Raw genomic sequence first — 385,765 nt, 5'->3', positions numbered from 1 at the left:
AGCTCAACCTCAATGGCCGTGTGATCAGCGATTTCGAGCGCGACGCACTGCACGAGGAAGTGCTGCGCACCCAGGGCGCCCTGCACACCCGCACCCGCTACGACCGCAATGGCCGTCTCAGCCAAAAGGCGCTGCACTACCAGCAGGTTGCCCGCGAAGTGTTGCCGTTGTTGCAGAAAGACTACCAGTACGACGCCAGCGACAACCTGATCATCGAGCGTCTGACCCAGCAAATACGTATTCGCATGCGCAAACGTGCTTTTTGACAGCAAATTCCACCTGTAAAAAAATATTTCACACGGTCCAAAACAACTTTCTACACTCACCATAAATGCCTTGATTGCTTCCTCAGAATGCTCAGGCAGGATCGCACCACACCGCAAGTCAGTTGCTTTTCCCGCAAGAGAGGACAAGGGTCATGCCATCAACCAAGGGTGTTTCACAGCTTATATTTGTGTTCTGGCCGAAACGGCGGCTGCGCGCCCTCACGGATGAAGAGGCACGTTTGATTGAACACTTCCGCACGCTGTCAGAAACCGACCGCGTGGCCATGTGCTATTTGACCTGCGCCTTCAAGGAAGTGTCCCGTTTTTGACAGGCTTACGCCCTCCCACCGGCAACCCGACGATTGATGCCTGTGGGCGGGCTCCCCACTCAATCGTGCCTCGATTCAGTCGACCTTGAAAGACCACTCCTACACCTCTACCAAGCACTTCCGACGGCCCATTCCGAAAAACCTAACAGTCACGAAAAATGACGAGCCCATCTCTCCGATAAACGTTATTTATTTAGATGTTCTGGGCAAGCAGCCCATGCCTCCATTCACCTCATGAAAGGCTAGAATCATGCTAAATACTTCGTTTATCTCCTCACTGGGTACCGACGTCGGTACATCCCTACGGCCCCGCCAACTCAATCGAGAGGAAGAGCAACTGATCCGCTACTACCGCTTATTGTCAGAACAAGACCGTGAAGCGGTGCGCTGTCTGATGTTTGCGGTCAAGGAAACCAGCCGGCCCGAACGCCCTCGCCAATGAAAAGTGACGCAGTCACCTGTCAGCGAACGATGAAGTACCTGCGAGGTTTGGACACGTTGCCGGGAACCCGCCGACACCGCCTGGCCGATGGAGTTTTCCTACCCAGCCGAGGCATGTCTGCCGCCCCCAAAAGCATCTCCATTGCGAGCGTGATTGTGACCGCGACTTCGTCGCCGAAATATTTTGCCCTGCTAGAGTACGAAGTCCTTTCACGATGGAGGATCTGCGTAGCCCCATGCCCGCCTTCGTCACCCTCCAGCCACGATTCCCCTTCGGCGGCCTGACCTTTTCCAGCCGTGTGGACGCCCTGATCCGACAGGATCTGCTCGATCCTCTACCCTATGTGCGCCGGCACATCTGCGGCGACTGGGGCGATGTGCGCGCAGAGCATCGACGCTACAACGACGCGGCTCTGGAACTCGGCGGCTACCTGCTGTCGTCCTACACCATCTGTGATGGACTGGACCTCTGCATCTTCACCGAAGCAGACCGGGGCCTTACTGCGGTGTTCCTGCTGGATGAGTACTGACAGCCACAAAACCGGCACGTTCCTGATGCGGTTTAACTGACGCCAACTGCCCCTCGCCCGATCACGCTGCCCCCATGTTCGCTGGCGTCGCCGACAACGTCCCAGGCGGTCAAAGCCTTCAAGACTGCGGTGCGCCAACGGCGCATTGGCCGCTTCCTACCTTAACCTTCCGTCATCCCAAGGGACACCCACCCTTGCGGTTGGGGAGTCCCGCTGTTGCTAGGCGACCCCGAGAGTTTGTAACAGAGTTCTACTATGTTCTATAAAGGCTTATAAAACATCAGCTTAAAGCATCTGCAATCCATGGACGTCCGTCCAATTTCAAGGGGTTCCGCGGCTCAATGAACAGCGCACCTTCGCCTACGTAGCCGAGATGGTCTTGGCGGCAGGGCCAGACGATAAAGCCGTTCGCCGAACAGAGTGCGCAGACTTAAGCTTAAGATCCCGCGAATTGGCCCAGCAATTAAATGCTGGGCCAGGAGGGTGAGTTAAAGCAATGCAGTGGAAAGCATACCCAAGGCTCCCAGGATGAAGCCGATAAGTGCCCCCCGCCCTGGCGCTTCATGGAACAGAGACCAGTAGTGTCCAGTTAACGACCGACATCAGGCGTTCAAATCAACCGCTAAACACCGTGCGCTGCGATGAACATGGCGACGGCCGACCGGCAATAGGATTCGACTTCATTGTCGTCCTTTGCCTTCGCCTCATCGAAGCGGGCGATCATCAGAAGATCGGACCCTTTGATAAGCGCGGCAAACAAACGGGCAGACTCCAAAGGGTCGGGCACATTTAGCATCGCCTCCGCGTGTAAGTGCCGCAACAGGGCCTCGATTTGGGCAATGACATAGGCGGGACCGGCTTCGTAATGGAGCTTGCTCAACGACTTTTGCTTCGCCTTGTCGACCATGATCATGGCCTCAACATTGCGCACTTCCGGACTCAACAGTGTGCGCAGCAGGAATGTCCCCACCGCCATGAGCTGATCTGCAGCCGAGCCGTCGACGCCTTCAACAATGGCCTGCGGTGCAAACTGATGGCAGTGGGCCGCGATGGCCGCGCTGAACAGCGCCTCCTTGTTCTCGAAGTGCCGGTAGATGCTTAGCTTGGATATTTTTGCCCGCTGGGCGACCTTGTCCATCGTTGTCGCTTGAAACCCCAACTCCATAAAAAGTTCGGCGGCGGCGTCGACAATCGTTTGGCTGAGCGCCTCGTTGGCTGGCCGGCCGCGCCGGGTCTGGCAAATTTCGGTCATGAGAATTCCAGTACTTGACAGTATCTTAACTATGGAATTATGGTACTCGTAAGTACTGTAAAAGTAAAATTCAAGTCCCTTCAGCCACAACGCGGAGCCTATCACCATGAATGACGTCATCATTATCGGCGGCAGTTTCGCGGGTCTTGCCGCCGCTCTACAGCTTGGTCGTGCGCGCCGAAAAGTCACCGTTCTCGATACGGGTCTTCCGCGTAATCGCTTCGCCAAGCACTCGCATGGTTTGCTTGGCCACGATCACAAGCCACCGCAAGAGATTCTGGCCGAAGCGCGGCAACAGCTTGCGCGCTACCCTACGGTCAGTCTTGTCACTGCCCGGGCCGAGAATATCTCTGGAACCATTGACGATTTCTCCATCCTCACTGGCGATGGCGAAAGCCACAGGGCGCGCCGGCTGATCCTGAGTTATGGCGTCGTCGACCAGATGCCTGAACTTCCCGGCTTTGCCGAAGGCTGGGGAACCTCCATCGTACCCTGCCCCTATTGCGACGGCTTTGAAGTTGCGGGCCGGCATTGGGGCCTCGTCTGGTCCGGTCCGCCGTCGCACAACTACGTCAAGCTATACCATGACTGGACCGACACATTGACGGTCTTTGCCAATGGTCACGACATTCCACCCGACATCCGCGCCGATCTGGCGCGCCGCGGCAACCCTGTCGTTGATAGCCGAATCACCGAAATCGAGCATAACGAGAGCCACAACACCACCGTCAGGCTCGACGCCGGCCCCTCTGTTGCGGTCGACATCCTATTCGCGCATCCGCGCAACAAGCCCTCCGCACGTCTGCATGAATCACTGGGCCTCGCCACGGTCGATACGCCCCTGGGTACCGCGCTCAAGGTCGACGAGCGCCGCGAAACCACTGTGCCCGGCGTCTACGCTGCCGGCGACCTTGCCAACCCTCTCATGGCATCTGTCAGCACGGCTTCATGGCAAGGCGTGATGGCGGGCATCTTCGCCCAGCAGTCGATGCTGGTTTGAGATCAAGCAGCACCGAGCACACTAACTTCAATTTCAATAGACGCGAGCGCCACCATGGAAGTCCTAAAAAAATTCAAGCCGCTAGACGATAAATTCCCGTTTGAGCGCCAACTCGGCATCTCGGCTGCGCCAATCGTACTTATCAATATATTTACGGTCGGTTCCACCGACGAAGCGGGCTTCCTGGACGCCTTCAAGGCTGCAGGCGAAACCCTGAAGAAGCAGCCGGGCTTCATCTCCACCCAACTGCACCGAGCGATCGGTGATAGCCCGACCTTCCTGAACTATGTGGTGTGGGAGTCCACCGAGACGCTCCGCGATGCCTTCGCCCGTCCCGAATTCGTCGCGAAGGTATCGGCCTATCCGTCATCCGTCGTTGCCACCCCGCACCTGTTCCAGAAGGTCGCCGTCCCCGGCTTCTGCACCGCCTGACTCCGGAAATATAACAAGCCGCGATGGCCGGCATCTTCGACCAGCAGTCGATGCTGGCTTGGGAGCACCGATTAGAGATGAGTTTGGAGGCGCGCGCGTCCAAGACCGCGGGGCCGTTCAACTTCGCAGCCCTCACCAGCGATGTGCTCGCGCTGATCGACCGCTGCATCCTCCTCCCCGCGCAGGTCGACGACCGACATCGGTTCGCCGCCCCGCACGCGATGGAGGTCATCCCCGGTGTGGGTCATTTCCTGCACATTGAGGCCCCTGGGGCGATCGCGGAACGGATCACGGCGTGGGCCAAGTAACGCCCTCCCCTCCTTGCCTCGATCAAAGGCTAGCTGGTTAAACACTAATCAAAACGAGAAGATGTCATGACAGAGCAAAAAACCTATCAGGGCGCCGACTGGAATGGCCAAAGCGGAGAGTACTGGGTCGCCAACCAGGCCCGGCTTGACGCCATGTTTGCGGTATTTGGCCAGGCCGCGATAGAAGCCGCAGCGCCCGCCACGGGTGAGCGCGTGCTTGACGTCGGTTGCGGCGCAGGCGCGTCCAGTCTGGCTTTGGCTGCCCGCGTCGGCGCGGGCGGACATGTGCTGGGAGTGGACATATCCGAACCGCTGATTGGACGAGCGCGCGAGCTTGCGCCGCAGGATACGCCGGTGCTGTTCCAGGTGGCCGACGCCAGTCACGCCGAGCTGCCCGAGGGCGCGTTTGACATGCTTTTCTCGCGTTTCGGGGTGATGTTCTTCGACGATCCGACAGGGGCGTTCACCCATATGCGACGCGCGCTCCGGCCGGGCGGTCGGGTCGCTTTCATCTGCTGGCGCGGCGTGGCCGAGAACGATTGGGTGCGCCTTCCGATGGGCGCGATCCAGGGCATCGTCCCGCTGACCGCACCGCCTAATCCTGAAGCACCCGGACCATTCTCGTTCGCTGACCGGGGACGGGTGACACGTATCCTGACGGCCGCTGGCTTTACCGATGTCACTTTTGCGCCGTTCGGTGTTTCCATCCCGTTCGGTGAAGGCGAGACTCGGGATGCGGCTATCGACGACGCGGTAAGGATGGCATTCGAGGGCGGCCCGCTGTCGCTTGTGCTCGCGCAGCAAAGCGATGACATCCGCACCCAAGCTTCAGCGGCGGTTCGCGCCGCTTTCGCCGGCCTCCCCGGCGAGCGGTCGGTGATGATCGACGGCGCGGCGTGGATCGTCACGGCACGTAATCCGGCAGCCAGCGCCTGTTAGCAGGGATGACGCCCTCCTATGCTCAGTAAAGCAGGGCGACTTAGATTGATGTCCCTTGGTTTGGTGATCCCTCCCTGGCAAAGTGATAGCGTCCGCTTTTTTGGCAGGTAGTTGCCGCTTGCCCACATCCGCTTCTGGCCGATTATGTTGGAAAGTCGGCTTCGACTTGCACAGCAAAAAAGTACGCGCCTGAGATTGAAATCTGGATTTTGCGCAGAAGGTTCAGGTGTCTTTCACGTAGTAGCGTGCAAACAAGATGTTTTCACCTTCACTATTCGCGCGTTTGGGCGAGCAGGCTTTTTCAACGGCATCGGCCAGAAGCGGTCACTGAAAGCCCATCAGCGAATGTGTAATGAGCTTCCCATAGCCGGCTCCTTTAGAGCAGGCTGGTACGGGATCAGTGACCGCAAAACTCTACTCCGCCATCCGTAACCGCAACCAGCTTCGATGGGATAAGCCTGCTTGCAAGGCAAATGCAACTATCACGGTAGATGGCGCGGAAAAGCTGCTCAGGCCGCCGCGGGAGAACATCAACGCAAGGCCCAATGCGGTGGCGCCAAACCAGGCCGTCAAGCCCACAGGGTTAAATGCGACCACCCGTTCGAGCTGTGCCATGTCGCTGCGTCCGTAGACAATCTGCGCCAACGCCACACCCACCCAGGCCACCACGAAAATCCCCTGGTAAGCCAAGGCTTTGAGTAGATACGCGAACACATCGGCGAGCATCAGGCCATATACGATCACCCCGACCACCAATGCCCATACCAGGTACGAACCACGCAGGCCAAACCGTGCAAAAAACGCCTGCATGTTCAGGGTCGCCAAGTAATAGTTGGCGGTGTTGATCCGGGTTTGCGTGGCCCAGACAAACAGCAATCCCCACAAGCCCATCAACTGCAAAATCGCCATCACCACCGAGACTTCGTTCAGGGCCCCTTCGTGGGGAATGCTGCTGACCAGGTAAATGCCCGCCGCGCCGTTGAGCAGAAACGTCACTGCGTAGAACGGCATGCCGAAGTTCCAGCGACCGTGGTACTCGGCGTCTTCAAGCTTGCCGAAACGCGCATAGTCGAAGGTGAACAGCATCAATACCCAGACGCCCATGTAGGCGACAAAACAATCCCACCAGCCGAATGCGCTAGGCGTTGCCGGGCCGAAATCCAGCCATTGCGGCTGGTAGCCATAACGGCTGATCGATAGTCCCACGGCCACCAGCAAACCACCGAGATACACCGGCAACAACACACCGTTGAGCTTGTCCAGCCAGTGCTGCACGCTGCCCAGGATCATCGGCACGCTGTAGAGCACCACCGCCAATGCCGCCAGCGGATAGACCAGTTCCGGGTACAGGTGATTGAACGCGACGGCGATCACCGAACCCTCGAACACCGCGTAATAGATCGCGGTCGAGAAGAAAATCAGCGTCGCCAGGCATGCCCCGGTGCTGCCGAACAACAGTCGTGAGAACAACGCCACCGACAAACCGCTGCGAATCGCAAAGCGGCTGAGAACGCTGTTGACCAGTCCATAACTGATCACCGACAGGACCATGCCGATCAGCGCATTGCGCGCACCGAACGACAATGCCAATGAAGCACCCACTACGATGTAAAACATCGCACTGCACACCGCCCACCACGCCATGGTCAGAGACAGTCGCCCCATGCGCGCTTCGGTGGAAACAGGATAATGCGCCGGGTCTTGCCCGGTTTGACTCGATTGCGATAAAGCAGCCATATGCGTGAACTCCAAAACCAGTCAATGGTTGAAGCGCGGGCAGCCGTCACCGCACCGAAGTGCGGCGTTGGCGTACCGTTTGGCATGGCCCGCGCTAAACGGCGGGCAGAATCAGGAAGGGAACAGCTTGCTCAGGCAGCTAAGTTTTTTCTTATAGGTACGTCGCGCTTCCAGCGCCTCTTCGAGGGTTACCGCAACAAAGCGGGCCTTCTGGTTGGGTTGCATCTGGCCGATCAAATCGAGGTCGGCGCTGATCACCGTGCCAATCATCGCGTAGCCGCCACCGGACACCGCATCTCGGTGCAGCACGATGGGTTCGAGCCCGGCGGGCACCTGGATCGAGCCGATCGGGTAGCAACTGTCGACGATATTCGACGGATCGGAACCGGCGCCGAACGGCTGCTCTCGGGGCTGAAAGCTCAGCGCGCTGCCGCCCTTGAAGCGATAGCCGATGCGATCGGCTTCCGAACCGACCGTCCACGGCTCGGCGAAAAAGCTTTTCGCGGCCGATTCGGTCAAGCGGTGGTAGTACAAACCGGGCACCACTCGCAGGGTGATTTCGCCACCCAATGATTGCCGTAACGTCATGGGCAAACTGGCTCCGGCGCGGCTCTTGCCACTGGCGATGCCCACCGGCAACTCGTCGCCTGCAATCAGGCGTCGCCCCTGAAAACCGCCGAGCGCGCCGAGCGCATAGGTGGAACGACTGTTGAGCACCACCGGCACATCAATGCCGCCGGCCACCGCCACATAAGCGCGGGCACCAGCCTTGGGAAAATCAAAGCGCAACACTTGCCCGGCCTTCACGGTGAACGCGGTGTCGTGGTGCATTTCCACGCCATCGACCCAAGGCGTCATGTGCGCGCCGCTGACCGCCACCAATGCATCCTGCTGAAACTCCAACTCAGGCCCGAGCAACGTGCATTCCAACCCCGCCAAACCGGCCGGGTTGCCGACCAATTGGTTGGCCGCGCTCAAGGCGTATTGATCGAGTGCGCCGGACGGCGGAATGCCCAAGTGGTAATAGCCTTCGCGGCCCAGGTCTTGTACCGAAGTGGCGAGGCCGGGTTTAAGAACCTTAATCATGCCAACACCTCCTGCAGCGACTTGGGATAGCCAACGGGATCGGCGAGGAACGCGTCCAGCGAAAACTCCACCGGCCGAATCCGCAGATCAAAGCAACCGGCGTCCACTTCGGCCACCGCGTGGTCGTAAGCCTCACGGTCCATCGGTTTGAACTGCACGATGTCGCCTGGACGGAAAAACACCATGTGTTCTTTCAGGTACGCGAGGTTCTGTTGCGGGTCGTAGATCGGCGCGGGGGTCACGCCAAACATCTGATAACCGCCGGCGCCGCGCACCGAGTAAATGCAACCAAAGCAACCGCCATGGCCCAAGGTCAATTTCGGCGTGTCGGTGCGTGGGCGCAGGTACTTGGGCACCTGCAACTGACGCTCGCGCTCAACCATCTGGAACATGAACGGCAACCCCGCAACGAAGCCGACCATCGAGACAAACCACGGCGCGCCACTGTGGGCCGCGATGAACGCATCGACGTCGGCCAAACCATTGATGCGTGCGGCGTATTCCAGGTCCGTGGCGCTCGGGTCTTGGTGGCGGTCGCGAAAACGCATCAGGGTTTCGTGAGTCCAGGGATCGTTGTAGAGCACCGGAATTTCGATAATCCGCGTCTGTAAGGTGCGCTCGGCGACGGCTCCGGCCTCGGCGGTTTTTACCGCTTCAAGCAAGGTGTGCGGGGCGATGCGATCCGGGTCGAAACGAATCTGGAACGACGCGTTGGCCAGGCAGATATCGAGCACGCCATCCAGCGCCAGCCGTTCCACGGCGCGGGTGACGGCCAGTCCTTTGAAAAACGCGTCCAGGGACATGCTGTCGCTGACTTCGGCAAATAAATGCTCATCGGCGCCAAAGCTGTAGCGGATGGGCGTACTCATGCTTCACCTCCGCTGCGGCGCTCGACCAGCCAGGTTTCCAGGGTGCCGGTGTGAAAGTCGGCGCTGTGCAGCCACGGTTGTTCCAGCAATTCACCGTGCAACGCCAAGGTGTTGGCCATACCGGTGAGCGTGGTGTTCGCCACCGCCATTCGCGCTCGGGCCAGAGCTTCGGCGCGATCCGCACCGTGAATAATCAGTTTGGCCAGCAGCGAGTCATAGTACGGCGGCACCCGGTAGCATTGAAACAGATGCGTATCGACACGAACGCCCTCCCCTTGCGGCCAGATCAGTTGCTCGACCAGGCCTGGACTCGGGAAGAAGTTCCGTGCCGGGTCTTCAGCATTCAGGCGCATTTGCAGGGCCGCGCCGTTGAGTCGAATGTCGCTTTGCTTGAAGCCCAGCGGCTCGCCGCCAGCGATGCGCAACATGGCCTGGACCAGGTCGATGCCCGTGATCAGTTCGCTGACCGGGTGCTCTACCTGAATCCGGGTGTTCATCTCGATAAAGAAAAACTCACCAGTAGTATCGTCATACAGGTATTCCAGGGTGCCGGCGCCCTTGTAACCCAGGGATTCAGTCAGGCGTACCGCGCTGGCGCACAGCGTTTCCCGTTGCTGCTGGCTGAGGACTGGCGATGGCGCTTCTTCGAAGATTTTCTGCCGCCGCCGTTGCAGCGAACACTCGCGCTCAAACAAATGCACGGCGTGCTGACCGTCGCCCAGCACTTGCACTTCAATATGCCGGGCCCGGCTGATAAACCGCTCCAAGTACACCGCACCATTGCCAAACGCCGCTTGGGCTTCGCGCTGGGAACGAGGGAATTCTTCGCTCAGCTGCTCGGCGTTTTCCGCCAGCCGAATACCGCGCCCGCCGCCACCGGCCGAGGCTTTGATCAACAGCGGGAAGCCAACGGATTCGGCAGCCTTGAGCGCCGATTCAACGTCGAACAGTTCATCCGGCGAACCCGGCACTACCGGCACGCCGGCGGCTTGCGCCGTGCGCCGCGCCTCGGCTTTATCGCCCATGCGCCGGATCGTCTCCGCGCTCGGGCCGACAAAAATGGCGCCGGCAGCCACCACTGCTTCGGCGAAGTCGGCGTTCTCCGACAGAAAGCCGTAACCGGGATGCACCGCGTTGGCGCCCGTTGCGTTCAAGGCGCCGAGCAAGGCCTCGACATTCAGGTAACTTTTGTCGGCGCGGGCCGGGCCGAGAATATGCACCTCATCGGCCATGCGCGCAGCCTGGGAGTCGACGTCCGCCTCGCTGCACGCAGCAACGGTAGGAATGCCCAGTTCCTTGGCCGCGCGGATGATCCGCACGGCGATCTCGCCACGGTTGGCAATCAGCAATTTATGAATGGCGTGAGTCATGATCGTGCCCTCACTCGCCATCGAGTGTTGCGACGACTTGACCCGGTTCCACCGGATCACCGTCTTCTACCAAAAAGGCATTGAGGCGACCGGCCGTCCCGGCGGTCAGTTCGGAGAACTGCTTCATGACCTCGATCAGGCCAATCACCGTGTCGGCGCTGACCTGCGCGCCGACCTCGACGAAGTTCGCCGATTCCGGGGTAGCTTTGCGGTAGAAGGTCCCCGGCAACGGGGTGATTACAGTGCGTTCGGCCATGTCTGTTCCTCTTGGAATAGTTGTAGAAAGGCAGGCAAAAAGTAAATCGGTGAGTCAACCCTGGCGTCTGTGTGCCAGGTGTTTTCATTCGGTCTCAGCGCGGTGCTCGGACCTTTATGCCCGCGCCATCAAGTGCACGACGCGTGGCTTCGACCAACGCCAGGGCACCCGGCGTGTCGCTGTGCAAACAGATGGAGTCGAACTCAATCGCCAGGTCCTCGCCCTCGACGGTGCGCACCACGCCTTGTTGGCAAGCACGTAGCACTCGCTTGGCGACGATGGCCGGGTCGTAAGCTCGCACGTTGCGGGTGAAAACGATGGAGCCGCTGAGGTCGTATTCGCGGTCGGCGTAGAACTCGCGGACCACCGGTTGCCCCAGTTCCGTGGCAACCCGCCAGATCACCGACTTGGGCATGCAATACAGCAGCAACTCCGGTTCCAGACGTTGGAGGTTCTGCACCAGCAAACGGGCAGCCTCTTCGTCCCGGGCCAGATGCATGTAGAGCGCGCCGTGGGGTTTAATGTGTTGCAGGGCCACGCCTTGAGCCCGGGCGAGTTCACGCAAGGCGCCCAACTGATAGAGCATGTCGTCGACCAGTTCTTGGGCCGGTGCATTGATGTGCCGACGGCCAAAACCCACCAAGTCGCGAAACCCCGGATGCGCGCCGATGGCCACGCCCAGGCGCTTGGCCTGCTCGACGGTGCGGCGCATGGTGCCGGGATCACCGGCATGAAAACCGGTGGCAATGTTGGCCGAACTGATAAAGCCCATCAGCTCATTGTCGACACCATCGCCGATGGTCCAGGGGCCAAAGCCTTCACCCATGTCCGAGTTGAAATCTACTGCCTGCATGACGCTTGCTCCCGACGCTTGTGACTTCATACAGGCCAAGTTAAATTCCTGCCTACCCCTTGGGAAGATCTATTATCAGATAGGCCATCTTCTGAAAAACAGATACCTCATCGTCCGGAGTGCTAATGTCCCTGACCCTGCGCCAAGTACGCTATTTCGTCGCTACCGCCGAGATCGGGCAAATCTCTCAAGCCGCAATTCATCTGAATATTTCCCAATCCGCAGTGACCACGGCGATCAAGGAACTGGAAGGCATTCTCGGCACGCTGTTGTTCCAGCGCTCGGCCCAGGGCATGAGCCTGACCGACGCCGGGCGGCACTTTTTGAACCGGGCCTACGTGATTTTGCGCAGCGTCGATGACGCGTTGAACAGCCCGTTGCCGGATATCCGCGCCAGTGGCGTGTTGCGCTTAGCGGCAAGCTACACGGTGATCGGCTATTTCCTGCCGCACCATCTGCAGCGCCTAGAACACTGGCATCCGGACGTGGCGATTGAAGTCCATGAACAGGAACGGCAAGCGATTGAACAAGGCTTGTTGGAAGGTCGTTTTGATATGGCCGTGGTGCTCACCGCCAACCTCACGCACCCGGACATCGTTTCGGAGATTCTCTTCAACTCCGAACGGCGGTTATGGCTGCCCAGCCACCATCCGCTGTGCGAGCGCTCGGCGGTCAGTCTCGCCGACGTTGCGAAAGAACCCTACATCCTGCTGACCGTCGACGAAGCCGAACAAAGCGCTATGCGCTACTGGGAACATGCGCATCAGCAGCCAAACGTGCGGGTGCGTACCAGCTCAGTCGAAGCGGTGCGCAGCATGGTCGCCAATGGCAGCGGCGTGGCAATCCTCTCAGACTTGGTGCACCGCCCCTGGTCATTGGAAGGAAAACGCATCGAAACCCTGACAGTCACCGATAAGGTGACGCCGATGAGTGTCGGATTGGCGTGGCATCGCGAGCGCGAATTCAGCCCGGCAATGCAGGCTTTTCGTAACTATTTCCACGATGCATTTTTGGCACCGCAACAGCTGTCTGCGCGCCGCTGAAACAGCAGACATACCCTATGCGTGGCCCGAGCCCCTAGCGGCCTCGGGCCAAGTTTTCATTCAATCAGAACGGTTTGGTAGGCAGGTACTTACCGTCCAGCGTGATGACGGCACGCGAACCGCCGTCTGGGTCGTCCACTTTTTTGACATCCAGTTTGAAGTTGATCGCGCTGATAATGCCGTCGCCAAACTTCTCGTGGACCAGCGCCTTAAGCGTGGTGCCATACACCTGAATCATCTCGTAGAAACGGTAGATGGTCGGATCGGTCGGCACGCCATTACCGATGCTGCCGCGTACCGGGATGGTTTGCAGCAGCAGCACGGAATCCGCATCGAGGCCCAGGGTGTCGGCGACGACTTGGGCGGCGTTAGCCGGCAGCGGGTGCTGGCCAAGCAAGGCGGCGGTGACGAAGGCTTCGTGCAGGCCGGTGCCTTCGGCGATCTGGGCGAACGATAGGTCTTTACGAGCTTTGGCCAAGAGGATGACGTCGGTCAGGGCAAGGCGAGTGGTTTGGCTGATTTGCGACTGGATCATGGGGATTTCTCCGTGAGTAAAAAAGGCGCGTAGGCTTGCCTGCGATGCAGGTACCTGGGTACTTCAGTTGGAGCGAGGTATTGCAGGGATGCCGGCGCTCACTGGGTAGTCGGCCAAGGCCACGAACGTGCCGGTACGGCTGTCGAAAGCCTGGATGCAGCCGCTTTCGATGTCGTAGACCCAGCCATGCAGCGTCACGCGTTTTTCTTCAAGGGCCAGGCGCACAGACGGGTGCGTCTGGAGATTGGCCAACTGTGCGATCACGTTTTCGCGCACCATGGATGCGACTTTGGCGGGCTGATCGACGTGCTGGCGGGCTTCGTTGACCACTCGGCCGGAATCGGCGTAGCGCAACCAGCCGGCCACCGCAGGCATATGGTCCAGGCAGGTGCAGGTGGCGATGGCCGTCATGGCGCCGCAATCGGAGTGGCCGCAGATCACGATGTCGCTGACTTGCAAGGCAGCGACGGCGTATTCCACCGAGGCCGACACGCCGCCCGGCTCAGGGCCATAGGACGGCACGATATTGCCGGCATTACGGATCACAAACAGATCGCCCGGCTCACGCTGGGTGACCAGCTCCGGCACCAGGCGGCTGTCGGAGCAGGAGATGAACAACGCACGAGGGTTTTGCTGATTGGCCAGGTCTTTGAACAGACCGGCCCGCTTGGGAAAGGCATTGCGCTGAAACTTCAGAAAACCATCGATGATGTCTTGCATGGGATAACTCCTTGGCTCGCATTGCGATGAACCAAGATTACGGCGCCCTTAAAATAAGGTAAAAGTCTTATATATGATCAACTGCATCAGATAATCTTATGGAAACAAACAAGCTCGCTCGCCACCTTCAGTACTTTCTCGCCGTCGCGGAACATCAAGGTTTCACTAAAGCGGCAGCGGCCCTGCATGTCTCGCAACCAGCGCTGTCACAGCAAGTTCGACAACTGGAAGAAAGTCTGGGCGCTCAGTTATTTGATCGTTCAGGGCGCAAAACCCGCCTCACCGACGCCGGAGAGGTCTACTTGCGTCATGCGTTGCGGGCGGTGCAGGAGCTACAGCAAGGCAAACGGGCCATCCACGATGTGGGCGATTTGAGCCGGGGCACCTTGCGCATCGCCGTCACACCCACCTTCACCACGTACCTCGTCGGGCCGTTGGTGGACGCCTTTCACAGTCGCTATCCCAACATCACGTTGACCGTGCGTGAAGTTGCCCAGGAACAGATGGAGAACCAACTGCTGGCTGACGAGCTGGATGTAGGCATCGCCTTTGACGAGGTACACGCGCCCGACATCGACGCTTACCCCTTGCTGGTGGAAACCCTGGCGCTCGTGGTGAGCAGCCAACACCCGTTGGCAGGCCAGTCGTCCATCGGGCTGGAAGCGCTGAACAGCGAATCACTGATTGTGCTGAGCAAAGAGTTCGCCACCCGCGACCAGATCGACCGCTATTGCAACCAGCACGGTATCCGCCCGCGTGTAGTCATGGAGGCCAATGTGATCGGCGCCTTGATTGAGGTGGTGCGCAGGACTGCCTTGTCGACACTCTTGCCGGCTGCGATTGCACGGGCCCATCCCGAGTTGGTGGCGATTGAGCTGGCCCCGCAGCGCTTGCAGCGCACGGCGGTGTTGATGCAGCGCAAAGGGGTGTACCCCTCGGCGGCGGCGCGGGCGTTTATCGACGTGGCCAAAGCCGTGGCCGTAGCCCTGAATGATCATGAACGGGCAAACGCAGCCGATTGAGGCGCGTGGGCTGGCCTGCGAGCGCGCTGCGGGCTCCTCACTCCTCGTCCCTGGCCGTACCCGTACGACGCGTTTCATCAGACCCAAGCCTTTAACCACTTGGTCGCAAGCAAAAACGGCATGATATGCCAATGATCGAAGATACGGCTTACCGAAAAATGGAGTTCATTGGGGCAACGAGAAACGTTGTGCTCACCGCTCACCAGGAACAAGTTATCCATGACTTTGATCAGTCTGGCAGCTATCAAAATGCAAGCGAAGTGATGCGAGAAGGTTTACGTTTATTGGAGCAGCGCGTCGGCCAAGACACCGCTAAAATTGAGGCCCTGCGTCAACCGACTCTGTGGGCATATTTTAGATTTTTTGAGCTGAAAATATTTTCCTAGAGCCCTGTCAAAATGTTCTTCGGCGACACGAGAGTTAGTAACAGAGTTCTACCATGCTCTATAAAGGCTTATAAAACATCAGCTTACAGCATCTTGACTCCATGGACGCCCGTCCAATTCCAAGGGGTTCCGCGGCTCAATGAACAGCACACCTTCGCCTACGTAGCCGAGATGGTCTTGGCGGCAGGACCAAACGATAAAACCGTTCGCCGAACAGAGTGCGCAGACTTAAGCTAAAGATCCCGCGAATTGGCCCAGCAATTAAATGCTGGGCCAGGAGAGTGAGTTAAAGCAATGCAGTGGAAAGCATGCCCAAGGCTCCCAGGATGAAGCCGATAAGTGCCCCCCGCCCTGGCGCTTCATGGAACAGAGACCAGACAACAACAGGCTCGAGAAGCAACAGAGACGTGACTGATACCACGGTGACGATCCAGATATCACCGACCGCAACGTAACCAAGCCAGTATGCTGCCAGTAGACAAATTCCTGCAAAACACATTAGCACCACGGGAAGCACTAGTGTTTCCCATGAAGCGCTACCTGTTTGGGCAAGCTTGGCGACTACCACCTCACTGTAGATTGCACAGAACTCACCGATCACCATCAAGCTTAGAGCAGAAACTCCGAGTAGTTCTTTGGACATATCAAAAACTCCTTCGTATTTAGAGCAATATTTTTCAGCTCCCAGCTGGTGATGCAGCTGACCAGAAGCTCGTTGCTGGAATACGAAGCAGCCTTGAATAAGCCTGAATTACCGAAATACCTTCCCATGCTCTTGTCCTTCAAAGGGTGTGAGTCTCAGCGTCAAACTAAGACACCGATCAGATCATACGGTCCCAGAACCATCCTGGACAACTAGCGCCACTGCAGCTGTCGTTAACTGCCCGACCCTCTCTATGAGAGCGCATTGGAGTGTGAACTGCGTACAGCCAGCCCACGCGAGAGCAAAGGCAGACAAACATCATGCGGTTCACACTCCGATGCGATCATGCAATCAACGTTGAAGAAAATTTGAATTAGCCAGTTGTCCGTCAGGTCAAGAATTATGAACGCAGTAAATCTGGCGAGGTAACAGCAGTGACTATCCAAGCAGAGACGCTCGTGCAACTGACTGAAGCACTCCGTGAGCGCGGGCTGAAATTGGTATCTGATGTCCACTTCATCCGTGCCCCGTATCGGAAAAATCACCGCTGGATCTGCTCGGTGGAGTAACGATCCATTTTGCTGACGGCCTGGCTCGTTAGCTGGCCGTTGGCCGAACTCAAGCGCATCGAGTCAAACAGCGTTTCTCGGACCTGCGCCGCAACATGGAAGCCGCCAATATCAAGTCGTTCAAGCGTCCGCTCTTCACCATCACACTGGCCATGAGCAGCGAACGGGTGATCGTGGACCACGAAGATCACAACCGGGCTGGTGAACGCCAATACCACCGGTATGCTGCTGAAGTCGTGTTGCTCCGGCACGCTAGCGGTTGAGGATAACGACGCACCGATTCGACTTCGACCAGATCGAGAAAGCCTACGATGTCTTCAAGCATGGGGCCGCTGAGAAGGCGATGAAGATCATCATCGACTATTGATCCTGGCGGGTGTGCGCCGTGCCCAGAAGGCACGGCGAGTGATGGAGCGAACTGGTTAAGTTCAAGACCTGAACTTAACCAGTTCGCTGCGATTGGGGTTGCTCACGCCATCAGCGGATAGTCTGTGTAACCTTCTTCTGCACCGCTGTAGTACTTAGAAGCATCCGCTGTCGCCAATGGCGCGTCTTGGCGCAAGCGTTCAGGCAGGTCAGGATTACTGATGAACAGCGTGCCAAATGAGACTGCATCAGCCAGCCCACTTTCCAGCACCTGCTCCGCAGACTTGCGGTCGTAGCCAACATTCAACACGAAAATCCCTGAGAATCGCTCGCGGGCCCCCGGCGCTAAAGGTTTAACACCTTCCGGCAGGGTCGACGGTTCCATGAAATGCAGAATACCAACGTGTTTCTTTTCCAGCGCTTGCACCGCGTACATGTAGGTCTGCTCGAGATTGGAGTCGCCCATGTCGTTGTACGGAATGCGCGGCGACAGCCTGACCGAGACACGTTCCGGCCCGAAGATCTTTATCGCGGCATCAGTGGCCTCCAGCAGGAACCTTGCCCGCTTCTCAACGGTGCCGCCATACTCGTCGGTTCGCTTGTTTGATCCATCTTCGAGAAACTGCGCCGGCAGGTAACCATTTGCACCGTGTACCTCAACGCCATCAAAACCCGCATCCTTTGCAGCCTGCGCAGCCTTTTCATAATCTGCGATGGTGGCTTTGATTTCATCAAGGGTCATTTCGCGTGGGGTCACAGAAGGCTTGATGCCTTCCGGCGTGAAGGCTTGGCTATTGAACGGGACGGCCGATGGCGCCACCGGCAGTTCTCCACCATGGAAGTCCGGGTGAGATGCCCTCCCCGTATGCCAAAGTTGCGCAAAAATCAAACCGCCCGCTTCATGAACTGCCCGAGTTACCTTCTTCCACCCTGCAATTTGCTCGGGAGTATAGATTCCTGGGGTATTCGTCCAACCGACCGCCTGGGCGCTGATCTGGGTGCCTTCCGTGAAAATCAGTCCTGCTGATGCACGCTGCGCGTAATACGTTGCGGTCAATTCGTTGGCGACCTGATCCTTAGATCGACCTCTGGTCATTGGCGCCATAAAGACTCGATTCTTGAAGTTAAGCGCTCTATTGCTCAGGGGGGTCAACAGCTTCAGGTTTTCCATATGCTCTCCATCTATAGCGTTTATTGATGTCCAGCGCGCGCTTGATGTTTAGTCAGGCGCGGATTCACCGAAAAGGTGCTTCCTGTCGTATGAACAATTGGCGGACTGCAGCTCGCCGGCAAGCGCAACGAAGCAGAGTGAAGGCTCGGCGCGCATGCCTCGACAGGGAGGACTATGAAAATGGTATATGGAATAAACCTGGTGTCTATTAGGCACCTTGTGTCGCCCTAGTAGGTTTGAGGAAACCTACTGCCTGAGAACATTCAGTGGCGCTGGGGGTTGAACCATCGATAGATGGTCTTGCGCATATGAGTCGCGGTAGCACTTCGAACATAGAATGGCCGATCCACGACAGTGGACGCCGCGCTCATGACATCGAGTCAAGCATCCTTCCGTCCGGGCTCCCCGCGCTGCTGGCGGCGTCGAACGATCGCCGGGCCGCATCGACCTCGGGCAGCTTGGCGACAGTCCACTCGTGCAGTGCCCGAAAAGGCGCTTGCAGCGTGCGACCCAACGGGGTGATCTGATACTGCACCGCAACCGGCGAGAGCGAAATGACCTCTCGCGAGACCAAGCCGTTGCGTTCCAGCTTGCGCAGGCATTGGGTAAGCGCTTTCTGGGTCACGCCTTGCAACCGGCGACGAATCGCGTTGAAGCGTTGCGGACCGTCATCAAGCACCGCCAGCACCATCATCGACCACTTATCAGCAATCTGATCGAACAAGGCCCGGCTAGGACAGTCGGACGAAAAGCAGAGCGGTTCGATTTCAAGCATGGCGGTTTCCTTACAGGTATTCAGACGATCTAGGCGCTTATGAATACTAAGTTTACAAGGCATACCACCAATGTCTAATGAGCTTGGCTGCCAGCGTAGACAGCGTGCTGCGCAGGGGGCCGTCCAAATTCACCATCCGCATGCTCTGGGCGCCAAGGCAAAGGTTCTGCTGCAGCCTCCGCGCCACGAGCCTCGTATCCCCACCATGACAGCGAAGAGCGCGCGGCTTGACGATCAGCTTGATCCAGGCGGAATTCCGTCCTTGTTGAAGTCCTTCAAGCGTTCACGCTCTTGCTCGGTGGAGTGCGCCGGGGTTTCCTGCTCGGGCTCTTTCTTCTTTTCGTCAGTCATCGCTATGTCCTCGGGTGGTAGCTGTTTTCGGCACCTGGCGGAATCAGCAGTTCAAATCAATTTACTCCAACGCCGGACATGGCACGGCAGGGAATGCCGTATGACTAATGAAACCCTGATGGGTCGACCAATAGTGAGGTCTTGGAGCGGCTTTTAGCCGCTGCACGCAGCACCATTTGATCGTTGCTCATGAGGTGACCAATATCGGTTCCGACCGCGATCAGCTCAGCTCAATAACTAAGCAGGCACGCGAGGCCATGGCATCGGTTACTTTGTCGGTGGTGGCTGACCGAGGCTATTTTAAAGGTGAGGAAATACTGGCCGGGCGCACGAGGCTTCATGAAGGAAGCGCCTCAACGAGCGCCGCAAGCAGCAAGCAGACGCTCGCCACAAGGGTAAGCCGTAATCGCATCGGCATGTACCAAGCGGGCAAGCTTATAACCCGCAACAGCTTCCTGTCCTGCCGAAGGTGGACGAATAAGCCTATGACCAACAGCAAGCAGCCCAAGGGCATTGGCAGTAACGTGGCGATCCAAGCGATAAGAGCAGGTATAACACTCCAGATGAACCGGTCGCTGCGCTGCTTGGCACTCATATCTGGCATGGTCATGGCGAAGCCCCAGTGCAAGGCTCCGACGAAGCTCAGGATGACTGCGCCATAGTTGACAAGTGCAATCGCAAACAGCGTCCGATAGTCGAGAGAGAACGGAATCAGCAGTGCCAGAACAATAAACGGCAACAGACCGCCATAACCCAGCAGGGTGACGTGCTTTGGCGCAGGGGTTGGAGGGAACCCATTCATTTGTATTCCTTGCAGTGAGCGACACTCAAGACTGTAGGCCCAAAAAAGCTCTGTCTGAGCGAAATATTGATGGCGAGGTGGGTTACATGACTGCAGCCCTGACCTGTTTCAAACTTAGTGAATCTGTTACGCAAGCGTGTACGCCTTCGCATAGCTTGCCGCCACCAAACTGGATATCGAGATCGAAAGCACGGGGCGATTTGCTCACGAAAGCAAACATGACCGTCCATAGCAGAGCGAAAAATAGTGCCCATTGTCAGCCTGTTTCTTTCAGCATATCTTGCACAAGAGTTATACAAAAGTGTCGACCATGTACAGGAAAATGAATTGGCCACTGACGCTGTACTTTGACGGTGAATGCCCTCTGTGTGCGCGCGAAATCAAGCTCCTGCGCGGGCATGCCGTAAAGGATCATCTGCTTTTCGTGGACATCAGCAACAGTGAATTCGACGCAAATGCACTCGGGTTCACGTTCGAGCAGATGCAGTCCTCCCTGCACGCCCGCTTCGCTGATGGACGCTGGATAACCGGCCTGGATGCCACCCTGTGGAGCTGGCGAGCCGCCGGCTTGGGCTTTTGGGCAACGCCACTGACTTGGAATGTACTCCGCCCGCTGCTTGAATTCGGCTATCGCCTTTTTTGCCGTATACGCCCCCATTTGGCGTGGTTACCTCACCCAGATAGCGGCAGCCGCTGTGTCGATAACCGTTGCGCAGTGCCTGCGTCAAAACCCGCATCAGACGAGCAGTCCACTTTGAAAAATAAGCAGACCTAGACAGCTTCGCCTTGTCATGTCGCAGACGCATAAGCTGGGTCATAGCTGATCCGGCGAAGCCTGTGTCATCTGCGTCAGATAGTGCGCACTAGATACTCTCCTACCGCCAAGGATTGCCGACCCATAAAGCGCAGCGTCGCTGCTGGGATTCAAGATGAACCCATCATCAGTCGAACATTATCGTGAAATTCTCCTCGGCGTAGGTGAGAACCCAGAGCGTGAAGGACTGCTGGATACCCCCACAGCGCGAAACCAAAGCGATGCAGTACCTGTGCAATGGCTACACAATGAGTCTGGAGGAATTGATCAATGGCGCATTGTTCGAATCGCAAAATGAAGAAATGGTCATCGTGCGCGACATCGAACAGTGTTCATTGTGCGAGCATCACATGCAGCCCTTCATCGGCAATGTTCATGGAGCGTATATCCCCACTCGAAGGGTGCTGGGCGAAGATAGCCCGAGTGGTAGATGGCTTGCGAGTTATCATTCACTTAACCTCGCTGCAAGCAATCGGAAGGCAGTGTGAATGAGAGCTAGACGGAAGATTCGAAGAGCACCGCAGCCGCTTCCCTCAGAAAAATTTCAATAGTTTTTGGCCCTATCCCTTCGAATTCAGACAAGCGTTTTTCGAACGCGCGACGATCAGCGCTCGCCGCAACAATGTTGCTGACCTTGCCGCCGTATTCAGTATTCACTTTGTTCGCTAATGCGAGTAACCGCGACGACGTAGTCTCGTCGTAACGCACGTAGTGAGCCTCTCCAAGCATCGTGACCAACTGGCGGTGAGTGCAGCTCGCCAGTTTGTGCGGCGTATCCCGATGGTGTTTCTCGACGATCACCTGGTACGCGTTAGCCGCAATCTGCCCCTGGATTCTTTTGCCCATCAGGAAACTGGCAAGCAGCCATTTGAACAACCCGGCTTCGTTCGCACCTTGAAAGTCGATTTGTAAGTCATGTGCGCTGATGATTTTGCTCACTGGTTCACCCTTTAAGCAACGATCTCTATCTAGACCAGGCGCTATCGCGAATGAGCAGCCAGGAGACGATCGGCACCGGTTGCTCTCGCCTTACCCGCATTTATGAAAAGAAACCTCAATCCGCTAACGCCGTGCGCTTAAGCGATTCGTTCGGTTTGATTCGAGCAATCGTGTAACAGAACGACTAGGGTGACTGGCTGGCACGCCATGCGGGATGCTCAGTCGCGATCAGAACAGATGATAGACACTCAGCGATGTGGCGCTCCCCATTGTGGGCAGGCATGACAACGCCGATCCTCCGACTACCTAAGTTCCAGACTTCAGCAGTCGACCCTCTTGCGCTCCATTAGGTTTAAAAAAATTACGAGCGTGCTTCATACGCAACCGCTAGTCATCTACGCCTTCATCAATCTGAACTTACTTTCTTTGATTCACCTCTCCCACTTACCATCCAGCTGAAGCAGGTATGAAGTCATGAGAGCACTCACCTATCATGGCGCGCACAGCGTCAAAGTCGACACGGTTCCTGATCCGGTTATCGAGGAAAGTGATGACATCATTCTTCGAGTTACCGCGACGGCGATATGCGGTTCTGACCTCCATCTCTATCGAGGAAAGATTCCGACTGTCGAGCATGGCGATATCTTTGGCCATGAGTTTATGGGGATCGTTGAGGACACAGGCTCAGCGGTGACCGCAGTGCAACCCGGCGACCGTGTGGTAATTCCTTTTGTAATCGCCTGCGGCAGCTGTTTCTTCTGCGCAATGGATCTGTTTGCGGCCTGCGAGACAACAAATACGGGGCGCGGAGCGATCATAAATAAAAAGGCGATACCACCAGGAGCCGCGCTGTTCGGTTTCAGTCATATGTATGGTGGTGTTCCAGGCGGGCAAGCCGAATACGTACGCGTTCCGAAAGCCAACACCGGCCCATTCAAAGTACCGGGGACGCTGTCGGATGAAAAGGTTCTTTTCCTATCAGACATCCTTCCAACCGCTTATCAGGCTGTAACTAACGCAGGGATTGGTAACGGTTCAAGCATCGCCATCTATGGTGCAGGCCCGGTCGGATTGTTGAGCGCGGCGTGTGCAAGAATGCTCGGTGCCGACCAAATTTTTATGGTCGATCACCATCCTTACCGTTTGGCATACGCGCAGAAAACATACGGTGTAATTCCGATCAACTTCGATGAAGACGACGATCCTGCAGATACGATCATTCGGCAAACCAAAGGGATGCGGGGAGTTGACGGGGTCGTGGATGCTGTTGGATTTGAAGCGAAGGGTAGTACAACGGAAACCGTTCTCGCGACGCTCAAGCTTGAAGGTAGCAGCGGCAAAGCGCTACGCCAGTGTATAGCGGCAGTAAGACGGGGGGGCGTTGTGAGCGTTCCTGGAGTCTATTCAGGTTTCATTCATGGATTTCTTTTCGGAGACGCCTTTGACAAAGGCCTGACCTTCAAAATGGGGCAGACTCATGTCCATCGGTTCCTACCTGAACTCCTGGATCACATTGAGACAGGCCGTCTCTCACCTGAAGTTATCATCAGCCATCGCATGTCACTGGAACAGGCGGCCGAAGGATATAAAATCTTTGATAAGAAAGAAGAGGACTGCAGAAAAGTCATTTTGACACCTGGCGATAGCCACATCGCTTTGCCGGAATCCGACGGAAGCTCCAGCGTGTTGACTGCCTCGATATAATAATCGGAGAGGACAAGATGGTTCGGTCTTTCACCGAAAATCGTAGTCCTCTTCTCAGATCCCGCTGTGGGCAACGCTAAAGCCCCACTGAAATTTGAGTTGCTGGGAGAGAAGCTTGGCGGCATTGGGAATTTGGTCAAGACGCAAATTCCCGGCAAACAGCAGCAGTGGTTTCTGATCAACCATCGGGATGAGTTCGCGCGGTGCCATCTGCGAGCATCCAACCGACAGAATGCAAAAACTAAAAAACCCGCCAGAAGGCAGGTTTTTCAAGGCTTCCACGGAACTCGAAAGCTCTCAGTGGAATGTAAGATGGTGCCCGAAGCCGGAATCGAACCGGCACGCCCTTACGAGCGGGGGATTTTAAGTCCCGGGCCGAAATCAAGCGGGCTGCGGCGTGCACTCCATTTTCCGGTCCGCAATCCATTAATTTTACGCCTAATTTACCTCAATGTATTCAGATAGTTATAGTTCGTTGCGGCCCATTTACCTGGCATAAAATTGCTTTTTCGTTCTCGCGAACAGGACAATCAAGTCTGGCGCTTCTTGCACCGATATGCCAATGGTGCATACCCTCCCCGGCGTCATGCCGGCCGAACCTAAACCAACCCCAAGCCCCACTGCTAAGCTGTTCACACCACCGGAGGAACGCCGATGCCCAACTCAGACCTGCTCCCATCCCTACTATCCAAGCTTTACGAAAACCAGTTGGCCCTCGAAGCCTCCATCATGGAACTATCGACCTGGGTCGAGCAGCGCGGCTCCGTCGATGTAGCTGAAAACGTGCGAGGCGCACTGGACACCCTCAGTCACAATGAGGAATTCATCAAGCTCACATTGGCGGCGTTAATATCGCCAGAGTGATGCCTTACAGCTCGTCGCCTCGAATCGCATCAGTGACAAAGCTCGATTACTGTATACACATACAGCAAAAATAAGCAGTCACTCACATGCCCCCTACAGAACTCAAAAAGGAATGGCTCGCCAAATGGCGGAGAATCCTCGACGACAACGCGTCCCGGATGGGTAACCCGGAGGCTCATCGGACGATGTGCCGGTGGGAGACTCGTGACATGTTGGAGGCAGGGGTAATTGATGAGATGGAACAATTTGAGATGGATGAGCTGGCCGACGCGGCTTACTGGCATGCCGTTGAAGAGTTGGTGACGACGCCCGCTGGGTACACGTATGGCGGCTACTATGACATCATTCAACGAGGGACGGCGGAGTGCGTCGGTTACATCAGAAGCAACACTTATTACTCAGCCATCGGCCCAGGTGCTGATGGGTTTGATGGAAAGGTATTTCGCGATAAGACTGACTTGCGTTTGGTGTTTCGGAGCGACAACCAGGCTTGGGCGATAAATGGGCTGGTGCTTACCGCGCCATCTGGTGAGCTGTACGATTTGGTACAGACCGCGCAGTTTATCTATGGGAAGGTCTACCCAATCATCTGCGATGCCGATACCTATCGTGCGCTGGTAGATTGCGCACAGGTCGCCTTGGAAAGCCGCGATTTTGAGAGCTATCGAAAGGCCCGCCCCCTACTCCTCTCTGCCCAGTTCACCAAGTGCGGTGCCTGCCTGGACCGATTCGGACAGCGCGAAGATTGCAGCAACTGCGCAGGTAACGGCTTTGTCAGTACAGCTGGCACTCAGCCGACGTCGTCCGCATAACCAGCAACAGCCTCCTCGACCAGCTCGCGCCATTCTCCGCTGTCAATCACGCCTCGCTCCAGCATATTGTCGGCCAGTGCCAGGCGCGTTTCATAGCGATACTCGGGTCCGCCTGCCGTGAATTCGGCGTCATTGAGCAGCGCATGCCACGCTTCCATCTCGTTGACCTGCTGTATATCGGTTGTCATGACGAATCTCCGGTGCCGGTGTCTACAGTGTAGAGATCGGCCGGCGCGCGGCTGTTCATCAAGCCCGACGAGCGGAGACAGTCATGTGCGGACGCCTTTCACAGTACAGCGGCATTCATGACTTCGTTGCGGCCCTAAGCATGCCGAATGCCATGGTCAACTCAGTTGGCGAGCTGCCTCTGGAACGATACAACGTCGCCCCCACCACTCAGGTCGCCCTGCTCCATGTACAAGGCGAATTGCTGCTGGCTGATCCGGTGCGCTGGGGATGGCGACCGCATTGGGCCAAGGACCGCGCCGCGCCGATCAACGCTCGTGTCGAGAAGGTGGCCCACGGCCCGTTCTTCCGGGCAATCTGGCCGCACCGAGCAATCACACCGATCAATAACTGGTTTGAATGGGTCGATGAGGGTGGGCCGAAGAAGCAGCCCTACCTGATCCGCCGGCGCGACCGCGCGCCGATCTACTGCGCAGCTATCGGCCAGTTGTCCAACGCTGACGAAGGCCCAGGTGAGCATGACGGCTTCGTGATCATCACCGCCGACAGCGCCGGCGGCATGGTGGACATCCATGACCGGCGGCCCGTTGTGCTGAGTCCTGAACTTGCCCGTGAATGGTTGGACCCGGCCACGCCCAAGGAACGCGCCGAGCAGATGGTACTGCACCAGGGCGAGCCAGCAGATGCCTTTGAATGGTTCAAGGTCGATACGGCCGTTGGGAACGTCCGGAACAAGGGGCCCAACCTGATACTACCTGCACCCTAAAACAGCCCGCCGAGGTCAGAAGGTTTCCAGTTCATGATCACAAGCTCGCCGCTGACCTCGGCTTTTCCTTGTCGCTGATTGGTGGTGCTGTAGCGAATGTCCAGCGTTTCAAAGTGGAACCCTTCAAACACCCGCCGGATATCAGGATGGTCGTTAATACTCACCATGACCTTGCCTTTGCAACGACGCATGAAGTCGGCCATTCGCTCATAGTTTTCGAACGGAAAGTCCACCCCGTAGCCCGCGGTCTGCCAGTAAGGTGGGTCCATGTAGTGGAAGGTGTGGGGCCGGTCGTAGCGCTCGGCGCATTCGAGCCACCCTAAGTTTTCGACATAGGTTCCGGAGAGGCGCTGCCAGGCTGCGGAAAGGTTCTCTTCAATCCGCAACAGATTAATAGCCGGGCCCGTAGTAGCAGTGCCGAAGGTCTGGCCGCTGACCTTCCCGGCGAAGGCATGGTGCTGCAGGTAGAAAAAACGGGCAGCTCGCTGGATATCGGTGAGGGTTTCCGGTCGGGTCATCTTCTGCCACTCAAACACTTGGCGCGAGCTCAGGGCCCATTTGAACTGGCGTACGAACTCCTCCATGTGGTTCTGCACGACCCGGTACAACGTCACCAGATCGCCATTGATATCGTTGAGAACTTCAACCGGGGCGGCCTGAGGGCGCATGAAGTAAAGCGCAGCACCACCAGCAAAAACTTCAACGTAGCATTCGTGCGGTGGGAAAAGAGGAATGAGGCGATCAGCCAAGCGACGCTTGCCGCCCATCCATGGAACGATTGGGTTTGTCATTTTTGCAATCCTTTGCAAAGTGGGTGTTTTTTGGGTCATGCTAATTTTTGCGATTGGGCATGTAGGTCAGGGCGCAATGGCCCTGACATACGCCTGGCACGCCCGCAGCGCGATCAATCCTTGGTCGCCGGCATCGGTGATGGAGATAATTCGATGAGCATGCGCTGGGTCAAGTTGGGCTCGACGGGCTGCATGAACCACGCCGACGGCGCCGGCGGCGGTAGGCACATTGCAGCCACGGGCTGTATCCGCTGCGTCGACAAGGACTGACAGCCGCACATCAGCAGTGGCAAGGCGATCGCGCAGAGCAGCCTGGGTACGTTGAGCATCGGATAATTCTCGTATGTGTTGTTGGTCCTGGATGGCGAGCTGTTGCTCGGTGGCCAGGCGCTTGCTCTGATCGGCGCGGGCCTGGGCGGCAGCGACCATGCTGATCCTGGTCAGATCTTCTTGATGCAGGCCGGCCTGCTCGGACAGCTTCTTGCCCATCCGCCAGTTCTGCACCTGCCAGGTCACGCCCGCGGTACCGGCCATCAGCCCCAGCATCAGCACCAATAGGCCCGCCAGCTTCTGCACCGGCGTCATACCAGCACCTTCAGCGCCTTATCGTATAGCGCCTGGCGGTCGTCCTGGCCGGTGAGCCCGCCATTGATACGCCTGGTGATCTTCGCGAACTGCCCCTGATCAGCGAGTGTATTCAGCCCATTAGTCGACCAGAACCAAGCCGCCGACATCGCGGCGTGTTGCGGTAGCTCCAGCAGTTCCGGATTGCTGATGAGGTCCAGGCCCAACGCCTCGCCGCATGCCGTGTAATTCGCCCGGCCCGTGATCTGGATCAGGCCGCGCCCGCGGTACTTGGAGCCGTCGCCCTTCTGTGTATTGCCCAGGTCCGCGCGGCCTTCGTAGCCGGCCTGCTGCGCGGTGGGGCCCCAGATTTCGCGCACCCATCGCAACTGTCCAGATTCGTGCCCTACTTGGGCGATGAACGCCGCCATCCGCACGGTGCCCACGATGCCGTAACGGCTCATGGCCGTGTTTAAGGCAGGAACAAAAACGCCGGCTTGGCGGCCGGCGTTCGGGAAGATATGCAGCAATTGCTGCTCGGTGATCGGCATAACTATCTCCAGGCAAAAAAATACCCGCTCATGGCGGGTGGCGGTGTTTGGCAAAAACTCAAGACGCTGGTGGAGGGCTCAACCGGTTGATGGTTGCGCGAGCTGCTGCGCGTGCTTCTTTGATGTCGTCCGGAATCGGTGTGCCATCCTCAAGCAGAGCGAAGGCATGCCAGTTGGTCTGGCTCAGGTACGCCCGAGCCTGACCCAGGCTCAATTCATCCGTTATGTCTTGCGCCGTTTTAATCGGTTCAAGCTTGCTCAAGTCCACCATTTTCTTGTCCTTCTCGGATATCAGGAAGTTCAGCTGCAGGGATCACTACAGGCGAGGTGTCGGGAAACTTCACCGGACCACTGCGCGCATCAATAATCATAGGTTCTAGTGGACTACGATATTCATTGGGGCTCTCCATACTTACCGGGAGCTTTAAAGAAAAATGAAGAGTTCTACCTATCCTTTCCACGTAGTCGCTTGAGCCAGTGAGAAAGAATTTATTCTCAACTGCGGATGCTGGTAAGCGGTATCCGTCCGGTATGCCGGACAAATCGATGGCTTCTCCGTTGATCGTAATAACATCCCCGGACACAGAAGCTTCAAGCGGCCAATCGGACAGAAAAGGAAATAATGTAATTTTCATTTCCAGCGACCCCAAACATTAATGGTAGGCACGAAAGCTTGAGCCGTCCCTCCGTTTCTGATAACGAAAGCCGCCGTATTCGCGTCGGACATATATTCTGCAATAACCCCGTAGAAATCGTAAGTTTGTTGTGGCTGAGCATTAGTTGTTGACTTATAGAGGTATCCAAGGCCGCTATTTATTAATGTCACCGGAAGGGCGACAGTAACAACCCTGATTTCACCGGCTGTAAAGTTCGCGGTCATCGGCGCGACACCTCTGATATTCATTTCACCGTTTGCGTATTTGCTTACTAGGTAGTTACCGAATATCGCGGAGGACATCAATCCGCCGCCAGTGCCGCTGGGATCAAGTGTGGCGTTCACTCCGTTGTAAATGTTTGACCATGGCTGCCAGACGCCGTTAATCCTACGACGTTCGGCGCGTCCGCCATGGGTAATACCGAAAGCCTCTTGAGATTCGTACCCGACACCGTGCACGGAAACCCGCAAGAAAAAAGCAGCAGACCCAAACGATGGAGGCCCATTAGTAAAAGTACCGTTCAAGGCGTACAAAAATGCGTTGACTAGCGTATCGCAGTTGGCGCCATTCCCAATCACGATAGCTGCGCCGCCATTCCATCCAGCGTGACCGGTTTTCAAAATACCACTGGGGTAATCCGAAGCCGTTGCAGTTACGGCTGCTGGCACCAAACCTAAACCTGCTTGTGCAGTGGCTTGCGAATTACCGCCAGTCCCACCTTTTGAAACCGGAAGAGGCGCAGTATTTGTGCCAATGCCCTGGTAGAGTTCCGCGGTCATTGCATTTATCTTTGAGTTCGCAACACGCGGCGTGTCGCCTCCAAGACCTAAAGGCGGCGTACCGAGAATAATTTCTTGTCTTGCCATGGCTTTCTCCAGGCGAAAAAACTGCTCGTAGCAGGTTCGGTATTTCGCGCAACTTCAGTTAAATGGAAACGGCAATCCCGCCGTCTTTATCACCAGCGCTGACGGAAACCTATCTGTAGGAAGGCTGTGATAGGAGTATGTTGCCGTCGAGCTTTGCGCTGGCCAATCTTGTGTAGTTGTCCTTCCCGGGGGCGCGAAAAAGAAAGAAATGCCACCCAATCTTCCGAAGGCACCCTCGGCCATTCCGTATGTAGTCGTATATCCAGAGGAAATAGTGTTCGGATCAACTATCCCGCATGACCTATTCCACGGAAGAAACGCGGCGTATTCGACTCCGGCGCCTATATCTATGTTTACCACGCTATGAACAATTGCCGACCCTGCGGTCGATTGAAAAGCGATACGTTCATTACGCCCGCCCACGTAAGTGAACACCGGCCTTCCAAAACGATCCAGCGGACCTGGGCCAGGTGCGCGTATGGATGCAACGACATTCATGGGATTTTGGTTTGAGTTAAACGTTATACCGCCTGACTCTTCGCTCTTCGTTTTTAGCCATGGTCCAGGCAGACCATCATTTCGCATCAAATCAAAACAATAATATTTGGTTGCAGCGTTAGCCCCGGCATACAGATAAGTTTTTGTGCTCCCGGACACGGCGACACCAGTAGCAACCCCCTTACCAACAAGGAAAACGATGGGGGATTGAGGATTATCAAGTGTAAATCCGTACTGATCATCCCCGGGAACACCAGCGTCTCTCCAACTGCTGCCAAGGTTAGGGTCTACGTTTATGCCTCTGAGAACCAACCGCCTCCAGTTTCCATTAAATGCAAGATTTCCGCTCTTCACCAGACCGTAACTTATTTTTCCGGTGTCATAAAGAAGCGCCCCACCCGACTGCCTTACAATTAATCTACCATCAGACATTAATAATACCCGTAGTAAATTCGACAATTAGCTGAGAAAAACCCCCACCCTGCCGTATTGTATGAATATGCCCAGGAAAGAGATGTTCCATTTAGAATCACTCCCGGCCTCTTTCCCTTCTCAACTTGCAAATCCACCAGCGGCGAAACCGTAAAAAACGAGGTTCGGCCAACTGGTGGCGCAGGAATCTGGATTGCTCCGTTTTGGCCGTTGGTGTCAATGCTACCGACCGTCTGACTGATAAAAATAGTCATATCAACTTTAGTTACACCGGTATCTCGATCTCTGATAATCAATCCGACCATTTCAAAGACTCAAGTCAACACCAACGACACCGTTGGAATAAATGAATTTCAACCCATTATTATCAAGCAGCGAAGAGTTGCCATCTTTGCTACCACGTAGCGAGAATTTCCCCGATTTCATATCCAGCTCGATTAACGGATTCCCATTAGAGTCGACCGCTTCAGAACGCAGCGTCATTCCCAATATGATTTGTTGGATGAACGCTGCGCTGATTACAGCCTGATTCAGGACCACCTGATTCCCCTGAACAACAAACATTGGAATGAGCTGTCCGCTAACCTCGTCGACTACTGCAAAACGCTGCGCAAAAATCAGAAACTCCGACTGCTCGCCATCTGAGCCAAACGCGAAGCCGGAGGCGACCGTCTTTCCTCCAGCAGTGGTTTGGGCCTTAAACGTAACCATCGACGAAACCTTCCCGTCAGTGGTGGCCTGGGCCTTGCTAACCACCTGAATTGCCGCCGCGTTCTCGCCGGATGACGCTTGCACGGTTTCAATCTTCTGAGCCAATGCCTTATCAGCGTCTGCTAGCGCGGAGGTTTCCTGCTTGAAAGCTGCCTCGTTACTGCTGACCTTGGCCCCAATGGTGATAACTCGCTCTGCCAGAGCAGACGTAGCACTCGCTGCCGTTTTGGATACATCCAGAATGCTGGCTGTGTTTTCTTGGACCTTGGCTTCGACAATATCCGTACGCTGCGACTGAGCAAAATCCCGCTCAGCAATTGCGGACATCAGCGACCAGGCCCCGGCAGAGGCGGTGTCATCACCCGCACTGCCCTGCTCTGAGCCTGCAGAATCAGATTTCACCAGCGCATAGACGCCTTCCAGGCGTTCAGCAGTGGCCGTGACCTTACCGTCCACTTCCTCGATAGCGGACTTGTTCTGACTGATTTCCAGGGCCATCGCTGCATTCGTTTCGGCGATGGTGCCTAGGTTGAACCAGTAGTTGGCGTTAGGCGGAATGGTGTCGACTGGTACCGCCTTGGTCGCCTGGAATAGCTGCTGGCCCACCCGGACCATATCGCCCTTGGCGTAGGTCTTTGTTGGAACGTAATCCAGTGCATCCACCACTTCAGAGATCAGGTTCTCCAACTCCTGCTTGGCTTTCGCCAAACGGTCGTTGACCGAGCCCGGCCCATCACCAGTAATCAGATCGATTTCTTCTCGCAGGCTCTGGTAAAGCGCACCCTTGCCGATCTTCTCGGCGAAGTACTTGTCGTACTCCGTCTGATCAGAACTGGCCCTGCCATTCACGGCGCCTGGGATCGGCCAGAAAGGTCCGACGTTGCCGGTACGGTCCACCAGGCGAGCCCAGAAGTAGAAGCTCGCCCCCGCCAAGATATTCTGCATTTCGTGCTTGGCTTGCGGGTAGCTGAAGTCGCTTAGCTTCTCCGCAGTGGTTAGGTCCGGCGACGAGCTGTACCAGAGTTCCGTCCTCTGGGTGTCTTCGGCACCTGGTGGGAATCCCCACTGGATACCGATGCCATAAACTAGGCTGGTGGTGGTCAGGAACGACACCGCCGGCGGCAACCCGACCTTTCCTTCCAGATTGGTTAGGTTGGAGTTCTTCCAGATCGAGGAAATTTCGAAGGCGCTGACCGACCGCACGCGCGCCAGGTAGGCGCCCGAGTAGATGCCGGTGACGTCAACGCTCGTTGAGCCCGTGCGCTGCACCTTGATCCAGTTGCCGCTGTCCTTACGCCACTCCACGTCGTAAGCGACCGCGCCCGTGACGGCTGGCCACGAGATGTTCATGGTGCTGATCGCAATACCCTGATTTACGGCGTAGCTGGATGTGAGCGTGACGCTTGCCGGCGCCGGAACGACGGTGATCGGCACAACGCTGATTGGACGCTCTTCCAGCCGGGCACCGGTGTCGATGTGATCGAACTTGCTCGGGTCGTACTGCACAGCCGAGATTTCAAACACGCCAGCCTCAGGCCGAGCCACGCTGACCACGCGATAAAGCGGGATGGCCAGGTCATCAGCATCCAGCGCCCACACCAGTTCGCGCTCAGGCGGCACAGAGTAAGCCACGGTCACGGTGACCTGGCGCCCGCTGACCAGTTGCACGGTACGCCCCTCACATTTCCCGTCGGGCAGGTTGAGGATCAGCCGGTCACCGGGCTTGGCCTGGGTGTCTCGGTCCAGGGTGATGACCTTGCCGTTCACCGCCGAGATGCGCCCGCCCACCGGCCGACCCGCAAGCAATTCGTCCGCGATCGGGATCACGTAGCCAGGCAACGGAATACGCCCGTCCAACCCAACTTTGAAGGTTACCGCCCGGTCCTTGGCGTTCGTCAGCAAAGCCCACTTGCCACGGCGCTGGGCTTCTGACTCGCGAGTGCAGCCGGTGGCGCTGATCTCCAGCGGGTTATCGCCATAGCGCCGCTGCAGTTTCTGGTCGGTCACCGCTGTGACATCAGTGTCGAAGTTGTTCAGCGGGTTGTCGTAGCTGATCAGCGCCCGGGTGTAGCGGGTGCGCTCCGATGCGCTGGAATAGATGAATGGCTGACGACCTTCGGTGATGACGTTTGCGGCGGTATAAGCGAAGTCGTAATCGGTGGCACGCGGCATATCCGCAAGCGTGAACACCTGGCCCTGGGCCCAATAAGTCATGCCCCGGTAAATCGTCGAGATGTCGCGCAGCAGCGACCAAGCGTCAGCCTTGCTCTGAAGATTCAGGTTGCAGATGAAGCGCGGCTCCTGGCCACCCTTACCGTCCGGCACCAGTTGATCGCAATACTGCGAGATGCGGTACAGCTCCCACTTGTCCACCATCCAGGGCTTGATACGACGGCCCAGGCCGAAACGGTCGTTCGTGGTGATGCCGTAAGTGTGCCAAACGGGGTTGTCGGTCCAGGCTTCTTTGAACGTTCCGTCCCAAACGCCTGTGTAGGTGCGCGACCTAGTGTCATAGTTGCTCGGTACTTGCCATTTCCGGCCATCGCATTCGATCGTCACTGCAGGGATGCTGCGGAACTGCTCAGCTGAAAACTCGATGTAAAGCAGCGCGGTATTCGGGTACCGAATCTTCGCGTCGATTACCTCGGTGAAACCGGCAATCTGCATGGTGTCGGAGATTTTGTTGTTGTTCTGGTTTGCAGTCAGTCGAGTAATACGCATCAACCAACCGGACGTCGCCTTCGGAAGGTCAATGCGGCGGGTGCGCTCGTAGACACTGGTGGTCTTCCCATCCACGGCTTCGCTCAGCACCTGCTGATAGGCACCGCCATCAGTAGCCAGCTCAACCTTATATTCGATACGGTACCCATTGATATTGCCGCTGGCATCCACGGACTGCAGCGCGGGCCACGCGAAGCGCACACGAATGGCCGAAAGCTGAGTGTTGCTGATAGCCCGAACCCAGGGCGTACCACTGCGCAGCTCGGTACTGATCGTGGTCTCGTTCTCGATCGACGGAATGCCCTGGATATAGGTCTGATCCACTGCTCCGCTGCGCCATTCCCACTTCACGTTCGGGAAATTCATGTTCCCCTGCGGGTCTTGCAGCGGCGTATTGTCGAGAAAAATGTCCTTGGCAGTGGGCACACCATCAAACTCGCCCTCACCCAGGGCAATAAGCATTTTCGCAATGGCGACAGAGCGCAGGCTGTCAGCGGCCTCGGTGGGGGTTTTAGGCTTCTCGGAACCGCCCTTGGCGCCATAAACATCGATCTTGCGTGCTGCGCCCATGCTTTTCTCCAGACGTAAAAAAACCGCCCGAGGGCGGTTTTATTTGAAAGATTCAACCAGTTATTGTTATCTGTATATTTCGTGTCGCAACACCATACGCATCCGCCAGCTGAGAAATAACAGTCTTCATATCTATTGATTCTTTAAGGGGCTCCGGTCGTGCTAAAACGTTATCCCGCCCTGTAAAAAGATCTTCGAAATCTTGTTTGTTATATTCGTTAAGCCACTTAACCCCTGGCACTTGGACGGAACTTATGTAGCTCTTCTTAACAATTTCAGAAAATCGAAACCCTGCGAAGCTCGGCTCTTCAGCGCTAATTGTAATTTCATCGATTTTTGCAACTGCTCGAATCGAATTACCAACAACAAAAGCAACATACTTAAACTTAGATGGATGATGCTCTAGAAACCCCTCATCAAAATACTGGAAACAAAAACCTTCAAAAACTTTTGAAAGATTTTTTTCGTCATCAAGTTTAATTACCACACCTAACGTCGCCATAAAAACTCCATTTCTTAGCGCTATTCAGAGCGTCAGAATATAGACTACAACTGATCTTCGGCATAGATGGCCGCGCTAATAATTGCGCCCCCCCATCGCCGGCGGCCTGCGCAAAGCGAGACAGGATTGCCGGAGGCCGTGGTGTTCTTGGCGCTGCCGAACGCATAGCCGGGCGTGTTCTCCGGCGCGGCGCTGGTCTTGAGTCCGCCGGCCTGGGGGCTGAGCATCTGGATTACGCCGCCCAGCACCATCGATCCGCCCATCATGATCAGAGCGGACCCGAAGGGCGCACCGGCGCCGAACGTGCCGCCGGTGATGACAAGACCGACAACAATCAGTACAGCGCCGATGATGGTTTGCAGCGCTCCGCCGCGCTTACTACCGGTGATGATCGGGGCAATTCGAATATCGCCGCCGCCCGCAAACCCAAGCTCCTTTTCTGCCAGGTTCGTCTTTCCTCGGAATACGGCAAACTCAATCCCTCGTGATTTGGCGTTCGACAGGAAGCGTTCAAATCCGGGGATCTGCACACACAGCGCCTTTATCGCCTCTGCGGGCGAATTCACAGCCATGCGGAAAGACCGGCCAAACTGTCGAAGTTGACCGTAAAGCAGGATCGTGGTCATGGGCTGATAATTGATGGCTAGTGCTGCCATTGACTTTTCTCCGGACAATAAAAAAGCCCGCCGAAGCGAGCTGATGGAAGTGGTGCGGACTATAGGCAGCCTTGCAGCGCGGCCAATCGCTTATTGGCGATCCAGTTCCCGACTACCACGTAATACTTCGCTTCGGCTCCCGAGCCTTTAGGCTGGATGTCAACGAAATACTGCGACCCTTCGGTGAATACCGTGTATCCGGTGTCGCGGCCAGGCTGAAGGGTTGCGCCAGGCGTGCCGCCGAAGATCGACTGGTTCTGCCATTCGTACTGGACGCATTTAGCCAGCGCGGCGTCCGTTTTTTTGGAAGCGAGAACCTTGTACGGGCCAGACTGGCGAGCCTCGTTCATGGTTGGTGCCATACACCCCGCCAGCACCACTACCGCTACCGCAGCTATCAAAATCCGCATGTCGTTCCCTCTTTGGTTTGGCGGGACTGTAGCACTCAGCCCCAGAAAGAAAAATCCACTCGCAACGGAATGGATTCGAACACGTGCACTAAATATAGCCATTAGCTATCATGCGCTCCTTTTTCACTCCATGGATGCAGAGTAAATAATGAGCAATTCGAATTGGGTAGCAATCGTGTCTGTAGTCGCAACCTCTTTGGCTACTGGATATTCAACATACTCGAACAACAAATCCAATACGGATTTGGAAAATACAAAACAAGAGCACTTACTTTCTGTGGAGAAGCTGAAACAGGATAATTTGATCGCATTAGAGCGTGTAAAATCCGATCAGGAAAAGGATATTTTCTTAAGAACTAGAACTCTCGAAGTTCGCACTCAATATTGCAATGAAGCGAAATCGCTATACAAGGAACTCGGTGATGCTGTAATTACCTCAAAAGACAGGAATATCGAGATTCAGGCCAATGCATCTAGATTAACATCAAAGCTCAAAATCCAAGCGCTTGCATACCTTGATGATGGTATTTACGACAACTATATAAAGCAATCAAAAAACTCAGATGGTTCCGAAAACAGCGCGATTGTGGCTGCCCTTGCAACGCAAGTTAGACGATGCGCAGCTATGAAGCCAAGTGACGCGTAAAGATATTCATCCTCGAATCATGACTCTATCTTATTTCGGTGCCTAAGGATCAATCGTGTACGGTCATGCCAAGGCCCGCCGTAGACGATGATCTCGGACGGCCTGCCGTATAGGTGATGCAGCAGGAACGGGCCCGGGCCGAATGCGCCCGACTCTTCGTTAGGTAGTGCCGGATCAGTGCCCAGGTAAATCCCGGCATGGTTCGGGTGAACGGTGCGGCCAACCTGCATGACGATCATGTCGCCGCGTTGCGGTCGGTCGACGCGTACAAATCCGGCCGCCTCGTAGTTCTGCTCGTACAGGCTCGCGTTCTCCGCGCTCTCCCACCAGCCATCGGTGCGCTGGAAGGCTTCGAATTCCAGGCCCCACTCGCGGGCATACCAATCAGCGCAAACCTGCCAGCAGTCCCAGGCGCCGTGCACGAACGGGCGCTTGAGCAGCGGCGTGCTGCCCGTTGGCGTGATCGTGCGCATGTCGCCTTCGGGCCACGACAAAATGTGCCAGGGCAACGCCGTGGCCTCGCACATGGCCAAGTCATGCGGTGACGGCCTGCTGGTGGCGTCCGGATGCGAGTGAACGATGCCGATCACTTCGCCCAAGTCTTCCGCCGCGGCGTAGTCCTCGGGATCGAGCCTGAACTCTTCGTTCGGATCCGTGGCGATGTTCCGGCACGGGAAATACTTCTGCGCTCTGCCGACGGCCAGCAGCAGGCCGCAGCACTCGCGCGGATATTCCGCCGCCGCGTGCGCCTGGATGGACGCAATGATGTGCTTGCGCATGGTCAGCTCCGGGCTATGAGGGAAACGGCAGGAAATCCACCGAAGGACAGTTCGTTGTTCTCGCCGAAGCGCAATTTGCACGACGACAGACAGCCTTTGCACTGATCCTTGGCCGGGTCATCCGTGGGGTTGTCCTCGTCGTCGAACATGGCCACGCCGGTATAGCCGCAGTCCGGCCCCCGGTAACCATTGGTCATGGCCCAGTGGCAGAACGTGGTCATCTGCCGCCCGGGCAGGCCGTGGTTATCGATCTCGCCCGGGGAGGACAGCTCCCAGACGACGGCCTCGCCGTCCTCACTGGTTTTCTGGTCGATGTACCAGATCTCCAGCGCCTCCTGCGTCGGGTCGGCGGTTGGGTTGCCCTCAGGGAAGTTGGCTGCGTCCAGGTACTGGGCCAGGGTCTCGCGGACTGTGAGCTTGAACTTGAGCATGTCCTCGAAGGCCAGGCACAGCGCGGTGACGCGCCCGTTGACGTTGCCTGCGGCGAACGTCGGCCGAGAGGCAGTTCCGTCGCTGCTCGAGGAAATACCCTCAATCTGCACTGGCCAGGCCGCGTACTCTTCGCCCTGCCACCAGATCGACTTCGCTGGCAATTCATCTTCGGAGTGTTCGTAGAGAAGTAGTTCCTCGGGGGTGTGCGGGATGGCGTGACCGTGGAAGCGCAGGGAATCGGCGCCGTACTCGGTCCCGTCAATTTCGAACAGGCGAATCTCGCCGCCGGGCTCCAGTTTCTGGATGTCCGTGATCAGTGTCATGGGCAGTTATCTCAGGGATGAAAGGTTTGCTGGAAAGTCGCAGTGATGGCGTAGACCTGGCCGCCACGGTGCACTGGCTTGTAGCCGTTGCACTTGTAGAGACCAAGCTCACCCAGGGGCGGCTCCCAGAGGAAGCCCTTCGAGCCTTTGTGTCGGTCGATGAAGTCCATGATTTCCTTAATGCGCGGCTTCAGGCCGGTAAATGTTACCGGCCAGGATTGCGACCGGTTGTTGAGACCATCCTCGACCGACTGCTCGTAGCCATCTCCGAACTTCTTGGAGCGGACGCGCTGGGCAATATCGCCCTCCGCGCCCTTCTCCGTCGCCCATCTGAATCGTTCAATAGCCATCAGCGCCCCTTAATTGCTTTGTTGATGACGCCGCCCTGGCGCATGTCCCTGCTCCGCAGCTCCTGATACTTCTGCTCTACGAACGTCGCCAGCTCCTTGCCGAAGAGGTCATAGCCAGGTGCATCAGCCGAGGAGGTAGCTTTGCCATCGCCATCGATATGCACTTCGACATTGATCTGCGTTCCGCCAGTCCCGCCGCCGCCCATGGCCATAACCCCGAGCTTGCCGCTCGACGTCCGGGTCAGCGGCATGATTGCTTCCTCCCCTGCCTCACCCATGACGCCGGTTTTGCCATTGGCCATCCCGAAAGCCGTGGGCTTGCTGACGATGGAGTTCGTGAACGCACCGCCATCGGCGAACATCTGCACACCGCCCGACCACGCGCCGCCCTTGGCTTGCGGGAAGTAGGTGCTGGAGTAGCCGGCCGAAGAGGCACCGAGGTTTGACGACGTGGCACCGGCAGACCCGGCGGCCATGCCATTGCCGCCGCCGGCCGCGCTGCCACCGAAGTAACTCGCCGCCGCGCCAACCAGACTGCCCAGCAGTGCCGAACTTGCCTGCCGTGTCGCAATGCGCGCCATGTCCGCCAGGATCGATTTGGCGAAGTCCGAGAACGACGCCTTACCGGTCATGGCAAAGTTGACGATGGAATCCTCCATGGAACTGAAGGCGTTGCCGAACAGGCTTTTGGTTTGCCCGGCGATGTTGCGCGCCGAATCCAGGTAGTTATCCCAGGCTGCCGTTGCGCCCTTCGTCCAATCGCCCTCGGCGTTCTCCACATCCGCATAGTTCTGCCGGATCTGGTCCGTCGCGGCCTTGTTCGCGTCTGCGAGCGCCTGCGACTTCCGTTTAAACTCTTCCTCCGACATGTTGCGCGACTGATCAGACTTCTGATTGGCGAGCTCCAGCGACTGCTGAGCAAACCGGTCCTGCTGGCTGTTCAGTTCGCCGCTGAGTGCGTTCTGTCGATCGCCCTGCCCAACGCCGAGCACTGCGCGCTGGCCTGCCAGTTCCAAAGCCCGCTGTTGCTGCCCCAGCGCCTGCACGTACGTGCTGATCGCCCGCTGCTGCTTTGCCAGGCGCCCGGTTTCGTTGGTGGCGAGCACTTCAAGCTGGCTGTTGGCATCCTTCTGCGCTTTAACCAATCCGGCGCGCGCGTCGGCGATCTTCTGGTCCAGCTGGATGCTTTGCGCAGCCGACGTGGACTTCTTGCCCTTGGCGGCCTCAAGCGCCGCAATCTCTGCTTCGTAGGCTGCCGTTGTCTGGTCGAGCTGATTCCCGATCAACGCCTGGCGCCGCAGCAGATAGTCTTCCTCAGACAGTAGGCCAGCCTTCTGGGCCGCCTCCAGTTCCTTCTGGTAGTTTTTGTAGGTGTCGGTGATCGCCGCCAAGTCGTTCTTGGCGTTGTTGAAGCTGGTCAGATCAACTTGGGTGGCGGCGTTTTTCGGGTCCTTGTTTTTATCCTCAATGCCTTTCAAAAGAATGTCGTACGCACCACCGGAAAACTTTTTGCCGTCGTAGCTCACACCGTCAAGCAGTGGCGACTTTTGCCCTGCCTTTTCTGCATTCTCGTAAAGCGCTTTGAACTGGTTGTTCAGCTTCTCCAGTCCCGCTTTGCGCTTATTCAGAGGGTTGACGTTGTCTAGTTGCGCATCCAGCGCTTTCTGAGCCTCGATTGCCTTCTGGTTAGCGTCGGCGTTCTCACCGGTGACAATTGCCAGGTTAGAGCTGGCAGTCTGTCTGGCCTTCAGCTCGGCAAGTTTTTTCTCAAGCGCCTCAGTTGAGTCGTCATGCTCACCGGTGCCCAGACCAAGAGCCGAGTTCAAGGAACTGAGACCGTTAGAGATGGCGCCAGCAATTCCGCCGCTCTTGCGGGTATCAAGAACACGCTGGGTGATCTCGATCTGCTTGGCCAGGTCAGGGAATATCTCCGACCGGACTTCTGCGTACGCGCCCTTGATGGCGTTCTTGATCCTGTCCCAGTCGCGCTCCACGTCGGATAACGATTCGCGATAAGTCTTCAGGCGCGTCAACGCGGCCTGGTTCAAATCTTCGCTGAGCACATCCAAGGCACGCTGGCTGTCGCCATGGTCATCCAGCCCCTTGATCACCTGGTACTGCTCGAGGGTGATCAATCCGTACTGACTGCTGATTTTGCTGGCGGCTTCAGTTGCTGTATCGCCAGCGGTGGCAAAGGACTTGGCGAGTTCGCCCGCCCCCTGACCGGTAACTTCGCTGACTGCCGCTGCAGCTTCAGCCAAATTGCGCATCTGGGTGCCGCTGGTGGCCGCGCCAGACGCAAGCGAAACAACGGCCTCTCGCGCACCGAACAGGTTACCGGTAACACGCCCAACGCCGTCGGCCATATCCTTCAGGCTGGCAATAGCTTGCCCCGCGCCATTCGTGCCGCCGTTGATCGCAGCATTGAACTCTCGCGCCTGCTTCATCGCATCGAAGTAGGCATAGCCAACCGAGCCGAGTACAGCGACCAGCAAGCCGGCCGGAATCAGCATCCCTGCCAGGCTTTTCGCCGATTCACCGGCGCCAGCCCCCAGCTGAGCGATCGCACGCGCCCCACTGCCCAGATCGCCTGCCTGGATGGCGTTAGCCAACTGCATGACGTTTTCTTGAGCTTGACGGGTACCGAGCTTCAGCTTGTCGAAAGCGCTAGCGGCTTCAGTAAGCCCCGACCGGTCCTTCCCGATCTTAGCCAGAGCCTCGTTGTAGCGCTCCGCATCGATCTGACCAGCTTTATGCAGGTTATTGAGCGCATTCTCCTGAGCCTCAAGCTTCGCCAACTTGGCGGTTACCGGGTCAATCCCGTTGACGGTACGCTTCAGCGCCTCAATCTGACGATTTTCCGCTTCGATCAGCTTCTGCTTCTGCGCCAGCTCTTTGGCTTCTGCCTTTTCAATCTTGTCGTAGGCCTTTCCCAGCTGATCCTGATATTTCGCCTGCTCTTCGATGGTGACCAAGCCGCCCTTGCGGGCGCGCTCCAGCAAACCCTCGGCTTGAACCAGCGACTCCATGCTCGAAATATTGCCCGTCATAGCCTTGTCTAGCTGGCTGATGACGGAGATTTCCGCGACTGCGCTGTCAGCTGCCTTGCGACTGGCTCCAGCTTGCCGACCCCTCGCTGCCGTTGATTTATCGATGCTTTGCGCAACATCCGCTTCGGCCTGGGAAACCTTTTTACCGGTGTCGGCCAGGCCTTCGCCCGTTGTGCCCAGATCATCAATGGCCTTCTGGGCGCCTTCAGCGGAATCGACTAGCTTATCAAGATCATCAGCAGCCTTTGCGGCCTGTGACGACTCGACAGCAATACCCAGGGAAGCGAAGTTGGTGCTCATTTGTTTTCTCTCTGTTCCACCATCACCTGCAGGGCTTCAGCCTCCATACGGCGAAAGTCGCTGAAAATGGTTTGTCGCTGGCTGATCGGTACGCCACACATCCGAATAACCCCGGAGAGAACGCTGTAGTCCATGCCTGTCACGCCGCACGCGCCTGTGCGCCACTGTGTGCTCATTGCCTCAAAGACCTTGAAGGCGTCCCAGTTGTCGGGCCAGATGCCGATCTCTGTGGAGTAGTCGGCCGCAGTGAAGCCGAAGGCATCCGTGTCCTCCAGCGTCGGCTCATAGAGCGCGCGTGCAGCGCTTAGGAGTTTCCCAGGCGGGCTTCGTTGAAGGCTTCGGCGTAGGCATTCAGCACGGCCTTGGGGGCCGAGTTAATGGAGTTGACGAGGATGCGTACGTTTTCAGGCGTGAACTTTTCCTCGATATCCCAGCCGACGACGACATCAAGCAATTGGTCGGCCTGCAGATCGATCTGAGCAGCCGTGAATGCCTTGAGGTCCATGTCTCCTAACTGCTTGCTCAGCTCGTCGTGCCGCTCGTTCCAGCCGGTGTACAGCTCGGCGAGCGCGGTGCGATCCAGGTACTTGAACTCGAACTCCACCTTCTCGGCGCTATAACCGGCACGCTGGATCATCACCGCCGCCTTGAAGGTCGGCTTCTGGATCAACTTGAACTTAGCCATGAGCCCTTCCCTTACGACGCGTAGCGAATGAATTTGGCGACGACTGCAAACACTGCGGTGACGGTCATGATGTTGTTCTTGTTGAGGGACGGCACGTTGTCGAACGAGGCGTAGGCGTTGTAAACGATGCAGCCGCCAGCGGCGAGGTTCACCTTCACGGCGCGAGGCTTCTTGTCGTCATCTGCCTCAATCAGCACGTCGTTGTGAGGCAAATCGGGATCGTCAGCCAGAGTGAGCGTGAACGCGATCGCCGACTTGGTCGTCGGGATCTGATGCTCGTCATCCTCTTCAAGAAAGGAGTAGGTTGCGTTCTGCTGATCACCGCCGGACTTCGCGGATTCCGTCACCTGGCTGACGGGCACCCAGTCCGTGATCTTGCGCACAGAGCCAGCGCCGCCGCCCGCAACATAGCGCGCTACGTTGAGAGTGTTTGCCTTTTCAAGAACAAACGCGTCGGCGGTAGCAGTTTTCACGCGCAGCACGCGATTGTTCAGTCGGGCCCAGCCAGACGTCACCTCGACAAAATCGCCAGCCTTGAGGCCGTGAGCCGCCGCCGATACCGAGGCTTCAAGAGCATTGGAGATCGCAGTGACGACGATCGGATTGCCGTAGGCGGATGCGACGACAACGGTAGAGCCATTCGGCAGAAAGACGGCCATGGGTATTTCCTCTTTTCAGAAATGACAAAACCCGCACAGAGGCGGGTTATTGGGTTTGCCCTATGGGCGGTGGAAGTGCTAATCAGGTAAATCTGGAATGGAGCAAAGGGGAAAAACAAGGTGACAGAGGTCTCGCTACTCAACCTGCTTCAAGACATGGAGATCAGCTTGCATCAAGCAAGTGTCCGAAATGACCCTGAGCAACTCAATCGTCTATTGCACAAAGACTTCCATGAAATTGGTAGTTCAGGGGCCTTCTATTCAAAAGCTGATACCGTTGAAAGCTTGCCGCTTCAAAGGTCTCGCGTTGATATCTTGGCGCGAAATTTCAAACTGACCGTGATATCTAAGGACGCTTGTCTACTGGTATACGAAGCCTCCCAATCCAGCCGCGACGGAGCACCAAGGCAATACGCGCGGAGAACTTCAATCTGGAAGCTTGAGGCTGGAGTCTGGCAAATGCTATTCCATCAAGGGACGCCTACTCGCCCGTTTGATCCTGACTAAACGATGTCTGCTCGGTATTCGAACGACACAGGTACGGTGAACGTGGGTGGATCGGTTATACCAGGGCCAGGGTCTACCGATGACATCGTGACGACGGTGACGCCCGCCTTCGTGTCTCTCGCGTACAGTGGAAACAGTGCGCTCAGCTCACCCACAAGCGGGTTCGTTTTTGTCTTCCCGGTATTAGCCGGAGCCACAATGCTGACCTGGTAGACGCCGATGAAAGCGCGGTGATCTCCGGCAAGCGTGCTACTTGCGGTATCGCCTGGGAGCGCAAATGCCCGTAGGTAGGTCTCGCCGTCCGCAGGGTCATACTGGATATTCTCAAACACGACCTTGATCGGCTCTGCCCGCGCCTTGCTCCAGGCAAGTAACTTGGCCTCGTAGATCGACGCGATAATGGCGTGGCTCATACCTGGTTGTTCCTTGTGGCTTCGTCGACGATCTGCTGGAAGCGGGCCAGAGTGATCCGGACCATGCCGCCGGGTGCCTGGGTTGAATGCCCATACTCCAGCGGGATGCCATACGGCAGGTTGTTGACGATGTAGGCCGTTTCGCCAGCCGTCAGTGCCTGGACCTGCAGTCGCAGCTTAGCCAGCGTCACGCCACCAGCCGGATCGACCTGATCAAGCGTGCCCTCCGCCGGCGTGCCGATGGAAAACTGCCAGTTCCCCCGAAACCGGCCGCCAACGTAGTCCTTGCCTGCCACCAAACCGTTCACGTTGAAGTTCTGGTCGCGCTCGGTCTTGGTCAGGGGCTTGGCGTATTTGACCCCGCGCCGCAGCTTGCCGGCCTTCGTGAAGTTTGATTCGTTGAGGTTGATGTTCGTGTTGCGCACCGCGACATTGAAGTCGTAGTCATCGGCCGCCCGGGTGTTGCTCTGTCGATGAGCGACGTTCGCCGCCCAGATCTCTGGATTGCCCACCGGCGACATTCGGATAACGCTGCTGCCGATCTCGATAACGATCTCTCGGATGGTTGCATCGATACCAGCCTGGGCTCGCTCAGCGAAGTCTCGAATGTTCTCGGCAAAGCTGCCGTTCATGCTCGCGTACTTGTTCGCCATGTCACTTCCTCAGCTGGGCCGTCCACGTTGCATCAGCCGGATCGGCGGACACGTTCATCACCCGCAGGTCGTTGATGATGTCACCAATGGCTGGGGTAGCCGGTACCGTCGTTGGCACACCGGCCTCCGACACGAACAGTTCGTTTTGCAGCACCAGCAGCTTCTTGTCGGTAGTCTGGATGAGGGAACCGTCGATTTCCTTGGACAGGTAGCTGCCCAGAACACCGCGCCCCGTGTAAGTGACGGTGCTGTCTGGCGTTTCGCCGCCCAGGTCAGGGTCATACTCGCTCGCGATCTTGCGCACGCCCGTCACGGGTTTAACCGCGTCGGCCAATCCATCAGGATCGTCGAACGACTCGGCCAATTCGGCCTGGATCTCTTCACGCATGCCCATGATCAGATCCTTTTCAGCATCATCACGCTGGAGCGCTTGATCCACGGTTCCAGCAGCACCATGGCGAAGTTGACGCCGGCTGACTGATCGGTGGAGCCTGCCACGTAGGTCTTGCTCACAGACGTGCCGGACTGCGCGGATAGGGTCTTGCTCTGCACTTCCTTTTGCGTGGCCGTGAACAGCTTGCCCGCCGCTGCCTCTTTGGCAACCTGGGCGCCGGCTGTTTTGATCTCGGCCGGAACCGGATCAGGAACAGCCCGCTTAATCTTGGCTGTGAGCCAGGCGTTTGCCATAGTCACAGCAAGGACCGGATCACCGGTGCCGGACCAGTCAGGACCGAGCTGGGCGTCAACATCGGCAATGGTGATGAAGTCGGTCATGTGCTTGTCCTTATTCCGCTGGCACCAGGGCCTGCAGGTCTTCTTTCTTGGCGGACGGGTCGAAGGCAATGCCCTTCTCGGTCAGCCATTCTTTCAGCTCGGGGACCTTCATTTTCAGAGGATCGGTTTCTTTGATCTCTGAATCTTTGCCGTCGGACACCTTGATGCCGGCCGCTTGGTAGGCGTCGAAGATGTCCGGGGCATCGCCATCAACCACCACCTCGGTAGCGGAACCGATGACACCGAAGAATTCGCTCAGCAGGCGGTAGCACACGCCGCGCTCTTTGCCCGGCTTGTCCGTGTAGATTACTTTCATGAGTCACCTCAAAAGCATCCCGGCGCCATAAGGGCGCCAGGCTGTGTGGGCCGGATTACGGCGTGGTGGTACCGCTGATCACAGCGGCGAACGGGACCTGCTTGCGGCTGAATACACGCTCCCAGTTGCCCGCGGAGGCATACTGAGTCGCGTTTGGGCTGAGGTTCTGAGCTTCGGAACCCTTCCAGCTGAAGCCGGCAGGCTGGAGGATGTAAGTCTTCCGCTCCCACAGCACTTCGGCACCGCCGCCGTTCCCTCCGCCGGGCTTACGCTCGAGCTCTACCGGCACTTTCGGCGTGCCTTCGCCGTAGCCGAAAGCGCCCTGGCCGAAGAACACGGACAAGTACTTGCCCGCGCCGTACACCAGGGCGTCGTCCATGAACACCGGCTTGCCGAGGTAGGTGGCCAGGATGATCTTGCCGTCCGAGTCACGCAGGTACTCGATAAGGTCCTGCTTGACCATCTGGTTCATCACCACTGAGTGAACGCCGATCGCGCCGAACTGGTCAGCGGCATCGCCGGCGGTGAACGCGGCATCCTGGAAGGCGTTCGCACTGATGGTCGCGCCCGCGTCGATGACCATGTCACCGCCGTTGTTCGCGATATTCGAGGCGATGATGCCGCGCGCAGCGCCCAAGGTGTAACGCTGCCATTGGCGGGTCCAATAGGTGCCGAAGCGGTTGCGGATCTGCTGCTGAGGCTCGCTGTTCGCAAGTTCAGCGGTCAGGTCAGTAACACCGTAGCCTTTGTTGAGGTACAGAACCCGGGCACGCATGCTGTCCTGGGTGACCTTTCCGACTTCGCCCTGGTCATTCGGGTCGTCATTGCTGATGTTCGGCGCTTCATCGGCGTTGAGATCCTGCCAGTAGCTGATCTCAGCGGTGCCCTGGCTGCCGGAAGCAATCGCGTCCAGCACAGGAGAGCGAGTCACGATGCCCGACTCGTATACAGCGGTCTTTTCCGGGCTGTTAACCGGCGCCAGGGAGGTGTAGTAGTCGCCGACGAAGATGTCGGTCAATTGGGTAGTTGGCATGGATTAGGTTCCTTTGGTGGCCTGGATTTTCTTGAAGAGATCGGGATTGTCACGGGCGATCGCAGCGCGTTCGGTTTCCGTGTACTCGCCCCACTTTTTCGTGGCCTTGCCACCGTTGTCGCCGGTCTGCCCGGCGCCCTGAGCCCTTGGCCACAGGTGTGTTGCTGTTTCACGCAGGGATTCCGCCCATTCGAGCGGTGACAGCGGGGTTTTCCCGTCCTTCCCGTAAACGACCTCGCCATCACGGTCGGTGGCAATTGCCTCACCGTCTTCACTGAGTTTGAAAGTGCCCCGGGCGCGCAAGATGATGTCCTCGGCGGCCTCTGGGAGCGCGCCGGCTTTGATGGCAGCGGCGCGGATTGAATCAGCCAGCACCTTGTCGCTGTACTTAGCTGCGAATTGCTCAGCCTTGTCGGCACGGGCTTTCTCGGCGGCCAGCTTGGTGTCGTAGTCGGTGCGCAAGCGCTCTGTGCGGCGGGTGATGACCTCGTCCAGCTTGCCCTCGGCGATCAGCTTGGTCTCTTCATCCTGACCAACCTTATTAAGCAGGCCTTTCACTGATGCAATGTCCAGGCCTTCGAACTGGGACTTGAAGCCGTCCAGCTCGGTCTTGGTGGTCCGGAGCGAGCCAAGCAGCTCGGTGTTTTTGTTCTTGAGTCCCATTGTGGCTGCATCCACTGCGGCGGCAATGGCGGTTTTTACTGCCGGGTCTTCAAGATCAATCTGGTTTTCGTCTGCCACTTGGTGCACCCCTTGGGTTTGGTCGGCCCGCTTTGCAGGCATAAAAAAACCCCGGCATGGCCGAGGTTGGTATGAATCTGTTTTTGGTTCAGTCGCTCAAGGTGAGCATATTCTTGTCTATGGAGGCCTTGAACTCATGCAACGTAGTGCTAACGACAAATTTCAATCCTGAAGCTTTTCCACGGCAGTATTGTTCAACGTATCTATTGATCTGCCGGTCAAACCCTGGCGTCAAATGCAGGGAAATACTATCGCCATAGGTCATCGCCGCTGGCAGCGGGTGACTCCCCAGCCAAAATTGGTGGATATGTAGGTAACTTCTCGCATGGGGCGACTGTACCGAAACGCCTGTCACCTTCACCGGACGCTTTCCATCTGATGTGATCCCGAGAGCAATGAACCAACCCTCTTCTCCAGTATTGGTGATGGCCGACCGAACAGAAACCCGGAGATTTTCAACATCCTCTCTGCGTTGTTTATCAGCCAGCCAAAGAGTGGTGAGAACTGCTGCCAGTGCGCCAATGCCGGCAACCCATCCGCCAAGCATTGATAGGACAGGCACGGTCTCTGTAATGAACTTGTCGTGGTTGTTGCTGAGGCCAAAAGAGAGCCCGAGCAAAAAAACGAAGCCAATAACGGTGATGAATACTACGAGCAGAAATGCCCACCGCAGCAATTTGAACATCGGCTATTCCTTAGCGACTAAATGCAATCCTCGCATTATCAGGTAATCGGCGAACTGTGTCCTGCTCGGTGCGTACGGCGGCGGTCGCATGCGAAAGCCAGGCGTATCGCGATTGAGTCGAGTGCGACGACCATTGGACTCAATGCAATGCGTCGGCTCTTCGATCTGGAAGCCCTGTTCTGCTGCATACAGCTCGACCGCCAGCCGTACTTGGCCCCACTCAACCTCAAAGGGCACGAACGTCTCGGACAGCGTCTGATATTCGATTTTGCAATCACGCCGTGGCCAGGCCATAACCTGGTCGGGATTGGCCTTTCGCCCTTTCCACTGGCGACCATTGATGTCGGCCGCAGCGCGCAGCAGCAGTTCGACCTGTTTAGCCTCTGCTTCAGGTATCCGGAACCCGTAGTAGTCGCGGTAGAAGGTCAGCTTCTCCAGCGGCACGAAGCTATTGGCGTCTGGCCTGCCCTTCCCATCCTCAACGATGATCTGCATGTGCTATCTCAACCTGATGGAGCGCCGAGTGTAACGCCTGCTCGGGTAAACATGTCGGGCTCGACTTCTTTCAGTTGGGCGAGGGTCAGCGGTTTGAAGGACTTGTCGAGCTGCAGCTTGGCGAATTTCTCCGGCGTCAGCCCTCCATCGCGGAACAACTTGCCCCGGACCGGCCCGAGCGCATGATCCTGGAAGCTCGCCGGTTGTGTTGCTAGCCACTCGTAATAATTCAGACCTGCGTCGACCTGGGCCCCGCCGTTATCGCCCACCGAGGCGCGCGTGGCGTCCTTCGCGAACATCTCCGAAAGCCTGGTGGTCGGCACGGTAGTTGATCGGCAGTTGATGTGCGCCGGTGGCAGCGGACCTTTGCCCAGGTCGAAGCGCATCCCATCCAGGCCCTTGCACTGCTGCGAGGTCTTGCGATCGAGCGTCGACACCCAGCGATAGCCCAGCACCACGTCGCTGTTGGCCTTCAGCGTCTCCATTCGTGCCGTCGTGGCCACATGCTGGATTGCCGTCTGCACCACGGCGGCAGCATTGCGGTTGCTCATCGCCAAGACGCCGTCAGTGAAGTTCTGCGCTGCCGTACCGCGAATCGCCTGGATGATCTGGGCGTTGGTCTGGCCCTGGCCGAAGCCGAGCCGGATCGTGTTGGTGACGCGCATCGTCTCGGTCCGCGTCCAGCCGCTGACGAAGCTCTTCAGCAGCTTGCCGCTGTCGATGCCCTTCACCTGTAGCGGGTAGGAGAACACCGCAGCGCGGATCACCGTGTTGGTCGGCACCACAGCGTCGATAGAGAGCGCATTGCTCAGGCTTTTGGCCTCAAAGCTCGACTCATACAGCGCGATATCGACCAGATCGGCCTGCACCAGGTCGCGGTAGGCCTTGTAGATCTCCAGCAGCTTGCCGTCCACACGGGCCAGGAACTGCTCAAGGCGGTCCCGGCTGTAAGTGGTCAGTTCCTTGCGGGTGAGTTGATCCCGCACCAGCTTATCGATCTGGCGTAGGTACTTCTCGAACTTCTTGACCTCGCCGGCCTTAAGCCGCTCCAGCATTACCGAGTGGCGCGTCGTCTGCTCCAGCAGTTGGCTGTCCGCCTGCACCAGGTTTGTCGTTGGCATCGTCTTTGTCCAAGTTGATGCCGGCCGACTCGCGCTCATCGCTGATCAGTTCGGCTTCGTCTTCGTATGGGCGCTCCGGCAGCTTGCCGGTGGTGAGGTACTGCCAGTAGGTGTCGGCGCTGATCGTGCCGGCCATCACGCCCTTGAGCAGTTCGGCGAGCACTTGGGCGTCGACCACCGGGGTCACGAACTCAGGATTTACCTTGAACTTGACCTGCTTGGGGTCGTAGCCCTTCCACTCGGCTGCGTACCGCAAGCCTTGCTCCACCGCCTCGGCCACCGTGATGACGATGCTGTGCAACGTGGCGTGCTGGTCGTTCTGACGCGTTTTGCGCGCCTCGCCCGACTCAGTGCCGGCCACGTCCATGACCTTGGCGCCTGCCTCAAGCGCGGCGTTCTTCTGGTCATCCATCGCTTTGCGGTTGGCTTCAATGCCGGTGCCCTTGAACTCCAGATATTCAGCCTTGCCGCTTGGGCCAAGGTCCCATGCTGCCGAAGGACCAGTCACACTCAGCTCTACAGCCTCATCCAGACCGGAAACCCACGGTTGCGGGTGACTGGTCTGATGCAGAGAGCTGAAGTAGTCAGCGCTGATCTGGTAGGACTTCAATGCGGACCGCGCCATGGTCAGCAGCGGCACCTCATCAACATCCGGGGAGTTGTCGGTCGAACCGCAGTAGATCACGGGCAGGTATGGCAGGCCTTTGACCAAGCGGTTGTCAGTTCCGGTGGTGCCCAGCGGCTTTTCGTCCTCGACCAGCTCGCCGCCTTCATTTCGCACCGAGGTGTAGCAAACATCGCCCAGCATGAAGAACTCCCGGAAAACCGTGTCGCAATCGTGGCTGTAGCGATCGCCGCCCTTCTTGCGAAACTCGCGGAACACCGAAAGGACCAGATCCTGCCGTCCGCCCTGATCAGCAGTGTCCCAATTTATGGCGTTGCGGGTGGCGTACGTCGAGAAGTATGGCTCGCCGCTCTCGTCGATGTTCACCACCAGCGGTACCCGGCCGTGGGAAATGGCCTGGCGCACCATCCGGAAGAACAACTGCTTCAGGCCGAAGCCGTCGGCTGTGGCGTTGTCCTCCAGCCCTTTCAGGCCAGACGGTAGTTCGATCTCAGGAATCAGCCGAGACACCAGCCCCATCATCGAACGCAACGAGTCGCGCACCCAATGCTCGTACTGAGCCCGGCTGGTGTAGTTCTCGTAGAGGTACTTGTTGCCCGCGGCGTCGATCTTCTCGGCCTCAACCATACCGCTCGGCTTGGGCAGGTTGCGCTCGTTACGCTTCACGGCGCACTCACCCTCGAGCGCGTCGTCCATCATCTCCCACTCCGCGATGTGCGCGTCGTAGTCGGGGTTTGTCGATTGCACTGGCATCAGGCCAAGCCTCCAATTCGGCGTGTTCCGCCTGTGCGTGTTTTGATCGGGTAGCGCTTGGCAATGAAGTAGCCAGGGGCGTCCACGAGGTGGTCGTATCCGGCCTTCTTGTCGGGCTCACCCTTATCCGTGTAGATCTGCCGCTCCAGGCACTGCGTATATTTCGGGCATTGGTCAACGTTGACCAGGTAGCGGTGCTCGCCATACGTGTTGGCGAACATTGCGCACATGGCGTTGACCCTGTCTTTAACCGCGGGGTTGGTCGAATCCACCACTACGGTGAAACCAGCCTTCCTGAGCAGTGATAGATCAGACTCGCTCGCGCTCTTGCTGCTTGTGTTCTGGCCGCTGGCGTCTGGGTAGATCGCAATGCTGTGATCAGGGAAGCGAAGCTTGATCTTCTCGATCATCTCCGGTGTGTCACGCACCTCGGAGAACTCGCTGAGGGCCAATGGCAAATCGTCACGAATGACATGCACCACGGCGGCCATCTTCATGACGTTGAAGTCCATGCCGATGTGCAGCGTCTCGCCGCACTTGATCGTCTCGCTGGTTCGGTTCGCCTCACGATTGAACGTGTAGTAGACGACGCCCTGGTAGTTCTCGAAGCTGGCCTCGTATTCTTGCCGGAAGGTCCGAGGGTCCATCTTGCGGCGGGCAGCTTCCAGCTCTTCAGCCGGAACGTTGCCACCGTCGAGCGAGGTGTAGAGCCAACTCTTGTGATCGGGCTCATGGCCTGGCCGGCCATCAAGGAACGTGTCGTAGCAATGGTTGAAGCCCTTCGGCGTGCCGATGCGCAGCGCGTGACCACCTTTTCGCATGCCGATGCCCGGTATCGAGTATTGGCAGGTCGAGAGCATCGGCCGAAGGACTTCTTCCCATGCTTCCCACGGGCAGTCCGCCCATTCATCCACCAAGACGAAGAACAGACCGGAGCCGCGCAAGTTGTCGTAATTGTCGAGCCCTACCACACGCATGACGTGGCCAGACTTGAGTGTGATCGAGCATTCAGTTTCGTTCGGGCGGTGTGCACGCCACGCTTCAGGGATCGCCTGCTTCAGCCGGCGCCAGAACACGCGCTTGGCCTGCTTGAACGTAGGCGCGCCGTACCAGATCTCGTCCTCGACGCTCACGCCCCACTCAGCAGCCAGGCGAGCTGCGCGGCGCATCTCAGCTTTGCCCAAGAACGTCTTGCCGAACCGTCGACCACATACAGCATCGCGGAAACGCGCCTGAGGCTGGAAGCCCCAGCAGTAAATGTTCGCCTGTTTCGGCGTCAGCTTTACCGGCGGGTCATAGGTACGGGGTAGCGGGGACATTCTCATCAGGCTCCAGGGTGTACTCAGCAACGGCGTGCTGCTGGTCAGCGTGGGAGCCCAAAGGCTTTTCAGGTTCAAGGCGGCGATTCACGTAGGCATCGCCCACTTCTTTGGCGGCCTGCTCATATAACTGAGCAGTCAGCGCCAGATTGCGCATGCTCTCAGCCTTCTCGGCCAGCCGCCCAAGACCGCGAAGTCGGTACGCGCGATTGGCAATGGGGATATCGGTTGTCTCTTCACGGAATCGCTTGCGAGCAGCGTGGAACAGGTCCACCCAGGTCTTGCCGAGCTTCTGCCCGGCAAACTTTGTCGGGTCGTGCGTTTCGCATTGCTGTCGGGTGATCTCAATCCCGAATTCTGTCTTGACCGCTGCTACCACCTGGGACGGCGTATCGAAGCAGGCCAGAGCCTGAACGATGAAGGCTTTGACCTCGCTTCGTAGTACTGCCATATGGTTGTCATCCGTCAATACCTGTCATGGAATCAGGCCGACTTGAGCAGACAGGTTCCGCAGGCCCTCGCAATGTTCAATTTCCCCACCTCAGCAGGACTGTTTGCAGCATCCACCAACGCTTGAACGTCAGGGCTAGCACCATAGCGGCGGACAACCCCGACGAACTCTTCGACGTCGTGGCCCTGCAGCTTGATCTTCGGTGCACCGTCTTGGGTGAATGCTGGTTGACCGTACTTGTCGGTCGCGTGAGCCAGGTGATACAGCTCGTGTTCGATCAAGGCGCAGAACTCAAGGTCGCTGCACTGGGCGCAGTAGTCAGCGGCCAGCGTGATGATGAAAGCCGGCACATCGCCGAACCAGTCACGCATCTGCTGCTCCATCCGGGCTTTCTGCCAACCGCCGGCGCGGAACGCTACCTGCTCGGCTTGGCCCAGGACAGTGCGGCCCTGCTTCTCGAAGCTCGACGACGCCCACATGATCCGGATGTCAGCATCCAGCAGATGGGCATGGTCTTCGTTGTGAATGCTGCCGGTGTCGGCAAGGATCTCGGCTTGGAGCCATTCCCATACCTCGGGAGCTGGGGTAATGCGAACACCAAAGTCGGACAATTCAAGCAGCGATAGTGGCGGCATTGGTCGAATCATATCGTGACCTTCTCTTGCCGCCTTTCAAGCTTGCGGGTATTCATGAACAGTTTTCTTATTTAACAAAGAGAGATCATGGATACGTTATTTACCGTCTTCGCGGTCGGCGTAATGCCAATAATGGCAATCGTGCTTGCAGTCCTAGCATATCGACACAACATGAAAAAATGGCGATCACGGATTGACGCAGAGCTGCAGACAGCTTTGGAGAAGCTGGGAGTTAGCGCTTACACATTGATTGTGGACAAGCTGACTTCGCCTAGCACTGACAGAACAGCTGACGTCTACCGTATCCTGCACGATGATCAGGACCATTATTTCCTGTTCATGAAAATCGGAGAGCAACCCGCGGTGCTCAAACCTCTAAGCAAGGAGCGAGCCTTACTGGCGGCACGTATGAATGGATAAGTAGGTTGACTGAGCAGGTAACTTTAATCCGCGCCAAGATTTGGCGCATTCGAAAACGTGGCGCGGATGAGCCAGGTATACTCCGCCAAATTTGATTTTTTCGAGACTTCAAACCCATGCACGGACGCCTGTATCTCATCGCTTTACTTATCGCTGGCCCAGCAATGGCTGTGGAGCCCTCTCGCTACAGCTACGACGAAGCCCCAACTGACGGCTACATGTATGCCGTTAGGTATCAGCAAGCCAAACTGGCTTGTGAATCGCTGCCTGATGACCTTGAGGCGGACTATGCGAAAGCCATGCGCCTTACCAAAGAAGCGAATACCGAATTTGAGCAATCTTACGCCAAAGGTTTAACGGCAAATCTCAGGTGGCGCAAACCCGCAACGCCCGAAGATCAGCAGTTGGAGTGTGATCAAAGTCAGCATGCTTTGCGTGTGACGGTAAGCCTCGCCCGTCAGTGGTTTCCAGGGGGATGGTAGGCCCTCGCATTACTTGGCTCTGCGCTCGACACCGCCAGGTGCCTTGTTACAGTTCAGGCAGTGCTCGCAGTTCAGCGTCCGGCACAGCCAGACCATCACCCGCTGCCAGTACGTGACCATGAAGATATGCCGTGCACCGGCCAGGGCCAGGGCGACATGCAACGTCAGGCCGGCAGTGGTCGGGCCGAAGAAGATGTTCTGGCTGCGTACCATCACAACGAAACCGGTGATGGCGATCGTCGAGTAGATCAGCTTCCCGAGAATGCCGTCCCTCACCTTCCCGCTCAGTACGCACCAGGCCGCCCACAGCGCGATAAGGCCGCAGGCGATGGAGTTGATCAGTTCAAGATTCATGGGTTGCCTCCCCCGAACCGCTGGCGGATAAGCGCCCAGAGGTCAGCGGCTTTGATGGCTCGGTTTATTGCTGCCAGGAGGGAACCGCCGAACGTGCCCAGCAAGAAACCAATGCCGGCGACGATCTTGGGCTCAGTGACATTCAGGTACGCGCTTACCATGCTCGTCAGGTACAGCGAGCAGGCAACCCCGGTGATCAAGAACACCATCCAAGCGCGCCAGTCGGACAAATCGTCCTTGTGCCACCAGCTCGCAACGACAGCCCCAATCAGGCCCGCAATCAGCAATTCGAACCTGTCGATCTTGTCGAGCAGGCGCTGTAGATACTCCATGCGCTCGACTCCGTGGGGCATGATGGAAATAGGTCAGCCCCGGCGGCACTCCCTGCTCAGTGCGAAGGGTGTGGCGGGGCCGAAAACAGAAAAACGTTGATTGATTTCGAGGCCCTGAATATGAAAACGTTAGCCCGCCAACCGGCATACTGCGTTGTGGCATTGGCTCGATCCAGGCAGGTAATTACGAGGATGACGCTATGACGAAAAGAAACATCAAACTTCTATCATTAACCTTATTGGTTTGCGTCGCGACAATCGCAAACGCGGAGTCGCCAGATGCCTCACCCGAGGCCGAAACGCTGTATTTCAAGGCACTCCCTTACCTTGATAAAATTGACGAAATTGATAACGAAATTTTCAATATTCGGGATCAATTACCCAATGAGGAAAAGTTTCCCGAAAAGAAAAAAGAAGAACTCATAAATAAACTACGCACTCTAGTGGCGGAGGCCGTCCCCCTACTCAAGCGCTCAGCCGCTGATGGAAATCCAGCCGCACAATACCGGCTCGCTCGGCTCGCTATAGGCATTGAACCCAGAGAGCAAGCTGTAGGTCAGGTCTGCTCTTTATTGAAATCTAGCCTGACACAAGGGTTCGCCCCAGCAGGTATGCAGATGATCAGCTACTGCTTCGACGATGTAAAAACAGCCGAGTTTCGATCTTTGATTGACGCCTTACCTGAAAATACAACTTCGCAAAGCAAGTACTATCCGCAGCCAATGCTTATGCCTAGCTGCGATAGGGATAGTGATTCCAGGAGAAAAAATGCAATTGCATCTCTCAATGAAAAAGCTATTCGAGCCGAGCTTTACATGAGTCTATCAACTCAAATTTCAGGTCAGAACCTTAAGCAGGAAAAGATCCGCTATCTTCAAAAAGCAGCTAACTATGGATGCAGACGCGCTATAGAGCGCCTAAAACTGATAGATGACGTTCGGGACGTCAATGTTGTTCCGTAGGGCTGCATTACCGGCTTATCAATGTCCGGGACTTCCCGAGGGCTGTCCTGGCCACAAGTGAAACTCAGGCAAAAAAAAACCCGGCGCGATGGCCAGGTTCTTTTTTGTAAGCCCTACACACGCAGGAGCGACAGGATGGGTGAATAATGCGACATGACGACATGACATTGCAAGCCCTTTCGAGGGACTATTTCATGCAGCCTCATTTCCGAGCACACCGACTGCTTCAAGCATGTGCTGCGCCTCGACCAGAGCCTCGTTGACAAGCGACTCCAAGCCCACCTTGATCGCCTTGTTCCAGCGCTGGTAAGTGCGCTCTGTCAGCCCCTGTGCATCCCAATTCGTCATGTCGTAGTTCGACTCGGCCAGGACAATCATCTCCCCGGGCTTTTCCTCTGCTACGGCGCGGGCATGCTTGTTGGCGCGGGCAATGTCAGCGTCTGCAGCCGCGTTGCGCCAATCCCACTGGCCCTCTTCCTTGTTCTCGCGGTGCTTCGGCGCCCTGATCTGGGGTGCCGCTCGTCGAATGCCCCTCACCTGCTGCGGTACCGCCCAAACCAAGACAGCCTGCTGCGTGAAGCGCTGCGGTGCTGGGGTCTTTACCACGGCGACCAGCCTGCCGATGGAATCGATCTTTCGCCCACGGTGGGTGCTGTACTTGGCCACCAGGGCGTTCCAGTGCCTCGGAGAAAGCTGGGCATGCAGAAGCTTGTGCACGATGCAGTCAGCCAGCAGCGCAGCATCCTTCCCGGATATCTCGCCCTTGAGCTTGCTGGCCTGCACCCGAGGCTCAACGCTGCATCCGCCGGAACTGTTGATGGTCTCGGCGGCCAGAGCCCGGACTACTGCTGAAATCACGTTGTGGTAGTTCATGCTGCCTGCCCCTTCTTCAGTTCTCTGGTCATTGCCCGGTATTTGGCCTTAATGGCCTTGATCTCATCCACGGTGTACTCGCTGGGCGCGTGCAGGCCCTCCAGCCAGGCCAGCTTTTCGACGCCGATGCGCTGCACAAGGCGAATGCGATACTCCACCGCATTGCCGGACAGGTTGCGGTTGCATTTCACGCACTGCCGGTGGATGTTCAGCGGTTCGAAGCGCAGTTCCGGGCAGGCGCCCACCGATCGGTAGTGGCCCGCATCCCAGCGGCTGCCGGTCATCAGGTCATTGTCGTTGGGCGTTGAGTCGCAGCTGATGCACGGCAGGTGCGCGTCACGCAGGCGCACGTACTCGTTCACCGCGGCCTGGGCTTCGTGAAGGTGGTCCGCCCTGCTCTTGAGCTTTTCCTTACGGACCTTGATCTCGCGGCGCTCGACCAGGGCCAGCGACCTGCGTGCCTTCGCCTGGTTCACATCCTTGATGGCGAGGCCGCACTTCGGGCTGCATACGGCCTGCCCCATCCGCTGCGGCTGGAAGCTAATGCCGCATCCGGGGTTCTTGCACTTTTTCGGTTTGGGTTGCTTGGCGATCATGCAGCCTCCTTGCTGAGTAGATCAGTGAAAACCACACCTTGGCCCGTGAAGCGGGCTGCAATGCGGTCGGTGTAAGCGATGCCCTGGGCGCGGTTGAACAGGCTGGTCACCGGGAAACCGTCTGGGCCGAACAAATGGCATTCGCCCATCATGGCCAGCTTCGTTTCGTATGGCAGATGACGCATCACCCGGTACCACTCGGCCTGGAACCCAGCGTCCTCGTTCAGCAGAATCTGCACACCGAAGTGAAGCTTGCAGTACCGGCGGGCGTCGGCCGCGTCACCGATCTGTGTCATCTCGGCAATTCGCTTGTACATCCCAAACCACAGCCGGTTCTGGTCGAGGGTGCGGTCCTTGCCCGGGCGCAGGGAGACCACCACAAACTTCTTATCCCGGTACATGGTGGTCAGGCATGTGATGGCCTCGGTGAGCTTGGCCTGGCAGTTGACGCTGATCTTGTCGGTCATTGCCAATTCTCCCCACGATCAGCCTTCGGCCTTCCAACATCAAAAAAGAACCCGAGGCAGCAGATGTATGCGATCAGCCCAATGACGCGGCTATCAGTCATCACGGCCATGATCAGCGCGGGCATGACCGAAGCCACTAGAGCAAATATGAGATTGATCAATATCCCCTTCATGGCTTCGCCCTCCTTGCCTGGCTCCATGCCTCAGATGTGCGATCTTGCTCACTGCCCTTGTCGACCCACTCCCACACCGGACGGCCGTTACTGACCATGTAGGCCCGGTACATCGTGCTGTACTGCTGCTGGCGAATCTGGGTGACGCCGCGCCCCTTCAGGAAACGTTCGTCTCCGGCCTGCGGTTTTGGCCTGGCCTGGGCGGTGCTGTATCGAATGCTGGTTACGGTCATGTCCGTTGCTCCAATTCCTGGGCCTGCTTGATCAGCAATGCGCGGCGGTCGGCCAGTTCGTTGGCAGCCTCGATTCGCATCTCGTCTTTTTTCTCAGCGCTGGCGGCGCGCATCTCCAGCATTGATGACTTCACCAACTCGAGCTTTTCTCGTAGAGCCGGCGCTGGCCGCGTAACGGTGCCGGTGAGCAAGCCGGCGATGGCGCGACCATCTTCGGTGACTGGCTCGACACTCAGGTCCGCCAGGTACTTCTGGGCGTGTTCGCGCGGGATTCGCTTCAATTCCATCGCCTTGGTCACAGCCTGGATACGGCGGCTGGCGTCGAAGCCTACGGATACGTGCCAGTTGACCGGCTTCGCGTCCTCGCGGGACTGGCCCACGAACCGCTGGTAGGCGTCGATGAACGCCATGCGCGCACCGATTTTGTCGCCGCCATCCAAGATGGGTTTCGCCGCGGCCAGAGCCAGCTGGATCTCGTCGGTCAGCACCACCGTTTCAAACTCGTCGTTGGTGGTCATGGCTATGGCCCAGGCCTCGTCCTTGCCAGGGCGGCCGTCGGAGGTCTGGACACGCTGCAGGATGTCAGCCATAGCCAGCTTGCCCTTCACTTCGAAGCGACACGCCTTCAGCGCCGCTTTGACGACGGGCACCGGGTAGGCGCAGAGGTCTTCAGCCATCATCGCGGCGGTGCCTGGGTTCATTTCCTGACCCATGGCCTCGGCGGTTGCACAGATGGCAGCGGCCAGCCCGGCAACCTGCTGATCATTCATTTCAGAGGTATTCATTGCGGTCACCTGCTTGGCGTTTGGCCAGAACCATCTGAGCGGCCTGCTCCGCTGCGGACAGGTTGGCCTCGGTTCGTTCCATCTGGCGGGCAGTTGTGCCGTTGACGCGCTGCCCGGTCACCCACTGGGTGTGATAGCTCTCGGCGTTGACCAGCAGCTCGTTGACGCTGTGGCACTTACGCAGAACGGCGGCATCGCTGGCTTTCAGGAAGTGGGCGGCGACGTGGTGGGCGACGTCAGCACCAAGGCGGTCAACCAGCAGCGCCATCTGCTTGCCAATCTTTGCGTTCCACACTGGCCAGGCGCCGTAACGCTTGCGGTAGGCCATGGCGTAGTTCGCCCAGACCTTAAAGGTTTTGCAGGTCTGGTCTTTCGGCCCCGGCATGTCGGCCGGAATCTCAACTCGTGGTTGCTGGGGAACGAATGGCACGACCTGTCCCGTCACGACCTTGGCGGTAGCCTGGGGCGTAATTGGTTCAATGACCGGTTCTATGACTGGTTCAAGAGAGTTACTGATTCTGGGTGCAGCTGCTGCACTACCCTCTGGTGCAGGAGATTCACTAGGGGGTGAACCTGCTGCACTACCCTGGTGAATCTGCTGCACTACCCCTGGTGCAGGAGGTGCACCACCACCATCCAGGGTCAGGAAGTAAACGTTCGATGAGTTCCCCTTCGGGCCACCCTTTCGGATTTCCTTGCGCAGCAGTCCTGCCTCACAAAGCGCGGTGATGTGGTTCATTACAGAGCGCTTGCTGATCTCGCACTGATCGGCAATATGCTGATAGGACGGCCAGCACTCGCCTACGTCGCTGGCGTTGTCAGCCAGCTTGATCAGCACTAGCTTGCGCAATGGGTTGCCGACGCGAAGCTTCATCGCGGCTACCATAAGGCCCATGCTCAAGCGGCACCTCGCACTGCTTTATCGTGGGTGAACAGGCCGCCCCAGGTTTTCTTCATGGGCAGCTCGCCGGCCAGGTACAGGTCGTACAGGCGTGCGGCGCCCTTCTTCAACAGAACGGGCGTGTAGGAGATAAACGGGTCTTTGCCGTGCGGGGTGACTTCGACCTGGTGCTCGGTCATGTACTTGTCGCGGGCGTACGAGCCAACACGGTGACGGGTACCGGACTTGCTCTCGTTGTAGAGCCAACTGCGCTCTTCCAGGTAATTACCCACCTGCATGACATTGACGCCATTGAGACCCTTGCAGAATTGTGTGTGTGTCATGCCTTCCTTGAAGAGGTTCTCCAGGGAGTGGATCTTCGTGGCCTGCTGCTCAACTTGGGCAGTGAGCATCAAGCGGGCCTTTTCAGACTCCATGGCGATCTGCAGGATTTCGATGGTGGAAAGCGGTTGAGTCTGAGCCACCTGCGACTCCAGTTCGTGCCAGCGGCGAATCACGGTCATGCGCATAGCGGCGCTGTAACCGGTCAGCAGGCAGTCGGTGTGCTCGCGATCGAGCAGGTACTCCGTCTGCTGACGATTCATGCTGTCCAGGTAGATGGCACGAAAACCTGTGGCATCTTCTTTCAGTTCGGTCAGCATCCTCTCGATGTCTGTCGTCACATGAAAATGGCGCTTGCCGGTAAGCTCAGCGATTTCCCGAGACGACATTGTCCGCGCCACGTTTTCAGATTGCGAAAATCGTGGCGCCGGAACGCTGGGGCTATTGATCGATTCGGTGTGTTGGTGCATGATTCGCTCCAGTTGTTTACTGCTGTAGAAAAAGCCGACCTCGTACGTCGGCTTTTTTGTGTCTGTAATTCAGGCCGCCTTCACGGACTGCTTGAATACTTCCAGGCTGACGATCACTTCCTCTGCCTCCTTGAGCAGCTCGGACTTCTCGCGAGTGCAAACGCGGCCATCGGCCTGGGCGTCGAACGCAAGGCGGGTCACGTCAGCCAGATCGGTGTGCAAGCGCAGTAGCGCGGTGTTGAGGTTGATTCCTTCTGGCTTGTCCTTCGGTACCAAGTCGAAGCCGAAAGCCTCGGCCCAAGCCTTCAGTGGGCGGAAGTCCTGGGTGAACTTCATAATCCGGTGCAGCTCCTGGACGTTCAGCTTGTGGCTGTCGTAGTCAGGGTTCGCCTTTTGGGAAAGCAGCGTCTTCGAAGAGAAGCTAGCGCCCTCTGCAATCCGCCCTGCCCCGTGGTCGTCCACAACGTCATAGATCGCCTTCATCAAGTCCTGCATGTAACACCTCGAAATTCTTTACGTGGCGCCCTGCAGGTGCAGAGGCGATCATTTGCTCAATGGAACGGCGGACAGAGATGTCAGGCGGCGGATTGGGCGTCCTTTCCGGGAATACAAAGCTCGCGAGCAGTGATTTTTCCACCGGTCAACTCTTCTGCCTTGAAAGCCTTTTCGGCGCGCATCGGGTGAATCCCGGCAACCCAGTACGAAACTGCGGCTTGAGAAACGTCGAGCGCTATAGCGGTTTTGGTTTGCCCGCCGAAGAAGTCGACGAGCCTTTCGATAGGGGTCATAAGAGCACCCTCCTGATAAGCCTGCTTATATTCTAAGTAGAAGGACACTTATTTGCAAGCCGATAAGGGAACTTATAAATTCCAGCTGATGAGCACACTCGCCGAACGAATCAAAACCGCACGCAACCACGCCAAGCTGACGCAGAAGGCGCTCGCCTTAAAAGTGGGTGTTGAGCAGCCGGTAATCTCCCAGCTGGAGACCGGAAAGAACCTTCAAAGCGCACACCTGCCGAAGATCGCCCATGTGTGTGGTGTGAACGCTATTTGGCTCTCCGAAAATACCGGGCCAATGACAGGTGTAAGCGCTGCCGAGTCAAATATCTCTATTGCCGCGCAGCCCACCAAATCATTCCGCTATCCCGTAATCAGCTGGGTTGCCGCCGGCGCCTGGGCGGAGGCTGTTGAGCCCTACCCGGCCGGATTCTCTGACAGCTATGAGTTTTCGGAGTACGACTCCAAGGGCACAGCGTTTTGGCTGAAGGTGAAAGGTGACTCAATGACGGCGCCCGCCGGTCAGAGCATCACTGAAGGCACTCTGATCCTGGTGGACACTGAGGCCGAAGTCGCCCCAGGCAAGCTCGTGGTAGCCAAGCTGCCAGACAGCAACGAAGCGACGTTCAAGAAGCTGGTCAGCGATGGCGGTCGACTGTTCCTGAAGCCGCTGAACCCCAGCTACCCGATCGAGGCGGTGGACGAGAACTGCCGGATCGTGGGCGTGGTTGTGCAGGCGCTGCAGAAATTTTACTGATGCCATCCGCCCTTGGAAAACCTTCGACCTCATGGCGAGAGCAGTCCTTCTGGAGCAAGGTTGGGGTAATTGCTTGCCTGGCGTTGCTTATGATGATCCCCGGCTACTCCGACGCAGCTGGTCTTAGCTGGAGCTCATCCGGTCGTAAGCGAGTGTTCAGCCCTGGGTTCGTTGTGCTCTGCGTGTTCGTGGCTGTGATTGAGCTGATCGCGCTGAACCACTTCTATGGCCGCGGATGAGGTTAAGGTAGGAAGGATTGTGCGGAGACAGGCCGACTGACGTAATGTTGAGGCCATAACTAAAGGCCCACAGAGGCCATGCCAACAATGCGGCTATAACGCCGCACTTACACATAGGGACATGCTGTGGCGCAGAATATAACTATCAAAAATGAGGCGGACGCTTTTGAAGCCATCCAGATATACCTCAAAGACGGAGGCTTTAAGGGTGGAGTAAAGCTTTCTGGCTGGCCGAAGCTTGAGGTTCGGCTCGTTGGGGAAAAATTCGACGCTACCATTACACCACCTGTCATGAAGTCCTTCCTGGAACTTCAAAATCTCGTCTATAAATCGTATGCCATAGCGCAGTACGATACGGACGACACCCGCAAACTTTCGAGCGAAGAGCGCGAAGAGCTTGAGATCCTTGTCAAGGTAGAAGAGGGATCGTCGATTTTCGAAATCGATTTCCAGGGTGTTTTGGAGAAATTTGCTCAAAAGGCCGCTGAAACCATGTCACCAGAGCTGATAGCAATCACTGTCATAGGACTTGGAGTCCTGTGGGTGGGCAAGGCCTCGTATGGCGCATACCTCGATTACCGTAAGGAGGTGAGGCTTGGCGAGGCAAAAACAGAAGAGCAGCGAAATATCCTCGAAACGATGCGACAGTCGTCGAAAGAAGAAACTAGGCGAATGGAGCTAATGACGAAGTTATTGGTGCGAGAGCCGAAGCTTGAGGAGGTCTCTCGGCAGGCATATGACTCTAAAACAGAAATGCTTAAGGGGTTTGCCACTGCTGACGAGGCGACAGTATCAGGGATCACGACAACCGGTGAAGAAGCACACGAGCTCGTGGTAAATGCGCGACGCAAAGCTGCCGAACGGCGCCTCGATGGCTTCTACCGAGTATTAAGGGTTGACTCTTCTGACCCGGAAGCGTTTAAGGTTAAGATTCGCAAACATAGGGGATCCCTTGAATTTGAAGCGCTCGTACAGGACATCACGCTCGACGCAGAGAAGAAAGAGATTCTGCAGTATGCCGAATGGGAAAGAACCACGGTTTACCTCAATATCAACGCGAAGGTTTTAGACGATAGCATTAAGAGTGCTGTAGTCATTGGCGTTGAGCGCCGCGACCCGCCCGAACTTGTAAGGGCTCGCGCAGACGATTGAAGGCAGCTAACTCTCAACATAGCCCGGCCCCGCGCCGGGCTTCTTGTTTCTGCCAAGCGCCCTACTCTGCTATCGTGGCGCCCTCTGATCGTAATGGAAGCATCGAAGAATGGACGTATGGAAGACGCTGCCAATCGCTGCGATAGTGCTGATCGGCAACCACGTAACGGCGAATGAAAAGGCCACCCCGTTCGATAAAGTGATGACCTACACATCAATCTTGCCAACCGCTTTGACGACGTTACCGAGCTATACGTCGGACGATTCGCAAAAACCACTCAAATCAGCAAAGACTGATGCGCTTGCATTCATAGCATCAGACGGCGAAATTCGCGGCGCTCAGTTTGAGCAAGCCTCCAGGTACTACAGGGCGACCTACAGCTCGCCTTTGATGAGCGACATGCAACTGGCTCAGGCGATTGCATCGTCCTTCTGAATTCACCGAATTTCTTCACTCAAGCAATATCTCGACACGCCGATGCCCTGATACTGCATTCCGCAGTGCATGGAGGCTCTATGAAAAAATTCGCTGTAATTGGCTTGGTAGCCCTGCTTTCGATAGCTTCCTTCTCTGCCTCGGCGTGTCCAAAAGGCACTCACCCAACAGGTGGAACAGGATCGCACCATAAGGGCGGGACCTGCTCCTGATCAAAAGCCCGGTCCAGCGCCGGGCTTCTTGTATCTCCCCTACCCGACCTGAATCCGTACGCCGCCAATGGTGGCTGTACGCCACGAATGATAAAGTGCTGGCTCAATTCAATGGACTAGGTTTTTGGTATGGATAGTGGAAGTCCACTGGCCGGCTTTGTGCTTCTAATGGCTGCCTTCGTCATATATTTCACGCCCACCTTCGTGGCTGCAAAGCGCAAGCATCGCAACGGCAACTCGATTTTTTTGATGAACCTGTTGCTAGGCTGGACAGCACTTGGATGGGTGGCAGCGCTCGTATGGTCGGTTTCGGCGAATACAGAACAAAAGCTGCCCTCTGAGATCGGCGCCTCTTCTGACAGGATTTGCCCAATGTGCGCCGAGACCATCAAGCGCGCAGCAATAAAGTGCAAACATTGCGGCGCCGATGTTTTGCCTGACGATAACGCAGGGCCCATCAACCAAGAAAGTCAGAGTCCTGTCACGGAGTCTGTAGAAGTAATTTCGGGAGCAGCTTCGGCAGCTGGCAATAATGCGCTGTTCGTAGCGCTGTGCTCTGGTCTCGTGGCAATCATTATCGGTGCGATCGCGTACCGTTTGCTCCCGGTGGCGAATGTAGCCTCACACATTGCCGCGCCCGGTACCTTTCGTGCCTCAGCCGACGACCTGGTTATTTTAGACGGCTCAGCTTTTGGCTGCGTTTCCGCTACCGATTTCAATCAATCCCTCTTTCACTATAACCAGTCAGAATTCACCGCCTGGGCTGACAGAACCTCGGGGGAAAATTGTTTCCACCAAAAGGACTTGGCGAGGGATCTTCGCTGGACTGTCCTGCAGGTGCGAGACGATCTTATGCAGGTCGGCTTGAAGCGCCCTACAGAGTACGCAAAGGAGCCAAGGATTGGTCAGTCAACCTATTGGACGCTGGCTCGGTGGGCCTCTTCCGGCAAGTAGCTTTGGCTCCATGCATTCAAGCACAGCCCGCTACGCGCGGGCTTTTTCATGCCTGCCGAAAAGACTCCGCCGTGCGAAATATGCATTTGTGCATGAAACTTGCTGCCGCCCTCTTGCCAAGATATGTCACCACCAATACTGTACACAAATACAGTATTCGCAAGGAGCGAAGCATGATCCAGGCACCCTACCCCACACCAAAATCGAGAAACTCCTACGAGCTTGTGGGCCATCGCCTGCAACGGTTGATCGCCTCTCCGCGGGTACAGCGGATTCAGTTGGTTGAGGTCTCCAGGCGCGACGATGAAAGCCCTGAAGCCTGGCACCAGGTAATCCAGGAGATCGGTGACACGGCCGGTATTAGGGTTGAGCATTTGGATGGAGGCACCGTCAGAATCGGCTGGCACGAGTACTGCGACTCATAAAAGAGCCCGCCACTGAGCGGGCTTTTTATCGCCCGCAGGAAAATATATAAGCCTGCTTATTGACGAATAAAATAAGCGAGCTTATATTCACTTCATCGCAGCAACACACAGCCGCTGCGAACCGCTCTTTAAAAGCTCAGGATCCTCGCCATCGACTACCCCGGACCCGATCCGGTAACTGCGAGCAACAAACAGCCGATGCCACGCCAGCTCTGGAACTGGATATCGCAGGGAGAACCCTGCCAGCTCAAAGTCACGTAGCGCGTCAGCCAACCGAAACTCCGGACCGGCCACGCAGATACGAACAGAGGGTTGCACTGATTCCGCCACCTACCAGATCCCAAGATGAGGGGTTTGCACTGGCAAGGCGCGGATAGGTGACACAACGGGTGCGAACTGGATTAAGTCCAGGTGGTAATCAAGGCGCACGATCAAAAGTAATCGCCCAGCCGGCGGTGGCGAGTAACACCGGCAGCAAGAACAGATTCAAAAATTAGCGGGCCCGATAGCTTCGGCTGGGCGCGCCGGACCTCATGCACCCTGCCCCACTCAGCCAGGGCATTCAGAGCTGTAGCGTGCATGTTGTAAGGACCTGTTATCCACGGCGAACAGATGCTGTTTGACGCTGTGAGTAGGAAGCTCGAAGCCCACACCGAAGACGACCGGCCAGCCCTGCAATCAGCAGCGGGTAATTGGACAACACCGCTGACGCAACAACCCCAGGCCGTCGCCAGTAGCGGGCCTGGGCCCCACAGATTTCCTCGATGACCTTGGCGACAGGGTCATCCGGAAAATCAAACGAGGAAAAGAAAATGCAAATCATGATCAAAAGCCGTTTCGCTGGCACCATTTACGTTCAAGACTGGACGGTGTCTACCCGGCAGGCCCAGGCATTTGTATGCGAAGAAGGCTACGACGGACCTTACTGCATCGTTTTCTTTTGAGTGCGGACCTTTTCACTGATGCCCATCCAGAGCGGTGGGCATTGGGAAAACAACCCGGAGCATGACCATGAACAAAGTCATCCACATCACCCTGCGCGGCGAACTTCGGGTATTTTCCGACAAGAGCCTGGCCGCCTGTATCAGCGAGACAAACAGGCTCAACGCTGAACGTGGCTACACCAGCAGCGTTTCCGTCGTTGAATGCGAAGACGGTCATCGAGTGACGGCAGCGGATTGCAAGTCCTGCTCAGATATTCCCGTCTAGGGAGTAGATAAAAGGGGCAATGATCGTAATTGGGCCGTCTTTCATTAAATCGGCTGGTGGTTTCGGCAGTGGTTGGGCGCGACGGATTAATTCTAGAGTGGCCGCGTCCAAGTCCACATTGCCTGAACTTTGTACCAGCTCATAAGAAACGACATTTCCGTCGCCATCTATCGTAAAGCGCAGTTGGGTTGTCCCTTCAACCCCGGCCAGTTGCGAGGCGATCGGGTACGTCTTGAATTTATTCAAATGCGCAACGAGCCCGGCGCTCAGTGTTTTTTCTTGTTCGGCAGTGGAAGAGCAACCAGAAATTACGCCGAGAAAAACAAATGAAAAAATAGTGGCTAGAAAAAATCTGAACATTCAAAAATCTCGCTATTTGGCGGTGCGATCTCGCACATCGCTGTTTTGAGCCTATCAGTACACTCAACTGCCCCGCAATAAAAGCGCAGCTTCAACGAAGTTGGATGACCTGTCCTCCCTTTCCCACCTCTATTACGTCAGCACTCCTCCCCCGCGCCCATCGGCAACCAGCGAGAGGCATGAGTGTTGACGAATACAGGTGAACAACAGCCACCTTGGAGGCGACCATGAACGCAGCATTGAAGATTTGCCAGGAGCGTTACGACGCTCAGTTGCCTCCAGAGGTCAGCGAGAGCGACGAGGTGACGGACTGGCTTGAGCATTCGGCAGAGCGCCTGGTGTGCGGCGTCGACATCAAGTGGAAGCGCCGCTTCGGCCAGCCGCAGGTGGTGACGTTCGACCGGTTCTGCACGGTCCTGCAAGGCCACCTGAATCAGCGCCAAATCGACGGCTTGGATCAGCGTGATTCGTTCGCCCGCCTGCTGCTGTCGGCGATGCTCGGCAGCCAGAGCGATGCCCGGTCCCACGCTGCCGACCTGCTGGGCCAGCAACGCCCGATTGAGGCGGTTGAGAAGATCGCTGTTGCGCTGCTGAGACCGTATGCCGAAGACGCGGTAGCAGCAGAACGGGAAGAGCGCGAAGACGATGTGGATGCCGACCTATGAGTCCGCACATCCTGATCGATGAGGCACTTGAAGCACTTGAGCATCCCAGCAGCGAGCCCGGCGCCCAAGCCGTCGTCGTGCGGATGATCACCAACATGCTCACCGGCGACGCGATCACCGTCGAAGAATTCAACCACTACTGCCAGCGCCTGCTGAAAATCACCAGGCACCGCAAGGAGGCTGCATGACCACCGCACCGGTTAAATCGTTGATCGACGAGCAGCTCGACGACATCGAGCGCCGCATTGCCATCCTGGGCTTCGGCCTTCCCTTCAACGAGCTCATCGGCCGCAAGCGTGAAGACCTGGTGCGGGATCTGCCACAGCGCCTGGCGCCAACCATGAAGGGTGGTCGCATCGCGGTGCGGGTTCGGCCTTGACTCCCCACAAGCGCACCAGGCGCATGCTGATCTGGCGCGGTTCCTTCTCTGCCCTCTCCGTCTGCGCCTTTCTGATGTTGCTCAGCGCCCTCGCTGATCGAATCACTCAATAACCAACACATCACAGCGCCCCGCAAGGATGGCGCGGGAGTATTGCCATGCTCGCAGCTATTGCAGATCGCATCCGGTCCAAGTCCTACGAACTTCCCCTGTCCCGCGACTACGTCCGCCATTGGGGCCTGAAAGAAGCCATCCGGGAGTTGGTGCAGAACGCGCTGGATAGCGAGTCGCCTTTCGAATACGCCTTCGCCAACGGCCAGCTGTTCATCACCAGCCGCTTTGCAAGGCTGGAGGCCAGCACCCTGGTTCTGGGCAGCACGTCTAAGTTCGACCGCGCCGATGCCATCGGCAGCTTCGGCGAGGGCTACAAAATTGCCCTGTTGGTACTGACCCGGAACGGGTACGAAGTGAAGGTCTGGAATGGCAATAAGCAGTGGGTGCCTGAGTTCCGGCATAGCGACCAGTTCGACGCGGAGGTGTTGTGCATCAACGAGACGCCGGCACATAGGCAGAATCAGGGCGTTGAATTCATTGTCTCCGGCCTCACCGACGAAGACGAAACGGAAATCCGCAACATGTGCCTGCGTATGCAGCCGCCGATGAGCGACGTCATCGGTACCAAATACGGCCATATCCTGCCCTCCCGGCCAGGCAAGCTGTACGTCGGCACCCTCTTCGTATGCGACACCGATCTGACCTACGGCTATGACATTCTCCCCGAGCATCTGCAGCTTGAGCGAGACCGCCAAACGGTTAGCGGATGGGATTTGAAACAGGTGTCGAAAAACGCCTGGATTGACACCGGGCGCTTGGATGAGGTGGCGGAGAAGATCGAGGCTGGTATTCCTGACGTTGAATATGTCGAGTACGGCAGTACCGAGCTTGTACGGGAGGCCTGCTACCGGTTGTTCCAGCAGAAGCACCCCGGTGCCATTGCCGTTCAATCCCAGGAAGAACTGAACAACCTGGTCAAGCAGGGAATGACCAACACTGTAGTGGTGAGCCGGACCTTCCACTCTCAGGTTTCAAACTCGACTTCGTACAAGCAACAGGTCTCCCACGTCGTTGCCATCCAGACGCCCAAAGCCGCCCTGGAAGAATGGTATCGCGACAACAAAAAATACATGAGCAGGCTGCCGTCGACTGCCTTCAAGGAACTGGTCAAGCGCGCTGACGGCTGGAGGAATAAGTAATGTCCGAGAACACGAGAATTTGGGACCAGGTCAACACAACCGACCCTGACGCTACTAAAAAATACACTGGCGCGGGTGGCTTTAAGGGCACTGCGATCAGGCCAACCTACCTCATGCGCAAGGCAACAGAGATTTTCGGACCATGCGGTGAGGGTTGGGGTTGGAATGTCCTTGAGGATCGATTTGACGAAGGTGCACCGCTTCAGGCGCCCACTAAAGAGTGGCCAGAGGCTCCAATGATCTGTGCGAAGCTGCACACCGTAAAAATCGAGCTTTGGTACCTGGGCAACGCCGGGCAAAAATGCACGGTTCAGCACTACGGCCATACGCCATTTATCTACCTGCAGCAGGGAAAGATTCTTACTGACTGGGACGCAGCGAAAAAATCGCTGACGGACGCCATCGGTAAATGCCTGCAGCCGTTGGGGTTCGCCGCCGACATCTACATGGGCATGTTCGACGATCCGACCTACGTCGACACCATCACCGAAGAGTTCAAGCTTGAAAAAGCCGAGGACAAGGACGCCGAGATACTTCGCCAAAAACAAGAGCGTGTCGACTGGCTTGCCTCAGCGGTCGAAACCATTGGCAAGGCCGTCACGACTCACGAACTCAAGCTTCTGAACGTGAAATACATCCGCGAGGCAACTCGTCGCAACGAACCCACCTTCATCGCGCGAATCACTCGAGCATTCGAGGAGCGCAAAGCTGTGCTTGAAAAAGGCACGGAGGCCGCAGCATGACCCAACTCTACGCACTCACCGGCAAACTCGCCGAACTCCAGGCCATGGCTGATACCGATGATGAGGGTCTGAAAGAGGCCCTGCAGCACGCCATGGACGAAGTGCAAGGCGACTTCAACGACAAGGCTGACAACATCGTCATGTTGCGCCGGAACATTGAAAGCGACGTGACGGCTATCGACAACGAAATCGAGCGCCTGGCTGAACTCAAGCGGATCAAGTCCAACAGCGTCGCCCAGATCAGCGACTACCTGCGTCGCAACATGGAAGCCGCCAACATCAAGTCAATCAAGCGTCCGCTCTTCACCATCACACTGGCCATGGGCAGCGAACGGGTGATCGTGGACAACGAAGATGCAGTGCCGGACGAACTGACCACTGTGAAGTCGAGCATTGCTCCGGACAAAAAGGCCATTGCCGCCAAGCTCAAGGAGATACGCGAGCATAACGAAGCGGTGCGCAAGCGTATGGCAGCCGGTGAAGACGCTGAACACGAACTTTTACCCGAACCTACCTGGGCTCACCTTGAGCGCGGTGACAGTTCGATCCGAATCAAGTGAGGTCGCCATGTACGTCAGCAACCACTTAAGCCTGGTAGAGCAGCACCGCCAGCACGCCGACTCAATATCGGAACGCACAGCGCAGTTCCTGGCCGCCGGCGGAAACGTTTCCCAGGTACCGAGCCTGGCGGGCAATCCGATCCCTCCCAAGCGATCCGTGAAGATTGATCCAGAAACCATCCTCAAGCGCCGCAAGCCAGCCATTTCCAGGGCTGAGCGTAGCGTGCTGCGCAAATTGGCGGAGGCATTATGAGCAAACGTAAGCCTCACAACCTGCAGGCGCGCATCGCAAGGTCATGCCGGTCACTGCTGGCATCCAACCATGTCGCGGTGGTGAACATCGATCCCAGCGGCCGCCAGGGCATGATCAATTACAAATCGCTGAAGAACATCCCGCCGGGGAAAATCGGCCAGGCCGTTTGCGAAATTCCTCACCGATGGACGATCTACCTCAGCGCCCTGTGTATCGACGCCCGCGGTGACCGCTACAGCAAGTCGGTGGAAGTCGCCCCGGATGGCAACTACCTCTCCGATCACCTGGAAGACGTAATCGAGCATTGCTACAAAAAACTCCGCGACGAAGCCAACCAGAGCCAGATGGTGGCCTCGGGCTGGATTGCCATACCTGAGGCGATATCGCTGGACGAGGCGCACGCCGCGCGGATATTCGAAGCGGTCGGCGCCTGGAACCAGGTGAAGGTCGAGCCATGCGCCGCGTAGCCCCTACCGAACAGAAAGAAAGAACGGCCAGGCTCGCGGAGAAGCGCCAGGAACTGGGCGAACAGGAAATGCGACACACAGTGCAGTGCGGCGCCCGGGCCATGCTCAGCGAGCTGATGAACTGGCACAGGCTCAAGGAGATCAGCGAAGCCGTGCAGTTGCTGGTTTTAAACGCAGATCCTAAAGGCCTCCCGCCGGCGCCGCCGAAAGTGAACGGCCCGTCGGAGATCATACGGCACTACTTCAGGCAGGGCATGCGTGACAGGCTGGACAGTCTCACCGCTGAGCTGGGGGAGGCAAAGCACTCACGCACGATTCAACGGCTCATAGCGCATGCCCACTCGCTGGGCCCCATAAAGTCTGCTCCGCTGCTGGAAATTAAGCGCCACAAAATCGACATATCTGAAAACGTCACGCGCAAATTACGGCAGGTAGGCTTTGCCGAATCGCTTCAAATGGACGCAGAAGAAGACGGCGACGAATCCTGACACAGCTTGATAATGGTCAATAGTCAGGCCCTCATACAAACCTGTTGCTTTCATTGTTGATCACAGAAAAATCTGATCAGAAAAACTACAGAGGACGCCGAGACTGCAAGCGGAAGCCCAATTTCAATTAATACAATTCGAATATTCTGAGACTTTAACAAGAGTCTAAAACGATTATCGAACCTCTCCAAAGAAACAGGAATTCTAGTGTTTAATATAACCCCTTCAGTCGACTCAACTGATCTCTGTATTTGATCTAAAGAGCTTTTCACTTCCTGAATAGAGCGAGTAACAGATCCGGCTGCGGACATATCTTTTCTTTGTAATTCGTCAACATGCCCGTTCAGGCTTTTCAAGCCATCCTCGACTTTAACGAGGAGGTCCCGGTACGAGCCCATTGAGCGTGCCTCCTGCAACCACCATGTATACAGCGACGATTGCTTAGGATCATCTGGATAATCCGCGCCTTCAGAAGCCCATTTTGCCCCAGTCACAAATCCAAGCTTAGTACCTGTAATTCGAATTGCCCATTCAGAATAAAATTCATAGCAGTACCAGGCAAAGTGAACTAGGTTGTATCCGAGCATTACGGCAAGACCGACCATTAACTTAAATGGGGTTACACCCGTAAGCTTGACCCCCAACAATGAAAAATCAGCACCAGCCTGAATCTCTCCCAATACAAGAATAATTACCACTACCGACGTCAACAAAAGATTTCGCCGCAACTTCATCGCAGTATCTGATATACCAAAGCCGATAGGTGCCCCTAACGTTTTCTCTAGTTCTTCTTTTGAAGGGTACTGTCTCACCTTGAGCGCCTTATAAACAAAGAATTCATTGCAGCTTAATACCCCAACCCAAACCAAAATGCCACCACCGACTACCGGAGGGCGGCGCCTGACGGAGATAATCCATGGACGATCAGTTCTACCTGCAAGACAGCCGCAGCCACGCCTACATCGGCGACGGGTTGTCGTTCTGGGGCTTTGGCGGATCTGGTTATGTCACTGATCTGGCCAAGGCCCAAGTGTTCAGCCGGGATGGTGCTTGCGATCACCGCGACACTGACATCCCCTGGCCCAAGGCCTATGTCGATGCCAGGGCGCGAGTCGGTGTCGATTGCCAGAATGTCACCTTGAGCGAGGCGCTGGACCAACACCCCGACGCAGCCGAGTTTTACATCCAGAAGCCGCAGTGCTGGAACGGTAACAACCTGATTTGGCTTTGTGCGGACGGAGTATTCACAAGCGATCTGTCGAAGGCAGCCGTGGTGCCGAGGGCTCACACCGTCACTTGGATCGGCAAGCTCGGTCAATCAGGTGCAGTGGTCTGGCCCAGGCCCTACATCGACGCGCATAGCCGCCGGTTGGTCGAACGCGACGACGTGAACATCAAGGAAGCCCTGCGCGGTACCGGAATCAGGTGGGCCAAGCCAAAAAGGCCCAAAATGATAATGTTCAATTGCGATGGCTGCGGCCGGTTCATCAGTGATGCCCAGCGCTTTCGGGAAGACTGCCGTAACTGTGGAGCTAGTAATAGGCCATAGACTAATATCTCATTGAATCATAAGTTTCTTTTCAATTTTCTTTTCAAAACTGGAAATCAAGTTATCAATTAACATATATGCCTGCTCTGGAGTTCGGCAATTATTTTTTACGAACCAAGACCAGTGCCGATTAATCGATCCATTCATTCTCTCACCAAGTTTAGTATTAGAATCATAAGCCCCCATCCAAATAAATGAATTATTAAGGATAAAAAAGCATCGATCCGTGAACTTGAAAATCTCAGCAGCCTCCGACTCAAGTTTGATACGCCAGGCAGATTGGGACTGCAGCATAAGCTCCTTTAATTGCATTTGTTGCTCCCTTGTCTCTTTAATCTCTGGTGATATTTTTTTCTCATCAAACCCCATATCGCTGGCGGTTATTTCATCATCGACTTCTACCATTTGAACTGCAAAATCCGCCCAATACCACATGTTTTGCATTCGAGTTCTATATCCATGAAGGCACGCGACAAGCTTGCGCGCGAGCTCAAGATCTGCCGCGGCATTAACTTGATGCTTCCAACTATTGATATTGGCTGCCGCAACGCATACAGCGATTACTGTCGCCAACGAGCCGAGTATCTCAAATAGATCATGCACGTTGCTCACAACGAAAAAATCGCTGCGGATCGGCACCGCTGCCCATACAGCACCGCAAGCAAAAAGTAAAAACGAACAAAGCCAAACGACCCAGTCACGACTCATAACCCGCTCCCCTGTAGATCCCGGAACTATACCGGCGAGGATCCCCTATGTCCGCACAACAGATCGACGAAAAGAAACTCGACCGCGCGATCCGCAAGATCAAGCACTGCCTGGCGCTGGCCCAAAGCGCCAACGAGAACGAAGCTGCAACCGCACTCCGGCAGGCACAGGCATTGATGCGTGATTACCGGCTGACCGAAATGGATGTGAAGTTGAGCGACGTGGGTGAGGTTGAGTCGGCCCTCTTGCGTGCCAAGCGTCGGCCGGCGTGGGATCAACAACTAAGTATCGCTGTAGCCGATGCATTCAACTGCACGACCCTGCGACGCAGAAAGTGGAGTTGCTCGAAAGACCAGGTCGTTGAGTGCGCGACATTCGTCGGCGTTTCTCCCGCTCAGAACATCGCCCTATACGCGTATGAGGCGCTGCACACCAAGCTTACTCAGGCGCGCAAGGAGTACTGCTCGGGCGTCAGATCTGGCATCCATCGCAGTCAATATTCGGCTGAAACTGCCGGCGACCACTTTTCACTGGCGTGGGTCTGGGAGGTTCAGTCGAAACTGAAAGCGCTTGTGCCTCAGGGCGACGATGACCCGATCGGCAGCCCCTCCACCGGCCAAGACATCGTCGCGATTCAGGCGCAGGACAAGTCATTAATCAGCGAGTATCTCGCCGCCCTCGACATTCGAGAGTCGCGGAAAAGTAAGGGGGTGGAGTTGGATATGAACGCCCAAATCGCTGGAATGCTCGCTGGCAGCAAAGTTGAACTGCACGCCGGTATCGCGCGCGGTGGTGAGGATACGCTCGCGCTTTCCGCTCATGCTTGAGCTCCAATGCCCATAGCAACCCTATAGCCTGCGCCAGCAATTAACCCTGCCCCAACCTCACGCCCAGCAACCTGAGCTAGGCCACGGTCAACATAGGTTCGCTCACACGCGACAACCGGCGCTACCACCTCACCACCGCGCTTCACCTCGACGTTGATACGCCAGGTCTCCCGGCCCTCATCGTCCTTGTCGCATTCCATGTAGTTCCAAACCTAGAAAGCCTTCGATCTCATCGTAAATATCGTGCTTGGTCATGGGCCTTCCCACTTCAGAGAAGGCCCATCGTATCACCTCGGTTCATCAGTCCCCGTCTTTGTCACCTCCGTCTTGGTCGAGTTCATCGATGAGCCGCAGGATGGTTATGACCAGCCCCAGAAGGCGCTTCAATCGTCGCATATGCAAAAACCTCAATGGATGAAAGAGGTGATGCGCATCAGCAACTTATAAATGCCCACACTCCACCGTCCGGGCATGGCCCGGCATAGGCCGCTGAATTCGGAAGTCTTACGTTGGATTAGGGTCGGCTAGCGAATCAAATGGTTCAAATCCGCACATTTAAGCAAGCAAGCTGTTAGGGCTTCCGACTCGGGAGTTGCTCCCGGATGCATCAAACTGCCTTTACCTTCAACCATTGCTGCAGCGAAAGAGAGTGCGCTCAGCAAATTAAAAAGCCGGAGGTAATTTTCAGGCGTAGCATAACCGTGAAAAAAACCATGGGAAATACCATGACGATTTAAAGTAAGGTATTCAGGGGCTGCTCCCGTATACAAATAAAGCTTAGAGTTGAGATATCTAGATATACTTTCAAACATCTGAACTCTTTCATGAAAATGATCCAACAAAGAGACATTGATCTCATTGGCCGGGTACCAATCATACCCGTCCATCATCATATCAATTTCTTTCTGCTGCAGCCTTCTAAATACTTTAGTTAACAATGCAATGCTAACCGCTTCATCAACATTAATTCCTGAAGCCACACCAAGCCGCCTTACAATTCCTTCAATGCAAGGTAGAAGTCCGACGATTGCAACGTTGTATAGGCCTAAGCAGTAGGCCTTTGATGATTCCACTAATTGAGAGTGGAATTGACCAAATGTTCTCCTTTCGGACCAGACGCCATTAATTAGTTGCGCTAACCCGTCAGGCGGGTACATTTCAAGAAGCATGAGATCGCCACACTTCATTTTATCAACATGTAGTGGCGCGTCCTTTATGCGAATCGCATGGCGACTTAAAAACCCCATCTTATAATAAGGTGGTATTACGATGTCAGCGGAAAAGAAGAATTCGCGCATCCAAGCTAAACCTCCCCCCCTGGGAATCTCGGATATATCTCGAGGAAAGAAGGCTGTGCCATCCAATGTTGTAACTCGATACCCTAGTATCGGCCAAAACACGTCTACACTAGCATCTACTACTTTTATATAGTCTGCTCCCTCTCGTCCTAAGCACGCCTTTACCGCTTTCAAGCTTTTACCCAGAGCCTGTGATCGTCTGCACGCTCTGTAGGCTTTCGCAAAATCCATAGAATCTCCTTTTGAATCCACGAAATATAACCCTGAGGTATCCCCATGCCCACACAAAACAAACCGTCCGAGTCGCTGCCGGGACTGGCGACCAGCGCCGAGCTAAAGCGCTATCCTGACCATCTGTGCCAGATCGACTACACGGCACACCCATATCGTTGCGGGTGTTTGAGTGGCGACGAAGAGGCGCAGCGGAGGTTTAACGAACATTAGGCTAAAGCCGCCCAGCCTCAGCGCGATCCGGTGGAATTCACGGCTGTCGGCGTACTGCGGGACGACGGTGACGGCGGCTTGGTCCCTGAATGGACTCTTGAGGGCGGAACTTCCGAGCTTTGGGCTGGCGCCATGCTGCTGATCGCTGACGAGGATCAGGAATTGTGCGCAGAAGATGGTCATTGCGAGCTTTATAGAGCGCAGCCAGGACCTGTAGCGGTGGCGCTGCCAGACCGCGACACCCTCCGCGACATCATCGCCCGGGCCATCGGCGGCGACACCTACGATTGCACTAGGGTCTGGCGCGCTTGGTCGGTCGGCACAATGTCGGACGACGACTTTCTGCCCGTTGTCGACCAGGAGGCCAGGCTTTACGAGATCACTGACGCCTGCCTCGAAGAATTCACCCGCATCAACGCCCAGTAACCCCTCCCCCCTTAAAAGTCAGCCGCTATAGCGACCCAGCAGCCAGGCGAAGACTCGCGGCACCATCAGCAGCCAGCTTTCGGGCTCGACCGACACCCCAAACCATGGCCCTGGTCATGGTCTCGCGAGGGTGGGAATCATAAGCCTCTTCATGAAGAGCCATGCCATCTGGGGCATAGATCCCAATGAACAGTTGAGTCTGGCCGGTTTGGGAGAGCCTGACCTGCACATCGATGTGAGTTCCATCTCTCAGAGTTTCTTCGTGTGTTCGGCTGTGGAGTTTCGGATCAGCCCACCTCCAGAAGATGTCGCCTCGAAGCCTCATAGATCCTCCTTGCCATAGCCCGCTTGTTAAGTCGGGACCCAATTTAGTCCTATGAAAACAAAGCGCAAGCGCTTGCAAACCGGCACCTGACAGCTGGTCGCCACATCTGTACAGGCCAAAATTCTATGTACAACTTTACAGCCGCTATAGCGGCAAGGACGAAGTCATGCCTGAAGAAAAGCAGATAATCGCTCAAGTGCCGGTCGAGCGCGACCAGCACGGTCAATGGACACACCCAGTTTGGCCGGATGACGGCGAAGAAAGACAGCTCCCCTACAGCTGGTTCGCTGAGCACGGTCTTGAGCTCGGCCTCGTTGAAATGGAAAACGATGGCCCAGAAGACTTTATAGCGGCGTGGTTTGGCGAGGGGGAAATCGATTGCACACCTTGGACACCTACGAAGCCTGCCGGTGACGGCTGGTTCGTCTTCTCGATTCACGATACTGAAGACGGTCCTGTCTGCATCTGGGTTAGACCAATGATGACGACATGAGCCGCAGCCAATACAGCACCGATTGCTAAAACTGAACCTATATTTGCTGGCGCGGCGCCTTGACAGCGGCTATACAAGGCAAGGGGCAACCTTTTGACTCAAAGGTTAGTAGAAAACGTTACAAAAGGGCTACGCTTAAGGGAGTTGCGTGCCCCTTGTGCTGCCGGGCACTAACCACATTCATAAATGGACAAAAAGAATGGCAATTGAAAACCACGCGTTACCCGATTTTATGGCGAAACTCACGCGTCTCGGTGCGGCACCGATTAGTGAGATTTCAGTGGTTCCGGATAATATTTTCTCGGCAACTGAGGTCGCCGAGTTAGTTCAGGCTGCTGAGGCCGACACGTTGAGGACTCTGCTCAATCAAAACCAGATCCCCTATCAAGAATTATTTGATTCTGACGAAAGTATCGTCTACCACCAGAACTACAGCGACGATTGGTTTGGTCCAACTATCCTCATCCCATTAGCTGCGCTCCTGCAGAACCCGAACGTGACGTCTGTGATACTCGGGCTCATCACAAACTATCTTTATGACGCTTTCAAAGGTGGCAAGACTCAAACAGTAAAACTCAACATCATTAGGGAAACCAAAACGGGTGAGTTTAGAAAATTATCGTACAGCGGGCCAATAGAGGGAATGGCCGAGCTCTCCAGCATCTTAGAAAAAATTGAGTAATGAACTTGGACGAAATAATTCAGCAGTACAATTCCACAATAAAAACCGCAGAAGAATTCAGCTCACCCGCAAGGGACACAAAGCTCCAGCTTGAGCAGTGCGGAATATTAGAAAATCTGATTTATTATGCTCTGCTAAATAAGAAGAAGGCGATTGAGCATGCAGATGAGAATGTAGCCAATCTTTTCCTAGGCTACCAGTGTGCCGCTGGTGCGGTGCTGAGCGAAATAAGAATGTGGATATTGCTTAAGTTCGACAAACCAAATGAAGCATGGGATCAGTATGTAGCCGCTCAGATGGCCTTAATGGACGCTTGTCGAGCCCACGAGGGTTTTCAGCACGGAGGAGAAATTAGCCTGCGATTAACAACCATAGAACAGCTCATCTTTCCAAAGCAGAGCTTTGTCAGCGCGGGGTTCACTGCCAAACAACAAATCTGCTCTATTTGCAATTTGAAGTACTCGACATGCATACACCTTAGGCATAAAGCATATTGGGGCGAGCTATGCGATATCCTTCATTATGGAATCACCGGCGATCACCTCGCTCTCGTTGACTTCCCGGCTGATAGGAGGTGTCGAATCGTCTCGATTAATACCGCTGAAGGCGTTCAAGACAAACTCTCACTGATCGTAACGCCGCATGAAGACGATAATGCAACGCATGACGACGCTTCACTAGTTGTCCAGGCCACTATGATGTGCAACGACAGGTTTCCCTACTTGCAGCCGAGTAAGTTGGTACTGGGAGAGCTACCCATGGAGCGGCTGTAAGCCAGTAGTTCGAGTGGTCACAGCAGGATTTAGGGACATGTCATCCGTCAATTTTTAGATTAGTTTCAAATCCGCTGACGCCTGAAAGCGCGGCAGCGGCTGGTGAGCTCAACGACTCCTGAGTATCGCTGCGCATTTTAGTACCGGCTGAGCACTGCCAGACCGAGCCGCCCTTTGGCAGTGGATTAACCGGCCTTGAGTTCAGCGTCCAAGACTTCGCGAGGTCAACGGAGCGAGTTTAGCGTACTCGGAATACACCAGCCGGAAAGGGTAAAGATGCCCAGCCTCATATTTCGCACCGGGTCAGCCGCAAAGCCTGTCGCAATTGCCCAGCCCGTAAATCTCTAACCCCCTCCCCTTTATCTAAATGCACGCCGATGTATGGCGGGCGAGGTATTTCTATGTCAGCAGTTCAGCGATTCCACGAAGCAGCCAACGACGCCCTGGTCAAACTCAGCGAATACTGCCTGCATGGCTCCAAGCTGGCCTTGATCATCATCACCCCGGGCGAGCCGGAGCGAGACATAATCCTGGAAGACCAGGGCCTGGATAGAAACGAGCTGGTCAGCGCCCTGCGCCACCGCGGCCTGAGCATCGACGGTGACAACGCCTACAAACGCGACCTGTGCGACTCAATCGTCGGCGCCCTTGCCTTTGGCGCCCAAAACACCAATCCGCCGCCTGCCGATCACTGGGGCCAGCGGTTCTGGGATATCGCCCGGGAGGAACGCGCAAACAGCGAGCAACTGCTGAAGGCGCTAACGGCACTCGCCCATGTGGCGGGCGAATGTCAGCAGATCGCCAGCAACTACAGCGGCACTATCGACGGAGTCTTTGAAGACGGCGGCGACGATCACGAAGACCCGAGCTGCGCGATATTCCACCGTCTGTACTACGCCATGTTCGACGCGCGCGCCGCGATCAAGAAAGCCATCGAATAACCCACCTTCCGCCGCACGGCGCGGCAAGGATACCCCATGTTCGCAATAAAACTCACCCTGATTCTGCTGGGCGCTTTGCTGTACCTGGTCGCCAGCGGCTGCTGGATCTTCTGGATTGGCCCTGACTTGGTTTTCACCGGCACCACCGAGGCACTGCTTTATGCGTTCGGCGGCACTTGCGCGTGGATGCTGACCAGCTTCGGCCTGATCATTCACATCATCAAGACAGCGCGGCCCACTACGGGCGCACGGAGCGATCCATGAGCGGAGTTCAATTCCTATCGCATGAAGAGGTTTGCGAGCTGACCGGCGCTCGGACAAAGGCTGGGCAGATCCTGAACCTCAAAAGAAACGGCATCCGGCACACCATCAAAATGAACGGTTGGCCGAGCGTGACAGCCATGGCAGTTACTGCCGTCGGCATATCCGAGCCAGAGAAACTCGTATGGAAACCACGCAAGGCAAGCTGAAATGGGAAGAAGACCAAGTAAACCGGGCTCCATAGCGCTGCTAAGAGAGCGCAAGAAGGCCAGCGGCCGGGTTTTTTACTATTACGACACCGGCGGAAAGGACCGCAAGGAAATACCCCTGGGCAGTGACTACGGCTTGGCCATCCTGGCGTACGCAAAACTGGAGCGTGATCGCACTTCAACCGAACTGGTCACCAGGGTGATCACCTTTCGGTACGTGGCAGAAAAGTACCTGGTTGAAGTTGTGCCCACCAAGGGCGCAGCGACTCAGCTCGACAACCAGCGCGAACTGAAAAACTTAATGGCGTTCTTCGATGATCCGCCCGCACCACTTGAGACGATCGAGCCCCTTCATGTTCGCCAGTATCTGACCTGGCGAAAGTCAGCGCCGGTAAGAGCCAATCGAGAAAAAGCCCTGCTCAGCGCGATATGGAACTACGCCAGGGACAAGGGCTATACATCACTTGCGAACCCTTGCGCCGGAATCAAAGGTAACAAGGAGACTGGGCGGGACACCTATGTTGAGGACGAACTGTTCAAGCGAGTTCACGACAAGGCTGACGCGGGGTTGCGTGATGCAATGGACCTCGCCTACTTGACTGGTCAAAGAGTCACGGACACACGGTTGATGGACGAAAGAGACGTAAGGGATGGGCAGATCTGGGTCCTTCAGGGGAAAACCAAGGCAAAACGTCGAATCGAGGTCACCGGCGAACTGAAGGTTTTGATTGATCGAATAATGTCCCGAAAGTCAGGGCACAAAGTCCGCTCGACGCGGCTGATCGTTGCAGAGGATGGCACACCGATGACGGTGGCAATGTTGCGTAGGAGATTTGATATAGCGAGGGAAGCTGCCGGTGTGGCTAAGCCTGAGTTTCAAATGCGGGATCTGCGCGCCAAAGCCGGTACGGACAAGGCCGAATCCAGTGGCGATATCATGCAGGCCAAGGATCAACTTGGGCATACCACCGTAGTCATGACTGAGCAGTACATCCGCAACCGGAAAGGCAAGAAAGTCTCACCAACGAAGTGAATTGCGGACCAGTTATATTATTGCGGACCGGAAACAAACAAGGGCTTGCATCAGCTTTCGCCCGCAAACCCTTGATTCTAGATGGTGCCCGAAGCCGGAATCGAACCGGCACGCCCTTACGAGCGGGGGATTTTAAGTCCCATGCGTCTACCAGTTTCGCCATTCGGGCGGTAGCGCGGTGCAGCAGGGTTCGGAATATATAGACCCGAGCGCGTCGATGCAAGGTCGAGTGGCGGCTTTATGAAACAAAGCCCGGATAAAAAAACCTGACAGATCAGTGATCTACACCCTGCCCCAGGCACTTCTACAGCGGTTACTGAATCTACGTTTGCGTTGTTCTTGATATAAATCAAGCAGGCCCTGGCTCTGGTGGTCGGGTCAATGATCGGCAGCGGCATATTCAGCTTGCCGCAGAACATGGCCGCCAGTGCCGGGGCCGGGGCGATGCTGATCGGCTGGCTGATTACCGGCATCGGCATGCTGTCATTGGCGCTTGTCTACCAGACGTTATCCAACCGCCAACCGGCGCTGGACTATGGCGTTTTCGCCAAGGCACCCAGCATCCGTTGTCCGCCGACCTTTGGCGCCCTTTGGAGAAACTGCGCCAGCAGGTAGACCACTTGTTCGACGACTTCACCCGTAGCCCGGTGCCGTCCCCCTTCGGGCACGTGCTGTTCGATGTCGAACCGTTCTGGCGCCGCGAGCTGATCGGTCATGGCATGCCTGCCGTGGATATCACCGAGAAAGACAAAAGCTACGAAATCACCGCCGAACTGCCCGGCATGGATCAGACGACGCTCACGCCCGATGCCGTAACGCTCGGTCAGCCCTTCCAGTGCTTCGTGCTGGGCGTCCTGCACGGCTTTAATGCCGACGAACGTCTGGCCGCATTTTTGCTGAACTTGTCGCAACGCCTGAGTGTGCGCGGTTATTCCGGTACACGCTTCGTGTTGAAGATGCGTCGCGAGGAGATCGGCTCCTACCTGGGTCTGCGCCTGGAGACGGTGTGCCGCAGCATCGCCCACCTGCGGGACTTACGGCTCGTCACCATCAACAGCCGCAATGTCGAGATCCACGATCTGTGCGGGCTCACGCAGCTCGTTGCCGGTTGTCATCGTCCACCGACGTTCTGAACCCACCTGCCCTGCGCTACAACGTTTTACCCGGTTTGATCGCCAACACGCTGCACGGCGCCCGCTGCAAGAGCAATTCGGCGGTGGTGCCCAGCAGTTTGTCCAGGCCGCCATGCTGCACGGTGCCCATCACAATCACATCGGTGCGATGGGCCTCGGCGAATTCACAGATGCGCGGTACGGGGGTGCCTTCCAGGAAGTGGCGATGTTGCGGCGGCACACCGTGGCGTTCGGCCAAGGCCGCGAACGCCTCCTCCTGGGCCGAACCCAGTGCTTCGTAGATCCCGGTGGCCAGGGGCAGGACACCGACGCCCATGTCCATGGCATAGGCGGCTGTCCAGTCATACACATGCACCAGTTCAAGGGTGGCCGCACATTCGGTCGCCAGTTTTCGCGCAGCGGCGATAATCTGGTCGTTGAACACGGTGTCCTGTTCTTCAGTGCGCAGCACATCGACAATTGCCAAGACTTGGCGAGGCCGTGGTCGCGCATCCCCGGTGACCAAATGCACCGGCACCGGGCAATCGCGCAGCAATTGCCAATCCAGCGGGGTGAAGAACACCCGCTTCAGCCCGGAATCGTCCTCGGCATCTTTGATAATCAACGCCAGCGACAGCTCGTTGACGAAATGCAGGATCTCTTCATAGGGATGCTGCACCCACACCACTTCGCTGGTCACTGTCAGGCCCTGTTCACTCAGCGCCTGCGCCTGGGCTGCCAGCCATTGGCGATGGGTGTGCAGATAGCCTTCGCGCGCCTGGCGAACCTGCTCGGGAGCGAACAGCCCGGCAAAGGCCAAGGCCTGCAGGTAATCGAACGCGACGATATGCAGCGGTAATTGCATCGCCTTCGCCAGCGCCGCGGCACGCTCGAACGCAGGTGTGCGCGTCATGGTTTGGGGGGCGATCAACAGTAAACGGGCAGACGCAGACATAAAGCACCTCGGCACGCGGCCAGTGGGTGAGTGATAGTCCAAGGGTGCGCGTTCCCAGTGGGGACACATTGACCTTTATCAGTAACGCTGCGGTTTTCTGGCGTGCGAGCCCATGCGGCAAAATGGCACGGCGAAGCGCTTTTACTTCGTCGCCCGACTGCGGCTAAATATCCGCCCCCTTTGTGCGACTGCTGTGATGGCCACGTTCCGACGCCTCAGCCCCTGGATCGCCTGCCTGGCCTTGCTGATCAACCTGCTGGCCATGCCGCTGAGTCGCGCCATGCAGCCGCCGGACATGCGCCTGATGCTGTGGGGCGGATTCTGCTCCGGCGGCACCGCGAACACCTTGCCGTCCGGCATCGACAAACTGCTCGCTCCGCTCAAGTCTGGCCCCGCGACCAGCCCCATGCACCACGCCGACTGCTGCTGCGGGCACGCGGGCCTGGCCGCGTTGCCGTCGGACTACTACCGCCACTACCTGCCACGCTTCGCGCCGGATATCGCCTTCGACGCGCCGCTGTTACCCTCGCTGCACCCCAGGGTGCGCTGGCCGAGCCTGAGCCCGCGCGCCTCCCCTGTCGCCTGATCGCCGTCGTACTCCCTGTACTCAGTCGCGCCTGCGCGCGCGGCTCCACGTCTTTGAGAATTTTCCGGTTATCAGGAAGCTTGCCCTATGCCTGCTCCATTCATGCTGCTGCGCGCCAAACGCAGGGCTTTACCGCGCCCGTCCTGGCCATTGCTCTGCGTCGGCCTGTTCGCCTTTAACCCGCTGGCCGATGCCAGCGAAACCTCAGCCCTGACCCTGGGCACCGTTACCGTGCAAGGCGACAGCGTTGCCAGCGGCCCCCTGAGCACCAGCAGCGTGCTCAGTTCGGTGGATATCCTGGGTGGCGACATACTTGAAAAAATGCCGGTCAACTACAGCTGGGAACTGTTCAACCGCGCCCCGGGGGTGCTGCTGACGCCGTTCAACCAAGGCACCACCTCGGGGAAAATCTCTTTTCGCGGCTTCAACGGCGAAGGCGAAGTCAATGCGGTCAAGCTGCTGATCGACGGCATCCCCAGCAACAGCAACGACGGCAACATGCCGTTTATGGACATGATTTTCCCCCTGGAACTGGACAGTATCGAAGTGGTGCGCGGCACCAGCGATGCGCGCTATGGCCTGAACAACATTGCCGGCAACGTCAATATGTTCACCAGAACCGGCGGTGACTACACCAAGGCGCGTCTGCGCTACGGCAGCTACCACACCCAGGAAACCCAACTGGCCAAAGGCATCGAGGGCAGCAACTGGACCCAGAACTATTTCTTCGCCTACCAGAAAGCCGACGGCTTTCGCGATCACGCCCAGGCGGACAAGTTTTCGCTGTCAGGCAAGTGGTTCTACACCCCGGACGACAACCGCTACCGCCTCGGCCTGATCGCCCGTCACTATGAAACCGAGGCCCAGGAGCCCGGCTACCTGAGCGAACAGGACGCGCACCATCACCCGTCCATGACCAACCCCTACAACGCCAGCGACAAAGGTACGCGGCGCATGAATCAACTGAGCGTGCATCTGGATACGGAGCTGAGCGAGACCTTGGCCTGGTCAACGAAAACCTACCTCAACACCTTCGACGACCGCCGCTGGACCCAATACTGGCGCACCAGCCCCCAACAGGAACGCGACGCCTACGAAACCCAGTACGGCGCCCTCACCTCGCTGACCTGGCGGCCCGACGTCAGCTGGCTGTATGACTTCGCCCTTGAAGGCGGCAGCGACTTCCAACAGCAACGCAACACCAGCGAGCGTTATCGCACCCGGGACCGCGCGCGCCTGGCCCAGACCCGCGACCAGCAGTTCGATTTCGACACCTATGGCGCTTACCTTCAGGCGGAGATCAAGCCGTTCGAATCACTGAAAATCATACCGGCGTATCGCGTCGACAAGATCCGCGGCAGCTTCAGCAACGAAATGACCGGATTGGACTACGCCATCAATGACTATGGGTTGATCAAGCAGCCCAAGCTCAGCGTGGTCTACTCGCCCTGGTCCGTCGCCAGCCTGTACGCCAACTGGGGGCGCACCTTCCAGGTGGGCACCGGGGCGGCGGCGTATAAGATCCCGCCACGGGACAGCGACCTGGCGCCGTCCATCAACGACGGTTGGGAAACCGGCATCAAGTTCACCCCCACCGCCTGGATGGACGGGCGTATTGCCTATTGGCAACAGGAAGCCAGCGGTGAAGTCAGCCGGCGTTTGAACGACCCCAGCGGTGAGTCGGACAATGTCGGCGAAACCCGACGCTGGGGCTATGACGCGCAGCTGAATCTGCACCCGAACGACCGCACCGAAATGTGGCTGGCCTACGCCTGGCAGTACTCCAAAATTCTCAAACCCAGTGCCACCTCGCCCAATAGCAAGGGCCGGGAAATCGACCACGTCCCCCATCACCTGTACAACGCCGGCGTCAGCTACCAGGCCACCCCAGCCTTGCAGTTGAGCGCGTGGATGAACGGTCAGACCCACTACTATCTGGAACGGGAAAACACCCAGGGCACCTACGGCGGCTATGTATTGATGAACCTGGGTGCCACCTACCGAGTGAGCGAGTCGGTGAGTGTCGACCTGCAGCTCAAAAACCTTACCAATCGCTACTACGAGTACGCCTGGTACGATCCGGACGGTGCCCGCGCCGCTTTGCACTCCCCCGGTGACGGACGTGCGGTGTACAGCGGCGTGACGCTGGATTTTTGAGCCGTGGCAGCGGCGCCATTGTGTGGATGTGTCACACCCCACAAATGCCGCCGATATACGCGGGAGCCATGGTGACTTAGCGCCAGCGCACCTGCATGATGGCGCGCGTGGCAGCCCCACGCCCCCATCGCTTGCCTTTCCATCGCGCACTACAGGGATATTCCGCACATGGCCGTTTCGAATAAATGGTTGATGTCTTCGCTCGCGTACTACCTCGATTTTTTCACCGTTCCCGCTTTCGTGATCTTTGCGCTATGCCTGGCGCCGTTCGAGCCAGGGCTCGCCCTCGTGGGCCTGCTGGCCTGGACGCTGGTGGAGTACTCGGCGCACCGTTTCCTGTTTCACTCGCTGTACCGTCGCGAACACTGGACCCACCATGTGGATGTGCTGGCCTATATCGGCGTGTCGAGCTGGAAAACCAGCTCGACCTTTGCCGCACTCTTGCTGTTGGCCTGGTACACCGGCCTGGTCTCGGTGTTTATCGGCGCGGTGACCGGCTACTTCTTCTATATCTCGGTGCATTACGTGATGCACCGCCCGCAGCATTGGGCTTATGGATGGATGCGCGGGCTGGTGGCCAATCACGACCTGCACCACCGCCAGGGCATCGAGAAGAATTTCGGGGTCTCTTCGCCGTTATGGGATCACGTATTCCGTACCTACATCCGCGTCGATCCCGCCCAGCACTAGAGCGCGCCCAACTGCTTCATCAAGGTCAGGTTATCTTCGATATGCCAGTTAGCGGCGATTTTGCCGTTGTCGATCTGATAGATATCGGTGGCAATAAAATCCACCACCTGGCCACTGCCCTGGCGCTGACCAAAAGTGCCGGTGAAGTGCCCGCGAAAATGCAGATGTACCACCGCGCGGTCGCCGGCGATGATCAGTTGTTCGATTGCGCAACTCAGGTCCGGCACTGCCGCACGGAAGGCCCGCGACGCCAGCAGCGGACCTTCCGGGCCCTGTTTGCGCCCCTCGGGGGGTGTTTTGTCGACAAAGTTATCCGCCAACGCTTCGCGCGCCAGGCGCTCCTCGCCGGTGTTCCAGAAGGTGTCGTAACGGCGCGCCACGGTTTCCATCATCGCCTGTTGCTTCGGCGTAAGGCTCTTATCCACCACCAACACAGAGGGTTTGACCAACTCGGTCGTGGCAGCCGCAGCCGCTCCCGAGAGTAGCAACGCGGTAACGGCGATGGCGCAGCGCGAACGGGCAAAAGGTTTCATCGGTTATGTCCTTGAATGAAGGGGGTTGGCGCCTAGATCGTCTCGGTTTCCCGAAGGCTCTGCGGGCTATTGAGGGTGTATTGAGCAATCGCGTCCTTGCGCATAAAAGCAACGCCGGGATGGCTGTTGGCGTAGCGCAGGAATTCATCCCACACCTTGACCATTTGCGGCGTACCGCTGATGCGGTCGTGGGCGCTGATGGACATCATGCGGCGCCGGGTGCCGGCCTCTTCGTAGAGTTGATCGAAGTCCAGCTTGACCTGCTCCAGGAACTGGGACGGCGAATAGTTGCGGCCTTCGATCAGCACAATGTCGTTATTGCGCAGGGTGTAGGGCACCACCACGAAATCCTTGCCATTGACCTGCTCGATAAAGGGCTCATCGCGGCTCACGTCATCGATGTGGTAGACGTAGCCCAGCTCTTGCAGCAGCGACAAGGTGTTGGGGCCGCGCCGCAGCCAGTTGCAGTTGTAGCCCGTGACGGCCTGGCCGGTGACCGCCTGCAGCATGCTTGCGGCCTGGCGCAAAAAGGTGCGTTCCTCATCGCGGCTCATGGCGAACTGGGAACTCCAGCGCGGGCCGTGGCCCGCCGCTTCGTGGCCACGGGCGACGATCTCGCGGGCCAACTCGGGGTGACGCTGCACCGCGTCGCCGATCATGTGGCTGGTGACCTTTACGCCGTGCCGGTCCCACAGGTCAAGCATGCGCGGGATGCCCTCGCGGTAGCCGTAGGCGAACCAGGTGTTGGTGGCCACATCCGCCGGCACGCTGTCGGGGAAATCCACCTTGGGGAACGGGCTATCAGTGCCCTTGAGCGGCTGCCCACCCGCTTCGAACTGCATGGAAATCGACACCACCAGCCGCGTGTCGCCGGGCCAGAACCGTCCGTTGCGCTGACTGGACGCCGTCGTGGCACGAGTTGCCTGGCCCGTTGGCGCGGTGGCGGCGCCGGCCGGGTTGAGTATCGAACCCGCCGCCAGCACCGCTGCGCCTGCGCCGGCCTGGGCGAGAAAGGTACGCCGTTGCGTGTTGATCAATGACATCGCGTGACTCCGTTGGATAAGCACGGATGCAACCCTAAGACTTTTGGATTATTTTGATAATTGAGCCATTTTCAAAAACCCCTTTCGGAAACTCCGAACAATGCCGCTGAAAAATCTTGAGCTGTTTTTGTTGATCATCGAGAAAGGTGGGCTGTCCGCCGCCGGGCGCGAGTTGGGGTTGTCACCGGCCTCGGTGTCCGAACGGCTGGCGCAACTGGAGAGCTTCTACGGCGCCAGCCTGCTCAACCGCACCACCCGCGCTATTCACTTGACCGACGAAGGGCGCGTGCTGGCTGAAGGCGCACGGCGCCTGCTGGATCAGGCCGAGGCGTTGCACAGCAGCATTCGCTTGGGTACCCAGACGGTTTCCGGGTTGATTCGCTTGAGTGCGCCGCAGGATCTGGGGCGTCAGTACCTCGAACCGATCCTGGAGCAATTCATGGAGGAGCATCCGCAGGTCAGCATCGACCTGCACCTCAGCGACGGTTATGTCGACCCGGTCGGCCAGGGTATCGATTTCGCCGTGCGCTACGGCGCCCTGGTCGACAGCAGCTTGCACGCCAAACCCTTGGGCGAGAACCGCCGCGTGGTGTGCGCCGCCCCCGCTTACCTGGAACGCCACGGCACGCCGTTGCAGCCTGCGGACCTGGCCGAACATGAATGCCTGGTGATGCGCTTCGGCATCAATCTGGCGCGGGAGTGGACCTTCAGCCAGCACGGGCATACCCAGCGCATTCTGGTGCGCGGCCGGCGTGTGGCGAACGACGGTGCGCTGGTGCGCCAGTGGTGCCTGGACGGCCATGGCCTGTGCTTGAAATCGGTGTGGGACGTGCGTGACGACCTGCGCGCCGGACGGCTGGTGGAGCTGTTCAAGGACTACGACCTCGGGCGCACCGCCCTGAACATCGTCTACCCGGCCAGTCGCGCCCAGCCGCGCCGGGTCAGCCTGTTGATGGAACGCATCGCGGCGCGCCTATCTGCCGACAGTGCGAGTTGAGAAATCGCTTCCTTGCACGCCACGCAAAACACTCTTGTCATCAAGGGCATTGATAGCTCCCTAACGAAAGCCCCATGCTAGAGGGCTTAATCGGCGCTTATATCATTCCGAATGATAGTTACCTTTGCTTCATTCGATTCGTGACATACCGCGTCCCCGCGCATGATCCGCCCATCTCAAATACATTGGCGGATGCACCCTATGGAACAGTCACTCAAACCTTTGCGCGTGCCCCTGGCGATATTGGCCATGGTGGTGATGAGCGCGTGCGGTAAAACCCCGGAACAAGCGGCCGCCATGCCGGCGCCGAAAGTCAGCGTCGCCAAGGTGCTGGAGCAACCGGTCAACGAGTGGGACGAATTCACCGGCCGTCTCGAAGCGCCGGAAACCGTACAGATTCGTCCACGGGTGTCTGGCCAGATTGACCAAGTCGCTTTCACCGAAGGCGCTTTGGTCAAGAAAGGCGACCTGCTGTTCCAGATCGACCCACGCCCATTCCAAGCCGAAGTGCGCCGCCTTGAAGCGCAACTGCAACAAACCAAGGCCGCCGCCACCCGCAGCGAAAACGAAGCCCAGCGTGGCGAGCGCCTGCGCCAGAGCAATGCGATCTCCGCCGAACTCGCCGACTCGCGCACCACCGCCGCCCAGGAAGCCCGCGCCGCCGTCGCCGGGATCCAGGCGCAGTTGGACCTGGCCAAGCTGAACCTGAGTTTTACCCGCGTGACCTCGCCGATCAGCGGCCGCGTCAGCCGTGCCGAAATCACCGCCGGCAACCTGGTCACCGCCGACGTCACCGCGCTGACCAGCGTGGTCTCCACCGATAAGGTCTATGCCTACTTCGACGCCGACGAACGCGTGTACCTCAAATACACCGAACTGGCGCGCCAGGGCCGTCGCGGCGCAACCACCCCGGTATACCTGGGCCTGTCCAATGAAGCCGGCAACCCGCACCTGGGCCAGATGAACTTCATCGACAACCAGGTCAACCCGGCCACCGGCACCATTCGTGGGCGCGCGGTGTTCGATAACAGCAAAGGCGAATACACCCCTGGCCTGTATGCGCGCTTGAAGCTGGTAGGCAGCGGCACCTACTCCGCCGTGCTGATCAACGACGAAGCGGTCGGCACCGACCTGGGCAAGAAGTTCGTGCTGGTGATGGAAGGCGACAAGCCGGCCTACCGCGCAGTGGAACTGGGGCCAAAGATCGAAGGGTTACGCATCGTGCGCAACGGCCTGAACAAGGACGACACCATTATCGTCAAGGGCCTGCAGCGTGCGCGCCCCGGTGCACCGGTCACCCCGGAAACCATTCCGATGGCCAGCAAGGAAACCCTCGCCGCCTTGGCCCAACAACGACAAGCGCTTGAAGCCAGCAACCTTGAGCAAGTGGCGCCGGAAAAAGCCGCGCCCAAGCTCGCCAGTGTTGCGACTCCACGCGGTTAAGGGATACGACTCAAGATGAATTTTTCCAAGTTCTTCATTTCGCGGCCGATCTTCGCAGCGGTGCTGTCGCTGCTGATCCTGATCGCCGGTGCGATCTCGCTGTTCCAATTGCCGATCAGCGAATACCCGGAAGTAGTGCCGCCTACCGTGGTGGTACGCGCCAACTTCCCCGGCGCCAACCCCAAGGTCATCGGCGAAACCGTGGCCGCGCCGCTGGAGCAGGCGATCACCGGCGTCGAGAACATGTTGTACATGTCTTCGCAGTCCACCGCCGACGGCAAGCTGACCCTGACCATCACCTTCGCCCTGGGCACCGACCTGGACAACGCGCAGGTGCAGGTGCAGAACCGAGTGACCCGGACCCAGCCCAAGCTGCCGGAAGAAGTGACGCGCATCGGTATCACCGTGGACAAGGCCTCCCCCGACCTGACCATGGTGGTGCACTTGACCTCCCCGGATCAGCGCTACGACATGCTGTACCTGTCCAACTACGCGATCCTCAATATCAAGGATGAGCTGGCGCGCCTGGGTGGCGTCGGCGATGTGCAGTTGTTCGGCATGGGCGACTACTCCCTGCGCGTGTGGCTGGATCCGAACAAGACCGCCTCGCGCAACCTGACCGCCACCGATGTGGTCACCGCGATTCGCGAGCAGAACCGTCAGGTGGCCGCCGGTGCCCTGGGTGCCCAGCCCGCGCCGTCCGATACCAGCTTCCAGTTGTCGGTCAATACCCAGGGCCGCCTGGTTACCGAAGAAGAGTTCGAGAACATCGTGATTCGCGCCGGTGCCAACGGTGAAATCACGCGCCTCAAAGACATTGCCCGGGTCGAACTGGGGTCCAGCCAATACGCGCTGCGCTCGCTGATCGATAACCAACCGGCGGTGGCGATCCCAATCTTCCAGCGCCCCGGCTCCAATGCCATCGACATCTCCAACGATGTGCGCAGCAAGATGGCCGAGCTGAAAAAGAGCTTCCCGGCCGGCATGGATTACCGCATCGCCTATGACCCGACGATCTTCGTTCGCGGCTCCATCGAGGCAGTGGTGCACACCCTGTTCGAAGCCCTGATCCTCGTGGTGCTGGTGGTGATTCTGTTCCTGCAGACCTGGCGCGCCTCGATCATTCCGTTGGTGGCGGTGCCCGTATCGTTGATCGGTACGTTTGCGGTGATGCACCTGTTCGGGTTCTCCCTCAACGCGCTGTCGCTGTTCGGATTGGTACTGGCCATCGGCATCGTGGTGGACGACGCCATTGTGGTGGTGGAGAACGTCGAACGTAATATCGAGCTGGGTCTGGAGCCGTTCCCGGCAACCGAAAAAGCCATGAGTGAAGTGACCGGGCCGATCATCGCCACGGCGCTGGTGCTGTGTGCGGTGTTCATTCCGGCTGCCTTTATCAGCGGCTTGACCGGGCAGTTCTATAAGCAGTTCGCCTTGACCATTGCGATCTCGACGGTGATCTCGGCGTTCAACTCGCTGACCCTGTCCCCTGCCCTGGCGGCCGTGTTGCTGCGCGGCCATGATGCGCCGAAGGACCGCTTTTCCAAGTTCCTCGACAAGCTGTTTGGTGGCTGGTTGTTCCGCCCGTTCAACCGCTTTTTCGAAAAGGCCAGCCATGGTTACGTCGGCACTGTGCGCCGAGTGATCCGCGGCAGTGGCATTGCCCTGTTCGTGTACGCCGGCTTGATGGTGCTGACCTTCTTCGGCTTCGCCCACACCCCGACCGGTTTCGTCCCGGCCCAGGATAAGCAATACCTGGTGGCCTTCGCGCAATTGCCTGACGCCGCGAGCCTGGACCGCACCGAAAACGTGATGAAGCGCATGTCGGAGATCGCCCTGAAACAGCCTGGCGTGGAAGCCGCGATCGCCTTCCCGGGCCTGTCCATCAATGGCTTCACCAACAGCCCGAACAGCGGCATCGTGTTCGTGACCTTGAAACCTTTCGATGAGCGCAAAGACCCGAGCATGTCCGCCGGCGCGATTGCCGGGGCCTTGAATGGCCAATACAGCAGCATTGAAGAAGCCTACATGGCCATCTTCCCGCCACCGCCGGTACAGGGGCTGGGCACCATCGGTGGGTTCCGCCTGCAGATCGAAGACCGTGGCAACCTGGGTTATGACGAGCTGTACAAAGAAGTGCAGAACGTGATCGCCAAGAGCCGCAGCGTGCCGGAGCTGTTCGGCCTGTTCACCAGCTACACGGTCAACGTGCCCCAGGTCGATGCCGCCATCGACCGCGAAAAGGCCAAGACCCACGGCGTGGCGATCAGCGACATCTTCGACACCTTGCAGGTCTACCTGGGTTCGCTGTACGCCAACGACTTCAACCGCTTCGGGCGCACTTATCAGGTCAACGTGCAGGCCGAGCAGCAGTTCCGCCAGGACGCCGACCAGATCGGCCAGCTGAAAGTGCGTAACAACAAAGGCGAGATGATCCCGCTGGCGACCTTTATCAAAGTCAGCGACACCTCGGGCCCGGACCGGGTGATGCACTACAACGGCTTTATCACCGCAGAAATCAACGGCAACGCCGCACCGGGCTACAGCTCCGGCCAGGCCCAGGCCGCGATTGAAAAACTGCTGAAGGAGGAACTGCCCAACGGCATGACCTACGAGTGGACCGACCTGACCTACCAGCAGATCCTCTCGGGCAATACCGCGCTGTTCGTGTTCCCGCTCTGCGTACTGCTGGCGTTCCTGGTACTGGCCGCCCAATACGAAAGCTGGAGCCTGCCACTGGCGGTGATCCTGATCGTACCGATGACGCTGCTGTCGGCCATCACCGGGGTGATCATCTCGGGTAGCGACAACAACATCTTCACCCAGATCGGGCTGATCGTACTGGTGGGCCTGGCGTGCAAGAACGCGATCCTGATCGTCGAATTCGCCAAGGACAAACAGCAGGAAGGCCTCGACCCGCTGGCGGCGGTGCTGGAAGCTTGCCGTCTGCGTCTGCGGCCGATCCTGATGACCTCGTTCGCCTTCATCATGGGTGTGGTGCCTCTGGTGTTGTCCAGCGGTGCCGGTGCCGAGATGCGCCATGCCATGGGTGTGGCGGTGTTCTCGGGGATGATCGGTGTGACCTTCTTCGGACTGTTGCTGACCCCGGTGTTCTACGTCCTGATCCGTCGCTATGTGGAGCGCAGCGAAGCGCGCAAAGCAGCCAAGGCTTTGAAGCTGGAGACACAGCAATGAGTGTAAAAGTATTCCTACCGAGCTTGCTGGTACTGGCGCTCGCCGCCTGTGCCGTGGGCCCGGACTACAAGACCCAGACCCCGGAGGCGGCGAACATCGCCGCCGCCGCGGACGCCAAACAATACGACCACGCCAAGTTCGAAGGCATCTGGTGGCAGCAGTTCGACGACCCGACCCTCAACCAGTTGGTGACTCAATCGTTGCAAGGCAACCGTGACCTGCGCGTGGCCTTCGCCCGTCTGCGGGCAGCCCGGGCGATCCGCGACGACGCCAGCAATGACGCAATGCCGACCATCACCAGCCGCGCCAGCAGCGACCTGGGCAAGGGGCAAATCCCCGGCCAGACCACCAAACGGGTCAACAGCGAGCGCTACGACTTGGGCCTGGACATGGCCTGGGAGCTGGACCTGTTCGGCCGCATCCAGCGCAACCTGGAAGCCAGCGACGCCGATCAGCAGGCGGCCGAAGCGGACCTGTACCAGCTGCAAGTCACCTTGATTGCCGAACTGGTGGACGCCTACGGCCAACTGCGCGGCGCGCAACTGCGTGAGCGCATCGCCCTGGACAACCTGAAGAATCAGCAGGAGTCGCGCACCATCACCGTCAGCCTGCGGGATGCCGGGGTGGGGGATCAGCTCGATGTAGAACGGGCCGACGCGCGCCTGGCTTCGGTGGAAGCCAGCGTGCCGCAACTGCAGGCCGAACAAGTGCGCGAGCGTAACCGCATCGCCACCCTCCTCGGCCAGCGTCCGGACAAGCTGACCGTGGACCTGAGCCCGAAAGACCTGCCGGCGATTGCCAAAGCCTTGCCGATCGGCGACCCAGGCCAACTGCTGCAACGGCGCCCGGACATCCTCAGCGCCGAACGCAAACTGGCCGCCGCCACCGCGCGCATCGGTGTGGCCAAGGCTGACCTGTTCCCAAGAGTGAGCCTCAGTGGCTTCCTCGGCTTTACCGCCGGGCGCGGCTCGCAAATCGGATCGTCCGCCGCCAACGCCTGGGCCCTGGGCCCGAGCATCACCTGGGCCGCGTTCGACCTGGGCAGCGTGCGCGCCCGCCTGCGCGGTGCCGACGCCGAAGCCGACGGCGCCCTGGCCACCTACGAACAGCAAGTGTTACTGGCCCTGGAAGAATCCGAAAACGCCTTCAGCGACTACGGCAAACGCCAGCAGCGCCTGGTCTCGCTGATCCGCCAAAGCGAATCCAGCCGCGCCGCCGCCGACCTCGCCGCCATCCGCTACCGCGAAGGCACCGTGGACTTCCTCGTCCTGCTCGATGCCCAGCGTGAGCGTTTGGCCGCCGAAGACGCCCAGGCCCAGGCCGAAGTGGATCTGTATCGCGGGATAGTGGCGATCTACAAAGCGCTGGGGGGTGGCTGGCAGCCGGATACGGTGGTCGCTACCGCCAAGTGATGTAAAGAGCTCCTTTGGTTGGTCGCATCCAGCCAATTTTTAGCCCCATGGTCCATTCGGTCATGGGGCTTTTTTTGTTTGAAAGGTCCTAAAAAGTTGAAAGGTACTTCTGTAAGTTAGACAAGAAGTCATTCGTAAGTAATTTCCTAGTACCTTGCTGGGCATGCTGATCGGGCTTACATGGGTGTATCACAGTAACCGCGGCGTCTATCAGTTACACACTGACCCTTTAAAATTACAACACAGCTTGCTGCTAGCCTTGCGCACCGGAAGCGCTTTAGCATCTGAAAAACAGGGGGGCGACGAGCTTTAATCTCGAATATTTTTAACTCAAGAAGAAAGGCACTCAAATAAGAATGGGCACACTTGACCCCCTAAAAACTACAAATGATAAATTTTATTACACCCTATCAATACTCATGAGCCTGGATGTCCAGAGAAGCTTATTTGTACTTTACCTATTTCAACTCGGGATAACACAAGGAGAAATAGGCGTCCTCCAGTCTTTTTTATTTTTCTCTTCCGTAGCCTTGGAAATTCCATCCGGGTTACTCGCAGATCGGTATGGGCGTAAATACTCCCTTGCTCTTAGTTTCCTGGGGCTTTTTATAAGCGGAATTGGATTCTTACTGTTTTCCGATTTTATCCCTTTCGTTATTATCTTTTGCCTATTCGGCGCCAGTATTGCCATGGGTTCCGGTGCGGATAGGGCGTTATTGTATGACAACCTACTGGCTGAAAATCGTACAGATGAGTACCCGAAAATAGTTTCACGCGCCCGTGCCATTGGTGCGGTTTCGTTAGGCTTATCCATGCTTCTTGGTGGCGTAATACAAGATGCCATGTCTTGGAACAGTGTTTATATAGTTTTTGCATTATCGAAGCTTTTTGGAGCTATCGTTGTTACATTCATTCCCGAAATACGCCCTCCTACCATCCCACATTACTCCAGCACAACGAGCAGCGTGCGCACCAACGTCACAGAAGGCGTTTTTATTGCATTGGTGAGATTTTTTCGCTCAAAAAATGGTGCATCTCTTATTCCCTTATTCGTTGGATTTGCGCTATTCGAACTGTCAACGGTGCCTTTGTTTATTTACGGCCAACCCTTCTTCTCCACGCTAGGTCTAGAGGTGCAGCTGATCGCTGGGATATATGCTGCAGTCGAAGCCATATCGACAGCAATGTTTATTGCTGCAGGTTATATTTGCTCCAGACACTCTCTCGGCGTTATTGCATTCTCCACGACGATTATTGTGACCTCGCTGCTTTTTATTTTGTCTTTAGACGTGGGGATCATCGCTTCAACGGCCTGCTTTCTCTTAATCATGTCGCTACCTGCGATATACGAAACCTCCTATGAAACCTATATTCATGAAAACGTTGAATCACGTATCCGAGCCTCTTGTGTCTCTGCTGCAAATTTAATCAATTCAATTATTATCGGCACCTCCTATACTCTTTTCGGTGGATTAGTGGAGAGGTATGGTTTCTCGTTGACGTTAATGACCGTTGCAGCCTGCTGTCTTCTTGGTTTGTTTGGAGTCTGTGCCACGCTGCGCCTCAGCCGATGATGGGATTTTTTAGCTTGACGGAAACTTGTAGGCTGTTTCCCAAAGCCAGGAAAGCCAATTCCTCAGATCCGCATGTAGGTTATCGCCTGAAATTTCCTAATACCTTAACAGGCGCGAAATACACGGCGTTTTTGCTCAAGCTCAGCATTATTACTTGGTCCATGAACAGTCATTTCCAGCACTAAAGCTGATAGATCACCTGTCGATATGCGGATGTAACGCTCAATAATGCGAGGACACCACTATGTTGGTTATATCTGGCGGACAGACGCTTAGCGCACTGGCAAGCCCGGGTTACATCATTAAAAACCCAGAACAAATGGTGAATAAGTTCACTATTACCGAAGCAGAGCAGGCGGCAGACACGCTGGAGCTTTGGCACCATGAAAAGATCAGCGAACTCAAAACCTTTTTGAAAGACTACGATATGACGTCCATCAGCACTTCCGAGTTAAGAATAGTTGGCAGACGTCTTTTCGAAAGTAACGTTATTAACTCTCGAGCTCTTTTGATGTTTTCAGAAGGCATCAAAGCCCTTGACGACAAAGGTCGCCAAACTAATCATGATGTCAAATTCAATGCGATCGCACTATTCAATGAAAGACTGGAAAAGCAAATAGATTTTTTCGAAAAAAACCCTCGTATCGCGCGCAGCGACGGGGCAGCCGATTATTTGCAGGGGATGGTGAGAGCCAATCACGTTATCAATGCACTTGCTTAATTCGTTAAATCTTCAAAGAGCGAGCTATCTATAGATGAACAGGCCTGATTCTGGCGCCCCTAGATAGACACAAACAATTATCTGCATGAGGATGAAAAAATGTTAGTCATACCTGCCGGACAACGCTCTATGGCAAGCCCCGCCTACGTAATTAGAAACCCTGAACAGGTGGTAAATAAGTTCACCATTACCGAAGAAGAGAAAGCGGCAGACACGCTGGAGCTTTGGCACCATGAAAAGATCAGCGAACTCAAAGCATTCTTGAAGGGCTACGACATGACCTCCATCAGCACTAATGAATTGAAAGAAGTTGGAGGTCGCTTATTCGAAGGCGGCGTCATCAACTCTCGTGCATTTGGAATACTTACAGAAGGAAACTACGCATTTGATGAGAGCGGCCACCAAACAGACAAGGATGTAAAGTTTAACGCCATTGCATTGTTTAACGAAAGGTTGGAAGACCAAATCGATTTTTTCAACAAGAACCCTCGTATCGCGCGCAGCGACGGGGCAGCCGATTATTTGCAGGGGATGGTGAGAGCCAATCACGTAATCAACGCGCTTGCCTATTTCGTTAAATCTTCAAAGAGCGAGCTATCTATAGATGAACAGGCCTGATTCTGGCGCCCTTAGATAGACACAAACAGTTATCAGCATGAGGATCAAAAAATGTTAGTCATACCTGCCGGACAACGTTCGATGGCAAGCCCCGCCTACGTAATTAGAAACCCTGAACAGGTGGTAAATAAGTTCACCATTACCGAAGAAGAGCAAGCGGCAGACACGCTGGAGCTTTGGCACCATGAAAAGATCAGCGAACTCAAAGCATTCTTGAAGGGCTACGACATGACCTCCATCAGCACTAATGAATTGAAAGAAGTTGGAGGTCGCTTATTCGAAAGCGGCGTCATCAACTCTCGTGCATTTGGAATGTTTATAGAGGGAAACCGTGCGTTTGATGAGGGCGGCCACCAAACAGACGAGGATGTAAAGTTTAACGCCATTGCATTATTTAACGAAAGACTGGAGGACCAAATAGCTTTTTTCAACAAGAACCCTCGTATCGCGCGCAGCGACGGGGCAGCCGATTATTTGCAGGGGATGGTGAGAGCCAATCACGTAATCAACGCACTTGCCTATTTCGTTAAATCTTCAAAGAGCGAGCTATCTATAGATGAACAGGCCTGATTCTGCCGCCCTTAGATAGACACAAACAGTTATCAGCATGAGGATCAAAAAATGTTAGTCATACCTGCCGGACAACGTTCAATGGCAAGCCCCGCCTACGTGATTAGAAACCCTGAACAGGTGGTAAATAAGTTCACCATTACCGAAGAAGAGCAAGCGGCAGACACGCTGGAGCTTTGGCACCATGAAAAGATCAGCGAACTCAAAGCATTCTTGAAGGGCTACGACATGACGGCCATCAGTACTGACGAGTTGAAAGAAGTTGGAAGCCGCCTATTCGAAAGCGGTGCAATCAACTCACGTGCATTTAGGATGTTTATAGAAGGGAGCGGCGCATCCGACTCAAAGGGGCGTCAAACTGACACACACGTGAAATTCAATGCCATCGCCTTGTTCAACGAAAGACTGGAGGACGAAGTAGACTTCTTCGAAAAGAACCCACGTATCGCGCGCGGAGACGGGGCAGCCGATTACTTGCAAGGGATGGTGAGAGCCAATCACGTTATCAATGCACTGGCCTACTTCGTCAACTCATCGCGGAATGAGATTTCCATAGATGAGTCTGCTTAGGAGTTATCCAGTGCATCAATGGCATGCAGCGTGCTGACGATGTGCGGCACACTGCATGCAACGCTTCTCAGCGACCGTATCTTACCGTTCCGGAATAAGCCTTGGGCGTGGTTTCGTCGTTGTGCAATGTGACGCGATAACGACCGAATGGCCCCACCCAAAATGCATTAGTACCTATGCTGTAAGTCAGTCGCTGCCAAACTCCTCCACCAACATCACCTTCAATATAAATTTCAGGTGCCCTCCCCGCACTACTGGCCATAACCGTAGCCTCAACATTGGCATTCAAGCAACCATTGGCGGAATTTACTTCAAATGGACCGTAAGCCGTAACTTCCTTCTTCGGTTGAATAATCCCTCCATAGCTTTGAGTAATATACGTACACAACGCCGATGCCTGCGCAGACATCAACATCAACACAACGAAAGGCAATGCAGTAAGACTTTTCATAACTTCATCCTTATCTAATCAATTAGATCTCAGCTTTAGCTACACATCACACCGCAATAGATGAAGTCGGTTTCGCCATGGGAGACTTCCAAGAGACGAAATCCCGAAAACATCAATGGTTCTCGCCGCTCAAAACCACTTGGACTACCGGGTAAGAACCGTGCCATTGACGATGCACGATTTATCAATCGATAGATGCCAGCCGCTTCCTAAAATCATTAAGGACGGCTCTGTCATACGGATAAGTAGGCGCTTGAAAGGTAATTCCTAATCCCAGACTCGGCGGGCAAATATCGAACTTATGCCCGGTCCTGAACCTGTTGCACAGCATCGGCTGATTAACAAAAAGATGAAGTTCAGCCAGCCTCGTTAAGAATCAAACTCCGATAATGCCCCGGATTCGACCCAGACCACTTACGAAACGCTTTATAAAAAGAACTCACATCCGCAAAGCCCAGCCGCACGGCAATTTCGGCAAAGCTGATCTGCGGTTCGGCCAGCCAGACAATTGCCAATTCCTTGCGCACGCTGTCTTTGAGGCCCTGGTACGTCTGCCCCTCCTCGGCCAGACGGCGACGCAAGGTGGATGCGGAGATGCACAGACTGGCGGCCAGGGCTTCGGTTTCCGGCCAGGTGTCGGGGGGCAGTTGGCGCAGGTCGTGTTTGATGCGGGTGGCCAGGCTCTCGGGGTCGCGGTATTTGACCAGGATGTTCGCGGGAGCGTGGGCGAGGAAGCGCTGAAGCTCCTGGGGGCTGCGTTTGATCGGCAGGTCCAGGCAGTCGGCGGAGAAGATCATGCGCGTGCGTGGCCGATCGAAGCGCAGGTTGTCGGAGAACATCACGCGGTAGTCGTCGCAGAAATCCGGCGGCGGGCAACGCAGTTCGATGGCCAAGATCGGAATGCGGCGCCCGGCCAGCCAACAGGCGACGCCGTGCACGATCATCCAGTAGGTGAAATAGGTGAACGCCCGACGCGGCTCGGTCTCGGGCTCCAGCAGGACGATTTCCGCCAGGCTTTGTTGGCGCACCATCTGCGCGGGTAGATGCTCCAGCATCAACGAGAGAAACCCCAAACCGGTTTCCAGGCCGGCAGCCAATGTGGGTTGCGCCATGCAGGCGCGGCACAGAAACGCCAGGCTGCCTGACTTGAGCTTGCGTGGGTCCATACCGAAGAACTCGTCGTCCGAGCGCCTGGCCAGCAGCCGCCACAGCCGTGCATAGGTGGTGGCCGACACCCGTGCATCGGGCTGCGCCAGCAGCGCTGGGTCGATGCCAACCTTGGTCAGCACCTGTGCACTGGCCGCTCCGGGGGGGCAGCTTTGCAGCAGCGCTTCGCGCACAAGGTGCAGGGAGATGGTGTCTTTTTCGGACATGAGGCTTCAGGCGATCCGACAGCAGTTGAGGTGGCCTGCATCATAAGGGTCGCGAGGATTCGTCACCACCGTTCAGCGAGCGTTCAGCTAATGTCAATATTTGCTGTTTAGCAATGAGTATCATTATGTTACAACTTAGCTTCCTATCTAGTTACCTTGTGGTGCGCGATGCTTGTCCCCTTTCTCATCATGCTGCGCGAAGGCATCGAAGCAGCGTTGATCGTTGGCATCATCGCCAGTTACCTGCAACAGACCGGTCGTGGTCAATGGATGCCGGCGGTGTGGATCGGGGTTTTCCTCGCTGCGGCCCTGGCACTGCTGGTGGGCGGAGGTCTGGAATTGATGAGCGCCGAGTTTCCGCAGAAACAACAGGAGCTGTTTGAAGGCATCGTCGGCCTGGTCGCCGTAGGCATTCTCAGTTCCATGGTGTTCTGGATGCGCAAGGTGGCCCGCTCCATCAAGCATTCGTTGCATGCCTCCCTCGATCAGGCGCTGACCGGCTCGAAACACCAGGTCACCGCGCTGATCCTCATGGTGTTTTTCGCCGTGGCCCGTGAAGGTTTGGAGACGGTGTTTTTCCTGCTGGCGGTGTTCCAGCAGAGCGAAGGCCCGGGCGCGCCGATCGGTGCACTGCTCGGGCTGGTACTGGCGATCATTGTGGGTTTCCTGATTTATACCGGCAGCATGCGCCTGAACCTGGCAGCGTTTTTCCGCTGGACCGGGCTGTTTATCCTGGTGGTCGCCGCTGGCATCCTCGCCAACTCGGTGCAGGCCCTGCATGAAGCCGGGGTGTGGAATCACCTGCAAACCGTGCTGTTCGATTTCAGCACTGCCTTGCCGATGGACAGCCCGCTCGGCTCGGTGCTCGCCGGCATGTTCGGTTATCAGGAAGCACCGACCGTGAGCACCCTGGGCGCCTATCTGATTTACCTGGTGGTAGCGCTGGTGATGTTCTTCCTGCCCGCCGCCGCGGCCAAACCGGTCGCCGCGCCCTCTTCCGTTTCCAGCCAGTAAGGACCGTCTCTTGACCAACCCAACGCCTCAACCCGCCTCGCCACCCCGAGCCCTGCGCTGGGCGGTGGCCGGCTCGGTGGTCGTGATGATCGCCGCCGGCGGCCTGTTCTACTACGCTTCGCAACTGGCCGCCGCCAAGCGCCAGACCCACAGCAATGAAATTGCAGTGACCATCCATGCCCACGCCTGCGAACCCAATGCGCTGACCGTGCCCGCCGGGCCGGCGAGTTTTCGGATCATCAACCGTTCCGACCGGGCGGTGGAATGGGAAATCCTCGACGGCGTGCTGGTGGTCGAGGAGCGCGAGAACATCGCCCCCGGCTTGAGCCAAGTGATCAATGCCAACCTGCAACCCGGCGACTACGCAATTACTTGCGGCCTGCTGAGCAATCCACGGGGCACTTTGCATGTAACGCCAACCGCCGAATCCGAAGCCCAGGCCAAAGCCAAGCCGTCGATGGTGGCCTTTATCGGCCCGCTGTCGGAGTTCCGGGTGTACTTGAGTAGCCAGGGCAGCGCGCTGATCAAGGCCGTAACCGCACTGCAACAGGCCATCGACGCCGGCGACCTGACGCAGGCACAGGCGTTGTATGCCACCGCTCGCGTGGCCTATCAGGGTTTGGCCCCGGCCGCACAACGCCTGGCTGAACTCGATAATGCAATCAATGCGCGGGCCGATTATTTCGAAAGACGCGAACAAGACCCAGCCTTCAGCGGCTTCCATCGCATTGAGTACAGCCTGTTCCAGCAACGCAGCCTCGACGGCCTGGCGCCGGTAGCGCAGCGCCTGCTCAGTGACGTCACCACCCTCAAGCAGCAATTGCTGGCCCAGTCGCTGCCGCCCGAGCAATTGTTCGGCATCGTGGTGCGCAACCTCAACAGCCTGGCGGATGTACGTGCGCTCAGCGGTGAGGAGGAACGCTACAGCCATTTGGACCTGAATGGCTTCGCCGCCAACCTGGCCGCCGCTCACAAGGTGGTCGAGCTGATGCGTCCACTGCTGGAAAAATCCGCCGCCGACCTGCTGCCCAAGGTCGATATCGCCCTCGGCGCATTCGACAGTCAGTTGGACAGTATGAAAGTCGACGGCCAGTACCGCCGCTACGACAGCGTCACCGACGGTCAGCGCAAGCAGATCGCTGACAAGGCCAAGGCTCTGGCCGCCGTACTCGATGGAATCGACCCCGCCCTCGGCCTTTCCGGCCTGCAGTGAAGACAACCGCCCCATGAGTGATTCAGAACAGCTTAACCTTCAGCGTCGCCGTGTCCTGCTGGGCATGGCCGCCACTGGCGCGGCGATTGCCGGCAGCAGCTTGACCTGCCCGGCCATGGCCGCCGCTGCGGAACAAGTCACCACCGCGCCGCGCAGTGACAAGACCCAGGACCACCACGATTTTTACGGCCAGCATCAGACAGGCATCGTCACCCCGCGCCCGGCCTGCGGCATGCTAGTGGCCTTCGATGTATTGGCCAGCGATCGCCAAGACCTGGAACGCCTGTTCCGCACCCTGAACGAGCGTATCCATTTCCTGATGACCGGTGGCCCGGTGGCCCAAGTCGACCCGAAATTGCCACCCACCGATTCCGGGATTCTGGGCCCGGTGGTCACGCCGGATAACCTGACCATCACTGTGTCGGTGGGTGAATCGCTGTTCGACGAACGCTTCGGCCTCGCCGCCGCCAAGCCCAAGCGTCTGATCCGTATGGTGGGGTTTCCCAACGATGCGCTGGAGCCGGCGCAGTGCCATGGCGACCTCAGCCTGCAATTCAGCTCCAACACGCCGGACACCAATATCCATGCCCTGCGCGACATCGTGAAGAACTTGCCGGACTTGCTGCTGGTGCGCTGGAAACAGGAAGGCAGCGTGCCGCCCCAGGCCCCTGCCCGCCCCGGCGAGCCGGCGCAGAGCGCGCGTAACTTCCTGGGTTTCCGGGATGGTTCGGCCAACCCCGACTCCAATAACGACCAAGCCATGAACCAGATCGTGTGGGTGCAGCCCGGTAGCGATGAACCGGCCTGGGCCGCCCATGGCAGTTACCAGGCGGTGCGCATCATCCGCAACTTCGTCGAACGCTGGGACCGCACGCCCCTGCAGGAACAAGAAAGCATCATCGGCCGCATCAAAACCACCGGCGCGCCAATGGACGGCCACAAAGAAACCCAGGTGCCCGACTACAGCAAAGACCCGGAAGGCAAGCTGACCAAGCTCGATGCCCATATCCGCCTGGCCAACCCGCGCACCCCGCAGACCCAGGCCAACCTGATCCTGCGCCGGCCATTCAACTACTCCAACGGCGTCAATAAGAACGGTCAGTTGGACATGGGGCTGCTGTTCATCTGCTACCAGGCCGACCTGGAAAAAGGCTTTATCAGCGTGCAGACCCGACTCAACGGCGAACCCCTGGAGGAATACCTCAAGCCGGTCGGCGGCGGGTATTTCTTCACCTTGCCGGGGGTCAGCGGGCCCCAGGATTTCCTCGGCCGCACGCTGCTTGCTGCCACGCACCCACGCACCTCTGCCAATACCTGAAACCCACCCCCACAGCGGAAACTGTCCCATGAAGAAGTCGACTCTCGCGTTGTCGTTGTTGCTGACCCTCTCGCCCCTGGCCGCCTTCGCCGCCACCGCACCGCTGGACCTGGTCGGGCCGGTGTCGGACTACAAGATTTATGTCACCGAAGAGATCGGTGAACTGGTGACCCAAACCCAGGCCTTTACCGACGCGATCAACAAAGGCGACCTGGCCACCGCCAAGAAGCTCTATGCGCCTACCCGCGTGCACTACGAGTCCATCGAGCCGATTGCCGAGTTGTTCAGCGACCTCGACGCCTCCATCGACTCCCGCGTCGACGATCACGAAAAAGGCGTAACCGCCGAAGACTTCACCGGCTTCCACCGCATCGAGTACGCGCTGTTCTCGCAGAACTCGACTCAGGGCCTGGAGACGCTGACCGCCAAGCTCAACACCGATGTCAATGACCTCAAGACCCGCGTGGACGGCCTGACCTTCCCGCCGGAAAAAGTCGTCGGCGGTGCCGCCGCGCTGTTGGAGGAAGTCGCCGCCACCAAGATCTCCGGCGAAGAAGATCGCTACAGCCACACCGACCTGTATGACTTCCAGGGCAATATCGACGGCGCGAAAAAAATCGTCGACCTGTTCCGCGGCCAGATCGAGAAGCAGGACAAGGCCTTCCTGGCCAAAGTCGATAAAAACTTCGCCACCGTGAACAAGGTGCTGGCCAAGTACAAAACCAAAGACGGCGGCTTCGAGACCTACGACAAGGTCAAGGACAGCGACCGTAAAGCGCTGGTGGGTCCGGTCAACACCCTCGCTGAAGACCTGTCCATGCTGCGCGGCAAGCTGGGCCTGAACTGAGGATCAGCACTCACGGGGTGGCATCGGCGACAAACCCGCTCAGGGGCGTGCCAACCGGCCGCCCATTGAGCGGGTCCAAGGCATACCAGTGACCACCGTAGCGCACGCTTTGAACCTCGGCCCCTCGGTATACGCCTGTGCGGCTCCCCACGGGCGACTGACCGCCGGGCTCCTGCCGGTCGACCTGCCCGGCCGCGATAATCAAGTAACTGCGCAGTTTTTCTTCGGCCGTAAGCAAGTGCGGAGCGACTTTGCTCGAACTCTTCGCTCCGTGCAGGATCAGCTTGGGCACGTTAAATAAGCCTTTGGTCGCCGCCCGGATCATCTGCGGGTAGCCATCCAGCGGATTCAGCGCGGCATTGGCGAACAGCCCCGAATGCTTGAGAAAATCAAATGCGCGATCACTGAAGGTGGCCGCCGGTTTGACCCTGGCTGATGTCGACACCATGGGGCTTACCGAGGCCGTCAAACGCCTGGCAATCCCCTTCAAAGGCTTGAATGCCAGGGCTTTGGCTGAGCGAATCAACCCCCGCGCCGGGCCCGCTGCACCGATGGCCACCCCGACGGTGTCCACCGCCAGGTTGGCCAAGCCGCTGCCGATATTGCCGGCTTTGAATTCCTGATAGGCACCGACAAAGGGCACGAAGCCCAGCAAAAAATTGTGCGCACGGGTGCGTGCTTCGCGACGGCGTTCCAACGGCACTTGTTCGGTCGCCCTTTGCAGCAAGGCGTCTGGAGACTCGTAAAAATTCCCCTGCGCGATCGCCTCCACGATGCGCGCGGTTTTGCGCGAGCCGTAAGTGTTCGGCACATAGTTCAGCAGGGTGTAGCTGGCCGGTAAAGCGCTGGCGGCGAACGGCGCGCCCAGTTGCTCGATGATCATGGCCTCCGAGGCAACGTCCGACCTCGGTGCCGTTCCCAGGGTATAGGCGTCGGCATCGAACGGGACCGGCGTGCCACGGTTGACTGGCAAGTGCACATGACCATGCGGGGTGGGAAAGCGCTCGTGCTTGATCAGCCCCCCCAGTATCAGATCCTGTGGCAAGTCGGTGCGTCGCACGACGTTGCCGTTGGCAAACAGCTCGTAATACGTGACTTGGTTGTTATGCTCCAGGCGCATCACCGTGCCTTGGCGACCGCGCTGTGCCAGCCTGCTGCTCGCCGTTTCGCGGGCCTGGGTGGTGCCGGTTTCCCCGCGTAAGGTGAACAGCTCGACAGTGCCGAGCTCCAGCGCTTGTCGATCCGCCAGCGGCAACTCGGCAAGCATCAGCTTCAAGCGGGTGGCATAGGCGTTCTGCAACGCGTGCCGATGCCGGTCGACCGCGCTCTTGAGCAGCCCATCCAATGCGGGCAAGCGCCGAATACGTTGATCCAACTGAGCGCGTGCCTCAGGGGAAGCCTGCGGGGCCTGGCCCTGCTGATAAGGGGTGCTGCCGCTTCGGTAAGTACCACGTAAATCGCTGCTCAGCGCCCACTTGCCCGGTGTCAGATCGCCGGTCATATACGCCTCAATGATCGGACGCGTCCTGGGTTCGCCCGACGCCATGTTGCGACGCTCCGAAGCCTCGGCGATGTGTACGGTCATGGCCTCCAGACCCGCCGGGGTAGTGTCCGGAAAGACCCGCAGCAGCTCCTTAATGGCCAGCGTCCTGCGGGTAGGCAGCTCGGCGCTCGCGTCGGTGAAGGCAAGGCTGGCCTCTTCGCGCTGTTTGAAGAACGCTTCGGAGGCGATCTGGATATCCGTACGAGAATATTCTCCATCGCTGCGCAAACGGACGACCCCATTGAGCACGCCCCAATCGGCCATGATTTTCAACGCTGACAATTGCATCAACTCGGCCTGGGCATCGCTGGTGGGGCCCAGCGTGGTGAGGTGGGTGACCTGCTCTTCATTCATCGCCCGGGACGTGCCGGGTGCATGTTGATCGGCCATCGCACAGCCCAGACGCAACTCCATCCAGGCCGGCGTACCGATGTGCACCGTGCCCGGCACATCTTTGACCAGAAATTCCGGTGCTGCCTGGGCCAAGCCCAGGTGTGCCGCCAGCACGGCCAACTTGGGGTCGACGCCCTTGTGCGCGATCAGATGCTGTTCGATGTCGCGGCGCACGGCACTGAATGTGCGCCCCATGTTCGCCGGTTGGTACACCGAATACCCGGCCACATGCCCAGGCTTGTCCGTAGCGTCGATACCGGCGTGCAACTTGATCGCCGCCACCACCAACTGTTGGCACACCGTTTTGGGCAATTCATAGCCTGCGCCGCTCGCGCCAAACCAATTCAGCGCTCTGGCCAATTGCTCGCCAAACGCCAATGCCTCGGGGCTTTCAAGCAGCGCGGTCAAATGGGCCTGGGGGTCGGTGTGCAGTGCCTGTGGGGTGCTGTGCACCAGTGCACTGAAACCTCTGGCGCTGCTGCCGCCCAAGCGGGCTTGCGCAAGATCGTTCAGGGCGAGGCGATCTTCGGGCGTCAGGGTGCCGGGGGCCCACTCGCGGCGCATCAGGCCGTTGTAATCGCCGAGTGGCGGTGCCGGCGGCAAGTACGTACGCAACCACTGGATGACATTGCGGGTTTCGCCGGCAGTTGCCATCGAGCCCAGCCCCAGGTATTCGACCAGTTGGCGCACGTCATAGCGGGGAGTGGAATAAACCGCACCGCCCAAGGGTTCGCTGAGCCCGACCAACGCCTGGCGCTCTGCCTCCAGGGCGGGGTGCTGTTCGACATAACGGGTGAGATCGACCCAACCCCACACTGGGCTCAGACGCTCCAGCCTGCCCTCGGTTATCCGAAACGGCTTGCCGGGCCAGTCAAAGCCTTCGCGTTCGAGCAGCGCCGTCATGTCCGATTGCGCCACCAGGCGCTGCAGGCGCTCGCGGGCGGCCTGGCTGGCGTCGCCCAAGGTTAACGCCGGGCTCACTTCGCAGGGGTGTTCGGACCATTGCATGGGCGTGGCGTCAGGCCAATCTCCCAGGGCCGCCTCCAGTGTGTCCGCCAAGTAGCGACGCTGCTCGATCTGACCGATCACCCGCGAAGCGCTGTCCACATCGCCGACGTGAAAGCCATGGCGGGTTTTCGCTTGCTCGACCACCGCCAACGGCACCCACCCGTCGTCCTCACCCATAAAGGTCAGGCCTTTATCGCCGGGGTCCAGCAGGTGCAACAGCGGGCGCAGGCTGGCCGAGGCCTCTAACCACCCCGACGCGTCGGTGTAGGTAAACCTGACGGCACTGCGCACACCCTCGCGGGTCACGAACCCTTCGATAAAGTCGTGATGCAGGGTCAGCGTGGCGGTTTCCAGCCCCTGGTCGTTGAGCCAGGTTTGCAACGGCGGTTGGTTCAGCAGGTGCCGGTACACCGCCAGCGCAGGGGTCAGCGTGCTGCCCTCAGGCACCTCGACCATGCCGTGGCCGCTTTGCGTGGCTGACGTGAGGCGTTGTTCCAGCAGCGTGTCGGCAGCCGCCACGCCGTTGCTGGGGACCGGTTTGCGGGTCCAGGGATAACTGAGTACGGGGCTTGAATCAGCGGTTGAGCGTCGAGCTCGCGACAGCGTGGGGGAAGGCGTTAAAGCGGACGGACGATCCGCCATGGGAACAAAGCTACTGGGCACCTCGTAAAAAGCACCTGACGCGATCTTCGACATATCCACGCTCGCTCTGAGAACAGTGAGCAGCTATGTAAGAACAGCGTCGGGCGCCTGGATGTAAGCCTGATCCGACGACCGCCCGATGGAGCATTGCCGATAGTTTCAGGCGACTTACAAAATGCGATACAGCAGACGCTCAATCCGCACCCGGCTCACACGGCGCAGGAATTTGCCGACCGCTGCCGGATAATCCGGCAGCGTCTGCAATTGCGTGTAAGCCTCGATCCGCGTGGTGTGCTGAAAGATCTGCTCCAGTTCAGCCTGGCGCGGCGCGAGCCATTGGCCCTGGGGATCGTCGATCAGCAGAGCGTTTTCCAAATCGAGCCGGAACGCCCGGGGGTTGAGGTTGTTGCCCGTCAGCAAGGTGTAACGCTCGTCGATCCACATACCTTTGAGGTGGTAGGTGTTGTCGCCGTCGCGCCACAGGTGCAGGTTTAACTGGCCGCTGTCGATGTTGCGCTGATGGCGCTTGGCAAAGCGGCGCAGGCTGATTTCATACAGGTATGGCAGCGCTGCGATCACCTTGAATGGCTCGCTGGGCGGAATGTAGAAATCGTTGGCGGTCTTGTCGCCGACAATGATGTCAATCTTCACCCCACGGGCCAGGGCACGGTTGATTTCCCGGGTGACGGGCAGTGGCAGGTTGAAGTACGGCGTGCAGATAGTCAGTTGCTGCTGGGCGCTGGCGATCAGTTCCAGGATCACCCGGCTCAACGGGTTGTTCTTGCCGACGCCCAGCAACGGGCTGACCGACAACTGGCCATTGGGCAACTGCCCCGCCGTGGTGTCGTAGGTGGCGTGCTTGAGGCGGCTGCGCAGGTCGCCGATGTCGTTGCGCAGGCTGCGGGTAGTCGGCGGGTTCGGCAGGTCGAGGCGATGCACGGCCTTGGACGCCACCAGCCCATGTTCCACCAGATGCTGCATGGAGTCGGCGAGCGCCGGGCTGTGGATCAGGTGGTAGCGGTCGAAGCGATACTTGTCGAATTTGTGCAGGTACACATTGTTCAGGCTGGCACCGCTGTAGAGCACCGTGTCATCGATCACGAAGCCCTTGAGGTGCAGCACACCGAACAGCTCGCGGGTCTGCACTGGCACACCGTATACCGGCACCTCAGTGCTGTGACGCTGAGTCATTTCCTGGTACCAGGCGCTGTTGCCCGGCTGCTTGCCGGCGCCGATCAGCCCGCGCTGGGCACGCAGCCAGTCGACCACCACCACGATCTCGAGCTCCGGCCGTGCGGCCTTGGCGGCGTGCAAGGCGTCGTAGATCTCCTGTCCTGCTTCGTCCTGCTGCAAGTACAGCGCAACGATGTAGATACGCCGCGTGGCCTGGGGGATTTTCTCCAGCAGGCAACGGCGAAACGCCGCAGCGCCGGACAGCACCTCAATCGCCTCGGGAGTGAGTGGAAAACCGCGCAGTTTGGGCAACAGGGAGCGTTTGAAGAACGACGGCATAAGGCTCGCAAAGGGTCGAATCCGAAGAGGTCCCGAGCTTACACCATGAAGATGCTCAGGTCTCGCAGTGACAGATGGAAAAAATTAATTGACCAAGGAGAATGATCGTTCTACTGTTCGCCCTATGAACGAAATCATCAGTAATGAAACCCGCGACATTATCCTCGACGTCACCGAGAAGTTGATCTATCGCCATGGCATTGCCGCCACCGGCATGGACTTTCTGGTAAAAACCGCCGGCGTCTCGAGAAAAAGTATTTATCGCTACTTCGCTAATAAAGACGAATTGGTGATCGCCGCGCTACAACGTCGCGATGCGCGCTGGCTCCAATGGCTGCGCAGCGAAGTGGAGCGCCAGGCCGAAAGCGGCGAGCGCCTGCTGGCGCTGTTCAGCGCGCTCAAGGCCTGGTTTGGCTCTGAGGACTTTCGCGGCTGCGCCTTTATCAACACCAGCGGCGAGACTGGCGACCCGCACAACCCAGTCCGCCTGCTGGCCAAAGCTCATAAACAGAAACTGTTCGATTACGTACTCGAACTGTGTCAAGCACATGGCACCCCCGACCCCGAGCGGCAGGCCGCGCACCTGCTGATCCTGATCGATGGCGCCATTACCGTTGCCCTGGTAATGGGCGATTCAACGGCTGCCGATAATGCGCAATGCATGGCGCGAACGTTATTGGGACTGTGAACGCACAGGCTGAGCAACTTTCGATAAACCTTAATGAGTTAAAGGAGTCGCAGCATGTCATCTACAGAACAACCGCGCCCGCCCCTGCCGCCGTTTACCCGCGAGTCGGCGATCGAGAAAGTACGCCTGGCCGAAGACGGCTGGAACTCCCGGGACGCAGAACGCGTTTCCCTGGCCTACACCCTGGACACCCAATGGCGCAACCGCGCCGAGTTCGCTCACAACCGCGAAGAAGCCAAAGGTTTTCTGACACGCAAATGGGCCAAAGAACTGGACTATCGACTGATCAAGGAATTATGGGCGTTTACCGATAACCGCATCGCCGTGCGTTACGCCTATGAGTGGCACGACGATTCCGGTAACTGGTTCCGCTCCTACGGCAACGAGAACTGGGAGTTCGACGAGAATGGCTTGATGGCCCATCGGTTTGCCTGCATCAACGACATGCCGATCAAGGAAAGCGAGCGCAAGTTCCACTGGCCGCTGGGTCGCCGGCCGGATGAACATCCCGGCTTGTCGGCGCTGGGCCTGTAAACCTCACCCGCGTAAAGAGGTGGGAGTGGGCTACCCCGCTCCCACCGACGGCTCAACCTTGTCAATCCGGATTCAGCCCCACCCGGTACAACACGCCCTCTTCCTCATCCGTCAGCACGTACAGATAGCCATCCGGTCCTTGCCGCACATCGCGAATTCGCGCTTTCAAGCCACCGAGCAAGCGCTCCTCATGCACCACCTTATCGCCCTCGAACTGCAAGCGAATCAGCTCCTGACTGGCCAGCGCACCAATAAATACGTTGTGCTGCCACGGCTTGAAGCGATCGGCGTCGTAGAACGCCATGCCGCTGATACCCGGTGATTTTTCCCACACATGGCGCGGCGCGACGGTGCCTTCGACAGTCTTGCCTTTGGCTTCGGAAATCGGCGTCAGCGAATAGTTGATGCCATGGGTTGCCAGTGGCCAACCGTAGTTCTTGCCGCGTTCGATGACATTGATCTCATCGCCGCCACGGGGGCCGTGCTCGTTTTCCCACAGCGTGCCGCTCCACGGATTCAGCGCCAGGCCTTGAGGGTTGCGTTGGCCGTAGGACCAGATCTCCGACCGTACACCTTCCTGACCGACGAACGGGTTGTCATCCGGCACGCGGCCATCCGGATAGATGCGCACGACCTTGCCTTGCAATTTGTCCAGATCCTGGGCGGTGGGTCGGTCGTTGTTTTCGCCGAGGGTCACGAACAGGTAGCCGTCACGGTCAAACGCCAGGCGCGAACCGAAGTGGTTACCGGTGGAGAGCTTGGGTTCCTGGCGCAGGATCACCTGAAAGTCGGTCAGGCCGCTCAGGTCGGCGGCCAAACGTCCGCGCCCGACCGCCGTGCCGGCTGTCCCGCCCTTGCCGCCGCCTTCGGCGTAAGACAAATACACCATGCGGTCTTGCTTGAAGTCCGGGGACAGCACCACATCCAGCAGACCGCCCTGCCCCTTGGCCCACACCTGCGGCACACCGCTTAACGGCGCTGACAGCTTGCCGTCTGCACTGACGACCCTCAGGTGCCCCGGCCGCTCGGTTACCAGAAAGCCTTGCTGGTCCGGCAGGAATGCCACCGCCCATGGGTGATCCAGCCCTTGGGCTACAGGCGTGGCCGTGATACTGCCTTGTTCACTGGGGAACTGTTGAGCCCCGGCGGCATGCGCCGCAATCGAGGGCAACAGGGTCGATGCGCACAGCGCAGCCAGCAGGGTTTTGCGTAGCAACATAAGACAGGTCCTTACCGGCGATTGCCGTTGGCATCATACGTGGGGGCTTTGGTTTCAGTGGCCGGGCGGCTGGGGGCGGCCTGACGCTGCGGATAACGGTTGCCGATGCCGCCGTTTTCCAGCGTCGGCGTACGCGGGGTCGGCACAGTCTGAATACCGCGCGTCGCCGAGGCATTGGGCTGGGTGCCCTGCATGCTGTTAGGGTTGGCCCGGTGAATCGGGCTGTTGTTGCTATTGCTTCGCCCGGGCAGGTCTTGCGCCTGGGCCAGGGGTATCAGGGCCAGGCCCAACACCAGCAATGCGAGATAACGCCTGCAACTGATCATAAGCAAACCTCTCTGAAACGAGCTGTACGTGCTTTCGATGGCACGCTACGCCCTGGGTTCGCCTTTGGTAACTAAATTGTTTCTGATCAGGTGTAACACGATCTGTCCACGTATCCGCCCGGCGAAACTTTTCGCGCCGCCGCCGAGTCACCAGAACACTGCTTCTTCTCAAGGAATCGCACTTATGCCACGGGCAATCTGGAAAGGCGCAATCAGTTTCGGCTTGGTTCATATCCCGGTGTCGCTGGTCTCGGCCACGTCCCATCAGGGCGTGGATTTCGACTGGCTGGACAAGCGCAGCATGGACCCGGTGGGCTACAAGCGCATCAACAAAACCACGGGCAAGGAAGTCACCAAAGAGAACATCGTCAAGGGAGTGGCCTATGAGAAAGGCCGCTATGTGGTGCTCAGCGAAGACGAGATCCGCTCTGCCCACCCCAAGTCGACCCAGACCATCGAGATCATCGCCTTCGTCGCCAGCGAGCAGATCCCCCTGCAAAATATCGACACGCCGTACTTTCTGGCGCCGGACAAACGCGGCGGCAAGGTCTATGCCCTGCTGCGCGAAACCCTGAAAAAAACCGGCAAGGTGGCCCTGGCCAATGTAGTGCTGCACACCAAACAACACCTGGCAGCATTGATGCCCCTGGAATCGGCGCTGGTGCTGGTGATGCTGCGATGGCCCGCCGAGGTGCGCGGCCTGGATGAGCTGGAGCTGGGCAGCGAGGTGACCAAACCCAGCCTGGCCAAGGGCGAGCTGGACATGGCCAAGCGCCTGGTGGAAGACATGAGCGCTGACTGGCAGCCCGAGGAATACCGCGACAGCTTTCAGGAAAAGATCATGGCTCTGGTGGAGAAAAAAGCCAAAGCCGGCAAGATCGAGGACGTGGAATCCCAGGAAGGCGAGGACGAGCGCAAGTCTGCAGACGTGATCGACCTGACCGAACTGCTCAAACGCAGCCTGGCAGGTAAGCCTGCGGCGAAAAAACCGGCGGCGAAAAAGTCTTCGAAAAAAGCCTCTTGAACCTGCCATAGGATGGAGCCCCCATGGCCAAACCGTTGAGTGAATACAACCGCAAACGTGACTTCCAGATCACCGCTGAACCGTCGGGCAGTGCGCCGGCCGGAAAAAAAGCCAAGGCATCGGCGCTGTCGTTTGTGATCCAGAAGCACGACGCACGCCACCTTCACTATGATTTCCGCTTGGAGCTGGACGGCGTCCTCAAGAGCTGGGCGGTGCCTAAAGGCCCGAGCCTGGACCCGAGCCAGAAGCGCCTCGCGGTGCACGTTGAAGACCACCCGCTGAGCTATGGCAGCTTCGAAGGCAGCATCCCGGCAGGCCAGTACGGCGCCGGGGACGTGATCGTGTGGGACCGCGGCGTCTGGCAACCTCACGATGACCCGCATCAGGCGTATGCCGCCGGCAAACTCAAGTTCACCCTGGTCGGCGAAAAACTCAGCGGCGATTGGACGCTGGTGCGTACTCGCCTCAAGGGCAGCGGCGACAAGCAACAATGGCTGCTGATCAAGGAGAAAGACGCCCAGGCCCGCCCCGCCACGGAGTTCGACATCGTGCAGGCCCAGCCGGACAGCGTGCTCAGCGACGCCTCAGTGGGCCAACCGCCGCCAGAGAAACCCAAAGCCAAAGCTCGTAGCAAAAAAGCGGCCTCCGCCAGCGCCCTTCCCGAGCAGTTCACCCCGCAATTGGCCACGCTGGTGGAGCGCGCGCCCGAAGGCGATTGGCAGTATGAAATCAAGTTCGATGGCTACCGCATTCTGGCGCGTATCCGCGACGGCGAGGTGCGCCTGTTTACCCGCAACGGCCATGACTGGACCGAGCGTCTGCCGCGTCAAGCCAAGGCGCTGCAAGCTCTTAAGCTCAAGGACAGCTGGTTAGATGGCGAGGTCGTCAGCCTCAATAGTGACGGGCTCCCGGATTTCCAGGCTTTGCAGAATGCTTTCGATATCGGCCGCAGCCTCGATATCGTCTATTACCTGTTCGACGCGCCCTTCCTCAATGGCCAGGATCAGCGAGAAGCTCCAGTGGAACAGCGCCGCGCAGCCCTCAAGGCCGCCCTGCGCGGTAGCCGAAGCAAGCTGCTGCGCTTCTCCGAGGCCTTCGCTGCCAACCACCGGGATATCTTCGAAAGTGCTTGCGACTTGGCCTTGGAAGGCGTGATTGGCAAACGCGTGGGCAGCCCCTATGTATCGCGGCGCAGCAACGATTGGGTCAAACTCAAATGCCGCTTGCGCCAGGAATTCGTGATTGTTGGCTACACCCGCCCTCAAGGCTCGCGCAGCGGGTTCGGCGCGTTGCTGCTGGCGGTCAACGAGGATAGCGGGTTGGTGTACGCCGGCCGCGTGGGCACAGGGTTCGATCAGGCCGCGTTGAAGACCATCTACGGGCAGTTGAAACCCCTGGAGCGCAACACATCGCCGCTGCAAAAGCCGTTGACCAGCGCCCAGGCGCGCGGCGTTCATTGGGTGGAACCGACACTGGTCGGTGAAGTGCAGTTTGCAGAATGGACCCGCGAAGGCGTGGTGCGCCAGGCCGCTTTTGTGGGGATGCGCACCGATAAGCCAGCCGAGCAGATCGTGCATGAGGTGCCGCGCAAAGCCCAATTCGCAACACCCGCGACGAACCCAGTCGGGGTCAAAATCAGCCACCCCGACCGCGTCATCGACCCCCAGAGCGGCACGCAGAAACAACAACTGGCGCAGTTCTACGAGAGCATCAGCCCGTGGATTCTGCCCTTTCTGCAGCGACGCCCGGTATCACTGCTCAGGGCACCTGAGGGCGTCGACGGCGAACAGTTTTTCCAGAAACACGCTGAGCACCTGGCTATCCCCCACATTACGCAGCTGGACCCGGCGCTGGACCCAGGTCACGCGCGGCTGATGGAAATCGACAGCGTGCAGGCGCTGGTAGGCGCCGTGCAAATGGGCACCATCGAGTTGCATACCTGGGGCTCCACCTCGGACAAAATCGAAACCCCGGACTTGTTTGTGCTCGACCTCGACCCGGACCCTGCATTGCCGTGGAAAACCATGGTGGAAGCGGCTCAACTGACGTTGTCCGTACTGGATGAGCTGGGACTGGATGCCTTCGTTAAAACCAGCGGTGGCAAAGGGCTGCACCTGGTGGTGCCGTTGGCGCGACGCGACGGGTGGGACACGGTCAAGGCATTTGCCAAGGCCCTGGCGCAGTTCATGACTCAGCAACTGCCCGAACGCTTTACCGCCACCTCCGGGCCGAAAAACCGGGTAGGCAAGATCTTTATCGATTACCTGCGCAACGCCCGAGGCGCCAGCACCGTGGCGGCCTACTCCGTGCGGGCACGACCAGGGCTGCCGGTGTCGGTACCGATCAGTCGCGAGGAATTGAAAGGCTTGCGCGGCGCGCAACAGTGGACAGTCGCCAATCTGTTGCAACGGGTGCAGGGGTTGAAGGCTGATCCCTGGGCGGGCTATGCCAACCGGCAGAAAATCACCCGCAAGATGTGGGACAAGTTGGGCGCCCGCCCACCGCAGTGAGGGGCGCCCGGCGGGTCAGATCAGGATGAAGATCAGCGCCAGCACCGCGAAAATCGCCCACTTTTCCAGGTAGTAACGCGTACGGTTGCGCTTTTTCAGTTCTTTGCCGCGCAGGCGGATCTTGTACAACCGCGTGAAAGCGCGGTTCAAGCCCCCGGTCTTGTCACCCGCGTCGTTGGGCGAGCCTGCCGCCGCCATCACATTACGGCTGAACCAACGGTTGAAAGCCGCCGCCCAGCGATATTTCATCGGCCTTTCAATGTCGCAGAACAAGATGATGCGGTTGTGCTGCGTGGTGTTCTCGGCGTAATGGATATAGGTCTCATCGAACATCACCGGCTCACCGTCGCGCCAGTAATAGGCCTCGCCATCCACATTGATGTAGCAGCCCGGATCGTTCGGCGTGTCCAGCCCCAAGTGATAGCGATAAGAACCGGCATATGGATCACGGTGGCGCACCAGCTTGGAGCCTGGGGGCAGCTCGGCGAACATCGCCGCTTTGATCGAACCGATGCTTTGTACCAATTGAGTGGTGCGCGGGCACAGTTTCATCGCCGAAGGGTGACTGTCGCCGTACCACTTCAGGTAGAAGCGCTTCCAGCCCGACTTGAAGAAGGAGTTGAAACCAACGTCGTTGTATTGGTCCGAGCGCTTGATTTCCCCGGCTTGCAGCAGGTTCTGGGCCTCCTCACGGATTTCCTGCCAATGTTCCTGCAAGGGGCTCAGGTCGGGAAAGTCACTGGTCGCCAGGTAAGGCCGGCCGGGCAATTTGGAGAACAGATACAGAAAGCAGTTGATCGGCGCCAGAAAGGTCGAATGATCGCTGAGCTGGCGGCTCAGCTTGTGTCGCACCCGGCCACGCAGGTGTACATACGCGATGGAGGCAACGTAAAGAACAACAATGATGAGTTTCAAGGGATTTCGTCACACGTCAGAAGAGAACAGGCTGCTCCTGCGGGCCCACGACGGCCGAGGATGATAAGCAGCACCTGAAATCACAATTCACATAGTCGGCACGGCCGGCTGGAACTTCCGCCGGTTCATGCCCATCGGCCGTTATTTAGCCACAATATGTAACCAAAGGTTAACTAAGAATTGTGAAAAGCTGTCGAGTGACGGGTTTTGAGGGGGGCGGGCTTGCCGTAGGACAAGCCCTTGCTGGGTGGGCGTTACAACGGCAGTTCGTCGTCCTTGCGCTCACGGCGGGCGAAGCGGCCATCGTCCAACGCCGAGTACGCCACCGCCGGGCGCGGCGTCAACATAAAGTGCCGGAACAGCGCAATCAGCAAGCCCAGTACCAGGCCGCCTACCAGGCTCAAGGCAATCACCAGGGCTTTTTTCGGCTTGATCGGCGCCAGCGGTTCCTGGGCGCGACGGTCGATGGTAACCAGTTTGAGATTGCTCATATCGATATTCAGCCCGCGCAACCGCGCGACTTCCGCACGCAGCGGCTCTACATCTTGCAGGAAGATATCCTCGTTGCCACGCTTGCGCAGCACTTCGACTTCACGGTTCGCTTCCAGCATTTGCAGCTCTTTACCGATCTCGGCCACCCGTGGGTTGGTGAAGTCGTCACTGGTGCGTTGCTGCAAGGCCACGCGTTCGGCCTCGAGGGCTTCGGTGCCGAGGAAATACAGCGGAATTTTCTGGTTGTTGACCTCGGTGCGCATCACCTGGCCTGAGCCACTTCGGCCGGCATCGGCCATGGAGGAAGGCGTGGTCGGGGTACGAATCCCCATCGATTTAGCGATGGCAATCGCCTCGGCCAGTTCGGCCAGGCGGTTGGTGCGCTCCATTTTCATCTGCAGGCGTAAAGCACTGAGCTCATCCTGCAATTGCGCGCGCTTGAGGCGGTCGGCTTCCAGCAGCTTGGCAATCTTGGACTCTTTATCGGTTTCGTAATTGGCGCGCGCTGCGTCAATCTTGCCCTTGAGTTCGTTGAGGCGGTTATTGACGATCACTTTGAGGTCAGCGCCCACCTGATCACGCTCAGCGGCGATGGCGTAGTCCACGAAACCGTTGAGGATCGCTACGCCGTCGATGTCGGCCGGGTATTGGAGTTCCAGGCGGATGTAACTGCTTAACGAGTCAGATTTTTTCGGGTCCGGCAAAATCAGGTTGACCGAGTTGCGGTTGAAGTCTTCAAAACTCTGCTCAAGGCTTTGCCCCGGCTTTTGGAACGCCGCGAACAGTTGTTCATGAGATTTGAAGAACCCCAGCCGCGCCTCGTAAGAGTCCAGTTGAGCCCCCACCTTGGACAACGCATCGGCCGGTGGCAGCTTATAGACTTCGGAGCGGTTGAGTGCATCCAGCTCGTTGATGGCCGCCGGGCGCAGTACGCTGCTCACTTCATAGGTCTTGGGCGCCAGAAATGCATACCCTGCTCCCAATACACCCGCCAGAATCGTGCAACCCACTACCAGCTTTTTTTGCCGCCAAATCGAGTGAAACAGTTCAAACAGGTCAATTTCGTCAGAAGAGGGAGACGCGTTAAGCGGGGAAGTTCGATTCAAAATGCAAGCCACCTTAAAATTGACACTAAAAAGCCATCACCGAAGTTCCGGATAACCCGGCAGCGCATCAGGGACAACGCCCTGAAACCTGGAGAACAGGCCCACCAATGGCGATCTGACCACTCAGTTTGTGGAAAAATCCCGCGCTATATAATTTCATTTCCGTTTCAACTAAATGAACATTCGCTCAACCGATACAGCCAACTGCCACATTGTTGTCACAAGAGTAGTCAAAAGAACGTTAAATAGCTGCTAGCGCAAGGAAAATTCTTTACCGCGCGTCTTGAGCGAGAAACATCCTACATACCAGCACCCTCTTCTAGTACCTCACTTAAAAGGACTTATCGATGCAATCTGCCGCTGACCCGGATCTTCACGCCCTGCAAGGGGCCTGGGAACAAATCTCGCTGGAAGACAACGGTGTGCTTGACCCTGTCGATGCACACACTGCGCCAGGGGCCATCACCACGATTGCCGGCAACGGTTTTGAAGTGAGGACCACCGAGGGCAATGTTTTGCTGGCCGGCCGGTTTTTCCTGGACAGTCGCACCGAGCCCAAGAGCATTACCTGGATCGACTCCATCGGTGAGGATGCCGGCAAGACACTGCCTGCCAGCTATCGCCTGGAAGGAGACACCTTTGTGTTTATTGCAGCCGACGAACATATGCCCAGGCCCACCGTGTTCAAGACCGGGCCTGGACAGACCATGCGTACCTTCGTGCGGCGCCATTCTTAACGTGGCGTGGTTGGACGGTCTATAGGGTGAAACCTGCCAACGGCAGTGAATCCCTTAGCCTGCCCTGTGAAGCAGCGGCATCGTCCCTGTTCAACGCGAAACTAATCGCCGGGGCCGCAGGTCATTAACGCAATGAGCCCTCAGTCGTTGAGTGCCCCCTCCCGAAGAAACTGCCGTGGCTGATCATTCCGACTTGCGCAATACCCTGAGCCTGGACAGCCTGAACTTCTTCCTCGCGGATGTGCGTGACGGCCTTGGTCCCTACCTGGCGATTTATCTGCTGGCGGTGCACAAATGGGACCCGGCCAGCATCGGTGTGGTGATGACCCTCGCCGGCATCGCCGCCCTGCTCACTCAAGGCCCGGCGGGGGCGTTGATTGATCGCACCCGCAGCAAGCGCGCGGTAATCGCCGTGGCCGCGCTGTTGGTGACCGGCAGTTGCGTGCTATTGCCCTTCGTCAGTTCGTTCAGCCTGGTGGCGTTGACTCAGGCTGCCAGCGCGGTCGCGGCCTCGGTATTTGCACCTGCGATCTCGGCGATTTCCTTGGGAATCACCGGCCCCCGCGCCTTCACCCGCCGTACCGGGCGCAACGAAACCTTTAACCATGCCGGCAACGCCGTGGCCGCGCTGTTGGCCGGGGGCCTGGCTTACCTGTTCGGGCCAGTGGTGGTGTTCTACCTGATGGCGTTTATGGCGCTGGCCAGTATCGTCGCGGTCAGTTGCGTGTCGGCTGGGGCCATCGATCACGAGGTCGCCCGTGGCTTCGACCCCGCCCATCACCACGATCACGAGCAGCCGTCCGGCATCAAGGTGTTGCTGAGCAATCGGCCGCTGCTGCTGTTCGCGATTTGCTGCGCCCTGTTCCACCTGGCCAATGCCGCGATGCTGCCACTGGTCAGCCAGAAGCTCTCGCAGATCAACCTGCACATGGCCACACCGCTGACCTCGGCCTGTATCGTCGCCGCGCAGGTGGTAATGGTGCCGATGGCCTGGCTGGTGGGTAGCAAGGCCGATGTATGGGGGCGCAAACCGTTGTTGATCCTGGGTTTTGTGATCCTGCCAGTACGTGGGGTGCTGTATACCTTGTCCAATGACCCCTACTGGCTGGTGGCGGTGCAAATGCTCGACGGCATTGGCGCGGGGATTTTCGGTGCGCTGTTCCCGGTTATCGTCAAAGACCTCACGCAAGGCACCGGACGCTTCAATGTGAGCCTGGGCGCGCTGTCCACGGTATTTGGCCTGGGCGCGGCGTTAAGCAATAGCCTGGCCGGTTTCGTCGTGCAACTGGCCGGCTACAATGCGGCGTTTCTGACCCTGGCGGGCGTGGCGGCTGTCGCGCTGGCGCTGTTATGGCTGGCGATGCCCGAGACTCTGGAAAAACCATCGTTCGAGCGCCATACAACTGTCGCCTGACATATGCGACAATGCGCGCCAAATTCCAACACACATCCCCCATTTTCTGCTCAGCGACCGGGTTTCGCGCCTTGATGTCGCTGTTGACGCATGCCTGGCGGCATCCGCTGCCACGCGCGCAACCCATTGATAGGTAAAGTAATTGATCTCCACAGCTAACATCACCATGCAGTTCGGCGCCAAGCCGCTCTTTGAGAACGTCTCGGTCAAGTTCGGCGCCGGCAACCGTTATGGTCTGATCGGTGCCAACGGGTGCGGCAAGTCGACCTTCATGAAAATCCTCGGTGGCGATCTCGACCCGTCCGGTGGCCAGGTCATGCTGGAGCCGAACGTACGTTTGGGTAAATTGCGCCAGGACCAGTTCGCCTACGAAGAATTCACCGTGCTCGACACCGTGATCATGGGCCACGAGGAGCTATGGAAGGTCAAGGCCGAACGCGACCGCATCTACTCGCTGCCTGAAATGAGCGAAGAAGACGGCATGGCCGTGGCCGAGCTGGAAACCGAATTCGCCGAGATGGACGGCTACACCGCCGAATCCCGCGCCGGTGAACTACTGCTGGGCCTGGGTATTCCCCTGGAGCAGCATTTCGGCCCGATGAGCGAAGTGTCCCCTGGCTGGAAACTGCGCGTGCTGCTGGCCCAGGCATTGTTCTCCGATCCTGAAGTGCTGCTGCTCGACGAACCGACCAACCACCTGGACATCAACACTATCCGCTGGCTGGAAAACATCCTGACCCAGCGCTCCAGCCTGATGATCATCATCTCTCACGACCGTCACTTCCTGAACAGCGTGTGCACCCACATGGCTGACCTGGACTACGGCGAGCTGCGCCTGTTCCCGGGCAACTACGACGAGTACATGACCGTGGCGACCCAGTCCCGCGAGCAACTGCTGTCGGACAACGCCAAGAAGAAAGCGCAGATCTCCGAACTGCAATCCTTCGTCAGCCGTTTCTCGGCGAACGCCTCGAAAGCCAAGCAGGCCACTTCCCGCGCCAAGGCGATCGACAAGATCCAACTGGCCGAGGTCAAGCCTTCGAGCCGTGTGAGCCCGTTCATCCGTTTCGAACAGACCAAAAAGCTGCACCGTCAGGCAGTCATCGTCGAGCACATGGCCAAAGGTTTCGACGGCAAGCCATTGTTCAAGGACTTCAGCTTCCAGATCGAAGCCGGCGAGCGCGTGGCGATCATCGGCCCGAACGGTATCGGTAAGACCACCCTGCTGCGCACCCTGGTCAACGAACTGACGCCGGATGCCGGCAGCATCAAGTGGACCGACGCCGCAGAATTGGGCTATTACGCCCAGGACCACGCCCACGACTTCGAAGACGACGTCACGCTGTTCGACTGGATGGGTCAGTGGACCCAAGGCGAGCAGATGATCCGTGGCACCCTGGGTCGCATGCTGTTCTCCAACGATGAAATCCAGAAGTCGGTCAAAGTGATCTCCGGCGGTGAGCAAGGCCGCATGCTGTTCGGCAAGCTGATCCTGCAAAAGCCGAACGTGCTGATCATGGACGAACCGACCAACCACTTGGACATGGAGTCCATCGAGGCGCTGAACCTGGCGCTGGAGAACTACCCGGGCACGCTGATTTTCGTCAGCCACGACCGTGAGTTCGTATCGTCCCTGGCCACTCGCATCATCGAGTTGAGCGCCAACGGCGTGATCGACTTCAGCGGCACCTATGATGACTACCTGCGCAGCCAGGGTGTGGTGTTTTAAGGGGAGCGGTCTGCTGTCAGCTGTCAGCTGCAAGCTGCAAGCTGCAAGCTGCAAGATAGAGCCCCGTCCAATGTGATGGGGCTTTTTGCATACGATGGAATACCCACATCAATCGTTAGCCTGCTTCCTTTTCCCCCAAGCCCTTGCCATGATGGGCGCACCGCCCGCCCGCGAACGAGTCCCCATGCCTGCCGCCGCGCCCTCGTCCTTGTCGATCACCCTGCAGATCGTCTCCATCGTCTTCTACACCTTTATCGCGTTTATCTGCATCGGCCTGCCGATCGCGGTGATTCCAGGCTTTGTGCATGAGCAACTGGGTTTCAGCGCGGTGGTGGCCGGGGTGACCATCGGTTCGCAGTACCTGGCGACCCTGCTCAGTCGGCCCATGGCCGGGCGCATGTCGGATACCGTGGGCACCAAGCGCGCCATCGTGCTGGGGCTGGCCGGCATCCTCATCAGTGGCGTGCTGACGCTCTTCGCGACGCTGTTGGCGAGTATGCCCAACCTGAGCCTCGGGGTTCTGATCGTCGCGCGGCTGTTGCTGGGGGTGGCCCAGGGGCTGATCGGCGTGGGCACCATCAGCTGGTGCATGGGCGCAGTCGGCGCCGAACATACCGCGCGTTCGATCTCCTGGAACGGCATCGCCTCCTACGGCGCCATCGCCATCGGCGCCCCCTTGGGGGTGGTGATGGTGGCCGACTATGGCTACAACATTCTCGGCCTGGCACTGGCGGTGTTGGCGGCGTTGGGGTTGGTGCTGATCCGCAACAAACCGTCGGTGCCAGTGGTGCGCGGCGAGCGCTTGCCCTTTTGGGCGGTGTTCGGGCGCATTGCGCCGTTCGGCACCAGCTTGTGCCTGGCGTCCATCGGCTATGGCACCCTCACCACGTTTATCACCCTGTACTACCTCAATCGTGGCTGGGCCGGTGCGGCGTATTGCCTGACGGTGTTTGGGGTGTGCTTTATCCTGGCGCGGCTGGTGTTTATCTCCGCCATCAGCCGGTTTGGCGGCTTTCGCGCGGCGATTGCCTGCATGAGCATCGAGACCCTCGGGCTGACCTTGCTGTGGCTGGCGCCCAGCACCGCAGTGGCGCTGATCGGTGCTGGGCTGACCGGTTTCGGCTTGTCGCTGGTCTACCCGGCGCTGGGTGTGGAGGCGATCAAACAAGTGCCCAACAGCAGTCGCGGCGCGGGCTTGAGTGCGTATGCGGTGTTCTTCGACCTGGCCCTGGCGATTGCCGGACCGCTGATGGGTTTCGTCGCGTTGAACCTGGGTTACGGCTGGATCTTCCTGTGCGCGGCACTGCTGTCGGTCGCGGCACTGGGCCTGACCGTGCTGCTCAAGCGCCGCGCTTATTGATCCGCGGTCTGTAAGCCTGCGCGGCTGGGCTCGCCGAGGGTGTGACTGAAAAAGCGCCCGGCCTCGGAAACCAGGTCGCGGTGAATGCCTTCACGGTCCACCCCATCGGCGTCGGTGCACACCGCCGGCATTGCCGCCAACTGGTCGCTGTCGCATGGCGCCATAAATACGAAGTGCCCTGCCCCGGCCAGCAGTTTGAAGTCCGGCGGTTCCGGCAGTTTGCGCGCCAGGGCCGCGGCGTTCTTGTCCACCGCGACCAGTTTGTCGCCGTCGCCGCTGTAGAGCAGCACTGGCACATGCACATCCGCCAAGGTGTGGCGGCCGAACATCAGGCTCAGGGGCGCCATTAGCATCAATGCGTGAATACGTGGATCGGCCTGGGGCTGCAGATCGTCGCGATCCACCACCAGCTCACCTTTGGTGGTGCAGGCGTCGCGGTCTTCAGGGCGCTCCTGGCAATAGCGGCGCAGGCGATCGAAATCCGGCTTAGCCCCGGCCAGGATCAGTGCGGTCTCGCCGCCCGCCGAATAACCGATCACACCGATCTGGTCGACATCCACGAACGGCGACAGCATCGGATCGCCCAGTGTGGCGGTGATCGCTTCGGAAATCTGGATCGGCCGACCATACAGGTTGCTTACGGTGCCCAGGCGGCTGTGATCTTTGTAGTTGTCGCCGGGGTGAAGCACCGCCACCACCACAAACCCTTTGCGCGCCAGGGACGTGGCCAGGTCATGCAGCGCCAGCGGTGTGCCGGTGTTGCCGTGGGACAGCATCAGCATTGGGAAACGCCCGATGGCGATTTTGGCGTCTTCGGTGGCAGCGATGTGGTACGGGCCCACTTGGGTACTGTGCTCAAGACCGGTGGAGGGGTAGAACGCGATAGCCTTCATCGGCTGCAGATCCAGCGGGTCGAGAAAACTCATGCGATGAAAGCCCACGCTCCAATGGGGGTGCGGTGCGGGAGCGGCGTGCACTGAAATCAGGCTGCCGAGCAGGGAAAGAACCATCACAGCACAAAGACGCATCATGGGGCTGTCCACCTTTGCTGCGTGAGAACCGACATGTCGATTAAAAGTCCGGAGTACTGACCCCACGCTTGCACAACCTGGGCCACATTCAAAGGACAGCGCACACACGAAAAAACTCCGTACTCCGCTCGCGTTCAGGCCAGCAGAATACAGAGTTTAGGCGCCCGGTTTCGGATTGAAACCGGGGCGAGGCGAAATTTACACAAGCCTTACGCGGCGGCGAACAATTGTTCGTTGATCAGTACGTTGGCGTCGCTCAGGGCCTTGCTGCGCATTTCGTCACCGTAGGCCAAGCCTTCGGCGCGCACGAATTCGATGTCAGTGATACCCAGGAAACCAAACAGCAAGGTCAAGTAGCCTTCGTGAGCCGCGCCCGACGCTTGCCCGGCATGCAGGCCGCCGGCGGTGGACACGATGATGACTTTCTTGTTGCCGCACAGGCCCTCAGGGCCCGCTTCGGTGTAGCGGAAGGTCTGACCGGCTACCGCGATGCGGTCGATCCAGGCTTTCAATTGAGTCGGAATGGTGAAGTTATACATCGGCGCGCCGATCACCAGCGCGTCGGCGGCAAGGAATTCCGCCAGGGACGAAGCGCTCAGTTCGGCCTCATGCTTTTGCGTGGCATCGCGCAGTTCGGCGGCGGTGCCCAAGGCTCCCAGGGTGGCGCCGGAGAAATGGTTGATACCTTCGCTGGCCAGGTCGCGGTAAGTCACTTGCACGCCTGGCTCAGCGGCTTGCCATGCTTTGACCACTGCGGCGCTGAGGGCGCGGGAAGCCGAGTTGTCACCGAGGATGCTGGAATCGATATGCAACAGTTTCATGGCAAAGCTCCAAAGAAGATCAGGGAATGTCGATCAGATGGTGCTAAGGCTACCCATGAAACCAATAGTCGATAAGACAGCTGAAATGCGATAGTTTGTCCCACTGACAGGACAATAGGCCCAGCATGCAAGATCTCAACGACCTCTATTACTTCGCCAAAGTCGTCGAAGCCGGCGGCTTTGCCGCAGCCGGGCGGCAGCTGGGCATTCCCAAGTCGCGCCTGTCACGGCGCATTGCCGAGCTGGAAGAGCGCCTCGGCGCGCGCCTGCTGCAACGCACCACGCGGCAACTGACCCTCACTGCCGTGGGCGAACGCTACCTGCGCCACTGCCAGGCCATGCTGTTGGAAGCGGAGATGGCCGATGAGGCCGTGGCCAGCATGTCCAGCGAACCCCGTGGGCGTCTGCGGGTCAGTTGCCCGGTGGGGTTGGCGCAGAACATCCTGCCCGACCTGGTCGCGGGCTTTCTCGCCGCCCATCCCCAGGTGCAGCTGGAAATGACCCTGGTCAACCGCCGCGTCGATCTGGTGGCCGAAGGCATCGACGTGGCCTTGCGCGTGCGCGAGCTGGGCGATGAAGACCCGTTGCTGGTAACCAAGCGACTGCGGGCGGCGCAGACGGTGCTGGTGGCGAGCCCGAATTTCCTGCATGGGCGCTCGATCGCCAGCCTCGACGACCTCAAGCAACTGCCGATCCTCGGAGCACTGGAGGCCGACCGCATGGTGCATCAGCGCCTGCTCGATCCCCAGGGCCATGCACACGATCTGGTGATGGAGGCGCGCCTGGGCATCGATGACTTCATCGTGCGCAAGGCCAGCGCGATCATGGGCTTGGGCTTTACTGTATTGCCGATGATGTACTGCGAAGAGGAATTGGCCAGTGGCCGACTGGTGCAACTGCTGCCGGAGTGGTCATTGCCGGGCGGCTGGCTGCAGGCGGTATACCCGCATCGCCGTGGCGTGCTGCCGGCGATTCGCGCATGGATCGACTACCTGGAAGAAGGCTTCAAAAGCTGTGGAGATCGCCTGCTATGAGCATGACCGAAGCGCAAGTCGCACGCTTCTGCCTGGACCTGCCCGGCGCGCGGGAAGATTACAAATGGGGTGGCGTGCGGGTGTTTTCGATTGCCGGCAACAAGATGTTCGCCCTGCAGAACCTGCGCGGCGACTCGCTCGCCTTCAAGGTGGACCCGGACCTGTTTCTCGGGCATGTCGACCGCCCGGGCATTGGCCCCGCGCCGTACCTGGCGCGCGCCCACTGGATCATCATGAATACGCCCTACCCCCTGGGCGCCGATGAGCTGCGCGGCCTGTTGCAACGTTCCCACCAATTGGTAGTGAGCAAGTTGCCCAAGCGCACGCAGATCGGGTTGAAGCTAGAGGATTGAACCCAGGGTGCCGCCCAGGAACATCTGGTCAAGCCAGAACACCTGGTGCAACAGCACGATCACCCAGAACAGCACCTGGTACGACACCTTGCGCGTCTTGTGCCGGAACACCTGCTGGGCAATCAACGCCCCCGGCCAACCGCCCGCCAGCTCGACCGCATGCAGGACGTTTTCCGGAGTGCGCCAGCTATCGGTGCGGGCCTTGCGTTTGTCGCTCCAGTACAAGAAAAACGCCACCACGCTGACCACGGCATAGGCCGCCAGCGGCAGCACGGTGTCGCCGCGATACCACAGCAAGCCCGACCCCAGCAGCGGTGCCGCGCACAACAGCACGAAAATCAGGGCCTTGAGGCGTGGATGTTGGATCGTCATGCCTTGGCGGCCACCCAGTCGATCCAGCCGAACTGCCAGGTCGCCAGGATCAACAGGCCGAAGGCGATCCGATACCAGGCAAACACTGCGTAGCTGTGGCTGGCAATGAACTTGAGCAGGCCCTTGACCGCAATCATGGCGAAAATGAACGAGGTGACGAAGCCGATGGCGAACACCGGCAGGTCCGCCGGCTGGAACAGGTCGCGGTACTTGTAGCCCGAGTACACCGCCGCGCCCACCATGGTCGGCATGGCCAGGAAGAACGAAAACTCGGTAGCGGTCTTGCGCGACAGACCGAACAACAGGCCGCCGATGATGGTCGCGCCAGAGCGCGAGGTGCCGGGAATCATCGCCAGGCACTGGGCGAAGCCCACCTTCAGTGCATCCTTCCAGGTGATCTCATCGACCGTTTCGGCATGCACTTCATGCTGGCGGCGTTCGGCCCACAGCATGATCACACCGCCCACCACCAGCGCCGCGGCCACGGTGATCGGGTTGAACAAATAGTGATGAATCGCGTCGGCAAAAATCACCCCCAGCACCACCGCCGGCAAGAAGGCAATCAGCAGATTGGCCGTAAACCGCCGCGCCTTGGGCTGGGTGGGCAAACCGGTAACCACCTGGAAAATCTTGCCACGAAACTCCCACACCACCGCGAGAATGGCGCCCAGTTGAATAATGATATTGAACGCGTTGAAACGGTCGCCGCTGAAATCCAGCAAATCGGCCACGATGATTTGGTGCCCGGTGCTGGAGATCGGCAGGAACTCGGTGAGCCCCTCGACGACGCCCAAGATGAGTGCCTGTATGGCGGTCCAAAAATCCATGCTTCCCCCAAAGGTCATGCTTGGCGCATGCCTGGTTAGTCTTTTAATGGTTCACTGACGACGAGCGCGCTGAAGGCCCGGCGTTGACTATGGTCAATGCCGATCTGAAAAAATTCTGTGAAAAATCAGACAGTACTCAGGTTTTTCGAATTCAGGCCGAAAGCCTATCAGACAAGGCGTAAAAGTCGATCAAGCGCCCACAATTATAAAAAGACCGGAGTGACAGGACGATGAACAGTTTGCGCAATATGTCGATCAGCCGGCGGCTCTGGCTGATCCTGATAGTCGCCGTGCTGATGCTGTTGGCTCTGGGTTTGCTGATGCTCAAGCAGATCCATGACGACCTTTACCAAGCCAAACGTCTACAAACCCAGCATGTAGTACAGACCGCCAGCGGCATTCTGACGTTTTATCACGGCCTCGAAACCACCGGTGTCATGACTCGCGAAGCCGCGCAGAAACAGGCCCTAAGCGCTGTGCGTGGGCTGCGCTACGACCATGACGACTACTTCTGGATCAACGACCTTACGCCCGTGATGGTCATGCACCCCGCCAACCCCAAGCTCGACGGCCAGAACCTCTCGGCCATCCGCGACCCCGATGGTTTCGCCATTTTCAACGAATTCGTGGTCCTGGCTAAGGCCAAAGGTGCCGGCATCGTCAACTACCGTTGGCCCAAGCCTGGCGCCGAAGCCCCGGTGGCCAAGACCTCGTATATCCAATTGTTCGAACCCTGGGGCTGGATTATCGGCTCTGGCGTGTATGTGGACGACGTCCAGGCCGAGTTCAACGGCCAGGTATGGAAAGCCTCGGTGATCGGCCTGGTGATCGCGTTGGTCATGGCCCTGCTGGTGACGTTGATTGCCCGCAGCATCGTGCAGCCGTTGCAGGCCGCGGTAAACGCCATGGGCAATATCGCCAGCGGCGAAAGCGACCTGACCCGCAGCCTCGACACCCACGGGCGCGATGAAGTCACCCTGCTGTCCCAGCACTTCAATACCTTTACTGCCAAGTTGCGCCAGGTGGTCAGCCAGTTGCAGGTGTGTGCCAACGCACTGGGCCAGTCCTCCCAGGAACTGGGCAACAATGCCAGCCAGGCCCACGACCGCAGCCAGCAGCAGTCGCAGCAGATGGAACTGGTGGCCACCGCTATCAATGAAGTCACCTACGGCGTGCAGGACGTGGCCAAGAACGCCGAACACGCCGCCAGCGAAATGCGCGACGCCCAGGCCCAGGCCCAGCAAGGCCAGGTAAATATCGACGGCAGCCTGCAACGGATCGATCAGCTTTCCACCACCATCAGCCAGGCGGTGGATGTGATTCGTACCTTGTCCAGCGAAAGCACCCAGATCGGCGGCGTGCTGGAGGTGATCCGCTCCATCGCCGACCAGACCAACCTGCTGGCGCTCAACGCTGCGATTGAAGCCGCGCGGGCCGGCGAACAAGGCCGGGGCTTCGCCGTGGTGGCCGACGAGGTGCGCCTGCTGGCCCAGCGCACACAGAAATCCACCGCCGAAATCCAAGTGATGATCGAGCGCCTGCAAGGTCACTCCGAAGCGGCGGTCAAGGTTATCAGCGACAGCCACACTGCATCCCAAGCGACCATCGAGCAAGCCGGTCTGGCCGGCGAAAGCCTGAACGCGATCGGCCAGGCCTTGCGCAATCTCAATGGCCTCAACGCCTCGATTGCCAGCGCCACCCTGCAACAGTCCCATGTGGTGGAAGACATCAACCAGAACGTCACCCAGGCGGCCGGCCTGTCCCACAGCACCGCCTTGGCGGCGGAACAATCGAGCCTGGCCAGCACCCAGCTGCGCAGCTTGAGCGAACAATTGGAAGGCTTGCTGCGTCAGTTCAAGGTCTAGCGCTACCCCGCTGTGGGAGGGGCTGGTTCCCTCCCCGGCGGCCTCTGTGTGTTTTGTAGATTGCACACCTCTGGGTACAATCCCCGCCCTCTTCCACTCTCCCAAGGAACCACCATGTCCGGGCTTGAACTGTTCGCCGCCGCGTTGGGGGTGATCGCTGTCTGGCTGACGGTCAAGCAGAACCCCTGGTGCTGGCCCATCGGCCTGGTGATGGTGCTGCTCTACACCTGGGTGTTCTACGACGTGAAACTGTATTCCGACATGCTGCTGCAAGTGGTCTACGCCGCCCTGCAAGTGTATGGCTGGTGGCAATGGACCCGCGCCGGCGAGGTCAAGCAAGGGCGTCAGGTCACTCGACTGGGGGTGCCGGCCATCAGTGCCAGCCTGGCGCTGGGTGCGCTCGGCAGCCTGCTGTTGGGCGCGGCGATGGCGCACTGGACCGACGCCGCGCAACCCTGGCTCGACGCCGCACTCACCGGCTTCAGCCTGGTGGCGCAGGTATGGATGGCGCAGAAGCGCGTGCAATGCTGGCCGTTGTGGATCGCCGTGGATGTGATTTTCGTCGGGCTGTTCCTCTACAAAGGCTTATACCTCACCGCCGCACTCTATGCGCTGTTCACTGTGATTGCCGTGCAAGGCTGGCGCGAGTGGCGCGCCGACCCGGCGTTGCGCACATGAAAGTGGTGGTTTTGGCCGGCCCGGAATCCAGCGGTAAAAGCTGGCTGGCGGCGCAGTTGCAGGCGCAGTTCGGCGGCTTGATGGTCGGCGAATACGTGCGGTATTTCATTGATCATCACCAACGCGACACCTGCCTGGCGGACATCCCGGCCATCGCCCGCGGCCAACTGGCCTGGGAAGACGCCGCCCGCGCCGAGCAGCCCGACCTGCTGATCCTCGACACCCACCTGCTGACCAACCGGCTATGGAGCCAGACCCTGTTCGGCGACTGTCCCACCTGGCTTGAAGATGAATTGCTGGCCCGTCACTACGACCTGCATCTGCTGCTGTCGCCCGACGATGTGGAATGGACCGCCGACGGCCAGCGCTGCCAGCCGCACTTGGCCGACCGCCAGGCGTTTTTCCGGGCGGGCCTGGACTGGCTGCAACAGCACCGACAGCCAACAGTGGTGATCGGAGGCGATTGGGAGGAACGCCGGCAAGCGGCGTTCGCGGCGGTGGGAAAACTGCTCACCCAGCCTCTGTAACAGCGAACGCGCCGACAGAGGCTGGGCGTGGATCAGTAGCCCAAGGACAACCCGGTATTACGACGTGGGTCATTGGCCCCATAGAAGCGGTTGTTACCCACCGGTTTGCCGCCCAGCGACGGCGCCCCCACCAGGATCGCGGCCAGATGGTTGGCGTCCTGCGGCCCGGCGAACTTATGGCCCCAGCTCTCCAGAATCTTCTGGGTATCCGGACTCACCGCAAAGGTTTCCAGGTTGGTGGTCTCTGGCATCCATTGTTGATGGAAACGCGGCGCGTCCACCGCTTCCTGAATGTTCATCTTGTAGTCGATCACATTAAGGATCGTCAGCAACGTCGCGGTGATGATGCGGCTGCCCCCCGGCGTGCCCACCACCATCACGGCCTTGCCGTCCTTGGTCACGATGGTGGGGCTCATGGATGACAGCGGCGCCTTGCCAGGTGCGATGGCATTGGCTTCGCCTTGCACCAGGCCGTACATGTTCGGCACACCGACCTTGACGGTGAAGTCGTCCATTTCGTCATTGAGGATGACCCCGGTCTTGCTCGCCATCACGCCGGCACCGAACCAGTCGTTGAGGGTGTAGGTCACGGATACCGCATTGCCCCACTTGTCGACGATGGAATAGTGAGTGGTGTTGTTGCCCTCATGGGGCGCCACGCCAGGTTTGATCGCCTGGGAGTCGCCGGCCTTTTGCGGCTCGATGGCCGCGCGCAGCTTGGCGGCGTAGTCCTTGTCCAGCAGGTGGTCGATAGGGTTTTGTACGAAATCCGGATCGCCCAGGTAGCTGTTGCGGTCCACGTAAGCGTGACGCATCGCTTCGATCTGGTAGTGCAGGCCTTGGGCCGAGTGATAGCCCAGATCGGCCATCGGGTAGCCTTCGAGGATGTTCATGATCTGGCAGATCACCACGCCACCGGAGCTGGGCGGCGGCGCCGAGACCACATGGTAGCCGCGATAGTCGCATTCGATGGGCGCCAGTTCGCGGGTCTTGTACTTGTCCAGGTCGGCCTGGGTGATGATGCCCTTGCCGGCCTGGCTGGAATCCACCAATGCCTTGGCAACCCAGCCTTTATAGAAGCCGTCGCTGCCCTTGGCGGAAATTTCCTTGAGGGTTTTGGCCAGGTCTTTCTGCACCAATTTCTGGCCGACCTGCAGCGGCTGGCCGTTATGCAGGAAGATGCCGCGCATGTCCTTGTCTTTTTCGAACTCGCCGGTGGCGGTGTGCAACAGGTCGATATCGCCCTGCTCCAGGGCGAAGCCGTTTTCCGCCAGCTTGATTGCCGGAGCAATCACCTGGGCACGCTTGAGGGTCCCGTATTTGCTCAGTGCCAACTCCATGCCGGATACCGTACCGGGCACGCCGACCGCCAAATGGCCTTTAGCGCTGAGGCCTTCGACGACGTTGCCGTCCTTGTCCAGGTACATATCCGCAGTGGCGGCCAGCGGGGCTTTTTCGCGGAAATCGAGGAAGGTCTTGCGGCCGTCCGCCAACTGCACGGTCATGAAACCGCCGCCGCCCAAGTTGCCTGCCGCCGGGTACACCACCGCCAGCGCGTAGCCCACGGCTACCGCCGCGTCCACTGCGTTGCCTCCGGCTTTAAGCACATCCACGCCCACGTGGGTGGCCAAATGCTGGGCCGTGACCACCATGCCGTTTTCCCCGGCCACCGGGGCCTGGGACGCTGCGTGCACGCCGCTGACCGTCAACACCAGGGCAGTGGCAATCAATGTGCGGCTCAAAGGTTGGTATTTCATCCATGGCTACTCGGGTTGTTGAGATGCACCAAAATAGCCCGACTCAGATCCAAGCCCCAGCGCGGTGGCGTTTTTATTACAGAACTTGTCGGTCACGGGACGAAGCCATCAATATGCCTGTATTCAGGACCTGTCAGCACCGCTACTGGCATCTGGCATTTATCCCGTTAGAATCAGCCCCCCTGCCCTTTGAGACGAGCCGCCCATGAGCTTTGATTTCGACACGATCCACTCCCGCCTCGGCACCGGTAGTACCAAGTGGAGCCGTTACCCGGCAGACGTGCTGCCGATGTGGATCGCCGACATGGACATCGCCGCGCCGCCGGCGGTGCTGCAAGCCCTGCGCGAGCGTCTCGACCAGCAGATCCTCGGCTACAGCGTGGCCGGCCCGCAGGTGCGCCAAGCCATCGTCGACGATTTGTGGGCCAAGTACGCCTGGCGTGTGCTGCCCGAAGAACTGCTGTTCCTGCCCGGCGTCGAACCTGGCTTCAATATGGCGCTGCATGCCTTTGTGCAACCCGGCCAATCGGTGGTGCTGCAAACCCCCAACTACCGGCCGATTCGCCTGGCGCCGGGGCACTGGAACCTGCCGCGCATCGAAGTGCCGTTTGAATTCGTCAAGGGTGAATACCTGACACCTCTGCCCGCCATGCATCAGGCACTGAACGGCGCCGGCGCGCTGCTGCTGAGCAACCCGCACAATCCCATCGGCAAAGTATTCCCCCGCGAAGAACTGCTGGCCGTGGCCAACGCCTGCCTGGACAACGGCGCGCTGATCATCAGCGACGAAATCCATGCCGAACTGTGCTTCGATGGCCGCCGCCATATCCCCACCGCCAGCCTCAGCTCGCAGATCGCCCAGCGCACCATCACCCTGATGTCGGCGAGCAAGGCCTACAACGTGGCGGGCCTGAAGACCTGCTTTGCGGTGATCCAGAACGCCGAGATCCGCGAGCGTTTCAACAACGCGCGCTGCGGTATGGTCGACAGCGTCAGCCCACTGGGCCTGGAGGCCACGCGTGCCGCCTACAGCCAATGCGGCGAGTGGCTCGACGCGCTGGTCAAATACCTGCAAGCCAACCGTGATTACCTGCTCAATGCCGTGCAAACCCGATTGCCCGGCGTGGTGATGCATGCGCCCCAAGGCACGTTCCTGGCCTGGCTCGATTGCACGGCCTTGGGACTGGACGATCCGCAGCAGTTCTTTCTGGAACAGGCCAAGGTCGGCTTGAGCGCGGGGATCGAGTTCGGCGACGACAGCCAGCAATTCGTGCGCCTGAACTTCGGCTGCCCGCGGGCGATGTTGGAGGAAGGCTTGCAGCGCATGGAGCGGGCGTTGCGCGAGCGTTAACCGAGCGAGCCGGGTGCGACCCTCAGCTCAGGCGCCGACCTGGGGTGAGTGTCACCCAATAACGGGTGCGGGCATGTACCTCCAACCCTAACGTCGAGGCCAGCAGGTCGAGGATGCGATCGGTGTCCTCCAACCGAAAGCTGCCGGTGACCCGCAGCGCTTCCAGGCTCGGGTCCCAGCGCAGCACGCCAGGACGGTAGCGTTCCAGTTCCCGCAAAAAATCCCCCAGCGCCTGGTTCTGCGCGGTCAGTACTCCGTCGCGCCAGCCCAATTGCAGCACGTCGAACGGCACCCAGGCACCGAGCCCAGTGGCTTGCAAGGGCGCTTGCTGGCCGCCTTGCAACGTCGCCAATTGCCCGTTCAGGTCGCGTACCTGCACCGCCCCCTTGAGCACCGAGACGCGGCAACCGGCCGCCAGTTGCCGAACGCACACCTGGGCCTGACTGACCCGCAGTTGGCCATAACGCGTGTTTACGGTGAACGCCGAGTCGCCTGGCACATCAAGGGCCAGTTCACCGTCGACCAGAGTGATTTGCCGCTGCGCCAGGTCCATGTCCACCGCCGTGGCGGTGTTGAGCTGCAGGTTGGCGCCATCGGCTAACGGCAGGCGTTTGCGTTCGCCGGTGGCGGTATGCAGGTCGGCGCGCCAGGTTTCGAGCGGCAGCTGACGGCTGATCAGCCAGGCAGTCGGTACCAGCGCCGCCACCCCCAGCGCACGCTTGAGCACCGCGCGCCGCCCCGGTTGCGGGCGATCCAGACTGGCCATCGCCAGCGCCTGGGGCAAACCGTTGAAGCGCTGTCGCAAGGTCTGGGCTTTTTGCCAGGTCTGCTCATGCTGAGGATGGCTGTCGCGCCAGCGCTGCAACGCGGCGTGATCGCGCTCGGTGGCCGCGCCGGATTCCAGCAACGCCAACCACTGCGCCGCCGCGCGCGCGACATCGCGACTCACAGGTCCACCAGCAGGCAATGCTCATACGCCTGGGCCATGTAACGCTTGACCGTGCGTTCAGACACCTCAAGCCGCTCGGCAATCTCGCGATACCCCAGGCCTTCCAGTTGGCTCCAAAGAAACGCGCGGCGCACCAGCACCGGCAAACCGTCGAGCAACTCATCCAGGGCTTGCAGGGTTTCCAGCAGCAGCCAACGCTGCTCTGGCGACGGCACGCAGGCTTCGGGCAAGGTGGCCAAGGCATTCAGATAGGCCTGTTCCAGGCTGCGACGCTGATGGAAATTCACCAGCAAGCGCTTGCCCACCGTCACCAGATAAGCACGCGGTTCCTGCATCTGCGCAATGGGCTGGGCACTGGCCAATACCCGCAGGAACGTATCCTGGCTTAAGTCCGCCGCATCCCAGGCATTGCCCAAGCGCCGCCGCAGCCAGTTTTCCAACCAACTGCGATGATCGCGATACAAGCTCGACAGCGTCAGTTCAGCGGCTTGCGTAGGGACAACAGCATCATTCATGGCAAACAACCTGCGCAGCGCGAGTGAGTCTCAAATGAGATTAATTCTATTTAATATCGCGCCGGGATACCACGATCTTTCCTACAAAACTTTCTGAAAGGCGAGCCGTAACACTGCGCGGAGAAACACAGCCGTCATTCACCGCTATTTCAAAAGCCGCGTGTGCGCAACCACTGCAAAAAGCCTTTCTTCACTGGCACCACCGGGGCTTCCTGGGTCAGCGCCTGGGCGGCGTGTACGCGGAAATCCAGCAGGGTTTTCATGGCGTCGCCAATGTCGTGGCGCGCATCCAGGCACGGCGTCAGGTATTCCTTCTCGATGCGGTACAGGGTGCAGAAGGTCTTGGCGGTGAAATCCGCCAGGGTCGCCTCGTCGGACAGGATGCCCGCCTCGCCGATTACCTCGCCAGGGCCCATGCGCCCGGCTTCGAACTTATGCCCGCCCTTGGTGAGCATCACCGAGACCACGCCGGATTCGACGATAAACAAATGATCGCTGACCTCGCCCGCCGGCAGGATCATCTCGCCGGCGCGATAGGTGCTCAGGGTCATGTTTTGGCTGAAGGTTTCCTTCTCTTCCTGGCGCAGGGTGGAGAAAATCGTCGAGCTGTCCAACAGCGCCCGGGCCCGTGAGGTCACCACCGGCGTGGCGCTCTCGGTGGCCGACAACAGACTCACCCCGGCCGCTTGCAGATGACGGAATGCCAAGTCATACAGTTGGTTGCGTACTTCGCGTTTGAGTGGCATGGCCGGCACGAACCCGCTGATCTCGTATTCCGCCCCGCCACTGGCGGACGTTTTGAACGCCACGCTGGGTGCCGGCTTGGCCAGCAGCGGCCGGCAGCCCTGCATGGCGCGCTCCAACGCTTCGATCACCGTTTGCGGGCGCGCATGGGGGCTGACTTGCAAGCTGACGGCCAAACCGAACATATCCGCCGGACGCGAAAAATTGATGATCTTAGCCTTGGCCGCCAGGGAATTGGGGATCACCGCCATGCTGCCCTGGGAGGTTTGCAGGCGTGTGGCGCGCCAGTCGATATCGGTGACGCGGCCTTCGGTGCCGTCGATGGAGATCCAGTCATCCAGTTGGTAAGGCTTGGTGGTGTTGAGCACGATTCCGGAAAATACATCGCTCAAGGTGCTTTGCAGCGCCAGGCCGACAATGATCGCCACCGCGCCGGACGTAGCGAGCACGCCTTTGACTGGCAGGTCGAGCACGTAGGCCATGGCGGCGATGATCGCGATCAGGAAAATCACCGCGCCCATCAAATCCTGCAACAGCCGCCCGGTATGGCCGACCCGCTGCATCATCAAGGTGCCGAGCAATACCGTGAGCGTACGGGCCGCGAACAACCACCAGCCGATCTGCAACGCCGTGGCGGCTAGGTGCAGCGCGGTGTTGTCGGCATAAGGCGCCAACTGCATGGGGTTCATGCCGTCGTTAAACAATACGGCGCTGAACACCGCGAAAATCAGCAGCCGCGCCGCCAACTTCCAGTTGTCCAGGTTGGGGGAGATAAGTCGCCAAACGGCGATGTCGATCAGGATCAGCGCCAAGGCGCACAGCATCGGGTGATCAGCGATAAACGAGGGCATCCAGGCGACTCCAGGGCGAATGACGGGAAGATCGCATGAAATGAGATTGTCGGAAACAAATTGTATCGGGATGGGATGGGGCTGCTATGCAGCCCAGCGCAGGGCAAGCCTGCCCACCACAAAAAGCGCGCAAAAAACCGCATCTGTGCTGAGCGAGCTTGCCTCGCGCTAGGCCGGTTTATTCACCACAAAATTTGGGGCGCTTACATCCGCCCGAATTTGCCGGATTGGAAATCAGCAAACGCTTGGTGGATCTCCTGCTCGGTATTCATCACAAACGGCCCATGCCCAACGATGGGCTCATCAATCGGCTCGCCGCTGAGCAGCAACACCTTGGCGTCGTCGTTGGACTCCAATGTCACCTGGCGGCCATCGCGTTCGAACAGCGCCAATTGCCCTTGGCGTGCGATTTCCTGCCCATTGATCAGCAGCGTGCCGCGCAGGATCACCAGGGCGGTATTACGCCCTGCATGCAAGTCCAGGGTGACCGGCTTGCCCGGATTAAGGCGCAGATCCCACACATCAATAGGCGTAAAAGTGCGCGCCGGGCCGCTGGCACCGGCGAATTCACCGGCAATCAGGCGCAGCTGTCCGGCGTCGTTGGCCAGGGGCAGTACCGGGATATCGGCGTCGACAATTGTCTGATAACCCGCCTCGGCCATTTTGTCCTTGGCCGGCAGGTTGACCCACAGTTGCACCATCTCCAGCGCGCCGCCACGACGGGCAAAGGCTGGGGAATGGAATTCCTCATGCAGGATGCCCTTGGCGGCCGTCATCCATTGCACGTCGCCGGGGCCGATGGTGCCGCCGGCGCCGGTGGAATCACGGTGCTCGACTTCGCCGTCGTAAACGATGGTTACGGTTTCAAAACCGCGATGGGGATGCTGGCCGACACCGCGACGCTGTTCGGTCGGCGTGAATTCGGCCGGGCCGGCGTGATCCAGCAGCAGGAACGGGCTGATGTGTTTGCCTAGCGAGTCGTAGGAAAACAGCGTGCGCACTGGAAAACCATCCCCCACCCAATGACCGCGAGGACTGGTGTAGATACCGATTAACTTTTTCATGATGTACCTCCAAAGTGGGTACACCATAAGGCCGGCGAGGCGTAAGCACTAGACGGCAAACCTGGCCTGGATTGTCCTATGTATAGGACAGTTCAACAGGCAGGCGCGCGCGCACCGCCAACACCGACCAGCCAAACGCTTGATATATCACCAGCGCCCACACCCCGCCCAGCGCCATCAGCGTCACGCCCCTGGACACAATGCGCTGCGGGCCCAGGCGCATGATGGTGCGTCGGGTCTAGGTGGAACTGACGACCAGCCCAGACACTTGATCAACGGCCCACCGCCCATCGGCGCCACCACGATCGCATGGAGCATGCCGATTATGGCCAGTGCCAGATTGTCGAAACATCCCACATAACCGCCGGATAAGCTCTACTCCCCTGCCCTGCAAACCTCTGCAAAGTCCCTCGCCTGATCACACAGTGCGAGGGATTGCAGATGGTTTGTTTCGTGAAGCTTCTTGGCCGAGAGCGGAATGGTACAACTTAGAGAGTTCCAGAGATTCTCTACGTGACGTTTACGTTCTCGCTCAGGGCCGTTTGGAAAGGCGACCTCCCAAAAGCCAGCCGAGAAGCCCCATCAACAGGGTAAGAACACCCGCCACCTCACCGACTACCCAGCTCCTGTGGTGAGCGAGCTTGCCCGCGCTGGGCCGCGCAGCGGCCGGTCCGGACGTTGGGTATTTCAGGTGTGTCGGTGCTGTCTGTGTTTAGGGCTGCTACGCAGCCCAACGCAGGGCAAGCCTGCTCGCCACAACGACAGGCTCAAGTTCCGAGTAAACCTACGGCGCTCATCCGTAGGGAATGCGCCAGCGTAGCGCTGCTTTTTCACCCCACTCTCCCCCCCCACTAAACCGACCGCAACCAAGTCCCCTGCGCTGCGCTGACGCGGTTACGCCCGCCGCTTTTGGCCTGGTACAACGCCAGGTCGGCGTCGTTGAGCCAACTGATGGAGTCGGCGTGCCCCGATTGATAGGGCGCCAGGCCAATGCTCAGGCTGGCGCGCAGGGTCGGGTTTTGGTCGTAGGTCAGCGCATTGAAGCGATCGCGCAGCACATCCATAGCTTGCGTGGCACGGTTGAGCGGCATGTCCGACAGGATCACGCAGAATTCATCACCGCCATATCGCCCCGCCTGGTCGGTGCTGCGCAGGTTCTGGCGCAGTACCTTGCTGAGCTGGCGCAACACGATATCGCCTGTCACGTGGCCGTAGGTGTCATTGATAAGTTTGAAGTGGTCGATGTCGATCAGGGCAATCACCGCGCCCCGCTGTTCATCGCGACAACGCTGGAACTCGATTTCCAACTGATCTTTCCACGCACCGTGGTTGAGCAGGCCGGACAAGCTGTCAGTACGGCTCAGGGCCAGCAGTTCGCGCTTGTGCCGGGACAAGTTCTGAGCCTGTCGATAGCAGATCCAACCGAGCACCAATGGATACAGCATCAGGATCGGCAGGCAGGCGTATAGCTGGGCCTGGCTGGTCATGGCGATAAAACCCGGTGCTATCCACCACCACCCGATGGCGACACCCAGCGCCTGCGCCAGCCAGCCGGCCAACACAAAGCGCGGCCCGCCAATGGATACGTTGTTCATGGACATCATCGACAGCACGGTGACACTGGGCAGCGGATTGAACTGCATGGCGGCGACCCAGAAGCCGCCGCAAAACGAATCGAACAGCAGATGGCGGCGTTCGCTGCGTAGGGTTTGGCTGGCGCGTAGGGTCAGTTGGAATGACACGTGAGGCCAGACAAACGCATTGATCAGCATCCAGGCCCACACCCACGGCGGAGGCTCCAGGGGGTATATGGCAAAAACCACGCACACTACGCCCAGGGCCAATCCCAGGGCACGGGTTTTGTAGAGGCGAATGGCGAGCGGAAGTCCTTTTCCTCCGACGCTGGGCATGGCGGGGGTCAATCCTGGAGGAATGCCTGGAGTCTATCAGGGCGACGGCAAATTGCCACCACAGCCGACAGGGACTTTGCTTAGCGGGAAAAGCCCCGTGCCAGCATCAACGCCACACCCAACAACAAAACCGCCGTGGCGCGCTGCAACAACACGCGGCGCTGCGGGTTTTCCAGCACATGCTTGATGCGCTGGCCGAAGTAGCAATACAAGCAGCCACTGGCGAATTGCAGTAACAGAAAGGTCAGCCCGAGGATGGCGATGTCCGCCGCCGAGCTGTGCTCCCCGGCCCCGGCGAACTGCGGGAACACCGCGCTGAACATAATGATGGTCTTGGGGTTGGAAAACCCCGTCAGCAAGCCTTTGCCGAACAGGCTGCGCGGGCCTTCCACGCCGCCGGCCCTGTGGATCGACACGCCGTTGCTGGTCCACTGTTTGTAGGCCAAGTACAGGATGTAGGCCACGCCGACAAACTGGATGGTCTGGGTAATGGCGAGGTTGCCCTTGATCAGTTCCGAGAAGCCCACGGCAAAGATCAGGATCGAAATCAGGTACGACACACTGGCGCCGATCTGCGCCGGGATCGAACTGCGCAGGCCGTCCTTCAAGCCCAGGCTCAGCAAGAGCAGGGTCATGGGGCCAGGGCTGAAGGTCATGGTGGCGCAAAACAACAGAAAGTAGAGGAACGAAGAGAGTGTTAACGCGGTTGTCATGGTCCTGGACCTTGGGTAGGAGAGTCGACTTTCTTGGCCTTGAGCACCCTCTTTGGCTCTCAGCGGTTTTCTGGATGCGCACAGATAAGTCGTCATAAAAAATGCGGAACCCATTGCTCACTTGCAGGGAAATCGCCGTATCCAAGCGAGGTGGCCGGCAGTCTAGAGGAGCGACGTTGCACCAGGCAGGTAAAGTGATGCCTAATCCGGCCTCACTTCACCGGTAAAAGCACCAGCAAAGACAAGGAAGGTTAATGTTTGTATCCGCCATCGCCTTTGTGGACGGCACGCCGAAGGTGCAGCAGATCGTCGAAGCGTTCAGCCAGGCTATTGAAAACGGCGAATGGGCACCGGGTAGCAAATTGCCGTCGGTGCGCGAGTTGACCCAGACCCTGAGCGTCAGCAAATTCACCCTCAACGAAGCCCTCGACCGTCTGCGCGGCCGCAACCTGCTGACCTCCAGCCAGGGCCGCGGCTACTTTGTGGCGATGGACAGCACGCGGCCGGCCTCCTCTACCTGGGTCGACCTGCTGCCCCAAGACCTGCTCAGCGTCTTGCGTCGCCCGCTGGTGACGGCCGACAGCGACCTGCGCCCCGGCGGCGGCCATCTGCCCGAAACGTGGTTGAACGGCGAGGCGATCCGCCAGGCCATGCGCAGCGTGGTGCGCGCGCCGTCGCTGCGCATCGCCGGGCTGGGTACGCCAGCCGGTCTACTACCGCTGCGCCAGGCCCTGCAACACAAGTTGCACGGTGACGGATTGTCGGTGCCGGTGGAGCAAATCATCACCACCCCCAACACCGTGCAAGGCTTGGACATGCTTATGCGCCTGCTGGCGCGCCCCGGCGATACGGTATTGCTGGATGCGCCGTGTTATTTCAACTTCCACGCCAATCTGGCGCTGCATGGGGTCAAGGTGGTGACCATTGAGCGTCGCCCGGACGGTTTCGACTTTACCGCTCTGGAACAGCTGCTGGCCGACCACCGTCCCAGCCTGTACCTGACCACCAGCGTGCTGCATAACCCTACCGGCCATTCGTTCAGCCCGAGCCAAGCGTTCCGCCTGCTGCAGCTGACCCAGCATTACCACTGCCATATCGTCGAAGACGACCTCTACGGTGACTTGCACCCCAACCCGCCGCCACGCCTGGCCAGCCTCGCCGGTCTTGAGCAGGTGACTTACCTGTCGGGGTTTTCCAAGATCCTCAGCGCCAACACCCGCGTCAGCTACGTGGTGGCCGCGCCGCAATTGGCGGCCAACCTGACCAATATGAAGTTGATGAGCGGCGGCGTGACCTCGGAACTGTTCGAGCAAATCGTCTACCGCATGCTCAGCGAAGGCAGCTACGCCAAGCACCGCAAACGCATGGTGCAACGGCTGATGGAGGCCGGCGGTCGCGTGGAGCAATGGCTCAGGCGTTGTGGTTGTGAACTGCCAATGGCCTATGAAGGCGGCATGTTTATCTGGGCACGCCTGCCGCCGGAAGTGAACGGCGAACTGCTGGCCCAGGAGGCGTTGAAGCGCAGCATGGTGCTGGCGCCGGGGGCGTTATTCGGCTACGACCCGATCCATCGTGATTCGATGCGCTTTAATGTGGCCCACAGCGACGACCCACGCGTGCAACGTGTCTTCGAAGCCCTGCTGCGCGGGGGGGCCGGCAAGTCTGGCAACTGATCGCGCTAAGGCGATATGCCAGTTTTTTGCGTCGCCGTGTATCTGCCTGCGCCCAGATACACTGCAATACAAAACGTACAAGGCATCGCCGGCAACAGTGGCTAGACTGCGCCGCAACGAGCATTTAACGAGGAAGGCAGCATGGATCATGTCGATCATATCCTGATCGTCGATGACGACCGGGAGATCCGCGAACTGGTGGGCAATTACCTGAAAAAAAATGGCATGCGCACCACCGTGGTCGCCGATGGCCGGCAAATGCGCAGCTTCCTGGAAACCACCCCCGTGGATTTGATCGTGCTGGACATCATGATGCCCGGCGATGACGGTTTGCAGCTGTGCCGCGAGCTGCGGGTAGGCAAGCACAAGGCCACGCCGGTGCTGATGCTGACCGCCCGCAATGACGAAACCGACCGCATCATCGGCCTGGAAATGGGCGCCGACGATTACCTGGTCAAGCCCTTCGCGGCCCGTGAGCTGCTGGCACGTATCAATGCGGTGCTCCGCCGCACGCGCATGCTACCGCCCAACCTGGTGGTCACCGAAACCGGGCGCCTGATCCGCTTCGGTCGCTGGCGCCTGGACACCACCGCGCGCCACCTACTTGACGACGACGGCACCCTGGTGGCCCTGAGCGGTGCGGAATACCGTCTGTTGCGGGTGTTTCTCGACCACCCCCAACGGGTGCTCACTCGTGACCAATTACTCAACCTGACCCAGGGCCGCGACGCCGATCTGTTCGACCGTTCCATCGACTTGCTGGTCAGTCGCCTGCGCCAACGACTGTTGGATGATGCCCGTGAGCCGGCCTATATCAAGACCGTGCGCAGCGAGGGCTACGTGTTCTCACTGCCGGTGGAAATCCTTGAGGCCGATCAATGAGCCTGCGGCTCGGCTGGCCCCGCACCCTGGCGTCGCAATTGTCGCTGATTTTCCTGATCAGCCTGGTGTGCGCCCATGGGCTGTCGTTCAGTGCACAGTTTTACGAGCGCTATATCAGCGCGCGCACGACGATGCTGGGCAACCTGGAAAACGACGTGGCCACCTCGGTGGCGATCCTGGACCGCCTGCCTGCCGATGAGCGCGCCAGTTGGCTGCCACGCCTGAACCGCCAGAACTACCGTTACCTGCTCAACGCAGGCGAGCCGGGCCGCCCCTTGCCCAGCGATGACATGCCCATGGCCGCCACCTCGATTGCCGAGGCCCTGGGCGAGCGTTATGCGCTGACCTTTCGCGATATTCCGGGCGCGCAGAAGCATTTCCAGGCGCACCTGACACTGGCCGACGGGAGTCCGATCACCGTGGATGTGCGCCCCGCTGCCGTCCCGGTGGCCTATTGGCTACCGGTGGTGCTGGTGCTGCAACTGGCGCTGCTGCTGATCTGCACCGGGTTAGCCGTACGCCTGGCCATTCGCCCACTGACGCGCCTGGCCCATGCCGTGGAAACCCTGGATCCCAACGCACATCCCACGACACTCGATGAACGTGGGCCCACCGAAGTGGCCCATGCCGCAGCGGCGTTCAATCGCATGCAGCAACGGATCGCCGACTACCTCAAGGAACGCATGCAGATCCTCGCGGCGATTTCCCACGATCTGCAAACACCGATCACCCGTATGAAGCTGCGCGCCGAGTTCATGGAGGACTCCACCGACCGCGAAAAACTCTGGAACGACCTGGGGGAAATGGAGCACTTGGTACGCGAAGGCGTGGCCTATGCGCGCAGCGTCCACGGCGCCAGCGAAACCAGCCAGCGCATCGACCTGGACGCCTTTCTCGACAGCCTGGTGTTCGACTATCAAGACATGCACAAACAGGTCAGCCTCAGTGGCAAGAGCGCGGCGATACTCGACACGCGCCCCCACGCCCTGCGCCGGATTCTGGTGAACCTGGTGGACAATGCCCTCAAGTTCGCCGGCTCCGCCCATCTGGAAGTGGCGGCCCCCCCCAACGGTGAACTGTCGATCAAGGTACTGGATAACGGGCCAGGCATTGCCGAGGCTGAATTGCCCCAGGTGCTGCAACCCTTCTACCGCGTTGAAAGCTCACGCAATCGCGGCACCGGCGGCACCGGCCTGGGCCTGGCCATCGCGCAACAGTTGGCCGTGGCCATCGGCGGTGCGCTGACCTTGAGCAACCGCCCCGAGGGCGGGCTCTGCGCGCAAGTCAGGTTGCCCCTGTAAGGGTGCGACGACGTAACCAGCTCGGTCCGTTGACCAACCCTGTTACACACCATATAGTGTGCCCACAAACAAAACAGACCACTACATAGTGTGCGCCATCGGTGCTTACCGACCACACTCTGCGCAGTATTTCAATGCCTTGAAGCCTGCAAATCATCTATTTTTTGCACGGGCCCACCCCCGTCAGACCAGACCAGGAAGGAATATTTCGATGCTGAGTTGGGATGAAGTCGACAACGAAGACACCGGCCCAGCGGTGATCAAAGGCGCCAACGCCGGCCACGCCACCGAAGCCAACATGGACCGCCTCGACGGTGCCGGCGCCGCCGCCGCCATTGAAGCCCGCGCCGTCACCGCCAGTGACTCCGCCGCCATCGTGCGCGCCAAGGCCGCCCTGGACAAACTCGACATCGCCGAAGGCCTCGCCGAACTCGAAGGCGCCTCCGCCCGCGTCGCCGTCGACGAAAAGCGCATGATCAACTGCCGCGCCGACCTCAACCAACTCGTGCCCTTCAAGTACGACTGGGCCTGGCAAAAGTACCTCGACGGCTGCGCCAACCACTGGATGCCGCAAGAGGTCAACATGACCGCCGACATCGCCCTGTGGAAAAACCCCGAAGGCCTTACCGACGACGAACGCCGTATCGTCATGCGTAACCTGGGCTTCTTCTCCACTGCGGATTCGTTGGTCGCCAACAACCTAGTGCTGGCCGTGTACCGCCTGATCACCAACCCGGAGTGCCGCCAGTACATCCTGCGCCAGGCCTTCGAAGAGGCGATCCACACCCACGCCTACCAGTACTGCATCGAATCGTTGGCCATGGATGAAGGCGAGATCTTCAACATGTACCACGAGATCCCATCGGTGGCGAAGAAAGCCGCCTGGGGCCTGAAGTACACCCGTTCGATCTCCGATCCGAAGTTCGAAACCGGCACCGTCGACACCGACAAAGAACTGCTGCGCAACCTGGTCGCTTATTACTGCGTACTCGAAGGCATCTTCTTCTATTGCGGCTTCACCCAGATCCTCTCCATGGGCCGCCGCAACAAAATGACCGGCGTGGCCGAGCAGTTCCAATACATCCTGCGCGATGAGTCGATGCACCTGAACTTCGGTATCGACGTGATCAACCAGATCAAAATCGAAAACCCACACCTGTGGGATGCCGAGATGAAGGAAGAAGCGACCCAGATGATCCTGCAAGGTACCCAACTGGAGATCGAATACGCGCGCGACACCATGCCGCGCGGTGTATTGGGCATGAACGCGGCGATGATGGAGGATTACCTCAAGTTCATCGCCAATCGTCGCCTGTCGCAGATTGGCTTGAAGGAAGAGTATCCGGGGACCACCAACCCGTTCCCTTGGATGAGCGAGATCATGGACTTGAAGAAAGAGAAAAACTTCTTCGAAACCCGCGTGATCGAGTACCAGACCGGCGGTGCGCTGAGCTGGGATTGATCCACAAACACGCATCAATGTGGGAGCGGGCTTGCCCGCCCCAACATGGGCGCCGCGGTGCGCTACAGACTTTGCTAATAGCCTTCTATGCCTAACCAAACCATCAAGACCCCCTGCGTCGGCCTGTGCTCCACCGTGTACGGTGACCTGGTCTGCCGGGGTTGCAAGCGTTATCACCATGAAGTGATCCAGTGGAATGGCTACAACGCCGAGGAAAAGCGCGCGGTGTGGCAGCGTCTGGAGCAGTTGCTGGTGCAGGTGATGGCCAGCAAGTTGGAAGTGTTCGACCCCCAGCGCTTGCGTCAGCAGCTGCAGGACCGCCAGATCCGTTTTATGCCCCAGCAGTCGCCATATTGCTGGGCGTATCAGTTGATCGCGCGCGGTGCGCGGGTGATCTCCCGCCTGGACGCTTACGGTCTGGCGCTGTTGCCGGAGTTTCGCGAACGCCATCTGGCGGATTTGCGCGATGCCATCGATCGGGAGTTTTTCCTGTTGTCCGAGGCGCATTACCAGCGATATATCGCGCCGAATTTCCTCAAGGACGCCTTTGGGCCTGCTCTGATTGCCGCCATGTAGCGCTCGAATTCAGGCCGTTGTGTGTCACTTAATACCGCTCCATTCCTCGCGTGTGGTTAAAATGCCGCCCGCTCAATCACCGACGCTCAACGATGACCCCAGACGCACTCGCTACCCTCCACGCTCACCTGCTGACGGCCCTGGCCAACCCGCCCAGTGAAACCCGACGCCTGTTCCACGGCCGCGGCCGTTGCTGGCCGGGCCTGGAGCAACTGACGGTGGATTGGCTGCAAGGCGTGCTGCTGGTCTCGCTATTCAAGGAACCGCAGGCGGCACAGCTGGAAGCCCTGAAACAGCTGCTGCAAAGCGAGTTCAGCGCTTACACAATCGCCCTGCAACACCGTTACTTGCCACAAAGCACCACCGAATGGCTGGTGGGGCAAGCGATCGACGAGCGGATCATCACCGAGGGTGGCCTGCGTTACCTGATCGACCTGGGTAAAAAGCAGAACACCGGGTTGTTCCTCGATATGCGCTACGGGCGCCAATGGGTGCGCGAACAGGCCAAGGGCCAGCGCGTGCTCAATCTGTTTGCCTACACCTGCGGCTTTTCCGTGGCGGCCATCGAAGGCGGTGCCGAGCACGTGGTGAATCTGGACATGGCACGCGGCGCCCTGAGCCGTGGCCGCGACAATCATCGGCTCAACGGCCATGACCTGAGCCGCGTCACGTTTCTGGGCCATGACCTGTTCAAATCCTGGGCAAAAGTGATCAACAACGGCCCCTATGATCTGGTGATCATCGACCCGCCATCGTTCCAGAAAGGCAGTTTTCTGCTGACCAAGGACTATCAGCGCGTGCTGCGACGCCTGCCGGAACTGCTGACCGCTCAGGGCACGGTGCTGGCGTGCATGAACGATCCGGCCTTCGGCGAAGACTTCCTGATCGATGGCGTGACTCGCGAAGCGCCGGGGCTGCATTTCGTGCAGCGCCTGGCGAACCCGCCGGAATTTCCCGACATCGACCCACAAAGTGGCCTCAAAGCCCTGGTGTTTCGCCAGGGCTGATGCCGAAACGTCCTACGCTTGCTACCCTAAGCAAGACGCCGGGCGGTGAACCTTATCCCCCCCTTCCCGGTCGATACCTGCATTCCCCGGCCAGACTCGACCGCGTCACGTTGTCGGCTGCCCCGTTCCACCTTTGGAGAACCGCCCGTGATATCGACCCTGCATGTAGCCAGAATCAAAGCCTGGGGCGCCCACGGCTTTACCGCCACCGGTGTGGTCCTGGCCTTCCTGGCCACCCTGGCCCTGCTGGAAAACTCGCCCAAGGCTTGCCTGCTGTGGCTGGGCCTGGCGCTGGTGGTGGATGGCCTCGACGGCTCCCTGGCGCGGCGGGTCAATGTCAGCACGGTGCTGCCGAGCTTCGACGGTTCGGTGCTGGATTTGGTGATCGATTACCTCACCTACGTGTTTATCCCCGCGCTGTTTATCTACCGCTACATCGACCTGCCGGACTTCACCCATCTGTTTACCGTGTCGGTGATCCTGGTGTCGTCGTTGTTCTGCTTCTGCAACGTCAACATGAAAAGCAAGGACAACTATTTCGTCGGCTTCCCCGCCGCCTGGAACGTGGTAGCCCTGTGCGTGTACATCATCCAGCCGGACGCGTGGGTCACCTTGCTGACGGTCATCGGTTTGGCCCTGCTGACCGTCACGCCGATGAAGTTTCTGCACCCGTTTCGGGTCAAGCGCTTTATGCCGATCAATATCGCGGTGACCACCATCTGGTTGCTGTGCAGCTTTTTGATGGTCGTGGATTATCCCAACACCAATCCGTGGACATTCGGCTTGTGGTCGCTGATGTCGGCATACTTTCTGGGGATTTGCATCTGGCGCACCGCGCTGGAGTGGCTGGGCAACCACAAATAGCCAAATAGGTGGGAGGGGGCTGTCCCCGATTGCGATGTGTCAATCAGCTTATCTGTCACTGATACACCGCAATCGGGGGTAAGCACCCTCCCATAGTTGGTTCTGCATACATTCGGCAGGTAAGATGGCGACCTTCCGCATAGCGCCCTGCCAACCATAAGCCCTGCCCATGCCCTTCGAACTCAGCGTTGATCTCACCACCCTCGCCATCCTCGCCGTCGTGGCCTTTATCGCCGGTTTTATCGATGCCATCGCCGGCGGTGGCGGGCTGTTGACCACCCCGGCGCTGCTCACCGCCGGCATGCCGCCGCACTTGGTGCTGGGCACCAACAAGCTCAGTTCCACGTTCGGCTCGGCCACCGCCAGTTTTACTTTTTACCGCCGCAAGCTGTTTCACCCGCGTCAATGGATGCACGCCATCGTCGGCACGCTGGTGGGCGCGCTGGCCGGTGCGGTGGTCGCCCACTACCTGCCAGCCGAGGCCCTGAACAAAATGCTGCCGGTGATCGTATTCGCCTGCGGCCTGTACCTGTTGTTCGGCGGCACGCCCAAGGCGCCGCTGGATGTCGACGCGCCGATCAAGAAAAAGTGGCAGGCCACCCAAGGCTTCGGCCTGGGCTTCTACGATGGCGTAGCAGGCCCGGGCACCGGGGCGTTCTGGACCGTCAGCACCCTGCTGCTGCACCCCATCGACCTGGTCAAGGCCAGCGGTGTGGCACGCAGCATGAACTTCGTCAGCAACGCGGCAGCGCTGTCGGTGTTTATCTTCAACGGTTCGGTGGACTGGATAGTCGGCCTGGCGATGGGGATTTCGGTAATGGGCGGGGCCTTCTTTGGCGCTCGCAGCGCGATCAGCGGCGGCGCCAAATTCATTCGTCCGGTGTTTATCACCGTGGTACTCGGCCTGACCGTGCGCTTAGCCTGGCAGCACTGGTTCAGCGTGGCCTAAGCGGCGCGCCACATAGAGGTCGATCAGGTAGCGCGCAATCGAACGCGACGCCGGCAACGGCGGCAGGTCATGGATGTTGAACCACTGCGCGTCCTCGATCTCGTCGGCCTGGGGCACGATGTCGCCACCGGCGTACTCGGCATGGAAGCCGAGCATCATCGAATGGGGGAACGGCCAGCACTGGCTGCCCATGTACTGGATATTCTGCACCTCCACCTGCACTTCCTCGCGCACCTCGCGAATCAGGCAGTCTTCGGCCGACTCCCCCGGCTCGGCAAACCCGGCCAACGTGCTATAGACCCCGGTCACAAAACGCGGCGAACGGGCCAGCAGGATTTCGTCGCCACGGGTCACCAGCACGATCATGCTCGGCGAGATGCGCGGGTAACTGCGCAGGTCGCACGCCTGGCAATACATTGCGCGTTCCCGTGGCACTTGCACCATGGCCAGGCCGCAGCTGCCGCAAAAGCGGTGCTCGCGGGCCCAGGTGCCGATCTGCGCGGCGTAACCCAGCACTTTGTACAGGGTGTGATCGCCTTGCAGCATAAAACCGCGCAAGCCCTGCCAACTGCAGCCGAGCACATCGCTGGGGGCGTTGAGCTCCAGCAGGTACACCGGCTCGCCGTCGAGGTGGCCGATACCGTGTTCGGCGAACACCGAAAGGTCCTGACGCTTGAGCCACTCCCGCGGAAACAGCGGGCCATTGGCGTCATGTAAAAAGCCTTCGCGGCTGCGGGCGACAGCCCAGCCGCCAGGGGTGTCGTTGTCCAGAAGCGTTGTGGTAATCCAGCCTGGGGTCATGTCTATCAATCCACGAATTCGGGTGTCTGCTTGCTCATATGGGCCGCGATGGCCACACGCAGGTCGTTGGATTGCAACATAGCCGAGTTCCAGGTGGCAACGTATTCCAGCCCGTCATTGACTGTATGGTCACGCATATAGCTGATCATTGCCTTGGTGCCGGTGACGGCAATCGGCGATTTGGCCGCGATGTCCCGGGCGATCTCCAGCACGCCGGCCAACAGGCTGTCGTGATCGGCATACACACGGTTGACCAGGCCGATGCTGCGCGCCTCTTCTGCACCGAACATGCGCCCGGTGTAAGCCAGTTCGCGCAGCATACCGTCGCCGATGATGCGCGGCAGGCGTTGCAGCGTGCCGACGTCGGCGGCCATGCCGATATCGATTTCCTTGATGGAGAACTGCGCATCTTCGGCGGCATAGCGCATGTCACAGGCACTGATCAGGTCGATCGCGCCACCGATGCAATAGCCCTGGATCGCCGCCAGCACTGGCTTGCGGCAATTGTCCAGGGCATTGAACGAAGCTTGCAGTTCGAGAATCTTGCGCCGCAGCAAGCGCGCGTTGCGGCCCACGTCTTTGCCCAGGTCATTGGCCACCGAGGCCAGCATCATCAGGTCGATACCGGAGGAAAAATGCTTGCCGGCACCGCTGAGCACCACGGCGCGCACGGCGTCGGTGTCGTCGATCCATTGGAAAATGTCGATGATCTCGGTCCAGAACGCGGCGTTCATCGCGTTGATTTTTTCCGGGCGGTTGATCTGCACATGGGCAACGTTGCCGTTGAGTTCGACGACAAAGGCTTGGTATTCGGACATGGCCATGATCCCTGACTGGCGAAGGTGAAGGCCCAGACTATAACAAGGGTGCGCGACGGCGCATCGGCCAAAAGCGGGACTGGCCAGCGGGATGGAAAAGAGGCTGGATAAAACCCGGCGCACACGCCATCCTTCGTGCTTTGAGCCGCGCAGTGCGCGGCGTTCGACGTTTAAAGGATATGCCCATGCACGCCCAGCCCCTCGCCCCCGCCGATTTCGCCGCCCTGGAAGACACCCTGCTCAAGTACGGCGATGACCACTCCGTGTTGAACGTGGCCGAACTCGACGGCTACTTCACCGCGCTGGTCTCCGGCCCGGCGCCGGTAGACATCGCCGAGTGGTTTCCGGCGATCTGGGGCGGCCAGAACCCCGAGTGGGAAAGCGCCGACGAGGCGCAGCAGTTTCTGGACCTGTGCGTGCGCCACCTCAACACCCTGGCGGCGCAACTGGCCGGCGACGCCCCGGGCTTCACGCCGCGCTTTGACGAAACCGAGCATCGGGCACAGACGGTGACCCTGGCTGAAGAATGGTGCTTTGGCTACATCCGTGGCGCTGCCATCGGTAACTGGCCGCCGCTGCCGACCGAACAGGCAGCGAATCTGGAGAAAATCTCCTGGTGCGCCGAACAGGACAACTTCGAATTGCCCGCCGACCTGGATATCCAGGCCCACCAGCAGCGCGCCGGCCAGATCGAACCGGCAGCGCGGGCGTTGCATGATTACTGGTCGAGCCAGCGCTAAGCCTCGACAGCACGGCATCAATGCCCGATTATTCGGGTCCGCCCCGTCGGCCACTCCGTGCCACCTTGCCTTGAATCAGGAGCCTTGTACCTTGAGTTCGCAGAAAACCGTGACCGTTACCCCGCCCAACGCCCCGCTCATCGGCAAGGTCGCGCCCCCCGGCTCCAAATCCATTACCAACCGTGCATTGCTGCTGGCGGCCCTGGCCAAGGGCACCAGCCGTTTGAGTGGTGCACTGAAAAGCGACGACACCCGTCACATGTCGGTGGCCCTGCGCCAGATGGGCGTGATCATCGATGAACCGGATGACACCACGTTCGTGGTCACCGGTCAGGGCAAGTTGCAGTTGCCGGCGCAACCGCTGTTCCTCGGCAACGCCGGCACCGCCATGCGCTTTCTCACCGCCGCCGTGGCCACCGTGCAAGGCACCGTGGTGCTCGATGGCGACGACTACATGCGCAAGCGCCCCATTGGCCCGCTGCTGGCCACCCTCGGGCAGAACGGCATCCAGGTCGACAGCCCGAGCGGCTGCCCGCCAGTCACCGTGCACGGCACGGGCAAGGTGCAGGCCAAGCGCTTCGAGATCGACGGCGGGCTGTCCAGCCAATACGTATCGGCCCTGCTGATGCTCGCCGCCTGCGGTGAAGCGCCGATTGAAGTGGCGCTGACCGGCAAGGACATTGGCGCCCGTGGCTATGTGGACCTGACCCTGGACTGCATGCGCGCCTTCGGAGCGCAGGTCGATGCCGTCGACGACACCACCTGGCGCGTCGCCCCCACTGGCTACACCGCCCATGACTACCTGATCGAACCCGACGCCTCCGCCGCCACCTACCTGTGGGCCGCCGAAGTGTTGACTGGCGGGCGTATCGACATCGGTGTAGCGGCCCAGGATTTCACCCAGCCGGACGCCAAGGCGCAGGCGGTGATCGCCCAGTTCCCGGATATGCAGGCCAAGGTGGTGGGCTCGCAGATGCAGGACGCGATCCCCACCCTGGCGGTGCTGGCGGCGTTCAACAACACCCCGGTACGCTTTACCGAACTGGCCAACCTGCGCGTCAAGGAATGTGACCGGGTGCAGGCGCTGCATGACGGCCTGAATGAAATCCGCCCCGGCCTGGCGACCATCGAAGGCGACGACCTGCTGGTGGCCAGCGACCCGACGTTGGCCGGCACCGCCTGCACCGCGCTGATCGACACCCACGCCGACCATCGCATCGCCATGTGCTTTGCCCTGGCCGGCTTGAAGGTGGCTGGCATTCGCATCCAGGACCCGGACTGCGTGGCCAAGACCTATCCCGACTACTGGAAGGCCTTGAGCAGCCTGGGTGTCGCGCTGACCTATTGAGCCCGGCGCGCCGGAATGGGGAGGACTGAACATGAACATTCGCCAACCCTGCCCACCCGGCGCCTGCGTATGCGAGCGCGAGCAATTGCTGCAAGCGCCCGACGCGGACCTGCGCATCCTCGGCCTCACCCGCCAGGAAGAGAAGCGCCTGCTCGAACGCCTGGAAAACCTGCAAAACCTGCAAGACCTGGAACGCATGCAACAACGCATGTATGAACTGCTGGGCATCCGCGTACACATCGCGCCGGGCCACACCGAAGTCAAAAGCATGCGCGGCATTCAGATCGTCATCGACGACCTGCCCGGGCTATGTCGCAAAACCCGCCAAGCGATTCCGGCGGCGATTCGCCGGGGCATGGAAAAACGCCCGGAGATTGCCTACCGCCTGCTGGACGCCCACGACCTGTTTCGCGACGGGTAAGTCAGCCCGTCACCGTTTCGGCCTTGAACAGCCCCTGGCCCACGGTTCTCGCGGTGCTCAAATGGGCCTCTGCGCTGCCGCTTTCCGAGTCCAGTAGCAGGTCGGATGTGAGCACCTTCGCGCCACAGTAATCAAAGATGCCGTAGTCAATCTGCGTGTGCATCGATTGGGCATAACCATGCCGTTCGTACGCGCTGAAGTCCGCCGCGCCAAGCGCCAGCAGGTGCACGTGTAAATGCCCGAGTTTTTTCACCACCGGGGTGTCCGGGCCGTAGTCGATGGCCCAACCGTTGACGAATACACGGTCAATCCAACCCTTGAGCAGGCCGGGCATCGACCACCAATAAATGGGAAACACCAGAACCAACGCATCGGCGCGGTCGATGCGGGCCTGTTCGGCCAGCACATCGGCCGGTGGTGCGGCGCGTTCGCGATGCACCCGATGGTCGGCAGCGCTGTAACGCGGGTCGAAGCCCTCGGCGGCGAGGTCGGCGATTTCAGAGGTGTGATCCGATAGGCGCAGGCCATGGGCAACTTGGGCGGCAATGCTGTGGGTCAGGGATTGTGGGTCGTGATGGGCAACAACGATCAGTGCGTGCATGACATTCACTCCGGTTCGGTTTAGGCTCTGGGCTTAAGTTACGAACAGTAAGTTACTTTTGGTATATAAGCATGTCAAGCCACGAATCCCGTGCACCCCGCCGTCGTCTGTCCCGTGAAGATCGCCTGCAACAATTATTGGAGGTGGCCTGGCAGCTGGTGCGCGATGAAGGCACCGATGCCCTGACCCTGGGCCGGGTGGCAGAACTGGCGGGCGTCACCAAGCCGGTGGTCTACGACCATTTCGTTACCCGCGCGGGGTTACTGGCGGCGCTGTACGAAGATTTCGACGCGCGCCAGAACCAGGCGTTTGTCGACGCACTCGACACCAGCGACGCCACCCTGGAAGGCCGCGCCGGAGTGATTGCCGCGTGCTACATCGATTGTGTGCTATTGCAGGGCCGGGAAATCCCAGGCGTGATCGCGGCCTTGAACAGTTCCCCGGAACTGGAAACCCTCAAGCGCAAGTACGAAGCGATCTTCCTCGACAAATGCCGCAATGCTCTGGCGCCCTTCGCCCCCTCCGGCACAGTGCCTCAAGCCGGCTTGAGGGCCATGCTCGGGGCGGCCGAAGCGTTGTCCCACGCAGCGGCCAATGGCGAAGTCAGCCGTGAAGAAGCTCAGCAGGAATTGCAGGCGATCATTTCAGCGATGATCAACCGCGCTCGCCCGTGACGAACGCCTGCACCTTGCGCGCCAGCTGATCCAGGTGGCGGTCGCGCTGGCGCTCGGCGTCGACCATTGCGCGTTTGCCGTGTCGTTGCAGCAGGTAGGTATGGATCTGCTGCACCTCAAGGGAGCGGTAGATCGCGGCCACGTCCAGCACGCCCATCAGCCCGTCGGTGCCGTAGCTACGCGTGTTCATCAGCACCTGGGTGTCGCGTGCGCCGCGCACCTGGAACCCCATGGCCTCGAAGGCCGGCACCTTTTCCACCGAGCAGGCCAGCTCCGCATGGGGGTAGCGAGCCAGCACGTCCTGCATCATGGCGCGCCCTACCCCGTGGCGCCGCGAACCGGCCTGCACGGCCATAAAGGGAATGCCACAGGCCTCGGGGTCATCCTTGACCGGTAAACACAACAGAAACCCGATCACCTGTTCCGGATCCTCGGCATCCGTCGCCACCACCAGCTCCACCGCGATGCCCTTCTCACCGTTCAACGCCTCCAGATACAAATGCACCTCGAAGCCGATGGCGTATTGATAGATGTTGTACAGCAGGTTGCTGGGGGGCAGCGCGACGCTGCTGATATCGGTGAGGTTGTCCACCACCATCTGCAGGATCTGACCGTTGATAGGCTCGGGGCACGGCGTGGTGTAACGGGTAAGGCTGAACATGCACATTCCTGGGGGTTGGGCTTCAGGGCAGCGGCGATTGTACCTGTTACACCCGGTTCATGGCCCGCACACCTCACGCAGGCAACTGCGCAGCCAGCGGTGGGCCGGGTCTGCGTCCAGTCGCGGGTGCCAAAGCATGGCCACGCTGAAGGTGGGCAGGCTCAGCGGCAGTTCAAAGCAGAACAGCTCGTTGCGCTGGGCAATATAGCGTTCGGGGACGCTGGCAATCAGGTCGGTGTCCCGTGCCAGGGCGATGGCCGTGGCGAACCCGGCGACGATGGTGTGGATCTGCCGCGTAACGCCCAGGGCTTGCAGGGCATCGTCGATCTGGCCACGGTCCTGGCCTCGACGCGACACATAGAGGTGTTGGCCTTCGGCGTAGCGTTGCAGGCTGACCGCGCCGCAGCTGAGGGGATGGCCGTTGCGCACTACGCCGATCAAGCGATCGCGGAACAGCGTCTGGGTCAGCACCTCGGGGCCGGCGCTGGGGTCGACCACGCCGATGTCCAGATCCACACGGGCGTCGCGCAGCGGTGCGGTGTCCTTGTCGGTTTTACTCAGCAGACGCAGACGCACGCCCGGCGCTTCTTGAGCGATACGCCTGAGCAACGCGGCGCCAAAACACTCGATGAACTCTTCGCTGGTGCGCAATGTAAAGGTGCGCTCGACCTGGGCCATGTCCACCGCCTGCGCCGGGCGCAGGGCCGCCTGGGCCTCCTGCACCAAGCGGCTGACCTGCTCGCGCAACGCCAACGCATGAGGCGTCGGCACCAAGCCACGACCGGCACGCACCAACAACGGATCGCCCGTGGTGTGCCGCAGACGCGCCAAGGCCCGGCTCATGGCCGAAGGGCTCAAGTGCAGGCGCTTGGCCGCACGTTCCACGCTACCCTCGGCGAGCAGCACGTCCAGGGTGATCAACAGGTTCAGATCAGGCATCAGCGCTCCCAAGCAGGCGTTTTATGCAGGTATTTAATGCAATCCATGCGTCTTCCGCCATGTTAGGCCAGGCCGTAGAGTTCTGTCAGTCACCTTCAGTCAAGGAGTTCCCCATGCCCATCTCTTCGCGCGGCGCTCTAGTCAGCCTGTGCTTGTCCATGCTGCTGGCCTCGCTGGGCACCAGCATCGCCAACGTCGGCCTGCCGACGCTGGCACAGACCTTCAATGCAGCGTTCCCGGCGGTGCAGTGGGTGGTGCTGGCGTACCTGCTGGGCATCACGGCGGTGATCGTCAGTGCGGGTCGTTTGGGTGATCGCCTGGGGCGCCGTCGGGTGTTGATCGCTGGGCTGTTGCTGTTCGCGGTGGCGAGCACCGTGTGCGGCGTTGCCCCCTCATTGAATGGCTTGATCGCCGCGCGTGTGCTGCAAGGCCTCGGCGCGGCAAGCATGATGGCCATGGCCATGGGTCTGGTAGGCGATACCGTATCCAAGGAGCGTATCGGCCGAGTCATGGGCCTGCTGGGCACCATGTCGGCACTCGGTACGGCGATGGGCCCCAGTGTCGGCGGCGTGTTGCTCAGCCTATGGGGTTGGCACGCATTATTTATGGTGGGCACGCCCCTGGGGGTATTGGCCGCCGCCCTGGCCTGGCGCTATCTGCCGGTGGATCTGCCGCACGCACGCGTACCCGGCAGCCTGTGGTCGCCCTTGAAAGCCGCGCCGTTACGCGCCGGCCTGGCCATGAGCGCGCTGGTATCGGCGGTGATCATGGCCACCTTTGTGGTCGGGCCGTTTTACCTGTCACGCGGTCTGGGCCTCGCGCCTGAATGGATGGGTCTGGCAATGGCTGTCGGGCCGGGTGTCGCCGCGCTCACTGGCGTGCCGGCCGGACGCCTGACCGACCGCCTGGGCAGCCGCCGCGTCACACTGCTCGGGCTAAGCACACTGCTGGGCGGCGCGCTGCTGCTGGCCCTGGCGTCGGGGCTGATGGCTTATCTGGGCGCGCTGGTAATTCTGACCTGCGGCTACAGCCTGTTCCAAGCCGCCAACAACACCGCAGTGATGAGCGACGTGGACGCCTCCCGCCGCGGCACGGTCTCGGGCCTGCTCAACCTGTCACGCAACCTGGGCCTGATCCTCGGCACCTCAGCCTTGGGCGCGGTATTCGCCTGGGCCAGTCCGGATGTCATCCATGCCACGCCTGAATCTGTCACCCATGGCCTGCACGTCACGTTCAGCGTCGCGGTGGGGCTGATCGTTCTGGCCGCTGCAATGGCAGTGTGCCGCATTGCCAGCCTTACGCCGCCGCTGAACACCCGTTGAGGCAAAAAAACAAAAAAGGCGTTGCGCCGGACCGGGTTACTTCGCGCATCATGGGCACTTTCAAGCTCAAGGGTAACGTCCATGCGCGTTCTGTCATTGATGATGGGTCTTACGACGCTGGCCGCCAGTACGGTGTTCTGCGCCAGCGCGATGGCGAATGAAGAAAGTCAGTTGGTACAACAGATCAATGCCTATCGCAGCCAGGTGCAACGCTGCGGCGATCAGGGTTCCCAGGAGTTGCCGCCGCTGACCAGCGACGCGCGCCTGGTGCTGCCAGCCAATAACGCCGGCGACCTGCAGCAGGCGCTAGCGCGGGCGGCGTACCCGATGGTGAATGTGCAGGCCATCAGCCTGTCCGGGCCCAAGGATGCCGCCGCGGCCATGAAGGCGGTGAGCGAGAGTTTTTGCCGAGTGGTGCTGGACCCGCAGTATGTCGATATCGGCGTGAGCAACACGGGCCAGGACTGGCGCATCGTGCTGGCGCGCCCGCTGCTGTCCAGCGGCCGGGGCGACTGGCAGACCGAAGGCAAGCAATTGCTCAGTCTGGTCAATGCCGCCCGCGCCCAAGCGCACCAGTGCGGCACCCAAGCGTTTACCGCCACTACCCCGCTGGCCTGGAACGACACCCTGGCCAGCGCCGCCAACAGCCACACGCGCAACATGGCCAACGGCAACTTCTTCGATCACCTGGACCACGACGGCAGAACCCCCGGTGACCGTGCCGAATTGGCCGGCTATACCGCCAAGGCGATTGGCGAAAACATCGCTGCCGGCCTGGATACTCCGCGCAAGGTGGTGGACGGCTGGCTCGCCAGCCCCGGCCATTGCGCCAACCTGATGAACCCGCAGTTTCGCGAACTGGGCGCTGCCTATGCCATGGACCCCAAGAGCGATGCGGGCATCTATTGGACCGCCATGTTCGGCACACCGCAGCAATAGAGGGTGGTTGACCGCCCTAGTCGCCCTTCAAACGAATAGAGCATCAAAGTGCCATCTCGTGGATAATCCGCTGAACTGGCGGCGGGCATTCCGGTCTGTAGCTTGGCAGCCTGGGCTCTCCAGGCGACGACAGACTGTGGCAAACAAGGTGTGACCCCGATGATGAATTGGCTGCAAAGCAGCAGCGACATGGCCGAACAGGTTCGTCAGCATGATTGGGCAAGTACGCCCCTGGGGCCATTGGAGCAGTGGCCGGATGTCTTGAAGACCACCGTTGCGCTGTGTTTCGCGTCGAGTTTCCCTCAGGCAATCGTCTGGGGGCCGCAACTGATCACGCTCTACAACGATGCGTTTATTCCGATCCTGGGCAACAAGCCCTACGCTCTGGGCCGTCCGTTCAGCGAAATCTGGAGCGAGGTGTGGGACGAAGTGCGTCCCATCGCCAACGCGGCCTTCGAGGGACATGCCACCTATATCGAGAATTTCCCGCTGGTGATCGAACGCGGGCCCGCACCGGAACAGGCGTATTTCACGTTCTGCTACAGCCCGATCCGCGATCCGCGAGGCAAAGTGGTCGGCATGCTCGATACCGTCACCGAAACCACCGCCACGGTGTTTCACGCGCGCCGCCTGGCGTTGCTGGACGCCATCGGCAACGCGGTGGCCAACGCCAACGACGCCCAGGCGATCATGACTGACACCACCCGCCTGCTGGCCGAGCACTTGCAGGTGAGCAATTGCGCCTACGCCGATATGGATGCCGATGAAGATGGCTTCACCATCCGCGACAACTGGACCGCCCCCGGCTCGCCGAGCATCGTCGGTCGTTATAGCCTTGCGGCGTTCGGTGAGCGCGCGGTCAAGTGCCTACGCGCCGGTGAGCCGCTGGTGATCCACAACAACTTGCGCGAATTGCCGCCCCACGAGGCTGAGCAATTCCAGACGCTGGGGGTGACCGCCACCATCTGCATGCCGCTGATCCGTAACGGCCGCCTTACCGCCCTGATGGCGGTGCATGACAAAGTTGCGCGGCCGTGGTCGCACTACGACCTGGCGGTGCTGCGGGAAGTCACCGAGCGCTCCTGGGCCTATATCGAGCGCGTGCGTGCCGATGCCGATGTGCGCGCCGGCCTGGCCGCCTACGCCGAACTCAACACCACCCTGGAGCAGCGCGTCGAAGAACGCACCCTGGCGCTGGCCCAGACCGAAGCCGCCCTGCGCCAATCGCAGAAGCTGGAGGCCATCGGCCAGTTAACCGGGGGTGTGGCCCACGACTTCAATAACCTGCTGACCATCATCCGCTCCTCGGTGGATTTTCTGCGCCAGCCAGGACTCTCTGATGAACGCCGCCAGCGTTACATGGGCGCGGTCTCGGACACCGTCGAGCGCGCCAGCAAGTTGACCAGCCAGTTGCTCGCTTTCGCTCGGCGCCAACCGCTGAACCCGGAAGTCTTCGATGTAGGCCAGCGCGTGCAAAATATTGGCGAAATGCTCGAAAGCGTCACCGGTGCGCGCATCCAGGTGCGGGTGGAGTTACCGACGCAGCCGTGTTTTGCGCGGATTGATTCAAGCCAGTTCGAAACCGCGCTGATCAACATCGCCCTCAATGCCCGGGACGCCATGGACGGTCATGGCACCCTGACCTTGCGGGTGACCGGTCAACAGCCCCTGCCGCGCATACGCGGCGAGACCGGTTCGCGCCAGCCGCATATCGCCATTGCCCTGGCCGATACCGGCCCCGGCATTCCCAGCGACACCGTCGAGCGCATCTTCGAACCGTTTTTCACCACCAAGGCCGTGGGCAAAGGCACGGGATTGGGGCTGTCCCAAGTGTTCGGCTTCGCCAAGCAGTCGGGAGGCAATATCGATGTGGCCAGCACCCTGGGCCAGGGCTCGGTGTTTACCCTGTACCTGCCGCAGGTCGCGGCCCAGGACTCGGCACAGCGCAGCCCACAGGACGAACCGGCAACTGTGCATGACACCACGCAATGCCATGTGTTGATCGTGGAAGACAATCTGGAGGTGGGGCGCTTTGCCAGCCAGATCCTGCAGGATCTGGGCTACCAGACCACGTGGGCTACCGATGCCGAACACGCCCTGCGCCTGGCGGGTCCGCAGGCGTTGGCCTTCGATGCGGTTTTTTCGGACGTGGTGATGCCTGGCATGACCGGCGTGGCCATGGCCAAGGAGCTGCGCCAACGTCGTGCCGACCTGCCGGTGGTATTGACCTCCGGCTATAGCGAGGAGCTGGCTGACAGCGGCTACGAAGGCTTTGAGTTCCTGCCCAAGCCCTACTCGGCCGACCAGGTCTCGCGGGTACTGATCAAGGCAATACTCCGGGACTGAGCCGCGCCTTACTCCGCCAGCGCCACTTGGTTACGACCCTGGGCCTTGGCCCGATACAGCGCTTTATCCGCCATGTTCATCAGGCCGTGCAGGTCTTGGTCGTGATCATGGGTGGAGGCTAGACCGAGACTGGCCGACAAGCCCTTGACCGGCTCGGCAGCCAACCCGGAGATCGCCTTGATCAGTTGTTCGGCAATCGCGCGTGCAGTGTCCAGAGAGGTATTGGGCAGCAACACCGCGAATTCTTCGCCGCCCAGGCGGCCATACACGTCGGCCTGACGGAACGAGGCACTGATCACCCCGCCGATCTGGCGTAACACCTGATCGCCGGCCTGGTGACCGTAGGTGTCGTTGATCTGTTTAAAGTGATCCATGTCCAGCATCAGCGCACATAGCGGTTGCTGGTTATGCCTGCATTGCGCGTACAGCACCTGGGCACGCTCGAAAAATGCACGGCGGTTCATCAGCCCGGTCAATTCATCGGTTTGTGCGGCGCGGGTGGAAATGGTGTGGGCACGCTCCATTTGCCGGGTCAGGCGAAAGGCTTTCTCCAGCGCCTCGGACAATTTGCGCGTAGCGCTAAATACAAAGGTAGAAAACACCAGAACCGCGATGGCGACCCCCACTTGCATCGACGAGGGTTGCCACAACAGCCACAGGGTGCAAGGCATCAGCACCAGGCTGATGGACGTCACGGTCATGGCGCGATAAGCCGAATAACACGACACCGCGCTGACCGACATGCCCACGGTAAACAACATGACCAGCACCTGGGACAGTCGATCATCGGTGGGGATCAGCGCAAATGCGCCCGCCCCCCAGATACCGGCCGACAGCACCAAAGTGATCCAGTAACGCCGTTCCCAGCGCTCCGGCGTGCGCTCGCTGTTGGGGCAGCGGAACCATTCCATGAACATCTTTATGCGCAGCAGTGACGAAACGCCCAGCGTCACCAGCCATACCAGCATGATGCGCTGATCCAGACGGTCCCAGCACAGCCAGCAGAGCATGGCGGCGGCCAGGTAGCTGCCGAAAATCGCGGCAAACGACTGCCGGAACAGCTGGTGCAGCCGATCGGTGCGCACGTGCTGTTCGATAACGTCATCCTGGTCCTGCCCACGCCCAAGGCCATTCATGAAATTCGCCTGATCCGACTGCCGCGACAAAGGCGCCATTGTGGCATCCTGCCAGCAATCTGAACAACTGAATCGGCCTAGTTAGAGCGGTTGTTTGAGGGGCGATGCCAAACCACGCCAGACATAACGACAAAGGGCGATCATTGCAGATCGCCCCCCATTCGCCAGCCGCTTATGCTCAGTCCGGGCGCAGAATCAGCACGCCCAGCGGCGGCAGATTCAACGACAGCGACACCGGCTGCCCGTGACGCGGTTCCTCCTGGGTGAACACTTCACCACCGTTGCCGAAATTGGAGCCGGCGTAGGTGTCGGCGTCAGTGTTGATCACCTCGCTCCAGCGCCCGGCAAACGGCACACCTACGGCGTATTGTTCGCGAGGCACCGGGGTGAAGTTGGCCACCACCAGCACCGGTTTGCCGTCCTTGCTCCAGCGCAGCCAGGCGTAGACGCTGTTGATCGCATCGTCACCGATCAGCCATTGGAAGCCCTGGGGCGCGTCGTCCTGTTCGTGCAGGGCCGGTTCTTCGCGGTACAGGCGGTTCAAGTCGCCCACCAGTTTTTGCACACCTTGGTGTTCCTGGTATTGCAGCAAGTACCAGTCCAGTTGCTGGTCGTGGTTCCACTCGCGCCACTGGCCGAATTCGCAGCCCATAAACAGCAATTTCTTACCCGGGTGCATCCACATAAACGCCAGGTAGGCGCGCAGGTTGGCGAACTTCTGCCAACGGTCGCCGGGCATTTTGTCGATCAACGAATGCTTGCCGTGCACCACTTCATCGTGGGAGATCGGCAGGATAAACCGCTCGGACCAGGCATACACCAGGCCGAAACTCAGCTCGTTGTGGTGATGGGCGCGGTACACCGGGTCCTGCTGGATGTAATGCAGCGAATCGTGCATCCAGCCCATGTTCCATTTGTAGTTGAAGCCCAGGCCGCCTTGCTGGGTTGGCTGGCTGACACCGGGCCAGGCGGTGGATTCTTCAGCGATCACCAGGGCGCCCGGCGCCTCCAGTGCCACCACATCGTTCAAATGGCGCAGAAAATCGATGGCTTCCAGGTTCTCGCGACCGCCATGGCGGTTGGGCACCCATTCGCCGGCTTTGCGCGAATAGTCGCGGTAGAGCATCGATGCCACCGCATCCACCCGCAGGCCATCGACATGGAAGTGCTTGAGCCAGTGCAGTGCTGAGGCCAGCATAAAGCCGTGCACCTCGGTGCGGCCCAGGTTGTAGATCAGCGTATCCCAGTCCTGGTGGAAGCCTTCCAGCGGGTTGGCGTATTCGTACAGCGCGGTGCCGTCGAACTGGGCCAGGCCGTGAGTATCGGTGGGAAAGTGCGCCGGCACCCAGTCGAGGATCACACCGATATCGGCTTGATGGCAGGCATTGACAAAGTAGGCAAAGTCTTCGGGCGAGCCGAAGCGCGCACTTGGGGCGAACTGCGACAGGGCCTGATACCCCCAGGACCCTCCAAATGGGTGTTCCATGATCGGCATCAGCTCGATATGAGTGAAGCCCAGTTGCTGCACATAAGGAATCAAGCGCTCGGCCAATTCGCGCCAGCTGTACTGGCGGGCCACTTCACCGGCTTCGTCCAACTCGCATTGCCAGGAGCCGACGTGCAGTTCATAGATCGACAGCGGCGCGGTGGATTTCTGCTTGTCGGCGCGGGCCTGCATCCAATCGTGGTCCTGCCAGTCCACTTGCAACGGCGCGGCGACTTTCGAGGCGGTGTCCGGCGGCAGTTGGGTGGCCAGCGCCATCGGGTCGGCCTTGAGCGGCAAAATGCCGTGGGCGCCGAGAATCTCGTATTTGTAAGCGGCACCCGGTTGCAGGCGTGGGATAAAGATCTCCCACACACCGGAAGGATGGCGCAGGCGCATCGGATGCCGACGGCCGTCCCAAATATTGAAGTCGCCCACCACCGACACACGCCGTGCGTTTGGCGCCCATACGGCAAAGCGCACGCCTTGCACGCCGTCGACGCTGGTGACCTGAGCGCCCAGGCAACTGCCCAGGTCGCGGTGATTGCCCTCTGCAAACAGGTACAAGTCCATCTCGCCCAGCAGCAGTTGGCTGAAGCTGTAGGGGTCTTCGGTGATCTGCTCACCGCCGGCCCACTGGATCTTCAATAAGTAAGGCTGGCGCGTCGCAAAGTGCCCGACAAACAAACCCGGCACTTGGGTCGCGTCGAGGCTACCGAGGGTTTCGCCGCCATCGCGGCTCAACACCTGCACGCTCAACGCTTCGGGCAGGAACGCGCGAATAAATTGGCCGCCCTGCTCGTCGTCATGGGGCCCGAGAATCGAAAACGGGTCGTGGTGCTCGGCGCGCACCAGCGCTTCGACGTCCTTGGACGCCGGCATTGCAGTCAACTTAGGCTGCAGCGGTTCTTTATGTGTATAGCTCATGACGTCTCCCCACCGCGTGCAGTTTTGGATATAGGTGTAAGCCCGCTTAGCAGGCCGTGCAGCCCTTGCAGGGGCACCGGCAACCAGGTCGGGCGGTTTTCCGCTTCGTAGGCCACTTCGTACGCAGCCTTCTCCAGGCTGAACAACGTCAGCGCGGCGTCCTGGCCGTTGGCATCCTGCCAGTCATGCGCCAGTGTAGACGTAGCTTGCTGATAAGCCTGGATAAATACCTGGCGCGCTTCCTTCACATAGCGCTCGGTAACCCGTCGGCGTGCCTGCTCGGCTTGCGGCGACTGATCCACGCCTTGCAGATTCAAGGCCATGGCCGCTGCATAGTCGAAAGAACGCAGCACCCCGCTGACATCTTTGTACGGGCTGTGCTTGCCCCGTCGCTCATGCAGCGGTCGCGCCGGCTCGCCTTCGAAGTCGATCAAATAGGCATCGCCCTTGACCACCAGAACCTGCCCAAGGTGCAGATCGCCATGGACGCGAATGCGCAAGCCGCCCAAGGTGGCCTTTGCCAGGCTGTTCACATGGGTGGCAATGGCTTTTTTTTGCGCCAGCAATTCACTGACCAGCGCCTGATCGGCAGGGTTCAATTGGGTTTGATGCAGTTCCAGCAGTTGCAGCGCGCGGGTGATCTGCGCGCCCACATCCTTGGCCCAGGCCTGGGTGTCTTTGACACCGGTGACTTCGGGCTTGAAGTCTTTATTGGCGGTGGTGGCGCCCAGCACTTGGTGCATTTCCCCCAGGCGCTGGCCGAGCAGCGCGGCGAAATCGGCCAGCTCACCCAAGGCGTTGTAGTGCTGTTCCTGTTCGGACAGGGCTTCGGCCAGTTCGTCGCGGATTGCCCGTTCCAGATTGTTCTGGGTCCACGTCCAGGCATCGCCCTGATTGCTCAGGTAGCCCTGGGCAATCATCAGCAGATTGTCCTGGCCCTCGCTGTCATGACGCACCACCGCGCCCATCAACGGCGAGATATTGGCGTAACCGGCTGCGGTGAGGTACGCGCTCATCTCCAGTTCCGGATGCACACCGGCGCTGACTTTACGGATCAACTTGAGCACCAGGCTCTCACCCACCACCACCGAGCTGTTGGACTGCTCGGCGGACAGATAACGCACCGGGGACTCGTCGTTCAGTTGCAACGCAGCCAAGTGTTCGGTGGCGTCGAAACGCAACTCGCCGTCGCTGCTGGCCAAACGCGTGCCGGCCTGCAGGCCCTGGATCACCGCGCGAATAAAAGGCTCAAGGCTGAACGCGTCAGTCACCAAGCCCACCTGGCGCGCTCGGCGTACGCGGGCCATGGCCAATTGCTGGGGCAAGGCGCTGGTGAACTGGTCTTCGCCGAGGAAGCCGAACGGCAACTGGTAACGACTGACCTGCCCACCGGCACTCACCTCCAGTTCGCTGAGCAACACCGGATGCTCGGCGTCGCCGAACCGCACGCCATAGGCAATCCGCACGCTATCGATGGCCGTGTCCTTGCCGGCGAACCAACGCCGCTTGGGCAGCCAGGCCGGTAGTGAGGTCTGTTCCAGGGTGGTGCGACAAGGTGCTTCGAGCAGTTCTTCCATGCGTTTTTTCAATACCAATGTGGTGAAGTCGGGCATGCTTTGCGCCGGTTCCACATGCCAGCTGGGCATCTGGTTTTCCGCCGCCAGCACAAACCAATAGAAGCCGTAAGGCGCCAAGGTCAGCAGGAAATTTAGCTGACCAATAGGCGGGAAGGCGTTACCGCCGAGCATCTCCACGGGGACCATGCCAGCAAAGCCCGACAGGTCCAGCTCGGCCGCCTGGGCGCTACGCGACACGTTAGCCACGCACAAAATGATCTCCGTGCGGCCATCGGCACCGGTGTATTCGCGGGTATACGCCAGAATGCGGCGATTGGCCGGCGAGAGCATTTTCAGGCTGCCGCGACCGAACGCTTTGGACTGCTTGCGTACTGCGAGCATGCGCCGGGTCCAGTTAAGCAGTGAGTGCGGGTCCTGGGTCTGGGTTTCCACATTCACCGACTGGTAGCCGTAGAGTGGGTCCATGATCGGCGGCAGCACCAGGCTGGCCGGATCGGCGCGGGAGAAACCGCCGTTGCGGTCGATGGACCACTGCATCGGTGTGCGCACGCCATCGCGGTCGCCCAGGTAGATGTTGTCGCCCATGCCGATTTCATCGCCGTAGTACAAGGTGGGCGTGCCCGGCATCGACAGCAGCAGGCTGTTGAGCAACTCTACGCGGCGACGGTCACGCTCCAACAGCGGCGCCAGACGGCGGCGGATACCCAGGTTGATCCGCGCGCGACGGTCGGCGGCGTAGTAATTCCACAGGTAGTCGCGCTCTTTGTCGGTGACCATTTCCAAGGTCAATTCATCGTGGTTGCGCAGGAAGATCGCCCATTGGCAATTGGCGGGGATTTCCGGGGTCTGGCGCAAGATATCGGTGATGGGAAAGCGATCTTCCTGGGCCAGGGCCATGTACATGCGCGGCATCAACGGGAAGTGAAAGGCCATATGGCATTCGTCGCCGTCATCGCCCTTTTTGTCACCGAAATACAGTTGGGTGTCTTCCGGCCATTGGTTGGCTTCGGCCAGCAGCATGCGGTCGGGGTAATTGGCGTCAATCTCGGCACGGATTTGCTTGAGCACCCCGTGGGTTTCTTCAAGGTTCTCGTTGTTGGTGCCGTCGCGCTCGATCAGGTAGGGGATGGCGTCCAGGCGCAGGCCGTCGATGCCCATGTCCAGCCAGTAGCGCATGACTTCCAGCACCGCTTTCATGACTTGCGGGTTGTCGAAGTTGAGGTCGGGCTGATGGGAATAAAAGCGATGCCAAAAGTACTGGCCGGCGACCGGGTCCCAGGTCCAGTTGGATTTTTCGGTGTCGAGGAAAATGATGCGGGTGCCGTCGTACTTCTGGTCGTCATCGGACCACACATAGAAATCCCGCGCCGCCGAACCGGGCTTGGCCTTGCGTGCGCGCTGGAACCAGGGGTGCTGGTCGGATGTATGGTTGATCACCAGTTCGGTGATCACTCGAAGGCCACGTTTGTGTGCTTCGGCGATAAAGCGCTTGGCGTCGGCCATGGTGCCGTAGTCGCTGTGGACACCGCGGTAGTCGGCAATGTCATAGCCGTCGTCGCGGCGTGGTGAAGGGTAGAACGGCAGCAGCCAGATGGTGTTCACGCCCAGGTCGGCGATGTAGTCGAGCTTGGCGATCAACCCAGGAAAATCGCCGATACCGTCATTATTGGAGTCGAAAAAGGATTTGACGTGAACCTGATAGATCACCGCGTCCTTGTACCAGAGCGGGTCTTTGATAAAGGTGGCAGCCTTGGGTTTCTTCGCCATTGGACACTCCTGAAACACTCGATAAATCGTGCAGACTCAACGTCGGAGGGGGGTTAGCCCCCTCTTCCCCATCAGGTGGTAATGCGCCAGATCCCGAACGGCATCTGCGGTTCCAGGCGCGTCCACTGGGTCTTGCCGTACCAGGTCCAACGATGGCCGTTCATCAGGTCTTCGCCCTGGGTTTGGGCATCGTCCGGCAGGCCCATCTCCCACAAGGGCAGCTCGAAATGAGCTTCCTGGGCGTTAAAAGGGTCCAGGTTGACCGCCACCAGAATGAAGTTGCTGCCGTCCTCGCTGCGTTTGCCGAAGTAGAGGATGTTGTCGTTCCACGCGTTGTAGATCTTCAAACCCAAGTGCGTGTGCAGCGCCGGGTTCTGGCGGCGGATGCGGTTGAGCTGGGCGATCTCGGCAATGATGTTGCCGGGCGCAGTGAAGTCGCGGGGGCGGATCTCGTATTTCTCCGAGTCCAGGTATTCCTCTTTGCCCGGCACCGGCGCGGCTTCGCACAGTTCAAACCCGGAATACATACCCCACAGGCCCGAGCCCATGGTCGCCAGCGCGGCGCGGATCAAAAAGCCCGGGCGTCCGGATTGATGCAGGAACGCGGGGTTGATGTCCGGCGTGTTGACGAAAAAGTTCGGGCGGTAGCACTCGCGCCATGGCGACTGGTTGAGCTGGGTGAAATACTCGCTCAACTCAGCCTTGGTGTTGCGCCAGGTGAAGTACGTGTAGCTCTGGGAATAGCCGACCTTGCCCAGGCGGGCCATCATCGCCGGCGTGGTAAAGGCTTCGGCGAGGAAAATCACCTCGGGGTACTTGGAACGCACATCGCTGATCAGCCATTGCCAGAACGGCAGCGGTTTGGTGTGGGGGTTGTCGACGCGAAAGGTCTTCACGCCCTCTTCCACCCAGCCCACCACGATATCGCGCAGCTCGGTCCACAGGCCAGGGATCGCATCGGCGGCATAAAAGTCGACGTTGACGATGTCCTGGTATTTCTTCGGCGGGTTTTCCGCGTACTTGATCGTGCCGTCCGGGCGCCAGTTGAACCAGCCCGGATGCTCCTTGAGCCACGGATGGTCCTGGGAGCATTGAATGGCAAAGTCCAGCGCGATTTCCAAGCCATGGTCGGCGGCGGCCTTGACCAGGCGGCGGAAGTCATCGCGGCTGCCCAACTGCGGGTGGATGGCTTCGTGGCCGCCCTCCTCGCTGCCGATGGCGTACGGGCTGCCGGGGTCGTCCGGGCCGGCGGTGAGCGAGTTGTTCCGGCCTTTGCGATGGCTACGGCCGATGGGGTGGATCGGCGGGAAGTACAGCACATCGAAGCCCATGTCGTGGATCATCGAAAGCCGCGCGTGTACATCGTTAAAGGTGCCGTGGCGTGCCGGATCATCGGTGATCGAACGGGGAAACAACTCGTACCAGCTGGCGAACTGCGCACGTTCGCGCTCGACGTCAATCGGGTACACCGTGCTGATGCTCAGGTAGGCGCGGTGGTCGGCCTGGGTCATCAGATGCGCACTGTCTTCGTGCAGAAACAACGCCACCTGCTCGGTTTCCAGCAGGCCGGACAGTTCGTGGTGCAACAGCATCAGGCGGTCGCGCAGCTCGTTGTCGCTACGCTCGGCGGCTTGCAGCACCAGGCTGCGACCTTCCTGCAACTCCAGGCTGACCGGTACGCCGGCTTCGTGTTTTTTGCGCAATTCGTAGCAGAAGCTGGCGAAGGTATCGATCCAGGCTTCGATGCAGTATTCATGGGGCCCCTGATGGGCCACCGTGAACGCGCCTTCCCAACCGTTGTTGCCGACATCGGTCATGACCACGCTGTGCCAGCTTTCGTCGCGTAGCGGGCGCCAGCGGATCAATACGGCCAATTTGTCATGGCCATCGGCAAACACTTTGCTGGTGACATTAATGCGCTGGCCTATCACCGCCTTGACCGCGAATTCGCCGCCGTCAATCACGGGGCTGGTGCTTTCGATCGCGATCCGGGGCAATAGCAGTGCCTGGGACAGCGGCAGTACGGCAGTGTCTGGAACCTGTGTTTCAGCAGTCATCGAGCATCTTCCCCTTACGCCCAGTGGACGCCCTTTGCTAGATCCGAATCCAATACGCCAGCACTCTCCCTGAGCGGTGACGCATAAGGTCCGAGCCTGTGCCTGGGTTAAAAGTTCAGGTGGATATGCCGCCATTGAGCGGGAATCAAATGCCCCTTGGGAATGTCCACCGCTAGAGCAAAGCACAAAGGAGGCCACACCGATGAATATCCCGATCCCGGCTGAAACCCCGGACCCGAATATCGACAAACCCACCCTGCCGCCCACCGAACCGGAACCGATTCCAGAAAAGGAACCGCCGGAAAACCAGCCACCGCCTGTCCAGGAACCGCCAACAACAATGCCACCGGTCATTGCCAGACCTTTTTCAACCGTTTGACGATGGTGGTAAGGCCGATAGTGGAGTTAAGCCTGTCTGACGGATGGGCTACTCCTTTCCCGGTGCTTTTGGTGATTCTTCCTGCGCCCCACCTAGATAACTCGCAACGCCTGTGATTTTGCCCATGCCTAAACTGCGACGCATGTGCACCGTAGTTGAGACGGCGCCAACGCCTATCTTCAAGCAACATTCACAGCAGGAGAATTCATGTCCATTAGCAGCGTTGGTTTACACGGCAGCCCGATCTACCAGAGGGTTGAGCAGTTCAAACATCGAGATGATCGTGGCGGGGACATCCAGCACAACGGCTTGCAGTCCAAATCAACCGAAGACGCTGTCAAACGACTCTGGCGTCATAGCCCAGGTTGGTCAGACAAGAATGGTGACGGCACCGTTAATGTGACTTACGAGTTTCGGTCCGCGCCAGACGACAAGAACACTCGGAAATTCGGCAAAACCGGGTTTACGCCTATCCTCGACAACCAGCGAAAACAAACCCGACTCAGCCTGCAATCCATTGAAGATGTGGCAAACATCAAGTTTACCCGCGGGCCCAAAACAGCTGACAGTGAAGGCCATATCAAGATCGGCAATTATGGCCAAAAGATTGACTCTAAAGGCTACCCTTATAAAGGCGAGCACCACTCTACCCTGCCCACCAGGAATCAGGCTGACGTTAACGTATGGTTTGTTGACACTGACAAAGAGAAATCAGTACCCCGAGCAGCGCTAGGTAATGCGGGTCGACACACCATTACTCATGAACTCGGTCATGCCATGGGGCTGAGCCACCCTGGCAATTACAATGGAAGTGGCGGTGACAAGCTCGGCGAATCAAATGTATCTCATCACGAAGACTCTCAGAGCCATTCCGGCATGAGTTACCGGGGAGAGCGCACCGGGCATCATAACCACCAGAAATTCCGTTCGTCAGCCCCGCAACTTGACGACATTGCTGCCTACCAAGCGAAATACGGCGCCAATTATGAAACCCGCAAGGATGACACCACCTACGGTTTCAACTCGAACACGGATCGAGACTTTCTGACGGTCAAAACCCCTCACGATAAAATGGTGGCGGCCATTTGGGACGGCGGGGGCAACGACACATTGGATTTTTCCGGGTACACGCAAGATCAGCAAATAAGCTTGAGGGAAGAAACCTTTTCTGACGTCGGCGGCCTTAAGGGGAATGTCGCGATTGCCAAAGGTGCTGTCATTGAAAACGCGATAGGCGGCAAGGGCAATGATTTGATAATAGGCAACGACGTCAACAACGAACTCAACGGCGGTGACGGTAACGACGTCATCTATGGCGGCAAAGGTGGCGACAGATTGTGGGGCGGCAAAGGTGCAGACACCTTTGTGTACGGCAGCGCGTCAGAATCCTTCGACGCTGGGCGCCAGGATCAGCGTTCGCACGACGAGATCATGGATTTCGAGAGTGGCAACGACAAGATCGACGTGTCGGGCATGCAGGTTCAGAACGGCGGCAAGCCGTTTACGTTCAAAAATTCCCCTGTTATCGAGTCTGGCGAAGCGTTTATCGACTACAACCCCGACACTCACCAAAGCACACTGTACGCCCGGCAAACAGACGGCCAGGTTCTGAAGGTCAGCGTAAACGGCAAACTGGAGCAGAGTGACGTGGTGCTGTAGCCCCAGCCGTCAACAGCGGCCTTGGTGGAAATGATTCGACGCCGCGTCCTTGGTGAAGGTTATTTTTCGAGCATCCGCACGATTCTTGGCATTACGCTGAACACCACCAACGCCAGCAACGTACTCAACACCGCCGTGGACTCACGCCCCATGCCCGCCGCCACGCCGATGGCGGCGGTCATCCATAGCCCGGCGGCGGTGGTCAGGCCTTTGACGTGCTGACCCTCTTCGTCTTCCTTACCTTTAAGAATGGTCCCGGCGCCGAGGAAACCAATCCCGGCAATCACCCCCTGCACCACCCGGCTCATGGCATCGGCCTGGTTGCCGGACATCTGCGGCACCAACACAAACAGCGCCGCGCCCATCGCCACCAGCATATGGGTGCGCACCCCGGCGGCCTTGCCCTTGTGCTCCCGTTCAAAACCGAGGATCCCGCCCAGCAGCGCAGCGATCAGCAGACGCACGGTGATCTGCGTGAGCTGTCTGGCATCGCCGAGATCGGCAAATTCGGCCTGCAGGGTCACCCATACTTCGTGCCACCAAGCGTCCATAAACCCTGTCCTTTATTGAGATGGATAATGGGTTGACAACGGCGACCGTCAGTCAGTTGCCTGGAACGCCGCGCGTGGGCATGCGCCCTAACGTTTATCAGCCTGATAAAAAGGAGAGCGCCATGCCAATCCGTATCGAAAACCGCACCTGTTTCTTCAAGGTCAACGATGAGGGCCGGGAATACAGCCTGCCCGCCGCTGAGGTCACCGTCAGCACTGACGTCCCCAGAGCCATGTCTTATGTGGACGTGGGCGCCGAGCGTGTCTACATCACCGAGCAGGAAGCCGACGCCCTCACCGTGGCCGGCGCCACCGATGGGCGTCAGCACAAGAAGGTCACCACGCCGGATTCGGCGATTTGACTGATCTGTATCTATTGACGCCGCAGAAGGCTGCACCCCGAGCGCAACGGGGTGCAGCACAATGTCGCAGGGCCGCGCCTGCAAGCGATCTGATCCGGTTTTTATCGTCATAGCTGAGTCTGTTATGCAAACAGCTCGCCGCGCATAGTCCATTGGCCTGATGGAGGCTGATGAGCGAACGACCATGAGCGAACGAATCCCCACCGTGGAAATCTTTGAGCCCGTGCACCCAAAGAAGGTGAAGGCCAAATCCAGCGACACCCTGATCCATACCCGCAGTTTCACCGGCTTGTTCCGCACCTTGCGTGTGCTGGGCGCAGGCTTTCTGTTCCTGGCCTTTTTCGGCACCGTGTGGCTGAACTGGGGCGGTCGGCAAGCCGTGCTGTGGGACTTGGCTGAAAGCAAGTTCCACATCTTTGGCGCGACGTTCTGGCCCCAGGACTTCATCCTGCTATCGGCGCTGTTGATCATCTGTGCCTTCGGCCTGTTTGCCATCACGGTCTTCGCTGGGCGGGTCTGGTGCGGCTACACCTGCCCGCAAAGCTCGTTCACCTGGCTGTTTATGTGGTGTGAAAAGGTCACCGAGGGCGAACGCAACCAACGCATCAAGCTGCAATCGGCGCCATGGAGTCTCAACAAGCTGGCGCGGCGCTCGGCCAAGCACACGCTGTGGCTGGGCATCAGCGTGCTGACCGGGCTGACGTTTGTCGGTTACTTCACCCCCATTCGCCCCCTCGCGGCGGAACTGCTGACCTGGCAAATGGGCGGCGTCAGCCTGTTCTGGGTGCTGTTTTTCACCGCCGCCACCTACCTCAATGCCGGTTGGTTGCGCGAAGCGGTGTGCATGCACATGTGCCCTTACGCACGGTTCCAGAGTGTGATGTTCGATAAAGACACCCTCACCATCTCTTACGACGCCGCCCGGGGCGAACACCGTGGGCCGCGCAAACGCGAGGTTAAACCGGCCGACGTCGGCCTGGGCGATTGCATCGATTGCCAGCTGTGCGTACAGGTGTGCCCGACCGGCATCGACATTCGCGACGGCCTGCAAATGGAGTGCATCGGCTGCGCGGCGTGCGTCGATGCCTGCGATTCGATCATGGACAAGATGGGCTACGCGCGCGGTTTGGTGCGCTACACCAGCGAACATCAACTGCAAGGCGGCAAGACTCACCTGCTAAGGCCGCGACTGATCGGCTACAGTGCCGTGCTGTTGGTGATGATCGCCGCGCTGGTGTTGGCCTTGGTGCAACGGCCGATGGTGTCGCTGGACGTGACCAAGGACCGGGGCATGTTTCGCGAAAACAGCCAGGGCTTGATTGAAAACATCTACAGTCTCAAGGTCATCAACAAGACCCAGCAGCGCCAGGATTATCGGCTGGAGCTGGTAGAGGCCGAGGGTTTCCAATTGCAAGGCAAGACCGGGATCAGCCTGGCGCCAGGGGAAATCGTGGATGTACCGGTGTCGGTGGCATTGCTGGCGGATAAACCGGCGAGCAGTTCGCAGACACTGCGCTTCAAAGTGACGGATGTGGACGAGCCGTGGGTGTACAGCGAGGCCGAGAGCCGCTTCGTCGCACCGCTCAACCGCTGAAACTTGGCTATCGAAAACGATGAAAGCCCAATGCGGGAGGGGGCTTGCCCCCGAGGGTATCTCTCCTACAAAAACCTTGTTTAAGGCCGCCATGAAACGCTACGAAAAATTCGCCGACGACATCGCTGAACTGATCCGCTCCGGCGTCCTCGGCCCCGGCCAACGCGTGCCGTCGGTGCGCTACGCGAGCCAGACCTACGGCGTCAGCCCATCCACGGTGTTCCAGGCGTATTACCTACTGGAGCGCCGCGGGCTGATCCGCGCGCGGCCGCGCTCCGGTTACTTCGTCAACACCCATGCGCCGAGCCCGTTTTCCGAGCCGGTGGTGACCGAACAGGTACACGAATCCACCGAGGTGGATGTGAGCGAGCTGGTGTTTTCGGTGCTCGACTCGATCAAGGACCCCACCACCGTGCCCTTCGGTTCGGCGTTCCCCAGCCCGATGCTGTTCCCGTTGCCGCGTCTGGCCCGTTCCCTGGCCAGCGCCAGCCGTGAGATGGACCCGCGCATGGTGGTCACCGACATGTCGCCGGGCAACCCGCAACTGCGCCGGCAAATTGCCCTGCGCTATATGGTCGGCGGCCTGATGCTGCCTATGGAAGAGTTGCTGATCACCAACGGCGCCCTGGAAGCGCTGAACCTGTGCCTGCAGGCCGTGACCGAGCCAGGCGATTTGGTGGCCATCGAGGCTCCGGCGTTTTATGCCTGCTTGCAGGTCTTGGAGCGTTTAAAACTCAAGGCGGTGGAGATCCCGGTGCACCCACGCGACGGCATCGATCTCAATGCCCTGGCGCAAAGCCTGGAGCGCTACCCGATCAAGGCCTGTTGGACCATGACCAGCTTCCAGAACCCCATGGGCGCCACCCTGCCTGAAGCCAAGAAACAAGCGCTGGTGGAACTGTTGCGCGGCCATCAGGTGCCCTTGATCGAAGACGATGTGTACGCCGAGTTGTACTACGGGCAGCACGCGCCCAAACCGGCCAAGGCGTTCGACACCGAGGGCCTGGTGATGCACTGCGGCTCGTTCGCCAAGAGCCTTGCACCGGGTTATCGCGTGGGCTGGGTCGCAGCCGGGCGCTATGCGCAGAAAGTCGAACGCTTGAAGCTGATGACCTCGTTGTGCCCGTCGATGCCGGCCCAGGCGGCAATTGCCGACTACCTGCAACACGGCGGCTACGACCGGCACCTGCGCAAATTGCGCTATGCCTTGGAAGAACAGCAAAGCGCCATGCTGGCCGCCATTGGCCGCTACTTCCCCGCGCAAACACGCGTCAGCCAACCGGCCGGCGGGTATTTCCTGTGGCTGGAACTGCCCGAGCAGACCGATTCGCTGAAGCTATTCCAGATGGCCCTGGCCCAAGGCATCAGCATCGCGCCGGGGCCGATTTTCTCGGCAACTCAACGTTTCAGAAATTGTATTCGCCTGAACTACGGTAGCCCGTGGACCGAGGCGTCGGAAAAAGCTATGGAAACGTTGGGGCGGATTGTGCGGTCGTTCTAAGTGATGGTGTTGCGCTTTCTGACGCCATCGGGGGCAAGCCCCCTCCCACATTTTGAGCTGTCAGTGCTCTCAAGTGTGGGAGGCGGCTTGCCCCCGATGGCGTCGGTGCGGGCACTGCATCCCTAGCGCCCACCCCCCAAATCCAGAAATGTCCCCGTGGCATAGGACGCCTTGTCCGACAGCAACCAGATAATCGCTTCGGCCACTTCATCCGGACGGCCGCCACGGGCCATCGGGATGCCAGACTCCAGTTTGCTGACTCGGTCCGGATCGCCGCTCAGGGCATGAAAGTCGGTGTAGATATAACCCGGGCGCACCGCATTGACGCGGATACCTTCACCGGCGACTTCTTTCGACAGGCCAATGGTGAAGGTGTCGAGCGCGCCCTTGGAGGCGGCATAGTCGACATATTCACCTGGCGAACCCAGGCGTGCCGCCACCGATGACACATTGACGATACTGCCGCCCTGCCCGCCATGCCGGGGCGACATGCGCAATAGCGCATGCTTGGCACACAGAATCGGGCCGAGCACGTTGGTCTTGAGCATTTTCAGGATGCGAAACTCCGACATCTCATCGACCCGGGATTTATGCCCCACGGTGCCGGCATTGTTCACCAGCGCAGTGACCCGGCCCAATTCGGTATCGACACGGTGGAACAGCGCGATCACTTCGTCTTCGATACTTACGTCCGCGCGCACCGCAATCGCCTGGGCGCCGAGGGCACGCACCTGTTCCAGCACGCGGTGGGCGGCCTCGTCGTCGGCCTGGTAGTTGATGCAGATGCGATACCCCTGACGCGCAGCCAGCAAGGCCGTCTCGGCGCCAATCCCGCGACTGCCCCCGGTGATGATGACGACTTTGTCCATGCCTGCTCTCTCCTGTTTCAACCTGTAGGTTTAATGGGTCGTGTCAAGAATAACCGTCACTCGCTGACCTTGTCAGGGGCGGCCGCCTCTTCGGCGCGGCGGATATTAGCCATAAAACCCTCGGCCGGCAGTGGATGCCCCAGCAGGTAACCTTGCAGCGAGTTACAACCCAGGCGCGTAAGAAAATCCTGCTGTTTATCGGTTTCCACGCCTTCGGCCACAATGCGCAGCCCCAGGGCCTGGCCGAGGGCAACGATGGCCGACACGATGGCGGCATCGTCGCCATCGTGCTCCAGATCGCGCACGAAGCCACGGTCGATTTTAAGTTCGTTGGCCGGCAAGCGCTTGAGGTACATCAAGCTGGAGTAACCGGTGCCGAAATCATCGATGGACAGGTCGACGCCCATGTCCGACAGCTGCTGCAACACGTTCATGCTCGCGTCGGCATCGCGCATGGCCGTGGTTTCGGTGATTTCCAGGGTCAGGCTGTTAGCCGGCAACTGGTGGCGTTCAAGCGCGGCAGCGACGCTGTTGACCAGCCCGGCATGGCAGAACTGCAACGCAGAAAGATTCACGGCGATGCGCCATTCTTCATACCCCTGCACGTACCACAGGCGCATCTGGCGGCAAGCTTCATTGAGCACCCATTCGCCGATGGGGATGATCAGCCCGGTTTTCTCCGCCAGTTCAATAAACGTCGCCGGCATCAACAGGCCCTGCTGCGGATGCTCCCAGCGCAATAACGCCTCGGCGCCCACCGCAATGCCGCTGGCCGCGTCGAACTTAGGCTGGTAGTACAAGCGAAATTGCTGCTGCTCCACGGCGTTGCGCAAGTCCTGCAACAGTTGCAGTTGCTTGCGCGCGTTGGTGTTCATCGACACATCGAAAAAGCTGTAGCCGTTCTTGCCCAAGCCCTTGGCGTGGTACATGGCGGCGTCGGCGTTCATCAACAATTCCTGGGGTGTGGCGCCGTTGCCGGGGAACAACGCGATACCGACGCTGGCGGAGATGTTCAGCTCATGCTCGGCCACCAGGAACGCCCTGTTGATCAGTTGTACCTGGCGCTCGGCCAGGCCGAGGGCATCGTCCGGCTGGTTCAGCTGCACCAACAGTACAAATTCGTCACCACCGATACGCGCCAGGGTGTCGTGGCTGCGCAGATCCTCGCGCAGGCGCAAGCCCACTTCGCGCAGCAATTGGTCGCCCAGGTGATGACCAAAGGCATCGTTGACCGGCTTGAAGCCATCCAGGTCGATAAACATCAGCGCAAAGCAACCGCCCTGCTCCTGCACCGCCTGCATGGCCTGTTGAATGCGGTCGGCGAGCAGGCTGCGATTGGGCAGGCCGGTGAGCATGTCGTGCAGAGCCAGGTGGGATAGTTCCTGGTTGGCCTGGGTGAGCGAATCGGCGAGCACCGCGGTGCGGGCTTCCAGGCGCGCGTCGAGCAACGAAGTCAGCAAAGCGATGGCTAGCACTGCCAGGGTAGTGACCAGCACCAGGTTATCCAGGCCATTGCCGCTCAACCCGTCCAGGGCGGCGCCGCAGTAGCTGGCATCGGCAAAGCTGGCGGCCGCCATCCCGGTGTAGTGCATGCCGACAATGGCAACGCCCATCACCACCGCGGCACCGCCCCGGAGCAGGCGCACATGCGGGGTGTTGCGCCGCAGGTTGAACGCAATCAGCAAGGCCGCGCCCGACGCCGCCACGGCGATCAACAACGACGCGCCAAACAACGTCGGGTCGTAGTCGATGCCGGGGGTCATGCGCATGGCGGCCATGCCGGTGTAGTGCATGCAGCTGATACCGGCCCCCATCACCAGCGCGCCGAACAGCAGTTGCCAGGCGGGCAACCGGGCCTGGCTGACCAGCCACAAGGCAAAGCCACTGGACAATACAGCGATCAACAGCGACAACGCAGTGATGCCCACGTCGAACCCCAGGGCAAACGGCAAGCGCAACGCGAGCATGCCGATAAAATGCATCGACCACACCCCCACCCCCATCGCCAACGCGCCGCCGACTATCCACAGGTAGACGGCCCGTCCCTGGGCGGTCGCGATGCGGCCGGCCAGGTCGAGTGCGGTGTAGGAAGCCAGAATCGCAACGAACAGCGAGATCACGACCAACGAAGGGGAATAGCTACCGATAAGCATGCAGAGTCTCGCGAGCTACGAGCTGGAACGCCCGTACCGAGTGGCAAAGCGGCGGATTGTAGCGATAAATATTCGGCGGCAGTTGAATAATTATCACAAGGCCATCATGGGCTTTTTGACGTCAATCCACCGGCTCAACATCGCCATCGGGCGCTGCACGCCCGCACTCTTCTAGTCGTTGGCGCTGATTTGGGTTTGCCCATCCCAGCCCCCGCCCAAGGCGGCGATCAGTTGCACACTGGCGACCAGGCGCGATTGCAGCAAGGTCAACACGCTGCGTTCGTTGCTCAGGGCGGTGGCCTGTACGGTGACCACGTCCAGGTAGGCTATCAGCCCCGCTTTGTACTGGTTCTCGGTCAGGCGCAGCGACTCGCGCGCCGCCGCCAATGCTTCGTTGCTGACCGCCGCTTCGTCCTCCAGCACCTTGAGTTGCACCATGTAGTTTTCCACTTCGCGGAAACCGTCCAGTACGGTCTGGCGGTACTTGGCCACGGTTTCGTCGTAGGACGCCACGGTGCGGTCGACCTCCGCCGAGCGCTGGCCACCGTCGAACAGGGTCATGGCCAGTTTCGGCCCCACCGACCAGAAGCGGTTGGGCAGGCTGATCCAGTCGGCATAGGTGCTGCTGGAATAGCCACCGGCCAGGCTCAGGGTCAGGTCCGGGTAGTACGCGGCCTTGGCCACCCCGATATTGGCATTGGCGGCGATCACCGCGCGCTCGGCCGAAGCAATGTCCGGGCGGCGCTCCAACAGCTGCGACGGTAGGCCCACCGGGATCTGCGGCAGTTGCGGAATGTCCTTGCTCACCGCCAGGCTGAAGTTGGCCGGCGCCTCGCCGATCAGTACCGCAATGGCGTTTTCCAGTTGGGCGCGCTGCCAGATGAGGTCGATCAGGCTGGCCTGGGTGGTCTTGAGCTGGGTTTGCGCCTGGGCCACCGCGTCCTTGCCGGACACGCCGGCGCGATACTGGTTTTCGGTCATTTGCAGGGAGCGTTGATAGGTGTCCAGGGTGGCTTGCAACAGCCGCGTCTGTTCATCCATCACCCGCAGTTGCAGGTAGCTTTGTACCAGTTCCGATTGCTGGCTCAGGCGCATCGCCGCCAAATCCGCCGAGCTGGCTTCGGCGCTGGCCTCGTTGGCCTCCAGGCCACGGCGCAACTTGCCCCAGACATCCGCCTCCCAGCTCACGCCTAACTGCGCGTTGAGGGTGTCGCGGATACCGCTGCTGGAACTGCTGAGGCTGGCACTGCTGCTGCCGGTGCCCTGGCTGGCGCGGGTCTTGCCCACGCTGAGGTCGACGCTGGGGTAGAACGCACCGCGGGAGCTGCGCACCAACGCCTGGGCCTGGCGAAAACGTGCCTCGGCCTGAGCCACGGTCTGGTTGGCATTATTGAGCCGAGCGACCAAGTCGTTGAGCTGACGGTCGCCATACAATTCCCACCAGGCGCCGCGGGCCAGCGCGTCGCTCGGCGCGGCCTGGCGCCAGCCTTGGGCTTGCTTGAACTGCGCGGGCTCGATGACCTCCGGGCGCTGGTAATCCGGGCCTATGGCGCAAGCGCTGAGCATCAGACCGCAGAGTGCCGCTGCCAACAGTTTTTGGGGGGCGTGGGTTGAATCGGTCATAGCGCAGTGTCCAGGGCGGCATCGGTCCGCACGCCGCGCCAGGCATTGAAGCGATGGCGCGCGCGGTCGAGGTAAAGGTAAACCACCGGGGTGGTGTAAAGAGTCAGGATCTGGCTGAACACCAGGCCGCCAATGATGGTAAGGCCCAAAGGTTGGCGCATTTCCGCGCCGTCGCCGGTGCCGAGCAGCAGCGGTAAAGCACCGAGAATCGCCGCCAGAGTGGTCATCAGGATCGGCCGCAGGCGCAGCAGGCAGGCGCTGCGGATCGATTCCAGCGGGCTCATGCCGTCATGGCGTTCCAGTTGCAGCGCCAGGTCGATCATCAGGATCGCGTTTTTCTTCACCACCCCGATCAGCAGAAACAGCCCCAATAACGAGATGAGGCTGAATTCGCCGCCCAGCAGGTAGATCGACAGCAGCGCGCCGACGCCAGCCGAGGGCAAGGTCGACAGGATGGTCAACGGGTGAATATAGCTTTCGTACAGAATCCCCAGCACCAGGTACACCGCCACCAGCGCGCCAAGAATCATGAAGGGTTGGCCCTTCTGCGTCGCCGCAAAGGCATCGGCGGTGCCGGCCATTTTGGCAATCACATCTTCCGGCAGCCCCACCTTGGCGATCGCCCGTTCAATGGCGGCCGTGCCCTGCTCTACCGTGAAACCAGGGGCGATGTCGAACGCTATGTTTTCCGAGGCAAACTGGCCCTCATGACTGACGCGGTCGTCCGCCAGGCTGTTTTCGTAATGGGCGATGGTGGACAACGGCACCCGCGCGCCGTCGGCCGTAATCACCTGCATCTGGTTCAGGGTGATCGGGTCCTGGGCATATTTGGGGTTGACCTCCATCACCACCTGGTACTGGTTGAGGCTATCGTAGATCGTGGAAATCTGCCGCTGACTGTAGGCGTTGTTCAGCACCCCTGTGACCATGTTCATGTCGATGCCCAGGCGCTTGGCCTGATCACGGTCGACGATCAGTGTCACTTGCGCCGCACCACGGCCTTCGCGCGCGTCGATGGCGGTCAGCTCCGGCAATTCACGCAATGCGGCAACCACTTTCGGGTACCACAGACGCAACGCGGCCAGGTCGCCGCTTTGCAGGATGTAGGAATACTGTGCGCTGGTCTGGTCGCGGCTGCCGCCGAATTGCAGGTCCTGGTCGGCCATCAGGAACAGGCGCCCGCCCGGCACCGGTGGCACGTTCTTGCGCAGACGCTCGATCACCGCCTGGGCCGAGACTTTGCGCTCGCCGATGGGCTTGAGCCGCACCAGCATCACCGCGTTGTTGGTGCCGTTGTTGCCACCGATAAAGCCGGCGACGCTGAGCACCGCCGGGTCCTTGAGCACCGCCTGACGGAAAATTTCCATCTTCGGCTGCATCACGCTGAACGACAGGCCGTCATCGCCGCGCACAAAGCCGATCAACTGCCCGGTGTCCTGCTGCGGCATAAAGGTTTTCGGCACCACGATATACAACGCCACATTGACGCCGATGGTCAGCAACAGGCTGAGCAAGGTCAGGCGCCGGTGGCGCAGCACCCAGTCCAGGCTGCGGGCGTAGCCGGCGACCATGCGCTCGTTGATCCTGTGGCTCCAGCGTTGCAAACCGGTCATATGGCCTTTGACATGGGGCTTGAGCCAACGCGCGCAGAGCATCGGCGTCAGGGTCAACGACACCACCAGCGAGACGATGATCGCCGCCGACAGGGTGATGGAAAACTCGCGGAACAGGTTGGTGACGATCCCGCCCATAAACAGGATCGACAGGAACACCGCCACCAGCGACACGTTCATCGACAAGAGCGTAAACCCGACTTCCTGGGCCCCCAGGTACGCCGCCTTCATCGGCGGCACGCCGTCATCGATGTGCCGGGAGATGTTCTCCAGCACCACGATGGCATCGTCCACCACCAGGCCAGTGGCCAGGATCAACGCCATCAACGAGAAGTTGTTCAACGAGAACCCGTACAAGTACATCACCGCAAAGGTGCCCACCAGCGACACCGGCACCGCCAGGGTCGGGATCAGCGAGGCGCGGAAATTGCCGAGGAACAGGTACACCACCAGGATCACCAGCCCCACCGCGATCAGTAGGGTCATCTCCGCTTCGTGCAGGGTGGCGGTGATCACCGGCGAGCGGTCCATGGCCAGGCTGAGCTTGACGCTGGACGGCAGCACCGCCTGCAGCGCCGGCAACTGTGCCTTGATCTGGCGCACGGTCTCGATAATGTTGGCCCCGGACTGGCGGTTGATCACCAGCAACACCGCCGCATCGTTGTTGAAGAAACCGCTGTTGTAGCGGTCTTCCACGCCGTCGCTGATCCTGGCCACATCGCCAAGACGCAAGGCCGCGCCGTTCTGGTAGCGAATCAGCAGCGGCTCGTAGTCCTTGGCCTTTTCCAGTTGGTCGTTGGCTTGGATCTGCCAGTTGCGCTCGCTGTCTTCCAGCGAGCCCTTGGGCCGGCGCTGGTTGGCATTGGCGATGGTGTTGCGCACATCGTCCAGGGCCACGCCGTACTGATCGAGAGCCTTGGGTTCGAGTTCAATGCGCACCGCCGGCAAGGAGCTGCCGCCGATCTGCACTTCACCCACGCCCGGCACCTGGGACAGGCTCTGGGACAGGATGGTGGAGGCCAGATCGTAGAGCTGGCCCTTCTGCAACACGTCCGAGGTCAGCGACAGCACCATGATCGGCGCTTGGGACGGGTTGATCTTCTTGTAGGTGGGCATGCTGCGCATGCCGCTGGGCAGCAGATTACGCGAGGCGTTGATGGCCGCCTGCACTTCACGCGCCGCGCCGTTGATATCGCGGTCGGAGTCGAAGGCCAGAATCACCCGGGTCGAGCCCTGACTGGAACTGCTGCTCATGGTGGTGATGCCGGCAATCGAGCCGAACGAACGCTCCAAGGGCGTGGCCACGGTGGACGCCATCACCTCGGGGCTCGCGCCAGGCAGGCTGGCCGACACCACGATTACCGGGAAGTCGATCTGCGGCAACGGCGATACCGGCAGCAGGTTGAAGCTCACTCCGCCGAGCAACATGATCGCCAGGCTCAGCAGCATGGTGGCTACCGGCCGGCGAATGAAAGGTCCGGACAGGTTCATGGGGGGGAGCTCCAAGCGGCAAGTTTCAAGCTACCTGCAAAAGACGTAGGCTGCCCCTGCCGTTCCCTTGCAGCGTGCTGCTTGCCGCTTGCCACTGCTTTCGCCACGCCCATCACACCACGTCCTCAATGTCGGTCTTGCGCCAGCGGCGTCCCAACCGATCGAAATACAGGTAGATCACCGGCGTGGTGAACAGCGTCAGCACCTGGCTGACCAGCAACCCGCCGACCATCACCAAGCCCAAGGGTTGGCGCAGTTCAGCGCCGGAACCGCTGGCCAGCATCAACGGCACGGCGCCGAACAGCGCGGCCAGGGTGGTCATCAGGATCGGCCGGAAACGCAGCAGCGCCGCCTGATAAATCGCGGTCTGCGGGTCCAGGCCCTGGTTGCGTTCGGCGTCGAGGGCGAAGTCGATCATCATGATCGCGTTCTTTTTGACGATACCGATCAACAAAATGATGCCGATGATCGCGATCATGCCCAGGTCATTGCCGCTGAGCAGCAACGCCAGCAAAGCCCCCACCGCCGCCGAGGGCAAGGTGGACAGAATGGTGATCGGGTGGATGTAGCTCTCGTAGAGCACGCCCAGCACGATGTACATGGTGACCACCGCCGCCAGGATCAGCAGCAAGGTACTCGACAACGAGGCTTCAAACGCCTGGGCCGCGCCCTGGAACTGGGTCTGCACGCCCACCGGCATGCCGATGTCTTTCTGCGTCTGGTTGATCAGTTCCACGCCCTTGCCCAGCGCCACGCCGGGTGCGAGGTTGAACGACATCATCACCGCTGGGAACTGACCGATATGCGCCACGGCCAGCTGGGCCTGGCGCTGTTCCACCTTGGCCAGGCTCGACAAGCGCACTTGGCCGCCGTCGGTGGTTTTGACGTAGATCTGGTTCAGCGCGTCCGGCCCAAGGGTTTCGCCGGATTGGGCCTGCAACACCACGCGGTACTGGCTGGCCTGGGTGTAGATGGTCGAAATCTGCCGCTGGCCGAAGGCGTCATACAGCGCATCGGTGATGTTCGAGACGCTGACGCCCAGGCGCGAGGCGGCATCGCGGTCGATCACCAGGTACACCTGCAAACCCTTGTCCTGCAGGTCGCTGGCCACGTCGGTGAGTTCCGGTAACTGGCTGAGGGCGTGTACCAGTTTGTCGCTCCACAACGCCAGCAACTCGGCATCCGGCGATGACATGCTGAACTGATACTGGGTGCGACTGACGCGGTCTTCGATGGTCAGGTCCTGCACCGGCTGCATAAACAAGCGAATGCCCACCAGCTTGTCGATTTGCGGTTGCAGACGCGTGATCACCTGGGCCGCGCTCAGGTCGCGCAGGCCGTGGGGCTTGAGGTTGATCAGCAAGCGGCCGCTGTTGAGTGTGGCGTTGTCGCCATCCACGCCGATATAGGACGACAGGCTTTCCACCGCCGGGTCGGCAAGGATGATCTTGGCCAACTCCTGCTGACGCTGGCTCATCGCCGCAAAGGAAATCGACTGCGGCGCTTCGGAAATGCCCTGGATCACGCCGGTGTCCTGCACCGGGAAAAACCCCTTGGGCACCACCAGGTACAGCACCACGGTCAGGCCGAGGGTGGCGATGGCCACCAGCAGGGTCAGCGGTTGGTGCTTGAGCACCCATTGCAACTTGCGCCCGTAGCCTTCGATCAACCAGTCGATCCAGGCACCGCTGGCCTTATAGAAACGGCCCTGTTCTTCTTCCTTGGGCTCACGCTTGAGCAGGCGCGCGCACATCATCGGCGTGAGAGTCAGGGACACCACCAGGGAAATCAGGATCGCCACCGCCAGGGTGATGGCGAACTCGCGGAACAAGCGCCCGACTACATCGGCCATGAACAGCAGCGGGATCAGCACCGCGATCAGCGACAGCGTCAGGGAAATCAGAGTGAAACCGATCTGCTTGGCGCCCTTGAGCGCGGCAGCCAGCGGCGTTTCGCCCTCTTCGATATAGCGGGAAATGTTCTCCAGCATCACGATGGCATCGTCCACCACAAAGCCGGTGGCAATGGTCAGGGCCATCAGCGTCAGGTTGTTGATGGAGAAGCCCGCCAGGTACATCACGCCGAAGGTGCCCACCAGGGACAGCGGCACGGCGATGGACGGGATGATCGTGGCACTGACACGCCGCAGGAACAGGAATGTCACCATCACCACCAGAGCAATGGCGATCAGCAGTTCGTGCTGCACGTCCTTGACCGACGCGCGGATGGTCTGGGTGCGGTCGGTGAGCACAGTGACGTCGAGGCCGGCCGGTAGGTTATCAGTGATACTCGGCAGCAGCGCCTTGATGCGGTCGACCACCTCGATCACGTTGGCACCCGGCTGGCGCTGGATATTGAGCAGCACGGCCTGGTTCTGGTTGGCCCAGGCGGCCAGGCGTTCGTTCTCGGCGCCGTCGACGATCTGCGCGACGTCCTTGAGACGCAGCGGCGCGCCATTGTTGTAGGCCAGGATCAGTTCGGCGTATTGCTGGGGCGAGACCAACTGGTCGTTGGCATCGAGCATCGAAACCCGCGTGGGGCCGTCGAAGTTGCCCTTGGGCTGGTTGACGTTGGACGCGGCGATCAAGGTTCGCACGTCTGACAGGTTCAAGCCATTGGCCGCCAGGGCCTCGGGGTTAACCTTGATGCGCACCGCCTGGCGCTGTCCGCCGGCGATGCTGACCATACCGACGCCGCTGATCTGCGCGATTTTCTGCGCCATGCGCGTATCGACCAGGTCATTGAGCTTGGGCAGCAGCATGGTCTTGGAGGTGATGGCCAGGGTCAGTACCGGGGTGTCCGCCGGGTTGACCTTGTTGTACACCGGCGGCGCCGGCAGGTCCTTGGGCAGCAGGTTGGTGGCGGCGTTGATCGCGGCCTGCACCTGTTGCTCGGCCACGTCCATATTGATGTCGAGGTTGAAGCGCAGGGTCAGCACCGAGGCGCCGCCGGAGCTGGTGGAGGCCATCTGGGTCAGGCCGGGCATTTGCCCGAACTGGCGCTCCAGGGGCGCGGTGACCGCGCTGGTCATCACATCCGGGCTGGCGCCGGGGTACAGGGTCATTACGCGGATGGTCGGGTAGTCCACCTGGGGCAAGGCCGACACCGGCAGCAAGCGGTACGCAATGATGCCGGCCAGGACAATGGCCAGCATGCTCAGGGTGGTAGCGACCGGGCGAAGAATAAACAGCCGCGACAGGTTCATGAACCGACCTTTTGCGCCTTGCCGGCGGTGCTGCCGGTCTCCCCTTTGGCCGCAGGCTTGCCTTGCAGGTGTTCGGTCGGCGTGGTCGGCACTTCGCTGCTGTCGTTGACCACGTCCACTTCACTGCCGTCCTTGAGGCGGTCGGTGCCTTCCAGCACCACCCGGTCGCCGGCGACCAGGCCCTGCTTGATCACAGTGTTGTCGCCGTCGGAGTCGCCCACCACCAACGGCTGGACCTTGACCTTCTTGTCGCCATCGAGCTTGTAGACGAAGGTGCCGTTGTTGCCGAACTGAATGGCCGCCGAGGGCGCGAGCACCACATTGTGCAAGGTGTCGGCCAGCAGGTGCACATTGACGAACTGGTTGGGGAACAGCGCCTGGTCCTTGTTATCGAAGCGCGCCTTGAATTTCAGGGTGCCGGTGGTGACGTCGATCTGGTTATCCAGGCTTTGCAGTACGCCGGTGGCCTGAATCTTCGCGTCGCCACGGTCCCAGGCTTCCACGGGCAATTTATTGCCGGCGTGGTAACGGGTCAGAACCGTGTCCAAGGTGTTTTCCGGCAAGGTGAAGGCCACGCTGATCGGCTGGGTCTGGGTGATCACAGCCAGGGCGGTGGTGTCGTTGGCCGCCACCAGGTTACCCACATCAAGCTGGCGCAAGCCCACACGGCCACTGATGGGCGCGCGGATCTTGGTGAATTCGAGGTTGAGCTTGGCGTCATCCACCGCGCCCTGGTTGGTCTTGACCGTGCCCTGGTATTGCAGGACCAGCGCTTCGGCGGTGTCCAGGGTCTGTTTGGCGATGCTGTCCTGGGCATACAGGTCACGGTAACGCTGCACGTCGACCTGGGCGTTCTTCAACTGGGCCTGGTTCTGCAGCAAGGTGCCCTGGGCTTGGAGCAAGGCGTTCTGGTAGCTGCGCGGGTCGATCTCGGCGAGCAGATCGCCGGCCTTGACCATTTGCCCTTCTTCAAAGGCTATTTTCACCAACTCCCCGCCGACTCGGCTGCGCACATTGATGGTATTGAGCGCGGTAACCGTGCCCAGCGCCTTGTAGTAGACCGGGAATTCCCCCTGCACCACCGGCGCCACACGGACCGGCACCGGGCCGGTGGAGCCGCCGAAGCCCGGGCGCGCCATACCGGTTTTGCCGGTGTGCCCGGCAGGCGCGTCTTTATGGGCCGCGCTGCTTGGCCAGAATTTCCAGCACAGGCCGGCGATAACCAGCAGCACAAGCAGGCCAAACAGCCAGCGACGGGAGTGACGGGGGGAGGATTGCATGGAGTGATCAACCATTGGGCGCGAGAGCTTCTTCTTTGGGAGGCTGAAAGATAAGCACTGGGGCGCATTTAGAAAAGCGCCTTTACCGGCTATTTACCTTGGGCTTACAACGTGTGACTTGAGGATCTTAGTCCATCGGCCTATTCCAGCTAAGCATTTGAAGCGCAAATGAAAACGGCCTGGACTAGGCCAGGCCGCAATCATGTATCAAGCGTGTTACTGCAAAACGACAGCAATGCGCCGAAACAGTTACTTCAAGACTGCCAGGGCAGCTTCGTAGTTCGGCTCCTGGCCGATTTCCGATACCAGCTCGCTGTGCAGCACGGTGTCGTTCTCGTCCAGCACGACCACCGCACGGGCGGTCAAGCCTTTGAGCGGGCCTTCAGCGATGGAAACACCGTAATCAACCGCGAAATCCGAATCACGGAAGTCCGACAGGCTTTTCACGTTTTCCAGGCCTTCGGCACCGCAGAAGCGCGCCTGGGCGAATGGCAGGTCGGTGGAGATGCACAGCACCACGGCATTGTTCAGCGAACTGGCCTGATCGTTGAACTTGCGCACCGAAGTGGCGCAGGTTGGGGTGTCGACGCTTGGGAAGATATTCAGCACTTTGCGCTTGCCGGCGAAGGTCGCCAGGGTTGCGTCCGACAGATCGCCGGCGGTCAGGGTGAAGTCGTGGGCCTTGGCGCCAACTTTCGGCAGTTCGCCTTCAACCTGGACAGGGTTGCCTTTGAGGGTGACTTGAGCCATGAACGGAATCCTTATGCTGGGTTTGGTTTAAACGAATGCGAGAGGCGGAAGTTAACCACAAAGTACGTTGACCACCTACCGCCAGACACAAATTGTCATGTCGCCGGTTGTGGTTTAATTGCGCGCCTTTCGCCCTGCCCTGCAAGGAAACCGTTGTCGATGAAGCCGCCTGCTACCCGAGTCCTGGTCATTGGTTACGTCTGGCCGGAGCCGCGCTCCTCGGCCGCGGGCGGACACATGATGCAGATTCTCGAAACTTTTCTGACACAAGGTTGGGACATCACCTTCAGCAGCCCCGCCGCGCTCGGCGAACACAAGGCCGACCTGGCGGCGCTGGGTATCGCCGAGTGCGCCATCGAGCTGAATAACAGCAGTTTCGATGACTTTGTCCGCGAACTGGCCCCGGATATCGTGCTGTTCGACCGTTTCATGATGGAGGAACAGTTCGGCTGGCGCGTTGAAAAGCACTGCCCGAATGCCCTGCGCGTGCTGGAAACCTCCGACCTGCAAAGCCTGCGCGACGCCCGCCATCAGCGCCTCAAGGAACACCTCAAAGTCGAGCCCGATAGCGATGACTTCACCGCGCTGTTCGCCCCGGCCTTGACCGAAGAATTCCAGCATATGGCCGACACCGACCTGGCCAAGCGCGAGATAGCAGCAATTTACCGTTGTGACATCAGCCTGATGATTTCCGATGTGGAAATCCGCCTGCTCACCGAACAATTCAAGGTGCCGGCCGCCTTGCTCCACTGGTGCCCGCTGATGCTGACGCCGCCGAGCGAGGCGTTCGCGTCATTTGAGGAGCGTGCGCACTTCCTCAGCATCGGCAACTTCCGCCATGCCCCCAACTGGGATGCGGTGCTGTGGATGAAGAACAGCCTGTGGCCACGCATCCGCCAGCAACTGCCAGGGGCCCAGCTGCATATCTACGGGGCTTATACGCCGCCCAAGGCCACTGCCCTGCACAACCCGGCCCAGGGCTTTCATGTCATGAACTGGGCCGAGGATGCCCTGCGCGTGATGAGCGCCGCGCGTATCTGCTTGGCGCCGTTGCGCTTTGGCGCCGGAATCAAGGGCAAGCTGGCCGATGCCATGCTGTGCGGCACGCCGAATGTCACCACACCGATCGGCGCCGAAGCCATGGGCGATGAGCAGCCCTGGCCGGGAGCCATCGCGGCAGACGCCGACGCTCTGGCTGCTGCCGCCGTGGCGTTGTATCAGGACCGCGACCGTTGGACGAAGGCGCAGGAACACGGGCGCCATCTGCTGGCTCGGCGTTACGCCCAACAGATCCACGGCCCGGCGCTGATCGAGTGCCTGCAACAGTGCCGCAGCCGCCTCACGACCCATCGCCGGGACAACTTCACCGGCAGCATGTTGCGCCATCACGCCCACAAGAGTACCCAGTACATGGCGCAGTGGATCGAGGCGAAAAACCGCAACGGGTAAACACAGACGTTGGCGAGTGGGTGCACGAGGGGGCATTATCCTACGCAGCAACCACAATAAAGCGACGGCAGCATGACCCGAGCAACGCGCATCACCGACCCTTCCTACGAGCTGATGGACGATCACAACGGTCTGTCCATCATCTATCGCCAGCATGGCTTCCCCTGCCCGCTGGTGCGCTGGCATTTCCACAAGGAATACGAACTGCACCTGATCGTCGCCAGCTCCGGCAAGGTGTTTATCGGCGACTACATCGGCAACTTCTATCCGGAAAGCCTGTTCCTCACCGGCCCCAATCTGCCTCACAACTGGATCAGCCAGGTGGAGGAAGACGAAGTGGTGCCCAAGCGCGACATGCTGGTGAACTTCACCGATGAACTGCTTGAACAGGGCAGCCACATTTTCGCCGAACTCAAAAACCTCGCGCCGCTGCTGGAGCGCGCGCAGTCGGGTATCGAGTTTCGCTGCAAGCACACCATCGCCCAGGCCGTGACCTTGATGCAGCGCATCGAGGACGCCCAAGGCATGGCGCGCCTGGGGCATTTCTTTATCCTGCTGGACGTGTTGAGCGCGTGTGACGACTACCAACTGCTGTCCGGCGTGACCGCACCGCAAACGGCCGACGAGCACAGCATCGACCGCACCAACCGCGCGGTGGACTATATCTTCGCCCACTACGCACGGGAGTTGCCGCTGGAAGAAGTGGCCGAACACCTGGGCATGAAACCCACTTATTTTTCCCGCGTGTTCAAACAGGCCACCGGGCGCACGTTTATCGAATTCGTCAATCGGTTGCGCATCAGCAAGTCCTGCGAGCTGCTGGCCGATGGCGACAAAGCGGTGACGGATGTGTGCTTCGAGTCGGGATTCAACAATATTTCCAACTTCAACCGGCGCTTTCAGCAGCTCAAGGGCATGACCCCTTCGCACTATCGGCGCCTGGTAGTGCAGCGATTGACCGAGCAGAACTTGGCATAAAAAACATCGAGTCTATTTGCACTGCGCTTATTAAACCCAAGTGCAGTGTCGCACAGTGCTTTCTTGAAAAAATCGTTAGCCCCTTACATGAATTGCAACATGTACAGAGGAAACCAATCCGCCAGCATCACCACTTAATACACGCATTAAATACCTGCGCACCTCATAACCCTCACCGACAGACGCTTTAAAATAGAAATCCAAAAAAACAATGCGATGGGCGCACTCCTTTAACTATGGAGCGCGCACAAGTCCAATATCTATTTTCCAGCGAAGATATATAAACCATTCATTATTAACGGACTTTATCTGCATGAACATCGATCCCTTGCGCACCAGTGCGTTTTCTTCGGCATCTGCTTTGAACGCCCAGTCCGTGCCTTCTGTATCTAACGCGCGGAGTAAGCGCAACGTGGCGGTTGTCGATCTAGAAACCCAAAGCCTCGCCACCCGTGTGGTCAAGGCAGATGACGCGATTCTCTCAGAAAAGTACAGCGCCGCATTGCTGGAACTGCTCGTTGCCCTTCGAACTGGCACCCCCGTAAGTCCGGCGGCCAAGGTCATCGACGACATCCCTCGCTTTTCGACATTCGGCATGGCCTGGGCCCAACTTACCCACGCTATTGAAAGCGAGCCATTTGCAAGTTTCGCCAGGAAACACAAGATCGACACTTCAACACTGAAGTTGAATACGGTTGATGGATGGGAACTTGAATGTATCGCTGATGGGAAGCCCGCTAGCTTCTCCAAATATGATGAAGGTTGGTGGCAGGCCACCGCAGCGGTGACCGCTGCCGCTCAAGCGCTGGCCCCAACGCGACAGGTTATCGAGTACCTCGGCCCAACCCGCGCACCTGCTCAAGTGATAGGTAACTTTTACGAAGTGGGAGGTATGTATATACCCGAAGGATTAGTGATTAATATTGCTGAGCAAAAACGACACGGAACGTTCGTATCGTTACCCTCAGCCAATGCTGACGCGTCAGGGTCAAACGACGCCCACGACTCTGTGATTCGGCAACAGCAACAAGACGCCATCGAGGTCTTATCGACGCAAATCACCTTGACCCCCTCATTGATCCCCGCCTCTCGACGCGACCAGAAACCATCGGTTGAAGAAGCCGACCTGGAGATGGCGAGAATGTACAGCACCGGTCGATTCAGCGAAATTTCGGGATTGGGTGTTGTTTTGAACAAACGCAGCCACTTGTTAGTGTCCGAAATCCCTGAACGCTCGACACTCGGGCAGACATTGCGCAACTCTGCGGTGCCGCCCGCCATGAACAAACCCCTTAGCCTCGACTGGATAGGCAGGTTTTATGGTGAACCGACCGGTGATGGCAGCACCACATGGCAACTTAAAAACGCCTCATCGCTGACTCGCGACGGCTTTGCCGCATTGCGCAAACACAATCCGCGTACCGATAGACGCTCCGTTGGCGTCCAGGAGCGACAACGCGCAGTCGCGCAACGGCTTGAGCAGCCACACACCACGCAACCGCGCGCGACGGCATCACCGGCGGCCAATCCGTTGGTCACCCTGGCGCGCAGCCAGTTTGCCGGTGAGCCGACGTTGTTCACAGCGGTCGCGCGAGTGCTCAACGACAGGATCCAGACCATCGCCCCTGGATTGGATGTCGACGTTAACCAGCTCGCCATCGAATTACCTGATCCGGATCAACCGGGGCAGTTCAAGCGAACACAACTGATCACACTGGCCCTGGATCATCTGGCAGGCGGCCCTGCGCCGAATTTCACCCGGGACGCCAAAGCGTTTGATACCCGCCCGCGCGTGCCGCGGACAACCTTGGGCAGCCCGGTCGATGTACCCTTGCACCTTGATCTGGCAGGCTTGAGCTCCGCCATCGGTGCGCTGCCAAGCCGGCTTGACGAGGTCTATAACTCTGAGTTCAGGGCCTACTGGAGCAAGCCCGCATTCAGCGGCGCCGACAACGCCTTCTCCGGCAGTCATCGGGCGCTGGTCAGCAGTATCCTGCGCAGCAACCTGCAACAGGCGGCGCTGAAACAAACCGGACTGGATGATGAACAGCGTAAAACCCTGACCATGGTCGCATCACAGCCTAATGGGGCGACGCGCCCTATGCCGCTGGGTGCGAATTCGTCGGGCGCCGACGTCTATACCACCACAGGCCCCGAGCCGGAACTGTTAATCACACGATCCCTGTCATCACCCAGTCGCCAGCTACTCCTGCTGGTGGAGACCAGTGGCAAGGTCACCCCCTACGACTCCTGGGATGACCTTCCTGAGTCGAGGCGCCCTGCACAGCGAGTGGACGCCAATGTGTTCGACCTCCAGGCTGATCGACTGATCCAACAGCATAAAGGCGACCAACTCTCCAACGCGCCTGCCCTCACAGACATGCTGCCCCCTACCCAGCCCACAACCACGTTGCCCGACTGGATGAACAACGCCGACCAGTCGCAACGCTTTGTATTGCAGGAACTGCATCTCAGGCTGGCGGGCTTCATACAACTGAACAAAGGCCGCACGTACAGCAGCGACATCCCGGACATTCGCACTTTTGCCGAGCGTTCTTTCGATAATCTGAAGGCCGTCAGTCATCCGGCGAAGAACCTGGAGATCGTCTTCAAGGTGCCCGTGGGCGGCGCAGGGGCCAACGCAATGGTCAGCGGAATAATCAACCGTGAACGCATGAGCCTGACCGACGCCCTGCTGAAAAACCTGTCGGGGCTACCGAGCAGAAGCGTTGAGGTTTACCTCAAGCCCGATAATACACGCGTGCCCGAACTTGAAGAGGACGGTGCACTGCAAAAGCTGATTGAGGCCGTCGACGTGGGTAAAAACTACCCCGCGTTGCTCAAGCGTGAACTGCTGGACAATCCCGATAAAAAAACCGAACGCCAGTCCCTGTTTGCGCAGCAGGTCCCCACTGAGCTGCAATTGAAAGCTCTGGAGATGGTCATTCAGAAAAAGTCCGGCCTCGATAATACCGGTTTCAGATATATCCAGGCCGCACTCGACCCAACGCCCGGGGCCAAGACCGTCGACGGCAAGGAGATCGCCGTACGCCCGCTGGCCTTTATACCGGGCCCCGGCAAGGCCCCCGATGTGGTCGACAATATGTACTTGATCGAGCCCGAGGACAGCGAAGCCGGCCCACATATTCTCTATCGCCCTCTGATCGCCGATGCCCCGCTGCTGCAATTTCAAACCCGCAAGCAATTACTGGAGGCCATCCAGCAGCCGGGGCGTTTGCAGTCGGACATTCTGGCCTGGTTGCCGGATGAATCGACCCGAGAGTATTACAAGAGGTGGAGTTTCAAGGAGCCCGACGCCCTGACACTCGGCGTGTTTGGCGTGGGAGACGGCGAGACCGTACCGGCCGAACCCAAACTGGCCGCCGGCGGTTATGCCGCCGCCGATACCCTGAAGGCGCAACTGCAAACCGGGCATTTGATGGACCACCTCTACAATGCCAACGCACAAGCCCTGACCACGCTTGCCGAACAGCAGGCGGTTTCTGATGACGAAAGCCGTTGGGCGACGCTCAAGGAGGGTGGCTTCCTGTTGCTCAATGCGCTGTTGCCGGCCTTGCGCGGCCCCGGCGCGTTGCTGGGGCTCGCCTTGCAAGGCGCAGGTATCGCCAGCGACCTGGAGGTCCTGCACGGCGACGATATGAGGCTCAAAGAAACCGCGCTGGCCGATATGTTGCTCAACCTGGCGACATCACTCATTCACTTCAAGGCACGCGCATTGAATGAACCTTCCAGCAGCGCGGCAAGAGCGGCAGGTGCGGGCGCTATGTTGGTCGAGGAGATTCCCGTTCCCGCTACACCGCCGAAGAACCGGATCGTCCTGGGCGGCCCAGTGGAAATCAAGCCGCTCGCGGGCGATATTCAAGTGTTTTTCGACACCTACAAGGGTCACCAACGCCTTAACATCATGGGCCACAGTGAACAGCCCGCAAACGGCGGGGCGTCATCCATCCTGGGAGAAAATGGCAAGCGTTACGCAGCCGCTGATGTGGACCGTGAATTGTTGGCGCGCGGTATCAACATTCGAGACTACGAAGACGTTCGTCTTTTGGCCTGTTACTCCGCCAGCGGTGGCCAGGCGTCCCTCGCGTCGCAACTCAACGCGCTCACCGGCGCGCGCGTGAAAGGGTTTGAGCAGGAAATCGTCGGCGACTTCCCGAGCGTTGACAATAAAGACCCTTACGCCCTTTATGAGGAGGCACTGGGACGTTACCGCAACCAGTACAAGTCCCTTCCTGACAAGTACATTCAACTGCTAGCGGAAAAGGCGATGAACGACACGCTTGCCGAGCGCAACATCGCGTTCAACGTCAAAAAAGACAACGGGACAGAGGTTGAACTCAATATAGGCAGCGATGAAAAACCAGTGTTCTATAAAACCAGAGTCGACTATAAACCTCGCTCTTTCGACAGCGCCAAAATCTCATCGACCTCTTCACCGGTTGAAGTGCACATGGGGTATTCCCACACCGTGCAGGATCTTCGTACGCCCCTGTCGACCCGCAGCCTGACCGAATGCTCCGCACTGGCGGTGCTCACCGACCTGAAAGATGGCGTCTATCAAAAACGCACATTAATGCACCTGACCGGTAGCGATCTAAGATATGGCTTGATCGATAAAGTTGCTTATGAAGAGGTGGAGGAGCTGAATAAGTCATTGGATAAGGGCGGCAAGGTCATCTTCGTCGGCGGCGTGAATTCTCAATCGACGGTGGGTATGGGGGCGGTATTGGCACAAGAGTACGACGGCAAAAAACCCCTGTTTGACCTTCTGAAAAAGCCGGGCGTAGATGTCACGATTGCGGGTTCAGTTGGAGTCACTATCAATCCCGATGGCTCGTTCCAGTTGATCGAAGACACCGGCAAAGGGGTCTTCGCTGAGAAGGACATCAAGGACCTCTTCGCTTACGTCGGCTAACCCTCTAGCAGCAGCCAATCGGAATGGCTGCTGCATTTTCCCAATACCTTTAAGCGCAAACCCTAACGCCGACTGGCATTGAGCTGAGCCGGTGACACGTAGTGCAAAAAAGTATCAGTCCCAGTGTTCCCAAGGATTTGTCACACCGCCAATTGAAGGCTGTAATCAACGCACACTCTTCCTGACTCCCTGTAGGAAGACACAACAACAATAACTGTCCTTCCGTAGCCCCTGGGCGCGGAAATGGAGTGCGCGATGAAGTTCCCAGCAAAAGCTCTGCTTGCCTCTACGTGTATGACTGCATGTATGACCCTTAGCGCCGTCAGCCTTGGCGCGCAGACCCTGACCATTGCCACCGTCAACAACAGCGACATGATCCGTATGCAGAAGCTCTCCAAGACCTTCGAGGCCGAGCATCCGGAGATCAAGCTGAACTGGGTGGTACTCGAAGAAAACGTGCTGCGCCAACGCCTGACCACCGACATCGCCACCCAGGGTGGGCAGTTCGATGTCTTGACCATCGGCATGTACGAAGCCGCACTCTGGGGCGCCAAGGGTTGGCTGGAGCCGATGAAGGACTTGCCGGCGTCCTACGACCTGGACGATGTGTTCCCTTCGGTGCGTGACGGTTTGTCCGTCAAGGGTTCGCTGTACGCCCTGCCGTTCTACGCCGAAAGCTCGATCACCTACTACCGCACCGACCTGTTCAAGGACGCCGGGCTGACCATGCCTGAGCACCCGACCTGGAGCCAGATCGGCGAATTCGCCAGCAAACTCACCGACAAGAGCAAAGAGCAATACGGCCTGTGCCTGCGCGGCAAAGCCGGTTGGGGCGAGAATATGGCGCTGATCACCACCCTGGCCAACGGCTACGGTGCGCGCTGGTTCGACGAAAAGTGGCAGCCTGAATTCAACGGCCCGGAATGGAAGAACGCGCTGAACTTCTACGTCGACAACATGAAGAAATCCGGCCCGCCGGGGGCTTCCAGCAACGGCTTCAACGAAAACCTGGCGCTGTTCAACAGCGGCAAGTGCGCGATCTGGGTCGACGCCAGCGTCGCCGGCTCGTTCGTCACCGACAAAACCCAAAGCAAAGTGGCCGACCACGTCGGTTTCACCTTCGCGCCCCATGAAACCACGGACAAAGGCACGTCGTGGCTGTACTCCTGGTCCCTGGCGATCCCGACCAGTTCCAAGGCCAAGGACGCCGCCAAAGTATTCACCAGTTGGGCCACGTCCAAGGAATACAGCCAGTTGGTGGCCAAGACCGATGGCATCGCCAACGTACCGCCAGGCACGCGCAAGTCGACCTACAGCGATGAGTACATGAAAGCCGCGCCGTTCGCCAAAGTGACCTTGGAATCGTTGAAAGTCGCGGATCCGACCAAGCCGACGGAGAAACCGGTGCCGTACATCGGGATCCAGCTGGTGACCATTCCTGAGTTCCAGGCGATTGGTACCCAGGTCGGTAAGTTCTTCTCCGGTGCGCTGACCGGTCAGCAGACGGTTGATGCAGCATTGACTGCGGCGCAGACCACCACCGAGCGGGAAATGAAGCGGGCCGGTTACCCCAAATAACCTGAGCCTCACCACCGTCAAGGTGGGAGAGGGCTTGCCCCCGATAGCAGTGGATCAGCCAACTGATTCATCGACTGACACTCCGCTATCGGGCGCAAGCCCCCTCCCACACTGACCGCACTCCGATCCTTGCTCCGCACTGGCGTTAATTACCATGAATACACCTGCCAAAAACCGCCTGGCCAACCCCGGCTGGTTTCTCGTCAGCCCCTCGGTCGCCCTGCTGTTGCTATGGATGATCGTGCCGCTGGGCATGACCCTGTACTTTTCGCTGATTCGCTACAACCTGCTCTACCCCGGCGAGAATGAATTCGTGGGACTGGAGAATTTCACCTACTTCATCACCGACTCCGGCTTTTTGCCCGGCGCCACCAATACCCTGCTGCTGGTCGGCAGTGTGCTGTTGATCAGCGTGGTGTTCGGCGTGTTGATCAGTGCGCTGCTGGAGGCCAGTGAGTTCTTCGGTCGCGGCCTGGTGCGGGTGTTGCTGATTTCACCGTTTTTCATCATGCCCACCGTCGGTGCGCTGATCTGGAAAAACCTGATTTTCCACCCGGTATCCGGGGTGCTCGCCGCCGTGTGGAAACTGTTCGGCGCCGAGCCGGTGGACTGGCTGGCGCATTACCCGTTGCTGTCGATCATCATCATTGTGTCGTGGCAATGGCTGCCCTTCGCGATCCTGTTGCTGATGACCGCCATGCAGTCCCTCGACCAGGAACAAAAGGAAGCCGCGCGCCTGGACGGTGCCGGCGCCATCGCGATCTTCTGGCACCTGACCCTGCCGCACCTGGCGCGGCCGATTGCCGTGGTGGTGATGATCGAAACCATCTTTTTGCTCTCGGTGTTCGCCGAGATCTTCACCACCACCAACGGTGGCCCGGGCTACGCCTCGACCAACCTCGCGTACCTGATCTACAACCAGGCACTGGTGCAGTTCGACGTGGGCATGGCCTCGGCCGGCGGCTTGATCGCCGTGGTCATCGCCAATATCGCGGCGATCATCCTGGTGCGGATGATCGGCAAAAACCTGACTGACAAGCCTTGAGGGCCGCGCCATGACGCTTCAACAATCCCGTCGCCTGCAAAGCCTGCTGCTCGGCACCCTGGCCTGGGCCATCGCGATCCTGATTTTCTTCCCGATCTTCTGGATGGTGCTCACCAGCTTCAAGACCGAAATCGACGCCTTCGCCACGCCACCGCAGTTCATCTTCACGCCGACCCTGGAGAACTACCTGCACATCAACGAACGCAGCAACTACTTCAGCTATGCATGGAACTCGGTACTGATTTCCTTCAGCGCTACCGCGCTGTGCCTGCTGATCTCGGTGCCCGCGGCCTACTCCATGGCGTTCTACGAAACCCAGCGCACCAAACGCACGCTGCTGTGGATGCTGTCGACCAAGATGCTGCCGCCGGTGGGCGTGCTGATGCCGATCTACCTGTTGGCCAAAAGCTTCGGCCTGCTGGATACGCGCATCGCGCTGATCATTATCTACACCCTGATCAACCTGCCGATCGTGGTGTGGATGGTCTACACCTACTTCAAAGACATCCCTAAGGACATCCTCGAAGCCGCGCGCCTGGACGGTGCCAGCCTGTGGCAGGAAATGGTCCGCGTGCTGCTGCCGATTGCCAAGGGCGGCCTGGCGTCCACCGTGCTGCTGTCGCTGATCCTGTGCTGGAACGAAGCGTTCTGGTCGCTGAACCTGACCTCGTCCAGCGCCGCGCCATTGACCGCGCTGATCGCCTCTTACTCCAGCCCCGAAGGCTTGTTCTGGGCCAAATTGTCCGCCGTTTCGACCCTGGCCTGCGCGCCGATCCTGATCTTTGGTTGGATCAGCCAGAAACAGCTGGTGCGCGGCCTGTCCTTCGGTGCAGTTAAATAATAATTCCTAGCGGAGGCCCGTCATGGCCAACCTGAAAATCAAGAATCTGCAAAAAGGCTTCGAAGGTTTCTCGATCATCAAAGGCATCGACCTGGAAGTGAATGACAAAGAGTTCGTAGTCTTCGTCGGCCCATCAGGCTGCGGAAAATCCACCTTGCTGCGCCTGATCGCCGGCCTGGAAGAGGTGAGCGACGGCACCATCGAACTGGACGGGCGCGACATCACCGAAGTGACCCCGGCTAAGCGCGACCTGGCGATGGTGTTCCAGACCTATGCTTTGTACCCGCACATGAGCGTGCGCAAGAACATGTCGTTCGCCCTGGACCTGGCCGGTGTCGATAAGAAACTGGTGGAGAGCAAAGTCAGCGAAGCGGCGCGCATCCTCGAACTGGGCCCGCTGCTGGAGCGCAAGCCCAAGCAACTCTCCGGCGGCCAGCGCCAGCGTGTGGCCATCGGCCGGGCCATTGTGCGCAACCCCAAGATTTTCCTGTTCGACGAACCGCTGTCCAACCTCGACGCCGCCCTGCGCGTGCAGATGCGCCTGGAGCTGGCGCGCCTGCATAAAGAGCTGCAAGCGACCATGATCTACGTGACCCACGACCAGGTCGAAGCAATGACCCTGGCCGACAAAGTCGTGGTGCTTAACAGTGGCCGCATCGAACAGGTCGGCTCGCCCCTGGAGCTGTATCACCAGCCGGCCAACCTGTTCGTGGCGGGCTTTTTGGGTACGCCGAAGATGGGCTTCCTCAAAGGCCAGGTCAGCCGGGTCAGCGGCCAGGACTGCGACGTGCAGCTGGACGCCGGGACATTGGTCACATTGCCGTTGAGCGGCGCCAGCCTGAGCGTCGGCAGCGCGGTGACCCTGGGCATTCGCCCGGAACACCTGGAAATCGCCACGCCGGGGCAAACCAGCCTGACGGTGACCGCCGATGTCGGCGAGCGCCTGGGCAGCGATACGTTCTGCCACGTCATCACCGCCAACGGCGAGCCGTTGACCATGCGTATCCGTGGCGATATGGCCAGCCAGTACGGCGAGACGCTGCAACTGCACCTGGACCCGACGCACTGCCACCTGTTCGACACCGATGGCAACGCCGTGGCCCGCCCACTGCGCGCCGCCGCCTGATTTCGCGAGTATTACGCTATGAAGCTGAATAAACAGAACCTCACCCAACTGCCGCGTGAGATCCAAGTGCCGGCTTACGCCATCGCCAGCACCTCCCAGGGTATTGCCCATATCGGGGTCGGCGGCTTTCATCGCGCACACCAGGCGTATTACACCGATGCGCTGATGAACACCGGCGAGGGCCTGGACTGGAGCATCTGCGGCGTCGGCCTGCGCGCCGAGGACCGCAAGGCCCGCGACGACCTGGCCGGCCAGGACTTTCTATTCACCCTGTACGAACTGGGCGACACCGACGACACCGAAGTGCGCGTGATCGGTTCGATCAGCGACATGCTGCTGGCCGAAGACGGCGCCCAGGCGCTGATCGACAAATTGGCCGAGCCCGCGATTCGCATCGTTTCGCTGACCATCACCGAAGGCGGCTATTGCATCGACGACAGCACCGGCGAATTCATGGCGCACCTGCCGCAGATCCAGCATGACCTGGCACACCCGCAAGCGCCGACAACCGTGTTCGGCTTTATCTGCGCCGCGCTGACCCAGCGCCGCGCCGCCGGCACGCCGGCCTTCACGGTGATGTCCTGCGATAACCTGCCGCACAACGGCGCGGTCACACGCAAGGCGCTGCTGGCCTTCGCCGCCCTGCGCGATGCCGAGCTGCATGACTGGATCGCCGCCAATGTGAGCTTCCCCAATGCCATGGTCGACCGCATCACCCCCATGACCAGCACCGCGCACCGTCTGCAACTGCATGACGAACACGGCATCGACGATGCCTGGCCGGTGGTGTGCGAGCCGTTTGTGCAGTGGGTGCTGGAGGACAAGTTCGTCAACGGCCGACCGGCCTGGGAAAATGTCGGCGTGCAGTTCACCGATGACGTTACCCCTTACGAAGAAATGAAAATCGGCCTGCTCAACGGCAGCCACCTGGCCCTGACCTACCTGGGCTTTCTCAAGGGCTACCGGTTTGTCCACGAAACCATGAACGACCCGCTGTTCGTGGCCTATATGCGCGCCTATATGGACCTGGACGTCACACCGAACCTGGCGCCGGTGCCGGGCATCGACCTGACCGAGTACAAGCAGACCTTGGTGGATCGCTTCTCCAACCAGGCCATCGCCGACCAACTGGAGCGGGTCTGTTCGGATGGCTCGTCGAAGTTTCCCAAGTTCACTGTGCCGACCGTCAACCGCCTGATTGCCGATGGCCGCGAGACCGAGCGCGCGGCGCTGGTAGTGGCCGCCTGGGCCCTGTATCTCAAAGGTGTGGATGAGAACGGCGCGCGCTACAACATTCCCGACCCGCGCGCAGCGTTCTGTCAGAGCCTGGTCACTGACGATGCGCTGATCAGCGTACGCCTGCTGGGGGTGGAAGAGATTTTCGGCACGGCTATTCCCAATTCGCCTGCGTTTGTGGCAGCGTTCGAGCGGTGTTTTGTCAGCTTGCGGGATAACGGCGTGACCAAAACCCTGCAGCAGTTACTGAAAAAACCGGCTTAGAAATGTGGAAGGGAGCTTGCCCCCGATGGCGCTGGGTCAGTCAACTTATTCATCAACTGACCTCCCCTTATCGGGGGCAAGCCCCCTCCTACATTGGGATAGCATTTAACTTCCAACAATAATGCTGAGCACCCCCTCATGACCCAGCAAAACCTGTTCCTCGGCATCGACTGCGGCACCCAGGGCACCAAGGCTATCGTCCTCGACGCGAGCAGCGGCAAGGTACTGGGCCTCGGTGCTGCGGCCCACACCCTGATCAGCGCTGCCAATGGCCGCCGCGAACAGCACACCCAGGAATGGCTGGACGCTTTCACCGAAGCCACCCATCGCGCCCTGCAACAGGCCGGCGTCGACGGCCAGGACATCCTTGGCATTGGCGTATCCGGCCAGCAGCATGGGCTGGTGCTGCTGGATGAGCACGGCCAGGTACTGCGCCCGGCCAAGCTGTGGTGCGACACCGAAACCGCCGCCGAGAACGACCGCTTGTTGGCCTACCTCGGCGGCGAGCGTGGCTCTCTGGAACGCCTGGGCGTGGCCATTGCACCCGGCTACACCGTCTCCAAACTGCTATGGACCCGCGAACAACACCCGGACCTCTTCGCCCGCATCGCCCATATCCTGCTGCCCCACGATTACCTCAACTACTGGCTCACCGGCCGCGCCGTCGCCGAGTATGGCGATGCGTCGGGCACCGGTTACTTCAATGTGCGCAATCGTGAATGGGATACGGCCCTGCTGCGGCACATCGACCCGAGCGGCCGCCTGGAGCGGGCCCTGCCGCCGTTGATCGAGGCCGATCAAAGCGTGGGCACTATCCTGCCAGCCATCGCCGAACGCCTGGGCATCAACCCCAACGCCGTGGTCTCCAGCGGCGGCGGCGACAATATGATGGGCGCCATCGGCACCGGCAATATCGCGCCGGGGGTGATAACCATGAGCCTGGGCTCGTCCGGCACCGTGTATGCCTTTGCCGACCAGCCCAACGTCAGCCCCCAGGCCTCGGTGGCGACGTTCTGCTCGTCCAGCGGCGGCTGGTTGCCGTTGATCTGCACCATGAACCTGACCAACGCCACCGGGGTGATCCGCGAGCTGTTCGAGCTGGACCTGCCTGCCTTCAATGCCTTGGTCGAACGCGCGCCCATCGGCGCCGACGGCGTGAGCATGCTGCCGTTTCTCAACGGCGAACGCGTACCCGCCCTGCCCCACGCCACCGGCAGCCTGCATGGGCTGACCATGACCAACCTGACCCGCGCCAACCTGTGCCGCGCAGTGGTCGAGGGCACGACCTTCGGCCTGCGCTACGGCCTCGACCTGCTGCGCCAGACCGGCCTGCAAAGCCAGAGCATCCGCTTGATCGGCGGCGGTTCGAAAAGCCCGGTGTGGCGGCAGATGGTCGCGGATATCATGCACACCGAAGTAGTCTGCACCGAACAAAGCGAAGCCGCCGCCCTGGGCGCGGCGATCCAGGCGGCGTGGAGCCAGACCGGCGAATCCCTGGCCAGCCTCTGCGACAGATGCGTGAGCGTCGACCCGGCCAGCCGTACCGTGCCGGTGGCAGCCCATGTCAGCGCGTATCAACAGGCTTACGAGCGCTATCAGCAGCTCGTGGCAACCCTTTAAGAGCGAGCGATTATGTATCTGGTATGTGGTGAAGCGCTGTTCGATTTCTTCAGCGAGGAAGGCGCCGGCGGCAAGGCGTCGAAGGTCAGTTACACGGCGATTGCCGGCGGTTCGCCGTTCAACGTGGCCGTTGGCCTGCGTCGCCTGGGCATCAAGGCCGGCCTGTTCGGGGGGCTTTCCAGCGATTTTCTTGGTCGGCGCCTGCTGCAAGTGCTGCGGGATGAAGGCGTCAGCGAGGATTACCTGGTGGAATTCGCCGCGCCGACCACCCTAGCAATGGTCGCCGTGGGCGCCAACGGCTCACCGCAGTACAGCTTTCGCGGCGAAGGCTGCGCCGACCGCCAATTGCAGGTGAGTCACCTGCCGCAACTGGACGATAGCGTGCGCGGACTGCATGTGGGTTCGTTCTCGCTGGTGGTGCAACCGATCGGCGACACCCTGCTGAACCTGGTCAAGCGTGAAAGCGGCAAGCGCCTGATCAGCCTCGACCCCAACGTGCGCCTCAACCCGCAGCCGGATATCCAACTGTGGCGCGACCGCGTAGCGGAACTGGTCAAGCACGCCGACTTGATCAAGGTCAGCGACGAAGACCTGCACCTGCTCTACCCCGGCCAATCACCGGAAAGCGTTCTGCAGGGCTGGTTGCAGCACCGTTGCCAGTTGGTGTTCCTTACCCGCGGCGGCGATGGCGCCAGTGTATTCAGTCGCCAGCACGGCAACTGGTCGCAACCGGCGGTGGACGTTGTGATGGCCGACACAGTGGGCGCCGGCGATACCTTCCAGGCAGCATTGATTGCTTGGCTGACGGAGCATCAATTGGATTCGGTGGAGGGTCTGCAACAGCTCAGCCGCGAGCAGATCGACGCCATGCTCGGCTTTGCCATTCGCGCAGCGGCATTGACCTGCACCAAGACCGGTCCGGACCTACCGTATCGCCAGCAATTGGGTTGAAAGCATAGGGGGAATTGCGCAAGGACATACCACCGTTTTGGGCCTGGCGTTAATCCAGGCCCACAGTTCTTCGGTGGTTCAACCGCAGACGACGGCTTAGTAGTAGCCGCGCGCCCCGGCGCGTTGCAGTACAGGTGCATGGGTATGCTTGAGGTCTTCACGCAACCCGGTGATCAGATTGCAGATGGCGCGACTGCTGTCGAGTTTGTCTGCGTTGATGCCTTTGACTTCCAAGTCCACCCGGTCACGGTCGCGGTCGTCGTACACCTTGATCGTCAGCGAAGCATCTTCGGCTTTGGTGCATTCGCACCGTTTAGGCAGGAAACTTCCTTCAATAATGCTGCGTAATTCAAGTTCCGAAAGCATGGTCAACCTCTCCTTTTTATAGACTGCCAACAGATTGTTGTGTTTATGCCAGGCATACGCCTGCGACGTCTTACCAGCCTTGGAAGACGCCTTCACTGAGCAAGCGTACCCGGCAAAATCGAGTTGCGTTGTAACCTTTCCTCATAAGCGACCCTGGGTTTTATATAACTAAAACTTGAACTTTTCGCCGCTGTTTAAAATATCGGCGAATAGCATCGATTAAACGTTTAACCGGCGGTTTACGCTTAAACGGCTAACTGGGCACCCACTCTGTCAGCAACATATCGCAAACTATCAAAGTTGATATTTGCCCCGGAATTTACCGCTACCAGGGTCTGCCTCTGCACGCCGCGTTGGGCGACAAACCTGCGCATTCCCGCCACCGCCAACGCACCGGATGGCTCGGTGATGGAGCGGGTATCGTCGTAGATCAGCTTGATGGCGCTGCACAGTTCGTCGTTGCTCACGGTGATGACGTCGTCCACCCAGTCGCGGCATATTTCAAAACCGTAGGCGCCGATCTGCGCCACCGCGGTGCCGTCGGCAAACCCATCGACGCTGGGCAACACCACCCGTTCGCCGGCACGTAACGCCGCCAGCAAACAACTGGAGCCTTCGGCTTCGACCCCGATGATGCGCACCTCGGGCCGCAGGTATTTGACATACGCCGCGATCCCCGCGATCAGCCCGCCGCCGCCCACCGGTACGAAGATCGCGTGCAGCGGGCCCTGTTGCTGGCGCAGGATCTCCATCCCTACCGTGCCTTGACCGGCGATCACATCCGGGTCGTCGAAGGGCGAGACAAAGGTGCCACCGCTGGCCTCGGCCAAGGCCAGCGCATGGGCCAGGGCAAACGGAAAACTCGGCCCATGCAGCACCGCCTCGGCGCCTCGGGAGCGCACGCCCTGCACCTTTAAATCCGGCGTGCTGCAAGGCATCACGATCCGCGCCTTGATCCCCAGTTCCCGCGCCGCCAGTGCTACGCCCTGGGCGTGGTTGCCTGCTGAAGCGGTGATGACCCCTTGAGTGCGCTGCGCGTCGCGAAGTTGCACCAATTTGTTGTAGGCACCGCGCACCTTGAAGGAAAAGGTCGGCTGCAGGTCTTCGCGCTTGAGCAGCACTTGGTTGCCGAGCAACGCCGACAGTGCCGGGGCCGCTTGTAACGGCGTGCGCACGGCCAAGTCATAGACCGGCGCGGCGAGGATCTTTTTTACATAGTGCTCAAGCAAACGTGTATCGGACGTCGCTGGGGCTGTGGGGGTACTCATCGGTGTCTCCTGGCGGTGTGTGTAGGGCCCAGGAGACGGAAAAACAAAACCCGCCTCTAGGGCGGGTTTGGGTGCAGCCGTGCGCTATCCCGCCAACTGAGGAATGGCGGTAATAATGCTTGGCTGGCGAAAGAAGGTATGAAATGTCATGAAACGAAACTAACCGCCTACCGTGTGACCCGTCAATCGGCTTATGGGATTTTGCTATTGGGGGTTTACGTCAAATATACGAAACATATACGCTTTGTATATCCGTTCTGACACAGTGAACACCATGGGCATCGTTAAGATCACCGACCAACTGCACGAACAATTACGCCTAGCCAGCGCGACGATGGACCGCTCCATCAACGCTCAGGCCGAGTTCTGGATCAAAGTCGGCCTGCTCGCCGAACTGAACCCCACCCTGACCTACAACGACTTGATCAACAAACTGTTGCTGGACAAACCCGAACTGATCCGAGGGCGTGAATGATGATCAAGACTGCCGCCCAACTGGCTGTGATGCGCGAATCCGGTCGCCTACTGGCCCAAGTGTTCGACATGCTCGACGGCTTCGTCGCCGCCGGTCGCTCGACCCTGGAGCTGGACGCCGCCGTCGAAGCGTTTATCCGCAACGACTTGCAGGCCCGCCCCGCCAGCCTCGGCCAGTACGACTACCCGTTCAGCATCAACACCTCAATCAACGAAGTGGTGTGCCATGGCATGCCCAGCGCCAAGGACGTGCTCAAGGACGGCGACATCATCAACATTGACATCACCCTGGAAAAAGGCGGCTTTATCGCCGACGCCAGCAAGATGTATATGATCGGCACCGTCGCGCCCAAAGCCCGGCGCCTGGTGGAGATGACCTTCGAGGCAATGTGGGCCGGTATCCGCCAGGTCAAGCCTGGGGCGCGCCTGGGCGATATCGGCCATGCCATCCAAAGCCACGCCCAAGCCAATGGCTACAGTGTGGTGCGCGAATACTGCGGCCATGGCATCGGCCGGCAGATGCACGAAGAACCACAGATTCTGCACTTCGGCCGCCCCGGCACCGGGCTTGAGCTGCGCGAAGGTATGGTGTTTACCGTCGAACCGATGCTCAACCAGGGCAGCGCCAAAGTGCGCAGCCTCAAGGACGGCTGGACGGTCGTCACCAAAGACAACAGCCTGTCGGCGCAATGGGAACACACCGTGGCGGTGACGGCCGACGGCTACGAAGTCCTGACCCTCCAGCGACCGCCCACTCTCAGAGGCTGAAACCCAACCAGTGTTGAGCAGGCTTGCCCCGCGCTGGGCTGCGAAGCGGCCCCAAAACCTGACGACCGTTTATGCCAGGCACACCGCAGTGATTGGAGAAAGGGCCGCTGCGCGTCCCGGCGCGGGGCAAGCCCGCTCACCACAAAACGCTCATGTGCTCAGGTGATGTTTCTACCGGAGATATTATGTAGATACCGATGCTCATCGGGGATGCCTACACAACTCTCAGAGGCTGACACCCAGCCACGTGGTGAGTAGGCTTGCCCTGCGCTGGGCTGCGAAGCGGCCCCAAACCTGACGACCGTTCATGCCAGGCACACCGCAGTGACTGGAGAAAGGGCCGCTGCGCGCCCCGGCGCGGGGCAAGCCCGCTCACCACAAAAAGCTCATGTGCTCAGGTGATGTTTCTACCGGAGATATGTAGATACCGATGCTCATCGGGGATGCCTACACAACTCTCAGAGGCTGACACCCAGCCACGTGGTGAGCAGGCTTGCCCCGCGCTGGGCTGCGAAGCGGCCCCAAGACCTGACGACCGTTCATGCCAGGCACACCGCAGTGATCGGAGAAAGGGCCGCTGCGCGGCCCGGCGCGGGGCAAGCCCGCTCACCACAAAAAGCTCATGTGCTCAGGTGATGTTTCTACCGGAGATATGTAAATACCGATGCTCATCGGCGATGCCTACACAACTCTCAGAGGCTGACACCCAGCCATGTGGTGAGCGGGCTTGCCCCGCGCTGGGCTGCGAAGCGGCCCCGCTGGTCCTCACGCCACCTGCCTGATCCCTGCCTTGGCCTCCAATTCGCGCACCAGCGGCAATACCCGCTTGCCGAAGTACTCCACTTCTTCCTGGAAGTGCAGAAAGCCCGCCAGCACCAGGTCCACGCCCACGGCCTTGAGCGCGACGATGCGTTCGGCGATTTGTTGCGGCGTGCCGATCAGGTTGGTCTTGAAGCCGTCGTTGTACTGCACCAGGTCTTCAAAACTGGACTTGGCCCAGTTGCCCTCGCCTTCGGGCGAGGCCTTGCCGGCTTGTTTGGCGGCGTCACCGAAGGCGTTCACCGCTTGCGGGTCGGCTTTGTCGATGATTTCGGCCAGCACGGCGCGGGCTTCCTCCTCTGTGTCGCGGGCAATCACAAAGGCATTCACGCCGATCTTGACCGAATGGTTGTTCGCCGCAGCCTTGGTGCGGATGTCATCGACCTGGGCCTTGATACCTTCCGGGGTATTGCCATTGGTGAAATACCAATCCGACACCCGCGCGGCCATATCCCGCGCGGCCCGCGAGCTGCCGCCCTGGAACACTTCCGGCCGGCCCAGCGGCTTGGGCTTGAGGGTGTAGTTGTTGAAGCGGTAGAAGTCGCCCTTGAAGGTGAAATCATCCTGGGTCCAGATGCCTTTAAGCGCGCGGATAAATTCTTCGGAGCGACGATAGCGTTCGTCGTGCTCCAACCAAGGCTCGCCGATGGCCTGAAACTCGCCCTTGAACCAGCCGCTGACGATATTCACCGCGATGCGGCCGTTGGTGAGCTGGTCGATGGTCGCCAATTGCTTGGCCGCCAGCGCCGGCTGCCAGGGCCCTGGCAGGATCGCGGCGATAACCTTGAGTCGGGTGGTGGCGGCCAGCAGGGCATGGCTGAACGCCACGGACTCATGTTGGTTCTCGGCACCGTAACCGGCGGTGAAGCGGATCTGGGTCAGGCCGTACTCGAAGCCCGCCGCTTCGGCCAGTTGCGCCAATTTGCGGTTGTAGTCGATGCCCCAGTGGGTGCGTTGCTCGATCTTGCTGACCACCAGCCCACCGCTGACGTTGGGCACCCAATAGGCAAATTTCACGGCTTGCTGACTCATCGAACGGTACCTCGCACAAAAGGGATGTACCGAAGGGTTGAGCAGCAAGCGTGCCAGCCTGGGCAAAGCCCCCGAGCCAGGGCGGTTGCGCGGGATATTGCCGGCGGGGATCCCTTGGCGGCGAGTGTCGGGCTTCGCGCCTTTTGTCGGATCGCTGTTGCCAGGGCAACAGTTCTAACCCTCCAATCCCCATAAACACTGGGCTCGGCGCCCGGCACGGAGTGTGCAACTGCCCTTGCACCGATCACCGCCCAGGAACCGTCCCATGACCGAACACCACATCATCAATCCGCTGGCTACCGGCGCCGACTATGCCGCCCTGGCGGCGCGCTTTCGCCCGATTTTCCAACGCATCGCCGAGGGCGCGCTGGAACGGGAAAACACCCGCACCCTGCCCCACGCGCCGATCCAATGGCTCAAAGAGGCCGGTTTTGGCGCCGTACGCGTGCCGGTGGAATACGGGGGTGGCGGCGCCTCGCTGCCGCAGTTGTTCGCGCTGCTGATCGAACTGGCCGAAGCCGACTCCAACGTGCCCCAGGCCCTGCGCGGGCACTTCGCCTTTGTCGAAGACCGCCTGAATGCCGCGCCCGGCGCCGGCCGTGACCTGTGGTTCAAGCGCTTCGTCGACGGCGACATCGTCGGCTGCGCTTGGACCGAAATCGGCGCAGTGGCCATCGGCGAGGTGGTCACCCAAGTGACACCGAACGGTGATCAGTGGGCGCTCAATGGCGAGAAGTTCTACAGCACCGGCAGCATTTTTGCCGACTGGATTGACGTGTACGCCCAACGCAGCGACACCGGCGGCGACGTGATTGCCGCCACCCGCGCGCGCCAGCCTGGGGTGGTGCACAGCGATGACTGGGACGGCTTTGGCCAACGCACCACCGGCAGCGGCACGTCGCGCTTTACCAATGCCGTGGTGGAGGCGGAAAACCTCATCGACTTTGCCACCCGCTTCAAATACCAGACGGCATTTTATCAACTGGTGTTGCTGGCCAGCCTCGCCGGGATCGGCCGCGCCGCGCTCAAGGACGTGGCGCAGCACGTACGCAGCCGCAAGCGCATCTACAGCCACGGCAATGCGGCCCATGTCAGCCAGGACGCGCAGATTCAGCAGGTGGTGGGCGAAGTCGCCGCCCTGGTGTATGCCGCCGAAGCCAGCGCGTTGAAGGCTGCGGAGCCGGCGCAACGAGCGTACCTGGCGCGGTTCGGCGGGGATGAAGTGGCCGAGCGCGAGGCCAATGTGGCGGCCGAAATCGAATCGGCCACGGCGCAGGTGGTGGTGTCGGAATTGATTCAGCGGGCCACCAGCGAACTGTTCAATGCGCTGGGAGCTTCGGATGTGCGCCAAGGCAAGGGTTTGGACCGGCATTGGCGCAACGCGCGGACCGTGTCCTCGCACAACCCGGTGATCTACAAGGCGCGGATTGTGGGGGATTGGGTGATCAATGGCACCGAACCGCCGTTCGTTTGGCAGATCGGCAATGGCCCGGCGAAAGACTAAAACAGAATGAGCCGAACCCTGTGGGAGGCGCTTGCCCCTCCCACCTCAGAACGCCAATTTGTAACCGACGGCCATCAACATAACCGCCAGGCACGGGCGCAATACACCGTCCGGGATCTTGCCGGTCATATGGCTGCCGATGTAGATCCCCGGCAGCGAGCCCATCAGCAGAAAGCCCAGCAGGTGCCAGTCCATATTGCCCATGCCGGCATGGCCCAGGCCCGCCACCAGGGTCAGCGGCACGGCGTGGGCGATTTCGGTGCCCACCAGTCGGCGCGTGGCCAGGAACGGATAGAGGATAAACAGCGCCACGGTGCCCAGGGCGCCGGCGCCAATGGAGGTCAGGGCGACCATGGTGCCGAGGATCGCTCCGGTAAGCACGGTCAAGGCATTCAGGTTGCGCGGGTTCATGTGGTAGCTGTCGCCGGCATGACGCTGGGCGAAAGCCAACAGGGTTTTCTTGAAAAGAATCGCCAAAGCGGTCAACAGCAGCACCACGCCGAGGGCCTGCTTGATCACCGCGTTCATTGCGCTGGGGTCGGTGTGCAAAGTGGCCAGGAACCACAGGGTCAGGAGCACGGCGGGCACACTGCCGAGGGTGAGCCAACCGGTGATGGTCCAGTCGATGTTCTTGTTCTTGCTGTGCACCAGCACGCCGCCGGACTTGGTAATAGCGGCGTACAGCAGGTCGGTGCCTACGGCCGTGGCCGGGTTGATACCGAACCACAACAGGATCGGCGTCATCAAAGAACCGCCGCCGACGCCGGTCATGCCGACGATAAAACCCACGATCAGGCCGGCAATGACAAAACCAAAGTTACCCACTTCCATTAACAGCTACCTGCGGCCATATAAATTACTGGCCGCAGGATAGCGATTTTTCTTATAACCACTTATACCAATATGATCTGACTTTATGCCTTTTACGCCAGCCGGTGACACACGTAAGCCTGCGTCTGGTAAGGAAACGCTACGGTCTCACGCCCGCGAAGGTCGGGATGGGTGTCGATCAGGGTGCGCAGTTGCGCGGTGACGCGGGCCTTTTGCGGGTCCGGCAGCGCCGCAATGAAACTCACCGAGAGGAAGCGATCAATGATCACTTCCTGGGGGCTGCCTACGTGCTGGTAGGCAAAACAGGTCAGTTCGGGCATGGAAAAATACTCGCCGCGAAAGGCATCACGCCAATGGCCCGTATGGAACCGTGGGGTATCGCCTTCATAAGGCGTGATGATCTCGGTGATCGCCGCCACCCAGTCCACCGACTCGTCGCGCACATTCCACACCAGGCCCAGGCGCCCATCGGGCTTGAGTACACGGTGAATTTGCGCCAATGCCGGCTGTGTGGCGAACCAGTGGAAGGCCTGCGCGCACACGACGACGTCGGCACTCGCCGTGTCCAGGGGCATGGCGTCGGCGGTACCGGAAACCAGACGTACACCGGGCAATGCCTTGAGCAGTTGCTCGCCCATCTGCGCCACGGGTTCCACGGCGATAAGCGTCGGCGCCAGGCTACTGAGCAAGCGGGTGAACTTGCCGGTGCCGGCGCCTAGGTCGACCACCGTTGACTGGCCGGTAACCCCCAGCGTCTCGCTGAGCCAGCCCGTGAGTTGGCGGGGGTAATCTGGCCGCCCCTGGGCGTAAGTGGCGGCCTGGGTTGAGAAACCTAGTTGAGCAGACGCGTGAACGGCGGTCATGGTCAATCTCTCCTCGGGTAAAACGGGGCCACAGTATGCTCTTTTGCCCGCCTGCTTGCAGGCCGATCAGCTCGCGCTGCTGGGCAACCACACCCGAAACCGCGCGCCGCCCAGCGGTGAAGCCTGGGCGGTCAACGTCCCGCCCTGAGCCTCCAGCGCACGCCGGCTGATCGCCAGGCCCAGACCGAAGCCGCCAGTGGCACGGTCGCGGCTGCGGTCGAGACGGTAGAAGGGTTCGAAGATGCGCTCTCGCTGCTCCAGCGGAATGCCGATGCCGTCATCGTCTACCCAGATCTCACAGCCCTTGGGACATACCTTGACGCCCACCTGGATGCGTTTTTCGCAGTAGCGCGTGGCGTTGCGCAGCAGGTTCTGCAACGCGCGGGCGGTGAGGCGTGGGTCGAGACTGAAGCGCTCGACGGCACAATCGAGCGCCACATCGATGACGATTTCGGGGTTTTCCAGTTCGTCATCGACGCTGCCTAGCACGCTGTCGATAAATTCATCGAGCACCACGTCCACCCGCTCCGGCAGTTGCGACGGGTTCTGCAAACGGCTGTAGGACAACAACTCCAGCACCAACTCGTCCAGCTCACGGATATGCGCCACCAGGCCCTGCAGGCGTTCGCGGCTGGCCTGGGGCAGGTCTTCGGACAGTGCCAGGGCCAGGCCGAAGTCCAGACGCGTGAGGGGGGTGCGCAGTTCATGGGAGACCGCGTTGAGCAGGTCGCGCTGCTGGTTGAGCAAGTGCTCGATGTCGTCGGCCATAGTGTCGAACACCGCGGCCAGGCTGCCGATAGTGGAACGGGCCGAGATTCCCGTGCGCTCCGTCAAATTACCCCGGCCCAACTGCGCGGCAGTGCTTTTCAAGCGCTCAAGGTCGCGCCAGTGCGGGCGCAGCCAGGTCAGCAGGCACACCAGCAGCGCGGCGACAATCAGCACGTTGATGGCCCAGTACAGCAAGTTCATGTCCAGCGGGTCCGGCGGGATGGTCAGCTTGACCACAAACTGATCGTTGATCGGCGAGCTGATCTCTTCCATCCAGCCCCACTCCCCCAGGCGCACCACCGGTTTGCCCTGCTCCAGCAAGCGCGCTTCTTCGAGGGTATAACTGGCGTCCTGCCGCAGCAGCAGTTGCACATGCAGCGGCGCGAATTCCCGCCCCAGTTGCTCGGTTACCTGAGACCAGCGCTCCACCGGCGCACGTTGATACTGCTTGACGATCAGGTGTTGCTGGCCGCGGGTCTGCTCGATGTTGTAATTCAGGTAGCGGTGTTCAAACAGCTGGATCACCAGCTTGGGAATCAGGTAGATCGCGGCGCTATAGGTGACGATAGTGATCAGAAAGAGGCGAATCAGCACGCGCAGCATGGGTCAGCATTCCCACTCGGAACGGCTGAACAAGTAACCCTTGCCCCATACCGTTTTGATCTTGCGCGCTTCGCCGGCATGGTCGTCGAACTTGCGCCGCAGCTTGGAGATGGCCACGTCCACCGAGCGATCGGTGCCGTTGAACTCGATACCGCGCAGGCGTTGCAGGATCTGGTCGCGACTGAGCACTTCGCCGGCGTGCCGCGCCAGCACCACCAGCAGGTTGTATTCGCCGCTGGACAGCTCCACGGCCTGGTCGCGCCAGGTCACGGTGCGCTCCGACAGGTCGATGCACAGGTTGCCCATCAGGATCTGATCGTTGGCCACCTGGGGTTCGGACAAACTGCTGCGGCGCAGCAAGGTGCGCACCCGTGCCAGCAGCACGCGGGGTTCGCAGGGTTTGGTGACGTAGTCATCGGCGCCCATTTCCAGGCCAAGTACCTGATCGTGGCTGTCGTCGCGGGCGGTGAGCATCAGGATCGGCAGACAGGCCGAGTCGGCGCGCAGCAGGCGGCACACCTGCAGGCCATCAAGCCCGGGCAGCATCAGGTCGAGGATTACCAGGTCCGGGGGATCACGGCGCGCGCGTTCCTGCACCAGATCGCCACGACTGAGCACGTTGACGTGGTAGCCGTTGCGCTCCAGGTAGCTGGCAATCAGCTCGGAGAGCGCGGCGTCGTCTTCGACCAGGAGGATGTTGGGCATGAAGGTGTTTCCAGAAAATACAGTGATGTGTCGTACACACACCCAATGCCGGAGGGTGCAAACGCCCTCCGGCATTGGATACTGAGTGTTGCAAGATTGTGCAAGGATATACGCCCTCGGTGCCTCGCGCGCCGCACCTTACATTTCTTCACACACCTGCTACACAGCTTCACAGCACCGAGGCGCCGGTGACTTTAGGATGCGCCAGTCATTATTGGGATAAGAGCATGTCGAAGAATCTGTTTGCGCCGTTTTGCCTGCTGGCCCTGACGCTGGCACTGAGTGCCTGTGACCAGTCGGCCGTCGAAGCGCCGGAAATGCCTCTGGCCAAGGTTCGCATCGAGACCTTGCAAGCCAAGCCCCTGTCCATCAGCAGCGAATTGAGCGGGCGCATCGCCGCGCCACGCATTGCCGAAGTGCGCGCGCGGGTAGCCGGCGTGGTGCTGCAGCGGGTGTTCAAGGAAGGCCATGACGTCAAACAGGGCGACGTGTTGTTTCGCATCGACCCGGCCCCCTTCAAGGCCGACCTGGACAGCGCCAAGGCCAACCTGAGCAAGGCGGAAGCCAACGCGTTCCAGGCGCGCCTGCAAGCGCAACGCTACAGCCAGTTGGTGGAAGGCAACGCCATCAGCGGCCAGGACTACGACAACGCCCGCGCCGCCGTGCGCCAGACCAACGCCGAAGTCGCCGCCAATAAAGCCGCCGTTGAACGCGCCAAGCTCAACCTCGGCTACGCCACCGTCACCGCGCCGATTTCCGGGCGCATCGGCCGGGCGTTGGTCACCGAAGGCGCCCTGGTCGGCCAGAACGAGGCCACACCGCTGGCGATCATCCAGCAACTGGACCCGATCCACGCCGACCTTACCCAATCCACCCGCGAGCTGAACGACCTGCGCCGCGCCTTCCGCGCCGGCAGCCTGAAGCAGGTCGGCCAGGACCAGGCCAAGGCCACGTTGATCCAGGACGACGGCAGCCTCTACCCGCTGCCGGGCAAATTGCTGTTCGCTGAAATCAGCGTCGACCCCGGCACCGGGCAAATCGTTCTGCGCAGCGAGTTCCCCAACCCGGACCTCGACCTGCTGCCCGGCAGCTTCGTGCGCGTACGCCTGGAGCAGGCAGTCGATACCCAGGGCCTGAGCGTGCCGCAACGCGCCATCACCCGCGACAGCGCCGGCGTCCCCATGGTGCTACTGCTGGACGCCGAACAGACCGTCAGCCAGCAACCGGTGGAGCTGGGCGCGGTGATCGGTGATCGCTGGGTGGTCAGCCATGGCCTCAAACCCGGTGACCGCATCATCGTGGAAGGCCTGCAACACGCGCGGCCCGGTGAGAAAGTCCAGGTGGACGACAGCCCAGCCAAGCTGGCCAACAAGGATTCCTGAGCATGCCGCAGTTCTTTATCGACCGCCCGATCTTCGCCTGGGTGGTAGCGCTGTTCATTCTGCTGGCCGGCCTGTTGGCCATCCCCCAGTTGCCAGTGGCGCAATACCCGAACGTCGCGCCGCCGAAAGTCGAGATTTACGCGGTGTACCCCGGTGCCTCGGCGCAGACCCTGGATGAGAGCGTCGTAAGCCTGATTGAGCAGGAACTCAACGGCGCCGATCATCTGTTGTATTTCGAGTCCCAGAGCAGCCTGGGGTCGGCAACGATCACGGCCACCTTCCAACCCGGCACCAACCCGGAGATGGCCCAGGTGGATGTGCAGAACCGCCTCAAAGCCGTGGAGCCGCGCTTGCCCCAGGCCGTGACTCAGCAGGGCCTGCAGGTGGAAAAAGTCTCCGCGGGCTTCCTGCTGCTGGTGACCCTCACCTCCAACGACGGCAAGCTCGATGACGTTGCGCTCAGCGATTACCTGGCGCGCAACGTGATGAACGAACTCAAGCGCCTGGACGGGGTGGGCAAGGCTCAGCTGTACGGGGCCGAGCGCGCCATGCGCATCTGGATCGACCCGCAGAAGCTGATCGGTTTCAACCTCACCCCGGCCGACGTGAATGCCGCCATCGCTGCGCAGAACGCCCAGGTCTCGGCCGGCAGCATCGGTGATTTGCCGGGCACCCATACCCAGGAAATCACCGCCGCGATCCTGGTCAAGGGCCAATTGTCGACCCCGGCGGAATTCGCCGACATCGTGCTCAAGGCCAACCCGGACGGTTCCACCGTGCGCATCGGCGATGTGGCGCGGGTGGAAATCGGCAGCCAGGAATACCAGTTCTCCACGCGCCTGAACGGCAAACCCTCCACCGCCGTGAGTGTGCAACTGTCACCGGGCGCCAATGCGCTGAACACCGCGACCCTGGTGCGGGCGAAGATGGACGAGTTGTCGCGCTATTTCCCGGCCAATGTGGAATACAAGATCCCGTACGACACCTCGCCTTTCGTCAAAGTCTCGATCACCAAGGTGGTCTACACCCTGCTGGAGGCCATGGCGCTGGTGTTCGCGGTGATGTTCCTGTTCCTGCAGAACGTGCGCTACACGCTGATCCCGACCCTGGTGGTGCCGATTGCGCTGATGGGCACCTTCGCCACCATGTTGCTGCTGGGTTTCTCTATCAACGTGCTGACCATGTTCGGCATGGTGCTGGCCATCGGTATCCTGGTGGACGATGCCATCGTGGTGGTGGAGAACGTCGAGCGGATCATGGTCACCGAGGGGCTACCGCCCAAGGAAGCGACGCGCAAGGCCATGGGGCAGATCACCGGCGCGATCATCGGCATTACCCTGGTGCTGGTGGCGGTGTTCCTGCCGATGGCGTTCATGGCCGGGTCCGTGGGGGTGATCTACCAGCAGTTTTCACTGTCGATGGCCACCTCGATTCTGTTCTCGGCGTTCCTCGCCCTGACGTTGACCCCGGCCCTGTGCGCCACTTTGCTCAAGCCAATCGCCAAGGGCGAGCACCATGCCAAAGGCGGCTTCTTCGGTTGGTTCAACCAGCGTTTCGAGCGGCTCACCGAGCGCTATACCGGCTGGGTGGCCTACGCCCTCAAGCGCAGCGGCCGCTACCTGCTGATCTATCTGGTGCTGCTGGTGGGCCTGGGGCTGTTGTTCACGCGGCTGCCCTCCTCGTTCCTGCCGGTGGAAGACCAGGGTTACACCATCACCGATATCCAACTGCCGCCGGGCGCCAGCAAGAACCGCACGGTGCAGGTGGCCGAGCAGATCGAAGCGCACAACGCCGGCGAGCCGGGGGTGGGCGATACCACCATGATCATGGGCTTCAGTTTCTCTGGCTCCGGGCAGAACGCAGCGCTGGCGTTTACCACGCTCAAGGACTGGTCGGAGCGCAGCAGCGAGGATGCCGCCGCCGCGATTGCCGAGCGTGCCAATGGCGCGTTCAGCGAGCTTAAAGATGCGATTGCCTACTCGGTCCTGCCGCCGCCCGTGGATGGCCTGGGCACCTCCAGCGGTTTCGAGTTCCGCCTGCAGGATCGCGGCGGCGTCGGCCATGCGGCATTGATGGCGGCGCGCACCGAACTGCTGGCCCTGGCGGAGAAAAGCCCGATCCTGGCCAATGTGCGCGAAAGCGCCCTGGCCGAGGCGCCCCAAGTGCAGTTGGAAGTCGACCGCAAACAAGCCAACGCGCTGGGGGTGTCCTTCGCCGAGGTGGGCAATGTGCTGTCGTCGGCGATTGGCTCGGCCTATGTCAACGACTTCCCCAACCAAGGCCGCATGCAGCGCGTAGTGGTGCAAGCCGAAGGCGACCGGCGCAGCCAGGTCGAGGACCTGCTGAAGATCCACGTACGCAACGACGCCGGCAAGATGGTGCCACTGTCCGCCTTCGTACAGGCCAAATGGACCCAAGGCCCGGCGCAGTTGACGCGCTACAACGGCTACCCGGCCATTGCGATTTCCGGCGAGGCGGCGCCAGGCTACAGCACCGGTGAAGCGATGACCGAGATCCAGCGCCTGGTCGGCCAACTCCCAGCGGGCCTGGGCCAGGAATGGACCGGCCTGTCGCTGCAGGAACGCTTGTCCGGCTCACAGGCGCCGATACTGCTGGGGCTGTCGCTGCTGATCGTGTTCCTGTGCCTGGCGGCGCTGTATGAAAGCTGGTCGATCCCGACCTCGGTATTGCTGGTCGTGCCGCTGGGCGTGCTCGGCGCGGTACTGGCGGTGAGCTTGCGCGGCATGCCCAACGATGTGTTTTTCAAGGTGGGCCTGATCACCATCATCGGCCTATCGGCGAAGAACGCGATCCTGATCATCGAGTTCGCCAAGGACCTGTATGACCAGGGCGAAGACCTGATCGACGCCACCCTCAAGGCCGCGCGCCTGCGGTTGCGGCCGATCATCATGACCTCGCTGGCCTTCATCCTCGGCGTGGTACCGCTGGCGATTGCCACCGGGGCCAGCTCGGCGAGCCAGCAGGCAATTGGTACAGGGGTGATCGGCGGCATGATCACTGCGACCTTGGCGGTGGTGTTTGTACCGGTGTTCTTTGTGGTGGTCATGAAGCTGGTGCGCAAGCGCAGTCGCTGACTGTCAGCTTCAAGCGGCCAGCCAGAGCACCCTTGCTTCAACTTGCCGCTTGAAGCTTGCAGCCTGCAGCTGCTCAACCTATGTTGCTCACTATTCCCCCGAATCGTGAGCGCCATGCCCTTCCTTGCCCGCACCCATCCGCGTCTCTCCGCCGCCGCCGTCCTTGGCCTTGCGGTGGGTATCCTGGCGCCGTCCGGAACCGTCACCGGCAAAATTCTGATCGGCTGGAATGCCGGCGTCTGGACCTACCTGCTGCTGATGCTGTGGTTGACCAGCCGAGCCAAGGCCGAGGACGTCAAGCGCATCGCCGAGGTAGAGGACGAGAACGCCGGGCTGGTGCTGTTCACGGTGTGCATCGCCGCCATCGCCAGTCTGGCCACCATCACGTTCGAGCTGGTGGGCAGCAAAGACCTGGCCACCTCCGAGCGCTTGCTGCACTACGGGTTTACCGGGTTGACGGTGATCGGCTCGTGGTTGTTGATCGGGGTGATTTTCAGCGTGCATTACGCCCGACTGTATTACACCTGGACCGGCAAGGAGCCAGCGTTGCGCTTTGCCGAGGGCTTGCTCACGCCCAACTACTGGGACTTTCTGTACTTCTCCTTCACCATCGGCGTGGCCGTACAAACCTCCGACGTGGGCGTGGCGACCCGAGGCATGCGCAAAGTGGTGTTGGGGCAATCGCTGATCGGTTTCTTGTTCAACACGGCGATCCTGGGGTTTTCGATCAACATCGCCGCCGGCCTCTTCGGCTAGGCTGCACAAACCTTCTAGACGCTCACACCGCGAGGCGCGTTAATGGGGTTTTACCGTCGCCGAGGGGGATATGGCCGCGCACAATTGGATCGACCTGGCTCAGGACGCCGACACCGGCATCGAAACGCTGCGCGCGCATTTCGAGGGCCACGCCTATGACCCCCACTGGCATGACAGCTACTTGATCGGCGTCACCGAGCAAGGCGTGCAGCAATTCAATTGCCGCCGCGCCCGTCATAACAGCGTGCCGGGCCAGGTGTTCCTGGTGGAGCCCGGCGAGCTGCATGACGGCGACGCGCCCACGGCGGACGGGTTCACCTACCACATGCTCTACCTCGACCCGCAATGGCTAACGCGGGAAGTCAGCGCGGTGTTCGAAGAAGCACCGATCAACAGCCAGCTGGGGTTTGCCAGCACCTTGGCCAACGATCCGCGCCTGGCCCTCGCCACCAGCCAAGCCTTCCGCACCCTGCATAGCGGCGAACTGCGCATCGTGCGTCAGCGCGCTATGGATCAATTGCTCGAATGCCTCACCGGCCAATTGCACTGGCGTCGACGCTATGGCGAGGACCCGCGCCTGCCATGGGTGGCACACAAGGCCCGGGAATACCTGCATGCTCATCTGCACCACGACGTGGGCATGGACGAGCTGGCACTGGCCTGTGGCGTTGACCGCTTTCGCTTGAGCCGCGCCTTCAAGAGCGCGTTCGGCCTGCCGCCCCATGCCTACCTGATACAACTGCGCCTGGCGCGTGCGCGGCACTTGTTGGCCAAGGGTGAACTGCCGGCCGATGTGGCGATTACCCTGGGCTTTGCCGATCAAAGCCACCTGGGCCGCTGGTTCGTGCGCGCCTATGGCCTGACACCGGCGGCGTACCGCAAGCGCTGCACAAATCTTCCAGACAGATAACGCCCCGCCTGGTGAAGATCGACGCCTTAATCGGGTTTATCGGAGTCACTCGCCATGTTGTCCACCTTGTTGCCGTTCATGCTGTTTGCCTTTGTCGCGTCAATCACCCCGGGGCCCACCAATATCCTGGTGCTGAGCAACAGCGCGCGTTATGGCTTCAAGGCTGCCGTGCCGATCATTCTCGGCGCATGCGCCGGCGCGGCGGGGCTTGTGCTGGTGGTGGGTTCAGGGGTCGGCCAGTCGCTGACACAGGCCCCCAAGCTGCAAGCCGTCATGCAATGGGCCGGGGTAGCATGGTTGAGCTATCTGGCCTGGCAGATTTACCGTGCGCCGGCCGAGGCGATCGACCCACAGTCGACGCAAAAACGCCTCGGTTTGATCGGTGCCGCCAGCCTGCAAGTGATCAACCCGAAAACCTGGATGATGGCACTGGCGGTAGTCAGCGTATTTGCCGGCAATGGTGCCGATCGCCAGCACCAGGTGCTGTCCCTGTCGCTGGTGTTCTTCCTGATTGCCCTGCCTTGCCTGGGTGCCTGGGCACTGCTGGGTGCCGGATCCAACCGGGTCTTGCGCTCATCGACGGCAGTACAGCGTTTCAACCGGTGCATGGCCCTCCTCTTGCTGGGGTCGACTTGGCTGAGCGTACTGATCTGAAGATGAAAAAAAGGGGAAGCCGAAGCTTCCCCTGTTGAAGTGAACGAGCGCCTTAGAAATCGTAGCGCACGCCGAAGTTGACACCCCATGGCTGGTCGATCTTCTTGCCTTTGCTGGTTTCGAAGTCCGCATGCAGCTTGAGGTTCTTGGAGACCGACATAGCCACACCGGCCGCCAGCTCGATACGCGAACCCGACAGATCGTTGTTGAAGCTCTGATCGTTGATGAACACCTTGTTGCTCTGGTCGAACTCGTGGGCAACTGCCGTGCGCAGGTACGGCTGCAACACACCGCCGCTTTCCAGCTGGATGTCCTTACCAGCGGTGACGCCCACCTTACCGACCACCGAGCTGGAACGATCACCCTTGGCCTTCAGGCCATTGGACAGCTCGTAGCTCTGCGCCTGGGTAATCGTCGCCGCCAACTGGCCATAAGGCTCGACGAAGAAGTCGTTATCCAACTTGATGTGGCGACCGACCTCAGCCGACGCACCCACAGCGTTCTGCGTGTAACTGCCCTTGGCTTTCTTGCCGTCGCTCATGGTCACATCGACATCGTTGTGCAAGCGGTTGAGCTTAGCGACACCATCGAAGTACAGACCGCTCTCGTCATCCAGCCAGGTGGCGTAGGCACCCAGGTAGTAGCTCTTGACCTCGCCTTTGCTACCCCGGTTGAGGCTCAGGTCCGACGTGCTGTGACCGGCCATGACGCCCGCCAGCCATTGGCCGTCGCCGCTGGACAACGGCGTGTCAGCACCGATGGTGAAACCTTTTTGCGTCTGCGAATAACCGGCGCCATTCTTGTTGGCCGCCACTTCGTGCTTGTTGCCGTAGCTGCGCATCCACAGGCCATTGTCGCGGCGATCGCTGAAGCGCAGTTCACCCATGCGGGTACGCAGGATGGACGACTCACCGTACAGGATCGTCGGCGCACTGTTGAACAACGCCAGTACCGAGTGAGCACTGGTGCTGGTGCCTTTGCGCGTCGGGTCCAGCAACCAGTCGCCGCCGTCCTTCTGCAAGCCATAGGCGTATGCACCGATATCCACGGTATCGCCCACCAGAGAGAAGTGCGCGTCGCCCCCCTCGGTATGCACCACCTTGATCGGCTGGCCGCTGGCCAGTTCCGAGCCGGTGGCGTTCAGCAACAGGCTGTGGTTGCCTTCGGCCTTGCCTTCCACATTGAGGAAGTCGGTCTGGTGCGTGGAGAAGTCGGTGTGCATGACAAAGGTGCCATTGCCTTCCAGACTCTTCACGTCCAACTGGTAGAACTCATCCGGCCCACCGAAGTGCACGGCACCGCCGCCCATCTTCAAAGCGTCGACATTGCTGTCACCTACCAGATTCCACTGGGAGGCGTTGTTCACACTCAACTCGGCAACGTTTTTCAGCTGGCCGGTGAGTGAGGAGCCGTTGTTGAGCTGCACTTTGGCAGTGGAGCCTTCTTCTACCACCACATCACCAAACAAACGGCTATTGTCGACGTTCATATTGGCACTGGAACCGCCGGTGACTTCCAGGATATTGCCGTTGCCGCCGGTGAGGGTTGAGCCGTTGCGCACCTGAATATCGGCGTTAGTCCCGGCTTTTGTCAGGATAGCAGCGCCATTTGTGCCTTGGACGCTGGAACCCTCCAGCACCAGCGTGGTGTCCAGAACGCCGGAGGATCCGTCAATGCCCATTTGCACGCCGTTTGCTCCCCCGACAAAGTGACTATCAGTGGCGAAAGCCTGTCCGCTCAACAGTGCAACACCGATGCCATTGGCGTTCGTCGCCTGGACGCGCGAACCGGAAAAATCCAGCACGCTGTAGGCGCTGGCAGAGGCTCCCTGATTAGTACCAGTGACAGTACTATTGACTACTTTGACACTGGAGCCATCGGTCCCGCCCAAGGAACGCCCCGCAGCCAGCGCAGTACCGTTGCCATGAATGACATTACTGTTGCTGATCAATACGTTGCTGCCGCCGACAGCATGGAGAGCGACGTTGGCCGTGCTGCGAGCGATGACATCGGAGCCGTCGATACGGACCTGCGAATTAGTGGCAGAAATATCTTGGGTAGAACTGCCCGGCGTGACCACTAATGTGGCGGATCGGGCACGAATATCCTTGGTGACGACACCCTCGACCGTCAGGCCGGAACCTGGGAGTAACTCAAAACGATCCGGTGCGGGTCCTGGGCGGACATACTCATCAGGCCCGGTGACAACTCGGGCTTCGGCTGTATGTGCCATAACCATGAGCAAGGTAACGGCCTTGACTTTCAGGGCGACACTCAATGGCGAAAGCTTGAAACTGAATACGGATGACATGTAACTAACCTCTGGGTTGGCATTCCAATATGGAAGAAACTGGCCGGTTCCAAAGTGCGAGGGACCATGCCAATCGAGCGTCGCCAAGTTATCCCGAGCGGTTACCACTTTATGTAGGACTAATCCCAAGTGCCTGCATTAATGGGCCACACGGCAAGTAGCCCTGAAGGGATGCCCAGCTCCCAGAGAGAGTTATAAAAAACGCCAAAGGGAAGCCGTGCCTCCCTTTGGCGACAACTGCGCGCCTCTACTACGCTGGCACGGGAGTTCCGTCGCAGAAAATCCCGGTAGGCCCACCAATTAGATGGCCACGCACCAGCGGTGTGGCTTCAGCGGAAGTGACCAGTTGGCCATGCAACATAATGGTGTAGTAAACCCTGGCTGATCCGGCGGTCCGGTTAGCTCTAGTGGGTTGAATCGGTTTGAAGCGTGTGAAGTAGTCTTCCAGTTTGAAGTCGATTCCACTGTTCAATTCGGTTTGTGTCAGCGGCGGCGAGTCCTTGAACCCATAGACCTCAGTGACTTCGTCCGTACCCAAGTCATCCCGGTAACCCCGCCAATGCAACCTGACAATCATGTTTAAAGCGAAATGTTCTGAGGCCGGGGCATGGACTAGAATATTCCCTAGTGCGGGCTCGAAGCTCGTGCAATTGAGAAACCCAGCGCCATCGCCTAACAGCTTTTGAATAATGGGTGGGCGAAGTGAGATGATGTTGGCCGTGACTTCTACTAGCGTAGTGGACGAATATTGCCTGTTAGAAGAGCCTGTCGAGCCAATGGTGTAATACACCCTCATCGTTCCATTACCGTGACTTGCAATGATGCTCCAAGGAATGTGCATCACTACATCTTGGAGCGCCGTACCATTTGGTACGAATAGGGTGTCAGCCAGTACGCCCTCATAGTAGAAATAGATAGTGAAGGGACCCGCGTCCGGCGTGGGGGGAAAGTGCCACAACCTTATATGGACATTGGCTGGCCGGTTGGCGTGCTCAGGCGTCAGCTCATTATCCGCACCCTCGATGCCTGTTGCATCTTCGCCTCTGACCACTGCCGGGTTCAAATTAGGGTTGATCAGGCTCGGCTCGTCCGGATTGGTCGGCCCCACCACGAAGAGGTCCAGATTCGTCATCGCGGTCAACAGCGCATTGTGGCTGACTGAACGACGTTTGACGACGTAGGAAACGGTCATCTCCAATTCCCCTTGCGTCGCGCCATAAATCTGAAGCAGCGTCGGAAATTCCGCATGCACCGTTACCGGAAAAAGGTTGTTGCCTAGCGGCACATCGGGCAACGTTTGTGAGCCCAATGAGGTTGTCAAGGTCACACTGAGAACGTCACCGTCATTGCCGCGCATGTAGTTGTCGTAAGCCGGTATACGAATGATTGCGCCATTGAGTTGCGCGGCGTCATCACGATCGATCAGTTGATCGCCGGGCACCGCCAAATCGATAGTGGGCGCCTTGAAGTTAGTTGGCTCAGGAAACAGCGCCACATCAAAAACAAACTGGGACGACAGTCTCGCGGGGTTTCCCGCCGCGTCGTACAACTCGTAGCGCAAACTGCGCAACCCATCTTCACTGCCCTGGACAACCGACAATGGCAAGGGGATTGTCAAATTGGCAGGAAGCACCCATTTCGGATCGCTACTGCCAGCAGTAGGCAGATAGGGCGTATCCGAATTGTTGTAGTACAACAAGGCATAGTCACCGTCTGCCTGCCCGTTGTCCCCATAACCAGGCACGGTAAACAGCGCGGTTGCATTAGGCAACCCTTGGAAATACGCCAAGGTGGCAGGCGTCGGCAAATCTCCCGGAGGCAGCGGCGCGGGGATCGGTCCCACGTGGCTGTAATAAGGACCCGCAAGGTCAACGATCAGCGGCTGACGCAACGATTCACTTTCATTCTTGACGCTCTCAACGTACACGCTGTATAGCAAGTGGTGAACGCCAGGTGGCCGCCGCGCCAGTGCAATATTGACCGGCACACCGGTTGCCGGGGGGGAGGACACCGTACATGTCGTGAATGGGTCGTCCGGACGAGTGTCACCCAATGGCCACATCCACACACTCACAGTGTCCGGGGCACTTGGGTCCGTACTGAAATCCTCCCAACGAGGAATTATAAAATCCATGGTTTCTTTGAGCGCGGTATAGCGATCAATTAGACCGGGGAAACCCGGTACCTCGCCTTCATAGGTACCAGGGGGCAAAGCATTCAGTCGATCGGATTCTCGACGACGAGCTTCAAAGCAACGAATAAATTCCAACGTTTTCTTTTCCATCTCTATTCTCCAACGTGAATTAACTAACACTGCGTTCTCAAGGCGTGCGAAAGCACGCGATGCAACATCGCAATTGGCCTTGCTCGTAGTACGCAAGATGAAAGACTTACTTTAAAGCTAACGACTGATTACAACGGTATTACCAAATCTATATAAGCCTCTAGCTGTTCTAAGTCTCGACGCGGGTCGGTACTCCGTCGCTTGCGCATAAAATCTCATCGCCCGCCTGGCAATACCCGCCCGCAGGGTAGTTGAGGTCGATACGAATATATCTGGGCTTTGACTCACCAATGAGCGCACCGCCACGTCTTACTTGGAACCACGCTTGCGCGGTGCGACTGTCGCGCATCGGGACCACTTTTTCTTCATACGGCCAAACAAGGAAGTTCAAGCCACCCTCCAATTGTTCCTGACTGAAGAACGTTTGATTTTCGGCATACCTCGACTGATCAATAGCCGGCGGTGACCAATTATTATTAGGGAAGCCTTCCCACATCAGCCTCACTACATCGTTGAGTTGGAATCGCGCATCGGGCGCGACATACCAACCAACACCTTCGAAAATCTCCGGTTTGGAACAGCACGCCAATTTAGCGGCGGGGCCCACCAGCGAATGTTTAAGCACGGGTTCGTTAAATTGAATCAGCGCTCCCGTATTCACGTTTACCAACGTATTGGGAGAGCGTTGATCATTCACGCCATTACTGGTGGTGTAATACACCGGCAAGGCCGGGTTAATGACCCCCGTCATCGCTGCCCAGGGAATCACACTGGAAAACACCAACTGCCCTTCTACATCCCCAAGTTGTACGGTGTAGGTCGCGACCGGTCCCGTCCCGTTCCAGTAGAACCGAAGAATCTGCCCCGGTTCGGGGTTGTCATAAAGCAGCACACGAGCTCGCGCGCCTGCAGGATTGTCATCATGGTTAACGACGTCTTGAGTGTTAGAGGTCAACCCCCACACTTGCGCGACCGGCAAATCCGGATTGAGCAGCGCCGGCGCATTGACATGGTCCTGCCCGGCGATGGTGAGGTTTACATTCACCGGAATATTGAAAGACGGAAATGGTGGCAAAGCGCCGCGAATGATCTCGTAGCGGACCGGGACCGTTTCGGCGATCAATGGGTCAGTCAAAGGCCCGCGTAAAACACTCCACGGCACCTCGACATCACAGGGGAAACTGTTGACCGGCTGCACAGCGGTGGGGCGACCTTTCCAATACACAATGACCTGATCCATGGGTGCCCAGTCGGTGTAAGCAGTTATCCTGACAAACACGCCAGCCCTGGCGTCTTCGCGATTGATCAGTAAGTCGTCGTAGCGGGGCGGAACAATTTGTGGCAACGGCAAGTCGCCCGGCAACGGGACCAAAGCCAGTTGAAACGGCAGTCCTGCACTGCGGTCACTGAAGTTGCCGGCCCTATCAAAAATTCGGAAAAAAACGTACGCGGCACCGTTACTCAGCGTGCGAAACGCATCGGCAGGCAACGTAACGACCAAGGGATCAGTGCTGGAGACCAGTTCAAACGTGCCGTCCTCCCCGGCAACCGGAGGGTTGGGTGAATTCGACAGGTAGAAGTGAATGATGTCGCCGTCATTGCGCCCCGTATAAAGAGGAACGTCAAACGCCACCTGCGGATTATTGATCAAGTACGCCTCATCCATGAGAGGCGAAGGTGGCACCACAAATTCCAGGTGATCCGCCGGGTTCAGCAACTGCGGAGAGCTCATATCGACTGTCAGTGTTCGTTTGGGGTCGAGGACACTCTCTCCACCAAATGAATCAGTGACTGAGTAGTACAGTTCAACCGGGCCAGACTGCTCACGCAGCACCACTAACGGTATAAACATCTCGTGCTCGGCAGGAAACGGCGGCGGCGTATGGATCATTAGCTGGTCGTCATGAACCACCACACCGCCCCTTGCCCAAAAGAGCTTGAGAGTATGTGGCGTGTCCAACGGCTCCGGCGGCGGCGCCCACATTGGGATCAACACTCGAAGCGGCGCCAGCATCAGCGCCGCCGGTATCAAGCCAGTTGGATCCGCAGGGTCGACACCCGGGATGTTTATCGGAAGGAGTGCCAGCGCCCCCGGAGGTACCGCTCCTAAGGTCTCGTTGCCAGGATTGAATCTGCGTGACATGACGACTCCCTCAATGATGTGGTGCGAATAAACCAGACCGGGTCACCGACTGAAACTTGAGGAAATTAAACCCTTAACGATGCCTATCGGAAACTGTCAGAACTAACAGGTAATGGCGCCACTGGTCGGAATGGAATGCCTGGCGCCACCATCATTTTTCTTGACGACCTGGGTTATAACGTGTTCCATGAAACCGGTTTCAGCCGCCACTTGTATGACGTTTTCCAATAATAAAGGCCGTCCCACGTGACCACTTTTTCCACCGCCCAGCGCAGCCGCGTGACCATGCTCGACGTTGCCCGCCACGCCGGCGTGTCCAAGGCCAGCGTCTCGCGTTTCATCGGTGAAGACCGCGCCCTGCTCTCCGATGCGATCGCCCTGCGCATCGAGCAAGCCATCGAACAACTCGGTTACCGCCCCAACCAGATGGCCCGAGGCCTTAAACGTGGCCGCACGCGCCTGATCGGTATGCTGGTGGCGGATATTCGCAACCCCTATTCCATTGCGGTGATGCACGGCGTAGAAACCGCCTGCCGCCAGCATGGCTACAGCCTGGTGGTGTGCAACACCGACCGCGACGATGAGCAGGAGCGCCAGCACCTGGCGGCCCTGCGCTCGTACAACATCGAAGGCCTGATCGTGAACACCCTCGGCCATCACCTCGACCAACTGCTGGAATTGCAACGGGAAATGCCCCTGGTGCTGGTGGACCGCAAGGTCGAGCCGCTGCACAGCGACCTGGTGGGGCTGGACAACCCGGCGGCGGTGCAGATGGCGGTGGAGCACCTGGAACAACAGGGCTACCGCGACTTGCTGCTGGTCAGCGAAGCCACCGATGGCACCAGCTCGCGCCTGGAGCGCCTGGCCAGTTTCAAAGCCGAGATCGCCCGCCGCCCGGCGTTGAGCGGCGCCGTGCTGGAGCTGGACGACGCCCTTGAAACCCACCTGCGCAATTTTCTCGCCACGCCGGGCCCCAAGGCGTTGTTCTGCGCCAACGGCGTTGCCGCGCTGGCCTGCACCCGCGCGCTCAAGAATCTTAGCTGCCACCTATTTGACGACATCGGCCTGATCGCCCTGGATGACCTGGACTGGTACCCGCTGGTAGGCAACGGCATCACCGCCCTCGCCCAACCCACCGAAGCCATCGGCGCCAGCGCGTTCGACTGCCTGCTCAAGCGCTTGCGCGGCGACACCGAGCCGACCCGCACCCTGGATTTCCTGCCCCAACTCATCATCCGCGGCTCCACCACGCGCCGACAGGGATGAGTGTTTTTTTTGAACAAAAATGAAACCGGTTTCAGAGGGACAAAAACAATGCACACATACCCCGTTTCCATCAGCCTCTCCAGCTACGGCGCCGAGCTGGTGCGCCAGCAAGGCCAGTTGAGTTTCGTCCAATTGCTGGCCCAGGCCGGCGCGCGGCGCATCGAGTGGCGTGAAGAACTGCTGACCGTCGAGCAACCCGCCGAGCTGGCCCAGGCCGTCGCGGCATTGGGCCTGGAAGCGGTGTTTTCATCGCCGCTGGAACTGTGGGTCGCCGGTCGCGCCCAGCCGAATGCTGAACTGAGCGCAACGCTGGATCGCGCCCAGGCCTTCGGCGCGCGCTGGCTGAAAGTCTCCTTGGGCTACTTCACCGACACCAACGACCTGGAAAGCCTGCACGCACTGCTGCGGCGTCACCCGGTGCACCTGCTGGTGGAAAACGACCAGACCCTGCACGGCGGCCGTATCGAACCCCTGCAACGCTTTTTCAGCGAAGTCGAACGCCTGGGCCTGCCGATCAAAATGACCTTCGATATCGGCAACTGGCAATGGCAGGACCAGTCCGCCCTTACCGCCGCGCGCCTGCTGGGCCGGCATGTGGACTACCTGCACTGCAAGGCCGTGAGCCGTCGCGCGGACGGCAAGCTGGTGGCGCTGCCGCCTGGCGCCACCGATTTGCATCAGTGGGAACAACTGCTCTCCCACATGACTCAAGGCATTACACGGGCAGTGGAATTTCCGCTGCAAGGCGACGACCTGCTCGATGTCACCGCACGCCAGGTCGCCAGCCTCGCCGTGCTTGGCCAACCTCTCGCGGAGAACGCCCATGTCTGAGATCGATGTGTTGTCGTTTGGGGAAACCATGGCGATGCTCGTCGCCGAACAGACCGGCGACCTGGCCCAGGTCAGCCAGTTTCACAAACGCATCGCCGGGGCCGACAGCAACGTCGCCATCGGCCTGTCGCGGCTGGGCTTCAACGTGGCCTGGCTGAGCCGGGTGGGCGACGATTCCCTGGGCCGCTTTGTGGTGGACACTCTCAGCCGCGAAGGCTTGGACTGCCGGCACGTGGCCGTCGACCCGCTGCACCCCACCGGGTTTCAATTCAAATCCCGCGAAGAAGCCGGTGCCGATCCCCAGGTGGAATATTTCCGCAAGGGCTCCGCCGCCAGCCATCTGTCCGTCGCCGATATCAGCCCCGCGCTGCTGCAGGCCCGCCATCTGCATGCCACCGGCATTCCCCCGGCGTTATCGCCAGCCACCGGCGAGCTGTCCCGCGCGCTGATGACGCAAATGCGCCAAGCCGGGCACAGCGTGTCGTTCGATCCCAACCTGCGCCCGTCGCTGTGGGCCAGCCAGGCGCAGATGATTGCCGAGATCAACGCCCTCGCCGGCCTGGCCGACTGGGTTTTGCCGGGCCTGGGCGAAGGTCGCTTGCTCACCGGTTTCGATGACCCGGCCGACATTGCCGCGTTCTACCTCGACCAAGGCGCCGAAGCCGTGGCGATCAAGCTCGGTGCGGATGGCGCCTACTACCGCACCCAGCTGGACCAAGGATTTATCGCCGCCGTGCCGGTGGAAAAAGTCGTCGACACCGTGGGTGCCGGCGACGGTTTTGCCGTGGGCATGATCAGTGCCCTGCTGGAAAAACTCAGCTTCCCCGAGGCCGTGCGTCGCGGCAATTGGGTCGGCAGCCGCGCCGTGCAAAGTCGTGGTGACATGGAGGGCCTGCCCACCCGCGCCGAACTGCTCGGTCGATCCGTCGCCTGACATCCAACACCCTGTTGCCACAACTACAACAAGCTCAGGAGCAAGCCCATGGAAACCGTGAAACTCGCCACCCGCCGCTGGTGGTACATCATGCCTATCGTGTTTATCACCTACAGCCTGGCGTACCTGGACCGCGCCAACTACGGCTTCGCCGCCGCCTCCGGGATGGCCGAAGACCTGATGATCACCCCGGGCATGTCGTCATTGCTGGGAGCGCTGTTCTTCCTCGGCTACTTTTTCTTCCAGGTGCCGGGAGCGATCTATGCGCAAAAGCGCAGCGTCAAGAAACTGATTTTTGTCAGCCTGATCCTGTGGGGCGGCCTGGCCACCCTCACCGGCGTGGTGTCCAACGCCTATATGCTGGTCGCCATCCGCTTTCTGCTCGGCGTGGTGGAAGCGGCGGTGATGCCGGCGATGCTGGTGTACCTGTGCCACTGGTTCACCCGCGCCGAACGCTCGCGGGCCAATACCTTTCTGATCCTCGGCAACCCGGTGACCATGTTGTGGATGTCGGTGGTGTCGGGCTACCTGGTGCAGCATTTCAGCTGGCGCTGGATGTTTATCATCGAAGGCCTGCCGGCGGTGCTGTGGGCGTTTATCTGGTGGAAGCTGGCCGATGAACGTCCCAAGGACGCCACTTGGTTGAGCGACGGGCAAAAGCAGGAACTGGAAACTGCCCTGGCCGCCGAACAGGTCGGCATCAAGGCAGTGAAGAACTACGCCGAAGCCTTCCGCTCGCCCAAAGTGATCATCCTGGCCTTGCAGTTCTTTTGCTGGAGCATCGGGGTGTACGGGTTTGTGCTGTGGCTGCCGTCGATCCTCAAACAAGGCTTGCAGATGGACATGGTCGAGGCCGGCTGGCTGTCGGCATTGCCTTACCTGGCGGCGGTGATCGGCATGCTGCTGGTGAGCTGGGGCTCGGACAAGCTGCAAAAACGTAAACGCTTTGTGTGGCCACCGCTGCTGATCGCCTCCATTGCGTTCTATGCCTCCTACGTGCTCGGCGCCGAACATTTCTGGTGGTCCTACACCCTGCTGGTGATTGCCGGGGCGTGCATGTATGCGCCTTACGGCCCGTTCTTCGCCATCGTGCCGGAAATCCTGCCGGCCAACGTCGCCGGCGGCGCCATGGCGCTGATCAACAGCATGGGCGCCCTCGGCTCGTTCGGCGGCTCGTACCTGGTGGGTTACCTCAACAGCAGCACCGGCTCGCCCGGCGCCTCGTACCTGTTGATGAGCGGCGCGCTGATGCTGTCGGTGGTGCTGACGATTTTCCTCAAGCCCGGCGCCAGCGACCGTCAACGCGCGCCATTGCCACCCCTTGAATTGAAGGTAAAAGCCCAATGAAAAAGTCTGTGGTGCTGTACAAAAAACTCTCCGCGCCGCTGATGGCGCGCCTGCACGAGCAGGTGGACGTCACCCTGATCGAAGCTCTGGATGACACCGGCCTGGCCAAGCTGCGCGACGCCCTGCCGAACGCCCATGGCCTGCTGGGCGCCAGCCTGCGCCTGGACGCGCACTTGCTGGACCTGGCGCCGCAACTGGAAGCGGTGGCCAGCGTTTCGGTGGGGGTCGACAACTACGATATCGACTACCTCACCCGACGCGGCATCCTGCTCAGCAACACCCCGGACGTACTCACCGAAACCACCGCCGACACCGGCTTCGCGCTGATCCTGGCCAGCGCCCGCCGCGTGGTGGAGCTGGCCGATATGGTTCGCGCCGGGCAATGGCATAAGAACATTGGCCCGGCGCATTTCGGCAGCGATGTGCACGGCAAGACCCTGGGCATCATCGGCATGGGCCGCATCGGCGAAGCCCTGGCCCAGCGCGGGCATTTCGGCTTCGGCATGCCGGTGCTCTACCACAGCCACTCGCCCAAGCCACGGGTCGAAGAGCGCTTCGGCGCGCAGTACCGCAGCCTTGAAGACTTGCTGCAACAGGCCGATTTTGTCTGCCTGACTCTGCCGCTGACCGCCGAGACCGAAAAGCTGATCGGCGCCGAGCAGTTCGCGCTGATGGGCCCGGACACGATCTTTATCAATATTTCCCGCGGCAAGGTGGTGGACGAAGCGGCGCTGATCGAGGCGTTGCAGCAACGCACGATCCGCGCGGCGGGGCTGGATGTGTTCGAGAGGGAACCGCTGGCTCACAGCTCGCCGTTGCTGCGGTTGAACAACGTGGTGGCCACGCCCCACATCGGCTCGGCGACCCACGAAACGCGCGAGGCCATGGCCACCTGTGCGGTGGATAATCTGTTGGCCGCTCTGGCGGGCGAGAAGCCGAAAAACCTGGTCAACCCGACCGCCTGGAAGCAATAGCCACACCGAAGGCAAACACAGATCACCTGTGAGAGGGGGCTTGCCACCTCCCACAGAGCGGCGTCAGATCACGAACTTGGCCACCATCGCGTTCAAGTCCACCGCCAGGCGCGACAGTTCATGGCTGGCGGCGCTGGTCTGGTTGGCGCCGGAGGTGGACTGGGACGCCAGGTCGCGGATATTGACCAGGTTGCGGTCCACTTCGCGGGACACCTGGGCCTGTTCTTCCGAGGCGCTGGCGATTACCAGGTTGCGCTCGTTGATCAGGCTGATGGACTGGGTGATCTGCTCCAGCGCCACACCGGCGGCGCGCGCCATTTCCAGGGTGTCCTGGGTGCGCTGATTGCTCTGCTGCATCGATTGCACGGCCTCGCCGGTACCATTCTGGATGCCAGCGACCATTTTCTCGATCTCCTGGGTCGACTGCGCGGTGCGATGGGCCAAGGCCCGAACTTCGTCGGCCACCACCGCAAAACCGCGCCCGGCCTCACCGGCGCGGGCCGCTTCGATCGCGGCGTTGAGGGCCAGCAGGTTGGTCTGCTCGGCAATCGCGCGGATCACGTCGAGCACCTTACCGATGTCACGCCCCTGGGTGGCCAGACCCTCGATCATCACAGCGGTGCTTTGCACGTCGTGGGTCATGGTCTGGATCGCGTCGACGGTTTGCACCACGCGGTCGCGGCCTTCGCGCGCCGCCTGGTTGGACTGGCGCGAGGCTTCGGAGGTAGACACCGCGTTGCGCGCCACTTCTTCCACCGCGGCGGTCATCTCATTGACCGCCGTGGCGGCCTGGTCGATTTCGTCGTTCTGTTGCTGCAGGCCGCGGGAGGCTTCTTCGGTGACCGCGCTCAACTCTTCAGCCGCCGAGGCCAGTTGAGTGGCCGAGCCGGCGATATGCCGGATGGTCTGGCGCAGGTTGGTCTGCATGGTGGACAACGCCCCGAGCAGGCGTGCCGGCTCGTCCTTGCCGTCGTCCTCAATCATGCCACTAAGGTTGCCGCCGGCGATGGTCTCGGCCACCTGCACGGCTTTGCGCAGCGGCGTGACGATGCTGCGGGTCAGCAGCCAGGCCAGCAGCACCGTCAACAGTGCGGCGGCGACCGAGACCACCACAATGCCGGTGATGGCGCTGTTATAGCTCTGGCCCGCTACATCATTGGCTTGCTTGGCCGCCGCGCCGTTCATCGCAATCAGTTTGTTCAGTTGCTCGCCCATCTGGTCGGTGCCGTCCTTGATCCGGGTGTTGATCAGGGTGCGCATTTCTTCGACCTTGCCGTCCCGGGACAGGCTGAGCATATCGGCCTGGGCTTTCAGATAGTTGTCCAGCGTGCTGGAGAACGTCTTGAACAGCGCCGCTTCATCCGGTCCTGCAGGCAAAGCCGCGTAGGCGGCCTGGGCTGTCTTGGCCTTGTCGACCAACACCCCAATGCGGGTTTCGGCTTCCTTGAGCGCCGCAGGTTCGCGGTTGACCAATACGCGAAACGACAGAATGCGCATGCGCAACACGTTCTCGGTCACCTGCCCCAGGAAGGTCACACTGGGCAGTTGATTGGTATTCATGTCCACCGATGCTTGACGAATCAAGGTCATACGGTTGGCCGCGAACCCACCCAGCAGCACCACTAACAACGCGATAAAGGCGAAACCCAGCGAAGCGCGAGGGGCGATATTCAAATGACGAAGCGACATAGACGTGTTCTCGAAGTGAGTGCCTGCGCGCAATCCCTGCCGCGAAACGATCAATCAGCGGCAACGCGCTGCCTGACCTTGGACGCCACTGTTGTTTTTAATAGGTGGGCCTGTAAGCAGTATCGGCAAGGATTGGGAATTTATGCAGGGCGCTTATAAATATTTTTTTACACTTCTGAGCATCGGCGCTTTCTGGCATCCTGCGCCTCCCTTTTCCGACCCGAGCCCATATTTTGTCTGACGCTCAAGCCCCCCGCCCCCGCTATAAATCCGACCTGATCTACGGCCTGGAAGACCGTCCGCACTTCAGCGCGGCGATCTTCGCTGCGCTGCAGCATGTGCTGGCCAGTTTTGTCGGCATCATCACCCCGACCCTGATCGTCGGCGGCGTACTCGGCCTGGAAAGCGAAGTGCCGTATCTGGTGAGCATGGCGCTGTTCGTCTCGGGCCTGGGCACCTTTGTCCAAGCGCGTACGTTCGGCCCCATCGGCTCGGGCTTGCTGTGCCTGCAAGGCACCAGTTTTTCGTTTATCAGCGTGATTCTCAGCGCCGGCTTTATGGTCAAGGCCCGCGGCGGCGGCACCGATGAAATTCTCTCGACGATCTTCGGCATCTGCTTTTTTGCGGCGTTTATCGAAGTGGTGCTCAGCCAGTTCATCGGCAAGCTGCGCAAACTCATCACCCCGGTGGTAACCGGCACCATCATCACTTTGATGGGCCTGTCCTTGATCAAGGTGGCCGTCACCGACATGGCCGGCGGCTTCGGCGCCAGCGACCTCGGTGCGGCCGGCAACATGGGCCTGGCGGCCCTGGTGTTGCTGACCATCGTGGTGCTCAACCGCTTCAATAACCCATTCCTGCGCCTGGGTTCGATCGTGATCGGCCTGACCCTGGGCTTTGTGGTGGCCTGGTGGCTGGGCCGCGTCGATATGGCGGCGCTGCCCCAGGTGCCATTGATCAGCGTGCCGGTGCCGTTCAAGTACGGGTTTTCGTTCGACTGGGTGGCGTTTATTCCAGTGGCGGTGATCTTCCTGATTTCGCCGTTGGAAGCCGCCGGCGACCTGACCGCCAACTCGATGATTTCCCAGCAGCCGGTAAAGGGCCCGCTGTATATCAAACGCATCAAGTCCGGCCTGCTGGCCGACGGCCTCAACTCGGCGATGGCCGCCACGTTCAACAGCCTGCCGATGGTGACCTTTGCCCAGAACAATGGGGTGATCCAACTGACCGGCGTGGCCAGCCGCTATGTGGCGTACTTCATTGCCGGCCTGCTGGTGCTGCTGGGGCTATTCCCCATGATCGGCGCGGTGCTGCAACTGATGCCCAAACCGGTGCTGGGCGGCGCCACGCTGATCATGTTCGGCACCGTGGCGGTGGCCGGTATCAAGATCCTCGCCGAGGCCGGCCTGCACCGGCGCAACGTACTGATCGTGGCGATTTCCCTGGGCATGGGCCTGGGCGTCGCCGCCGTGCCGGAAGTGCTGCGCGAGTTGCCCAAGGCGCTGCATAACATCTTCGAATCGCCGATCACCGTAGGAGCGTTCTGTGCAATCCTGCTGAACATTTTCCTGCCCGAAGAGTTCATAGAGTTGGAAGAAGATGAATTCGATCCGGAGTCCTCTACCCTCAAGGTGATGCAAGACCCGGACGTCACGAACTAGGAGCCCTCACATGCGCAAGCTCATGGTGCTATCGCTGCTGCTACTGACCCTGAGCGCCTGCGCGCTGTTTCCGAACCGCGACCCGGTGAACATCAACGTGGTGGGCATCGAACCGCTACAAAGCCAAGACTTGGAAGTGCGCTTCGCCGTCAAACTGCGGGTGCAGAACCCCAACGAAACGGCGATTGACTACAACGGTGTGGCTCTCGACCTGGAAGTCAACGGCCGGCCGTTGGCCTCAGGCGTGAGCGACCAGGCCGGCAGCATCCCACGCTTCTCGGAGACCGTTCTGACGGTGCCGGTCAGCGTTTCGGCATTTTCGGTGTTGCGTCAAACCCTGGGCCTGAGCCAGACCCAGAGTTTGAACAACCTGCCCTATGTGCTGCGGGGCAAACTGGCCGGGGGGCTGTTCGGCACCATGCGTTTCGTTGACCGAGGTACGTTGGATATGCCTAACGGCGCGACGTGGTAAAGCCTGCGCAACCGACCGATACCCCGCCATCGGGGGCAAGCCCCCTCCCACAGGTTGGCCCATGGGCAAATTTGGAGGCAACACAGACCCCCTGTGGGAGGGAGCTTGCTCCCGATGGCAGTGGCAAAGTCAACATATCGACTGGCTGGCTCTGCGCCATCGGGACGAGCCCTCCCCAGCCTTCCTGCCAATGCTTCAGTCCGTGATATAGCGCACGCCGGGTTTGGCGCGTTCATCCACCACCAGCTCGAACACATCCGGCCGTGCGTAATGCCCCACCACGTCGTAGTCATACCGCGCGCGCACCAGGTCGTCGGTATCAATCTGCGCCGTCAGCAGCCCCGCTTCGCCCACCAGCGGCCCGGCCAGGATGTCGCCCATCGGGCCGACAATCACGCTGCCGCCTGCAATCAACGGGCGGTCCGAAGGCCAGTTGGCAATCTTCACGCCGAGGGCTTCGGGCGACGCCTGCACCTGGCAAGCGCTGACCACGAAACAGCGGCCTTCATGGGCTACATGGCGCATGCTCACCTGCCACATCTCGCGCTCGTCCACGGTGGGTGCACACCAGACTTCCACGCCCTTGGCGTACATCGCGGTGCGCAGCAGCGGCATCATGTTTTCCCAGCACACCGCGCCGCCGATACGGCCCACCGCGGCGTCGATCACCGGCAAGGTGGAACCGTCACCCTTGCCCCAGATCAGCCGCTCGGTGCCGGTAGGCATCAGTTTGCGGTGCTTGGCCACCAGGCCGCCGGCGGGTTCGAAATACAGCACCGTGCAGTACAAGGTATTGCCGCTGCGCTCGATCACGCCCAGCACCAGGCTGGCGCCCGTGCGCGCCGATAACCCGGCCAGGGCGTCGGTTTCCGCGCCAGGTACATCGATGGCATTGGCAAAGTAACGGGCGAAGGCTTCGCGCCCTTCGGGCAGGCGATAACCCAGTTGCGTACCGAACCCTTCGCCTTTGGGGTAGCCACCGAGGAGCGCCTCGGGCATCACCACCAATTGCGCGCCGCTGCGGCGGATCTGGTCTTCATAACCGAGGATCTGTTCCAGGGTGTCGGCCTTGCCGCCCGGTAGGGAGCCGATTTGCAAGGCCGCGACGGTAGAAATAGGCATAACGTTCACTCCGATGATTGGCTGGGGGTTGCCCATTCTCCCGCCACCCCGGATCATGAATAAAGCCCACTTCAGTACTGAATGATATGAGCCAAATGAATATCGCCCAGGTCGATCTGAACCTGCTCAAAACCTTCGAAGCACTCCATGACGAGTCCAGCGCCAGCCGCGCCGCCTTGCGCCTGGGCGTGACCCAATCGGCCATCAGCGCTGGGCTGCGGCGCTTGCGCCAGGTGTACGGCGACCCGTTGTTTGTGCGCACCGGTCGCGGCCTGGCGCCGACGTTGCGGGCCAACCAACTCAAACCGGTGATCAGTGAAGCACTGGACCGTTGCCGTCAGAGCCTGGCCATGGTCGACCCGGTCAATCAGCAGTACCAGGGGCGTTCGGTGGTGGTGGGTTTGTCCGATGACTTTGAAATCGCCTACGGCCGTCGGTTGATGACGCAGATCGCACAACGCCTGCCGCAATTGCGCGTGATCTTTCGCCAGACCCATAGCCAGATTGTCGCCGGCGCGCTGCTCGACCGCACACTGGACCTGGCGATCACCGCCGGCGGGTTTGCCCAGGGCCGGTTAAGCCGACAGGTGTTGGGCGAAGGGGATTACCGCTGCCTGGTGGACCCGGACAGCCTGGCGCCCGGTCAGCAAGGCATCGACCTGGACGAGTTTGTGCGCCGCGCCCATGTGCTGGTGTCGTCCGGCGGGTTTATCGGGATCACCGACGAGGGGCTGGCAGCACAGGGGCTGAGCCGCCATGTGTGCGCCTCCACCAGCCACTTCGCCGCGCTGCCGTTTCTACTCAAAGGCAGCCAGGCCGTTGCCACCATCCCCGGGCATGCGGCGCAGGCCATTGCCGAGATGACCGGCCTGCGCGTGCTGAGCTGCCCGTTGGCGCTGCCGCGCTACCCGGTGGAACTGGGATGGCGCACCCAGGCTCAGCTCGATCCGATGTTGCTGAAAGTCCGCGAAGCGATTGTGGCGAGCTTTACTTAGCTGCTGCCATCAGTTTGTTGACTTCGCTGCGCACCATGTTGGAAAACTCCGGCGGCGACATGCCGTCCAGTTCCGCACGGACCCACTCGGCCCATTTGCCCTTGCGCTTGGCGCGCTCGCCGAACAACCGCGCGGCTTCGCCCTTGGCCTTGCCCAGATTGGTTTGCCACAGGTCGTAGAGGCGCGACTTTTCATCTTCCAGCTCGGCGCGTTCGGCGAGGGTCTTGTTGGCGAGATTGAAGCTCATGTTGAATTACCTGCTGCACAAATAGGTGGCATCTTACACTGTAGGTCGAAATTTCCTGATTCGGATTTTGCCCGGCACTGCGCCCCAGCAAAAAAAAAGCAACTTTTAAGGGCGCCGGGTACTCCATTGTTCACTGTTACATTCACTTGCAAGGAGTCACCCCATGGCCCGCAAAACCGCCGCGCAAACCGCCGCCGACCAAATCAAGGACCAAGCTTTCAGTGAGCTCGCCGCGCTGATCGAAGAGTCCGACAAGTTGCTCAAGAGCAGCGCCAACCTGGTGGGCGAAGAAGGAGAAACCCTGCGTGAGCAGGTCGCCCTGAAGCTCAAACAAGCCATGGACTCCGTGACCAACGTACGTGAGCGCACCCAACCGATGGTCGATGCGACCGAAACCTATATCGGTGGCCACCCGTGGCAGACCGTCGCCATCTCGGCGGGCTTCGGCCTGGTGGTTGGCCTGTTGCTGGGTCGCCGCAACTAAACGTCGCCCGTCGCGCCGCTGCCACGCAGCGGCGTTTCAATGTCAGTTGGCCCAGTCACGCAACTGATTCAACGCCTGAAGTTCCACTTCAACCCCCTGCCCCAGCGACTTCGCCCGTGTGCGATGGCGCCTATCCCCCGGTAACCGCCGCAACCCTACGGCATGCATCTGCCGCACCAGTTCCTGGCTGCGCTCGGCAAAGCTTTGCCCGGCGGTTTTGCTCGGGTCGATAACAATCAACAGTTGCCCGGTCCATGGCGTACGCGCGCCAGGGTGATCGGCCCAGTTGAATTCGAAGGAAAAGTGCCCGCCGGTCAGGGCCGCCGCCAGCAGCTCGACCATCATCGACAGCGCCGAGCCTTTGTGCCCGCCGAATGGCAACAGCGCACCGCCCTCCAGCACGGCCTTGGGATCGGTGGTGGGCTGACCGAGGCTGTCCACCCCCATGCCCGGCGGCAAACGTTCGCCCTTGCGCGCCGCGATCTGCACGTCGCCATGGGCGATGGCGCTGGTGGCCAGGTCGAAGACAATCGGCGGGCCGTCGGCGCGCGGCGCCGCGAACGCAATAGGGTTGGTGCCGAACAACGGGCGATCGGCGCCGTGGGGCACCACGCAGGTCATGCTGTTGACCACGCTCAGCGCCACCAACCCCTCTTCGGCGAACGGCTCGACATCCGGCCACAGCGCCGCGAAGTGATGAGAATTGTGAATCGCCAGCAAGGCGATGCCGGCACTGCGCGCCTTGCTCACCAGCAGTGGCCGGGCCGCCGCCAGTGCCGGCTGGGCGAACCCATTGCCGGCATCCACCCGCACAAAACCGGACGCCACGTCCGTGACCACCGGAATGGCCTTGCCGTCGACCCAGCCGCTGGCCAGGGTGCTGAGGTAACCGGGGATACGGAAGATGCCGTGGCTATGGGCGCCGTCGCGTTCGGCACTGGCGCAATTGCGCGCAAGGATCGCGGCCACTTCCGGCGACGTGCCGTGCTGGACGAACACCCTGTGCAGCAACGCCACCAGTTCGGTGAAGCCGATAAGGGTATGGGGACTGTCGACGATCGGGGACTGGGCAGACATCTGTAGCTCCGATTTTAGAATTGGAAGAGACAACAAGAATCCAGACGCTCGATTAAACAACGCCTCATGTGCCTGCTGTCAACGGGCGCCCCCAGTTATCTACCGCCATCCGCGCCGCCGCGCCGCCTAACGTGAAGCCTCATCCCGCCGCCTTGCTGGAGAGCGCACCATGGCGAACCTCACGCCCCCGTATTTCTTCGATGAGTTCCTGCAAAACGTCAAACGCAAGACCCCCACGCCCCGCGAGCGCGCGCTCGGGTTCTCGGTCAGGGACCTCGATTGGCTGCACACGCTGTACTACGCCACCCATACCGCGCGTATCGACCCCAGCGTGCAGCGTTACCCGATGCACGTCGAACGCTTGTCGGTCAACCGGCCCGACCACGCCCCCGTGCCCCTGGCGGGTGTGTTCATGATGAGCCCGACACCCGATGACCACAAAGCGGTGCTGTTTACCCCCTACGGCGGCCTGGAACTGTTCGACAGCCGCGCCGCGCTGCTCCATGAGGTGGATGAACGCCTGACGCAGCCAAGCCGGCGCGCCGAACTCCTGCAATTTCTGGCGATTGTCGAACGCGACGGCTTGCCCAGCACAGAACCCCTGAAGACAACGGGCACGGTGATTCCAGGCGCGGTGATGCAAGACCAGGAACAAACCATCCTGGCCGGCCAACAACACAACGTCACGACGATGCTGGAGGAACTGCGCAAGCTCACCGACCTGCGCGGCATGCTCGACACTCTGCTGGGCATCATGGCCCGCTCGTACTTTCCGGGGCTGGACCAGCGCGACACGCGGGTGAATTTTTTCACCCAGCCCACGCCTATGGAGGAGAGTCGCTGGGTGGCCTCCGAGTCATTGCGCGATGCGCTGCTGCAGTTTTACGTCAAGCAAGCCTGGCCGGCGAACCAGACTCACACGTATTTCAATGTGGGCCATGACGACAGCGCACACACCGCACAACAGAGGGCTCAGGACCACCAGCGCTGGGACAGTGTGGTCGAACAGACCAGCGGCATCCTCTCGAAGCTGTTGAACAGCCTGCTGCAAACCTACTGGAATGAAGATTTCAACCGCGGTCAGTCGCGCCTGCGTTTTTTTGCCCGGGTCATGAGCGACAAGTTTCGCGCCGACCTGCTGTTCAAGCAGCAAGGCCTGGTCCTGTCCAGCCAGGAAAGCCAGGACCTGCGTGCGCTGTTCCTTCCCGACCAGGCGGCGCGTAGCGCCTATGCCAGCCATCTGAGGATAGAAAAGGTCCGAGTGCATGCCCCGTTCCAACATTATGTGGAACTGGCCAGCACGCTGATGATCAGCGATAGCCAGGCCTACCTCTACACCCAATCGCGGGGGTTGCAGGTACTCAAAAACCTGAGCGACCTCAAAGATGCCTTGTTGCAGATGCTCAGAACGGCGGGACACGAGGACGAACTGCTGCACTTTCTGTCGGTGGATGAACGCAGTGCGTTCGTGGGCATGGAACATATCCAAGTGACCGGCAAGCCCATCGCGGGCGATGTGTTCCAGGCAATGATCGAGGACATTGTCACCAAGCAGTCCGACAATCTGGACTATGCCTTGGGGCTCTATCGGCGCAGCAACGGCGTGATCGACCTGGCCGCGCTGCTCGACACTGCCCTGGACGTGCGCAGCATGCTCGACACGCGGCTGCTGGAGCAGGAGGCCGATGGGCGCTGGACCCTTCACCCCATCACCAGCGGCAATGGCCGCCCTACCACCGTCCAATCGGAAAAGGCCAAGGTGCGCCTGGAACGTTTGCAGGCGGTGGCCTCAGCCATGGCGCTGGAACGTAATCGGCAGCCGACCTTGCGCAGCCTGGTCGCCCATGCGCTGGACACCGAGTTGGCCAAGCGTCTGCTCGATCTCAAGGCCGAGCACGTCTATATCAATACCTATGTCACCCCCGCCGCAGAGCGCGAAGAGCGGGCGCCCCATACGTCATTGAGCATGGTCGAGCACTTTATCGCGCGTTTGGCCGGGCAAGCCGATCGGCTCACCGAGTCGACCCTGACCTGGTTCTACACGGAACAGAGCGCCGGCGTGGCCTACCAGTTGCACAACCTGACCATCGACAGTTTCAACGCCGTCATCGAAGAGGTGCTCAGCACGTTCGCGCAACGGGACCTGCGTACCCTGCCCCACCTGCTGCTGGAGAATAACCGGGCGCACCTGAGCCAGGGCATGTTGCAGGGGCTGCGCGGCGAAACCGAATTGAGGCGCCTGGACCATAGCCTGCCGCCCCCTGCCCTGGCGTTACTCGACAGCGCCCTCAATGCCGACGGCATGAGCCGGCTGACCCGCCATGGCCTGAATGGGTTTATCCCGGATGCGTTCAGCCTGAGCCTGTTCCTGGGCACCGCTACCGAGCCTCAGCCCCTGGCCAATGCCTTTGTGCTGACCGAGCGCGGTGGTATCGACCCCATCCACTCGGGCACCGCCCTGCTGTGGACCCCACGGCGTGGCTATGAGGCGTTCGCGTCGATCCAGGCCCTGCGCGACAGGCTCGAGCAGCGCTTGCAAAACCCCGTGCAGCGTCTGCCCCTGCTGGAGAACCTGCCGGTGTCGCGGCGCATCCCTCACCAGGCCTGTCGCCTGGGGCCCTTGCAGCGAATCGACGAACACCTGCTGGACAACCGTCAGCAGAGCTACAGCGACTTCACCCGCGACGAAATCGACCAGGTGCTGGCGATGGAGCTCAGCGCCACGCGCTTCCAGGACTGCATGGACCGCCTGATCCGGCGTCAAACCCCGTCCAATCTGCCCAGGTCGATCACCCTGGCGCGCGCCCTGATCCACCAACAAGCCCTGCCAGTCTGGCTGGGCATGGCACGGCCCCACGAACAGATCCTGCAGGCCGAGCTGCTTGAGCAATATCGCGTCAGTGCGCCTGACGAACGGGACTATCTGCACAGCATCGTGCCGATGCGCGAACACATCTTCAGTACCCTCTCAACCCTGCTCGGCGCGCGGTTCCCCGGCCAGGTGTACAACCCGGATAACGTGCTGATTCCCGGGCGTATCGACCTTGAAGGCCACACCCAGACGCTGACGGACTTCGCGTTGCGGCACCTGCCCGATCTGCGCGCCGAGACGATCCGCCCGCGCTCGCGCACCAGCGTCCCACTGCCGGAGACACTCGACGGCGCGGCCATCGTGCAATTGGTGCGACAACTGGATTTGAAAACGCTGTACCGCCAAGTGTTGAGCGGCCTGCTCCAGGGGCAGAGCGACGACGCGCGTGAGCGGCGCCGCCTTTTCTGCCGGCAGCTGCCGTGGCAATTGTTGCAGTACGCCCATGAACAAACCCTCACTGAACGGCTGTCCGCCACGGCCTGGGGTTTTATTCGGCAAGTCTTCGACATGCCCGACGCCGTGGCCCGTGCGGCGGTGCATGGGGTTACGGCGATGATCCGCCCGCTGGAGCTGATCGCCACCGCCGGCGCCAGTCAGGCCAAGGTATTGGGCTGTTACCTGATCAGCCCCAAGCCCGGCGCGTCCGGGCCGTTGGTGCTGTATGCACCGTACAGCCCCAAACATTTGTTGAAAGAGTTCCCCAGCGAGGCGGCGCTCCTGCACGAATTCACCAGCCCTGGCGCGCTACAGGAATGGGTGATCGGGCAGTTGCAAGCGCCCCATCAAGCCACGTACCGCAATCTGCTGAACGAGCGCTGGCGCCCGGATCTCTCGGACATCCGCTTGGGTGACTCGCCCATCGCCGGCAACCTGCTCAACCGACTGTTCGACGACAATACCCAGATGCTGCTGCAGATGCTGGCCGGCCAGTTTTGCGCGTCAGGCAAGACCCATTGGGACGCGGTGACCAGCCTGTTGAGCAAGGGCATACCCAAGGGCCTGCAATTTATGGCCGGCAAACTGACCTACCCGCTGACGGTGTGGCGCAGCTACCAACTGTTCAAAACATCGGCCGAAGACTTACAGGAACACCGCTGGCAGCACTCGCTCAAAACCTTTGTCGCGGGCGTGGCCGAACTGGCCTCGTTGCGCAAAGCGCTGGACCAGTGGCTGCCGCCAACCCCACCCAGCGAACAACCGCTGCCCTTTGACGACTGGCTAGATGCCCCTGCCCCCGTGGCCGCCAGCCTGGACGAGCTGGACCTGACCGCACCTGGGCGAACCGCCTTGCAAACCTTCGAAAATCACCAGGTTGCCCTGAGCGACCTGGAGCGCAGCGCGCCACCCTTCGTGTACACCGACAACGACACGCGCACGCATTTCGTGCCATTGGCGGGAAAGGTCTATTCGGTGAGAAAAGCTGGGGAACGCTGGCGCCTGAGCCGCGACGAGCAGCACGGCCCTTATGTGCGAGCCAACGCCCAGGGCGAATGGACCCTGGACCTGGACCGCCATCACCCGCGCTACGGCAAAACCCTGAGCCGCTACGCGGGCAAAATGCAAACCTGGGCGGCGGAGCGCGACGCTATCAATATCGAGGCGGTGGGCATGCGCGAAATTGCCGCCCTGTCGAGCTGGAAGGCCCAGTGCATCGACGAAGCGCTCAACGTCGCGACCTATTACGCGGTGACCTGCAAACGCAACCTGCTGCACTTTGCGCCGCTGCGCGAACCCGACAGCCGGCTGGGACGGTTCTTCAGTGAGTTGTTCGGCGTGGTTACGCTGACCGGCGAGCAGGTGCAACGAATTGAGCGACGCGTCGACGAAGTGCTCGATGAGCTGATCAACCATACCCTGGTCGGCCCGGACTCCCAGCGCTTCGTCTGCGGCACCCATCGCTACAGCCCGCAAAACACTTTCGCCTTCGTGCTACCCGAGGACCGGGAACAGAAAATCTACCTGGTCGACCGCTTTTTCGATCCGCCGCTGGACATCTATCAGAATCGCCTCACGACACCCTTCAACATCTCTGCCCATGCCCGCGCCACCACGTTGATTCATGAGATCACCCACCTCAAGTCCTTGACTGAAGACCTGGCGTACCTGGACAGCATGCGGCCGTTCCACGACCTGATTAACCTCAACATCAGTGGCGCCAGGCGAATGCACACGGATCTGGCCGACTTGCGCGATACCGCGCTCTCCACACTCACCCCGGCCACCATGCTGTTCAGAACGTGGGACGAGTTCACCCAGCAATGGGAAGACTTTGGAGCCAGTCGTGGGACTTCGCCGCAAAAGGACAAGGTGTTGAGTACTACCGGGACGCGAACCCTGGACGATGCGCGGGCGGTGTTTATGAGTGACGCCAACAAGCGAATCGATACGATTTTGGCCAACGCCGATTCGGTGACTTACCTGATCAGCCAGCTCGGCAGGGAATTGGATGCGGGAGCCTGAACCGGCTCCCGGCGCGATACGTCAGTCTTTCTGGTCACGCAGGATATTGCCCGAGGCGCCGTCGATGCGCGCTTCATACACAGTGCCGTCGGACTTGCGCCCTTTGACTTCCCAGTAGCCGTTATCGTCGGCTTCGGCGGCATAGACTTCAACGTAGCCGGCCTTGGTCTTGGCCACTTCGATGGCCTTTTCGATAGTGATCCAGCCTGCGCCCGGCTTATCGGCCAGGGCGGCACCGGCACTGAGCAGCGCGGAGGTTGCACACAGGGCGACTAAGGTTTTCTTCAACATAACGGAACTCCATAGTGGGGATAACGGACGCGTGTCCTGAAATTTTTAGGTACTGGCAAATAAGAATAAGTTCCAATTGATGTGCAATCGCCATGATGGCTGTTCTCCCCATCGGCCCGCGGAGGTTAGAATGTGGGAAATCAGGACGCGTAAATGACCGAAAAGTCTGTTTCAGAAGCCGAATACGACACCATCACCGATGCCGCAGCGCACTGGTGCATGCGCATGCATGCAAGTGATTGCACACCGGCTGAACGTCAGGCTTTTCAACAATGGCATGACGCCCATCCCCTGCATGCCTTTGAATACGCCGCGATGCTGGAAATCTGGGACGTCGCCGATCACTTGCCACGCACCGCGCCCGCCGCGCCGGTATTGGCGTTCAAACCGCGCCCCCGCGTACGTCGTTATGCCGTGGCGGCGGCGCTATGCCTGGCGGCCCTGCCGCTGGCCGCGTTCACCGGGTGGCAGGCCGGGTGGCTGCCCAATTCCTATGAACGTTTCGAGGCGACCCAGGGCTTGCGTCAGGTGACCTTGAGCGATGGCAGCCAGGTAGAGCTGAACCTGGGCACCGAACTGGTCTATAGCAACTACAAGGATCAGCGCCGCGTCACGCTGAAGAAAGGCGAGGCGTTTTTCAGTGTCAGCCACGACAGCGCTCACCCGTTTGTGGTGCGCGCCGGTGAAGGCCAGGTGCGCGTGACGGGCACCCAATTCAATGTGTGGAAATACGGCGATCAGGTCCGCGTGATGCTGCTCGAAGGCTCGGTGCAGATCGCCAGCGATGCCACGCATGGCAGCGTGCCCCTGACTCCGGGCATGCAGGCCAGCTACCAGGCGGGCGATGCCACTCCGCGCGTGAGGCCGTTCAGCCCGAATGACAGCGCACTGGCCTGGCGCCAGGGCAAGCTGATCCTCGACAACCTGGCCTTGGTCGACGCGTTACCGCTGATCAACCGCTACTTGAGCAAACCGGTGATGCTGGCCGACGCCAGCACCGGGGCGATTCGAATCGGCGGCATCTACAACCTCACCGAGGTCAATAACCTCATCCCCTCGCTGCCCAAGGTACTGCCGGTCTATCTGACGCAGAACCAGGACGGCAACCCCGTTCTCAATTCCATCCCGCGTAAAAATCCTAAAGGCTGAGCCCGGCCCATTCATGCGGGCCTGTTCGCGCCCGCAGTGTCCATTTTTGAAACACCTGCCTGCCCTGAAGCCCGTGTACACCGTGGGTTCATGATTTTGTCATGCGCGGTGTTACGCCGGTGATACACAGGGGTGAATCGTTTGTGGCACAGCGGGCTACACGCGCTTGAAGGGCAGGTGTTTCAGCGCTGAGACACCGGCAGCGTCGACGCGCCGCCAGTTATTCACAAGCCATTGAATATTAAGACAATTCAAAAAGCGGCACGGCATCTGCTCTATCCCTCACAGCACTGTTTAGGGTCAGTGCTGAGAATAAGGATATGCCGCCGTGAACACACTCACACAACACTCGATGAAGGTACTGCTGACCAGCTGTGTACTCAGCCTCGGCATCAGTGCGCCAACCTTTGCCGGTGATGGTGTGATCGTGACGGGCCGCAACGTACAGGCACACATGTACGGTCGCGCCGCATTCGGTAAAGACCCCTACCCCACCACTGCCAATGCCAATCCCACCCAAGAAGTTCTTGGCGCCACCGGCGAGCTCAGTGACCTGGCTATCGGCGGTGTCAGCAGCGGTTCAAGTTTCGCCCGCGCCAGCCAGATCGATAGCACGTTGACCGGCGTGCATGCCACGCAGAACAGCATGTCGACCCTCGGCACCGGCGCCACCGCCGGGCATGGCAGCGGCAGCAGCATGGGTGGACAGATCAGTAACTCGATCCAACGCGGCATGGCCCCTCTGAATAACCTCGGCAACATGATGGGGGGCAAATAATGAACCGTAGCTTGCTCTTGCTCGCCCTGCTGGGGAGTGCCTCGGCCATGGCCGACAACAACGCTGTGATCAACAACAGCGGCAAAGACTACCGCGGCAACCTTTCGATCAACCAAGCGGCAGGCAATCAGCAGCAACAAGCCAACAACCGTGCCATCGCGCTCGGCGGCCAGGCCACCACGGTGAATATCCAACGGCTCGACGGTCAGGTCGATCCGTCTCTGAATGCCAAGGCCGCGATTCAGGGCGCTTCTTTTACCAATGGCAACGGCATGTTGGGCGTCAACCAAGCCGCTGGGGCCAATAACCAAACTGTTAACGCCGTGCGGATCAGCCTCAACCCTGGCCCGCAAAGCATCGACGACAGCGTCTTGTTGCAACAGAACACGACGCAATTAACCGACTCAGGGCTCACCCCCACCACTGGCAGCCGCCTGGTCGTTACCAGCGACCAGGCCTTCACAGGCAGCCGAGGAGTGATTCAGGTGAACCAGAGTGCCGGGGTGGGGAACCGAATGGCTAACACCCTGGGCATCACTATCAAGTAACGACTTGGTAGTACTCGCAAGACCGTACCAACACTTAACCAACTAATAGAAGCAAGGAGAAACACCATGAAACCTCAAATGGCTCTGAAACCTCTGGTTTTCGCTCTCGCCGCACTCATGGCTGCTGCTGCTCAAGCAGGTAGCTGGCACCCTGCGCCTCAGCCTACCGGCACTATTGCCGCTGCAGTAAGCGGCGAACAAAACAGCGTTGGCAACCGGTTCGACAACACTAAGACAGAAAACAACGCCTCCGCCGATGGTTCGGTCAACCGCAACACCGGTAACGTAGGCAACATCACGCAAGCCGGCGATGGTCAGGAGGCTCAGAACAGTGTCGCCATCGCCAGCGCCAGCGGCGATGCTGCCACCGTATTCGGTGGGACCGACGTGACTCAGAACAGCGTGCTGAACACATTCGTCACCAAAGGCACCCAGAACAACGCGTCTCTGGACGGCTCGGTTAACGGTAACTCCGGCAACGTGGGTAACATCGGTCAGGCCGGCCAGGCCAACCAAGCTGCAAACAGCGTGGCGATCGTCACTGCCGATGGCAAAAGCATCGTAGCCACCGCCAGCACCGTGCAAAACTCCCTTGGCAACAGCTACCTCAGCACCGCCGCAACCAGCCACGGCTATGGTCATGGCTATGGCGGCAAGCCTCAGTACGTGTCCAACAACGCCAGCCTGGACAGCTCGGTCAACGGCAACTCCGGCAACGTAGGCAATACCCTGCAAGCAGGTCAGGGCAACATGGCCGGCAACGCCCTGTCAATCAGCCAAGGTTGCACCACCTGCGCCAGCGGCGTGCGCTTCTGATCCAACGGGGCCTTGGCAACAAGGCCCTTTCCTATTCCAGTGTCCACCCGGCCTTCGATCATGCGCCTCGCGACCCTCACCCTGCTGATGCTCCTCACCGGCCCGACCTGGGCAGGCACCATGGCGATCTCCGCCATGCCTGGCGGTGCAGTGATCTACAAGAAGGTCGAGAGTATCCGCGAACGCCGGTTCGCCAACCTGGTGGAACAGAAAACCGATTTCAGCTGCGGCGCCGCCGCCCTCGCCACCATCCTGCGTCAGGGCTATTGGCTGGACGTCGACGAAGACCATGTGATCAAAGGCATGCTGATCAACGCCGATCAGGACCTGGTGCGCACCCAGGGCTTTTCCATGCTGGACATGAAGCGCTACCTGGAAAGCATCGGCATGCGGGCGCGGGGCTACAAGATCTCGCCGGAAACCCTGCTGACCGTAAAGATCCCGGTCGTGGTGCTGCTGGAAATCCGTGGTTACAAGCACTTCGTGGTGATGCAGCGTGCCGACAAAGACTGGGTCTACATCGGCGACCCGGTGCTGGGCCATAAGCGCTACACCCGCGACGACTTCGTCAAAGGCTGGAATGGCATCGTATTCGCCGTATTGGGTGAGGGTTACGACAAGACCAACGCCTTGCTCGCCCCTCCTACGCCCCTGACCGCCAAGAACCAGTTGAATGAGTTCAGGCCCGTGGGCGACGCCGAATTGATGGATTTCGGTTTTATCCAGAGCGACTTCTTTTAATAAGAAGCGCCATAAGGGGCCAGGATGCTCCAGGAGCAGAAGATGAACACTTCCCGTTGGCTGACGGTTTTGTGTCTGGCAGCCGCAATGCCCGCTTATGCTTCATCGGGTTTCAAACCGATCGAATTGAAAGACTCGGAAATGGCCGACCTGCGCGGTCGTTATGTAATGCCGGGGCGCATCATCAGCTTCGGTATCGTGATGAGCAGCACCTGGACCAATGCCATGGGCGACAGCATCACCGGCAAAGCCAGCATGCAGGTCGATAAAACCACGATCACCCCGCAATTTTATGTGCAGACCACCGGCTCGGCGGGCAGCGGCACCGGCCAGAGCACCGGTACCGGCAATGTCGTCGGCGGCGCCGGTCTGGGCAGCGGCCAGGGTGTGACGCAAAGCGTGCGCGCGGCCGGCGACGGCAACACCGCGTACAACAATGTCGGGATCACCGTGAGTCAGGACGGCCTGGCGCCGGCCAATCTCGCGCAATCGGGGCAAGTACTGGTGGCCGGCGGCACCGTGACCGGTGACAGCGCGGCCGGCAAAGTGAGCGTGTCGGCCAATAACGGCGGCCTGCAAATGGCGATCCAGGCCAACCATAACCAAGGCAACAGCCTGCAGCAGATTGGCGGTGGCACTGTGCTGCAAGGCACTGTCTTGACCGGCAATACCAACTTCGTCAACAACATCACTCAACTTAACGTCGTGATGGGCAATAACGGGCTGAACAACCCGGCGTTGAATTGCAACCTGGACCAACTCAAAGGCCTACGTACGCTCGGTTATTGAACTACGCTGACCCTCGACACTTACGCATTAAAAAAGGACGGCTTATTTCATGCATCGATCGTTATCGCTTCGTGCGGTGGTCTGTTTAAGTACGCTCTTGCCCGCATCCGTGTTGTATGCCGCGCCAGATGCCGATATCGAAACACTCAAGCAAGAACTCCTGGAACTCAAGCAACGTTACGAAGTGCAGCAAAAGGCCTTGGCGGTGCTGGAACAGCGAGTGCGTCAGGTCGAGGATCAACCGGCGACGCCGGCGCCCAAACGCCTGGCCAAATCCCCCGCCGACTTCCAGAAAGGCGGCACCACCGTGGCCGGCACTGGCGCCGCTGCGGCCTCCGGTGGCGCGGGCGGCGGCAGTTCCTATGGGCAGTCCCTCAAGGACGACTCGGCGCCTGCGCAAAGTGTCAGCAACCTTTATAACGAAGCCAGTGGCTTCTTCGGCAATGGCAAGTTCAGCTTCGAAACCGGCGTGACCTACGCCCGCTACGACGCGCGCCAACTGACCCTCAATGGGTTCCTGGCGCTGGACTCGATTTTCCTCGGCAATATCAACCTCGACCGCATCAAGTCGGACAACTGGACCCTGGACCTGACCGGCCGCTACAACCTCGACAACCGCTGGCAGTTCGACGTCAACGTGCCGGTGGTGTACCGCGAATCGACATACCAGTCAGCCGGTGCAGGCAACAACGGCACGGCAACATCGGAAGCATCGGTGACCCGCGACCCGACCATCGGCGACGTCAACTTCGGTGTGGCTTACAAGTTCCTCGACGAGACCCCCACCTTGCCGGATGCGGTGGTGTCGGTGCGGGTCAAGGCGCCGACGGGCAAGGAACCGTTCGGCATCAAGCTCATCAACCAACCCGGCAACGACAACTTGTTCGTACCTGAAAGCCTGCCCACCGGCAACGGGGTCTGGTCGATCACGCCGGGCATCTCCCTGGTCAAGACCTTCGATCCGGCCGTGCTGTTTGGCTCGTTGTCCTACACCCACAACTTCGAAGATTCGTTCGACGACATCAGCAGCGACGTCAACCAGAAGGTCGGCGGCAAGGTCAGCCTGGGTGACAGCTTCCAGGTCGGCATGGGCGTAGCGTTCGCGCTGAATGAGAAAATGAGTATGTCGTTTTCGGTGTCTGACCTGGTCCAGCGTAAAAGTCGCCTCAAACCCAATGGCGGGGACTGGCAATCGGTGGTCTCCAGCGATGCCAACGCCGGCTACTTCAACGTGGGCATGACCATTGCCGCCTCGGATAACCTGACGATCGTGCCGAACCTGGCGATCGGTATGACCGACGACGCGCCGGACTTCACCTTCAGCCTGAAATTCCCTTACTACTTCTAACCAGATGCACAAGGAAAAGCCCCGCAACGATAAGGGTCGTTGCGGGGCTTTTCGGTTTACCCGCCCTAGCGGATCTGGTGTTTGTGCAGCAACCGATAGAACGTAGGCCGGGACACGCCGAGCACACGGGCAGCGACACTCAAGTTGTCGCTATGACGGTTGAGCACATCGCACAGCGCCTGACGTTCGGCACGGTGCTTGTAGTCTTCGAGTGTAGCCAAGGGTGGCGCGATTGCCTGCTCGCTCTGCAATCCCAGATCAACGGCTTCGATCTGGCGCCCTTCGGCGAGCACTAGGCCACGGCGCACGCGGTTGGCCAACTCGCGCACATTGCCGGGCCACGGATGCTGCGCCATGGCCGCCAGGGCATCTTCGCTGAAACTGCGCGGGCGGCGTCCGGTTTCCTGGCTGTAGAAACGCGCAAAGTGGTTGGCCAACATCGCCACGTCACCATGGCGCTCGCGCAACGGCGCGGTGACCACCTGCAGCACATTGAGGCGGTAGTACAAATCCTCGCGGAAGGCGCCCTTGGCCACCGCCGCTTCAAGATTGACGTGGGTCGCCGCCAGCACACGTACATCCACCGGGATCGGCTGGCTGCCGCCGACGCGCTCGATGTGCTTCTCCTGCAAAAACCGCAGCAGGTTGGCCTGCAGCTCCATCGGCAGGTCGCCGATCTCATCGAGAAACAGCGTGCCGCCGTTTGCCGCTTCGATACGCCCGATCTTGCGCTGGTGCGCGCCGGTAAACGCACCTTTCTCATGGCCGAACAGTTCGGACTGGATCAGGTGTTCAGGGATGGCACCGCAGTTGATCGCCACGAAAGGCTTGGCATGGCGCTGGGACTGACGATGCAGGGTCTTGGCCACCAGCTCCTTGCCAGTGCCGCTGTCACCGCGAATCAAGACGGGGGACTCCGTCGGCGCCAGCTTGGATAATAGTTTGCGCAGTTCACGAATGGGCCGGCTATCGCCCAGCAGTTCGTGCCCCTCATCCACCGGTGTGTGGCCTTTACCGCGCAAGCGCGCCATGCCGAATGCGCGTCCCAGAGTGACCTGCACCCGCGAGACGTCAAACGGCAACGTATGGAAGTCGAAAAACCACTCGCAAACGAAGTCGCCGACATTCTGCAAGCGCAGTACATCCTGGCTGAGCACGGCAATCCATTCAGTGCCGCTGCGGCCGATCAGCTCCTTGACCGCTTCGGGCCTCTTCAGGTGTTCGGGCTGCAAGCGCAGCAGGCCGACATCGCAGGAGCGATCCCCCACGTCCTCCAGCGCACAGCTGTCCACTTCCCACCCCGCCGTACGCAGCCCGGGCAACAGCCCATGGCAGTCATCGCACGGATCGACCACAAGCAAACGGCGTTGGACGAGAGGCACACCCATGACTGATCCTTGGCGTCAAAAATCGTTAAAGTTATTTAGAAACAACCAGTTGTAACGACTGGTGCTAACCCTAGCAAGATATTGACGCGCGCCTTGTACCGTTTCGCTATAAGTCGGGGCAAAAAGCCATCTTCTTGCTTCAGCGATTAAAAAGTTGCCGACTGTTGAAACTTTCAATCAGCTTTCAAAACAGGCGCTTACATGACCTCAATCACGGAAAGTTGAAATTTGTTGCTCTAACATGTGACCCGCACCCCGCCATCGCGCATCAGTACAAGTAACTCGCCGCCTGGCTCGCCCAACCGACGGCACTCATTTGATTGGGCATTTAGAGAGAGACCCCAATGAACGCCCCGCTCCGCATCAACGAAGCTCTTTTGATCGCAGACCGTGCCTTCCAGCCCTTTCAGTGCGTGGCCTGGCACGATGGCAATGGCGCCCTCAGCCTCAGCGTCGTCGACCGCACCAACAACCGCATCGGCCGCAAGCAACTCTCGTCGAGTGCCTACACCGATCCCGCGCAATTGGAAAACCTGCTGTTGCAGGCGCGTGCCGAACTGGATAAAAGCGGCTATCAGTTGCAATCCTGGGCAATGCCTAAGTAAATAAATCGACGGCACAACTTTCGATCCGTACAAACCGTGATCGTAAGTTGTGCCGTCGAACTTAGCGTATTGCGTGTGACGGCAGAATAAACCGCTCGAAAGCTTCTGCGGCACCGTCTTCAATATTAGTGCCCGTAACCACATTGGCGCGACGTTTGACGGTTTCTTCCGCCTGGCCCATGGCAATCGCCAGCCCGGCCACCTCAAACATCGCCGGGTCATTGCCGCCATCACCGATGGCCGCAGTGTGCTCAAGCGCCACGCCCAGATGCTCGGCCAACGTTTTTAACGCCTCGCCTTTATTGGCCAACATGGCCGTCACATCCAGATAAACCGGCTGCGACCGCGAGACCTGCGCCAGCCCCTCGACCTTGGGGTGCAAACGTGCCTCCAGTTCAACCAGCAGTTGCGTGTTAAGGCTGGCAGCGACAATCTTGTCGACCCGATCCAGATAGGGCTCAAAACTCTCCACCACCTGCGGCCCATAGCCCAGCCCAGCGGTTTCCCGCGGTTCCATCGGGCCGGGCGAACCACGGCGCAGCCAATCGCCATCGGCAAACATCCAGACTTCCACCTCCGGCTCGGCCGAAAACAGCGCCAAGGCGATCAGCGCGGCTTCAGCAGGCAGGTGATGAGCTATCAAAACCCTGCCGTCCGGATGGATCAACGTACCGCCATTGAAGCCCGCCACCGGAACATCGATACCGAACGTTTCAATCAGGTGCAACATGGCCTTGGGCGGTCGCCCGCTGGCCAGGCTGAACAGCACACCGGCGTCACGCAAGGCACGAACCGCATCGGCCGTGCGTTGGCTGAGGCTGTGGTCAGGATGCAGCAACGTGCCATCCACGTCGCTGAGGATAAAACGGATGGGTTGGATCGCGGCATCACTCATCCGAGTGTGTGCCAGGTACGACCATCCCGGGCCAGCAGCGTGTCAGCCGCCGCCGGACCATCTTCACCTGCCTTGTAAGTCTGGATGCCATCATCTTCCTTCCACGCATCGAGGAATGGCTGCACCGCGCGCCAGCCGTTCTCGATGTTGTCGGCGCGCTGAAACAAGGTCTGGTCGCCGGTCATGCAGTCGTAGATCAGGGTTTCGTACCCCGTCGACGGTTGCATCTCGAAAAAGTCCTTGTAGGCGAAACCCAGTTGGATATTGGCCATATCCAGGGTCGGCCCAGGCTTTTTCGCCAACAGGTCGAACCACATGCCTTCATTCGGCTGGATCTGGATTTTCAGGTAGGTAGGCTTGAGTTCATCTACGTCGGTGTCGCGGAACTGCGCATAGGGGGCCGGCTTGAAGCAGATCACGATTTCGGTATCGCGCACACTCATGCGCTTGCCGGTGCGCAGGTAGAACGGCACGCCGACCCAGCGCCAGTTGTCGATCATCACCTTGAGCGCCACAAAGGTCTCGGTGCTGCTGTCCGGCGCGACGTTGGCCTCTTCGCGGTAACCCGGCAATGCCTTGCCGCCGATCTCGCCAGCGGTGTACTGGCCTCGTACCGAGTTGGCCCGTGCATCTTCCAGGGACCAGGGGCGCACCGCGCCAATCACCTTGGCCTTTTCCCCGCGCACCGCGTCGGCGCCGAATGCCGCTGGCGGCTCCATGGCGACCATGGCCAACAGCTGGAACAGGTGGTTGGGCACCATATCCCGCAACGTGCCGGTCTTTTCGAAGAAATTACCCCGCGTCTCCACGCCGACGGTTTCGGCGGCGGTGATTTGCACATGATCGATGTAGTGATTGTTCCAGAACGCTTCGAACAGCACGTTGGAGAAACGGCTGATCAGGATGTTCTGTACCGTTTCTTTGCCCAGGTAATGGTCGATGCGGTAGATCTGCTTCTCGCTCATCACCTTGAGCAGGCACGCGTTCAACGCTTCGGCGGTGGCCAGATCGGAACCGAACGGTTTTTCGATGACCACGCGACGGAAACCGTGGTCAGTTTCCGTCAACAAGCCCGCGCTGCCCAACCGCTGCACCACCTCGCTGAAAAAACGCGGCGCGGTGGCCAAGTAGAACACCGCATTGCCGGTGCCGCTCTCGGCGATTTTCTTGCCGATGTCGGTGTAGGTGCTGTCGTCGAGGAAGTCGCCCTCGACGTAGCTGATGCCTTTGGCCAACTGAGCCCACAACTGCGGGTCCAGCGCGTTCTCGGCATTGCCTTTGACCTTGCTCGCGGCTTCGGTGCGAATGAAATCTTCGAGTTTCTTGGCGAAGTCGGCATCGCTGATGGCGTTGTGGTCCACCCCGACGATGCGCAAGCCGTCGCCCATCAACCCGTCGCGACTGAGGTTGTACAGCGCCGGCATCAGCAGGCGCTTGACCAAGTCGCCATGGGCGCCAAACAGGAACAAAGTGGTAGGTGGAGCGGGTTCGGCCTTCAGTTTTTTGCCGTTAGCCGTCATTTTTTGGAAGTCTCCACGTGACCACCGAAGCCGAAGCGCATCGCCGACAGCATCTTGTCACCGTAAGTGCTCTGCTGGCGCGAGCGGAAACGGGCGAACAACGAGGTGGACAGCACCGGCACCGGCACGGCTTGTTCCATGGCCGCTTCGATGGTCCAGCGGCCTTCGCCACTGTCGGCCACGGAGCCGGAATAGCCGTCGAGTTTCGGGTCGGTGGCCAGGGCATCGGCGGTCAAGTCCAGCAACCACGACGACACCACGCTGCCACGGCGCCACACTTCGGCGATATCGGCCACATTCAGGTCGAAACGCTGATCTTCGGGCAAGTTCTCCGAGTTCTTGGTTTTGAGAATGTCGAAACCCTCGGCGAACGCCTGCATCATGCCGTATTCGATGCCGTTATGGATCATCTTGACGAAGTGCCCGGAACCGGCCGGCCCAGCGTGGATATAACCGTGTTCGGCGCGCGGGTCGGCGGCGGCGGAACGGTCCTTGGTGCGCGGGATGGTGCCCAGGCCTGGCGCCAGGCTGGCGAAAATCGGGTCCAGACGCTGCACGGTTTCGGTATCGCCGCCAATCATCATGCAATAGCCGCGTTCCAGGCCCCAGACACCGCCGGACGTGCCGACGTCGACATAGTGCAGACCTTTTTCCGCCAGGGCCTTGGCGCGGCGTACGTCATCCTTGTAGTTGGTGTTGCCGCCATCGATGATCACGTCGCCGCTGTCCAGCAGTTCACTGAGTTCTTGAATGGTGTTCTCGGTGGGGTCGCCCGCCGGCAACATGACCCACACGGCGCGAGGCTGCTGCAGCCCGGCGACCAGGGCTTTGAGATCGGCAACGCCAGTGGCGCCCTCTTCGCTCAAGCCTTTGACAAATGCTTCGTTACGGTCGTAAACAACGGTGGTATGCCCATTGAGCATCAGGCGCCGTGCAATATTCCCGCCCATGCGGCCTAGTCCGATAATCCCCAGTTGCATGTGCTGATGCTCCTAACTACTAAAAAATGTGTGACATAGTTTATAGCGCAATGAGGCTAATGAGGGTTAGTCCAGAGCGGATCCGTGTAGTTTCATGCCAAAAAAGATGCCATCGTTTCACCATCACCGCGGTAAAAGTCACACGACCACCAAAAATAAAAAAGTTCCATTGCTGTGAAAAAGAATTCAGAATTGCTTCCGACTGATGCCGAGAACCTCGACTCAAGCGTTCTGGCACACCGCGACACACCGGCTATTTGCGAGGCAAGCAATGAGCACAGCACAGATGACCCGCCCTCCCCAGACTCTCTACGTCAATATCCGTCGCGATGAGTTGCGTCAGTTGAAAGACGAGCGCGAACAATTGCAGCAGGAAGTCATGCGCCTGCGCTCGTACATCATCCAGGCTCAACTGGATCAGCCGGCCGGCGCGCAACCTGCACTCTGCTAAGCCCTGTCACCGCTTTGTAAGATAACCCCTACAAAAATCTCACAAAGTTTTCACACGCCCATCCCGATACTCCCGCCCCCAAAGGCCGCCCCTTAAAACCAGGGTGGCCGGTGTTGCGTGCAGCTCTGCGCGTCAACTGGAAAACTCTTGGGTTGGAGCGCCGGATGGCAACGTTCAAACGCAGCACTAAGTCTGCGAAAGGCTTTGATTGGGCTGGCCTTGGCTGGCTGTTCCTGTTTTTCTGGTACTTCTCGGGTATTACCCAACTGCTGATCCAACTCAGCGGCACCTCGGGTTTCAGCGGGTTTCGCCAAGCCTTTTTCATGAGCGCCCTGTGGCTCGCGCCGATGCTGGTCTTTCCACGCCAGACCCGTGTACTCGCCGCCGTGATCGGCGTGGTGCTGTGGGCCTGTTCCATGGCCAGTCTGGGATATTTCTTCGTTTATCAGCAGGAATTTTCCCAGAGCGTCATCTTTATCATGTTCGAGTCGAACATCTCCGAAGCCGGTGAATACCTCACCCAGTACTTCGCCTGGTGGATCGTACTGGCGTTCATTGCTCACACTGCCTTAGCCATCTTCCTATGGACCCGCGTGCGCCCGGTCTACCTGCCGCGCGGCCAGGCGTTGCTGGCGGCAACCGCGATCCTGGTGGCCATTGTCGGCTACCCGCTGGTCAAGCAGATTGCCCGTAGCGAGACCCTGGCCGACGGCATCGACCGCTTCGAAACCCGCATCGAGCCGGCCGTGCCTTGGCAGATGATCGTGGCCTACCGCCGTTACACCGAACAACTGGACAACATGCAGGGCATGCTGCACAGCGCCAGCCAGATCCCGCCGCTGACCAACCTCAAGGACGCCGCCGCCGGCCAGCCGTCGACACTGGTGCTGGTCATCGGCGAATCGACCAACCGCCAGCGCATGAGCCTGTACGGCTATCCACGCGCAACCACACCAGAGCTGGACAAGCTGCGCGACCAATTGGCCGTGTTCGACAATGTCATCACCCCACGCCCCTACACCATCGAGGCGTTGCAGCAGGTGCTGACCTTCGCCGACGAAGAAAACCCTGACCTGTACCTCAAGACGCCATCCATCGTCAGCATGATGAAACAGGCCGGCTACAAGACTTACTGGATCACCAACCAGCAGACCATGACCAAGCGCAACACCATGCTCACGACCTTTTCCGAACAGGCCGACGAGCAGGTGTACTTGAACAACAACCGCAACCAGAACGCCCGTCAGTACGACGGCGATGTATTAGCACCGTTTTCCAAGGCCCTGGCCGATCCGGCCGAGCGTAAGTTCATCGTGGTGCACCTGCTGGGCACGCACATGAGCTACCAGTACCGTTACCCGCCGAGCTTCGACAAGTTCACCGACCGTGAAGGTGTGCCTGCGGGCATCAGCGACGATCAGTTGCCGACCTACAACAGCTACGACAATGCGGTGCTGTACAACGACTTCGTGGTGTCGAGCCTGATCAAGGACTACGCCAAGACCGATCCCAACGGCTTCCTGCTGTACCTGTCGGACCATGGCGAAGACGTATTCGACTCCGCCGGCCACAGCACTTTGGGCCGTAATGAAGGCAAGCCGACGGCGCCGATGTACACCATTCCGTTCATGGCCTACGCCTCGCCGAAATGGCGCGAAAGCCACAGCTGGAATTTTGCCGGCGACCTGCAGCGGCCCTACAGCAGCTCACAGTTGATTCACACCTGGGCCGACCTGGCCGGGTTGAGCTCCACTGAGTTGGACCGCAGCAAAAGCCTGGTGAGTGACAGCTTCAAACCGCGCCCGCTGCTGATTGGCGACCCCTATCAGCGCCAGCAAAAGCCGCTGATCGACTTCAGCCTGATCAAACCGAAGAAAGCCGCCGCCACTGAAGTGGTGCTACAGGAAACACCGGCCTTGTAACAGAAAGATAACAATCATTCTCGTTTAAGCCTAAAGTTGCCCTGCTCCTTTCGTCTTTGAGCCATGGCCTTTTCATACCGAAAAGGCCGCAAAGACGACAAGGAGTCTTCCGCGATGATCGCGCCTTTCACCCGTTCCATGTCCTTTTCGCTCAGCGTGTTTGGTGTGTTGCTGAGTCCTGACTTGCTGGCTGAAACCGATAGCGACCCAACACCGCTGGAGTTGCAAGCCACCAGCATCACCGCGGATGGCCTCGGCGCCACCACCGAGCACACCGGGTCCTACACCACCGGCTCGATGAACACCGCCACGCGCCTGAACCTGTCCGTCAAGGACACTCCGCAGTCGATCTCGGTAATCACTCGCCAGCAGATGGACGACTTCAACCTCAATACCTTGACCGACGTGCTGCGCCAGACCACCGGCATCAACGTGCAGCACAACGACTCCGACCGAGTGGCCTACTCTTCCCGTGGCTATGGCATCAGCAATTTCCAGATCGACGGGATGCTCAATACGTTCGGCTATATGAAATCCGACGCCGACACCATCATCTACGACCGTATCGAAGTGGTGCGCGGTGCAACGGGCTTGACCACCGGTGCGGGCGATCCTTCGGCCACCGTGAACATGGTGCGCAAGCGCCCTACCGCCCAATGGCAGGCGAAAACCGGCGTCAGCGGTGCCAGCCATGACAATTACTACAGCTACCTGGACGTCGGCGGTCCGCTGGCGTTCGACGGTCGCCTACGCGGGCGCACGGTGCTGGCTTACCGCGACAGCCAGTCGTTCCGAGATAACTATGCGCTGCAGCGCTCGGTCGGCTACGGCATTCTTGAAGGTGACCTGTCAGACGATACCGTGTTGGCCGTGGGGTTCGATTACCAGGACAAGCAGGTTCAGGGCACCTCCTGGGGCACCGTGCCCTACTGGAACAGCCGGGGCGAAAAGGCCAGGCTGCCGCGCTCGACCAATATGGCGGCGCACTGGAGCTCCTGGCCGCTGACCGACAAAACCACCTTCGCGACCCTGGATCATCGCCTGGCAGGCGACTGGCACCTGAAAGCCGCCTATACCCATCGGCAGAGCGACACGGACGGCAAGGTGTACTACGGCGGCGCGGGGTTCCCCAACGACGACCGCAGCGGCATGAGCGCCTGGGCCAGCCACATGCGCGGCACTTCGAGAATGGAAGCCGTTGACCTGAACCTGGCCGGCAGTTATGCGCTGCTGGGGCGCGAACATGCACTGATGATGGGCTACGGCGAAGCGGCCCAGCGCGACGTGTCGCCGTTTATGCGCAGCCGCCTGGATGACAGCTACTACACCATTGAAGATTGGAAATACATGGGCGGCATCCCCAAGTTCACCGACACGGTCACCGACCTCAAGGGCGAACACAGCAGCAAACAGCAAAAGGCCGGTTACCTGGCCACGCGCCTGAGCCTGACCGAGCGCCTGCACGCCGTACTGGGCAGTCGCTACGGCAGTTGGGAGTTGGAAAGCGCGGCCCCGAGCTACGATGCCAACAACCAACTGACCGCCAACGACAAGACCCGCCAGACCCACAACGATATGTGGACGCCCTACGCCGGGCTGCTCTATGACTTGACGCCGGAGTACACCGTCTACGCGAGCTACACCGATATCTTCAAACCGCAAAGCCTGCGGGATGCCAACAAGAAATACCTGGAGCCAGTGGTGGGCAGTAACTATGAAGTCGGCCTCAAGGGCAGCGTGCTCAATGAGCGCGTGAACCTGGCCGCCGCGTATTTCTGGAGCACCCAGGATAACGTCGCGGAACGCGACTACTCGGTGGCGCCGAACCCGGCCACCGGCGAGGAGTACTATAAGTCCGGCGGCAAAGGCAACAAGGTCAACGGCTTCGAGCTGGAGGTTGCCGGCGAGATCATGCCGGACTGGAACCTTACGGCGGGTTACACCTACACCCACTCGGTGAACGGCGCGGGCACACGCAACAACACCGGCCAGCCCCTGAACCTGCTGAAGGTGTCCAGCGCTTATCGCCTGCCAGGCGCATGGCGCAAGCTTACCGTGGGCGGCGCGGTGAATTGGCAGAGCGACATTTACGATTTCGGTAATCGGCCCACGGGGGAACGGAATGCCGATGGCGAGCTGATCACTACCCGCGACAAGATCACGCAGCAGGCTTACACCTTGGTCAACCTGATGTCGCGCTACCAAGTCGACGAGCATCTATCGGCATCGTTGAACATCAACAATCTATTCGATCAAAAGTACTACGAGCGCGTCGGTTTCTATAACGGCGTGTACTGGGGCGACCCTCGCGCGGTTACCTTGGCCCTGGACTGGAAGCTTTAAGCTCGACGCCCGAAGTTAATAAAAAAGTTAACTTCGGGTGTGCCTCAGGTTAATTCCCACTTAATGACCCGCCCCCATAGTTGCCCCATCCATTCGATCAGGGAGCGAGCGAATACCGATCACACTTAATGGGAACACCACCATGAAACTTTCCACCCTGATGCTCGCCAGCCTGATGACGTTGACCTCCGCCGCCGCCTTTGCCGAGGGCGGTTCAGAGCGCTCGAAGGAGTTCTACAACAACTTCGCCTTTATTCAGGAACAGACTCACGGCCCTCTGCAACAACAAACCGCAGCTGCTGACGGTAGAGACTTGAAGAACACGCCTGTCGAACAATCCGGTATTGAACAGCAACCCAAGGGTTAATTTAATCGGGCGTTAATCCGCAGATCCCTTTGTCATTTCGCTCCTTTGGCAATGGTTAACTTGGCGCCATTCAATGGCGCCTTTTTTATTACAGCGGTTTATTCCAGAACAGCATGCGGCCATGGGCCGGATCAAACACCGCATCATCAAAGCCGAACTTGCGATAAGCCGCCTGCGCCACGGCATTGCCTTCAAGTACTTCCAGGGTGATCTTGCAGCAGCCACGCTGGCGGGCGATCTCCTCGACCTTCTGCAGCATTTTCTGACTCAACCCCAACCCGCGAAAACGCTCCATCACCGCCACATCATGCACATTAACCAACGGTCGGCAGGCAAACGTGGAGAACCCTTCAAAACAGTTGATCAACCCTGCAGGCTCGCCGCCGACAAATGCCAGCACGCTGAATGCATGGGGCCGCTTGGCCAGTTCCGCCGGCAGTTGCTCCAGCAAGTCAGCGGGCAGGCCATGGCCGCCACCCATGGGGTCTTCGGCGTAATGGTTGAGTAACGTGGCGATCGCCTCGGCATGCACGGGATTGGTGTAGCTGGCTTGCAGCACCAGGATGTCAGGGGTGTCCATTTCCGTCCTCGATAGCAACAACAAGGGAATCAGCTCCCTTTGAGAGGCACGATTGTACGCACGGCGTCAGCCGCAGATGAAGGAGATTAACTACAAATCCGCGCATGAAAGCGCGAAGGTTTTACCCATCAAAAGCGTCTGCCGGACGGTTTCGGTGGCTTTTCCTACGGGATCGCGCCGAAACGCTGTAGCTGCATTTCCCGTAAGCGGCTCAAAGTTCGACGGAACGGAAATTCCAGGTAGCCCTCGGTGTAAAGGCGCTCCAACGGGACGCGGGCTTCGATGAACAGCGGCACCTTGCGGTCGTAGCATTCATCCACCAGGGCGATGAAACGCCGCACGCTGTCATCGTGCACCGACAACGCCGGCAGTTCGCGATCACCGGCCAGCACGCGCTGGGCCGCATCTTCGGTGCCACGGGCAATCCGGCCAGGCCGCTTGCGGGCACTCAACTCAGGGACTTCGCCGAGTAGGATCGCGCGGTAGCGATCGCACAGCAGCATAAAGTCCATCGCCGCCAAGGGTTGTTCGCACAGATCGGCGTAACGGCACCACAGCACACGGTCGCTGGCGCGCACCGCGACGATGCGGCGATGCCCGACGTCAATCGGCCCACTGACCACCGCCTGCCCGTCGGCCAGACGCCCAAATACCTCGGCCAGCGCCTCCGGCTGGTTGACCCGGTAACGCTGCAGGCCGACGCCGGGGTGCAGACGGTGATCCTCTTCACCGTCCACCGCCACCACCTGCATATGCCGCTTGAGTGCGGCGATGCCCGGCAGGAAGCGCTCGCGGTTGAAACCCTCGGCATACAACTGATCGGGCGGCTGGTTGGAGGTGCAGACCATCACCACGCCAGCCTCGAACATGACCTGGAACAAACGGCCCAGGATGATCGCATCGCCGATATCGTTGACGAACAATTCATCGAAGCACAGTACTCGCACCTCACGACTCAGTTCATGCGCCAGAGCCTGCAACGGGTCGGGTGTGCCACTCAATTGGAACAGACGCTGATGCACCCAGCCCATAAAGTGATGAAAATGCTGGCGCCGCGCGGGGACACGCAGGCTTTGATAGAACTGGTCCATCAGCCAGGTTTTACCGCGCCCCACAGGGCCCCATAAGTAAACCCCGTTGATCGGCGCGCGGCCCTGATGCAGGGCCTGATGGCAGGCTTGCAGGGCATCGACCGCGCGGCGCTGGGCGGCGTCGGTCACAAAGCCCTGCTGGGTGATGGCGTGTTGGTAGGCCGCTAGAGGCGAGTCGAAAGTCATGCCCGCCAGTATGACCTACACGGAAATATCCAGGCGTGAAATCTTGCCCTGCTCATTCAAGCGAAAGGTGTAGCGCAACTCCAGCGGGCTGCCCGGAAAATTACCGGTTACCACGTTGCTGACCAGCACCTTACCCGTGCGATGCTGCACGTTGAGCACTTCGACCCGCGGCTGGTAGCGCTGGGCCGTGTCCTCCATCCAGCGCGCAATGGCGGCGGTGCCGACCTGATGCTGGCCTTCATCAAACACGTTGGCATCTTCGGCAAAACATTGGGCCACCACCGAGATGTCGCGGCTATTGGTCGCTTCGATATAGGTGGCGATGGCCGGGGCCAGTTCGGTAAGGGGCATGGCACAACTCCTGTCGGTTGATTTTGTAAGGCCATGCTAAGCCTGCGTTGTGTCAGTTTTTGTCAGGAGTGAAACGGCCGCTGTCATCCTGTTCCATCAGCTTGCGCCAGGCCCGCAACCAGTCACTGCGGCGGCCCGGATAGCGTTCGCCACGGGCCTCGGCGCTGGCCACGCGGTCGGTGCGAAAAGTGCGATAGGCGCCGCGTAACTCGCACCAGGCGACGATCACCCGCACCTCATTCAGAAAGCCCAGGGCCAGCGGCCAGATCAGGCGCTGGCTCTGGGTTTGACTGGCGTCCGCGTAATCGATGTGCAGCTTGCTCTGCTGGCTGATCGCCTCGCGGAACACATTGAGCGGCACGCGGTTCTCCGGATAGCCGAACCCCGGCGGGCCCGGCAACAGGGTCGGGTTACGCAAGGCTTCTTGAGCGGCAGGGTCCAGCACATCGGCGATTTTCGCCAAGGCGTTGGCGGCGGCGCGACTGAGCACGTCATCGCCACGCTGATCCACATAGCGCAAACCCAGCACGATCGCCTCGGTTTCCTCGGCGTTGAGCATCAAGGGCGGCAAGAACAGGCCGCTGCGCAACACGTACCCTACCCCGGCCTCGCCGAAAATCGGCGCGCCCAGTGCGGTCAACTCAGCGATGTCGCGGTACAGCGTGCGCTCGGACACCTCCAGCTGCGCCGCCAGCGCGGCCGCCGTGACAGGGCGCTTGCGCCCACGCAGAGCCTGCAGCAAGGTCAGTAAACGAGTGGTGCGGGACACGTTGATGGCTCAGGCGGGAAAAGATGCCGCAGTTTAGCACCTGCTACTGACAGAACTTGTCAGTAGCAGGTGCCTGCGGTTTGCTGAGGTGTTGCGGTGTTTTGATAGGGCTGCTTCGCAGCCCGGCGCGGGGCAAGCCCGCTCACCACAAAAAAAGCCTGCTCATCTCATTAAGGGGTGAGCGAACGGGGATGACAACGCGCCGGCCCCTTACGCCAGGCTCTTGCTGACCACTTCGTACACATCGCTGGACAACTCGCCGGACGCGAGGATGCGCTCCAGCTCGGTTTTCATCAGCGCCTGGCGCGCGCTGTCGTACTTGCGCCAGCGGGTCAGCGGTGCCAATTGGCGCGACGCGATTTGAGGGTTGAGGACGTTCAACTGGATCACCAGGTCCGCCAGGAAGCGGTAACCGGAACCGTCCGCGGCGTGGAAGTTGATCAGGTTCTGCCCGGCAAAGGCGCCGATCAGCGCACGCACCTTGTTCGGGTTTTTGATCGTGAACGCCGGGTGCTCCATCAACGCCTTGACCCGCGCCAGCCCGCCCGGCAGTGTGCTGCCCGCCTGCACGCTGAACCACTGGTCCATGACCAGCGGGTTGTCCTTGAAGTTCTCGGCGAACACCGCCAGCGCCTGGGCTTTTTCCGCCTCGAACGGCGAGTTGACCAGCACCGCCAACGCCGTCAGCCGCTCAGTCATGTTGTCGCAGGCGTCGAACTGTTCCAGGGTTGCCGCCAGCACTTCGGACTTGGCGCTGAGCATCAGGTAGGACAGCGCAATGTTCTGCAAGGCGCGTCGCGCAAAGTGTTCGGCCGAGGCCACATAAGGGGTCTGACGCGACAATTCGCGATTGGCCTGATAACGCAGCCACAGGGTGTCGAACAAGTGGTCGGCCAGTTGCTTGCGCGCAAATTCGCGGGCGGCATGGATGGCGTCCACGTCCGCCACATCGCTGATCTCGGTGAGATAGGCTTCGCTCGGCAACGAGAGCATTTCCGCGACCATGGCCTGGTCGAGGGTTTCGTCCGTCAGCACCGTGCGCAGCGCGTCAATCAGACGCTGATCCAACTGCAGCGGCTGACCGGCCTGATGCTGGCCGATCAGCTCCTGCAACACCTGCACCGACAGTTGCTGCCCGGCATCCCAACGGTTGAAGCCGTCGCTGTCGTGCTGCATCAGGAACATCAGTTGATCACGGCTGTAGGGGAAGCTCAGCTTCACCGGCGCCGAGAAGCCGCGCAGCAGCGATGGCAATGGCTGCTCTGGGATATCGACGAAGGTGAAGGTCTGCTCGGCTTGCGTCACCGACAGCACGCGGGAGGTGCCAGCGGCTGCGGCCTCGCCCGCCAGGCGCAACGGCAGGTCGGCGCCCTTGCCGTCCAGCAAGCCCAGTGCCACCGGGATCACGAAGGGCAGTTTTTCCATCTTGTCCGGAGTCGGCGGGCAGCTCTGGCGGAAGGTCAGGCTGTAGGTGTGGGCGGCGGCATCGTAGGACTCGCTCACCGCCAGGCGCGGCGTGCCGGCCTGGCTGTACCAGCGTTTGAACTGGCTGAGGTCCACGTTGTTGGCGTCTTCCATGGCCTTGATGAAGTCATCGCAGGTCACGGCTTGGCCGTCGTGGCGTTCGAAGTACAGGTCACTGCCTTTGCGGAAGCCTTCGGCCCCGAGCAAGGTGTGGATCATGCCGACTACTTCCGAACCCTTTTCATACACGGTCAGGGTGTAGAAGTTGGAAATCTCGATAAAGCTGTCCGGGCGCACGGCGTGGGCCATGGGGCCGGCGTCTTCGGCGAACTGGTGAGTGCGCAGGTAGGCCACATCCTGGATGCGCTTGACCGTGGCCGAGTTCATGTCGGCGGAGAAGCCCGAGTCACGGAACACCGTGAAACCTTCCTTGAGCGACAACTGGAACCAGTCGCGGCAGGTCACGCGGTTGCCCGACCAGTTGTGGAAGTACTCGTGGGCGACAATCGCTTCGACCCGCTGGTGCGCGGCGTCGGTGGCGGTCTCGGCGCGGGCCAGCACGGCGCTGGAGTTGAAGATATTGAGGCCCTTGTTCTCCATGGCGCCCATGTTGAAGTCATTGACCGCCACGATCATAAAGATGTCGAGGTCGTACTCGCGGCCGTAGGTTTCTTCGTCCCAGCGCATGGATTTTTTCAGGCTGGTCATGGCGTGCTGGCACTTGTCGATATTTTCCGGCTCGACGTAGATGCGCAGCGCCACTTCCCGCTGGGTCATGGTGGTGAAGCTGTCTTCGACGCACCACAGGTCGCCGGCCACCAGGGCGAACAGGTACGCGGGTTTCTTGAACGGATCTTCCCAGGTCGCCCAGTGACGGCCGTCTTCACCGGGGCCGCTGGCAATCGGGTTGCCGTTGGAGAGCAGCACCGGGTAGCTGTGCTGTTCGGCGATCACCGTGGTGGTGAACCGGCTCATCACGTCCGGGCGGTCGAGGTAGTAGGTGATCTTGCGAAAGCCTTCGGCTTCGCATTGGGTGCAGAACATGCCGCCGGATTTGTACAGGCCTTCCAACGCGGTATTGGTTTCCGGGTGGATGCGCACGCTGGTGTCGAGCGTGAAGCTGTCGTGGGTCGGGTGCAGGGTCAGGTGGCTGTCGGTCAGCTGGTAGTCAGCCTCGGTCAGTTCCTTGTCACCCAAATTGACGCTCAACAGCTCCAGGTGCTGGCCATCTAAAACCAGCGGCGGCAGGCCGGCGCCGCGCTCGGGATTGCGGCGCATCACCAACTGCGCGTGGACCAGGCTGTGGTCCTCGAACAACTCGAAGGTCAGGTGCGTCTCGTCGATCAGGTAGTCCGGCGCCTGATAGTCCTTGAGGTAGATCATCTTGGGTTGTTCGGTGCGCATGGTGGGCATCCTTCTACTGATGCACGGCGAGCTGGTAGGCCGTGTACTTGCGAATATTGATAACGCCGGTGTCGAAGATCAGGTATTGGCCTTTGATCCCCAGCAGCGTGCCTTCGGCAATCGGGTTCTTGTCCAGGTTGAAGCTGACAATCTTGGCCGGATACTGCTCGACCGGGTAGCGGATTTCGATCGGTTCGATGTCGGCAATGGTTTGGATGGCCTGTAGGCCAAAGCGTTCCTGCAACCCCTGCAAGCCCTCGGCACAGGCGGCGAACAGCTCGTCACGAACTTGCTTGAGGTTCACGCTGGCCGCGTCGCCCTTGAGCAATGCCCGCCAATTGGTCTTATCGGCCACCTGGCTGCGAAACAAGTCTTCGACAAAACCGGACTGCTGGCGCGTAGCCACGCGCATGATCGGTAACGCTTGACTGGCGCCCTGATCCAGCCAACGCGTCGGCAGCTGGGTGGCGCGGGTGATGCCGACCTTGATCCCGGAGGAATTGGCCAGGTACACCACGTGGTCGGTCATGCAGAACTGCTCGCCCCAGCTCGGATCACGGCAAGTGCCGGCGTCGTAATGGCAGCGCTCGGGGCTCATGATGCACAGGTCGCACTGGGCCAGTTTGGTCATGCACGGGTAGCAATAACCCTGGCTGAAACTGGTCTTGGTCTTGCGCCCGCAATGGCTGCAATGAATGGCACCGAGGTATTCCAGGCGCACGTGGGTGCCAATCAACGGGTTGACCGGCACTTCGGTATCGCCCAGACGAAACGCATATTGAACGGTCGGCTCACCGAGTTTCGCCGACATTTTGCTGACTGCACCGCGACCGATTTCAATCAATGGATCGCGTCCGACTTGAACAGGATATTCGGGACGGTGGTCGACTTCGACTGGCATTCCTGCGGGCCCATGTAGCCGGTGCGCTGGTCTTCCGGCAGGTTCTGGATTTCCCAGGCGATCATCGCCTGCAACGACAGTTCGCGCTGCTCGGCGGTGAGTTTGCGGCCGTCGGACCATTTACCGATTTCCACGGCGAGCTTGAGGCTCTGGTAGATGTCCGGGGTGATGTTTTCGATCATTTCAGCAAAAGAGGACATGGAGGCTCTTCCTTTAATTAATTGGCGTTTTACGGCGGCTGTAGAGCCCGCCCAGCAGGCCGGTGAAGCAACCGATCACAAGCCCACCCACATGGGCCGCGTTGGCGATTTCGCCGAAGCCGATCATCGAGACCAACCCCGACAGGCACAACACCAGCCACACCAGCATCATCGCCAGCACCCCACGGGGCAGGCGATAGGCCGGGTTGGGCGACAACAGTTGATAGATCCAGCAATGCCCGAGCAGGCCATACAACACGCCGGACAACCCGCCGAACAGGCCCGGGCCGCCGTAGGCGTATTGCGCGTAGTTGGAAACCAGGCTGAACAGCAGAGTCAGCCCAAGCAGGTTGATACTGCCCTGGCGCGCTTCGATGCGCCGGCCCAGTTCCCAGTACCACATGCCATTCATGGCCAGGTGCAGAATGCCGAAGTGCAACAGCATCGGTGTGACCAACCGCCACCACTGCCCCGACGCCAGGCTGTCGGCCAAAGGGGTGAACTGAATGTAGTCGCCCAGCACTCGGAACGGCAGAAAGCTCAGCCAGCTCATGGCCTGCAGGTTGTCGCCCAGCAGGGTCAACGCCCCCACCACCAGGCTCGCCAGCAGCACCAACGCGGTCACCGGGCTATGCCGCACTTGCTGGAGGAAACCGGGACGGGTCACGGGAGCCTGTTCGGGAATGTCCAACTGCTGGTCTGGATCGCCGGCCGGGAAGCGTTGATACAACACGCGCACGTCATCGCTGATGCTTTCCGGCACCCACAACACTTGCTCACCGGCCTCTTCACTCACGCGATGGGGCACTTGCATGCGTTGCAGCAATTTGACGAAACCACCCAGGTCGACGCTCAGGGGCAAGCGTAATACGGCCACGGTACTCATAGGATCACCTCCGGCCGCTCGACATCGACCCACACGAACTTATGCGGGTCCAAGCGAGTTTCCTGGTCCAATCGATAGGCCACCAACTTGCCATACAGCACCGCGCTGTAATCCAGACAGGCCAAGTTGGGGCGAATCGGCGCCGGTTTGCCACTGCGCCAGTAGTGGCCGACGAACAGTAACGGCTCGTCGGCGCCATAGCGCAGCAGGGAGTTCTTTTCATGGGGCGATAACGGCGTGCGCGCCACCGGCTCGGGCAGCGCATCGGGTTGGAACACGATGTCGCCGTAGGTCTTGGGGTCGTCTTCCCAGAACTTGGTGCGGAAGAACGAGCGCGTCAGGCCGTCGCCGCCGGTCAGCGTCAGGCCGTCGGGCAGGCGCATATCGGTGCCGCGCAACAGGCGGTCAAAGGCATTGCAGGCAAAACTGCCAGGCACGGCGGCGGCCTGCAGGAAGTGCGGGTCGATACAGCCGTCCGGGAATGTGGCGCGCAGCGGCTGGATAAAGCTGTCGTCCCAGCACGCATGCACCACGCGGAAACGCCCGGCATCGACAAACAGCGGCATGTCGTAGAACCAGCCGAGGAAGTCGTGCCAGTCGGCCGGATGCTGCTCGAACTGGGTCAAGGTCTCGTGGATCAAGCGCTCATGCCGTGGGGTGTGCTCGCGCACGTACTGCTTGCCACTGCCAGGCGGCGCCGGTGTGGCCCAGCCCAGGGCATTGAACTCGTGATTGCCCATGATGCACAGCGCCTGGCCGGCTTCGGCCATGTCGTGGACGATATGCAGCGCTTCGCGGATGCGTGGGCCACGGTCGATGATATCGCCGAGGAACACCGCCATGCGCGACGGATGGCGCCAGGTGCCGGCCTGCTTGTGATAACCCATCTGGTCGAGCAAGTGCTCAAGGGTATGCGCGCATCCGTGCACGTCTCCAATCAGGTCGTAGCTACGCGCGGGATCGAGCATCAGTCGCCTCCACCCCCCAAGCGGCTGCCCCAGCCCAACTTGGTACGGCACACTTCGTAGTAGTTGTGATCCAGCGGGTGGATCAAGCGCAACTTCTGTGCCTTTTTGCTCACGGTGATGGTGTCACCGGGGGCGCAGGTGAAATGGTTCTGCCCGTCACAGGAGACTTGCGGGTAGATCTGCATGTCTTTGGACACCACGATTTTCAGCTCACTGTTGCCATCGACCACAATCGGTCGGCTGGACAACATATGGGGATACATCGGCACGATCACAATGGCATCGAGCTTGGGGTGCATGATCGGGCCGCCGGCGGACAGCGCATACGCGGTGGAGCCGGTGGGCGTGGCGACGATCAGGCCGTCGGCTTTCTGGCTGCACACGAACTGGCCGTCGATATACAACTCGAATTCGATCATGCGGGTGGACTTGCCAGGGTGCAGTACCACATCGTTGAGCGCATCGCCCTGACCGATGGCTTCACCATGGCGACGCACTTCGGCTTGCAGCAGGAAACGGTTTTCCACCAGGTATTGGCCGTCGAGCACCTTGGCCACTTCGACTTCCAGCTCATCGGGGCGGATATCGGTGAGAAACCCCAGACTGCCCCGGTTGATCCCCAGCACCGGCACGTTATGCCGCGCCAGCGCCCGGGCTGCGCCCAGCAGGCTACCGTCGCCGCCGACCACAATCACCATGTCACATACTTCGCCGAGCATCTTGCGCGACGAGGTCTGTAGGCCGTGGCCCGGCAGGATTTCGGCGATGGTGTCTTCGAGGATCACATGCAGGTGGCGCTCGAGCAGAAACTTCTTAAGCCGGCGGACGGTGTCCAGCACCTGGGTACTGCCCAGGCGACCGATAATGCCGATATTGCGAAATTGCTCCATGGGGCTCCTGCGGGATTGGGGTGTGGCGAAAAACCCCGATTATGGGCGAAAGGCCGCGCCAGGCAAAATCCTTTGTCGCCGCGAAGCCTTGATGACAACGGTTCTCAGCCCCCTTCTGCGCGGTTAAACGGCTATGCTCGGACCATGACTGTGTTCCCCGATCTACTCAACCTGCCCCGCCAACTGCGCCACCCGGAGGTGCGCGACTTGGCGTGGGTGATCCTCGCCCCGCCGATGCTAGCCCGCGCGCCCTGGCCGCAGCGTCACCCGCTGGCCGGCAGTGACTGGGTGCAAGCGCCGGATCGGCTTGCCCACTGGCTGCGCAGCCTCGACCAGGACAGCCGGACCTTGCAGCACTGGTTGAGCCTGTCGCGCACGCGGCGCTTGGGGCTGTACTACGAACGCTTGTGGCAATTTGCCGTACAGCATGCGCCGGGCGTGGAACTGCTGGCCGCCAACCTGCCGATCCGCCGCGCCGGGCATACCCTCGGTGAGCTGGACATGCTGCTGCGCGACCGCGACGGCGTGCATCACCTGGAATTGGCGATCAAGCTCTATCTCGGCCCGCAGCACGGCAACGGCCAGGACACCGCACAATGGCTGGGCCCTGGCTGTCACGACCGCCTCGACCGCAAACTGGCGCACCTGGCCCAGCATCAACTGCCGATTTCAGCCCGGGCCGAGAGCCGCGAAGCTTTGGCGGCGCTGGATATTCAGCAGTTCGACGCGCACTTGTGGCTGGGCGGGTATTTGCTCTATCCCTGGCCCGGCCTGGCCGAACCACCGACGGGCGCTCACCCTCAGCACCTGCGCGGACGTTGGTTGCATCAGCGCGATTGGCGGGATTTTGTCGCGGTCAGCGCGCCCGGACGCTGGCAACCCCTGCCCCGCCATGCGTGGCTGGCGCCGGCGCACTACCCGGCGGACGAGGTGTGGAGCGAGGAACAGATGCAGGCCTGGCTGGCCGACCTTGATCCGATGGCGCCCGCGCAGTTGCTCGTGCGCATGGTGCGGAACGGCGGGGATTGGGAGGAAGCCGAGCGCTTGTTTCTGGTGGCCGACCTTTGGCCGAATGTGCCGGGGGCTGGCTGATGGAGGGTGTGGTGTATGTGAGTGCGTCATCGGGGGCAAGCCCCCTCCCACATTTGACCGAGTACACCCTTTGGAATGCTGTCGAGTGTGGGTGGGATCTCGCCCCCGATAGCGGCGACACCGGCACTACAACTTATCGATATGCCGATAATCCAACTGCAACCCAGCCGCCAACTCCTGGGCCCGCCCCAGTCTGATCGGCCCGCGCTCGATATCCACCAGCAACCCCGCACAGTCCAACGGCGGCAACCCCGCAATGTCCTTGAGCCGCCCATCCGTGATCACTAATAAACGCTGTTGCTCAGCGGGATGACGCTTGCGTCTCACCGCCAGCCAATGCCCGGCCTCCGCCAGCGCCGCCAGCAATGGTGTACCACCGCCCGCGCCTAACTGGTCCAGCCAGCCGGCCAGGTTTTTGGCTGCTTTCAACCCCTGAACCTGCCACTTCGGCGCCTGGCCGCTGGCGGTCAACAAGGCCATGCGTGCGCGTTGCCGGTAGGCGTCGTCAAAGAGCTGGGCGAGCAACCCCTTAGCGTCGGTTAATGCACGATGCCGCCGGGTGGACGCCGACGCATCGACGATCACCAGCCACAACTCGTGGGCCGCGCGGCTGCGCAGGTGGTAGCACAGGTCTTCACGGGAATGCGGCCGGCCGCCGAGCAAAGTACCGGGCCAGTTGATCGAACCCTGCCGGGCACTGCGCGCCTTGCCTTGCCTGCCATTGTCCAGTCGCCCGACCTTGGGGCGGGCATCCGTCCCCGCGTCAGGTCGGGGGCGGATGCCTAGGGCTTTTTTGGCCAGGCGGGCACGTCTCGGCGAGCGCCGATGGGCAGGGCCGGCGCGGGCATATCGCCCCATTGGCCTTGAGCGGGCGAGCTGTCCGAAGGTTTCGGCGACTGTGCCTGGCTGGGCGGGCTGACCGGTGGAGATGGCTCCTGGCGACGATGGCGCAAGGCAAGTTCCGCGACGGCTTCGATGTCTTCCTCGGCAATCTCATTCGCGCCCCGCCACGCCGCATGGGCCCGGGCGCCGCGCAGCCAGACCAGGTCAGCACGCAAACCATCGACACCAGCGGCAAAGCAGCGCTCGGTAATCTGCGCCAGGGCCTGATCATCCAGCTCGATACTGTCCAACCGCGCCCGCGCCTGAGTGCAGCGCTCGCGCAACGCTGCCTGCTGTTCGGCCCACTCGGTGCAAAAGGCGGCGGGATTGCTGTCGAAATCCAGGCGGCGCCGGAGGATCTGCCCGCGCTCGGCCGGCAAGGTGTGCCCGCTTAACGCCACATTGAAGCCGAAGCGGTCCAGCAGTTGAGGGCGCAACTCGCCCTCCTCCGGGTTCATGGTGCCGACCAGTACAAAGCGCGCCGAATGGCGGTGGGAAATGCCGTCGCGCTCGATCAGGTTGGTGCCACTGGCGGCCACGTCCAGCAGCAGATCCACCAGATGATCGGGCAGCAAATTCACTTCATCCACATACAGCACACCGCCATCGGCCTTGGCCAACACGCCCGGGGAAAACTGCGCACGCCCCTCGCCCAGCGCGGCGTCCAGATCCAGGGTGCCCACCAAGCGTTCTTCGGCGGCCCCCAGCGGCAACGTCACGAATTGACCGCTGGCCAACAGATCGGCCAGGCCACGGGCCAGGGTGGACTTGGCCATGCCGCGCGGACCTTCGATCAGCACGCCGCCGATCTTGGGATCGATAGCCGCCAGGCACAGCGCCAGTTTCAGGTCATCGGCGCCGACCACGGCGGACAGCGGGAAATGGGGAATATCGGTCATTGACTGTCTTCTTCTATATCCAGCAACAGGTTTTCCAAGGCGTCACGGTAAGCACCTGGCGCCTGCCAGAGGCCGCGCTGCTGGGCTTCGAGCATGCGCTCGGTCATGTCGCGCAATGCGTCGGGGTTGTGTTGCTGCACGAACGCCCGGGTGTCGGGGTCGAGCAGGTAGGCATCGGCAAGCAAGGCATATTGATGATCGTCAATCAGCGCCGTGGTGGCGTCGAAGGCGAACAGATTGTCCACGGTGGCCGCCATCTCGAACGCGCCTTTATAGCCATGACGCTTCACCCCTTCGATCCACTTGGGGTTGGCGGCGCGGGCGCGGATCACCCGGTTCAGCTCTTCCTTCAAGGTGCGAATCTTCGGCAGGTCCGGCTGGCTGTGGTCACCGTGGTAGCTGGCGGCCTTGTCGCCGCTCAGGGTTTCCACAGCGGCGAGCATGCCGCCCTGGAACTGGTAATAGTCATTGGAATCAAGCAGGTCGTGTTCGCGATTGTCCTGGTTCTGCACCACCGCCTGCACCTGGCTCAGGCGCTGGGCGAATTGCTCGCGGGCAGCGGTGCCCTCGTCGGACCCGCCATAGGCGTAGCCACCCCAGTTCAGGTAGACCTCGGCCAGGTCCGCACGGCTTTGCCACAAACGCCCATCAATCGCGCCCTGCACCCCCGCACCATAGGCCCCCGGCTTGGCACCGAAGATGCGCCAACCGGCCTGCTTGGCTGCCGCGTCGTCGTCCAGCCCGGATTGACGCAATGCCTCACGCTCGCTGCGCACCTTGGCGGCCAGCGGGTTCATATCGTCCGGTTCGTCCAGCGCTGCCACCGCCTGCACCGCCGCGTCGAACAGGCGGATCAGGTTGGCGAAGGCATCACGGAAGAACCCCGACACGCGCAAGGTCACATCGACGCGCGGGCGGTCCAGCAGGCTGATCGGCAGGATCTCGAAGTCGTCCACCCGCTGGCTGCCGGTGGCCCAGACCGGGCGCACGCCCATGAGCGCCATGGCCTGGGCGATATCGTCGCCGCCGGTACGCATCGTAGCGGTGCCCCATACCGACAGGCCGAGCTGACGCAGGTGATCGCCATGATCTTGCAGGTGCCGCTCCAGAATCAGGTTGGCCGACTGGAAGCCGATACGCCAGGCCGTGGTGGTGGGCAGGTTGCGCACATCCACGCTGAAGAAATTGCGCCCGGTGGGCAGCACATCCAGGCGCCCGCGACTCGGCGCACCGCTGGGCCCCGCCGGCACGAAGCGACCGCTCAGCGCATCCAGCAAGCCGCGCATTTCCGCTGGGCCGCAGGCGTCCAGGCGCGGCGCGACGACGCTGCGCAGGTTGTCGATCACCGCACTCACCTCTTCCCAGCCCGGTGCCTGCAATACCGCCAGCGGGCCGTCCAAGGCTTGCTCGATCAACTGCGCCGCATACAGCTCCAGGCGCTCGCGGGTATCGCCAGCGGTGCGCCAAGGCTGACTATCAATGCCTTGCAGCACCTCGGGGCGCCGGCCGGTCCAGGGTTCGGCCAGGGCGCAGTCCAGCGGGTCGAAGCCCAGCGCGAAAGCCTTGGCCAACACGCGCAGCAGGCTCGATTGCGCGCCACGCCCGTCGCCGCGCGGAATGCGCAGCAAGGCCAGCAATGTGTCGATGCGCAAACGGCCCTGGGGCGATTCGCCGAAGATGTGCAGGCCGTCGCGAATCTGAGATTCCTTGAGGTCGCACAGGTAGGTGTCCAGGCGCGGTAGCCAAATCGCGGCATCGGCATCGCCGTCCAGCTGCAGTTCCTGGTCGATGCGGGTTTCGCGCACCAGTTTGAGAATGTCTTTCTGCAACTCGCGGGCGCGGCGTGGGTCGAGCAATTGCGCTTCGTAATACTCGTCCGCCAGCAGCTCCAGGTCGCGCAGCGGACCGTAGGTTTCGGCGCGGGTCAGCGGTGGCATCAGGTGATCGATGATCACCGCCTGGGTACGACGTTTGGCCTGGGCGCCTTCGCCCGGGTCGTTGACGATAAACGGATAGATGTTCGGCAGCGGCCCCAGCAATGCATCCGGCCAGCAGTGCTCCGAGAGGCCCACGCCCTTGCCCGGCAGCCATTCCAGGTTGCCGTGCTTGCCGACGTGGATCACGCCATGGGCGCCATAGGTATGGCGCAACCAAAAATAGAACGCCAGGTAGCCATGGGGCGGCACCAGGTCCGGGTCGTGGTACACCGCGCTGGCGTCCACCTGATAACCGCGCGCCGGCTGGATACCGACAAAGGTCAGGCCCAGGCGCAAGCCGGCGATCATCAGGCGGCCATCGCGGCACATCGGGTCTTGCTGCGGCGCGCCCCAACGCTGCAACACGGCCTGGCGGTTGGCTTCGGGCAAGCGCAAGAACAACGCCTCGTACTCGTCCAGGCCCAGGCTCTGGTGGCAAGGGCGCAGGTCCAGGGTGTCGAGGTCGTTGGTCACGCCACCGAGCAGTTCATGGATCAACGCCGTGCCGCTGTCGGGCAGTCGATCCGGCAGCGGATAGCCCTCGGTTTGCAGCGCGCGCAGGATATTCAGCGCCGCCGCCGGAGTGTCCAGGCCGACGCCGTTGCCGATGCGACCGTCACGGGTCGGGTAGTTGGCCAGCACCAGGGCGATACGTTTTTCCGCATTCGGCACTCGCGCCAGCTCGACCCAGCGCCGCGCCAGTTCGGCGACGAAATCCATGCGCTCGGGCGCGGCGCGATAGCACACCACGTCGGACTGGCTGCGCTCGCTGCGCCAGGCCAAATCCTTGAAGCTGATCGGCCGGCTGATGATGCGCCCGTCCAGCTCCGGCAAGGCAATGTGCATGGCCAGGTCGCGGGGCCCCAGGCCCTGTTCGCTGGCCGCCCAGCCGGGCTGGTTGTCCTGGGCGCAGATCGCCTGGATCACCGGGATATTGCGCCGAAACGGGCGCAAATGCGGCGCCTCCGGGCTGGATTGAGCAAAGCCGGTGGTGTTGAGAATGACCGCCGCGCCGACTTCGTCCAGCAGGTCCTCGACCACCGTCAGGCAGCCAGGCTCCTTCAAACTCGCTACCGCCATTGGCAACGGGTTAAGCCCCGCCGCTTGCAGACGCTGGCAGAACACATCGATAAAGCCGGTATTGGCCGCCTGCAGGTGGGAGCGATAGAACAGCACCGCCGCCACCGGCCACTCGGCGCGCCAATCCGCCTGCCAATCGCTCAAGCGTGGGGTGGCGTGGCACGGGTGATAAATCGCCGTGCGCGGCAAGGTGTGGGGCTCGTCCCAGGCATAGTCACGGCCCAGGTGAGCGCTGGCCAGGCAGCGATAGAAATCCAGCGCATTGCCCAACCCGCCCTGGCGCAGGAACTGCCATAAGCGGTCGCGCTGTTCGGCGTCAACCGTGCTCAGGCCGCTGAGCTCCGGGTCCGGGCGATCATCCCCCGGCACCAGAATCAACGTCACCCCACGCTCGGCCAGCTCCACCAGGCGCTCGACGCCATAGCGCCAGTAACCGATACCGCCGTGCAGCGAAATCAGAATGACTTTTGCGTGGCGCAGTACCTCGTCGACGTACAGGTCCACCGAGGCATGGTTCTGCACCTGCATGGGGTTGGCCAGGCGCAGGCTGGGGTAGTCGTCGGGCAGTTGCCGGGCTGCTTCGGCCAGTAGCGCCAAGCTGGAATCGCCACTGCACAGGACCACCAGTTCGGCGGGCGTCTGGCCAAGGTCGGCGATATTGTCGTCCGCGACAAAACCGCCGGGCTGAGTCCTGAGCAGGTGCATGGGTTAAACGCTGAGCGCGGCGCGCAGTTGCGCTTCGAGGCCGGCGGCGTCCAGGTCCTGACCGATCAGCACCAGGCGCGTGGTGCGCGGCTCGTCGGCCGTCCAGGCGCGGTCGAAGTGTTTGTCGAAACGGGTACCCACGCCCTGGATCAGCAGGCGCATCGGTTTGTTGGGGATAGCGGCGAAACCTTTGACGCGCAGGATGCCGTGCTGCACCACCAATTGCGTCAGGGCGTCGAGCAGCAGCGCTTCGTCGGCCTGTGGCAGATCGATGGAGATGGAGTCGAACGCGTCGTGGTCGTGATCGTCTTCACCTTCGTGGTGATGATCGTGATGGCTGTGACGCGCGTCGATGTGTTCCTCAGAGCCTGCGCCCAGGCCGATCAGCACCTCCAGAGGCAAGCGACCGCTGCTGGCTTCGACGATCTTCACCGCCGGCGGCAGTTCTTCGGCGACTTCCAGGCGCACACGGGCCAGGTCATCGGGGCTGATCAGGTCGCACTTGTTGAGGATCACCAGGTCGGCGCTGGCCAGTTGGTCGGCGAACAGTTCGTGCAGCGGCGATTCGTGGTCCAGGTTCGGGTCGAGCTTGCGCTGGGCGTCGACCTGATCCGGGAACGCAGCAAAAGTGCCGGCGGCCACGGCTGGGCTGTCGACCACGGTGATTACCGCGTCAACCGTGCAGGCGCTGCGGATCTCCGGCCACTGGAAGGCTTGAACCAAAGGTTTTGGCAGGGCCAGGCCCGAGGTTTCGATCAGGATATGGTCGAGGTCGCCACGGCGCGCCACCAATTCGCGCATCACCGGAAAGAACTCTTCTTGCACGGTGCAGCACAGGCAGCCGTTGGCCAGCTCGTACACGCGGCCGTTGGCTTCTTCCTCGGTGCAGCCGATGGAGCACTGTTTGAGGATCTCGCCGTCGATGCCCAACTCGCCGAACTCGTTGACGATCACCGCAATGCGACGGCCCTGAGCGTTGTCGAGCATATGGCGCAGCAACGTGGTTTTGCCCGAGCCGAGGAAGCCGGTAACGATGGTGACGGGAAGTTTGGCCAGTGTTTTCATCGGATGCCCTTGGGGGCGGGCATACGGGACGATAGGCCCTGCGCAGGCGCGCAGCAGCGGATTTCGTCACCGGATCACCCCGCCCGGTTGAATTAAAAAATCGGTGACGAGGCAGGTCTCCTGGCTTGGGGCGTTCGGGTCGCAAGACCGGCGCTGACTGCGCCTTCCCGCCTGATGGCAGTGGCATGGCAGTCAACTGAACCCTTCACAGTTGCGGGGGCAGCCGCGGCTTGGACCGCGTTCCCTTCTTAGCTTCGACCTGGGCCGAAGAACCTCGAAGGTGCAAGGCTACAGGGGGATGGTGAATTTGACTACCGCTGCTCTGCATGCTTTCCTACAGGCCTTGTTTCGGGTGCCCTTCACAGGGTGAAACGGGAAACCGGTGCGCCATCTTGCGATGGTCAGTCCGGTGCTGCCCCCGCAACGGTAAGCGAGCGAAGCGTCACGGCCACTGTGCTTGAGCATGGGAAGGCGACGCTTTAAGGGTTCTTGGCAGAACCCCCTCGCAAGCCCGGAGACCGGCCCGAAAAAATCAGATAACAAACCCGCGGTGGGCGGGCGCTGTTCAAACCCTGCGGGCCCGGCTCGCGGGGTTTTTATGCGCACGTCCCCACCCCAGACACCTGAAAGGGACGCGCCATGTCGATCATCAGCAGCACTTCGCCCGCCACCAGCGGCACCACTACCCTGAGCCAACGCCTGACCGCCGCCATCGGTGCGTCGATCCTCGGCGCGTGCCTGGTGTATTTCGCCGGCTTTTCGCACATCGAGGCGGTGCATAACGCCGCCCACGATACCCGCCACAGCGCCGCGTTCCCGTGCCACTGAGACCTGCCGAGATGATTAAGCGTATTGCGCAAACCGCAGGATTCACCGGCCTGCTGGCCGCCCTGCTGCTGACCCTGCTGCAAAGCTTCTGGGTGGCACCGCTGATTTTGCAGGCCGAGACCTTCGAGCAGGCACCGGCAGCCCATGAACACGCCACCGGCACCGCCGCGCACACCCACGACGCAGAAGCCTGGGAGCCGGAAGATGGCTGGCAGCGCGTGCTGTCGACCACCGCCGGCAACCTGGTAGTGGCCGTCGGTTTTGCCTTGATGCTGGCCGGTCTCTACACCCTGCGCGCCCCGACCCGCACGGCTCAGGGCCTGCTGTGGGGCTTGGCCGGTTATGCGACTTTCGTGCTGGCACCCACCCTGGGCCTGCCGCCGGAACTGCCGGGCACCGCAGCGGCTGACCTGGCGCTGCGTCAGGCCTGGTGGATCGGCACCGCCGCGTCCACCGCGGCCGGTATCGCCCTGCTGGTGTTCGGTCGCAACGCGCTGCTCAAAGTCCTTGGCGTGGCCATCCTTGTAGTGCCCCATGTGATTGGCGCGCCACAGCCAGCAGTGCATTCGATGCTGGCGCCGGAGGCGCTGGAAGCGCAGTTCAAAATCGCTTCGCAGCTGACCAACATAGCGTTCTGGCTGGCCCTGGGCCTGATCAGCGCGTGGTTGTTCCGGCGTAACCGCGACAGTCATTACGCGGCATGAGCCTCGTCGCCGGTCTGGGCTGCCAGCGAGGTTGTGAGGTTCACAGCCTGTTGGCGCTGCTGGATGAGGCATTGGCCGAAGCAGGCGTCGAGCGCCGGCAGCTCACTGCACTGGCGAGTATCGATCTGAAACACGCTGAACCAGGGCTGCTGGCGTTGGCCACAGCCCTGGACCTGCCCTTGTGCTGCTTTAACGCCCAGCACCTGGCGGCACATGAAGGTCGGCTGAGCCACAAATCTGCCGTGGCTTTTGCCCACACCGGCTGTTACGGCATTGCCGAAAGCGCCGCGCTGGCAGCGGCCGAACAGCTCGACGCAGCCCCTGCCAGACTGCTGATCACCCGCCGCAAAAACGCCCGTGCCACCGTGGCATTGGCCTGCACGGGTTAAAAACCCGATAATCGCCCTCCCCGATCATGAACAATCTTCATGCTCGCCCGTTTTTTCACAGGAACGCTCCATGACCGTCTACTTTATCGGCGCCGGCCCCGGCGACCCGGAATTGATCACTGTCAAAGGCCAGCGGTTGATCCGCAGTTGCCCGGTGATTATCTACGCGGGGTCACTGGTGCCGGCGGCGGTGCTGGAGGGCCATCAAGCCTTACAGGTGGTCAACAGCGCTGAGCTGCACTTGGAACAGATCATCGAATTGATCCAGACCGCCCACGCCAATGGCTTCGATGTGGCGCGAGTCCACTCCGGCGACCCGAGCCTGTATGGAGCCATCGGCGAGCAGATTCGCTGCTTGCGTGAACTGGGCATCCCATTCCAGATCATCCCCGGCGTGACTGCCGTTGCCGCTTGCGCGGCCTTGCTGGAAACCGAACTGACCCTGCCGGACATCGCCCAGAGCGTGATCCTGACGCGCTACGCCGACAAGACCCCCATGCCCGCCGGCGAAGACTTCGCCAGCCTGGCTCGACATGGCACCACCATGGCGATTCACCTGGGGGTCAACCATCTGGAAAAGATCGTCGCCGAACTGCTCCCACACTACGGTGCGGATTGCCCGATCGCCGTGGTGCATCGCGCGACCTGGCCGGATCAGGATTGGGTGACAGGGACGCTGGGGGATATTGCCGGGAAAGTCGTCGCCAAAGGGTTTCGACGCACGGCGTTGATTTTAGTGGGTCGGGTGTTGGCCAGTGACGGTTTCAGTGAATCCTCGTTGTATCGGGCGGGGCATGCGCACCTTTATCGAACTTGATAAATAACTTTATCAATTAGATATAAGCTTTTGATTTAGTTTATTTTTATAGAGGCGTATCAGTTGGCGGCTTAGTTGCTGATCCGGCGCTATCGGGGGCAAGCCCCCTCCCACAGTAGACCGCGTTCACTGGACGCCGTGAGGTTGCTTCATGTGGGAGGGGGCTTGCCCCCGATAGGGACTTCCAGTAGTTGAAGGCCACGCTGACTCACTACAATCTTAGGCAAGCCTTTTCATCACTTAATCTGATTTATGAGATAAATATCTCAACCAACTGAATTTAAACCAAAAAAACGGCGCTCACGGGGCGCCGTTTTTTTTCGCAGCGAACGCCTTACTCAGTAGTAGGCGTTTTCTTTCTGCGTATGGTCGGTCACGTCACGCACACCCTTGAGCTCCGGGATACGCTCCAGCAAGGTGCGCTCGATGCCTTCCTTCAAGGTTACGTCGGCCTGGCCGCAGCCTTGGCAGCCGCCGCCGAACTTCAACACAGCGATGCCATCTTCGACCACGTCGATCAGGCTGACCTGACCGCCGTGGCTGGCAAGTCCTGGGTTGATCTCGGTTTGCAAGTAGTAGTTGATGCGCTCGTTCACCGGGCTGTCGGCGTTGACGTTCGGCACCTTGGCGTTCGGCGCCTTGATGGTCAACTGGCCGCCCATACGGTCGGTGGCGTAGTCCACCACCGCGTCGTCGAGAAACGCTTCGCTGAAGCTATCGATGTATGCGGTGAAGCTTTTGAGCCCCAGGGCAGTGTCTTCAGGTTTCTCTTCACCGGGCTTGCAGTAGGCAATGCACGTCTCGGCGTATTGGGTGCCGGGCTGGGTGATAAAGACGCGGATGCCGATGCCCGGGGTGTTCTGCTTGGACAGCAGGTCGGCCAGGTAATCGTGGGCGGCGTCGGTAATGGTTATGGCAGTCATGGAAACTCCTCACAGGCTTGCCGGCAGTTTACGCCAAATCATTACAGAGTTACAAAGTCCTAGTATTTTTGTCGGAAAAGCCCGTCACGCAGGTCAGAGGTTTTGATAACGATTCATGTCCAGCACGCCCTCTTCCAGTGGAGTGGTCTCGTGGAGGTAGCGCGACAGGTCGTGAAAATACGCCCAGAACTGCGGATGGCTGCGACGCACGCCCCAGCGATCGACGATCTTCTCAAAGCTCTCGGCGTCCTGGGCCTGCTCCATGCGGGAGACGAACTCCGGCACGTCCCCGGCGGGAATATTGAACATAAAGTTCGGGTAGCTGCTCAGCACCCCAGGGTAGACCGTCAGCGTGTCCAACCCCGGCTGGTAGCGGTACGCCTCCCCTAGCAGGAACGCCACGTTACTGTGGGCACGGTTGCGCAACAGGCTGTAGACCTCACGTTTGCCGCTTGGGATTTCCACGCGCAGCATCGTGGCTTCGGGCAATTGATTGATCACTTTGAGCCCAGCCGCCGGGCGCGACGCAAGGCGGCTGAGGGCCTGGTCGACGTCCTGCAGCGCCGGATCGATGCCCTCACGCGAGCAGTACGCACCGGTACAACGGTTGATCGGGTCGGGGCTGACGTTCAAGTCGCCGTAGCGGGCAAGCAACTGCTGGGCGAAATCGCGTTTCGGGTCCTTCTTATCCAAGTGCAGGCCAGTGGGCTTATCGTCGTCGATGGCTTCGTAGTCCAGCCACAGCTTGAGCTTGCCGCTGTTCTGGTACCAGTCGTCGAGGTAGTCCTCGCGTGAGTCCGCCGGCATCAAGCGCAGGAAGTTCTGCTCGGCGCCATTGCGGATCAGGTCGAAATACAGGCGAGTCTGGGCCTGGTGCGAGACATTGCCGAACACATCGAAATTGACCACCAACTGGTAATAGGTGCGCTCCAGCAACGGGTAATCGAACAGCCACATCGTCTGCGGCACCTCGCCGATCAGGCCCTTATTGACCGACGCACTGTCGAAGTGCCGGAAGATGCTCAACAGCGCATTGTCATTGCCGGCCCACAGGGTCGACCAACTGGGCGCCGGCAGGTCTGCATAGCTGTCGCGACGCAGGGCTTCGTACTGGTTGCGTTTGTCGCGGTATTTGAGCCACAGGCTAAGCACGCTGCCCACGTCATCGTTCTGCCCCGGCATCGCCAGCAACGGTGTGGCTTGGCCGCGATAGCGCGCATCGGTGATGTACAGGTCATGGTCCGGGGCCTGGAACAAAGCCCAGAAGTTATCGCGGATCACGTCCGTGGCGATCTGCCCACGGCACACCGGCCCGCGAATAAAGGTACGCACGAAGTATTCGGCGTTATCCAACATGAACTGATAGCGCGCCTGGGCCGGGATCGCCTCAAAGGTCTCGAACGGGTTGGCACGCCGCCCTGGGCCGTAGCCCGGTAACGCGCTGACCTGCCAGTCGCTGCCATAGAACAAAGCTTTGATCCGCGCCATTTTCTGCGCGCTGAGCGGATAGGTGATGTGGGTTTTATGCACGATCACGCCCTGGATCGGCCACAAACGGTAGTAAATCCGCGTGCCCGGGTCGTCGTTGGGGCGACGGGTGTTGATCAGGTCAATCGGTTGGCCGCTGGGCGTGCGCGAGCGCACCCACTGAAAGAAATGCCCCGGCTCACCGCCCTCGAAGTACAGATGGGCGATAAACAGGTGCTCGAACAGCCAGCGCGCCACCAGGCTTTCGCGGGCGCCGGGGGCGTTGAGCAGGTTTTCCCATTGCAGCACCTGCGCCGCTTCGCGGGTACTGGGTGCCACGCCTTGCTCGTCGATGGGCGCCCCGGAGGCCAGCCAGCGTTGCAGTGTCTGGTATTGCTGGTCGGTCAGCCCGGTGACCGCCAGCGGCATGCCTTCATTGGGATGGGCGCCGGCATAGGCGTCGAACTCCCCCGGCAAGGGGCACATGTTTTCACGATTTAGGCCCAGCACAATGTCGTCGGGCAGCTTGCCATTGGGCTGCAAGGGCGTGCGACGATGTCCCAGCTCCAGCATGCGCGCCATCAAGGCAGCCTGACTGCCCTGGGCATCCAGCACCGAACTGAACCCTTCGCGCTGCCAGGCGGCCTTGCCGAAGGCGTCATAGAACAGACGGGTCGGCTTGGTTGCCTGGCTGCGTTCGCCATCGTAGACCGGTACTTTGCTCGCGCCCCGCGCCGCACCTTCGCCACTGCCCAGGTTCAACTGGCAGGCGGAGTCGTAGCACGCATGGCAGGCCACGCACTTCTCGGTGAAAATCGGCTGGATATCGCGGGTGTAGGAGATTGCAGGAACGGGACTCTGGGCGTGGACGGTGCTGGCGAGCAAGGCCAATGCGGCGCCGACGAGTGAACGAAGTAACATGGATCGGTCCCGATTCAAGGGGTACGCTGAAAAATTGCCGGTGATTCTACCGGGCCATGCCTGCCGGCAACATGAACGATATTCATGCAAAACCCAGGCATGCTCCAAATCCGCACAGGTTTGCTATGATCCACGCCCTCCGTAATGCCTGACCAGAGTAGTCCCATGTCCGATCGTAGCGCTCGTCTGCAAGCTCTTCACCACGCCCTCAAGGAACGCATCCTGATCCTCGACGGCGGCATGGGCACGATGATCCAGAGCTATAAACTGGAAGAACACGACTACCGTGGCAAACGTTTCGCCGACTGGCCCAGCGACGTCAAGGGCAACAACGACTTGCTGGTGATCACCCGCCCCGACGTGATCGGCGGGATCGAAAAGGCTTATCTGGATGCCGGCGCCGACATCCTCGAAACCAATACCTTCAATGCCACGCGGATTTCCATGGCCGACTACGGCATGGAAGAACTGGCCTATGAGCTGAACGTCGAAGGCGCACGCCTGGCGCGCAAGATTGCCGATGCCAAGACCGCCGAGAACCCGGACAAGCCGCGTTTCGTCGCCGGTGTACTGGGCCCGACCAGCCGCACGTGCTCGCTGTCGCCCGACGTGAACAACCCCGGCTACCGCAACGTAACCTTCGATGAACTGGTGGAGAACTACACCGAGGCCACCAAGGGCTTGATCGAAGGCGGCGCCGACCTGATCCTGATCGAAACCATCTTCGACACCCTCAACGCCAAAGCCGCGATCTTCGCCGTGCAAGGGGTGTTCGAGGAACTGGGCCTTGAGCTGCCGATCATGATCTCCGGCACCATCACCGACGCTTCCGGCCGGACCCTGTCGGGCCAGACCACCGAAGCGTTCTGGAACTCGGTAGCCCATGCCAAGCCGATTTCCGTAGGCTTGAACTGCGCTCTCGGGGCCAGCGAACTGCGCCCGTACCTGGAAGAGTTGTCCAACAAGGCCAACACCCATGTGTCCGCGCACCCCAACGCCGGCCTGCCCAACGAATTCGGCGAGTACGACGAGTTGCCGGCGCAAACCGCCAAGGTCATCGAAGAATTCGCCCAGAGCGGCTTTCTCAATATCGTCGGCGGTTGCTGCGGCACCACGCCGGGCCATATCGAAGCCATCGCCAAGGCCGTGGCCGGTTATGCGCCGCGCGTGATCCCGGACATTCCCAAGGCCTGCCGCCTGTCGGGGCTGGAGCCGTTCACCATCGATCGCAACTCGCTGTTCGTCAACGTCGGCGAACGCACCAACATCACCGGTTCCGCCAAGTTCGCCCGACTGATCCGTGAGGACAACTACACCGAAGCCCTGGAAGTCGCCCTGCAGCAGGTGGAAGCCGGCGCCCAGGTGATCGACATCAACATGGACGAAGGCATGCTCGATTCGAAGAAGGCCATGGTGACCTTCCTCAATCTGATTGCCGGCGAGCCGGACATTTCCCGCGTCCCGATCATGATCGACTCCTCCAAGTGGGAGGTGATCGAGGCCGGCCTCAAGTGCATCCAGGGCAAGGGCATCGTCAACTCCATCAGCATGAAGGAAGGCGTCGAGCAGTTCATCCACCACGCCAAACTGTGCAAGCGCTACGGCGCGGCGGTGGTGGTGATGGCGTTCGACGAAGCCGGCCAGGCCGACACCGAAGCGCGCAAGAAAGAAATCTGCAAACGCTCCTACGACATTCTGGTCAATGAAGTGGGTTTCCCGCCGGAAGACATCATCTTCGACCCGAACATCTTCGCGGTCGCCACCGGTATCGAGGAACACAACAACTACGCGGTCGACTTTATCAACGCCTGCGCCTACATCCGCGATGAGCTGCCGTATGCGCTGAGTTCCGGCGGTGTGTCCAACGTGTCGTTTTCGTTCCGCGGCAACAACCCGGTGCGCGAGGCGATCCACTCGGTGTTCCTGCTGCATGCGATCCGCAATGGCTTGACCATGGGCATCGTCAACGCCGGCCAGTTGGAGATCTACGACCAGATCCCCGCCGAGCTGCGCGATGCGGTGGAAGACGTGGTCCTTAACCGCACCCCGGACGGCACCGACGCCCTCCTCGCCATTGCCGACAAATACAAGGGCGACGGCAGCGTCAAGGAAGCCGAGACCGAAGAATGGCGCGGCTGGGACGTCAACAAGCGTCTGGAGCATGCGCTGGTCAAGGGCATCACCACCCATATCGTCGAAGACACCGAGGAATCGCGGCTGTCGTTCGCGCGCCCGATCGAAGTGATCGAGGGCCCGCTGATGTCCGGCATGAACATCGTCGGCGACCTGTTCGGCGCCGGCAAAATGTTCCTGCCCCAGGTGGTGAAATCCGCACGGGTGATGAAACAGGCCGTGGCCCACTTGATCCCCTTTATCGAGCTGGAAAAAGGCGATAAGCCGGAAGCCAAGGGCAAAATCCTGATGGCCACCGTCAAAGGCGACGTGCACGACATCGGCAAGAACATTGTCGGTGTGGTATTGGGTTGCAACGGCTATGACATCGTCGACCTGGGTGTGATGGTACCGGCGGAGAAAATCCTGCAGGTGGCCAAAGAGCAGAAGTGCGACATCATCGGGCTGTCGGGACTGATCACGCCCTCCCTGGACGAGATGGTGCATGTGGCGCGCGAGATGCAGCGCCAGGACTTCCACCTGCCGCTGATGATCGGCGGCGCCACCACCTCCAAGGCACACACGGCGGTGAAGATCGAACCCAAGTACAGCAACGATGCAGTGATCTATGTGACCGACGCCTCGCGCGCGGTGGGCGTAGCCACGCAACTGCTGTCCAAGGAATTGAAGGCCGGTTTTGTCGAGAAGACCCGCCAGGACTACATCGAAGTGCGCGAACGCACCTCCAACCGCAGTGCGCGCACCGAGCGCCTGAGCTACGCGGCGGCCATCGCCAAGAAGCCGCAGTTCGACTGGACCAACTACACCCCGGTGACGCCGACCTTCACCGGCGCCAAGGTCCTGGACAATATCGACCTGAGGGTGCTGGCCGAATACATCGACTGGACGCCGTTCTTTATTTCCTGGGACCTGGCGGGCAAATTCCCGCGCATCCTCACCGATGAAGTGGTGGGCGAAGCGGCAACCGCGCTGTACGCCGATGCCCAGGCCATGCTCGATAAGTTGATCAACGAAAAACTCATCAGTGCCCGTGCGGTGTTCGGTTTCTGGCCGGCCAACCAGGTCGACGAGGATGACCTGGAGGTCTACGGCGACGATGGCCAGCCCCTCGCCAAGCTGCATCACTTGCGCCAACAGATCATCAAGACCGACGGCAAGCCGAACTTCTCCCTGGCCGATTTCGTCGCCCCCAAGAGCAGCGGCGTGACCGACTACATCGGTGGCTTTATTACTACCGCTGGCATCGGCGCTGAAGAAGTGGCCAAGGCGTACCAGGACGCCGGCGACGACTACAACTCGATCATGGTCAAAGCCCTCGCCGACCGCTTGGCCGAAGCCTGCGCCGAGTGGCTGCACCAGCAGGTGCGTAAGGAGCACTGGGGTTACGCCAAGGATGAACAACTGGACAACGAGGCGCTGATCAAAGAGCAGTACAGCGGCATCCGCCCTGCCCCCGGCTACCCTGCGTGCCCGGACCACACCGAGAAAGCCCAACTGTTCCAACTGTTGGACCCCGAAGCCCGCGAAATGCACGCCGGGCGCAGTGGTGTGTTCCTTACCGAGCACTACGCGATGTTCCCGGCAGCGGCCGTCAGCGGCTGGTATTTCGCCCATCCCCAGGCCCAGTACTTTGCCGTGGGCAAGATCGATAAAGACCAAGTCGCCAGCTACACCGCACGCAAGGGCCAGGATCTGACCGTGACCGAACGCTGGCTGGCGCCGAACCTGGGCTACGACAGCTAACCTGGCGTGCTTTCAAATTTGGCCGATTGTCTATGCTGTCCCTCACACACTGAGTGTCGAGGGACCTATGGACGAGCACAAACCGCCGACCTTCTGGCAAATGCTGCACAGCGTGGTGGCCGCCGCTTTTGGCGTACAAAGCGGCAAGAACCGCGCCCGTGACTTCACCCACGGCAAGCCCAGCCACTTTGTGGTCCTGGGCATCCTGTTCACGGTGGTATTTGCGTTGACCCTGTTCGGTATCGTCAAGCTGGTGCTGCACCTGGCCGGTGTTTAACGCAGCAGCCATTGCAGGCTGAACGGGTAACGGTAGGACGCCGGTTTGCCCTGGGCGGACAGCGCACGAAAATCCACCGCAGGCACAGGCCGCAGCAAGCGTTGCGCCTGCTGCGCGTCGATCAACTGGAACAGCGCTTTCTGGCGCTCAAGCCCGCCGTGGGCGCGGATGTCGACGCCGTTGGCATCGTCATGGATCAGCACCATCGCCCATCCACCCAGGGTGAAATGCCCGGCCACCAGCGTGCTCAGTCGCCCGTCCAGGCGCGCCCGAAGGATTTGCGGTGAGCTATTGACAGCGCTGAACAGCACATCCTTGCCTGGTGTTCGTCCGCTGTTCTGAAGGGCGCGCATGGCGCCCAAAGCCATCTCGTCGTTAGCCGACCACACCAAGGCAGTGCGCGGATAACGCTTGAACAACTGCGTAGCTTGCTCAAAGGCGCGTTCGCGGCTCCACTCGCCGTAGACCAACTGACGCAGACGTACTTCGGGATGCTCGGCCAGCGCACGGTGCAAGCCTTGCTCGCGCAACTGTGCGGCCGGGGTGTGCTGGGCGCCGGAGAAGGCCAGCAGATCGAGGGTATGACCCGGCACCACGGGGCCGTGCTGGCGCAGCAAGTCGTTGAGCATCAAGTAGCCGGCGGTATCGTCCTCGGCTACCAGGGTGCCGATCTCATCGACATCGGTCTGAGCCTCCAGCCATTGTGCTTGACTGGCGGTCAGCGCGTTATTCACCAGCAGCAGCTTGACCCCACTGCCCTGGGCCATACGCAGGATCTGCGGGGCGACATACTGCTCGTTGACCAGCACTAGATAATCCGGGCGCTTGTCGCCTTGCAGTGCCTCGCGGGCCTGCACAAGGGTGTTATGAGTTTCGCGCTCGGCATAACGCACGCGCAACTCCAGGCCCAGATCCTTGGCGGCGGCCTGCATGAATTGCGCGTAATCGACCCAGAAGGTTTCCGTAGACTTGCCAGGGTTGAGGAACACCACGGACGTGGCTTGAGCCATCGCCGCATACGTCGAACCCAGCAAGCACGCACACGCCAGCAAAACCTTCAACATGGTGATTTGAGCCTTGAAAATAAGCCGCTTAGGATAAAGGCGATGCGACCGACAATCGAGGCTCAATCAACAGGGTTTATTGGTGGCTGACCCAGAACACCGCAGTGCCCACCACCAGGATGATCAGGAATAGAATGGCCCAGGCATCCACGGTGCTGTCGGGTTTACGGGCTTTTGTAGGATTGCTCATCGCATCGCCTCTTGTCGGTTTTATAGGTGATTGCACTAAGACTCGACGACAGTAAAGTCGATGATTGCCCGCATGACAAATGTGGATATCGTGATAACCCGTCTCATTAGTCATTTTGGTTATGTGCATATACTCAAACATCACTTTTGCGCATAAACGCAAACTGGTATCGTGCGCCGGCTCCGTTGGGAGTGCGCGGCCGTGCGCGCAGATTTGCCGAGAACAGGACCTATATGTACGTATACGACGAATACGATCAGCGCATCATCGAGGACCGCGTCAAGCAGTTCCGTGATCAGACCCGACGCTATCTGGCAGGTGAACTGAGCGAAGAAGAGTTCCGCCCTCTGCGCCTGCAAAATGGCCTTTATGTTCAGCGCTTTGCGCCGATGCTCCGCGTGGCCGTGCCTTACGGCCAACTGACCTCGCGCCAGACCCGCATGATGGCCAAGATTGCCCGCGACTACGACAAAGGCTATGCCCACATCAGTACCCGCCAGAACGTTCAGTTCAACTGGCCGGCCCTGGAAGATGTGCCGGACATCCTGGCGGAACTGGCCACCGTGCAGATGCACGCGATTCAGACCAGCGGTAACTGCCTGCGCAACGTCACCACTGACCAGTTCGCCGGGGTAGCCGCCGATGAGCTGATCGACCCGCGCCCCTGGTGTGAAATCATTCGCCAGTGGACCACCTTCCACCCCGAATTCGCCTACCTGCCGCGCAAGTTCAAGATCGCCGTCAATGGCTCGACCTCGGACCGTGCCGCCATCGAAGTTCACGATATCGGCCTGGAGCCGGTGTACAACGCCGCTGGCGAACTGGGTTTCCGCGTTCTGGTGGGTGGCGGCCTGGGCCGTACCCCGGTCGTCGGCGCGTTTATCAACGAGTTCCTGCCGTGGCGGGACCTGTTGAGCTACCTCGACGCCATCCTGCGCGTCTACAACCGCTACGGCCGTCGCGACAACAAGTACAAGGCCCGGATCAAGATCCTGGTCAAGGCGCTGACCCCTGAGGTGTTCGCCCAGAAGGTCGACGCCGAGATGGAACACTTGCGCGGCGGCCAGACCACCCTGACCGACGCCGAAGTGCACCGCGTCGCCAAACATTTCGTCGACCCCGAGTACAAGGCCCTGAGCAATCAGGACGCCGAACTCGCCGCCCTCGACCAGCAGCATCCTGGCTTCGCCCGCTGGCGTACCCGCAACACCCTGGCGCACAAGAAGCCAGGCTATGTGGCGGTGACCCTGTCGCTCAAGCCGACCGGCGTGGCCCCAGGCGACATCACCGACAAACAGCTGGACGCCGTTGCCGACCTGGCCGAGCGCTACAGCTTCGGCCAGCTGCGCACCTCCCACGAGCAGAACATCATCCTGGCGGACGTTGAGCAGAGCCAATTGTTCACCCTGTGGGGCGAGCTGCGCGAGAGCGGTTTCGCCACGCCGAACATCGGCCTGCTGACTGACATCATCTGCTGCCCGGGCGGGGATTTCTGCTCCCTGGCCAACGCCAAGTCGATCCCAATCGCCGAATCAATCCAGCGCCGTTTCGATGACCTGGACTACCTGTTCGACATCGGTGAGCTGGACCTGAACATCTCCGGGTGCATGAACGCCTGTGGTCACCACCATGTCGGCCATATCGGCATCCTGGGCGTGGACAAGAAAGGCGAAGAATTCTACCAAGTGTCCCTGGGTGGCAGCGCCAGCCGCGATGCGAGCCTGGGCAAGATCCTTGGCCCGTCCTTCGCCCAGGAAGCCATGCCTGAGGTGATCGGCAAACTGATCGACGTATACATCGAACAGCGCACCGAAGATGAGCGTTTCATCGACACCTATCAGCGCATCGGCATCGACCTGTTCAAGGAGCGCGTCTATGCAGCGAATCATTAAGAACAACGAAGTCGTCGACGAAACCTGGCACCTGCTGCCCAAGGACGCGAGCTTCGACGGCATTCCCAACTGCGACGACCTGATCGTGCCGTTGGCGCTGTGGCGCGAACACGGCCACGCACTCAAGGCTCGCGACGGCGGCCTGGGCGTATGGCTGGACGCCGATGAAGAAGCCGAAGAGATCGGCGCGGACGTGCAACACTTCCAGGTCATCGCCCTGAATTTCCCGGCCTTCACCGATGGCCGCAACTACTCCAACGCCCGCCTGCTGCGTGACCGCTACGGTTACAAGGGCGAACTGCGAGCGATTGGCGATGTACTGCGCGATCAGCTGTTCTACCTGCACCGTTGCGGCTTCGATGCCTTCGCCTTGCGCGCCGACAAAGACCCGTACGAAGCGCTGGAAAGCCTCAAGGACTTCTCGGTGACCTACCAGGCCGCCACTGACGAGCCGCTGCCGCTGTTCCGTCGGCGCTGAGTTGGCGCACATGAAAAAGCCCTGGCATGCCAGGGCTTTTTTATCGGTTGAGGTTGATCGACGCCAGCACCTGCTTCTGCCCCATCGAACACGGCACGCCTTCCGGCTGCGCCCGTACCGCTTCGATCACCCCCAACAACTGCGTCTTGCTGTGGGCCAAATGGGCCTGCATCTCTTCGATCTGTTGCACCTTGCGTTCCAGCGCCTCGATCAACTCTTCGCGCTTGTGTTCCCCCGGCGCCGGCATCAGTGCCTTGAGCTCCTGCAAGGTAAACCCGGCCTGTTGCGCGCTCTGAATCAACTGCAAGGTCTGTAAGGCTTCCGGTGCATAGCGCCGATAGCCGTTGGCCTGACGCCCGACCTGGCTGATCAGCCCTTCGGCTTCGTAAAAACGAATGCGCGACGCGGCTAATCCACTCTGTTTTGCCAGTTCTCCGATATTCATTGCGATGCCTGCTTGACATTAAAGTTAACTTTAAGCTTAGCCTGAGGCCTCCCCCGCTCAGGAGTCAACCCATGTCACCGTTTGAACCCTTGCACCTGCCCAACGGCCAAATCATCGCCAACCGCATCGCCAAAGCCGCGATGGAAGAAAACATGGCCGATCTCAACCAAGCACCCTCCCGTGCACTCAAGCAACTGTACAAAGCCTGGGCGGACGGCGAGCCGGGCCTGTTGCTGACCGGCAACGTGATGATTGATCGCCGCGCCATGACCGGCCCTGGCGGCGTCGCGCTGGAAAACGAAGAACACCTGGACAGCTTCCGCGAGTGGGCCGATGTGGCACGGGCCAAGGGCGTGCATTTCTGGGTTCAACTCAGCCACCCGGGGCGCCAGACCATGGCCAACCTCGGCCAGCAAGCCCTGGCGCCGTCGGCCATCGCGATGGACTTGGGCAGTTTCTCGAAGATGTTCGCCACCCCTCGGGCCATGACCGAGGAGGATATCCAGGACGTGATCCAGCGCTTCGCCACCAGCGCGCGCCTGGCTGAGAAAGCCGGGTTCAGCGGCGTGCAGATCCACGGCGCACACGGTTACCTGATCAGCCAATTTCTCTCGCCACTGAGCAACCACCGCACCGACCGCTGGGGTGGCTCCCTGGAAAACCGCGCACGCCTGCTGCTGGAAGTGATCCACGCCGTGCGCGCCAGTGTCAGCCCGTCGTTCTGCGTGGCAGTCAAGCTCAACTCGGCGGACTTCCAGCGCGGCGGCTTCGATGCGGCGGATGCGCGGGGCGTGGTGGAGATGCTCAACCCCTTGCCCATCGACTTGCTCGAATTGTCCGGCGGCAGCTATGAAGCGCCGGCCATGCAGGGCGAAGCGCGGGATGGGCGTACCCTGGCGCGCGAAGCGTACTTCCTGGAATTTGCCAAGGAACTGGACAGCATCGCCACCATGCCGTTGATGGTGACCGGCGGCATTCGTCGCCTGCCCATCGTGCGGCAAGTGCTCGACAGCGGCATCGCCATGGCGGGCATCGCCACCGCGCTGACCCTGGAGCCGCAGTTGCTCAAGCACTGGCGCGAGGGCCGCGACCCCAACCCGCAACTCAAACCGATCCAGTGGCAGCGCAAGCCGCTTGCCGCCCTCGCCACCCTGGCCGTGGTACGCGACCAGATGCGCCGCCTCAGCCGCGGCCACCAGCCCAAGCCCAAGGTTGCACCGTGCCTGGCGCTGGTGCGTGATCAGTGGTTTATCGCTCGGCGTACTCGGCAGTACCGCGCAAGCATGACGCAATCTTCACATTAAAGGCGGAGCATTCGCCGTGATCGAACTGTCCCCTATTGATCAGCAGCTTTTAACCTCACTGACGATTGGAGTTCTTCATGGCGAAAATCAACCTGGCCCAGCAATTGGCGACCACCCTGGAACAGGCGGGCATCAAGCGCATCTGGGGTTTGACCGGTGACAGCCTCAATGGGCTGACCGACGCCTTGCGTAGCATGGACAGCATTGAGTGGATGCACGTGCGTCACGAAGAAGTGGCCGCGTTCGCTGCGGGCGCCGAAGCGGCCGCCACCGGGGAGCTGACCGTATGCGCCGGCAGTTGCGGGCCGGGCAACCTGCATTTGATCAACGGTCTGTTCGACTGCCATCGCAACCACGTACCGGTGCTGGCGATTGCCGCGCAGATCCCATCGTCCGAGATCGGCCTGAATTACTTCCAGGAAACCCATCCCCAAGAGCTGTTCAAGGAATGCAGCCACTTTATCGAGCTGGTCAGCAACCCTGAGCAGATGCCCCAGGTGCTGCACCGCGCCATGCGTTCTGCGATTCTCAATCGCGGCGTGGCGGTGGTGGTGATTCCGGGGGATGTGTCGCTGCTGGAAGTCGAGGACAAGCTCAAACCCTGGCCGGCCCTGCACGCGCCGCGCACCTTACCGGCGGAGCAGGACCTGCAACGTCTGGTCGAGATCCTGCAAAGCAGCCAGAAAGTCACCCTGCTGTGCGGCAGCGGCTGCGCCGGCGCCCACGACCAAGTCGTCGCCCTGGCCGACACCCTCGGTGCGCCGGTGGTGCATGCGTTGCGCGGCAAGGAGCATGTGGAGTGGGACAACCCGTTCGACGTGGGCATGACCGGCCTGATCGGCTTCAGCTCCGGCTACCACGCCATGCTCGACTGCGACACGCTGATCATGCTCGGCACCGACTTCCCCTATCGCCAGTTCTACCCCACTGACGCTACGATCATCCAGATCGACCGCGACCCCCAGGCCCTCGGCCGACGCGCCACCCTGGACTTGGGCATCGCCGCCGACGTCAGCGAGACCCTGGACGCCCTGCTGCCGCACCTGACCCGCAAAACCGACCGCAGCTTTCTCGACACGTCGTTGAAGCACTATGCAAAAGCCCGCCAGGGTCTGGACGATCTGGCGCAGCCGTCCAAAGCCAATCGGCCGATTCACCCGCAATACGTCGCACGCCTGCTCAGCGAACTGGCGGACGACGATGCCATCTTCACCGCTGACGTCGGCTCGCCCACCGTGTGGGCCGCGCGTTACCTGAAGATGAACGGCAAGCGCCGCCTGATCGGCTCGTTCAACCACGGCTCAATGGCCAATGCCATGCCCCAGGCCATCGGCGCACAGGCGGCGTTCCCTGGACGCCAAGTGATCTCGATGTCCGGCGACGGTGGCTTTGCCATGTTGATGGGGGATTTCATTTCACTGGCGCAATTGAAGCTGCCGGTCAAAGTCATCGTGTTCGATAACGCGTCGCTGGGGTTTGTCGCCATGGAGATGAAAGCCGCCGGTTACCTGGAGGCCGGCACCGATCTCAAAAACCCGGACTTTGCCGCCATGTCCAACGCCATGGGCATTCTCGGTATTCGCGTGGAGCAATCCGAAGACCTGGAGCCGGCGTTGCGCCGTGCCCTGGCCCATGATGGCCCGGTGCTGGTGGATGTGGTCACAGCGACCCAGGAACTGGTGATGCCGCCCAGCATCAAGCTGGAACAGGCCAAAGGGTTCAGCCTGTACATGCTCAAGGCGGTGATGAGCGGGCGTGGCGATGAGGTGATCGAGTTGGCGCGCACCAACTGGCTGCGATAAACCGTATCTGTAGGGGCGTGTGGGAGCAATCCCGCACACCCCTCAGGCGCGTAATTCAGCCCCGCTGTTTTTCTACCCACTGCCCGTAGGCATCGATAAACGCCTGCAAGAATGGCTTGGTCTTTTCCGACACCTTGCCGCTCTCGTCAAACACGCTGCCCGCGCCGCCCAGGTAGGCTTCCGGCTGCTGCATGCACCACACATCCAGGAACACCAACGACTGGCGCAAATGGTGGTTGGCGCCAAACCCGCCAATCGCCCCTGGCGACACACTGATAATCGCCCCTGGCTTGCCGCTCCAGGCGCTTTTACCGTAAGGGCGCGAACCCACGTCAATCGCGTTCTTCAACGGTGCCGGCACCGAGCGGTTGTATTCGGGGGTCACGAACAGCACCGCGTCGGATGAACTCACCTGCTGGCGGAAAGTGCTGTAGGCTGCCGGCGGTGAAGCACCATCGATGTCCTCGTTGTAGAGCGGCAGATCGCCGATTTCCACGATGTTCAACTTCAGATTGGCAGGAGCCAGTTCGGCCAACGCCAACGCGACTTTGCGGTTGATGGAGTCTTTTCTCAAGCTGCCAACCAGGACGGCAATCGTGTAGACCTTGCTCATTGAGATTTCCCGACGTCTGACTAAAGGAGCTTGTAGTTATAGAGTCTTCGCCGCGCGTTCACCAGCAGGTTTTGCAGTGTTTTTATAGGTTTGTATGACGCCACACAGCGTAGGAAGCTTCTGAGAAAGCCTACGAATAGTATTTTTTTCTTATAGGTAAACTACCCCGCTCCCTGACGGTCTACACAACCGTAAATCGAGTGTTTATCTCCAGAGGTTCTAAACAGATGGCAGCAGTACTTGTCGGACAGTTCCATGCCAGAGACGCAGAAGGACGCGTGTATTCGGTGCATGAGTTCCAGGAATCCAACCCGGCCCAAGGCGACCTGGCTGGCTCGGCGCCTACCACCACCTACAAGCTGGCCATTGGCGATCGTGTAGAAAAACTGGAAGGCGACGAATTCAAACTGATTCAATCGGGGACGATTCTGGTCCGCGAATCGCAAACCACCCTCGCTTCATAAGATCTCGCCGTTTCTGCCTGCTCAGTCCTGGCCAATGATGGCATTGACTGGGCTGGGCGATCACGGTCGGCGGATCTCCGTCACTTCGGCATCAGCTTCACCCTCGACCTGTTTGAGCGTGACCATCAATTGCCCTCGCTCCCCTTCGACCGCATACAGTGAACGCGTATAACCCGGCGCGCCATAGGCCGGATATGCCTGTACCTGACGCACCAGGGCAATGCCCAGCACCGCCCCCACCTGCTCGCTCACCTGCTCCTGGGAACGGATAAAGGTTTCCAGCGCCAGACTCTCCGGCAAGGGTTCGTCGTGATTACTCAAGAGATAAGCAGCCGCGCACCCCACGGTCAGAAGCACCAGGAGTTGCTTGGCCGTTACCCCGAAAAAGCGCGAGGGGATTGGCATGTGAGACCCGACCTGTTTTTGTTGTAAGTGCCGTTGGCGGCTTTGGTCATCGATGTTCGGACGCGCCATTCTAGTGGGGCCATGGCCGAACGCCATAGGTGTGAGCGACCCGCGCAGTCTTTTTTGCGCATCGAGGCCCGCGCCATTGAAACCCCACGGCGCTGCACATAGACTCCGGCGATGCGTTTACGTCATATCGAAGTGATTCAGGCCATTTTGCAGACCGGACACCTCGGCACGGCCGCCGAGTGGTTGCAACTCCCCGTGGGCGATGTGGACGCAACGCTCAAGGATGCCGAGCATCAACTGGGCTTCATGTTGTTTGCCAGCGTGCGCGGGCGCTTGCAGGCCACCCGCGAAACCCTGGAGTTGCAAGCCGACATCGCCTTGCTCTACGAAGCCCTGGAGCCGGTGCAACGCCTGGCCAGCCGCCTCAAACTCCATCACGCACCCACCCTGCGCGCCCTGTGCACTCCGCCCCTGGCCAATCAACTACTGCCGCAAAGCATTGCCGCATTGCGCCGGCGCTTTCAGGACACGCCGTGCAATCTGTCCAGCCAGCCGACGCGGGAGATCGTCAAAAGCCTGTTGCTGCGCGAGGCCGAAGTCGGCCTGAGCCTGCACGACCCCGAGCACCCGCAGATCCAATGCAGTGTGCTGGCCCAAGGCAAGCTGCAACTGCTCGCGCCCCATGGCTGGCTCAAGCCCAAGCAGAAGTACATCGCACTGCAGGAACTGGCCGGCCAGTCAATGATTGGCCTTGAAGGACAAGACCCGCTCAGTCGGCTGCTGGACGCCAAGCTGCAAGCCCTGCGCCCGTTGCCGGTGGTGCAGACGCGGGTCCAGACCTATCAGATGATGCGCAGCATGGTAGAGGCGGGTGAAGGCTTGGCGATCGTCGACCCCTTCACCGCATACGGCGCTCGGGAGGCCGGACTGGATGCCTGCCCGGTGTCGCCGCCGATCATGGTCAGTCTGTATGCGTTGACGCTCAAGGACGCCACGCCCTCCCCGGCCTTGAATGCGTTGCTGGAGATCGTCACGCACAAGGCGCAAGCCCTGCTGGGCTGACTAAGCCTTGTCGACTTCGCTTTTGAACAGCCGATACCAGAAAATCGCCACTTCGCGGGTCTGTGGGTCGATGCCGCGATAGCGCAGGTGGTCGATCCCGCCCATCACATAGCCGCAGCGCTCATACAGGCGGCACGCGCCGAGGTTGTTGTTCTGGGTTTCCAGCACCATGCCCGGCAGGCTTTTCTTGCGGCTCCAGAACTGCGCCACATCCAGGAGCGCCTTGGCCACCCCGTGCCGGCGTGCTTGCAGCGCCACCGCCAGCTCGTCGACATGGGCAAAGCCGTTCCAATTGGTGCTGACGACGATGTGCCCCACCGGCTCGTCATCCAGGTAGGCCATAAAGATGGCGCTGTCGGGGGCGTCGCGGAAACTGGCGAACTCCTCCGGGTCGATGCCATAGCACTTGCGGTACGGCAGGATGCGCTCCACCGGCCATTGATCGACCCGCTTACCCATCTGCGGCACGCCATAGCCACTGACTTCGAAGCTGAAATCATTGCCCCAGACATAAGCGTCAAAGCCTGCATCGGCGACCCGCACACTGAGCCCTGGATACTTCGGGTTCGTTACAGCTTGCATAGACATCCTTAACCTTTGATGCAATCGACGGTGTAACAACGACCACTGCCGCCGTCTTCGTGTTGTAACCCGTGAACATCCGCGACAAACCCAGGGAAACTGCTATCGAACGTGCGGGCAAATGCCAGGTAGTCGATGATCGACCGGGTGGACTCGGTAAAGCGTTCGCCCGGCATGATCAATGGGATGCCCGGCGGGTACGGCACCAGCATCACCGCTGCGACGCGCCCTGGCAAGGCATCGATGGAAACGGCCTCGACTTCGCCCCGGACCAACTGGTCGTAGGCGTCGGCTGGTTTCATGGCGATCTCCGGCAACACCGTGTACATGCGCTTGAGATGCTTGGCCGTGGCGTTGATGCGGTAGCAACTGTGCAATTGGTTGCAGAGGTCGCGCAACCCCAGCCCCTGATAACGCACCGGCCCCTGGGCAAATACCGAAGGCAGGCAACTGGCCAGGCTGACATTGGCGTCGTAGTTGCGTTTGAACTCCAGCAACTCGGTGAGCAAGGTACTCCATTTGCCTTTGGTGATGCCCATGGAAAACAGCACGAGGAAGGAATACAGCCCAGTCTTTTCCACTACCAGCCCACGCTCCCAGAGGAACTTGCTGACCACTGCGGCGGGAATCCCGCAATCGCTCAACGCACCGCCGGCCGTGAGACCGGGCATAACCAGGGTGACTTTGATCGGATCGAGCAATACGTAGTCTTCGGCCACGTCGCCGAAGCCATGCCAGTCATCTTCGGGATGCAACAGCCAATCCGCCGTGGCAACACGGTCGATGCCGGCCACCGAGGGCGGTTGCCAGATGGAAAACCACCAATCCTCGGCCGGCAGATGCTGACGCAGATTGGCCAGGGCCCGGCGGAAACTCAGGGCCTCATCGAACATTTCCTGCAACAGCGAGCGGCCGGCCGGGCCTTCCATCATGGCCGAGGCGACATCCAGCGAGGCGATGATGCTGTATTGCGGCGAGGTGGAGATATGCATCATGAACGCTTCGTTGAATCGATCGCGGTCCAACTGACGCGCACCGCCGTCCTGTACATGGATCATCGACGCCTGGCTGAAGGCCGCCAGCAACTTGTGGGTGGAATGGGTGGTGAACACCAGCGGGCTGTCTACGGTGCGCGAGGTACCCATGCCGTAACGTCCGGCGAAGAACTCGTGAAACGCCGCATAGGCGTACCAGGCTTCATCGAAATGCAGCACCTCGACGCTGCTGCCCAGTTGCTGCTTGATCAGTTCGGCGTTGTAACACAGGCCGTCGTAAGTGGAATTGGTCACCACCGCCAACTTCACCTTGGGTGGCCGACCTCGGGTCAACGGGCTGGCATCGATCTTGGCGCGGATCGACTCGGGGCTGAACTCGCTGAGCGGGATGGGGCCGATGATCCCCAGCTCATTGCGCTCTGGGCACAGGTACAGGGGAATGGCGCCGGTCATGATGATCGAATGCAGTACCGATTTATGGCAATTGCGATCCACCAGCACCAGATCATCGCGACCGACCATGGAATGCCAGACGATCTTGTTGGCGGTGGAGGTGCCGTTGATCACGAAAAAGGTATGGTCGGCGCCGAAATTGCGCGCGGCACGGGCCTCGGCTTCGGCCAGAGGGCCGGTGTGGTCCAGTAACGACCCGAGTTCGGGCACCGAGACCGACAAGTCCGAGCGCAGGGTGTTTTCCCCGAAAAACTGATGGAACGCCTGCCCCACCGGGCTTTTGCGATAGGCCACGCCGCCGCCATGGCCGGGGGTGTGCCAGGAATAATTGGAGTCGGCGGTGTGCTGCACCAGCGCCTTGAAGAACGGCGGCAACAACCCATCCAGGTAGGTGCGCGCCGCACGGGCCACTTGCCGGGCCAGGAACGGCACGGTGTCTTCGAACAGATAGAGAATGCCGCGCAATTGGTTGAGTTCGCTCATGGCATCGGCCGGAGCGTTCTCCAGAGTGACCTGCTCACCCAAGGCGAAGATTGGCAAGTTCGGCGCACGCAGCCTGGCCAGACGGATCAGTTCCACCATGTTTTGCAGCAGATGGGTGTTTTCACCGGCACCTTCGGCGGCGATCAGCATGCACGCCAGGCCATGATGGGTAGACGCCACCAACCGACCTTCGGCGTAGTCCACGGCGGAGAAAATACTGAAACCCTCTTGTTCCAACTCCTGGGCAATCCCCCTGACCCGATCACCGGCAACGGTGTCGGCCTTGATGTCGCGGTGCACGATAAGGATGGGGAATTTCAGGTCTTTGTACATGAGAGCTTGTAGTCCTGAGGGCTATGCACTCAAGGGTAGAAGCTGGGAGCGGATGTGGCGAATGAAGATTTTGACGGCCAGCGATGGAAGGGAGCGAGGCCCCCTTGCGCATTACTGTTGGGTCAGTTGGGTCCACAACGCCGGCGCACCGGCCGACTTGGCAATGGCTTCCAGGCGTGCCGCGTGCTCTGCCAGGTCCTGCTCGCTGGCGCGAATGATAGTGGTGGGCTTGCGGTCGGCTGGCAGGCGGCGAATCTCCGAAGGGCGGTTGCCTGAACCTTCGGCCGAGCCGGCGCCATCGGACGCGTTACCGGCCAGGGACAGGCTAGTCTGCCCGCCGGTCATGGTCAGGTAAACGTCGGCGAGGATTTCCGAGTCGAGCAAGGCGCCGTGGAGTTCACGGCCGGAGTTGTCGACGCCATAGCGTTTGCACAGGGCATCCAGGCTGTTGCGCTGCCCCGGATGCCGTTCACGGGCCATCATCAGGGTGTCGAGGATCGAACAGTGCTGGGAAATGTCAGCGCGGTCGGTCTGCCCCATCAGGGCGAACTCGTTATTGATGAAGCCTACGTCGAACGCCGCGTTATGGATGATCAACTGGGCGCCGTTGATGAATTCGAAGAACTCATCGGCCACCTCGGCAAAACGCGGTTTGCCTTTGAGGAATTCGTCGGTGATGCCGTGAACGGCAATCGCGCCTTCGTCGCTGTCGCGATCCGGTTGCAGGTAGACGTGAAAATGACGACCGGTAAGGCGGCGCCCCATCAGTTCGACGCAGCCGATTTCAATGATCCGGTGGCCGTCGGTCACCGGCATGCCGGTGGTTTCGGTATCGAGTACAACAGATCGAATGGCCATCAGGGTTCAGCTCTCAACGGTGTGGGTTGTTCAAAGCGCGCGATATTAACATGTCGACCGGCATCAGCCCTGCTTGTAGCCACGCACTTCATCGACCCCCCGGTTGGCCAGTTGGTCGGCGCGTTCGTTACCGGGATGGCCGATGTGCCCGCGCACCCATTTCCAGGTGATGTCATGGCGATTGCATTGCTCATCGAGCAATTGCCACAAGTCGGCATTTTTTACTGGTTCCTTGGCGGCGGTTTTCCAACCGCGCTTCTTCCAGTTGACCATCCACTCGTTGATGCCCTTCATCACGTACTGCGAGTCGGTCACCAGCAACACGTTGCAGCGACGCTTGAGTTCTTCGAGGCCGCGAATGGCGCCCATCAGTTCCATGCGGTTGTTGGTGGTGTTGGCTTCGCCGCCCCACAATTCCTTCTCGACACCCTTGCAAACCAGTAAGGCGCCCCAGCCGCCTGGGCCGGGATTGCCTTTGCAGGCGCCATCGGTGAAGAGTTCTACGCTATCGGTCATCGGTTGCTCGGTCTGAAATCAAAAGAAGTATTTACGGTTGGCTTTGCTTGCGGTTGACCTTGGCCATCGGCATTGGCACCAGCTTACCTAGGGGTTCGCGTCGCGCCTGGCGTACCGGTCGCAACCCGACCGCGATCTTGCGCGCCACCAATAAATAGAAGCCGCCGCCCGACAACTGCCAGGCACCCGCCCTGCGCTCCCAGCCCGCCAGGCGAGCCTGCCACTTGGCCGAGGCAAGCGGCGGACGATAGCACCCGAAGCGGCGTTTCTCCAGCGCGAAGCCCAGCAGGTTGAGCCAGTCCCCCACCCGCGAGGGTGAGATGCAGCGCGCCTGGCGCAGGGCATCGTGAGCGAACACATGGCGCAGGCCCCAACTGCTCCAGGGGTTGATGCCGACAATCAGCAGATGCCCGCCAGGGCGGACGCTGCTCGCCGCTTCGCGCAGCAAGCCATGGGGTGACAGGCAGAAATCCAGGCCATGCTGCAACACCACCACATCGGCGGCGTGCTCGCTCAACGGCCAGGCTTGTTCCTCGCAAACAATTTCCACGCCCGGCAATGGCGCGCCAAGACGCACATTGCGCTGCACCTGCGGCGCGGCGGGCGGTGTTTGGGCCGAGGGGCCGTAATGCACCAGATAACCACCGAAAAACCGGCCCAACTCGTCTTCGAGCATGCGCCGTTCTTCATCCAGCAAAAATTGCCCGACCGGTCCGGACAACCATTCACGGGCCGCGCTGATCAGAGCCAGCCACTCAGGATCGGCCTGGGCGAACGCTTTATCAGTCATTGCATTCTCCAACTTGCCTAGACGTTCTAAGATGCACCAATGTGTTCAGCTTGGCGAATCGAAGAATGATACAGATCAGTGCCCTGCCCGCCTTCACCGATAACTACATCTGGTTGTTACAAGACCCCGGCACCCAGCGCTGCGCGGTGGTCGACCCCGGCGATGCCGCGCCGGTACTGGACTGGTTGCAGCAGCATCCAGGCTGGTCCCTCACCGATATCCTCATCACTCACCATCACCATGACCATGTCGGCGGTGTCGAGCGTTTGAAGAGTGCAACCGATGCCACCGTTTACGGCCCAGCCGACGAGAATATCCCCGCACGGGACGTCGCGCTGCGCGACAACGACCGCGTCAGCGTGCTGGGCTGGGATTTCGACGTATATACCGTACCCGGCCATACCCTCGGCCATATCGCCTACTACCATGAGGGCGTGCTGTTCTGTGGCGATACCCTGTTTGCCGCCGGTTGCGGGCGTCTGTTCGAAGGCACCCCCGAGCAGATGCACGCCTCGCTGCAACGCCTGGCCGCCTTGCCCGACGACACGCAGGTGTATTGCACTCATGAGTACACCCAGAGCAACCTCAAGTTTGCCGCGGCGGTGGAGCCGGATAACACCGACATTGCCGAACGCGTGGAGCATGTGCGCCAGCTACGGTCTCGCGATGAAATGACGCTGCCTTCCAATCTGGCCCTGGAAAAGCGCACCAACCCCTTTTTGCGCACCGCTGAAACATCCGTTAAACAAAAAGCGGACGAACGGAGCGGACGCGACAACCGCTCTGGGGCCGAGGTGTTTGCCAGCTTGAGGGCATGGAAAGATAAGTTCTAAGTCGATGCAATCTGATACGCAATTTCTGAATGGTTGACCGGAACCTAAGTGCTTTCTAGAATCGCCCGACATTTTTGCCCGGAACTTACTTCCAGCCAATGTCGTCATCTATTCGTAAATCCAACCATTCAGACGCATTGACCCGCCTGGCTCAAGCTGTGGCGGTGGCCGTGTCCGCCACACTGGCGGGCTGCCAATCGACGAATTTCGCCGCACAATCCACCGTGCAACCCAAACCCAATCTCGCCGCCAAAATCAAACAGAAACCTATCTGGCTCTCCGAGAAACCCAGCCCCGAAGCGCCCCAGGATGTCTGGGAACGCATGCGCCGAGGCTTCCAATTGCAGGAGGGTGTAGGCGTCAACCCGCGCATCGAGCAACAGCGCTTGTGGTTCGCCAGCAATCCGTCCTTTCTCGAAAACGCCGGCGAACGCGGTAGCCTCTACATTCATTACATTGTCGAACGTCTTGAAGAACGCAACATGCCCCTGGAGCTGGCACTGCTGCCAGTGATCGAAAGCGCCTACAACCCAATGGCCTATTCACGCAGTGACGCGGTCGGCCTGTGGCAGTTCATCCCCTCCACCGGGCGCTACTTCAACCTGCGCCAAACCCGTGCCTACGACGGCCGTCGCGACATCACCGCCTCCACCACCGCCGCCTTGGACTACCTGACCCGTCTGCACGACATGTTCAACGGCGATTGGCTGCTGGCCCTGGCCGCGTATAACGCCGGCGAAGGCACCGTCAGCCGCGCCATCGAACGCAACGAAAAGCTCGGCCTGCCGACCGATTACTGGAACCTGCCGCTGCCCCAGGAAACCAAGGACTACGTGCCCAAGTTCCTGGCGCTTTCCCAAGTGGTGCTGGCGCCCGAAGCCTACGGCGTCAACCTGAACCCGATTGCCAACACACCGTACTTCGAAGTGGTGGAAGTCAAACAAAGCATGGACCTGTCCCAGGTCGCCGCGCTGGCTGAAATCGACGAAGACGAGCTGTTCCAGCTCAACCCGGCCTTGAAACAACGCACCACCCTGGATGGGCCGCAGCATTTGCTGGTGCCCAGTTCCAAGGCGCAACTGCTCACCAGCACCCTGTCGACGATGAAGCCTGAAGAATTGCTGGCGATGCGTCCGAAAAAACAGGTATTCGACGAAGTCGAGACCGCGCGGGTGGCCGGCCGCACCCGCACCTACAAAGTGCGCAGTGGCGATAACCTGACGCTGATCGCCAAAGCCAATAAAGTCGATGTGCACGACCTGCAGCGCTGGAACCAGCTCAACGGCCAGGCCCTCAAGGTCGGCCAGACCCTCGTGATGCAGGACAACCGCAAGGTGGTGGCCAGGGCCGACAGCAAGAAACCGGTGCAGTACAAGGTCAAGAAAGGTGATTCGCTGTACATCGTCGCCAAGCGCTTCAACGTCGAGATGCAGCATCTCAAGCGCTGGAACCCGCGCACCGGCCAGGCACTGAAGCCAGGGCAAATGCTGGTGGTGTCTGGGCCGCGCTAACGCCTGAAGAACGCCGCAGAAACCATGTGGGAGGGGGCTTGCCCCCGATATTGGTGTGTCAGCCAGTGAATCTGGTGACTGGCACACTGTCATCGGGGGCAAGCCCCCTCCCACATTGCTCTCCAGTGTTTGCGACTGTCTTTTTCCAACCGGAACAAGCTGTTACTGTACCGACCATAAAGCCCAAGCCGCCTGGATCGGATCTCTGACTTGAAGCGTCCCCTCCTTCTACTAATAAGTCTGGCCTTGAGCTTCGCTGCGAACGCGACGATTACCGAAAGCCACGGTTATGCGCAGTTCGGCACGCTCAAGTACCCGGCCAAATTCACCCACTTCGACTGGGTAAACCCTGCGGCGCCTAAAGGCGGCACTTTGCGGGTGATGGGGTTTGGCACCTTCGATACGCTCAACCCCTATACTTTCAAGGGCTCAAGCCCGGTTTCCACGCCCAACTTCTCGCAATACGGCATCAATGAGCTGAACGAGCCGTTGATGGTCGGCACCGGCGAATATGCGCCGTCCGGCGATGAACCCACTTCCAGCTACGGCCTGATTGCGCAGTCGGTGGAATACAGCGAAGACCGCAGTTGGGTGGTGTTCAATCTGCGCCCGCAAGCACGCTTCCATGACGGCAAGCCGATCACCGCCGACGATGTGGCGTTTTCCTATCGCACCCTGCTGACCGATGGCCACCCGCAATACCGCACCAATCTGCAGGAAGTGGCACGGGTGGATGTGCTCAACCCCCATCGAATCCGCTTTGTGTTCAAGCGTAGCGGCAACCCGCTGCTGATCCTGCGCCTGGGGGAGTTACCGGTGCTGCCCCAGCACTATTGGAAAAATCGCGATTTCAAGGCCACCACCTTCGAGCCGCCGCTGGGCAGTGGTCCGTACCGTATCAGCAAGGTCACGCCGGGCCGGCAACTGGTGTTCGAACGGGTCAAGGACTACTGGGGCAAGGATTTGCCGGTCAACCGGGGGTTCTACAACTACGACAAGGTCGACGTAGAGTTCTACCGCGACAGCGACGTGGCCTTCGAAGCGTTCAAGGCCGGCGAGTTCGACATTTATATCGAACACCAGGCCAAAAACTGGGCCAATGGCTACAACTTCCCGGCGGTCAACCGTGGCGAGGTGATCAAGGCACAGATTGCCCACCAGATACCGACCCAGAGCCAAGGCCTGTTCATGAACACGCGGCGCCCGACCTTCAGCCAGATCAAGGTTCGCGAGGCCTTGGGCCTGATGTTCGACTTCGAGTGGACCAACCGCACGCTGTTCAGCAACGCCTATAAACGCACCTTGAGTTACTACCCTAACAGCGAGTTCGCCGCGACCGGCCTGCCGGTCGGGCATGAATGGCTGATGCTGTCGCCCTATCGCGATCAACTGCCGCCTAACCTGTTCACCCAAGCCTTCAGCCTGCCCCACACCGACGGTCGCGGAATCCCGCGCGAGACCTTGCGCCATGCCCTGGCCCTGCTCGGTGAGGCTGGGTGGACATTGTCGGGGCAGCGCCTGCTGAACAAGGACGGGCAGCCGCTGCGCTTCGAGATCCTGCTGGTCAACCCGAACCTGGAGCGGATTCTGCAGCCCTACGTCGAGAACCTGATCAGCATCGGTGTCGATGCGCGCCTGCGTACCGTCGACCGTGCGCAATACAAGCAACGCCTGGATCAGTTTGACTTCGACATGATCCTGATCACCCTCAACCAGACCCTCAGCCCGGGCCTGGAGCAATGGCAGTACTTCCACTCCAGCCAGGCCGCTATCAAAGGCAGCAAGAACTACGCGGGCATCGCCAACCCGGTGGTCGACCATCTGCTGGAACAGCTGCTGGCGGCCCAGACCCGCGAAGAACAACTGGCCGCGGGACGCGCCCTTGACCGGGTGCTGCTGTGGCAGCACTACAGCATTCCCAACTGGTACCTCAACTATCATCGCCTGGCCTACCGCAACCGGTTCGCCTTTGTCACCACGCCGCCCTATAGCCTGGGCCTGAGCGCGTGGTGGCTGAAAGCTTCGGAGAAAGCCCAATGATGTATTTGCGTACTGCACTCGTCAGCCTGTTGCTGTGCACCGCGGCCCACGCCGCGCCACAACATGCGTTGACGCTGTATAACGAACCGCCGAAATACCCCGCCGATTTCAAACACTTCGATTACGTGAACCCGGATGCGCCCAAGGGCGGCACTTTCCGCGAATCGAGCATGGGCGGCTTCGACAGCCTCAACCCGTACATCAGCAAGGGCGTGCCGGCCGACAATATCAGCCTGATCTACGACACCCTGGCCATGCAAAGCCTGGACGAACCGATCACCGAGTACGGCCTGGTGGCCGGTAAGATCGAGAAAGCCCCGGACAACAGCTGGGTACGCTTCTACCTGCGCCCCGAAGCGCGCTTCCATGATGGCCACCCTATCCGTGCCGAAGACGTGGTGTTCACCTTCCAGACCCTGATCAAAGACGGCGCACCGATCTTCCGCACCTACTACGCCGATGTCGACGACGTGGTGGCCGAAGACCCGCTGCGGGTGCTGTTCAAGTTCAAGCGGACCAATAATCGCGAACTACCGCTGATCCTCGGCCAACTGCCGGTATTGCCCAAGCACTGGTGGGCCACTCGCGACTTTTCCCGGGGCAACCTGGAGATACCCCTGGGCAGCGGACCGTACAAGGTCGCCGAGGTCAAGGCCGGACGCATGATTCGCTACGAGCGGGTCAAGGACTATTGGGCCAAGGACCTGCCGGTGGCCAAGGGCTTTTACAACTTCGATTACCGCGTCACCGACTATTACCGCGACAACACGGTGGCACTCGAAGCCCTGAAGGCCGGGCAGTTCGATTATTGGCAAGAGATGAGCGCCAAGAACTGGGCCAACGCTTACAACATTCCGGCGGTCACCCAGGGCCGGCTGATCAAGGAAGAGATCCCCAACGGCAACCCCACCGGCATGCAGGGCTTTGTGTTCAATACCCGCAGACCGATGTTCCAAGATGTGCGGGTGCGCAAGGCCATCAGCCTGCTGCTGGATTTTGAATGGAGCAACAAACAGCTGTTCAACGGCGCCTACACCCGCACCCGCAGTTATTTTGAAAACTCGGAAATGGCCGCCACCGGCCTGCCGGGCCCGGATGAACTGGCCATCCTTGAGCCGTTGCGGGACAAAATCCCTCCCGAAGTCTTTACCCAGGCCTTCGAACCGGCCAAGACCGACGGCAGCGGCATGATCCGCGCACAGCAACGCGAGGCCTATCAGCTATTGCAAGAGGCCGGTTGGCGCATCGTCGACGACAAGATGGTCGACGCCCAAGGCAAACCGGTGACCATTGAGTTCCTGCTGGCCCAGACCGAGTTCGAGCGCGTGCTGTTGCCATTCAAGCGCAATCTGGCGGACCTCGGTATCGACTTGGTGATTCGTCGCGTCGATGTGTCGCAATACATCAACCGCCTGCGCTCGCGGGACTTTGACATGCTGGTGGGCAGCTTCCCGCAATCGACATCGCCGGGTAACGAACAACGCGAGTACTGGAAGTCTTCCAGTGCCGACAAGCCTGGCAGCCGTAACTACATGGGCCTCAAGGACCCGGCCATCGACCAACTGGTGGAAGCGTTGATCGACGCCGATTCGCGCAAAAGCCTGGTGGCCCATGCCAAGGCGCTGGATCGGGTGCTGCAGTTCGGTTATTACGTGATCCCCAACTGGCACATCAAAACCTTCCGCGTGGCGTACTGGGACCACCTCGGCCATCCAAAAACACCGCCGCGCTACGACGTCGGCACCGCCACCTGGTGGGCCAAACCCGAGGTCAAACCGGTAACCCCCGACGACACCACCCCCAGCGCCGACTCGGCAAGCGGAGGCGATTGAATGCTGGCCTATATTGTTCGCCGCCTGTTGCTGATTATCCCGACGCTGTTCGGAATTCTGCTGATCAACTTCGTCATCATCCAGGCGGCTCCCGGTGGCCCGGTGGAGCAGATGATCGCCAAGCTCGAAGGCTTCGAAGGCGCCACCAGCCGGATTGCCGGCGGCGGTGCCGAAGTCTCCGTGGCCGGCTCCAGCTACCGCGGCGCCCAGGGCCTGGACCCGGCGCTGGTCAAGGAAATCGAGAAGATGTACGGCTTCGACAAATCGGCGCCGGAACGCTTGTGGATCATGGTCAAGAACTACGCGCGCCTGGATTTCGGCGACAGCTTTTTCCGCGACGCCAAGGTCATCGACCTGATCAAGGAAAAACTGCCGGTGTCCATCTCCCTCGGTTTATGGAGCACGCTGATCATGTACCTGGTGTCGATCCCGCTGGGGATCGCCAAAGCCACGCGGCACGGCAGCCATTTCGATGTGTGGACCAGCTCAGCGATCATCGTCGGCTACGCGATCCCGGCGTTTCTGTTTGCAATCCTGCTGATCGTGGTGTTCGCCGGCGGCAGCTACTTCGACTGGTTCCCGTTGCGCGGGCTGACGTCCAACAACTTCGACGAGCTGAGCTGGGGCGGCAAGATCCTCGATTATTTCTGGCACCTGGCGTTGCCGATCACGGCGCTGGTGATCGGCAACTTCGCCACCATGACCCTGCTCACCAAAAACAGCTTCCTCGACGAGATCAACAAGCAGTACGTGATCACCGCCAAAGCCAAGGGGCTGACCAATCACCGCGTGCTCTACGGCCACGTATTCCGCAACGCGATGCTGCTGGTGATCGCTGGGTTCCCCTCGGCGTTTATCGGGATTTTCTTCACCGGCTCGTTGCTGGTGGAAGTGATTTTTTCCCTCGATGGCCTGGGCCTGATGAGCTTCGAAGCCGCCATCAACCGCGATTATCCGGTGGTGTTCGGCACGCTGTTTATCTTCACCCTGCTGGGGTTGATCGTGAAGCTGATCGGCGACCTCACCTATACCCTGGTCGATCCGCGTATCGACTTTGCCAGCCGGGAGCATTGAGATGAACCTGTCCCCCCTCAATCGCCGTCGGTTCGAACGCTTCAAGGCCAACAAGCGTGGCTGGTGGTCGCTGTGGCTGTTCTTGATTCTATTTGTGCTCAGCCTGGGCGCCGAGCTGATCGCCAACGACAAGCCCTTGGCCGTGCACTACGACGGCGGCTGGTATTTCCCCGCGCTCAAGCGCTACCCGGAGACCACTTTCGGCGGCGAGTTTCCGCTGGAGGCCAACTACAAGAGCCCGTATATCCAGGAACTGCTCAAGGCCAAGGACGCCTGGACGCTGTGGGCGCCGATCCCTTTCAGCTACCAGAGCATCAACTACGACCTCAAGGTGCCGGCGCCGGCACCGCCCTCAAGCGTCAACCTGCTGGGCACCGACGACCAGGGGCGCGATGTGCTGGCGCGGGTGATCTACGGCTTTCGCGTGTCGGTGCTGTTCGCGCTGACGCTGACCGTGCTCAGTTCGATCATCGGCGTGATCGCTGGCGCGTTGCAGGGCTTCTACGGCGGCTGGGTCGATCTGGCCGGGCAACGCTTTCTGGAGATCTGGTCGGGGTTGCCGGTTCTGTACCTGCTGATCATTCTCGCCAGTTTCGTGCAGCCTAACTTCTGGTGGCTGCTGGGGATCATGCTGCTGTTTTCGTGGATGAGCCTGGTGGATGTGGTGCGCGCCGAGTTCCTGCGCGGCCGCAACCTGGAATACGTGCGTGCGGCGCGGGCCTTGGGTATGCAGAACGGCGCAATCATGTTCCGCCACATCCTGCCCAATGCCATGGTTTCGACCATGACCTTTATGCCGTTCATTCTCACCGGCGCCATCGGCACCCTCACCGCCTTGGACTTCCTCGGCTTTGGCCTGCCGGCCGGCTCGCCGTCACTGGGCGAACTGGTGGCCCAGGGCAAATCCAACCTGCAAGCGCCGTGGCTGGGCATGAGTGCCTTTGCCGTGCTGGCGATCATGTTGAGTTTGCTGGTGTTTATCGGCGAGTCCGCTCGCGATGCCTTCGACCCGAGGAAATGAGATGAATCAGGACAATCTGATCGAAATCCGCGACCTCAGCGTCGAGTTTGTGACCGGCGAGCATCATCACCGGGTGGTGAGCAACGTCAGCTTCGATATCAAGCGCGGCGAAACCCTCGCGCTGGTGGGCGAAAGCGGTTCCGGCAAATCGGTGACCGCCCACTCGATCCTGCGCCTGCTGCCCTACCCGCTGGCGCGGCATCCGTCCGGCACCATCCAGTACGCGGGGCAGGACCTGTTGACCCTCAAGGAAAAGCCCCTGCGGCACATTCGCGGTAACCGCATCGCGATGATTTTCCAAGAGCCGATGACCTCGCTGAACCCACTGCACAGCATCGAAAAGCAGATCAACGAGGTGCTTGGCCTGCACAAGGGCCTCACCGGCAAGGTCGCCACCCAGCGCACCCTGGAGCTGCTGGAGCTGGTGGGCATCCCTGAACCGCACAAGCGCCTCAAGGCCCTGCCCCATGAATTGTCCGGCGGCCAGCGGCAGCGCGTGATGATCGCCATGGCCCTGGCCAACGAGCCGGAACTGCTGATTGCCGACGAGCCCACCACCGCTCTGGACGTCACCGTGCAGTTGAAAATCCTCGAACTGCTCAAGGAACTCCAGGCGCGCCTGGGCATGGCCTTGCTGCTGATCAGCCACGACCTGAACCTGGTGCGACGCATCGCTCATCGCGTGTGCGTGATGCAGCAAGGTTGCATCGTCGAGCAGGCCGATTGCCAGACGCTGTTCCAGGCCCCGCAGCACCCCTATACCCAGGAACTGCTGGCCGCCGAGCCCAGCGGCGGGCCGGCGACCAATGCCGTCGGGCCGCCGTTGCTGGTGGTGGATGACCTCAAAGTGTGGTTCCCGATCAAGAAGGGCTTTTTGCGCAGCACCGTCGATTACGTAAAAGCGGTGGACGGCATCCACTTCAGCCTGCCCCAGGGCCAAACCCTGGGCATCGTCGGCGAAAGCGGCTCGGGCAAATCCACCCTGGGCCTGGCGATTCTGCGCTTGATCGGCAGCCGCGGCGGCATTCGTTTCGAAGGTCAGCAAATGGACGCCCTCAACCAGCAGCAGGTGCGCCCGCTGCGCCGGGAAATGCAGGTGGTGTTCCAGGACCCGTTCGGCAGCCTGAGCCCACGCATGTGCGTCAGCGAGATCGTTGGCGAAGGATTGCGCATCCATAAGATGGGCACCCCTGCCGAGCAGGAAGCGGCGATTATCGCGGCGCTCAAGGAAGTCGGCCTGGACCCCGACTCGCGCCATCGCTACCCCCACGAATTTTCCGGTGGCCAGCGCCAGCGCATCGCCATTGCCCGCGCGTTGGTGCTCAAGCCGCGCTTGATCCTGCTCGACGAGCCCACCTCCGCCCTCGACCGCACGGTGCAGCGCCAAGTGGTGGAGCTGCTGCGCAACCTCCAAGCCAAGTACAACCTCACCTACCTGTTCATCAGCCACGACCTGGCGGTGGTCAAGGCGCTGAGTCACCAATTGATGGTGATCAAGCAGGGCCAAGTGGTGGAGCAAGGTGATGCGCAGGCGATCTTTGCCGATCCACAACATGCCTATACCCAGCAATTGCTCAAAGCCGCGTTTCTGGCGGCGCCCGACGACTGCCCGACGCATAGCGCTCCCTGACTGCCCTGGCGGAACCACACCACAACCGGTGCGGAAAGCCCTGCTACTGAAGCGACCGCCAACGGGGGGATGATCCGGGTTTAGCTACCCGGAGCACTCTTCATGGACGATTTCCCCAGCCTGGCCCTGAGCGGGGCCGACCCGCACGATGGCATTGCGATGTCAGTCACCGTCGGTCCCTCCAGCGCCACGCCGCTTGAGCCCCACACACACCCCAGCGGCGACGCCGCCTTGATCGCGCGGTTGATCAGCCTGCTCTCCGGCACGACAGACGCAGCCTTGCCCGCCGCAACCACGCCGGTACCCATCCCCGAACTATCCCTGCTGGGTCAGTGGTGCGCGGCGTTCAGCAAGGCCGTCAACAGCAAGGACTTTATCGCCTGGGCCGCTACAGAAGGCATGGTGCTGAGCACGCTGCGGGTACATGACAGCAACCTTCACGTCACCGCACACGGCGTGCCCAAGGTGTTTACCCTGGCAGGCACGTCCAAATGGTGGACGTTGGCCAAACCCATCATTTTCATCAGCCAACTGCTCGACCCGCTCGCGCTGGGCATGCCATACATCGGCACCAAATCTAATGACGGCATCACCACACTGACGCTGAACCTCGTACTGGCGTTCCATGGTTACCCTATGCCAACCAATCGCCTCGCGGCACTGGCGATCATTGAGGAATTGCGTGCGCTGCAAGCCTTTCCGGCGTTTGACGATAACGGCCGCAGCAAATCGATCATCCACGCGGAACTGACGCAACAGCGGCTCGATTTTCAGCGATTGGCCACTGCCCTGGAGCAATGTGACGGAACACCTTCCGAGCTCAGCCACACCCGCGTCGACCTGACCTCCCACTCGACGCTGGCCAAAAGCGTCAAGGAAGCCGCGCTGCTGTTGTACTTGATCCTGGATGAGCACCACCTCGTCGATGCCCAGGCCCACTACGATTTCGCGCGCCAGTTGATCTGTGTGACCGAGCGCGATACGGCCCAGGAACAACGCACGCTGCTGCCCTCACCGACGCCACATTGGGAACGGTTGGTGCTGCTGGGTTCGCAACTGGGGGTGCGCATCTACCCCGATCACTCCGTCGACCTCACCGACGCCCTGACGGCCTACGGCTTCGAACCTGTGCAAGGGCCCGCACATATCGGTGCGTTGATCCAGCGCTTGCGCCAATGGCCGACGCCCGCGCACCCGGTGGTGCTCAAGGCTGTGCGCACCGCGGCAACCCTCAGACGCTTTCGCCATTATGTGGGCATGATGAATGACCGCCACCGCCTGCGTACCGTGCTGGCGCAAATGATCGGCAGCGGCCAGTTACCGGGGCCCGACGGCCTGGATCAGGTGATCAGTGGCGACCCGGACGCGCTCCGGGCCACAGTGAAGAGTGCCTACCGCCACTTACGCCTGGTGACCGACGATCCGGCCTTTTTGGCCCTGCGCACCCGCCTGCGCATCGATCCCGCCAGCCACGTGCTGCTGAGCGAATCCGGCAACATCGAGGCACGCGACTTGGACGGCGTCTGGAAGTCCCTGAACGATGCCGTAGCCGAGCATGACCACCTGCTGGAGCGGGTATCGCAATTGCGGCCGCTGGCCGCCCGAACGGGTGGCCAGTTGCGCACCAACGACACGGTGAGCGTGCAGCAGGCGTTGCGGTTGTACGGTTTTCGTGTGCCGCAAAGCCTGGCGGATGCTCGGCGGGTGCTGCAACGCCTGGAGGTCAGCCTGCCACAACGGTCAAGCCAGGGATCGTATTGGCGTGCACTCAAGCCGCGCGACGCGCGCCCTTCGGCGTGGACCCTGTCCCCGCAGGAGCGTGAACAGCTCGTCGCGCTCAGCCTCGACTTTATGCAGGGCCAGCCCGGCACGCTGTTCGAATACCTGAGCCAGCCCCTGCTGACCGGCAAGACTGTGGCTGACGTCAGAGCCGAAGCCGATTACCTGATCCCGTGCCTGCTCGCATCGCCCCTGGCCCAACAACTGGGCGAAGTGCTGTCCAACACCCTGCACTGGCATGGTAGCCACGCCAGCGAACGGGGCGAAAGCGGCAGCCGCAACGCGCTGATACTGGCCGCGCTGATCCTGAGCCTGGACCCAAGGTTCGAGGCACATCCCACGGGTATCCAGGTGCTGGACTGGCACGGCGACTTCTATTGGGGCGAGTCCATACCGTTCGTGCGCCGGGACATCGAAACCGCTATGGGTGTGTTGGACAGACCCACGGCGGCCCTGGCGGCGCACTTGATCCTCAGTGAAAAAGGCCCGCAGTTGCTGGTGCGCGACATCCCCGAAGACGAGCCCTACCTGGGCTCACATACCTGGACGCTGTTCTGTCAGTACGTTATGTACCTGGAAAAAAGCCTGCCGGGCTCGTCCCGTCAATTGACCCACGCGCAGATCATGACCCTCGCGTACCTACCACCCGAAGATCGCTGGCAGACCTTTCTTGACAGCCCACAGGCCACCACGGCGGTGCTGGAGTGGGCCGTGGTCAACGGCGTGCTGGCACCTCAGCGGCGCTATGGCACACAGTCCGTGAAAAACGCGGTCGATGCGATCAATGCCCAGCGGACACGCCTGAGCAGCACCCTGGAGGCGTTCGCCGAGCCCGTGGTATGGCTGCGCCAGACCGCCCTGAACGACCTGCGCCGCGTTTATCCCGACAACGGCTGGCTGGAGGCGCGCATCCTGATGTGGCTGCCGCTTGACTCGCCATTTTCTGAAGACAAGCGCTTCGAAGGTATCCATACCGGCCCTAAATATTCGTTCACCGATCTGCATATGGCCGGCGACCTGGACGCCACCTCCCAGCATTGGCACTCGTCCCAGCCAGCCGTCAAATATCGACAGATGGCCAAGCGCTTTCATTTGCTGGGGTCGGTCAGCCAGGTATTTTTCCAAGCCTTCGATCACAAGTTGCAACAGCTCAAGGCGGCTTATCGCGAGTCCATCTGTTTTGGGTTGTCGCAACTGACCCTGCCGCGCCGAGAGGCGCTGGAATACGGTCAGGTGCGATTTTTCCAGCTCAGCCGCCCCAGCGCCTCAAGCCGTGCCGCCGCCCAAGTGGGACGATTCGGTGTGCTGATGGCCGTCACCTATGTCAGCACCACGTATGTCTACGAATGCTTCCCCAGGCAACTGCTTATACGCCCTCGCCTCGACCTCGATGCCCGGCAATTGCCGCACGGCGTCGACACCGCCAGCCACTTCGACTGGGCAGCCTATGCACAGGGTGCGTGGCCACAAGACCCAGGTTCGTCGACAGCGACCACTGATTTGCTCCTCACCCCGCTCGGCAATAACCTGCCCCAGGCGCCCGAAGTGCCGCCACTGGATAGCCTGGGCAGACGCGTGCCACGCACGCTGGATTCACCACGCAGCCATGCAGTGGCCGACATTATCCTGGAGCACCCATTGCACGACGGCCTGGCTTTGCGCGAAAAAGCCAAGCGTCCACTGACGCTGCTTGAAGCCGCAAGCGGCACCGACCCATGGGCCGACTTTTTGCTGGAAATGGCGCTCAAGGCGGACTGACGCTTGAACAGTCGGCGCTTTGATATACAGTTGCTCACTCGATCTGCGCCAGGAGCCCTGCCCATGACCACCGCGACCGCCCCTGTTTTCTGGCGCGACCCAGCGCTGGCGTTTATCGAAGCGCGCACCATCGCCGACGGGCGCAAAGTCACTTATGCACGGCACGCCCACGAGCACTTTTCCATCGGTGCGATCACCACCGGACGCAGCTATTACCACTACGGTGCCGACACGTTTGAAATCAGCGCTGGCACCGTGGTGTTGATGAACCCCGGCGATGTCCATGCCTGCAACCCCATCGCCAACGAGCCGTGGTCGTACCAGATGCTGTATATCGACACGCCCTGGCTCACCGAGCTGCAATATCAGTTGGGTTTCAGCACCGATCAGGGCTACCGGCCATTCGACACACCGTATACCCGTGACCCACTGCTGTACCGTGGCTTGCTGGAGCTGTACCGCATCGTGGTGGATGAGCAGGCCGAACACCTGCAAAAGCAGAGCGCGCTGGTGAGTTACTTCAGCGACGTGCAGCAACGCCTGAACCCGTCGCCGACGCCGGTGCGTGAGGTGAACCACAAGCTGGAACGGGCAGCCAAATACATCCGGGAGCACTGCACTCAAGCGTTGAAGCTCGAAGATATCTGCCAGGCGGCCGAGCTGTCGCCTTCTTACTTGATCCGTGCGTTCAAGCAGTATTACGGGCTGACGCCCCATGCCTTTTTGGTGAACCAACGCATTCAGTTTGCCCGCGCCCAATTGCGCCAGGGCGAGCTGATCGCCGATGTGGCCCTGGCCGCCGGGTTTGCCGACCAGGCGCATTTCCAGCGCGCGTTCAAGCAGCACTTCGCCGCCACACCGGGGCAATATCGCGACCGTCTCAAGCCATCAGCAAATAACCCACACTGGCCACCAGCAACGCGGCCATTGAACGGTTGAACACCCGCACGCCCTGGGGGTTGCTCAGGTAGCGGCGCAAAAAGGTGCCGGCGTAGGCCCAGCACGCCACCGACAGGTAGCAGATCACCAGATAGAGGCCGGCAAACACCCAGACCTGCGCCCTGGCGCCGTCCGCCACAAACAGCCCCATCCCCGCAACACAAGCCAGCCAGGCTTTGGGGTTGAGCCATTGCATGATTGCGCCGTAGAGCATCGATGGCGCGGTTGCGCGGCCTTGGGCGTCCAGGCGCCCATCGTCCACCGCCAGTTTCCAAGCCATGTACAGCAGGAAGGCGACCCCGCCCCACTTAATCAACTGAGTCAGGATCGGCCAGCGCAGCAGCACCTCATGCAGGCCCAGGCCAATCAGCACCAACAGCACGGTAAAGCCCACGGCGGCGCCGAATACATGTTTCTGGCTGGCGGCAAAACCGAAGCGCGCGCCCGAACTGAGCGCCACCACATTGACCGGGCCGGGGGTGATGGAGGTGGCCAGCGCGAAAGCGGCCATGGAAAGAATCAAGCTCATGACGAATCCCTGTGACAGTAAAGATAACGTCACGGTAAAGGGACGAACGCCTCTGGTATTGAAGAAAATGCCCCCCGTAAAGCGCTATTTCACGAATAACTCACGGTCCCGCATCTTCACATGACCGGTACGGTAATAGGCATCGAACCAGGGTTTGTCCCCGGGTGCCGGTGGTTTGGCCAGGCGCAAGGTATCCAGAGCGCCAGGTTGACTGGCATTGACTCGGAAGTGGAAATGGTCGAACAGGCGCAACGCTTCAACCGCGTACACCACGGCGATCCTGCGGTCTTCGATGCGGATCAGGTGGTCGCCGTTGTTTTTCTCCCCTCCCCCGGCGAGGTTGGAAGAACCGGTGTACACCGTGGGATTGGCACCATTGAAATCCGTGACCACGAACTTGCTGTGCACCATGTTCCCGGCATTGCCTGACCACTCGGCCTTGAACGGCGCCGTGGCATTGCTGGCCAGATAAGCGAACGGCAGCAGGCCCACCGAACCATCCGGCTTGCGCACGGCCAACCGGCCCTGGCGTTGGGCAACACCGTAGGAGAACAACGCGCGCTGCATCAACTCATCCAGCGCAGTACGAACCTTGCCGTTGATCAGGTTGAGAAACACCACCGAGTACAGTACCGAACTGCTGGCCTGCTCAATGCTGGCGGCAATCGGGTCCAGGGACAACCCACTGTCGGCATGGGGCGCAAAACACAGTGAGACCTTGGAGCCCGGCTGGTCGCGCACCACCCACCAGCGTTGCGACAGCGGGTTTTTGCGAAAGGCCATGGGCGCGGCCCAGTAAGCCTCGAACACCTCGGCGAACTTGCCGGCCACGCGCTCATCGTCGAACAGCAGCACGTTGTTGGCCTGGATATACAGGCCGCGCAGCGCAAAGTTGGTGGAGCCGCCGAGCACCCGTATCGCCCGCCCGTCACGCCTTACGATCAACACCTTATGGTGTTGCTGGCTGGAAAAATGCAGGCGCTTGACCTGGGCCCCCGCACTGGCGAGGCGCGCGGCGCTGAGGCTTTCGCAGCTGTCGGCGGCGCCCTGCTCGCCGTGGTCGTCAATGATCGCGCGCAGGCGCGGGCCGAGTTGCTCCAGGCGGCGCAGGATGTCGGGTTCCTTGCTTTCGTAAATCAGCGCATCGAGGGTTAACTGCGGGTCGTTGGCGACCTGATCCAGAACGTGCAAAATCAATCGTCGCGCCTCGAAACCCAGCCATTGGTAATGGGCTTCGAAGGGCGCCATATCCAGATCCAGAGACGCCCTGGGGGCAGCCCCTGCCGGCGGCAGGATGCGGGTCTCATTGTCGAACCGATCACCATAAGCCTGGGACGAAGCGAAACCGCGGGTAAATCCGACATTCAGGAAACCACTGATTGTCTGGGCCTCAAGGCAAATCTGGTTTTCCACCGCCACGCCCTTGCGCAACGCGCCGTCGGCGCCCATGTAGCAGGCGGTGACCCGGTATCGATAGACACCCGGCAGGATCTGGCTGGGCACGTGAATCCAGCGGAATTTCTGGAACGGCGCCTCGGTAGAAGCAAAGCTGCGCGGCCGCTCCGGCGTGGGTGGGTAGTCGAAATGCAGGCGATTGTGCAGTGCACCCCAGTGGTCGGCACCGGGGTAGCGCACTTCGATGCTGAAGCCGACAAAATCACGGGTAGCGAGGTCTGGCGCCAAGTCGAATGCCAGTAATGCGCTACCCTCTGCGCGATACAACTTGAAGGTCAGTCCCTGAAAGGTTGTCTTACTTTCAAAGTCAGTGTCCAAGCGATGTTCCTTTTGCCTGAAGGCAGTCTTTGAAAGTTTAGCGCCTGTATCACTTCCAGCCAGTGAGCCCTGGACATTCTAGCGTTGCGCCGGAATGCGGATATCGCCCCCGCGACATTGGCTTTTCACACTGCGTGGGCAGCCGGCGAAGGCCAGGTCCTTGGTCAGGCACACGCGCACTTCCGACAGCACCTTACCTTTGCAAATCACTGCCAGCCCGTGGTTACCCATGCGTGGATTGCTTTCGCGAAACAGCGTCTCGATATCGCGGGCCTGCAGCGTCGGCGGCGTGTTGAATGGCTGCAATTGCTCGGGGATCACCACTGTCCCTAATGCCGCGTCGGTTTTGTCCAGATACGCCAAGGGTTCCAGGCCGCTGCAGGTGCCATGCTTGGCCCATTCGTGCTTGAGCAGCGCACGGGTCGGAAACAACGTGGCGCCCTTGTCCAGCGCCTCACGGCTCAGTTGCGTCTGCGGCGCACACGACGCCGGCCACCCGCCCCGTGCGTATTGCGGCCACAGACCATGCAGCACAAAACCATAGCCCTTGCCCGAGCACTGTTCGTTGTCCGGGTGGGTCAGGCAAAACGTCGGCGACCACGACAACGACAGCACATAAAAATCAAACTGCCCCGGCGTACCTTGATCACGCGGTGCCGCCAATGCGCCCGTGGAGAGCACCAGCCAAATCAACATCCAGTATTTCATCTACCGATTCCTTGAAAAAAACCAGGTGTACCGCGTTCAGCCAGGGTGATTGGGGTTACGTTGCAACACCTTATCCAGGATTCGATCGGTCTTCAGCGCCTCGATGGCCAACGAAGGGTGCTCGGCCTCGCCGCGAATATGGGCATTCATGGCCAGCACATGGTGCCACTGGATATGCGCGTGGCACGGCACATCCAGCACTTCGTTGAATTCGCCTTCCAGGCGCAGCGGTTGCTCCTCGAACACCGAGAACACAATGCGCCCACGACTGCCGATCAGTTCGACCCGGTCTTCCTTGCGATCCACGACAAAGTTCCAGCAGCCCATGCCCAGCGCGCCCGAGTCGAAAGTCCAGCAGGCCGTCACAGCATCTTCCGCTGCATAGCGCCCGGCCTGACGCGCGGTAAAACCGGACACTTCGACGATATCCCCGGCCAGGTACTGAAACAGATCAAACCCATGGCTGGCCAGGTCGGCAAAGTAGCCACCGCCGGCGATCAGCGGGTCGGTGCGCCAGTTGGCGGCGCTGGCATCCTCGGCACCCGGTGGCTTGCATAGGGTCCAGGTGAGGTGACGCAGCTCACCAATGCGCCCCTCCTGTAGCCACTGCCGCACCTGCTGGAAACGCGGCAGGGAACGCCGGTAGTAGGACACAAACAGGTGCAGCCCGGCGCGCTCGAAGGTGCGCTGCATCAGCGCGCTTTGCTCGGCATTCAGGGCCATGGGTTTTTCGACGCAGCAGTGCTTGCCGGCGGCGGCTACCATCAGGCTGTATTCCAAGTGGCTGTCGGGGGGTGTGGCAATGTACACGGCGTCCACGTCGGGGTCGTTGATCAGTGCCTGGGCATCGGTGTAGAAGCGGCCAACCTGATGACGTGCCGCATAATCGCGCACGGCCTCCTCACGGCGCCCCATCACCGCGACCAGGGCCGAACCTGGCGCTTTGTAAAAGGCGGGTCCACTCTTTACTTCAGTGACACTGCCACAGCCGATCATGCCCCAGCGTACGGTCGTCATGGTTTACCTCGTGCGTTCTGATCAATCGGGCAGTATCCACATACCCACGGCCACGCGCCATAACCACTTAGCATGACAATTGCATTACACTTTTGTGACAGTTGATTCTTACGAGGCACAGACCATGAAAATCCGGGCAACGGTCATTTGCGAACACGAGGGGCATATCCTCTTCGTGCGCAAAGCCCGATCAAAATGGGCCTTGCCCGGCGGCAAGGTCGAACGCGACGAACGCCCGGTGGGCGCCGCCGAACGCGAACTGGAAGAAGAAACCGGGTTGAATGTGGATGGCTTGCTGTACCTGCAGGAACTCAAGGCCCGCGACACCGTGCACCATGTGTTCGAAGCCTCGGTGGTGAACATTGAAGACGCGCGGCCATGCAACGAGATCGTCGATTGCCAGTGGCATGCCTATACCGCCATGGATCAGCTGGATACTACGGATGCCACGCGTCATATCGTCAAATCCTTTCTGCGGCGCCTGTGACTCAAGGCGTTGGTCGCCTTCGAAGAGCCTTCGTTGTCCACACCGTTGAACTCCTGAGCGACCTCCCGTCCGTTGCCTCGCGCAACGCTTGACTCCCGGCGTGGATCACAAGAGGCTCTTGGCAATTAGCCATCATTTCGAGCAGTCCGTTATGAGCCATGTCCCTTCGAGCCAAACCGACAGTGATGTCTACAAAACGCTGCTGGAGTCCACTAAAGCCATTCCTTGGCGTATCGACTGGCAGAGCATGACCTTCAGCTACATCGGGCCGCAGATCGAAACATTGCTGGGCTGGAGCCAGCACAGTTGGGTCAGCGTGGACGACTGGGTCGAGCGCATGCACCCGGACGACCGGGAGTATGTGGTGAACTTCTGCGTCTCGCAGTCCCGTGCCGGCGTCGACCATGAGGCCGATTACCGCGCCCTGACGGTGAATGGCGATTACGTGTGGATTCGCGATGTGGTGCATGTGATACGCAAGGACGGCGAAGTCGAAGCACTGATTGGTTTTATGTTCGATATCAGCGAGCGCAAGCAGACCGAAGAGCACTTGATCCGCCTGCAAAAGCAACTTGAGGAATACTCCTATCAGGATGGCCTGACGGGCATCGCCAACCGGCGCATGTTCGACACCGTGCTGGAACGCGAATGGGCCAGCGCCCAGCGCAGCCAATTGCCGCTGTCGTTGATCATTTTGGATATCGATTTTTTCAAGCAGTACAACGACCACTTCGGCCACATCAAAGGCGACGACTGCCTACGCCAAGTAGCGCGCACATTGGCACTGGCCGCGAATCGGCCAAGGGACTTTATCGCGCGGATCGGCGGCGAAGAGTTTGTGTGGTTGCTGCCGGAAACCGACGCTGCATCCGCCCGGCAAGTGGCACGACGCTGCCTGCACCTGATCTGCCAACAGGAGATCGAACATCCGCATTCCGCCGTGTCCCACCTGTTAACGTTGAGCCTGGGTGTCGGCACGCGACTGGTCACAGCGGGTAGCGAAGCGCTGGAGTTCATCGAGGCGGTCGACAAGTTGCTGTATCAGGCCAAGCATAATGGCCGCATGCGTGCGGCGTTTGCCGACGATTGAACCCGGCCTGCGGCCAAATCCCAGGCAAAAAAAATCCCAAGTAGCTGATGGAAACTTGGGATTTAAAAATGCATAAACCGTGGGAGGTGAACGCCCGGCTATAGTAACCACTGAAAAAACCTGTAACAACATTATTTACGCCCTTTCGTCGGATTAAAAACGTCGTAAGTCATTCAATATCCACATGTTTTTTATGTGATCAGGGATATTAAATGCCTTCTTTTGGTGCAACTAACGACGACTATTCCACTTATAAACAAGGGTTATTACTTATAACGGTGGGTTGCCTTTCCTCGATTCTTCGTTCAGTTGTTCGCACGTATCGCGCACATCCGCCCCGCCGAATGCCGTCGCACTGGCCACCCGCGCCACCTGCCGACACAGGGTCAGGCGCTCGGCGGCGCTCTGTCGCTGACGGTCCGCTTCGGCGTTGATCTGCATGAAATAGGCGCCGAGCATCAGCGCCACGCCGACCACGCCGGCGATCATGTAGCGCACGCAGTTGGATGAGGAGTGTTTTGGCGGCTGCATGACCATTCGCGCCCTGCTCTCGTGGCAATCACTGCGCAATTGTATGCAAACGGACACACTGGATTTGTGGTGGATTTGTAATTTGGCCGCGCGTATTTACTTACGCGCCACTTTGTAACGCACGCAGTCCTGATAAAAGCTCTGGCGAATGGCGTCAGGCTTGAGCCGCGAACGGCTGTCGTAGGTTTGCTCGGTAATGCCCATGGCCATCATGCGCATCCACGATTTGCTGAATTTAAGGGTTTGGATTTTCTGACGGGCGGCATACAGCGACACACCCGCCAGTTTCAGCTCTTGGGCCCTGGCGGCGGTGCCGGCGCCCCAACTGCACATGTACTTGTCACCCTCACGCAACTCCCTTGCCTGCACGGCCGTCGCGCCGCCTGCCAGGGAGCAGGCGATCAGCATGATTCCAACATTGCGCATTTGCATCCCCACCTAACCACCTGAAAATAAAAGCGATTTTGGCGAGGATTTTGTTACAAAGGGGCCATTAAAATGCCTTATCGCAGGCTCATCGGCCCGCCCACTTCCCTGTGGGGCGCGAGCTTGGCACACGTCACGTCTTTACCACTGGTAGGTGGCACTCGCCTGTACCGTGCGCTGCGAGCCATACCAGCACCATGAATACGAGTAGCACGACGCGACGTACTCTTTATTGGCCAGGTTGGTGGCGTTCAATGCCAGGCGCAGCTTGTCGTTGAGGTTGACGATATTTGGGATGTCGTAATGCACCGCAGCGTCAAACAAGGTGTAGCCGGGCACTTTCAACGTGTTGGCGGTATCGCCCCAGGAAGAGCCGACATAGCGGGCACCCGCCCCCGCGCCGAAGCCTTTGAGGTGGCCGTCGCGGAAGGTGTAGTCGGCCCATGCCGAAGCGGTATGCCGTGGCACGCCGTAGGTCGTGGTGCCTTCCACCGGGACCGCAGGGCCGACGCCAATATCGCTGATTGGCGCATAGCGCACGGTGCTGTTGGACTTGGAGGCGCGGTTGTCCAGGTAAGCGTAAGCGGCGGTGATATCGAGGTTATCGCTCAGGCTGGCCTTGCCCTCCAGTTCAAAGCCGCGGGATTGCTGTTCGCCATCCTGAATCTGGCAGCGACCGTTACCACACAGATGGGTCGGATCCGGGTCCATGGTCGGCACGTTGCTCTGGCGCAGGTCGAAAATCGCCGCGGTGATAAAACTGTTGCTGCCCGGCGGCTGATACTTGATGCCCAGTTCATATTGCTTGCCCTCGGTCGGCTTGAACACCGAACCGCCGTAGCCGGTCCCCGATTGCGGGTTGAACGACTCCGCGTAACTCACATACGGCGCCAGGCCGTTATCGAACAGATACACCAGCCCTACACGCCCGGTGAACGCCTCGCTGTCCAAGGAGGACTTGCTCTTGGCACCGGTGCGCAGCGTCTTGGTAGTGCCATCGGTGCTGGCCCAGTCATACCGGCCTCCCAGCAGCAGCACCCAGTTGTCCCACTTCATCTGCTCTTGCAGGTAAACCCCGGTTTGCTCGCTGCGTGAAGTGGCGTCCGTGGCGAAGGCCGGCGTGGTCACAGGCGCGCCGTAAACGGGATCGAAGATATCCAGTGGAGGCCCCGAGCCGTAACCCGCCTTGGTATCGGTGCTGGTGTTCTGGTAATCGGCGCCCATCAACAGCGTATGCTGCAACGGCCCGGTGTCGAATTTGGCCTGTACCTGGTTGTCGAGGTTGTAGGCATCCATGTCCACATCGATGGCAATGGTCGAGCGAGTAGACGTGCGGTAATCGGCCTGCAGATAGCTGTTGTAGATGCTGCGATAGATGCCCTCGGCACGCAGGTAGCGTGCATTCTGGCGCAGCGTCCACACGTCGTTGAAATGGTGTTCGAACGCGTAGCCGATGGAGTAATACTCACGATCGCTTTTCTCGAAGTTCTTTTCACCGTCGTAGTAGTCCACGTCGATCTTGCGCCCGGTGGGGCTGTGCAGCACCGAACCCCAAGCCGGCACCGAACCGTAGGACGCACCCTTGGGGTCTTTCTGAAAGTGCCCCAGCAAGGTCAGCGACGTATCCTCGTCCGGGCGCCAGGTAAAGGCGCTGGACAACGACTGACGACGGGTCTCGGTGTGTTCGACCTGGCCATCGGCATCGTCAAAAAGACCGGCGACACGGTAGGAATACACCCCTTGATCATCAAGCGGGCCGCTGAAGTCGAAGGTGGTGCGCTTTTTATCAAAGGTGCCGTATTCGACGCCCACTTCATGGAACGGCACATCCAGCGGCCGCTTGGTAACCATATTGATCACACCGCTGGGCGAACCCTGGCCGTATAGCACCGAGGCGGGGCCACGCAGCACTTCGACCCGTTCCAAATCGAACGCATCTTTCTGCGGCAAGGCATCGCGGCTGGACGGCATGCGCAGGCCGTCGAGGTAAGTGGTGGGCAAGAAGCCGCGAATGGTCAACTGGTCGAGGCGCGACGCGGTGGCGCCACGGGTTTCCGGCACCACGGCGGCGCTGTAGCGCAGGATCTGATTGAGGCTTTCGGCGTTCTGAGCACGCATCTGGTCTTTGGTGACCACCGAGATCGACTGCGGGGTTTCGATCAGCGCGGTATCGGTCTTGGTCGCCGACAGGCTGCGCGTGGCCACATAACCGGGCACCGGACCGGTGGGGCTTTCTGCCTGGTAAGCCGCATTGATGGTGGTGGCCTGCAGTTGCATGGCCCCGTCGCTGTCCGGGATCGCCTCCAAGCGATAACGGTCGCCGGAAAGTTTCAGCGCCTGCAAACCGGTGCCGGCCAGCAATTGGTTCAACGCCCCATCGATATCGTACTGCCCGCTCACGCCCGGGCTGCGCTTGCCTCGGGTCAGCTCTGCATCGAACGCCAGCACCAGCCCCGCCTGCTCGGCCAGGTTATTGAGCGCCTGGCTCAAATCACCGGCCGGCACCTGGAAGCCGCGCTGGGCGCTGCTTTCTTCGGCGAAGGAGGACTGGACGGTCAACAACGGCACGGCGGCAAAAGCCATCGCCACCGACAAAGCCAGCGGATGCAAGGGACGAGCAAGGCGCGACATGATAAATCCTGCGTAATTGAGGTTCTATCTACCATGACGGCCAGCTTGGAAAATCGGGTAAGGATGCGAGGGGTTTTTATTTGAGAATCAATCAGCGCTGGCTGACAGCTGCTTGCCAACAAGCACACGGGGCTTTCCGGGTGCGGCTCAGGCCCAGGCCACCACCAACAACCCTACCCCCAAGGCCAGGCACAACGGTGAATAGCAGTACGTATCCCAACGCGCGAACCGCGACCCTCCGACTTTTTTGAAAAAACCCACCAACTCTGAGTCGCCGATCGCCCTGGCGAACATCAGCACGGCGATGGCGCTGATACCCCATTGCAACGCACGGTGGGATACCGCAGGGAAATACAGGCCGGCGCGCAGGCAGACCAATAGCGCAATCCCCACCAGCCCCATCGCCACCAAAAAGGTGCCCAGGGCCGACGGTTTGAACGCTGGGCGCGGGCCGCTGGCAAATTCGCCGGGCAACTGCGGGATGGCCGCCAGGCTGCCGAGCTTGCCGCCGGCGGCCCAGTACAGGTGGATCACACTGATTCCGGTGAATATGCCGACGATCCAGCGTGCGATCACGAAACTCATGACGGGCTCTCCCTGAAAGGTCCGGGAAAGGATAGTCGTCCGAGGGATTTTTGCAGGTATTTCGTCGGGGAGCGAACGGCCTGCTATTTCAGGCTCGCCTCAACCTTCTGCGCCACCTCGTCGGTCAGCCAGGCCTTCCAGACCTCGGGATGGGCCTTGAGAAACGCCTGAGCCACCTCCCTTGGCGGAGTATGGTTTTCACTCATGGTGGCCAAGGCTTTGTTCAGCGGCTCAATGGGAAACTCGACTTTTTCGAAAAACCCGGCGATCTGTGGGTGCGCCTTCTGAAACGGCGTAGACACCCCGATGCTCAACTTGGACGCCAGCGAACGAGTCGGCTTTGGATTGGGGTTGTCCGCGTCGGTCAGGGTTTTCCAGGCCTCGGCATCGAATGGCGGCTCTTCGAGCTGGATCAGTTTGTAGCGCCCCATCAAAGGAGTCGGCGACCAGTAGTAGAACAGCACCGGTTTGCCACGCCGGATCGAGGAGGCGATTTCGGCATCCAGCGCCGCACCCGAGCCGCTGCGGAAGTTCACGTAGCTGTGGTCCAGGCCATAGGCTTTGAGCTTCTGCTGGTTGACCACTTCCGAGGTCCAGCCGATGGGGCTGTTGAGAAAGCGCCCCTTGCCGGGGGATTCCGGATCTTTGAACACATCCTTGTAGCGCGCCAGGTCTTTTACACTCTTGAGGTCCGGAGCCAGGGGCTTGATGCCTTTGGCAGGGTCGCCCTTGACCACATATTCCGGCACCCACCAGCCCTCGGTCGCGCCTTTGACCGTATCGCCCAGGCCGGCCACCTTGCCTTCGGCCTCAGCCTTGACCCACACGGGGCTGCGGCCGGCCCACTCTTCGCCGATCACCTGGATGTCATTCTTGGCCAGGGCGGTTTCCAGGGTGATGGTGGTGCCGGGCAAGGTGTCGGTGGGCAAGTCATAGCCCTTCTCGACGATAAACCGCAGCACTTCGGTGATCAGGCTGCCGCTTTCCCAATTCAGGTCGGCAAAATGCACCGGCGTCTGCCCCGCCACCGCCGGCAACGAAGCCATCGATAGACTCAGGCTCGTCAGGGACGCCACCAACAGGGTTCTCAAACCTTTCATGCCTTACCTCGCGTACTGCAGCCATAGCGGATGGCTTTGCTGCGAACGCGCGAAGCCTCTGAATAGTTAAGTCCACTCAACTGTAGTAGAGGTTCCGCAAGACGATACACGCGCACGTCAGGGACGCGTTACTCGCTGGCCTTGAAAGTCACCAGTTCGCCCTTGCGCCACTTGGCGGCCTTGCCGGTCACGGCTTTCAGGGTTTTGGTCAGGCCTTCCTGCAGTTGTTCATGGGCGGCGAACACCAGCATCACACTGTGGCCTTCCTTGAACACGATACCTTCGCCTTCGGCCGACGAAACAAAGGCGTAATCGCCCAGGCCATACACCGTCAACTTGATGTCGCGAAACTTCAACTCGAACTTACCGCCTTCGCGGCTGGGCAATACCGCCGCACGAAAATGGTCGCCTACTTTGAGTTCAAGACGCTGTTTGTCATCCACCACCAGCGCCGTTTCGGTATCGATCTCGGCGATGTAGATGCCTTCCGGCGTCTGCTCAGTGATGTAAACAAAACGGGATTGGAACTGTTTGACCAACTTTGCGCGCAAATCACCCAGCACGAACAATGCGTGCATATCCAGATTACTGACTGCCAAGGAAAAGCCCCCACATCGAAAAAAGTGCGGCCTGCAGAAACAGGCAGCACACTAAAACGGCCAATACGGCACGATCACCTGATGCACTTAATGAAAAAACTGAAGAAACTTCCTGTCGTATTGCACGCCTCGTACGGGCGCACACGATGGACCTTATGCAAGGTCACCGGGACTGACAGGAAATCACAGGTTCAACGACCCGAGAATACGGGTCGCACCGCTTCAGAGAATAACCCCAATCAAAAACGCAGTTTCCGACAGCTCACACAAAAATTACTTGGCATGGAACCGAGTGTCGACCCGCGACGACAATGGTAGAACAGCGAAAGGGTTCAAACCACCCGAACCGTTTGCGGTAAGTCACAAGATCGATAGGAGCTGACCATGCAACGACGTCACTATCAGGCTACGTCTTCCGGCACTCGTTCATCATGTCCAGACGAGCGCCAATATTACTGCTTGCCAGGCCTGGAAGGGTACTCCAATTCTGTTCTTTACCAAGTGGTACCTGCCGGGAGGAACTTCTTTCATATCCTGGAAGTGACCAGTGGCCGAATCAGGGGTTTCCGCAGCAACCATATCAAGGCGTGTGAACTGGCCAAACAACTGGAAGCCAGTCTGCACGATGGGATCGTTTCGTCACCTGGTTGACTTTACCGCGCCACAGCCCTCCAACAACTGCCATACTGACTCGTCCATTGAAGTTTGCCCCGCCGGCGGGTCAGGTTTCATCAGTGCAGTTGAATACCTCGAAGGGAAGGCAATACGTGACGGAATTTGATATTGGCGAATTTTTTATCCGTGGCGAAGCCAGGGAAGTTGACGGTGAATTTCAAGCGGTCATCGTAATGCGTGCCAAGCCGCCCCTGACCACTACTACCACCCACCAAGTTGAAAAAGACCGTTGGTTCAAGACCGTGGAGGCCGCTGCCAGCGCCGCCAAAGAGTCGGCCCAGGCCCTCAAGAGCGCCGTGGATGCCGGCGCACTGACCTGCTGACGAACAAATTCGAACTCTGCCGTGTCAGGGCCCTCCCATGCATAACGCTGCTCACTTTGCATGGAGATACCAATGGACACCACCACCCCTACTCTGGAAACCCTGTTCGATCAACTTGGCCTGGATTCATCCCAAGAAGGTATTGAGCGGTTCACCGCCGAGCACCGTCTGCCGGACGACGTCAAATTGGTCGACGCCCCGTTCTGGAGCGCGCAACAGGCTAGTTTTCTCAAAGAGCAACTGCACGTCGACGCCGAATGGGCGCCGGCGGTGGACGACCTGAACGCGCTGCTGCATGAGCCCGCCAAGGCGTAACGCGACCGCCCGTCGCGTACGACCTCAGCGCTTGGCGCTTTCTGGTTTATAACCCAGGCGCAACCCGCCCCAATGCCGGCCGTTGACCATGATTGGCACCGACAAATCATGCATCAGCTCGCCGGTATCGCGGGTGTAGGTCTGCAATAACACCGCCTGCTGATGACTGCCGCAGCGAATGCCTGTGCGGTCGTCGAACTTACGTTTGGTGCGGTTCTGCACCGCATCCACTTTGGCATCGCCGGTCAACGGCTGGGAAAACGCATTATTGTGGGTCGGCACGTAGCCCTGCGGCGTGCAGGCGATGGCAAATACCAAGCCTTCGTGACGCGGCAACAGCGCCTCTTGGATCGCCGGTAGCACCTTGTCGGTGTAACTGTCGAAGCGGGTGTGGTACTTGCTCGGGCTGGTGTTGGGAATCGGGGTATAAGTACGGTCGAACAGGTCATCCAGGCTGATGCGGTTTTGCTGTACATCCGCTTCGAATTGCGCAGCGATGCGGCTGGCGCCCTCGCGGGCCAGGTCGTAGATCCGTTGGTGATAGTCGTCCAGCCCCACCGCCGCCAGACGCTCGCTGATGGTTTCGGCCTGCCCTTCCATCTGGATCGCGGCGTCGGCCAACTGGCGGGTTTGCTCGTCGCTGATGCTCAAATCGCTGCGCATCTGTTCCACCGCATGGAACAGGCTGTCGAGCTGCGCCTGGTTGGTGTCGGTGCCCTGGGCGATTTCATTGACTTGGCCTTCCACATCGGCGGCGAGGCTGGCAATGCTTTCCAACTGTTCGCCGGCGTGCTCCACCTGCTCGACGCCGGTGTGCAAATCCGCCGATAACTGGCGAATCTGCTCCACGACCTGAGCCGTGCGCTGCTGGATATCCGCCACCATCACCCCGACTTCATCGGTGGCCGTGGCAGTACGCCCGGCCAGCCCGCGCACTTCGTCGGCCACCACCGCAAACCCGCGCCCATGCTCACCGGCCCGTGCCGCCTCGATGGCGGCATTGAGCGCCAACAGGTTGGTCTGGCTAGCGATGGACTGGATCACCAGGGTCACCCGCTGGATTTCCTCGCTGCGCTGGCTCAAGGCTTCGATCAGCTCGCGGCTGGCATTGGCGCGCTGGCTGAGCTGACGCATGCGGGTGATGGAGTGCACCAGCACTTCCCGGCCTTCGGTACTGCGCTGATGGGCCTGGCTGGCGGCCCCCAAGGCCTGGCGGCTGAGCTGGGAAGTGACCTGTTCGGTGCTGATCATGACTTCGGCATTGCTGACAATCTGTTTGGCCGCCGTCAATTGCGACTGCAGGCGCGCGGCCAATTGCTTGACCGAATAGGCCACGCCGGCTGCGGACAGTGCGTTATGGCTGGTGGTGTAGGACAGATCCCGGGTCAGTTCGCCAATCGCATCGGCGGCGGCTACCGGCGCAGGGCCGACCGGGCGGCTGCGCAAGCGAGGCAGCCAGATCACCAACAGGGCGATGGGCAGACACAGGTAGATCGGCAGCTGGGCGAATGCCAGGCCTAACAATATCAGCACCAGAGCAGTGCTCTGCAACAGCGGCGTCAGCCAGCCGGGCAACCGGCGCGCCACCGCATGTGGCGGCACTGCTGCGCCCATCAGAGATCCGTCCCCAGCCATTTCATCACCCCACTGTTTGTCTTTATTGTCACGGCATTAAACGCCACTATCCGGCCATTATCCATGGGCCTTTAGTGGGGTGCCGTGCAGTAGATCAATAGTAGACGGGGTGTGGCGGGTATTCCTGCGGGGAACCATGCGGACGGCTCCCCGGCTTCACCGCATCAGGCTTGGCGCTGATGCTTGTCGATCTGCTCGTGACGCTCTTGCGCTTCGATGCAGTACTTGGTGGTCGGGCTGATCAGCAGGCGCTTGAGGCCGATAGGCTCGCCGCTGTCGTCGCACCAGCCAAAGGAATCTTCCTTGATGCGCTCCAATGCACGCTCAAGCTGCGGCAGCATGCGCTGGTCGCGGTCGATGGCGTTGACCAGCCAGGTGCGCTCTTCTTCCACGGAAGCAGCGTCGGCCGGGTCAGCCGGAGTGTCCAGGCTTTCAATGGCGATACGGTTCTGTTCAATGCGCTCGTGGTGTTCCACTTTCATGTCTTGCAGCAACTTCTCGAAAAAAGCGTGCTGTTCGGCATTCATGTAGTCATCCGCCGGCATGGCCAGCAACTTTTCCTTTGTCATTGATTTCTCTATAAAAAATACGTGCATTAAGGCGAATAAGGGAGCGTTCCGGCCGACCTGTGCAGGTCTCGGAAGGGCGCCATCCATTCCAAGCGCCACCCGGCACTCAATTTACGAGGGGCGGCAGTCTAAGGCCGACTTGAGGGCGCAGCAACTGAAAAGACAGGCATTTTTTCCGATATAACCCCCAAAGACACCAGGACGGGCTTGGCGAATGGTCATCGGAGTGCGTTTATAGCAGGAAAGTTCGTAGAGCAGCTATAAGCTGCAAGCTGCAAGCGACAAGCTGTAGAGCTAATCGGACTTGCAGCTTGTGGCTTGTGGCTTGTGGCTTGTGGCTTGTGGCTCAGCGTTTAAGCTTACGCTTATTGCGATATTGGTCGATCACCACCGCCACCACAATAATCAAGCCCTTGATGATGTCTTGGATATACGCATCCACCCCGACAAAGGTAAACCCGCTAGCCATCACGCCCAGGATCAGCGCGCCGATCACGGTGCCGGTGATGCGCCCTACCCCGCCCGCCAGGCTGGTCCCGCCGATCACCGCAGCGGCAATCGCATCCAGCTCATACGACATGCCCATGCCGGCCTGACCCGTGGCGGCCCGCGCCGAGGCAACCACCCCGGCCAGCCCTGCCAACAGACCGGCGATGCTGTAGACGATGATCAGGTGACGCTTGACGTTGATACCCGACGTCCGCGCCGCCTGCATATTGCCGCCGATGGCATAGGTGTACTTGCCGTACTTGGTGTAACGCAGGGCGATATGAAAGATCACCGCCACCACCAGGAAGATGATCACCGGCATCGCACCGTGGCCGATCGCGGTGTAGGAATCAGACAGCATGCTCACCGGCTGGCCTTCGGTGTAATAGCGGGCCAGGCCACGGGCCGAGACCATCATGCCCAGGGTGGCGATAAACGGCGGGATCCCGGTAACGGCGATGATGCTGCCGTTGATCGCTCCCGCCAGCAGCCCGACCCCCAGGCCCATGGCGACCGGAATCCACACCGGCAAGTCGGTCAGGCTGGGAAACACCGCTCGCGAGAAGTCCGACGTTTGCGCCAGGCTGGCAGCGATCATCGCCGACAGCGCCAGCACCGAACCCGAAGACAGGTCGATCCCCGTGGTAATGATCACCTGGGTCACGCCGATGGCAAGCAGGCCAATGATCGACACTTGCAGGATCATCAGTACCAGGCGCTGGGAGTTCATCAGGAAACTCTGATCGCGCACGATCCAGCCAAACACCTCAAATACCAGGCCGATGCCGATCAGCACCAAAAAGATGCTCAGCTCGGTGGGCATTCGACGCCGATGTTTGACCGGCGCCGAGGCAGGCTTGTTATCCGTTATTGCGTTCATAACCATTCACCTTTTTTATTCTGAAGCGCAGGCCAACCGCCGGCCCGCGCGGCGGTTCGTCAGTGGACTGCGGTCATACCCGAGGCCAGATGCATGACTTTTTCCTGGGTCGCTTCGCTGCGGTCCAGGGTGCCCATCAGTTCGCCTTCGTGCATCACCATCACCCGATCGCTCATGCCCAGCACCTCGGGCAACTCCGAAGAAATCATGATCACCGCCATGCCCTCGCTGGCGAGGAACGAGATCAGTCGATAGATCTCAGCCTTGGCGCCGACGTCGATGCCGCGGGTCGGCTCGTCGAGGATCAGCAGGCGTGGGTTGGTCATCAGCCAGCGAGCCAGTAGCGCCTTCTGCTGGTTGCCGCCGGACAAGGTGTCGATGCACTGCTCCAGCGACGGCGTTTTCACCCGCAGCTTCTTGCACATGTCTTCGCACAGTGCGCGCAGGGCTTTCTGTTGGATAAAGCCGTTGCCCGAATAGTGGTGCAACACGGCCATTTCCATGTTTTCCAGCACCGACAGACAGGGGAACAGGCCACTGAGCTTGCGGTCCTCGGTCAGCAGTGCAAAGCCTTTGTCGATGGCCATATGTGGGTCGGTGATGCGCACCGGCTCGCCGTCGAGGGTGATCTGGCCGCCGTCGGCGGGGGTGATACCGAACAAGGTTTCGGCCACGTTGGTGCGGCCCGAGCCCATCAGCCCGGCAATTCCGAGAATCTCCCCGGCGTGCAGGTCGAACGACACATCCTTGAACACCCCGTCCAGGCGCAGGTCGCGCACCGACAGCAAGCGCTCGCCGATGGGCGTTTCGCGCACCGGGAACAACTGGCTCAGCTCGCGGCCCACCATCATCGAAATCAGGCTGTCGCTGTCCATGCTGTCGGCCCGTTGCAGGCCGATGTACTGACCGTCGCGGAACACCGCCACTTCATCGGCGATGGCGAACACTTCGTCCATCTTGTGTGTGATATAGACGATGCCTTTGCCCTGGGACTTGAGGTCGGCAATGATCGAAAACAGATGGGCCACTTCCTTCTCGGTGATGGCCGATGTTGGTTCGTCCATGATCAGGATGTCGGAGTCGTAGGACACCGCTTTGGCAATCTCGACCATCTGCCGCTCGGCGATGCTCAGGTTGCCCACCTGTTCCTCGGGGTCCAGGTTGATGCGCAAGCGCGCCAGCAAGTCGGCGGTGCAGCGGTGCATTTCGCGGTGGTTGACCATGCGCAGGCCATTGAGCTGCTCGCGGCCGATCCAGATGTTCTCGGCGATGCTCATGTGCGGCATCAGGTTGAGTTCCTGATGGATCATCGCAATCCCGGCCTTCTGCGCGGCCAGCGGGGTCTCAAATACGATCGGCTCGCCTCGCAGGCGGATTTCGCCGCTGTCTGGTTGGTAGATGCCGGCGATGATCTTCATCAACGTCGATTTGCCCGCACCGTTCTCGCCCATCAGCGCCAGCACGGAACCGGGGCGCACGCGCAGCTGCACATCGTCCAGGGCCACGACACCGGGGAAGCCTTTGCTGATGTTGAGGATTTCCAGCAGGTAGGGTTCGTCCAGCGCACGGGGCTGGATACCCGCAGGCTGCGAGGCTGTGGCTTGAGCGAGCATAGACAGGTACTCCATCGACAGGGCGGGCACGACCGCCCTGCCGGCTTATTATTGTGAGGTCGGGGCTACTTGAAGTCTTTGACGTTGTCCGGAGTGATCAGCTTGAACGGGATCACCACGTTCTGCTCCGTCGCCTCGTTTTTTGCCATCTTGCGCGCCGCTTCCACCGAGCCGACGGCCTGGCCCTTGGCGTCCTGGAATGCCGACGCAGCCATGTCCCCCTTCGCGATCGCGTTCAAACCGTCCGGCGTGCCGTCGACACCGGCGATCAACACACTGCCCTTTTCCTTGCCGGCTGATTTCAAGGCCATGGACGCACCGATAGCCATCTCATCGTTGTTGGCCAGCACCGCGTCGAATTCGCGGCCTTGGGTCAACCAGTCGTTGACCAGCGTCATGCCCTTGTCGCGCAGCCAGGTCCCGGTTTGTTCCTGCTCGATCTTGATGTCCGGATACTTGGCCAGCACCTCTTTCACGCCCTTGGTACGGTTGGTGGTGGAGTTGTTCGCCAGGTCACCCAGCAGGATCACGATCTTGCCCTTACCGCCGAGTTTTTCGGCGATGTACTGCATTTGCAGCTTGCCGGCTTCAACGTCGTCGGAGGTCACGGCCACGACATCCTTGGGCAGGTCCTTCTGATCTGGCCGGCGGTTGACGAACACCAGTGGGATTTTCGCGGCGGTGGCGGCCTTGATGATGTTGGCGGTCGATGCGGTGTCCACTGGGTTAACGATAATGGCGTCGACTTTCTGGCCGATAAAGTTCTCGACCTGGCTCAGTTGCTTGACCACATCGGCGCGGGCGTCTTCGAACTGCAGCTGCACGCCATCACCCTTGGGGTACGACTTGGCTTGCTTGTCCATGTCTTCACGCAGGTAGGTCAGAAAGGTGTCATCGAAAGCGGACATGCTCACGCCCACTTTGATATCGGCGGCACTGGCAAACCCACTGGCCAGCAGCATGGACAAGGCTAGCGCGGTAAAACGGATCGGGGTCTTCATGAACGGTCTGTCTCCACTTTCTTGTTGGTTTTGTTGGACGTTGCGTTGTTCAGAGCGAGGTGGGCAGTCGCACGACTGGCGCACCGGGAATGCAGCACACCAGCGCGTCGTTATTTTCGACACACAGCACATTAAGGAAGGAGAAGTAGAACGGGCGGGTGCGGGGCAGACCGCGCGGCGCAGAGAGGGGGCGTAAAACTCGCAGTACAGCGTTGAAGATTTTCATCTGACGGTACCTGGTTGTTTTTGATCTTGTTTTTGTTGAGCCGTGCGGATCGAGCCCGCGACGTACTTTTTGCAACCTGGAAAAGACTTTATTGGAAAATAATTTCCATATCAACCTGTATTAGAATTTTATTCTATTTTTGTTGAAACCACCTGCTGGCGCTCGGCGCTCAGGCGTGCGGCGTCCAATATACGGGTGGTTTCCAACGCGTCATAGGCATTGACCGGCAGCGGTCCCTGGCCTTGCACGGCGGCTTGCAACTGACGATAGAACTGGGTCCAGCAGCCCTTCTCCGACGGCACACGTTCACGTTCCGGGCCCTGCTCGAACCAGCCCCAACGTCGGTGTTCTTCGGCGCCCCAGTGCTCGCCCTCGGTTTTCGGCGATTTGCCGGCCATCAGTGCTTCTTCCTGGCCGTCCAGCCCCTCGACGGTGTAACAGCCGGCGCTGCCACTGACGCGAAAGCGCGGCGCCTGGCTGTTTTGCAAGGCATTGCCCCACAGGTGGGAAATCACCCCGTTGGCATGGGTCAGAGACACAAAAAAACCGTGGTCGACATGGGGATGTTCGGCGCTGTAGTGCAATTGCGCGAATACCCTGTCCACCGGGCCGAACAGTTGCAGCGCCTGGTCCACCAGATGGCTGCCTAAATCCCGCAGCCAACCGCCACCGCTGGCGTTGCCCACCGCCTGCGGGCTGTAGCGTTCCACCCGCGATTCAAAGCGGCTGATGGTGCCCAGGGCGCCGGCATCGATGAGCTTGCGCAGGGTCAGGTAATCCGAGTCCCAGCGGCGGTTCTGATAAACACTGAGCAGCGTACCCTGGCGCTCAGCCGCGGTAATCAGCGCCTGGGCTTGCTCGGCGTTGGCGGCAAAGGGTTTGTCGCTGACCACCGTCACACCGTGCTCGATGGCTTCGAGCACCAGTGCCGGGCGACCTTTAAGCGTGGTGGAAATCACCAGGGCATCCACACCGGCTTCGACGATCTGGCCGATGCTGTTGAAAGCCTGGACACCCGGGTGGTCCGCGTTCAATTGCTGGCGCCGCTCGGGGGAACGGGTGACCACGCCGACAAACGTGGCACCGGGCAAGGTTGCAATCAGCGGCGCATGAAAGAAGCGCCCTCCATGGCCATAGCCAACTAGTCCAATTCGCATGATTGACTCCTTGATTGAAGTACAAACCCAATCCAAAGGGGGAAGGAACAAGCCCTCCCCACCTTGACCGAGTGTCAGCCGTAGAAGCGTGGGCGCTCCGGCAAGCTGACCTTGACGATCTGCCCACTGCCCTGCGCCTCGATACACGCATCCGCCGCCACCGCCGCCGCATAGCCGTCCCACGCCGACGGCCCGCCCACCTTGCCGGCGCGCACGCTATCAATAAAGGCTTGCAGCTCCACGTCATAGGCACCGATAAAGCGGTCCTTCCAATCCATCAGGATCGCGTTGGACAGCTTCGCCTCGCTACGCAGTTGCACCTGGGACGGTTCCGGCAATTTGGCGATACCGCTCTCGCCCACCACTTCGCACTGGATGTCGTAGCCGTATTGGCAGTTCACAAATACTTCCACGTCGATGCGCGTGCCCTTGGCGGTTTCCAGCAGCACGATCTGCGGATCGCGCAAATGGGCCAGGGCCTTGCTGGTCTTGCGTGGGAACACCACTTGCACCGACACGTAGTCGTCGTCGAGCAACCAGCGCAGCACATCCAGTTCGTGAATCAGGGTGTCGGTGATTGCCATGTCGGTCTTGTAGTTTTCGCCGACCCTGGGGTTTCGGTGTGCGCAGTGCAGCATCAAGGGCTCACCGATCTGGCCGCTGTCGATCACGGCTTTAAGGGCGCGATAACCCTCGTCGTACGGGCGCATAAAGCCCACCTGCACCAGGCGCTTACCATGGGCCACTTCGGCCTCGACGATCTTGCGGCAGCCTTGCGCGGTCACCGCCAGCGGCTTTTCGCAAAACACAGGCTTGCCGGCGGCAATCGCGGCAAGCACGAACTCTTCGTGACTCGGCCCCCAGGAGGTCACCAGGACCGCTTCAACCTCGGGCGAGTTAATCAGCGCATGGCCGTCGGGGTACACCTCGGCGGCCAACTGCAAGTCGGCAACTACCTTGGCGGCCTGGTCCAGATTGATGTCGGTCACCGCCACTACTTGGCTATTGAGCAAGGTCTGGCTGCAACGACGGATATGGTCGCGGCCTATGGCGCCGGTCCCGATAACACCTAGCTTCAAAGACATACACACGCTCCTCTTGTTATTAGTACTGCCGGGCCTTGGCCAGGTGCTCGTTGAGTTTCTTCGCCGCCGCGTTCGTGCGTTCGCTGGTGGAGACCTGCGCCACCCCCACCCGCCACCAGGACAGGTAGCCGTGAACCATGGTCTTGGGCAGCACTTTAATGTCGATCAGGGTTGAGACGGTTTGCGTGCGCGCATCGGCCAGCGCGGCCTGTAATTGCTCCACGCTGCTGACTTTGTAGGTCTTGCAGCCATAGGCCGCCGCACTCATGGCGAAATCCACCGGCACCAGGCCGCCGTCGAGCTGGCCGGTTTCGGGGTTGCGGTAGCGGAATTCGGTGCCGAAACTGTCCATGCCGTTGCCGATCTGCAGGTTGTTGATGCAACCGAAGGCCATATTGTCCAGCAGCACCACGTTGATCTTGCGCCGCTCCTGAATCGAGGTAGCCAGCTCGGAATGCAGCATCATGTAGGAGCCGTCGCCGACCAGGGCATAGACCTCCTTGCTCGGCTCGGCGAGCTTCACGCCGAGGGCGGCGTTGATCTCGTAGCCCATGCACGAGTAGCCGTATTCGACGTGGTAGGTGTTGACGCCCTTGCTGCGCCAGGCGCGCTGCAAATCACCAGGCAGGCTGCCGGCGGCGGCGACGATAATTGCATCGTCGGCCACCGTCTCATTGAGCACACCCAGGACCCGGCTCTGGGTCAGGCACGAGCCGGTCAGCTCGATAAATTCCCGCAGTACTGCGCGGTCCAGGTGGTCATCCACTTCCGGCACAAAGTCATCGCCGTGGTACTCCACTTGATGCACGCGGTCGACTTCGGCGTCCAGTTGCGCCTTGGCGTCAGCAATCTGCTCGCCCCAACCTGCGCGGTAGTCACCGAGGGCATCGGTCAATGCTTGAAGGGCTACCTGCGCATCGGCCAGCACCTGCACGCCATCGAGTTTCAACGCATCGGCGGGGCTGATGTTTAGGTTGAGAAACGTCACATCCGGGTGCTTGAACAGCGATTTGGACGAGGTGGTGAAGTCGGTGTAGCGCGTGCCGACGCCAATGATCAGATCGGCCTCGGGCGCCAGCAGGTTGGCCGCCAGGCACCCGGTTTCGCCGATGCCGCCGACGTTGAGCGGGTGGCTGGACACCACCGCACTCTTGCCCGCTTGCGTCTCGGCGAAGGGAATATCGAAGCGCTCTGCGAACGCTTGCAACGCCGCATTCGCACCGGAGTACTTGACCCCGCCACCGCAGATGATCAGCGGTTTGCGCTTGCCTCGGATGGCCGCCAGCGCATCGCTAAGCATCGCGGCGGTGGCTGGGCGACGCTCGATACGGTGCACGCGTTTTTGCAAGAAGTAATCCGGATAGTCCCAGGCTTCGGCCTGCACGTCCTGGGGCAAGGCCAGGGTCACCGCGCCGGTTTCCGCCGGGTCGGTGAGCACGCGCATGGCGTGGATCGCGGCGCTCATCAGTTGTTCGGGACGGTTGATGCGGTCCCAGTATTTGCTTACCGAACGGAACGCATCGTTGGTGCTGATGCTCAGGTCGTGGAACTGCTCGATCTGTTGCAGCACCGGGTCGGGCTGGCGACTGGCGTACACATCGCCCGGCAACAGCAGCAACGGAATACGGTTGGCCGTGGCAGTCGCCGCAGCGGTGAGCATGTTCGCCGCACCCGGCCCGACCGAAGCAGTGCATGCATACACTTTGCGCCGCAGGTGCTGCTTGGCGAAACCGATGGCCGCGTGGGCCATGCCCTGCTCGTTACGGCCCTGATGCACCACCAGGTCACCGCTGTCCTGCTCCAGGGCCTGGCCCAGGCCGAGCACATTGCCGTGGCCGAAAATCGTGAACACGCCGGCGACGAACTTGCTCTGCACGCCATCGACTTCGATGTACTGGTTGTCCAAAAACTTCACCAGGGCCTGGGCCATGGTCAATCTTGTTGTGGTCATGTTCGCACCTTGTAGGAATGCAAATCCGTCGATCGACAGTCATCCAATGCGCGAGCGGGCTCGCTCGCGCCAACAGCGTCTAAAGGTCCAGCAGCCAACTGTGCTGCGGGTCGTTATGGAAATGCCAGGCACGCTTGGGGCCGGCCATCACGTTCAGGTAATAGGACTCGTAGCCGTACGGCACGCTGACCGGGTGATAGCCCTTGGGCACCACCACCAGGTCGCTGTTTTCCACGGCCATGGCCTGGTCGATGCTGCGATCGTCGGTGTACACCCGCTGGAACACAAAGCCTTGGGGCGGGTTGATCTGGTGGTAGTAGGTCTCTTCCAGAAAGCTCTGGTGCGGCAGGTCGTCGGTGTCGTGTTTGTGCGGCGGGTAGCTCGACGAATGCCCCGACGGCGTGCGCACCTCCACCACCAGCAGCGATTGGGCCGGCGCGCTGTCGGGCAGGATGTCGCACACATAGCGGGTGTTGGCGCCTTTGCCGCGCACGCTGCGCTTGCAGTCCTCGGGACGGATCAAGCGTGGTTCGTAACCCGGCGCGCCGGGGGCGGCGCACACGGCAATCTGCACATCGCTCAAGGCCGTGACCTGGGCGGCGGTGCCCGGCGGAAGGTACGCGGCGAACGGCGACTTGTCCTCGAACACCGACTGGCGATCACCGAGGTTCTGCCAGTTGAAGCCTTCGCCTTCAATATTCACCCGGCCACTGAGCAGCACCAGGCACAGCTCTTTATCACCGGCGCCGACCGGCAGGGTTTCGCCCAGGCTCAGGCGGTAGGCCGAGAAGCCTACGTACTCCAGCCGCCCTGCTTCCAAGGCAACCATGGTTTGTCCGCGTTTGCTGCTTTTGACCAACAAGCTCATCACTCAAGTCCTCTCGTTGAGAAGCGCACGCAAGGTGTCGTAGCCCTTTTTCGCATAGATATAGCTGGGCGCCACGGCCGGGTCCTGCTCGGCCTCCACCACCAGCCAGCCCTCATATTTCGCGGCCATCAATGCATCCAGCAGTTCGGCAAAGTCGATATCGCCATCGCCGGGCACGGTGAACGTGCCGTTGACGATGCAGTCGGGGAAGCTCCACATCTGGTTGCGCGCCAACTGCACCACCGGCTTGCGCACGTCCTTGAAATGCACATGGCAAATGCGCCCGATGTGTTTGCGCAGCACTTCGATGGGTTCGCCGCCGCCCATGTAGCAATGGCCGGAATCGAACAGCAGGCCGACCTCCGGGCCGGTGCGCTGCATCAGTTGATCGATGTCTTCAGGAGATTCGACGTAAGCGCCCATATGGTGGTGGTACGCCAGGCGCACGCCCTGGGACAGGGTGAAGCGCGCCAGTTCGGTGAGTTTGTCGGCGTAGTCCTGCCAAGCCTGTTCGCTGTGGAAACGCGGGCGTTCGATCAGGCGAATGCGCGAGCCCTGGATCGAATCCGCCACCTCGCCGTACACCAGCACATGGGCGCCGTTCTGCTTGAGCAGCTCGACATGGCCGGCGATGGCTTCGATCTCCTCGGCCACCGAACGCCGGGCCAGGCGACTGGAATACCACCCCGACACCAGCGCCAGGTCATAGGGCCGCAGCACATCGCCGACGCCTTTGGCGTCCTTGGGGAACTTGCCGTTGAGTTCGAAACCTTCGTAGCCGATGTCCTTGCCTTCGCTCAGCGCGGTGCTGAGCGGCGTTTCACCGCCCAGGGCCGGGAGGTCGTCGTTGCTCCAGGAGATCGGGTTGATGCCAATTCGGATTGCGGGCATGGCTGCACCTTTATTATTTTCAGGTATCACTGAGTTCTGCTTTTGTGGGAGGGAGCTGGCCCCCTCCCACATTGGAATTGCAGCGCACATTCAAAGCTGTGGTCAGGTTCGCGCGCTGCGCCAGGCGTTGATCAGTTGTTCGAAGGTTGCCTGCACTTGCTGAATCAGGGTCTCATCATCGATCTCCCCCGCCATCCACGCGCGGCTGGGTTCCTGGAAGATCGTGCGGCCCACCGCAAACCCTCGGCACGTCGTGCTCTGACTGGCCTGCTGGAACCCGCTCGCCAGGCATTCGGCCGAGGCATTCAGCCCCAGCAGCACCACACCACGGCAGTACGGGTCGCGTTCCTGGATCAGCTCATCGAGTTTTTTCCAGTCTTCGGCGGACTGCGCCTCGATCTTCCACCACGCCGGGTAGATACCCAGGTTGTACAGGCGCTTGAGGCTGCGGTAGAGCACATCCGGGTAGGTGGATGGGTGATCCTTGGGCGGAATGACTTCCAGCAACAGCTCATGGCCGCTGACCACCGAGGCGTCGTACACCGCCTTGAGTTGTGCTTCCTGCTCCAGGCGCAGCAAGGGCTCATCGTCGGGATGAAACTGCACCAGGCACTTGATGATCTGCTCCTGGGGCCAGGCGATCAGGTTGCTGCCGATGGACCTGCCATGCTCGAAGGCCAGCGGCCGCGAGTTCTGCACTTCCACCGGCCGCGCGATCCACCAGCCGCGCCCGCTGGCCGCATTGAGTGCGTCCTGGCCAAAGCGCTGGTCGGCGAGCAGGCCCACATCGGCCTCCACGCCCTGCTCGGCGAGCTTGCGCTCCACCCGTTCGACGGCCTGGATAAACAACTGCTTGATGTCGCTGATGCGCGCGGGGTCCTGGCCACCGCGTTGGGCCAGGTCCACCAATTGCCAGCGATGGTCGAAGGCGAAGATAAACAGCTGCTTCCACTGTTTGCGCGGCACCGTCACCCGGTGCAGGCGTTGCAGGGTCTCGTCCTGATCGGGCCGGGTGATCGGCACGGGGCTGCTGAACAGATAATCCAACTCCGCCGGCGTGGGCATGGCCGGCGCGCAGGCATGGCGCGATACAACCAGACCGCCGCAGGCATTGGCCAACTGGCTGCAACGCTCGTCGCTGGCGTCATTCAGCCACCCGCTGAGAAAGCCCGACATAAAGGCATCGCCGGCCCCCAGTACGTTGAGCACTTCCACCCGCACCCCGGGGTAGATCGCACCGTCTTCCAAGCGCGCCGGGATAGCGCCGTGGATCACCGTGCACCCTTGCGGGCCGAGCTTGACCACCAGCGTCGCCGGGGTCAGCTCGCGCACCTTGTGCAAGGCCGCAAGCAAATCCTCGCTACCGCCCGCGATCAAAAACTCTTCTTCGGTGCCGACGATCAGATCGAAGCGCGGCAGGATGTTCTGCACATGCTGGCTGACATTGCGGTCGGCGACGAAGCGGGTTTCGCCGTCGGCCTTGCCCGCCAGCCCCCACAGCACCGGGCGGTAGTCGATATCGAGCACACGTTTGACGTTATGTTTGGCCGCGTAATCCAGGGCCTGGATGCTGGCCTTGTACACGCCGTCGGTGGAGAAATGCGTGCCGGTGATCAACAGCGCCTTGCTGGAAGCGATAAAGGCTTCATTGATGTCTTCAGCGCGCAGGGCCATGTCGGCGCAGTTTTCGCGGTAGAACACCAGGGGGAAGGTTTCGCGGTCCTTGAGGCCCAGCAACACCAAGGCGGTGAGGCGTTCCGGGTCGACCTTGATGCCGCTGACATCGCACCCTTCGCGCGCCAGGGATTCCACCAGGAAGCGCCCCATATGGTCGTCGCCCACGCGGCTGAGCATCGCCGACTTGAGCCCCAGCCGCGCGGTGCCGAAAGCGATATTGGCGGAGGAACCGCCGAGGTACTTGGCGAAACTGGACACGTCCTCAAGCCGTGCACCGACTTGCTGTGCATAGAGGTCGACGCCCAGGCGCCCGAGGCAAATCAGATCCAATTGACGCCCACTGGCAAAACGAGTCTGGCCCATGCTGGCTCCTGTTATTTTTATCAGCCTGCGTTGTGCCGCCGTGGCGACGGCAAACGCTCTTGGTGGAGCAGACTAGAACGTTCAGCGGCACCAATCAATATTTATTCCATATTTATTTTTAGTGGAATATTTTTTCCAATAACCCGGCATAATGGTCCCCCTAGCCGGCGTGCATCGTTTCAGCACGCCACACCGGCCGTGATGTCGGGGTATTTTTTTGCGCCTACCCTGTAGACTGACGCCACCCATCAGCGCAACAGACGAACACGCCAGAAGGATTGCCCATGTCCCGCACCGATCCCGAGACCACCCTGGAAGACACCATCGCCAGCCCTCCGATCAATGCCGAACGCCTGTTGCAGCTGATTACCGACGAATACGAAAGCCTGCCGCGCCAGCTCAAACGCATCGCCAGCTATATGAGCCAGCAAAGCGACCGCATCATGGTCGACCGTATCAGCGACATCGCCCGCGAATGCGAAGTGCACCCCTCGGCCATCGTGCGTTTTTCCCAGCGTTTCGGGTTCAGCGGGTTCAGTGAGATGCAGGCGCTGTTCCGCGAGGCTTACACCCACAAAACCACCCCGGTGCAGAATTACCAGCAGCGCATCCGCAGCATGATCGCCAACAAGTCGCAGAAGGCCAGCGGCGGCGACCTGGCGCGCGAGTGCGTGAATGCCACCCTGTCCGGCATCGAGCGTCTGGGGCTGGAGCTGGACGACGCAATGTTCGAAAAAGCCGTGGACCTGGTGGTCAATGCCGACAACATCTACGTGGTCGGCGTGCGCCGCTCCTTCGCGGTGGCCGACTACCTGGTCTACAACCTGCAGCACACCAACAAGCGCATCCACCTGATCTCCGGCCTGGGCGGCAGCTACCGCGAGCAGATGCGCAGCGTGCGCGCCAATGACCTGGTGATCGCCATCAGCTTCACGCCCTACGGCAAAGAAACCCAGCACTGCCTGCGTATCGCCCAGCACCACCAGGCCAAGACCCTGATCATCACCGACAGCAACCTCTCGCCCCTGGCCAAGCGGGCCAACGCCGTGCTGCTGGTAAACGAGGGTTCTTCGTTCGCATTCCGCTCACTGAGCGCCACGCTGTGCCTGTGCCAGGCGCTGTTCATTGCGGTGGCGTACCGCCTGGAATTGAAAGTGGACGAGATTCACGAGCAGGTCGGGTTCGAAGACTGAAGCGCCGACAGCGCCCCTCGAATGTGAAAGGGGGCTTGCCCCGATATCAGCGTCAGTCGCCGGTCATCTCGACGGTTACACCGCTATCGGGAGCAAGCCCCCCTTTTACATCCAGCCGAGCCAGGCCCGGGTTTAGTGCATGAAGATCGCGATCAGGATGATGACCGGGATAGGCACGCCGAGGAACCACAGCAGTAATGAGCGCATTGTTTTCTCCTTGAATTAACGGACGTAATGTTCGGTTTCGACATACACCACGGCATCGCGACGGCGGCCGCCGAAGGTCGCGGCGAAGCTGGCGAAGAAGGCCCCGATCAGCAGCGCGACGAACATCCACAGTGCAGTCCAGGCAGCGACTTTGGCGGCGGTGTCGGCGGCTTGCTTGGCTTTGAGCTTGGCGTCTTCGACGGCTTTACGGGCGTCGCCGTAGACCTTGTCGATGCGCGCTTCGGCGTCGGCCTGGCTGAGGTTGGTGCGCTGGCTGATCAACTGGGCCAGATAGGCACGGTCTTCGGCGGCGAGTTGGCCGTCATTGCTCAGGGTGCGGGCAAAAATGCGCGCTACAACGGCATGGGCGGCGTCATCGCTGACGGCGGCTGGGCGGTCATCGCGGAACAGGCTGTCGACGTAATAACCGAAGTCATCCCCCTTGACGCCCTGCGCTGCGCTGCCGGCGGCTTGCACCGCACCCGAGGCCACACTGGCGCTGGCTTGCACGCCGCCACCGACCACACTGCTGACAGAACTGACCACCAGAGTGGCGGTGATCAACGTGGCCACAGCCCACGCCAGGAAGCCATGGGCGGTGTCGCGAAAGTACACCTCATCGCCATGCATATTGGCCCACTTCACCCGCAGACGGCCGGCGATATAACCGCCCAACCCTGCCGCGACGATCTGGGTAAACGCCAGCCAGACAATTGTGGAAATGCCCAGTCCCTTGGCGCTGACGCCGCTATTGGCCCACGGCGAAACGGCCGAGAAGCCCAGGCCAAAGCCCAGCAACACCAGAATCAATGAGAGTGCGGCCGCCGCAGCGGCGCCGGCAAAAATCGCCCCCCAGGAAACCCCGGAGCGCGCGCTCGATTCTTGCAGCGTGGTTGAAGGTGTGATCATTGTTGTTTTGCTCCCGGCAGGAAAAATAGTGTTACAAGTCTCAAAAGGGACAGTGCAGGCCCCGTGCCAGTCGCATGAAAAATAAAACCCTATTATTTTCAACAGGTTAGATAAGTTGAACTTCCTAAGACCATGCAACTTGCAAGAAATGCTCAATCAGGGCGGGCGTATTGCATTCCGTCATGGGAGGGAGCTCGGTTTGCCTACATGAAGTTTTATTTAGGAAGCATTCAGCCAATTCTTGGCAAAATGCCTCACTTCTAGTGTGAATCGCTCGCCAGGTATGCCTATGACCCGCATTTTGACCATCGAGGATGACGCCGTAACGGCCCGCGAGATTGTCGCCGAGCTGAGTAGCCATGGACTGGAGGTTGATTGGGTGGACAACGGCCGCGAAGGCCTGGTCCGCGCCGTGAGTGGTGATTACGACCTGATCACCCTGGACCGTATGCTCCCGGAACTGGATGGCCTGGCCATCGTCACCACCCTGCGCACCATTGGAGTATCGACGCCGATCCTGATGATCAGCGCCCTCTCCGACGTCGATGAACGCGTGCGCGGCCTGCGCGCCGGGGGCGATGACTACCTGACCAAGCCGTTCGCTTCCGATGAAATGGCCGCCCGCGTCGAAGTACTGCTGCGCCGCAAAAGCACGGTCAAGGAGTTCGAAACCGCCTTGCGCGTGGCCGACCTGGAGTTGAACCTGATCAGCCGCGAAGCCAGTCGCGCCGATCAGCCGCTGACTCTGCTGCCCACCGAATACAAACTGCTGGAATTCCTGATGCGCAACACCGGGCAGATCCTGTCGCGGATGATGATCTTCGAGGAAGTCTGGGGCTATCACTTCGACCCCGGCACCAACCTGATCGATGTGCACATCGGACGCCTGCGCAAGAAAATCGACCCACCGGGCCTCACGCCGCTGATCCGCACGGTACGAGGTTCCGGTTATGTCATTGCTGAACCCCTCTAAAGGCTGGCGCTCCTCCAGCAGCCGCCTGCTGGCGCTGTACAGCTCGCTGTTCGTGGCCTGGAGCTGCATCCTGATGGGGGTGCTGTATTACGAAGTATCGGGTTACCTGAGCGACCTGTCGCGCCATTCCCTGCTGCAGCGCCAGCACCTGTTCCAGCGCTTCGACGGCGAGGAATTGGTGGAGGCGCTGACCACCAGCATGACCTTCGACATGAAAGGCGTGGATGCCTATGGCCTGTTCGACGAGCAGTTCCGCCCCCTGAACGGACCGATCCGCGCGATCCCGTCCGACCTGCCCCTGGACGGCAAGATCCACGCCCTGGCCAATTGCGTCGATTCCGACGACCCGAAATTGCCCAAGGACAGCTGCGATGCCGTGGCCACCCACACCGCAGACGGCCGCTGGCTGGTGCTGGTGCGCGCCAACGGTTCGCTGTTCGGCGTGACGCGGATCATCTGGCACGCACTGCTGTGGGCGCTGTCGCTGACCATCATCCCCGGTGCCGCCGGCTGGCACTTGCTGCGCCGCCGCCCGCTGCGACGCATTCGCGGGATCCAGGCCAGCGCCGAAGCCATCGTCGCCGGTGACCTCACCCACCGCCTGCCGCTGTCCAATCGACGTGACGAATTGGACATGCTCGCGGCCATCGTCAACGCCATGCTCGACCGTATCGAGAAGTTGATGAACGAGGTCAAGGGCGTGTGCGACAACATTGCCCACGACCTGCGTACGCCGCTGACACGCCTGCGCGCGCAGCTGTATCGCATCCGGCAGGAGGCCGAGCAAGACTCGGGCTACGCGGTCAAGCTGGATGACGCGATTGCCGAAACCGACACCCTGATGGCGCGTTTTCGCGGGCTGTTGCGTATTTCGGAACTGGAAGACCACCAGCGCCGCTCAGGCTTTCTGGTGCTGGACCCGTTGCCGCTGCTGCGGGAATTGCACGATTTCTATCTGCCGCTGGCCGAAGAAGGCGAACTGCAACTGGTGCTGGACGCCCCAGCATCCCTGCCGTGGATCACCGGCGACCGCGCCCTGCTGTTCGAAGCCGTGGCGAACTTGTTGAGCAATTCGATCAAGTTCACCCCGCCGGGCGGCGAAGTGATTTTACGCGGGCTCAACGACGCGGGTAGCACCCGCATCGAAGTGCACGATTCGGGGCCGGGTATCCCGGCGGCGGAACGCGCGGCGGTGTTCCAGCGCTTTTATCGCGTGGAGGAAAGCGACCAGCCCGGGGGGTTCGGGCTGGGGTTGTCGATTGTCGCGGCGATCATCAACCTGCATGGGTTCAAGCTGGAGGTGGGCAGCAGCGCCCGTGGCGGCGCGCGGCTGATCCTGGAATGTCGCCAGCAACTGATGCCCGAATAAGTCAGTAAGGTCCGAGGTGGGAGCGAGCCGGCCTCTCCCACCCTGGCAGTCGAATCAGGCCTTGAAGTTGGCGCGCAGCGCTTCAACGCCCCCCTTGTAGACACCGGCGAACAGCTCCTCCACCGCCTCGTCCGTGGTGCCCGTCGACGGGGTGAACACCCCTGACCAGGTCACCTTCGATGACGTGTCAGTCAAGGCTTCAATCTGCAAAGTCGCCAGGTACGCACTCACCGGAAACGGCGACTGCTCGATGGTGTAGCTGTAAGTGCGCGCCACATTGTCGAAGGTCTGCAAACGCTCGACGATGACGCCACCGTCGGCAGTTGTCAGATGGCGCAAGCGGCCGCCTTCGCCGGGCTCGCTCTTGGCGATCAGCGGCAACCAATCCGGCAGGCTGTTGAAGCCGCCCACCAATTGCCAGACCTGATCGGCCGATACAGGGATTTCAATTACTGCGGATGCGGTTGGCACGGTCAATCTCCAGAAGTCATGGAAAACGTCGCCCAGACTGCCACGCCTGGCGCGTCATTGCATCCATTCTGAATGCTCGGATAAGGGGGTGGCTGACGCATCGCAATCGGGGGCAAGCCCCTCCCACAGCACTGACTGTGTGGGGGGGCTTACCCCCGATTGCAGTGGGTCAGGGCCCACAGGTCTCAGCTCAATGGCGCTTGAGGAACGCCAGCATCAACTGGTTAACCTGCTCCGCCGCCTCCAACTGCACCATATGCCCCTGCCCCGGCAGGATTTCCACCTGGGCCTCCAAGCCTTGGGCATGGTTGGCCGGGATAATGGCGTCGTCGCTGCCCCAGATCACCAGGCTCGGCTGTCGACCGACAACATGGCGCACATCCACCTTCTGCCGCCCGCCGTCGAACAGCGCCCCATTGAGCTGGCGCAGCGCCTGATCCACGCCCTCCAATCGTTTGAACTTGAGCATGTCCTCCAGCATCTGCCGCGTCACCAGCGCCGGATCGCTGAAGAGTTGCACCAGCTGCGGCTTGAGGGCGTTGCGATTGTTAGCGTCGGCAAACCCTTGCAGATAATCGCCATTGATATCGGCACCCAGGCCGGCACTGGCGATCAGGGTCAACGAGACCACGCGCGCGGGTGCCTGCTCGGCAACGGTCAGGGCCACCAGCCCGCCCATGGAATGGCCGGCCAGATGCACGCGGTCCAGCTGTAGATGATCGAGCAAGCCCAGCACAGCCTCGCTTAATTCAGCTGCCTCGCCGCTGCGCAGGGTCTTGCCCGACTCGCCATGCCCCGGCAGGTCCAGGGCGATCACCCGGCGCTCGGCGGCCAAGGCCGGCTGGTTGAACAGCCAGTTGTTCAGGTCGCCGCCAAAGCCATGCACCAGCACCAGCGGCGTGCCGCCTTCGCCGAGGTCCAGGTAACGCAGCAAACGCCCGCCCACCTCGACTTTCTGCGCGCTCGGCCCCGCCGTTTCGGCCTCGGCGGCATTGGACACGAACCCGGCCTGGAAGCCTTCGATCACCGCGTCGATCTCGGCGTCGCTGGCCTCCCCTTCCACCACCACACCGAGCAAGGCGCCCACCGGCAAGGTCTCATCGCTCAGCGCCAAGACCCGACGCAACACACCACTGAACGGCGCTTCCACACTGCTGGAAATCTTGTCGGTCTCCACATCCAACACGGCCTCGCCCTTCTCCACCCGGTCTCCGGGTTGCTTGAGCCAGATATCGATACGCCCTTCGGTCATCGACAGCCCCCACTTGGGCATGGTCAAGGTATGGATCATGCGGCGTTCCTCTTGTCGGCGATTTTCAGCACGGCGGCTTCGATCTTGGCGGCGTCGGGGATGTACAGGTCTTCCAGCGCATCGGAAAACGGCACCGGCGTGTGCGGCGCGGTGACCATTTCGATGGGCGCGCGCAGCGCAGCGAAGGCTCGCTGCGCCACCAGGGCACTGATGTCGGTGGCAATCGAGCAACGCGGGTTGGACTCGTCGATCACCACCAGGCGCCCGGTTTTCTCCACGCTTTCCAGGATGCTGTCTTCGTCCAGGGGGCTGGTGGTGCGCAGGTCCAGCACTTCGCAATCGATACCTTGGCGCGCCAGGTTGGCGGCGGCTTCCAGGGCGATATGCACCATGCGCCCGTAGGTCACCAGGGTGACGTCGCGGCCTTCGCGTACAAAGTTGGCCTCGCCGAATGGCACGGTGTACAGCTCTTCGGGCACTTCGCCTTGCAGGCTGTAGAGCATTTTGTGTTCGAGGAAGATCACCGGGTCGTTATCGCGGATCGCCTGGATCAGCATGCCCTTGGCGTCATAGGGGGTGGCCGGGCACACCACTTTCAGGCCGGGAATGTGGGTCCACATCGAGGTGAGCATCTGCGAATGCTGGGCGGCGGCGCGCAGGCCGGCGCCGTACATGGCGCGGATCACCAAGGGCGTGGTGGTCTTGCCGCCGAACATGTAGCGGAACTTGGCCGCCTGGTTGAGCAATTGATCGAGGCAGCAGCCGATAAAGTCGACGAACATCAATTCGCACACCGGGCGCATGCCCCGGGTGGCGGCGCCTACGGCCATGCCCACGTAGCCGACCTCGGACAGTGGCGCATCCAGCACGCGCTCGGGAAACTCTGGGTACAGGCCCTTCGTGACGCCGAGCACGCCGCCCCAGGCGTCCTGCTCGCCGGGCGAACCGGTGCCGCCGGACACGTCCTGGCCGATGATAAACACGCTCTGGTCGCGGCGCATTTCCTGGGCCAGGGCTTCGTTGATTGCCTGCTGATAGCTGATTTTGCGAGCCATGAAATTCTCTCCGGGTCTTGTTGTTATTAGCGGTAGGCGACGTAGACATCGCTGAGCAGATCGGCCGCCTGGGGCTTGGGATCGGACTTGGCCAGGCGCACGGCGTCTTCGATCAACTGCGCGACTTCGCCATCGATGCGCTCGAACTGCGCCGCGTCCAGCCAGCCTTCGGCCTGGCAACGCTGGCGGAACAGCGCCAGGCAATCCTGGGTCTCGCGCAGGTTTTTCACTTCATCCGGGCCGCGGTAGGTCTGGGCATCGCCTTCGAAGTGGCCGTAGAAACGGCTCAACTTGACCTCCACCAGGGTAGGCCCCTCGCCCCGGCGCGCGCGCTCGACGGCAACGCCCAGTGCGGCATGAACGGCGAAGAAATCATTGCCATCGACGATCACCCCTGGCATGCCGAACCCCACGGCGCGCTCGGCGATGTCTTTGCACGCTACCGACCAGCCGGAACCGGTGGCTTCGGCGTAGCCGTTGTTTTCAGCAACGAACAGGCAGGGCAGTTTCATGATCGAGGCCAGGTTCATCGCTTCGAACACCGCGCCCTCGTTGGAGCCGCCATCACCAAAAAACGCCACGGCCACGCCCTGGCTGCCCTTGAGCTTGGAGGCCAGCGCCGCACCCGCAGCCAACGGTGCGCCGGCGCCGACGATGCCATTGGCGCCGAGCATGCCTTTCTCCTGATCGGCGATGTGCATGGAGCCGCCCTTGCCGCCGCACACGCCGGTTTTTTTGCCGTAGATCTCGGCCATCATGCCGAACACATCCACGCCCTTGGCGATGCAATGGCCGTGGCCACGGTGGTTGGAAGCAATGCAGTCGTCATCGTTGAGATGGGCCATGACCCCGGCCGCACTGGCTTCCTGGCCGGCATACAAATGCACGAAACCGGGGATCTCGCCGGTGGCGAATTCCACATGCAGGCGCTCTTCGAAATCACGGATGGTGCGCATCACGGTGTAGGCATGCAGCAATTGATCGGTGGACAGGTGGGTGGACATCTTGTTGTTCTCCAGGTTGTCTCGACACACGAAAGGCTGGCGTCGGCCAGCTACAGGCCACTCAGCACAGCCTGTGCCAGAACCGGCAAAAACCTGGCAAAGCCTTGATCCAGAGCAGTGCCGTGACCTTAAACGTGGGTAGCCTGCCCACCCAGAATGAGACGCTGCCGCGCAGCCCGCCGCCGCTGTCTCAGGGCAAATGAGACGCTGCGTCTCAGCGCCGGCAGTCGGTCAGGTCGGCCTTGTCCGCCCGCGCGCGCAGGCGCTTAATGGCAGGCATAACAACAACGCGTGAGAACCGGAGGCCTTATGCTCGCCGCGAACTCCAGAGAACACGTCGACTGCGTCAGTCGCGTGGTCCGCAATGCCGATCGCCTGCCCCAGGCACCGGTGCCGTCGCTGATTTTCGATTCCTGGCGCCGCTCCATGGAACAACACCACCTCGACCCCGGCTCACTGCAAGGGCCACGCATCCTCAGCGAACCCTTGCTCAAGGAATGTCGCGAGCGCGCCGAGCTGTTTATGCGCATCGCCAGTGAGGAGGTCGGGCAACTGCACCACCGCGTGCGCCATGCCGACTACTGCGTGATGCTCACCGACGCCCAAGGCCAGACCCTCGACCACCGCGTCGACAGCCGCATTCGCAACGATTGCCGCAAAGCCGGCCTGTACCTGGGCACCTGCTGGTCGGAAGCCGAAGAAGGCACGTGCGGCGTAGCCACGGTATTGACCAGCAAGGCAGCGGTGACCGTGCACAAACGCGACCACTTCCGCGCGGCCTTTATCGACCTGACCTGCTCCGCCGCGCCGATCTTCGACCCCCAGGGCAACCTGCTGGGGGTGATGGATGCTTCGGCGCTCCAGTCGCCGGACGACCGCCGCAGTCAGCACCTGGTGCGCCAGATGGTGGCCCAGAGCGCCCAGGCCATCGAGAATGCATTCTTCATGCACAGCGCCCGTCAGCACTGGGTGCTGCAAGCCCACAGCACCCCCGGTTATGTGGACAGCCAGCCCGACCTGTTGCTGGCCTGGGACCAGGACGGGCGCCTGCTGGCCCTCAACAGCAAGGCACGCCAAGCGTTGCGGCGGCGCTTCGGCCAGGTGCCGGCGCATATCGGCGAGGTGTTCGACCTGGATGCCTTACGGGCAGTGACCGACCAACGCACCCAGCAGTTGAACTGGCTAGGCGAACCCGGCGCGCTGCATGTGCGGGTCAACACCCCCCAGCGCCCTCGCCCACGCACCGCCCCCAGCACCCAGCTCGACCCACGGGTGGAGGAGCATCTGCGCCTGGCCGTGCGGGTCAAGGACCGCAACCTGCCGGTGCTGGTGCAAGGCGAGACCGGCGCCGGCAAGGAAGTCTTCGCCCGCCAGCTGCATGAGCGCAGCGCGCGACGCCAGGGCCCGTTCGTGGCGGTGAACTGCGCGGCGATTCCGGAAAACCTGATTGAAAGCGAGCTGTTCGGCTATGTGGCCGGGGCGTTTACCGGCGCCTCCAGCAAGGGCATGCCAGGCCTTTTGGTGCAGGCCGACGGCGGCACGTTGTTTCTCGATGAGATCGGCGATATGCCGCTGGCCTTGCAGACCCGCTTGCTGCGGGTGATGGCCGAGGGGGAAGTGGCGCCACTGGGGGCGGCCAAAACCCGTACGGTGGATATCCAGGTGATCTGCGCCAGTCACCGCGACCTGGCGGCACTGGTGAGCGAGGGGCGTTTTCGCGAAGACCTGTACTTTCGTCTCGGCTGTGCCCGTGTGAGCCTGCCGCCGTTGCGCGATCGCACCGATAAACTGGCCCTGATCCACCGTCTGCTGGCCCAGGAATCCCATGGCGGCGCGGTCTCGCTGGGCATCAGCCAGGCGGCGCTTGAGGTGCTGTTGAGCTATGGCTGGCCGGGCAATGTGCGCCAGCTGCGTCATGTATTGGCCTACGCCTGCGCGGTGTGCGACGGCGATACTCTGCAATTGGCGGACCTGCCGGTGGAAGTGCGCGGCGAACAGGTCGCGGCGCCGGCTGAACAAAGCGCCAGCCCGGAGCGGCAAGTGGTACTGGATGCACTGATCCGGCATCGCTGGAAACCATCGCCGACCGCCCAGGCGCTGGGCATTTCCCGAGCGACCCTGTACCGCCGAGTCAACCAACTGGGAATCGATATGCCCGGCAAGGCTTCCCTGACACAGTGAGGACGCTCATAGCGGCGTGTCAGTGACACACATGTTGCCTGAGCGAAAGCTATCGGGGGCAAGCCCCCTCCCACAGTGGGATCTCGCTGTCGCAGGTCAATGTGGGAGGGGGCTTGCCCCCGATGGCGGTGGGTCAGCGAAAAAAATACTAATTGAACCACCACCAACGCACGCTTTGCGAGATCAGCGGTAGACCAGCCCACCGTCGATCAAGGGCGACTGCCCCGTCATGTAGTCCGCATCCGGCCCCGCCAGGAACGCCACCAGCCCCGCCACATCCTCCGGGGTTTCGGCACGGCCCAGGGCGATGCCGTCCACGTATTGCTTGTAGGTCGCGCCCACCTCGGCCCCGGTGATCTCGGCCATGCGCTTGTCGATCTCGACCCACATATCGGTGCCCACGACGCCCGGGCAGTAGGCATTGACGGTGATCCCCGCGCTGGCCAGTTCCTTGGCCGCCGCCTGGGTCAGCGCACGCACGGCGAACTTGGTGGCCGAGTACACGCCCAGCAGCGCAAACCCTTCGTGACCGGCGATGGAGCAGGCGTTGATGATCTTGCCCTTGCACCCCAGCGCCTTGAATTTCTTGCCGGCGGCCTGGATGCCCCACAACACGCCCTGCACGTTGATACCCAAGGTGCGTTCGACCTGTTCCGGGGTCACCTCCAGCAGTGCATCGATCTGCGCCACCCCGGCGTTGTTGACGATGATGTCGAAGCCGCCCAGGGTCTGGTGCGCATGCTCCACCGCCGCCACCACCTGTTCGCGCTTGGACACATCGGCGATAAACACCGATGCCTTGCGCCCGATGGCCGTGATTTCGCTGGCCACGGCGGCGAGTTTGGCGCCATTGATGTCCACCAGGGCGATATCGGCGCCCTCCTGAGCCAAGCGCAAGGCAATGGCCCGGCCGATGCCCTGCCCGGCGCCGGTGACCAGCGCAACTTTTCCAGCGATACCCATGACGATCTCCTGCACGAATGAGAGAAGCCTTGTCTATCGCAGCTACACCAGGCGGCTGTCGAGGCCATAAGGCTGCGGCGAGTGAGCTGAGACGGGACGTCTCACTTGTAAAACCGAGCCGTAATGCCTAGCTTATGCGCCCCCTGCCCCGCGCTCTAAGGCCCTGCCCATGGTTTTGCGTTTCCGCCCTGTCGCCTCTTCTCGTGTTGCCCTCGGCCTGTTGCTCAGCGGCGGCATCGGCCATAGCCTGGCGGCCGAGCTCGAACTGCCGGCGGTGCAGGTCCAGGGCCAGGACACGTCCGGCTATCGCGCCGAGACGGCCTCGGTCGGCGGCTTCAATGAAGCGCCGCTGCTGGACACTCCGGCGTCGGTCAGCGTGTTCAACGCCGCGCTGCTCAAGGACCAGCAGGCGCGCCTGCTCAGCGAGGTGCTGCGCAACGATGCGTCGGTGGGCGAGAGCTATGCGCCCATCGGCTACTACGAAAACTTCGTAGTGCGCGGTTTTTCGCTGAACGCGGCCAGCAGCTACAAGATCAACGGGCGCACCATCACCGGCGAGCAGAACGTCGCCCTGGAAAACAAGCAGCAAGTGGAAGTGCTCAAAGGCCTGTCGGGCGTGCAGAGCGGCGTTGCCGAGCCCAGCGGCGTGATCAACTATGTGACCAAGCGCCCGGAAGACGTGCGCTCGGTGACCGTCTCCACCGATGATCGCGGCAGCGGTTACCTGGCCACCGACGTCGGCGGCTGGTTCGGCAGCGAGCAGCAATTCGGCCTGCGCGCCAACGTCGCCCACGAAGACCTGCATTCCTACGTGGAACACGCCAATGGCCAGCGCGATTTTGTGTCCCTGGCTTTTGACTGGAACATCAGCCCCGACGCCGTGCTGCAACTGGACGCCGAATACCAGAACAAACAACAGCGCTCGGTGCCGGGCTACCAACTGCTCGGCGGCAGCGAAGTACCCCACGGCGCCTCACCGAAAAAACTGCTGGGGCACCAGAGCGGCGCCAAACCGGTGGACATCGACTCGCTGAACCTCAACGGCAAGTTCGAATACCGCTTCAGCGATCAATGGACCGGCCAGCTCAGCGCCGCGCGCAGCAAAGTGGTGATCGATGACTACAGCTCGTTCGCCTGGGGTTGTTATTACATCGGCAGCTGCAATGCCAACACCTTCAGCCCCGAAGGCGACTACGACATCTACGACTATCGCAGCCCCGACGACACCCGGCGCGACGACGAAGTGCAGGCCGCCATGACCGGCCTGTTCGACACCGCAGGCCTGGGCCACGAATTGACCTTCGGCACCAGCGCGTTCCGCCGGGTAATCGACCAGCGCACAGCGGTCAACGAACGGATCGGCAGCGGCAATATCCACCAGGACGCCGCGACCTTCGCGCCCACCGACGTGCCCCTCAACGACAGCCACCGCAGCCTCGACAGCCGCCAGTACGGCCTGTTCGTCACCGACCGCATCCGTTTCAACGAGCAGTGGCAAACGGTGCTCGGTGGGCGTGAAGTGCGTCTCGATGAACAGGCATTCGACAGCAACGGCAGCCCGTCCCGCCACACGCAGCAGTATGTGTTCCTGCCCCAGGCGGCGTTGATCTATAAGCCGGTGGACAGCGTGTCGCTCTACACCAGCTACAGCAAAGGCTTGTCTCTGGGAGGCACCGCGCCGTGGTTCGCGACCAATGCCAGTGAGACCCTGGCACCGACCACCTCGCGGCAGATCGAAGCCGGGATCAAATACGATTGGCGCCGTATCAGCTTCGCGGCGGCGCTGTTCCAGACCCGCCAGACCTACCAGTACGCCAGGCCCGACGGCGCCGGCAGCATTACCTATGTGCAACAGGGCGAGCAGAAAAACACCGGGTTGGAAGTGTCGGCCAATGGCTGGGCCACCGAGCGTTTGCAGATCGCCACCAGCGTGGCGGCGATTCGTGCACGGGTGAGCGGCAGCGGTACAGCAGCCTATGAAGGGCACCAGGCGATCAACGTGCCCAAACTGCGCGCCAGCCTCTACGCCGACTATGCGCTGCCGTGGGTCAATGGCCTGGCGCTGCTGGGTGGCGTGCAATACAGCGCCAAGAAGTACGCCAACCGCAGCGGTAATGTGGAGGTGGGCGATTACGCGGTGGTCAACGTCGGCAGCCGCTACACCACCCATGTCGACGGTTACGAAACCGTGTTGCGCCTGAGCGTCGACAACCTCTTCGACAAGCGCTATTGGCGCGACGCCGGCGAATACCTGGGCGACGACTACCTGTTCCAGGGCGCACCGCTGACGGCGCGCCTGAGTGCCACGGTGAATTTCTAAGACGTTACTTGGGCATCTTGCGAAAGCCCACGGCGAGGCGGTTCCAGCTGTTGATGGTGGCGATGGCCAGGCTCAGATCGACCTGTTCCTGGGCGCTGAATTCGGCAGCCAATGCCGTGTAGTCAGCGTCCGGCGCGTGGGTCTGGCTGATCAGGGTCAGGCTTTCGGCCCAGGCCAGCGCGGCACGTTCGCGCGGGGTGAAAAACGGCGTCTCGCGCCACGCCGACAGCGTGTACAGCCGCCGTTCGGTCTCACCGCCCTTGCGGGCGTCGGCGGTGTGCATATCGAGGCAGAATGCGCAGCCGTTGATCTGCGACACGCGCAGGCGGATCAGTTCGAGCAGCGGCAGTTCGATGGACAATTTACCCACGGCGGCTTCCAGGGCGAGCATGGCTTTCATGGCGTCCGGGGAAGCGTTGTAGAAATCGATACGGCTTTGCATGGGGAACTCCAGAACGGTGGGAAGTGGTGGCTAGGTTAGCCACCGGCCCGTGCGGGAGAAATAGCCAATTACGGCGAAGAATGGGTGACCAATGTTGCCCTGTTATCCCCTTACTGCTCCCGCGTCCTGACCTTCAAATGCCGCGCATACCAGGGCCGTTGCGGCACGCGTTTGAACAAGCCCTGCAATGCCTGCTCATCGGCGCCAAAGGTGATCCGCAGCGCGAGTTTCATGGTCTCCGGGTCCATTTCCATCGACTTGCCCATCTGCAGCCCTGGGGTGGTGCTGCACCCATGGGTGTCCGGACCGAGCCACGGGTCGCCCACTTCGACCCAGCGCCCCTGGGCGAACCAAGGCACGCCGTTGACCTCCAGGCGGCTGACCTCGCCGGGGTGGAAGCGCTCGTGGGCGCGAAACCAGTCTTCGACGCGGTCGTCGATCCAGCCGTGGAAGTGCCAGAACACCGGGTTGACGTGGGAGGAAAACGGGTCGCCGAGGAAGTCGTTCTCGGCCGTATACCAGCGTGGCGCGAAGTCCGCCGGGTCGCGGGCAAATGGCACCGGGGCGCCATTGGAAGGGTCGCGCGGCACCGAGGCCCAGCGCATGTGCAGCCAGTCGTGCAGGCCCAATTCCATTTCGGAACCCAGTTGCCCCAGGGTCAGTTTGGCCAGGTAGCGCGGGTCGCGGTACTGGGATTCCCACACTTGGAAGTTGCTGTGGTAGGTCTCGGCGGCCTTGATATCGCTGACCCATTGGGTGTAATCGCTGTCGTCCGGGGCCGACCAGGTGGGCGGCAGCGCGAAGCCGTCATGGTTATCGAAATAGCGCAGAAAGCCCAGCCGATCGCGTTCCAGGGGCGGTTGCGGCGCGGGGAATTGCGCCCAGGAAGGCAAGTCCTGCATAGAGCGGGCCTTGCCGAGCATATGTCGGTGCATAAAAAAGAAGTCGATACCCGAGCCGTTGCGGTCCTTGCGGTCACCGCGCGCGTCGCGCTCCTGGCCGCGCGGGCCAGGCTGCCAACCGATACCGCGCAAGGCATCGCGCTTGTCGTCGGGGAGCTTGTGCCACTGATCGCGGGTGGCGTGCCACAGCTGATGGAACAGGCGATGTTCGGGGGCGATCAGCCAGGCCAGCAGGGCCGGGTCCAGGCCAATGCGTTGGCGGGCTTCGGGGAAACTGTGCTTGTGGGCAATAAAACGGTTATCGCGCTCGGTCATGGCCAGGGGGCGATCGAGGTCGAGGATCTGCCCGCTGAGGGTGCTGCTGCCGGCGTTGGCGAAATCGGCCCAGACTTCGTCGAGGGTCATTTTGAATTCGTAGGCCGGCACGCCGTCGGTGGCGTTGCGGTCGATCAGGCGCCAGTAGAGCAAAGCGCCCTCGCCCGTTACCAGATCGCCGAGCACGCGGTAGCGCGGCTCGCCCTCGGCACGCAGATTGGCGGCGGTGTCCAGGTAGCCGCGCAGGCCGCGGCCACGGGGGGCGATGTCCAGCAGCAATTGCAAGCCCTCCAGCGGCAGGCCCTTGAGGCCGGCATCGCGACCTTCCAGGCGCAGGTTCCACACCCCACGCAAGGTGTTGGCCAGGTGCTGCCCGGCGCTGTCGGCCAGCTCCACCGTGGCTTCGCCGGGAGTGATGGGCAACGCTTCTTCGCGCGTCAACTCGCGATGGGCATAGAAAGCCGCCGGCACCGCGGCACCTGTGAGCGCCAGGCCGGCGATGAAGCCACGTCGAGAGAGGGTCATTGTCTACCTTAGGAAACGCCTTTATCAGAGCTAGAACGTACGCAGCCCGAGGAAATTTACCGCGCGCCAGCGCCGCCTAAATTTCGCCGCCCATGGCTCGTTCTTCCCTGATAGCGATGGCCTCAACTGACTGAGATGGCAATGACAAAACCACGTTCGAACAAGGCGCTGTTTATCGGCTTGCCGCTGGCGCTGGCCATCGGTGCCGGGGCTGGCTGGCTGGTCTGGGATCACTGGTTCAAAGGCAATGCCGGTTACCCGCTGGCGGTGATCAAGCAGGCCAATGAGCTGCAGGACCGCGTGCTGTCGTTCGACAGCCATATCACCGTGCCCATCGATTTCGGCACCGCCGGCAACGAGGCGGACAAGGACGGTGAAGGCCAGTTCGACCTGGTCAAGGCCGCGCGCGGACGCTTGTCCGGCGCGGCGCTGACGATCTTCGGCTGGCCGGAAATCTGGAACGGCCCCAATGCGCCGCACAAGCCGACCGAGGGGTTCGTCGAAGCGGCGCGCCACGAGCAGGAGGTGCGCTACAAGATCATCAGCGCCATGGTGCGCGACTTCCCCAATCAGGTCGCCATCGCCTACACCCCGGATGACTTTCGGCGCCTGCACGGGGAAGGCAAGTTTGCGATTTTCATCAGCATGCTCAACGCCTACCCCTTGGGCAACGACCTGAACCAGCTTGACCTGTGGGCCGCGCGCGGCATGCGCATGTTCGGTTTCAGCTACGTGGGCAATAACGCCTGGTCCGACTCGTCGCGTCCGCTGCCGTTTTTCAATGATTCGGTGGATGCGCTGGATGGGCTTTCGGACATCGGCAAGCAAGCCGTGCAGCGCCTCAATGACCTGGGGGTGATCATCGATGTGTCGCAGATGTCGACCAAGGCCTTGGAGCAAGTGGCGCAGCTGAGCCGTACGCCGATGGTGGCGTCGCACTCGGCACCGCGGGCGGCGGTGGATATTCCGCGCAACCTCAGCGACAAAGAGCTGCAACTGATCAAGCAGAGTGGCGGCGTGGTGCAGATTGTCGGCTTCTCGGCCTACCTGCGCCCGCTCAGCCAACCGACCCAGGACAAGCTCAACCAACTGCGCGCGCGCTTCGACCTGCCGCCGCTGCCCAACCTGGCCATGGCGCTGATGCCGGGCGACGCGATCATCGCCGCCTGGCCGGAGCAGAAGTTCGGCGAGTACGCCAGCGCGCTGTACGCCATCCTCGACGAAGAACCCAAGGCCAGCCTCAAGGACCTGGGGGATGCCATCGATTACACCGTGCGCAAGATCGGCATCGACCATGTGGGCCTGTCGTCGGACTTCAACGACGGCGGCGGTATCGACGGCTGGAACAACGTTGGCGAGATTCGCAACGTCACCGCCGAACTGATCCAGCGCGGCTACTCCGAGGCGGATATCGCCAAGCTGTGGGGCGGCAATTTCCTGCGCGTGTGGGAGCAGGTTCAACACGCCGCCAAGCCTGTGGCCCAACGCTAATCAACCATGAAGTAAGTCCATGACCGACCGTCGTACATTTCTTAAGCACGCTGGGGTGTTGGCCGCCAGCCTGCCTCTGGGCGCCGCCCTTCTACCCCAGGTCGCAGCCGCCGCCCCAACGGACAACCCATGGACGGGTTTCAAGCAATTGTTCAACCAAGACCCGGACTACCTGCACTTTTCCAACTTCCTGGTGGCGTCGCACCCCAGGCCCGTGCGCGAGGCCATCGAACGCTACCGCGTGCAGATCGATCGCAACCCCGGCCTGGCCATGGACTGGGACTTGCAGGAAACCTGGAAGCGCGAAGGCCAGGTGCGCGAATGGGCCGGGCGTTACCTCAAGGCCACGCCGCCGCAGATCGCCCTCACCGGTAGCACCTCCGAAGGCTTGGCCATGATTTACGGCGGCCTCCAGGTGCGCGCCGACCAGGAGATTCTCACCACCGTCCACGAGCATTACGCGACCCAGAACGTGCTGGATTTTCGGGCGCGACAACAAGGCACCCAGGTGCGGCGGATCAGCCTGTTTGAAAGCCCCAGCCGGGTATCGGTCGATGAAGTGCTGGGCAATATCCAGCGCGCCATCCGCCCCAACACCCGGGTGCTGGGCATGACCTGGGTGCAGTCCGGCAGCGGTGTGAAGCTGCCCATTGGCGAAATCGGCACGCTGGTGGCCGACCACAACCGCCAGCGCGACGAACGTGACCGCATTCTGTATGTGGTGGATGGCGTGCACGGCTTGGGCGTAGAGAACCTCGATTTCCCGGACATGCATTGCGACTTCTTCATCGCCGGCACCCATAAGTGGATGTTCGGCCCGCGCGGCACCGGTCTGGTCTGCGCCCGGGACCCCGAGAACAAATACGTCACGCCCATGGTGCCGACGTTTTCCGAAGACAAGGATTTCGCCACCATCATGACCCCGGGTGGCTTCCATGCGTTCGAACATCGCTGGGCGGCGGACGAGGCATTCAAGCTGCACTTGCAACTGGGCAAGGCGCCGGTGCAGGCGCGCATCCACGCGCTCAACCGTGAACTCAAGGAACAGTTGCAGGCCCATCCGCGCATCGAACTGGTTACGCCTCAGAGTAGCGAGCTGTCGGCCGGCTTCACGTTTTTCCGGGTCAAGGGCCAGGACTGCGAGGCCGTGGCGGCGCACATGGTGCGCCAGCGCGTGGTGATCGATGCGGTGGACCGCGACGTCGGCCCAGTGATCCGCACCGCCCCTGGCCTGCTCAACTCCAGCGAAGAGATCCAACGCTTCATGACCCTGCTCAGCGCACGGGCGTGATGCCTATTTTCACCTTTTGAACCCGAGGCCCCCTATGCGCGCATCCCGATTCAAACCCTTGACCGCCCTGGCCCTGACCGCCGTGTGCGGTGCCTGCCTGCCGAGCCTGGCCCACGCCGCCGCGCCAGCCGCCGGCAAAGTGTTCAAGGACTGTAAGGACTGCCCGGAAATGGTGGTGCTGCCCGCCGGCACCTTCACCATGGGCACGCCGGAAGATGAAGTCGGCCGCGAGCCGGACGAAGGGCCGATGCACGAAGTGACCTTTGCCAAGCCGTTCGCCATGAGCCGCTTCCAGATCACTGCCGGCGAATGGGACAGCTACGTGCGCCAGACCGGCGTAAAGATCGCCGACGGCGACACTCGCCCCGGCCGCGAATGCATCGCCAGCAAGCCGCGCTATCCCCAGGGCCCACGCCAGCCGGCGGTGTGCATGGACATGGACGATATAAAAAACTACGTGGCCTGGCTGTCGCAGAAGACCGGCCAGCAGTACCACATGGTCAGCGAGGCCCAGCGCGAGTACGCCGCCCGCGCCGGCTCCACCGGGCCATTCCCCTTCCCGTTCGATGCGGGCAAGGACTACAGCATCGCCGAACACGCCAATACCTACGGCCCGGCGGACGGCTACAGCTATTCCTCGCCAGTGGGCAGCTACCCCCCGAATGCGTTTGGCCTGTACGACATGCACGGCAATGTCTACGAACGCGTGGCCGATTGCGAACACCCCAACTACATCGGCGCACCTACCGACGGCAGCGCCTGGGTTGAACCGAACTGCGAGTCTTACCAGATCCGTGGCAATGACTGGGGCGAAGCACCGGTGTTCTCACGCTCGGGCAACCGCAACAATATCTACCCGCAGACACGCGGGGATTGGATTGGGTTCAGGGTCGTGCGCGACCTCTGATTATGTAGTGGTGAGCGGGCTTGCGGTGGTGAGCGGGCTTGCCCCGCGCTGGGGCGCGAAGCGGCCCCGCTCCAGACAATGTGATTTATCTGGTAAACCGAGGTGCCTGGGTTTGGGGCCGCTTCGCGCCCCGGCGCGGGGCAAGCCCGCTCACCACAACTACACTCGCAAGCTTAGCCACGACGGTGCATGCCCCCGACCCGTTGTGGTGGGCAGGCTTGACTTGCGCTGGGCTGCGAAGCGGCCCCAAACCTGTCGACTGTTTTTGCCTGACCCACCGCAGTGTCTGGAGGGGGGACGCTTCGCGCCCCAGCGCGGGGCAAGCCCGCTCACCACAACCACACACTCGCAAGCTTAGCCACGACGGCGCATGCCCCCCCCCCCCCGCCGTTGTGGTGAGCAGGCTTGTCCTGCGCTGGGCTGCGAAGCGGCCCTAAACCTGTCGACTGTTTTTGCCTGGCCCACCGCAGTGTCGGCAAAGGGGGACGCTTCGCGCCCCGGCGCGGGGCAAGCCCGCTCACTACAGAAGCCTCAAATTTCAGGGTTGGCTTTGTTTGGCCAGGCGCTCCAGCCCTTCATGCAAGGCCGGGAACAGGCTGTTGTTGAAGTTGTTCCAGCGCAGTTCGAGGATGGTGTCGTCCGCTGCGATGTCGGTGTTGAGCACGTCATGGAACACTTCGCCGGAGTCGATGCCATTGTCCACGTAGTGGAACGAGGCGCCGGTGCGGTACAGCGGCTCGCATGGCTGGGTTGCCTTGGTCGTCCAATCCACCACCGCTTGGCCACGGGCGCCGTACAGCGCGTTCCAGGTGGCGTAGGCGCCACGGCGCTCGTAGGGCGAGTCGATGCGAGTGATCCCGGGGTGAATATTCATGATCCGACGGGCAAACGGCGCACCCGGCCGTACCAGTTCATCGAGGATCACCAGCAGGCCGTCGAGCACCACGATATCCGCCTTCAATTCCACCAGCGTGTCATGCAAACGGCGCTCGAAGTCCTGCTTGCCGGCGATGTGTTCGGCACTGCCCCGTGGCAGGCGGCGGTAGGTGGACGGCACGCTCAGCAGCAAATCGTTGACCAGCGTGCCCTGCACCCGCAGGTCAGCCGGGTACAGCCACTGGCGACCCGGCTGGTAGGCAAAGCCATAATCGGCCACCAGTTGCTGATCCCTAGGGTTCTGCTCATCGTCGTCATACACCACGCCTACCAAGTGATAAGCCTCGCCCAATGGCGTGTCGTTGAGCGACCCCACCAGAAACTCCAGCACCGACTTCATATAGCGCTGGTGATCCTTGTAGGCCACCGGCTGCCCGGCCTTATCGGCGGCGGCGTTTCTCAGGGACCACACGTACACCAGATTCTTCTTCGTCATTGTTTCGCTCTCGCTGAAGGGATCACGCACTGCGCGGCTACGCGTGCGCCTACACAACAAGAACGAACCAGCTCCCGGGCAATTTATCCGCCGCCTTCACCGCCAGGCGCACCAGGCTAAATCGTCACGGCGATGCTTCGTTTGTCATGGGTAAGGGTCTGTGTGCTCAGCCCCCTCTTTTCACTTTCCGGGAAGTACTTATGACCGACCCCAAGCGCGGCGCCTTCAACGGTCTGCTCGCATTGCTCAGGCCCTTTCGCACCATCGTCACGGTCTCCGTGGCCCTGGGCATGGCCGGCGGCCTGGCCATCACGTTGCTGCTGGCGACGATCAATAACGCCCTGCACTCGCCCCAAGGCATGACCCAGGGGGTGATCCTGACTTTTGCTGCGTTATGCGTGTTGGCGTTGGTCAGTTCGATCGTGTCGGATATCGGCACCAACTTTGTCGGCCAACGCATTATTGCGGCGCTGCGCAAGGAGTTGGGCGAGAAAGTGCTGTCGGCGCCTATCGAACAAATCGAGCGCTACCGCACCCATAAGCTGATCCCGGTGCTGACTCACGACGTCGATACCATCAGCGATTTTTCCTTTTCTTTCACGCCCCTGGCCATCGCTACTACGGTGACCCTCGGATGCCTGGGCTACCTGGCGTACCTGTCGGTGCCCATGTTCCTGATCATGATCGTGGCGATTGTGATCGGCACCGCCGTGCAGTACGCGGCGCGTTCTGCGGGCATCCAGGGTTTTGAAGCGGCCCGTGACCAGGAAGACGAGTTGCAGCGTTATTACACCGCCATCGCTTCGGGCGCCAAGGAGTTGCGCATCCACCGCCCCCGTCGCTACCGGATGAATACCCATCGCATCCAGGCGACCGCCGATCGCATCGGTGATATCCAGATCCGCTCGGTGAACATCTTCATCATCGCCAAAACGTTCGGCTCGATGCTGTTCTTTGTGGTCATCGGTCTGGCGCTGGCGTTCCAAGCCTATTACCCCAGCCCTGACCCGGCCGTGATCACCGGTTTCGTCCTGGTTTTGCTGTACATGAAAGGCCCGCTGGAACACGTAGTGACCGCACTGCCGATCGTCAGCCGTGCGCAGATCGCGTTCTCGCGTATCGCTGAACTGTCCGAGCGGTTCTCATCCCCTGAGCCCCATCTGCTGCTCGAAGACAGCGAGGCGCCAAAACCGGTGGTGCACAGCCTGGAACTGCGTGGGGTGAGCTACAGCCCGCCGCCGGTGGACGGCAGCGAACCGTTCCATCTGGGCCCGATCGACCTGAGCATCAAGCAAGGCGATATCGTATTTATTGTCGGCGAAAACGGCTGCGGCAAGACCACGCTGATCAAATTGCTGCTGGGGCTTTACACCCCACAATCCGGCGAAATCCACCTCAATGGCCAACCCGTGAGCGCCACGAGCCGTGACGATTACCGTCAACTGTTCACGACGGTGTTCGCGGACTATTACCTGTTCGATGATCTCGTTCAGGGCGGTGGGAAAACCTCGCTGGATGGCGCAACCCAATACCTGGAGCGCCTGGAAATCGCGCATAAGGTCACGATCAAAGACGGTGCGTTCAGTACCACCGACCTCTCCACCGGCCAACGCAAGCGCCTGGCACTGGTCAACGCCTGGCTGGAAGAACGCCCAGTGCTGGTGTTCGACGAATGGGCCGCCGACCAGGACCCGGCCTTCCGTCGTATCTTCTATACCGAGCTGCTGCCGGACCTCAAACGCCTGGGTAAAACCATCGTCGTGATCAGCCATGACGACCGCTATTTCGACATCGCCGACCAGTTGGTGCGACTGCGCGCGGGCCAGGTGGTGCATGAACGGGAGCTGGCGTGAATTTTTTTTCCGGTTTCTGCAGGTAGGAACGTCTCACTACTGTTAATGAGAACTAACCTCAATAAAATCAAACTGCCCACCTAAAACATAGAAGAGAACGCCCCATGTCTGCACGACTCGGTCTGAGCCCCTTGAGTAAAGCGCTATCCATGCGAAGGGCCCTGCATGTCAACCTCAAGCCCAGCGCGCTCGCGCTTGCGGTGTCGCTGCCTCTTGCCGGTTATGTTCAAGCCCAGGCGCTTGAGATCAATATTCCTGCACAACCGTTGGGGACGGCGCTGCAGGAATTTGGTCGCCAGACCAATATGCAAGTGTTGTACAGCCCGACGGACGTCCAGAACAAAAGCAGCGCCACGGTCAAGGGTAAGCTCGCACCGGAACAGGCCATCGCCGCGCTGCTCAAAGGTTCGGGGATCAACTACAGCTTGCAGGGCAACGCCATAACCATCAGCGCCAACAGCAGCTCCAGTACCCTGGAGCTGGGTGCGACCCAGGTCAACGCGAACCAGTTGGGTACGGTCACCGAAGGCACCGGTTCCTACACCCCAGGCACCATTGCGACCGCCACGCGCATGGTCCTCACCCCCCGACAGACGCCGCAATCGATCTCGGTGGTTACCCGCCAAGCCATGGATGACTTCGGGCTGACCGGCATCGACAACGTGATGCGCCATACACCGGGCATCACCGTCTCGACTTACGACAGTGAACGCACCAACTATTATTCGCGCGGTTTTGCCATCCAGAACTTCCAGTACGATGGCATTCCAATGACCCGCAACGCGCCCTACTCGGCCGGGCAGACCCTGACCGACATGGCCATCTACGACCGGGTCGAAGTGCTCAAAGGCGCAACCGGCCTGCTCACCGGCGCTGGCGGCCCCGGCGGCACCATCAACCTGGTGCGCAAAAAACCTACTGCGCAGTTCCAGGGGCATGTGGAGCTGGGCGCGGGATCGTGGGACAAATACCGCTCGGAAATCGACGTCAGCGGCCCCTTGACCGAGACCGGTAACGTGCGAGGTCGCGCCGTGGCTGCGTACCAGGACGAGCACTCGTTCATGGATCACTATCAGCGTAAAACCAGCGTGTTCTACGGCATTCTTGAAGTCGACCTGGATGAAGACACCCTGCTCACGGTAGGCGCCGATTACCAGGACAACGACCCCAAAGGCTCCAGCTGGTCCGGCAGCAGTCCTGTGTATGACTCGGCAGGCAACCCGATCACCTTGCCGCGCTCCTTCAACAATGGCGCGAAATGGAGCAAGTGGGAGCAATACTCGCGCACCGCGTTCGCCACGCTGGAACACACCTTCAGCAACGGCTGGGTCGCCAAAGGGCAGTACAACCACCAGATCAACGGCTACAACGCTCCCCTGGGCTCCCTGGCCTCACCGAATCCGACCACCGGGCTGTCTTCGGTCTATGGCCAAAAGTACACCGGTGAAACCGTCAGCGACAGCGGTGATATGTACCTGACCGGCCCATTCAGCATGCTCGGGCGCGAACACGAGCTGGTGATCGGCTCGTCCATCTCGTCGTCCCATTGGGTTGGCAAGGACTACTACAGTGCGACATACACCAATAACGTCATTGACTTCTACAACTGGAATGGCGACAGCATTGAGCCGAACTGGGGCGATGTCGGTTTCAAAAACGACGAAACCACCCGCCAATCCGGCGTGTACATGACCGGCCGTTTCAGCCTGACCGATGACTTGCACCTGTTGCTCGGCACGCGTATCGCCAACTATCAGGTCACGGGTACCAGCGATACCAAGGACACCGGCAAAGTCATTCCCTATGCCGGCCTGACCTATGATCTGGACGACAACTACTCCCTCTACGCCAGCTACACCGAGATCTATCTGCCGCAAACGGCGTATCGGGACGCGAGCAACAAAATGCTGGAGCCGGATGAAGGCACCAACTACGAGATCGGTCTCAAGGGCGAGTTCTACGAGGGCCGCCTGAACACCAGCCTGGCTTACTTCGAAGTGCATGAGGAAAACCGCGCGGAATTCGACAGCACCGCCGATAAGTCCCTGGTCGACAACCCCTACAAGGGCATCACCGCCAAGACCAAAGGCTATGAAGCGGAAATCTCCGGCGAACTTGCACCTGGCTGGCAATTGCAGGCCGGATACACCCATAAGATCATTCGCGACCAGAGCGGTACGAAGGTGTCCACGTGGGAACCGGAAGATCAGGTCAACTTCTACACCACCTACAAGCTTACCGGCCCCTGGGACAAACTCACCCTGGGCGGTGGCGCGCGCTGGCAGGGTGAGGGTTGGCAGTACCTGAACAACAGCCCGAAAAGGACCACCGACAAATTCTCGCAGGACCCGTACTGGCTGGTGGACGTAATGGCACGCTACCAAGTGACCGACAATGTGTCCGCCACCCTCAACGTCAACAACCTGTTCGATAAGAAGTACTACACCAACATCGGCTTCTATAACTCCTCGTACTACGGTGACCCACGCAACGTCATGCTGACCACGCGCTGGAGCTTCTAACTCGGTCGTAATAAAAAAGCCCCTGGCCATTTATGTGGCCAGGGGCTTTTGTTTGCCTGGGACATTAGCCCATGACTGATGCAAAACTGCCGACAAACTGAGGGTTATCGACAATCCGGTCGTGAGTCGTGTCGATCAGCGTCGACTGGGTGATCCCCGCCGCGCCGATGACGGCCCGCATACTGGACTCAATCAGCTCACGATGCTGCCCGCCCTTGCTGCGCGATGCCCACCAGCAAGCGACGGGGGCTTTGATCGGCGCATAGTCGGCGTCCTGCAACCTGAGGTCCAGCAAGCGTTTCACCTCCCAGGACACCTGCGCTTCGCTGCCCTCCAGCAACTCATGCCGCAAGCCTTCGTAGGCAGTGCCCAAGGTGCGTTGCGCCCAGCTATCCACCCTCGCCCACCGCTGCGTATCATCACCCTCGTCTCTGCTGCCCAGCCACACGGCGTGGATCTGTTCGGCATGGTGCGGAAATAGCACACCGAGCATCTCGGCGCGTTGCTCGCTGACGGACACCACGCGCTCTTCGGCGGCGGTTTGTGCATCCCAGAACCCGGCGACGCGGTACGGCGGCGGCGCATCGATCCAGCCCACACAAGCCACTTCACGACCGGCCTGTTCCAGACGATAAGCCACCTCCATCGCCAAATTGCCCCCCAGCGACCAACCTGCCAGACGGAAAGCGCCCTGAGGCTGTGCCCCCAACAGCTGAGCGGTGTAATCCTCAACCATGCTTGTCCAGGACGGGACTTCGCCGCCCTCTTGCGCCAGCGCGCGGCAGATCACCCCGATCACCGGTCGCTGGTCACGCAGTGCCAGGGCAATCGCTTTGTAGCAATGCACCGAACCGTAACTGGGGTGGAACACAAACAATGGCGTGCCCGGCGCGCCGCTGTTAAGTGGCACGAGCAAATCGCTGCGGGTGCTGCCGTGCAGGCTGTCGACTTGCCCCTGCACCGTGGGGTTGAGCATCAACTGGGCCACCGATACGCTGACCCCGGTTGCGGCACGGATGCGCTCCTTGAGCAACAACACCAGCAGGGAGTGACCGCCCAGTTCGAAGAAATTATCGCGCAGGCCCACCCGTGGCACGCCCAAGAGATCGGACCAGATAGCCGCCAGTTGTTGCTCGTGCACGCTCTGCGGCGCCAAGTAGGCGGCCTGTTGTGGGGCATCGGGAGTGGGCAAGGCCTTGCGGTCCAACTTGCCATTGGGGCTTAACGGCATGCGGTCGAGCACCACCCATTGCCCAGGCACCATGAAGTCCGGAAGATGCCGCGCCAGATGCGCACTGAGCGCATCGCGCCAGCCCTCGACTGCGTCGTGCAGTACCACGTAGGCCACCAGGTGCTTACCTTCCAAGACTTGCACACTCGCTGCACGCACCCATTGGTGCTCCAGCACACGCGCCTCGATTTCGCCCAGTTCGATGCGCAAGCCACGCAGCTTGACCTGGTGATCCAGGCGCCCCAGGTATTCAATCACCCCATCAGAGCGCTGGCGTACCCGATCACCACTGCGGTACAGCCGCGCACCGGCATGAAACGGGCACGGCACAAACCGTTCGGCAGTCAGTGCCGGTCGTTGATGGTAGCTGCGCGCCAGTCCGACGCCGCCCAGGTACAACTCGCCCGACACGCCCGCCGGCACCGGCATCAATTGCGCATCGAGCACATACGTGGCCAGGTTGGCTATCGGCCGGCCGATGGGCACGCTGTCGCAGTCTTCGGCGACACAGGTCCAGTGGGTCACGTCGATGGCCGCTTCGGTCGGGCCATACAGGTTATACAGCCCGGCCCAGGGCAGTTTGGCGAACACCTGCTGCTGCACGTCCACCGGTAACGCCTCGCCACTGCACACGATGCGGCGCAGACTTTGGCAGCGGATGACGCCTGGGTCTTGTACAAACGCCTGCAGCATCGACGGCACAAAATGCAATGTGGTGACCTGATGGCGATCGATCAGGCCGATCAAGCGCTCGGGATCGCGGTGATCGCCTGGCGCGGCAACCACCAGCTGTGCGCCGGTCATCAATGGCCAGAAGAACTCCCACACCGATACGTCGAAGCTGAACGGCGTCTTCTGCAACACCGCATCGCGGGCATCCAGGCAGTAGGTATCCTGCATCCAGCACAAGCGATTGGTCAGCGCGCCATGACGGTTGCCGGCCCCCTTGGGTTTGCCGGTAGAGCCGGACGTATAGATCACATAGGCCAGGTGCTCGCCGTCCAAAGCGACATCAGGATTGGCATCACTGAACCCATCGAGCCTTTCCTCATCCAGCAGCAGCACCTCAAGACCTGCGGGTATCGGCAGTGCTTGCAGCACCTGCGTCTGGGTCAACAGCAACTTCACCGCACTGTCGTGCAGCATGTAGGCCAGGCGTTCGCGCGGGTACTCCGGGTCCAGCGGCACATAGGCGCCCCCGGCCTTGAGCACGGCCAGCAGTCCCACCACCATTTCGACGCAGCGCTCTACCGCCAGCCCGACCAGCACATCCGGGCCGACTCCCAACGCTATCAAGCGATGTGCCAGGCGGTTGGCACGCCGATTAAGCTCGACGTAGCTCAAGGATTGCTCGGCAAAATACAGCGCCGGCGCTTCGGGGGTGCGCTCGACCTGCGTTTCGATCAAGTGATGCACGCAGCGGTGCAGAGGGTAAGCCTGGGCGGTGGCGTTCCAACCGTGGACGATGCGGTGTCGCTCATCGCGGTCGAGCATCTCGAGTTGCCCAATCGGTTGCCGTGCATCCTGGGCCATGCCCTGCAATAGATGTTGCCAGTGCATGACCATGCGCTGCACGGTTGGTCCGTCGAACAGGTCCGTGGCGTAGGTCAGCGCGGCCCAGATACCGTCGGCGGACTCACGGGTGTCCAGGCTCAGGTCGAACTGCGCGGTGCGGCTCTGCCACTCCAGGCTCTCGACCTGCAGCAGCCCCGGCGACTGGGCGCTGCCGGCTTTGCGAGTATCGGCCTGGTGATTGAACATCACTTGGAACAAGGGGTTATGGCTGAGGTTGCGCTCCGGCTGCAAGGCCAGCACCAATTGTTCGAAAGGCAGGTCCTGATGCGCCTGAGCCTCCAGCGCACGGGCCCGCACTTGCTGCAATAACGTGGACACTGACATCTGCCCGTCGATATCCGCCCTGATCACTTGGGTGTTCACAAAAAAGCCGATCAAGCGTTCAGTTTCGACACGATTGCGGTTGGCTGTCGGCACCCCGATGCGGATATCCGGCTGGCCGCTGTAGCGATACATCAGCACTTGGAACGAGGCCAGCAACAGCATGAACATCGTCACGCCTTCACGCTGCGCCAGGTCGCGCAGCGCAGCCACCAGGCCCGCCGGCAACGCGATGTCCAGGCTCGCGCCACGGTGACTTTGCAGCAGCGGGCGGGCACGATCGAACGGCAGCGCCAATACCGGCTGCTCGCCCCCCAGGCGACCGCGCCAGTAATCCAGTTGGCGATCCTGTTCGCCGGCCTCCATCCACGCCCGCTGCCACAAGGCGTAATCGGCATACTGGATCGGTAAGGCGGGTAATTGCGCCTCATACCCCTGGGCGTACGCGGCATATAACTGCACCAGTTCCTCGACCATGATCTGCATCGAGTGCCCATCCGACACGACATGGTGCTGAACCAACACCAGCACATGCTCTTGCGCGTCAAGACGCATCAAGGCGACGCGCAGCAACGGGCCGTTCTGCAAATCGAAGGGCTGGGCGATCAGCGCGTCCAACCGGTCGGTCACCTGGGCCTGGTCAATCTCCATCGATTGAATCCGCACTGTGGCCTGTGGGTCGACCACCTGCACCCGACGCTCGCCGTCCTGGCGCAGGCAGGTACGCAGGGTTTCGTGGCGAGCAACCAGGCTATCGAAGCTGCGCTGCAATGCCGCGACGTCCAATGGCCCGCGCAAACGCAACGCCGTGGGCAGGTGATAAGCGGCGCTGTCGGGCTCCAACTGCCAGATAAACCACTGCCGCTCTTGAGCGTAGGACAGCAGCAACTGCGGCGCCTCATCGCGGGTCACTGGAATCGGTAAGTTGGCGGGCGAGACATCCTCGGCGAGCATCTTTTGCAGGTAGACCCGGCGCTGTTCCAGCGGCAAGCCGATAAACCGTTTGACGATGCGTTGTGCAACCTGAGTGTCCATCAAAACGGCCCCATATCATCAAACAGCGCATCGAGACGACTGAGTTTGTCTTGCGTCACCGCACCGCCCTGCCCTTCAAGGTGCGCCGCCAGGCGCCGTACATCCGGGTGCTGGAAAATATCCTGCGGTGAAGGTCGCAGGCCCAGTTCAAGCTGCATACGCGAAATAACGTTGATCACCAGCAAGGAATGCCCGCCCAGTTCAAAGAAGTTGTCATTAAGGCCCACGCGCTCGACTTCCAGCACCTGCGCCCAGATCGCCGCGATCTGCTGCTCCAGCTCGCTTTGCGGCGCTTCATAAACACTGGATGGCTGGCCCGCATCGGCCTTGGGCAGCGCCTTGCGATCCAACTTGCCGTTGGGACTCAGCGGCATCTGCTCCAGCAGTACCCACTGTGCCGGCACCATGTAATCCGGCAGGTGTTCGGCCAGGTGCGCACCGAGCACCTCGCCCCAGTCGTCTCCGGCATGGTGCAGCACCAGATAACCCACCAGGTACTTGCCGTCCACCGCCAGCACCGCTGCTTCGCGGACCTGCTCGTGCTCCAGCAACCGCGCTTCGATCTCGCCCAACTCGATGCGCAGGCCGCGCAGCTTGACCTGATGGTCGATACGCCCGGCGTATTCGATCACCCCGTCTTCGCGGTAGCGCGCCAGGTCGCCGGTGCGGTACAGGCGCTCACCGTGTACGAACGGGTGGGCGATAAAGCGTTCGGCGGTCAATGCAGGACGGCGATGATAACCACGGGCCAGACCGGCGCCGCCCAGGTACAGCTCGCCCAGCACGCCGACCGGCACCGGTTCGAAATTGTCGTCAAGCAGGTAGCAGCCCAAATTGGCAATCGGACGGCCAATCGGCACCGTGTCGCGGCCTTCGTCGACGCAGGTCCAGTGGGTCACGTCGATGGCGGCTTCGGTCGGGCCATACAGGTTGTACAGCCCGGCGTGCGGCAGCTTGGCGAACACCTGCTGCTGCGCATCCACCGGCAACGCCTCGCCGCTGCACACGATGCGTTGCAGGCTCCGGCAGCTGGACACCGCCGCATCCTGCAAGAACGCCTGCAACATCGACGGCACAAAGTGCAGCGTGGTGACCTGTTCGGCGTTGATCAAGTGGATCAATCTGGCTGGATCGCGGTGATCGCCAGGGGCGGCAATCACCAGGCGCGAGCCGGTCATCAGCGGCCAGAAAAACTCCCACACCGACACGTCGAAACTGAACGGAGTCTTTTGCAATACGCTGTCGGCCGCGCTTAACCCATAGGCTTCCTGCATCCATTGCAGGCGGTTGAGCAAGGCCGAATGGCGGTTGCCCGCACCCTTGGGTTGGCCAGTGGAGCCCGAGGTATAGATCACGTAGGCGAGGTTTTCGCCGTCCAGCGCGACAGCCGGGTTTTGCTCGCTGTATTGCTCGTAGGTCGACTCGCCCAGTATCAGGGTTTCCAAGCCTTGCGGAATCGGCAACTGGCCGAGCAACGGCGCTTGGGTCAGCAGCAGTTGCACGCCGCTGTCGTCGAGCATGTAGGCCAGGCGTTCACTTGGGTAGTCAGGGTCCAACGGCACATAGGCACCGCCGGCCTTGAGCACCGCGAGCAGGCCGATAACCATGTCGAAGGAGCGCTCCACGGCCAGCCCCACACGCACATCCGGGCCGACACCGGCCTCGATCAAGCGATGGGCCAGGCGGTTGGCGCGGCGGTTGAGTTCGGCGTAGTCGATACGTTGCTCGGCAAACACCAGGGCCGTGGCCTGCGGCTGGCGTTTGGCCTGGGCTTCGATCAGGTGATGCACCCATTGGTTTTGCGGGTAGTCGCGTGCGGTCTGGTTCCAGGCATACACCGTGGTGTGACGCTCAGCGGCGGTCACTGACGGCAAGTCGGCCAAACGTGTATGTACCGGGTTTGCCAATGCCAGCAGCAAATGGCTGAAGTGCGTAGCCAGGCGCTGGATATCCGCGTCGCTGAAGGCTTGCCGGCTGTAATTGAACTCCAGCCCCAGAGTCTGCCCAACGCCCAGCAGCACCGTCAGCGGATAGTGGGTCTGTTCCAGATTCTGCACTGGGCCAAACTGCAGCTCCGTAGGCGAGCCCTGCTCCAAGGCTTCGGACACCGGGTAGTTCTCGAACACCAGGATGCTGTCGAACAGCGCCTCGCCGCCTAAGCCAGCCCAGCGTTGTACGTCGAACAACGGGGTATGTTCCTGCTCGCGCAACCTGAGATTTTGCGCCTGGATCTGCTGCAGCCATTGGCCGATCGGCATTTGCGGGTCCGGGGTAGCCACCACCGGCAGGGTGTTGATGAACAACCCGACCAACTGCTCGATTCCCTGCAATTGCGCCGGACGCCCCGCCACCGTGGCGCCAAAGGCCACAGTCGCCTGGCCAGTCTGGCGCGCCAACAGCAGCAGCCACGCGCTTTGCACCAGCGTGTTGAGCGTGACTTTGTGGCCCTGGGCAAAAGCTTTCAAGCGCTGGGTCTGCGCCGGCTCGAAGTTAAGTGTGTGTTCACCGTTGGCCATCGGCAGCCCATCAAGGCCAGTCGACGCGCCACGGGCCAGGCGTGTGGGTTCTTGCAACGCGGCCAGCTGGGTTTTCCAGAATCGTTCGCTGGCGGCTTTGTCCTGGCCCTGCAACCAACCGATGTAATCACGGTAACGTCCGAGCGCCGGACGCAAAGGCTCCCCGGCATAGTGTTGCAGCACCTCGCCAAACAGCTGCGAACCGCTCCAACCATCCATCAGGATGTGATGATGGGTGTAGATCAAATGATGATTGGACGGCCCGGTACGCACCAGCACCATATTCAGCAATGGCGCCTGTTCCAGGGCAAAGCCCTGGGCGCGTTGCGTAGCGGCCAGACCATCAAGCGCGGCGGCGCGATCCTCACGCCCCTGCCAATCGTGCTCCACCACTGTCACGTGCAAATGCTTGTAGACCACCTGCAATGGCTGGTTCAACTCAGCCTGCCAGAGGAAGCCACTGCGCAGCACCTCGTGGCGGTCCACCGCCGCTTGCCAGGCGCGCTCAAAACGCGGCACATCCAGACCGCGCACATCCACGCGCATCTGATTGATGTAGGCCCCCGAACCCTCGCTGTACAAGGACTGGAACAACAGGCCCTGCTGCATCGGAGACAACGGATACAGGTCCTCAACCTCTGCCAACACCAGCGGCAACGTGTCCAATTGCGCCTGAGTCAGCCCGGCCAATGGAAAGTCCGACGGCGTCACGCCGCGATTGATCGGCAGGCAACAGTGCTCAATCAGCGCCTTGAGCTCCTCGGCATAATCGTCCGCCAAGCGTTGCACGGTGGCCTCGTCGAACATCTTGCGGCTGAAACTCCAGCTCAAGCTCAGCTCGCCGCCGTACACCTGGCCGTTGATTTCCAACCAGTTGCCCAGTGGCGCGTCGAGGCTTTGATCGGCACCGGCAGCATCGCCCGACGGTGCAAACAGACTGCCTTGGCCGCCGTCGTCGAAACTGCCGTCGAACTGGCCCAGGTAGTTGAAGGTGATGCGCGGGCGTGGCAGTTGGCTCAATGCTTGCTGCGCAGCATGATCGCCCAGGTAGCGCAGCGCGCCGAAGCCCAGGCCCTTGTCAGGAATGGCGCGCAGTTGCTCCTTGATGCCCTTGAGCGAATCCGCCAGGCTCGGCGCCGGCACCAGTTGCAGCGGGTAGAGGTTGGTGAACCAGCCGACCGTGCGCGTCAGGTCAATGTCATCGAACACGTCTTCGCGGCCATGACCTTCCAGCCTGATCAGCATCGACGGGGTTCCCGTCCAGCTCACCATCACCCGGGCCAGGGCCGTCAGCAACAGATCGTTGATCTGGGTGCGGTAGGCGCTTGGGGCTTCCTGCAGTAACTGTCGTGTCCAGCGTTGGTCGAGGTGGGTCGTTACATTCAAGGCATGGCGGTTACTGAGGCTGGCCTGTGGGTTCGCTCCAGGCAGGCCGTCCGGGCTGGCGTGCAACTGCTGTTGCCACCAGGCCAGTTCCTGTTGCAACGCAGCACTGCCGGCATACCGGCGCAGCCGCTCAGCCCAGGCGCGAATCGAACTGGTTTTGGTCGGCAGTACCGCGCGGCCGTCCTGAGCAATCTGGCGGTAAGCCGTTTGCAAATCTTCCAGCAGGATGCGCCACGAAACACCGTCCACCACCAAGTGATGAATCACCAGCAGCAAGCGTTGCGAGCCGTCGGCCAGGTCCGCCAGCACCACACGCAACAGCGGGCCTGTACCCAGGTCGAGACTGCTCTGGGCCTGTTCGCCCAGCGCTGCCAACGCCTCGGTATCGTTCACCTGAACGTGCCACAGTACTTGCTCGGCCTGATGCTGCGCCGCATCGCGGTAGGCGGCGCTCCAACCGCTCGCCCCGTGGACGAACGCACTGCGCAAGGCGTCATGGTGCACGATCAACGCCTGCAACGCGGCGCCCAGTACAGCTGGCTGCAACGGCTGGTGCGGGCGCAGGACCACAGACTGGTTCCAGTGGTGACGCTGAGGGATCTGATCGGCAAAAAAGGCCTGTTGGATCGGCAGCAGCGCCAGCTCGCCGGTCAAGGCGGACTGATCGAGCACCACTGCGCCCTCGCCTTGACGAGCTACCACCGCGAGGCTTTGCACGGTCTGGTGCTGGAACAAATCCTTGGGCGTGAAGCGAATACCAGCCTGCCGCGCGCGGCTGACCACCTGGATCGAAATGATCGAGTCGCCCCCCAGCTCAAAGAAGTTGTCGTTCACCCCCACCTGGGGCAAGCGCAGCACCTCGGCCCAGATCGCGGCGATTTGCTGCTCCAGTTCGGTTTCGGGCGCCACGTAGGTCTGCTGCAGCAGGCTCGCGTCCGGCGCCGGCAGGCCCTTGCGGTCGAGCTTGCCGTTGGGGGTCAGCGGCATCTGCGCCAGGAACATAAAGTGCGTAGGCACCATGTAGTCCGGCAGGCGGGTTTTCAGGGCACGGCGCAGGTCGTCGCGCAGCGCGCCGTGGTCGGTGGCGCGGGCCGGCACCACGTAGGCCACCAGTTGCTTACCGGACGGGCCGTCTTGGGCCACCACCACGGTTTCGCCGACGTTGTCCTGTTCGCGCAGGCGCGCTTCGATCTCGCCCAGTTCGATACGGAAACCACGGATTTTCACCTGATGGTCCACACGTCCGAGGTAATCCACCACCCCATCCGCACGCCCGCGGGTCAGGTCGCCGCTGCGGTACACACGGCTGCCGGGTTTGCCGAACGGGTCCGGCACAAAGCGTTCGGCGGTCAGTGCCGGACGCTCCAGATAACCCCGCGCCACGCCCTCGCCGCCCAGGTACAACTCGCCGGCCACGCCGATGGGTTGCAGGTTGAGTTGCGCGTCCAGTACGTAGCCGCTGCGGTTGCCCAACAAGGTGCCGATCGGCGCGTACACCGCGCCGCATGGGTCGCCGCGCCGCGCTTTCCACAGCAAGGGCGTGACCACGGTTTCGGTCGGGCCATAGCCATTGAACAGGTAGGTCGGCTTCAGCGCGCGCCAGGCCAGGTCGTAACTGGCCTGGGCCACCGCATCGC

At 60.3% G+C, this 385,765-nt stretch carries 354 protein-coding genes, 1 tRNA gene, 7 pseudogenes and 2 riboswitches; of the genes and pseudogenes, 180 read left to right on the top strand and 182 right to left on the bottom strand.

Annotated elements, in window-relative coordinates; all coding sequences use genetic code 11:
* The 4 genes from QRN41_RS15280 to QRN41_RS15265 form a co-directional block, all read left to right on the top strand.
* Window positions 1-266, top strand: a 266-nt coding sequence (locus QRN41_RS15280) for a hypothetical protein (protein ID WP_285421778.1), incomplete at its 5' end; no start/stop codon positions are given.
* A gap of 152 nt (window positions 267-418) precedes the next feature.
* Window positions 419-595 (top strand): hypothetical protein, encoded by a 177-nt coding sequence (locus tag QRN41_RS15275; protein ID WP_213634308.1) that lies wholly within the window; start codon window positions 419-421, stop codon window positions 593-595.
* A 250-nt stretch (window positions 596-845) separates the two neighbouring features.
* Entirely contained in the window at window positions 846-1,037 is a 192-nt protein-coding gene (locus QRN41_RS15270) for a hypothetical protein (protein ID WP_285421777.1), read from the top strand.
* A gap of 214 nt (window positions 1,038-1,251) precedes the next feature.
* Window positions 1,252-1,566, top strand: coding sequence for a hypothetical protein (locus tag QRN41_RS15265; RefSeq protein ID WP_285421776.1), 315 nt, complete (start codon window positions 1,252-1,254; stop codon window positions 1,564-1,566).
* 622 nt (window positions 1,567-2,188) lie between these two features.
* On the opposite strand, the gene QRN41_RS15260 is transcribed toward QRN41_RS15265, so the two are convergent.
* Window positions 2,189-2,818 carry a TetR/AcrR family transcriptional regulator gene (locus QRN41_RS15260; protein ID WP_285421775.1) on the bottom strand — a complete coding sequence of 210 codons (630 nt, stop codon included), beginning with the start codon at window positions 2,816-2,818 and terminating at the stop codon, window positions 2,189-2,191.
* A 106-nt stretch (window positions 2,819-2,924) separates the two neighbouring features.
* On the opposite strand from QRN41_RS15260, the gene QRN41_RS15255 reads away from it, so the two are divergent.
* From QRN41_RS15255 to QRN41_RS15240, 4 genes are all read left to right on the top strand, one after another.
* Entirely contained in the window at window positions 2,925-3,818 is an 894-nt protein-coding gene (locus QRN41_RS15255; protein WP_285421774.1) for an NAD(P)/FAD-dependent oxidoreductase, read from the top strand.
* 54 nt (window positions 3,819-3,872) lie between these two features.
* Entirely contained in the window at window positions 3,873-4,250 is a 378-nt protein-coding gene (locus QRN41_RS15250; protein ID WP_094065623.1) for an antibiotic biosynthesis monooxygenase family protein, read from the top strand.
* A 23-nt stretch (window positions 4,251-4,273) separates the two neighbouring features.
* On the top strand, window positions 4,274-4,558 hold the full coding sequence (locus QRN41_RS15245; RefSeq protein ID WP_285421773.1) for an alpha/beta fold hydrolase: 285 nt from the start codon (window positions 4,274-4,276) through the stop codon (window positions 4,556-4,558).
* A gap of 66 nt (window positions 4,559-4,624) precedes the next feature.
* Window positions 4,625-5,497 (top strand): class I SAM-dependent methyltransferase, encoded by an 873-nt coding sequence (locus QRN41_RS15240; RefSeq protein ID WP_285421772.1) that lies wholly within the window; start codon window positions 4,625-4,627, stop codon window positions 5,495-5,497.
* A gap of 414 nt (window positions 5,498-5,911) precedes the next feature.
* Here QRN41_RS15240 and QRN41_RS15235 read toward each other — a convergent pair whose 3' ends face one another.
* The 6 genes from QRN41_RS15235 to QRN41_RS15210 form a co-directional block, all read right to left on the bottom strand.
* Window positions 5,912-7,234, bottom strand: a complete 1,323-nt coding sequence (locus tag QRN41_RS15235) for a purine-cytosine permease family protein (protein ID WP_285421771.1) — start codon at window positions 7,232-7,234, stop codon at window positions 5,912-5,914.
* A 111-nt stretch (window positions 7,235-7,345) separates the two neighbouring features.
* On the bottom strand, window positions 7,346-8,320 hold the full coding sequence (locus QRN41_RS15230; RefSeq protein WP_285421770.1) for a 5-oxoprolinase subunit C family protein: 975 nt from the start codon (window positions 8,318-8,320) through the stop codon (window positions 7,346-7,348).
* Window positions 8,317-9,189: a 5-oxoprolinase subunit B family protein gene (locus QRN41_RS15225; RefSeq protein WP_167418273.1), complete on the bottom strand. Its 873-nt coding sequence runs from the start codon at window positions 9,187-9,189 to the stop codon at window positions 8,317-8,319. The genes QRN41_RS15230 and QRN41_RS15225 overlap by 4 nt, the downstream gene beginning before the upstream one ends.
* A complete protein-coding gene (locus tag QRN41_RS15220; RefSeq protein ID WP_285421769.1) occupies window positions 9,186-10,559 on the bottom strand; it encodes an acetyl-CoA carboxylase biotin carboxylase subunit in 1,374 nt (457 codons plus the stop codon). The genes QRN41_RS15225 and QRN41_RS15220 overlap by 4 nt, the downstream gene beginning before the upstream one ends.
* A gap of 10 nt (window positions 10,560-10,569) precedes the next feature.
* A complete protein-coding gene (locus tag QRN41_RS15215) occupies window positions 10,570-10,815 on the bottom strand; it encodes an acetyl-CoA carboxylase (protein WP_285421768.1) in 246 nt (81 codons plus the stop codon).
* A gap of 94 nt (window positions 10,816-10,909) precedes the next feature.
* On the bottom strand, window positions 10,910-11,668 hold the full coding sequence (locus tag QRN41_RS15210) for a 5-oxoprolinase subunit PxpA (RefSeq protein ID WP_285421767.1): 759 nt from the start codon (window positions 11,666-11,668) through the stop codon (window positions 10,910-10,912).
* A gap of 125 nt (window positions 11,669-11,793) precedes the next feature.
* Here QRN41_RS15210 and QRN41_RS15205 point away from each other — a divergent pair, with 125 nt between their 5' ends.
* Entirely contained in the window at window positions 11,794-12,711 is a 918-nt protein-coding gene (locus tag QRN41_RS15205; RefSeq protein ID WP_047882404.1) for a LysR family transcriptional regulator, read from the top strand.
* 64 nt (window positions 12,712-12,775) lie between these two features.
* On the opposite strand, the gene cynS is transcribed toward QRN41_RS15205, so the two are convergent.
* Together cynS and QRN41_RS15195 are read right to left on the bottom strand one after the other, a co-directional pair.
* Window positions 12,776-13,246: a cyanase gene (gene cynS, locus QRN41_RS15200; RefSeq protein ID WP_123479755.1), complete on the bottom strand. Its 471-nt coding sequence runs from the start codon at window positions 13,244-13,246 to the stop codon at window positions 12,776-12,778.
* Between the two features lie 63 nt (window positions 13,247-13,309).
* The gene (locus QRN41_RS15195) at window positions 13,310-13,966 is read right to left on the bottom strand and encodes a carbonic anhydrase (protein ID WP_167418275.1); all 657 of its coding nucleotides are present in this window, start codon (window positions 13,964-13,966) and stop codon (window positions 13,310-13,312) included.
* A 98-nt stretch (window positions 13,967-14,064) separates the two neighbouring features.
* On the opposite strand from QRN41_RS15195, the gene cynR reads away from it, so the two are divergent.
* Both cynR and QRN41_RS15185 read left to right on the top strand, forming a co-directional pair.
* On the top strand, window positions 14,065-14,988 hold the full coding sequence (gene cynR, locus QRN41_RS15190; RefSeq protein WP_285421766.1) for a transcriptional regulator CynR: 924 nt from the start codon (window positions 14,065-14,067) through the stop codon (window positions 14,986-14,988).
* A 158-nt stretch (window positions 14,989-15,146) separates the two neighbouring features.
* Window positions 15,147-15,329: pseudogene (locus tag QRN41_RS15185) on the top strand (ribbon-helix-helix domain-containing protein); the annotation flags it as partial.
* Window positions 15,330-15,660: 331 nt separating this feature from the next.
* On the opposite strand, the gene QRN41_RS15180 reads toward QRN41_RS15185, so the two are convergent.
* Window positions 15,661-15,978 (bottom strand): hypothetical protein, encoded by a 318-nt coding sequence (locus QRN41_RS15180; RefSeq protein ID WP_285421783.1) that lies wholly within the window; start codon window positions 15,976-15,978, stop codon window positions 15,661-15,663.
* A gap of 647 nt (window positions 15,979-16,625) precedes the next feature.
* Between QRN41_RS15180 and QRN41_RS26350 the strand changes: the two are divergent.
* Window positions 16,626-16,771: pseudogene (locus QRN41_RS26350) on the top strand (siphovirus Gp157 family protein); the annotation flags it as partial.
* 284 nt (window positions 16,772-17,055) lie between these two features.
* Here the strand turns inward: QRN41_RS26350 and QRN41_RS15170 are convergent.
* Together QRN41_RS15170 and QRN41_RS15165 are read right to left on the bottom strand one after the other, a co-directional pair.
* Window positions 17,056-18,123: an alkene reductase gene (locus QRN41_RS15170; RefSeq protein WP_167418276.1), complete on the bottom strand. Its 1,068-nt coding sequence runs from the start codon at window positions 18,121-18,123 to the stop codon at window positions 17,056-17,058.
* 367 nt (window positions 18,124-18,490) lie between these two features.
* A complete protein-coding gene (locus QRN41_RS15165) occupies window positions 18,491-18,898 on the bottom strand; it encodes a winged helix-turn-helix transcriptional regulator (RefSeq protein WP_123479751.1) in 408 nt (135 codons plus the stop codon).
* A 515-nt stretch (window positions 18,899-19,413) separates the two neighbouring features.
* On the opposite strand from QRN41_RS15165, the pseudogene QRN41_RS15160 reads away from it, so the two are divergent.
* Window positions 19,414-19,572, top strand: a pseudogene (locus tag QRN41_RS15160) (IS5/IS1182 family transposase); the annotation flags it as partial.
* A 14-nt stretch (window positions 19,573-19,586) separates the two neighbouring features.
* Here QRN41_RS15160 and QRN41_RS15155 read toward each other — a convergent pair.
* Window positions 19,587-20,051, bottom strand: a complete 465-nt coding sequence (locus tag QRN41_RS15155; protein ID WP_167418277.1) for a DUF3429 domain-containing protein — start codon at window positions 20,049-20,051, stop codon at window positions 19,587-19,589.
* Window positions 20,052-20,361: 310 nt separating this feature from the next.
* On the opposite strand from QRN41_RS15155, the gene QRN41_RS15150 reads away from it, so the two are divergent.
* Complete coding sequence (locus QRN41_RS15150) at window positions 20,362-20,826, top strand: thiol-disulfide oxidoreductase DCC family protein (protein WP_094065609.1); 465 nt, start codon at window positions 20,362-20,364, stop codon at window positions 20,824-20,826.
* A gap of 154 nt (window positions 20,827-20,980) precedes the next feature.
* A pseudogene (locus QRN41_RS15145) lies at window positions 20,981-21,275 on the top strand (GTP cyclohydrolase I); the annotation flags it as partial.
* An 85-nt stretch (window positions 21,276-21,360) separates the two neighbouring features.
* Here QRN41_RS15145 and QRN41_RS15140 read toward each other — a convergent pair.
* Window positions 21,361-21,804, bottom strand: a complete 444-nt coding sequence (locus QRN41_RS15140) for an HhH-GDP family DNA glycosylase (protein ID WP_167418278.1) — start codon at window positions 21,802-21,804, stop codon at window positions 21,361-21,363.
* Window positions 21,805-22,278: 474 nt separating this feature from the next.
* Here QRN41_RS15140 and QRN41_RS15135 point away from each other — a divergent pair, with 474 nt between their 5' ends.
* Window positions 22,279-23,508, top strand: a complete 1,230-nt coding sequence (locus QRN41_RS15135) for a zinc-dependent alcohol dehydrogenase (RefSeq protein WP_167418279.1) — start codon at window positions 22,279-22,281, stop codon at window positions 23,506-23,508.
* Window positions 23,509-23,562: 54 nt separating this feature from the next.
* Here the strand turns inward: QRN41_RS15135 and QRN41_RS15130 are convergent, their stop codons facing one another.
* Window positions 23,563-23,790, bottom strand: coding sequence for a hypothetical protein (locus QRN41_RS15130; RefSeq protein ID WP_148046559.1), 228 nt, complete (start codon window positions 23,788-23,790; stop codon window positions 23,563-23,565).
* Window positions 23,791-24,162: 372 nt separating this feature from the next.
* Here QRN41_RS15130 and QRN41_RS15125 point away from each other — a divergent pair, with 372 nt between their 5' ends.
* Entirely contained in the window at window positions 24,163-24,372 is a 210-nt protein-coding gene (locus tag QRN41_RS15125) for a hypothetical protein (protein WP_285421765.1), read from the top strand.
* Between the two features lie 86 nt (window positions 24,373-24,458).
* On the top strand, window positions 24,459-25,184 hold the full coding sequence (locus QRN41_RS15120) for a hypothetical protein (RefSeq protein WP_285421764.1): 726 nt from the start codon (window positions 24,459-24,461) through the stop codon (window positions 25,182-25,184).
* On the opposite strand, the gene QRN41_RS15115 is transcribed toward QRN41_RS15120, so the two are convergent.
* Window positions 25,163-25,372, bottom strand: coding sequence for a hypothetical protein (locus QRN41_RS15115; protein WP_123479056.1), 210 nt, complete (start codon window positions 25,370-25,372; stop codon window positions 25,163-25,165). The two genes, QRN41_RS15120 and QRN41_RS15115, sit on opposite strands and share 22 nt — an antisense overlap.
* A gap of 83 nt (window positions 25,373-25,455) precedes the next feature.
* Between QRN41_RS15115 and QRN41_RS15110 the strand changes: the two genes are divergently transcribed.
* The gene (locus QRN41_RS15110; RefSeq protein ID WP_285421763.1) at window positions 25,456-26,136 is read left to right on the top strand and encodes an SOS response-associated peptidase family protein; all 681 of its coding nucleotides are present in this window, start codon (window positions 25,456-25,458) and stop codon (window positions 26,134-26,136) included.
* Here QRN41_RS15110 and QRN41_RS15105 read toward each other — a convergent pair.
* From QRN41_RS15105 to QRN41_RS15060, 10 genes are all read right to left on the bottom strand, one after another.
* Window positions 26,133-26,927, bottom strand: coding sequence for a DNA adenine methylase (locus QRN41_RS15105; RefSeq protein WP_123479054.1), 795 nt, complete (start codon window positions 26,925-26,927; stop codon window positions 26,133-26,135). The two genes, QRN41_RS15110 and QRN41_RS15105, sit on opposite strands and share 4 nt — an antisense overlap.
* Window positions 26,928-26,993: 66 nt before the next feature.
* Window positions 26,994-27,512 carry a lysis system spanin subunit gene (locus tag QRN41_RS15100; protein WP_285421762.1) on the bottom strand — a complete coding sequence of 173 codons (519 nt, stop codon included), beginning with the start codon at window positions 27,510-27,512 and terminating at the stop codon, window positions 26,994-26,996.
* Complete coding sequence (locus QRN41_RS15095) at window positions 27,509-28,042, bottom strand: glycoside hydrolase family 19 protein (protein ID WP_285421761.1); 534 nt, start codon at window positions 28,040-28,042, stop codon at window positions 27,509-27,511. Before QRN41_RS15095 ends, QRN41_RS15100 begins: the two co-directional genes overlap by 4 nt.
* 248 nt (window positions 28,043-28,290) lie before the next feature.
* Entirely contained in the window at window positions 28,291-28,677 is a 387-nt protein-coding gene (locus QRN41_RS15090; RefSeq protein WP_285421760.1) for a hypothetical protein, read from the bottom strand.
* The gene (locus QRN41_RS15085; protein ID WP_285421759.1) at window positions 28,674-29,564 is read right to left on the bottom strand and encodes a pyocin knob domain-containing protein; all 891 of its coding nucleotides are present in this window, start codon (window positions 29,562-29,564) and stop codon (window positions 28,674-28,676) included. The genes QRN41_RS15090 and QRN41_RS15085 overlap by 4 nt, the downstream gene beginning before the upstream one ends.
* A 929-nt stretch (window positions 29,565-30,493) precedes the next feature.
* Window positions 30,494-30,799, bottom strand: a complete 306-nt coding sequence (locus tag QRN41_RS15080) for a hypothetical protein (RefSeq protein WP_285421758.1) — start codon at window positions 30,797-30,799, stop codon at window positions 30,494-30,496.
* A gap of 1 nt (window position 30,800) precedes the next feature.
* Window positions 30,801-34,496, bottom strand: coding sequence for a TipJ family phage tail tip protein (locus QRN41_RS15075; protein WP_285421757.1), 3,696 nt, complete (start codon window positions 34,494-34,496; stop codon window positions 30,801-30,803).
* Window positions 34,497-34,548: 52 nt separating this feature from the next.
* The gene (locus QRN41_RS15070; protein WP_285421756.1) at window positions 34,549-34,998 is read right to left on the bottom strand and encodes a hypothetical protein; all 450 of its coding nucleotides are present in this window, start codon (window positions 34,996-34,998) and stop codon (window positions 34,549-34,551) included.
* Between the two features lie 44 nt (window positions 34,999-35,042).
* The gene (locus QRN41_RS15065; protein ID WP_173603505.1) at window positions 35,043-35,654 is read right to left on the bottom strand and encodes a tail assembly protein; all 612 of its coding nucleotides are present in this window, start codon (window positions 35,652-35,654) and stop codon (window positions 35,043-35,045) included.
* A gap of 59 nt (window positions 35,655-35,713) precedes the next feature.
* The gene (locus QRN41_RS15060; protein WP_285421755.1) at window positions 35,714-36,064 is read right to left on the bottom strand and encodes a hypothetical protein; all 351 of its coding nucleotides are present in this window, start codon (window positions 36,062-36,064) and stop codon (window positions 35,714-35,716) included.
* A gap of 148 nt (window positions 36,065-36,212) precedes the next feature.
* On the opposite strand from QRN41_RS15060, the gene QRN41_RS15055 reads away from it, so the two are divergent.
* Window positions 36,213-36,710, top strand: a complete 498-nt coding sequence (locus QRN41_RS15055) for a hypothetical protein (protein ID WP_173603503.1) — start codon at window positions 36,213-36,215, stop codon at window positions 36,708-36,710.
* Window positions 36,711-36,727: 17 nt separating this feature from the next.
* Here the strand turns inward: QRN41_RS15055 and QRN41_RS15050 are convergent, their stop codons facing one another.
* The 7 genes from QRN41_RS15050 to QRN41_RS15020 are packed head-to-tail and all read right to left on the bottom strand — an operon-like array spanning window position 36,728 to window position 43,288.
* The gene (locus QRN41_RS15050) at window positions 36,728-37,489 is read right to left on the bottom strand and encodes a C40 family peptidase (RefSeq protein ID WP_285421754.1); all 762 of its coding nucleotides are present in this window, start codon (window positions 37,487-37,489) and stop codon (window positions 36,728-36,730) included.
* Window positions 37,490-37,491: 2 nt separating this feature from the next.
* On the bottom strand, window positions 37,492-38,244 hold the full coding sequence (locus QRN41_RS15045; RefSeq protein WP_285421753.1) for a phage minor tail protein L: 753 nt from the start codon (window positions 38,242-38,244) through the stop codon (window positions 37,492-37,494).
* An 11-nt stretch (window positions 38,245-38,255) separates the two neighbouring features.
* Window positions 38,256-38,594 (bottom strand): phage tail protein, encoded by a 339-nt coding sequence (locus tag QRN41_RS15040; protein ID WP_060773103.1) that lies wholly within the window; start codon window positions 38,592-38,594, stop codon window positions 38,256-38,258.
* Window positions 38,594-41,944: a phage tail tape measure protein gene (locus QRN41_RS15035; protein WP_285421752.1), complete on the bottom strand. Its 3,351-nt coding sequence runs from the start codon at window positions 41,942-41,944 to the stop codon at window positions 38,594-38,596. Before QRN41_RS15035 ends, QRN41_RS15040 begins: the two co-directional genes overlap by 1 nt.
* A complete protein-coding gene (locus tag QRN41_RS15030) occupies window positions 41,941-42,219 on the bottom strand; it encodes a DUF1799 domain-containing protein (RefSeq protein ID WP_285421782.1) in 279 nt (92 codons plus the stop codon). Before QRN41_RS15030 ends, QRN41_RS15035 begins: the two co-directional genes overlap by 4 nt.
* 29 nt (window positions 42,220-42,248) lie before the next feature.
* Window positions 42,249-42,629 carry a phage tail assembly chaperone gene (locus QRN41_RS15025; protein ID WP_181079769.1) on the bottom strand — a complete coding sequence of 127 codons (381 nt, stop codon included), beginning with the start codon at window positions 42,627-42,629 and terminating at the stop codon, window positions 42,249-42,251.
* An 11-nt stretch (window positions 42,630-42,640) separates the two neighbouring features.
* On the bottom strand, window positions 42,641-43,288 hold the full coding sequence (locus tag QRN41_RS15020) for a phage tail protein (RefSeq protein WP_285421751.1): 648 nt from the start codon (window positions 43,286-43,288) through the stop codon (window positions 42,641-42,643).
* Window positions 43,289-43,444: 156 nt separating this feature from the next.
* Between QRN41_RS15020 and QRN41_RS26175 the strand changes: the two genes are divergently transcribed.
* Window positions 43,445-43,795, top strand: coding sequence for a nuclear transport factor 2 family protein (locus tag QRN41_RS26175; RefSeq protein ID WP_350310306.1), 351 nt, complete (start codon window positions 43,445-43,447; stop codon window positions 43,793-43,795).
* On the opposite strand, the gene QRN41_RS15015 is transcribed toward QRN41_RS26175, so the two are convergent.
* The 14 genes from QRN41_RS15015 to QRN41_RS14950 all read right to left on the bottom strand — a co-directional run bounded on the left by QRN41_RS15015 (window position 43,792) and on the right by QRN41_RS14950 (window position 53,821).
* The gene (locus QRN41_RS15015) at window positions 43,792-44,208 is read right to left on the bottom strand and encodes a phage tail terminator-like protein (RefSeq protein WP_198712628.1); all 417 of its coding nucleotides are present in this window, start codon (window positions 44,206-44,208) and stop codon (window positions 43,792-43,794) included. The genes QRN41_RS26175 and QRN41_RS15015 overlap by 4 nt on opposite strands.
* Complete coding sequence (locus QRN41_RS15010) at window positions 44,205-44,861, bottom strand: hypothetical protein (protein ID WP_198712629.1); 657 nt, start codon at window positions 44,859-44,861, stop codon at window positions 44,205-44,207. Before QRN41_RS15010 ends, QRN41_RS15015 begins: the two co-directional genes overlap by 4 nt.
* Before the next feature lies 1 nt (window position 44,862).
* On the bottom strand, window positions 44,863-45,255 hold the full coding sequence (locus QRN41_RS15005; RefSeq protein WP_285421750.1) for a hypothetical protein: 393 nt from the start codon (window positions 45,253-45,255) through the stop codon (window positions 44,863-44,865).
* Between the two features lie 2 nt (window positions 45,256-45,257).
* Window positions 45,258-45,635 carry a hypothetical protein gene (locus tag QRN41_RS15000; protein WP_285421749.1) on the bottom strand — a complete coding sequence of 126 codons (378 nt, stop codon included), beginning with the start codon at window positions 45,633-45,635 and terminating at the stop codon, window positions 45,258-45,260.
* Between the two features lie 10 nt (window positions 45,636-45,645).
* Window positions 45,646-45,951, bottom strand: coding sequence for a HeH/LEM domain-containing protein (locus tag QRN41_RS14995; protein WP_034097526.1), 306 nt, complete (start codon window positions 45,949-45,951; stop codon window positions 45,646-45,648).
* 55 nt (window positions 45,952-46,006) lie between these two features.
* A complete protein-coding gene (locus tag QRN41_RS14990; RefSeq protein ID WP_285421748.1) occupies window positions 46,007-46,984 on the bottom strand; it encodes a major capsid protein in 978 nt (325 codons plus the stop codon).
* 3 nt (window positions 46,985-46,987) lie between these two features.
* On the bottom strand, window positions 46,988-47,725 hold the full coding sequence (locus QRN41_RS14985) for a hypothetical protein (protein ID WP_181079763.1): 738 nt from the start codon (window positions 47,723-47,725) through the stop codon (window positions 46,988-46,990).
* Window positions 47,726-47,813: 88 nt separating this feature from the next.
* Window positions 47,814-48,410, bottom strand: coding sequence for a hypothetical protein (locus QRN41_RS14980; RefSeq protein ID WP_285421747.1), 597 nt, complete (start codon window positions 48,408-48,410; stop codon window positions 47,814-47,816).
* A 3-nt stretch (window positions 48,411-48,413) separates the two neighbouring features.
* Entirely contained in the window at window positions 48,414-48,905 is a 492-nt protein-coding gene (locus QRN41_RS14975; RefSeq protein ID WP_181079761.1) for a DnaT-like ssDNA-binding protein, read from the bottom strand.
* Window positions 48,906-48,913: 8 nt separating this feature from the next.
* Window positions 48,914-50,026 carry a minor capsid protein gene (locus QRN41_RS14970; protein WP_502941898.1) on the bottom strand — a complete coding sequence of 371 codons (1,113 nt, stop codon included), beginning with the start codon at window positions 50,024-50,026 and terminating at the stop codon, window positions 48,914-48,916.
* Window positions 49,944-51,317, bottom strand: coding sequence for a DUF4055 domain-containing protein (locus QRN41_RS14965; protein ID WP_285421746.1), 1,374 nt, complete (start codon window positions 51,315-51,317; stop codon window positions 49,944-49,946). Before QRN41_RS14965 ends, QRN41_RS14970 begins: the two co-directional genes overlap by 83 nt.
* A gap of 86 nt (window positions 51,318-51,403) precedes the next feature.
* Window positions 51,404-52,723: a phage terminase large subunit family protein gene (locus tag QRN41_RS14960; RefSeq protein WP_285421745.1), complete on the bottom strand. Its 1,320-nt coding sequence runs from the start codon at window positions 52,721-52,723 to the stop codon at window positions 51,404-51,406.
* Window positions 52,698-53,174 carry a DUF2280 domain-containing protein gene (locus QRN41_RS14955; RefSeq protein WP_034097514.1) on the bottom strand — a complete coding sequence of 159 codons (477 nt, stop codon included), beginning with the start codon at window positions 53,172-53,174 and terminating at the stop codon, window positions 52,698-52,700. The genes QRN41_RS14960 and QRN41_RS14955 overlap by 26 nt, the downstream gene beginning before the upstream one ends.
* Before the next feature lie 32 nt (window positions 53,175-53,206).
* Window positions 53,207-53,821 (bottom strand): putative metallopeptidase, encoded by a 615-nt coding sequence (locus QRN41_RS14950; protein WP_285421744.1) that lies wholly within the window; start codon window positions 53,819-53,821, stop codon window positions 53,207-53,209.
* A 75-nt stretch (window positions 53,822-53,896) separates the two neighbouring features.
* On the opposite strand from QRN41_RS14950, the gene QRN41_RS14945 reads away from it, so the two are divergent.
* Window positions 53,897-54,229 carry a hypothetical protein gene (locus QRN41_RS14945; RefSeq protein ID WP_285421743.1) on the top strand — a complete coding sequence of 111 codons (333 nt, stop codon included), beginning with the start codon at window positions 53,897-53,899 and terminating at the stop codon, window positions 54,227-54,229.
* Between the two features lie 116 nt (window positions 54,230-54,345).
* Window positions 54,346-54,711: a hypothetical protein gene (locus QRN41_RS14940; protein ID WP_285421742.1), complete on the top strand. Its 366-nt coding sequence runs from the start codon at window positions 54,346-54,348 to the stop codon at window positions 54,709-54,711.
* A 9-nt stretch (window positions 54,712-54,720) separates the two neighbouring features.
* Here the strand turns inward: QRN41_RS14940 and QRN41_RS14935 are convergent, their stop codons facing one another.
* Together QRN41_RS14935 and QRN41_RS14930 are read right to left on the bottom strand one after the other, a co-directional pair.
* Window positions 54,721-55,065: a hypothetical protein gene (locus tag QRN41_RS14935; RefSeq protein ID WP_285421741.1), complete on the bottom strand. Its 345-nt coding sequence runs from the start codon at window positions 55,063-55,065 to the stop codon at window positions 54,721-54,723.
* On the bottom strand, window positions 55,062-55,397 hold the full coding sequence (locus QRN41_RS14930; protein WP_167418423.1) for an MFS transporter: 336 nt from the start codon (window positions 55,395-55,397) through the stop codon (window positions 55,062-55,064). The genes QRN41_RS14935 and QRN41_RS14930 overlap by 4 nt, the downstream gene beginning before the upstream one ends.
* Window positions 55,398-55,597: 200 nt before the next feature.
* On the opposite strand from QRN41_RS14930, the gene QRN41_RS14925 reads away from it, so the two are divergent.
* Complete coding sequence (locus QRN41_RS14925) at window positions 55,598-56,359, top strand: hypothetical protein (RefSeq protein ID WP_010211439.1); 762 nt, start codon at window positions 55,598-55,600, stop codon at window positions 56,357-56,359.
* A 192-nt stretch (window positions 56,360-56,551) separates the two neighbouring features.
* On the opposite strand, the gene QRN41_RS14920 is transcribed toward QRN41_RS14925, so the two are convergent.
* The 10 genes from QRN41_RS14920 to QRN41_RS14875 form a co-directional block, all read right to left on the bottom strand.
* Entirely contained in the window at window positions 56,552-57,232 is a 681-nt protein-coding gene (locus QRN41_RS14920) for a hypothetical protein (RefSeq protein WP_285421740.1), read from the bottom strand.
* Window positions 57,229-57,828 carry a recombination protein NinG gene (locus tag QRN41_RS14915; RefSeq protein WP_285421739.1) on the bottom strand — a complete coding sequence of 200 codons (600 nt, stop codon included), beginning with the start codon at window positions 57,826-57,828 and terminating at the stop codon, window positions 57,229-57,231. Before QRN41_RS14915 ends, QRN41_RS14920 begins: the two co-directional genes overlap by 4 nt.
* The gene (locus tag QRN41_RS14910; RefSeq protein ID WP_285421738.1) at window positions 57,825-58,295 is read right to left on the bottom strand and encodes a hypothetical protein; all 471 of its coding nucleotides are present in this window, start codon (window positions 58,293-58,295) and stop codon (window positions 57,825-57,827) included. Before QRN41_RS14910 ends, QRN41_RS14915 begins: the two co-directional genes overlap by 4 nt.
* Window positions 58,292-58,468, bottom strand: coding sequence for a hypothetical protein (locus QRN41_RS14905; protein WP_213549560.1), 177 nt, complete (start codon window positions 58,466-58,468; stop codon window positions 58,292-58,294). Before QRN41_RS14905 ends, QRN41_RS14910 begins: the two co-directional genes overlap by 4 nt.
* Window positions 58,465-58,701, bottom strand: a complete 237-nt coding sequence (locus QRN41_RS14900; RefSeq protein WP_213549558.1) for a hypothetical protein — start codon at window positions 58,699-58,701, stop codon at window positions 58,465-58,467. Before QRN41_RS14900 ends, QRN41_RS14905 begins: the two co-directional genes overlap by 4 nt.
* Window positions 58,698-59,486 carry a hypothetical protein gene (locus QRN41_RS14895; RefSeq protein WP_285421737.1) on the bottom strand — a complete coding sequence of 263 codons (789 nt, stop codon included), beginning with the start codon at window positions 59,484-59,486 and terminating at the stop codon, window positions 58,698-58,700. The genes QRN41_RS14900 and QRN41_RS14895 overlap by 4 nt, the downstream gene beginning before the upstream one ends.
* The gene (locus QRN41_RS14890) at window positions 59,473-60,387 is read right to left on the bottom strand and encodes a helix-turn-helix domain-containing protein (protein WP_285421736.1); all 915 of its coding nucleotides are present in this window, start codon (window positions 60,385-60,387) and stop codon (window positions 59,473-59,475) included. Before QRN41_RS14890 ends, QRN41_RS14895 begins: the two co-directional genes overlap by 14 nt.
* Window positions 60,384-61,178: a Rha family transcriptional regulator gene (locus QRN41_RS14885; protein WP_285421735.1), complete on the bottom strand. Its 795-nt coding sequence runs from the start codon at window positions 61,176-61,178 to the stop codon at window positions 60,384-60,386. Before QRN41_RS14885 ends, QRN41_RS14890 begins: the two co-directional genes overlap by 4 nt.
* Before the next feature lie 69 nt (window positions 61,179-61,247).
* Window positions 61,248-61,673, bottom strand: a complete 426-nt coding sequence (locus QRN41_RS14880; RefSeq protein ID WP_285421734.1) for a phage regulatory CII family protein — start codon at window positions 61,671-61,673, stop codon at window positions 61,248-61,250.
* An 80-nt stretch (window positions 61,674-61,753) separates the two neighbouring features.
* Entirely contained in the window at window positions 61,754-61,966 is a 213-nt protein-coding gene (locus QRN41_RS14875) for a transcriptional regulator (protein ID WP_285421733.1), read from the bottom strand.
* Between the two features lie 88 nt (window positions 61,967-62,054).
* Here QRN41_RS14875 and QRN41_RS14870 point away from each other — a divergent pair, with 88 nt between their 5' ends.
* The 8 genes from QRN41_RS14870 to QRN41_RS14835 all read left to right on the top strand — a co-directional run bounded on the left by QRN41_RS14870 (window position 62,055) and on the right by QRN41_RS14835 (window position 67,341).
* Entirely contained in the window at window positions 62,055-62,714 is a 660-nt protein-coding gene (locus QRN41_RS14870; RefSeq protein ID WP_184744050.1) for a LexA family protein, read from the top strand.
* Window positions 62,714-62,953 carry a hypothetical protein gene (locus QRN41_RS14865; RefSeq protein WP_285421732.1) on the top strand — a complete coding sequence of 80 codons (240 nt, stop codon included), beginning with the start codon at window positions 62,714-62,716 and terminating at the stop codon, window positions 62,951-62,953. Before QRN41_RS14870 ends, QRN41_RS14865 begins: the two co-directional genes overlap by 1 nt.
* A 126-nt stretch (window positions 62,954-63,079) precedes the next feature.
* Entirely contained in the window at window positions 63,080-64,105 is a 1,026-nt protein-coding gene (locus QRN41_RS14860) for a hypothetical protein (protein WP_285421731.1), read from the top strand.
* Between the two features lie 109 nt (window positions 64,106-64,214).
* Entirely contained in the window at window positions 64,215-64,541 is a 327-nt protein-coding gene (locus QRN41_RS14855) for a DUF2388 domain-containing protein (RefSeq protein WP_285421730.1), read from the top strand.
* A gap of 341 nt (window positions 64,542-64,882) precedes the next feature.
* The gene (locus QRN41_RS14850) at window positions 64,883-65,707 is read left to right on the top strand and encodes a superinfection immunity protein (protein WP_285421729.1); all 825 of its coding nucleotides are present in this window, start codon (window positions 64,883-64,885) and stop codon (window positions 65,705-65,707) included.
* 173 nt (window positions 65,708-65,880) lie between these two features.
* Complete coding sequence (locus QRN41_RS14845) at window positions 65,881-66,132, top strand: DUF1654 domain-containing protein (RefSeq protein ID WP_285421728.1); 252 nt, start codon at window positions 65,881-65,883, stop codon at window positions 66,130-66,132.
* Between the two features lie 812 nt (window positions 66,133-66,944).
* On the top strand, window positions 66,945-67,076 hold the full coding sequence (locus tag QRN41_RS14840; RefSeq protein ID WP_285421727.1) for a hypothetical protein: 132 nt from the start codon (window positions 66,945-66,947) through the stop codon (window positions 67,074-67,076).
* 67 nt (window positions 67,077-67,143) lie between these two features.
* The gene (locus QRN41_RS14835) at window positions 67,144-67,341 is read left to right on the top strand and encodes a hypothetical protein (protein WP_181079741.1); all 198 of its coding nucleotides are present in this window, start codon (window positions 67,144-67,146) and stop codon (window positions 67,339-67,341) included.
* On the opposite strand, the pseudogene QRN41_RS14830 reads toward QRN41_RS14835, so the two are convergent.
* Window positions 67,324-67,599 (bottom strand): annotated as a pseudogene (locus QRN41_RS14830) (energy transducer TonB family protein); the annotation flags it as partial. The gene QRN41_RS14835 and the pseudogene QRN41_RS14830 sit on opposite strands and share 18 nt — an antisense overlap.
* A gap of 329 nt (window positions 67,600-67,928) precedes the next feature.
* Between QRN41_RS14830 and QRN41_RS14825 the strand changes: the two are divergent.
* The 9 genes from QRN41_RS14825 (at window position 67,929) to QRN41_RS14785 (ending at window position 72,509) form a co-directional block, all read left to right on the top strand.
* A complete protein-coding gene (locus tag QRN41_RS14825; RefSeq protein WP_285421726.1) occupies window positions 67,929-68,366 on the top strand; it encodes a hypothetical protein in 438 nt (145 codons plus the stop codon).
* Entirely contained in the window at window positions 68,363-68,554 is a 192-nt protein-coding gene (locus QRN41_RS14820; protein WP_003218303.1) for a hypothetical protein, read from the top strand. Before QRN41_RS14825 ends, QRN41_RS14820 begins: the two co-directional genes overlap by 4 nt.
* A complete protein-coding gene (locus tag QRN41_RS14815) occupies window positions 68,551-68,745 on the top strand; it encodes a hypothetical protein (RefSeq protein ID WP_012724020.1) in 195 nt (64 codons plus the stop codon). Before QRN41_RS14820 ends, QRN41_RS14815 begins: the two co-directional genes overlap by 4 nt.
* Window positions 68,746-68,903: 158 nt before the next feature.
* Window positions 68,904-69,998, top strand: coding sequence for a hypothetical protein (locus QRN41_RS14810; protein ID WP_285421725.1), 1,095 nt, complete (start codon window positions 68,904-68,906; stop codon window positions 69,996-69,998).
* The gene (locus tag QRN41_RS14805; protein WP_169388695.1) at window positions 69,998-70,741 is read left to right on the top strand and encodes a hypothetical protein; all 744 of its coding nucleotides are present in this window, start codon (window positions 69,998-70,000) and stop codon (window positions 70,739-70,741) included. Before QRN41_RS14810 ends, QRN41_RS14805 begins: the two co-directional genes overlap by 1 nt.
* Window positions 70,738-71,301, top strand: a complete 564-nt coding sequence (locus tag QRN41_RS14800; protein ID WP_169868905.1) for a siphovirus Gp157 family protein — start codon at window positions 70,738-70,740, stop codon at window positions 71,299-71,301. The genes QRN41_RS14805 and QRN41_RS14800 overlap by 4 nt, the downstream gene beginning before the upstream one ends.
* A 7-nt stretch (window positions 71,302-71,308) precedes the next feature.
* On the top strand, window positions 71,309-71,554 hold the full coding sequence (locus QRN41_RS14795) for a hypothetical protein (RefSeq protein WP_285421724.1): 246 nt from the start codon (window positions 71,309-71,311) through the stop codon (window positions 71,552-71,554).
* Window positions 71,551-72,021 (top strand): hypothetical protein, encoded by a 471-nt coding sequence (locus tag QRN41_RS14790; RefSeq protein ID WP_285421723.1) that lies wholly within the window; start codon window positions 71,551-71,553, stop codon window positions 72,019-72,021. Before QRN41_RS14795 ends, QRN41_RS14790 begins: the two co-directional genes overlap by 4 nt.
* Window positions 72,009-72,509, top strand: coding sequence for a hypothetical protein (locus QRN41_RS14785; protein WP_285421722.1), 501 nt, complete (start codon window positions 72,009-72,011; stop codon window positions 72,507-72,509). The genes QRN41_RS14790 and QRN41_RS14785 overlap by 13 nt, the downstream gene beginning before the upstream one ends.
* A gap of 50 nt (window positions 72,510-72,559) precedes the next feature.
* Here QRN41_RS14785 and QRN41_RS14780 read toward each other — a convergent pair whose 3' ends face one another.
* Window positions 72,560-73,321 carry a hypothetical protein gene (locus QRN41_RS14780; RefSeq protein ID WP_285421721.1) on the bottom strand — a complete coding sequence of 254 codons (762 nt, stop codon included), beginning with the start codon at window positions 73,319-73,321 and terminating at the stop codon, window positions 72,560-72,562.
* Between the two features lie 104 nt (window positions 73,322-73,425).
* Here QRN41_RS14780 and QRN41_RS14775 point away from each other — a divergent pair, with 104 nt between their 5' ends.
* Window positions 73,426-74,058, top strand: a complete 633-nt coding sequence (locus QRN41_RS14775) for a hypothetical protein (protein WP_285421720.1) — start codon at window positions 73,426-73,428, stop codon at window positions 74,056-74,058.
* 9 nt (window positions 74,059-74,067) lie between these two features.
* Here QRN41_RS14775 and QRN41_RS14770 read toward each other — a convergent pair whose 3' ends face one another.
* Window positions 74,068-74,766: a hypothetical protein gene (locus tag QRN41_RS14770; RefSeq protein WP_285421719.1), complete on the bottom strand. Its 699-nt coding sequence runs from the start codon at window positions 74,764-74,766 to the stop codon at window positions 74,068-74,070.
* 47 nt (window positions 74,767-74,813) lie between these two features.
* Here QRN41_RS14770 and QRN41_RS14765 point away from each other — a divergent pair, with 47 nt between their 5' ends.
* Entirely contained in the window at window positions 74,814-75,593 is a 780-nt protein-coding gene (locus QRN41_RS14765; protein WP_285421718.1) for a DUF2786 domain-containing protein, read from the top strand.
* Between the two features lie 524 nt (window positions 75,594-76,117).
* Here the strand turns inward: QRN41_RS14765 and QRN41_RS14760 are convergent.
* On the bottom strand, window positions 76,118-77,122 hold the full coding sequence (locus tag QRN41_RS14760; RefSeq protein WP_285421717.1) for a hypothetical protein: 1,005 nt from the start codon (window positions 77,120-77,122) through the stop codon (window positions 76,118-76,120).
* A gap of 345 nt (window positions 77,123-77,467) precedes the next feature.
* On the opposite strand from QRN41_RS14760, the gene QRN41_RS14755 reads away from it, so the two are divergent.
* Complete coding sequence (locus QRN41_RS14755; protein WP_285421716.1) at window positions 77,468-77,761, top strand: hypothetical protein; 294 nt, start codon at window positions 77,468-77,470, stop codon at window positions 77,759-77,761.
* Window positions 77,762-77,786: 25 nt separating this feature from the next.
* On the opposite strand, the gene QRN41_RS14750 is transcribed toward QRN41_RS14755, so the two are convergent.
* Window positions 77,787-78,086, bottom strand: a complete 300-nt coding sequence (locus tag QRN41_RS14750; RefSeq protein ID WP_285421715.1) for a hypothetical protein — start codon at window positions 78,084-78,086, stop codon at window positions 77,787-77,789.
* Between the two features lie 166 nt (window positions 78,087-78,252).
* Between QRN41_RS14750 and QRN41_RS14745 the strand changes: the two genes are divergently transcribed.
* The 7 genes from QRN41_RS14745 (at window position 78,253) to QRN41_RS14715 (ending at window position 82,478) form a co-directional block, all read left to right on the top strand.
* On the top strand, window positions 78,253-78,579 hold the full coding sequence (locus tag QRN41_RS14745) for a hypothetical protein (protein WP_285421714.1): 327 nt from the start codon (window positions 78,253-78,255) through the stop codon (window positions 78,577-78,579).
* 199 nt (window positions 78,580-78,778) lie between these two features.
* Window positions 78,779-79,261 (top strand): hypothetical protein, encoded by a 483-nt coding sequence (locus QRN41_RS14740; protein WP_285421713.1) that lies wholly within the window; start codon window positions 78,779-78,781, stop codon window positions 79,259-79,261.
* Window positions 79,261-80,034, top strand: a complete 774-nt coding sequence (locus QRN41_RS14735) for a hypothetical protein (protein WP_285421712.1) — start codon at window positions 79,261-79,263, stop codon at window positions 80,032-80,034. Before QRN41_RS14740 ends, QRN41_RS14735 begins: the two co-directional genes overlap by 1 nt.
* Before the next feature lie 401 nt (window positions 80,035-80,435).
* On the top strand, window positions 80,436-80,975 hold the full coding sequence (locus QRN41_RS14730; protein WP_285421711.1) for a hypothetical protein: 540 nt from the start codon (window positions 80,436-80,438) through the stop codon (window positions 80,973-80,975).
* A 36-nt stretch (window positions 80,976-81,011) separates the two neighbouring features.
* A complete protein-coding gene (locus tag QRN41_RS14725; protein WP_285421710.1) occupies window positions 81,012-81,239 on the top strand; it encodes a hypothetical protein in 228 nt (75 codons plus the stop codon).
* On the top strand, window positions 81,236-81,445 hold the full coding sequence (locus QRN41_RS14720; RefSeq protein WP_181079718.1) for a DUF4224 domain-containing protein: 210 nt from the start codon (window positions 81,236-81,238) through the stop codon (window positions 81,443-81,445). The genes QRN41_RS14725 and QRN41_RS14720 overlap by 4 nt, the downstream gene beginning before the upstream one ends.
* A 1-nt stretch (window position 81,446) precedes the next feature.
* Entirely contained in the window at window positions 81,447-82,478 is a 1,032-nt protein-coding gene (locus QRN41_RS14715; RefSeq protein ID WP_285421709.1) for a site-specific integrase, read from the top strand.
* A gap of 82 nt (window positions 82,479-82,560) precedes the next feature.
* Here QRN41_RS14715 and QRN41_RS14710 read toward each other — a convergent pair.
* Window positions 82,561-82,647: transfer RNA gene (locus QRN41_RS14710), tRNA-Leu, on the bottom strand.
* A gap of 179 nt (window positions 82,648-82,826) precedes the next feature.
* Here QRN41_RS14710 and QRN41_RS14705 point away from each other — a divergent pair.
* A pseudogene (locus tag QRN41_RS14705) lies at window positions 82,827-83,033 on the top strand (amino acid permease); the annotation flags it as partial.
* Window positions 82,988-83,611: a helix-turn-helix domain-containing protein gene (locus QRN41_RS14700; RefSeq protein ID WP_243269849.1), complete on the top strand. Its 624-nt coding sequence runs from the start codon at window positions 82,988-82,990 to the stop codon at window positions 83,609-83,611. The pseudogene QRN41_RS14705 and the gene QRN41_RS14700, both read left to right, overlap by 46 nt.
* A 16-nt stretch (window positions 83,612-83,627) precedes the next feature.
* On the opposite strand, the gene QRN41_RS14695 is transcribed toward QRN41_RS14700, so the two are convergent.
* Window positions 83,628-84,545 carry a universal stress protein gene (locus tag QRN41_RS14695; RefSeq protein ID WP_034138176.1) on the bottom strand — a complete coding sequence of 306 codons (918 nt, stop codon included), beginning with the start codon at window positions 84,543-84,545 and terminating at the stop codon, window positions 83,628-83,630.
* A gap of 196 nt (window positions 84,546-84,741) precedes the next feature.
* Between QRN41_RS14695 and QRN41_RS14690 the strand changes: the two genes are divergently transcribed.
* The 3 genes from QRN41_RS14690 (at window position 84,742) to QRN41_RS14680 (ending at window position 87,978) form a co-directional block, all read left to right on the top strand.
* Window positions 84,742-85,131 (top strand): DUF2946 domain-containing protein, encoded by a 390-nt coding sequence (locus QRN41_RS14690; RefSeq protein WP_167418280.1) that lies wholly within the window; start codon window positions 84,742-84,744, stop codon window positions 85,129-85,131.
* 87 nt (window positions 85,132-85,218) lie between these two features.
* Window positions 85,219-87,288 (top strand): TonB-dependent receptor, encoded by a 2,070-nt coding sequence (locus QRN41_RS14685; RefSeq protein WP_167418281.1) that lies wholly within the window; start codon window positions 85,219-85,221, stop codon window positions 87,286-87,288.
* Window positions 87,289-87,456: 168 nt separating this feature from the next.
* The gene (locus tag QRN41_RS14680) at window positions 87,457-87,978 is read left to right on the top strand and encodes a sterol desaturase family protein (RefSeq protein WP_034138178.1); all 522 of its coding nucleotides are present in this window, start codon (window positions 87,457-87,459) and stop codon (window positions 87,976-87,978) included.
* Here the strand turns inward: QRN41_RS14680 and QRN41_RS14675 are convergent.
* Together QRN41_RS14675 and QRN41_RS14670 are read right to left on the bottom strand one after the other, a co-directional pair.
* On the bottom strand, window positions 87,975-88,511 hold the full coding sequence (locus QRN41_RS14675) for an ester cyclase (protein WP_167418282.1): 537 nt from the start codon (window positions 88,509-88,511) through the stop codon (window positions 87,975-87,977). The two genes, QRN41_RS14680 and QRN41_RS14675, sit on opposite strands and share 4 nt — an antisense overlap.
* Window positions 88,512-88,543: 32 nt before the next feature.
* A complete protein-coding gene (locus QRN41_RS14670; RefSeq protein WP_285421708.1) occupies window positions 88,544-89,554 on the bottom strand; it encodes a polysaccharide deacetylase family protein in 1,011 nt (336 codons plus the stop codon).
* Window positions 89,555-89,654: 100 nt separating this feature from the next.
* On the opposite strand from QRN41_RS14670, the gene QRN41_RS14665 reads away from it, so the two are divergent.
* From QRN41_RS14665 to QRN41_RS14625, 9 genes are all read left to right on the top strand, one after another.
* Window positions 89,655-90,551, top strand: coding sequence for a LysR family transcriptional regulator (locus QRN41_RS14665; RefSeq protein WP_094065601.1), 897 nt, complete (start codon window positions 89,655-89,657; stop codon window positions 90,549-90,551).
* 201 nt (window positions 90,552-90,752) lie between these two features.
* Window positions 90,753-91,994 carry a multidrug efflux RND transporter periplasmic adaptor subunit MexE gene (mexE, locus tag QRN41_RS14660; RefSeq protein ID WP_047882422.1) on the top strand — a complete coding sequence of 414 codons (1,242 nt, stop codon included), beginning with the start codon at window positions 90,753-90,755 and terminating at the stop codon, window positions 91,992-91,994.
* A 15-nt stretch (window positions 91,995-92,009) separates the two neighbouring features.
* Complete coding sequence (locus QRN41_RS14655) at window positions 92,010-95,189, top strand: efflux RND transporter permease subunit (protein ID WP_285421707.1); 3,180 nt, start codon at window positions 92,010-92,012, stop codon at window positions 95,187-95,189.
* On the top strand, window positions 95,186-96,601 hold the full coding sequence (locus QRN41_RS14650) for an efflux transporter outer membrane subunit (protein ID WP_034138183.1): 1,416 nt from the start codon (window positions 95,186-95,188) through the stop codon (window positions 96,599-96,601). The genes QRN41_RS14655 and QRN41_RS14650 overlap by 4 nt, the downstream gene beginning before the upstream one ends.
* 356 nt (window positions 96,602-96,957) lie before the next feature.
* A complete protein-coding gene (locus QRN41_RS14645; RefSeq protein ID WP_285421706.1) occupies window positions 96,958-98,175 on the top strand; it encodes an MFS transporter in 1,218 nt (405 codons plus the stop codon).
* Window positions 98,176-98,419: 244 nt separating this feature from the next.
* Entirely contained in the window at window positions 98,420-98,896 is a 477-nt protein-coding gene (locus QRN41_RS14640) for a hypothetical protein (protein ID WP_285421705.1), read from the top strand.
* A 99-nt stretch (window positions 98,897-98,995) separates the two neighbouring features.
* Window positions 98,996-99,514 (top strand): hypothetical protein, encoded by a 519-nt coding sequence (locus tag QRN41_RS14635; RefSeq protein WP_167418286.1) that lies wholly within the window; start codon window positions 98,996-98,998, stop codon window positions 99,512-99,514.
* Window positions 99,515-99,565: 51 nt separating this feature from the next.
* A complete protein-coding gene (locus QRN41_RS14630; RefSeq protein WP_167418287.1) occupies window positions 99,566-100,084 on the top strand; it encodes a hypothetical protein in 519 nt (172 codons plus the stop codon).
* A gap of 51 nt (window positions 100,085-100,135) precedes the next feature.
* Window positions 100,136-100,654, top strand: a complete 519-nt coding sequence (locus QRN41_RS14625; protein ID WP_285421704.1) for a hypothetical protein — start codon at window positions 100,136-100,138, stop codon at window positions 100,652-100,654.
* Between the two features lie 67 nt (window positions 100,655-100,721).
* On the opposite strand, the gene QRN41_RS14620 is transcribed toward QRN41_RS14625, so the two are convergent.
* Both QRN41_RS14620 and QRN41_RS14615 read right to left on the bottom strand, forming a co-directional pair.
* A complete protein-coding gene (locus QRN41_RS14620; RefSeq protein ID WP_167418289.1) occupies window positions 100,722-101,105 on the bottom strand; it encodes a hypothetical protein in 384 nt (127 codons plus the stop codon).
* 356 nt (window positions 101,106-101,461) lie between these two features.
* Window positions 101,462-102,478: an AraC family transcriptional regulator gene (locus tag QRN41_RS14615; protein ID WP_285421703.1), complete on the bottom strand. Its 1,017-nt coding sequence runs from the start codon at window positions 102,476-102,478 to the stop codon at window positions 101,462-101,464.
* Between the two features lie 168 nt (window positions 102,479-102,646).
* Between QRN41_RS14615 and efeU the strand changes: the two genes are divergently transcribed.
* From efeU to efeO (QRN41_RS14595), 4 genes are read left to right on the top strand one after another with little or no spacing between them, the layout of a single operon-like run.
* Complete coding sequence (gene efeU, locus QRN41_RS14610) at window positions 102,647-103,492, top strand: iron uptake transporter permease EfeU (RefSeq protein WP_034138187.1); 846 nt, start codon at window positions 102,647-102,649, stop codon at window positions 103,490-103,492.
* Window positions 103,493-103,502: 10 nt separating this feature from the next.
* The gene (gene efeO / locus QRN41_RS14605; protein ID WP_167418291.1) at window positions 103,503-104,705 is read left to right on the top strand and encodes an iron uptake system protein EfeO; all 1,203 of its coding nucleotides are present in this window, start codon (window positions 103,503-103,505) and stop codon (window positions 104,703-104,705) included.
* Between the two features lie 13 nt (window positions 104,706-104,718).
* Window positions 104,719-106,023: an iron uptake transporter deferrochelatase/peroxidase subunit gene (gene efeB, locus QRN41_RS14600; RefSeq protein WP_167418292.1), complete on the top strand. Its 1,305-nt coding sequence runs from the start codon at window positions 104,719-104,721 to the stop codon at window positions 106,021-106,023.
* 28 nt (window positions 106,024-106,051) lie between these two features.
* Window positions 106,052-106,870 (top strand): iron uptake system protein EfeO, encoded by an 819-nt coding sequence (efeO, locus tag QRN41_RS14595; protein WP_167418293.1) that lies wholly within the window; start codon window positions 106,052-106,054, stop codon window positions 106,868-106,870.
* 10 nt (window positions 106,871-106,880) lie between these two features.
* Here the strand turns inward: efeO (QRN41_RS14595) and QRN41_RS14590 are convergent, their stop codons facing one another.
* Together QRN41_RS14590 and pssA are read right to left on the bottom strand one after the other, a co-directional pair.
* Window positions 106,881-110,333 (bottom strand): hypothetical protein, encoded by a 3,453-nt coding sequence (locus QRN41_RS14590; RefSeq protein WP_285421702.1) that lies wholly within the window; start codon window positions 110,331-110,333, stop codon window positions 106,881-106,883.
* 291 nt (window positions 110,334-110,624) lie between these two features.
* Entirely contained in the window at window positions 110,625-111,968 is a 1,344-nt protein-coding gene (gene pssA, locus QRN41_RS14585; protein WP_034138191.1) for a CDP-diacylglycerol--serine O-phosphatidyltransferase, read from the bottom strand.
* A 124-nt stretch (window positions 111,969-112,092) separates the two neighbouring features.
* Between pssA and QRN41_RS14580 the strand changes: the two genes are divergently transcribed.
* Both QRN41_RS14580 and QRN41_RS14575 read left to right on the top strand, forming a co-directional pair.
* The gene (locus QRN41_RS14580; protein ID WP_167418295.1) at window positions 112,093-112,656 is read left to right on the top strand and encodes a TetR/AcrR family transcriptional regulator; all 564 of its coding nucleotides are present in this window, start codon (window positions 112,093-112,095) and stop codon (window positions 112,654-112,656) included.
* Between the two features lie 54 nt (window positions 112,657-112,710).
* On the top strand, window positions 112,711-113,190 hold the full coding sequence (locus QRN41_RS14575; RefSeq protein WP_034113550.1) for a nuclear transport factor 2 family protein: 480 nt from the start codon (window positions 112,711-112,713) through the stop codon (window positions 113,188-113,190).
* Between the two features lie 61 nt (window positions 113,191-113,251).
* Here QRN41_RS14575 and QRN41_RS14570 read toward each other — a convergent pair whose 3' ends face one another.
* Window positions 113,252-114,409, bottom strand: a complete 1,158-nt coding sequence (locus QRN41_RS14570) for a PQQ-dependent sugar dehydrogenase (protein WP_285421701.1) — start codon at window positions 114,407-114,409, stop codon at window positions 113,252-113,254.
* 11 nt (window positions 114,410-114,420) lie between these two features.
* Window positions 114,421-114,735, bottom strand: a complete 315-nt coding sequence (locus QRN41_RS14565) for a hypothetical protein (protein ID WP_285421700.1) — start codon at window positions 114,733-114,735, stop codon at window positions 114,421-114,423.
* Window positions 114,736-114,919: 184 nt separating this feature from the next.
* Here QRN41_RS14565 and ku point away from each other — a divergent pair, with 184 nt between their 5' ends.
* Window positions 114,920-115,759, top strand: coding sequence for a non-homologous end joining protein Ku (gene ku / locus QRN41_RS14560; protein WP_034138195.1), 840 nt, complete (start codon window positions 114,920-114,922; stop codon window positions 115,757-115,759).
* 23 nt (window positions 115,760-115,782) lie between these two features.
* Window positions 115,783-118,269 carry a DNA ligase D gene (gene ligD / locus QRN41_RS14555; RefSeq protein ID WP_285421699.1) on the top strand — a complete coding sequence of 829 codons (2,487 nt, stop codon included), beginning with the start codon at window positions 115,783-115,785 and terminating at the stop codon, window positions 118,267-118,269.
* A 15-nt stretch (window positions 118,270-118,284) separates the two neighbouring features.
* On the opposite strand, the gene lpxO is transcribed toward ligD, so the two are convergent.
* Together lpxO and QRN41_RS14545 are read right to left on the bottom strand one after the other, a co-directional pair.
* Complete coding sequence (lpxO, locus tag QRN41_RS14550) at window positions 118,285-119,184, bottom strand: lipid A hydroxylase LpxO (RefSeq protein WP_034113541.1); 900 nt, start codon at window positions 119,182-119,184, stop codon at window positions 118,285-118,287.
* 254 nt (window positions 119,185-119,438) lie between these two features.
* Window positions 119,439-120,782, bottom strand: a complete 1,344-nt coding sequence (locus QRN41_RS14545; RefSeq protein ID WP_094065588.1) for a Wzz/FepE/Etk N-terminal domain-containing protein — start codon at window positions 120,780-120,782, stop codon at window positions 119,439-119,441.
* A gap of 347 nt (window positions 120,783-121,129) precedes the next feature.
* Here QRN41_RS14545 and QRN41_RS14540 point away from each other — a divergent pair, with 347 nt between their 5' ends.
* From QRN41_RS14540 to QRN41_RS14525, 4 genes are all read left to right on the top strand, one after another.
* Complete coding sequence (locus QRN41_RS14540) at window positions 121,130-121,519, top strand: TIGR03067 domain-containing protein (RefSeq protein WP_285421698.1); 390 nt, start codon at window positions 121,130-121,132, stop codon at window positions 121,517-121,519.
* A 175-nt stretch (window positions 121,520-121,694) separates the two neighbouring features.
* A complete protein-coding gene (locus QRN41_RS14535) occupies window positions 121,695-122,933 on the top strand; it encodes an MFS transporter (RefSeq protein ID WP_285421697.1) in 1,239 nt (412 codons plus the stop codon).
* 142 nt (window positions 122,934-123,075) lie between these two features.
* On the top strand, window positions 123,076-124,662 hold the full coding sequence (locus tag QRN41_RS14530) for an ABC-F family ATPase (protein ID WP_080758731.1): 1,587 nt from the start codon (window positions 123,076-123,078) through the stop codon (window positions 124,660-124,662).
* A 184-nt stretch (window positions 124,663-124,846) separates the two neighbouring features.
* A complete protein-coding gene (locus tag QRN41_RS14525) occupies window positions 124,847-126,022 on the top strand; it encodes an MFS transporter (RefSeq protein ID WP_285421696.1) in 1,176 nt (391 codons plus the stop codon).
* Here QRN41_RS14525 and QRN41_RS14520 read toward each other — a convergent pair.
* Both QRN41_RS14520 and QRN41_RS14515 read right to left on the bottom strand, forming a co-directional pair.
* Window positions 126,016-127,053, bottom strand: a complete 1,038-nt coding sequence (locus QRN41_RS14520) for an alpha/beta hydrolase family protein (protein WP_034138201.1) — start codon at window positions 127,051-127,053, stop codon at window positions 126,016-126,018. The two genes, QRN41_RS14525 and QRN41_RS14520, sit on opposite strands and share 7 nt — an antisense overlap.
* 209 nt (window positions 127,054-127,262) lie before the next feature.
* Window positions 127,263-127,874, bottom strand: coding sequence for an FMN-dependent NADH-azoreductase (locus QRN41_RS14515; protein WP_034097432.1), 612 nt, complete (start codon window positions 127,872-127,874; stop codon window positions 127,263-127,265).
* Between the two features lie 125 nt (window positions 127,875-127,999).
* Between QRN41_RS14515 and QRN41_RS14510 the strand changes: the two genes are divergently transcribed.
* Both QRN41_RS14510 and QRN41_RS14505 read left to right on the top strand, forming a co-directional pair.
* Complete coding sequence (locus QRN41_RS14510; RefSeq protein ID WP_285421695.1) at window positions 128,000-128,908, top strand: LysR substrate-binding domain-containing protein; 909 nt, start codon at window positions 128,000-128,002, stop codon at window positions 128,906-128,908.
* Window positions 128,905-129,261: an MmcQ/YjbR family DNA-binding protein gene (locus tag QRN41_RS14505; protein ID WP_285421694.1), complete on the top strand. Its 357-nt coding sequence runs from the start codon at window positions 128,905-128,907 to the stop codon at window positions 129,259-129,261. Before QRN41_RS14510 ends, QRN41_RS14505 begins: the two co-directional genes overlap by 4 nt.
* On the opposite strand, the gene QRN41_RS14500 is transcribed toward QRN41_RS14505, so the two are convergent.
* A complete protein-coding gene (locus tag QRN41_RS14500) occupies window positions 129,250-129,633 on the bottom strand; it encodes a DUF1294 domain-containing protein (protein ID WP_034138203.1) in 384 nt (127 codons plus the stop codon). The genes QRN41_RS14505 and QRN41_RS14500 overlap by 12 nt on opposite strands.
* Complete coding sequence (locus tag QRN41_RS14495) at window positions 129,630-130,460, bottom strand: undecaprenyl-diphosphate phosphatase (protein ID WP_034138204.1); 831 nt, start codon at window positions 130,458-130,460, stop codon at window positions 129,630-129,632. The genes QRN41_RS14500 and QRN41_RS14495 overlap by 4 nt, the downstream gene beginning before the upstream one ends.
* A 230-nt stretch (window positions 130,461-130,690) precedes the next feature.
* On the opposite strand from QRN41_RS14495, the pseudogene QRN41_RS26345 reads away from it, so the two are divergent.
* From QRN41_RS26345 to QRN41_RS14480, 4 genes and pseudogenes are all read left to right on the top strand, one after another.
* Window positions 130,691-131,470 (top strand): annotated as a pseudogene (locus QRN41_RS26345) (cache domain-containing protein); the annotation flags it as partial.
* 120 nt (window positions 131,471-131,590) lie between these two features.
* Complete coding sequence (locus QRN41_RS26340; protein ID WP_371264001.1) at window positions 131,591-132,325, top strand: methyl-accepting chemotaxis protein; 735 nt, start codon at window positions 131,591-131,593, stop codon at window positions 132,323-132,325.
* Between the two features lie 114 nt (window positions 132,326-132,439).
* Complete coding sequence (pnuC, locus tag QRN41_RS14485) at window positions 132,440-133,003, top strand: nicotinamide riboside transporter PnuC (protein WP_034138206.1); 564 nt, start codon at window positions 132,440-132,442, stop codon at window positions 133,001-133,003.
* On the top strand, window positions 133,000-133,530 hold the full coding sequence (locus QRN41_RS14480) for an AAA family ATPase (RefSeq protein WP_285421693.1): 531 nt from the start codon (window positions 133,000-133,002) through the stop codon (window positions 133,528-133,530). The genes pnuC and QRN41_RS14480 overlap by 4 nt, the downstream gene beginning before the upstream one ends.
* A 32-nt stretch (window positions 133,531-133,562) precedes the next feature.
* Here QRN41_RS14480 and ggt read toward each other — a convergent pair whose 3' ends face one another.
* Window positions 133,563-135,287 carry a gamma-glutamyltransferase gene (gene ggt, locus QRN41_RS14475; protein ID WP_047882437.1) on the bottom strand — a complete coding sequence of 575 codons (1,725 nt, stop codon included), beginning with the start codon at window positions 135,285-135,287 and terminating at the stop codon, window positions 133,563-133,565.
* A 205-nt stretch (window positions 135,288-135,492) separates the two neighbouring features.
* On the opposite strand from ggt, the gene QRN41_RS14470 reads away from it, so the two are divergent.
* Window positions 135,493-136,638: a MalY/PatB family protein gene (locus tag QRN41_RS14470; RefSeq protein ID WP_285421692.1), complete on the top strand. Its 1,146-nt coding sequence runs from the start codon at window positions 135,493-135,495 to the stop codon at window positions 136,636-136,638.
* 22 nt (window positions 136,639-136,660) lie between these two features.
* Here the strand turns inward: QRN41_RS14470 and QRN41_RS14465 are convergent, their stop codons facing one another.
* The 7 genes from QRN41_RS14465 to QRN41_RS14435 all read right to left on the bottom strand — a co-directional run bounded on the left by QRN41_RS14465 (window position 136,661) and on the right by QRN41_RS14435 (window position 143,384).
* Window positions 136,661-137,587 (bottom strand): FecR domain-containing protein, encoded by a 927-nt coding sequence (locus QRN41_RS14465; RefSeq protein WP_167418591.1) that lies wholly within the window; start codon window positions 137,585-137,587, stop codon window positions 136,661-136,663.
* Window positions 137,584-138,102 (bottom strand): sigma-70 family RNA polymerase sigma factor, encoded by a 519-nt coding sequence (locus QRN41_RS14460; protein WP_034097412.1) that lies wholly within the window; start codon window positions 138,100-138,102, stop codon window positions 137,584-137,586. Before QRN41_RS14460 ends, QRN41_RS14465 begins: the two co-directional genes overlap by 4 nt.
* Before the next feature lie 149 nt (window positions 138,103-138,251).
* Entirely contained in the window at window positions 138,252-139,697 is a 1,446-nt protein-coding gene (locus QRN41_RS14455; RefSeq protein WP_040268152.1) for a mechanosensitive ion channel family protein, read from the bottom strand.
* A 203-nt stretch (window positions 139,698-139,900) separates the two neighbouring features.
* A complete protein-coding gene (locus QRN41_RS14450) occupies window positions 139,901-140,761 on the bottom strand; it encodes a pirin family protein (RefSeq protein WP_034097405.1) in 861 nt (286 codons plus the stop codon).
* Window positions 140,762-140,837: 76 nt separating this feature from the next.
* A complete protein-coding gene (locus QRN41_RS14445) occupies window positions 140,838-140,984 on the bottom strand; it encodes a hypothetical protein (RefSeq protein WP_167418589.1) in 147 nt (48 codons plus the stop codon).
* A gap of 628 nt (window positions 140,985-141,612) precedes the next feature.
* On the bottom strand, window positions 141,613-142,671 hold the full coding sequence (locus QRN41_RS14440) for a diguanylate cyclase (RefSeq protein ID WP_285421691.1): 1,059 nt from the start codon (window positions 142,669-142,671) through the stop codon (window positions 141,613-141,615).
* A gap of 80 nt (window positions 142,672-142,751) precedes the next feature.
* A complete protein-coding gene (locus tag QRN41_RS14435; RefSeq protein WP_285421690.1) occupies window positions 142,752-143,384 on the bottom strand; it encodes a LysE family translocator in 633 nt (210 codons plus the stop codon).
* Window positions 143,385-143,638: 254 nt separating this feature from the next.
* Between QRN41_RS14435 and QRN41_RS14430 the strand changes: the two genes are divergently transcribed.
* From QRN41_RS14430 to QRN41_RS14395, 8 genes are all read left to right on the top strand, one after another.
* On the top strand, window positions 143,639-145,057 hold the full coding sequence (locus QRN41_RS14430) for an aminotransferase-like domain-containing protein (protein ID WP_285421689.1): 1,419 nt from the start codon (window positions 143,639-143,641) through the stop codon (window positions 145,055-145,057).
* Window positions 145,058-145,198: 141 nt separating this feature from the next.
* On the top strand, window positions 145,199-145,939 hold the full coding sequence (locus QRN41_RS14425) for a response regulator (RefSeq protein ID WP_034138008.1): 741 nt from the start codon (window positions 145,199-145,201) through the stop codon (window positions 145,937-145,939).
* Window positions 145,936-147,240: an ATP-binding protein gene (locus QRN41_RS14420; RefSeq protein ID WP_167418585.1), complete on the top strand. Its 1,305-nt coding sequence runs from the start codon at window positions 145,936-145,938 to the stop codon at window positions 147,238-147,240. The genes QRN41_RS14425 and QRN41_RS14420 overlap by 4 nt, the downstream gene beginning before the upstream one ends.
* Window positions 147,241-147,451: 211 nt before the next feature.
* Window positions 147,452-148,702 carry a ribonucleotide-diphosphate reductase subunit beta gene (locus QRN41_RS14415; RefSeq protein WP_083377875.1) on the top strand — a complete coding sequence of 417 codons (1,251 nt, stop codon included), beginning with the start codon at window positions 147,452-147,454 and terminating at the stop codon, window positions 148,700-148,702.
* 87 nt (window positions 148,703-148,789) lie between these two features.
* Window positions 148,790-149,278: a DUF1289 domain-containing protein gene (locus QRN41_RS14410; RefSeq protein ID WP_034137998.1), complete on the top strand. Its 489-nt coding sequence runs from the start codon at window positions 148,790-148,792 to the stop codon at window positions 149,276-149,278.
* A gap of 92 nt (window positions 149,279-149,370) precedes the next feature.
* Window positions 149,371-150,285 carry a class I SAM-dependent methyltransferase gene (locus QRN41_RS14405; RefSeq protein ID WP_123479722.1) on the top strand — a complete coding sequence of 305 codons (915 nt, stop codon included), beginning with the start codon at window positions 149,371-149,373 and terminating at the stop codon, window positions 150,283-150,285.
* A gap of 147 nt (window positions 150,286-150,432) precedes the next feature.
* The gene (gene pcsA, locus QRN41_RS14400; protein ID WP_034137996.1) at window positions 150,433-151,149 is read left to right on the top strand and encodes a phosphatidylcholine synthase; all 717 of its coding nucleotides are present in this window, start codon (window positions 150,433-150,435) and stop codon (window positions 151,147-151,149) included.
* 169 nt (window positions 151,150-151,318) lie between these two features.
* A complete protein-coding gene (locus QRN41_RS14395) occupies window positions 151,319-152,098 on the top strand; it encodes a TSUP family transporter (RefSeq protein ID WP_094066925.1) in 780 nt (259 codons plus the stop codon).
* Here the strand turns inward: QRN41_RS14395 and nudC are convergent.
* Window positions 152,066-152,899, bottom strand: a complete 834-nt coding sequence (gene nudC, locus QRN41_RS14390; protein ID WP_034097183.1) for an NAD(+) diphosphatase — start codon at window positions 152,897-152,899, stop codon at window positions 152,066-152,068. The two genes, QRN41_RS14395 and nudC, sit on opposite strands and share 33 nt — an antisense overlap.
* Before the next feature lie 5 nt (window positions 152,900-152,904).
* Window positions 152,905-153,717: a crotonase/enoyl-CoA hydratase family protein gene (locus tag QRN41_RS14385; RefSeq protein WP_167418309.1), complete on the bottom strand. Its 813-nt coding sequence runs from the start codon at window positions 153,715-153,717 to the stop codon at window positions 152,905-152,907.
* A gap of 185 nt (window positions 153,718-153,902) precedes the next feature.
* Here QRN41_RS14385 and QRN41_RS14380 point away from each other — a divergent pair, with 185 nt between their 5' ends.
* From QRN41_RS14380 to QRN41_RS14370, 3 genes are all read left to right on the top strand, one after another.
* A complete protein-coding gene (locus QRN41_RS14380; RefSeq protein ID WP_034137994.1) occupies window positions 153,903-154,457 on the top strand; it encodes a UPF0149 family protein in 555 nt (184 codons plus the stop codon).
* 91 nt (window positions 154,458-154,548) lie between these two features.
* The gene (gene aroA, locus QRN41_RS14375) at window positions 154,549-155,805 is read left to right on the top strand and encodes a 3-phosphoshikimate 1-carboxyvinyltransferase (RefSeq protein ID WP_167418310.1); all 1,257 of its coding nucleotides are present in this window, start codon (window positions 154,549-154,551) and stop codon (window positions 155,803-155,805) included.
* 31 nt (window positions 155,806-155,836) lie between these two features.
* Window positions 155,837-156,226, top strand: a complete 390-nt coding sequence (locus tag QRN41_RS14370; RefSeq protein ID WP_034113272.1) for a hypothetical protein — start codon at window positions 155,837-155,839, stop codon at window positions 156,224-156,226.
* A gap of 1 nt (window position 156,227) precedes the next feature.
* On the opposite strand, the gene QRN41_RS14365 is transcribed toward QRN41_RS14370, so the two are convergent.
* Window positions 156,228-156,827 (bottom strand): NAD(P)H-dependent oxidoreductase, encoded by a 600-nt coding sequence (locus QRN41_RS14365; RefSeq protein WP_167418311.1) that lies wholly within the window; start codon window positions 156,825-156,827, stop codon window positions 156,228-156,230.
* A 71-nt stretch (window positions 156,828-156,898) separates the two neighbouring features.
* Here QRN41_RS14365 and QRN41_RS14360 point away from each other — a divergent pair, with 71 nt between their 5' ends.
* Window positions 156,899-157,501, top strand: coding sequence for a TetR/AcrR family transcriptional regulator (locus tag QRN41_RS14360; protein ID WP_167418312.1), 603 nt, complete (start codon window positions 156,899-156,901; stop codon window positions 157,499-157,501).
* On the opposite strand, the gene QRN41_RS14355 is transcribed toward QRN41_RS14360, so the two are convergent.
* Together QRN41_RS14355 and QRN41_RS14350 are read right to left on the bottom strand one after the other, a co-directional pair.
* The gene (locus QRN41_RS14355) at window positions 157,482-158,162 is read right to left on the bottom strand and encodes a GNAT family N-acetyltransferase (protein ID WP_167418313.1); all 681 of its coding nucleotides are present in this window, start codon (window positions 158,160-158,162) and stop codon (window positions 157,482-157,484) included. The two genes, QRN41_RS14360 and QRN41_RS14355, sit on opposite strands and share 20 nt — an antisense overlap.
* 57 nt (window positions 158,163-158,219) lie before the next feature.
* Window positions 158,220-159,101, bottom strand: a complete 882-nt coding sequence (locus QRN41_RS14350; RefSeq protein WP_167418314.1) for a LysR family transcriptional regulator — start codon at window positions 159,099-159,101, stop codon at window positions 158,220-158,222.
* Window positions 159,102-159,214: 113 nt separating this feature from the next.
* Here QRN41_RS14350 and QRN41_RS14345 point away from each other — a divergent pair, with 113 nt between their 5' ends.
* The 3 genes from QRN41_RS14345 (at window position 159,215) to QRN41_RS14335 (ending at window position 163,708) form a co-directional block, all read left to right on the top strand.
* The gene (locus QRN41_RS14345; RefSeq protein ID WP_167418315.1) at window positions 159,215-160,423 is read left to right on the top strand and encodes an MFS transporter; all 1,209 of its coding nucleotides are present in this window, start codon (window positions 159,215-159,217) and stop codon (window positions 160,421-160,423) included.
* 81 nt (window positions 160,424-160,504) lie between these two features.
* The gene (locus tag QRN41_RS14340; protein WP_034137986.1) at window positions 160,505-161,362 is read left to right on the top strand and encodes a CAP domain-containing protein; all 858 of its coding nucleotides are present in this window, start codon (window positions 160,505-160,507) and stop codon (window positions 161,360-161,362) included.
* Between the two features lie 159 nt (window positions 161,363-161,521).
* Window positions 161,522-163,708, top strand: a complete 2,187-nt coding sequence (locus QRN41_RS14335; protein ID WP_167418316.1) for a GAF domain-containing hybrid sensor histidine kinase/response regulator — start codon at window positions 161,522-161,524, stop codon at window positions 163,706-163,708.
* Between the two features lie 8 nt (window positions 163,709-163,716).
* Here QRN41_RS14335 and QRN41_RS14330 read toward each other — a convergent pair whose 3' ends face one another.
* The 4 genes from QRN41_RS14330 to QRN41_RS14315 all read right to left on the bottom strand — a co-directional run bounded on the left by QRN41_RS14330 (window position 163,717) and on the right by QRN41_RS14315 (window position 172,655).
* The gene (locus QRN41_RS14330; protein ID WP_034137984.1) at window positions 163,717-164,883 is read right to left on the bottom strand and encodes a GGDEF domain-containing protein; all 1,167 of its coding nucleotides are present in this window, start codon (window positions 164,881-164,883) and stop codon (window positions 163,717-163,719) included.
* A 139-nt stretch (window positions 164,884-165,022) separates the two neighbouring features.
* Window positions 165,023-167,254 (bottom strand): 1,4-alpha-glucan branching protein GlgB, encoded by a 2,232-nt coding sequence (gene glgB, locus QRN41_RS14325; RefSeq protein ID WP_034137983.1) that lies wholly within the window; start codon window positions 167,252-167,254, stop codon window positions 165,023-165,025.
* Window positions 167,251-170,598: a maltose alpha-D-glucosyltransferase gene (treS, locus tag QRN41_RS14320; protein ID WP_167418317.1), complete on the bottom strand. Its 3,348-nt coding sequence runs from the start codon at window positions 170,596-170,598 to the stop codon at window positions 167,251-167,253. The genes glgB and treS overlap by 4 nt, the downstream gene beginning before the upstream one ends.
* Window positions 170,599-170,669: 71 nt before the next feature.
* Window positions 170,670-172,655, bottom strand: coding sequence for an alpha-1,4-glucan--maltose-1-phosphate maltosyltransferase (locus QRN41_RS14315; protein WP_034097159.1), 1,986 nt, complete (start codon window positions 172,653-172,655; stop codon window positions 170,670-170,672).
* A 202-nt stretch (window positions 172,656-172,857) separates the two neighbouring features.
* On the opposite strand from QRN41_RS14315, the gene QRN41_RS14310 reads away from it, so the two are divergent.
* Together QRN41_RS14310 and QRN41_RS14305 are read left to right on the top strand one after the other, a co-directional pair.
* On the top strand, window positions 172,858-173,034 hold the full coding sequence (locus tag QRN41_RS14310) for a hypothetical protein (RefSeq protein ID WP_167418318.1): 177 nt from the start codon (window positions 172,858-172,860) through the stop codon (window positions 173,032-173,034).
* 207 nt (window positions 173,035-173,241) lie between these two features.
* On the top strand, window positions 173,242-174,693 hold the full coding sequence (locus QRN41_RS14305) for a M10 family metallopeptidase C-terminal domain-containing protein (protein ID WP_167418319.1): 1,452 nt from the start codon (window positions 173,242-173,244) through the stop codon (window positions 174,691-174,693).
* A gap of 59 nt (window positions 174,694-174,752) precedes the next feature.
* Here the strand turns inward: QRN41_RS14305 and QRN41_RS14300 are convergent, their stop codons facing one another.
* Window positions 174,753-175,244, bottom strand: a complete 492-nt coding sequence (locus QRN41_RS14300) for an MgtC/SapB family protein (RefSeq protein WP_034137981.1) — start codon at window positions 175,242-175,244, stop codon at window positions 174,753-174,755.
* 122 nt (window positions 175,245-175,366) lie between these two features.
* On the opposite strand from QRN41_RS14300, the gene QRN41_RS14295 reads away from it, so the two are divergent.
* From QRN41_RS14295 to mapR, 3 genes are all read left to right on the top strand, one after another.
* Window positions 175,367-175,606, top strand: a complete 240-nt coding sequence (locus QRN41_RS14295) for a DUF3203 family protein (protein ID WP_034137980.1) — start codon at window positions 175,367-175,369, stop codon at window positions 175,604-175,606.
* Between the two features lie 184 nt (window positions 175,607-175,790).
* A complete protein-coding gene (gene ccoG, locus QRN41_RS14290; RefSeq protein ID WP_167418320.1) occupies window positions 175,791-177,200 on the top strand; it encodes a cytochrome c oxidase accessory protein CcoG in 1,410 nt (469 codons plus the stop codon).
* Between the two features lie 91 nt (window positions 177,201-177,291).
* Window positions 177,292-178,701: a GntR family transcriptional regulator MpaR gene (gene mapR / locus QRN41_RS14285; RefSeq protein WP_167418321.1), complete on the top strand. Its 1,410-nt coding sequence runs from the start codon at window positions 177,292-177,294 to the stop codon at window positions 178,699-178,701.
* 122 nt (window positions 178,702-178,823) lie between these two features.
* Here mapR and QRN41_RS14280 read toward each other — a convergent pair whose 3' ends face one another.
* The 7 genes from QRN41_RS14280 to tpx all read right to left on the bottom strand — a co-directional run bounded on the left by QRN41_RS14280 (window position 178,824) and on the right by tpx (window position 191,685).
* Complete coding sequence (locus QRN41_RS14280) at window positions 178,824-179,570, bottom strand: SDR family oxidoreductase (RefSeq protein ID WP_034097153.1); 747 nt, start codon at window positions 179,568-179,570, stop codon at window positions 178,824-178,826.
* A gap of 56 nt (window positions 179,571-179,626) precedes the next feature.
* On the bottom strand, window positions 179,627-181,723 hold the full coding sequence (locus QRN41_RS14275; protein WP_167418322.1) for a putative bifunctional diguanylate cyclase/phosphodiesterase: 2,097 nt from the start codon (window positions 181,721-181,723) through the stop codon (window positions 179,627-179,629).
* A gap of 171 nt (window positions 181,724-181,894) precedes the next feature.
* Window positions 181,895-183,346 (bottom strand): efflux transporter outer membrane subunit, encoded by a 1,452-nt coding sequence (locus QRN41_RS14270; RefSeq protein WP_123479710.1) that lies wholly within the window; start codon window positions 183,344-183,346, stop codon window positions 181,895-181,897.
* Window positions 183,343-186,450 carry an efflux RND transporter permease subunit gene (locus QRN41_RS14265; protein WP_123479709.1) on the bottom strand — a complete coding sequence of 1,036 codons (3,108 nt, stop codon included), beginning with the start codon at window positions 186,448-186,450 and terminating at the stop codon, window positions 183,343-183,345. The genes QRN41_RS14270 and QRN41_RS14265 overlap by 4 nt, the downstream gene beginning before the upstream one ends.
* Before the next feature lie 112 nt (window positions 186,451-186,562).
* Window positions 186,563-189,655, bottom strand: a complete 3,093-nt coding sequence (locus tag QRN41_RS14260) for an MdtB/MuxB family multidrug efflux RND transporter permease subunit (RefSeq protein ID WP_034137974.1) — start codon at window positions 189,653-189,655, stop codon at window positions 186,563-186,565.
* On the bottom strand, window positions 189,652-190,950 hold the full coding sequence (locus tag QRN41_RS14255) for an MdtA/MuxA family multidrug efflux RND transporter periplasmic adaptor subunit (RefSeq protein ID WP_167418323.1): 1,299 nt from the start codon (window positions 190,948-190,950) through the stop codon (window positions 189,652-189,654). Before QRN41_RS14255 ends, QRN41_RS14260 begins: the two co-directional genes overlap by 4 nt.
* 234 nt (window positions 190,951-191,184) lie before the next feature.
* On the bottom strand, window positions 191,185-191,685 hold the full coding sequence (gene tpx, locus QRN41_RS14250) for a thiol peroxidase (protein WP_167418324.1): 501 nt from the start codon (window positions 191,683-191,685) through the stop codon (window positions 191,185-191,187).
* A gap of 159 nt (window positions 191,686-191,844) precedes the next feature.
* Here tpx and QRN41_RS14245 point away from each other — a divergent pair, with 159 nt between their 5' ends.
* The 10 genes from QRN41_RS14245 (at window position 191,845) to QRN41_RS14200 (ending at window position 207,709) form a co-directional block, all read left to right on the top strand.
* Window positions 191,845-193,134: a glycosyltransferase gene (locus tag QRN41_RS14245; RefSeq protein WP_167418325.1), complete on the top strand. Its 1,290-nt coding sequence runs from the start codon at window positions 191,845-191,847 to the stop codon at window positions 193,132-193,134.
* Window positions 193,135-193,206: 72 nt separating this feature from the next.
* Window positions 193,207-194,112 (top strand): AraC family transcriptional regulator, encoded by a 906-nt coding sequence (locus QRN41_RS14240; protein WP_034137970.1) that lies wholly within the window; start codon window positions 193,207-193,209, stop codon window positions 194,110-194,112.
* 313 nt (window positions 194,113-194,425) lie between these two features.
* Window positions 194,426-199,048, top strand: a complete 4,623-nt coding sequence (locus tag QRN41_RS14235) for a hypothetical protein (protein WP_167418326.1) — start codon at window positions 194,426-194,428, stop codon at window positions 199,046-199,048.
* A gap of 255 nt (window positions 199,049-199,303) precedes the next feature.
* Window positions 199,304-200,626 (top strand): ABC transporter substrate-binding protein, encoded by a 1,323-nt coding sequence (locus QRN41_RS14230; RefSeq protein ID WP_167418327.1) that lies wholly within the window; start codon window positions 199,304-199,306, stop codon window positions 200,624-200,626.
* Window positions 200,627-200,780: 154 nt separating this feature from the next.
* A complete protein-coding gene (locus QRN41_RS14225; protein ID WP_034097137.1) occupies window positions 200,781-201,671 on the top strand; it encodes a carbohydrate ABC transporter permease in 891 nt (296 codons plus the stop codon).
* A 10-nt stretch (window positions 201,672-201,681) separates the two neighbouring features.
* A complete protein-coding gene (locus QRN41_RS14220; protein ID WP_034137967.1) occupies window positions 201,682-202,512 on the top strand; it encodes a carbohydrate ABC transporter permease in 831 nt (276 codons plus the stop codon).
* A 22-nt stretch (window positions 202,513-202,534) separates the two neighbouring features.
* On the top strand, window positions 202,535-203,638 hold the full coding sequence (locus QRN41_RS14215) for an ABC transporter ATP-binding protein (RefSeq protein ID WP_034097132.1): 1,104 nt from the start codon (window positions 202,535-202,537) through the stop codon (window positions 203,636-203,638).
* A gap of 18 nt (window positions 203,639-203,656) precedes the next feature.
* Entirely contained in the window at window positions 203,657-205,138 is a 1,482-nt protein-coding gene (locus tag QRN41_RS14210; protein WP_167418328.1) for a mannitol dehydrogenase family protein, read from the top strand.
* A 138-nt stretch (window positions 205,139-205,276) separates the two neighbouring features.
* Window positions 205,277-206,758, top strand: a complete 1,482-nt coding sequence (gene xylB / locus QRN41_RS14205; RefSeq protein ID WP_040268110.1) for a xylulokinase — start codon at window positions 205,277-205,279, stop codon at window positions 206,756-206,758.
* Window positions 206,759-206,770: 12 nt separating this feature from the next.
* Window positions 206,771-207,709 (top strand): carbohydrate kinase family protein, encoded by a 939-nt coding sequence (locus QRN41_RS14200; RefSeq protein ID WP_167418329.1) that lies wholly within the window; start codon window positions 206,771-206,773, stop codon window positions 207,707-207,709.
* A 96-nt stretch (window positions 207,710-207,805) separates the two neighbouring features.
* Here the strand turns inward: QRN41_RS14200 and QRN41_RS14195 are convergent, their stop codons facing one another.
* Both QRN41_RS14195 and ilvA read right to left on the bottom strand, forming a co-directional pair.
* Window positions 207,806-208,075, bottom strand: coding sequence for a DUF1652 domain-containing protein (locus tag QRN41_RS14195; RefSeq protein WP_047881940.1), 270 nt, complete (start codon window positions 208,073-208,075; stop codon window positions 207,806-207,808).
* Between the two features lie 245 nt (window positions 208,076-208,320).
* Window positions 208,321-209,343, bottom strand: coding sequence for a threonine ammonia-lyase, biosynthetic (ilvA, locus tag QRN41_RS14190; protein ID WP_167418330.1), 1,023 nt, complete (start codon window positions 209,341-209,343; stop codon window positions 208,321-208,323).
* A 274-nt stretch (window positions 209,344-209,617) separates the two neighbouring features.
* Between ilvA and QRN41_RS14185 the strand changes: the two genes are divergently transcribed.
* Window positions 209,618-209,818 (top strand): ParD-like family protein, encoded by a 201-nt coding sequence (locus QRN41_RS14185; RefSeq protein ID WP_034137963.1) that lies wholly within the window; start codon window positions 209,618-209,620, stop codon window positions 209,816-209,818.
* Window positions 209,818-210,585, top strand: coding sequence for a type I methionyl aminopeptidase (map, locus tag QRN41_RS14180; RefSeq protein ID WP_094066896.1), 768 nt, complete (start codon window positions 209,818-209,820; stop codon window positions 210,583-210,585). The genes QRN41_RS14185 and map overlap by 1 nt, the downstream gene beginning before the upstream one ends.
* Before the next feature lie 765 nt (window positions 210,586-211,350).
* Here the strand turns inward: map and sfnG are convergent.
* Window positions 211,351-212,436, bottom strand: a complete 1,086-nt coding sequence (sfnG, locus tag QRN41_RS14175; protein ID WP_034137962.1) for a dimethylsulfone monooxygenase SfnG — start codon at window positions 212,434-212,436, stop codon at window positions 211,351-211,353.
* Window positions 212,437-212,701: 265 nt separating this feature from the next.
* On the opposite strand from sfnG, the gene QRN41_RS14170 reads away from it, so the two are divergent.
* Window positions 212,702-213,940, top strand: coding sequence for an acyl-CoA dehydrogenase family protein (locus QRN41_RS14170; RefSeq protein ID WP_034097121.1), 1,239 nt, complete (start codon window positions 212,702-212,704; stop codon window positions 213,938-213,940).
* A gap of 45 nt (window positions 213,941-213,985) precedes the next feature.
* Here the strand turns inward: QRN41_RS14170 and QRN41_RS14165 are convergent, their stop codons facing one another.
* The 4 genes from QRN41_RS14165 to QRN41_RS14150 all read right to left on the bottom strand — a co-directional run bounded on the left by QRN41_RS14165 (window position 213,986) and on the right by QRN41_RS14150 (window position 217,710).
* A complete protein-coding gene (locus tag QRN41_RS14165) occupies window positions 213,986-214,771 on the bottom strand; it encodes a sulfite exporter TauE/SafE family protein (protein WP_034097119.1) in 786 nt (261 codons plus the stop codon).
* 92 nt (window positions 214,772-214,863) lie between these two features.
* Complete coding sequence (locus QRN41_RS14160) at window positions 214,864-215,634, bottom strand: class I SAM-dependent methyltransferase (RefSeq protein WP_167417554.1); 771 nt, start codon at window positions 215,632-215,634, stop codon at window positions 214,864-214,866.
* A gap of 66 nt (window positions 215,635-215,700) precedes the next feature.
* On the bottom strand, window positions 215,701-217,005 hold the full coding sequence (locus tag QRN41_RS14155) for an ATP-binding protein (protein WP_167417553.1): 1,305 nt from the start codon (window positions 217,003-217,005) through the stop codon (window positions 215,701-215,703).
* A gap of 3 nt (window positions 217,006-217,008) precedes the next feature.
* Window positions 217,009-217,710 carry a response regulator gene (locus QRN41_RS14150; RefSeq protein ID WP_034097114.1) on the bottom strand — a complete coding sequence of 234 codons (702 nt, stop codon included), beginning with the start codon at window positions 217,708-217,710 and terminating at the stop codon, window positions 217,009-217,011.
* Between the two features lie 227 nt (window positions 217,711-217,937).
* Between QRN41_RS14150 and QRN41_RS14145 the strand changes: the two genes are divergently transcribed.
* The 5 genes from QRN41_RS14145 to QRN41_RS14125 all read left to right on the top strand — a co-directional run bounded on the left by QRN41_RS14145 (window position 217,938) and on the right by QRN41_RS14125 (window position 224,507).
* Complete coding sequence (locus QRN41_RS14145; RefSeq protein WP_167417552.1) at window positions 217,938-219,092, top strand: efflux RND transporter periplasmic adaptor subunit; 1,155 nt, start codon at window positions 217,938-217,940, stop codon at window positions 219,090-219,092.
* Between the two features lie 2 nt (window positions 219,093-219,094).
* Window positions 219,095-222,187 (top strand): multidrug efflux RND transporter permease subunit, encoded by a 3,093-nt coding sequence (locus QRN41_RS14140; protein ID WP_167417551.1) that lies wholly within the window; start codon window positions 219,095-219,097, stop codon window positions 222,185-222,187.
* 114 nt (window positions 222,188-222,301) lie between these two features.
* Window positions 222,302-222,943, top strand: coding sequence for a DUF1345 domain-containing protein (locus QRN41_RS14135; protein WP_167417550.1), 642 nt, complete (start codon window positions 222,302-222,304; stop codon window positions 222,941-222,943).
* A 70-nt stretch (window positions 222,944-223,013) separates the two neighbouring features.
* Window positions 223,014-223,853 carry an AraC family transcriptional regulator gene (locus QRN41_RS14130; RefSeq protein ID WP_285421688.1) on the top strand — a complete coding sequence of 280 codons (840 nt, stop codon included), beginning with the start codon at window positions 223,014-223,016 and terminating at the stop codon, window positions 223,851-223,853.
* A 54-nt stretch (window positions 223,854-223,907) separates the two neighbouring features.
* A complete protein-coding gene (locus QRN41_RS14125) occupies window positions 223,908-224,507 on the top strand; it encodes a LysE family translocator (protein ID WP_167417548.1) in 600 nt (199 codons plus the stop codon).
* Between the two features lie 52 nt (window positions 224,508-224,559).
* On the opposite strand, the gene QRN41_RS14120 is transcribed toward QRN41_RS14125, so the two are convergent.
* From QRN41_RS14120 to QRN41_RS14110, 3 genes are all read right to left on the bottom strand, one after another.
* The gene (locus QRN41_RS14120) at window positions 224,560-226,818 is read right to left on the bottom strand and encodes an autotransporter outer membrane beta-barrel domain-containing protein (protein WP_167417547.1); all 2,259 of its coding nucleotides are present in this window, start codon (window positions 226,816-226,818) and stop codon (window positions 224,560-224,562) included.
* A gap of 250 nt (window positions 226,819-227,068) precedes the next feature.
* The gene (locus tag QRN41_RS14115) at window positions 227,069-229,102 is read right to left on the bottom strand and encodes a hypothetical protein (RefSeq protein ID WP_243269817.1); all 2,034 of its coding nucleotides are present in this window, start codon (window positions 229,100-229,102) and stop codon (window positions 227,069-227,071) included.
* A 169-nt stretch (window positions 229,103-229,271) separates the two neighbouring features.
* Complete coding sequence (locus tag QRN41_RS14110; protein WP_167417546.1) at window positions 229,272-231,245, bottom strand: hypothetical protein; 1,974 nt, start codon at window positions 231,243-231,245, stop codon at window positions 229,272-229,274.
* Between the two features lie 246 nt (window positions 231,246-231,491).
* On the opposite strand from QRN41_RS14110, the gene QRN41_RS14105 reads away from it, so the two are divergent.
* From QRN41_RS14105 to QRN41_RS14085, 5 genes are read left to right on the top strand one after another with little or no spacing between them, the layout of a single operon-like run.
* Window positions 231,492-232,511, top strand: coding sequence for a LacI family DNA-binding transcriptional regulator (locus QRN41_RS14105; RefSeq protein ID WP_167417545.1), 1,020 nt, complete (start codon window positions 231,492-231,494; stop codon window positions 232,509-232,511).
* Window positions 232,512-232,559: 48 nt separating this feature from the next.
* Window positions 232,560-233,342: a sugar phosphate isomerase/epimerase family protein gene (locus tag QRN41_RS14100; RefSeq protein WP_167417544.1), complete on the top strand. Its 783-nt coding sequence runs from the start codon at window positions 232,560-232,562 to the stop codon at window positions 233,340-233,342.
* A complete protein-coding gene (locus tag QRN41_RS14095) occupies window positions 233,335-234,276 on the top strand; it encodes a sugar kinase (protein ID WP_167417543.1) in 942 nt (313 codons plus the stop codon). Before QRN41_RS14100 ends, QRN41_RS14095 begins: the two co-directional genes overlap by 8 nt.
* Window positions 234,277-234,324: 48 nt before the next feature.
* Window positions 234,325-235,623 carry an MFS transporter gene (locus QRN41_RS14090; RefSeq protein ID WP_034137948.1) on the top strand — a complete coding sequence of 433 codons (1,299 nt, stop codon included), beginning with the start codon at window positions 234,325-234,327 and terminating at the stop codon, window positions 235,621-235,623.
* A complete protein-coding gene (locus QRN41_RS14085; protein WP_167417542.1) occupies window positions 235,620-236,597 on the top strand; it encodes a 2-hydroxyacid dehydrogenase in 978 nt (325 codons plus the stop codon). The genes QRN41_RS14090 and QRN41_RS14085 overlap by 4 nt, the downstream gene beginning before the upstream one ends.
* Window positions 236,598-236,660: 63 nt before the next feature.
* Here QRN41_RS14085 and QRN41_RS14080 read toward each other — a convergent pair whose 3' ends face one another.
* Window positions 236,661-238,286, bottom strand: coding sequence for a methyl-accepting chemotaxis protein (locus QRN41_RS14080; protein ID WP_034137946.1), 1,626 nt, complete (start codon window positions 238,284-238,286; stop codon window positions 236,661-236,663).
* Between the two features lie 233 nt (window positions 238,287-238,519).
* Between QRN41_RS14080 and QRN41_RS14075 the strand changes: the two genes are divergently transcribed.
* Window positions 238,520-239,947: a nucleobase:cation symporter-2 family protein gene (locus QRN41_RS14075; RefSeq protein ID WP_034097093.1), complete on the top strand. Its 1,428-nt coding sequence runs from the start codon at window positions 238,520-238,522 to the stop codon at window positions 239,945-239,947.
* A gap of 10 nt (window positions 239,948-239,957) precedes the next feature.
* Window positions 239,958-240,419 carry an LEA/WHy family protein gene (locus QRN41_RS14070; RefSeq protein WP_034137945.1) on the top strand — a complete coding sequence of 154 codons (462 nt, stop codon included), beginning with the start codon at window positions 239,958-239,960 and terminating at the stop codon, window positions 240,417-240,419.
* A gap of 195 nt (window positions 240,420-240,614) precedes the next feature.
* On the opposite strand, the gene QRN41_RS14065 is transcribed toward QRN41_RS14070, so the two are convergent.
* Entirely contained in the window at window positions 240,615-241,541 is a 927-nt protein-coding gene (locus tag QRN41_RS14065; protein ID WP_034137944.1) for a carbon-nitrogen hydrolase family protein, read from the bottom strand.
* Between the two features lie 86 nt (window positions 241,542-241,627).
* Between QRN41_RS14065 and QRN41_RS14060 the strand changes: the two genes are divergently transcribed.
* Entirely contained in the window at window positions 241,628-242,536 is a 909-nt protein-coding gene (locus QRN41_RS14060) for a LysR family transcriptional regulator (protein ID WP_167417539.1), read from the top strand.
* Here the strand turns inward: QRN41_RS14060 and QRN41_RS14055 are convergent.
* Complete coding sequence (locus tag QRN41_RS14055; protein WP_003190904.1) at window positions 242,529-242,783, bottom strand: hypothetical protein; 255 nt, start codon at window positions 242,781-242,783, stop codon at window positions 242,529-242,531. The two genes, QRN41_RS14060 and QRN41_RS14055, sit on opposite strands and share 8 nt — an antisense overlap.
* Window positions 242,784-242,946: 163 nt before the next feature.
* Between QRN41_RS14055 and QRN41_RS14050 the strand changes: the two genes are divergently transcribed.
* Complete coding sequence (locus QRN41_RS14050; protein WP_034097086.1) at window positions 242,947-243,267, top strand: ElaB/YgaM/YqjD family protein; 321 nt, start codon at window positions 242,947-242,949, stop codon at window positions 243,265-243,267.
* A gap of 42 nt (window positions 243,268-243,309) precedes the next feature.
* On the opposite strand, the gene QRN41_RS14045 is transcribed toward QRN41_RS14050, so the two are convergent.
* Window positions 243,310-244,344, bottom strand: coding sequence for an Ldh family oxidoreductase (locus QRN41_RS14045; RefSeq protein ID WP_285421687.1), 1,035 nt, complete (start codon window positions 244,342-244,344; stop codon window positions 243,310-243,312).
* 169 nt (window positions 244,345-244,513) lie between these two features.
* Here QRN41_RS14045 and QRN41_RS14040 point away from each other — a divergent pair, with 169 nt between their 5' ends.
* Entirely contained in the window at window positions 244,514-249,676 is a 5,163-nt protein-coding gene (locus QRN41_RS14040; protein WP_285421686.1) for a dermonecrotic toxin domain-containing protein, read from the top strand.
* 21 nt (window positions 249,677-249,697) lie between these two features.
* Here QRN41_RS14040 and QRN41_RS14035 read toward each other — a convergent pair whose 3' ends face one another.
* Window positions 249,698-249,967, bottom strand: a complete 270-nt coding sequence (locus tag QRN41_RS14035) for a PepSY domain-containing protein (RefSeq protein WP_034097081.1) — start codon at window positions 249,965-249,967, stop codon at window positions 249,698-249,700.
* A gap of 153 nt (window positions 249,968-250,120) precedes the next feature.
* Between QRN41_RS14035 and QRN41_RS14030 the strand changes: the two genes are divergently transcribed.
* From QRN41_RS14030 to fapF, 7 genes are all read left to right on the top strand, one after another.
* Window positions 250,121-251,116 carry a FecR family protein gene (locus QRN41_RS14030; protein ID WP_167417536.1) on the top strand — a complete coding sequence of 332 codons (996 nt, stop codon included), beginning with the start codon at window positions 250,121-250,123 and terminating at the stop codon, window positions 251,114-251,116.
* A gap of 328 nt (window positions 251,117-251,444) precedes the next feature.
* The gene (gene fapA, locus QRN41_RS14025; RefSeq protein ID WP_167417535.1) at window positions 251,445-251,894 is read left to right on the top strand and encodes a fibril amyloid chaperone protein FapA; all 450 of its coding nucleotides are present in this window, start codon (window positions 251,445-251,447) and stop codon (window positions 251,892-251,894) included.
* Window positions 251,894-252,442, top strand: a complete 549-nt coding sequence (fapB, locus tag QRN41_RS14020) for a fibril amyloid subunit FapB (RefSeq protein ID WP_094066412.1) — start codon at window positions 251,894-251,896, stop codon at window positions 252,440-252,442. Before fapA ends, fapB begins: the two co-directional genes overlap by 1 nt.
* 66 nt (window positions 252,443-252,508) lie before the next feature.
* Window positions 252,509-253,258 (top strand): amyloid-like fimbrin subunit FapC, encoded by a 750-nt coding sequence (gene fapC, locus QRN41_RS14015; RefSeq protein ID WP_167417534.1) that lies wholly within the window; start codon window positions 252,509-252,511, stop codon window positions 253,256-253,258.
* 60 nt (window positions 253,259-253,318) lie between these two features.
* A complete protein-coding gene (gene fapD / locus QRN41_RS14010) occupies window positions 253,319-253,999 on the top strand; it encodes a fibril amyloid maturation endopeptidase FapD (protein WP_167417533.1) in 681 nt (226 codons plus the stop codon).
* Between the two features lie 42 nt (window positions 254,000-254,041).
* Window positions 254,042-254,788, top strand: a complete 747-nt coding sequence (fapE, locus tag QRN41_RS14005) for a fibril amyloid subunit FapE (protein ID WP_167417532.1) — start codon at window positions 254,042-254,044, stop codon at window positions 254,786-254,788.
* 49 nt (window positions 254,789-254,837) lie between these two features.
* Complete coding sequence (gene fapF / locus QRN41_RS14000) at window positions 254,838-256,136, top strand: fibril amyloid transporter FapF (protein WP_034097072.1); 1,299 nt, start codon at window positions 254,838-254,840, stop codon at window positions 256,134-256,136.
* Window positions 256,137-256,201: 65 nt separating this feature from the next.
* Here fapF and QRN41_RS13995 read toward each other — a convergent pair whose 3' ends face one another.
* Window positions 256,202-257,524 (bottom strand): sigma-54 dependent transcriptional regulator, encoded by a 1,323-nt coding sequence (locus QRN41_RS13995; protein WP_034097071.1) that lies wholly within the window; start codon window positions 257,522-257,524, stop codon window positions 256,202-256,204.
* A gap of 344 nt (window positions 257,525-257,868) precedes the next feature.
* Here QRN41_RS13995 and QRN41_RS13990 point away from each other — a divergent pair, with 344 nt between their 5' ends.
* A complete protein-coding gene (locus QRN41_RS13990) occupies window positions 257,869-258,129 on the top strand; it encodes a hypothetical protein (RefSeq protein ID WP_034097070.1) in 261 nt (86 codons plus the stop codon).
* 61 nt (window positions 258,130-258,190) lie between these two features.
* Here QRN41_RS13990 and QRN41_RS13985 read toward each other — a convergent pair whose 3' ends face one another.
* From QRN41_RS13985 to gnd, 3 genes are read right to left on the bottom strand one after another with little or no spacing between them, the layout of a single operon-like run.
* Window positions 258,191-259,024, bottom strand: coding sequence for a Cof-type HAD-IIB family hydrolase (locus QRN41_RS13985; RefSeq protein ID WP_123479456.1), 834 nt, complete (start codon window positions 259,022-259,024; stop codon window positions 258,191-258,193).
* Complete coding sequence (gene zwf, locus QRN41_RS13980; RefSeq protein ID WP_167417531.1) at window positions 259,021-260,544, bottom strand: glucose-6-phosphate dehydrogenase; 1,524 nt, start codon at window positions 260,542-260,544, stop codon at window positions 259,021-259,023. Before zwf ends, QRN41_RS13985 begins: the two co-directional genes overlap by 4 nt.
* Window positions 260,541-261,524, bottom strand: a complete 984-nt coding sequence (gene gnd, locus QRN41_RS13975; RefSeq protein ID WP_034097067.1) for a phosphogluconate dehydrogenase (NAD(+)-dependent, decarboxylating) — start codon at window positions 261,522-261,524, stop codon at window positions 260,541-260,543. Before gnd ends, zwf begins: the two co-directional genes overlap by 4 nt.
* 271 nt (window positions 261,525-261,795) lie before the next feature.
* On the opposite strand from gnd, the gene QRN41_RS13970 reads away from it, so the two are divergent.
* From QRN41_RS13970 to QRN41_RS13955, 4 genes are all read left to right on the top strand, one after another.
* Complete coding sequence (locus QRN41_RS13970) at window positions 261,796-261,975, top strand: DUF6026 family protein (RefSeq protein ID WP_256203854.1); 180 nt, start codon at window positions 261,796-261,798, stop codon at window positions 261,973-261,975.
* Between the two features lie 164 nt (window positions 261,976-262,139).
* The gene (locus QRN41_RS13965; RefSeq protein WP_167417530.1) at window positions 262,140-263,897 is read left to right on the top strand and encodes a phosphoethanolamine transferase CptA; all 1,758 of its coding nucleotides are present in this window, start codon (window positions 262,140-262,142) and stop codon (window positions 263,895-263,897) included.
* A 114-nt stretch (window positions 263,898-264,011) separates the two neighbouring features.
* On the top strand, window positions 264,012-266,240 hold the full coding sequence (locus QRN41_RS13960) for a TonB-dependent siderophore receptor (RefSeq protein WP_285421685.1): 2,229 nt from the start codon (window positions 264,012-264,014) through the stop codon (window positions 266,238-266,240).
* Between the two features lie 142 nt (window positions 266,241-266,382).
* On the top strand, window positions 266,383-266,607 hold the full coding sequence (locus tag QRN41_RS13955) for a hypothetical protein (RefSeq protein WP_034137928.1): 225 nt from the start codon (window positions 266,383-266,385) through the stop codon (window positions 266,605-266,607).
* Between the two features lie 88 nt (window positions 266,608-266,695).
* Here QRN41_RS13955 and QRN41_RS13950 read toward each other — a convergent pair whose 3' ends face one another.
* The 10 genes from QRN41_RS13950 to QRN41_RS13905 form a co-directional block, all read right to left on the bottom strand.
* Window positions 266,696-267,187 (bottom strand): GNAT family N-acetyltransferase, encoded by a 492-nt coding sequence (locus QRN41_RS13950; RefSeq protein WP_034097063.1) that lies wholly within the window; start codon window positions 267,185-267,187, stop codon window positions 266,696-266,698.
* Between the two features lie 164 nt (window positions 267,188-267,351).
* Window positions 267,352-268,464 carry a cell division protein ZapE gene (gene zapE / locus QRN41_RS13945; RefSeq protein WP_285421684.1) on the bottom strand — a complete coding sequence of 371 codons (1,113 nt, stop codon included), beginning with the start codon at window positions 268,462-268,464 and terminating at the stop codon, window positions 267,352-267,354.
* 15 nt (window positions 268,465-268,479) lie between these two features.
* Window positions 268,480-268,815 carry a nuclear transport factor 2 family protein gene (locus QRN41_RS13940; protein ID WP_285421683.1) on the bottom strand — a complete coding sequence of 112 codons (336 nt, stop codon included), beginning with the start codon at window positions 268,813-268,815 and terminating at the stop codon, window positions 268,480-268,482.
* Between the two features lie 52 nt (window positions 268,816-268,867).
* Window positions 268,868-269,584, bottom strand: a complete 717-nt coding sequence (locus QRN41_RS13935; RefSeq protein ID WP_123479461.1) for a helix-turn-helix transcriptional regulator — start codon at window positions 269,582-269,584, stop codon at window positions 268,868-268,870.
* A gap of 210 nt (window positions 269,585-269,794) precedes the next feature.
* Window positions 269,795-272,452 (bottom strand): aminopeptidase N, encoded by a 2,658-nt coding sequence (gene pepN / locus QRN41_RS13930; protein ID WP_285421682.1) that lies wholly within the window; start codon window positions 272,450-272,452, stop codon window positions 269,795-269,797.
* A gap of 13 nt (window positions 272,453-272,465) precedes the next feature.
* Entirely contained in the window at window positions 272,466-273,296 is an 831-nt protein-coding gene (locus QRN41_RS13925; RefSeq protein WP_034097058.1) for a DUF2797 domain-containing protein, read from the bottom strand.
* On the bottom strand, window positions 273,293-273,553 hold the full coding sequence (locus QRN41_RS13920; protein ID WP_034097057.1) for a YeaC family protein: 261 nt from the start codon (window positions 273,551-273,553) through the stop codon (window positions 273,293-273,295). The genes QRN41_RS13925 and QRN41_RS13920 overlap by 4 nt, the downstream gene beginning before the upstream one ends.
* Before the next feature lie 13 nt (window positions 273,554-273,566).
* Window positions 273,567-274,439: a rhomboid family intramembrane serine protease gene (locus tag QRN41_RS13915; RefSeq protein WP_034113188.1), complete on the bottom strand. Its 873-nt coding sequence runs from the start codon at window positions 274,437-274,439 to the stop codon at window positions 273,567-273,569.
* Window positions 274,436-275,410: a metallophosphoesterase gene (locus QRN41_RS13910; protein ID WP_162276718.1), complete on the bottom strand. Its 975-nt coding sequence runs from the start codon at window positions 275,408-275,410 to the stop codon at window positions 274,436-274,438. Before QRN41_RS13910 ends, QRN41_RS13915 begins: the two co-directional genes overlap by 4 nt.
* Window positions 275,407-276,297, bottom strand: a complete 891-nt coding sequence (locus QRN41_RS13905) for an NAD(+) kinase (RefSeq protein ID WP_034097054.1) — start codon at window positions 276,295-276,297, stop codon at window positions 275,407-275,409. Before QRN41_RS13905 ends, QRN41_RS13910 begins: the two co-directional genes overlap by 4 nt.
* 144 nt (window positions 276,298-276,441) lie before the next feature.
* Here QRN41_RS13905 and QRN41_RS13900 point away from each other — a divergent pair, with 144 nt between their 5' ends.
* Window positions 276,442-277,389: a DUF1853 family protein gene (locus QRN41_RS13900; protein WP_285421681.1), complete on the top strand. Its 948-nt coding sequence runs from the start codon at window positions 276,442-276,444 to the stop codon at window positions 277,387-277,389.
* A gap of 126 nt (window positions 277,390-277,515) precedes the next feature.
* On the opposite strand, the gene QRN41_RS13895 is transcribed toward QRN41_RS13900, so the two are convergent.
* The 4 genes from QRN41_RS13895 to cobW are packed head-to-tail and all read right to left on the bottom strand — an operon-like array spanning window position 277,516 to window position 283,996.
* Window positions 277,516-278,118, bottom strand: coding sequence for a vWA domain-containing protein (locus QRN41_RS13895; protein WP_285421779.1), 603 nt, complete (start codon window positions 278,116-278,118; stop codon window positions 277,516-277,518).
* Between the two features lie 53 nt (window positions 278,119-278,171).
* Window positions 278,172-279,170, bottom strand: coding sequence for a magnesium chelatase ATPase subunit I (locus QRN41_RS13890; protein ID WP_285421680.1), 999 nt, complete (start codon window positions 279,168-279,170; stop codon window positions 278,172-278,174).
* Complete coding sequence (gene cobN / locus QRN41_RS13885) at window positions 279,167-282,931, bottom strand: cobaltochelatase subunit CobN (RefSeq protein WP_285421679.1); 3,765 nt, start codon at window positions 282,929-282,931, stop codon at window positions 279,167-279,169. The genes QRN41_RS13890 and cobN overlap by 4 nt, the downstream gene beginning before the upstream one ends.
* Before the next feature lie 3 nt (window positions 282,932-282,934).
* On the bottom strand, window positions 282,935-283,996 hold the full coding sequence (gene cobW / locus QRN41_RS13880; RefSeq protein WP_034097050.1) for a cobalamin biosynthesis protein CobW: 1,062 nt from the start codon (window positions 283,994-283,996) through the stop codon (window positions 282,935-282,937).
* Between the two features lie 93 nt (window positions 283,997-284,089).
* Window positions 284,090-284,288, bottom strand: a riboswitch (cobalamin riboswitch).
* Window positions 284,289-284,329: 41 nt separating this feature from the next.
* Window positions 284,330-284,537: riboswitch (cobalamin riboswitch) on the top strand.
* Window positions 284,538-284,635: 98 nt separating this feature from the next.
* Here cobW and QRN41_RS13875 point away from each other — a divergent pair.
* The 4 genes from QRN41_RS13875 to cobM all read left to right on the top strand — a co-directional run bounded on the left by QRN41_RS13875 (window position 284,636) and on the right by cobM (window position 286,734).
* Window positions 284,636-284,824 carry a CbtB domain-containing protein gene (locus tag QRN41_RS13875; protein ID WP_034097049.1) on the top strand — a complete coding sequence of 63 codons (189 nt, stop codon included), beginning with the start codon at window positions 284,636-284,638 and terminating at the stop codon, window positions 284,822-284,824.
* Between the two features lie 11 nt (window positions 284,825-284,835).
* The gene (locus QRN41_RS13870; RefSeq protein ID WP_285421677.1) at window positions 284,836-285,528 is read left to right on the top strand and encodes a CbtA family protein; all 693 of its coding nucleotides are present in this window, start codon (window positions 284,836-284,838) and stop codon (window positions 285,526-285,528) included.
* Window positions 285,525-285,917: a cobalamin biosynthesis protein gene (locus tag QRN41_RS13865; protein ID WP_285421676.1), complete on the top strand. Its 393-nt coding sequence runs from the start codon at window positions 285,525-285,527 to the stop codon at window positions 285,915-285,917. Before QRN41_RS13870 ends, QRN41_RS13865 begins: the two co-directional genes overlap by 4 nt.
* 70 nt (window positions 285,918-285,987) lie before the next feature.
* Window positions 285,988-286,734 carry a precorrin-4 C(11)-methyltransferase gene (gene cobM / locus QRN41_RS13860; protein WP_285421675.1) on the top strand — a complete coding sequence of 249 codons (747 nt, stop codon included), beginning with the start codon at window positions 285,988-285,990 and terminating at the stop codon, window positions 286,732-286,734.
* Between the two features lie 338 nt (window positions 286,735-287,072).
* Here the strand turns inward: cobM and nfuA are convergent, their stop codons facing one another.
* Complete coding sequence (gene nfuA, locus QRN41_RS13855) at window positions 287,073-287,657, bottom strand: Fe-S biogenesis protein NfuA (RefSeq protein ID WP_034097045.1); 585 nt, start codon at window positions 287,655-287,657, stop codon at window positions 287,073-287,075.
* 93 nt (window positions 287,658-287,750) lie between these two features.
* On the bottom strand, window positions 287,751-290,045 hold the full coding sequence (locus tag QRN41_RS13850; RefSeq protein ID WP_285421674.1) for a fatty acid cis/trans isomerase: 2,295 nt from the start codon (window positions 290,043-290,045) through the stop codon (window positions 287,751-287,753).
* Between the two features lie 165 nt (window positions 290,046-290,210).
* On the opposite strand from QRN41_RS13850, the gene metH reads away from it, so the two are divergent.
* Window positions 290,211-293,921, top strand: a complete 3,711-nt coding sequence (gene metH / locus QRN41_RS13845; protein ID WP_034137915.1) for a methionine synthase — start codon at window positions 290,211-290,213, stop codon at window positions 293,919-293,921.
* 67 nt (window positions 293,922-293,988) lie between these two features.
* Complete coding sequence (locus QRN41_RS13840) at window positions 293,989-294,198, top strand: DUF2970 domain-containing protein (protein ID WP_034097042.1); 210 nt, start codon at window positions 293,989-293,991, stop codon at window positions 294,196-294,198.
* Here QRN41_RS13840 and QRN41_RS13835 read toward each other — a convergent pair.
* Window positions 294,195-295,262 carry an ABC transporter substrate-binding protein gene (locus QRN41_RS13835; RefSeq protein ID WP_285421673.1) on the bottom strand — a complete coding sequence of 356 codons (1,068 nt, stop codon included), beginning with the start codon at window positions 295,260-295,262 and terminating at the stop codon, window positions 294,195-294,197. The two genes, QRN41_RS13840 and QRN41_RS13835, sit on opposite strands and share 4 nt — an antisense overlap.
* Window positions 295,263-295,685: 423 nt before the next feature.
* On the opposite strand from QRN41_RS13835, the gene QRN41_RS13830 reads away from it, so the two are divergent.
* Together QRN41_RS13830 and QRN41_RS13825 are read left to right on the top strand one after the other, a co-directional pair.
* Complete coding sequence (locus QRN41_RS13830; protein WP_034137913.1) at window positions 295,686-297,344, top strand: nitrite/sulfite reductase; 1,659 nt, start codon at window positions 295,686-295,688, stop codon at window positions 297,342-297,344.
* Entirely contained in the window at window positions 297,328-297,822 is a 495-nt protein-coding gene (locus tag QRN41_RS13825; RefSeq protein ID WP_034137912.1) for a DUF934 domain-containing protein, read from the top strand. Before QRN41_RS13830 ends, QRN41_RS13825 begins: the two co-directional genes overlap by 17 nt.
* A gap of 40 nt (window positions 297,823-297,862) precedes the next feature.
* Here QRN41_RS13825 and QRN41_RS13820 read toward each other — a convergent pair whose 3' ends face one another.
* The gene (locus QRN41_RS13820; RefSeq protein WP_034097038.1) at window positions 297,863-298,267 is read right to left on the bottom strand and encodes a MerR family transcriptional regulator; all 405 of its coding nucleotides are present in this window, start codon (window positions 298,265-298,267) and stop codon (window positions 297,863-297,865) included.
* A 71-nt stretch (window positions 298,268-298,338) separates the two neighbouring features.
* Between QRN41_RS13820 and QRN41_RS13815 the strand changes: the two genes are divergently transcribed.
* Together QRN41_RS13815 and poxB are read left to right on the top strand one after the other, a co-directional pair.
* A complete protein-coding gene (locus QRN41_RS13815; RefSeq protein WP_285421672.1) occupies window positions 298,339-299,571 on the top strand; it encodes an NADH:flavin oxidoreductase/NADH oxidase family protein in 1,233 nt (410 codons plus the stop codon).
* Window positions 299,572-299,648: 77 nt separating this feature from the next.
* Window positions 299,649-301,373 carry a ubiquinone-dependent pyruvate dehydrogenase gene (gene poxB / locus QRN41_RS13810; protein ID WP_034113166.1) on the top strand — a complete coding sequence of 575 codons (1,725 nt, stop codon included), beginning with the start codon at window positions 299,649-299,651 and terminating at the stop codon, window positions 301,371-301,373.
* A 55-nt stretch (window positions 301,374-301,428) separates the two neighbouring features.
* Here the strand turns inward: poxB and QRN41_RS13805 are convergent, their stop codons facing one another.
* Window positions 301,429-301,986 (bottom strand): NADPH-dependent FMN reductase, encoded by a 558-nt coding sequence (locus QRN41_RS13805; RefSeq protein ID WP_236217561.1) that lies wholly within the window; start codon window positions 301,984-301,986, stop codon window positions 301,429-301,431.
* A 227-nt stretch (window positions 301,987-302,213) separates the two neighbouring features.
* Here QRN41_RS13805 and QRN41_RS13800 point away from each other — a divergent pair, with 227 nt between their 5' ends.
* Window positions 302,214-302,450: a hypothetical protein gene (locus QRN41_RS13800; protein ID WP_016979714.1), complete on the top strand. Its 237-nt coding sequence runs from the start codon at window positions 302,214-302,216 to the stop codon at window positions 302,448-302,450.
* A 60-nt stretch (window positions 302,451-302,510) separates the two neighbouring features.
* Here the strand turns inward: QRN41_RS13800 and QRN41_RS13795 are convergent, their stop codons facing one another.
* Window positions 302,511-302,855: a hypothetical protein gene (locus tag QRN41_RS13795; protein WP_167417514.1), complete on the bottom strand. Its 345-nt coding sequence runs from the start codon at window positions 302,853-302,855 to the stop codon at window positions 302,511-302,513.
* A gap of 180 nt (window positions 302,856-303,035) precedes the next feature.
* On the opposite strand from QRN41_RS13795, the gene QRN41_RS13790 reads away from it, so the two are divergent.
* Window positions 303,036-303,926 carry a LysR substrate-binding domain-containing protein gene (locus QRN41_RS13790; RefSeq protein ID WP_047881914.1) on the top strand — a complete coding sequence of 297 codons (891 nt, stop codon included), beginning with the start codon at window positions 303,036-303,038 and terminating at the stop codon, window positions 303,924-303,926.
* Here the strand turns inward: QRN41_RS13790 and QRN41_RS13785 are convergent, their stop codons facing one another.
* From QRN41_RS13785 to QRN41_RS13765, 5 genes are all read right to left on the bottom strand, one after another.
* Entirely contained in the window at window positions 303,927-304,508 is a 582-nt protein-coding gene (locus QRN41_RS13785) for a GNAT family N-acetyltransferase (RefSeq protein ID WP_034097033.1), read from the bottom strand.
* An 8-nt stretch (window positions 304,509-304,516) separates the two neighbouring features.
* Complete coding sequence (locus QRN41_RS13780) at window positions 304,517-306,772, bottom strand: Orn/Lys/Arg family decarboxylase (protein WP_285421671.1); 2,256 nt, start codon at window positions 306,770-306,772, stop codon at window positions 304,517-304,519.
* Between the two features lie 111 nt (window positions 306,773-306,883).
* A complete protein-coding gene (dnaQ, locus tag QRN41_RS13775; RefSeq protein WP_167389906.1) occupies window positions 306,884-307,624 on the bottom strand; it encodes a DNA polymerase III subunit epsilon in 741 nt (246 codons plus the stop codon).
* A gap of 69 nt (window positions 307,625-307,693) precedes the next feature.
* Window positions 307,694-308,146: a ribonuclease HI gene (rnhA, locus tag QRN41_RS13770; protein ID WP_034097030.1), complete on the bottom strand. Its 453-nt coding sequence runs from the start codon at window positions 308,144-308,146 to the stop codon at window positions 307,694-307,696.
* Window positions 308,147-308,177: 31 nt separating this feature from the next.
* Window positions 308,178-308,936 (bottom strand): methyltransferase domain-containing protein, encoded by a 759-nt coding sequence (locus QRN41_RS13765; protein ID WP_034137906.1) that lies wholly within the window; start codon window positions 308,934-308,936, stop codon window positions 308,178-308,180.
* Window positions 308,937-309,001: 65 nt separating this feature from the next.
* Between QRN41_RS13765 and gloB the strand changes: the two genes are divergently transcribed.
* The 9 genes from gloB (at window position 309,002) to QRN41_RS13720 (ending at window position 323,353) form a co-directional block, all read left to right on the top strand.
* Entirely contained in the window at window positions 309,002-309,769 is a 768-nt protein-coding gene (gene gloB, locus QRN41_RS13760) for a hydroxyacylglutathione hydrolase (RefSeq protein WP_167417513.1), read from the top strand.
* A gap of 98 nt (window positions 309,770-309,867) precedes the next feature.
* Window positions 309,868-311,280, top strand: a complete 1,413-nt coding sequence (locus QRN41_RS13755; protein WP_285421670.1) for a transglycosylase SLT domain-containing protein — start codon at window positions 309,868-309,870, stop codon at window positions 311,278-311,280.
* Between the two features lie 210 nt (window positions 311,281-311,490).
* Window positions 311,491-313,320, top strand: coding sequence for an extracellular solute-binding protein (locus QRN41_RS13750; protein ID WP_167417511.1), 1,830 nt, complete (start codon window positions 311,491-311,493; stop codon window positions 313,318-313,320).
* The gene (locus QRN41_RS13745; protein WP_034137902.1) at window positions 313,317-315,152 is read left to right on the top strand and encodes an extracellular solute-binding protein; all 1,836 of its coding nucleotides are present in this window, start codon (window positions 313,317-313,319) and stop codon (window positions 315,150-315,152) included. Before QRN41_RS13750 ends, QRN41_RS13745 begins: the two co-directional genes overlap by 4 nt.
* Entirely contained in the window at window positions 315,153-316,226 is a 1,074-nt protein-coding gene (locus tag QRN41_RS13740; protein WP_034097024.1) for a microcin C ABC transporter permease YejB, read from the top strand.
* 1 nt (window position 316,227) lies between these two features.
* Window positions 316,228-317,247 (top strand): ABC transporter permease, encoded by a 1,020-nt coding sequence (locus QRN41_RS13735; RefSeq protein ID WP_012723835.1) that lies wholly within the window; start codon window positions 316,228-316,230, stop codon window positions 317,245-317,247.
* A gap of 1 nt (window position 317,248) precedes the next feature.
* On the top strand, window positions 317,249-318,877 hold the full coding sequence (locus tag QRN41_RS13730) for an ABC transporter ATP-binding protein (protein ID WP_047881909.1): 1,629 nt from the start codon (window positions 317,249-317,251) through the stop codon (window positions 318,875-318,877).
* 102 nt (window positions 318,878-318,979) lie between these two features.
* On the top strand, window positions 318,980-322,414 hold the full coding sequence (locus QRN41_RS13725) for a hypothetical protein (protein WP_285421669.1): 3,435 nt from the start codon (window positions 318,980-318,982) through the stop codon (window positions 322,412-322,414).
* Between the two features lie 63 nt (window positions 322,415-322,477).
* Window positions 322,478-323,353: an AraC family transcriptional regulator gene (locus tag QRN41_RS13720; RefSeq protein WP_034137898.1), complete on the top strand. Its 876-nt coding sequence runs from the start codon at window positions 322,478-322,480 to the stop codon at window positions 323,351-323,353.
* Here QRN41_RS13720 and QRN41_RS13715 read toward each other — a convergent pair.
* The 4 genes from QRN41_RS13715 to QRN41_RS13700 form a co-directional block, all read right to left on the bottom strand.
* Complete coding sequence (locus QRN41_RS13715; protein WP_034137897.1) at window positions 323,295-323,882, bottom strand: LysE family translocator; 588 nt, start codon at window positions 323,880-323,882, stop codon at window positions 323,295-323,297. The two genes, QRN41_RS13720 and QRN41_RS13715, sit on opposite strands and share 59 nt — an antisense overlap.
* An 84-nt stretch (window positions 323,883-323,966) precedes the next feature.
* Window positions 323,967-325,655 (bottom strand): phospholipase D-like domain-containing protein, encoded by a 1,689-nt coding sequence (locus QRN41_RS13710; protein WP_034137896.1) that lies wholly within the window; start codon window positions 325,653-325,655, stop codon window positions 323,967-323,969.
* Between the two features lie 78 nt (window positions 325,656-325,733).
* Window positions 325,734-326,363: a ribonuclease T2 family protein gene (locus QRN41_RS13705; protein WP_167417509.1), complete on the bottom strand. Its 630-nt coding sequence runs from the start codon at window positions 326,361-326,363 to the stop codon at window positions 325,734-325,736.
* 36 nt (window positions 326,364-326,399) lie between these two features.
* Window positions 326,400-327,380, bottom strand: a complete 981-nt coding sequence (locus QRN41_RS13700; protein ID WP_173603451.1) for a Gfo/Idh/MocA family protein — start codon at window positions 327,378-327,380, stop codon at window positions 326,400-326,402.
* Between the two features lie 124 nt (window positions 327,381-327,504).
* Between QRN41_RS13700 and QRN41_RS13695 the strand changes: the two genes are divergently transcribed.
* The gene (locus tag QRN41_RS13695) at window positions 327,505-327,867 is read left to right on the top strand and encodes an NUDIX hydrolase (protein WP_034097015.1); all 363 of its coding nucleotides are present in this window, start codon (window positions 327,505-327,507) and stop codon (window positions 327,865-327,867) included.
* Window positions 327,868-328,018: 151 nt separating this feature from the next.
* Window positions 328,019-328,957 carry a sensor domain-containing diguanylate cyclase gene (locus QRN41_RS13690; protein WP_167417507.1) on the top strand — a complete coding sequence of 313 codons (939 nt, stop codon included), beginning with the start codon at window positions 328,019-328,021 and terminating at the stop codon, window positions 328,955-328,957.
* A gap of 270 nt (window positions 328,958-329,227) precedes the next feature.
* Here QRN41_RS13690 and QRN41_RS13685 read toward each other — a convergent pair whose 3' ends face one another.
* From QRN41_RS13685 to QRN41_RS13660, 6 genes are all read right to left on the bottom strand, one after another.
* The gene (locus QRN41_RS13685; RefSeq protein WP_167417506.1) at window positions 329,228-329,488 is read right to left on the bottom strand and encodes a hypothetical protein; all 261 of its coding nucleotides are present in this window, start codon (window positions 329,486-329,488) and stop codon (window positions 329,228-329,230) included.
* Window positions 329,489-329,584: 96 nt separating this feature from the next.
* On the bottom strand, window positions 329,585-329,914 hold the full coding sequence (locus tag QRN41_RS13680; RefSeq protein WP_034138000.1) for a hypothetical protein: 330 nt from the start codon (window positions 329,912-329,914) through the stop codon (window positions 329,585-329,587).
* 141 nt (window positions 329,915-330,055) lie between these two features.
* Window positions 330,056-332,545, bottom strand: a complete 2,490-nt coding sequence (locus QRN41_RS13675; protein ID WP_285421668.1) for a TonB-dependent siderophore receptor — start codon at window positions 332,543-332,545, stop codon at window positions 330,056-330,058.
* A gap of 147 nt (window positions 332,546-332,692) precedes the next feature.
* The gene (locus QRN41_RS13670) at window positions 332,693-333,130 is read right to left on the bottom strand and encodes a DUF3995 domain-containing protein (protein ID WP_034137891.1); all 438 of its coding nucleotides are present in this window, start codon (window positions 333,128-333,130) and stop codon (window positions 332,693-332,695) included.
* An 83-nt stretch (window positions 333,131-333,213) separates the two neighbouring features.
* Window positions 333,214-334,230: an ABC transporter substrate-binding protein gene (locus tag QRN41_RS13665; protein WP_167417504.1), complete on the bottom strand. Its 1,017-nt coding sequence runs from the start codon at window positions 334,228-334,230 to the stop codon at window positions 333,214-333,216.
* Between the two features lie 128 nt (window positions 334,231-334,358).
* A complete protein-coding gene (locus QRN41_RS13660) occupies window positions 334,359-334,808 on the bottom strand; it encodes a hypothetical protein (RefSeq protein WP_052198948.1) in 450 nt (149 codons plus the stop codon).
* Between the two features lie 788 nt (window positions 334,809-335,596).
* Here QRN41_RS13660 and QRN41_RS13655 point away from each other — a divergent pair.
* Window positions 335,597-335,827 (top strand): hypothetical protein, encoded by a 231-nt coding sequence (locus QRN41_RS13655; RefSeq protein ID WP_034137888.1) that lies wholly within the window; start codon window positions 335,597-335,599, stop codon window positions 335,825-335,827.
* Between the two features lie 72 nt (window positions 335,828-335,899).
* A complete protein-coding gene (locus tag QRN41_RS13650; RefSeq protein WP_034113134.1) occupies window positions 335,900-336,142 on the top strand; it encodes a DUF2789 domain-containing protein in 243 nt (80 codons plus the stop codon).
* 24 nt (window positions 336,143-336,166) lie between these two features.
* On the opposite strand, the gene QRN41_RS13645 is transcribed toward QRN41_RS13650, so the two are convergent.
* From QRN41_RS13645 to QRN41_RS13590, 12 genes are all read right to left on the bottom strand, one after another.
* A complete protein-coding gene (locus QRN41_RS13645; RefSeq protein ID WP_377731462.1) occupies window positions 336,167-337,393 on the bottom strand; it encodes a methyl-accepting chemotaxis protein in 1,227 nt (408 codons plus the stop codon).
* Window positions 337,394-337,941: 548 nt separating this feature from the next.
* The gene (locus QRN41_RS13640; RefSeq protein ID WP_003191666.1) at window positions 337,942-338,346 is read right to left on the bottom strand and encodes a TraR/DksA family transcriptional regulator; all 405 of its coding nucleotides are present in this window, start codon (window positions 338,344-338,346) and stop codon (window positions 337,942-337,944) included.
* Between the two features lie 346 nt (window positions 338,347-338,692).
* Window positions 338,693-339,715, bottom strand: coding sequence for an ABC transporter permease (locus tag QRN41_RS13635; protein ID WP_034097004.1), 1,023 nt, complete (start codon window positions 339,713-339,715; stop codon window positions 338,693-338,695).
* A 59-nt stretch (window positions 339,716-339,774) separates the two neighbouring features.
* Window positions 339,775-341,328, bottom strand: coding sequence for a sugar ABC transporter ATP-binding protein (locus QRN41_RS13630; RefSeq protein WP_094066454.1), 1,554 nt, complete (start codon window positions 341,326-341,328; stop codon window positions 339,775-339,777).
* Window positions 341,329-341,393: 65 nt separating this feature from the next.
* A complete protein-coding gene (locus QRN41_RS13625; RefSeq protein WP_167417501.1) occupies window positions 341,394-342,329 on the bottom strand; it encodes a sugar ABC transporter substrate-binding protein in 936 nt (311 codons plus the stop codon).
* A gap of 49 nt (window positions 342,330-342,378) precedes the next feature.
* Window positions 342,379-342,555 carry a hypothetical protein gene (locus tag QRN41_RS13620; protein ID WP_167417500.1) on the bottom strand — a complete coding sequence of 59 codons (177 nt, stop codon included), beginning with the start codon at window positions 342,553-342,555 and terminating at the stop codon, window positions 342,379-342,381.
* Between the two features lie 128 nt (window positions 342,556-342,683).
* Window positions 342,684-343,712, bottom strand: a complete 1,029-nt coding sequence (locus tag QRN41_RS13615) for a Gfo/Idh/MocA family protein (RefSeq protein ID WP_034137884.1) — start codon at window positions 343,710-343,712, stop codon at window positions 342,684-342,686.
* A gap of 74 nt (window positions 343,713-343,786) precedes the next feature.
* On the bottom strand, window positions 343,787-344,797 hold the full coding sequence (iolG, locus tag QRN41_RS13610) for a bifunctional inositol 2-dehydrogenase/D-chiro-inositol 1-dehydrogenase (protein WP_285421666.1): 1,011 nt from the start codon (window positions 344,795-344,797) through the stop codon (window positions 343,787-343,789).
* 19 nt (window positions 344,798-344,816) lie between these two features.
* Entirely contained in the window at window positions 344,817-346,748 is a 1,932-nt protein-coding gene (gene iolD / locus QRN41_RS13605) for a 3D-(3,5/4)-trihydroxycyclohexane-1,2-dione acylhydrolase (decyclizing) (RefSeq protein WP_123479484.1), read from the bottom strand.
* A 79-nt stretch (window positions 346,749-346,827) separates the two neighbouring features.
* Window positions 346,828-347,616 carry a 5-deoxy-glucuronate isomerase gene (iolB, locus tag QRN41_RS13600; RefSeq protein WP_285421665.1) on the bottom strand — a complete coding sequence of 263 codons (789 nt, stop codon included), beginning with the start codon at window positions 347,614-347,616 and terminating at the stop codon, window positions 346,828-346,830.
* Between the two features lie 3 nt (window positions 347,617-347,619).
* The gene (gene iolE / locus QRN41_RS13595; protein ID WP_034137880.1) at window positions 347,620-348,507 is read right to left on the bottom strand and encodes a myo-inosose-2 dehydratase; all 888 of its coding nucleotides are present in this window, start codon (window positions 348,505-348,507) and stop codon (window positions 347,620-347,622) included.
* Window positions 348,508-348,609: 102 nt separating this feature from the next.
* Window positions 348,610-350,547: a bifunctional 5-dehydro-2-deoxygluconokinase/5-dehydro-2-deoxyphosphogluconate aldolase gene (locus QRN41_RS13590; RefSeq protein ID WP_285421663.1), complete on the bottom strand. Its 1,938-nt coding sequence runs from the start codon at window positions 350,545-350,547 to the stop codon at window positions 348,610-348,612.
* 284 nt (window positions 350,548-350,831) lie between these two features.
* Between QRN41_RS13590 and QRN41_RS13585 the strand changes: the two genes are divergently transcribed.
* The gene (locus QRN41_RS13585) at window positions 350,832-351,740 is read left to right on the top strand and encodes a MurR/RpiR family transcriptional regulator (RefSeq protein ID WP_034096994.1); all 909 of its coding nucleotides are present in this window, start codon (window positions 350,832-350,834) and stop codon (window positions 351,738-351,740) included.
* A 222-nt stretch (window positions 351,741-351,962) separates the two neighbouring features.
* Here the strand turns inward: QRN41_RS13585 and QRN41_RS13580 are convergent, their stop codons facing one another.
* Window positions 351,963-352,856, bottom strand: a complete 894-nt coding sequence (locus QRN41_RS13580) for a hypothetical protein (RefSeq protein ID WP_034096991.1) — start codon at window positions 352,854-352,856, stop codon at window positions 351,963-351,965.
* A gap of 289 nt (window positions 352,857-353,145) precedes the next feature.
* Between QRN41_RS13580 and QRN41_RS13575 the strand changes: the two genes are divergently transcribed.
* Entirely contained in the window at window positions 353,146-353,829 is a 684-nt protein-coding gene (locus QRN41_RS13575) for a response regulator transcription factor (protein ID WP_034096990.1), read from the top strand.
* Window positions 353,807-355,198 (top strand): sensor histidine kinase, encoded by a 1,392-nt coding sequence (locus tag QRN41_RS13570; protein ID WP_034137875.1) that lies wholly within the window; start codon window positions 353,807-353,809, stop codon window positions 355,196-355,198. Before QRN41_RS13575 ends, QRN41_RS13570 begins: the two co-directional genes overlap by 23 nt.
* A gap of 54 nt (window positions 355,199-355,252) precedes the next feature.
* Here QRN41_RS13570 and QRN41_RS13565 read toward each other — a convergent pair whose 3' ends face one another.
* The 4 genes from QRN41_RS13565 to QRN41_RS13550 all read right to left on the bottom strand — a co-directional run bounded on the left by QRN41_RS13565 (window position 355,253) and on the right by QRN41_RS13550 (window position 358,980).
* Entirely contained in the window at window positions 355,253-355,669 is a 417-nt protein-coding gene (locus QRN41_RS13565; RefSeq protein WP_285421662.1) for an SRPBCC family protein, read from the bottom strand.
* Between the two features lie 190 nt (window positions 355,670-355,859).
* Entirely contained in the window at window positions 355,860-356,960 is a 1,101-nt protein-coding gene (locus QRN41_RS13560) for an acetoin dehydrogenase dihydrolipoyllysine-residue acetyltransferase subunit (RefSeq protein WP_047881896.1), read from the bottom strand.
* A complete protein-coding gene (locus QRN41_RS13555) occupies window positions 356,957-357,976 on the bottom strand; it encodes an alpha-ketoacid dehydrogenase subunit beta (RefSeq protein WP_034096986.1) in 1,020 nt (339 codons plus the stop codon). Before QRN41_RS13555 ends, QRN41_RS13560 begins: the two co-directional genes overlap by 4 nt.
* 26 nt (window positions 357,977-358,002) lie before the next feature.
* The gene (locus tag QRN41_RS13550; RefSeq protein WP_034113112.1) at window positions 358,003-358,980 is read right to left on the bottom strand and encodes a thiamine pyrophosphate-dependent dehydrogenase E1 component subunit alpha; all 978 of its coding nucleotides are present in this window, start codon (window positions 358,978-358,980) and stop codon (window positions 358,003-358,005) included.
* A gap of 309 nt (window positions 358,981-359,289) precedes the next feature.
* Here QRN41_RS13550 and QRN41_RS13545 point away from each other — a divergent pair, with 309 nt between their 5' ends.
* Window positions 359,290-361,161: a sigma-54-dependent Fis family transcriptional regulator gene (locus QRN41_RS13545; RefSeq protein WP_123479488.1), complete on the top strand. Its 1,872-nt coding sequence runs from the start codon at window positions 359,290-359,292 to the stop codon at window positions 361,159-361,161.
* A 183-nt stretch (window positions 361,162-361,344) separates the two neighbouring features.
* On the opposite strand, the gene QRN41_RS13540 is transcribed toward QRN41_RS13545, so the two are convergent.
* Complete coding sequence (locus QRN41_RS13540) at window positions 361,345-362,124, bottom strand: acetoin reductase (protein WP_040268021.1); 780 nt, start codon at window positions 362,122-362,124, stop codon at window positions 361,345-361,347.
* 169 nt (window positions 362,125-362,293) lie between these two features.
* On the opposite strand from QRN41_RS13540, the gene QRN41_RS13535 reads away from it, so the two are divergent.
* Window positions 362,294-364,444: a TonB-dependent siderophore receptor gene (locus tag QRN41_RS13535; RefSeq protein ID WP_285421661.1), complete on the top strand. Its 2,151-nt coding sequence runs from the start codon at window positions 362,294-362,296 to the stop codon at window positions 364,442-364,444.
* Between the two features lie 4 nt (window positions 364,445-364,448).
* Here the strand turns inward: QRN41_RS13535 and QRN41_RS13530 are convergent, their stop codons facing one another.
* Both QRN41_RS13530 and pvdP read right to left on the bottom strand, forming a co-directional pair.
* Complete coding sequence (locus QRN41_RS13530) at window positions 364,449-364,886, bottom strand: carboxymuconolactone decarboxylase family protein (RefSeq protein ID WP_034096981.1); 438 nt, start codon at window positions 364,884-364,886, stop codon at window positions 364,449-364,451.
* Between the two features lie 110 nt (window positions 364,887-364,996).
* Window positions 364,997-366,628, bottom strand: a complete 1,632-nt coding sequence (gene pvdP / locus QRN41_RS13525; RefSeq protein ID WP_285421660.1) for a pyoverdine maturation tyrosinase PvdP — start codon at window positions 366,626-366,628, stop codon at window positions 364,997-364,999.
* Window positions 366,629-366,769: 141 nt separating this feature from the next.
* Between pvdP and pvdM the strand changes: the two genes are divergently transcribed.
* From pvdM to pvdO, 3 genes are read left to right on the top strand one after another with little or no spacing between them, the layout of a single operon-like run.
* Window positions 366,770-368,119, top strand: a complete 1,350-nt coding sequence (pvdM, locus tag QRN41_RS13520; RefSeq protein WP_278409107.1) for a pyoverdine-tailoring dipeptidase-like protein PvdM — start codon at window positions 366,770-366,772, stop codon at window positions 368,117-368,119.
* Between the two features lie 19 nt (window positions 368,120-368,138).
* Complete coding sequence (pvdN, locus tag QRN41_RS13515) at window positions 368,139-369,410, top strand: pyoverdine-tailoring periplasmic protein PvdN (RefSeq protein WP_034137865.1); 1,272 nt, start codon at window positions 368,139-368,141, stop codon at window positions 369,408-369,410.
* A gap of 34 nt (window positions 369,411-369,444) precedes the next feature.
* On the top strand, window positions 369,445-370,317 hold the full coding sequence (pvdO, locus tag QRN41_RS13510; RefSeq protein ID WP_285421659.1) for a dihydropyoverdine dehydrogenase: 873 nt from the start codon (window positions 369,445-369,447) through the stop codon (window positions 370,315-370,317).
* A gap of 538 nt (window positions 370,318-370,855) precedes the next feature.
* Here pvdO and QRN41_RS13505 read toward each other — a convergent pair.
* Complete coding sequence (locus QRN41_RS13505) at window positions 370,856-371,689, bottom strand: formyl transferase (protein ID WP_034096975.1); 834 nt, start codon at window positions 371,687-371,689, stop codon at window positions 370,856-370,858.
* Between the two features lie 200 nt (window positions 371,690-371,889).
* Here QRN41_RS13505 and QRN41_RS13500 point away from each other — a divergent pair, with 200 nt between their 5' ends.
* Entirely contained in the window at window positions 371,890-373,542 is a 1,653-nt protein-coding gene (locus tag QRN41_RS13500) for a cyclic peptide export ABC transporter (protein ID WP_034137863.1), read from the top strand.
* Window positions 373,543-373,646: 104 nt separating this feature from the next.
* Window positions 373,647-376,064 carry a TonB-dependent siderophore receptor gene (locus QRN41_RS13495; RefSeq protein ID WP_285421658.1) on the top strand — a complete coding sequence of 806 codons (2,418 nt, stop codon included), beginning with the start codon at window positions 373,647-373,649 and terminating at the stop codon, window positions 376,062-376,064.
* A gap of 64 nt (window positions 376,065-376,128) precedes the next feature.
* On the opposite strand, the gene QRN41_RS13490 is transcribed toward QRN41_RS13495, so the two are convergent.
* Window positions 376,129-380,226: an amino acid adenylation domain-containing protein gene (locus QRN41_RS13490; RefSeq protein ID WP_502941893.1), complete on the bottom strand. Its 4,098-nt coding sequence runs from the start codon at window positions 380,224-380,226 to the stop codon at window positions 376,129-376,131.
* A partial coding sequence (locus tag QRN41_RS13485) for a non-ribosomal peptide synthetase (protein WP_285421656.1) occupies window positions 380,226-385,765 on the bottom strand: 5,540 nt, incomplete at its 5' end. The genes QRN41_RS13490 and QRN41_RS13485, both read right to left, overlap by 1 nt.

Source organism: Pseudomonas sp. efr-133-TYG-23 (assembly GCF_030209215.1).
Classification (GTDB): Bacteria; Pseudomonadota; Gammaproteobacteria; order Pseudomonadales; family Pseudomonadaceae; genus Aquipseudomonas; species Aquipseudomonas rhodesiae.
Note: the sequence above shows the minus strand (reverse complement) of the source record. Positions and strands in the feature narration are given on the sequence as shown.

What these genes read in the sequence shown, in the direction of transcription:
- QRN41_RS15270 (WP_285421777.1), top strand. Translation starts at nt 846, where the DNA reads ATGCTAAATACTTCGTTTATCTCCTCACTGGGTACCGACGTCGGTACA.
- QRN41_RS14095 (WP_167417543.1), top strand. Translation starts at nt 233,335, where the DNA reads ATGTCTGAGATCGATGTGTTGTCGTTTGGGGAAACCATGGCGATGCTC.
- QRN41_RS14655 (WP_285421707.1), top strand. Translation starts at nt 92,010, where the DNA reads ATGAATTTTTCCAAGTTCTTCATTTCGCGGCCGATCTTCGCAGCGGTG.
- QRN41_RS14235 (WP_167418326.1), top strand. Translation starts at nt 194,426, where the DNA reads ATGAACATCGATCCCTTGCGCACCAGTGCGTTTTCTTCGGCATCTGCT.
- QRN41_RS14030 (WP_167417536.1), top strand. Translation starts at nt 250,121, where the DNA reads ATGACCGAAAAGTCTGTTTCAGAAGCCGAATACGACACCATCACCGAT.
- QRN41_RS14300 (WP_034137981.1), bottom strand. Translation starts at nt 175,244, where the DNA reads ATGGACGCTTGGTGGCACGAAGTATGGGTGACCCTGCAGGCCGAATTT.
- QRN41_RS13955 (WP_034137928.1), top strand. Translation starts at nt 266,383, where the DNA reads ATGAAACTTTCCACCCTGATGCTCGCCAGCCTGATGACGTTGACCTCC.
- ggt (WP_047882437.1), bottom strand. Translation starts at nt 135,287, where the DNA reads ATGAAATACCAACCTTTGAGCCGCACATTGATTGCCACTGCCCTGGTG.
- QRN41_RS13985 (WP_123479456.1), bottom strand. Translation starts at nt 259,024, where the DNA reads ATGAGTGATGCCGCGATCCAACCCATCCGTTTTATCCTCAGCGACGTG.
- QRN41_RS14725 (WP_285421710.1), top strand. Translation starts at nt 81,012, where the DNA reads ATGTTCGCAATAAAACTCACCCTGATTCTGCTGGGCGCTTTGCTGTAC.
- QRN41_RS14575 (WP_034113550.1), top strand. Translation starts at nt 112,711, where the DNA reads ATGTCATCTACAGAACAACCGCGCCCGCCCCTGCCGCCGTTTACCCGC.
- QRN41_RS14345 (WP_167418315.1), top strand. Translation starts at nt 159,215, where the DNA reads ATGCCCATCTCTTCGCGCGGCGCTCTAGTCAGCCTGTGCTTGTCCATG.
- QRN41_RS14720 (WP_181079718.1), top strand. Translation starts at nt 81,236, where the DNA reads ATGAGCGGAGTTCAATTCCTATCGCATGAAGAGGTTTGCGAGCTGACC.
- QRN41_RS14735 (WP_285421712.1), top strand. Translation starts at nt 79,261, where the DNA reads ATGAACTTGGACGAAATAATTCAGCAGTACAATTCCACAATAAAAACC.
- pssA (WP_034138191.1), bottom strand. Translation starts at nt 111,968, where the DNA reads ATGCCGTCGTTCTTCAAACGCTCCCTGTTGCCCAAACTGCGCGGTTTT.
- QRN41_RS14360 (WP_167418312.1), top strand. Translation starts at nt 156,899, where the DNA reads ATGTCAAGCCACGAATCCCGTGCACCCCGCCGTCGTCTGTCCCGTGAA.
- QRN41_RS14525 (WP_285421696.1), top strand. Translation starts at nt 124,847, where the DNA reads ATGCCTGCCGCCGCGCCCTCGTCCTTGTCGATCACCCTGCAGATCGTC.
- QRN41_RS15045 (WP_285421753.1), bottom strand. Translation starts at nt 38,244, where the DNA reads ATGACACTGATCACGGACATCCAGAAACTGGAGCCCGGCGGCGAGATT.
- QRN41_RS15020 (WP_285421751.1), bottom strand. Translation starts at nt 43,288, where the DNA reads ATGGCCGTCTTTCTGCCGAATGGCTCTACCGTTGTCGTCGCATCCGCC.
- QRN41_RS14080 (WP_034137946.1), bottom strand. Translation starts at nt 238,286, where the DNA reads ATGTCGCTTCGTCATTTGAATATCGCCCCTCGCGCTTCGCTGGGTTTC.
- QRN41_RS13835 (WP_285421673.1), bottom strand. Translation starts at nt 295,262, where the DNA reads ATGTTGAAGGTTTTGCTGGCGTGTGCGTGCTTGCTGGGTTCGACGTAT.
- QRN41_RS13575 (WP_034096990.1), top strand. Translation starts at nt 353,146, where the DNA reads ATGACCCGCATTTTGACCATCGAGGATGACGCCGTAACGGCCCGCGAG.
- QRN41_RS14130 (WP_285421688.1), top strand. Translation starts at nt 223,014, where the DNA reads ATGGCCGCGCACAATTGGATCGACCTGGCTCAGGACGCCGACACCGGC.
- QRN41_RS14255 (WP_167418323.1), bottom strand. Translation starts at nt 190,950, where the DNA reads ATGGTTGATCACTCCATGCAATCCTCCCCCCGTCACTCCCGTCGCTGG.
- QRN41_RS13635 (WP_034097004.1), bottom strand. Translation starts at nt 339,715, where the DNA reads ATGAACGCAATAACGGATAACAAGCCTGCCTCGGCGCCGGTCAAACAT.
- fapC (WP_167417534.1), top strand. Translation starts at nt 252,509, where the DNA reads ATGAAACCTCAAATGGCTCTGAAACCTCTGGTTTTCGCTCTCGCCGCA.
- QRN41_RS13875 (WP_034097049.1), top strand. Translation starts at nt 284,636, where the DNA reads ATGTCGATCATCAGCAGCACTTCGCCCGCCACCAGCGGCACCACTACC.
- QRN41_RS14795 (WP_285421724.1), top strand. Translation starts at nt 71,309, where the DNA reads ATGTACGTCAGCAACCACTTAAGCCTGGTAGAGCAGCACCGCCAGCAC.
- QRN41_RS13690 (WP_167417507.1), top strand. Translation starts at nt 328,019, where the DNA reads ATGAGCCATGTCCCTTCGAGCCAAACCGACAGTGATGTCTACAAAACG.
- QRN41_RS13990 (WP_034097070.1), top strand. Translation starts at nt 257,869, where the DNA reads ATGAACGCCCCGCTCCGCATCAACGAAGCTCTTTTGATCGCAGACCGT.
- QRN41_RS13490 (WP_502941893.1), bottom strand. Translation starts at nt 380,226, where the DNA reads ATGGACACTCAGGTTGCACAACGCATCGTCAAACGGTTTATCGGCTTG.
- QRN41_RS13705 (WP_167417509.1), bottom strand. Translation starts at nt 326,363, where the DNA reads ATGAAATACTGGATGTTGATTTGGCTGGTGCTCTCCACGGGCGCATTG.
- QRN41_RS14615 (WP_285421703.1), bottom strand. Translation starts at nt 102,478, where the DNA reads ATGTCCGAAAAAGACACCATCTCCCTGCACCTTGTGCGCGAAGCGCTG.
- QRN41_RS14315 (WP_034097159.1), bottom strand. Translation starts at nt 172,655, where the DNA reads ATGACTGCTGAAACACAGGTTCCAGACACTGCCGTACTGCCGCTGTCC.
- QRN41_RS14410 (WP_034137998.1), top strand. Translation starts at nt 148,790, where the DNA reads ATGCCTAACCAAACCATCAAGACCCCCTGCGTCGGCCTGTGCTCCACC.
- QRN41_RS15205 (WP_047882404.1), top strand. Translation starts at nt 11,794, where the DNA reads ATGTCCCTGACCCTGCGCCAAGTACGCTATTTCGTCGCTACCGCCGAG.
- QRN41_RS15240 (WP_285421772.1), top strand. Translation starts at nt 4,625, where the DNA reads ATGACAGAGCAAAAAACCTATCAGGGCGCCGACTGGAATGGCCAAAGC.
- pnuC (WP_034138206.1), top strand. Translation starts at nt 132,440, where the DNA reads ATGTCCGGGCTTGAACTGTTCGCCGCCGCGTTGGGGGTGATCGCTGTC.
- QRN41_RS15095 (WP_285421761.1), bottom strand. Translation starts at nt 28,042, where the DNA reads ATGCCGATCACCGAGCAGCAATTGCTGCATATCTTCCCGAACGCCGGC.
- QRN41_RS13570 (WP_034137875.1), top strand. Translation starts at nt 353,807, where the DNA reads ATGTCATTGCTGAACCCCTCTAAAGGCTGGCGCTCCTCCAGCAGCCGC.
- QRN41_RS14960 (WP_285421745.1), bottom strand. Translation starts at nt 52,723, where the DNA reads ATGTCCCCGCTACCCCGTACCTATGACCCGCCGGTAAAGCTGACGCCG.
- QRN41_RS14980 (WP_285421747.1), bottom strand. Translation starts at nt 48,410, where the DNA reads ATGTTCAAATTGCTGCGGTGGGCATTTCTGCTCGTAGTATTCATCACC.
- QRN41_RS14755 (WP_285421716.1), top strand. Translation starts at nt 77,468, where the DNA reads ATGCTGCTGATCGCTGACGAGGATCAGGAATTGTGCGCAGAAGATGGT.
- QRN41_RS14125 (WP_167417548.1), top strand. Translation starts at nt 223,908, where the DNA reads ATGTTGTCCACCTTGTTGCCGTTCATGCTGTTTGCCTTTGTCGCGTCA.
- QRN41_RS14820 (WP_003218303.1), top strand. Translation starts at nt 68,363, where the DNA reads ATGAGTCCGCACATCCTGATCGATGAGGCACTTGAAGCACTTGAGCAT.
- QRN41_RS14910 (WP_285421738.1), bottom strand. Translation starts at nt 58,295, where the DNA reads ATGACCGACAAGATCAGCGTCAACTGCCAGGCCAAGCTCACCGAGGCC.
- QRN41_RS14510 (WP_285421695.1), top strand. Translation starts at nt 128,000, where the DNA reads ATGCAAGATCTCAACGACCTCTATTACTTCGCCAAAGTCGTCGAAGCC.
- QRN41_RS14945 (WP_285421743.1), top strand. Translation starts at nt 53,897, where the DNA reads ATGGATACGTTATTTACCGTCTTCGCGGTCGGCGTAATGCCAATAATG.
- QRN41_RS14870 (WP_184744050.1), top strand. Translation starts at nt 62,055, where the DNA reads ATGAGCACACTCGCCGAACGAATCAAAACCGCACGCAACCACGCCAAG.
- zapE (WP_285421684.1), bottom strand. Translation starts at nt 268,464, where the DNA reads ATGACTTTCGACTCGCCTCTAGCGGCCTACCAACACGCCATCACCCAG.
- QRN41_RS14640 (WP_285421705.1), top strand. Translation starts at nt 98,420, where the DNA reads ATGTTGGTTATATCTGGCGGACAGACGCTTAGCGCACTGGCAAGCCCG.
- QRN41_RS14990 (WP_285421748.1), bottom strand. Translation starts at nt 46,984, where the DNA reads ATGCCAACTACCCAATTGACCGACATCTTCGTCGGCGACTACTACACC.
- QRN41_RS13715 (WP_034137897.1), bottom strand. Translation starts at nt 323,882, where the DNA reads ATGAGCTTGATTCTTTCCATGGCCGCTTTCGCGCTGGCCACCTCCATC.
- QRN41_RS15235 (WP_285421771.1), bottom strand. Translation starts at nt 7,234, where the DNA reads ATGGCTGCTTTATCGCAATCGAGTCAAACCGGGCAAGACCCGGCGCAT.
- QRN41_RS14295 (WP_034137980.1), top strand. Translation starts at nt 175,367, where the DNA reads ATGCCAATCCGTATCGAAAACCGCACCTGTTTCTTCAAGGTCAACGAT.
- QRN41_RS13890 (WP_285421680.1), bottom strand. Translation starts at nt 279,170, where the DNA reads ATGACCGATATTCCCCATTTCCCGCTGTCCGCCGTGGTCGGCGCCGAT.
- QRN41_RS14430 (WP_285421689.1), top strand. Translation starts at nt 143,639, where the DNA reads ATGTTTGTATCCGCCATCGCCTTTGTGGACGGCACGCCGAAGGTGCAG.
- QRN41_RS14065 (WP_034137944.1), bottom strand. Translation starts at nt 241,541, where the DNA reads ATGCCTATTTCTACCGTCGCGGCCTTGCAAATCGGCTCCCTACCGGGC.
- iolB (WP_285421665.1), bottom strand. Translation starts at nt 347,616, where the DNA reads ATGAGCTTGTTGGTCAAAAGCAGCAAACGCGGACAAACCATGGTTGCC.
- QRN41_RS14995 (WP_034097526.1), bottom strand. Translation starts at nt 45,951, where the DNA reads ATGAAAGTAATCTACACGGACAAGCCGGGCAAAGAGCGCGGCGTGTGC.
- QRN41_RS15265 (WP_285421776.1), top strand. Translation starts at nt 1,252, where the DNA reads ATGGAGGATCTGCGTAGCCCCATGCCCGCCTTCGTCACCCTCCAGCCA.
- map (WP_094066896.1), top strand. Translation starts at nt 209,818, where the DNA reads ATGATCAAGACTGCCGCCCAACTGGCTGTGATGCGCGAATCCGGTCGC.
- QRN41_RS15035 (WP_285421752.1), bottom strand. Translation starts at nt 41,944, where the DNA reads ATGAGCACCAACTTCGCTTCCCTGGGTATTGCTGTCGAGTCGTCACAG.
- ccoG (WP_167418320.1), top strand. Translation starts at nt 175,791, where the DNA reads ATGAGCGAACGAATCCCCACCGTGGAAATCTTTGAGCCCGTGCACCCA.
- QRN41_RS14450 (WP_034097405.1), bottom strand. Translation starts at nt 140,761, where the DNA reads ATGAAAAAGTTAATCGGTATCTACACCAGTCCTCGCGGTCATTGGGTG.
- QRN41_RS13850 (WP_285421674.1), bottom strand. Translation starts at nt 290,045, where the DNA reads ATGTTACTTCGTTCACTCGTCGGCGCCGCATTGGCCTTGCTCGCCAGC.
- QRN41_RS14435 (WP_285421690.1), bottom strand. Translation starts at nt 143,384, where the DNA reads ATGACAACCGCGTTAACACTCTCTTCGTTCCTCTACTTTCTGTTGTTT.
- QRN41_RS15110 (WP_285421763.1), top strand. Translation starts at nt 25,456, where the DNA reads ATGTGCGGACGCCTTTCACAGTACAGCGGCATTCATGACTTCGTTGCG.
- QRN41_RS13725 (WP_285421669.1), top strand. Translation starts at nt 318,980, where the DNA reads ATGGACGATTTCCCCAGCCTGGCCCTGAGCGGGGCCGACCCGCACGAT.
- QRN41_RS14480 (WP_285421693.1), top strand. Translation starts at nt 133,000, where the DNA reads ATGAAAGTGGTGGTTTTGGCCGGCCCGGAATCCAGCGGTAAAAGCTGG.
- cynS (WP_123479755.1), bottom strand. Translation starts at nt 13,246, where the DNA reads ATGATCCAGTCGCAAATCAGCCAAACCACTCGCCTTGCCCTGACCGAC.
- QRN41_RS15275 (WP_213634308.1), top strand. Translation starts at nt 419, where the DNA reads ATGCCATCAACCAAGGGTGTTTCACAGCTTATATTTGTGTTCTGGCCG.
- QRN41_RS13535 (WP_285421661.1), top strand. Translation starts at nt 362,294, where the DNA reads ATGGTTTTGCGTTTCCGCCCTGTCGCCTCTTCTCGTGTTGCCCTCGGC.
- QRN41_RS14365 (WP_167418311.1), bottom strand. Translation starts at nt 156,827, where the DNA reads ATGCACGCACTGATCGTTGTTGCCCATCACGACCCACAATCCCTGACC.
- QRN41_RS14155 (WP_167417553.1), bottom strand. Translation starts at nt 217,005, where the DNA reads ATGCTGCGCGTGCTGATTCGCCTCTTTCTGATCACTATCGTCACCTAT.
- treS (WP_167418317.1), bottom strand. Translation starts at nt 170,598, where the DNA reads ATGGCGAAGAAACCCAAGGCTGCCACCTTTATCAAAGACCCGCTCTGG.
- metH (WP_034137915.1), top strand. Translation starts at nt 290,211, where the DNA reads ATGTCCGATCGTAGCGCTCGTCTGCAAGCTCTTCACCACGCCCTCAAG.
- QRN41_RS14165 (WP_034097119.1), bottom strand. Translation starts at nt 214,771, where the DNA reads ATGGAAGTGGGTAACTTTGGTTTTGTCATTGCCGGCCTGATCGTGGGT.
- QRN41_RS15000 (WP_285421749.1), bottom strand. Translation starts at nt 45,635, where the DNA reads ATGACCGACTTCATCACCATTGCCGATGTTGACGCCCAGCTCGGTCCT.
- QRN41_RS15250 (WP_094065623.1), top strand. Translation starts at nt 3,873, where the DNA reads ATGGAAGTCCTAAAAAAATTCAAGCCGCTAGACGATAAATTCCCGTTT.
- QRN41_RS14495 (WP_034138204.1), bottom strand. Translation starts at nt 130,460, where the DNA reads ATGGATTTTTGGACCGCCATACAGGCACTCATCTTGGGCGTCGTCGAG.
- mapR (WP_167418321.1), top strand. Translation starts at nt 177,292, where the DNA reads ATGAAACGCTACGAAAAATTCGCCGACGACATCGCTGAACTGATCCGC.
- QRN41_RS14515 (WP_034097432.1), bottom strand. Translation starts at nt 127,874, where the DNA reads ATGAAACTGTTGCATATCGATTCCAGCATCCTCGGTGACAACTCGGCT.
- QRN41_RS13970 (WP_256203854.1), top strand. Translation starts at nt 261,796, where the DNA reads ATGAGCACAGCACAGATGACCCGCCCTCCCCAGACTCTCTACGTCAAT.
- QRN41_RS14690 (WP_167418280.1), top strand. Translation starts at nt 84,742, where the DNA reads ATGGCCACGTTCCGACGCCTCAGCCCCTGGATCGCCTGCCTGGCCTTG.
- QRN41_RS15260 (WP_285421775.1), bottom strand. Translation starts at nt 2,818, where the DNA reads ATGACCGAAATTTGCCAGACCCGGCGCGGCCGGCCAGCCAACGAGGCG.
- QRN41_RS15090 (WP_285421760.1), bottom strand. Translation starts at nt 28,677, where the DNA reads ATGAAAATTACATTATTTCCTTTTCTGTCCGATTGGCCGCTTGAAGCT.
- QRN41_RS14900 (WP_213549558.1), bottom strand. Translation starts at nt 58,701, where the DNA reads ATGACCGTAACCAGCATTCGATACAGCACCGCCCAGGCCAGGCCAAAA.
- fapE (WP_167417532.1), top strand. Translation starts at nt 254,042, where the DNA reads ATGAACACTTCCCGTTGGCTGACGGTTTTGTGTCTGGCAGCCGCAATG.
- QRN41_RS13765 (WP_034137906.1), bottom strand. Translation starts at nt 308,936, where the DNA reads ATGACTGATAAAGCGTTCGCCCAGGCCGATCCTGAGTGGCTGGCTCTG.
- QRN41_RS13800 (WP_016979714.1), top strand. Translation starts at nt 302,214, where the DNA reads ATGGCAGCAGTACTTGTCGGACAGTTCCATGCCAGAGACGCAGAAGGA.
- QRN41_RS13630 (WP_094066454.1), bottom strand. Translation starts at nt 341,328, where the DNA reads ATGCTCGCTCAAGCCACAGCCTCGCAGCCTGCGGGTATCCAGCCCCGT.
- QRN41_RS13495 (WP_285421658.1), top strand. Translation starts at nt 373,647, where the DNA reads ATGTCTGCACGACTCGGTCTGAGCCCCTTGAGTAAAGCGCTATCCATG.
- rnhA (WP_034097030.1), bottom strand. Translation starts at nt 308,146, where the DNA reads ATGACCGATAGCGTAGAACTCTTCACCGATGGCGCCTGCAAAGGCAAT.
- QRN41_RS14835 (WP_181079741.1), top strand. Translation starts at nt 67,144, where the DNA reads ATGAACAAAGTCATCCACATCACCCTGCGCGGCGAACTTCGGGTATTT.
- QRN41_RS14335 (WP_167418316.1), top strand. Translation starts at nt 161,522, where the DNA reads ATGATGAATTGGCTGCAAAGCAGCAGCGACATGGCCGAACAGGTTCGT.
- tpx (WP_167418324.1), bottom strand. Translation starts at nt 191,685, where the DNA reads ATGGCTCAAGTCACCCTCAAAGGCAACCCTGTCCAGGTTGAAGGCGAA.
- QRN41_RS14040 (WP_285421686.1), top strand. Translation starts at nt 244,514, where the DNA reads ATGGCGAACCTCACGCCCCCGTATTTCTTCGATGAGTTCCTGCAAAAC.
- cynR (WP_285421766.1), top strand. Translation starts at nt 14,065, where the DNA reads ATGGAAACAAACAAGCTCGCTCGCCACCTTCAGTACTTTCTCGCCGTC.
- QRN41_RS14145 (WP_167417552.1), top strand. Translation starts at nt 217,938, where the DNA reads ATGTCGAAGAATCTGTTTGCGCCGTTTTGCCTGCTGGCCCTGACGCTG.
- QRN41_RS13795 (WP_167417514.1), bottom strand. Translation starts at nt 302,855, where the DNA reads ATGCCAATCCCCTCGCGCTTTTTCGGGGTAACGGCCAAGCAACTCCTG.
- QRN41_RS14415 (WP_083377875.1), top strand. Translation starts at nt 147,452, where the DNA reads ATGCTGAGTTGGGATGAAGTCGACAACGAAGACACCGGCCCAGCGGTG.
- QRN41_RS26340 (WP_371264001.1), top strand. Translation starts at nt 131,591, where the DNA reads ATGGAACTGGTGGCCACCGCTATCAATGAAGTCACCTACGGCGTGCAG.
- QRN41_RS14420 (WP_167418585.1), top strand. Translation starts at nt 145,936, where the DNA reads ATGAGCCTGCGGCTCGGCTGGCCCCGCACCCTGGCGTCGCAATTGTCG.
- QRN41_RS13675 (WP_285421668.1), bottom strand. Translation starts at nt 332,545, where the DNA reads ATGTCGCGCCTTGCTCGTCCCTTGCATCCGCTGGCTTTGTCGGTGGCG.
- QRN41_RS14405 (WP_123479722.1), top strand. Translation starts at nt 149,371, where the DNA reads ATGACCCCAGACGCACTCGCTACCCTCCACGCTCACCTGCTGACGGCC.
- QRN41_RS14100 (WP_167417544.1), top strand. Translation starts at nt 232,560, where the DNA reads ATGCACACATACCCCGTTTCCATCAGCCTCTCCAGCTACGGCGCCGAG.
- QRN41_RS15055 (WP_173603503.1), top strand. Translation starts at nt 36,213, where the DNA reads ATGAGCAATTCGAATTGGGTAGCAATCGTGTCTGTAGTCGCAACCTCT.
- QRN41_RS13545 (WP_123479488.1), top strand. Translation starts at nt 359,290, where the DNA reads ATGCTCGCCGCGAACTCCAGAGAACACGTCGACTGCGTCAGTCGCGTG.
- QRN41_RS13820 (WP_034097038.1), bottom strand. Translation starts at nt 298,267, where the DNA reads ATGAATATCGGAGAACTGGCAAAACAGAGTGGATTAGCCGCGTCGCGC.
- QRN41_RS13500 (WP_034137863.1), top strand. Translation starts at nt 371,890, where the DNA reads ATGACCGACCCCAAGCGCGGCGCCTTCAACGGTCTGCTCGCATTGCTC.
- QRN41_RS15150 (WP_094065609.1), top strand. Translation starts at nt 20,362, where the DNA reads ATGTACAGGAAAATGAATTGGCCACTGACGCTGTACTTTGACGGTGAA.
- QRN41_RS14665 (WP_094065601.1), top strand. Translation starts at nt 89,655, where the DNA reads ATGCCGCTGAAAAATCTTGAGCTGTTTTTGTTGATCATCGAGAAAGGT.
- QRN41_RS15195 (WP_167418275.1), bottom strand. Translation starts at nt 13,966, where the DNA reads ATGCAAGACATCATCGATGGTTTTCTGAAGTTTCAGCGCAATGCCTTT.
- QRN41_RS14760 (WP_285421717.1), bottom strand. Translation starts at nt 77,122, where the DNA reads ATGGATTTTGCGAAAGCCTACAGAGCGTGCAGACGATCACAGGCTCTG.
- QRN41_RS14810 (WP_285421725.1), top strand. Translation starts at nt 68,904, where the DNA reads ATGCTCGCAGCTATTGCAGATCGCATCCGGTCCAAGTCCTACGAACTT.
- QRN41_RS14865 (WP_285421732.1), top strand. Translation starts at nt 62,714, where the DNA reads ATGCCATCCGCCCTTGGAAAACCTTCGACCTCATGGCGAGAGCAGTCC.
- QRN41_RS14060 (WP_167417539.1), top strand. Translation starts at nt 241,628, where the DNA reads ATGAGCCAAATGAATATCGCCCAGGTCGATCTGAACCTGCTCAAAACC.
- cobN (WP_285421679.1), bottom strand. Translation starts at nt 282,931, where the DNA reads ATGCACCTGCTCAGGACTCAGCCCGGCGGTTTTGTCGCGGACGACAAT.
- QRN41_RS14265 (WP_123479709.1), bottom strand. Translation starts at nt 186,450, where the DNA reads ATGAACCTGTCCGGACCTTTCATTCGCCGGCCGGTAGCCACCATGCTG.
- QRN41_RS15215 (WP_285421768.1), bottom strand. Translation starts at nt 10,815, where the DNA reads ATGGCCGAACGCACTGTAATCACCCCGTTGCCGGGGACCTTCTACCGC.
- QRN41_RS15180 (WP_285421783.1), bottom strand. Translation starts at nt 15,978, where the DNA reads ATGGTGATCGGTGAGTTCTGTGCAATCTACAGTGAGGTGGTAGTCGCC.
- QRN41_RS13585 (WP_034096994.1), top strand. Translation starts at nt 350,832, where the DNA reads ATGTCCCGCACCGATCCCGAGACCACCCTGGAAGACACCATCGCCAGC.
- QRN41_RS13590 (WP_285421663.1), bottom strand. Translation starts at nt 350,547, where the DNA reads ATGGGCCAGACTCGTTTTGCCAGTGGGCGTCAATTGGATCTGATTTGC.
- QRN41_RS14150 (WP_034097114.1), bottom strand. Translation starts at nt 217,710, where the DNA reads ATGCCCAACATCCTCCTGGTCGAAGACGACGCCGCGCTCTCCGAGCTG.
- QRN41_RS14210 (WP_167418328.1), top strand. Translation starts at nt 203,657, where the DNA reads ATGAAGCTGAATAAACAGAACCTCACCCAACTGCCGCGTGAGATCCAA.
- QRN41_RS14045 (WP_285421687.1), bottom strand. Translation starts at nt 244,344, where the DNA reads ATGTCTGCCCAGTCCCCGATCGTCGACAGTCCCCATACCCTTATCGGC.
- QRN41_RS15165 (WP_123479751.1), bottom strand. Translation starts at nt 18,898, where the DNA reads ATGCTTGAAATCGAACCGCTCTGCTTTTCGTCCGACTGTCCTAGCCGG.
- QRN41_RS14850 (WP_285421729.1), top strand. Translation starts at nt 64,883, where the DNA reads ATGGATAGTGGAAGTCCACTGGCCGGCTTTGTGCTTCTAATGGCTGCC.
- QRN41_RS14680 (WP_034138178.1), top strand. Translation starts at nt 87,457, where the DNA reads ATGGCCGTTTCGAATAAATGGTTGATGTCTTCGCTCGCGTACTACCTC.
- fapF (WP_034097072.1), top strand. Translation starts at nt 254,838, where the DNA reads ATGCATCGATCGTTATCGCTTCGTGCGGTGGTCTGTTTAAGTACGCTC.
- QRN41_RS14350 (WP_167418314.1), bottom strand. Translation starts at nt 159,101, where the DNA reads ATGCCTGATCTGAACCTGTTGATCACCCTGGACGTGCTGCTCGCCGAG.
- QRN41_RS15065 (WP_173603505.1), bottom strand. Translation starts at nt 35,654, where the DNA reads ATGGCAGCACTAGCCATCAATTATCAGCCCATGACCACGATCCTGCTT.
- QRN41_RS14110 (WP_167417546.1), bottom strand. Translation starts at nt 231,245, where the DNA reads ATGTCACGCAGATTCAATCCTGGCAACGAGACCTTAGGAGCGGTACCT.
- QRN41_RS14330 (WP_034137984.1), bottom strand. Translation starts at nt 164,883, where the DNA reads ATGGCGCCTTTGTCGCGGCAGTCGGATCAGGCGAATTTCATGAATGGC.
- QRN41_RS15170 (WP_167418276.1), bottom strand. Translation starts at nt 18,123, where the DNA reads ATGGAAAACCTGAAGCTGTTGACCCCCCTGAGCAATAGAGCGCTTAAC.
- QRN41_RS13740 (WP_034097024.1), top strand. Translation starts at nt 315,153, where the DNA reads ATGCTGGCCTATATTGTTCGCCGCCTGTTGCTGATTATCCCGACGCTG.
- cobW (WP_034097050.1), bottom strand. Translation starts at nt 283,996, where the DNA reads ATGAAAACACTGGCCAAACTTCCCGTCACCATCGTTACCGGCTTCCTC.
- QRN41_RS14805 (WP_169388695.1), top strand. Translation starts at nt 69,998, where the DNA reads ATGTCCGAGAACACGAGAATTTGGGACCAGGTCAACACAACCGACCCT.
- QRN41_RS14505 (WP_285421694.1), top strand. Translation starts at nt 128,905, where the DNA reads ATGAGCATGACCGAAGCGCAAGTCGCACGCTTCTGCCTGGACCTGCCC.
- QRN41_RS15005 (WP_285421750.1), bottom strand. Translation starts at nt 45,255, where the DNA reads ATGGGCATGCGTGAAGAGATCCAGGCCGAATTGGCCGAGTCGTTCGAC.
- QRN41_RS14845 (WP_285421728.1), top strand. Translation starts at nt 65,881, where the DNA reads ATGATCCAGGCACCCTACCCCACACCAAAATCGAGAAACTCCTACGAG.
- fapD (WP_167417533.1), top strand. Translation starts at nt 253,319, where the DNA reads ATGCGCCTCGCGACCCTCACCCTGCTGATGCTCCTCACCGGCCCGACC.
- QRN41_RS13780 (WP_285421671.1), bottom strand. Translation starts at nt 306,772, where the DNA reads ATGTACAAAGACCTGAAATTCCCCATCCTTATCGTGCACCGCGACATC.
- efeB (WP_167418292.1), top strand. Translation starts at nt 104,719, where the DNA reads ATGAGTGATTCAGAACAGCTTAACCTTCAGCGTCGCCGTGTCCTGCTG.
- QRN41_RS14620 (WP_167418289.1), bottom strand. Translation starts at nt 101,105, where the DNA reads ATGAAAAGTCTTACTGCATTGCCTTTCGTTGTGTTGATGTTGATGTCT.
- fapB (WP_094066412.1), top strand. Translation starts at nt 251,894, where the DNA reads ATGAACCGTAGCTTGCTCTTGCTCGCCCTGCTGGGGAGTGCCTCGGCC.
- QRN41_RS13920 (WP_034097057.1), bottom strand. Translation starts at nt 273,553, where the DNA reads ATGTCCTCTTTTGCTGAAATGATCGAAAACATCACCCCGGACATCTAC.
- QRN41_RS14135 (WP_167417550.1), top strand. Translation starts at nt 222,302, where the DNA reads ATGCCCTTCCTTGCCCGCACCCATCCGCGTCTCTCCGCCGCCGCCGTC.
- QRN41_RS14975 (WP_181079761.1), bottom strand. Translation starts at nt 48,905, where the DNA reads ATGCAGATCATCGTTGAGGATGGGAAGGGCAGGCCAGACGCCAATAGC.
- QRN41_RS13645 (WP_377731462.1), bottom strand. Translation starts at nt 337,393, where the DNA reads ATGATCAGCACCGAACAGGTCACTTCCCAGCTCAGCCGCCAGGCCTTG.
- QRN41_RS14855 (WP_285421730.1), top strand. Translation starts at nt 64,215, where the DNA reads ATGGACGTATGGAAGACGCTGCCAATCGCTGCGATAGTGCTGATCGGC.
- QRN41_RS15210 (WP_285421767.1), bottom strand. Translation starts at nt 11,668, where the DNA reads ATGCAGGCAGTAGATTTCAACTCGGACATGGGTGAAGGCTTTGGCCCC.
- ku (WP_034138195.1), top strand. Translation starts at nt 114,920, where the DNA reads ATGCCACGGGCAATCTGGAAAGGCGCAATCAGTTTCGGCTTGGTTCAT.
- QRN41_RS14240 (WP_034137970.1), top strand. Translation starts at nt 193,207, where the DNA reads ATGACCCGAGCAACGCGCATCACCGACCCTTCCTACGAGCTGATGGAC.
- QRN41_RS14570 (WP_285421701.1), bottom strand. Translation starts at nt 114,409, where the DNA reads ATGTTGCTACGCAAAACCCTGCTGGCTGCGCTGTGCGCATCGACCCTG.
- QRN41_RS13550 (WP_034113112.1), bottom strand. Translation starts at nt 358,980, where the DNA reads ATGTCCACCCACCTGTCCACCGATCAATTGCTGCATGCCTACACCGTG.
- QRN41_RS15050 (WP_285421754.1), bottom strand. Translation starts at nt 37,489, where the DNA reads ATGCGCAAGCACATCATTGCGTCCATCCAGGCGCACGCGGCGGCGGAA.
- QRN41_RS14790 (WP_285421723.1), top strand. Translation starts at nt 71,551, where the DNA reads ATGAGCAAACGTAAGCCTCACAACCTGCAGGCGCGCATCGCAAGGTCA.
- poxB (WP_034113166.1), top strand. Translation starts at nt 299,649, where the DNA reads ATGGCGAAAATCAACCTGGCCCAGCAATTGGCGACCACCCTGGAACAG.
- QRN41_RS26175 (WP_350310306.1), top strand. Translation starts at nt 43,445, where the DNA reads ATGGAGATCAGCTTGCATCAAGCAAGTGTCCGAAATGACCCTGAGCAA.
- QRN41_RS14500 (WP_034138203.1), bottom strand. Translation starts at nt 129,633, where the DNA reads ATGACGATCCAACATCCACGCCTCAAGGCCCTGATTTTCGTGCTGTTG.
- QRN41_RS14770 (WP_285421719.1), bottom strand. Translation starts at nt 74,766, where the DNA reads ATGAGTCGTGACTGGGTCGTTTGGCTTTGTTCGTTTTTACTTTTTGCT.
- pvdM (WP_278409107.1), top strand. Translation starts at nt 366,770, where the DNA reads ATGACAAAACCACGTTCGAACAAGGCGCTGTTTATCGGCTTGCCGCTG.
- QRN41_RS14540 (WP_285421698.1), top strand. Translation starts at nt 121,130, where the DNA reads ATGCAATCTGCCGCTGACCCGGATCTTCACGCCCTGCAAGGGGCCTGG.
- QRN41_RS13660 (WP_052198948.1), bottom strand. Translation starts at nt 334,808, where the DNA reads ATGCACGCATTGTTCGTGCTGGGTGATTTGCGCGCAAAGTTGGTCAAA.
- QRN41_RS15255 (WP_285421774.1), top strand. Translation starts at nt 2,925, where the DNA reads ATGAATGACGTCATCATTATCGGCGGCAGTTTCGCGGGTCTTGCCGCC.
- QRN41_RS14340 (WP_034137986.1), top strand. Translation starts at nt 160,505, where the DNA reads ATGCGCGTTCTGTCATTGATGATGGGTCTTACGACGCTGGCCGCCAGT.
- QRN41_RS14825 (WP_285421726.1), top strand. Translation starts at nt 67,929, where the DNA reads ATGAACGCAGCATTGAAGATTTGCCAGGAGCGTTACGACGCTCAGTTG.
- pepN (WP_285421682.1), bottom strand. Translation starts at nt 272,452, where the DNA reads ATGCGCACCGAACAACCCAAGATGATCTACCTCAAGGACTATCAGGCG.
- QRN41_RS15060 (WP_285421755.1), bottom strand. Translation starts at nt 36,064, where the DNA reads ATGCGGATTTTGATAGCTGCGGTAGCGGTAGTGGTGCTGGCGGGGTGT.
- QRN41_RS14685 (WP_167418281.1), top strand. Translation starts at nt 85,219, where the DNA reads ATGCCTGCTCCATTCATGCTGCTGCGCGCCAAACGCAGGGCTTTACCG.
- QRN41_RS14120 (WP_167417547.1), bottom strand. Translation starts at nt 226,818, where the DNA reads ATGTCATCCGTATTCAGTTTCAAGCTTTCGCCATTGAGTGTCGCCCTG.
- QRN41_RS13960 (WP_285421685.1), top strand. Translation starts at nt 264,012, where the DNA reads ATGATCGCGCCTTTCACCCGTTCCATGTCCTTTTCGCTCAGCGTGTTT.
- QRN41_RS14440 (WP_285421691.1), bottom strand. Translation starts at nt 142,671, where the DNA reads ATGCCCAGCGTCGGAGGAAAAGGACTTCCGCTCGCCATTCGCCTCTAC.
- QRN41_RS14425 (WP_034138008.1), top strand. Translation starts at nt 145,199, where the DNA reads ATGGATCATGTCGATCATATCCTGATCGTCGATGACGACCGGGAGATC.
- QRN41_RS14230 (WP_167418327.1), top strand. Translation starts at nt 199,304, where the DNA reads ATGAAGTTCCCAGCAAAAGCTCTGCTTGCCTCTACGTGTATGACTGCA.
- ilvA (WP_167418330.1), bottom strand. Translation starts at nt 209,343, where the DNA reads ATGAGTACCCCCACAGCCCCAGCGACGTCCGATACACGTTTGCTTGAG.
- QRN41_RS14875 (WP_285421733.1), bottom strand. Translation starts at nt 61,966, where the DNA reads ATGACCCCTATCGAAAGGCTCGTCGACTTCTTCGGCGGGCAAACCAAA.
- QRN41_RS14885 (WP_285421735.1), bottom strand. Translation starts at nt 61,178, where the DNA reads ATGCACCAACACACCGAATCGATCAATAGCCCCAGCGTTCCGGCGCCA.
- QRN41_RS13540 (WP_040268021.1), bottom strand. Translation starts at nt 362,124, where the DNA reads ATGGGTATCGCTGGAAAAGTTGCGCTGGTCACCGGCGCCGGGCAGGGC.
- QRN41_RS14195 (WP_047881940.1), bottom strand. Translation starts at nt 208,075, where the DNA reads ATGCTTTCGGAACTTGAATTACGCAGCATTATTGAAGGAAGTTTCCTG.
- QRN41_RS13650 (WP_034113134.1), top strand. Translation starts at nt 335,900, where the DNA reads ATGGACACCACCACCCCTACTCTGGAAACCCTGTTCGATCAACTTGGC.
- QRN41_RS13965 (WP_167417530.1), top strand. Translation starts at nt 262,140, where the DNA reads ATGGCAACGTTCAAACGCAGCACTAAGTCTGCGAAAGGCTTTGATTGG.
- QRN41_RS14935 (WP_285421741.1), bottom strand. Translation starts at nt 55,065, where the DNA reads ATGAATCTTGAACTGATCAACTCCATCGCCTGCGGCCTTATCGCGCTG.
- QRN41_RS13785 (WP_034097033.1), bottom strand. Translation starts at nt 304,508, where the DNA reads ATGCAAGCTGTAACGAACCCGAAGTATCCAGGGCTCAGTGTGCGGGTC.
- QRN41_RS15070 (WP_285421756.1), bottom strand. Translation starts at nt 34,998, where the DNA reads ATGGCGACGTTAGGTGTGGTAATTAAACTTGATGACGAAAAAAATCTT.
- efeU (WP_034138187.1), top strand. Translation starts at nt 102,647, where the DNA reads ATGCTTGTCCCCTTTCTCATCATGCTGCGCGAAGGCATCGAAGCAGCG.
- pvdP (WP_285421660.1), bottom strand. Translation starts at nt 366,628, where the DNA reads ATGACCCTCTCTCGACGTGGCTTCATCGCCGGCCTGGCGCTCACAGGT.
- QRN41_RS14580 (WP_167418295.1), top strand. Translation starts at nt 112,093, where the DNA reads ATGAACGAAATCATCAGTAATGAAACCCGCGACATTATCCTCGACGTC.
- QRN41_RS13555 (WP_034096986.1), bottom strand. Translation starts at nt 357,976, where the DNA reads ATGGCTCGCAAAATCAGCTATCAGCAGGCAATCAACGAAGCCCTGGCC.
- QRN41_RS14520 (WP_034138201.1), bottom strand. Translation starts at nt 127,053, where the DNA reads ATGATGCGTCTTTGTGCTGTGATGGTTCTTTCCCTGCTCGGCAGCCTG.
- QRN41_RS13950 (WP_034097063.1), bottom strand. Translation starts at nt 267,187, where the DNA reads ATGGACACCCCTGACATCCTGGTGCTGCAAGCCAGCTACACCAATCCC.
- QRN41_RS14750 (WP_285421715.1), bottom strand. Translation starts at nt 78,086, where the DNA reads ATGAGGCTTCGAGGCGACATCTTCTGGAGGTGGGCTGATCCGAAACTC.
- QRN41_RS13700 (WP_173603451.1), bottom strand. Translation starts at nt 327,380, where the DNA reads ATGACGACCGTACGCTGGGGCATGATCGGCTGTGGCAGTGTCACTGAA.
- QRN41_RS15100 (WP_285421762.1), bottom strand. Translation starts at nt 27,512, where the DNA reads ATGACGCCGGTGCAGAAGCTGGCGGGCCTATTGGTGCTGATGCTGGGG.
- QRN41_RS15040 (WP_060773103.1), bottom strand. Translation starts at nt 38,594, where the DNA reads ATGGCTATTGAACGATTCAGATGGGCGACGGAGAAGGGCGCGGAGGGC.
- QRN41_RS13815 (WP_285421672.1), top strand. Translation starts at nt 298,339, where the DNA reads ATGTCACCGTTTGAACCCTTGCACCTGCCCAACGGCCAAATCATCGCC.
- QRN41_RS14070 (WP_034137945.1), top strand. Translation starts at nt 239,958, where the DNA reads ATGCGCAAGCTCATGGTGCTATCGCTGCTGCTACTGACCCTGAGCGCC.
- xylB (WP_040268110.1), top strand. Translation starts at nt 205,277, where the DNA reads ATGACCCAGCAAAACCTGTTCCTCGGCATCGACTGCGGCACCCAGGGC.
- QRN41_RS14625 (WP_285421704.1), top strand. Translation starts at nt 100,136, where the DNA reads ATGTTAGTCATACCTGCCGGACAACGTTCAATGGCAAGCCCCGCCTAC.
- QRN41_RS14035 (WP_034097081.1), bottom strand. Translation starts at nt 249,967, where the DNA reads ATGTTGAAGAAAACCTTAGTCGCCCTGTGTGCAACCTCCGCGCTGCTC.
- gloB (WP_167417513.1), top strand. Translation starts at nt 309,002, where the DNA reads ATGATACAGATCAGTGCCCTGCCCGCCTTCACCGATAACTACATCTGG.
- QRN41_RS15010 (WP_198712629.1), bottom strand. Translation starts at nt 44,861, where the DNA reads ATGGCGAACAAGTACGCGAGCATGAACGGCAGCTTTGCCGAGAACATT.
- QRN41_RS13680 (WP_034138000.1), bottom strand. Translation starts at nt 329,914, where the DNA reads ATGCGCAATGTTGGAATCATGCTGATCGCCTGCTCCCTGGCAGGCGGC.
- QRN41_RS15225 (WP_167418273.1), bottom strand. Translation starts at nt 9,189, where the DNA reads ATGAGTACGCCCATCCGCTACAGCTTTGGCGCCGATGAGCATTTATTT.
- QRN41_RS14915 (WP_285421739.1), bottom strand. Translation starts at nt 57,828, where the DNA reads ATGATCGCCAAGCAACCCAAACCGAAAAAGTGCAAGAACCCCGGATGC.
- QRN41_RS14225 (WP_034097137.1), top strand. Translation starts at nt 200,781, where the DNA reads ATGAATACACCTGCCAAAAACCGCCTGGCCAACCCCGGCTGGTTTCTC.
- QRN41_RS14470 (WP_285421692.1), top strand. Translation starts at nt 135,493, where the DNA reads ATGAGCTTTGATTTCGACACGATCCACTCCCGCCTCGGCACCGGTAGT.
- QRN41_RS14675 (WP_167418282.1), bottom strand. Translation starts at nt 88,511, where the DNA reads ATGAAACCTTTTGCCCGTTCGCGCTGCGCCATCGCCGTTACCGCGTTG.
- QRN41_RS13505 (WP_034096975.1), bottom strand. Translation starts at nt 371,689, where the DNA reads ATGACGAAGAAGAATCTGGTGTACGTGTGGTCCCTGAGAAACGCCGCC.
- QRN41_RS14895 (WP_285421737.1), bottom strand. Translation starts at nt 59,486, where the DNA reads ATGAATACCTCTGAAATGAATGATCAGCAGGTTGCCGGGCTGGCCGCT.
- QRN41_RS13730 (WP_047881909.1), top strand. Translation starts at nt 317,249, where the DNA reads ATGAATCAGGACAATCTGATCGAAATCCGCGACCTCAGCGTCGAGTTT.
- QRN41_RS13665 (WP_167417504.1), bottom strand. Translation starts at nt 334,230, where the DNA reads ATGAAAGGTTTGAGAACCCTGTTGGTGGCGTCCCTGACGAGCCTGAGT.
- QRN41_RS14115 (WP_243269817.1), bottom strand. Translation starts at nt 229,102, where the DNA reads ATGGAAAAGAAAACGTTGGAATTTATTCGTTGCTTTGAAGCTCGTCGT.
- QRN41_RS14730 (WP_285421711.1), top strand. Translation starts at nt 80,436, where the DNA reads ATGTCAGCAGTTCAGCGATTCCACGAAGCAGCCAACGACGCCCTGGTC.
- QRN41_RS13735 (WP_012723835.1), top strand. Translation starts at nt 316,228, where the DNA reads ATGAACCTGTCCCCCCTCAATCGCCGTCGGTTCGAACGCTTCAAGGCC.
- QRN41_RS14270 (WP_123479710.1), bottom strand. Translation starts at nt 183,346, where the DNA reads ATGACCGATTCAACCCACGCCCCCCAAAAACTGTTGGCAGCGGCACTC.
- QRN41_RS13720 (WP_034137898.1), top strand. Translation starts at nt 322,478, where the DNA reads ATGACCACCGCGACCGCCCCTGTTTTCTGGCGCGACCCAGCGCTGGCG.
- QRN41_RS13865 (WP_285421676.1), top strand. Translation starts at nt 285,525, where the DNA reads ATGAGCCTCGTCGCCGGTCTGGGCTGCCAGCGAGGTTGTGAGGTTCAC.
- QRN41_RS14715 (WP_285421709.1), top strand. Translation starts at nt 81,447, where the DNA reads ATGGGAAGAAGACCAAGTAAACCGGGCTCCATAGCGCTGCTAAGAGAG.
- QRN41_RS14815 (WP_012724020.1), top strand. Translation starts at nt 68,551, where the DNA reads ATGACCACCGCACCGGTTAAATCGTTGATCGACGAGCAGCTCGACGAC.
- QRN41_RS13995 (WP_034097071.1), bottom strand. Translation starts at nt 257,524, where the DNA reads ATGGGTGTGCCTCTCGTCCAACGCCGTTTGCTTGTGGTCGATCCGTGC.
- QRN41_RS14305 (WP_167418319.1), top strand. Translation starts at nt 173,242, where the DNA reads ATGTCCATTAGCAGCGTTGGTTTACACGGCAGCCCGATCTACCAGAGG.
- QRN41_RS13695 (WP_034097015.1), top strand. Translation starts at nt 327,505, where the DNA reads ATGAAAATCCGGGCAACGGTCATTTGCGAACACGAGGGGCATATCCTC.
- pvdN (WP_034137865.1), top strand. Translation starts at nt 368,139, where the DNA reads ATGACCGACCGTCGTACATTTCTTAAGCACGCTGGGGTGTTGGCCGCC.
- QRN41_RS15120 (WP_285421764.1), top strand. Translation starts at nt 24,459, where the DNA reads ATGCCCCCTACAGAACTCAAAAAGGAATGGCTCGCCAAATGGCGGAGA.
- QRN41_RS14460 (WP_034097412.1), bottom strand. Translation starts at nt 138,102, where the DNA reads ATGAATGATGCTGTTGTCCCTACGCAAGCCGCTGAACTGACGCTGTCG.
- QRN41_RS14445 (WP_167418589.1), bottom strand. Translation starts at nt 140,984, where the DNA reads ATGCGCCTGGGCCCGCAGCGCATTGTGTCCAGGGGCGTGACGCTGATG.
- QRN41_RS15075 (WP_285421757.1), bottom strand. Translation starts at nt 34,496, where the DNA reads ATGGGCGCAGCACGCAAGATCGATGTTTATGGCGCCAAGGGCGGTTCC.
- QRN41_RS15245 (WP_285421773.1), top strand. Translation starts at nt 4,274, where the DNA reads ATGGCCGGCATCTTCGACCAGCAGTCGATGCTGGCTTGGGAGCACCGA.
- QRN41_RS13560 (WP_047881896.1), bottom strand. Translation starts at nt 356,960, where the DNA reads ATGATCCATACCTTGACCATGCCCAAGTGGGGGCTGTCGATGACCGAA.
- glgB (WP_034137983.1), bottom strand. Translation starts at nt 167,254, where the DNA reads ATGAGCTATACACATAAAGAACCGCTGCAGCCTAAGTTGACTGCAATG.
- QRN41_RS14055 (WP_003190904.1), bottom strand. Translation starts at nt 242,783, where the DNA reads ATGAGCTTCAATCTCGCCAACAAGACCCTCGCCGAACGCGCCGAGCTG.
- QRN41_RS13755 (WP_285421670.1), top strand. Translation starts at nt 309,868, where the DNA reads ATGTCGTCATCTATTCGTAAATCCAACCATTCAGACGCATTGACCCGC.
- QRN41_RS13805 (WP_236217561.1), bottom strand. Translation starts at nt 301,986, where the DNA reads ATGAGCAAGGTCTACACGATTGCCGTCCTGGTTGGCAGCTTGAGAAAA.
- QRN41_RS14185 (WP_034137963.1), top strand. Translation starts at nt 209,618, where the DNA reads ATGGGCATCGTTAAGATCACCGACCAACTGCACGAACAATTACGCCTA.
- QRN41_RS15115 (WP_123479056.1), bottom strand. Translation starts at nt 25,372, where the DNA reads ATGACAACCGATATACAGCAGGTCAACGAGATGGAAGCGTGGCATGCG.
- QRN41_RS13625 (WP_167417501.1), bottom strand. Translation starts at nt 342,329, where the DNA reads ATGAAGACCCCGATCCGTTTTACCGCGCTAGCCTTGTCCATGCTGCTG.
- QRN41_RS14940 (WP_285421742.1), top strand. Translation starts at nt 54,346, where the DNA reads ATGCACGGACGCCTGTATCTCATCGCTTTACTTATCGCTGGCCCAGCA.
- QRN41_RS15135 (WP_167418279.1), top strand. Translation starts at nt 22,279, where the DNA reads ATGAGAGCACTCACCTATCATGGCGCGCACAGCGTCAAAGTCGACACG.
- QRN41_RS13825 (WP_034137912.1), top strand. Translation starts at nt 297,328, where the DNA reads ATGCAGCGAATCATTAAGAACAACGAAGTCGTCGACGAAACCTGGCAC.
- QRN41_RS15080 (WP_285421758.1), bottom strand. Translation starts at nt 30,799, where the DNA reads ATGGTCGGATTGATTATCAGAGATCGAGATACCGGTGTAACTAAAGTT.
- QRN41_RS14630 (WP_167418287.1), top strand. Translation starts at nt 99,566, where the DNA reads ATGTTAGTCATACCTGCCGGACAACGTTCGATGGCAAGCCCCGCCTAC.
- QRN41_RS14220 (WP_034137967.1), top strand. Translation starts at nt 201,682, where the DNA reads ATGACGCTTCAACAATCCCGTCGCCTGCAAAGCCTGCTGCTCGGCACC.
- QRN41_RS13790 (WP_047881914.1), top strand. Translation starts at nt 303,036, where the DNA reads ATGCGTTTACGTCATATCGAAGTGATTCAGGCCATTTTGCAGACCGGA.
- QRN41_RS14695 (WP_034138176.1), bottom strand. Translation starts at nt 84,545, where the DNA reads ATGTCTGCGTCTGCCCGTTTACTGTTGATCGCCCCCCAAACCATGACG.
- QRN41_RS14275 (WP_167418322.1), bottom strand. Translation starts at nt 181,723, where the DNA reads ATGCTTATCGGTAGCTATTCCCCTTCGTTGGTCGTGATCTCGCTGTTC.
- QRN41_RS14565 (WP_285421700.1), bottom strand. Translation starts at nt 114,735, where the DNA reads ATGATCAGTTGCAGGCGTTATCTCGCATTGCTGGTGTTGGGCCTGGCC.
- QRN41_RS14050 (WP_034097086.1), top strand. Translation starts at nt 242,947, where the DNA reads ATGGCCCGCAAAACCGCCGCGCAAACCGCCGCCGACCAAATCAAGGAC.
- QRN41_RS13840 (WP_034097042.1), top strand. Translation starts at nt 293,989, where the DNA reads ATGGACGAGCACAAACCGCCGACCTTCTGGCAAATGCTGCACAGCGTG.
- QRN41_RS14905 (WP_213549560.1), bottom strand. Translation starts at nt 58,468, where the DNA reads ATGAAGGGGATATTGATCAATCTCATATTTGCTCTAGTGGCTTCGGTC.
- QRN41_RS13915 (WP_034113188.1), bottom strand. Translation starts at nt 274,439, where the DNA reads ATGAGTACCGTGGCCGTATTACGCTTGCCCCTGAGCGTCGACCTGGGT.
- QRN41_RS14840 (WP_285421727.1), top strand. Translation starts at nt 66,945, where the DNA reads ATGCAAATCATGATCAAAAGCCGTTTCGCTGGCACCATTTACGTTCAA.
- pvdO (WP_285421659.1), top strand. Translation starts at nt 369,445, where the DNA reads ATGCGCGCATCCCGATTCAAACCCTTGACCGCCCTGGCCCTGACCGCC.
- QRN41_RS14635 (WP_167418286.1), top strand. Translation starts at nt 98,996, where the DNA reads ATGTTAGTCATACCTGCCGGACAACGCTCTATGGCAAGCCCCGCCTAC.
- QRN41_RS14650 (WP_034138183.1), top strand. Translation starts at nt 95,186, where the DNA reads ATGAGTGTAAAAGTATTCCTACCGAGCTTGCTGGTACTGGCGCTCGCC.
- QRN41_RS13900 (WP_285421681.1), top strand. Translation starts at nt 276,442, where the DNA reads ATGACTGTGTTCCCCGATCTACTCAACCTGCCCCGCCAACTGCGCCAC.
- QRN41_RS15105 (WP_123479054.1), bottom strand. Translation starts at nt 26,927, where the DNA reads ATGACAAACCCAATCGTTCCATGGATGGGCGGCAAGCGTCGCTTGGCT.
- QRN41_RS14310 (WP_167418318.1), top strand. Translation starts at nt 172,858, where the DNA reads ATGAATATCCCGATCCCGGCTGAAACCCCGGACCCGAATATCGACAAA.
- QRN41_RS14775 (WP_285421720.1), top strand. Translation starts at nt 73,426, where the DNA reads ATGGACGATCAGTTCTACCTGCAAGACAGCCGCAGCCACGCCTACATC.
- QRN41_RS14140 (WP_167417551.1), top strand. Translation starts at nt 219,095, where the DNA reads ATGCCGCAGTTCTTTATCGACCGCCCGATCTTCGCCTGGGTGGTAGCG.
- QRN41_RS15025 (WP_181079769.1), bottom strand. Translation starts at nt 42,629, where the DNA reads ATGGCTAAGTTCAAGTTGATCCAGAAGCCGACCTTCAAGGCGGCGGTG.
- QRN41_RS13640 (WP_003191666.1), bottom strand. Translation starts at nt 338,346, where the DNA reads ATGACAAAGGAAAAGTTGCTGGCCATGCCGGCGGATGACTACATGAAT.
- QRN41_RS14170 (WP_034097121.1), top strand. Translation starts at nt 212,702, where the DNA reads ATGACCGAACACCACATCATCAATCCGCTGGCTACCGGCGCCGACTAT.
- QRN41_RS14215 (WP_034097132.1), top strand. Translation starts at nt 202,535, where the DNA reads ATGGCCAACCTGAAAATCAAGAATCTGCAAAAAGGCTTCGAAGGTTTC.
- QRN41_RS15230 (WP_285421770.1), bottom strand. Translation starts at nt 8,320, where the DNA reads ATGATTAAGGTTCTTAAACCCGGCCTCGCCACTTCGGTACAAGACCTG.
- QRN41_RS14745 (WP_285421714.1), top strand. Translation starts at nt 78,253, where the DNA reads ATGCCTGAAGAAAAGCAGATAATCGCTCAAGTGCCGGTCGAGCGCGAC.
- QRN41_RS15125 (WP_285421765.1), top strand. Translation starts at nt 24,163, where the DNA reads ATGCCCAACTCAGACCTGCTCCCATCCCTACTATCCAAGCTTTACGAA.
- nfuA (WP_034097045.1), bottom strand. Translation starts at nt 287,657, where the DNA reads ATGACTGCCATAACCATTACCGACGCCGCCCACGATTACCTGGCCGAC.
- QRN41_RS13615 (WP_034137884.1), bottom strand. Translation starts at nt 343,712, where the DNA reads ATGCGAATTGGACTAGTTGGCTATGGCCATGGAGGGCGCTTCTTTCAT.
- nudC (WP_034097183.1), bottom strand. Translation starts at nt 152,899, where the DNA reads ATGACCCCAGGCTGGATTACCACAACGCTTCTGGACAACGACACCCCT.
- QRN41_RS14280 (WP_034097153.1), bottom strand. Translation starts at nt 179,570, where the DNA reads ATGGACAAAGTCGTCATCATCACCGGGGGCAGTCGCGGGATTGGCGCC.
- QRN41_RS15155 (WP_167418277.1), bottom strand. Translation starts at nt 20,051, where the DNA reads ATGAATGGGTTCCCTCCAACCCCTGCGCCAAAGCACGTCACCCTGCTG.
- QRN41_RS14200 (WP_167418329.1), top strand. Translation starts at nt 206,771, where the DNA reads ATGTATCTGGTATGTGGTGAAGCGCTGTTCGATTTCTTCAGCGAGGAA.
- QRN41_RS13670 (WP_034137891.1), bottom strand. Translation starts at nt 333,130, where the DNA reads ATGAGTTTCGTGATCGCACGCTGGATCGTCGGCATATTCACCGGAATC.
- iolG (WP_285421666.1), bottom strand. Translation starts at nt 344,797, where the DNA reads ATGTCTTTGAAGCTAGGTGTTATCGGGACCGGCGCCATAGGCCGCGAC.
- iolE (WP_034137880.1), bottom strand. Translation starts at nt 348,507, where the DNA reads ATGCCCGCAATCCGAATTGGCATCAACCCGATCTCCTGGAGCAACGAC.
- QRN41_RS15015 (WP_198712628.1), bottom strand. Translation starts at nt 44,208, where the DNA reads ATGAGCCACGCCATTATCGCGTCGATCTACGAGGCCAAGTTACTTGCC.
- QRN41_RS14955 (WP_034097514.1), bottom strand. Translation starts at nt 53,174, where the DNA reads ATGGCAGTACTACGAAGCGAGGTCAAAGCCTTCATCGTTCAGGCTCTG.
- QRN41_RS14385 (WP_167418309.1), bottom strand. Translation starts at nt 153,717, where the DNA reads ATGTCCGAATACCAAGCCTTTGTCGTCGAACTCAACGGCAACGTTGCC.
- QRN41_RS14260 (WP_034137974.1), bottom strand. Translation starts at nt 189,655, where the DNA reads ATGAACCTGTCGCGGCTGTTTATTCTTCGCCCGGTCGCTACCACCCTG.
- QRN41_RS14930 (WP_167418423.1), bottom strand. Translation starts at nt 55,397, where the DNA reads ATGGAGTATCTACAGCGCCTGCTCGACAAGATCGACAGGTTCGAATTG.
- cobM (WP_285421675.1), top strand. Translation starts at nt 285,988, where the DNA reads ATGACCGTCTACTTTATCGGCGCCGGCCCCGGCGACCCGGAATTGATC.
- QRN41_RS14785 (WP_285421722.1), top strand. Translation starts at nt 72,009, where the DNA reads ATGCGCCGCGTAGCCCCTACCGAACAGAAAGAAAGAACGGCCAGGCTC.
- QRN41_RS13530 (WP_034096981.1), bottom strand. Translation starts at nt 364,886, where the DNA reads ATGCAAAGCCGTATCGATTTCTACAACGCTTCCCCGGACGCCATGAAA.
- QRN41_RS13905 (WP_034097054.1), bottom strand. Translation starts at nt 276,297, where the DNA reads ATGGAGCAATTTCGCAATATCGGCATTATCGGTCGCCTGGGCAGTACC.
- QRN41_RS14970 (WP_502941898.1), bottom strand. Translation starts at nt 50,026, where the DNA reads ATGCCAACGACAAACCTGGTGCAGGCGGACAGCCAACTGCTGGAGCAG.
- QRN41_RS14740 (WP_285421713.1), top strand. Translation starts at nt 78,779, where the DNA reads ATGGCAATTGAAAACCACGCGTTACCCGATTTTATGGCGAAACTCACG.
- QRN41_RS14395 (WP_094066925.1), top strand. Translation starts at nt 151,319, where the DNA reads ATGCCCTTCGAACTCAGCGTTGATCTCACCACCCTCGCCATCCTCGCC.
- QRN41_RS14090 (WP_034137948.1), top strand. Translation starts at nt 234,325, where the DNA reads ATGGAAACCGTGAAACTCGCCACCCGCCGCTGGTGGTACATCATGCCT.
- QRN41_RS14455 (WP_040268152.1), bottom strand. Translation starts at nt 139,697, where the DNA reads ATGCCCTCGTTTATCGCTGATCACCCGATGCTGTGCGCCTTGGCGCTG.
- QRN41_RS14670 (WP_285421708.1), bottom strand. Translation starts at nt 89,554, where the DNA reads ATGTCATTGATCAACACGCAACGGCGTACCTTTCTCGCCCAGGCCGGC.
- iolD (WP_123479484.1), bottom strand. Translation starts at nt 346,748, where the DNA reads ATGACCACAACAAGATTGACCATGGCCCAGGCCCTGGTGAAGTTTTTG.
- QRN41_RS13940 (WP_285421683.1), bottom strand. Translation starts at nt 268,815, where the DNA reads ATGCCCCTTACCGAACTGGCCCCGGCCATCGCCACCTATATCGAAGCG.
- QRN41_RS14085 (WP_167417542.1), top strand. Translation starts at nt 235,620, where the DNA reads ATGAAAAAGTCTGTGGTGCTGTACAAAAAACTCTCCGCGCCGCTGATG.
- ligD (WP_285421699.1), top strand. Translation starts at nt 115,783, where the DNA reads ATGGCCAAACCGTTGAGTGAATACAACCGCAAACGTGACTTCCAGATC.
- mexE (WP_047882422.1), top strand. Translation starts at nt 90,753, where the DNA reads ATGGAACAGTCACTCAAACCTTTGCGCGTGCCCCTGGCGATATTGGCC.
- QRN41_RS14920 (WP_285421740.1), bottom strand. Translation starts at nt 57,232, where the DNA reads ATGAACTACCACAACGTGATTTCAGCAGTAGTCCGGGCTCTGGCCGCC.
- QRN41_RS14380 (WP_034137994.1), top strand. Translation starts at nt 153,903, where the DNA reads ATGCACGCCCAGCCCCTCGCCCCCGCCGATTTCGCCGCCCTGGAAGAC.
- QRN41_RS15220 (WP_285421769.1), bottom strand. Translation starts at nt 10,559, where the DNA reads ATGACTCACGCCATTCATAAATTGCTGATTGCCAACCGTGGCGAGATC.
- QRN41_RS14765 (WP_285421718.1), top strand. Translation starts at nt 74,814, where the DNA reads ATGTCCGCACAACAGATCGACGAAAAGAAACTCGACCGCGCGATCCGC.
- QRN41_RS13685 (WP_167417506.1), bottom strand. Translation starts at nt 329,488, where the DNA reads ATGCAGCCGCCAAAACACTCCTCATCCAACTGCGTGCGCTACATGATC.
- efeO (WP_167418293.1), top strand. Translation starts at nt 106,052, where the DNA reads ATGAAGAAGTCGACTCTCGCGTTGTCGTTGTTGCTGACCCTCTCGCCC.
- zwf (WP_167417531.1), bottom strand. Translation starts at nt 260,544, where the DNA reads ATGACGGCTAACGGCAAAAAACTGAAGGCCGAACCCGCTCCACCTACC.
- QRN41_RS13830 (WP_034137913.1), top strand. Translation starts at nt 295,686, where the DNA reads ATGTACGTATACGACGAATACGATCAGCGCATCATCGAGGACCGCGTC.
- QRN41_RS13580 (WP_034096991.1), bottom strand. Translation starts at nt 352,856, where the DNA reads ATGATCACACCTTCAACCACGCTGCAAGAATCGAGCGCGCGCTCCGGG.
- QRN41_RS15085 (WP_285421759.1), bottom strand. Translation starts at nt 29,564, where the DNA reads ATGGCAAGACAAGAAATTATTCTCGGTACGCCGCCTTTAGGTCTTGGA.
- gnd (WP_034097067.1), bottom strand. Translation starts at nt 261,524, where the DNA reads ATGCAACTGGGGATTATCGGACTAGGCCGCATGGGCGGGAATATTGCA.
- QRN41_RS14355 (WP_167418313.1), bottom strand. Translation starts at nt 158,162, where the DNA reads ATGTTCAGCCTTACCCGTTACACCACGCCGTGCCCCGAGCCTATCAAC.
- QRN41_RS14880 (WP_285421734.1), bottom strand. Translation starts at nt 61,673, where the DNA reads ATGCAGGACTTGATGAAGGCGATCTATGACGTTGTGGACGACCACGGG.
- QRN41_RS13870 (WP_285421677.1), top strand. Translation starts at nt 284,836, where the DNA reads ATGATTAAGCGTATTGCGCAAACCGCAGGATTCACCGGCCTGCTGGCC.
- QRN41_RS14925 (WP_010211439.1), top strand. Translation starts at nt 55,598, where the DNA reads ATGACGAAAAGAAACATCAAACTTCTATCATTAACCTTATTGGTTTGC.
- sfnG (WP_034137962.1), bottom strand. Translation starts at nt 212,436, where the DNA reads ATGAGTCAGCAAGCCGTGAAATTTGCCTATTGGGTGCCCAACGTCAGC.
- QRN41_RS13620 (WP_167417500.1), bottom strand. Translation starts at nt 342,555, where the DNA reads ATGAAAATCTTCAACGCTGTACTGCGAGTTTTACGCCCCCTCTCTGCG.
- QRN41_RS14645 (WP_285421706.1), top strand. Translation starts at nt 96,958, where the DNA reads ATGGGCACACTTGACCCCCTAAAAACTACAAATGATAAATTTTATTAC.
- QRN41_RS14800 (WP_169868905.1), top strand. Translation starts at nt 70,738, where the DNA reads ATGACCCAACTCTACGCACTCACCGGCAAACTCGCCGAACTCCAGGCC.
- QRN41_RS14160 (WP_167417554.1), bottom strand. Translation starts at nt 215,634, where the DNA reads ATGACCGCCGTTCACGCGTCTGCTCAACTAGGTTTCTCAACCCAGGCC.
- QRN41_RS13745 (WP_034137902.1), top strand. Translation starts at nt 313,317, where the DNA reads ATGATGTATTTGCGTACTGCACTCGTCAGCCTGTTGCTGTGCACCGCG.
- QRN41_RS14950 (WP_285421744.1), bottom strand. Translation starts at nt 53,821, where the DNA reads ATGATTCGACCAATGCCGCCACTATCGCTGCTTGAATTGTCCGACTTT.
- QRN41_RS14245 (WP_167418325.1), top strand. Translation starts at nt 191,845, where the DNA reads ATGAAGCCGCCTGCTACCCGAGTCCTGGTCATTGGTTACGTCTGGCCG.
- QRN41_RS14370 (WP_034113272.1), top strand. Translation starts at nt 155,837, where the DNA reads ATGAACATTCGCCAACCCTGCCCACCCGGCGCCTGCGTATGCGAGCGC.